Raw genomic sequence first — 367,587 nt, 5'->3', positions numbered from 1 at the left:
AAAGAAATCGGGGTGTTTTTTATTGCGCGTTCTAACTAAGAACATTTGATAAAATTCTGAATACAGTAGAGAATAAAAGTAGATATATATTAATTCTAAGAAAGAGTTCTGTTATAAATAATAAGAAAATTAATCTTTTAAGTATGAATAATAAGGGAAGTGGATCGATGATAATTTATGGTGATGTAGGTTCGGGTAATTGTTATAAGATTAAATTATTACTTTCCTTATTAAGAATTAATCATACATGGATCCATGTTGATATTTTAAACAAAGAAACTCAAACAGATGATTTTTTGTCGTTAAATCCGAATGGAAAAATACCTGTATTAGTGCTGGATGATGGTCGTGTTTTGAGTGAATCCAATGCTATTTTAGGTTATGTGGCTGAAGGAACAAAATTTATTCCTACAGATCCTTTTATTAAAGCAAAAATGTACCAATGGATGTTCTTTGAGCAGTATAGCCATGAACCATTTATTGCAGTTGCTCGTTTTATTAATAAATATTTAGGCTTACCGCCAGAAAGAATAGATGAATACCAGAACTTACAACCAAAAGGGCATAAAGCGTTATCAATTATGGATAAAGCTTTAGTAGAGTATGATTATCTTGTTGGAAATCAATTAACCATTGCTGATATTGCTTTATATGCATACACACATGTCGCGGAAGAAGGTGGCTTTGATTTAAATTTATACCCAAATATTCGAGCATGGTGTCAAAGAATTCGAGAATATTCAGATTATGTAGATATGATTTAAATAAAAAAGAACTCATATAGAGTTCTTTTTTATATCTGAAAGTCTGATTTAAAAATGTGCTTCTAAACCTACATAAGGACCTTTAAATTCAAATTTTAGGTCATTATTATCATAATCATCTAAGTCAATATTGAGTACGCGGTAGCCTGCCTTCAGGCCTAAATCAACTGCTAAATTATCGACGAATTTATACTTTACCTCTGCTAATGCATCAGTAATTTTTGCATCATTAAAGTTTGTATAGGTTGCTTCGCCTTTAGCACTTAAACCTGTGAATGGAAGTTTTACTTCGCCTGACAAATAAGCGATAGGATATGTTTTATCTATATCCACACGTTTGCCAGTATAAGCAGTGATATCACCATTTAATACAGTTGCACCAAGACCAGCATCTACACTCACGATATTATCAAGTAACTCGTAGTAAAGAATAAAATCGCTATGATCTAAATTAATTTTATAGTTAGCTTGGCCTAAGGTTTCTGACTTAGTTTGCGTATCTAGATTTACATAGCGAATTTTTGCATTTGGAATAAATGGAATTGGGTGCTCAAAAGCTAATGATAGTTGAGCACTACCTTTTCGATCTAAATCTTGGTCATCTGGTAATTGTGAAGACATGTTTGCTTTACCATCGTAAAACCAGTAACTCACGTCTCCTTTAACCCCTATAAAATCCGCTTGAGCAAATCCACTAAGACTCATCCCGAGTGCTAGAAAAGACATTTTTAATATCTTCATCATCATATCCTAAGTAAAAGAAATCTTTGAGGGCATGATATAGATATCTGGGTAGTTATGCATTGATGAAAAATAGTGTATAAAAAGCTAATAAAGTTTTAATTTTTTAAAATATTATATGTTTTTGATTTTTATATAAAAATATGTATTTTGTTGTGGAAATTATTTTATAGAACTTAGTATAAATTTTGTGAAAACAGAAAATGATGTTTTGCTCATTATTATGAGAAAAATTAGTTGATATATCCACTTTGTGAAATCTAAAAGAATTTAAATGGTAGAAAATATCATTGTATATAGCAGCACAATAATATGCTTTAAAATACTAATATCAGTTAAAAAATGATCAGACTAGATCAAAATTTCTAAAAAAACGTAAAATTTCAGATGGAAATTACAGTAAAAAGAAATAAAAACAGGTATTGTTCAGCTATATAGGGGCAAAAAATGGACAAAAATCTTTAAGGAAGAATTTTCTATTTTTGCTTGTTTGTTTAGGGAAGAAAAATACTCAAAAGGTTCATTTTATTTTCTACAAACACAAAAGTATTTTTTGGTTCTTTTTTTGCATGCGGAATAACAATCAACAATAGCAGTAAAAATAAGTAATCTCTTAACATTAGGTGTTCTATGACAGATTCTCGTGAAAACTGGACGTCACGATCTGGTTTTATTATTGCAGCCGTTGGTTCGGCTGTAGGCTTAGGTAATATTTGGCGCTTTCCATACGTTGCATATGAAAATGGTGGTGGTGCGTTTCTTATTCCTTACTTACTTGCACTCATTACTGCTGGTTTACCGTTACTATTTTTAGATTATGCGGTAGGTCATCGTAGTACAGGTTCACCACCTAAAGCCTATAGAGCTTTGTTTAAGGGTGGAGAAACTTTAGGATGGTGGCAGGTTTGTGTTTGTATCATCATCGGTTTGTACTACGCAAGTGTACTGACTTGGGCTGGCAGTTATATTTATTTCTCTATTGGTCAAATGTGGGGAAGTGACCCAGAAGGCTTCTTCTTCAATACTTACTTACAGACCTCAAAAGCAACAGGCTTTGATTTGCAGTTTGTAAGTCATCTATTTTGGCCAATTGTAGGAATTTGGGCGCTGACTTTAATCATTTTATATGGTGGAGTGAAAAAAGGTGTTGAATTATCGAATAAGATTTTCATGCCTTTGTTATTTGTTTTATTTACTATTTTAGTGATTCAGTCATTGCGTTTACCTGGTGCGGCACAAGGTTTAAATGCATTCTTTACCCCAAACTGGTCTGCCATGATGGACTATAAAGTTTGGTTAGCTGCTTACGGTCATACCTTCTTTTCACTTTCTGTTGGTTTCGGGATCATGGTGACCTATGCATCTTATTTAAAACCAAAAACCAATTTGACAGGTTCTGGTCTTATTGTTGGTTTTGCCAATGCATCAACAGAGATTTTAGCAGGTATTGGTATTTTTGCTGCGCTTGGTTTTATGGCACATGCAGCAGGTACTGAAGTTAAAGATGTTGTAAGTGGTGGTATTGGACTCGCATTTATTGCTTTCCCTAAAATTATTTCAAGTTTAGGTTCTGGTGCTGACCTATTTGGTCTTTTGTTCTTCTCTTCATTATTTGTAGCTGGTATTTCTTCAATGGTCAGTATTTTAGAAGTACCTATTGCAGCGATGCAAGATAAGTTGAAGTGGGGACGTAAGAAAGCTGTAACCATTATCGGTGGTGGTAGTGCGCTTGTATCAATTATTTTATTCTCAAGTGTAAATGCTATTAAGCTTGTTGATATTGTTGACCACTTTATTAATAACATTGGGATTATTGGTGGTGCATTGATCTCAATTATTAGTGTAGCTTGGTTTAAACGTTCAGCACTTAAAGAGCTTCGTGACCATGTAAACCGAATTTCAACTATTCAATTAGGTAAAGGTTGGGACTTCACTTTAACTGTTATTACCTCTTTAATCTTATTAACAACACTTTCTATGACTGTTTTTAATTTGATCAAAAATGGCTATGATACTTATAGTATGAGCTTACAGGGTATCTTTGGCTGGGGCAGTGTAATTTTCTGTGCAGTCGTTGCTATCGTGTTAAGCAAAATGAAAGATCGCTAGGAGGATAAAGGAATGAATACTTCGGCAATCGTGATGATGATCATTTCAATGGTGTTTGTGTGGGGTGGGGTGGCTTTATCCATCTTACATTTATCTAAGCATCCTGAAGAGTTAGATGAAGTTTTAGAAGAAGTAAAAGACCAGCACACACTTTGATATTGGTCTAGAAAAAAGCAGGCTTTTAAGCCTGCTTTTTTTATGCGATTTTTTGGATTTTACAATAATAAAATCCATCACCAGATTGAGCTTGTGGCAACAATTGTTTGCCATGAGTTTGTTCAATTCCCCAAGCTGCTTCGATTTTCACTTCTTTTGCATCGGTATGTTCTGCAAAGAAGTTGATCATCTGTTGTTCATTTTCAGCTTTTAAAATTGAACAAGTGATGTAGAGCAATGTGCCACCAACTTTAAGTTGTTGCCACATGTGTTCCAAAATCTGCTTTTGTAGCTCAATGGTTTGCGCTATATCGGTAGATTGACGTAATAGGCGTATGTCAGGGTGACGTCGAATGACACCTGTCGCAGAACAAGGTGCATCAAGCACGATACAATCTACTGGTTCAGTCGGAGTCCACTCGGTTGCATCGGCAGCCAGAATTTCAGTATGACTTTGATCTAGTGCTAGTCGGTTTAAGTTTTCAGTCACGCGGACTAAACGACTCGCGTCCTGATCAATCGCGATTAACTGTGCTGGTTTAAATTTTTCTAGCAAGTGAGCTGTTTTACCACCCGGAGCAGCACAAGCATCAATCACTGTTTTATTGTTTAAATCAGGCAATAGAGTTGCACATAGCTGTGCATGTTCATCTTGTACAGAAAACCATCCATCTTCAAAACCAGGCAGCTGGGTAATTTGTACAGATTGCTCAAGAACAATACCTGCTTCAGACAGAGCACATGCACGTGCCTGAATATCTAGACTTTGTAGTTTTGCTAAATAAGCATCTCGACCAATGTGTCGCTGGTTCACTCGTAAAGTTAAAGGTGCAACTTGTTTTAGCGATTGGCAGAGTGCTTCGGTTTGTTCACCCCAATCTTTTTTTAGTCGCTTAAAGAGCCAACTTGGTAAGCCATGTGCTTGCTGTAAACCTTGCTGAAAATCATCAGTTTCACGATTAGCTCGGCGTAAAATAGCATTTACAATGCCACTGAGTGCAGGGAATCCAAGTTGTTTGGTCGCATCTACTGTTTCCGAAATGGCAGCATGTGCTGCAATACGCGTACATAAAACTTGATAAAGACCAACGTATAGGCAGGTTTCTACTGTCTCATTATTTAAAGGCTTACTGAGTAGAGGTAAGCTAATTGATTTAAGGGCAAACCATTGACGCAATGTACCTAATACAAGCTCATGGAATAAAGCACGGTCACGCTCTGCCACTTGATTGAGCTGTGTATTTAAAATACTAGCAAGTGATTGTCCTTGCTGAACTTTTAATAACGTCTGGACGACTTGAGCACGTAGGTTAAAACGTGATGAATTTGAATTAACCTGACTCATGGCAAAATCTGTCCTACGTGAAGTTTTTGAGTTTGTGCAATTTGCTGAGCATTTAATGCTTTACCACCCGGCCATTGCACACTCGTCAAACAAACAAATGTATTTTCACCGCAAGCAACATGCACGCCTTGTTTATCAATTGCAATAATTTCACCAGCTTGGGCATCTGCTTTGCTTTGACTAGAAACTGTTGAGTTCCAGACACGCAGTGCATTGTTTTCATCAAGCTGAACAAAAGCGACTGGCCAAGGGTTAAATGCACGGATATTTCGGTCAATTTGAACAGCATCTATTGACCAATCAATACGAGCTTCTGATTTTACGAGTTTATGAGCATAGACCGTTAAGCTTTCGTCTTGAACTTCGCGTTCTGCCAAATATTTTTGTAGTGTTTCTTCTGAATCAAGTACCGCACAAATTGCTGTTGCACCTTGATCTGCAAGTTTGTCATGTAAAGTCGCAGAAGTATCTTCGACAGTGATTGGGCAATAGGTTTTATACATCATATCGCCTGTATCTAAACCAGCAGCCATTTGCATGATGGTGATACCAGTTTCGTCGTCACCTGTTGCAATCGCGCGTTGAATGGGCGCTGCTCCACGCCAGCGTGGTAATAATGAACCGTGAATATTTAAGCAACCATATTTAGGTGTATCGAGCACAGCTTGTGGAAGAATTAAACCATAGGCTGCAACCACCATCACATCAGCGCCTAAAGCAGCAAGTTCTTGTTGAGCAGCCAAGCCTTCTTCAGTTGAAGCTTTGAAGTGGAGTGGTTGATAAACAGGAATATTGTGTTCAAGTGCAAGCTGTTTTACAGGAGATGGCGTTAGTTTTTGTCCACGACCCGATTTACGATCTGGCTGAGTATAAACCGCGATAATTTCATGGGAAGTTTTTAATAAAGCCGCCAATGCTATTGCAGCAAATTCGGGGGTGCCAGCAAAAATAATTTTCACAAATGCAATCCAAAAAGAGTTTATGGGTAGTATACGTGAAAAACGTTTGAAGCCCTAAACTCATAGCGATCGAGCGTTTTAGTTTTTTAATAGTGAACAAAAAATTATTGAAAAAATTTTATTGATAAAAAAAGGTTATAAAAAAATAAAAAATTATTCATGTAAGTTTTGCTAAATATTGACTGAGTATTATCGTTATTGGCTTTCCCTATATTATTTGCTTCTATAGAATGGAGAATGATCAAATGATGATGAGTCAATATTCCGACTGATCTAACGCTATATCAGTATCATTCAGCCAGAGTGGAAGAAATTCCGCTCAAGCACAACTTGTTGGAAACACAAATGCCTGACTATCGTTCAAAAACATCGACACACGGAAGAAATATGGCTGGCGCACGTGGCTTATGGCGTGCAACAGGAATGAAAGATGAAGATTTCGGCAAACCGATTATTGCGGTGGTCAATTCATTTACTCAATTTGTTCCAGGCCATGTCCATCTAAAAGATCTAGGGCAGCTTGTCGCAGCAGAAATTCAGGCAGCAGGTGGTGTTGCTAAAGAGTTCAATACAATTGCAGTAGATGACGGGATCGCAATGGGGCATGACGGCATGCTTTATTCATTACCATCACGTGATTTGATTGCAGACTCGGTTGAATACATGGTGAATGCACACTGTGCAGATGCCATGGTGTGTATTTCTAACTGTGACAAAATTACACCAGGAATGTTGATGGCTGCGATGCGCCTAAATATTCCAGTAGTTTTTGTTTCTGGCGGACCAATGGAAGCGGGTAAGGTTAAATTCCGCGGTAATGAAAAAGCGATTGACCTTGTTGATGCCATGGTTGTTGCGGCTGATGAAAGTTATACAGACGAAGAAGTTGCAGAATTTGAACGTTCAGCATGTCCAACCTGTGGTTCATGTTCAGGTATGTTCACTGCAAACTCAATGAACTGTTTAACCGAAGCTTTAGGCTTATCTTTACCGGGTAATGGTTCGATTGTTGCGACGCATGCAAACCGTAAAAAATTATTCTTAAAAGCAGGTCAGCTTATTGTTGAATTGGCTAAGCGTTATTACGAACAAGAAGATGCAAGTATTTTACCTCGTTCAATTGCAACTAAGGCTGCATTTAAAAATGCGATGACACTTGATATTGCAATGGGTGGTTCAACCAATACCGTTCTACATTTATTGGCTGCGGCAAGTGAAGCTGAAGTTGATTTTACCATGGATGACATCGACGAATTATCACGTCGAGTTCCTGTACTTTCAAAAGTAGCACCTGCAAAACAAGATGTTCATATGGAAGATGTTCACCGCGCGGGTGGCATTATGGCGATCTTAGGTGAGCTTGATCGTGCGAATTTACTTGATGTATCTGTACCGACTGTACATGAGAAAACTTTAAAAGATGCATTAGATAAGTGGGACATTATTCGTACTGAAGATGCAGATATTTATGAGTTCTATCGTTCATCTCCGGGTGGCGTACCAACTCAAGTTGCTTTCTCTCAAAATCGCTACTATTCAACTTTAGATGGCGATCGTGAAAAAGGCGTGATTCGTAATGCAGAGCATGCATTCTCTAAAGATGGTGGTTTAGCAGTTCTATACGGCAACATCGCGCTTGATGGTTGTATCGTGAAAACTGCAGGCGTTGATGAATCCATCCTGAAATTTACGGGTACAGCACGCGTATTTGAAAGCCAAGATGCCGCTGTAGATGCAATTTTGGGCCATGAAATTAAAGCTGGTGACGTTGTGGTGATTCGTTACGAAGGTCCACGTGGTGGTCCAGGTATGCAAGAAATGCTTTACCCAACCAGCTATCTTAAATCGAAAGGTTTAGGAAAAGACTGTGCATTGGTGACAGATGGTCGTTTCTCTGGTGGTTCATCAGGTCTTTCAATTGGACACGTTTCGCCGGAAGCTGCGGAAGGCGGTGCAATTGGTTTAGTTGAAGATGGTGATACCATCGAAATTGATATTCCGAACCGTACGATTCACTTGAATGTTGATGATGCGACTATGGCGCACCGTCGTACAGTTCAGGAAGCGAAAGGCTGGCATCCGAAAGAAGAACGTAAACGTAAAGTATCAAAAGCGTTAAAAGTTTATGCAATGCATACAACAAGCGCTGCAAAAGGAGCTGTACGCGTTCTATAAAATATTCAATTTTAATAATTGAATAGGAAACATGCACCCATTAACACGATGAATTGCTATCATGTTATGGGTGCATTTTTTATGTCTAGTAAAAAAAATCCGCTTGTAGCAAAAGGTGTTTTCAGATCATTCTATGGGTTTGCCATAAAATGGTGATAAAATCTTCACCTACGCAGAAACTCGCGAAATAACATGACATATTTTCTGCGCGAACTTAGGTAGTCATTTTTCTATCTCGACTACTGTTTAACCTTGCACTATGATCAAATAACTTTTGATCTCGCTTAGGATTTATTTTTTAGAGGCACTACTCATGTCACTGCTACGCCGTTGGTTTGACCCTATCCGATCGAGCTGGTTTTACCAAAAGCCTTCTCGTCAAGCGGTGTTACCCACGGAAAATGGTTTAAGTATTTATTTACGACTTGATGATGTGTATAGCTATCTGGCTGTTCAGCAATTGTCTCAGCTAGATGAAATTTTAAGTGATGAGCTTAAACCTTTAAAAATTATTATTTCTCATACAGCTTCTGAACCTCCGAACAGCATGACGCATGAGGAATGGCAGCATTATTGTTTAAATGATGCCAAGATTTTAGCAAATCAGCATCGTTTTGCTTTTGATGAGTTCCCAGAAATCCCAAGCCAAGAAGCTTTAAAACAAGCCGCTGTCATACTAAAAAGAACTCCATTACAAGGTCAGAACTTCTTCCATTTACTTGAAGATATCTTTCACATGCTTTGGCAACAGCAATATGGAAAGTTACGTACTTTACATGCCATGGCGGTGAAGCATCAGATGCCACAGCACTTCCCAGAACGTATTTTTACAGATGAGCCTGTACAAGCAGCGTACTTTGAATTTGGTGGACGTAAATATCACGCAGTGGATGATTTATTACGTCTAACCCGTCGTTTAAAACAACAAAAGTTACTGACAGGTATTCCGATTTTTTTAATTAATCATATCGAATGGCGTGAACATTTGATTAATGATGCTGAAGCACTCAATGAAATTCAGGCTCTTCACCCTGAGCTTGATGTATTTATTGCTTTAGAAGATCCGATGAGCTGGTTACTTCTTGCATATATTAAAGAAGAACTCGCAGACTATTATGATATTCAGTTAAAAGTTTATCCGCTTAGTTACCAAGGCAGAGACTGGTTTGACTGGAGCTTGGCAACACGTGTTTCTAAACGTACTGAGGTGGCTTTTACACCGTTTTGTCGTCCTACAGAAGAAAGTACGCTTGAGATGGCAAAGCTTTTTTATAGTGTGCCGGAAAGTCAGCAACTCGATGCAATTTTTACGATTTTGCAGGCAGTTTGGACGAAAGGAAAAGACCTATCTTTCCAGAGGCATTTTCAAGAGTTACAGCAGCAACTCGGCATTGAGCATTTAACCGAACAGGATGTCCCTTCTCGCTTGGAACACAATGATGCACTTTGCAAAGACAAGCATCAGCCTGATCTGCCGGTTTTAGAGCTACGTATTGATGGGCAAAGTTATGTGTTTAATAGCTTGTACCGAGTTTGGATGATTGAAAGTATTTTTAGTAATGTTTTAGAAGAAAAATACAAGACGGCCTCAACTTCTAATTGAGGCCTACTCCTAAAAACAAGAATAGGGCAAAACCTGTTTTTTCCGTAGCATAACCATGTAGGGAATCGGAGATAAACAGTGACTTTTTTAGCAGTTATTATGATGGTGTTTGCCTTTGCTGGCATGATCAAAGGCATGATTGGCCTAGGTTTGCCCGCAGTATCAATGGGCTTACTCACCATCGCAATGAGCCCTTTTCAGGCTGCATCTCTTTTGATTGTTCCTTCAATGGTCACCAATGTTTGGCAGCTTTTTGCTGAGGGACATGTTTGGACTTTTATTCGCCGTTTCTGGACTTTGCTCGTAGGTATTGTGGTCGGTTCAATATGGAGTTTTTTACCCACTTTAAGTCAAAGTCATGGGCACAGTAGTGAGATTTTATTAGGCTGTATGTTGGCTTTATATGGGCTTTATGGACTGTGTGTCAAAAAGCTTCCAAACTTAGGGAAACATGAGCGCTGGTTATCGCCGATTATTGGATATATTGGTGGGGCAGTCACCGTAGCCACAGGCGTTATTATCATTCCTGTGGTGCCATATTTGCAGTCTTTACATTTAAAACGTGACGAGCTGGTTCAGGCTTTGGGATTAACGTTTACGGTTTCTACCATTTGTCTTGCAGTCTTTTTACACCATAACCCGATGTCTGAAGTAACACTGGACTATCGTTTATCTTTAGCTGCGCTGTTGGCTGCACTCATTGGAATGTGGATCGGTAAAAAAATCCGTTATCGACTTAATGAGCAGTTATTTCGCCGTACCTTTTTTATAGGTTTGGTGTCATTAGGTCTTTATATGATTTTGCACTAAACCAAATTTCTAAGGGCGATGTTCTAATAGAAAATCTGCAAATTGTTTATAACTGCTAGGCAACTGGCTGAAATTTTGTGTGGCTAAAAGTAGTTTTCGGTTTGCCCATGCGCCGAGTAATTGAATGGAGTGGAAATCATAGTCCGATTGGAGGCGCTGCGCCGCACGGGCAGGCATAATCGCAATACCCACGCCTTTGGTAACGACTTCAGCAATTGCGCTAAAGTTAGGTAAGCGCAAACGGTACTGTATGTTAAAGCCTAATAATTTCGCTTGAGTTTCAATGGACTGTTGCAAAGAGTGATGGGCTTTAAGGCCAATAAAACCATAGCTTAAAGCCTCTACCAAATTTAGCTTTTGATATTGAGCTAACTCATGTGTAGCAGGACAAATCAAAACTAAAGGATCACTCGCAAATTCTTTCGTTTGCAAATGTCGGGTATCAAAAAAGCTTGAGACCAAGCCAAGGCTCGCAATTCCTTGGGTTAATGCATCTACAATTTCTGAGCTTTCTGCTTCGTGCAAATCGATATTCATTTCAGGATGAAGCACTAAATATTGCGGTAATAACGGAGGCAAATATTCGCTTTGAGCTGAAGAGTTACACCAAAGCGTTAATGGCTCTATTGTAGAAGACTTAAAGCGCTGCATTTCTTGTTCGAGTTGATCTTTTTGTGCTAAAAGCTGACGAGCATGTTCTACAAAAGCATGTCCCGCTGTGGTGAGCTCTACGCCTGTAGTTTGGCGAATAAATAAAGGTGTTTCAAAATACTGTTCGAGTTTTTTTATACGCTCACTCGCCGCCTGAAGTGAAATCGCAGAGCGGTCAGCACCTTTGGTGAGGCTACCAGTCGAGACAATATGAAGGACCAGCTGTAAATCAAAAAAATCAAAACGCATGATAGGAACGTATTGAAGCGCAAAAAATCATCATACTAAATCGGAATGAAAAAAGGCAGCTTACGCTGCCTTTTTGAATTTAAGTTTTATCTTTTAAACTGAACAACCAATTTAGAATAATGGCCGCAAATGTTGCGGTACCAATACCGCCTAAATTGAAATTACCGAACAATAATTCAAAGTTACCGGCACCTAAAATAATCGTGACTGAAGCAACAATCAGGTTTTTATTATTAGAAAAATCAACTTTGTTTTCGATCCAGATTTTTGCACCGGCAATGGTAATTAAACCAAATACGACAATAGATGCACCTGTCAAAACTGCGCTTGGAATAGTGCTAATGACAGCACCAAATTTTGGAGATAGACCTAAGAAAATTGCAAAGACGCCTGCAATCACAAAAACAATGGTTGAGTACACACGAGTGACTGCCATCACACCAATGTTTTCACCGTAAGTAGTCATCCCCGGCGCGCCGACACTACCAGAAAGCGTTGTAGCCAAACCATCTGCAACAAATGCTTTGCCTAATTGTGGTGTTAGGTTTTCGCCAGTCATGGCACCAACAGCTTTAATATGGCCTAAGTTCTCTGCTACTAAAATAAGCGCAACTGGCGCAATAATTAGCATAGCTTTAGTATCAAAAGTAGGATGTGAAAAGCTTGGAATACCGAACCATGCAGCTTGAGAGATCTGGCTAAAATCGATTGGTTTACCTAAACCTAAACCATTGGTCGTGATGGCATAAATTGCATAAGCCAAGATTAAACCAATTAATAGAAGTAGACGTTGTAGTAGGCCACGTGTAAAGACTGCAATACTGCCCATACAAAGCACAGTAATTAATGCCATCCACATTTCAAATGGTTGGCCTGCAACGCCTTTAATGGTAACAGGTGCAAGGTTTAGACCAATAATCATCACAATTGCGCCAGTCACCACAGGCGGCATGAGTTTTTCAATCCAGCGCGTACCCGTAAGCATGACAATAAAACCGATGAGTGCGTAAAAAATACCACACGCTACGATTCCACCTAAAGCCATAGACAGGTTTGGATTGGCACCCGAACCTGTAATGTGCCCAGTCGCTGCTGCAACCACACCAATAAAGGCAAAACTTGATCCTAAGTAACTTGGAACACGACCACCTGTAATTAAGAAAAACAGGATGGTACAGATACCGGACATTAAAATAGCAAGGTTAGGATTAAAACCCATGAGTAGCGGCGCTAAAACAGTAGCTCCAAACATGGCAAATGCATGTTGGATACCTAAAACGGCACTTTGAACTGGTGGGAGATATTCATTGGTAGAGACCGGTCGATGGTCAACATCACCTTGGTAAGGCTGCCATTTTGGAAACCAGTTGGACATAAAATAAGCTCATTATTCTTTAATTGGTGCAATCATACCCTTTCTTGGGAAAGCATTTAATCTCTAGAGAGAAGTATATGGGAGAAAAGTAATTATTTTTTAACGATTGGTATAATCTTAATAATTCTAAATATGCGGAATTAGTTATTTTTTTATAATAAAGCTTAATTTTATGATTTTAAAAAAATTTTTAAAAAAATAAAAAATCGAGGAAAATTTATGAAAAATGAGGAACTTTGCAAGTAAAAAGCAGCACATCGGTGATGTGCTGCTTTGTTAAATGATTGGTAAAAAAGCTTAACCCGTATTGCGTAAACCAGCAGCAATACCCGCAATACTGACCATCAGTGCATGGTCAACAGGGGTATTCTCTGCCTGACGCTCCGCTAGGTAATCGCGGCGGCGTTTCATGAGTTCAGCCTGTAAAAGATGCAAAGGAAGTAAGTATGGTTTGCGAACCTGCATAGATTGATCAAGAACATCATTATTGCTAAGAAGTTTTGACTCATCTTTTAAGGTTAATAAAGTTTGTACAGCATCTTTTAGGCGCTGACGTAACTGGTTGCCGAGTACTTTTAAATCTTCATCTTCGGTTAAATGAGATTCGTAGTAGAGTGCAATGTTGGCATCGGCTTTAGACAATACCATTTCCAACATATCAATGAGCGTTTGGAAATAAGGCCATTGCTGAAGCATTTCATCAAGTGTTGCTTTTTGCTGATCGGCAATTACTTCATTAATGGCAGCACCTGTACCTAACCATGCAGGTAACATCAAACGGATTTGAGTCCATGCAAATACCCATGGGATGGCTCGTAAAGACTCGATGCCGCCACTCACTTTACGTTTTGCTGGACGCGAGCCTAGAGGCAACATTTGTAATTCAAGCTCAGGCGTGACAGTACGTAAATACTTCACAAAATGTGGATTTTCACGCACTGTTTGACGATAAACCTTCACAGAATGATCTGTCATACGGTTCATGAGTTCACGCCATTCTGCTTTAGGCTCTGGTGGTGGCAACAGTGTCGCTTCAAGTGTTGCTGCGGTATAGATTTCAAGGTTTTGCATTGCAATACCTTCTAGACCGAATTTGAAGCGGATCATTTCACCTTGTTCTGTCACACGAATTGCGCCAGAGATTGAACCTGGTGGTTGTGAGAATAGTGCCTGTTGGGTTGGGGCACCACCACGGCTAATTGAGCCGCCACGACCGTGAAATAGAGTCAACTGTACGCCGTGTGTACGAGCAATAGCAGTCAGTTCTTCTTGAGCACGATATTGCGCCCAGTTGGCAGACATAAAGCCAGCATCTTTTGCTGAGTCGGAGTAACCGATCATGACTTCGTGTTTACCCTGAATGTGCTGCTTATACCAATGCATATTGAACAGCGTATTCATGGTTGTTGCAGCGCCATCTAAATCTTTTAGAGTTTCAAACAGAGGCACCACACGTAAAGGGTGCTGAATACCTGCTTCTTTTTGCAGTAACAATACAGCTAAAACATCGCTTGGATATTCAGCCATCGAAATAATATAAGCCCCTAACGACTCAGGCGGTTGGTCTGCCAAAGTACGCATAGTTGCAAATACTTCTTGGACATCTGGGTGGCCAATTAAACTCCCTTCAGGTTCATTAATATATTTCGGTAGAAGTGGACGTTTGCTTTGTAGTTCCTGAATCAGGAAGTTTTGGCGTGCTTGCTCAGTCCATGACTCAAAATTACCTAAACCTAAATATTCGGTAATGGCTGAAATGGCTTGGCGATGGCGACCTGATTCTTGGCGAATATCAAGTTTAAGTAATTCAATACCAAAACAGTTCACACGGTAGATAAAGTCGAGAAGTTGACCATTCGCAATTTCAGGAAGGTTACTGTCAATTAAAGAGCGATAGCACAGCAATAATGGTTGTAACAGCTCATCTTTGCTTTTAATGACATTGCTGTCATCTGCTTCTAAACCTTGTAGACGCTGCGCTAACCAGTGACGAGTTGCTTTTAAACGCTCGCGTGTTGCACGTAAATACTCACGATAAGGTTCTGCATGTTGGCTACCAATAGCCTGAATCATCTCTTCAGAACACGTCTGAATTGAAAGTTCCCAACGTAAGTTTTCAATATCTCTGAGGTAAAGGTCAGCAGCTTGCCAGCGTGATAACCACAGCACTTCTTGGGTAATTTGATGAGTAACATTCGGGTTACCATCACGGTCTCCACCCATCCAAGAAGCAAAGCGGACTGGTGCAATATTGAGTGGTAAGTTTTGTTGGCAATTGTCTTGAACTAATTCATTTAATTCACGAATGAATTTAGGTACAGCATTCCAAAGCGTTTGCTCAATGGTTGCAAAGCCCCATTTTGCCTCATCGACAGGAGTCGGGCGGTGCTGACGAATTTCATCTGTTTGCCAAGCCGAACTAATTTGTTGTTTTAAGTTGGCAAGAGCATTTTGGCGTTCACGTGGAGTAAGCTTTTGCTGATCAAGCTGTGAAAGACAAGCGTTGATATCGTCATATTTTTGAATGAGGGTACGACGGCTTACCTCGGTTGGATGCGCCGTAAGTACCAGTTCAATATTTAAATCACAAATTTGCTGAAATAGTTTTTCTGTCGAAATACTTTTATCTTTAAATTTTTGAAATAAGTGAACAAGTGGATTTGGAGAATTAGCCTCCGAATCAAATTCTGCCTGTCTGCGGCTACGCACGACATGGTATTGCTCGGCAATATTGGCAAAATTTAAAAAATGAGAAAAAGCGCGGGTGAGAGGTAATAGCTCTTCATCGGGCAGTTCTAAAAATAATTGTTCTAATTGCTTTTCGGCTTCAGCTTGACCATCACGTGCACCTTTAGCAAGTGCACGGATTTGCTCGATCTGATTAAACAGTTCTTGTCCTGCATGTTGTTTTAGGGTTTCACCTAACAAATTGCCAAGTAAGCGGACATCCTCACGCAGTGGCGCATCGATTTGCTGAACCATGCTATTTTTCTCCTGTTCTTATTCTTATCGAATATAGCGCGATTAACAAACATTCCAAGCTTTGAGCGTAAGAAAATGTGAATTTTTGCTTAAAAAATAACATTTAATTCGCTTATAGCGACTTAAAAGATGACATGCACTCAGTGCAACTTTTGGCAATCGGACTTTGGTTTAATTCCGATATTTGAGCAGGAATAAATGAATTGCATCTTGAATAATCTGGTCTAGCTCTTGCGCATTCGGTACAGCAATAATCCTAAGTAGAACTTTATGGTGACGTACACCAAGCAACAACGTTAAAAGAAGCTCTGTTTGATAAACGGGATCATCGGCCTGAATAAAACCTAGCTCAGCTGCTTTTTGGAAGAACGCGGCTAGCAGATTTTGAAGTCGGGTATGGGATGCCGTGAAAAATTGTTCAGCTAAAGGGCTTTGTTCTGCTGCGAGTTCAAATAACACATGTTCAAGCTTTAATGCTTCAGGTGAATAAATAATTTGTAAGGCACGTGAACACACCATATACAGTGTTTGATAAAAATCTGCCGATGCATCTAATTCAAATGGTTTAGTGCCTAGAGTCTCTTCGCAAGTTTCGGTAATCGCGCAGATAAACAGGTTTGCTTTGTCTTGAAAGTGGTTATAAACCGTAAGTTTAGTAACTCCGGCTTCCTGTGCAATCTGGTTCATGCTGGTACCGTGATAACCAGATTTTAAAAAAATAGCTTTAGCGGCTTGTAGGATACGAGCACGCTTTTCCAGATCTTTAGGACGACCACTTTGATTAACTGTTTGCACAAAACCCTCTAATAAAAGTTTAAAAAAATAGATATTTATAAGTTTTTCTTTAATTAATGTACCCATGGGTATATTAATTAAAAAACAAACAAACTATGATGCAAGCATATTGTGCCTTAAAAAATCAGTTTGAATAAGAGCGATAAGATATGAATCTGTTAAAACCTCTCATCATGAGTATGGTGATTGTTTGCACGGTCACATTAATGGGGTGTAGTAAAGAGGCTCCCAAAACAGAAGAAATACCCTATGTGATGGTGACGCAGCCTTCGACCACACTAAACGAATTAAAAAGCTATGCAGGAGATGTACAGGCTCGACAACAAACTGCCTTGGCATTTCGGGTGGGTGGACAAGTTACGGCTCGCTATGTCGATGTTGGCGACCGAGTTAAAGTTGGGCAAGTATTAGCAAAGCTCGATGTAGCAGATGCCCAGCTACAATTAAATGCTGCCAAAGCTCAATTACAAAATGCACAGGCAGCAGCGAAAACAGCATCAGATGAACTTAAACGTTTTCAACAATTATTACCTGTTAATGCAGTAAGCCGTTCACAATTTGATACGGTCAAAAATCAGTACGACGCGGCTCAAGCAGCGTTACAACAAGCCCGCTCTAACTATGAAGTTTCTGCAAACCAAACTGGTTATAACCAACTCATTTCTAATAAAAACGGGGTGATTACAGCGCGTAATATTGAAATTGGACAAGTCGTTTCAGCAGGTCAAGCAGCCTATCAATTGGCGATTGATGGTGAGCGTGAAGTGGTCATTGGTGTACCTGAACAAGCAGTTGCCGAGATTAAAGTTGGTCAAGCAGCTTGGATTACTTTGTGGTCTAAACCGAATGAAAAATTTGCCGGATATGTACGCGAAGTTTCTCCTGCGGCTGATCAGTCTCGTACCTTTACAGTGAAAGTTGCACTCAAAGAAGGTCAATCTGCTATTCAGCTTGGACAAAGTGCACGTGTATTTTTTAGCTCGACTCAAACTAATGTCATGAGTGTTCCACTTTCGAGTGTTTCAGCTACAGATAATCAAGCTTATGTATGGGTAGTCAATGCCAACCAAACTTTACGTAAAGTACCTGTAACAGTTGGGGCATATGGCAGAGATAGTGTGCCCGTGTTAACTGGTTTAACACCAAATGATTGGGTTGTGATTGGTGGGGTTCATTTGCTACGCGATAAGCAGAAGATTCATCCGATTGACCGTGAAAACCGTGCGGTGAAAATTCAGGGGGCAACGAAGCCATGAAATTCAATCTCTCGGAATGGGCACTGAATAATAAAGGCATTGTCCTTTATTTCATGCTGTTGCTTGGCATTATCGGTGCAATCTCTTATTCAAAACTATCACAAAGTGAAGATCCGCCTTTTACCTTTAAAGTGATGGTCGTCAAAACCTACTGGCCTGGAGCGACTGCCAAAGAAGTTTCAACGTTGGTAACTGACCGCATTGAAAAGGAGCTGATGACGACAGGGCAGTATGAAAAGATTATGGCCTACTCCCGCCCAGGTGAGTCTATGGTTACTTTCTTTGCCAAGGATTCATTGAAGTCTGCACAGATTCCTGATGTTTGGTACAACGTTCGTAAAAAGGTCAATGACATTCGCACTGAACTCCCAAGCGGTGTACAAGGCCCTTTTTTCAATGATGAGTTCGGTGATACTTTCGGTAATATTTATGTACTGACAGGCAAGGACTTTGACTATGCACTTTTGAAAGAATATGCCGATCGTTTGCAATTACAGCTGCAACGTGTCAAGGACGTTAGCAAAGTCGAATTGGTTGGCTTACAAGACCAAAAAATCTGGATTGAGATTTCAAACACTAAAGCAGTTCAGCTCGGTATTCCTCTTTCTGCAATTCAAGAAGCCTTACAAAAGCAAAATAGTATGGCAAGCGCTGGCTTCTTTGAAACTGGTACAGACCGTATTCAAATTCGTGTAAGTGGACATTTACAGAGCGTTGATGAAATTAAGAAAACGCCTTTATTGGTAGGCAACAAAACCATTCAACTTGGTGATGTCGCTGATGTTTACCGCGGTTTTAGTCAACCGGCTCAACCTCGTATGCGTTTTATGGGTGAAAATGGTATTGGCCTTGCCGTATCAATGCGTAAGGGCGGTGACATTATTGCCTTGGGTAAAAATCTGGAAACGGAATTTGCCCAACTGCAAAAGACTCTACCTTTAGGTATGAAACTGCAGAAGGTGTCTGATCAACCAGTAGCTGTGCAACGCAGTATTCATGAGTTTGTGAAAGTACTTGCTGAAGCAGTCATTATTGTTTTGTTAGTGAGCTTTTTCTCTTTAGGTTTCCGTACAGGTTTAGTGGTCGCTTTTTCCATTCCTTTGGTTTTAGCAATGACTTTTGCCGGCATGAATGTATTCGATGTCGGACTACATAAGATTTCTCTGGGTGCTCTGATTTTGGCTTTAGGCTTACTGGTCGATGACGCGATTATTGCGGTCGAGATGATGGCAATTAAGATGGAGCAGGGCTATAGCCGAATTAAGGCCGCCGGATTTGCGTGGAAAACCACAGCATTTCCAATGCTGACAGGGACACTCATTACGGCAGCGGGCTTTTTACCTATTGCTACGGCACAGTCTAGTACAGGTGAATACACGCGTTCGATCTTTCAGGTAGTGACCATTGCCTTATTGGTGTCTTGGGTTGCCGCAGTTTTATTTGTGCCTTATTTGGGTGAAAAACTACTGCCTGATTTTACTAAGACAGGACATCAAGCACCTTGGTATGTTCGTTTATGGGCAAGATTAACGAAAAAACCGCAACCACAAACGATCGAGATTTCACAGGACCATCATTATGATCCTTATCAATCTAGTTTCTATTTACGTTTTAGGAAAATGGTCGAGTTTTGCGTGACCTATCGTAAAACTGTAATTGCAACGACAGTCGGGATATTCGTGCTCTCTGTGCTGATGTTTAAAATGGTTCCTCAGCAATTTTTCCCACCTTCAAACCGTACCGAGATTTTAGTCGATCTAAAACTTGAAGAAGGCGCTTCTTTAACCGCTACAGAACAAGCAGTGAAAAAGGTTGAACAGTTTCTGTCTAAACAAAAAGGTATTGATAACTATGTGGCTTATGTCGGCACAGGTTCACCGCGTTTTTATTTACCGTTAGACCAGCAATTGCCACAAGCGAGCTTTGCACAATTTGTGGTTTTAGCGACCTCACTTGATGACCGCGATGAAATTCGTCGCTCGCTAGAAACCCAAATTAAACAGCTGCTTCCACAAGTCCGTACTCGAGTGTCATTACTAGAAAATGGCCCGCCTGTGGGTTATCCATTGCAGTATCGCGTGTCAGGTGAAGATTTAAATTTAGTACGTAAAGAGGCTCAGCAAGTTGCTAAGGTCATTAGTGAAAACCCGAATACCACCAATGTGCATCTAGACTGGGGTGAGCCAAGTAAGATTATTGCAATTCAGATTGATCAAGACCGTGCTCGACAAATGGGTGTCTCTAGTGTGGATTTGGCGAACTTCCTGAACGCTTCAATTACAGGTAGTGCGATTGAACAGTATCGTGAAAAGCGTGAACTCATTGAAATCCGTTTGCGTGGTGATCAAGCTGAGCGTGTTGAAGTCGCTTCACTGGCAAGTTTAGCGGTCCCAACAGCCAATGGAACGACAGTACCTTTAGCCCAGATTGCGAAAATTGAATATAAGTTTGAGGATGGCCTGATTTGGCATCGTAACCGCTTACCAACGATTACTGTGCGTGCAGATATTCGTACTAAATTGCAGCCAGCGACTGTTGTGGGTGAGTTAGCCGAATCAATGGACAAGTTACGCGCTGAGTTACCAAGTGGTTATCTGATTGAAGTGGGTGGAACTGTCGAAGAGTCGGCACGTGGGCAAAGTTCAGTTAATGCGGGTATGCCACTGTTTTTAGCGGTTGTGATGACATTACTGATGATTCAGCTGAAGAGTCTGTCTCGGGCAACGATTGTGTTCTTGACTGCGCCATTAGGTTTAATCGGTGTTGTTCTGTTCTTACTTCTGTTTAATAAACCATTTGGTTTTGTGGCCATGCTAGGAACCATTGCCTTGTCCGGTATGATTATGCGTAACTCGCTCATTTTGATTGATCAGATTGAACAAGATAGGCAAGCTGGACATCCAACATGGGAAGCGATTATTGATGCAACAGTACGCCGTTTCCGTCCAATTATTCTGACAGCTTTAGCAGCTGTGTTAGCGATGATTCCACTTTCGCGGAGTATTTTCTTCGGTCCAATGGCTGTTGCAATTATGGGCGGACTGATTGTAGCGACCATGCTGACATTATTTTTCCTACCTGCATTGTATGCTGCGTGGTTTAAGGTGAAAAAAACCGCATAAAATACATAATTTTTTGTGAATAAAGGTGCGAAATATTGAAAACTCCAATATAGTAGCACCTGTCTTTACACAAAAAATACAGGATTACTTCGCTGCATAAAAAATAGGTAGAGTGCAGCGAATTGAGGTGAAATACAGATGGGGCAAGACCATATCGAACAGCATCGCCGTTATATTGTAATTTCTTATGCGTTCATGTTTCTTGCATTGTTTACGGTTATTTTCGCGGCCTTTGCTTATCTGGTCGCTCGTAAAGTAGCTGTTGTGGATAATGCTGAAGTTTGGATTCATGCCCATGCGCTCTGGATTATGCGCAATGGTATTCTATTCCTCTTCATGTCAGTTTTTGCTGTTGTTTGGTTTATTCCTCTCTTCTTTTTTGCATGGAACAGCAATCTTTGGGTAACGGCATCAACAGTTGCTGGTGTTGTTTTTAGCGCTATTGCTTGGTTATTTTTATTAAATGCATGGTTAAAAGGCTTGTCTAAATATTTAAAAAATAAGGCAGTTTTTTAATATATCTATTTTTTAAACATTTTCCCCTTGTAAATTCGGCTAAAGCCCCCCATTTAGTCGGCAATAGAGTATTGATAAAATTTCCGTGAGGAGCACCGCCAAACATGGCTAAACGTGATTATTATGAGGTTTTAGGCGTTTCAAAAACCGCAAGTGATGATGAGATCAAAAAAGCCTATCGTAAATTGGCGATGAAATATCATCCTGACAGAAACCCTGACAATGCCGAAGCAGAAGAAAAGTTTAAAGAAGCTTCTGAAGCTTATGAGATTTTATCCGACAGCGAAAAGCGCAGCATGTATGACCGTATGGGACATAATGCATTTGAAGGCGGCTTTGGTGGCGCTGGTGGTGGATTTGGCGGTTTCAGTGCAGAAGATATTTTCAGCCAGTTCGGTGATATCTTTGGTGGAGCGTTTGGTGGCGGCGGACGTCAGCAACGCCAACGTCGCGGTTCAGACTTACGCTATGTCATGGAACTTACCCTTGAGGAAGCTGTAAAAGGGGTTAAAAAAACAATTACCTTTACTGCTCCGGCACCATGTGATGTGTGTGATGGTAAAGGCTCTCAAAATCCAAAAGATGTAGAAACCTGTAAAACTTGTCATGGTTCAGGACAAGTACGTATGCAGCAAGGTTTCTTCTCTGTACAACAAACTTGTGGCACATGTCGTGGCCAAGGCAAAATTATTAAAAACCCATGCCATGCATGTCATGGTTCAGGCGTAGCTGATCGCCAGCAAACATTAGAAGTTACTATTCCTGCCGGTGTAGATAATGGCGACCGCGTTCGTTTAAGTGGTAAAGGCGAGGCGATCCGTGATGGTCAAGCGGGTGACTTATACGTTGAAGTGGTTGTTCGTGAACACGAAATTTTCCAACGTGATGGTGCCGATTTATATATGGACGTACCAGTAAGCATTGCGGATGCTGCACTTGGTAAAGAAATTGAAATCCCGACTTTAGAAGGTCGCGTTAGCTTGAAGATTCCTGAGGGAACTCAAACAGGTAAATTATTCCGTTTACGTGGCAAGGGTGTTCGCCCTGTACGTAGCAGCATGGTGGGTGATTTACTTTGCCGTATCGTCATAGAAACACCAGTCAACTTAACGTCTCGTCAACGTGAATTACTCAAAGAATTACAAGCATCTTTCGATGGTGAAGACAGTGCTTCTTCACCAAAGAAAAAATCATTCTTTGATCGTTTATTCGATTAATGCTTGATTAGATCGTAAATTAAAAATAAGGCGGATATTGATAAAATATCCGCCTTTTTATTGCGCTGATTCATCTTATTATTGTTATTCTGCTTAAAAGAAAATTACGTCTGCTTACTCTGTAGGGTGGGCAACATCGATGTCGTCAACGCTTACAATAAGTTCGTTTGATGCAACTGGAGCTGCTAGAGCAGCTTGAGTTACTGGTTTTACAGCTACTTTTACTGTTTCTACATCGGCGGTTTTTTCTTCAATGATTGGGTCAATATCTTCAACTTTGACTTCAGCAGTGGTATTGCTTGCTATGCTTGTTTGAGCTGTAGGTATCGCTGCTTTCGCATTTACGTTCGTAGTAATGCGTGCTTTGGATAAGCTTTCTAGTGTGTCCCCTGATTGGATTGCAGGCTCTGCAAATGCCATTGAACTCATCATCCCCATAACGGCTATTAAGCCCATAATTTTCGAATGCATGCTGAACTCCTTATAGTCATCTTTTTTTCATTCGTGGCTCGGTAGTGTGCAGATCAATTCTTTAACTTTTGTGAAAACTGATTAAATTTCGGTTCATCTTAAAAAATATTTTTTACTTTTTATTGTGAGCAAAGAGTTTTGATATAGTAAGCCAATTACGTAAAACACAAGATTGGGAAGGATTATGTCAGCAGCTCCACGCATTGGTATTTTAGGTGCAAGCGGCCGTATGGGTCGTATACTTATTCAAGCAGTTCAACAAGCAGGTTATCAATTGGGAGCCGCTGTTGTACGCCCAGAAAGTACTTTAATCGGTGCTGATGCTGGTGAACTTGCAGGAGTGGGTTCAATTGGAGTGAAGCTTACAGGAAGCTTGGCAGAGGTTCTTAAATATTGTGACGTTGTAATTGACTTTTCGACTCCTGCTGCAACATCTGAGCATCTAAAGCTATGTCGTGAAGCTGGGGTAGCTATAGTGATTGGAACAACGGGAATGTCCGATGAACAAAAAGCTGAGCTTGATGAAACGGCAACACATACACCTGTAGTATATGCGGCGAACTACTCTGTTGGTGTAAATGTATCAATCAAGTTACTTGAGCTTGCAGCAAAAGTATTTGGCGATACAGTAGATATTGAAGTGATTGAGGCTCACCACCGTCATAAAGTAGATGCACCATCTGGTACAGCGTTAATGATGGGTGAAGCGATTGCTGATACTTTAGGCCGTAACTTAAAAGAAGTTGCTGTTTATGGTCGTGAAGGGCATACAGGGCCACGTGACCGCCAAACCATTGGTTTTGAAACCATCCGTGGTGGCGATATTGTAGGTGAACACACTGTTATGTTTATTGGTGAGGGTGAGCGTGTTGAAGTCACTCACAAAGCCACGAACCGTATGAACTTTGCTGCAGGTGCAGTACGAGCTGCTGCATGGGTTGTAGGTCGTGAAGCACGTAAATATGACATGAAAGATGTTTTAGGGTTGAACGACGTACAGGTGTAAGCCATCTGTACACGTCTTACATGTGGCGAGAAAAACAAGATAGAGCAGAACATGAATAAAAAACAAATTGCTTTGACCACTCTTCTTTGCTTAAGCAGCCTCTATGCAGGGGCTGCCTCTACAGACAAGGCGAAACTTAGCCTTGACCGTAATCATATTAAAGTGTGGACCTATCAAAAGGCTGATAACCCCGTCTTTCAATACAAAGCTGAAACAACATTTGATGTACCCATTGAACGTGCGGTGGCGGTGATTTTAGATGTAAATCGCGCAGCGCAGTGGGTGCCTTATATGGGTAAAGTTGAAATGCTGTCTCAGGATGAGAAGAAGGGCGAATTTACGTTATATATGGTGTTGGATTTTCCTTTTCCGCTAAAAGACCGCGATGTTGTGGTGAAAGGGAAAATGAGTAAAGCCGCTAATGGCACTATTACGATTAAGAACACAGCGATTAATAGTAATTATCCGATTCAGCCCGATGTGGTTCGTTTAACTCGTTATGAAGGTGAATGGACATTCCAGAAACTAGCGAATAACAAAGTTAAAGTAACCACGAGTGGTTATGCTGACCCAGCAGGTTCAATTCCTTTAAGCTTTGTAAATATGTTTGTTCAGCAGCAACCATATCAGATGCTGCTTAAAATGAAGCGGGAAGTAATGAACCCGATTTATGAGCAACCTAAATTGCCCGATATTTTAAAATAATAAGCGATAAAAAAAGCGCCTAAGATGAGGCGCTTTTTTTATTAGTCTGAACATTGCTGCAAACTTTGTGCAGAGCTGCTTTCGCGTTTGATTTGAAATAAAACTAACAACAAACCTAACCCAGCCAGTAATGCACCAGCAAATGATACTGCGTTATAACCCAAACCTAAATCGAGCACTACCGCACCTGCTGCCGCACCGACTGCGTTACCTAGATTAAACGCACCGATATTTACCGAGGAGGCAAGTCCTGGTGCTTCATGAGCAACTGACATTACACGCATTTGTAATGGCGGTACTAAAGCAAAGGTTGCCGCACCCCAGATCACTAAGGCAATGGCTGCTCCAGCCTGACTTTGTGCAAGCACTGGGAAAGACACCATCATGACAATCAACAAAATGAAAAAACCGATTAGAGTTTTGTTGATGGACAAGTCTGCAAAACGACCACCTAAATGGTTACCAATTGAGAAACCGACACCAATTAATACCAACATGAACGTAATGAAGGTTGGTGAAGCATGGGTAAACTCAGTCAAACTTGGCGCAATATAGGTATATAGCGTAAACATTGCACCCGCACTAAGCACTGTGGTGAGTAGAGCCAGTACTACAGGAGTACGTGTTAATACTTTTAACTCCGCTTTCACATTTGGTTTTTGGGCAACCATACCTTGTGGCAGTGCCTTCCATAAAGCGAGCATGGTAATCACACCAAGCAAAGAGATTGCAAGGAAAGACATACGCCAGCCAATGTTTTGTCCAACCCATGTTGCCAACGGTACACCACCAATATTAGCAATGGTTAAACCCATAAACATGGTGGCGACAGCACTGGCTTGTTTGTGCGCGGGTACAATACTCGCTGCTACAACAGAACCAATCCCAAAGAAGGCGCCGTGGTTAAGGCTAGTAATGAGACGTGCACCTAATAAACTCATATAGCTTGGGGCAAATGCTGCAAGCAGGTTCCCGACCGTAAAGATCGCCATCAGAAAAATCAGAGCATTACGTCTAGCAAAACCACCAAACCATAGAGTCATGAATGGAGCACCTAACATCACGCCAAGTGCATAACCCGTAATTAACATTCCAGCTGTTGGAATGGAAATACCTAAATCATGAGCGATATTCGGAAGTAATCCCATTGGAGAAAATTCCGTGGTGCCAATGGCAAAGGCACCAATTGCCAATGCCAATAACGAGAACGCCGTATTTGATTGAGTGTTCATGAGTTTAGTCCCAAACTGGTGCCCATGGCTCTGGGCTAACTTCACGACTGTTACGATCAAGTTCGGCAATCATTTGCATTTCAGCTGGAGTTAACTCGATATCCTGTGCTTTTAAGTTGCTAATCAGGTTTTCACGTTTAGTCGAAGATGGAATAACTGCAAAACCACGTTGCAATGCCCATGCCAATGCAATTTGTGCTGTCGTTGCTTTATGCGCTGCTGAAATTTCAGTTAAAACAGGGTCTTGAAGCACTTTGCCATATGCCAGTGTCATGTAGGAAGTGACATCTATGTTCTTGTCTTGTAAGAAATTTACAAGTTTATGGTTTTGAAGATAAGGACTTAGCTCAATTTGATTTGTCGCAATATGCTCTACACCGATTGTGTCAATGGCTTGTTGAGTAAGCTCAATATTGAAGTTTGAAATACCAATTTGTTTTGTAAGACCTTGTTGTTTCGCTTCAAGTAAAAGCTGCATAATTTCAGGAATAGAAACTCCTAAATCTGGTGCTGGCCAGTGAATCAAAGTAAGATCGACATGGTCAGTACGAAGTTTTTGTAAGCTCTCTTTTAAGCTCGGAATAAATTTATCTTGCGCAAAATTATCTACCCAGATTTTTGTGGTTAGAAATAAGTCCTGACGCGCTACACCACTTTCAGCAATGGTTTGTCCAATCGCAGCTTCATTTTCATAGATTTGAGCTGTATCAATTACACGGTAACCTACTTCTAAAGCTGTTTTAACAGAATCAATCACCGCTTGTTCTTTAAGGCGGTAAGTTCCTAAACCAAAACGTGGGATATTCATGTGTTCACCTAAATTTAAATAATTGTTTAACTTGAGGTGCATTTTGCTTGGATTATTGTTGCGAAAAAATAGATGAATAAGCAAAATATCTTTGATGATTAGTCAATAATAGAATAAGTCATGAAATCAACAATTGAAGAACTGGTTGCCTTTATCACAATTGTTGATACAGGTTCCTTTGTAGCCGCAGCAGAACATTTAAAACAAACACCTTCAGGAATGAGTCGTTCTCTTACACGTTTAGAAGCAAAGTTAGGCGTGACTTTATTAGAGCGAACAACACGTAAGTTGAAACTCACACAAGAAGGGCAGCAGTTTCTTATCAAGGCTCGTAAAATTTTAAATGAGCTGAATGCTGCCGAAGAAGATTTGCAAAAGTCTGATCAGGGTACCGCGGGACTGATTCGTATTGATTCTGCAACGCCGTTTGTTTTGCACGTGATTGCACCATTAATGCATAAGTTCCGTAAGAGCTATCCCGACATTGAAATCGAAATAAATAGTAATGATCAGGTGATTGATCTATTACAACATAAGACCGATGTGGCATTTCGATTTGGGGAACTCAATGATTCGAGTCTTCATGCCAAGTTAGTGTGCAAGAGCCGTTTATATATTGTGGCAAGTCCAGAATATTTGGCGATCAAAGGTACACCGACTCAACCTGAACAACTTGAGCATCATGATTTGATTGGTTTTACCAGACCTGATTATATTAATAACTGGCCGATTAAAGTCGGAGATGAATATTTTTTCGCACAAGCACACATTAAAGCTTCAAGTGGTGAGACTGTGCGTCAGCTTACAGTTAGAGGACATGGTATTGCACGGCTATCTGAATTTGAAATTTGGAAAGATATTCAAGAGGGACGATTGACCGCGTTATTTGAAGATCAAATAGAACATCAATATCAAAGCATCCATGCTGTGTATTATCAACAAGAGCATCTACCAAAACGAATCCGTTTATTCATTGAGTTTTTGGCAGATCAATTAAAAGATGGTTTTAAAACCTGTCTCTAAACTTACCATAAGCATCACTTGGAAAATGAACTTCTAAAATAGGAGTCGTTTGTCCTTGTGATGAATGTTGAGACAGAAAATAGCTTTGTTGCTGTTCTCGACAACTAAAATATAAGTTTGAATAAACCGAATTTACCATGACAACTTCGTTTGAGTTATTACGTTTGTATTGATAATGAGAAATTGTATTGGCTTTATCATCAGTGCGCTGCTCTAGTTTGTAGTCTTGTTGGTTGGTCATTTTTAAATAACCTTCAATTAAACTCTGGCAAACCGTATGTCTGTGCTGTTCAGTTTTGGGTTGTGACTGGCAACCTGTCAAAATAATGGTAAACAATAATATAGTTTTTAATTTCATTATCTTACTACTCTTGGAGTTGATTTCTATAGCCTAAAGGTGTTCTATAAAGCAGTACAGATACAGAAATTTTTAAAAAAGCAGCACAGAATGACTTTTCAATATCAGGTTCTTGCCAATCAATTAGCACATCGTATTTATCAAGATGAGCTGAAACCGCATCAGAAGCTTATTTCGTTACGAGATTTTGCCCGTCAGCACAGCATTAGCTTAAGTACGGCAAAAAGTTGCTATGAATTGCTTGAGGCGAGGGGACTCATTTATGTAAAGCCAAAGTCAGGTTATTTTGTGGTTGCTCGTACCCAATCTAGTCCTATTCCAGATAGTCCAGATTTTTTATCTTTGCCGCGACAAGTCTCCAATCTGGAGTTGCATAACCAAATTCAGGAAGCTGCCTTACAAAGTCATCTTGTACCACTGGGTTCGATTCAATTGACACCTCACTTTATTCCTGTTGAGGGTTTACGCCGTTCTATTCAACGCGCTTTAAAAAATTGTCAGCCCCAAGATTTTCTTTATTGTAATAAACAGGGTCATGAGCAGTTAAGAAAAGCACTATCTGATCATTGGCGTGAAGATGGGATTTTTATCGCGGCAGAAGATATTTTTATTACCAATGGCTGCATGCCTGCTTTATCTTTGGTGATTCAACATCTAACAGAAGTAGGCGATAGTATTTTAATTCCGACGCCTACTTTTAATGGACAACTACAGCTTATAGCCAGTTTAAAACGACAGATTATTGAGATTCCAGCGCATCATCGTGGTATCGATCTTGAGCGCTTACAATCATTTATGAAGCAGGGTTTAGCTAAAGTTTGCTTAATGACAGCCAACTATCAGAACCCATTGGGATACTGTTTAAGTAATGCAGAAAAACAAAATATTGCCGAATTAGCAGCAAAGTATCAGTGTTTTATTATTGAAGACGATATTTATGGAGAGTGTGGTTACAGTGGTGAGCGACCATTACCCATTCGATATTGGGACCGTGAAGGCTATGTAATTTGGTGTGGATCGGTTTCTAAGTCATTATCGAGTGCATATCGCGTAGGGTGGTTCTGTTTAAGCGCGAAGCTACAGCATTTAAGGCTTGAGCTGGTAGCCAGTAATATTGGGGTTAATACACCGCTACAATTAGGCCTAGCTGATTTTATTTATAGTCGTGGTTACAGGGAGCATTTAGAGCAGTTAAGACCGAATTTGATGAGGCAAGTCGAGGAGTATCGTAGTTGTATTTTAAATGCTTTTGAAGGTATTCCAATTGCATTGAGCCAACCAGAAGGAGGCTATGCATTATGGATACAGTTACCTAAAACTGTAGATAGTTTGGCGCTCTATTACACTGCAAAATCTCACGGAATTACCGTAGTTCCCGGGCATGTTTTTGGTGAGGATGAACGCTATCGGCATTTTATTCGATTAAATGCAGGTCATGAGTTAACAGTAGATGTCCGCCAAGCGATTAAACACTTGGCGAACTGGTCACGACAACAGATGAAAACCGTAAGTTAGGTTTATTCTGCGAAGTCTGCTTTAAGTACAATTCGGTAACGTGCTTGACCTGAGTGTAGACGTTCAATTGCTTCATTGAGCTGTGACATTGGAAACAGCTCAATTTGAGGCGCAATTTTTTTGCGTGCAGCAAACTTTAAAAGCTGACGTAGTGCAGCAGGTGAGCCTGTAGGTGAACCAGTTACTGACTTAGCACCACCAATAAGAGAGCCAACAGAAACAGGAACAGGCTCAAGCGTAAGACCTAAGAAATGTAAGGTTCCGTTTGGTGCCAGTGTTGCAATAAAAGCAGACCAATTTAGAGTCACATTCACGGTACTCAGCAATAAATCGAATTTACCTTTTTGAGCTTTTACTGCGTTGGTATCGCGGCTATTGACGACATGGTCGGCTCCCATTGCTTTAAGCTCTTCTGTTTTGTCTGGGTTAGAACTAAATGCCGTGATTTCACACCCCCAACCTTTAAGGAGCTTAATCGCCATATGACCTAAACCGCCAATGCCAATCACACCCACATGATGGGTTGCCTGAATCTTGTGTTTGAGGAGTGGATCAAACACGGTAATTCCGCCACAAAGTAGAGGACCTGCACTTTCTGGGTCTAAATCTTCAGGGAGGGGAATAGCCCATTGCCAGCCAGCACGAACTTTATCGGCAAAACCACCAGCATGCCCGACGATTGTTGCAACATTTTTGCCCGTACAAAGTACTTGCTGACCACCAATACATTCATCACACGATTGGCAACTTTCAGCTGTCCAGCCGATACCAACACGTTGCCCGATTTGTAGACCTTTGGCTTCTGAACCTAAAGCTACAATTCTTCCAATAATTTCATGACCTGCAACCACAGGGTAGACAGTCGAGCGCCATTCATTATTCAGAACTGAAATATCAGAATGACATAAACCACAGTATTCAACTTTTACTTCAACCTGATGCGGTTGTAATTCACCTGCGTCAAATTGGTAAGGAACCAGTTTTTCACCTGCTTGCATTGCAGCATAGGCCTGAATCGTATTGTTGCTCATCGGAAACTCCTTAAGCGGATTTGAACCGTTCTGGTGGGTTATGAAGCTTTAAATTGACAATCGTTTTCATGATCATCGACCATACCTACAGCCTGCATAAACGCATAGCAAGTGGTTGGACCGACAAATTTAAAACCATTCTTTTTAAGGGTCTTGGAAAGTTTTACACTGAGTTCAGTCTGTGCAGGAGCCTGACGGTAGTCTGCAACATCATTGTTTTGTGGAGCTGCATCTACAAACTGCCAAAGCCATGTCGGTACATCACCAACTTGTGCTTTGAGCGCTTGCCAAGCAATCGCATTATCACGAATGGCTTTGAGTTTACCCAAGTGACGAATTAAGCCTGCATCGGATAATTTTAATTCTAAAAAGTCATCAGTAAATGAAGCAATATCTTCAATTGGATGATTAAAAAAGTGTTGACGGTAGCTTTCTCTTTTTTTTAGTACGGTAATCCATGATAAGCCAGCTTGCTGACCTTCGAGGCAAAGCATTTCAAATAACCGTGCTTCGTCGTGTTCTGGCTTACCCCATTCTTCATCATGATAGGCAATATATAGGGGATCGTCGGAACACCATCCGCAACGTTGAGTTTTCATGATAATGCTCCTTATATTTATCTTAGAATTTTAAAGTTTAAATAACACCCATTCATTTGGGCGAGTATCCCAATAATACAGTTCAGCTTGAGTTAAGTCTTCAAACTTTAGCCAAAAGTCTTTGCCTACTTTATCTGAAAAACCGGTACTGATTAGCAGGGCATCATCGCTGATTTCCATGATCCAGCCTTGATAGCTATTGCCATTTAAAATGATCTTTTGCTGGTTGCCCGACTCGGCAAACTCTACTAAGCGATTGATCAGCGCTTCCGACATAAAATGTTCCTAGCGTAAATATGAATAAGGGTTAACGGCACCACGTCCTTTACCATCTAGATAAAGACCATAGTGGAGATGAGGTGAAGTATAACGTGCATTGCCCGTGTTGCCGACATATCCAATTAAATCGCCCTTTTTGACATAGTCACCTACATTTAGGCCACGTTTATGACCGTCAAGATGAGCATAATAATGCCATGTTCCTGCTGGACCTAAAATCCAGATGACTTTGCCGCCGAGGTTATTATTACGAAGATCAGCAACGAGTCCTTCGGTTGTGCTATACACTTTGGTTCCACGTGGAGCCAAAATATCAATTCCTTCATGGCTACGGCCTTGACTACGAGCCGCTCCCCACGTGTCTTTTAGTTCATCTCGATCGACACCTTTTACAGGTACAGGTAGTCGATTTGGAAGCTGCATACTTTTGAGCTTACTGACTTGAGTGGGGGAAAGTGGTGTAGGTTTTTTAGGTGCACTGGCACAAGCTGCCAATAGAATAATGAGAAAACCAAGTGAGAGATGAGAAACAAAACGTCGCACGAAATACTCCCTGTCATAGTTATATCAAAATTATTTTGACCACTATGTCATGAACGGCTAGTCGAGATCAATTTTTTCATTGCAGTTGGTACACCTTTGGAAATTGCTTGTTCTGGAGTCAACCATTGGCCTTCAAGTTCAATCGCCAGATGTTCTTTTTGATCAGGTTCCACGTGGAACGTGTGAGCATTAAGTAGCCATGTGAAATGAGTGAAGCTATGACTAATCTGAAAAGTTTGTGCTTGAGGCTGTAATTTAAATTGCTGGCTTATGCTCAGTCGTTCATGTTCATTTTCTAAAATAGGTAAACAGAATAAACCACCCCATAGACCATGGGCTTGGCGCTGTTGCCAGAACCATTCATCTTCACACTGAATAATAAGAACGTCTGCCGTTTTAACAGGTGGAGTTTTTTTGGGTTTTTTAAAAGGTAGTTCTTGTTCTAAACCTTGTTGGTAGGCCTGACAATGAGTTTGCATTGGGCAATATAAACACAGCGGTTTTTTAGGCGTACAGATAGTTGCACCTAAGTCCATTATGGCTTGAGTATAGTCATGATTACGATGCGTAGGGCAAAGCTCTTCAGCGAGTTTCCACATTTCACGTTCATGCTGCGGCTTACTTAAGTCATCTTCAATAGCGAAGAAACGCGCTAAAACACGCTTCACGTTGCCATCCATAATCACACCGTACTGACGCAAACCTAAAGACATAAGTGCGCCTGCTGTAGAGCGTCCAATGCCGGGTAGAGCAATCCATTCTTCTAGGGTTTCAGGAAATTTACCTTGTTGTGCTACAAGGCCAGCGGCTTTATGCAAATTGCGAGCACGAGCGTAATAGCCAAGGCCAGCCCAATAAGGAGCGACATCATCCCAAGTTGCATGACCTAAAGCTTCTACCGTTGGAAAGCGCTCCATGAAGCGGTCAAAATATTGCAGAACCGTTTTCACCTGAGTCTGCTGTAGCATAATTTCAGAAACCCAAACCTTGTATGGATCATCTGCAACTTGCCAAGGCAAATCGTGACGACCATGTTGATCGAACCAGTTTAAGAGGGCATCAGAAAAAGAAAATTCAGGCATGAACAGCTATAGAAGAAAAGTAAGGGCTAAATTATAGCTGAAATTGGAGAGAAGTTTTGTTTAAAGCAGGCAATCAAAATGAGCCTGTTAAAACAGAGATCACTTGAAAATAAGTGGTCTCTGCTTCAAGCATAAAAAGGATTAATCCTCTTTTACGCCCCAACGTTGATCAAGTTTCAACGGTTGGTTTTTGTAGTATGGAATGACATGAATGTGGAAATGGTCAGAGCTTTGACCAAACACTTCACCATCATTAAAGCCGATATGAAAACCGGCAGGCTGATGACGAAGCTGGGTTTCGTGGCGGGCAATTTCAAGAAGTGTAAGTAAGCCTTGATGTTCTTTAGAGGTAATATCAAAGAACGAGTTGACGTGACGTAATGGAGTTACGACACAGTGGCCTTTAGACAACGGATTTGGGTCAGGTAAAATTACAGCAAATTCATTCTTATCAATGATGTCATATTCATCAAATTCGCAATACGGACATTTCTTGTCAGCCATTGTTGTATCCTCTCATGTTATTCCATTAAACCCCGAGTGCGGGAAATAAGACTAGGCTTTGCTCTAGCTCAACGGGAGTATAGTTATTGAAGTATGGTTTAAAAAATACAGTAAAAATATTGCAAAGTCATAAACATTTAAGGGAGCAAATGCAAAAAACATTTGCTCCAAATTTGCTTCTTTTATTTTAAAGTACGTTCTAACAAAGCGTACATTTTAGCAAGGCCTTGTTTCTCCGCTTCGCTGTCGTAGCCAAGGTCTACACCATTCGCTTTCGCTTTTTCATCTGCAAGCGGGTTACTAAAGCCATGTTTAGCACCTTTTAAAACCACTACCTCATGTTTAACTTCAGCAGCTTGCATCTCTTTTTCAAAATTAGCAACATCTTCTAAGGTGACCATGGTGTCTTGTTCACCATGTAGAACTAAAATCTCACCTTGAATGTTGCCTTTTTGAGCAGGTGCTTTCGGTGCTAATGTAGCATGGAATGTCACAACTGCTTTAAGTGGTGCACCTGAGCGCGCAAGGTCTAATACAACTTTACCACCATAGCAAAAGCCAATTGCAGCCAGTTTTTCACTATTTACTTCTGGTTGTGCAGCAAGTGTCTGAAGTGCTGCATTTGCACGATCAGTCACCGTGTCTAACTCTTCAAATGTTTGCATCATCCATTCATATGCTTGAGCTGCGGTTGATGTGACTTTTTTATCGCCATACATGTCAATCGCAAGAGCCGCATAGCCGTGTTCAGCAAGTTCACGTGCGCGTTGTTCAGTATATTCATTACGGCCCCACCATTCAGGACCAATAATAATACCGGGTACAGGTGTTTCACTTTCTGGAGCTGCAAAATAACCAATTAAATGGCTGCCGTCTGGTGCAGTATATTGAATTTCACGGGTTTTAATTGCTGTACTCATGACATTAATCCTGAAATTAAACTTGGTTTAAACACGCTTGATTAAAGCATAAAAAAATAAAAGTCATATGAATAACTATGTAAAAATCTACCTCAAAAGAAAAAGATAGAAACATTTAGGCAATAAAAAAGAAGGAAACAAGTTCCTTCTTTTTATGTAGTCATGATTGAATTAGGTTCGGCCTCGCGAAATAAAACCAATAACTGCGAGAATTACAGCCACAACCAATAAAATCACGGCAAAGTCTTTAGATAACCCTGCAACACCACCAAACCCTAATAGACTGGCAATGAGTGCAATCACTGCAAAAATTATTGCCCAACGGAACATAATGTTGTCCTCCTTATTTTTCATTGTGTTTTTACTATATAGTGGCTTTTTTGCACGGAATGTGTCGTTTATGTGGTTGAAATGTATATTAAACAATCATTTTGTGATGCTAAAAATACAGTTTCTTTCCTTAAGCACAGTGCCTTCAATGCTATAATCTGACTTTGCTTTATGTATACAGCCGTTAAAACCTATGTCTACCGAGACCTCACTTCGCCCATTATTTTGGAAAAATTACACGCTAGAGCAGCTTACTAAGGCTGAGTGGGAAGCTTTGTGCGATGGGTGTGGTTTATGTTGCTTGGTCAAGCTAGAAGATGAAGATACTCATGAGGTTGCTTACACCAAGGTAGCGTGTAAATTGCTTGATTGTGGTACAGGGCGTTGCTCAGACTATTCAAATCGTCAGCAGCAAGTGCCTGACTGTTTACAGTTGACGCCAGAAAGCTTAAAAACAATTCATTGGTTACCTTCAAGTTGTGCCTATAAACGTTTGAATGAGGGTAAAAATTTACCTTCTTGGCATTATTTAAATACGGGTACGAGACAAAGCGTAGTTAAGGCAAAAAAATCTGTTGCAGGGCGTTGTATTCCTGAAACTGATGTACATGAAGATGATCTTGAAGATTATGTGGTACGGTGGGTGCGTTAATACGCTCCCAATGGACATTTTTAATTACAGCGTATAATAAAGTAACATTTTAATCGTAAAGTTTTTAACCATCTCCGTTATATAAAAATAAAAGCGAAGGAGATAAAAATGATGAAACGACTAGCAGTCCCCTTATTATGTAGTAGCTTTTTCTTATTAATGGCTTGTGGTTCTAACAATACCAACTCAAAAAATCCTGAACAAAATACAACTGCAAAAACAGAGCAAACTAGTGCTGCCAAACAAATTTATCAGGTCGAGACAGTCGCACATTTTAATGAACCTTGGGCGATTACCAGTTTGCCAGACCATCGTTTATTAGTCACTGAGCGACAAGGTAAGTTAAAACTTTTTAACCCCCAAAATAAACAAATGTTAGATGTTCAAGGTGTTCCAGCGGTGAACTATGGCGGGCAGGGTGGTTTAGGCGATGTTGTTTTACATCCTGACTTTGCCAAAAATCATTGGATATATCTCAGTTATGCAGCTAAAGGGCAAGGTGGATCTGGTGCAGTGATTTCACGTGCGAAATTAGACTTATTTAACCCTAATCAGCCAAAACTTATAGAGGTGAAACAGATTTGGCAGCAGGTGCCTAAAGTCTCAGGACAAGGCCATTATGGACATCGTATGCTCTTTGATGCAGATGGTAAGCTTTGGGTCAGTTCAGGTGAGCGCCAAAAGTTTGACCCTGCCCAAGACATGAAGAGTAATTTGGGCAAAGTCTTGCGTTTAAATGAGGATGGTTCAGCAGCCGTAGGTAATCCTTTTTATAAACAAGGTGGGGTTACTGCGGAAATATGGTCACTTGGACACCGTAACCCCTTAGGTATGGCTTTTGACCGCAAAGGACAACTCTGGGTAGTTGAAATGGGGCCTAAAGGTGGTGATGAGCTTAATATTATTACCAAAGGTGAAAATTATGGTTACCCAATCGTTTCAAATGGTGACCACTACTCGGGTGAGCCTATTCCAGACCACCATACTCGCCCTGAATTTAAAGCACCTGAGATTGATTGGACACCTGTCATTTCACCGTCGAGCCTAATCATTTATCGAGGCCAACAATTTCCTGCATGGCAAAATAAAGCCTTAATTAGTGGGTTATCTTCCAAAGCGATTGTGGTTGTAGATTTAGAGCATAAACCTGTAAAAGAAATACAAAGATTAGAGATGAAGCAACGTATTCGTGGTTTACATGAAGCACAAGACGGTTCAATTTGGGTAATTGAAGATGGCCCAGATGCACGTTTGCTGAAACTCAGTAATAAACCATCTTAATGCTACGAGTTAGTCTGTAAATAAAGAACGTGTCTCATAGATTCAAATTGTAGATTTCTGTGAGACGCAATAGACTATAGTGAAAAGACGATAAAGCTATTTGAGATGTCAGACACCCATATTCCACTTCCTGAACGCCTGCGCCCGAGAGATTTGTCTGAAATTATTGGGCAAGATCATTTGTTAGGTGAACACGCACCACTGCGTCAAATGATTGATCAGGGGCATTTACCTTCTATTATTTTTTGGGGACCGCCAGGCGTTGGTAAAACAACAATTGCTTTGCTTTTGGCGCAAGCAATAGACCGCCCATTTGTGAGTTTGTCTGCTCTGAATACGGGCGTAAAAGAATTACGTGAAGTAATTGCAGAAAGTGGTGACTTACTAACACCTGTGGTTTTTATTGATGAAATTCATCGCTTTAATAAATCACAGCAAGATGCATTACTAGGGGCTGTAGAAAAAGGAAAAATTACCTTAATAGGTGCGACCACAGAAAATCCGTCTTTTGAAGTCAATAGTGCACTTTTATCACGTTGTCAGGTCTATACCTTAAACAGTTTAGACAGCGAAGCAATTCAGACGCTACTCAACAATGCTCTCCAAGCAGATAAATTCTTAAAAGAACGTTACATTCATATTGAAGAGTACGATGCCCTTTTGCAGTTTGCAGCAGGCGATGCCCGTAAAGCGCTTAATTTACTAGACTTAATTGCGAGTACTTTTGAGCCAGAAATTGAAAATACCATTACCAATGCTGTGGTGGTAAAAGTTGCCCAGCAAAACATTGCACGTTATGACAAATCGGGTGAGCAGCATTACGACCTCGTTTCTGCATTTATTAAATCGATTCGTGGTAGTGATCCAGATGCAGCTCTGTACTGGATGGCTCGTATGCTTAAAGGCGGGGAAGATCCAGTTTTTATTGCAAGACGTATGTTGATTGCAGCCTCAGAAGACATTGGAAACTCGAATCCAAATGCGCTTTTGCTTGCAGGTGAATGTTTCCGCTCTGTTCAAGCAGTGGGTATGCCTGAAGGTCGAATTATTTTGGGCCAAACCGCGGTTTATTTAGCAACAAGTGCAAAAAGTAATAGTACTTATTTAGCAATTAACAAAGCATTGGAACTTGCCGAGAAAACGGCAAATTTACCAGTGCCTTTACACTTGAGAAATGCACCAACCAAGCTAATGAAACAGCAAGGTTATGGCATCAATTATCTCTATCCTCATGATTACCCAGAGCACTTTGTGTTGCAAGACTATTTGCCACCTGAGTTGAAGGGAACCAAACTCTACGAGTCCGCGAGAAATAAGCGTGAGGTTGAAGGCGAACGCTTACAGCAACGCAGATGGCAGCAGGAACAATAGTTTTATTGAGTCCTGCTATTGTTCCAATTCCTCAGTAACCTGACCATAAATCAGCAGGGTAAACACGCCTGTACCACCAATAATATTTCCAATAGTCGTTGGAATCAGGAAATTAAAAATATATTCACTAATAGAGGCATCTCCTTGCCAAACTAGATAAGACATTTCGGTAGAACCTACTACTACATGGGTAAAGTCACCGAGTCCTATCAAATATGTCATGAAAAAGATGAGTAGGAATTTATTGCTAACTGAAGGCAGCATCCAGACTAGTGCAGCAATTAACAGCCCTGACATAATACCTTTCAGTAAGTTTTCGGTCGCAGAAAAAGACGCAACATGATGTGCTAGCTCGTCTAGTGCCTTGTCAATATCGGGTGTAAACAGGTGAGTAGTGAGGAAAAATAAACTCGCTAAAGCTGTTCCAATGATGTTGCATAAAATCACAATCCCCCATAATCGGCCTACAGCTTGTAATTTTTCGAGAGTAAAGGGCTTGAATAGAGGTACAACTGTGGTGATGGTATTTTCGGTAAAGAGTTGCATATGGCCCAAAATAGCGATCAAAAAACCAATGGTATAACCGACATTGGTGATTAAATCGGTCCAGACTGCATCAGCTGGAAGATAAGAAGCGATAATCGCCTTAAACACAAAAGAAAAACTGATGACTAGACCTGCTGCAATTCCTGAAAAGATCAGTGCAGCTGTTGGCCGATCCAGCTCTTCTGCACCATCACGGCGGATAATTTCATAGACTAAACGCGGTGACAGTTTTTCATGTTCTTCAACTGCCATTTTTTCACGCCAACTTAAGGTTTGCTCGACCTTTTTTTCCTCTATTTCATGGTCCATCATGCTTACTCCTCATAGAATAAATATTTTCTACTTATTATTTTTGTTTATTGTTAAGGCAGTATTCAGAATAAATCTAGTTGATTCATAACAGCTTTATGTATCTTTTTATAAATTGAAAGATACGACGCTAAGCAAAATAGTATGCAAATAGAAGCAATTAACCAGATAGGACAGCTAAATATAAGAAGAGGTCGATAAAACTTTGCATGACAAGACGAATTGCCGCCTGAGTCAAAGGGGAGCAATTATGATGAAGAAGTCAGAAATCAGTATAGGGTTGACGCTAAAGATTTACGGCAAATCAGATAACATCAGTAACAATAATTAAAGTAAGGTATATGTTCTCAAAGTCCGTATGAGTTTCATATAGTCACCTTGAGAAGCTTCAGAAATGACGGTTTCCACTTCAGCTTCGCTCCAACCTTGTTTCAAAGCAGAGTCGCTAAAATTAGATAAAATCACTAATGGATTTTCACCAAACTGTATCGAGTGATTCATTAATCTCTTTTCAGGCTTAAGTAGTTCCATAGGGCTCACCATACTTTAAATTTAATTATTGTGATGCAATTAATGTTTTTTTAGATTTTAGTGCTTTGCTTTTATATTGTGCAAGTAATAATTTAATTAAATATACAAATCTGTCTACTTTTCCTGAATTTTAGTGCCTAGAAAATAAAAAAACCGAGCAATTCAGCTCGGTTTCTTACTAAAGTCTGGCTAATTAGATGTCAGATAAATCTACGCCTAAACGAGCTGCAACTTCTTCATAAGCTTCAACAACACCGCCTAAACCTTGACGGAAACGGTCTTTGTCGAGTTTCTTCTTAGAGTCTTTGTCCCATAAACGGCAACCGTCTGGAGAGAATTCATCACCAAGTACGATACGGTCATGGAAAACACCAAATTCAAGTTTGAAGTCCACCAAGATCATGTTGCCTTCAGCAAATAATGCTTTCAATACATCATTTACTTTATAAGTTAACACTTTCATTTGTTCTAACTGTTCAGCAGTCGCCCAACCTAAAGCAATCGCTTGAGATTCGTTAACCATTGGATCGCCTAAGCCATCATCTTTGTAGAACAATTCAAATGTAGGAGGAGTAAGTTCTTTACCTTCTTCTACACCTAAACGACGGCATAGAGAACCAGCTGCATAGTTACGAATTACGCATTCAACAGGAATCATTTGAAGTTTTTTAACAAGAACTTCAGTTGGAGAAAGCAATTTTTCAAAATGCGTTTCAATACCCGCAGCAGCAAGTTTTTCCATGATGAAGGCGTTAAAACGGTTGTTCACCTTGCCTTTACGATCTAGTTGTTCGATTTTTTCGCCATTGAACGCAGAGGCATCATCACGAAAGACTAAAATCAGATGGTCGGCATTGTCTGTTTCATATACAGATTTTGCTTTACCAGTATAGAGCAAGGTTTGTTTTAACATGAGGGAACCTTTTAAAAAAAATGCCTAGTAAACGACTAGGCTGGCCAATTTTGGTAAATCTGGTTTAACACTTCTGCCGCAACTTCAGGGCTTGCAAAAGTGTTGTCTGGATTAAAGAGAGCAAGGCTATGACTAGAGCCAACACCAGTCAGTTTAAGCACATAAGTTTTGTCATTTACTTTAATCGTCGCTTGATTACTGCCTTGAGCGATGATGTTGTAATTTAACGTGCTTAGGGTTGCTTTGGTGTATTGCCAAATTTCAGCGGTACTTCCATCAATTTTTAACAGTGGGTTTTTATTACCATCTGTTACAAGTTGAGGGCGACTAAGCGCGCTACCTGATTGAGCAGCTGTATCTGCTGTATCACCTTGAGTTTGTTCAGGGCGAGGCAATGCAAAACGATTGCCACGCTTGTTTTCAAACTTCGGTGCATGATCGATAGCGAGCTGGTCTACTGTTGGTGCAGGATACAAAGGCGTCGCTGGTCGTACAGTTGCATCGGCAGGATACTCAAGCGGGGCGAGTTGCTTTGCTTTTTTATAATCTAAAGAGTGATTATTGAGTGCGAAGCGACCACAGCCAGCTAAACTTAAGGCTGAAACTGCAAGGACTAAACCAAGACGTAATTGCATCATAAATTGCTCTTATTAAATAATTCCCGCATCTTTTAGGGCATTGCGGAGAGGTTCGCGATATTGCTCAGCGAGAGGAGTGAGTGGTAAACGAATACCAGTATCAATCAGTCCCATCTCATGTAGTGCCCATTTCACAGGAATTGGGTTAGATTCGCAAAATAGAATATTGTGTAAATTTGCAATCTTATTGTTAAGCGTCTTCGCTTGTGGCTCATCTTTAGCAATTGCAACCGCACATACTTCGCTCATTGCCTTAGGTGCAATGTTTGCAGTAACCGAGATATTACCATCTGCGCCAAGAAGCATAAGTTCCCATGCAGTTTCATCGTCACCTGAGTAAACAGCCATTTTGCCGTTTAAAGCATCGATTAAAGCTTTACCACGAGGTACATCACCTGTTGCGTCTTTAATACCTACAATGTTAGGAATTTCTGCTAAACGTACCGCTGTATCGTTTGACAAGTCTACGCCTGTACGACCCGGTACGTTATAAAGAATAAGAGGTAATTCAACAGCTTCGGCAACCGCTTTATAGTGTTGGAAAAGGCCTTCTTGGGTTGGTTTGTTATAGTATGGTGTTACAAGTAAAGCGGCATCAGCACCGAGGTCTTTAGCTGCTTTAGTTAATTCGATTGCTTCGCGGGTTGAGTTTGCACCAGTACCGGCAATAATTGGAATACGTTTATTGGCTACACGAATAATTTCTTTAATAACCTGTGTGTGCTCTTCCATGCTCAATGTTGAGGCTTCGCCGGTTGTACCGACGGCTACAATACTGTTTGTACCTTGTTCTATGTGCCACTCAACCAGCTTCTCAAGACCCTTCCAATCTACACCGCCATCTTTCAACATGGGAGTGACAATTGCGACGATTGAGCCTTGAATGGTCTGTGCTTGCTGAGTCATTTTAAAAAATATCCTATTTATCCATCCGAATCTGAGGTAAGAAAAACAAAATGTGGGATGGTTGCAGTATTTTGATTGTCCAGTTCTAACAATAACAGATTGTTGAATGACAATTATGCAAATTATGACTGATCAGACGCATAAGAACAATATGCTTAACTGATAAACCCTATGTAAACTTGAGCAAAACATAGAATGCCAATTTGATCATTTCAAGTAAAAGACAGTAAATATGACAATATGGTTCAATTCTGCGAATCCTTACTTGCTACGGTCTTTTTTATGGCAAGATAAAATGCATATTTTTCCCGAATGGGACTTAAGATGGCATGAAAATGAAGAAACAACCACAAAATTCGGCTTTAGTCGTAGTTGATGTACAAAATGGTTTTACACCGGGTGGAAATTTAGCAGTTGCCGATGCCGATACAATTATTCCAACCATTAACCAATTGGCGCGTTGTTTTGAAAATGTCGTTCTGACACAAGATTGGCATCCAGATAATCATATATCTTTTGCCGCCAACCATTTGGGTAAACAGCCATTTGAAACCATTGAGCTCGATTATGGACCGCAAGTGCTTTGGCCTAAACATTGTGTACAAGGTAGCCATGATGCCGAATTTCATCCAGATTTGAATATCCCAACGGCCCAGCTGATTATCCGAAAAGGTTTTCATGCTCATATTGATAGCTACTCGGCTTTTATGGAAGCAGACCACAGCACAATGACGGGTTTAACGGGTTACTTAAAAGAGCGCGGCATTGATACGGTTTATGTGGTCGGAATTGCTACGGACTTTTGTGTCGCATGGACTGCTTTAGATGCAGTTCAACTCGGCTTTAAAACTTTAGTGATTGAAGATGCCTGTAAGGGTATTAATCTGAACGGCTCTTTAGAACAGGCATGGCAAGCGATGCAGCAACAGGGTGTGGTCCGTATTCAATCGACTGACTTGTTGAGTGAATGTTAGAGAGAGTGCTCATGTTGTTTGGGCTTTAATTGCGATTTGATATGGATGAACAGCATGTCTGCATTATTACGTTTTACTCAATTTGTTCAGAAAACGTTTGCTTTATGGGTCATCGTTTTTGCGGCTCTAGCGCTATGGCAACCTGAGTTTTTTGTCTGGCTTAAAGCGTACATCCCATGGATCTTAGGGATTATTATGCTCGGTATGGGAATGACCATGACCGTTGATGACTTTAAAGGGGTATTGCAAAGCCCTAAAGCGGTGTTGATTGGAGTGGTTGCCCAGTTTGTGGTGATGCCCGGTTTAGCATATGTTCTATGTAAATTATTTAATTTACCGCCTGAAATTGCAGTCGGCGTTATTTTAGTGGGGTGTTGCCCAGGCGGAACAGCTTCAAACGTGATTACCTATATGGCTAAAGGCAATGTGGCTTTATCGGTCGCCTGCACATCGGTATCAACACTTTTAGCACCTGTATTAACTCCTGCAATTTTCTATCTGCTAGCCAGCCAATGGTTAAAGATTGATGCAGCTTCGATGTTTATTTCAATTTTACAGGTGGTGCTACTGCCTATTGTGATTGGTCTGATTTTGCGAACTTGGCTTAAACGTCAGGTCGAGTCCTATATTCAAGTTATGCCGTTAGTTTCAGTTATTGCAATTGTCGCGATTGTGGCAGCCATTATTGGTGGGAGCAAAGCAGCTATTTTACAGTCGGGTTTGCTTATTTTGGCGGTAGTGATACTCCATAATGGATTTGGTTATTTATTAGGTTTTACCGCAGCTCGTTTCTTTAAATTGCCTTATGCAGACAGTAAAGCAATTGCGGTAGAAGTAGGAATGCAAAACTCAGGCTTAGGCGTGGCGCTTGCAGCAGTGCATTTTGCTGCTTCTCCAATTACGGCTGTACCAAGCGCAATTTTCAGCCTTTGGCACAATATTTCTGGTCCTGCGCTTGCCACTTATTGGGCAAGTAAACACAAACAAGAATAACTGTAGAAAAACATACATTACAAAAGAAGGCCAAACGAATAGTTTGGCTTTTTTATTTAAAGAACATTTTAGAGGAAGCTGAATTTAGAACTGGTATGTCTTTTGCTTTGGATTGATGCACTAAAAATAACGTGAATATCAACATAAATCGCAAAGAAAAAAATAAGGCTTTTTTTAATGAACCAGATTTTTAAATTATTTATTCCCATGCTCTCAAGCAATTTAATTCTAGTTTTAAGTGGATTGATTGATATTGCTTATGTAGGGCATTTTAGCAATGACCATGTCGCCGCATTATCGGTAACCTTATCTTTATATACAGTGATTTATGTCATTGGGATGGGTATTTTGCAAGGTGTGATCCTCAAGCTCTCGGAAGCTTATGGTTGCCATGACATACCCCATATTCGTCAAATCTTTATTCAAGGCATTTGGCTAATGTTATGTTCGGCATTGGTGAGTATTGGCTTGCTTTACTTGTTCCGTGATTTACCAAAATTATTTGGTGCATCTGAACATGTGGTTTCAATTACTAAAAACTGTATTTGGGTCTTGGTATTTATTTTACCTGCGCATTTACTGATGCGCCTATGTACAGCTTTGTCTCAGGTCACTGAAAATGCGCATAAGGTTTTACTGTCAGATAGCATTTTTTTCATTCTTAAAATTATTTTGTCCTATCTTTTGATTTATGGTGTCGCTTCATTTTCAATTCCACCACTCGGTGCCATAGGGGCTTTGTTAGCCACTCTCATTGTACGGTGGTTTATGTTGGCTGTTTATTACCTGTTTTTCCTAGAGAAAAGCTACATTTTTATTGAGCAACCAGAACGGTCGGTTGAAGATGGCCGACAAAGTCTGCGTATGATTTTAAAAATAGGGATACCTACCGCGATCATGGCGTTGATGGATGTTGTTGCATTTTGTTCGGTTGCCATTCTGATTTTGCCTTTTGGAAGTGTAGTGTCAGCAGCCCATCAAATTGTCGCGAGCACGGGTGGTTTTATGTTTATTTTTCCCTCCTCAATTGCCTCGGCTTATAGCATTTTGGTATCGCGATCTATGGGCAGTGGCAACATGGAAGAAGCAAACAAAATTGCCAGACAAAGTATATGGGTAATTATGGCAGTGAGTGGTAGTCTGTCCCTAGGTTTATGGTTGGAGCGAGACTTAATTGTCACCTTCTATTCAGATGATTTGGCTGTGAAGGTTTTGGCTGCATCACTGCTGTTAATTGTCTGTATATCTCATTTTCTAGATGGCTTCATGACCTTACTCACCTCTTTGCTGCGCTGTTGGGATGTGTCAATTTTACCCATGCTGATTTTTTTAGTCGTGGTGCTATGTTTCGGATTGGGTGGTGGCTGGTGGATGGCCTATAAAGGGCTGTATTGGGGGAGTCATTCGATTTCTGCAATGGGAATTTATGGTTTTTGGAGTATGGCAGTCATAAGCTATTTAGTAGCTTGTATATTGAGTGCTTTCTGTTTCCGTTTTAGAAAGCAATTAAAAGGGTTTTGATTGAGCAGGCAATGCTTAAAGGGGATGTGCTGCTAACCATTCTTCAATTTCGTTTTCAGAAATCACTTTAAAACCATGGCGCTTTAACAGTGCTGTGGTAATCCCAACACCCGTAATCTTCTCGCCTTGAAAAGTTCCGTTATAAATTTTTTGACTGCCGCAAGATGGGCTATTTTCTTTTAAAACCACACAACTTGCTTTTATTTGCTGTGCAATTTCCAAAGTGCGGTGAGCACCTTTTAAATATAAGTCTGTTACATCTAAACCAGATGAATCAGTAATTTTTGCCTTGCCATCAAGCACATCTTGACCTGTTCCTCCTACAATTTCTGCGGGTAAGCGAGGCGTGCTAAAACCGCCTAATAACTCTGGGCAAAGTGCGTGGGCTTTTTTATTTAAAAATAACTGCTGAAGCTTACTGTGCAAGCATGATCGGCCGTCATAACGTACAGGTTCACCAATTAAACAGGCACTAATTAAAAGCATAAGTTTTCCGCCGTTAGAACTTTAAAAGCCATGTGAGTGTACCCAATGATTTATAAAATATGAAATCTAAAACAAGCACAAACAAACGGCGTATTTTGATTAATAAATTACACAATTCATAATTAAATTATGTATTGCATAATTTAATTGTTTTTAGTAGCATCTGTTTTAAGGTAAATGGCCATTGGAGGTCCAACAAGGATGTTGGCCTCCATAAATCTAGGAATGACTTTAGGAAAAGGCGATTTTTAAAGATTTATTGAAAAATCTCAATCGTACTTTTAGATAAGAAAGGACTGTGTATGGAAAATAAACACCATATAGAAGGGAAATTAATCATCGGCTTCGTGCTCACTCAATCATCGTTTTAATTATTGGTTTTTTTCTCATAGGATGCGTTGGGCTAAGGCATTTTGACGGTTCAAACACTCTCCCAGCAAATGCGTATTCTATAGAGAAAGGAGCTGACCAGATCAGCAGAAATAAACGGATCAGGTAATCACCAGAGGGAAACTAGATGGATATTTTAGAGAACCCATTAGAACTATGCGGTTTTGCATTTATTGAGTTTGTTTCAAAAGAAAATGAATTAGATACAATTTTTGAAACCATCGGCTTTTCAAAAGTAGCCAAGCATAAATCGAAAAAAGTGTACTTATGGCGTCAAGGAAATATCAATATTATCCTGAATTATCAGCCAGAATCTTATGCTTCATTCTTTTTCAATGAGCATGGCCCATCTGCTTGCGCAATGGGATTCAAAACACGTGATGCGGCAAAAGCTTTTAAAAAGGCTGTTGAGCTTGGTGCAGAACCAATGCAATCTAATATTGGGCCAATGGAGCTTAATATTCCGGCAATTAAAGGTATTGGTGGCATGCCAATCTTCTTGGTTGACCGTGACATTTATGAAAATGACTTTGTTTTCTTTGATGATGCGCAGCGTCACCCAGAAGGTGCGGGTTTAAATGAAATTGACCACTTAACTCATAACGTCTACAAAGGCCGTATGGAGTACTGGGCAAATTTCTACGAGAAGATTTTTAACTTCCAAGAAATTCGTTACTTCGACATTAAAGGTGAATATACAGGTTTAACATCTAAAGCGTTAACTGCTCCAGATGGCATGATCCGTATTCCTTTAAATGAAGACTCAGACAAGGGTAACGGTCAGATTGCAGAATTCTTAGCTGATTTTAATGGCGAAGGTATTCAGCATATCGCGTTTATTTGTGATGACTTAATTTCGACTTGGGATAAGTTAAAGGGCTTGGGTCTGCAATTTATGACTCCACCGCCAAACACGTATTATGAAATGTTGGAAGACCGTTTACCTGAGCATGGTGAACCGACTAGTGAATTACAGCAGCGCGGTATTTTGCTTGACGGTAATACTAAAGACGGTCAGAAGAAGCTTTTATTGCAAATCTTCTCTCAAAATATGATTGGGCCAGTTTTCTTCGAATTTATTCAACGTAAAGATGACGACGGTTTTGGTGAAGGTAACTTCAAGGCACTGTTTGAATCGATTGAACGTGACCAAATTCGCCGTGGCGTTCTCGAAGCAAAATAAGTTTTGCTTTGTCTCTAATCTAAAAAAACCAAGAGCATTGCTCTTGGTTTTTTTTATGGCTAATGATTAGCGGCTTTTAATATATTGATTAATTAAATTAATCTCATTTTTAAGCGTTTCAATAATTTTACTTTGTGGGTCGACGGGTAAAAACATTTCACTATCAAGCGCCACAATACAAAACTCTATGCTCTGGTTTGAGTTAAATACTGGTAAACCTACTGCGTTAATACCTGTGAGTAAATCACCTTTCGCTGCTGACATTTGTTGCTGGCGAATGGTTTCTTTAAGCTCTGTAAATGCTTGCCAGTTGTGTGGGGCAATATTTAGTCCAAGTTCCTGATGCTTTTGCCATTCGGCTTCCATTAAGGGACGAACAAAATGCTCTGGAAGATAAGAAGCAAATAAACGTCCTGCAGCAGAATTAACTAAAGGCATAATTGAGCCGACTTTAGTGACAATCGAAATAGGGTGGTTAGACTCAATTGACTGAACCACAACAGGCCCTTTCGGGGACCATTTACTAATTTGTATGCCGCAACCAATTTTGTTTTGTAGGTCGTAAATTAAATGCTGTACGAGCTGTAGTGTGTCGCTATGTTGAACACAGTTTAGACCTAAGCGCCATGCCTGATCGCCTAGGGCGTATTGACCATCATCAAGCTGTTTTGCATATTCCATACGAATAAGGCTAACCAGATAGCGGTGTACTTTAGCCGGATGCATTTCTAGCTTGCTAGATAGATCTTTGAGAATAATAGGTTGATTGTGTTCCAAGAGGGCGTTTAGTACAGATAAACCGACTTCAAGTGATTGAACCCCCCCAGATACTTTTTCTTCAATCATTTAAATACCCTTAATAAATTTACTTCAGCTGTTAAACAGTGACGATCAAAACATAAATTGAAATTGCTGCGATTTACATCATGCCTGAGCCTCGCGAGAAATAGAAATCACCTTTTTCTATTAGCGAAATTGGCATGTTTAATAATCAACAATTTTCTAAAATCACTATGCTCTCATTTATAGCGCAATTTTCTAGAAATTTAGCGTTTTTAAATAATATAAATCGGCATTGATATAGAACCGTTCATTCAAACAATTCTAATCAATGCCGATTTTTTAGTTTGCTGTTTTAAAATTAGGTTCCTAACTCTTCTTCATGTAAGAAGTGAGTGTGGTGTGGAGCGCGTTTGGTTTTGCTCCATTCATCTAACATTTCAGCTTTCATTTCTTCAGTAATTTTTGCAATTTTTTCTTCAGCATGAACATCGTTATAAGTCAGTTCTAAACGATGGCCATTTGGGTCGAAGAAATAAATTGAGTGGAAAATTCCATGGTTCGTCACGCCCAACACTTTCACACCATTTTCTTCTAAATGTTGTTTCGCAGCCATTAGGGCATTTAAATCTTCAACTTCAAAAGCAATATGTTGAACCCATTGAGGCGTATTTTCGTCTCGACCCATTTCTGGTTGAGTTGGTAACTCAAAAAATGCCAAAACGTTGCCTTGACCAGCATCTAGGAATAAATGCATATAAGGATCAAAGGCTTTTGTTGAAGGAACATGGTCTTCAGCAAAAGCTAAGATAAAGTCCATGTTGAGCATTTTTTTATACCACTCAACAGTCTCTTTCGCATCCTTACAACGATATGCAACGTGATGTATTTTTTTAATGGCAAATGTCATGTTGAAACTCCTTTTACTATTCCCAATCTGGTTGTTGTTCTGGTGCCGCGTTATAGAAGGCTGGGATAGACAAACAATGTTGATAAATTGATTCAATTTTTGGAAACGCAGATAAATCTATCTTGAAGCGTTTCGCGTTGTAGACCTGTGGAATCAGGCAGCAATCGGCAATCGTTGCTTGTTGTCCAAAGCAAAATTGCCCGTTTGAATCTTGAAGTTGCTGTTCGAGACTTTGAAAGCCTTCAATAATCCAGTGCTGATACCAATAATTTTTTTGTTCGTCCGAGACATTTAAGTCATTTTTTAAATATTTCAGAACGCGTAAGTTGTTTAAGGGGTGAATATCACAAGCGATTGCTTGTGCAAAAGCACGGATTTTGGCTCTCTCTTTCACATCATTTGGAAGTAGTTTGGTTTCTGGATATTGTTCATCCAGATATTCCAAAATACTTAATGACTGTGACAAGGTTAAATCGCCGTCCACTAAAGTTGGCACTAAGGCACTGCGATTTAACTTTAAATAGTCTTCACTTTGCTGCTCATTTTTAACTAAATGAACGGGTAGAGTTTCATAAGCGAGACTTTTAAGGTTTAGGCCAATCCGTACTCTGTAAGCTGCAGAGCTACGAAAGTAACTATACAGCTTCATAGTCAGGCTCCGAAGTTTCTGCAAAATCAAAATCTAATGCAGGAAGTACAGTATTTCGAACTTCACCAAAGCCAATACGGATACCATTTTTCTCACAGTGACCTTTCATGATGAGTGTATCGCCGTCTTGTAAGAAACCACGAGTTTCACCGTTAGCAAGTGTTAAAGGTTTAGTGGTGTTCCAAGTCAGCTCAAGCAAGCTGCCATAAGAGTCAGGTGTAGAACCTGAAATAGTACCTGAACCCATTAAGTCACCGACCTGAACGTTACAGCCTCCAATCGTGTGGTGAGTCAGCTGCTGAGCCATAGACCAATACATATATTTGAAGTTGGTTTTACAGATCACATCAGTTTGTGCTGATTTTGGTGTTTGCATCTCAACACTCAAATTAATGTCGTAACTGTTGGCGATATTTTCTTGTAAATAAGCCAGTGGTTTTGGTTCTTGTTTCGGGCCTTCAACTTTAAATGGTTCAAGTGCTTCAAGCGTTACCACCCAAGGTGAAATAGCGCTAGCAAACGATTTTGAGTTGAATGGACCTAGAGGAACGTATTCCCATTGCTGGATATCACGTGCTGACCAGTCGTTTAGCAGAACCATTCCGAAAATATGGTCCCAAGCATTTTCAATCGAGATAGGCTGCCCCAATTGAGTTGGTTTACCCACAATAAATGCTGTTTCAAGTTCGAAATCGAGTTTACGCGTTGCTGAGAAAACTGGACGTTCTTCATTTGGAAGTTTGATTTGACCTGATGGGCGTACCACTTGAGTTCCGCTCACGACAACAGAGCTAGCACGACCGTTATAACCTACAGGTAATTCGGTCCAGTTTGGAAGCAAGGCATTTTTAGGGTCGCGGAACATACAGCCGACATTGGTCGCGTGTTCTTTAGAAGAATAAAAATCGGTATAGCCAGGTACGCGAACAGGTAAATGTAAAGTCACGCTGTCTTGCTTAACTAGAACTTCCTGACGTAATGCTTGGTTTTCTTGAAGCGTTAAATTTTCAACTGAAAGAAGAGACTGTAATGTTTTACGAACTTTAGACCAGTTAGCTTTGCCCGATTCAATAAATTTATTCAGTGTAGGCTGGTTAAAGTATGTGTCTTGATCTGAAAGTTTTAAAAGACCGTGCTTTTCAAGAGCAGCGAGATCAATGACCCAATCACCAATAGCTACACCGACCTGACGCTCGCCTTCGGCTGTTCTACTAAAAATACCATAAGGCAAATTATGAATAGTGAAATCAGATTGAGGTGAAACTTCAATAAAAGAGTTTAGTTTTTGTTCCATTTTCGCTTCCTTGTCTTCATCTCGTGTCTTATACAAATAAAAGTTCGGCCTAGGGACTGAGCTACTCAATAAGTTTTAACCTTGGTTAGATCATTTTTTTACTTATGAGTTTGATATAGACCGAGCACAACCAATTGCTTCATGGTTCTTATAATACTGAATTCATAAAATTACGCAATACATAATTTAATTACACATTGCATAATAATTGTTATTTCTTGCATTTTCTGTTTTCATGCGCGGTTATGAGAAAAGTAACGCAATTATTTTTTCATCAATCTCTATGAAAATCTGATCAATTTATGATATACGTAATTTATTGGAAAAAAATTACGTGACAAGGATGAGAATAATCATATGTCAACACAAGAGCAAGGAAACCTGAAACACGGTTTGAGTAATCGTCACATCCAGCTTATTGCATTGGGTGGAGCGATTGGTACAGGGCTGTTTCTTGGTATATCACAATCGATTAAATTGGCAGGTCCGTCGGTAATCTTGGGTTATGCGATTGCAGGATTTATTGCTTTTTTAATGATGCGCCAGCTCGGTGAAATGGTGGTCGAAGAGCCAGTAAGTGGTTCTTTTAGTCATTTTGCTTACAAATATTGGGGACCTTTTGCAGGCTTCATGTCAGGATGGAACTACTGGGTACTTAACGTACTGGTATGTATGGCAGAGTTAAGTGCAATTGGTCTGTATATTCAATATTGGTGGCCGCAAATCCCAACGTGGGCATCCGCGCTAACGTTCTTTATTCTCATTAATGGTATTAATTTATTGCACGTTAAGTTTTTTGGCGAAATGGAATTTTGGTTTTCTATTGTCAAGATCTTAGCAATTTTAGCCATGATTGCTTTCGGTTCGTATTTACTTGCAACCGGTACGGCAGGGCCACAAGCAAGTATCAGTAATCTTTGGGCATTAGGCGGATTCTTCCCGTTTGGTGTTGAAGGCTTGGTGATGGCCATGGCAGTCATTATTTTTGCTTTTGGCGGTATCGAGCTTTTCGGTATTACTGCGGCTGAAGCACGTGACCCAGACAAAACCTTACCTAAAGCGGTAAATCAGATTATCTATCGTATTTTGATTTTCTATATTGCAACGCTTCTTGTTTTATTCTCATTATTCCCTTGGAATCAAATGGCACAAGGCGGCAGTCCTTTTGTAATGGTGTTTGCTTCTTTAGACAGTCAAGGCGTTGCGACTTTACTCAACTTCGTGATTTTGACTGCTGCGGTTTCAGTTTATAACGGTACAAGCTATTGCAGTAGCCGTATGTTGCTCGGTCTTGCTCAGCAAGGAAATGCACCAAAAGTATTTGCACGTATTAATAAACGCGGTATCCCAACCAATGCAGTGATTCTTTCTGCGGCAGTCACTATTTTATGTGTATTGTTAAATTATATTTTCCCTGAAAAAGCATTTGGTTTGCTCATGATGCTTGTAGTTGCAGCGATTGTGATTAACTGGGTGGTAATTTCATGGACACATTTAAAATTCCGTAAATTCATGATGCGCCAAGGTCAAACTACGAAATTCCCAAGCTTCATGTATCCATTTAGCAACTATCTTTGCATGGTGTTTATGCTCGGAATTTTAGTTGTCATGTCGCTAACGCCAGATATGCGTGTGGCGGTGATGATGATTCCGGGATGGATTTTGTGTTTGATGGTGGCTTATCAATTTAAACGCCGTAAGTTAAAAGCTGAGCAGCCTGTTCATGCTTTAGAAGCAGATATGTAATCAGGTCTGAGTTGGAAGTTAGAAAGGACGTATTGATACGTCCTTTTTTATTTTTAAAATTTACAACAGAAATGAAAGGACTTTATAATTGTTATATTATAACATCTGTTGAATGAATAACTAAGGCTTCCCGATGTTGAGGGAGGAACAACATATTTATGAAATATTCCTATTTAGGTTTAATCTTACTTTCTCTTACCGCGTGTACGACTCAAACACCTAAGCCAACGGTTTCTAAGCATCCTCACTCTTTGCCTCAGCCATCTAAAACAGTGGTAAGAATAAAACAACAACCCGAAGATTATATTGTTTGGATCGCAACCGCAGATCATGCGCAGTCTGTGCAGGCTTATAAGCAATTTCTGAAGCAGAAAGGACTTGCCAATTTAGTGCCAGATTATGAGTTATTACGTTCAGCTCGTGACTGGCAAAAATGTGGAGTGGAGCCTTATGCGGTGCCACCGAGAGAGATTTGGTCCAACATCGTTCCTACGCTTAGTATTTTAAAAGCATTGGTTGACGATGGCGTGATTAACGATTTTGAAGTGACATCAGCCTATCGAGCTTTATCTTTAAACCGCTGTGCCGGTGGTGCAGATGCTTCTCGACATGTCTTTAATGCAGCGCTTGATTTTCGAATTGGACCAGAACAGCCTAGCGACTTAGACCAATTCAATATTCAGCAAACCAAAACTAAACTTTGTCAGTTCTGGGAAACCAAGGGGCAAGCTCTTAATATGGGTCTGGGTGTTTATGCTTCGGGACAAATTCATATTGATAGCCAAGGTTTCCGATCATGGGGACCTGACCATCACTATAGAACCTCGATTTGTCAGTGACTATAAAAGCAATTCTTTCAAAGACTAAATGAGTTGGTTTGAATAAAAGCAGAATAAAAACTTGATCAATAGTTATGTTATAACATAACATTATTGTGGTTTAGAAATAGATTACGCCTGTGATCTGGCCATATTTCAATGGCCAGCCATGATCAGTTTAAATATTATTCGAAGAGATCAAGCCATGCACACTGCAATCGCCAACTCATTTGCCAAGCTTCCAGTTACCGTTTTATCTGGCTTTTTGGGTGCAGGAAAGACCACATTACTCAACCATATTTTAAATAATCGTGAAGGCCGTCGTATTGCCGTGATTGTTAATGATATGTCTGAGGTAAATATTGATGCGGCATTAGTACGCGAAGGTGGGGCGGAGCTTTCAAGGACAGATGAAAAACTGGTTGAAATGAGTAACGGTTGTATCTGCTGCACGCTACGAGAAGATTTACTGGTTGAGGTAAGACGTTTAGCCGATGAAGGGCGCTTTGACCAATTGGTGATTGAGTCGACAGGTATTTCAGAACCATTACCAGTAGCAGAAACCTTTACCTTTGAAGATGAAGATGGAAACTCTCTCAATGAGTTTGCTCGACTTGATACTATGGTCACGGTAGTCGATGCTTTTAACTTTCTTAAAGATTACAGTTCAATAGACTCCCTGCAACAACGTGGCGAGTCCTTGGGTGAACAAGATGAGCGAACTGTAGTTGACCTTCTTATCGATCAGATCGAGTTTTGTGATGTAATTGTGCTGAATAAAATTGACCTGATTGATCAGGCGCAGCAAGACCAGCTCATCGCAATTTTAAAAACGTTAAATCCCCGTGCCCGAATTGAAATTGCTCAGTTTGGAAAGATCGCTTTAGATAAAATCTTAGATACACAGTTATTTGACTTTGATGAAGCCGCACAAGCGCCGGGCTGGTTAAAAGAGTTACGTGGCGAGCATACGCCAGAGACTGAAGAATATGGCATTAGTAGCTTTGTTTACCGTGCGCGCCGACCTTTCCATCCAGAGCGTTTTTATGATTTGGTTCAGTCAGAATGGCCAGGAGTCGTGCGTTCTAAAGGTTTTTTCTGGTTGGCTGCTGACCCTACCTTGGCTTATTCATGGTCGCAAGCGGGTGCAATGGCTCGACATGGCCTAGCAGGTTATTGGTGGGCTGCTGTTTCAGAAGAAGATTGGCCGAGTGACCTCGCCAGCATTGAGCAAATTAAGAAAAATTGGGACGCTCGTACAGGTGATGCACGTCAGGAACTGGTTTTAATTGGTATGCAAATGGATGAGCAAGCCTTAATAGAACGCTTAGACCGTTGTTTATTAAGTGATGAAGAAATGGCTTTAGGACCACAAGCTTGGCAGAACTGGTCGAACCCTTTTAAGCAAGATGATGAAACTATGTTGATCGCTTAATAAAACAAAAGCCCCTGATTTAAAGGGGCTTATTTTTATGATTTGTCTTTAATGAAAATCTTTCGAATATAGCTGTTAAGCGGTGTCGAATAATATTTTTCAATCGCTGCACTGATAATAAAGGTCAGAATCAGATAGCCAATTAAAAGCATAATTTTGATGCTAGCGTCGGTTTGAGCCGGAACAAAGGCAACTTTCATAAGACCCAGCACAACCAGATGAAACAAATAAGTCTCATAACTTCTTTGCCCCAACCAGACCATCACTTTAGTCAATAGGTTATGCGCCTGTGTTTCGGAAGGATGCTGAAAACACAAAATGAGTAAGCCTGTAGCAAAAGCAAATAAGCTAATACCCCATGTGCTGACTTCTTTAATTGGAGCATATAAATATAGCGCGGTCATGCTCAAAATAAGCAACCAAGAAAAAGGCTTTTTATAAGTCCAGTTTGGTCGGTATGTATGAGAAAAAATCGCCGTTAAACAGCCAATCGCTATGCCATCAAAACTCGAAAAATAGTGATATAAATAGGCGCCGCTTTCTTCCCCCAAATGCAGGGACCTAAAATAAGGCCCATATAAAATCACTCCAACAAGTACAGCAATAAAGACCTTATTACTACGTGTGAACAGGCACAATAATGGAAAAACAAAGTAAAAAACTTCTTCTACAGAGAGTGACCACAACACACCCAAAGCATAGTTTACCCAACCAAATTTAATAATCAGGATATTCATCCAGAAGGTTAGAGCTGCAAATATGGTTAAAGGATAGGAAACCTCAATGCCATTGGGGGCTTGGTTCATAAAGGGTTTTAAGTCAAATGAACCAAGTATGCTGACCCCTAAAATGAGTAATATCAGACACGGTAAAATACGTGCTGCCCGTCGGATATAAAAATGCTTGAGGTTAATTGCAGAAAACTGTTTGTCTCGTTTTAACGTGTGATGGGTAATTAAAAAACCTGAAATCACAAAAAACATGGTGACGCCATAATTTCCATTTCTTGCGATGACAGTACTAAATGCTTCACCTAAAAAATCAAAACCTAACCATGTATCTTTAAGTTTATAAGGAATATTAAAATGATGTAAAAGAACCAACAGGATAGACATTCCACGCAGAATATCTATTTTATAATTACGCATTCGATGTGCTTCCAGCTTTATTAATATACTGTGTGACAGAAGAATACTATCGATCAGTTATATTAAATAAAAATTTTAAGCAGCATTTCGTAAACCAAAAAAGACTACTTTTTTGCTTCTTTGAATTGAGCTAAGGCATAGCAGAAACAATTATTAAATAAATATTTATAAAGCATTTATATATTTGAATTTTTCTAGATAAAACTTTAAATTAGCTCTTATTGAGATATGTTTGTTTTTTAAACTTTTTAAAATCTATTTAATTCATAAATTAACATGTTGTATGTGGTTGTATATACATAGCATGTCAACTAAAATACATTTTTGCCTGCTGCCTTTTTTGAGTAATTAGTTATGCCCAGAACATCAAAACAAGAACATACTGAGCTTTCGATTGAAGCTGATAGTCCAGTTCCTTTATATCAACGCGTAAAACAACTGATTTCACAAAAAATTTATGAAGGTACTTGGGCTGTAAATAAAAAAATTCCTTCGGAAAGTGAACTCGTTAATCAACTCGGCTGTAGCCGTATGACGGTAAACCGTGCGCTTCGTGAGTTAACGACCGAGGGTTTACTCGTTCGAATTCAGGGCGTTGGTTCTTTCGTTGCGGAAGGGCAAGGCCGAACTGCACTTTTTCAGATTAATAATATTGCCGATGAGATTATTGCACGAAACCATAAGCACCACGCTGAAGTTTTAGTCTTAGAACAAATTTATGCAAATGCAGAGCAAAGCGTGTTAATGCAGACTCGTGAAGGGCAAAGATTATTTCACTCGATTATTGTGCATTATGAAAATGATGTCCCTGTTCAGGTCGAAGATCGTTTAGTCGATGCAGCACTGATACCAGATTATCTACAACAAGATTTTAAAACGATTACGCCGAATGCTTACCTCATGGCAAAAGCTCCTGTCTCAGAAGGTGAGCACATTGTCGAGGCAGTTTTAGCATCTCCGCAAGAGTGTAAGTGGTTGAAAATTACTAAAGCTGAGCCTTGTTTACTCATCCGTCGCCGTACATGGTCAAACAAACAGCTCATTTCAAGCGCACGTCTGATTTATCCGGGTAGCCGCTATTATCTCGAAGGGAAATTTAACCCATGATTGAATTGATCAAGGCCGATCAATATACAAAAATGCTTTGGAAAAACGGTGCGGGTTTCACTTTAGAAATTGCTCGAAGCCAAGGTGGGGCCGACTTTGAGTGGCGCATTTCGATGGCTGATGTGACCACTTCTGGGCCATTTTCGTTATTTCCCAATAAGCAGCGCATTATTAGCGTACTTGATGGGCAGGGCATGGTACTGCATGTCGATGAGCTTCCTGCCAAAACGCTAAACCAAGGCGATATTTTTGCTTTTCATGGTGAGAGTCAGGTTCAAAGTGAACTTGTCGACGGTGCAATTCGAGATTTAAATTTAATTTATGATCCTGCAAAGTTTCATGCCCGTTTTCAGTGGTTGAATGATGCAGCGGAGCAGACATTTATAAGCTCGGCAGACCTGATTTTCATTTTTAATCAGGGTGGTGAAACACAAGTAAGCGTTGAGGATGATCTTTTTCAGCTTGCTGCTCAAGAGACGCTAAAAATTGAGAAAAAATCTGGTATCACATCAATCAATTTTCCCAAAAAACAACTCAAAAGCTGCTATGTCATTGAGTTAATTCAACGATAAAAAGACATCATTTACGATTTGAAAAGCACATGTCTTGTTAGAGGATATGTGCTTTTTTTTATGCCTAATATAAAAATAAATTAATTTAATTCATAAGCTTATTCGTTTTTTTTAAAAAAATATGAGTCACCCTCTTCACGCCGGAAAATATTTGTGTAGTATATGGATGTATATACAAGTTAATACATTACTATACAAATGCAGAGACAAGTGAAGTTCTGCTGATGTAAGCTCAAAGGAAGGAGTCCGACTGTGACAACAACGACAACAAAATTTCGTGATGTAGAAATTCGTGCACCACGCGGCACTGAATTAACGGCTAAGAGTTGGTTAACTGAAGCCCCATTACGTATGTTGATGAATAACCTTGATCCGGACGTTGCAGAAAACCCGAAAGAGTTAGTTGTATACGGCGGTATTGGTCGTGCAGCACGAAACTGGGAATGTTTCGACAAAATTGTAGATACGCTAAAAAATCTTGAAACTGACGAAACTTTATTGGTTCAATCAGGCAAACCAGTTGGTGTGTTTAAAACTCATAAAGATGCACCACGCGTTTTAATTGCAAACTCAAACCTTGTACCGCACTGGGCAAACTGGGAACACTTTAACGAATTAGATGCAAAAGCACTCGCAATGTACGGTCAAATGACAGCAGGTTCATGGATCTACATTGGTAGCCAAGGCATTGTACAAGGTACTTACGAAACTTTCGTTGAAGCAGGCCGCCAACACTACAACGGTGATTTAAAAGGTCGTTGGGTGCTTACTGCTGGTTTAGGTGGTATGGGTGGTGCTCAGCCTCTAGCTGCAACACTTGCAGGTGCATGTTCTTTAAACATCGAATGCCAACAAGCAAGTATCGATTTCCGTTTACGTACCCGTTATGTAGACGAACAAGCAACTGATTTAGACGACGCTTTAGCGCGTATTGACCGCTATACAAAAGAAGGTAAAGCAATTTCAATTGCGCTTCATGGTAACGCTGCTGAAATTTTACCTGAGCTTGTTCGCCGTGGTGTACGTCCAGACATGGTGACTGACCAAACAAGTGCACACGATCCACTCAATGGCTACTTACCAGTAGGTTGGACTTGGGATGAATACCGTGAACGCGCGAAAACTGAACCAGAAGCTGTGGTAAAAGCTGCAAAACAGTCAATGGCGAAGCACGTACAAGCGATGCTTGATTTCCAAAAAATGGGTGTTCCAACATTTGACTATGGTAATAACATCCGTCAAATGGCGAAAGATGAAGGCGTAGCAAACGCTTTTGATTTCCCAGGCTTCGTACCTGCGTACATCCGTCCATTGTTCTGCCGTGGTATTGGTCCATTCCGTTGGGCAGCACTTTCTGGTGACCCAGAAGATATTTATAAAACAGATGCCAAAGTTAAAGAGTTAATTCCTGATGATGAGCATTTACATCACTGGTTAGACATGGCTCGTGAACGCATTAGCTTCCAAGGCTTACCAGCGCGTATTTGCTGGGTTGGTTTAGGTTTACGTGCAAAACTTGGTTTGGCATTTAACGAAATGGTTCGTAGCGGTGAATTGTCTGCACCAGTTGTGATTGGTCGTGACCATTTAGACTCAGGTTCGGTTGCAAGTCCAAACCGTGAAACTGAAGCAATGCAAGACGGCTCAGACGCAGTATCAGACTGGCCTTTATTAAATGCGTTGCTCAATACAGCAGGCGGCGCAACTTGGGTGTCTTTACATCACGGTGGTGGTGTAGGTATGGGCTTCTCTCAACACTCAGGCGTTGTGATTGTGTGTGATGGTACAGATGAAGCTGCTGCACGTATTGCTCGCGTATTGACCAATGACCCTGCAACAGGTGTTATGCGTCATGCCGATGCAGGTTATGAAATTGCGATTAACTGTGCGAAAGAGCAAGGCTTACACTTGCCAATGATCACGCAATAAAAATACATGGAAGAACTAGCGGTGCTTTTTGCAATTGTGAAAAGCACCGTCTCAGCAGAATATAGTGCAAAAAATTAGGAAGCCAACATGGAATTACTTATCCAACCGGGAAAACTGACCTTAGCCGATTTACGTCAAGCGTACCTCAACCCGATCAAAGTTAAATTGGATGAAAGTGCTTCATCTGCAATTGATGCAAGCGTGGCTTGCGTTGAGAAAATTGTAAATGAAGGGCGTACAGCTTACGGTATTAACACGGGCTTTGGCTTACTCGCGTCAACCAAAATCGCTCCTGAAGATTTAGAAAAGTTACAACGTTCATTGGTTCTTTCGCATGCAGCAGGTGTAGGTGAAGCACTTGATGATGCAATGGTTCGTTTAATTATTCTATTGAAAGCAAATAGTTTGGCGCGTGGTTTCTCTGGTATTCGTCGTAAAGTAATTGATGCTTTGTTGGCTTTAATTAATGCCGAAGTTTACCCACACATTCCACTAAAAGGTTCAGTAGGCGCTTCAGGTGACTTGGCACCACTTGCACACATGTCTTTAGTGTTACTTGGTGAAGGTAAGGCACGTTATAAGGGTGAATGGTTACCAGCCGTTGAAGCTTTAAAAGTTGCAGGTTTAGAACCTATTTCTTTAGCTGCTAAAGAAGGTTTGGCACTTTTAAACGGTACACAAGTGTCAACTGCTTATGCATTACGTGGCTTGTTTGAAGCTGAAGACTTGTTTGCAGCTGCAACAGTTTGTGGTGGCTTAAGTGTTGAAGCAATGCTTGGTTCACGTGCGCCATTCGATGCGCGTATTCATGAAGTACGCGGCCAACGTGGTCAAATTGATGTAGCTGCGGCTTATCGTGACCTTTTAACAGACTCAAGTGAAATTGCACATTCACATGAAGACTGTAGCAAAGTTCAAGACCCGTACTCTTTACGTTGCCAACCACAGGTGATGGGTGCATGTTTGACGCAAATCCGTCAGGCTGCTGAAGTATTAGAAATTGAAGCAAATGCTGTATCGGATAACCCGCTTGTTTTTGCTGAACAAGGTGACGTGATTTCTGGTGGTAACTTCCATGCAGAACCTGTTGCAATGGCGGCAGATAATTTAGCATTGGCGATCGCTGAAATTGGCTCACTGTCAGAACGTCGTATTTCGATGATGATGGACCGCCACATGTCACAGCTTCCACCATTCTTGGTTGCAAATGGCGGTGTTAACTCAGGCTTTATGATTGCACAAGTGACAGCTGCTGCACTTGCGAGCGATAATAAGGCATTAGCACATCCTGCAAGTGTTGATAGTTTACCAACTTCTGCCAATCAGGAAGACCACGTATCGATGGCTCCGAATGCCGGTAAGCGTCTTTGGTACATGGCTGACAACGTTCGTGGCATTTTAGCTGTTGAATGGTTAGGCGCTTGTCAGGGTTTAGACTTCCGTGAAGGTTTAAAAAGCTCGCCTAAACTTGAACAAGCTCGTAAAATCTTGCGCGATCAAGTTCCTTACTACAGCGAAGATCGTTTCTTTGCTCCGGATATCGAACAAGCTAGCGAATTGCTTGCGAGTGGTTGCCTAAACAAGTTACTCATTCCAAAACTGCTCCCTAGTTTATCTGAAGTGTGATTGATAAAACGGTCACATGGAGTGGCCGAATCCAACTAAATTTCCTCAAGGATTGGAGATTAAAATGTCACAAAACTCCACACTACAGCGGGGTTTAAACACCCGCCATATTCGTTTCTTGGCATTGGGCTCAGCAATTGGAACTGGGCTTTTCTATGGTTCGGCTACCGCCATCAAAATGGCAGGGCCTTCAGTATTACTTGCGTATATCGTTGCAGGGATTGCAATTTATATCGTTATGCGCGCACTGGGTGAAATGGCTGTCCATAACCCTGTCTCTGGCTCATTCAGCCACTATGCATCTCAGTACATTGGCCCATTGGCGGGTTTTACCACAGGATGGACTTACGTTTTTGAGATGGTGATTGTTGCAATTGCCGATGTCACTGCGTTTGGTATTTATATGGGGTTCTGGTATCCCGATGTACCGCGGTGGATTTGGATTTTGTCTCTCATTATGTTCCTAGGCGCAATTAACCTCATTCATGTAAAAGTCTTTGGTGAACTCGAATTTTGGCTTTCAATCGTCAAAGTCAGTGCCATTGTTGCCATGATTATCGGTGGTTTAGGCCTTATGTTTTATGGCTTCCATGTTGATCACAGCAATGTTGTACCGGGGCTTCAAAACCTATGGATTTATGATGGTTTCATGCCGCATGGTATTGCAGGTTTAGTGGCATGTTTATCTGTAGTCGTGTTTGCCTTTGGTGGTATCGAAATTATTGGTTTAACGGCAGGTGAGTCACAAGACCCAAAAACCACCTTACCAAAAGCAATTAATGCCGTTCCAGTCCGTATTTTACTATTCTATGTGTTGACTATTTTTGTACTGATGTCGATTTTCCCATGGAACCAGATTGGTAGCCAAGGTAGCCCGTTTGTACAAATTTTTGAAAACTTAGGCATTAAATCTGCTGCAAATATTTTAAACGTTGTGGTGGTAACCGCTGCAATTTCAGCAATTAACAGTGATGTATTTGGTGCAGGCCGTATGTTGTACGGTATGGCAAATCGTGGTCAAGCACCGCAAGTGTTCAAGAAACTTTCACGTAATGGTGTGCCTTGGATGACTGTTGTGGTTATGGCTGGCGTGCTGTTAATTGGTGTGGTACTGAACTACCTGATTCCTGAAAATGTATTTGTCATCATTGCATCAATTGCAACGTTTGCAACAGTTTGGGTATGGCTCATGATCTTGCTTTCGCAAGTGGCGATGCGCCGTAAATTATCTACTGCTGAAATTAAGGCACTGGATTTCCCTGTATTCGGATGGCCATATGCACCTGCTTTTGCAATCGGGTTTATGGTGTTCATTTTAGTGATGATGGGCTACTTCCCAGACTCGCGTCCTGCAATTTATGTAGGTGCGGCATGGCTTGCTCTGTTAACCATTGCGTATCGCATTTGGGTAAAGCCGGAGCAAAGCTTGGGAAAGGAAAGTGAGCCTGTCCAGCAAAACATAGAAATGGAAAGCTAACAAATCAACTGCCCAATGGTTTTACTGTTGGGCAGTTTCGAGGATAGGCTAATGAAAAAACTTTGGCAGAACTGCCATATTGCGACCATGCAAAATGGGCAATATTCTTATATCGAAGATGCTGCAATTGTTACCGAAGGGCATCTCATCCATTGGATTGGAAAACAACAACAACTTCCTGCCGACTCTTACTCCGAAACAGTTGACTTAAATGGTGCTTGGGTGACCCCAGGTTTGATCGACTGTCATACGCATAGTGTTTTTGGTGGCAACCGTAGCGTTGAGTTTGAAAAGCGCTTACAAGGCGTAAGTTATGCTGAAATTGCAGCAAGCGGTGGTGGTATTGCAAGTACAGTACGCGCAACCCGAGAAGCCAGCGAAGAACAATTACTTAAATCAGCCCTTAAGCGTATTCGCTGTATGCAGCAAGATGGTGTGACTACCATCGAAATTAAGTCTGGTTACGGACTCAATTATGAAAATGAACGCAAGATGTTGCGTGTGATCCGTCAAATTGGTGAAACTTTACCAATGACGGTCAAAAGCACCTGTTTAGCTGCTCATGCTTTACCGCCAGAATACAAAGATCAAAGCGATGCTTATATTGAGCATATCTGTACAGAAATGCTGCCTAAATTGCACGCTGAAGGTTTAGTCGATGCAGTAGATGCGTTCTGCGAGCATTTAGCCTTTTCACCTGCTCAGGTTGAACGTGTTTTTAAAACGGCACAATCATTGGGTCTACCCGTTAAGCTTCATGCTGAACAGCTCTCATCGCTAGGTGGCTCAAGCTTGGCAGCACGTTATCATGCTTTGTCGGCTGACCATTTAGAGTACATGACCGAAGATGATGTCAAAGCTATGGCAGAGTCGGGTACGGTTGCTGTGTTACTACCGGGTGCCTTTTACCTATTACGTGAAACACAATACCCACCGATTGAAAGCCTTATTAAGCATGGCGTGCGTATTGCGCTGTCGAGTGATTTAAATCCGGGTACATCTCCTGCACTTTCTGTACGTTTAATGCTGAATATGGGCAGTACGCTCTTCCGTTTAACGCCTGAGCAAGCATTAGCAGGTGTCACCATTCATGCGGCACAAGCGCTCGGTTTAGAGCAAACGCACGGCAGTTTAGAGCAGGGTAAAGTCGCTGACTTTGTGGCTTGGGATATTGAACATCCATCTGAAATTGTTTACTGGCTGGGCGGCGATTTGCCTAAGCGAGTCGTTCAGTATGGACAAGAAGTTATTTTTTAGACGGTGGCATATGAATCACACATTTAAATGGCAAGGCCGTCATGATGGCGATGGTGAAGCACATCAACGTATCCACCATATTATGAATAAAACCCAACATGCCGAATTTGCCCTGATTGGCTTTAGCTCTGATGAAGGCGTGAAACGTAACAAAGGCCGAGTTGGTGCTGCCGATGCGCCAGATGCGATTCGTACACAACTGGCTAACTTACCGATTCATCGCCCAGTGAGTCTGGTCGATTTGGGTACAGTGACTTGCGAATATGAGAATTTAGAGCAAGCACAAAACGAGTTAGCAGAACAAGTCGCAAACAGCCTGCAAAATGGTTTAAAGCCGATTGTGTTGGGCGGTGGACATGAAGTTGCATTTGGTAGCTTTAGTGGTCTGTTCCAATATGTACAAGCCCACGCGCCAGATAAAAAAATAGGCATTATTAATTTTGATGCCCATTTTGATTTGCGTGAAGCAGAGCATGCCACCTCTGGAACACCTTTTTTACAAGCAGCAAGGCTTTCAGAACAGCATCAAAAACAATTTAATTACTTATGTATTGGGGTTGCTAACCATGCCAATACTAAAGTTTTGTTTGATACGGCCGATGCGTTAAATTGTTCATATTTACGCGATCATGAGGTTAATATTTTTAACCTAAACAACGTGCTTGCAGCGGTAGATGCTTTTATTGCAAAAGTAGACTGTTTGTACGTTACGATTGATTTAGATGTATTCGCGGCTGCGGTTGCACCGGGGGTCAGTGCGCCAGCCGTAAAAGGAATTGATTTAGCCACTTTTGAAGCAATTTTTAAGCATATTCAAGAGACTGGCAAAATCAAACTTTTAGATATTGCCGAGTGCAATCCAAAATTTGATTTGGACAATCGAACAGCAAAACTGGCTGCCTATATTGTTTATCAATATTTGTTTTCTTGAGAAACAATTTTTAATGTAGAAATGAAAAAGTGCACTGAGATCGCTCATGTGCGCTTTTTTTGACTTTCTGGTAAATTAAAGTCAAATATGGAATATAGATAGCAACTATAAATAATTTAATTAAAAAGAAAATTAATTTATAAAATCATTAAGTTAAAAAAATACTCGATTTTTACACTATTTTATAGGCTGCTTGGCACGTAATTTGTTTTGTCTATATTTTAAACTTCGTTAAATATGTTTGGATAATTAAATGAAAAACAGAACCTTACATTTTGCTTGTATCAGTGTTTTATTTTGGATGTCTCATTCGTCTAATGCTACAACCCCCGAAATAAATACAAATACCACCGAAAAATCACAAGCTAAACAAAACAGTAATGTCTCTGTTCGGGTGAAAGCTTTAAATCAGCTTTTACAAGAACAATGGGAATATACTTTGAAAAATAATCCTGAAACTGCCACGACATTAGGCGATTTACGCTACAACGATCGATGGACCGAGTCTTCAAAAAATCAGATTGAGAAAGATAAAAAAACTACTCAAAATTTTTTAAAACGTTTTGAAGCGATTGATAGCACAGGGTTTTCAGCAACCGATCAATTAAATAAAGATTTAATGATTTATCAGTTGAAAGAGACACTTAAAAGTTATGATTTGAAATTGTATGAGATGCCTTTCAATCAAATGTGGGGCCTACATTTACAATTTCCGGGATTTATTAGTTCGATTCCCTTTGATAATGCTAAACAATATCAAGACTATATTGCTCGTTTAAAACAAATTCCTATTATTCTTGATCAAGGTATTCAGTTAGCGAAACAAGGGCAAAAAGACGGGTTGATGCCACCGAAATATTTAATTGAAAAGGTGGCAAAGCAAATTAATAGCATTGCAGCTCCAGCAGGGAAAGACAGTGTATTTGCTTCTCCATTAAAGCAATTTCCAAATAACATTTCGAAAGCAGAACAAGAGCGCTTAAGCCGTGAAATACTACAAGCCATAGATCAGAATGTTCGCCCCGCTTATCAAAAACTTGGAACGTTTATTCAGAAAGATTACTTACCTCATGGACGACAACATGAGGGTATATGGAGCTTGCCAAACGGTGACGAGCTTTATCGTTTTTATGTAGAAAATAATACGACCACACTAGAGAGCCCTGAAAATATTCATCAGCTCGGGTTAAAAGAAGTTGCTCGTATTGAAGCGGAAATGCTTAAAATTGCCAAAGCACAAGGGTTCAACGACTTAAAAAGTTTCCAACAATCCTTAAAAACAAATCCTGCGGTTTTCCCAAAATCTCGTGAAGAAATTTTAGAAATTTATCGCGGCTATATTGCCCAAATGCAACCAGAGTTGCCGAAGCTCTTTGGTTTATTACCCAAAAATAAAGTCGAAGTTTTACCTGTAGAGCAATATCGAGAAAAAGAAGCGGCAGGTGCCGAGTATCATCAAGGCACGCCTGATGGTTCACGCCCCGGACAGGTATATGTAAATACTGGCGACTTCTCTGAACGTTCCAAAATATCAATGGAAGCAACCGCTTACCATGAGGCAATTCCCGGCCACCATATGCAGATTGATATTGCCCAAAACCTGCCAAATTTGCCGATGTTCCGAAAGCAACCTAACCATACTGCCTATATAGAAGGATGGGCGCTTTATGCAGAACAATTGGGTAAAGACGTTGGTTTCTATAAAGACCCACTTTCAGACTATGGACGACTCTCGAGTGAGTTGTTCCGTGCTTGTCGTCTAGTGGTGGACACTGGTGTGCATTATAAAAAATGGACCCGTCAGCAAATGATTGATTTTATGCGTGAACACTCAGCTTTAGATGAACCTGATATTCAGGCAGAGGCAGACCGCTATATTGCTATTCCTGCCCAAGCATTGGCATACAAAATGGGCCAACTCAAAATTTTAGAGCTACGGGAGCTTGCGAAACAGGAGCTTGGAGATCGTTTTGATATTAAAGCCTTCCATGACATGATCTTAAATGCAGGAACACTGCCTTTAAATATACTCGATGCCCGTATTAAAAATTGGATAAAGGAACAAAAAGCGGCAGCGTAAAATAAAATTCAAAATTTAGGTCAGGTCCTCGTTGGGCCTGATTCAAAAATAGTTAGAAAACATAATATAATAATGAAAAATATGGTTTCTTTTAGAATTTTAAATTGGAAAAATAATGGACCAGAAGAATAACCCGATTGGAATGATTGATTCTGGTTTAGGTGGACTGTCTCTCTTTAAGCATATTCGGCAGGCGCTTCCGAATGAAGATATTATCTATTTTGCTGACTCGAAATATGTCCCGTATGGAGACAAAGAAAGCGACTGGATTGTTTCAAGAACCACGCATTTAATTTCAAATCTTATAAATGACGGGAATTGTAAAGCGATTGTGGTTGCTTGTAACACTATGACGGCTGTAGCGATTGAAACGATTAGAGCGCAAATTAATGTGCCACTTATTGCCATAGAACCCGCGGTAAAACCTGCTGTAGCCATCACACAAAGTAAGCATATTGCTGTCTTGGCAACTGCCACCACGGTAAAGGGCAAAAACTTAAAAAGTTTAATTGAAACGTATGCGCAAGATATTAAAGTGTCTTTGGTGCCGTGTATTGGTTTGGCTGAAAAAATTGAAACGGGTAAAGCACATACAGCGGAAGTTAAAGATTATTTAAAAAATATTTTGGCACCGTTGGTCGAGCAAAAAGTCGATACGATTATTTTAGGATGCACACATTATCCATTTGTCTCAGATACGATTCAGGAGATTGTAGGTCGTGACATTCAAATTATTGAGCCTTCGGAAGCTGTCACCGCGCAATTAATTCGGCAGCTCAATCAATATCATTTAAGTTCTGAAAGTCCAAATGAGGGGAACCATATTATTTGGACCAGTTCAGATCCGTTGGAAGTTGCGGATGTTAGTTTTTCTTTATTAGGAAAACATTTACCCGTAAAAGCTATAGAAAAGTAAACTCTAGAAAAGATGATAAGAGGTGTATGCTTATCATCTTATATATTTATATAAACTATTAAATTATTATTAACGATTAATCTATTTTATTAACTAAATATATATAACTCAATTTTATATTTTAAATTTAATTAAAAGCCATAAATGTAATAAAGAGGATAATATTATTTAAACATTAATTAAATTATTATATTTAAACTTTTTCATTAAAATAAATTGACGTTCTTTATTATACCGATTATTATCTCGTTGCTGGCCTACATTGCCAGACGGTTTTGACAGACCGTAAGTCCCCATAGCGGATTATAGTTCTACTATAAGTCGTTAGACCCTTGCGTCCCCTTTCTTTGCGGTAGGACGGAAGGGGGACGCCCCGTGCGTGCTGGTCTCTATGGGCACCAGTCTGTCAACCCTCTTTCGTTCTACCACCATAAATTAATTCGCGGTGATCTGGTGGTAGAACTCCATTTTTTAAGGAGTTGTCCATGCCATTATTTAAACTCATTTTCTCTTTTAATTAACTATTTTATTTATTTAAAAACATGGGTTTTTTGCGACCTGATTTTTTAAATTTATAAATTACTTCTATTTTAAAATTTTAATTATTTTATTTTCCTATATTTGTGGGAGGATTAATTATTATTTGAAAAATTATTTTAATATTTATTCGAATCATATTTTTATTTAAAGATATAAATAATCCTGAGAATAATATGAAACTTCATAAATTTATATTGGTTTTAAGCCTTTTGGTCGGTGCTTACAGTATTACAAATGATGATGCCAATGCTCAGCAGGAATTTAAAAGAATTTGCTTGTCAGGTGAACACATGCAAGCCAGTTGTAATTGTGTTTGCCAACAGCTCGCGCAAGTGTATTCACCTCAAACCGTACAACGTTTAAAACGCACCAGTTTGCAAAGTCCTGTTCTCCCACAGGACTTTGCCCCTAACTTGTTCAGCAGCATTCAACGCTGCGACAAAACTGAAATGGGCTAAGTTCGCTTAGCTCTTTTATCTCTGTGTCGCAATGATCTCTCAAACTTTAAATCAGCGCAAAAGTAAAAGTCCGTTGTGGCACGGAGGCCTAGGGGGAGAGTTCTTTATGTTCTGGTATGAACGCAATAAAAAAGCCCGATATGCGTTACATATCGGGCTTAATCAATCAGTTATTAAAGCAAGTGATGCCTTAATAATGATCTTTCTGAATTACTCTACAGTTACTGACTTCGCCAAGTTACGTGGCTGGTCAACGTCTGTACCACGTAATACAGCAACGTGATAAGACAACAACTGAACTGGTACGCTATAAATGATTGGAGCAAGCCATTCGTTTACTGCTGGAATATGCACAACGTGTTGACGGTCTTTTTCATTGATTCCGCTATTTTCATCAGCGAAAACGAATAATTCACCACCACGCGCCTGAACTTCTTCCATATTCGACTTAAGCTTATCAAGCATTTCGTCATTTGGCGCAAGAATCACGATTGGCATTTCGTTATCAACAAGAGCCAATGGGCCGTGTTTTAACTCACCAGCCGCATAACCTTCTGCGTGAATATATGAAATTTCTTTAAGCTTTAACGCACCTTCCAAAGCGATTGGATAGTGTGTGCCACGGCCTAAGAATAAACAGTGTTGTTTTTCAACGAACAATTCTGATAAACGTAAAATTTCATCGTTATTTTTAAGCGTATCAAGAATGACTTTCGGGCTGTGCCACAATTCACGAGCAATCTCTTCAATCATGACATTGCTAATACGCTGTTTTACTTGTCCAATTTTTAAGACGAGTAGCATAAGCGCAGCAAGCTGAGTCGTGAACGCTTTAGTTGATGCAACACCAATTTCAGGCCCAGCAAGGGTCAATAAGTGGTGATCAGTTTCACGTACCATTGAAGACGTAGCAACGTTACAGATAGTCAAAGTTTGAATATCGATATTGTTTGCTTTTGCACGCTTTTGAGTTTCACGTAATGCAGCTAAAGTATCGGCTGTTTCACCTGATTGAGAAATACAGATATAAAGCGTATTTTCAACAATTACAGGGGTGCGATAGCGGAATTCGCTTGCGATTTCAACTTGGCAAGGCACACCAATCAGTTGTTCAAACCAATATTTCGCAATCATGCCTGAGTGATAACTTGTACCACATGCAATAATTTGTACGCTTTGAACTTTGCTAAAGTCTGATTCAGCATTTTGCAAGAAGTCTTCGCGTAAGCTGTTGCCGTCAAGTGCTTGAGAAATCGTTTGTTTAATTGCTTCTGGTTGCTCATAAATCTCTTTGAGCATGTAGTGCTTGTATTCACCTTTTGAAGCATTGCTTACCGTTGCGTCAAGCTCTTTCACTGGACGTTCAACAAGTTCACCGTTTGCAAATACTTCAATTGAAGTACGAGTCAGGCGAGCAATATCACCTTCTTCTAAATACATAAAACGGTTAGTTACAGGTAAAAGCGCAAGTTGGTCTGAACTAATAAAGTTTTCACCAATACCTACACCAATCACAAGTGGTGAACCTTCGCGTACAGTGATTAACTCATCTGGGTAATCGCTATGGATAATACCCAGTGCGTATGCACCTTTAAGCTGAGGAACAACAGATTGTACAGCTTCAAGTAAGCTGTCAGTGCTTTTTAGTGCTTCTGCAACTAAGTGAGCGACAACTTCTGTATCTGTTTGAGAAGTAAATACATATCCTAGAGCTTGAAGGTCATCTTTAAGCTCTTGATAGTTTTCGATAATACCGTTGTGAACGACTGCCACTTTACCCGACATATGTGGGTGAGCATTATTTTCAGTTGGTTTACCATGTGTTGCCCAACGTGTATGAGCAATACCAACTACCCCAGTGAGCTGGTGTTCAGCAACTGCATCAGCAAGATTAATTACCTTACCTACACGACGCTCACGTAAAACTTCTTCATTATTCAGTACAGCAACGCCTGCTGAATCATAACCGCGATATTCAAGACGTTTTAAACCTTCGATTAAAATCTCAGTTACACAACGTTCTGCAACGCCTCCGACGATACCACACATAATTCAATCCTCTTATTTTTCACGCTTTTGGGGACGTTGATAATTTGCCTTAGAAATTTGTTGAGCACGTTCAAAGGAGAGACTTTGTTCAGCTACATCTTTCGTAATCACAGAACCCGCACCGACTGTTGCTCCATTTCCAATAGTCACAGGCGCAACCAGCGAGCTATTAGAACCGATAAACACTGCATCGCCAATAGTGGTTTTGTGTTTATTTGCACCATCATAATTGCAGGTAATTGTACCTGCCCCAATATTTGAGTCAGCACCGATCTCGGCATCACCTAAGTAGGTGAAATGGTTAGCTTTACTACCAAGACCAATGGTTGTGTTTTTGACTTCAACGAAGTTACCAATGTGGACTTCGTTCGCCAATTTGGCGCCCGGGCGTAAGCGTGCGAAAGGACCAATTTGAGTGTTTTCACCCACAATTGCACCATCAAAAACGCTATAAGCTTGAACTTTGGTTCCTGCTGCAATTTTTGTATTTTTCAAAATACAACCAGCACCGATTTCTACAAAGTCACCGAGTTCACAGTCACCTTCAATAATGACATTTACGTCAATACGAACATCGTGTCCAATTTTCACAGAACCACGTAAATCAAAACGGGCAGGGTCGGCAAAAGTTACGCCTTGTTGCATAAGTTCTTTTGCTTGCTGTTGCTGGAAATCACGTTCAAGTGCTGCAAGTTGTAAGCGGTCATTAACCCCTTCAACTTCAAAAGCAAGTTCTGGCTGAATAGAGGCAATTTCTAAACCATCTGCAACCGCCATCGCAACGATGTCAGTTAAATAGTATTCGCCTTGTGCATTTTCATTAGAAAGCTTAGGCAACCATTCATGAAGTTTTGCATTGCTTACACAGTAAATGCCTGTGTTGATTTCTTGAATTTGGCGCTGAGCATCAGTTGCATCTTTATGTTCAACAATCGCTTGAATTTTTCCGTTTTGGCGAACAATACGGCCATAACCTGTTGGGTTTTCGACATGTAAAGTAATCATGCCAATACCAGTTTGACTTGATGCTTCAACAAGTTGCTCTAGGGTTGTTTGACGGACTAAAGGAACGTCACCGTATAAAATTAATGAAATACCGTCTTTAGGAAGTACCGGTAAAGTCATTTGTACCGCATGACCTGTACCTAATTGTTCTGCTTGTTCAACCCATTGAATGTTTTCTTGTGCAAACGTCTGCTTTACGTGATCGCCGCCATGTCCATAAATGGTAATGATATTTTCTGCTAATAGTTGTTTTGCTGTCTTAATAACATGTCCTAGTAGCGGGCGACCAGCTAAAGGCTGTAGTACTTTAGGTAGTTGTGAACGCATTCGCGTTCCTTTGCCTGCAGCAAGGATAATGACGGTAGTTGACATGAGTAAACCTACTTAAATGGCGTTACGCCCCAGAAAGTAATAAATATGATGATACATAGTGCCGCCCAAAGCCCTGCAATGATGTCGTCCAGCATAATTCCGAAGCCGCCAGCAACTTTCTGGTCAGCCACACGGATTGGCCAAGGTTTCCAAACATCAAACAGGCGGAATAAGCAAAAACCAATTAGTGCCCATTGTAACGACATTATATTAAAAAATATTAAAGGCAGGAGAGTAATAGATTGACCTGCAAATTCGTCCCACACAATTCGACCATCATCGTGTACGTCTATAACCTTTGCTGTTTGACCGCAAATATAAATACCCACCAACGACATGATGATAATAGCGATTAAACTTAAGTTAAATCCGAGAGATAGCCAAATAGGAATGAAAAGTAAGGCAAAAGCAGAGCCAAAAGTACCCGGTGCTTTAGGGGCGAGACCAGATCCAAAACCAACCCCACAGAAAACGATGCAGCGGTTGAACCAAGACATGTTCTTAAAATGAATCGGCGGTTTATGCAAAGTGTTGGTATCCATGAATTTGCAACGGGTAATCTGAACCCAAATGCTCAAAAGTTAGTTTTGTTTGTTCAACGATCTGTCCAATCATTGTAATCTTAACGTCCAGTTGTTTTTGCAAAAGTTTTCCATAATTTTGCGGTGTTATTGTAAAACATAATTCGTAGTCATCACCACCTGCAAGAGCATATTGCCAACGTTGTTGTTCTTTTAATTGTTGCAATACTGGATCAACAGGTAATTTTTCTAAGGCAAGTCGTGCTCCAACCTTAGATGCTTTTAAAATATGTCCTAAATCTTGCGCTAAACCATCTGAAACATCAATCATGCTAGAGGCAAGTCCTTTAAGCTCTTGCCCAAGCTGACAACGTGGTGTCGGATAATCGAGTCTTTGCTGCAGCGGATGTCCCAAGTGTTGAAGACCGTAAGCTGCATCACCCACCTGACCACTTACACAAACATAATCACCGACTTTTGCGCCTGAACGTAACACGGCTTTGCCGGTTTCTATCCAGCCCATTGCGGTAACGGTAATGGTGAGATGAGGACCTTGGGTGGTATCTCCACCAATGAGGGCAACACCAAACTGATTACAACAGTCGTAGATTCCCTGACTAAAACCTTCAAGCCACTCATGGTCAACTTGAGGTAAGCTGATTGCAAGTAAAATACTATGGGGTTTAGCACCCATTGCAGCAATATCTGAAAGATTTACAGCAACGCTTTTCCAACCAATAGCATGAGCAGAGGTGTCTAGAGGGAAATGACGGCCAGCAACCAGTGTATCTGCACAGATCACTAATTGTTGATTTGGAGGGGGAGTAATTAAGGCTGAGTCATCACCGATACCAAGTGCGACATCTGAATTTGATTGTCGATTAAAATATTGGTCAATAATTGAAAACTCAGCCATAGAACATCAAGCCTATTAATCTGCTTGCTGTTTTTCTGCGCTACGCAGTGTCGAACTCAGACGGTCTAATACACCATTGATGTACTTATGACTGTCTGCTCCGCCAAAATGCTTAGCGAGCTCGATTGCTTCATCAAGTACCACACGGTATGGAATTTCTAAATGATCACGTAACTCGTAAGCACCTAAACGTAAAGTCGCAAGTTCCACGCCATCAAGTGCACTAAGTTCCCGGTCAAGTACCGGAATAAGTAATGCATCAAGTTCTTCACGTTGAGCAATGACTTGAGTCAGTAGTTCGTGATAATAGCCTAAGTCGACCTTGTGCATTGCATTTTCCGCACGTGTACGTGCTTCAATTTCATGTACAGGGTTGTGACTCATTTGCCACTCATAAATACCTTGTACAGCAAAACGACGTGCTTTGCGTTTTGCTGCATAAGCGGCTTGCAGTGTTTGAGACATGCTTTAAATTGCCTTTAATAAATTAACCATTTCAATTGCAGTTAAAGCAGCTTCGCTACCTTTGTTTCCTGCTTTTGTACCTGAGCGTTCGATTGCTTGCTCGATGCTGTCAGTAGTTAATACACCATTGATAACAGGCAAGCTGCTTTCTAACGCAACTACACCTAAACCTTTCGCACATTCACCAGCAACAAAGTCAAAGTGTGGTGTGCTGCCACGAATTACTGCACCAAGTGCAATAATCGCATCAAACTGGTTTGATGTAGCTAATTTTTTAGCAACGATCGGGAGTTCCCATGCGCCAGGAGCATGAATAACAGTAATGTTATCTTCATTTACGCCATGACGTTTTAATGTGTCGATCGCGCCTTCTAATAAGTGTTCAACAACAAAGCTGTTAAAACGACCCACTAAAATCGCATAACGACCTTCGCTTGCGAGATGTAATAAACCTTCAATACGGCGAATTGCCATAGCAACCTCGATTATTTCGTTGTGATTTGATCAGCAGTGATATATTCCACTACTTCTAAATTAAAGCCAGATAAAGCATTGAAACGTAATGGTGAGCTAAGAAGCTTCATTTTTTCAACACCTAAATCACGCAAAATTTGAGCACCGACACCAATCGTTTGATATTGATGTGAAAGTGCTGCATTGGATTTCACCGGTTTGGGCTTATTTAAATCATCCAACGCTGGTCCCAAGTCTTGCAAATGATCTTGGCCGATCCATACTAAAACACCGCGATCACTCGCTGCAATTGTCTGTAGTGCACGGTCTAGATTCCACGCAGGTTCACCATCAGCTTTATTGAGCTTAAGCAAATCGCGAATTGGACTGAAACCATGAACACGTACTGTTGTAACACCTTCTTTTGGCTCGCCTTTAACCAAAGCCAAATGAATGTCCGGATTACCAATCTCACGATAACGGTAAAGTTCAAATGCACCATATTCAGTTTGAATGGTTTTTTGATCCAAACGTTCAACCGTTTGCTCATTGGTCATACGGTAGTGAATTAGGTCGGCAATTGTACCAATTTTTAGACCATGCTTCTCAGCAAAAATTTCTAAATCTGCACGACGTGCCATTGTGCCATCTTCATTGATGATTTCACAAATGACTGAAGCTGGTTCAAAGCCCGCTAAACGTGTTAAATCACAGCCTGCTTCGGTATGGCCTGCACGGTGTAAAACACCACCTGGTTGAGCCATGAGTGGGAAAATATGACCCGGCTGTACGATATCGCTTGGTTTTGCATGCGCTGCGACAGCTGTTTGAATTGTATGCGCACGCTCTGCTGCTGAAATACCTGTTGTAATACCTTCGGCAGCTTCGATTGATAACGTAAAGTTTGTGCTGTGCTGAGCGCCGTTTTGATCAACCATCAAAGGTAGATTTAACTGTTTACAGCGCTCACGGCTTAACGTTAGGCAAACTAGACCACGTGCATGGGTAATCATGAAGTTGATATCTTCAGGACGCACATGCGTTGCTGCCATGACAAGATCACCTTCATTTTCGCGATCTTCGTCATCCATCAAAATAACCATTTTGCCTGCACGAATATCGGCGACAAGATCTTCAACACGACTCAGCGGCATTCGCTTTCACCTTTTTTTGTCGTAAGACAATTTCTATTTAATAAATTTTGCATAGTTTACGCTGTTTAAAGAATTTTGCCTATGATTCTGATTTATCCAAATTTACATCTCAACATAATAGATCTGGATTTACTTATCTCAATAAAGCATAAGAAAATAAAATTCTTGATTATAAATACCATGAATCTAAATAAAAAAACCTAGCCTTTAGGCTAGGTTTGAATGCGCACAATGACTTTTAAGATGCTGCACTGCTCGGGCTATCATTTTGTGGAATTGATTTTTTGCCCATCAAAATTTCAGTTCGAATATTTTGGGCAAGCTCTGCACATTCAGCATTCATACCATTAATCATAAATGCATGACGAGTCATAATATTGCTCGGGTTTGGCATTGCAACAAGCTGATAACTGTCTTGAATTGCTTTAAGCTGATCATTATCTAGATAAAGCGCAGACTCTTTTGCATGTAGATGTTGTGCTAAACGCTGAGCTGCTTCTTTGGCATCAATTTGCATTGCTTCTACGGCATGACACACAGCACTACGCGTTTGCAGTGCAAAGCGTTTATCTTCACGGTAACGTTTATATAAAACGTCTGATAGTAATTGGAACACTGTTCCCACCATAAGCAGGCATTCTACCGCGTGTGAATGTGAGGTTGAGATTGCGAGTGTTGCACCTTCTGCATGAAACTCATCTACGACCTCAATATCTGTAGTCTTTAAATGATAATGCTTTGTGCATAGCTCGATACTTTTATTTAAGAAGAGCTGGCAAAGTTTAAAATAAGGTATAGAAACAGACTGGTTAACACTACTTAATAACTGTTTAGGATCATAAAACTGAATATTGAGTGCCAAAATATCTTGGTTTGTAGATTCTGTGCTTTTTTCTGGTTGTGGGCGAACAAGTGGTTTCGCTTTAGCTTGTTGCTGAGCCTGCGCAACCAAAGTTACTGTATTTTGTTTTTCAAGCGCGAGAGCTTGTGTTAACTCTTGAATCTCATGTTTTAAACGATTTTCTTCGTTAATACGTGCTAGGTATTCACTACGGGTTGGACGAGCGATGGCACGATAAGCAAGCCATAATAAAACATGTAAGAATAACGAAGCTAAAATCGCCAGCCATTGGGTACGAAGGATTTCGCCAATACTTGGTTGAATAAGCGTAATTTCAATAGAACCGACTTTCTTCTCGTTTTGAAGAGCATCACGAACAAAAACTTCACCTTCGCGAGTTTTTGACATGCCGCTTGTCGCTAGGACTTGTTTATTGGCATCAAGAATGCGAATAGATGCCACACTTGGATTGGTCGCATAGCGATTGGCAATAAGAGCCAAAGATACCGTATTGGCAGGTTCAAGCTCAGATAAGCTGTCTGCTACGAGTTGGCTGGTCATGAGCTGACCTTGGCTCGCACGGTTTTCATTGAGCTGGTGTGTCGTTGCAATCACCAATAAAAAGGTATGCAATGCAAAACTAATGATCAGTAGGCTAGCAAATAGCCCTTGTCTAGGCGCAATCAAGTTAAACTTCCAAGGCAATTATATTGAAATTCGATTATGATTCTTACAATAGTTGTCACTCAGACTAGAGTCAATTCATGCGAGAAATCATTCTTATATCCTTTTTAGGACCGGACCAACCAAACCAGTTTACCCGATTAATGCAAGTACTATCCGTACATTCATTGCAAATACTGGATGTAGGTCAGGCCGTTATTCATAATCAACTGACATTGGGCATCGTGGTCGCTTCAGATAATGAAACTGCGACAGCGTTGGCAATGAAAGAGATTTTGATTTTAGCACATGATATTGGCTTAACAGTGCGCTTTAAACCAATCTCGGGCGCAGAATACGATCAATGGGTAAGTGAAGGTGGGCGAACTCGTTATATCGTCACGGCTTTGGCACCAGAGCTTACTGCTGCACACTTACAAGCCGTTACACAAATTGTGTCTAGCCAAGGCTTTAACATCGAAACTGTAACCCGTTTATCAGGTCGGGTAGACATTGAAAAGGACAGTACATTGCCTCGTCGCGCTTGTGTACAGTTCGGTTTAAGCAGTGGTCCAACTTTAGATGCACAAGCAATGCGTGCTGCATGTTTACTTCTTTCAAGCGAATTAAATATTGATGTTGCTGTTCAAGAAGACAACGCTTATCGACGTAACCGCCGTTTAGTGTGCTTCGATATGGACTCAACCTTAATTGAGCAAGAAGTGATTGATGAATTGGCGATTGAAGCAGGGGTAGGCGCACAAGTTGCTGAAATTACTGAAAGAGCAATGCAAGGCGAACTTGATTTCCAACAAAGCTTCCGCGCACGCGTTGCTTTATTAAAAGGTCTGGATGCTGCTGTTTTACCTAAAATTGCTGAGCGTTTAACCATTACCGAAGGTGCAGAACGCCTCATTTCAACGTTAAAAGCACTTGGATATAAAACGGCTATTTTATCTGGTGGTTTCCAATACTTTGCTGAATATTTACAAGGTAAATTAGGTATTGATGAAGTTCATGCCAACGTTTTAGACGTACAAGATGGCGTTGTAACTGGTGAAGTAAAAGGTGTAATTGTTGATGGCGCACGTAAAGCTGAATTATTACGTGAGCTTGCCAACAAACTTGATATTTCATTAGAGCAGGCAATGGCTGTTGGTGATGGCGCAAATGATTTACCAATGCTTGCGATTGCCGGACTTGGCGTAGCGTATCGTGCTAAACCGCTTGTTCGCCAAAATGCGAATCAGGCGATTTCAAGCGTTGGTTTAGATGGTGTACTGTATTTACTCGGTATGCATGACAAAGATTTGAACCGTGCTTAAATAATACTGAACAATCATTAAGCGCTGCTCAAGAGTAGCGCTTTTTTTATGCAGAATAGTCATAAAAACAAGCAAGTTATGACAAAATTATGCACAGAAAAAAGGCAATAAAAAAAACTGAAAAAAACTTATTTTCAGGCAAAAAAACAGCATAGTTTTTTGTAATGACACGCCAGAATTGATGCCATATAGGACGTAGAACTTTTTGAAATTTAGAAAAATGTAATGACAAAAGAATGTTGCGACAAAGTGTGTCGCATCGACAAATAACAGGTCTTTTTTTCTAAAAAAAAACATCCATAATGCTTTCTAAGCTTCAACACAAATCATGAATTAAAGTTGTTTTTGGAATGAGGTCTGAAGTTCAGACCGAATGTTTTTAGACGTTTTCATTAAGACGGAGGTTTCTATGGTAACAGCGAATTTTGCCGCTATCGCCGGATTCAGCTTAATTGCTGTCGCGCTTGTTGCTGTTTTCTTTTCTCCTTACCGTCGTTGGCTTGGTTTTATGCTTGCAGGGATGTTTTTTTGGGGGCTATTGGAAGTGGTCCGTTTTGGAGTTCAAGTCACTTTTGAAATGCCAGTCACATATAGTTATTTAACTGCACTAAGTCTAGCGATGGTAATGGTCACATTTGTTTTATTACGTGAGGATAAACAGGCACAAAAGGCTTTGGCAAATCGCCAATATATAGAACATACGCCAGTATATGAAGATGACCAACAGCAATGTTCTAGCCGATAATTAAAGTATTATCTAACGCTAAAAAGGTATGCACAGCATGCCTTTTTTATTTACGAAAACATGATTTTTATTATACAAAGCATTTATTAAAAAATAGCCAGTTATGCTACGATAGCGTAGTCTGTTGACGTTTCATATATAGATTGCGTTGCCAATTAGAATATCATCAGTCGATGCACAAAACAGTCAAAGGGAAGCCCTTGTCGAGTTTTGCCCCAAGATTTTCATAAAAATACAATAGGCGTGAATGTTCATGAAACTTTCTTCTATACCTGTAGTTAAGTTACCACTTGTTGATGTTAGTACAGACCCGTTAGATTTATTGGTAGCAGGTTTGGCACTTCGTATGAAACAGTTGGCACGTACAAGTCCTAAGTTTATTGAACTAGTTCATGACCGTGCATTCCGTATTCAAATTGGTACTGATTTAGGTGTTGCTCGCCAAATTATTATTAATCATGGTCACATCGACACAGTCGCGGGTTCACCTGAAAAAGCTGACTTTATTTTGCAATTTGCAGATAGTGAACAAGGTGTAAAAACATTATTAAAAGGCGACCCAACTGCATTTATGACAGGTATGCAAAACGGTAGCATTAAAATGGAAGGCGATTTCAGCTTACTTGTTTGGTTTAACCAAGCAGCTAAACTCATTCCACCTAAGTTACCAAAACCAGTAAAAGAGAAAGTACGTCAGGCACGTGCTTTTATTAAAGAAAAAACTGGTCGTTAAGATCTAATAAAAAACTCCCAATCGGGAGTTTTTTTATATTTATGCTTCAACTTCCAGATTGAAAGTGACTGGCCCATCATTTATGAGATGTACTTTCATGTCGGCTGCAAAAATGCCTGTTTGAACTTCTTGAAACTGTGAACGGGTATATTCAACCAACTGTTCATAGAGTGCTTTTGCATCGCTCGGTGGCATAGCTGGACCAAAGTCGGGACGTAAACCTTTTTGGGTTTGAGCCATCAGGGTGAATTGAGAAACAAGCAGAATCCCACCATTTGCCTGAGAGACGTTCCAGCCCATTTTGCCTTGTTCATCATCAAAGATACGATATTTCAAAATTTTATCGATAAGCTTTTGACCCATGGCGAAGGTATCATCTCGGCCTATTCCTAAAAAAACCAATAAGCCATGCTGGATTTCGCCGGTCGTTTCACCGTCTACGACCACTTTAGCTTCAAGAACTCGTTGTATTAAAGCGCGCATTGTTAGAGAGGGTTTCTGCAATTGTTTGAATTGATGCAGTTTAGCAGAAATTAATTTAAATGATTTTTAAAAGGAAATTTCATGGAGTTGCAACAATGGTATAAAAGCCCATAATTCATCTATAAAAATATGCTTTAATGCAAAGAAGCAAGCGAATAATCATTGACTATGTCTCCAATTATCCATTCTTTACTTGATACAGACTTGTACAAATTTACGATGCTACAAGTGGTTTTGCACAAATTTCCGCAAACTCATAGCGTCTATCATTTTCGTTGCAGAAACTTAGAAGATACTGTTTATCCATTAGTGGATATTTTGGATGACTTAAATGAGCAACTCGATCATTTATGTAATCTCAAATATAAAGAAGACGAATTGCAATACTTAAGAAAATTGCGTTTTATTAAAAGTGATTTTGTCGATTATTTAGAATTATTCCAACTCAAACGTCGTTTTATTCAAGCCAGTATAGATGCCGAAGGCCGTCTAGATATTCGTATTGAGGGGCCAATGGTTCAGGCCATGATGTTCGAGATTTTTGTGCTGGCGATTGTAAACGAGTTATATTTTAGCCGCATTCGAACAGATGAAGTTTGGGCCGAGGGCGAACGCCGTTTAAAAGCAAAACTCGAATTAATTCAGCAATACGAAAAATCTCAACAGCCGAATGATCCTCCATTTTTAGTTTCTGACTTTGGTACTCGCCGTCGCTATAGCTTTGAATGGCAAAAACATGTCGTGGCTGCATTTCATAAAACTGTCCCACATGTGTTTCGTGGTACAAGTAATGTCTTGCTTGCTAAAGAATTAAATATCACGCCAATTGGAACTATGGCACATGAATTCCTACAAGCGTTTCAGGCCCTTGATGTGCGCTTACGTGACTTTCAAAAAGCTGCTTTAGAAACATGGGTACAGGAGTACCGTGGAGACTTAGGGATTGCTTTGACTGATGTTGTTGGAATGGATGCTTTCCTCAGAGATTTTGACCTGTATTTTGCTAAACTATTTGATGGCTTACGTCACGACAGTGGTGACCCATATGAGTGGGGCGATAAAGCCTACGCGCATTATCGTAAGTTAAAAATTGATACTAAAACCAAAATGCTCACCTTTAGTGATGGACTCAATTTGCCAAAGGCATGGGAGCTTCACCAATACTTTAAAGATCGTTTTCAGGTAAGTTTCGGTATTGGAACCAATTTGACCAACGATATGGGGCAAACAGCGCTCAATATTGTGTTGAAACTGGTTGAGTGTAACGGTCAGTCGGTTGCCAAAATTTCGGATAGTCCAGGAAAGACCATGACCGACAACGATACGTTCTTGGCCTATTTGCGTCAGGTTTTCCAAATTGAAGAGCTTGATGAAGCTATTTAATGACAATGTCGTTTGACGACTTGGCAAAGACTCAGTGCTTAAGAATGTTTATATCTGATTTTTTGCTAAACGGTAGCAGAAAATCAGAGTTTGATAGATATAAGCTTATGCTAAGATGAAATTAAGCTGGTATAAAAAGTAACCATGACGATGACCCCTCCTGATTTTAAACTTGATTTACTCATAGAAGCCGAAGAGCTAGTGCCTTATTTAGGCAATGAATATATCCGTATTGTGGATTTGAGCCGTGCATCTGTTTATGAGCAACTTCATATTCCGCATGCAATTCATTTACAGCCTAAATGGTTGGTGGCTCAACATGAAGAAGCCACTGGCATCTTGCCTGATGAATCGGGTTTACAAGCCCTGATTGAAAAATTGAATATTTCACCAAATCATCACGTTGTGGTCTATGACGATGAAGGTGGGGCATGGGCTGGGCGTTTAATCTGGAATTTACATTGCTTAGGATTTACGCGTACCAGTTTAATTAATGGCGGTATTCATGCATGGTTAGGAGCAGGCTTACCCACAACGGCAGAAGTCGAAAAAGTTTCTCCTGTTACCGATTTAATTCAAATTGATTTATCGCATGCTGCTCAGTACCGAGTGAACTATGAGGAACTAAGAAAGCAAGTCGAGCAAGAAAATATTCAGTTATGGGACTGTAGAACAATTGATGAATATAGTGGTATCCGCTTAGCAGCGCGACGCGGTGGTCACATTCCAAATGCCCTTCATTTTGAGTGGAGTACTGCACTTAATCGTCAAAATCATCTAAAATTGCATCCGCTTGAACGCACGCGGCAGCGCCTTGAACAACTTGGGTTTGATTTACAGCAACCTGTAGTCGTGTACTGCCAGTCACATCACCGTTCTGGTTTGGCCTACATTTTGGCTAGACTTTTGGGTTGGGAAGCAAAAGCCTATGATGGTGCGTGGAGTGAATGGGGCAATCGCCTCGATAGTCCTATTATTACTGGAGAATCACCGTCGTGAGTTTCACATCTCGATTAAAAAAAGAATTATTTATTAAGGCACAAAATCTTGTTCCTCAACATCAATTGAGCCGTGTAGTGGGTAAAGTTGCTGCGAGTGAAAATCCAGTTATAAAAACTGCTGTTATTCAAGCATTTAAAACTAAGTATGGGATTGATTTATCGATTGCTGAACAAGGCAATGCACTGAAATATAAATCTTTTAATGATTTCTTTACTCGTGCATTGAAAGATGGCGTACGTTTGATCGACGAAAATGCAGATAGCATTGTTTCACCAGCAGATGGCGCTATTTCACAAATTGGTAAAATTACTGCTGGCGAAGTTTTTCAGGCAAAAGGCCAAAGCTTCTCTGTAGAGAAACTCATTGGCGACCCACAACTTGCTCAACCTTTCCAAGAAGGTGAGTTTGCAACAGTTTACCTCTCACCACGCGACTATCACCGTGTTCATATGCCATTTGCAGGTACATTAACTGAAACGTTGTATGTACCGGGTGAGCTATTTTCAGTAAATCAGGTGACCGCTGAAAATGTACCGGGATTATTTGCCCGTAATGAACGCATGGTGTGTTTGTTTGATACTGAGCTTGGACGTATGGCTGTTGTTTTAGTCGGCGCTATGATTGTTGCTGGTATTGAAACTGTAGCAACAGGCAAGGTAAAGCCTTCAGGTCGTATCGAATTACAACATCATCAGTTAAATCTAGAAAAAGGTGCTGAGCTTGGCCGTTTTTATTTAGGTTCTACTGCGGTTATCTTATTTGAAAAAGATAAGGTCGAGTGGGAAAAGCGTTTTAAAGCTGAGTCTGTTGTTGTGATGGGCGAGCGTATGGGTCATACAGTTTAATAAGCTATATAACTTATATAAAATATGAACCCTGAATAAAGTTATTCAGGGTTTTTAAATTTAAGTAATGTAAAAATATAATATATTATTATGTTCTTGTTTATATTATTTTGAAATAATATTATTAAGTGGTCTAAATTAGGACATTATATGCACTAGATATATTTATGTATGATTGAAATGATCAAGAATATTTAACGTTAGTAAATAGAAATGAAAATAGATATTTGATTTAGACTTAAGTCGTACTTTTAATTTTATTTGAAGATAAGTGTTTAAATCTAAAAAATTATTTATTTTTTTATAAACATTAAGTTCCTTTTACATATTATAAAAAATTAGCTTTGGCATAATGTTTGCTAACTATTCAGGACTTTACTCTAACTTTCATATATTTAGGTTCTGAAATCATGTTAAATGTTAAACAGCTGACAGCTTCGGTTTTATCTGTACTTTGCATTTCACTCACTCATGCAGATGATTTTAAAGTTTTAAACCAAATTTCAAAACAGCCTACTCAAATTCAAACTGGAGAATATAAAGGTAATTATTATGTTCCTTCTACTTTAAATACGATTACATGGGGATATTTACCAAATCGAGATGCTAAACCTGTGCTTACTGTTCCGTCGGGTAGTGTTGTAACGTTTGATACGGTTTCTCATGAAGGTTTGCTTGAAGACCAAGGGCGTAACGCTGAAAAGTTCTTTAAATCGAAAGGTGTAAAATCTAATGAAATATTGGTAGAAGCAAAAACAATTACGCAGTCAAATTTAAAGCATGATTTTCATAAAGATGGCCCACATATTGTGACAGGTCCTGTCGCAATTGAAGGCGCACAGCCTGGCGATATTTTAAAAGTTGAAGTACTTAAAGTTGAGCCGCGTGTACCTTACGGTGTTATTTCAAATCGACATGGTAAAGGTGCTTTAGTCGGTGAGTTTCCTAAGAAAGTAAAGCAAGAAAATGCATCGGCTGAGCATCCTGAACGCTATGGAAATGTATCGATTTTCACCCCAATTGAAAAAAATGCTAAAGGTGAGTACGAAGGTGTATTAAAAACAGAATCGGGTAAATCAATACGTTTCCCGCTGTATCCTTTTATGGGAATTATGGGGGTAGCAGCCAATACGTCTGAGCCTGTTCACTCTGTACCACCTGCAATGTATGGCGGAAATATTGATATTAATGAACTAGGTGCAGGCTCAACAGCCTATTATCCTGTTCAGGTCAAAGGCGCATTATTCTATACGGGTGATAGCCATTTCGCGCAAGGGGATGGTGAAGTCGCATTAACTGCACTCGAAGCTTCAGCACGTGCAACACTAAAATTTACCTTGCTTAAAGCTGGTAAAGACAAAATACCAGGCAAGGAGCTAAAACAACCTTTAGCTGAAAATGCTGAGTTTTGGATTACGCCGGGACTTGACGAAGATCTAGATGAGGCGATGAGGAAATCTACACGTGAAGCCATCCGTTTCTTAAACCAAGAATATGGTATTGATGAAGCGACGGCATATGCGTATTTAAGTGCTGCAACAGATTTTGAAGTTTCACAAGTTGTAGATAAAACTAAAGGTATTCACGCAAAAATCAGAAAAGCTGATTTTAAAGAGTTTGAGAGCAAATAATTATATGATCTGTGCTTGGTATTTAATATTTTAAATATCAAGCTAAATCTCATTTTAACTATTAATAAGTTTTATATATTTTATAGTTGAGTATAATAAGTCTCACATATATTTATTACTATAAAATCTAATGAACTTACTTCCGAACGTCTCACTATATCTTGCTGCGGTATTAACATTCTGCGCTGCATTACTTCATTTTATTTGTGTGTTCTGGGGAGCAAATGGTTTTCGGTTTTTAGGGGCTGGAAAAAGTATTGTCCAGATGGTTGAAAGAGGTGATTGGTATCCGAATTTTATGGCAATTTCGGTTGGTTTTATTCTTTGTATTTTTTCTTTTTATGCTTTTTGTGCAGCAAGTGGCTTTATCAGTTTGCCGTTTGAAAAAATTATTATTTCTCTCGTTGCGATTATATTTATTTTGCGTGGTTTGGCATTTCCGTGGTTAAAGGCTAGATTTAGTGGGAATAGTGATCTATTTTGGTATATAAGTTCTTTCATTTGCCTCTTGTTGGGTTCGTTATATGCAATAGGGGCATATTTTTTATAAGTTCAACTTGAATTGATTAGAAAGTAGAGGAGTAATCCCTTGATTAAAAAAAGTAATTCGTTTTTTAAAATTTTATTTAGTAGTGCTTGTTTAGTGTCTGGCTCTGCTATGGCTGCGTCAATTACAGATTTGAACAAGCAAATTGTGAACGATAAACCAGGTTCAATACTGTCTATAGCACAGCAAGATGTAACGAATTTATTTCCTCACGCCGATCAGCGTTTGTTAATAAATTATCGTAGTCGAGGTGTGAACGGTGAACCTATCGTTACCTCAGCATTTATTCTACTACCTAAAGGAACACCGCCCAAAAATGGCTGGCCTATACTTGCTTGGGCACATGGTACGACAGGAGTTGCTGACACCTGCGCACCTTCGGGTGACTATGTAGGTGGCCCAGTTCATTCATATCAAGAAGTTGCTTCTAAAGCTTTAGATAGTTGGCTTGCACGAGGCTATGCAGTTGTTGCACCTGATTATCAAGGTTTAGGTACACCGGGTGGGCATCCTTATATGAATGCAAAAAGCCAACTGCATACGGTGGTCGATGCCGTAAGAGCATTACATGTGCTGAAGCCAAAAGATTTCAATAAACAGTGGTTAGTCATGGGACATAGCCAAGGCGGGGCTGCGGCAATTGCAGTATCTGCTTATGGCCAAAAAGATGCGCCTGAACTGGATTTAAAAGGAGCGATTGCGCTTGCGCCAGGTGGTTATCAATATGAAGGTATTGCAGAATATGTGAAAACTAATCCGAACCCAGAACCTAGTGTGGCTGCTTTTTTCCCGATTGTATTATTGGGCGCACAAGCAGCTGAACCAAGTATTGTTCCTGAAAACTTAGTCAGTCCAGAAATGAACGCTGTGCTGACCCAAGGACGTAGCCGCTGTTTATCTGAACTTCAATCTGATTTGAAGAAATCTCCTTCGAGCATATTTAAAGCTGATGCGGATTTAAAACCTCTTTTGGCTTATCTAAAACAGCAGTCCATTGACAATATGGTGCCGACTGTACCGTTAATGATCGTGCAGGGTTCTAAAGACCATTTAGTTGACCCGAGAGGAACATATGCTTATTACCAACAGCTGTGTAAATTAAAAAAACCAACCATATATCAAACGATTGATGGCGGAGATCATCGTGATGCACTGCGTCAAAGTAATACTTTTGCTACCAACTTCTTAAACGTTATACAGAAAAACCAAAGTAAGTCGTATTGCTCGACTTCTAAATAGACAGAGTATGATTTTCACAAAAAAGCCGACTTTTTATGAGTCGACTTTTTATATATGAGGGGTAATTTTAGGTCATGTTATATAGTCTTTCTTTTGGAAAAACTGCGGTAAATGTTGACCCTTCATTTTCTTTAGATTGCACGTCTAAATAAGCGCCGTGTTGCATCAGCACGTGTTTTACAATCGCCAAACCTAAACCCGTTCCACCTGTTTGACGACTACGGTCGCTATCTACACGGTAAAAGCGCTCAGTCAGCCGCGGCAAATGTTTTGGGTTAATTCCGATGCCCGTGTCTTGTACGCTAAAGTAAGCATGTTCACCATCGTCGTGCCAACCAATGGTAATCGTTCCACCTTTTGGTGTGTACTTAATGGCATTGGTAATTAAATTACTAAATGCACTAGCAATTTCCATGTCTGAACCAATGAGGTCACAGTGGCTATCAATATGTAAATTGAGCGTGTGTCCATAATCGGCATTGTAAGCCTGAGCATCATCAAAGAGTTGATTCATTAAACTCGGCATTTCAATAATCTGATTTTTTGCAATTTTTTTGTTGTTTTCTAAATTCGATAACAGCAATAAATCATTCACTAACGCATTCATACGTTTGGTTTGTGATTGCATTTGGTCAAATGCACGTTTCCAGCGTGGGCTAATATCTTCTTGATCGGTAAATGTTTCGATGTAGCCACTGAGTACAGTTAATGGAGTACGTAGTTCATGCGAAATATTGTCGACGAAGTCTTTACGCATTTGCTCAAGGTTATGCATACGAGTCACGTCATAAGCGACAAGTAAGCGGCTTTCACCACCAAACCGTGTGAGTTTGACTTGCACATAACGATCATCATCAAAGTTGGAATGTAGCTTAATGCCGTCAGGTGCCTGATCAATGTTGTTAAAATATTCAATAAAAGTAGGCTGGCGCAAAATCGTTAATAAGTTGCGACCACGGTCGAGTGGGCTAATACCCAATAAACGCTCTGCGGCAGGGTTCCACCATTCAATTTGATGTTGATCATCAATGAGTACAACGGCTTCAGCTAGCGCAACTAAAGAGGATTGAGCGCGGTCAATCAGCCCAACCATTTCGGCTTGAACAATACGTTCCTGACGCTGAGCACGATACACATTAAACAATAGTGCCCCCCAAATACCACTTAAGTTGGGAGGAACATCGTAAGGATTGTTGGCAATCCAATCATTGACCAAATATAAAGAACGTAACTGGAGTGCAAAAAACACCACGAAGGCGATAAAAATACAGCTCCAGAAATACCCAACCCCTAAACCGACTAAACCCGCAATAATCAGGAAAAATAATAAAAGCCGTAAATCTTGTTTAGCGAACGTCCATAAACTACTGTAACGAGAAAGTTTTTGTTCACGTACCTGTTCAGGGACGGGGTAGGGTTCATACATAAATTTTGGTTAACCTGCGGCTAAATCTGCACGTGTTGAGAAACGATAACCTGTACCACGTACTGTCTGAACAAATCGGTCAACACCAAAAGGTTCTAAGACTTTACGCAAACGACGAATATGTACATCGATGGTACGATCTTCAATGTATACATTACCGCCCCATACCTGATCGAGCAACTGTGCACGTGTATATGCACGCTCTGGATGGGTCATAAAAAACGCAAGCAAGCGATATTCAGTTGGTCCCATATCTAAAATGCTGTTACCAAAGCTTACACGCTGGCTTACAGGATCAAGAATTAAACCATTGGCATCAATCGTTTTTTCACCGCTTAATGCATTTGCACGGCGTAGAACTGCTTTAATACGAGAAACCAGCTCACGTGTTGAAAATGGCTTAGTCATATAGTCGTCTGCACCAGCATCTAGACCTTGTACTTTGTGGTCTTCTTCTCCGCGAGCGGTGAGCATAATGACTGGAATTTCTGCTAAGTTTTCATCGCGTTTTAAGCGGCGGCATAAGTCGACACCACTCACCCCTCCAGGTAACATCCAATCGAGCAAGATAAGCGCCGGACGTTGGTCGACGATAATTTGATGAGCCTGTTTAGCATCTTCAGCCTGTAAACATTGAAAGCCTGCCATGTCCAAAGAAGTATGGATCATTTCACGAATAGGAAGCTCATCATCGACAATTAAAATGTAGTCATCTTTCACAGCGTAATACCTTGTAGATTTTAACGGTGAACCGTTTTGTAGTTATGACAGGCTTATTACAAAGATTAATTATGACAATTTCATTGCAGAAAAGTCTATAAAATCGAATTTAGCAATAATTTGTGACAAAAATACGGCAAGCACATGACCGAATGATGACAGGAAAACATAAATTTTCTTAAAATCATTCAATGTGTTACCAGTTTGCTTTCCAATAGGTTTCTTTGGTCAAAGTCGTGTCAAAAAACTTTAATATTATTTTGAAACTTGTGCCAATAAAGATAAGAAAACAATACGGCAAGCTGTCAAAACTTGCTCTAGAGACTGCTCAAAGCCTCCCATCACCCACCGAATCGCAATTTGTGTCACGTATCCGTTTAAGCCAGTTGCGATTAAAGATAGCTCATTTTCATGATGTTGAATTTGCGGCATGGTCAGCATAACGAAAGCTTGAATCATACGGTCAAACTGAGCAAGTGTTTCCTGAATGGTGGCCTGATTATGTAATTCTTGAACAAGAACTGCATCAACATAGATGATACGAGCTAGTCTTGGATCGTCTTTTAAGGTTGTCAGCAGTGCTCTTAAACCCGCATCGACCATTTTTTCTGGATCTGGCGCAGCTTTAATAACAGCCTGCATTAAGTTTTGTTGTAACTCTTCAATCATTTTTAAAAAGATAGTTTGAAATAAATCCTCACTCTTTTTAAAAGATTCATAAAAATAGCGCTCGGTGAGTTTTGCTTCTTGGCAAACATCTTTTACCGTCACTGAAAAAAAGCCGAGAGTTCCATAAGTTGCAATACCTGCTTCAATCAGTTTTTCGCGGCGTGCCTCTTTACGCTCAGTAAGAGATAACCCTTTGAACTGACGTTCTTTACTCACAGTTTTTGTTTTCTTTTTACTGGTTGAGTTGTTTGTCGCCATAAAAAATGGTTTCCTGATTTATCTGTTTTTCGGCAAATATGGGCCTATGATAAAGCCGTCAGCAGAATTGTGCCAATCTATCTGAAATTACAGTGTACTATATTGACAATGAATATTGTCAAAATTATATTAAAAGAGTCTAAAGTGCACATGCAATGAACCGATTGTGCAAATCGAAAAACAAAGGATGGACAATGAAAAATTTTAAAAACAAAGTCGCTGCAATTACGGGCGCAGGTTCTGGCATTGGGCAACAACTAGCAATTCTCTTGGCAAAACAAGGCTGCCATCTTTCTTTGAGTGATATTAATGAAAAGGGCTTAGAGAAAACTGTTGAGCTCTTAAAACCCTACAGCAACATTAGCGTAACAACTAAAAAGCTGGATGTTTCTGACCGAGAAGCTGTAAAACAGTGGGCACAGGAAACTGTGCAAGATCATGGTTCTGTTAATCTCATTTTTAACAATGCCGGGGTTGCCTTAGGTTCAACTGTAGAAGGCGCGACCTATGAAGATTTAGAGTGGATCGTTGGAATTAACTTCTGGGGTGTGGTTTACGGTACTAAAGAATTTTTACCGTTTATTAAGCAAACTCAAGATGGTCATATTATTAATATTTCGAGCTTATTTGGTTTAACTGCTCAACCTACTCAGTCTGGCTATAATGCCACTAAATTTGCGGTGCGTGGTTTTACCGAGTCATTACGCCAAGAGCTAGATATTGAAAAATGTGGCGTAAGCTCGTTGTGTGTACATCCGGGTGGTATCCGCACCAATATTGCTAAAGCTGCAAAAATGAGCGATAGCTTGAACACTTTGGGTATGGATCCGACAAAATCGATTCAAAATTTTGACAAGTTATTGCGTACCCCACCAGAAGAGGCTGCTCGTCAAATTTTGGATGCAGTTTTGAAAAATAAGCGCCGTTTACTGATTGGTAGTGATGCAAAAATTCTAGACGCATTCCAACGTTTATTCCCGACAGGATACCAACGTGCTTCAACCATTGTGACCAAATTAATGAAATAACTTTTAATGTAAAAAAGCCATCATTTGATGGCTTTTTTTATAAGGCTTAATTCATTCTAAATAAGAACTTTGATCTTCTTTTTCTTCCAAATAAACTGATAATACAAGCCTTGAACAATACAGAGGCTGACAAATGCCAAGGCATAAGCAAACCAAATCCCTTTAAGTCCCCACATTGAGCTAAACCAGTAAGCACATGGAATTTCAATAAATAAAATAGCTGATATGTTTAATAGCATTGGGGCTGTTACGGTACCACTGGCACGCATGATGGATGCAAAAATGGCACCTGCACCAAAGAACAAAATTGCCCAAAGTACAATAAATAAAAGTTGCTGCCCTAACACCACCACAGTTGGGTCGGTAATGAATAAAGCCATTAAATATTTTGAAAATAGATAGCCCAGTGCGATTAGGGTACCTGTAAATAAAAAGTTCATACCTAGAGCCGTGCGGGTAACACGTGCAAGTAGGTCTGATTTACCTGCACCAATGGCTTGTGCTGCAAAAATTGAAGCTGCAATTGAGATTGATAAAGCAGGAAACTGAATATAGTTGAGTACTTGGTTCACAGCACCATATGCAGCTGTCGCATGAGCGCCAAAACGGTTGACTAAACCTACAATCACAAGTCCAGCCATAGAGGTGGTAATCATTTGAATACCAGTTGGCACACCTAGGCGCAAAATGATTTTGCTTAAGTCTGGGTTATGACGAATATGCTGCAAAAGTTGGCGGTTCGGTCGAAGCGGATGCTTTTTTTTGTTTAGGTAAATCGCCAGAAAAATTAGGATAGCCACATACCCTGTAATGGTGGCAATTGCTGGAGCAATAATTCCCAGAGCAGGAAAACCAAAATAACCCTTAAGCAAAATAGGGGTAATGACTAAACCAATCACACTGGTTAAAGCAAGAGCTAGTAAAGGTGTCGTACTGTCACCTACACCACGTAAAATAGAGGTATAGATAATATAGACAAATAGGAGTGGACTACCTGCCAACATCCATTGCACATAAGGCAACGAGAGATGCATAACCTTTGGGTCGGTGCCTAAAAGTTCTAAAATATCGTGGGCAAAAAACACACCAATAATTGCAGTAATGATACCGCCAATAATGGTCATAAACAGAGTAGACCCTACGACACTTTGAACTTTTTCAATATTCTGCGCACCCCATGCTTGCCCGACTAAAATAGTCGTACCAGTTGAAATTCCGATAATAAAAGCGAGCAATAAGAATAAAATAGGGAAAAAAACCGAGACGGCAGCAATTGCATCGACCCCCATCATTTGGCCAACAAAAATGGTGTTAATGGTGCCAGACAAGTTCTGCAAAATATTGGTTGCAATGAGTGGTAATAAGAAAACAAAAAATGTTTTCCATAGATTTTGCTGATGAATTAAAGACTGTCTTGGTGGCATGTATTCTCCATCGCCCATCTCTTTGATGAGCGGGGCAGATATTCAACTTAGCATATTTAGAGGAAATTTCTTGTAGTGTTTTGCTATGCTAAGTTTCTAAATTTATTAACATTCATTCAAGATTTCTCCTGCTTTTTGCAATGTTTCATCATTTTTAGCAAAGCAGAAACGAATGAGGCGTAAAGACTCAGGCGCTTGTTGGTAAAACACCGAAACTGGAATAGCCACAATTTTATGTTGCTCGGCAAGAAACTGGCACATTTCAACATCGTTTAAATCGGGTCTAATCTGGCTGTAGTCAAGGTTTTGGAAATAAGTGCCTTGAGATGGCTTAAGTAAAAAACGGCTATTGTGAATTGCCTGATTAAATCGATCCCGCTTAGTTTGATAAAACTGTGAAAGTTCCCGAATATGTTCCGGATGCTGTTGCATATATTGCGCTAGGGCAATCTGACAAGGTGTCGTGCCACAGAAATTCGCATATTGGTAAATCTGACGGAATAAACGCATTAATTCGGGTGAAGCCACACAGTAACCTGTTTTCCAACCTGTCACATGAAAGGTTTTCCCAAAAGAACCAATCACAAAACTACGTTCTCTAAGCTCTGGAAAATGCAACGCACTAAAGTGTTGCTGACCGTCAAAAACTAAGTGTTCATACACTTCATCAGATAAAACCACAATATTTTTATCTCGAATCAGTTCAATAAGCTCTAACCAGTCCTGTTTTTCCCATATGGTGCCAGTTGGATTGTGGGGCGTGTTCACCACAATCATACGGGTTTTGTCATTAATCAAATCTTTAACTTGCTGCCAGTCAACCTTAAAGTCAGGTGCTTGCAGGGCAATACGAACAGCTTTGCCACCTGCTAGCTGAACAGAAGGGCTGTAGCTGTCATAACTCGGGTCAAAAATAATGACTTCATCACCTGCATTAATACATGCCTGTATGGCACAGAAAATAGCGATGGTCGCGCCAGGTGTAATCGTGATTTGTGTGACAGGATCAAGTTGAAGTTGGTCGCGCTGTTGAAACTGTAAAGCAAGCTGTTCACGCAGAGCGAGAATGCCATCACCTGGTGGGTATTGATTATGTCCAGCCAAAGTTGCCTGTGAGAGGGCTTCTAACAAAGCAGGAGGTGCAGGAAAGTCAGGGAAACCTTGTGAAAGGTTAAGTGCACCCAAACGCTGTGCCATGGCCGTCATGGTACTAAAAATAGTGACCCCTTGTGCGGGCAATTTTGACTGAAGCTGTAGCATGTTGTTCTCTTAAAGAAATGATTAGGGTTATAAAATCGATTCAATTGCTGCGCGGATTACACCTAGAGTTAAACCGATAAATGCGCCAACTACAACGCCGTTTACGCGAATCATGTGTAAGTCGCCACCGACTTCATTTTCAATTTTTCCAATCATTTCACGTGAGTCCCATTCATGAATGCGTTCACTCACATAGCGTATGATTTTATGGCTATATTGATCGGTAAAAGTCAGTGCAAGCCCTGTCATTTCTTTGTTGAGAACTTCACGTACTTTGGTATTTTGAACAAGGTTTTCACCGAGTTGCTGGATTGCTGCACGTAGGTTCATTGCAATGCCAGAGTCTTCTTTCATTAAATCTTCTTTAATGGCATCACATAAAATTGTGACAGCACCGCTAATGAAGTTCAGGACTTGAGGACTATCTAACAGTGCATCTTTACCGCTATTTAGACGTTGGCTCGCAACACTATCTGGTTTTGCCAGCTCAAGCATGAGAGAGTGAGCAACAGTTTCAATTTCTTGCCGCCATGGGTGTTCAGGGTCAGCTAGCATTGATTCTACTTTTTCAATCAATGAGTCGATGGTGCGCTGCTGAACATCAATACCAATCCAGCTTGCACCCTTTGCCAGTGACCAGACTCCCAGCGCTTTAAACATTTTTCGGGTCAATTCACGAGTTTTATCAGGGTTTTGTACGACCCACTCATGCGCGATATCGAGACCACGCTGCAATACGTCTTGGTGGAAGTCATTTTCCAAGACCGCACGTAACATTTCACTGGCAAGTTTATTGACTTGCGTATTGCGTACCCATTGCACGCTGTTGTTTTGCACGAAATTAGCAATTTGCTCTTGGCTCACAAACTCAAAAATTTTCGGTACCGTTTGTTGAATGAGCTGTACCACTTGTGTGTTGTTTTGTGGGCTTGCTAGCCATTGTCCAATGGCGAGGCTTAGGTCAGTTTTTTCTAAGCTTCGTTCAACCACTTGAGGTGACAGGAAGTTTTCCTGCACAAATCGGCCCATTGACTCTGCAATACGAGCCTTATTGCGCGGAATAATTTCGGTATGATCGCGCAAAAATTTAGGGATAGGAAGCTTACCAAATGGGTTTCGAAACAGAACGGTAATGGCATACCAGTCTGCAAGTCCACCGACTACGCCAGCTTCCGCACCTAACATTAAAATATGAATTAAGTTTGTGTACTCTGGCAAAAAGCGATTGGCAACCAATAAGCCAATCCACAACACTACAACAATAACCAGCGCCATCGTCGCAAAGTATTTGCTGCGCTTCAGATTGGGTGCATGGTGTACTTCTTCTGCCATATTCATACGGTCATCCTATTCATTTTTGTTTTACTGGCGGCTCAGGCGGTGGCAACAACTCTCCTGTCGGACTTAAACCATATTTTTGTCCGATAGATTTGAGAATTAATGTTGCATCAAAAGCGTCTTGCGGAGCCTGCTTTTGATCCCGATAACATTCAATAGTATACGACACTTGAACAGGGTCGATATTGACCACTTGTGGGAAATCATAGAACGGATCATGCCAGAAACCCGGATAACGACGCCCATAACCATACGGATAAAAACTCGGTGCAGCTGGATAAACCACAGCCTGACGAGGTGGTTTTTGGCTTTGATTACTTGGGTCATTTTGTACTTTAAAAAAGCGGAAGCCTTTTTGTACAGTCGTTTGTGCTGATTTCACCAAGGTAATTTCTTCAGCTGTACCATAGCTCATGTTTGAGTCAGCTTGGAAGCTGATTCGGAACGTTTGTGCATTTAACGGATAGGCTGAAAACTGGCCAAGTTGATCGAAAGTTTTTGGTTTGCTAGGTATGGTAGAACAAGCACCTAGAGTTAAGGCAGTGCCTAAAGCTAAACAAAGAGAGAGATATTTCATGGTGAACTCCCAGCTGAGCATGGAAGAATGGATAACTCAGCATTAAAAAATAGAGCAGTCTTAAAAACTGCTGTTCGGTTCTAATAAAAATTCGGTTTCCTCTGGTGTCGAAACACGTCCGAGGATTGCATTGCGATGAGGATAACGTCCAAAGCGATCAATAATCACTTTATGTTTTTTCTCAAAGCTTAAATTAATTTCATTGCCTAGGCGTTGAAATAACTTTAAAGCAAACTCATGGATCAATTTTGATTCACTATGCATAAATGGCATATACAAAAATGAGCGTTGGTCAGGATTAAGCTGTGCATCGAGTTGCAAGCTAATTGCTTCTTGTGACAAAGCTAAAGCGAGGCTGTCATAAGCAAAAGATTCAGGTTGATCACGATAAATGTTGCGAGAAAACTGATCTAGCACAATAATCTCTGCAAGACGACCTTCTGCTGTTTTTCGCCAAGACCAAAGTTCTGCTTGAGTCGCCTGACGATGAATGTCTGCAAATTGATCACGGATTTTTTTGTCAAAATCATCACTTTTTGCAAACCAAAGTGAACGGTGTTCAGGTGAAAACCAGAAGTTTAAAATGTCTTGATCGTTCATGATATTGACAACTCTTTAGCAATTATTCTTCAATAAAATCACAATTCTTTCGTGTCTTAAATAACAAGATTGTGATAAAAATTGCCAAACTGAAATGATGTGATCATATCAACATCCATATCATGTCACGATTTTGTATATAGTGATCTTTTATAAGCGAGCAAATGCATGAGTCAACCCACTACACCATCTCAATCAGTTATTCCTGCTTGGGTGGATTCGTCGCTATTACAAGGCATGTTACGTGGAATAGAACGTGAAAGCCTACGTATGCAAAGTAATGGGTTCTTATCACAAGAGTTACATCCAAAGGCATTAGGTTCAGCTTTAACACATCCAAAAATTACGACTGACTATTCAGAAGCGTTAATGGAGTTTATTACTTCACCACAGCCAACCATTGGTGATGCCTTGCATGAACTCACCGATATTCATGCGGTTGTACACCGTCATTTAGAAAATGGTGAAAAGCTCTGGCCGTTGTCTATGCCATGTATGCTAGATGACAACGAAGAACGAATTCGTTTAGCTCAATACGGTACTTCTAATATTGGTCGCTTTAAAACGCTTTATCGCCGTGGTTTGGGGATCCGTTATGGTCGCCGTATGCAGACGATTTCGGGTGTACACTATAATTTATCTTTTCCAGATTCTCTTTTTTCTGCTTTGCAGGCACATGAAACTGACGAAAAATTAAAATCACTCAGTCTGCAAGATTATCGTAGTCACCGTTATTTTGGACTTATTCGTAACTTTATTCGTTTAACACCACTGGTAATGTTCCTAGTCGGGGCGAGTCCATCAGTTTGTCGTTGTTTTTTGACTGGGCATCAACATCATTTGTTGCCTTTAATCAAAGGGTCATACTATTTGCCGTATGCTACAGCACTCCGTATGGGACGTTTAGGCTACCAAAACTCGGCACAAAAAAGTTTAGGTATTCACTACAACAACCTATCTGGTTATCTGGCTGGTTTACAAAAAGCAGTACATTCTCCTTACCCGCCATTTAGCCGTTTAGGGTTAAATGATGCCTCTGGTGAACCGTTGCAAATTAATGACCATGTTTTACAAATCGAGAATGAATATTACAGTCTCGTGCGTCCAAAACAGGTACCGCATGCGGGTGAAACACCATCTCAAGCCTTGCAAAATCGAGGCGTGGGTTACGTTGAACTCCGTGCGGTAGATGTAAATCCATATTCACCAATTGGTGTAAATGAAACAACGGCTGGTTTCCTTGAGGCATTGGCGCTTTATTGCTTACTCAGTGATAGCCCAGAGTTGTTGTGTCCTGAGCAAGATTTGATTGAGAAGAACCAGACAGAAGTGGTTAACCGTGGTCGAGCGCCAAACGCAACCATTACTGATTTAAACGGGTCTTATCATATTGAGGACTGGGCACGTCAGCATATTTCGAATATGCAGGTTTGTGCCAAGTTACTCGATCAGACCTATGCGACAAATCTGTACAGCTCGGCTTTGACCGTAATGCAAGAACGCATTGATGAAGTAGATGAAACATTATCTGCACATGTGATTGATGACACGTTAAAGCATGGTGGAACTTGGAGCTTTGGCAGTCATATGGCACAGATGCATGCTGAAAGTTATGAAAAGCATGAAATCAGTGCAGAGACTTTACAATATTTTGAACAATTGGCTGCACAATCTTTACAGCAGCAAGAACAACTTGAGCAAGATAGTCAGATCAGTTTTGATCAATATCTTGAACAATATAGATAAAAACGAGGTTTTACATGCGATTAAGTTACCGTTTGGTGAGTGGACTGCTTGTACTGGCAAGCATTGTCGGCATGTCTTTTGCGTTGTATTTGGAACATGTAAAAGGGTTAGAGCCATGTCCGCTCTGTATTTTTCAACGTGTTGGCTTAATGGCAATGGGTTTTGTGGCGCTCATTGCTTTTTTGCATAACCCAGTTTCGAATGCGATTAAACGCTTCTACGCATTTTTAGCAGGCATTGCAATTTTATGGTCTGTAGGCGTGGCAGGCCGTCATGTCTGGATACAACATTTACCACCAGACCAAGTACCAAGCTGTGGACCGGGTTTAAATTACCTGATTGATGCTTTACCGATGAAAGCTGTTTTACAAGAAGTGCTTTCTGGTTCAGGTGAATGTGCTGCTATTGATTGGACCTTTTTAGGTCAGTCTTTGCCAGTTTGGTCATTAGTGTATTTTGTTTTGCTATTACTGGTTTGTTTATGGCAATTATTCCGTTTTTATCCAGTATTTAAGACGCCTAAAAACTAAGTTTAATATGATTAAAAAAAGCCCACCTCAAGTTGGGTTTTTTTTAATCACTTTAGAATAAGTGAGAATATAAGAAAAATTGATAAAAATAACGCATAATTTTATAGACAGATAGTTCTGTTTTTTATAAAGTGCACCCGTTTATATATCCTTACGATTATAAAAAAATGCTTTTTAATATATTTAGTGTCTTGGAAAAAATAGGGCTAAATGCTCAGAAACGTGCTATCCATGTACAGTTCTCTAATGAACTACTCAATAACCAAATATTCTTACAACGTATAGAAGGCCAACATCAGCTGAATGGTGGTCTAATGGCAGAGTTGATCTGTCTTTCAACCAATGCCCAAATTGCATTGAAGCAATTTATTGGTGTGCAAGTCGCTGTTGATCAGGTCACAGATTCGGGACAATTGTTCCGAACAACTGGTATTGTGACTGAAGCCAGCTATGGACAAAGCGATGGTGCTTTAACGCTTTATAAGCTGACTATAGAAGACGCGACAAATTTATGGCACAAACGCCGTAATAGTCGTGTTTTTATGAATAAAAGTATCGTAGAAATTACCGAAGTTTTATTTAAAGAGTGGCAAGAAAAAAGTCCACTGTTTGCTGCGAGTTTAAGTCTAGACTTGGGTGGGTTAAGTCAAAACTATGATATTCGACCTTTCACCATGCAGCACAATGAGTCTGACTATGACTTTCTTACGCGTTTATGGCGAAGTGAAGGCATTAGTTGGCTCATTGATGAGTCAGAGCTTTTTGTCCCTCATTTTACTGCGCCAATACAAGCTCAAAAACTAAGACTCATTGATGACAATAGCCAGTATCAGGCTTTAGAGCGTCGTAGTATTCGCTATCACAGAAGTAGCGCAACCGAATATCAAGATAGTATTACTGGTTTTGTTGCAGTGCGAAGTTTGCAACCGACAGCGGTACATGTACAGCGCTGGCAACCCGATGCCCTTGCACAAGAAGAGGGTAATGGTTCGGTTGTCACCACGCATACACATTCAGACAGCTTTGACTCAGCCAGTTTAAGTCTTGAGCAAGCATGGCACGTAAGCCCCGCTTGGATGCAAGATTTAAAAGGGGAAGATCAGGCAACCGCTTCGGGTAGTAGTCAATTAGAAAAATTAAATCAACACTTCACCGACATGCATGCGAGTCGGGCTAAATACTTTAAAGCCTATAGTAGTGTCCGCGATAGCCAAGTCGGCTATTGGTTTAATCTACGAGAGCACCCTGAAATTGATCAGCATGAAGGGGCAGATCAAGAGTTCCTGATCATTGCTAAAAACTTCTATAACCAAAATAACTTGCCTAAAGATTTACACCAGCAAGTTAGCCAGTTATTAACCCAAAGTCGTTGGGATCAACAGGGCTATGATGATATAGAGCGTCAAGGTAATGAGCTGACTCTAATACGCCGTCAAATCAAAACTGCACCTGAATATAATCCAGAACAGCACCGCCCGATTGCCTACCCACAAAGAGCGAAAGTCGTGGGGCCACAAGGAGAAACCATTCATGTCGATGAATGGGGACGTATTAAGGTACGTTTTCTATTTACCCGTAGTGATGATCATGGCCATGACGGTGGTGCAGGTAGCAATGATAACGATACCGACTCGGCTTGGGTGGATGTACTGACTCCTTGGGCAGGAGAAGGCTATGGCGCACGTTTCTTGCCACGTATTGGTGAAGTGGTTGTCATTGATTTCTTTGACGGCAATATTGACCGTCCATTTGTGACTGGGCGCATCCATGAAGCGCAGCGCTCACCCACCAAGTTCGATGTAAAAGGTCAGCTTCCTGCAACTAAAAAACTGAGTGGGATTCGCAGTCAGGAAATCAACGGTAGCGGTTTTAACCAATTACGCTTTGATGACACAACCGGACAAATTAGTACTCAACTCCAAAGTAGTCATGCGGCAACACAGCTAAATTTAGGTAATTTAAGCCATCCGAAAGAACAAGAGATGAGCCAAGGCCGTGGTGAAGGCTTTGAGTTGAGAACAGACGCTTGGGGAGCTGTGCGTGCGGGCAAAGGCATGCTGATTAGTACCTATGCACAAGAGCAGGCGATTGCCGACCATTTAGAGGCTGCACAAGCACAATCTTTACTTTCACAAGGCTATGAGAGTATGAAAATGCTCAGTGAAGTTGCAGCCAAGCAACAAACTGATGCTTTGAATGTGATTAATCGCTTACCCAAATTCATCCAGTCGCTTGAGCTAAAAACCACAGGTCAGGCATTAAATAGTACGGTGAACTTATTTAAAGAAGGGATTAATAACGACCCTATTCACGCTTTAAAAGACTGTGGCGGCTTTATTCAAGACATTGGTGCACTAGGTGGAAATGCAAAAGGCGTTGTAGATGAATTTAATGCTTTCTTTACCGATGCCAAAGATGCAGTAGAAAATTTAAAAGCGTTCATCGAAAACGTTGAAGAACATGGTGCCGACATCGTTAAAGGTAAGCTTGCAAGCATTAAAGATCGCATTCATAAAAATCCATTTGAGAGTATTAAAGAGGTCGGAAAAGTCTTAGCGAATGTCGAGACTAAAGACTTTGACATGATGAGTGTATGCGGAACTTTTAGTAAAGGCAGTAAATTGGAAGTATCACCTTCTAAAGCATTGAGTTCTTTACAAGGCTTTATGGAGGGTTATACCCAAGGTTTAGAAAGTAGTTCCGATACTAAACAGCAAGAACAAGGCAAAATCTTTAGACAAGCGCTTATGTTATTAGCATCGCCAAATGGCATTGCTTTGACGACACCTGAAAATATTATTTTGCAAGCGTCGCAAGATATTGCTGAAAGTGCCAGCGGTTCAATTAATTTGAGTGCACAAAAAAATATTATTGGGCATGCACAAGACAAAATTAGTTTGTTTGCCGCGCAAAAGGGTTTGCGTGCTTATGCAGCAAAAGGAAAGCTCGAACTACAAGCACAAGATGATGCTATTGAAGCAATTGCCAAGAAGGTCATCAAGCTCATTTCTACTGAAGATAAAATTGAGCTTACGAGTCCAAAAGAAATTGTATTAACGGCAGGTGGGTCACAGCTCAAAATTAATGCCAATGGCGTGTTTTCAACAACAGGCGGTAAGTTTGAAAGTAAAGCTGGGCAGCATTTGTTTACGAGTGGGGCCAAGGTTTCTTATGAGGTTCCTAAGATGCCTAATACACCAAGTTTTAGTAATCGTTTAGATATATATGATCTATTTTGGGAAAGTGACTTTAGTAAGCTTAGCTATAAAGCATTCATTCCAGAGACAAATTCCTTTACTTCAGGGGCTGTAGATGAGCATGGACGTACAGGAAAAATCAGTAGTGCTGATCCAACAAATGTTCAAGTTTTAATTGGTTCTGATGATGAATGGGGGCTATTAATTGATAGCTTTGATGAAGATGACTTTTTAGAAGATCAGAGCATAAATGGTAGTAACTCTGGAATTGATAATAATACTGAAGAGAGGGGCTGAAAAATGAATAAAAAATCATTAGTTACAATCCAAATTTTAGATTTATTTGGCAGCCCAATTTCAAAAGCACAATATGTAGTAAAAAATCAGAGAACTGGAAAAGTTATTGCTGCGGGGCCAACAAATTCATCTGGGTGTATTGTTGAAATCAGCCAAGATAAAGGAACTGCTTTAGATGTATATATTAAAAGTATGTTTAAAGGCTCAATGGTTAAAGTACAAAGTTTTGTAATGTCTAAAGACCGAATGGTTGTAAAAATTACAAGTCCTAAAGTCCTTCTGGATTTAAAAACATTAACGAATCAAGGTAATAATGGACAATATAAAAGGAAAACACATATTGTTAAAAAGGGTGATACGCTTTTTGAAATAGCACAAAAAAATCATACGACCGTTCGAGCACTAGAACGTTTAAATAAAATAGACGATCCCAATAAGATCAGTGTTGGTCAAGTCATTAAATTACCAGTTCATATTCCTGCTTCTGGAAATCATTCACACCAAGACAAACCTAAGCACAAGCACTCAGCTCAATCTACAAATAAATCTACTGCGAGCAGTACAAAAACTACCCCAGCTCCAGCAGCAAAAAGGCCAGCTAATCCTGCTTCTCAAACAAAACAAGAAAATGGGCTTCCAGAAAAAGCACATCAACTTTATGAAGATACTAAAAAAGCACTGAATGAAGCTGCAAGTTCAGTTTCTAAAATTTTGACTATTGATGATCGTAGTCAAGATGGAGGTACTCCTAAAGCAAATACTACAAATATTTGTAAAACCAATCCTCAATGTATTTCCAGTGGTAAAAGTGAGTTAATCAGAGAAGTTAATATTCGCTTAGCAGGTTTTGGTGGAGCATTACCAACAGATGAATTTACAGAACTAACTGCAACATGTATTAAACAATTCCAACGGGATTATATGGGGGTTCCAGATACTGGGAAGATTTGTGGTTCTGTTTTAGCTGCTTTAGATCAATTTTATGATGAATACCCCATTTCTAGCTTCATGGGAAAAGCTGCATGTAATTGTGGTAAGTGTTCTGGTTTTGGAAATGGAAAGATGGGAGTGCGATCAGGTATAAATACTGCTAATGAATATCCGGGTATTCATAGGTCTTTAATTTGGATACTAAAAACCTTAAATTTTTATTTAAAAAATGAGTTTAAAGATAAGAAAATTAATGTGGCATATATAGAATCTGGTTATAGATGCATTGAAAATAATAAGAAACATGAGAGAACATCTGTAAACCATATGGGGCTAGCTCTGGATATACATTTTCATAAAAATGGAGTTAGGACACGAGAATTAAGTGATATGGAATTTATTCGAAAAAATATTATGGCAAAAAAAATGGGAGCATCTGAACAAAGAATCAGAGATAAAATTTATTTAGAACCTAAAGTCTTTAGAAGTGGAGAGGCTGGTGCAAAAACATGGGTACATTTTGATGTTACAGCGTTTTCAAACAAATACCTTAACAATAATTTGTTCAAACAAAAAGTAGAGTCTCTTAATGGTGTTAAGCTCTTGACTTTAATAAAAGAAAATTCTTTAAATTCTATATTAAATTGCTCAGGTCAAATTCCTACGAATAATAAACCTTCTGTAGAGACCACAGGAACTGTTTTGGAATTAACAAAGCAGGATTTAGATGACTTATTAAAAGCTGCAGCTACAGAAGTACATATATTCAAAAATAATGAAGATATGACGTACCAGCAAATGGGCGGAGTTGTTGAAACTATGTTAAATAGAAGAATGACTGGTAGAAATAAATGGTCTACTATCAGAAAAGTTTTAAATGAACAATGGGCTTTCTCTGATATTAACTCCACTCGTCCTACAGCTTATGGTAGTGTACAAAATGTACCTTGGTCTAGAGTAACGGATGCTCATAGAAAAGCTTTTAATAAATATATTAATGACAGAGTTAATGGCAAACCTTCTATTATTGGTAGTGAATTAAATTACGCAAATCCTACCCAATTACAAGAAGCTAGCCAAAGTACTAAAAAATGGGTTGCAGATGTAGTAAATCAAGCAAAAAAAACAGGTTATATCTTTGGTAGAGGTGATTTCATACATTATCATGGTACAACATCAGATATGAAGCCGCATAAACCTGCTTCATTTAAAATTAAGATTGTAAACTAAGAGTCAAAAGAGATGAAAAAACAAAGTTTAATAATTACTTCTGTTATTACTATGATTTGCGGATGTAGTGTAATAGCCAAACCCGTATCTACATGTAAAACAGACTTTGATAATCTAAGTTGTATTAGAAGTGCATCAAGTTCAACTAATTCTGAAATGAAAAGAATACTAGAAAATTTATATAAGTCAGTAGATAATGTTAGTGAATTAAAAGCTTCACAAATAAAATGGGCACAATATAAAAATACATATTGCAAAGAATTTATGGGAAAAGAAGCAGCTAATGCTCAAGGCGATGGAGCAGAGACAGTTATAGAATCTTGTTTACTAAACAGTGATAAAAGTAGATTGTTAGAATTGAAATCTTTAAATAAAATGTATTCAAATTGATGTGTTCTTATAGAAATTTGAAACTATAATCCAAGTTTAGATGAGTACATAATAAAATATACTAATAATATCTTATTGAAGTTATTTTAATTAGTAGATTTTTTGTGTACTATCATTAATTATAAATTATAGCTAAAATATATGACTAAAGATAATTGTTTTTAAGATAAAATAAAAAAGTATTTTTGAAATCTAGTAATTAAGTAGTAGATCTTCTTTTTTTAATTAATAAAAATTAATATAAAGGTATTTGATATTTTTAAAGCTAATATGACTAAAACTAAATTAAGGGTATGGGAGATAGTGTGGAGAATGTATGAATACTGATATTGATTTTCTAAAATTACTAGACCAAAGATTCTGAATTGATATATGAGCTTTGAAAATATGTGTATGTCACATGTAAGAAAAAATTAAAAATTTTGTTAATAGTTATTTTATAGAGTGGATTAATGGAAAAATCAATTATTGGAGAGAATTTAAAATATATAAATAAATATTATTCAGATGAAAAGAATAGAAAAGCTTGGGTAGATAAATTTCATAACAAGGCAGTGAAAAATGGTATGATACTTGATACAGGTAAAGCTATACATGCCACGAAAAGGTTTAAGAGTTAAGAGATAAAATGCCCAAACCGTTTAAAATTGTTCTACCTTATGGTTTTAAAGGAATTTAATATGTTTAAAAAGTATGTGTTTTATACAGGTTGGTTATTAGCAACCTTGAGTTTAAGTGTATCAGCATGTGCAGACAATTCAAAAGTTAAGAAAAGTGACAAAAATATTCATGGTTTAGAATTAACATATTTACCATATAACTCCAATGATCATCTTAAATGCATCATGACAAATGAAGCAAATAGTTGTTCTAAAGTTAACTTAGTAAAATCATCTAATTTAACTAAATACTATTCGTTTATTTCACCAGCATATGGAGATAGCGTTGTATTACCTGAAACAGATGATAGTAAACAAATAATTGTTTCTCCTTTTGAAGACAATGAATATGAAGGCCCCCAGTTAGAAATTTCTATTATCAATGCTTTTGGCGTGGTGGAACAAAAAACTATATCTGCAAAAAAAAATGTAGTAATCGATAAAAACTATAATTTAATTTATAAAGATGGTAATAAAGAAAAAATATTAAAATTAAAGTAAAATATTAAAAATTAATATAAAATATAAATTTCAAAAAATAAATGATTGATAAAAACAGTAACTTTTTACTGTTTTTTATTATTTTTATTTTTTGAATTTGAAAATTTGGTGTTTAGTCTTCTCCTAAAATAAAATTAATCATAAAGATGGTTTAATGAACTTTTTAAAATTAAAATAATTTAAAAGATAAATTATAGAATTTTATCTATTTAATATTGAGAGGCTAACTATTTTGACTCTTAAATTTTGTAGATTTATTATTAGTTTGATTGTCTTTGTAAAGCAATTTAAATGTTGAATTGAAATATAAAAGGTGTCAATAGCTTAAAAATTATTAAAGAGAATGATGGTTTTCTTTCAGATTGAACAAAATATTTTTATAAAAGTAAGGCCAATCATGCAAATATGGGTTCTACAAAAATGGTTAAAGAAATTTTTGAAAAAATTTTGAAATAACATAAGCAACATCAAAAGTGAGAGGAACAGTGAAAAGACTAATATACGTATTATTATCTGCAATAGGCCTTACAGTAGGTTGTAATGCTAAATCAGTAGAGCCAAAAAACCTGAAGACTATTAAAGTTGAGCCTTGTGGTTTTGATTATGATGTAGATAACTATTATTGTAAAAAAGATAAACTGAAAATTTTTGAAAATAATATTGGTATGCAGCCAGATTTTAACAAAGATTATTCTGTAATAAAGATTGAGGATGGTAAATATTATAGATTGGCTGTATTAAACCAAAAAAATTATGTGGTTTATCCTCTAAATTATCAAATAAGTAAAACTAAAGCTAACTTTAATTATTCTGTTGAAAAAGATGAATTGTGTGTAGCTGGAGATTTATACTCTTATAGAGATACATATTTAAATTCAAAAGCATGTTTTAAAATTATTGATGATGCTTTTGTAAAGGTTAGTATTGTAGAAAATATAAATCAAAAAAATAATAATAAGTCATTAGTTTATTTAAAAACTCCAATTTCTTCAGATTTTTTCTCCAAATGTAACGAGAAAAACTCAGCTAAGAAATGCACGCAACTTGAAAATTCTAATAATCGAGCTTATTCTTTCTCTGAATTAGAAAAAATATCTCCTGATTTTATAAATGTACTTAATGACACAAAAGTGGATTCGTTAAATGTAAATACATTTAGATTCCTTCCTCAATTCAAAGATAGCTTTTATTCTATTGCTGAAAAATATATTGATACAGATGAAAGTTCTAGTTCTGAATTTTATTTAATAAAAATAAAGCCTGATTTAAAAGTGGAAAAAATAGGAGATTACTACTCAATTGATAGTTCAGGCATAATAAGTTATAGAGATAAAAATGGTAAAATTTTAAAGAAAAATTTAAAATAAAAAAAGGACTTAAATTAGACTAATATATAATTTGATTGTACCCCAATAGTTGGGGTACAGAGAGAAATTTTTAATGAACCTTTTGAAAAATTAGTAATATTTTTTATTGTTACATAAATATCAAAGTATTTTTCACAAGGAAGATATTTAAATATCAAATGCTTTCCCTATTAGTTTCAAAAAAATGTAAATGAAAAATAAAAATGTTGCGAAGTTTTTTATAATTTTTTCTTGTAAAATAGGCTATCAGCTTAGGTATAATTTATGAAATACAAATTATTTACATTTATTTTTCTATCCTTTTTCTTTAGTGTTACAAATGCAAGTAACGATGAGAAATGTTTTGAAGACTCAAAAAGTTTAATCACAAACTTATATAAAAATTATCCTGTAGATGGAAATAAAATTATTGAGAGTGCTGATAGAAAAACTATTTCTAGGTTTTTTTCTAACCAATTAACGAATATGTTAGTAAAAGATTATGAGTGTAGTCGTAGTTTAAATGGAGTGTGTAATATAGATTTTAATATTTTAAGTAATGCGCAAGATGACATTGGTAAATTTAGCATACTACAAGCAACAGATAATATAGTTACGGTTAAATTTGATACACCTACACACGGTGAGTTTATTGATTTTTTGATAGAAAATAAAGGAAAATGTAAACTTATTAAGAATATAAAATATGATAATAATACCAATTTGATTAAGATCTTGCAGCAATAATATTTTTTATTTATTGAAGTTTTTTAGAAGCTAATGAACTAATTATAAATTATTTTGAGAAATATAGGATGAAATGCATTAAAAAAGCTTTGCTCATATCTTTTATCGTTAGTCTCACATCAAATTATACTTTTTCTAAGACTAATGATAAAAATATTGAATATACATTTATTACACATGAAAGTATTACTCAATGCAAATTTGAACAAGGATATATTGATTTTTGTTCAAATGAAAATTTAAAACTTTACAATGATGCATTAAATAAAAAAGAGAATTTTGCTCAAAATAAAATTGCTTTAATCCTTAAAAAAGATAGAGATACTGGAAAGGGGGTACCTAGAAAAGTTAAATATTTTATTGTAATAGACCCTAAAACTAAAAAGGTATACCCACTTGAGCAATCTATAGGATATTTTGTTAATGATCGATTAGAAGAAATAGCATCAGAACCACCTACTATTAAATTTAGTCAAAATAGTAATAGAGTTTGTTTATCTGGAACAACTTTTTTATATAAAGATAATAATATAAATGTTAAAAATGAATGTTATGTTTTTGATATAAATGATCATAAATATTTTAAGAAATATAAGTAAGGTACTTATCAATAGAAAATAATATTTAGTTAGTAATATTACTAATGTGGTGTAAAATCAAGGCTAAGTATGAATGAGAATTTTAAAATAGTATGATTCTATTTTATAAAATACTAATTTATTTAATTTTAGTTTCATCAAAGGTAAGTATCGTGAAAACTGATTTAACCAAAGTTTATAATATTGTATTAATCTTTAGTGTATGTATCTACTCAAATGCTGCGGATTATAAACCACAACGGTTAGACGAGAAAAAATATATATTAATAGTGAGCATGATCTGAATAATATATATTCCGATATAAAAGACTACATCAGTGATAATAAAAATGAAGTTAAGTATCTTGTTGATACTCAACGTTCTTGGTTGAAAAACAGAAATTTAAAATGTAATTTTAATGGGAAAGAAGAAAATAGTGAAAACTATAAATGTCTAAGTGATTTTAATTATTCTAAAATAAAAGATTTGAAAAATTTATATTTAGACTTTGATAGTTTAGAAGGAAAACTAATAAAGCCATTTAAATATACAAATGGTATAATGAAAGAGTTAGAAACAGGAGGATGTTATTGTAATGAAAATACAATTAAAGTTTTAAAAGACAAAATTTATATATATCAAGCTTGTGATCAAGGATTAAAGGAGCCACGTATATATAATATTGTTGGTAAGAAAAAAGATGAATTTTTTATAGAATATCAAATTGATACGAATAATAATAAAGTTCCGGAATATAATTTGACATTCGTTACTAATGGTAAAAATGTTTGGAATATAGTTCCTAAAATCTTAAGAAGAGAAGATTTGATAAATTTAAATTTTGCAATTAATTATACAACAGATAATAATCTTAAAGAGACGAGACTAGCATGTTCAATTAACTGATATAAATTTAAAGACTAATATTTTTGTAAACTGAGAAAACTGTATGTTTAAATTTTTTTTAATTGGTATATTAGCTTGGGCTAATGCTGCTAATGCTGAGTTTAATATAGAAACTAATCAAGATCAGCCAGTAAATATCAAATTAGGATATCAGCGTGTTTTAAATTCTTCCTTTATATATACTGATGTCAGCAAAAATATAGATTTGAAAAAAATATCGTTACTGTTCCATATGGTGAAGTTATACTATTACTAGATCCAGTTTTGAATAATAATAATGAGATAAAAGGAAAGGATTATTACTTTATAAGCTATCAACCTAAAATTCTATTTGGGGAAAGTCAGTATAGGCTTCCATTTGTTATTTCAGATGTTGGTGCAATTGGTACTAGTATTATTTATAATGATAATAATATTTCTATTTTTACAATTGAAAGTTATACAAATCCTGTGTCCAATAATAATTCAAAAAAAATTAAAAGTGATATATATGTATTTAATAAAAAAAGTTTAGGAATATATAATCCATCATTTTTATCAATAAATGTTAAATTAAGAAGTTTAAATGATGCTTCAATGAAATTTACAGAATTATCATCCATAAAGTATAATAAAAATGATAAGTCCTATCAAATAGTATATGACTTTCAAGAAGTAAGTGAAGATTTTACTTCAACTGGAAAAGTTAATTATGAGAAGTTTCCAATTCAATATTCTTTTTCCTTGATTCCTGATAAAAATAAACCTTTTTTAATTAAAGATATTATTGAAAAGAGAAAGGGTGATAAAAATATTGTTTCGAAAATTGAAAATAATGATATGTATTCATTTTTTTTAAAATAGAAATATTTTAATATAAATATATTTTTGTAAGCAGTAATAAATTAATATAATTTTTTTAATGCCTGTAAGTAATTGGTAATATTGAGAATATTTTCTTATTAATAAAGGTTAATATCGAATGACTAAATATCTTAAATTTATAGTTTTTACCTCTTTCATGATTGGATTTATTGAGACTTCATATGCTGATTTTGGTTTTATTCAAGATAAAGATGGGTATGTGAATGTAAGGGAAAATCCAAGTTTAAGTTCGAAAGTTACAACCAAATTAAATAATAATGAAATTGTTTCTTGTGTGATGGATGAAGAGACTAATAATTTTTGTTTAGTTAATGCAAGTAATGGTGTAACAGGGTTTGTCTATAGAAATAGAATAAATAATTTTAGTGGTTATACTTCTATTAAACTATCTCAATATTCTAGAGAAAAAGCTGTTTATAATGATAAGAATATAATAGTAGAAGTGTATGCAAAAAAAGCTATTTCAGATCCTAAACTTTATAAGACTTTTAAAGATGAATATAAATACTTTAATGATAAAAAATTCTTTGGTACAGATGGTAGTCTACCTGACAATAATTTTTTACAACTTGATAAAATTATTGTTAAAGAAAAAGATAACAGAATGGAAATCAGTAGAATTGAGCTCGAGCAATATTTTTTCCCTAAAGATGGTGTCGATGGGGGCAGGAACGAGCTTGCTGATTTTAAAATATATTATTTAAATAATAATATTTATATTTTAAATACTTTTAATAATGGTGGTGCAGCAGCTTACAATATTGTTTTAAATGTAAAAAATGGAAAAGTAGTTGCTAATAAAGCTTGGAAAGTTGAAATTTGATAAAATTCATATAGTAAAGTTATGAATGGCTATAAATATTAATTTTATTAGTGATGCGAGAAAATACGAGTGATTTATAAAAAATTAATTTTTGTATGTTTATTAGGTTTAAACGTATGTACTATTCAATATCTGATTGAAGGAGCTTATGCAAATTCTTTTGAAATAAAGAAAGTAAATAATAACCAATTTATTGAATCTACTGAAAAAATTAGAAAAATAAAAAAGAGTTTAGATAATAAAATTTATTTATTATTAGATTCTGATGAGGGTTGTATAGTAAGTGAAAAACCTCTTAATAAGGATATCGTAATTATCTATAAAGAGGACGAAAAATTTAAATATGATATTGTGAATCCAATATTGAAAAAAGATAGTAGTGATTGTGTTTCAGAATTAGCTTTTGTTACAGATGAGCCTAATTATTTTTATAATATTAATAAAAGAAGTAAGGAGTTAGTTCGTGGTTATGGTTTTGAATTAAATAAGGATCAGATTCTATATAAAAATAATAAAATTAGAGGAGTTGATTTGATAGGCAATGGAATCCCTAATATTGTAACTGAATGTTTTTCAAATGAAGGTGCTCATTTTAATATTTTGGGAGGGCATAATAATGAAGAAAAATTATTACATCGTTATACCTACCTAGATATGAATTTACAAGCCTCATGTACTGAAAATGAAGAAATATATAGTAAAGGTTTGTTGGATTTAAGAAATAAGTATAAAGATTATTAGCAAGATTTGAGTAATATAGGCACTTTTATTGATAAAAGTGCCTATGTTAGCCTATACCATTTTTATTTAGTTGTTAGATGGTTATATAAACTATATTTATATCATAACTTTAAACCCAATTTAATATTTTTAAATTGTTGATTTTAATATTTTTAATTTTGTTGTTATCCCCGTTAATTAAATAGGGCAGTTTAGCGCCAATCAAAATAGGTAAGTCATCTTCAATGTCATCACTGTATGTTGCAAACCAAGGTTGTTTGATATCAAGCTTATTCAATCTTCTTACTTTTTCTTCTGACCTGCAATGTATCCCACTTATCCATCCCCCCAGCTTGTTTTGTAGAGGAGTACCAATAATTCGTACATCTAGATTGATAGACTCGAGTAAAACATTCGCTAACTTTTCTGGTGCAGCCGTGGCAATAAACACAATTCTTCCATTGTCTAAATGATCTTTAACTTCGGCTATACCTTGCTCAAACCAATATAATGAACCGGAAGTAATTACATTGATATTCTTAGAGAAATTTTTAAAGCTGTATTCTAATTCTTCTTCGTTCAAGCTATACGTTGCAATCCATAAATACAATGAAGCACCTTTAGATTTATATTTCTTAAATTTCATAAGAGGTAAAGCGATGGGCGTAACAATAAGTGCAGCGATAAATCTAAAAATATTAGATTTCAATTTATCTGTTAACCATGCCTTTGTAGAGTCACCCGATAGTAATGTTCCATCTAAGTCAAAAACAACAATTTCTTTCATGTACTTCTCTAAATTGAATAGTAATGATTTTACTAATATCTAAATGGGTGTTTTTTAATCTTGTTTAAATTGGCAATTAATAAGAGTTTCCTATAATATAACCAACTATTTATAAGAATTTTGAAAATATATTGAATATAGAGTTTAATAAATGAAAACTGCCTCCTTTATCTTTCTGAGCTTTAGCCTTTTAGTGTGCTCAAATATATCGAATGCTGCATTTTATTCGTATAAGTATTGTACTATTCAGAATAAATGTAAAGAACTGAAATACACATTGAATCAGGGGAGTTATGTTTTACATGCATATGAACCTCCTGTCGATGAGTTCTATATTAAAATAAAAGATGATAAATATTATGTGATATATAAAAATATCTTTATGGAAGGTGTTGAAGTAGGCTGGGCACAAATGAAAGTAATTACTAATAATGAAAATAAGCTGGTTATGGAAACTAATAAGATATTTCAGACTTTAGGAAATTATAATTCTATAGGTGATGGTGATAATTTTGAGTACATTCCATCAAAAAATTATAGAAGTAATATGTATGTGCTTAATGACTTCTATGATCGATATTCTTTTAGACAATATCAAAAATTAACTTTTATAAAGAAAAATAAGCAACTTTTACTTGATTGTAAGAGCTATATGCAAGATCTAGATCCAAAAAATAATCTTTCTGGGATGTTCTATGGTGTTTGTACTGATAAGGAAAAAGTTTATTTTAAAGAAATTCCAGAATTATAATTTAGATTTTTTTGTAATATTAATTCTTTAACTCTATGTCAAGAGTCATAAGTTTTTAACCTTTATAAATTAGATAGTATAAGCGTTTGATATGAAACTAACATTTATCATTATATTTGGCTGTATAAGTATGCACAGTTATTGTGCTGTAAATTTGGATAGAAAAAATTATTTAGACTTTAACTCAATAAATTTAAAAGATAAATCTTATATTATTGATAATAAATACTCTGATATTAATTTTTCGTCAAAAGGTATAGCAAAAGATCAAATGGGAAGCTGTACAACGTTTTCAGATTTTAATAATAGTATTTCATATACTCTTAATAATCAGAAGTTGGTTGAAGTATTGATTGGAAGTGAAAATAAAAGTATATACACATCAAAAAATATACGAAATGGTATGGGTGTTGAAAATATATACAAAAACTATAAGGGTTATAATATTAAAAAAATGAAAAGTGATGGAGCTGGAGATTCACAAAATGATTATACTTACATAGTGACTGATAATTTACAGAAAAATAATAGTTTAATTTTTGATGCTGTACATGGGAAAATACAAGGAATACATTTAGGGAAAAAAGGATTTGATCTATCTGATTGTGAGTAATATTACTTATACCTGATTTTATGTGTTGATAAGATCAGGTACAAATTAGTGATAGATTATTTTAAATAGTTTTTATATTCATAAATTGGGTTCTATTTACGTCTCTACAATTCCTTCTAAATCTTCGAGCGTATAGTTCGGCATATCAATAATATGGGTTTGAATACCTTCTTGCACATAATCATTTACATGAGGATATAACCAGCGAGTAATCTGTTCGGCTACACTTGAGTGATACTGAATTTCAAAATGGTTTAAGCCATAAAAAACTGCTTTATGTGAATCTGGAACTTTAAGCTGAAAACGTGGATTTGGATGTTCGCCAAGTGCGCTTTTCACACTCACTAAGTAATCGCCAATCACGGTAAGCGCTTTATTACGCACCTTTTCAAACTCGAGTGTTCCTGCCACTAAAAAGGTATTGATATGAGAAGGTAGAGGAGCTGGAGCACGGTTGTCATCCATCATGCCAATACGGGCATCCATATATTCCCAGTCATCGTCACGAACGCTGCCGTGGCGTAGGTCTAAAATGCCATTACTACGAATATTGACTAACTGACCCAGTAACCCAACAAATGGGAATGCCCCGAGCTTATCTTGTATAGCAAAGCCAAAGCGCTCTAGTACTGCACCATGGTGTGGAGAACCAATACAGACTAAGTTCTCGACCATATGAATCCATTGGTACATATTCTGTTTGCCGTAAAACAGCGCGCTACGGGAAACCAGCCCACCCATACTATGACCAATGATATCAATACTGGTAATTCTTGGATTACGTTGTACCAAATCTTCTAATAAATTTGAAAAACTACGGCCATTGGCTGAAATGCGGCGACCTGTGTTGTAGTTTAAATACAGCATGGTGTTGTGATCACGCTGCGCGAGCAGACGCTCACCAATACCGCCATAGTGTGCATTTGACCAAGTCAGGTGGTTCATACATAGACCATGAGCCAAAATCACAATACGGCCTGCAAGTTCGCCTTGCTGGATTGCACCGTAGTGGTCGTATAGCACCATGGGTAAGGCAAGTGGACTATGTTGTTTAAGTAAATAGTCTCCAAAAATTCCATTTAAAATGCCCACCAAAAAATGTTGGCTCGGGGTGAGTGGTTTTTCGTGAAGTGTGGGATATTTTTCAATTATGTGACGTAAACTTGGCGCTAAAAAATGGCTACCATATTTTTGTAAAGCGCCATAAGAAAATTGATATAGCTTTTGCACAAATGGTCGTTTTTGAAAGTTTTTTGCATTTTGGGCACTAATACCAAAAGCATTTTTTAATACTTCAATATTAATGACTTGTATTAATTCATGTACACCATTTAAGCTGGTGCTGAACAGTTGAGCTAAACCTTCTAGTACGTCGGCCTGACTCGGTGGCGTACGATCCCATTTACAATAAGTTTCATGTAACGGTGTTAAGCTCGGCATATCTTTTCCCCATTTACGTTATAACCGACGTTTTAAGCTGTACTTTTTATCAACGGCAGCTAACGTTTCCATCTTAGTAGTTTAAATAACACATGTTTTTAAAATACTGATGAATGGTAAGTTGAATCGTTTTTCTTGTCTGACAATAGTGTTTTTATATACAAACTGAGAACAAAAATGTGAGTTTATTCTCAATTTAAGAGGGAAAATATATGAATATTATCTACCTCCATGGCTTTAAGAGCAGCTCTTCTTCGATTAAAGGGCTGAGCCTTAAGCAATATTGTAGCGAATTGGGCATAAATGTACATTTGCCAGATTTAAATAGATCTCCAGATCAGGTTGTAGCGCAAGTTTCAGAGCTGATCGAGTCTTTACAAGATGTGGCTTTAGTCGGCAGTAGCCTTGGCGGGTTTTTTGCGACATATTTTGTCGCGAAATATAATGTTCCGGCTGTACTGATTAACCCTGCTATGCAACCATGGAAGCTGTTTGATGAGCTCTTCCAAGTTGAAAGTATGCCTTATAAGGTGAATGATCAATGGTCAATTGATCATGTTCAGTTACGACAGTTAGAACAACTGGAACTGAAACAACCTGAAAATGCCGACAAAATACTCGTCTTACTGCAACAAGGCGACGAAATTTTGGATTATCGTCAAGCACAACGCTATTATAGTGCTGCAACACCATCCTCATTGATTTTGACGGATGCTCATGGCAATCATGCCATGGAAGATTTTGAAGAAAAATTACCGTTAGTGATCGAATTCTTTGCGCACACCATCAAATAAGGAAAACGTACAACGTGACACAATATACGGCTCAATCGCTTGAAGTCCTTTCTGGTTTAGACCCTGTTCGTCGTCGTCCGGGAATGTATACCGATACGACTCGACCTAACCATTTAGCCCAAGAAGTTATTGATAATGCTGTCGATGAAGCATTAGCTGGTCATGCCGACAAAATCTGTGTCACGGTTTATAAAGATGGTTCATTGTCGGTTGAAGATAATGGCCGTGGTATGCCAGTCGATATTCACCCTGAATATGGCCAAAGTGGTATCGAAATCATTTTAACCAAGCTCCACGCAGGTGGTAAATTCAGTACCGATAACTACCAGTTTTCAGGTGGTTTGCATGGTGTGGGGATTTCAGTTGTAAACGCTTTATCAACACGTGTTGAGGTCGAAGTTCAACGTCAGGGTAATTTATACCAGATGGCTTTTGAGCAAGGTGAACCTGTTGCGCCTTTAGCAGTGCTAGAAGGCAAAGCACCAAAACGTGCGACTGGTACAACGGTACATTTTTGGCCTGAAGCTAAATATTTTGATAGTCCAAAATTTGCGTTAAAAGCACTCAAACATAATTTAAAAGCGAAAGCTGTTTTAGCAGCTGGTTTAAAAATTATTTATATCGATCAAATTAATGATGAAAAAATTGAATGGCAGTTTGAAAATGGCCTCGTCGATTATTTGATGGATGAATTACAAGACCGCGAAATTTTGCCAAACCCTGCATTTGTAAGTAGTGGACAAGCAGACCGCGCAGCCTGTGAGTTTGCGATTTGCTGGAATGTAGAAGGCGGTGAGCAGGTTCAAGAAAGTTACGTCAACTTGATTCCAACTGCACAAGGCGGTACGCATGTGAACGGTTTACGTTCAGGCGTGACTGAGGCGTTACGTGAGTTCTGTGAATTGCGTAACTTGTTACCGCGTAATCTTAAACTTTCGGCAGAAGATGTTTGGGATGGCGTGAACTATATCTTGTCGCTCAAGTTTCAAGAGCCACAATTCTCAGGTCAAACCAAAGAGCGTCTTTCGAGTCGTGAAGCATCAAATATTGTTTTAAATATTGCTAAAGATGCCTTTGCGCTCTGGCTCAACCAACATGCTGAAATTGCTATGCAACTGGCGGAAATGGCGATTTCTAAAGCAGGTCGTCGTTTAAAAGCAGCCAAGAAAGTCGAGCGTAAAAAGATTGTTTCTGGCCCAGCTTTACCGGGTAAATTGGCAGACTGTGTTGGTCAAACGCGTGAAGAAAGTGAGTTATTCATTGTCGAAGGTGACTCTGCGGGCGGTAGTGCCAAGCAAGCGCGTGATAAAAACTTTCAGGCCATCATGCCAATTCGTGGGAAAATCTTAAATACATGGGAAGTTTCTTCAGATGAAGTACTCGCTTCTCAAGAAGTTCACGACATTGCGATTGCGATTGGTGTAGATCCGGGTAGTGATGATTTGTCAGAACTACGCTATGGCAAAATCTGTATTTTGGCCGATGCCGACTCGGACGGTTTACATATTGCGACTTTGCTTTGTGCCTTATTCGTTAAGCACTTTCCTGCATTGGTGGAAGAAGGTCATTTATTTGTAGCAATGCCACCACTGTTCCGTATCGATATTGGTAAAGATGTCCATTACGCACTCGATGATGATGAACTTGAAACCATTTTGAAAAATGTTAAAGGCAATAAGAATCCTCAAATTACTCGATTCAAGGGGCTGGGTGAGATGAACGCGATTCAGCTTCGCGAAACAACCATGGATCCTAACACTCGTCGTTTAGTACAGCTTGATCTGGATGATGCACATTTAACAGCTGGTTTACTCGACAAATTGCTTGCGAAAAAACGTTCCGCAGATCGTAAGCAGTGGCTTGAGCAGAAGGGTAACTTAGCCGATATCACTGTTTAAAATAAAATTAAAAAAATCCCCGCTCAATAGGCGGGGATTTTTATTTTAGCGACAGATAATTCGATGTATTTATATAATTAATTTAAAACAGACAAGTCTGTATAAATTACTCTTTATTTAAAACCCAATTTCTATAGATTGTGGAAACTGAAAAACATCACAATTTGCTCCACTTCCGATGCGATCTACTACTGCAAAATCACTCGGCGCTTCAAAGGTAAGCAAAGGATGATGCCATGTGCCTGCCCGATAATTGATACTTTGCTTTCCATTTGAAACGAAAGCACAGAGCTTGGAAATATCGGGAGTGTTTTCATCTAAAGCGGGTGCGACAATAATTAAAAACTTTTGTTGCTGTAATGGAATAAATGCCTGAGAGCCTTTCGGATGACGCTCTAGCATTGAAATTTCCAGAGGTAGCACACTGGCCTTAATATTACGGAAAATACTAATTCCTGCCTTTGCTTCACCTTCAATTTCAGTTTCAACGAGCGCATGGTAGCGCTCGGTGTGAGCATCATTAATATGAAAAAAGTCATGCCCGTCGCAACAAATGACTTCTCCGAAGGGCTGAAAGTTTTCAATAGTTAAGGGCTGAATTTGAACAGTATTCATGATCATGATTTAGCAATTTTCCCCCATAAACGAACACGGCTAATACCACCGTCTGGAATCATGTTAATGCGAATATGAGAGATCTTTTCATGCTGTAAAATCTCACTCACATATTCATGAATATGATCCATTTGCATCGGTTGAGCTTCAAGTAAATAAGACCAGAACATACTTTGTGGAATTAACTGTGCATCGGTTGCATTTTCAAGGTAAACCGCTTGTATAGATACTTGTGCAGGGAAGTTCCCTTTAAAATGAGCGGTATCAATTTCAAGCTTTTCAATTTTTCCGCTTTTACCCAACGCAAGAATACACCAGTCATAACCCGGTGCGCGGCGGCGTTTGGTTTCCCAACCATCGCCCATGTTGATACCACGACCAGGGTTAATCAAATTACGTGGGTGTCCAAAGTGCGCATCGCTATAGGCAATTACGCGACCACCATTTTCAAGTGCTAATAAATCAAGCGTTTGCTCACTATCAGTCACCTGAATGTGAACATCTCCATAAACACGCAAACGAGCAACACCGCCATCTGGGAAAATATTGAGGCGTATATGGGTAAAAAGTGCATCATTATTGACCATAAAAATATGATGTTGACTTGGCCCTAGCTCAGTATTTTCTAGAACATTCTCCCATTTTGCACCTGTTAGGTCTCCATTTGGTGCATAACACGCTTCTAATGAGGCAGATGCTGGATAGTTTCCTGTAAAAAAGCTGGTGTCGATATCAAGTGCGGTGATTTTTCCACTCACTCCTAGCTTCACAATACACCAGTCATATCCCGCGTGACGCTTACGGCGCGTTTCCCAACCGTCCATCCATTTACCGTTGTCATCAAATTTATCTTCAACAAAAATAGGTGCTTCAAATTGCAGCATACGCTTTGCTTCTGCAAAGAAATCATCTGAACACTCAATGACTTGTGCACCAATTCGGACATCTGCCAAATTGGTTTTGGTATTCAAAATTTCAGGAAGTTCAAAAGCTGGGGCGTGTAGAGTTGCCATAATGGGGTATCCGTATTTCTTGTTAAAAACATGATTTTTCATTTAAAACTATCAACATACAGAGCACGTTGAGACGAGTTTTATACTTAAATATATAAGCATGGGGCATGCCAGTTTTGTGGAAAAGCTAAATAAATTTTGAACGATGGCATGTTTTTAGCATAAGCACCCTATAGGTGAATATCTATAGGAGAGTGTTATGAATGTGGTGATTATTGGTGCGGGAATGGGAGGTCTAACCACAGGCATTGCATTAAAAAAATTTGGTCACCAAGTTCGTATTTTTGAGCAAACTGAAAAGATTCTTCCAGTCGGCGCTGCTATTTCGTTGTGGTCAAATGGTGTGAAATGTCTGAACTATCTCGGATTAACTGACAAAATCGCCAAACTTGGCGGACAAATGGACGACTTGGCCTATGTCGATGGTTTAACTGGAGATGTGATGACACAATTCAGTTTACTGCCATTAATTGAAGAAGTAGGACAGCGCCCATATCCGGTTGCACGTGCCGATTTACAAAATATGCTGATGGATGAGTTTGGCCGAGACCAGATTTATCTAGGCAAAAAAATGGTGAGCCTTGAAGACAAGACTGATTATGTCGAAGTACATTTTGCAGATGGCAGTTCAACACAAGCTGACTTACTGATTGGGGCGGATGGTACTCATTCAATGACTCGTGCCTATGTGTTGGGTCAGCAAGTACAGCGCCGTTATGCTGGTTATGTAAACTGGAATGGTTTGGTTGAGATTTCTGAAGATTTAGCGCCAGCTCAGCAATGGACGACTTATGTCGGAGAAGGTAAGCGTGCCTCTCTGATGCCCGTCGCAGATGGTAAGTTCTATTTCTTTTTAGATGTGCCTTTGCCAGCAGGCTTAGAGAATAATCGGGATGAATATAAAAAACTTTTAAAACAATATTTTGCTGATTGGTGCCAGCCTGTACAGCAACTCATTGAACGCTTAGACCCACAAAAGACCAATCGGGTAGAAATCCATGATATTGAACCGTTTGCCCAATTTTATAAGGGTCGCGTGGTGATCTTAGGCGATGCTGCACACAGCACCACACCTGATATTGGACAAGGTGGCTGCCAAGCCATGGAAGATGCGATTTATTTAGCGCGTTCTTTGCAAATAAATACTTTGGGTCTAGAGGACGCTTTACGTCGTTATCAAAACAAGCGTAATGAACGGGCCAATGAGTTGGTTCTTCGTGCCCGTAAACGTTGTGATGTAACCCATATGAAAGATGAAACTGTGACCCAAGCTTGGTATGCAGAATTACGCCGTGAACAAGGCGGACATATTATGCAGGGGATTATTAGTAATATTGTGGGTAATCCACTCGACTAAAACAAAAACAGCAAGGATTTTTTCCTTGCTGTTTTAAGCTTCTAAATAAAAATTTTAGAAGTGGTATTTAACCAAAGCACTCACGTTATTTTCATCTCGGCCTTGTAGACCAAATTTATTATTCCATACAGAGTGTTCAATACCGAGGTATAGACGTGTGTCAGGAGAAATGTGTTTACCTACATTCCATTTCCACTGAGTTGTCCAGTTTAACTCGCTGGCATGGTCACCTTCAGCAGTTGACCAATCTAGGAAGCCATCAACTAAGAATTCTTCCGATGCAATGTTAAATGGAATACCATAAACGAAAGTCATTTGATAATCGTCGTCAGTTTTCTCATTATTTGCACGGTAGAAGTTTAAATTCGCATATTTAAAATATGGAATATCTAAATCAACAGCAAAACCATATAAGAAGTTATCAAAGTTATTGCCGTTTTCGCTGTTACTTTCCCAAGTGGTACTAATGAGCACATCTTTAATTGGGCCATAAGCCAATTTTTTGCCAGATACTTCGCCCAAGCTTAAACGTGGTGATAACTCAAAATATGTACTTTTATGATCGTCTTCACCGCGCATACGGTCCATGAAGAAAAACACATCAGCATATTTAACTTTTGCAGCATATTCCAAAGTAATCGTAGTTTCTTTGTTGTCTACAACTTCATAGTTTTCACCATAAAGTCCAGTCACACTAAAATCTTGCCAAATTGGTTTTGCCTGAACCATGGCAGTTGCAGATAACAAGGCACAAGTCGCCGCAAGTTGCTTTAATTGCATTTAAATGATCTCCCCCCAAATAAAGCACGCTAAGGATACAGGGTCTTAAGCAAAAATGAAGCCAAATTTGATCAACGGTTAAAAAAAGGCCCACCGAAGTGGGGCGCTAAAAACTAATCTATTAATGTGTATTTCTAGTATTTATGGTTTGGCTCAAATGAGGGGTCGATGAGCTACGAAATGAAGGTAAATGATTAAATAATAAATTCAATAAGATAGCAAAGATACAAGTCGAGCTAATACCTGAATGGAACAAAGTTTGTACCCAAACTGGAAAATGTGCATAAAACTCATGGTTAATAATGGGGATCATTCCTGCCGATAAAGCAGTCGCGACAATAATCAAATTTTTCTGATCGTTATAATTTATTTTTGCTAAAGTGCGAATTCCGCTCGCTGCAACTGACCCAAATAAGACCAGACCTGCACCACCAAGTACAGGCATAGGAATTGCTGCAATTAGACGCCCCATAACAGGCAATAGCCCCAAAATAATCAGAATGACACCACCTGCCGCAACGACAAAACGGCTTTTGATGCCTGTAATGGCAACCAACCCAACATTTTGGGCAAAAGCACTTTGCATGAACGAACCAAAGATAGGTGCAACAGCACTTGAGAACATATCTGCACGAACACCATTGGCGATACGTTTAGAATCGACATCGGTTCCTACAATGTCTCCTACAGCAATAATATCGGCTGTAGTTTCCGTCATAATCACCAAGGTGACGATGAGCATTGATAAAATGGCACTCAGTTCAAAGGTAGGCAAACCAAATGCAAAGAAATGTGGAAATTGCAGCCATGTACCTGAGCTGACCTGACTAAAATCGCCGAAGCCCATGAAGTAGGCTAGTATGGTGCCAGCCACGATCGCTAATAATATAGATAAACGACGAATGCTAGCTTGTGGCAGCATGTTTAAAATAATCACAATGCCTAAGGTGAGTAAAGCCAAAGAAATATTTTCTACGCTTCCCCAGTTGGATGCTTTATCGTTGCCACCCATCATCCAGCGAATCGCAACGGGTAACAGAGATAGCCCAATAATCGTGATGACGCATCCCGTCACAACAGGGGGAAAAAAACGAATGATTTTTGAAAAGTAAGGTGCAAGGCAAAGTCCAACTAGAGAGGCTACAATGACCGCCCCATAAACCGCAGGCAGGCCACCGCCCGTGGTAATAATGGCGACCATGGTTGCCACGCCAGCAAAAGACACCCCCTGAACTAAAGGTAGTTTTGCGCCTAGATATTTGGTTCCTATGGTTTGTATGAGTGTTGCCAATCCACCTACAAATAGGGCTGCTGCAATGAGCATTCCGACTTGTGCCGAGCTTAAACCAGCAGCAGTTCCAATAATAAGCGGCGGAGCCACAATGCCACCATACATGGTCAGCACATGCTGTAAACCGTAAGCAAAACTTTTCGAGATTCCTAAATATTCATGCTCTGGAGAAATCGCATTCTTTTGTCGATCATTCATATTTTTCTCCTATTTTAATTCAGTTAGCTACCACGATAAGTAGAGTAAGCAAACGGGCTAATGAGTAGTGGAATGTGATAGTGCTGCTTGATGTCTTCTATAAAAAATTGAATGCAAACACGCGGGAAAAAAGTTTTGACTTGCTTTGATGAAAAATAAGGCGCAATTTCAAATTCAAGTTGATATGGCCCTTCAGTTAAATCTTTGATACCAAAATCACTTACTCGACCATCTTTATTGGTGGTTGCGGTTGCAATCAGTTCATGAGTTGCTGCATGAAATAACTTCACTTCGACTTCTGCAGCGGGTTTACCTAAATTTGTATCTAAAATATGAGTGCTGATCATGCTTGTATTTCCTGAGATAGACGTAATAGAGCAATTGCTGCGAGTTGCTCATGTACAATGACTTTTTCTATAGCTAAGTTGTTTTGAAGACGTTGATTAAGTTTTTTTAAAATCTCATCGCTACTAAGGCCGGCGGCTTTAATTAAAAAAATGAAGCCAAACTTCTCTTCATAATCGAGATTGCCTTGTAGCAGAGCTTGTTGTGTTTGCTCATCTAAGGAAATGCCAGCTTGCTCTTGAGCTGAAAAATTTTGTTCTTTTGCATTCAGCTGTTTTTTTGCTTGCCGTTCACCAATTTTTGGATGAGTTGCTAAAGCATTTTCAATCTCTTCCCATGACCATGTGTGGCTCAATTGTTCCGCATATCCTAAAAGAACAGACGTTGATGAGTAGGGGCGTTCTGAGATAATTTTTTCGGCCCAAGCTGGAATATGGACGCAGTTATTTAACAGAGTCTTGAGTTGATCGGGTGGGGCTTGGTTAAACTCGGCTAAAAACACTGTCATTCCTAAACTCAATATAGTGATATAGAGTTTTAGCAATAACAGTGCCAAAAGTGGTTAATATTTCGCTAATGAATTTGCAAAATGAATAATCAACTATCGAGTTATGTGATTTTTATACCAATACTCTGCAATATCCTGACGGCGACAGACCCAGACACGATCGTGCATTTCAATATAGTCGAGAAACCTTTGTAAAGCTTTAAAACGACCCGGATGCCCCAAAATACGGCAATGCATTCCAATCGACATCATTTTTGGTGCAGTTTCACCTTCTGCATACAACACATCAAAACTATCTTTTAAATATTGAAAAAACTGTTCAGAGCTATTAAATCCACCCGGTGAGCAGAACTTCATATCGTTACATTCGAGGGTATAAGGAATAATTAAATGCGGACGGGATGAACCTGCCTCATTGGTAAGGGTCGTCCAAAAGGGTAGATCATCGCCATAATAATCTGAGTCGTATTGTATTTGCGGAAACTCTGCGAGTAACTGACGGGTATTAGGACTATCGCGTCCGGTGTACCAGCCTATAATTTTATTTTTAAACAAGTTTTCTAAAACAGATAAAGCTTGTTTCATGTGCTGTTTTTCGACTTCAATGTCAGTGTCTTGATAGTGAAGCCATCGGTAGCCATGAGAAACCACATCATAATCAGCTTCTTTAATCGCTTCGACAATATAAGGGTTGCGCGCCAATGCCATGGCAACGCCAAAAATGGTCATTGGGAGCTTGCGCCGTTGGAACTCACTATGAATGCGCCAAAAACCAGCACGTGAACCATATTCGTACATAGAGTCCATCGACATATGCTTGGCTGGATAGCTTGCAGCACCAATAATCTCTGATAAAAACTGTTCAGAACCCTCATCGCCATGCTCGATATGCTTTTCGCCACCTTCTTCATAATTCAGGACAAATTGCACTGCAACCTTAGCATTGTTGGGCCATTTCACCTCTGGAGGCTGTCCGTGATAACCGATTAAATCACGTGAATAAGGAGACTTCTGAATCTGCTCAATGAGTTCTGCTCCATATAGATAAGATTCGGTCACAATTGCTCTCCTTTTGTTCAATTTTTCATAAAAATTTAAAAAATCAGCTTGCATATTTTTATAGATGGACTGATATTGAAGATATGAAGATCTTCAAAATAAATTAAAAGCAGTACGTTTAAGTCAGGAGATAACAAACCATTACACCATCAAAATGTACAATTGAAGTCAGTTCATGCATGCTTAAAACATGCCAACATAAAAAAGTTTTGCATAGAAAAGATCCACAGTAAGAAAGAGAGGATGGTATTTATGAATATTGAAATCCGCACAGATAAAAACATCCATAATAGTGAACGTTTAATTACTTATGTACGTGCAGAACTTACTCAAGAATTCCAACGTCATAGCGAACGTATTACGCATTTTTCGGTTCATTTTAGTGATGAAAATGGGGACAAAGGTGGTGACAAAGATATCCACTGTATGATTGAAGCCCGTCCTGCTGGTTTAAAACCAGTTGCAGTGCACCATAAAGCAGGAAATATTGATGCTTCAATTCATGGCGCGATTGAAAAACTAAAACGCAGCCTTGAACATACGTTTGAGAAAAAGGAACACCCGAGAGGTGGTCAACCTGAATTCATTGATGATGAAGCTTAAAAATAGCTAAAAAGCCCTTCGGGGCTTTTTTTATGGAATATTAAAAACAAGAATAAAAACTCTTCACAACTTTTGGTTTGCAATGCAATAGCATTGACCTCTAAAATCTTTATCAGAGATTAGGCATAATAGCCCTAATATATTTTTGAGAGATGGTCATGTTAACCACCCAGCAGCAGGCTTTAATTCAAGCCATAGAAGAATTAGAACTTACGCAAGTACAAAAATTACTTGCTGAGGGGCTTGATCCGAATTTCATTGATCCGGAACAAGGGCCACCCGTGTCAATTATCTGTGATGGAATTTTTAAATGGTGGGAAGACGTTTCAGAAGCTTATGAAGCGGGTACTCCTTTATCAAAACAAGAAAAGCAAGATGCATTACAAGTTTATCTCGATATCCTTGATGCCTTAATCCAAGCTAAAGCAAATGTTCATCTTTGGGATGCAGAAGAATTTTATGGCCCACTATGGGATGCGGCAAGTTCGGCATGCGCACCAGCGGTTCAACGTTTACTTGATGAAAAAGTTGACCCAAATACACGTGATGAAGAAGGACTTACCATTTTATCTTCAATCAGCCAGTTGTTCTTTGATTGTGATTTTGATGAAATAGATTGGTCAGAAGCGCTTCAAGAAGAGCGTGAAACATTAGAATTGTTGCGCCATCATGGGGCAAAAATGTCAAAAGAACTAACTACTTGATTGGATAATAGAATGAGAACATTTCAAATTTTAACTTTTGCTCTGACCACTGTTGCCGCAGGAAGTACTTTTGCTGCTGAGTTCTCGTTTGACCGTCCTGGTTCAGGCTTTGGAACAGGCATCACTCCAGTAGGGCAGTTAGCTTGGGAACAAGGCTTACCAAGTGCAACTTATACAGAATCAAATGTTGATGGTGTGAGAGAAAAGACCGTAACCGTCAATGGAGATATGTTATTCCGTACAGGTTTGGCTAAGGACCTAGAATTACAATTAGGTTGGCAAGGTCCGGCTTGGACTCAAACTAAACGCGCAGGTAAAAAGACAGATACCTCTGGTTTAGGTGATGTAAGCATCGGCTTAAAAAAAGCGATTGATTTAAATGATGAAAATTTAACAATGGCTGTATTGGCTCAAGCGCTTATTGCAACAGGTAATGATGAATTTACTGCACATGACGATATTTATAGTTTAAGTTCGGCAGTGGCTTATCAATATAATGATTTGATCAATACAGCAATTACCATGCGTTACGAAGTGCAAAACAGCAACTGGGCTGTGACTGCTATTCCAACCATCAACTATAAAATTGCCGGCAAACTTTCTGGTTATTCTGAGTTTGTATATCGTAAAGCTGAAAGCGAAGACTATCAATATAGCCTAGGCACAGGTTTAGTTTATGCAGTTAATAAGCGTACTCAGCTTGATGCAAGTGTTGGAGTAGATCTAGATGGTCAATATAAAGGCTACCGCGGTGGCTTGGGTATGGCATTCTTATTCTGATAAAACTAACTTGAATAGATGTTAATGAAAAAGCTTTTTTCTCAGGGAATTATTTATTTTCTAGCTGCGGCTACGTTGGTATTTAGTCAGTTTGTTTTTGCAGAAGATAAGCTACTTTCACCAGAACAGGCTTTTTCATTTTCGGTTGAGTCGCCACAATCGCATACTGCGAAATTATCGTGGCAGATTCAGCCGAACTATTATTTGTATCAGCATAAATTTACCGTACAACAGGGTACTCAACCTTTAACTTTGAATTTGCCTAAGGCAGTTTCTCAATATGATGAGAACTATGGGCAAAGTCAGGTTTATTATCATCAAATCAATTTCCAGATTAAAACCAAGCCTTCAGAGCACTACACTGTAACTTGGCAGGGCTGTGCCAAAGACCGTATTTGTTATCCACCCCAAACCATCGAGTTTCAAACCGATGCAGACGGATTGGTTGGTGTGCAAAACCAAGCAGGGACAGCACCGAAACGCTTATTAGATTTGGCAAATACACAAGCATCGTCTCAAGAAACTCTAACTAATCAAACAAGTTCAGAAACTAAAGCAGATGCGACTACTCCACAAATTGCAGAAGACCAGATTTGGTCGGCGAAATTAATTGAACACTCGCTTTGGTATGGTGTTTTATTATTTTTAGGCTTAGGCATGTTGCTCGCATTTACACCATGCTCTTTACCCATGTTGCCGATTTTAACTTCATTAATTATTCGGGAGCATAAAGGCTTAAAAGCGTGGACGATTGCGCTTACCTTTGTATGTAGTATGGCATTGGTTTATGCGGGTCTAGGTTTAATCGCTTCTTCAGCAGGGCTAAATTTCCAACGTTGGCTACAACAGCCTGCTACGCTTATCGCGTTTAGTTTACTGTTTGTAGTTTTTGCATTGAATCTGTTTGGATTGTTTGAGCTTCGTTTACCGCAAACATGGTTAAATCGACTTGATCGTATTCAGTCTATGCAACAAGGCGGTACTTTGGTTGGTGCGGGTGTTATGGGCGTGGTTTCTGCGCTCTTGGTTGGTCCATGTATGACCGCACCTTTGGCTGGAACTTTATTATTTATTTCTCAAACTCAAAACCAATGGCAAGGTGCTTTGCTTTTATTTTGTCTAGGCTTTGGAATGGGAATTCCTTTACTCATCGCGAGTGTTTTAGGTGCAAGATTTTTACCTAAAGCAGGCGACTGGATGCATCAGATTAAAGTGATTTTTGCTTTTCTGATGTTGGGATTAAGTCTTTATTTTATTCGCCCTTTATTGCCAGATTGGGGCATGCAAGTGCTTAGTTTATTGCTAGGGCTGGCTTTTATTGCCTACGCACTTTATCAGTTCTTTTGGAAAAAAGGGCAGTTACAGTGGCTCTATGCACTCCTACTTTTATTGGTTACTCCGTTTGTTGCCTATAACCAGTACCAGCATATTCAAAATCGCAGTTTGCAAAGTTCCGAGCACATGGCTGAATGGCATGTTGCGACAACAGCAGCAGACTTTCAGAAGATTTTAGCAGCAGCCCCTACTGATCGGGCTATTGTGGTTGATGTCTATGCAGACTGGTGTGTGGCTTGCCAGCCTATTGAGCATCGTATTTTAAAAGCACCAGAAGTTCAGTCAGCTCTTACGCAGTACTATCTCATTAAGCTTGATTTGAGTCATTATGATCAGTCACATGAGGCTCTACTCAAGCAGTGGAATATTCTTGGGCCACCGACTTATCTGTTTTTAAATGAGCATCAACAAGAAATTCGTTCTTTGCGTTTAACAGGTGCATTTAGTCAGCAAGAGCTGTTGCAACAGCTTGCAAGTTTATCGAAGGCTAAATAGTTAAATTGACTCTATATGTGGTAATTGGTGAAAAGTGCGCACTTGATTGCGTCCTGAAGCTTTTACCGCATAAAGCGCTTCATCTGCCTGCCGAATGACAAGGTAGGGATCATTTGCAAAAGCGGAACAGCTAATTCCAAAGCTTGCACTTACATGAATCTGGATATTTTGATTGTTGGAAATAGATAACTCTTGTAAGGCAAGTCGGCAACGCTCTGCAATTTTTTCCGCTTGAGTAATATCAGTATGCGGGAGTACTAAAATAAATTCCTCTCCACCAAATCGACCAATAATGTCTTCATTACGTAAGTTCTCAGACAAGCATTGAGCAATTTTAATCAGGACTTGATCGCCCTGATGATGTCCATATACATCATTAATTTTTTTAAAATGATCTATGTCGAGAAGTACTAAAGCATAATCGAATTGTTGTTCGTGAAGTGCTTCCAGATGGGTATTTAAACTACGTCTATTTAATACATTGGTTAATGGGTCGATCTGGCTTAAACGTTGAATATAAGTTTCTCGTTGGCGCCATTGGGTCAGCAATATTTCAAATAAAATAAAACAGGCGACTAAAATCGGCATAATAAAAAACAGCATACTTCCTAACCAAAAAGGATTGGTTTGAGCATGTCGGATTGCCGTGAAGTTAAATAGTGGAGCGTAGGTTATAACGCCATTCATACTTAAATACGTACATACGGCTAAAATAATTGTTGCTGGTATAAAAGCGCTATAAACAATTTTTCTTTCAAATAAAACCAGACCTACACCAATGGTACCGACATAACCGACCATTGTGGCAGGGCTGATGCTACCAATTAAATATCCATCATGGCACAGCATGAGCATAAAGACTTGTACGCTAATGAGAGGAACAATTCTTTGTGCCCACTGTTGGTCTTTGTAGCGATAACACGGAATAATCAGTAATGCTAATAAAAATAAAGTCAATAAATTTAGCCAGAGCTGCGACTCTACTAAAGGCAAGTTTGCCCATTGCCAAATACTGGGCGTTATTAAAATATAGCCTTTCCATAAAATCCAACTGAAATTCATTGCGCAGGCGAGTACAAGCATCAGTGCGCTTTTTTGTAAGGGCGTCCAGTTAATAATATGGTTGTTATGGATGAATTCGAGAACCACCTGTTTTATTTTATTTATAGGATGAGTGATTAAACGAATTTTCATAATAATAAAGGAACTCCTAAATAGAGATGTCTTTTTTAGATCATCCTAAAGTGGGAGAGTTGGAATGATTCATAACCTAAACATATCATGATTTATTCATTAAACCTTAAGATTAAGGTTTTTATAACTAATATGAAGTGAGAAGTATTTCACACTCATCACTTCATTTATTTTAATTAAGTTTTATCAAGTTCATGAGCAAATTCGGCAATATCGGCCATTGCGTGTTTTGCCTCATCGAACCACGCATTAAACATTTGAAAGTTATGCCACATGCCTGTGTAAAGCTTAAAATGGACTTTGACACCTGCTTCTTCAGCTTTTTCTCTAAAGCGTTTTGCATCGTCTAATAAAATTTCTTTTGAACCGACCTGAACTAATGTTGGCGGTAAACCTTCTAAGTTATCAAAAATGGGCGAAACACGTGGGTCATCTGCTGCAATATGGTTACCAATATAATGTTGAATACCAATTTGCAGGGCTTCAAGAGAAAGTAGGGCATCATGTTTTTGGTTAAATCTTAAAGATTCACTGGTTAGGGTTAAATCTAAAAAAGGTGATAATAAAATTAAACCGCTTGGCATGAGTTCAGGTTGTTCTTTTAAGCGTAAGCAAAGTGCCAAAGCTAAATTGGCCCCACATGAGTCACCCGATAAAATAATATCTTTGGGTTGGATACTCTGAACTAATAACGATTGATATACGTCATATAATGCTTCGATCGCTTCAGGATATGGATGCTCGGGAGCAAGCGGATAGTCCACATGAATAATTTGCATTTGAGTACGGGCTGCTAAATCCGTCATGAATGCATGATGTGTTTTGACACTACCCAGAAAAAAAGCGCCGCCGTGAATGTGAAAAATAAGCTGGGTTGCTGAATCCTGAGCTTTAATCTCTTCCCCTTTGACACCCGCAAGTCGGATCGGACGAACAGTTACATTTTTTTGTTTTGGAAATGCTCGGCAAAGTTGTTCAAGCATAGGACGCAGGGCAGTTGGAGGTAAATTCAACTGACTTGGCTTGCGAATTGCTGTTTTAAGAAATGTTTCTGTTAAATAATATTTTAAAACGCTTGGTATATTCATATAGTATCCGCTTATGTTAATAACTTGTTTCCTTATAAATTTTATTTTTCAAGGTTACAAGGTTACACGAAACAGTCACATTCAAAAATTGCAATATCGTTGCGAGTTTTGAATACTGAAGTCTTGAAAGACCCAAGGATATTACAAAAATGAAAAAGATTGCTTTAGCTTTAGGACTTGTTGGTATGGCTGCATTTGCCAATGCGGCTGACCCACTAAACGGAACGGTATGGAAAACGATTGATGACCAAACCAATAAGCCCAAAGCCGTAGTAAAGTTTACGGAACAGAAGGATGGAACCTTAACTGCAACCATTCAAAACATTTTGACACCAGGTGAAGAAAACTCTTGTACAAAATGTGAAGGTCCGTATAAAAACAAACCGCTTAAAGGTGTGACCATTGTACATAATCTAAAAAATGTAGGTGGTACCAGTTATGAAAACGGTACAATTTTAGACCCGAAATCTGGCAAAACTTACAAATTAAAAGGTGAGTTGGCTGAGGGTGGCAAAAAGCTTAAATTGCGTGGTTATATTGGTGTTTCAGCATTGGGCCGCAATCAAACTTGGATTCGTGCGAACTAAAAGTTTAAATAAAAAAACGAGCCACTTGGCTCGTTTTTTTATGCATTTAAGTTTTGATAGGCAGTTTCATCAAAACCGACCAGAAAACCTTTAGAGGTCTGTAGAACTGGTCGTTTAATTAAGCTTGGTTGAGCAATTAAAGCTTCAATAAGATGATCTTCACTGCTTAATGCACGAGTCTGTTCATCCTCAGATAGTTTTCTCCACGAGGTGCCTTTCTTATTGAGAACGGTATCTTGTCCAATTTCTTTTAACCAGATTTTTAGGGTGTCGGCATCAATCCCTTGTTTTTTATAATCGTGAAATTCGTAGCTCAAACCTTTTGCTTGTAAGGCATCAAATGCTTTTTTCATTGAATTACAGTTTTTAATACCATAAATTTTTAACATTTTATCGGACCATGTCAAAAAGAAAGAACACACAGCCTAACCCAAAATGCATTTGAGCACTACTTTATACCGATACTTTTAAAACAAATGAAAAATAATGATTAAAACAATAAAGAATGTCATGTTATTGTCATAAGACAAGGTAATAATGAACTCAATAAGAAGAATCTAGAAAACTAAAAGAACTTAGCGCAAAAAATAAGAGATAGAAAAGAGAAAACCCGCATTTAATCATCCTGATCATGCGGGTCTCATTTCAACGTCCATTGTCACATCCTTGCAAATAAACTTAATCTAAGTTTATTTTATCTTCCTACGGCGTCCTATCCTTTTGCGTCATCCTGACTGCTTCCCTGTGCCGTGGGGCTATAATGCCGTTAAACGTGTGTAAGAAAAATACTCAAAAACGACATGTGTTGTAAGCAAAAACGACAATGTAAGTGAACACTTGTTCACTTACTCTTGAATTTTATAGTCAACAATAACTGGAGCATGGTCACTAAACCATTGATCTTTATAGACCCATGCGTTTGTTGTACGTGTTTTCCAGTCTGGTGAACAAGCTTGATAGTCAATACGCCAACCTACATTTTTCGCACGTGCTTGACCGCGATTTGACCACCATGAGTACAATTCGGCTTCTGTTCTTACCACACGGAAGGTATCGACATAGCCAAGTTCATCATAAATATGGTCAAGCCATGCACGCTCATGTGGTAAACAGCCAGAAGACTTCTGATTACCCGACCAGTTTTTAATATCAATTCGTTTATGAACGATATTGTAATCGCCACAAATAATGATGGACTTATTTTCATCACGCCATTGTTTTAAGATTTTTGCGTATTCACCCAAAAATAAATCTTTACGTGCTTGCGCTTCTTCACCACTTGAGCCTGAAGGTAAGTATAATGATGCAATATGTACGGGATGTGACAAACCTAAATCGAATTCGGCAGAAATGAAGCGGCCTTGACTATCGGCCAATTCAAACCCTAAACCATCTTTAATAGAGACAAAGGGTAAGCGGCTATAAATTGCGGTACCTGCGTAACCTGCACGCTCTGCTGGAAAAAGATGGGTATGCCATCCTTCGGGTCTAAATTTTTCAGTCCATTGTTCATGGGTAATGCGGCTTTCCTGCATACATACGACATCGGCATCGGATTGTTCTAACCATTCAAGTAAGCCTTTCGTTACTGAAGAACGTAAGCCATTTACGTTAATGGAAACGACTCGAAGAATTTTTACATCACTTGGATACTGATCCTTTGGTATCATGCGAAAATTTAACCTCAATTGTGAATTTGGAGCACCTCATGACAACGCCTGTGTCATTTCACCCGCAAGCATTTATCGAACTCGCATTATCACGCGGTGTGCTTAAATTTGGTGAGTTTACTTTAAAATCTGGACGCGTGAGTCCTTATTTTTTTAATGCAGGCCTACTCAACGATGGTGAAGCTTTATCTCTTTTAGCGCAAGGCTATGCCGATAAATTAACACAATGTGAAAATGTTGATGTGATTTTTGGACCAGCATACAAGGGTATCCCATTTGTAGCAGCGACTGCTGTTGCTTTGTCGCAAACACATAATAAGAGTGTGCCATGGGGCTTTAACCGTAAAGAAGCGAAAGATCATGGTGAAGGCGGTGTTTTAGTTGGTGCTGCGGTTGAAGGTAAAAAAGTCTGGATTATTGATGACGTAATTACCGCAGGGACAGCGATTCGTGAAGTCGTAACGATTTTGAAAAACGCTGGCGCAACTATCGCAGGTGTGTTGGTAGCATTAGATCGTCAAGAACGTGGTCAAGGTGAGCTCTCTGCAATTCAAGAAGTGCAAAAAGAATTAGAAATTCCTGTGCACGCACTCATTACCATGAAAGATTTAATGGATTATTTAGAGACGAAAGGCGAAAAAGAAGCGCTAGCAAATATGCAAGCTTATCGCGAGAAATACGGCATCTAAGAGTTAGATGTGGAAAAGGAAGCTGAGGCTTCCTTTTTTATTGAGTATATTTAATTGATTAATTTTAAAATTTAAAAGTATTCAGAAATCAGTTTTAGCATATTAATTTTGGGATGTTTTTACTACAATATTGATATAAATAAAAATTTTAAGAATTTTGGATAAGCTGTTTTATATTGGTTTTAGAGAATCTTCAAATTAATAATAAATATTTTTATATGATAAAAAAACAGTAAAATGGTTTTAATTAAAATACTTTAAGATACCAGTATGTCACAAAAATTATTTTTAGATGCCTTAATCGGGCGAGATGATTTTGAAATTCAAGATCAAAATTTAATGTCTCAAGGCCCTCATAAATCTACATTAGGATATAGTGATTTTGAAATTCCGGGGTTTTTTTTCTCCTCATTAAGAAAACCAGATTTTCAAAGAGAAACAAATGAATGGGATGCTGACAAAGTTAAAGATTTAGTTGCTAGCTTCTTAGATGGTGATTTGATCCCTGCGATTATTCTTTGGAAATATGCTGATAGTTTTACATTTGTAATTGATGGTGCTCATCGATTAAGTGCTATAGCTGCATGGGTTAATGATGATTATGGTGATGGTAAGATTTCTAGAAAGTTTTTTGATAATGCTATTCCTGAAGAACAAATCAAAGTTGCACAAAAAGCAAGAGATTTAATTAATAAAGAAATTGGTTCATTTAGCTCATTTAAAGAAGCTTTATATGATCAAGCTAATGCACCTAAGCATATCCAAAGTAAGCTTAAAAATTTTGGTACTCGAGCTATCCAATTACAATGGGTTGATGGAGATTCGAAAAAAGCTGAAGATAGTTTCTTTAAAATTAATCAAAAGTCTACGCCAATTAGTGATACTGAAATAAATATTCTTAAAACTCGAAGAAAGCCTATTGGTTTATGCGCTAGAGCTATTTTAAGGGGTGGGCAAGGGTATGGTTATTGGGATAAATTTAAAGACCAAGCACAAGAAATTAAAGACCAAGCGCAAGAAATTAATGAACTTATCTTTAATCCTCCACTAATGACTCCAATCAAAACTTTGGACCTTCCTCTTGGTGGTAAAAATCATGCTAGTAATTCTTTAAGCATGATTTTAGATCTATTAACAACATTAGAAATAAATAATATTGATGATGATACTGATGGAACATTAACATTAAATGCTTTGAAAGATATTAAAAAAACGCTTTATAGAGTGAATTCGAACCATCCTTCATCACTTGGGTTGCATCCTGCTATTTATATTTATAGTTCTGTTGGTAACTTTCGAGTAAGTTCGTTTAATTCTATTATTGCTTTCACTAAACATCTAGCGGATAAAAATAAACTGAAAACCTTCACAGAGCATCGAGAGAACTTCGAAAAAATAATTTATTCCTCGGAACATATTATTCAACAAATTGTTCGAAAAGCACGTCAGGCGAATAAAGCCATTCAACCACTTTTAGATTTCTACATACATATTTTAGATTCTTTAGAAAATAATCTTTCGGTTCAAGAAATTTTAGAAAAAGTGCCTGAATCCCCTAATTTTTCTTATGTTATTCAGGATACTATTTTTGATTCCAATCCTGATTTTGAAATAGGTAAGAGCTTTTCTAAGAATGTAAAAAGTGAGGTTTTTTTAAGAAATGCGCTTCAAGGTGTTCCAAAATGTAAAATTTGTAATGGGTTACTTCATCAAAAATCAATTTCTATTGATCACATAAAACGGAAAGAAGATGGTGGAACTGGAAGTATTGATAATGCTCAATTAACTCACCCATACTGTAATACAACTTATAAGAATTAAAAGATAAGAATAGGCACTAATCTTAGTGCCTATTTAAAAAAATCACCTCTCATCTCACACCTTATGCTACAACGTGATGCTTATATTGACCTTGTTCAGTCATCACCAAAGGTGAAAAAGAAGCGCTAGCAAATATGCAAGCTTATCGCGAGAAATATGGTATCTAAAAAGAAAAAGGCATACCTCTAAAATAGGGGATATACCTTTTTAATATTTATTTAAAATTGATAATTCAAACGCAATAACACATTACGTGGTGTGCCTGGCATACTGTCTGAACGCCAGTACTCTTTATTGGTTAGATTATTCACCGCAAGTGTGACATTCCACGGATCTGCACTATAGCCAATCGCCGCATCGACACGGTTAAAGCCTTCCATTTTTACTTGATTATTAATATTTGGATAATAAGAGCCGACATAGGTCACACCCACTTCGGTATACCACTGCTCGGTTGGTAAATAACGAACAAATAAATTACCTGTGTTCTTAGATGTGTTTGCTAAATAGTTGCCTTCACGCTCAGGATTTTGCTTGTCTTCTTTTACTTTTGCATCGGTATAACCATAACCACCGCGGACAAAGACATTATCGAGTACACGGCCAATAAAGCTAAATTCGAGACCACGAGATTGATGCTGACCCGCAGTTGCCCATACATCTGGTTCACTGTCAGGGTTTGGTTTATAGCGAATATTATTTTTACGAATATCAAAGACAGAAAATTGAGTATTTAAACGGTTATCTAACCATTCACTTTTTACTCCAACTTCATATTGCTCGTTATATTGAGGCTCTTTATCCATTTTTGTGACATCGGTGCTGCCAGTAACTTGGTTAACACCCATTTGCCCGCCAAATGGTGCAAAACTCTTAGAGTAAGACGTATAAAAGCTATGTTCTGGAACGGGTTGCCATACCAAACCCACATTTGGGCTAAAGCTACTGTCTTTTACATTACGATGATCATTGTTAAGTTTATTGGTAGTTGAAAAGTCAAAGTAATCGTAACGTAGGCCCATCATGAGTTTGAGTTGGTCATTTAGACCAATTAAATCCTGAACAAATATTCCATAAGTGGTGCCTTCATTGTAGTTATGTTGGCTAATCAAAAGAGGGCCATTACCTCGGCTATATTCACGTTCACCAGTGAGGGGATTAACATAACCATAAATAGCTGAACCGTTTTGAGTCTTATTGGCTAGACGTGGTTCTCGTTGCTCATAGGTCCAGTCTGTACCGACCATAATTTGGTGCTCAAGCGAGCCTGTTTTGAACTTGCCCTTAATATCAAAGGTATTGGTCGTGGTCTTATTGCTAGTTTGTTGCCAGTAGTAAATTTGATTGATATAGCCTTTTTTAGTGGTGCATGCTTTACCTTTTAAATCTTTACCATCTAACCCACAATAAGTTCCAAAGTAAAAGTGGTCAAAGTTCTGTTCTGCTTGGCGGTAGCTTGCTGCCCAGTGGAAGTTCCAGTCAGGTGCATATTCATAATTTACATCGGTGCGAACCACTTGCAAAATATCATCAACATAGTCGCCATCTTGGGCAAATCCTGTTTTGATAGATGTACCTGTAGGTAGATTGTCACGCGTTGGTCCGCGGTCAGGCACTCGACCTAATTTGTCATAGGTATATTGTGTGGTCCAAGTGAGTGTTCCATCATCATTTTTATAGGTAAAGCTTGGAGAGAGCATCTCTATTTTATTTTTAATACCTAAGCGGAAGCTACCTGACTCGCCATATTCTCCAGTCAAACGTACTGCTAAATTGTCATTAAGTACTTGGTTGATGTCAGCCGTTGTTCCATAGTTGTCGTAAGAACCTGCATATGCACCAACTGAACTTTTAGAGTCAAAATTGGCGAATTTACTCACCATATTCACAACCCCGCCACCAGCACTACGGCCATATAAAACAGAGGCGGGGCCTTTTAAAATCTCAATACGTTCAATATTAGCAGTACTGCGACGTACTTGTCCGCTTTCACGTATGCCATCCCGGTAAATATCACCTGTGTCTGCACCAAAACCACGAATGGTAATTCCATCACCACGCATATCGTAACTGGTTGATACGCCTGGTGTACCTTGCAGCATGACGCTTAAGTCATTTGATCCATAAATTTTATATTTTTGAACATCAATGGTATCAATAGTTTGGGGAATATCTTTTTTGTCTAAACCATTACGTGTGACATTGGCTTTGTCGTAGTCGATATAACTTTTGATGGGGTCGAGTTCACTCATCGCTTCAATTTTTATAGTCGGCATGACTGCTGCAACTTTTGATGATGAGTCAGCTAATTCCTCTGCGTAGACACCTTGAATATTCAAGATCATTAAGCTGAGTAAGCTAAGCGGGAATGAGCTTTTAATGTGGGGAGATGATATAGAAATTTTTAACATAAAAACAAAGTCTGTTAACAAAAATAAAAGCATAAATGATAATTATAATCATTTAATTATTTAGAATAAAAGAACTATTGCCTATGAAATTATCGAGGTGTGCTTTTAGTTGTTGATTTTAAAAATATAATTTTTATGTTAAAGGACGGGCATAAGGTAAGTAATTAGTTTTATTTATAAATGAGATTTTGACGAGGTGCTTTTTTTAGTAAAAACACCCTTAGAGTTAAGCATTGTTTTTAAGTACATCTAAAATATCCATTTCTGGATCATAGTTTTCATCAATCGTTTTGCAAATGGCTTGGCCCACAATCACTTGAGTACCATTAAAGGTCATGGTTGGTGCTTCATATAATTCCCAGCCATGATTCAGTGCCTTAGTGACTCTTGCACAAAAAGCAGAGTCATCAGGGCCTGTTAAATAGCGATAAAGTTTCATCTTTAGCCTTTAAAAATAATATTTTATGGTCATAGTTTAACTGAATTTATCTGAATTCAAGATAAAGAAATAACCGATAAGGTTTTACTGAAATTAAGAAAAACCAGTGAAAAATCTCAGTTATACTCATGCTAATTTAAATTTTAAGAAGAGCTTGAGCATGCGTGTACTTGTCGTCATGGATCCGATTGAAACCGTAAATCTGAAAAAGGATTCAACCATGGCAATGTTGTGGGCGGCGAGCCGTCGCGGACATGAATTGGGTTATGCATTACAGCAAGATTTATATATCGATCAAGGTAAAGCTTACGGTCTAATCTCTCCTTTACAAGTATTTGAAGATTACAGCCATTACTATGAGCTTGGCGAAAAGAAAAAAGAATCTATTGCTGCTTATGATGTAGTACTCATGCGTAAAGACCCGCCGTTTGATATGAATTTTGTCTACACGACTTACGTGCTTGAGCAAGCTGAGCGCGAAGGTTCATGGATTATTAATAAGCCTCAATCACTGCGTGATTGCAATGAAAAACTTTTTGCAACGCAGTTTCCAGAGCTACAAGTACCTACACTTGTGACATCACAGCAAAGTTTAATTCGTGAATTTATTAAAGAACATGGCGATGTGATTGTTAAGCCACTTGATGGTATGGGTGGGATGGGAATTTTCCGTTTATACCAAGATGGTGTAAATATTGGTTCTACCTTAGAAATGCTGACAGAATTAGGTACGCGTCCAATTATGGCACAGCGTTATATTCCTGAAATTGTTGAAGGGGATAAGCGTATCTTAATGGTAAACGGTGAACCTATTCCTTATTGTCTAGCCCGTATTCCGCAAAATGGTGAAGTGCGCGGTAACTTGGCGGCAGGTGGTTTAGGTCAAGCACGACCACTTACTGAAAATGATAAGCAGATTGCAGCGAAAATTGGGCCTTTCTTACGTGAAAAAGGTTTGGTATTTGTAGGTTTAGATGTAATTGGTAATTATGTCACTGAAATTAATGTCACCAGTCCAACCTGTATTCGTGAAATCGATGCTCAATTTGGTACATCGATTGCCGATGATCTATTTGACGTATTAGAAGCTGGTCGTCCTGCTTAATCATCTACTTTGGGTGATTTCCTAAGCGAATATTGGGAAATCACCTAAAAATTTATCAATTAATAAAACCACAATATGAAATACGCTTGCGCTTTGTAGGCATATTTTCAAAAAAGCACATCTTTCTGTTATAAACGAGTGAAATTCGCTTTTCGTTAATGAAGCTTTAGGATTAAAATAAACGGCTACAAAAATAGATGACAATTTCCATTGTTTTTTGAGTTGAAGAATTAGACCGTGACAGATTCACAGCAAAGCAAACCTAAACATGTCATGATGATGGCTGCCGGTACTGGTGGACATGTTTTTCCAGCCCTCGCCGTAGCCAAACAACTTCAACAACAAGGTTGTCAGGTTTCATGGTTAGCCACGCCAACAGGTATGGAAAATCGGTTATTAAAAGATCAAAATATTCCAATATATCAAATTGATATTCAAGGTGTGCGCGGAAACGGAGTCATCCGTAAACTCACCGCGCCTTTTAAAATTTTAAAAGCCACTTTAAGCGCTATGCGTTATATGAAACAGCTCAAAGTTGACGCAGTCGCAGGCTTTGGTGGCTATGTTGCAGGACCGGGTGGTCTGGCTGCTCGTTTATTAGGTATTCCTGTTCTCATTCATGAGCAAAATGCAGTTGCTGGTTTTACCAATGCGCAGTTATCACGTGTAGCTAAAGTGGTGTGCGAAGCATTTCCTAATACTTTTCCTGCTGGTGGCAAAGTCGTGACCACAGGAAACCCTGTGCGCCGTGAAATAACAGATATTTTAAGCCCAAAATGGCGCTACGATGAGCGTGAACAAGCGGGTAAGCCGTTAAATATTTTAATTGTAGGCGGTTCTTTAGGTGCCAAAGCACTCAATGAACGTTTACCCCCAGCTTTAAAGCAACTACAGGTTCCACTGAATATTTTTCATCAGTGTGGTCAGCAACAAGTTGAAGCAACACAAGCATTGTACGCAGATGCACCTGCAAATTTAACAGTACATGTTTTGCCATTTATTGAAGACATGGCGAAGGCATATAGCGAAGCAGACCTGATTATTTGCCGTGCTGGTGCTTTAACTGTGACAGAAGTTGCAACCGCTGGTGTTGCAGCAGTTTTTGTACCGTTACCTATCGCGGTAGATGACCACCAAACTGCAAATGCCAAATTTCTGGCCGATGTCGGTGCTGCAAAAATTTGCCAGCAATCGACCATGACACCAGAAGTTTTAAATCAATTGTTTACCACGTTGATGAACCGCCAATTACTTACAGAAATGGCAGTGAAAGCGCGTCAACATGCCCAACCAAATGCAACTCAGCATGTGGTTGATCTTATTCAAAAAATGTAATCGGATTTACTATGTCTCCAACAACAGCTGCAAACCAAGCAAAAAAATTGATTAAAGTGCCTGAAATGCGCCGTATCAAACACATTCATTTTGTGGGTATTGGCGGAGCAGGTATGTGTGGTATTGCTGAGGTGTTAGCTAACCAAGGATATAAAATTTCCGGTTCAGATATTAAAGCTTCTAAAACTACACAACAATTAGAAGAAAATGGCATTAAGGTCTATATCGGACACGAAGCAGAAAATATTAAAAACGCTAATGTGCTTGTGGTTTCAACTGCTATTGATCCGGAAAATCCAGAAATTAAAGCTGCAATTGAACAACGTACTCCGATTGTACGTCGTGCAGAAATGCTCGGTGAACTTATGCGTTACCGTCATGGTATTGCGGTAGCAGGTACACATGGTAAAACCACAACAACGAGTTTGTTAACCACAATGTTGGCTGAAGAAAACCTTGATCCAACTTATGTGATTGGTGGTTTGCTTAACAGTACTGGTGTAAATGCAGCGCTTGGTGAAAGTCGTTTTATTGTTGCAGAAGCTGACGAATCAGATGCCTCATTCCTTTATTTACAGCCAATGGCAGCGATTGTAACCAATATCGATGCTGACCATATGGATACCTATGAAGGTAGCTTTGATAAGTTAAAAGATACTTTTGTGCAGTTCCTACATAATTTACCGTTCTATGGTTTAGCGGTAGTTTGCGGTGATGATGCGAACATTCGTGAGATTTTGCCACGCGTAGGCCGTCCGGTTATTACGTATGGTTTTAATGAAGATAATGACATCCGTGCGATTGATGTAGAGCAAGATGGCATGCGTTCGCATTTTACGGTATTGCGTAAAGGACGTGAGCCACTTCGTTTAACGATCAATCAACCGGGCATGCATAATGTTTTAAATGCTTTGGCTGCAATTGGTGTTGCAACTGATGAGAGTGTTTCAGACGAAGCCATTAGTCGTGCATTAAAAGGCTTTAGTGGTGTTGGGCGTCGCTTCCAAGTGCAAGGTGAATTTGAGCTTGGTGAGGGTAATGTAAAATTAGTCGATGACTATGGACATCATCCTAAAGAAGTAGAAGCAACTATTAAAGCAGCTCGTCAGAGCCATCCAGATCGTCGTTTAGTGATGCTTTTCCAACCTCATCGTTATTCTCGTACACGTGATTGTTTTGACGACTTTATTGAAGTTTTATCTCAAGTCGACCAATTATTATTACTCGAAGTTTACCCTGCTGGTGAAAAACCAATTGTTGGTGCAGACAGCCGTACTTTAGCGCGTAGTATCCGCTTGCGTGGTCAGGTTGAACCGATTTTGATTGATCCCGTTGACGGTAATTTACAAAACATCATGCAAAATGTGTTACAACCAAATGACTTGTTATTAACGCAAGGTGCAGGTAACGTGGGAGCAATTTCAGTAGAACTTGCACAGCACCATTTGTATGTGAAATAAACAAAAAAGTATTGAATTATCGGGTTAAGGATTTAAACGTGTCAAATGCTACAAAATTCGGCAAAGTTGCTGTGTTGTTTGGTGGAAAATCGGCTGAGCGTGCTGTTTCTTTAGATAGTGGTCAGGCAGTTTTGGACGCTTTGTTAAGTTCAGGTGTTCAGGCTGAGGCATTTGATCCGCAAGACCGTAGTGTAACTGAACTTGTAAACTATGATCGCGCATTTATTGTATTGCATGGTCGTGGCGGTGAAGATGGTCAGATCCAAGGTGTGCTTGAGTGGTTGAATATTCCATATACAGGAACTGGTGTACAAGGTTCTGCCATTGGTATGGATAAAGTTAAAACCAAGCAAATCTGGCAAGGTAGTGATTTACCTACAGCACCATATCGAATTATTACCAAAGAAACTGACCTTAATTCAGTCATCGCGGAATTGGGTCTACCAGTCATTATTAAGCCTGTGCATGAAGGTTCAAGCGTAGGCATGAGTAAGGTTGAGAAAGCAGAAGATTTTGCGGCAGCAATTGAAAAAGCAACTCAGCACGATGCAGTGGTCATGGCAGAAAAATGGATCACTGGTCGTGAATTTACGATTTCATTTTTAAATGGTCAGCCTTTACCTGTTATTCGTTTGCAACCACCTGTAGATGTTGCTTTTTATGACTATGAAGCAAAATATCAACGTAATGATGTCGAGTATGGTATCCCTTGTGGTTTAAGTGATGCAGACGAGAAAAAATTACAAGCTTTAAGTTTGCGTGCTTTCCAAGCAGTAGGCGCAGAAGGTTGGGGCCGTATTGATGCAATGCAGGATGAGCAAGGTACTTTCTGGCTTTTAGAAGTGAATACTGTGCCAGGTATGACAAGTCATTCGCTTGTACCTAAGGCTGCTAAAGCAGTTGGTTATAGCTTTGAAGCGTTGTGTGTTGCAATTCTTGAGCAAACATTGGAAGGTAAAGCTTAAATATGGCACAACTTCCGGCTTCCATGCGCCGTAAACGTGCGGCAATTACATCCATTCATGAAAAACCGCCTACGCGTAAGCAAAAGCTTGCCAACGCTGGCGGATGGATGTTGCTGGTTATTGCTTTTTTAGTGCTGGCAGTCGGAATTTACGGGCTATATAAGGTTATTACCGATGCAACTGTTGCAAAACTTGAAGTTGTGGGTTCAACGACTCCAGTTGAATCTCAGCAAGTTATGCAATATGTGCAGCCGATTGTAAAAGATAATTATTTTACGTCTGACTTAGAGCAGATTCGTGATAAAGCATTAGAAATTTCATGGGTAGACCGAGTCGTTGTATCTCGTGCTTGGCCCAATGGTATTCGTGTTCGTATCATGCCTAAACATGCGATTGCCCGTTGGGGAACAGGCCGCTTATTAAGCGATGGTGGCGACGTATTTAGTGAGGCAGAACCGAAACTTCATCCTGAGCTGCCGTTGTTACATGGCCCGGTAAGCCAGTCTAAAATGATGATGCGACGCTATAATGAAATTAATCAGTTATTCCATCCTGTTAATTTGCGTTTAAAAGAGTTATATCTAACGGAACGAATGACTTGGTTTATGCAGTTTGATTCTGGTTTGCGCATTATTGTTGACCAAGACCAAACAATGAATAAATTGCAACGTTTAAGTCACTTGGCACAATCTGACCTAAAACCTGTGTGGACGAAAATCTCAGCCATTGATTTGCGATATCGTAATGGATTATCTATTCAATGGAAGAATGCAACTCCACCTAAAATTGTGAATGGTCAGTTTGTTGTAACGAGTGATGACACAAGCATTGCAGGTGGTACAAAAGCAAAGCCATAATACGTGGCTTTAAAATAGGCAATTTGCCTGGTATTAGACAACAAAGAAATGGTATGAGTGATGAGTGAAGCTGTTCCCTCAGTTGTTGCGATTGACATTGGGACGCATAAAGTTTCAGTTTTGATTGGAAAAATTCATGCACCGGATAACATTCAGGTTATCGGTATGGCAACTGCTCGCAATCGAGGCATGAACAAAGGAAAAATTGTAAGTCTCGATAAAGTCATTGCTGCGATTAAGAACGCCGTTTCTGAAGCGGAAAATATGGCCGAATGTCGCATTCATAGTGCGTGGGTATCTATTCCAAGTACCGAGCTGCAAAGTTTCTATGCTTCTGGACGCACGCCTGTTGCTAACCCCGCACATGTGATTACAACTAATGAAGTTGTACGTGCATTGGAGTTAGCAAAAGCAAGCCATGTGACCTCTGATTATTATTTAGCGAGTGCAGTCCCACTTGGGTTTGAGTTAGGTGACTCTGCTGAATGGGTTCAAAATCCAATTAATATGACGGCTCATAGCATGACTGGCCACTATCAACTCATGATGATGCCAATCGCTACTATGCAGAACCTTGATCGTGCCATGAAAGGTGCGAACATTGGTGTTGAAAAAATGGTAGTTTCTTGCTTGGCAACCGCTGAAGCAAGTTTGCTCAAAGATGAAAAAGAGTATGGTGTTTGTCTCGTTGATATTGGCGCAGGCATTACCAATTTAGCAGTTTATTTAGATGGTCGTTTAGCTTTAGCGCGTACATTACAGCGTGGTGGCGAACATGTGACACGTGATATTGCTGCTGTGTTACAAACAACGACCGACGAAGCTGAACGGATTAAAATTCTGCATGGCTGTGTTGATCTAAGTGCTGTTAAGCCTGACCATATGATTCAGGTACAGGGTATTGATGGTCCTCAAACCATTAGCCGAATTGAGTTGTCAGAAATTATTATTGCTCGTTACGAAGAGATTTTCGGTCAAATTCGTGAAGAACTAGAACAAAGCGGTGCAATCCATGGGCTGTATCATGGTGTTGTATTGACAGGTGATGCTTGCCAGATTGAGGGTATGGTAAGTTTAGCGCGTCGTATGTTGGGAGTGTCTGCTCATTTAGGTAATCCACCGTTACAGGTGTATGCTGATGATCAGCATCAAGCTGCGTTACGTCGATCAATGTATGCGACAGCAGCTGGTTTGCTTATGTTTAGCCAAAGCGAATTACAAGAAGCTGTTGAGGAACCTGAAGAGGGTAGTGACCGTTCGGTATGGGAACGAATGGTGAATGGTTGGAATGCGTTTAATAGCAAACTTAAAGCCATTTTTTAGGATGTATGGATTTATTGGTAGAATTGTTAGGAAGTTGTAAGAGAAAACCACTGTACTTGACAAGGTTTGTATTGCACAGCATTCTTAAAATTAGTTGTTTTTGAAAATCAAGGCAGTATACGGGCTGAAGTGACTGCCATAATGTATTAGGAACCCTAAAGGTCATGGCCTCATTTGAATTTATAGAAGATGAACTAAACGATGGCAACGGTCAAGCCCGTTTCACTGTATTTGGTGTAGGTGGCGGTGGCGGTAATGCCGTTCAGCACATGGTACAGTCTGATATTCAGGGTGTTAAATTCGTTTGTGCTAATACAGATAAACAAGCACTTGACTGTATGAATGCTCCTTTCAAAATTCAGTTAGGTGAGCAAAGTACACGTGGTCTAGGTGCAGGTGCTAACCCAGAAGTGGGTCAAGTTGCAGCAGAAGAAAGTCGTGAAATTATTCGTCAGCACCTTGAAGGGACTGACATGGTGTTTGTAACCGCTGGTATGGGTGGTGGTACAGGTACTGGTGCAGCTCCGGTTGTTGCTGAAGTTGCTAAAGAAATGGGGATTTTGACTGTTGGTGTGGTAACGACTCCATTTAACTTTGAAGGTCGTCGTCGTCAAAAGTCAGCTGAACGCGGTATTGAAGCGTTAGAAGCTCATGTTGATTCATTGATTATTATTCCTAACCAACGCTTGTTAAGCGTGTATGGTGATATTTCAATGAAAGATGCCTATAAAAAGGCAGATGATGTTTTGTTAAACGCTGTACGCAGTATCTTTGATCTTGTTGTTAATCGCGGTCACATTAACCTTGACTTCGCCGATTTGAAAACTGCAATGAGTACTCGCGGTTACGCAATGATGGGTGCTGGTTTGGGTCGTGGTGAAGACCGTGCGCGTCAAGCTGCTGAACAGGCAATCCGTAGTCCATTACTTGATAACGTAAATATTATTAATGCCAAAGGCGTGTTAATTAACATTACGGGTGGTGATGACATCACGTTACGTGAAACAGAAATCATTACTGATGTGGTTAACCAAATTGTTGACCTTGATGAAGGCGAAATCTTCTACGGTACAGTATTTGATCCAGATGCGCGTGATGAATTACGTGTAACTGTGATTGCAACTGGTTTGACTCGTAATGCTGCTGATGCAGAACCGAGAAAGCGTAATACAGTGAGCCATACATCAACTCAATCTGCACAATCTGTAGATGAAGATGATGTTCCTGCAATTAATAAACGCCAAAATGCTGAAACTGATGTAAATAATGCACCAAGTTCATCACCGCGTTCTTCGCCAATGAGTATTCAAGATTACTTGAAAAATCAGCAACGTAAGTAATTCAGTCTTTGATCTACTAAAAGGCAGTGTTTAAACACTGCCTTTTTTTATTTTTGATCAATGACTAAATATGCTAACGTATAGCGGTTTTAAAAAAGAAGTTACAAAGCATGGTGAAACAACGTACTCTCAATCGTGTGGTAAAAGCGAGTGGAATAGGTCTTCATAGCGGTCAAAAAGTGATGATCAATTTCATTCCACATACCGTGGATGGAGGTATTGTATTTCGCCGTATCGATTTGAATCCACCTGTTGATATTCCTGCTAATGCATTGCTTATTCAAGAAGCATTTATGTGTTCGAACCTTGTTACCGGTGATATTAAAGTAGGTACGATTGAGCATGTAATGAGCGCGATTGCGGGTTTAGGAATTGATAATTTAATCGTAGAAGTATCAGCATCCGAAGTGCCAATTATGGATGGTAGTGCTGGACCATTTATTTATTTGTTAATGCAAGGTGGCTTGCGCGAGCAAAATGCCCCTAAAAAATTTATAAGAATATTAAAACCAGTTGAAGCTTTAATTGAAGATAAAAAAGCAATTTTTCGACCACATAATGGTTTTCAGCTCAACTTTACCATTGATTTTGATCATCCTGCTTTTGCAAAAGAATACCAGTCTGCGACAATCGATTTTTCAACCGAAACGTTTGTGTATGAGGTCAGTGAAGCACGAACTTTTGGTTTTATGAAAGACTTAGATTATCTCAAAGCAAATAATTTGGCTTTAGGTGCAAGTCTGGATAATGCCATTGGTGTAGATGATACAGGGGTTGTGAACGAAGAAGGTTTACGATTTGCTGACGAATTTGTTCGACATAAAATTTTAGATGCAGTGGGTGATTTGTATTTACTTGGTCATCAAATTATTGCCAAGTTCGATGGCTATAAATCGGGACATGCTTTAAATAATCAGTTGTTACGCAATGTTCAAAGTGATCCGAGTAATTATGAAATTGTAACATTTAATGACGAGAATGAATGTCCAATTCCATATGTGAGTGTGACATAAGTCATTGTCTTTATTTGTCTATGTTATAATGTAACAATGGATAGTGTGATTTTTATCACAAAATAAGAACGATTCTAATTAAGAAATGGAAAGCTCATCATTTTTTATTGCTTGCCAAACGTAGTAAAGCTTGGCTAAGCTTAGGGTCGCTCACGAAGTCGGCGGCACTACGTAACATTTCTTGTGTTTCCGGGGGGATGGATTTAGAAGGCTCAGATGATGAGGGCGCTGTAGAAATAGTCTTATTTCTCAAGCGAACTTGTATTCTTTGTAAGTCTTTTAGTCCTTCAAGTTGAGATAATTTAGATATATATTGGCTCTGTAAATAGCTGAGTTGACTAATCATTGCCTGATTTTCACCAGTAATAATTAAAGTGCCATTTTGATAACACACGACCTGCCATTGTTCCGGTTGGGGCAATAAGGGTTGGATTATTTTCGTAAGTCTTTGCCATTGCGCGACTTGCGTTGTTAGAAACGTAAGGTTTCCTGTTTTTATGTGTTTTCCGGATTGTTGAAAAACGTTATCGGGTTTAGACATTGATCATTCTCGAATGGTTTCTTGTCTCCATCTTAAGCGTTCATTTCGACTGATATCAAGGAAGAGATCATAAGGAACTTGAGTAAGAACAGTTTCAAGAGGTTTTTATGCACACGCGTCGTATTTTATTAGCATTTTCACTAGCCGCTTCGGCAGCATCGGTTGCTTTTGCAGATTATCAAAATATTAACCAATCTACAGATTCAGATCGATTGGAACAGTTATCAAAAACACTATCTCAAGGTTCATATACGCATCCTGATGATTTAGATCTTCCGGCAAGTGCAAAAGTTTCAGTCACTTTACGCCCGAAAACAGTTGAGCTCAACAATGACTCACTGGCAAAAAAATATGGTAATACTACCGCTAAAAACTCTTTTAATACCTCTTCTTCAAATCCTTATTCTTGGTTAGTTTCTCATCCTCTTCCTGATAGCGTACGTGTTTCTTCTAACTTTGGTGGTCGTACCATGGCTGGCCGTGCAGAGCATCACGGTGGTTTAGATATGTCTGCGCCAAGTGGCACGCCAATCTATGCAACAGGTCCTGGTATTGTAACTAAATCAGGTTGGGGTACAGGTTATGGTCAGTATGTTGAAATCAACCATGGTAATGGTTATTTAACACGCTATGCACACGCTTCACGTTTAATGGTTCGTGTGGGTGATCAGGTTTCTGCTGGTGACCATATTGCTAATGTGGGTTGTACAGGTCGTTGTACTGGACCACATTTACACTATGAAGTAGTAAAAGATGGTCAACGTAAGAATCCATCAACTTACTTAGCAATGTTGCCTTAAATCGTATTTGTTAAAAATTAGGATTATTAAATTTTTGAATCTGAAATGAGATAAAACCTTTCTTAACGCAATTATCGTATAAAAAAACGCCTATATTGGCGTTTTTTTGTTATTTTGAGTCATGCTCGGTCAATGACTATTCATTCAGAAAATAATAGGGCCCCCTCACATTCACCCGTGGCAATAACTTGAGAGGGGCAAAACGTGGTAAAAATACAAAGTAGATTAGAGAACAAGGAACAGGTGAATTATGGCGTTTTACGGTGACTCCGACGCACAAGAAACCCAAGAATGGCAAGATGCATTCGATTCAGTTTTACAACATATGGGAACTGAGCGAGCGGCATTCTTGTTGGAAAAACTTTACCAACAAGCAATTGCTAAGCATGTTCCAATTCAACGTCTCAATACACCTTACTTAAATACAATTTCTGTTGAAGAACAACCTGCAATGCCAGGCGACCAAGATATGGAACGCCGTATTCGTGCATTGATTCGTTGGAATGCCTTAGCAATGGTACTCCGTGCGAATAAAACAGGTGATGATTTAGGTGGTCACTTAGCGAGTTTCGCATCAAGTGCAACATTATATGACGTAGGTTTTAACCATTTCTTCCGCGCAAACAGCAATAGCTTTGGCGGAGATATGATTTATTATCAAGGACACTGTGCTCCTGGTATTTATGCACGTTCATTCCTTGAAGGACGTTTAACTGAAGAGCAGTTAAGTAATTTCCGCCGTGAAGTTGGCGGTAACGGTTTACCAAGCTATCCACACCCATATTTAATGCCGGACTATTGGCAATTCCCAACTGTATCAATGGGTCTTGGCCCAATCATGTCGATTTATCAAGCACACATTCAAAAATATTTGATGAACCGTGGCTTGATCAAAGAAGAAGATCGTAAAGTTTGGGCTTATCTTGGCGATGGTGAGATGGATGAGCCAGAAAGTACTGGTGCAATTTCACTAGCTGGCCGTGAAAAACTTGATAACCTCATTTGGGTTGTTAACTGTAACTTACAGCGTCTAGATGGTCCTGTACGTGGTAACGGTAAAATTATTCAAGAATTAGAATCTTTATTCCGTGGCGCGGGCTGGCGTGTCATTAAAGTAGTATGGGGTCGTCATTGGGATCCGCTACTTGCAAAAGACAGCACAGGCGCTTTAAAAGCGGTAATGGAAGAAACTGTTGATGGTGAATACCAACGCTACCAAGTAAAAGGTGGCGCATATACACGTGAGAAATTCTTTGGCAAGTACCCAGAAGCTGCTGAACTTGTAAAAGATTTAAGCGATGAAGACATCGATAATCTCAACCGTGGTGGTCATGACCCATATAAAGTTTTTGCTGCCTATGCAGAAGCAATGAAAGCTAAAGGTCAACCAACAGTTATTCTTGCAAAAACTGTTAAAGGTTACGGTTTATCTGAAGAAATTGAAGCGGTGAACAAAACTCACCAAATCAAGAAAATGCAGATCGACTCTTTGAAATATGTACGTGACCGTTTTAACCTTCCATTTACAGATGATAAATTAGAAGAGCTCCCATTCTACCGCCCAAGTGAAAACTCTCCAGAAATGAAGTACATGAAGGCGCGTCGTGAAGCACTAGGTGGTTACCTTCCTGCACGTCGTAAAGAGAGTGAAATTTTAGCGATTCCTGAATTATCTGTATTTGATGCTGTATTAAATGGTTCAGGTGGTAAAGAACAATCTACTACGATGGTAATGGTTCGTTTAATTGCTGCTTTACTTAAAGAAAAAGCAATTAAAGACCGCGTAGTACCAATCGTTCCAGACGAAGCACGTACTTTTGGTTTAGAAGGTATGTTCCGTCAGCTTGGTATTTATGCCGCTCACGGTCAAAAATATACTCCAGAAGACCAAGAACAGTTAATGCATTATCGTGAAGCAAGTGATGGTCACATGCTTCAAGAAGGGATTAACGAAGCTGGTGCGATGAGCGCATGGGCTGCGTTAGCGACAAGTTATTCAACGAATAACTTGCCAATGATTCCAATGTACATGTACTACTCAATGTTTGGTTTCCAACGTATTGGTGACATTGCGTGGGCTGCGGGCGATGCACAAGCTCAAGGTTTCTTGTTAGGTGCAACTGCTGGTCGTACTACATTGAACGGTGAAGGTTTACAGCACCAAGATGGTCATTCACATATCTTGGCAAACACGATTCCAAACTGCGTATCTTATGATCCATGTTTTGGTTATGAATTAGCTGTAATCGTTCATGACGGTTTACAACGTATGTATGTGAACCAAGAGCGTGTGTTCTATTACCTCACTGTAATGAACGAAAACTACGAGCACCCTGCAATGCCTGAAGGCGCTGAGGAAGGCATTAAACGTGGTATGTACTTATTCGAAAAAGACGAAAAAGCGACTGTCCAATTACTTGGTTCAGGTGTAATTCTTCGTGAAGTGATCAAAGCTGCGAAAATCTTACGTGATGAATACCAAATCCACTCAAACGTTTGGAGTGTAACAAGCTTCAATGAGTTATCACGTGATGGTATGGCATGTGAAGAATACAACCGCTTACACCCACTTGCTGAAGAAGTGAAAGAATCTTGGGTATCTAAGCAATTACGTGGTACAGAAGGTATTGTAGTTTCTGCTACAGACCATATGCGTGCGTACAGCGAACAAATCCGTGCTTATCTTCCAGATGGCCGCCCATTTGTTGCATTAGGTACAGATGGTTATGGTCGTTCAGATACGCGTGCGAACTTACGTAGTTTCTTTGGTGTTGATGCTGCACATATCGTTGTTGCTACTTTGAAAAAATTAGCTGACGAAGGTGAAGTAGATGCACGTTTAGTGAAAGATGCAATTTCTAACTTTGAGTTAGATACTGACCGTCCGGTTGCATGGGCTCCACAAGCACATCCGGAAGTTCAGCCAGTTGCTGAATACAATGAAATGCAAACAGGTGAGGGGAACTAAGTATGCAAATTAAGACCCCTGATATTGGTGTAGATAAAGCAGTTGTTGCTGAAATTTTAGTAAAAGTTGGTGACAGCATTGCTGAAAATGACAGTCTTGTTTTGCTTGAGTCTGATAAAGCCTCTGTTGAAGTGCCTAGCACTTCAGCAGGTGTGGTAAAAAGCATCTTAATCAAGGAAGGCGATAGCGTAACTGAAGGTACGGTATTGTTTGAACTTGAAGCTGAAGGTGCAGCGCAAGCTGCTCCAGAACCAACACCAGCTTCTGCGGCTGAAAAGCCAGCTGCTCCAGCACCTGCACAACAAGCTCAAGCTTCAGCTCAACCTGCTGCCACTACATCAACTGCAACTGTTGACGTAACTGTCCCTGACATTGGTGTTGAAAAAGCATTAGTTGGCGAAATCCTCGTTAAAGTGGGTGACCAGATTGATGTTGAGCAAAGCATCGTTGTAGTTGAATCTGACAAAGCAACTGTAGAAGTACCAAGCAGTACTGCTGGTATTGTAGAAAGCATTCAAGTTAAAGAAGGCGATACAGTTAAAGAAGGTGTTGTGCTCATTAAAGTGAAAACAACGTCTGCATCAAGTGCGCCAGTTGAAGCTCCTGCTTCTACAGCAGCACCTGCACCAGTTCAACAAGAAACTGTAGCTGCGGCTGCTACTCAATCTGGTCCAGTTGATATTAACGTTCCTGACTTGGGTGTAGATAAAGCAGTTGTTGCTGAAATCTTGGTACAAGTTGGCGATAAAGTGGATGTAGACCAAAGCCTTGTTGTGGTTGAGTCAGATAAAGCGACTGTTGAAGTTCCAAGTACTGTTGCGGGTGTTGTGAAAGCGATTCACTTGCAAGCAGGCCAACAGGTTTCACAAGGTATATTGCTTGCAACAATTGAAGCTGAAGGCCAAGCACCTGCTGCGGCACCAGCGGCAAAAGCAGAAGTAGCTCCAGCTCCACAGGCAGCAGCACCTAAAGCGGCAGCTCCTGCTCCGACTCAGGCTGTATCTGCTCCAGCGTCTGGTAGTGATAAGTTAACCAAAGAGCAAGAAGCCGAAAACGCTAAAGTATATGCAGGCCCTGCTGTACGTAAGCTTGCTCGTGAACTTGGTGTGATTTTGTCACAAGTTAAAACTTCTGGTGAGCATGGTCGTGTTGTTAAAGAAGATATCTTTGCCTATGTGAAGACTCGTTTAACTGCGCCACAAGCTGCACCAGTTGCTGCGGCTGCACCAGCGGTTTCGGGTTTGCCAAAGCTGCCTGACTTCACTGCGTTTGGTGGTGTGGAAGAAAAAGTACTGACGCGTTTGCAGCAAGTATCAATTCCGCAATTGTCGTTGAATAACTTTATTCCGCAAGTTACTCAGTTTGATTTGGCTGATATCACTGAGTTAGAAGATTGGCGTAATGAACTGAAAGGCAACTTCAAAAAAGAAGGTATCAGCCTGACGATTATGGCATTCATTATCAAAGCAGTTGCGTACTTGTTGAAAGAAGAGCGTGAGTTCGCAGGTCATTTATCTGATGACGGTAAATCAGTGCTCTTGCGCAATGAAATCCATATGGGAATTGCGGTAGCAACACCTGATGGTTTAACTGTGCCAGTACTTCGTAACCCAGACCAAAAATCAATTAAGCAAATTGCAGTTGAATTGGGTGTGTTGGGTCAAAAAGCACGTGATAAGAAATTAACACCGAAAGACTTACAAGGTGCGAATTTCACCATTTCAAGCTTAGGCGCAATTGGTGGTACAGCATTTACACCACTTGTAAACTGGCCACAAGTTGCGATTTTGGGTATTTCACCTGCAACGATGCAACCAGTTTGGAATGGTAAAGACTTTGATCCACGCTTAATGTTGCCGTTGTCGTTGTCTTATGACCACCGTGTAATTAATGGTGCAGATGCCGCTCGCTTTACCAATAAACTTACGAAACTTCTTAAAGATATTCGTACTTTATTAATTTAATATTCTGAAATGAATCATTAAAACCTCGCTTCGGCGGGGTTTTATTTTGGTATTTAATTTAATTGATTTTAGGTTAATCTAAAGATGAAGAAGGAGTGATCGAGAGAGGAAAAATTTCTCGTTTTAGGTAAAGGAGAAATAATAGATGGCGGGTTTTTTAAAAATCATGTTGCCGATTCTGTTGGTTGTATTTTTATTGATGGGATTATGGGTCAGTTTTTTGCACTTTCCTTGGGAGTGGATGACCTACGTTGCAATCGGTTTGGAAGTATTTGTGGCAACGCTTATTTTGCCATTTGAATTTCAATCACAACATATAGCTGGTATTAACAATTTTGGTTTTATTAACTTAAGTATCTGTTTAGCTTTACTATTAGGCTTGGGGCGTCTGTTAGTATGGGCATGGATAAAATTTTTTGTTTGAAAAATAGAACTGCTCGAATATAATGAGCACATACTTCATTGGGGAGTAGCCGCTATTCATTTCTGAATGAATAGGTGATGATCAACATAATTGTTCAACAGAACATGGTCATCATAGCTTAAACGTCTCATCGTTTCCGAGTTGGCAAGACCTTTGATTTACCACTCTGCAGATATTTGGCTAGCAGGAGGGGTAGATCATGGGCATTTATGCTAGCCAGAGAAACGACATGCAAGAATTTCTGATTTCTACCTCGATTGTTGCCCTTGCTGAAATGGGCGATAAAACTCAACTATTGGCTCTGCTACTATCTGCTCGTTTCCGTAAGCCAATTCCTATTTTAATTGCGATTCTTTTAGCCACACTCATTAATCATGGTATTTCTGCTGTGCTTGGACAGTGGATTACAACTGTATTAAGTCCTGAGATTTTGGTTTGGGTACTTGCGGTTGGTTTTATTGGTATGGCGTTCTGGATGCTTATTCCAGATAAGCTCGATGATGAAACTGATAGTATTAATAAATGGCAAAAATTTGGTGTTTTTGGTGCAACCTTTATTTTATTTTTCTTAGCTGAAATTGGCGATAAAACACAAATTGCAACTGTCGCTTTAGCTGCACGCTATGACAGTATTTTCTGGGTAATGCTAGGTACAACAGTTGGTATGATGATTGCCAATGCTCCTGCTGTATTTATCGGTAATAAACTGGCAGAACGTTTACCTATCTCACTTATTCATAAAATTGGTGCTGCTATTTTCTTAATTGTAGGTGTCTCTACTTTAGTGCAGCATTATTTCTTCTAAAGCATTTAACGTTGCCATAAAAAACGCACTCAATTCGAGTGCGTTTTTTGTAGGTCGTTATTTAGTAGTTAAATTTCACTGTGAAGTTAATTTGGCGTGGGTTACCGAGCGTCACCAAATTCTCATTCAGTGTGCCTGCATAGTAATCTTTATCAAATAAATTACGGATCGCAAGTTGAGCACCCCAATGTCCAGCGTCATAGCCAGCTTCAGTGTCAAAGACTGTATAGCCTGGAACATGAACATCTAAACCATCGACAGTTTTATAGGTTTCACCACGGAATCCACCACCAACATACCAGCCAAGTTTTGAAGCTGGGTCAAATTTATAACGTGCTGACAAGCTATAAGCATGCTCAGGAATATTATCGAGTGCTTTTCCTACATTGCTTGAGTTTGCATCTTTACTAATTTCAGCATCAATGGTGTAAGTATATGCAGCTGTTAATTTTAAACCTTCTAAAATTTCTGCGCTGAGCTCAGTTTCAATACCACGTGTTAACTGTTCGCCACGCTGAGCTTTATAGCCACTATTCGCAGTATCAGTGACTAAAACATTTTGACGTTTTAAATCATACCAAGCGATAGCACCTTGAACTCGTTGATCAGGGCTTTGTAATTTCATTCCGACTTCAACCTGTTTTCCTTCTTCAGGTTTGAACGGATTATTATTTACATCAGTACCACTGTTAGGTGTAAATGAAGTGGCATAGCTGACATAAGGGGCAACAATGTCATTAAGGGTATACATGACAGAGGCGCTACCCGTAAAAGCATTGTCTGATTGTTTACTTGCACTACTTGTAACTAAGCTTGTGCTTTGGGTTTGTGCCCAGTCTTGGCGTCCAGACAAGCTTAAAAGCCATTGGTCATTGAGTTGAATGCGATCACGTAAATAGAGTCCCAAATATTTGAGACGATTAATATCCCGAACATTTTGTTTTAATGTCACTTTTTGACCATAAACGGGGTCATAGATATTTAAATTACCAATATCATATTTATCATTGGTGTAGTCACTTTTTTCCTGAAAAGCATCTACGCCAATATTAATGTCGTGCTGCATGCCATATAAATCAAACTGTTTGTTTAAACGGTTATCGATGGCGAAACTTAAGTTATCAATCACTTGATGTCGACTATTATTAGCTCGGTTAATGGTTGTGTAAGATGAGTCTGCCCAAAACTTTTTGGTTTGAGCAAAAACCGCAGTACCATCCATTTCGGTTTTTTGGACGGCAAAATTCTGGTTAAAGCTCCAACCGTTATCAAAGGCATGTTTAAACGTATAACCAGTGCGGTAAACATCTGCTTCATATTTACCAAAATTAGGATCGCCAATATATAAACTTCGGTCTATAGCGCCGTTAGGATTGTCTTTTAAAGTGCCAATAACAGGCAAGCCTTGCTGACGAATATATTCGCGATGTTGATAACTTGCGATTACAGAGAGGTCAGTGTTGTCACCTAAGTCGAAGTTGTAAGAAGGCGAGATATAGTAATTTTTAAAATACACATAATTAGTGGGGTCATCTTGGTCAGAGATGCGGCCATTTAAACGGAAAGCACCTTTTTCACTATTATTAGGACTATAGTTTAAATCGAATGTGCCTTCTTTAAGGTTGTAACTGCCATAAGTCATGCTAGCACGTGCAAAGTTTTCTGCTTCTGGGCGTTTAGTAACTAAATTGACCATACCTCCTGGTGCAACCAAACCGAAATTAATAGAGGCAGGGCCTTTTAAGACTTGGACCTGATCCATGCCTGATAGTTCAGTGGCAACATAAGTATTTTGTCCAACTCTTAAACCATCTACATAAACCGAATCGGAAGAGGTCTGGCCTCGAATAACAAAATCATCCCAACCACGACGACCAAGTTTTCCAGCTTCAACACCTGCAACGCCTTCAAGTGCCTCTGCAAGTGTCTTTGCTTGTTTCTGGTCGAGCTGTTCACGAGTCACCACCGAAACCGATTGAGCCGTTTTAAACAAGGGTGCATCAGATTTTAAGGCAGAGGTTGCTTTTGTTGCGACATAGGGAGAGGTAGATTCTTTTTGTGCCTGAATAGAAATTGTTGGTAGTACACTGGCTGAATTTTGTTGTTCTGCTGTTTCATCAGCATGACTTGCTGTCATTAAGCTAAAAATAGCAGCTGCTAAAAATGTTTTGGAGCTTGAAAAATAAGGTGCTTGGTTCATGGGAGCCCTAGGAAGCGCAAAAGACAAAAAACTGATAATGAGAATTATTTTAATTTATTACATCTTAATTTTAAATAACATTATGATTCATTTATAGAATAAAAATATCAAAATCAATTTTAAAATATTATGAGAAATATCAATCAATTCATTGCAAGTACTTTAGAATCCCTTTATTTTAGTATGGATATAAAAATATCTAATATTTAAAGTTTTTTTTGGGGAATTGTATGGGGTTTGAAAAAACAACATCGCAGATACTATTTGATAATGGCGTACATAAATGTATTAGTTTTACCAGTTTGGTTAAAGGGGAAGGCATACAAGCCAATCAATTTTTAATTATTGATCATGAACGAGCAGCTGTAATCGATCCAGGTGGTGATTTGACCTACGTTCCATTAACGATGGAACTTAATAAATATACTCGTCTTAAAAATCTGGACTATGTAATCGCTTCACATCAAGACCCAGATATTATTACTTCAATGCCTCGTTGGTTAGTTTATACCGATGCTAAGGTGGTTGCCTCTAAATTATGGGCACGATTTTTACCTCACTTAAATTCATCATTTATGAGTGAGCGTATGAAAGGAAATTGGGAAGACCGTCTCATTGAGCTGCCAGATCGTGGTCAAGTGATTCAATTGGGCGAATCAAAGCTTGTCATGGTTCCTGCACATTTCCTACATTCGGTGGGTAATTTTCAGTTTTATGATCCAGTTGCCAAAATTTTATTTTCTGGCGATATGGGGGCTTCTATTGTTGAAGATGCAAGTCAGCCTCTCAAAGATTTTGATGCCCATGTGCTGAAAATGAAGGCTTTTCATCAGCGCTATATGTGCTCAAATAAAGTCATTCGTTTATGGGTTAACATGGTTCGTCAAATGGATATTGAAATGATTGTGCCTCAGCATGGTACTCCATTTATTGGCAAAGAAATGATTAAGCAGTTTTTAGACTGGATTGAGACCTTGCCATGTGGTGTAGATTTAATGACTGAGCAAATTTTTAGCTGTCCAACATAAAAAGTTAAGTTCAATATCTTGAGTCCAATTTGAATTTTTTTTAGGATTTTGCGTCACAGAAAAAATTTTGATGACGAGAATTTGAATAAAAATGTTATCTCAAGTTGCGACTCCAGATGAGTGCCTTCGCTGTGGGGCATGTTGTGCACATTTTCGGGTTTCATTTTACTGGGCTGAGGCCGAATTAATAGATGAACATCTCGTTGAACCTTTGACACCCGTTTATTCGTGTATGCGTGGAACCAATCAAGCTCAGCCAAGATGTCAGGCTTTGAAGGGCGAAATTGGTAAAGAGGTGGGCTGCTCTATTTATGCTGTCCGTAGTTCTACCTGTAAAGAGGTGCAGGTTGCTGATGAACAGTGTAACAAAGCACGCTTGGCGTACCAGTTGATTCATCTGATTGAAGTAAACCCAGCAGATTCAGAAAATGATCATGACTATGATCAGGTGAGTTAAATATGAACTAACACGATAATAAGTGAGAAATATTTAGAGTAGGTGAATATCTATTGCTGAAAAAGGCAAAGATAATATGAAAATTGCATTGAAATTTGTTTATAATAGCTCACGGAATTTACCAGTGAGATTGTTATGCTGACCATCGTTCAAGAAGCGCTAACCTTCGATGATGTCTTATTACTTCCTGCCTACTCTACTGTTCTCCCAAAAGATGTCTCTCTAAAGACACGTTTAACTCGCGGCATTCATTTAAATATCCCATTAGTTTCAGCTGCAATGGATACAGTGACTGAGTCACGTATGGCGATTGCGATGTCACAAAATGGTGGTATCGGGATTTTGCACAAAAACATGGATATTGCTGCTCAAGCTGCAGAAGTACGCCGTGTGAAAAAATTCGAAGCGGGTATGGTGAAAGACCCTATCACTGTAACGCCTGAAACTACAGTACGTGAACTGATTGCAATTACCAGCGCTAATAACATTAGTGGTGTACCTGTTGTTAAAGACGGCAAGGTTGTTGGTATTGTGACAGGCCGTGATACGCGTTTTGAAACTAACTTGGAACAACCTGTTAGCAACATCATGACAGGTCAAGATCGTTTGGTCACTGTACGTGAAGGCGAGTCTAAAGAAAATATTCAAGCATTATTGCAAAAACACCGTATTGAAAAAGTCTTGGTCGTTGGCGAGAGCAATGAACTTAAAGGCTTAATTACGGTAACTGACTTCCGTAAAGCTGAGAGTTATCCAAACAGTTGTAAAGATGATCTTGGTCGTTTACGTGTTGGCGCTGCGGTAGGTACTGGTGCTGATACACCAAGTCGTGTTGAAGCATTGGTTGAAGCTGGTGTTGACGTTATTGTTGTTGATACAGCACATGGTCACTCTGCTGGTGTAATTGAACGTGTACGTTGGGTGAAACAAAACTTCCCTCAAGTACAAGTGATTGGTGGAAATATTGCAACTGGTGATGCTGCATTGGCATTATTAGATGCAGGCGCAGATGCTGTAAAAGTAGGTATTGGTCCTGGTTCTATCTGTACTACACGTATTGTAGCAGGTATTGGTATGCCACAAATTTCTGCGATTGACAGCGTTGCTAGCGCACTAAAAGATCAAATTCCTTTAATTGCAGATGGTGGTATCCGTTTCTCTGGTGATATGGCTAAAGCGATTGGTGCTGGTGCAAGCACAATCATGGTCGGCTCACTTCTAGCTGGTACTGAAGAAGCACCTGGTGAAGTTGAATTCTTCCAAGGTCGTTACTACAAAGCATATCGTGGTATGGGTTCATTAGGTGCAATGGCTGGAGCTACTGGTTCTGCTGACCGTTACTTCCAAGACTCAAAAGCGGGTGCTGAAAAATTAGTACCAGAAGGTATTGAAGGTCGTGTTCCATATAAAGGCCCAATGGGTAATATCGTTCATCAAATGATGGGTGGTTTACGTTCATCGATGGGCTATACAGGTTCAGCTGTGATTGAAGATCTTCGCCAAAATGCGAAATTTGTGAAAATTACTTCAGCGGGTATGTCTGAGTCACATGTTCATGATGTAACGATTACTAAAGAAGCTCCAAACTATCGTGTTGGTTAGATTTTAGTAACTAAATCAAGTAAGAAAGCCGTCAGTACACTGACGGCTTTTTGTTTTTGGTGTAAAGTAAATCTGATGAAAAGAGATATGGCAAAATAGCCATATATGAAATAGGCCACGGTTGAAGTGGCGTAAAAATGAGATAAGCTATGAGTTATTTTGGAACGGATGGTATTCGTGGAAAATTTGGGCAAATGCCTATTACTCCAGAGTTTGCTTTAAAACTTGGATTCGCCGCAGGGAAGGTATTAAAACGAACGAGTCAAAAAAATAAACCACTTGTTGTATTAGGAAAAGACACTCGTTTATCGGGCTATATTTTAGAGTCTGCTTTACAGGCTGGCTTAAACGCTGCTGGTGTATATGTTCATTTATTAGGTCCATTACCGACACCTGCGATTGCACATCTTACTCGTGCATTACATGCCCATGCAGGTATTGTAATTTCTGCATCGCATAATCCGTATTATGATAATGGGATTAAATTTTTCTCTAGTGAAGGTAAAAAATTACCGGATTCATTACAAGAAGAAATTAATAAAGAATTAGAAAAAGATTTATTCATTGAGGACACTGCAAATTTAGGTAAAAGTGTTCGTGTAAATGATGCAAATGGTCGCTATATCGAATTTTGTAAATCGACTTTCCCTTACCACTTCGATTTAAATAATTTAAAGATCGTGTTGGACTGTGCACATGGTGCAGCCTATAGTGTTGGCCCTTCAGTTTTTCGTGAACTAGGCGCTAAAGTTGTTGCTTTATACAACGAACCAGACGGTTTAAACATTAATGAGAACTGTGGTTCAACACATCCAGAACACTTACAAAAAGCAGTGGTTGAGCATGAAGCAGATTTAGGTATTGCCTTTGATGGTGATGCTGACCGTGTTGTGATGGTTGATAAGTTTGGTCACTTAATTGATGGTGACCATATCTTGTATATTTTAGCGACTCAGGCGAAAAATAAGCCAGTAGGGGTTGTTGGTACTGTCATGAGTAATATGGCGCTTGAAGTAGCACTTGAAAAAGCGAAAGTTGGCTTTGTCCGCGCGAAAGTCGGTGACCGTTATGTACTACAAGCATTAGAAGAAAATGGTTGGGTTACAGGTGGAGAACCATCTGGTCATATTTTAACTTTAGATAAGAGCACAACAGGTGATGCGATTATTGCAGCACTTCAAGTGTTAACTGTAATGGTTGAGCAGAATAAAGCGCTTCATGAATTAGTTCAGGACTTTAAATTGTTCCCACAAGTGCTGGTAAATATACGTTTAGAACAAATGCTTGATCCGTATTCTATTCCTGCATTGGTTACCGAATTTGATAAAGCAGAATTACAGCTTAAAGGCCGTGGTCGTATCTTGATTCGTAAGTCAGGAACTGAGCCAGTTATTCGTGTCATGGTTGAGGGTGATGACGAACAAGAAGTGAATGCTTTGGCTGAACATTTAGCAAATGCAGTTCGTTCACAAGCACAAGTTGCATAAGGGTGTATGGCATGAGTGATGTCATTAAAGACTTAAGTGAATTACGCTTAAGCTATGAACAAGGTGAATTATACGAGACACAGGTTGCTAGCAATCCACATGAGCAATTCTTAGGTTGGTTTAATCATGCCTTAGCTGCTAACTTGCACGAACCGTATGCAATGTCGTTAGCAACAGCAAGTGCTAATGGTCGTCCGCATGTCAGAACTGTATTATTACGTGGCGCGACAGAAGCTGGGTATGATTTTTATACCAATTATGACAGTCAGAAAGGTGCAGATTTGGCAGAAAATCCATATGCTGAGCTGCTATTTTATTGGCCGAGTTTAGAGCGTCAGGTACGAGTGGGTGGTCATGTCGTCAAAATTCCTGAACAGGAATCTACCGATTATTACCATAAGCGTCCACGTGATAGCCAGATTGCAGCGCATATCAGTACGCCGCAAAGCGGAAAGATCGAAAGTCGAGAGTTATTGCAACAGCGCTTTCAAGATTTGCAACAACAAGTTCAAAGCCGTGAAGTACTCGATAAGCCAGAGTTCTGGGGTGGATACCGTTTACAGCCGGATTATTATGAATTCTGGCAAGGACGACCAAATCGTTTACATGACCGCTTGAGTTATGAAAAAATCGACGGTCAATGGACATTGCACCGACTGATGCCTTAAATGACAAAAATACAAATTAAACAAAGACCTTTATTGACACGCCCTGAACAGTTTCAGGGCGTGCCTCCGTTTATTGCCGAGATTTTGGCAAGACGTGGAGTGCAATCTGAACAAGAACTAGAGCTAAAACTTAAGAACCTGCTTGCGCCAGAGCTCAAAGGAATGGATGCTGCTGTCGCATTAATGGATCAAGCCATTGATGAGCAGAAGAAAATAGTTATTGTGGGGGACTATGATGCCGATGGTGCAACTAGTACAGCTTTAATGATGCTCGTGCTTCGCGATATGGGAGCACAAGTCGACTATTTAGTTCCAGATCGATTTAAATACGGTTATGGCCTTACTCCAGCTATTGCTGAACTTGCCCATCAAACTTATCAACCCGATCTGTTAATTACGGTAGATAATGGAATTTCTAGCCATGCTGGTGTTGATGCAGCACATGCTCTAGGCATGCAAGTCATTATTACCGACCATCATCTAACGACCAAAGAGACCCCACTTGCTGAGGCAGTGGTGAACCCAAATCAATTAGGCTGTGAGTTTTCAAGTAAAGCACTTGCCGGTGTTGGTGTTGCCTTCTATGTGCTTGCCAATTTAGCGAGTCTACGTAATAGACAAGGCAAAAGCACAAGCAAAGTCACTCAATATCTAGATTTAGTCGCTTTGGGCACTTATGCCGATGTGGCTGTTCTAGACTATAACAACCGTATATTGGTCGATGCGGGTGTAAAACGCATTCAGCAACATCAGTGTCGAGTAGGAATCTTAGCCTTACTCGATATCGCAGGTCGGGAAGCTACTTCAATACGTGCTCAAGACTTAGGATTTGTGCTCGGACCGCGTATTAATGCAGCAGGGCGTATGGAGAGCATGCGTATTGGGATCGAGTGTTTATTGGCCGAGACAATGGAAACAGCATACCCCATTGCTCAGCAATTAAATCAGTTAAATATCGATCGCCGTCAAATTGAAGGAGAGATGAAGCAACAAGCTTTATCGGCCTTAGATACTTTGCAACTTTCACAGCAAGATATTCCCGCGGCGCTTGTTCTATTTGAAGAAAACTGGCACCAAGGTGTGATTGGTATAGTCGCGGGCCGTTTAAAAGAACAGTTCCATCGGCCTACAATTGTTTTTGCACCCGATGAAGATGGCATTCATATTAAAGGCTCGGCACGTTCCATTGACGGTGTGCACATTCGAGATACCATTGAGCAAGTTGCCGAACAACATCCTGAGTTGGTGAGCCATTTTGGTGGGCATGCTGCAGCAGCAGGTTTGACGATACGTAAAGAAAACTTTGAGGCTTTTAAAACAGTATTTAGTAACTGTGTGGCTGCAATGGATGAATCTATCTTTCAAGCGACCTTATGGACTGATGGTGAGCTACCTGTTTCTGCTTTGCAGTTAGATACCTTGAACTGGATTGAACAGTTAGGCCCGTGGGGACAAAAATTTCCACTGCCTCAATTTGAAGGATATTTTAAAGTTATCGATTTCCGTTGGCTCAAAGAGACACACTTAAAACTTAAATTGGCTTTAGATCAATATAGTTTCGATGCAATTGCTTTTAATGCAGCAGACCGATTTGACTTTGATCCTATGCGTGACTATGTACATTTAGTCTATGAAATAGATCGTAATGTTTTTAATGGTAATGTAAGTTTACAGCTACGAATTGTGCATTTAAAACAATAAAAAATCCGCTCAATTGAGCGGATTTTTTTAATCTAGGTAAGATTAGAAGCGATATGCTGCACGAACACCATAAGTGTTGTCGTTATCACCGAAACCAATACGACCTTCAACACTTACTTGCTGATTCAAGAATTTTTTAGCATTAATGCCCCATTCGTCTTTATCAGTTAAGTCATTGTTGTAGTAGTCCACACCTAAACTTAAAGTTTTATCGATGTAGTAGTCGCCACGAACTTTATATTCGTCAAGGTCACCAAACGCGCCATAAGCTTCAAGGTTTACGTCATGTTGACCAACTTGAGTTACGTATTTTGCACGAACGGTAGGGTCTGCGCCGTCTTTACCGTCTTTTTCGTCATAACCTTTAACACCTAAAGCAAGTAACAAACCAGGTGCTGGTAAGTAACCTACTTCAGCCGCATAAGTTGTAACTTTCTGGTCGTAGTTTGTGTTGTCGATCTCACGTTCATTTCTGCCTACATCACCGCTAAGGTAGAAGTCAGTATTAGGAACATAGTATTCAACACCTACGCCGTATTGAGTATCTTTAGTACCGCTGTTATCGCCATAGTTAACGTGTGCGTTAACGTTGCTTGCACGGTTTAAGAATGCTGCTTCAGCAAGCGGCGCATTACGTGTTTGAACAGGGTTGAAATAATATGTACCATCAACACCAAATTTGCTTACGCTGCTACCGTTATCTGGATCAAGATAAGTGTAAGAACCACCAACTTCAGCTTGGTAAGCGTTTGCTGCGCCACTTACTGCAAGCGCAGATAAAAGAGCTGATGCAATTGCTAGTTTTTTCATGGAATCTCTCCCCTCTAAAAACGATTTTATAAATGTTTTGTTACAACTTTTAGTCTAGAGCAAAATCATTTAGCGTCAATCTTGCACAAGTAACTGTACTGTAACCATGTGCTTTTTTTGTAAATTTAATTAAATTAAGTAATTGATTTAAATGTATAAATACATAATGTTTTATTTTATTAAAATTGAGGATATTTTGTGTAGAAACTCAAAAATGCTGGAAAAGTACCCAATTTTGTATGGGGATGTTACGAATAAAGCTTAAAATCTTCTGAAAGAAATAAAAACTTTTTAAATTGAAAATATGAGTTAAAGATTAAAGCAGGTTCGAAGATAACCATAGCTATGATAAAATATTCGACTGTTTATCTGCTTTTATGGGAACACTCGCGTGGAAATTAATCCTTATCTAAACCAATTGAAAGACTTAACTGATCGTAGCCAAACACTACGGGGGTATCTTTGACTACGATCTGAAAAAAGAGCGTTTAGAAGAAGTTTTACGTGAGTTAGAAGACCCTGCGATCTGGAATGATCAAAACCGTGCTCAGGCAATGGCAAAAGAAAAGGGCGAACTAGAAAACGTTATTAATGTATTAGATGGCTTGTCTACACAGCTTGAAGATGCCAAAGCAATGCTCGATTTAGCTGTTGAAGCTGATGATGAAAGCTTGCTGGTAGATGTCCAATCTGAGCTTGGCGCTGCCGAAGAAGAATTAGCAAAACTTGAATTCCGCCGTATGTTTAGCAACCCAATGGACCCGAATCCTTGTTATGTCGAGATTCAAGCAGGTTCAGGCGGTACAGAAGCACAAGATTGGGCTTCAATGTTATTACGTATGTATATGCGCTGGATTGAGCGTCACGGTTTTAAAGCAGAACTTATGGAAGTATCTGATGGTGACGTAGCAGGGATTAAATCTGCAACGATTCGCGTTGAAGGTGAATATGCATATGGCTGGTTACGTACAGAATCAGGTGTACACCGTTTAGTACGTAAGTCACCATTCGACAGTGGTAACCGCCGTCATACGTCATTCTCTGCGGTGTTTATTTCACCGGAAGTTGATGACAATATCGAAATCGATATTAATCCTTCTGATGTTCGTACTGATACTTACCGTGCATCTGGTGCAGGTGGTCAGCACATTAACAAAACAGATTCAGCAGTTCGTTTGACGCACATTCCATCTGGTATTGTGGTTGCGTGTCAGAACCAGCGTTCACAACATGCGAACCGTGATCATGCATGGAAACAGTTACGTGCAAAATTGTATGAACTAGAAATGCAAAAGCGTAATGAAGCGGCTCAAGCACTTGAAGACTCGAAGTCTGATATTGGTTGGGGTAGCCAGATTCGTTCTTATGTACTTGATGACTCTCGTATTAAGGACTTACGCACAGGTGTTGAAAACTCAAATACTGGTGCAGTTCTTGACGGTGACCTTGATCGTTTCATTGAAGCGAGTTTAAAGCAGGGGTTATAAGAGTCTTTCGAACTTTTAGTTCTCTAAAACTCTTAAATTTTTAGCGATTAAAACGGCAAAGCAGTTCAGTGATCGGAAGTTAATCGGAAAAATACGATATGAATATCGAAAAAAATGGATATGAATATCGAAAAAATGCGATATTATGTTTTCGAAATGCTGAACGAAGCTTTGTTCGTTTAAAAGACGTGTTGAGCCTATGGATATTGATGCAATTAGCAAAGCCCTAGCCAATCCTCTGCGTCGGCAGATTCTGCAATGGTTAAAAGAACCTGCGCATTATTTACCGGTAGAAGAGTGTGGTGGTAGTTTTGAAAAAGGGGTTTGCGCAGGTCATATTGAACGTTTGGGTAAAGTAGCTCAGTCTACAATGTCCAATCATTTGTCTGTATTACAGCAGGCTGGTCTCATTCAGGTCCAAAAATATGGACAATGGTCTTATTTTTCACGTAACGAAGCTTTGATTCAGCAATATATCGAACATTTAAAACAAACACTTTAAAACAAATAAAGTGTAAGTCGAGGCGATCATGGCTGAACTCAATACTCCCTTAACAGTTGGTGATTTTGAAATTAAAAATCGACTGGTAATGGCCCCATTAACACGTGCACGTAGTGGCGAAAGCCGTGTTCCAAACGACTTAATGGTGGAATATTATCAGCAACGTACAAATGCTGGTCTCATTCTCACGGAAGCAACAGTGATTGGTTCAAAAACTGTGGGTTATGCAGATACTCCGGGACTATGGTCACAAGAGCAGGCACAAGCTTGGAATAAGATTATTGAAGCAGTTCATGCACAGGGTTCAAAAATTGTAGTTCAGCTTTGGCATGTGGGCCGTATTTCAGACCCTGAACTTTTAGATGGTGATATTCCAGTAGCACCGAGTGCGATTCAACCTGCGGGTGAAGTGAGTCTATTACGCCCTAAACGCCCATTCGTAAAACCGCGCGCACTTTCAATTGAAGAAATTCAAGAAGTTGTAGCTCAATATAAACATTCAGCAGAACTGGCTAAAGCAGCAGGTTTTGACGGTGTTGAGTTGCACGCTGCAAATGGTTATTTAATTGACCAGTTCCTTCAAAGTAATACCAACCAACGTGATGATGAGTATGGTGGTTCGGTTGAAAATCGTGCTCGCTTGTTATTAGAAGTGGTTGATGCCTTTATTGAAGTGTGGGGCGCTGGCCGAGTAGGTGTACATATTGCACCGCGTGGCGACTCTCATGATATGGGTGATGAAAATCCATTAGCGACATTCGGTTATGTGGTTGAACAATTGAGTCAACGTAATGTAGCTTTCATTTTCTCTCGCGAATACGAAGCTGCCGATAGTATTGGTCCGCAATTACGTGAAAAATTTAATGGTGTGTGGATTGCCAATGAAAATCTGACACCAGAGTCGGCAAAACGTATTTTACGTGAAGGTCAGGCAGATGCAGTATCTTTTGGTAAGGCTTATATTGCGAACCCAGATCTTTTACAGCGTTTAGAGCAAGGTCTACCATTAAATGAAATTCAACCAACGACTTTATATGCTAAAGGCGCTGAAGGTTATACAGACTATCCTGCTTTAGAAGCTTCATAAAATCATTTTATTATTAAGTTTTTCTTTTTACTGAACTTGCTCTTTGGTGAGTTCAGTCAATGACTTTTCTTGTATATGGTAGAGTTTAGGTATCGAAACTCTGCCATTTTTTTTATCTATGTTATATTTTCCGCAGTTTTTAAATTTTGACTATTTGAGGCAAACCGCTTGGCGACCCCATTTTGGTACAACACAGCACTCCATTTATTAAAACCGTTTTATCGCTGGCGGATAAAAAGACGTGCAGAAAGTCTGGAATTATATCATCAGGAATGTCTGGAAAGATTTGGGCCGTTTGAAGATCCTAAAAACCAAAAATCCATCTGGTTTCATGCTGTTTCAGTTGGGGAAACCAATGCTGCACAGCCTTTAATCGAGCACTATCTCAAACTTGGCCAGCCGGTTTTAGTGACCAATACGACAAAAACAGGTCAGGCACGTGCCAAGTCACTTTTTTTAAAAGAACCGTATCTAGATTTATTTCAAGCAGTCTATTTGCCTGTAGACCAAAAACCGCTTTTAAAACAATTCTTCGAATCCTACAAACCGAGACTTTTAGCATTAGTTGAAACTGAGCTTTGGCCCAATTTAATTGATCAAGCCAAGTTACAGCATGTACCATGTTTATTACTTAATGCTCGGTTATCTGAAAAGTCAGCAAAGGGTTATAGCAAAGTCCCAAGTTTAACTGCCGGTATGTTAAAGCAAATCGATTGGGTATTAGCACAAGATAGTGCAACCCGTCAGCGTTATGTTGAGCTTGGTTTAGATGAGCATAAAAGTCAGGTCGTTGGAAATATTAAGTTTGATATTCATGCGCCCGAGGCTTTTATAAAACAAGCTGCCCAATTGCACCAGCAGTGGTATTTGGAAAACCGTCAGGTTGTGACGATTGCCAGTACACATGCACCCGAAGAACAACAAATTTTGGAGGCACTTGCGCCTCATTTAAATTCCAATCGTGAGTTGGTATGCATAGTTGTGCCTCGTCATCCTGAACGCTTCGATGAAGTATTTGAAATTTGTCAAAATTTAAATTTAGTTACGCATCGTAGAAGTATGGGGCAAAGTATCCATGCCAGTACGCAGGTTTATTTGGCCGATAGCATGGGTGAGCTTTGGTTATGGTACGCCTTAAGTCAGGTGTGCTTTGTAGGTGGTTCTTTAAATGAGCCGGGTGGTGGACATAATATTTTAGAACCTATGGTTTTAAATGTACCTACAGTGGTGGGACCGCGTTACTTCAACTTCCAAACAATTGTCGATGAGTTCATTGATGAAAATGGGGTACTTATTGCTCAAGATGCACAGCAGGTCGTTGATATCTGGTTGGCTTGTCTGGCAGAACCTGAAGCTACTGAACAGCTCGTTACACAGGCGCATAAAGTATTGCAGCGTAATCAAGGTTCGCTACAAAAACATATAGGGGTGATTAACCGGTATTTGGCCGAAAAACCATGAATATTGTTTTACTAGAACCTGAAGATACTCAATCAGAAATCTGGTCGATTCATTCAAAGCGCCAATTACAACATTTACGTGAACATCTTGATATTACGGTTGGCCAAAATCTGAAAGTTGGTATTCGTAATGGCGCGCGTTATGTCACAGAAATTATTTCGATTGATGAGCAAGAAGTGTGTATACGCCCTATTCGTGAAGAAGCAGTACCTGCAAAACTTCCAGTTCATTTAATTGTGGCTTTACCAAGACCTAAAGTTTTACGCCGTTTAATTATGGATAGTGTGACTTTAGGTGTTGAAAGAATCAGTTTGATCCATAGTTATCGCGTTGATAAAAGCTATTGGCAAACTCCATTTTTACAGCAAATTGATCAATACGTTACGCTTGGACTTGAGCAAGCAGGTGATACCATCGTTCCTGAAATTCAAATGTATAAACGTTTTAAACCTTTTGTTGAAGACGTTTTGCCCATCTTAATTTCAGAAACATCTCCTGCCTATGTGGCTCACCCTTATGCCGAGCAGAGTATGCCAAGTAACATTCACCATGCTTGCAGTATTGTCGTGGGTCCCGAAGGTGGCTTTATTCCCTATGAAGTTGATTTACTCACAAAAAACGGCTGCCAAGCTGTGAGCTTAGGCAACCGTATTTTAAGAACAGAAACGTCTATTTCTTATATTTTAGGGCGTTTATTTAGCTGAGTTCTCAGCATTCAATGGCAAATGATTTGCAGCCATTTTTAATTCCTGAATTGGGTAAGGAATATTAATGCCATTTGCATTGAAGGCTTGTTTTACTTCGGCTTGAATAGTGCTTGTAGATGATGAAATATCTGTCTCAGTGGTGTTAATCCACCAGCGTACCGTAAGGTTAACCGAGAAGTCTGCTAGAGCTGTCACGTTAACCGAGAAAGCAGGCTGACTCAGTACATTTCGATCATTATTGAGAATATCTAAAATAATTTGTTTCGCTTTTTGCTCATCGTCGTCATAACCGATACCGACTACGAACTCACAGCGTCGTTGTTGATAGGCTGTATTTACCGTTAAAGCACTCGTATAAACAGTTGCGTTTGGAATAACGATACGACGGCCATCTGGTGAGCGCAGGAACGTTGCACGAATCTGAATATCTTCAACAGTCCCTTCAAGTGAATTCACCACAATCGAATCACCAATACGGAATGGCTCGCTCAATAAAATCAAAATACCTGAAAGCAGGTTTTGGAAAATATCTTTAAATGCAAAACCAATTGCGACAGAACCGATCCCTAAGGCACTCATGAGTTGGCCCGGCGTGAACCCTGGGATCATGATGACAAGCGCAATTAAGAAACCAAAGAATAAAATTGCTGTACTGCCGACACGGTTTAAAACAAGAACCAAATTTTGGCGAGTATAAGAGCGATTTTCTAAAGTCTTACGAACAAAGAATTTAAATAATTTGGTCAGTAGCCAAAAAATAATAAAAACGGTAATCGCAATGCAGATATAAGGTACACGTTCCCAAAAACTATCTACGATTTTGTCGATAGTGGTATAGGCATCATGATATTTCTCAGTATGTGCTAAAACCGTTTGGGTGGTTTTAGTACCTGCTTCTTGCAAAAGTTCGCCTGTATTTTTTGCAACATCCGTTAAGGATTTTTGTTCATCAGCCACGACAAGTCTCTATTGAATAAATTCATGAAAGCTCTTTTAGCTTCCATCATAGTAGGAGATAAAATGTGCGCCTACTATAATGAGTTCAACTAAATAATAAAGTGTTTTTTAATTAAAAGTATTGCGTTCCTTTTTGTAAAATTTGTGTTGGGGTTTGAAGAGTATCGGTACCAGAGAAGTAGTAAAAAAAGCCTGCGGTAGAAATAAGGCTAATTAAAATAGCGAATAAAATAAACCAAGCCATCAGTTTTTCTATAAAGGTTGAAGGTCGAGCTGGACCATATTGATTTGGACCTGCTGTACCAGGAGCAAGCAATAAATAGATCATGAAAAAGAACTGTACGACTGGAATAAATAACAGCAGCCCCATCCAACCACTTTTATTTAAATCGTGCAAACGTCTAACAACCAGAACAATATTTAAATAAATCAAAAATAGCCAAAAAGCCCAGACCACTAAAGCACTTACGCCAGAAAGAGAACTATAGAACTCAAAATTAAATAGATTACTTGAAAGCTGAAAACTTCCAAGAAATGAAGCCAAAATGAAATAACCTATAAGGGTGACTAAATAAATTAGGCCATAACCACCCAAATAACTCATGCGGTTAAAGCGACCATGAATTGAAAAAGGGCTATCTTTAAATGGAAGTTGTGGTGGACGTGAAGAGGGCGTTTCGGCAAACATATTATTTTATTCCTGTGCTGCGTCTAAAAGGTAAAATAATCTTTGTTGATAGTCAAAACCATCAAAACTTGAAAAAATTATAAAAGGAAAAGCTATAGACAAATGTTTTAAATCAACTTAATTTTATAAAAATGTTCACAATTTCGTATGTTTGAGTAAGTGGTTAATATGTGACCAAAGTCGGATTGTCTAGGCTTTGAAACAGTCATCATACTGAAAAGGCATACAAATAAGATCCAGTAAAATAATAGCCACAGTCTCGAGATGGGATGCACAAGATCAAGGAAGTTGCGTATGAATGAGATCTATCCAGTACCAGAGGAATTTAAAAAAACAGCTCGTACTGTTGAAGCAGACTACTTTAAACGTTATCAACACTCTATCGAGAACCCAGATGAATTCTGGGCAGAGCAAGCTAAAATTGTCGATTGGATAAAGCCATTTACCCAAGTTAAAAATACGAGTTTTGACAAAGACAATTTCAAGATTGAATGGTTTGCTGATGGTGAGTTGAATGTGTCAGCAAACTGCCTAGACAGGCATCTTAAAGAACATCCACATAAACCTGCAATTATTTGGGAAGGTGACCATCCTTCTCGTCATAAAATCGTTTCTTATAAAGAATTACACGATGAAGTCTGCCGCTTTGCCAACGTTTTGAAAAAATACGGTATTGGTAAAGGTGATCGTGTTGTGTTGTATATGCCAATGGTGACTGAGGCTGCAATTGCCATGTTAGCCTGTGCCCGTATTGGCGCGGTTCACTGCGTGGTGTTTGGTGGCTTCTCGCCAGACTCTTTAGCAAGTCGTATTGAAGATAGCCAAGCTAAACTGGTGATTACCGCAGATTCAAGCTTGCGTGCTGGAAAACTATTACCCCTCAAAGAAAACGTTGATTTGGCTTTAGCTTTGCCGGGTACTGAGTGCGTTGAAAACGTGATTGTGGTTTACCGCAATGCAAACCCGATTGAAATGAAGCCGGGCCGCGATTTGTGGTATCACCTCATTATTATGGAGGTAGATGCAAACTGTCCTCCAGAACCAATGAAGGCAGAAGACCCTTTATTTATTCTTTATACTTCGGGATCGACAGGAAAACCGAAAGGGGTATTGCATACTACGGGTGGTTACTTAGTCTATGTAACCAGTACCTTTAAAGAGGTCTTCGATTTAAAACAAGATGATGTTTACTGGTGTACAGCTGATATTGGCTGGATTACAGGGCATAGTTATCTGATTTATGGTCCACTAGCAAATGGTACGACGACCTTAATGTTCGAAGGTGTACCTCAGTATCCAACATGGGCACGTCTTGGTCATGTGGTCGATAAACACAAAGTCTCTATTTTATATACAGCGCCAACCGCGATTCGTGCCATGATGCGAGAAGGTGATTCGTTTGTACGTGAGAGTAATCGTAGCAGTTTGCGTTTACTTGGTTCGGTTGGTGAGCCAATTAACCCAGAAGCTTGGAACTGGTACTACAACGTTGTTGGCGAAGGCCGTTGCCCGATTGTTGATACATGGTGGCAAACCGAAACAGGCGGTATTTTGATTGCTCCATTGCCGGGTGCAACAGCTTTAAAACCGGGTTCAGCAACACGTCCGTTATTTGGTATTCAACCCGCCATTCTAGATGGTGAAGGTAATGAGTTAGAAGGTGCGGCTGAAGGTAACCTTGTAATTAAAGATTCATGGCCGGGTCAGATGCGTACCATTTGGGGTGATCCTGATCGCTTTATTGAGGCGTATTTCTCTACCTTTAAAAATACTTATTTTACAGGTGATGGTGCTCGCCGTGATCAAGATGGTTATTACTGGATTACAGGTCGTGTTGATGATGTTTTAAACGTTTCGGGCCATCGTTTAGGTACGGCTGAAATTGAAAGTGCTCTTGTTTCGCATGAGTCAGTAGCAGAAGCAGCGGTAGTGGGCATGCCCCATGACATTAAAGGACAGGGCATTTGTACTTTTGTGACCTTACAGGCGGGTGTGCCAGAGTCGGAAGAACTGCGTAAAGAGTTAATCAACTGGGTGCGTAAAGTGCTTGGGCCTGTGGCTTCACCTGATGCACTACATTGGGCACCAGCATTACCGAAAACCCGTTCGGGTAAAATTATGCGCCGTATTTTAAGAAAGATCGCGGCAAACGAGCTTGATAGTTTAGGCGACACTTCAACCTTGGCTGAACCGGCTGTAGTAGATCAGTTAATTGCAACGGTTTATCCCGATAAGCAAAACTAATTTTAAAAAGCCCCATTTGGGGCTTTTTCATTGAGATTCATTAAGAGTTTGCTAAAAAGTCAGCAGTATTTTGTACATTTGCAAATGTACTCAGCGCAGTTAAAAAAGCTGTTTGTACATCTTCAGCTTTTGTAGTCTTTTCAGCATAGCTTAAGTCACGTGTTGCAGTAGCATCTTCAATTAATATGGGTTGATAGCCAAGTTCTTTGGCTGCACGTGTCCCTGAGTCAATACACATATGTGTCATCATGCCTGTAATCACGAGTTGTTCAATTTGATGTGCTTTTAAAAGTTCTTCTAAATTGGTTTCTAAGAAACTATTTGGATAATGCTTTGTCACGATTAATGAATCACTGCCAGCACTAAGTTCAGGATGAAGTAAAACCCCATCTGTATTTTCTTGAAAGAAACTCGCTTGTGGCGGGTTAATATGTTGCACATAAATAATCGGTAAATTTTTCTCGTTAAAATATTGTTCAAGCTGCTTTATTTTATCGAGCGCTTGATCTGGTCCAACCAATTCCATTTTGCCATTTTTAAAATAATCATTTTGAACATCGATAACTAATAGTGCTTGTTTCATGAGAACACTCTTGTTTGTATAAGATAAAACAAGGTTATTCTCTGTCAGTAAAATCGGCTATAGTCCTATGAAAGCATTAACGCCAGTTTTCTTTCGCCATGAAAAATGAATATTGAACTAGACCCGATTGATCTAAAAATTATTGCATTACTCAAGCAAGATTCCCGCTTAACCAATAAAGAAATCGGGCAGCGAGTTCACCGGACGGGGCAGGCGGTGGGTACTCGAATTGCTCAATTAATGGATGCAGGGGTTATCAAAAATTACACCATTGCCGTTCAATATTCGCATAAACAATTTATTCATTTGCATCTAAATGAACAACGCGCTTTTGAAGAAATTGAAAATTTAGTGAAGCAATATGAACAAATAGATGAATGTTTCAAAGTCATGGGCAATGCTTGCTACATGATAGTCAGTCATTTTGAACCTGCAGCATTAAATGAATTTATTGAGGTACTTTCGAAATGGTGTCGCTATTCAGTTGAAACAGTGATTCGAGAAGTCGAGAAACCTTAAAAAAATAAAAGCTCCAATCCGAGTCTTGGAGCCAATAAATCTTTATTTTAGTTTATTGTTTTTATTATCTTGCGCTGTTTTTAACTGGAGTTTTTTAGGCTGATTTCGCTTGGATTTCTACCTCCTTTTCCTGTTGAAGTTCTAACTCACGAACGAGTGGCAGAACTTTTTCTCCGAAATATTCCACCTCTTCAATAAAGTGTAAGAATCCTGAAAGAACTAAATCGACACCTACATTTTTAAGCGCCACGATACGCTCTGCAATTTGCTGAGGTGTACCAATTAAATTGGTTTTAAAGCCGTCGTTATATTGCACTAAATCTTCAAAACTTGATTTTGCCCAGTTACCTTGTTGCTCTGGAGATGCTGCACCTGCTTCACGAGTTGCATCGCCAAAAGCATTTACGGCTTCAGTGTTGGCTTTATCAATAATTTCTTGAAGTACCGCTTTTGCTTCTTCTTCGGTATCTCTAGCAATAATGAACGCATTTACACCAATTTTGACGTGATGATTATTGGCTTTAGCTTTGGTGCGAATGTCTTCGACCTGTTTTTGAATTTCTTCGACAGTATTGCCGTTGGTGAAATACCAGTCAGATACGCGTGAAGCCATGTCACGTGCGGCACGTGAACTACCTCCTTGAAACACTTCAATATGAGGCTTTTGCAGAGGTTTTGGTTTAAGTGTGTAGTTTTGGAACTGGTAGTATTTACCATCGAAACTATAGTTATCGGTGGTCCAGATTCCTTTTAGCGTACGAATAAACTCTTCAGAGCGGACATAGCGCTCGTCATGCTCTGGCCATTCCTCACCAATCGCATCAAACTCGCCTCTGAACCAGCCACTTACAACATTAATCGCAATACGGCCTTCAGTTAGATAATCAATTGTCGCGAGCTGTTTAGCTGCCAGTGCCGGTTTCCAAGGGCCGGGCAGAATAGCCGCAATCACCTTAAGCTTTTCAGTTTTTGCCAGTAATGCATGACTGAAACTCACGGATTCATGCTGGTTTTCTGCCCCATAGCCCGCCGTAAAACGAATTTGAGTGAGCGCATATTCAAAACCATTGTTTTCGGCTGCCTGAGCAAGTCGAACATTGTAGTCATAACTCCAGTCTGTACGCTGTTCGATGCTGCTCACAACAAGGCCACCGCTTACATTCGGTACCCAATAAGCAAATTTAATCGGTTGTTGTAATTGCGTCATGGTGCGCTCTCCCATTCGTTATTTTTATTTAGCGATATTGCGCTTAGGCAACATGCGTTAATGATTTGCCAGACTTATGATGCAAACGAGACTCTGCTGCATCAAGGTTTGGTACAGCTGCTGAAGGTAATACTTCTTCTTGCTCAATTTGCTTGTTAATACCAAGTTCTTGATTTGCTTGCTGAGTCTTAGATTTGATTACCTCTGCACGTTTACCTTTTGCTGGTGCCCATTCTAAAATTGGTAATGCACGAGCCACTGCTAGCGTAATACGGTCAGATAGTTGCTCGCTTTTTACCGTATATTCAGGGGTAAAGTCGCGATCTGTTGCATATACGCCAATTGGTAAAGTTTGTGCTTGGAAGAAGCTAAATAATGGACGAAGTTGATGTTCGAGTACCAAGGCATGGCGATCACTACCACCTGATGCTGCTAAAAGTACAGGCACGTCAACCAACGCAGTTTGTTCAACAAAATCGAAGAAATGTTTGAAAAGACCTGTAAAAGAAGCACGGTAAACAGGAGTACCGACAATTAGGGCATCTGCTGCTTCAACCGCTGCAAGATCATCTTGTACACGCTGCGGAAGTTGATTGCGATAAAATGCACCACCAAGTAATGGCCCAATTTCGCTTAATTTAATAAAATGAACTTTAACATCGATTGCTTCTGATAATTCATCAAGAATGGCTTGAACCAGACTTTCGGTTTTAGATGGGGTATTTAAGCCACCAGAAACGGCAACAATATTTAAAGGTTTTGGTGATTTGATACCAGTCATAATTTGGTCCTAAGCCTAAAAAAGAACATTGGACTTATTAATCAACATCAACGATAAACTGTAAAATAACGAAATTGGTCAACCTTATCAGTTTTAAATATAAAAGATTAATCATGGATTTTTATAGTTTGGTTTTCTATTAAGCTACTGTTTTTATTTTATATAATTATAGGTGATATATTTTTTATAATAAAAAGTAAGCTTATATAAAAAACAGATTAATTTTTATTAAAAGTTAAAAAACATCTGAAAATTTTGTCTAAGTTATGCATTTATCAATATTTTGCATAAAAATGGATACGATGAACGTATCTTTCATCTAAATAGTAGGGTTACAATAGGCCATACTTATGCTCAAGATTACTTTAATCGCTTATGAATATTTTAATCGTTGATGATCATCCTTTGTTTCGTCATGCTTTAATTCAAGCAGTACGTTATAGCCTGCCACAGGCACAAATTCATGAAACAGCTTCGGTTGATGAGTTTTATGAGCGTTTGGAAAATGGGGCAGAACCTGACCTAGTGTTACTCGATTTAAATTTACCGGGTGCTTCAGGTTTCTCCGCTCTTGTTTATGTAAGAGCTCAGTATCCTGCTATTCCAATTATTGTAGTTTCTGCGCATGAAGAAACTTCAATTATTCAGCGTGCAATTGCGCATGGCGCGATGGGTTATATTCCTAAATCGGCTCATCCAAGTCATATTGGTGAAGCGATTCGTCAAGTTTTAGATGGTGAAATTTGGTTACCACCAAACCTACCGTCAAATCTTAATCTTGATCCGAGAGCGGCAGATGAAACTGCTTTAGCGGAACGTATTCAGTCTTTAACGCCTCAGCAGTTCCGTGTTTTAATGATGGTTGCTGAAGGTTTGCTAAATAAACAGATTGCCTACGAACTCGATGTTTCGGAAGCAACGATTAAAGCGCATGTAACCGCTATTTTTAGAAAATTAGGTGTACAAAATCGTACACAAGCTGTACTGGCAATTAGCGCACTCAATATTGAAGATAAGAAAATTTAAAAATAAAAAAAGACCTCAATTGAGGTCTTTTTTATGTTCCACTTAGGCAAGGCAGTCTTGCTTAGGTGTGAGGCTGTCGCAGTACAGTGGGTTAAGAGCACATTGCAAATCATCGATCTGTTCTTGGGTCACATAGCCTTTACTTTTTAAATATTCAGCTACACGGTCATCACGCAAGCTTAAGAAAGCTGCATCATAAACACCTAAATCAACAAACAGAGCAGCTGTTTCCAGACTGTTGAATCGATCAAGGAAAATGTCATTGCCATACATTAAGAAGATATGGTCAAGTTTTGCTTTTTCATCAACATGCAGACGTTCAGCAAGTTGATGTGGAGGTGTTTTAATAAACAGTAAGTCAGAAAGCTCATCAAACTGAGTCATATCTAACTGGTTTTCGCCAAGTTTGACATGACCTAGCCAAGCTTTGAAAACTAAAACAGCACCACCACGTAGAAGCATACTCCAGATTTGATGACGTGTGTCATGGTCAAGATTTTCACTTTCAGCACTAAGAACTTTTAGAAAATTCTCTTCCTGTTGAGCCAATTTATCAAATAAGCCTAAACCTTGAGGATGATAAGCAGCAGGTGCAAATACATCAAAATTTAGATCATGAAATACATTAAGCGCGAGTGGTACAGCACACTGATAAATTGTATTGAGTGCTTTGATATGCGATTCGCTAAGCTTGCTATGAGGAAAAATACTTTGCCAATCTAATTCTGGAAGTAAGGCATTAGCACTATATTGACGATAAAACTGTTGAGATGAGAGTTGCCCTTGCGGGTTGTTATCAGAAATATTCATGGCAGTTGTCCTTTGCTTTAATTCAAGAGCTGGCTATAGGCAGAAGTAAGTTCAAATATAAAATACGTTTGGAATATTTATGTGCTATGAAGAATGCAAGTAGAATAAGACTAAAGTCTTATATGGTGTTTTTAAGTAAATAATATTTTTAAAAAACATTGGTTTATTAAATTGTAACTAGGTGTACACGTGTTCACTTACAAAAAAGGTGAGCTTTGCCATAGGAAATTAAGCATTGGAAACTTTGGTCAATCATTCATGGCCTAAAAGAAGACTTTTTGAGCAGTTCTGCCTATTTGCTTAAATTAACCACATAATTTTTGCCAAAAAATATCTCCCAAACCTATAGAAAGCTTGAGAGATGAAAATAATTAGTCAATTGTGTTGGCAATTTTAAGTCCAGATAACCAAGCTCTTAATGAGGCAGGTTTAAGTGGTTTCTTCAGTAAAACGATATTTAATTCTTTTAATTGCTGTGGTAACTCAGGATGGGAGTCAGCAGTAATTAAAGCAACTGGAACATCGTGTTGACGATTTTGATTAATAAAATCAACACCAAGTTGATTGTTATTTAAGTGTTGGTCGATGAGCCAAACCTGAATATTCTCTTTTTGAATAATGTCTAAAGCCTGTTCAGGTTCAGTAGCTTTGAATACCTGATAACCCCATCGCCCTAATAAACTACTCATACCCTCTAAAATCGTTTCGTCATTATCTAAGCACAAAATACGGTACGCTTTGGTTTTTAAAGGCACAGCTTGTACAGCTGGTGTTGTAACTTTTGGTGGCTCGACAATAGGTACCTCAATCATAAAGCATGAGCCTTTGCCCAACTCTGAGTAAACGTGAACTGGGTAATTGAGCAAGCCAGTCATACGTTGTACGATCGCAAGCCCTAGTCCTAAGCCTTGTTCACCCCAAGGTGATAAATGGCCACAACGTTCAAATTCTTGGAACAGCTTAACTCGTTGTTCTTCGGCAATACCAGGGCCAGTATCCCAAACGCCAATTCGAATATGATTCGGCTGCTGTGCAGAACGGAGCACACCTACGACTACTCGGCCTTTGGCGGTGTAGCGTAAGGCATTGCTGACAAAGTTTTGAATAATACGACGAATCCACTGTGGGTCGGTATCAATCCAGAACGATACATCATGAACTTTTAGGGAAATGTTTCGCTGTGCAGCGATCGATTTGAACTGGAGTTCAAGGTCGCTTAATAAATCGTGTAGAGGATAAGGCTGTCTTTTTGGTTGGATACTGCCCCCTTCTAAACGAGCTATATCGAGTAGGGCAGACAACATACTTTCGGCACCATAAAGTGCTCGGTCAAGTTGTTGTAAGGTTTGGCGGTCTTCTTCTGTCGAAATACTTTGCTCAAGCACGGTACTAAACAGACGAGCTGCATGCATAGGTTGCAATAAGTCGTGACTTGCCGCTGCAATAAATCGGCTTTTTGACATATTTGCCATATCGGCTTGTTCACGCGCAAGTTGTTGCTCGGTTAAAGCATCTGCAAGTTGTTGAGTTCGGTCTTTTACTCGGGCTTCAAGTATTGCCTCATTCGCACGGAAAGCAGTAATGTCGGCGAACGTTGTAACAAAGCCACCGCCTGAAATTGGGTTACCTCGCATTTGAATTACGCGACCGTCTTTACGGATACGTTCAAACTCATGCGCGCTGCCGACTTTCATCCAGTGAAGACGTTTGCGGACATGTTCTTCGACTGAACCGGGACCACATTCGCCACGTTCAGCGTTATAACGAATTAGGTCGGCAATAGGACAGCCCACATAAACAAGGTCTTTTGGATAGCCAAATAGTTTTAAATATTGATTGTTCCACGCGACCAAACACATATTTTTATCAACTACACTGACCCCTTGGGTCATGTGGTCAATCATGGTCATGAGCAGATTTTGATTAAAACGTTGCCATTGTGAGGCTTGGTCTAAAATATTGGCGACTTGGCCTAAAGCGAGGCCGTTATTGATCATTGCTGTGGTTAGCAAGGTACGTGCAGAAGCTGCACCGATAATACCTGCTAGATATTGCTCGGTAAAACGCCACCACATACCATTGGCAATCGTATTTGGATTGAGTGTGAGATGGTTTTGCTCACAAAAGTTCTCGAATGCTTGTGTGGTTGGCTGCTCACCTGTAATTCTTTTGGCTAAGGCAAATAGATCACCTACTTTTAAGCGAGCTGCGTCATGTGGAAGGTAAGTTAAATCGGTAGAGGTATGTGGTGAGGGTAACGGTTTGGTTTCATAATAAAAAAAGCTTTCTGCCTGAATTTGTTCAGCAACACTTGGACGATAAATTTTTGAAATCCAGATGTATAACAGAATATTTAAACCGAGCGACCAAATCACGCCATGAGTTAAAGGAGCAAATGACTCAAAACCAAAAAGTGACTCTGGACGTAAAGCATTTATGCCAAATGGGCCGAAGAGCAAAATACTTTGTGCAGTTTCCTGATAGGCTTCTGGTAAGCTACGTAATATGGTTGGAAAGAGTAAGGTGTAACTCCACATTAAAAATCCAACGATGAGTCCAGCGTAGACACCTTGACGACTTCCACCTCGCCAATACAATCCACCAATCAGTGCAGGTGCAAACTGAGCTACCGCACTAAACGCCAATAAACCAAAAACTGAAAGCTGGTTAATGTCATTAAAGAAATGGAAAAATAAGAAGCCAAGTAGCATTACTGCGACAATACTAATACGACGGCTGAACTTTAGAACTTTAGGTAAATGTTTATCGTGACGCGACAGCAATTTAAAACGCCATAAGGCAGGCATAATCAAATCGTTACTGAGCATGATAGACAATGCAACTGATGAAACCAGTAACATACCTGTCGAGGCTGAAAAGCCGCCCAAAAAGGCCAATAAAGCGAGCCACTCTTGGTTATAACTTAAAGGTAAGGACAGCACAGCCACATCGGGTACGGTCAGGAATTTTGGTGCAGCATGCAAAGCCCAACTTGCGATTGGAATAATCGCAAGAATAGTCAAAATGAGATAAACCGCGAACCACTTACGAGCACCACGAATATGCTTTTCATCGCGTAGTTCAACCACTGCCACGTGGAACTGACGTGGTAAACAAATAATCGCTAAGCCTGCCAGCAAAGTTTGAATCCAGAAAGTTTCAGGGACACCAAAGAGCTGTACTTCCTGAAAAGTCTGATTCACATCAGAGGTCATTTGGCTCAGGTTAGCTGGTGATTCAAAAATAAAAAATAAAGCCACACACAATAAGGCAAATAACTTCACAAACGACTCAAATGCAACAGCAAGCATAAGTCCGCCGTGTTGTTCCGTGTTTGCAATCTGCCGTGTACCAAAAATCATGGCTAAAATAGCAAGCACACTGGTGAGCAATAACACGCTATTGGTCGTGGTATGAATGTGCGAGTTTTGCTCCATAATGACAGAAGTACTTAAAGCAATGGCACGGAGCTGTAATGCGAGGTAAGGAATAATCGCGATAACCGCAAGAATAGTCACTAACGAGGCGAGTACACCACTTTTACCATAGCGTGCTGCGACAAAGTCAGCGATCGAGGAAATCGCATGGTGCTGACGAACTCGGCCTAAACGCCGCCAGATGTCATAACCAAACCAGACAAATAAAAGTGGCCCTAAATAAATAGGTAGGAAGATAACGCCTTCTCGAACGGCAGCGCCAGTTGCGCCATAAAATGTCCATGAAGAGCAGTAAACACCTAAAGTTAAACTAAATAAAAACATGCGGCCACGTGTGCCGAGACGACTGGCATGCTTCTCACCAAAAAAAGCACAGACAAATAAAAGCGCAATATAAAGAGTGAGAACCCCAATAATCAGCCAGCTGTTCATATGACCTACGTAAGTGAAACCTTATGTCTATCATAACCTATGCCGAAACAAAGCTATAAATTGATTAAATTTTAACGACCAAAGTCTAAGTTACGACTAAGCTGGAATCTTGCTAACTTTAATTATGAAAAAATACATTAAAAAAAAGTGACCAAGGTTGGGCACTAGGTAAGGAGTTTGGTTATGGATCAGAGCCAAGTAGAACAGATTCTACGCAATCCAAAGTTTCAAAAAATGGTCAAGAAAAAAAGTGCATTAAGCTGGACGCTCACAATCATCATGTTAGTGCTATATGTGGGCTTTATGCTGCTTGTGGGCTACAACAAAGAATTTTTGATGAGTTCCTTTAGTGGCGGTGTAACGACATGGGGTATCCCGCTTGGTTTAGGAATTATTGTTTTATCTTTCCTACTCTGTGGTGTCTATTCCTATATCGCAAATAATACCCTTGACCAATTGAGTGAAGAAGCGTTGAAGGAAGTTGAAGCCATCACGCACGAGAAAGGACTACACTAATATGAAATGGAATTCATTAAAAGCGAAAGCCCTAATGGGTGCAGCATCGCTATATTCAACTGTTGCTATGGCAAGCCCAGACTTAGGTGAAGCAGAGCAACAAGCAACCAACTGGCATGCCATTATCATGTTTGTCATCTTTGTTGGTTTCACACTGTTCATTACTAAATGGGCTGCAAAACAAACTCAATCAGCACAAGACTTCTATACTGCGGGTGGGGGAATTAGTGGTTTCCAAAATGGTTTGGCGATTGCAGGTGACTATATGTCAGCGGCGTCTTTCCTTGGTATTTCCGCAATGGTGTTTAGCTCTGGTTTTGATGGCTTGCTTTATTCACTCGGATTTATGGTCGGTTGGCCAATCGTTTTATTCTTGGTGGCAGAGCGCTTACGTAACCTCGGTAAATATAACCTTTCCGATGTCGTGTCATTCCGCCTTGAAGAAAAACCAGTTCGTACTTTAGCTGCTTTGAGTTCACTTGTTGTGGTCGCGTTTTACTTAATTGCGCAAATGGTAGGTGCAGGTCAGCTCATCAAATTGCTATTTGGTTTGAACTACAACATTGCGGTTGTCATCGTTGGTCTATTAATGATGGCATACGTAATTTTTGGTGGCATGTTGGCAACCACATGGGTACAAATCATTAAAGCAGTGATGTTACTGAGCGGTGCGACCTTCATGGCATTTATGGTCATGAAAGCAGTTGGATTTAGCTTCAGCAACATGTTTACCCAATCAATTGAAGTCTTTAGTAAAGTTCATAGCATCAGCTTTGAAGACGCTTCTAAAATTATGGGTCCGGGTAAACTTGCAGCAAACCCAATTGATGCCTTATCTCTTGGTTTAGCACTTATGTTTGGTACAGCAGGTCTTCCACATATTCTTATGCGTTTCTTCACCGTAAAAGATGCAAAAGAAGCGCGTAAGTCGGTTGTGGTTGCAACAGGTTTCATTGGTTACTTCTATCTTTTAACTTTCATTATTGGTTTTGGTGCGATCCTGTTTGTATCAAACAACCCACAGTTCCTTGATGTTGCAAAAATGGCTATGACAGGCAAGCTTGAGCTTGTTGGTGGTAACAACATGGCAGCCGTGCATTTAAGTGACGCTTTAGGCGGTGACTTATTCATGGGCTTCATTTCAGCGGTAGCGTTTGCAACGATTCTTGCTGTTGTTGCTGGTTTAACACTTTCAGGTGCATCTGCAATTTCTCACGACTTATACGCTAACGTATTTAAGAAAGGTCAAACGACTCCAGCTTCTGAACTCCGTATGTCAAAAATTGCAACACTTGGTTTAGCAATCTTTGCCATGATTTTGGGTATCTTGTTTGAAAAGCAAAACGTAGCGTTCATGGTGGGCTTAGCGTTCTCTGTAGCGTGTTGTGCAAACTTCCCGGTACTTGTTCTTTCAATGTTCTGGAAAGGTTTGACTACTCGTGGAGCAGTTATCGGTGGGGTGGTTGGTTTGGTAACCGCAGTTGTACTGATTATCTTATCTAAAGCAGTTTGGGTAGATACGTTAAAAATCTCTGATACACCAATCAACCCATTCAACGGTCCTGCGTTATTTGCTATGCCATTGTCATTCCTTTGCTGCTGGTTCTTCTCCGTGACTGATAACTCAGCACGTGCGAAAAAAGAACGCGCTGCTTTCGATGCACAATATGTACGTTCAATGACAGGTATTGGTGCTTCTGGTGCATCAGATCACTAAAATCAAAACGTATTAAATATTTCATAAAAAGCCCTGCGGGGCTTTTTTTGTTTCTCCCATATAATTATTAATAAGAAGCTCCTTAATAAAGAACAACTTGTTTATCCTATTTTTTGTACAGTATGATTTTCTATAATTCAAAACATAACGAAAAAACGGAAAATAATTAAATGCGATCTATCATCGAGTTCTGGGCAAGCTTTCGATTGCTGCCTTCGGCATGGTTGCTGTTTGTGCAATTCATTTTACTTATTTTGGCCATGCTGACTTTTGATAATGAGGTATATAGAACCTTCACTTGGGCATTGGGAGTTCTCGCTTTACTTATTATTGCTAAGGTTATTCGTCAAACTCCGATGTTTACATTTTTAGGTCTCACATTTGTAAGTGGAGCAATTCTATCTTCAGCATTTATTTTATTAGGCTATGGCAATTTAACGATCCAAATTTTTGCCCATACTTGTGAAGCTTTAGCTTATTTTTCGGCAGCTTATGGTTTATTTCGTTATATGTTTGCCGACCGATATTTAACACGAGATGAACTGTTTGCAGCCGCAGCTGTTTTTACATTAATTGCTTGGGGTTTTGCGTTTTTATACAACATTTGTCAGCTATTAATTCCCAATAGCTTTCAAAATCCAAACCATGTTCATCACATACAAACCTGGCTAGATTTATTGTTTTTAAGCTTTAGTTTGCAGTCAGCAACAGGGCTGTCCGACCTAATGCCTCTTAGTCCACCAGCACGTGTTTTAGCAATGCTACAAATGTTTTGTGGGGTGATGTATCTAGCACTTATCGTTACGCGTTTAATTGCATTACAGTACATCTCACATGCACCCAAAAAGAATGCTGATAAATAAAGAAGGAGGTGTTTCAATTTATTTACACCTTTGTAACTGCAATATTCTTTAAGTTTATTTAAAGTATTATCAGCTTTCTCTATTGAAAGATATAGCTTTATTCATTCCTGAATGTCTTTATTGGCTTTATGCCTGTCATTTTCATTAAAAATAACATGGAGGATTTATGCCTTCCAAACAAACGAGTTGGTTCGCAAATGTTAATCCCAATGTCTTTTTGGGTACGGTCATCATTATTGCTTTGTTCTTGGCAGTAGTTGTGATTGCTCCGAGTTCTTTCGAACTTCTAACGCAGCATTTAAAACAGTGGATCACTGATTCATTTAGCTGGTTTTATGTTTTATCGGTTGCTTTCTTTCTTATTCTGCTCATTTATATTGCCTGTTCTTCGATTGGACGAATTAAATTAGGGCCTGACCATAGCCAGCCTGAATATAGTAACGGTTCATGGTTTGCCATGCTGTTTACTGCGGGTATGGGTATTGGCTTAATGTTTTTCGGTGTTGCTGAACCTGTCATGCATTATGTCAATCCACCAAGTGGAGATGCACAGACCATTGATGCAGCCCAGCAAGCCTTACGTGTGACTTTTTTCCACTGGGGCTTACATGCGTGGGCAATTTATGCAGTGGTTGGTTTAGCATTAGCATATTTTGCTTATCGTCATAATTTACCCCTAAAGACCCGTTCTGCTCTTTATCCACTCATTGGTAAAAAGATTTATGGGCCTTGGGGTGACAGCATTGATATCTTTGCGACCATTGGTACTGTATTTGGTGTAGCGACTTCTCTGGGTTTTGGTGTTACTCAAATTAACTCTGGTTTACATTATTTACTCGGTATAGAGCAAAGCACTCATATTCAAGTTTTGCTCATTATTTTTGTGAGTATTTTAGCTTCATTATCTGTGTTCTTAGGACTTGATAAAGGAGTCAAACGTTTATCAGAGCTAAACCTAGTTTTAGCCTTAATCTTATTAGTATTTGTTTTTATCGCCGGGCCTAGTATTTATTTACTGCAAACTACTATTCAAAACACGGGCCAGTATATTTCTAACCTATTTACCATGACATTCAATTTATATGCTTATCAGCCAAATGGATGGATTGGGGGATGGACTATTTTATATTGGGCTTGGTGGATTTCATGGTCACCATTTGTGGGTATGTTTATCGCAAGGGTTTCACGTGGACGTACTATCCGTGAATTTATTGTGGGTGTTCTACTTATTCCGACCGGTTTTACCATTATCTGGATGGGTTTTTTAGGAAATGCTGCATTATTTAGTATTATTCAGGAACATCAAACCACTCTCATTCAGGCTGTTCAGCAAGACTCTTCAGTTGCATTATTTGAATTTTTAGGACACTTACCTTGGTCTGGTGTCATGAATGTTATTGCAACAATATTAGTTATTCTTTTCTTTGTGACTTCGGCTGACTCTGGTGCGCTGGTTACTGATTACTTAACAGCAAAAACTGATAACTCACCGACGTGGCAACGTTTGTTTTGGACAGTACTCATGGCAGTGCTGGCTATTATTTTACTTTTAGCAGGTGGACTTGCTGCATTGCAGTCTTCAATCATTATGAGTGCATTACCATTTACTGTGGTCATGCTTTTAATGAGCTGGGGACTAATAAAAGCTTTGCATCTTGATGTCACGAAAATGCAAGCAATTCAGGAAGCTAGAATTACCCCACGTGCAATTCATAATCCGAGAAGTTGGCAGCAACGTTTAGGCCTAATCATGCACTATCCACATAGTGAAGAAGAGGTGAAGCAATATATTGAAAAGCAAGTTTATAGTGCTTTTGAAAATATTAAGCATGAGTTTAAGCGTCGTCACCTTGAGGTTTCGATTAGTGAAGTTGAGGATGGTATGCAACTTCGAGTCGATCACCATCATGAGATTAATTTTATTTATAAAGTTGTTTCACGTGAAACAGTGCCACCAAGTTTTTTAATTGGGCGTACTGAAGCTGAAGACGAGCAATATTTCCAAGCCGAGGTGTTCTTGAGAGAGGGCGGACAAAACTATGATGTAATGGACTGGACGCAAGAGGATTTGATTCAGGATATTATTGACCAGTATGAGCGTCACTTACATTTCTTAAATATCGTACGAAGTTAACAACCATAAAAAAAGGACTCAATTGAGTCCTTTTTTTTAATTCAATTTCTAAATTAAATTAGAAACGGAATTTAGCATTTAAGCCGATAGTTTGTGTATCACGTGGGTTGCCATCTTTCGCATTTGCTTTAACGAAATCAGCACCAACTGCTATAGCAGGAGTGATGAAGTATTGAGTATGACCACCCCAAACATGGTCGTAACCAGAATTAAATGCAGATACATCAGCAAAAGATGCACCAACGCTTAACTTAGGAGTTAGGAAAAGATCAGTTTTCATACCGTAGGCATTGTCTTCAGCAAATAAAGCAAATGCTTCAAAGCCAATCGCCATGTTAGTACCATCAATGTTTCCAACATATTTAGTACGTGCAGTTACTGCATCTTGTTTTTCATCAATAGCAACTGATTCACCAACAGCTTTAGCGATTCCGTATTTATTAACACCGAAAGCATCTAAAGAAATTTGGTCAGCAACACTTGTATAACCAACAGCAACTAAGAAGTTAGGTAACAACATTGCACCAGCTTCTAATGCATAACGATCACCATTGTCATCACTTACGCCATCTTTAAAGTCATTGATAGTGTGGTTGTAAGATGCGCTAGCATAAACAGGTACGTAAGGAGTTGGAACGTATGCTTCACCTTTAATACCATAAGTGTGAGATTCAACGTTTACAGTGTCTTTCTCATCGTATTTGATATAGTTATAAGCAACAGAAACGTTAGATGCTTGATTTAAGAAAGCTGCTTCAGCTAAAGGACCTTTAGAAGCATCAACATTTTTTAAGTAATAAGTACCTTGAGCAGTACCAGTGAAGTTTTTATCGTTTGCAGTTGTATCAACGTATTCAGATTGACCTTGAACTTCAAATTGATAAGCATGAGCACCGGTCATGGCTAATAATACAGCAGTGGCTAAACCAAGTTTTTTCATAATCATTTCCAGCGTTAACAAGAGATAAAGCTGAGGTCATTGTATTGTAACAATTTATGAAGTCAATAATAGATGAAACGTAATGTTAAGGAAATTTGACACTTATGTTAAAAATGGTTAAGAAAGCATCAATTAAAGTACTTAATGTCAACCTGATAAAAAAATGAACATTAACAAGAAGCTAAACCTTAAGATTCATATGGAATTAGCATCAAATGATTTAAAAATAATTACATTTATAATTGGAAAAAATGATTTTATTAATCGGTTTTAACGTTAACTAATGTGTCGATTTGTTTATTAAATAACCATTCAAATATTGTTCTTGTTTCAGTTTTTATAAATTTTGAGTAATGGTTAACACTATTCTAATAAGTTTATCTAAATAATCTATCTATTTTGAATTATTATATAATTGAATAAGGCAAAAAAAATACGTTTTTAAATCAAAAAAACGATTAAAAAATTAATTCTGATCAATTTAATCAACTTTACAAAATTAGAGATAAGTCACACAATTCAATTGCAAAGTTTACTACCTAACATTTTTAAAGTTAGTAAAACTTTACCAGATACGATGTGGTATCACATCAGACTTTACGAGCTCAGCTTTCCCCAAGGTTGAGCTTTTTTTTATCTATAAGAAAACATTAATATTTGTAAAAAAAATTACATGAAATTTATCGTTTTTTCTTTGTATAAAAATAAATCCAATTTAATGTTGGGTTTCTGATGTTTGGAGAGCCATTTAACAACAAAAGCAGGATTTTATAGAATTATGAAGCTTACTGTATTTGTAAAATAGAGATTTAATATAGTCATTCCATCATTTACATATTCGATGAAATATTTTATGAAATGTAAAGATGACGCCCTTAATCATATTACCTGAGCTTTGTTGCTGAACTTCTGTTCAGTAAAGTGCTAGGATGCGCATTACTTACTTCATTCTATAGCAGTGATTATGGTAGGACATTTACGGAGTACCAACTAGAAATGTCAGGATTACGTTCAGAACATATCAGTAATCGACTATTTTTCTTTATGTTGGTCATTATTCTGTCGTTACTGTTTATGGCTGTGCCTCTTATTGTCAGTAGCTATCAAGAATATTTAAAAACCAAACAAGCTTTGATTGAAATCAAAAGCTTAAAATTAATTGCTGAAGTTGCAAATAAAGTATCAAAAGAACGTGCACCAGCAAATAAATTAATGTCGAGTAACTCTGCTGACTTTCTAAAAAACCAAAAGAATTTAAAACAATATCGTCTTAGTGTTGATCAACAAATTGATGAAACGATCCGAGTTTTAAGAGAAGAGGGCTATTCGGATTTAGCTGATATTTTAAATACTAAATTTAAGAGTGACTTAAAGCGCGCACGTACAGTTGTAGATGATTATGTTGCTACACCCAAGCAGGCGAGAACTTCAGAAAAGCTTGATAATGCAATTTTAGCGATGTTTGGTGCTTGGGATAGCTGCCGAGATGTGTTGCAAAAGCTGATGTTGCAGTTAAAAAGTAAAGACAGCCAAATTAATAACTATTTTACTTTGATTGTTGTATTAACCGATATGCGTGATCAGGCTGGTCGCACTGCATCCAATGTTATTGCACCCATTACTTTTAAAGAAACGATTCCCAATGACAATCGGGCCCGTTCTTTGCAGACTCAACAACAGGCGCGATATTTATGGGCGCTTGTAGACACATTACAGTCTGAACAGGCCAAGACTCAAGAATATCATCGGCTTTATTCAAGAGTTAAAACTGAGTTTTTGGATAAAGGCGTACCTATTGTTGGTCAGCTTTTAGATGAAAGCCAAAAAAAAGAGGCTTATCACTTAACAGCTAATCAACTTACCGACCATATTGTTGGTAAATTTACCACTGTTATTGATTTACAAAAGTTTCTACTTAACAAGAGTGTCTCAATTGCAGTTCAAGAGAAATACTTAGCAAAAAAGAAATTCTTTCTGACTTTACTTATTTCTAGCATATCTTTAGCAGCTGCTTTACTCACTTTAATTTATGCAAAGAGAAGAGTCTTTGAACCTCTTATTCAAGCGCGTACTTTAATTCTTGAGTTGTCTCAGAGTACAGACTATCCAGTAGATGATTTGAATTCTAAAAAGGGTGAGTTTATTTCACTGTTTGAGGCAATTGATCGTTTGCAAAAAATGCTCAAGCAAAGAGATGCATTTGAATTTCAACTTAAAAATATAGCCAATACAGATCCTTTAACTGGTGTATCTAATCGTTTGGCTCTAGCAGAATATTTAAAAATTGTTGAGAGTTATCCAAATAAATTTTCAAAAACCTGTTTGATGATTATTGATATAGATCGCTTTAAAGATGTGAATGATCAATATGGTCATATTGTGGGTGATCAAGTCATTAGCCGTATTGCAGATCAGTTAAAAGCGAATGTGCGTGCTTCAGATTTAATTGTTCGTTATGGTGGTGATGAGTTCTTAATCTTGTTAGAGCAGATACCGTTTTTAGATGCGCGTCTATTGGCAGAGAAAATTCGTATTGCAATTTCTTTAGAAGGAATTGATTTATCTGGCTCAGATGAAAAATTGCATATCTCTGTCAGTATCGGTTTTGCGATTGGAGCGACAAGCTGGATGGAGCTATTAGAAAAAGCAGACCGTTCACTTTTAAGAGCTAAAGCTCGGGGCCGAAATGTCGTAGAGGGGTAAAAAAGCCGGAAACTAATTTCCAGCTTTTTTAAATTTCTTATTTCAACATCGGTTTTAAGAAACGACCCGTATGGGAAATCTCAACCTCAGCCACTTGTTCAGGTGTACCTTCGGCAATGATCATACCGCCACCTGAGCCGCCTTCAGGACCTAAGTCGACAACCCAGTCCGCTGTTTTAATCACATCAAGGTTATGTTCAATCACCACAATGGTATTACCCTTGTTACGTAGCTCATGCAAAATATCGAGCAACTTGGCAATATCATGGAAATGTAGACCTGTTGTTGGTTCATCCAAGATATATAAAGTTTTGCCCGTATCTCGTTTTGCTAACTCACGTGCAAGTTTCACACGTTGCGCTTCACCACCAGAAAGTGTAGTTGCAGCCTGACCTAAACGAATATAGCCTAAGCCCACCTGAGTTAAGGTTTCTAAGCGACGGTGGATGACTGGAATGGCACTAAAGAACTCAGCAGCATCTTCAACGGTCATTTCTAAAACGTCAGAAATGTTTTTGCCTTTATAGCCGACTTCAAGTGTTTCACGGTTATAACGTTTGCCATGACAGGCATCGCAAGGTACATACATATCTGGTAAGAAGTGCATTGCGACCTTAATCATGCCGTCGCCTTCACAGGCTTCACAGCGTCCGCCTTTCACGTTAAATGAGAAACGACCTGCACTGTAACCACGAGCTTTCGCTTCTGGCGTTTGAGCAAATAACTCACGGATTGGTGTAAATAACCCTGTATATGTTGCAGGGTTAGAACGTGGCGTACGTCCAATCGGGCTTTGGTCAATATCAACGACTTTATCTAGATGTTGTAGACCATCAATTGAGTCGAACTTTTCAGCCGTTAAAGTCGTTGCACCGTTGAGCTGTGTTGCAGCCAATGGAAGCAAAGTACGGTTGATTAGTGTTGATTTACCCGAACCTGAAACACCAGTCACACAGGTCATAATGCCAAGTGGAATGGTTAAATCGACATTTTTTAAGTTGTGGCCTGCTGCACCTGAAAGTTTGATGAATTCATCTGGACGTGGTGATTCAGTACGCTTTTTGGGTACTTCAATTTTGAGTTTGCCAGATAGGTATTGTCCTGTGAGTGAGTCGGCATGTTCAGCCAATTCATCATAAGTTCCTTCAGCAATAATCACACCGCCATGTACACCCGCACCCGGCCCGATATCAATAATATGGTCGGCTGCACGAATGGCGTCTTCATCGTGTTCAACAACTAATACCGTATTACCTAAATCACGTAAGCGAATCAGGGTTTGTAATAAACGATCGTTATCACGTTGATGCAAACCAATAGACGGTTCATCAAGTACATACATGACACCCATTAAACCTGCACCAATTTGTGAGGCTAAACGGATACGCTGTGCTTCACCACCCGATAATGTTTCGGCAGAACGAGCTAAACTTAAATAGTTAAGTCCAACACTTACCAAGAAATGTAAACGTTCACGAATCTCTTTAAAGATTTTATCGGCAATTTCACCTTTAGCACCTTCAAGGTTTAAATCTTGATAGTAACTTTCGGCATCACCAATCGACATGCGGGTAATGTCAGCAATAGTTTTGTCTTTTACACGAACATGGCGTGAAATTTCATTTAGACGTGAGCCATCACATGCATCACACGCTGCATTAGAGAGATATTGAGCTAAATCATCACGTACATAGTTACTTTCAGTTTCACGGTAACGACGTTCAAGGTGCGGCAAAATCCCTTCAAAAGGTTGCACGCGATTATGTTTACGACCGCGTTCATCGATATAGCTTAAATCGATTTTTTCTTTGCCAGTGCCTTGTAAGAATTTCTTTTGAGTGTCTTTATCTAACTGGTTCCAAGGTGTATCAAGTTGAAAACCAAAATGGTCGGCAACTTTTTGTAGCATTGAATAATAATATGGACGTTGACGATCCCATCCACGAATAGCGCCTTCACTGATTGCAAGATCAGGATTTGGAATGAGCTTTTCAGAACTGAAGTGGCTACGTGTACCTAAGCCATCACAAACAGGGCAGGCACCGAACGGGTTGTTAAATGAAAACAAACGTGGCTCAAGCTCTGCGACTGCGCGATCACATTCAGGGCATGAATGCTTCGCAGAAAAAACACGATCAGGATGTTCGCCATTCATCCATGATAAAACAGCAATATCGCCACCTAAACGCAGTGCGGTTTCAAATGATTCAGCAATACGGTTGCCTAAGTCATCACGCACTTTAAAACGGTCAACCACAACTTCGATGGTGTGCTTTTTCTTTTTATCGAGTTCTGGTGGTGTATCAATATCAATGATTTCACCATCTACGCGCGCGCGAACAAAACCTTGACCTTGTAGTTGTTCGAACAGGTTACTGTATTCACCTTTACGTTCACGAACCACTGGGGCAAGCAACATGAGTGCTGTGCCTTCCTCAAGGTTTTTTACCGCATCGACCATTTCAGAAACGGTTTGCGCAACCATCGGCAAGTCGTGTTCAGGGCAATATGGTGTACCAACACGTGCATAAAGCAAACGTAAATAGTCATAAATTTCGGTAATCGTACCCACCGTTGAACGTGGGTTATGACTAGTAGATTTTTGCTCAATGGCAATTGCTGGGGACAAACCTTCAATCGAGTCGACTTCAGGCTTTTCCATTTGCGATAAAAACTGGCGGGCATACGCCGAAAGCGATTCGACGTAACGGCGCTGTCCTTCGGCGTACAAGGTATCGAAGGCAAGAGAAGATTTTCCTGAACCTGATAGCCCCGTAATCACCACAAATTTATCGCGTGGAATATCGAGTGACACATTTTTTAAGTTATGGGTACGTGCGCCTCGAATACGGATATGACTTTGGCTCATAAAACATCTCAATTATGTATTAATGAAAATTTAGGTGTCGATTGATCAGCCGCAGGGAGGTGTGACTGGTTATAAACAACAGACCCTATATATGATAACGATTTAAAATTGTTCAAGTGCTACAAAATGATTTAAAGCGACAAATTGTGACGGTTAAACGACAATCGACAAAATTTGTTTAAATAAGCAGATTGTATTTTTAACACTCCTCGTTCTACATTTCTACTCTCAACAAAATTTTAACGCGTAACACAATTTAACTAGACGACTGGTCTATTAGTGGAGTATGGTACATGCATGAAACGATTAAACAAAAGCGAAAGCACGCGACAACACATTTTAGATACCAGCTTTGAGCTGGTATTACACAAAGGTTTTGTCGGTGTCGGTTTGCAAGAAATTTTAAAAGCTTGTGACGTACCTAAAGGTTCGTTCTATCACTACTTTGCTTCGAAAGAGGCATTTGGTTGTGCCTTGCTAGAGCAATACATGGCTGACTATAAAGTTAGAGTAGAACAACTTTGGCAACACAGTGAGCAAAGTGCCCATGCGCGGTTAATGGCCTTATGGCAGGCATGGATTGATGATCCGGTAAACGGTAGTTGGGCTGAAAATTGTCTAATTGTGAAACTGGCAGCAGAGGTTTCTGACTTATCAGAAGATATGCGCCAAATTCTGAATGACGGTGTGCACAAACTGACGCAACGTTTGGCTTTGCTACTCAAAGAGGGGCAACAAGAAGGGTCAATTCCAAAACACATTGAGCCTTTAAAAACTGCGCAAGTCATGTATCAGTTATGGTTAGGTGCTGCTTTACTCACAAAATTGTCGCAAGACAAAGCACATTTACACCTAGCCTTAGAAACCACCCAACAACTCTTAAAACCGATAGAGGAATAAAGCATGCGAAGTATTATCCATCGTAATTTTGGCGAACCTGTAGACGTTTTAGAGCAGGCGGATATGCCAAAGCCAGAACCAAAAGCAGGCGAAGTGCGTATTAAAACCATCATGTCTCCAATTCATAATCATGATGTGTGGACAGTACGTGGAAGCTATGGCTATAAGCCGACCTTACCTGCGATTGGTGGTAGTGAAGGTGTTGGTATTGTTGATGCCTTGGGTGAAGGTGTTACTCATGTACAAATAGGGCAGCGTATTGCAGTTGCGGCTGTACATGGGAGTTGGGCTGAATACTTTGTTGCACCAGCTCAAGGCCTTATTCCACTCAATAATGAAATTGATGATGAAACAGCAGCGCAGCTGATAGGTATGCCAATTAGTGCCCTTATGCTTTTAGACTTTGTAAATGTTCAACCGGGTCAATGGTTAATTCAAAACACGGCAAATGGTGCAGTCGGTAAAACAGTTGCGATGATTGCGCAGGCGCGTGGTTTACCAGTGATTAATCTGGTTCGTCGTACTGATGCAATTGCTGAGATGCAAGCATTAGGTATTCAACATGTTGTTGCGACTGATCAGCCGAATTGGAAAGAGCAGGTTAAGCAACTTCACGGTGACCAACCGCTGATTGCTGGTGTGGACTCGATTGGTGGCAGCGCAAGTGGTGAAATGCTGAATTTACTCAGTGAAAATAGCCTACTCGTTTCGTTTGGCAGTATGACTGGTGAAACCATGCAGATTTCATCGGGCGATTTGATTTTCAAACAAGCGACAGTAAAAGGTTTCTGGGCAAGTGTGGTTAACAAAGAAATGCCAGCAGAACGTAAAAAGGAACTGATTGTTGAGCTGCTAACACTAGCGACTCAGAAAAAATTAATCTTGCCTGTAGAAGGCGTGTTTAGTTTTGATGAGATTAAAACAGCTGCCCAAAGAGCAACGCAAGGTGCTCGACAAGGCAAAGTATTGTTAAAACCGTAACACACTAAAAGATCAGTCGAGAGACTGATCTTTTTTTCATATCTTTAAAATAAAAAGGAAAACCGTATGATCGGACAAATATTGATTGCGCTTATAGCCATATTACATGTCTATATTTTAGTGTTAGAAATGTTTTTGTGGGACAAACCTTATGGCATGAAAGCCTTTGGAAATAATGCTGAAAAAGCAAAACTCACTAAAGTCATGGCACAAAATCAAGGGCTTTATAATGGCTTTTTAGCTGCGGGTTTATTTTGGTCTTTATTGGCTGATGCGCCGTTTGCCACATCAATTGCCAACTTCTTTTTAGGTTGTGTACTGATTGCAGGTATTTATGGTGGTCTAACTGCCAGTAAAAAGATTATTTATATTCAGGCAGTTCCAGCTTTGATTGCTTTAGTCGCTGTTAATTTTCTTTAAAAAGCGCACAATACAGCGTTTTAATATGGAAATGGCCAGATAAGATCAGAGCATGTGGGCGTTATTTTTAAAATGTATGTTGGGGGCTGGGGTTGTCCTCATTATTTCGATTTTATCGAAAAGTAAGGCATTTTATATTGCAGGTTTGGTTCCGCTTTTTCCTACCTTTGCTTTGATTGCTCATGTGATTGTCTATCAGCAAAAAGGGGCCGAGGCATTACAAAAAACGGCTCTGTTTGGTCTATGGTCACTTATTCCTTATGCCATTTATTTAGTGGCTGTTTATATGCTCGCAACACGCATGTCGATGTGGTCGTGTCTAGGGTTGGCAACCCTTTGTTGGGTAGTGGCTGCGGCAGGTTTAATTTATGGCTGGCAGCTATTTCAACATTAAAAGATTAAGAGAAATCCCTTAATCTTTTAAATTGAAGTATTTTTTATGACTGCTCAAGAACACGTGTTCTGAGCATGCCTTCAACTAAATTAATCATTTTTTTGCGGGAAAGAATTCGTGGCAATTGAGACGTTAAATAATTGCTACACCCCACTACAACCGTTGCTTTATTTTTATCTAACGCTCGAACTGTAGCAGAGACAACATCATCTACCGTAGAGCTTTTCATTCCACTGGTATCAGCATTTGCGACCTGAGTAAAATTGGTTTCGGTATTGCCTGGGCAAACAGCGATAAACTTAACACCCGAAGTGCCATATTCCCCTGCAAGTGCTTCAGTAAACTGTAAAACATAAGATTTAGTTGCGCCATAAACAGCAATATAAGGGAGAGGTTGGAAGGCACCTGTTGACGAAATATTAATCATGATGCCTTTTTTGTTCGAAAGCATATGTGGCAAAAACAGATAACATAAAGACGTTACGCTGCTGATGTTAAGTGTAATCATTTCTTGATAGGTAGAAAGCGATTGATCAAGGAACTTGGTCCATTTTCCAAATCCTGCGTTATTAATTAAAATTTCTACCGATAATTTTCTTGCCTGTACTTCATTAAATAAGGTCTGAGCTGAATTGGGTTGAGCTAAATCTAAAACAATCACCTCAACATTTACACTATACTTTTTTCTCAGTTCATCGGCTAAATCATTTAGTTTTTGTTCGGAGCGTGCCGTTAAAATCAGGTGGATTCCTAAAGATGAAATTTTTTTAGCATACGCTTTACCTATTCCTGAAGATGCTCCTGTTATTAATGCTGTTGAATTTTTAAATGTAGAAAGATGAGCGCTCATTTTATTTATCCGTAATACATGAAGTCCTTACGATAAACCTTGTCCCTAAGGACAGAGTCAAGCGCTAAATTCAAAAGCTATTTTTAGATTTTATGCATCATTTTAAGCAGAAATTTTACTGGTAATATAAGTTTCAATAATCTCATCTTCCAGTTGTTTTAAATCTAGTTGCAAACGATTTAATACTTCTTTTTGTTCAATAATTTGTTGATTCTTTTTTTGAATAAGCTGCTGCGCAATTTCTACCGGAAAGCGATTATTTTTATATTTTAAAGCTGACAACTCATATAGCTCAGAAAGGCTAAATCCTACTGCTTGTGCAAGGCGGATCATCTTAACTGATTTGACATCAATCTCTTCATAAATACGATAATTGCCTTTTCTTTTTGCGACTGGTAGCAAGCCTAATTTCTCATAATGCCGAATGGCTTTAGGAGTGGCTCCAGTTAAAGATGCTAATTCGCCGATATACATATCTGTCTCGCATTTTATTAAGAATCGATCAGCTATGAACAATCTGATCGATTCTTTTAAAGTTTTAAATATGGTCTAAACCTAACCATTGTCTTTGATGGTAAGCACTGTCCCAAAATAACCACTCAAGTTTTGCACCCATTGTGTAGGCGGCATGCATTTTTTCTAGTGTGTCTGCATCACAACGTGCTGCGACTTTATCTACGGTTGCAATCACATTACGAACAGCCGTATGGAACTCTTCGCCAGCATAGGTATCAACCCATGCTTGGTAAGGATTATTAGCAACTGATTTGCTTACAATATCTTTACCAACTTCAGCGTAAATCCAGAAACAAGGTAAAAGTGCAGCAAGTACAACAGGGTAGCTCTCTGACCAAGCCGTTGCGGTTAAAAATGAAGTGTAATGATGGCCTGCCAAGGTTAATGGTGTATTTTGAAATTCTTCTTTGCTTACGCCAAAGTTTTTCATGAAGTCATCATGCAAGCTACGTTCAACCACAATTGCAATTTTTGCGGCATCTGAGAACTGCATAATATCTTCAGCATCAAATGCTTTGGCTGCTGCAACAGCAAGTACACGCCCATACGCCACTAAGTATTGAGCATCTTGAATAACATAATGACAAAATGCTTCTTTATCTAAAGTACCGCTAGCAAGTTCCTGATTAAAAGGCAGGTCGAGAATTTTTTGATATAAATTTAAATTACGTTGCCAGAGTTCTTGAGAAAAAAGCATAAATTCATTCCATTTAAAATAAGACAGCTGAACCAGATTTTAAATCAATTTTAAAATACAAAAATAATAATAATAGATATATCGCAAGAAAATATTTAATACGATTAACCAGTTAATTAAAAATTATAAATTTCTTTATTAAACAGAGGGATAAAGTAAAGAGAATAACGGCACAAAACAACATCGTTTTGTGATTAATTATCGATATAATAACCGCGGTTTTAAGAAAGATTAAATTTAGTTCTTGGTATAGGTCTGATCCATGAAGCATTTCCGATTTTCGATATTTTTTACGGTGGTGTGTTTAGCACTATCCGCGTATTGGGGTTTTACCCATGGGCCTGAAGCTGGCGTGTCTACCATGCTTAAAGCTTTAACCATTACCGCAATTTTAGCTGTAATGGAGGTTTCTTTATCTTTTGACAATGCTGTCGTGAATGCATCGGTTTTGCGTAATTGGGATCCGTTCTGGAAAATGATCTTTTTAACGGTGGGTATTTTAATCGCCGTTTTTGGTATGCGTTTGATTTTCCCTGTTGTGATTGTTGCAGTAACCGCAGATATGGGGGTAATTGAAGTTGCAAAACTGGCACTCAATGATCCGAAAACTTATTCTGAGCGCTTAATGGCGCACCACGCTGAAATTTCAGCTTTTGGTGGAACATTCCTGTTGTTGGTTTTCCTAAACTTCTTCTTCGATGATGGAAAAGAAACGCATTGGTTTAGATGGCTTGAATCTAAACTTACGAGTTTGGCTAGCGTACCAGCAATGTCAGTATTCCTTGCTTTAATCGCTTTAATTGTGATGGCAGGTTATGTAGATGATCATCAACGTTTAGCCGTGACCATGGCCGGTATTTGGGGCATTGTGGTTTATATTGGCGTTGAAGTATTAAGTCACTTGCTAGGTGGTGAGCCTGAAATTGATGAAAATGGTAATGCTGTATTACAAGATGGCTCGGGTGCTGCGTCTGGTGTGGTTAAAGCTGGTTTAGGCGGTTTCTTATATCTTGAAGTATTAGATGCATCATTTAGTTTTGACGGTGTAATTGGTGCATTTGCAATTACCAGCGATGTTGTTGTGATTATGCTAGGTCTTGCGATTGGTGCTATTTTTGTTCGTTCAATGACTGTTTATCTTGTTGAAAAAGGTACGCTAGATGCTTACGTGTTCTTGGAACATGGTGCACATTATGCAATTGGTGCTTTAGCGTTCATTATGATTGCAAGCGGTACGGGTGTGCATGTACCTGAAGTGGTCACAGGGTTAATTGGTGTAGCGTTTATTGTGTGGGCTGTCATTGCTTCAATTCAATATACCAAGCGCGAGCAAGAGTCGCCTTAAGCTAATTTTCAGTAAAGTTCGATATTATAAAGAGGCTAAATGCCTCTTTATTTTTTTAAGCCGAAATCGTTATTTTAAATCATCTCTCCCGTATTTTTAGAAACGAATCGGCTTATAATTTGCCTAGTTTGATAACGTGTATTGATATGATGAATGCTTTGGAACGCCGCTCAACTTTTGCTTTAAGTAGTATTTTTGCGCTACGCATGTTGGGTTTGTTCATGATTATTCCTGTCTTCTCTGTAGTCGGGCAGTCATATCAATATGCGACTCCGGCACTTATTGGTTTGGCTGTAGGTGTATATGGTCTAAGTCAGGCGATTTTACAAATTCCATTTAGCTTGCTGGCTGACCGTTTTAGCCGTAAACCGCTTGTAGTCTTTGGCTTATTGCTGTTTGCTATTGGTGGTGCAATTGCGGGTTTATCTGACACGATTTATGGCGTCATTATTGGCCGTGCCATCGCTGGTGCTGGCGCGGTTTCGGCAGTGGTCATGGCACTTTTAGCTGATGTGACGCGTGAAGAGCAGCGTACTAAAGCCATGGCTGCTATGGGCATGAGTATTGGTTTATCTTTTGTAGTCGCGTTTAGCCTTGGGCCTTGGCTCACAAGTCTTGTCGGTATTTCTGGTCTATTCTTTGTCACGACCATTATGGGTTTAATCGCGATTTCGATGCTATTGCTTGTACCTAAAGTGACCCGCCATCATCGTAATTATCAGCAAGGCTATATGGCGCAGCTTAAGCAAGTCATTCAAATGGGTGATTTAAACCGTTTACACGTTTCGGTTTTTGCATTGCATTTATTGCTGACAGCCATGTTTATTTATGTGCCTTCACAGCTGATCGAGTTTGCGCATATTCCTCTTGCGAGCCACGGCTTGGTGTATTTGCCACTGTTGGTGATTAGTTTATTTTTTGCATTTCCAAGCATTATCATCGCTGAAAAATATCGCAAAATGCGCGGCATTTTCTTAACGGCAATTACAGGCATTATTGTGGGGTTGCTGCTTCTCATATTTGGTTATCAGTCTAAATATGTCTTGCTCGCAGGCTTAGGTATTTTCTTTATTGCCTTTAATGTGATGGAAGCATTATTACCATCTTGGTTATCAAAGTCTGCTCCAATTCAGTCGAAAGCTACCGCTATGGGTGTAAATGCCAGTAGCCAGTTCTTAGGTGCTTTCTTTGGTGGCACGCTAGGTGGTCAATTATTGATGTTACATAATACTGCGATTGGATGGAGTGTCTTAGCAGGGATTGCTATAATATGGCTGCTAATTAGTTTTGGTTTAGCTCAGCCGCGGTATCTGTCATCTATTGTGTTGCCATTACCGCAAGTGCAACAGGTGAATGAGTGGACCACACAACTATTGGCAATTCGTGGTATTGAAGAAGTTGTGGTGATGCCTGACCAGCAGGTTGCTTATATTAAAGTCGATAAACAGACTCTTGATGATGCTGCACGACGTGATTTAACGCAGTTGTTTGGTAAAGAGGTAGCCATTTAAGCATAACTCTTATAAAGTAAAACATAGAAATTATAGGATGAAGACAGCTAATGCGTGGTGTAAATAAGGTTATTTTGGTTGGTACTTTGGGTCGTGATCCTGAAACAAAAACTTTTCCAAATGGGGGTTCGTTGACCCAATTTTCGATCGCGACAAGTGAATCTTGGACTGATAAAAATACAGGTGAACGTAAAGAACAAACAGAATGGCACCGTATTGTTTTGCATAACCGTTTAGGGGAAATTGCTCAGCAGTTTTTACGTAAAGGTTCTAAGGTTTACATTGAAGGTTCATTACGTACACGTCAATGGACAGATCAAAATGGCCAAGAGCGTTATACGACAGAGATCCGTGGCGACCAGATGCAAATGTTAGATGCTCGTCAACAAGGTGAACAAGGTTTCGCTGGCGGTAATGATTTTAATCAACCACGTTTTAACGCACCTCAACAAGGTGGCGGTTATCAAAATAATAACAACCAAGGTGGCGGCTACGGTCAAAACAATGGCGGTGGTTATGGTGGCCAAGGTGGTTTCGGTAATGGTGGAAACAGTCCGCAAGGTGGTGGATTTGCTCCTAAAGCGCCGCAACAACCAGCGTCTGCACCAGCTGATTTAGACGATGATTTACCGTTCTAATCAAAGTTTCAAAAAAGGCGAGTTTATCTCGCCTTTTTTATTATTCAATTCCCAGCAAACGTAGAACTGCCGTGCCAACAGCGGCCAAACAAATCACCAATAACAGAGGAACTTTTTTCCAAACCAAGAAAAGCGCTAGAGCCACCCCAAATATACGCGCAAAACCTGCGAAATGTTGGCCTTCAAAAAATGTAGTGGTCACCGCAATGGCACAGAGCAAAACGGTTGCGCCATTTGAGAGTAAAACTTGGTATTTTTCAGAAAACGAAAACTTGGCACCTAAGTGAAAGCCAGCAAAACGAATACTGTACGTTCCAAGTGCAAGTAGAGCTATTCCTACAATAATAAGTAACTGTTGATTCATTTCTTTCTACCCCATATCAAGCCAAAAAGCGAAATCAGAATTGGAAGTCCTGAGGCCAAAAAGGGTGTAGTCATCAGTGCTAAAGTTGACCCTGCAAATGCAGCTTTTCGTGTAGATTTATTCTTTAAAGCATTAAAAGTAAGTGCAATTAAAATGGCAGGGAAAATTGCATCTAAGCCAAATGTTTTCGGGTCTGGAATAGCACTTCCAATAAAATAACCAGACGTAACACCCAGTGGCCAAGTCAGCATAATGCCTATACCACACAACCAATAAGCAGCTTTTTTTGTCTCGAAGTCAGGTTGTGCCATGCCAAACAAAACGCTTTCATCGTTCATGATGTGAGACCCAAAATACTGAGAGAATTTACCTCGGATTAGTTCATTGACCGCAATGCCGAAAGGTAAGTGCCTTAAATTGACGAGTAGTCCTGCAATTGCAGCCGCAATTGGGCTACCACCTACAGCCAAGAAACCAATAAAAATAAATTCGGCAGTTCCTGCGAGCACAAAGACAGATAGGCAAAGCGGGATCCAGAGCGCTAAGCCATAACTTGCAGCGAGTGAACCTAAAGACATACCAACCACACTGGTTGCTAGACACACAAAGAAAATCGAGCGGGTTGTGTCTTTACTAAGTTTTTTAATGAGAGCGTATGTGGACATAGTATGATATAACGAACGACTTTCCATTATAATGAATAAGTCTGATTGTTTTGTCAAAACGAACGATCGTTTTTTTTATAGAACGGATGTGGTGAATGTCTCAGCCAATTGAAATTATTGCCAAAGGTTTAACGCGTGAACGCCAAAGAGCAGGGCTTTCATTGGCAGAGGTTGCTCGTCGTGCAGGTGTTGCCAAATCTACACTTTCGCAGTTAGAGGCAGGGCAAGGTAACCCCAGTATTGAAACCTTATGGGCACTTTGTGTGGCGCTCAATATTCCATTTGCACGCCTGATGGAAGAACCAAGTAATCAAGTGCAAGTCATTCGCTGTGGCGATGGGCCAACAGTCAGCTCTGAGATTGCTAATTACAAAGCAATTTTGTTGGCGACTTGTCCACCGCATGCGCGCCGTGATGTATATTTATTGATTGTGGAGCCAGGTGAAGACCGTCTTTCAGAACCTCATCCAGTTGGTTCTGTAGAACATATTATTGTGGTCGAAGGTAAAGCTTTAGTGGGTTTAATTGATGAAGCTGTTGAGCTTGGTGTCGGAGATTATATTTGTTATCCAGCCGATCAAAAGCATATATTTAGAGCCTTAGAAACAGGAACAAAAGCGTTATTAATCTCTGAGCAAAACTAAAGAATTTCAAGCTCATTAAAATAAAAACTAAAAATTACTTACCCTCATCCAATATAAAAAGGGCCAATTTTGCGTATAAATTTTGCAATTGGCTCTCTCTTTTATTACAAAAATGGCTCTCGTTTCTTGAGTGCCGAAACGACAAATTAAAGCCATTGGAAGTATGCATACGGAAGCGCCGGATAAGCTCAGTGAATTTTCTGTTTTAGGAATTGAGCAAAACGGCTAAATTTTTAGGGGATATTTTTTGGCTTCGGAGGATTTCCGAGTCTAGCCGATATCCTCCATATATTAAGGAAAATGATATGGCAGCTCATCAAAATGGTTCTGAAGCCAATCACTCCCAAAGTTTAAAACATGGACTTAAATCACGCCATCTAACCATGATCTCGATAGCAGGGGTTATTGGTGGCTCTCTCTTTGTTGGCTCAGGCAGTATCATCTACAACACAGGGCCTGTGGTTTTCTTAACCTATGCTTTAGGTGGACTACTCGTTTGGTTCATCATGCGTATGCTAGGCGAGATGGCCGTTTTAAACCCCGACAGTGGCTCTTTTTCAACTTATGCGGACCGCGCAATCGGCCGTTGGGCAGGTTTCTCAATTGGGTGGTTGTACTGGTGTACGCTGGCAATGCTCATGGGGTGGGAAGCTTATGTGGCAGGTAAAATTTTAAATAACTGGTTCCCGTTTATACCGATCTGGGTCTATATGACTGTCGTCATTGGTGCACTGGTTGCAGTCAATTTGCAGAACGTAAAGAACTATGGTGAATTCGAGTTCTGGTTCGCTCTCATCAAAGTGATTGCGATTGTGATCTTCTTGGTGATTGGTAGCTTAGCCATCATGCATTTGTGGCCTTGGGGTAATCCAGCTGCATCTGGTATCAGTAATTTAACCTCTCAAGGCTTTATGCCTAATGGTGGTTCATCCGTTATTACCGCCTTACTTGGGGTGATGTTTGCCTATATTGGCGCTGAAATTGTGACTGTAGCAGCGGCAGAGTCTGCAAACCCATCTAAAGAAATTCGTAAGGCTTCGAACTCAGTGGTTTGGCGAATTATTTTATTCTACGTCGGTTCAATGTTTGTGGCGGTATGTTTAATTCCTCACAACAATGAACTTTTAAAAGATTCGACTTGGGGAACTTATAGCGTTACGTTGTCTGCGCTTGGTATTCCAGGTGCGCGCCATATCGTAAATTTTGTGGTTCTAACCTCGGTATGTAGCTGCTTTAACTCAGCGCTTTATACGTGTTCACGTATGTTGTTCTCATTATCTAAACGTGGTGATGCACCGAAAAGCTTTGGCTCTGTAAACAGTAAAAGTAGTCCGTGGGTGGGCGTGATTGTGTCATGCTTCTTCTCTGTAATTGCTGTGGTTTTAACTGCAACTAAGAGTATGGATGTTTACGACTTTTTCATGCTAACAACAGGTGCAGCAACACTGTATGTATACCTGACCATTGCTTATTCTCAGCTTCGTATGCGTAAAAAGTTAGAAGCTGAAGGCGTGAAAATTGACTTTAAAATGTGGATGTTCCCTTACTTAACTTACGTGGTGATCTTTGCAATTATTGGTGCAATTCTTACCATGTTGATTGAAGGCACATATTTTAAAGAAGTGATTTACACCACAGCTCTGTTCGGCATTATTGTGTTCTTCGGTTTGCTGTCTGAAAAACTGGGATGGGGGAAAGAGCGTAGAGCGACTCATTTAACTCATAGCCATGAAGAAAAGTTAGTTTAATTTTTTAAATAAAAAAGAGCCTCACTGCGAGGCTCTTTTTTATTTGGCTTAGTACGAGAAAACAACTAATTCAGCGTAGGGACGCCTGCTTCACGTAAGCATTGAAGCAAGACGCCAAAAGCCATCACCATATCTTTTTCATTTACACAGGCAAAGCCCATAAGCAGGCCACGTTCTGCATGTGCATGCGACTGCATGTAGTACTGAGACAGTGGTCGAACTTTGACACCACGTTCAAGCGCAGTCGCCGCAATCGCAACATCATCGCAAACGTTTGGAAGTTTTAAAACTAGATGTAACCCTGCGGCTTCGTCATATTCATGAATAAATTCGGGGCCAAGGTAGCGTTGAATTAAGCTCACCAAGTAGTCGCGGCGCTTGCCATAGAGTAGGCGCATACGGCGAATATGCGCTTCGTAATGGCCTTCACGAATAAATTCAGCTAAGGCTTTTTGCTCAAGCAAATGGCCCCCACGGTAAAGCTCGGCTGCCACAATACGTAGTGGTGAAAAAAGTGGTTTAGGTACGACCAAATAACCAATTCTTAAAGAGGGATAAATGGTTTTACTAAACGTGCCCATGTACAGCACAGGTGCATCATTTTCTAAGCCTTGTAAAGACGGATACGGTTGACCTGAGAAACGGAACTCGCTGTCGTAATCATCTTCTACAATCCAGCTATTATGCTGGCGTGCAATTTCAATCAGTTTACGTCGTCGATCTAGGCTTAAATGTGAACCCAGCGGATATTGATGTGATGGTGTGACAAAAATGAGCTTAGGCGGCTTTGTCGGATTTTCTTCAGGAATAATACCTTCAGCATCGACAGGCATCGGTTGAATATCGAGACCATTAATCCGTAAGGTATTACGCATTCCCCAATAAGCGGGATCTTCAAGCCAGATTCGATCACCAATATCACTCAGTGCACGCGAGACCAAATCAATCGCTTGGTGAATGCCTTCGGTAATAATAATCTGGTCTGCATCGCACTGAACCGAACGTGCAACACGTAAGTAATCTGCCAACGCACTTCGAAGCTCGATACAGCCACCAGCGTTGCTATAAATCAGGCGGTTAATGTCCGGTTCGCGGCTTAGGCGTGCTTGAATACGACTAAAAATATGATGTGGAAACTCTGTTACATCGGGTGCTCCCGGCACAAAAGCTCCCCATTGGTGTGGCGACGCTGCTGCATAGCCTAATAAGTTAGAACCACGCTGCGAAAGGGCATAAGAGCTTTGAACTTTCGGGCTTGAAACCGCTTTTTTCTTATTTTGAGTATTTAAAAAACTCTCTGGTAATTTTTCGGCAACCCATGTGCCATGACCTGTACGGGCTTCTAAGTAGCCTTCAGCTTGTAGCTGTTCATAGGCGGTAAGCACTGTATTTCTAGAAACATGAATTTCACTGGCTAAGTCGCGTGACGCAGGTAGACGAGTCTTGGGCTGGATGACTCCATCAATAATGGCACCACGCAGGCAACGGAAAAGGCGTTGATGTAGTTTCCCTTCAGTGTCCTGTTGGAGTCGTTGCAGCAAATGATCTCCAAGTAAACTACGCAATTGGCTCTCTCCTACAGTTAAAAAGTGGCTCTCGTCAGTTGGCGTCAGACGAGCGAAATTACATGCATAGGCAGTCGTTGTAAAGCACCCTGAAAATTAAGCACAGGATGCAAGAAACCAAAGCTGCAACTGATGATGAAAATATGAGGGAATCAAATGGATAATCAACATTCTGCACTTAACGCACGTAAACAGCAAGCAACTCCACGTGGTGTAGGCGTGATGTGTCAGTGGTATGCGGAAAAAGCTGAAAATGCCACGCTTTGGGACAAGGAAGGCAACCAATTTATCGACTTTGCTGGTGGTATCGCGGTTTTAAATACAGGCCATCGCCACCCTAAAGTGATTGCAGCAGTAACTGAACAACTTACTAAATTTACGCACACTGCCTATCAAGTAACACCTTATGAAAGCTATGTGGCTTTGGCTGAACGTATTAATGAGCGCGCGCCAATTGCTGGTCCTGCGAAGTCAGCGTTTTTCACAACAGGTGCAGAAGCAGTTGAAAATGCAGTAAAGATCGCTCGCTCTTATACAGGTCGTCACGGCATTATTACTTTTGGTAACGGTTTCCACGGTCGTTCATTTATGACTATGGCAATGACAGGTAAAACCGCACCTTACAAACGTGACTTTGGTGTAATGCCAGCGGGTGTATTCCACGCACGTTACCCTGTACCTGCTAAAGGTATTTCAGTAGATGCAGCGATCGAAAGTGTTGAAGATATTTTCAGTGAAGATATTGCACCACATGATGTTGCGGCAATCGTACTTGAGCCAGTACAAGGTGAAGGCGGTTTCAATGTGGTACCAGCTGAGTTCTTAAAACGTTTACGCGCAATTTGCGACAAGCACGGCATTTTACTTGTGGCTGACGAAGTGCAATCAGGTTTTGCCCGTACTGGTAAATTGTTTGCAATGAACTATTACGAGACTAAAGCAGACCTCATCACGATGGCGAAAAGCTTGGGCGGTGGTTTCCCTATTTCGGGTGTTGTAGGCCGTGCAGAAGTCATGGATGCACCAAACCCAGGTGGTCTAGGCGGTACATACGCAGGTAGCCCGATTGCGGTTGCAGCTGCGCACGCGGTAATTGATGCGATTGAAGAAGAAAACTTATGCGACCGTGCAAATGAATTAGGTGCAGAGTTGGTTGCTACCCTTAAAGATATTCAGCAAGCAACAGGTGACGTCGTAACTGATATTCGTGCTTTAGGTTCAATGGTTGCAGTAGAACTGGAAACGGCTGAACAAGCAAAAGTTGTACAAAACTATGCAATGGAAAACGGGTTGTTACTTCTTACTTGTGGTAAATACGGTAATGTAATTCGTTTCTTATATCCATTAACCATTCCTGCTGAGCAATTCCGTCAAGGTCTTGATATTTTGAAACAAGGTTTTGCGACACTCAAAGCAGGTAGTGCCAAAGCAATGGAGCAATCTGCATGATTCAAAATACTTTGCAGTATTTGTTAAAACATCCTGATATTGCATTAGAAGCACCTGCATCAAATGACTATATCGAGGTGAATGATGCTGCTACGGGTGAAACTTTGGCATGGGTGAAAACCTATGACCGCGCAGGGGTTGAAGCTGCAATTAATCGTTCAGCAAAAGCGCAGGCTGCTTGGAAAAAGCAAACTGCCTTGGCGCGTGCTGATGTGTTATTGGCATGGTACAACCTCATGCTTGAGCACAAAGAAAATTTAGCTCAAATTTTAACAGCTGAGCAAGGTAAACCATTGGCCGAAGCACGTGGTGAAATTGGTTATGCAGCATCGTTCATACGCTGGTTTGCCGAGCAAGCGCGCCGTATTGATGGTGAAGTATTAACACCTACGTTGCCAAATCAACGTTTGCTCGTGATTAAACAAGCAATTGGTGTTACTGCTGCCATTACACCGTGGAACTTCCCGGCTGCCATGATTACACGTAAAGCAGGTCCAGCGATTGCTGCGGGTTGTTCAATGTTGGTTAAACCAGCAGAGCAAACACCGTTAACTGCTTATGCACTTGAAGTATTGGCTTTACAGGCAGGTTTACCAGCCGATGTTTTAATTAACATTAGTGGTGATGCGGTTGAAGTAGGCAAAACACTATGCGAAAGCGATATTGTTCGTAAGTTAAGCTTTACAGGTTCAACCCAAGTTGGCCGTATCTTGATGCAACAATGTGCGCCAACTATTAAAAAGCTTTCACTTGAACTCGGTGGTAATGCACCAGTTGTGGTATTTGACGATGCCAATCTTGAACAAGCTGTTCAGGGCATTATGGCAAGTAAATATCGTAACAGCGGTCAGACTTGTGTTTGTGCTAACCGTATTTATGTTCAAGACGGTATTTACGATGCGCTGGCAGACCGTTTGGTTGAAGCTGTGTCTAAGCTGAAAGTTGGCGATGGCCGTCAAGAAGGTTCAACTCAAGGACCTTTAATTGATGAAGATGCGATTGCAAAAGTTCAGTCTCATATTGGAGATGCAACTGAGAAAGGTGCAACCGTTCGTATTGGTGGCCAGCGTTCGGCACTTGGTGGCACATTCTTTGAACCAACAGTTTTAACTGGTGTAACGCAAGACATGAAAGTGTCTAAAGAAGAAACCTTTGGTCCGCTTGCACCGCTATTCCGCTTTAAAACTGAAGATGAAGCAGTGGCAATGGCGAACGATACCGAGTTTGGTTTAGCTGCTTATTTATTTACTCAAAGCACAGCTCGTCAATGGCGAGTGGGTGAAGCACTTGAGTATGGAATGGTCGGCATTAACACAGGCGCAATTTCAAATGAAGTTGCTCCGTTTGGTGGCGTAAAACAATCAGGTCTAGGCCGTGAAGGTTCAAAATTCGGCATCGAAGAATATGTCGAAATGAAATACCTCTGCGTAGACTTATCTGAGTAAGGAACAAAGCGGGTTCGTTTTGTTCTGAACGAAAACATACAGTTATGCTGTATGTGATGTTTCACAAAAACCGGTCATGCCCATTCATGACCGGTTTTTTTATTTAAGTCGGCAAATACCCTTCATGGCTTTCTGGTAAACGCCTGAGTTCTTCAATCAGGGTTTCAATGAGTTTTTCGACCACCAGACGTTGGCCTTTTCTAGACACATAAACCAGTTGTAGCATGCCAATATTCGACTTCCAGTCAGGAAGAATATGCACAAGTGTGCCTTTACGAATTTCAGATTCGACAGTTAAAAAAGGAAGATCGGCAATCCCTAAACCATCCATCACGGCATAGTAAACACCTGCCAAGTCATTACTTTTGATTCGTGGTTGATAAGGCACATCAACTGATTCACCATTTCGAATATTGCATAAATGCCAAATAGGGTTTTGTTTTTGAGTGCCTAAGCTAATACTTGGAAAGTCTTGTAATTCAGAATAATCTTCAATGGTTCGGCCTTGTAGTAATTCAGGCGAAGCCACTAGACAGTGGTCGGTTTTAATTACATCCCGAACAATTAAATTTGAATCTTCATTCGGTTCAAAATTGGTCCGAATCGCGAGGTCGATGTCATCGTGCAAAATATCTACTCGACGGCTGGTCAGCTCAAGAGCAATCTTAACTTTAGGATAAGTTTTTAAAAACTGATTTAAAATTTTTCTAATTTGAAAATGCATCATTAAAGGTGGGCAGCTGACTTTTACTACTCCTTGAGGCTCACTTTTTTGCTTTAACAAAACGTTTTCTGCACATTCAACTTGGGCAATAACTTTGCAGCATTCTTCGTAGAACTCTTGGCCTAAATCGGTCACTTTAAAATGGCGGGTTGTTCTTTGAATCAGGCTGACATTAAATTTATTTTCAAGGTCAATAATGCGTCGGCTGAGCTTGGACTTACTAATATTTTCGGCTTCACTGGCCGCACTAAAGCCGCCGTGTTTTACGACTAAATAGAAATAATAAAAATCATCAAAAGAGCTTATCAATGTCAGATCAATCCATTTAAATTTAAGATTAGAGCGCTTAAGCACTCTAATCTTGGCAATTCAGCTTATTTTTGCGATGTATTAAAGCTATAGCTGGTCATCAGGTTGCGGTAATCAGGAATATGATTTGAGAAGAGAGCACCTAAGCCTTCTACGTCATTACGCCAGTCACGGTGTAACTCACATGCCATGCCAAACCAAGTCATCAGCTGAGCACCTGCTTTTGACATACGGTCCCAAGCAGCATCACGTGTTAATTCATTGAAAGTACCAGAAGCATCGGTAATCACAAACACTTCAAAGCCTTCAGCGAGTGCAGATAAAGCAGGGAAAGCCACACAAACCTCAGTGACTACACCAGCAATAATCAGTTGTTTTTTACCTGTCGCTTTAACTGCTTTTACGAAGTCTTCATTGTCCCAAGCGTTGATTTGACCAGGGCGTGGAATAAATGGTGCATCTGGGAAAAGTTCTTTTAATTCTGGAACTAAAGGACCGTTTGGACCATTTTCAAAACTGGTCGTTAAAATAGTCGGTAAATTAAAATATTTTGCTGCATCTGCAAGCGCTAATACGTTATTTTTAAATTTATCTGGTTCGATATCTCGAACTAAAGAAAGTAAACCAGCTTGGTGGTCAACTAAAAGAACCGCAGCATTATCCTTGTCTAAACGGACGTAATCTTGAGCCATTTTTATATCCTCATGTTATCAAAATAAATAATTAAAAATTATTAAGTAGGTCGTTAGTGCCTAAAATTATGCTAGTTGAGTTTGTTGTCGTGATTAAGTCTAAAAAATAGGATTAAGAATTTTAAAAATAGGACGATCTTTTGAAGAGTACCTCAAACTTTAAGATTGTCTCATATATGAAATAATGTGTTGCTAAACCTGATCTATAAACTGCAATTATTGAGGCGTAAAATCAATCCCAGTTCAAGAAAATCCTACATATATAGGAGAGATCAGATGAAGAAATTTCTTGGTGCATATCAAAATAACCACATGCATTGGGTTGGTGATGGTTTCCCTGTATATAACCTGTTCTCTTATGACCGTTTAGGCCAAACCCTAAGCCCATTTTTGTTACTGGATTATGCAGCGCCTTATAACTTCTCACCAACCACCGAACAACAAGGTGTCGGGTCGCATCCTCACCGTGGCTTTGAAACTGTGACAATTGCCTACCAAGGTGAAGTAACACACAAAGACTCAAGTGGCGGCGGCGGAACCATTAAAACGGGTGACGTACAATGGATGACTGCAGGTGCAGGCGTGTTACATGAAGAGTTCCATTCTCCTGAATTTGCAGAGCATGGCGGTCTGTTTGAAATGGTGCAATTGTGGGTAAATTTACCTGCTCATTCAAAAATGACTCCTGGAAAATATCAAGCAATTGAAGCGAAAGAGATTCCAGACATCGCGTTAGATGAGCACGGTAGTCATTTACGTGTGATTGCGGGTGAATATGCAGATTCAAAAGGTGCAGCAACGACCTTTAGCCCATTAAACGTATGGGATGGTAAGTTAGTCAAAGGCCAAAAACACACCCTTTATGTGCCTGAAGGACATACTACACTTGTTGTTGTTTTAGATGGTGCTGTGGTCATTAATGATACAAACCGTCTTGAAGGTAAAACCGTTGCGATTTTATCTCGTGAAGGTGTTGAGTTTAGTTTAAATGCCGAAGAAGACACTAAATTCCTAGTGTTGACTGGCCAACCACTGAATGAACCAATCGAAGGTTATGGCCCATTTGTCATGAATACCAAAGCCGAGATTATGGAAGCGATTAATGATTTTAATCGTGGAAAATTTGGTTCTCTCATGCAAGAAGCATAAATTGTTTATTTGAGCTTAATTAGCTATTCAAGCAAAGTAATAAAAAGCCCGCTATCAAGTGTGAATAGCGGGCTTTTTCGCTGTAAAGTTTCTATTTTTATGATAGATATCATTATTGTTTGGGCATTGTTTTATGTGACTTAGTTCTCATTGTTGTGGTGGCATGATATCGTAAAATGAGTGTTTTGTAAAATATTTGATATAAATTTAGTTAAATTATCTCATTTTATTTAAAAGAATTTTTTTTAAATTTTTAAAAAATATAAAGTTTTATCGACTTATTTTCTTTTGTAAAGTTTTATAAATAAATTTGCATTCATCAGAGAAAATTTTTCTATATAAATTCATGTAAAAAATAAAAATCTGGTAGTTTTTAATACGGTGTTTTTTTTAGGTATGAGTGATAATCAAAAAAATTCTCGAAAAATGGGACATCATTTTGGATATCGCAATTATTGGTAGTGGAATGGCAGGACTTGCAGCAGCAAGAATTCTGAAAGATGCAGGACATACAATCACGATATTTGAAGCACTTCCTGGCCGGGGAATGGATAGCCATAGCATTGAGTTCGATGGTGGGATTATTGATGCGCCATTGCGTGTTATGAACCCGCATCTATGGAAAAATACACTCAGCCTTGCTGCACACCTAGGTATTAAAACTTTCCCAGTTCGTACCTATATGTCTTGTAGCTGGTTATTTGAAGATCGTACTGAAACATGGTTAACCACATCTCGTAGCCGTATTGGTAATTTCCCGATTATCAATAACCGTAAAGGCATCCAGCAATATGGCTGGCGTCTTGTGAAAGGGATGTTGCAATTAAAAACTGCGATCCACCAGTTTTTCAAATCTAAAAATCAAGATATTACTCTCGCTGAATTTATTAATCAGAACGACATAGAAGAAGTATTCTGGCACGGTGTAGTGATGCCAGTGCTCTATACCATTTGTACATGTAACCCAAAAACAATTGGTGACTGGCCTGCAAAAAACCTTCTTGAGTTTTTGCGTCATTTAACTGATGGCGACATGCTATTGCGTATGAAAGGCGGTACACCTGCATTTGTAGACAGCTTGATTAAAGGCATTGATATCCATAGTGGTTCGGCAATTAAGAAAGTTGAGCAACAAGGCGAAAAAGTACTGGTTGAAAATGCGCAAGGCGATAAGGGCACATATGACCGCGTTATTGTGGCGACACCAACATCTAAGATTGAAGAGTTCTTAAACCCTGAACAGTTTGCAGAAGATATGAACCTGCTTAAACAGTTCCGTTTTGAACAAGGTGACTTGGTTATTCATACCGATGCGACAGTCATGCCACCACGCCGTAAAGACTGGTCAGTGCTGAGCTATATGATGGATCGTAAGTTTACTCGTCAGCAGTTTACGGTTTGGATGAATGCGGTTGAGCCATCACTTGTAGGTAAAAATCCTGTATTCCAAACTTGGCGTCCAGTGACTGATATTGACCCTAAAAAAATCATTTCAAAAGTGACTTTAACGCGTGCAGTTGTAGACTCGCAAACCATTGCTCTAAACAAAGAGTTACAGCAACGTCATTTAGAACCAAATCGTAAAGTATTTTACTGTGGTTCATGGTCATGTGATGGCTTGCCAATTTTAGAGTCAGCCGTGACTTCTGCAATGCATATTGCTGAAATTTTAGGTGCACCTTTACCATTTGTAGGTTTAAAACCTCAGGTTGAAGTTGCTCCAGAACTCGGCTACTAAAATTGTGAAAACAAAAGTTCGAGCAGCTCTTTCTCGATTCATTCCTCATAAATATGCCATTGATGCATCAAGCTTGGGGGATGATGGAGAGCTTGCTTGGACAAATTTGGGTTTTTGGAAAAATACCCAAAACTACCCTGAAGCTTGTCGCCAATTGGCCGACCATTTGGCACAAGCTGTCAATTTAAATTCAAAAGATTATTTACTCGATTTAGGCTGCGGACAGGGTGCAAGTTTATTGCACTGGTTACAAGGCTATCGGCCTAAAAGTATGAGTGCCGTTGAGCTACAAGCCCAATGTGTTCATAAAATTCAAAAACTTATTCCTGAAATAAGTCAGATTTTCTGTGGTTCATTTTTAAATTTAAAACAATTTGAATTCAAACAACCATTCGATGTGGTGCTCTGTATCGATGCGGCTTACCACAGTCATTTAAATTCATTTCTAGATTCGGTCACCCCAGTTTTAAATTCAAAAGGACGATTAGGTTTTCATTACTTAATGCGTGCCAACTCATGTCACAACATGACCAGGCTACAAGAACAAAAGCATCGTTATTTACTCAAAGCAGCCGATGTCGCTTGGGATGCTGTACCAACTGAACAAACTATAAGAACGACTTTGCAACAGCAAGGTTTTACAGATATTCAAATTGAAGATTTATCTGAGCAAGTATTATTCGGTTTTTCAGAGCATATTCAAAAACAGCAAGGACAATTTCAGAGCCGAGGGTTGGCAAATTTTAAAATTCAAATGACTGCAAAGTTATGCCAGCAACTCTACCAAAGTGGATATGTACGTTATATTCAAATAACAGCAATAAAAAAATAGGATGAGCCATGTCAGCCAAATATCAGGGATCGTGTTTATGTGGAGCGGTGAGCTACCAAAGCGAAGTAGAGCCACGTTATAGTTTTAATTGCCATTGCCGTGATTGCCAAAAGGCAACAGGTTCGGCCTATGCACCAATCGCTTTTTTTCACCAATCTGAATTAAAAATAACGGGCGAACTTAAATATTTTGAGACCCTAGGTTCTTCTGGCCGAGCGATTAAAAGAGCCTTTTGCCCGACTTGTGGATCCCAGCTTTTTGGTTTACCTGAAATTGCCCCTGAAATGATTTCAATACGTGCAGGTACGCTGGATGACCCGAGTCTCTATCAGCCTAGAGCTGAGGTGTTTGTGAGCCAAGCCTATGCTTGGGATACACTGAACCCTAACCTTAGACACTTTGAAAAAATGATAGAGAAGAGCAAGAGATGAGGCTTAATTAAAGAAGCCAAATATTCCTAAAACAATGCTTAAAGTAAGGCTAGCAATAGCTAGAATTAATATAGTTTTTCTATATTTTAGCTGAGGCATTTTACTTACAATGATAATAAGGCATGCCAGTATGATCACTAAGGGCTGAAAAATATTTGATGGCAAAGTAAACATCTCGTTCCTTGTTATTTTTAAATATATTTTAGAAATAAAGTAATAGGTTCATTATAGCGCTTTCTTATTTAATTGATGAACTGAACTTCTTCATAAAGTCATATTTTCGTTTTTTATTTTCAAATATAGGCAAATTAAGTTTTAAATTTAAAAGCACTATGTACGCTTTTTCCTACGTCCATTCAGGAAATTGACGTCTTTCTATGACTTCATGAATTACCTATGATGAACTCATCAGGAACAGGAAGTTCCAAAACGTAAAACAACAATAATAAGTTTAAGCATCAGGACGTGAGGTATTACAGGATGTAGACCTAGTAACGAAATACGAAAAAAGCCCAACAGGATGTTGGGCTTTTTTTCATTTCTTATTAACGAATTTCTTTTCCGCCTAAGGCAGCACAATCAAATGGTGTATTCCATTTTACTGCAATACCTGTAAGTACTGGACGAACAATACGCCATGGCCAGAAACCAAATCTTTGTCTCTGCTCATAATCAATCACTACATCTGCACCATATTTACGTGCTGCGTTTGCTAATTTAGGTTTTATTTCTTCATAGCCGCCATATATTCCTTTTGCGACTTTAATGCGTTTAAGAGACTTATAGTGGTCAGCAGAAGGTAGAGTCTCAAGTACGCAGACTGGTGATTTTACAATGTTTTCTGCTTGAGCCGCAGAACTCGTGTTTTGAGCTTGTACTGTAAAAGGCAACATTATAAATAAAGTAGGCAAAACAAAACGTAGTTTCATCTTTTCCCCGTTGAATGTAGTAATGAATGAATGTTTATAAAATAGGGCTTATTATCATGACCTTATTTGGGGGCGCATTATAATCGTATCTTGTTAATATTTCTTATTTTTAAATCTATTTTTTAAAAAAATTAAGAAAGTAAGATTTGTGTTTTGGAGGAAATAAATTCGTTTAATAAAATCATTTTGAAGCTCAGGTTTGTAATAATATTTTGGAAAATATATACCTTCCAAATATGATGGACATACTAGGTCTCAAAATATAACAACAGCAAAAGAACTGATTAAAGAATTGGGGAAAATAATTATAAATGGTGTATTTTAAAACCTACAGACAACAAAAAACCCCATAAATCAAATATTCATGAGGTTTAATGATGGTGCCGGCACACGGATTCGAACTGTGGACCTACTGATTACAAGTCAGTTGCTCTACCAACTGAGCTATGCCGGCAATGTGGAGTGAATTTTACAGTTTCTTAAAAAAAATACAAGCCAAAAAATGAGCATTTGAATTTTTTCTATCAATTTTTAAGCGCTTATGCGTTTGAGCTTTAAAAATGGTCTAAGGTTTCAACATATAAATAAAAGAATCAACATGTTCACCACTATTTAAATTGACGCGAACAGGTACTCTTTCGTACTCTTCGCCTTCAAAGTCATCCAGTAATTTCCAGTTTGCATCCAGATGTTCCGAGCTAAAAACAAAACCTTGCACTTGGTTAGCACTATCATCGAGTACAATTCCCGGATAGCCTAAATCTGCTCCCCAACCTTCATGACGTAGGGTTCCGTTTACCCAGCCTTCCGACCATTGTCCGCCAATATTTTCAAGTATATGGGCATTAGGACGGCCAGGACCTAAAGTGCCATAAACAAATAAACTCGACATGTGGTTTTCCTTTAAATTACTCATTAATGTGCTTTTGCGTGTTTTGTATAAATTACTAAAAATATTCCCAATAATGACAAGACCACGGTTAAACCGACAATCGCACTCCAGCCACCGTGTAACCAGAACCAACCACCTGCCGAACCGACAATACTTGAACCCATATAGTAAAACAGCAAGTAGAGTGAACTTGCATGGGCTTTGGCTTGTTTGCTTTCAGCGCCGACTGAACTACTGGTAAGCGAGTGGGTAATAAAGAAGCCAGTGGTAATAAAGGCAATCCCAATAATAATGCCAAAAAGAGAGCTGAGTAGGGTCATGAGGCTACCCACAATCATGAGCGCAAAGCCACTCATCATCATGGTTTTTTTACCAAAGCGATCGGCTAAGCTACCTGCTAACGACGAAGACACCATACCAAAGCTATACGACAAGAAAATAAGGCTAATTTGTGTTTGGCTCAGTGAATAAGGCGCGCCGCTTAAACGGAAAGTCGCGTAGTTAAATAAGGTCACAAACACACTGGTGAGCAAGAAACCAATGGCAAACAGGCGTAATAATTTAGTATTGCTTAAGTGCGTACGCCACATTTGCATGTGAAAGCCTAAATTCAGCCCTTTTTTCTGTACAAAATTACGCGAAGCAGGGAGTAAGCTTAAAAAGGCAATTGAGCAAATAAAACAGATTGCGCCCAGCAAACCTAAAGCGGTGCGCCAAGAAAAATATTCAATCAAGATGCCCATGCCGACACGGCCCATCATGCCGCCAAAGGCTGTCCCTGCAATATATAAACCCATAGTTTTACCGAGGTGTTCAGGTGCAATTTCTTCGGCAATCCAAGCCATTGTCACTGCGGGTACACCACCGAGCAGCAAACCTTCTAATGCACGTGCCATCAGCAAACTGTGCCAGTTTGGGGTAAACATTGAGACAATATTTAAAATTGCTGCACACAGCATAGATGTAAAGATTACACCGCGACGGCCAATCGCTTGTGAAAACGCGCTTGATAGCACAATCGAAATGGCTAAAAAGGCAGTCGTTAATGATAGTGCCAAAGAGCTACTCGCAGGGCTAATCTGGAAGCTTTGGCTAAAGGCAGGCAACAGCGGCTGTACACAATAAATGAGAGAGAAACTGGCAAAACCTACAAGGAACAAAGCGAAACCTGCATGCTTATAGGCTTTAGTACCTTTATGAATCCACTCACGTGAAAGCAGAGAAGTCGCTTCTGTGTTTAAAGTGCTGGGTGTAGATGAAGAACTCATATCATGACCATGACAGAAAGAAAGAGCAGTGCTTTGGGGAATGCTGCATCGAGAAAATTCGATGAATTAAAATTAGCAATTTAGAGGGTATTTTTCTAATATATTTAACAATAGGTCGTAATATGTTTTATGTATAGCAATGGAACTCAGACATATACGCTACTTTTTAGCAGTAGCAGAAGAAAAAAATTTTACCAGAGCTGCGCAGCGTTTAAACATGAGCCAGCCGCCTTTAAGCATGCAAATCCGCGACTTAGAAGAAGAATTAGGCGCAGATTTATTTATTCGTTCGCCACATGGAGTGGAGCTGACCGAAGCTGGGCTTGCCTTTTTAAATGCGATACAGCCAGTACAGCAGCGCGTAGAAGATGCAGCAAACCTTGTTAAACAAGTAGCAAATGGCGAAGTCGGTCAACTACGATTAGGGTTTACAGGCACTTCAATGCTGAATCCTCTCATTCCTAAATGTGTTCGCTATTTTCAGCAGCAATATCCGAAAGTAGATTTAAAGCTTGAAGAAGCTAATACCTTGTTGCTCATCGACCTATTGCTTGAAGACCGTTTAGATGTGGCAATCATTCGCTCACCCCGTAATATTCCAGATAGTCTCATTCTTCAAGAATTATTAGCAGAACCACTCATTGCGGCTTTGCCTTCCGAGTCTTTGAGTTTAGATGATTCAACGCAAGAAATTGATTTAACCACACTGCGAGAGCTTGATTTTATTGTCTCGCCACCATCCATTAGCGCAGGGCTTTTTGATGCGATTAAACAAGCCTGTCATGAGCGTGGTTTTGAACCTAAAATTGGACAAAACGCCCCGCAAATTGTGTCTATTTTATCGTTGGTGTCTGCAAATTTAGGGGTGTCTTTGGTACCTGAGTCGACTAAACAATTGCAAATACAAGGTGTCGCGTATCGTTCTTTAAAAGCGCCTGTACCTACGGTGGGTTTAGGGCTTGCTTATAAAAAACATGCCCCTTCACAAATGGCGATTAACTTTGCCAGTGTGGTGCAAGTGGCTTGCCACCACACCAACGAAATAGATGAAATTGGCTAGTTTGATTTCGGCGCTTTATTCATTAAAAAGATGCCTGAAATAATGAAAATTGCACCATATAAAAACGACAAAGTCGGTTGTTCATGAATGAAAACCCAAGCCATAAGCGCTGCAAAAATAGGTTCGGAAAGCTCGGTGACTTGTACCTTTGCGGCACTCATATAAGACAACGCTTTGGTGGTACAGAAAAAGCCAAGTATGGTTGGCAGAACAGCTAAACCAATCAAACCTAAAACAATGTCAGTATTAAAATGAATACTATGCAAGTTTATTAAAAACGGAACGGCAAGATAAACGCTGCCAAAGAGCAATAAATACTTAGTTAGAAACAGTCCGCCGTTTAATTTGAACCTTTTAACTAAAACCGAAAATAGGCCATAACCCGTGCCGGCAATTGAGGCATTGATCAGCATTAAAAGGCTATTTTCACCTTTCCACGAAATGATACTAATACCCGCAACTGCTAATAATGTTCCAATAAGAGAGTGAATATAGATGCTTTCTTTTAAAATGAATCGACCAAAAAATAGGGCAGAAATAGCAGCCGAAGCCATGAGTACCACCACTACATTGGCCGCAGCACCGTGGTTATAGGCAATGGTTTCAAAAAAGAATAGCGAGAAAATTCCTAAAAAGGCACAGATGGCAATTTGAGTAAAAACACTGAGCTTGCTTGGCGTGCTGCTAATGTAGGCAATCTTTTGGCTCACAGGCACTTTAAATAAAAAAACACTTAAAAAGAAAAAGGCAATAATGGTTTTTAAAAAGGCAATATCTTGTGGGTTTAAACCACTGTGCATGAGTAATTTACTAATGACACCAATAGATGCATTTAAAGCTGCTGCACAAAGTGCAAATAGGGTTCCAATAACAAGATTATTCACTCTTATAATTCTTCCAAATCTTAAACCACATAGAGTCTACATTATTTGTGGAAAAAAATATTCCGCCAAAATCATTATTTAAAGCTCGATACTCTTTGTCTTCTAATAAAACTTTATGTGCCTCTTTAAGTCTCCAGAAAGGAATAGCAGGAAATAAATGATGGATTAGATGGTAGTTTTCACCATGCATACCAGTTAAAAAATGTTCAATCGGGTGGCTGAATCGATTTCTACTAGCATTAATATTAACTTGTGCAGATTTAATCATTGGATAATGTTCTGCAAGCTCAATAAACCAAGTAATTAATTGAAAGGTAGTTAAATAAGGCAATAGCCAATAAAGAAGATAGAATTTATATCCAAAGAAAAATGAACCGATGCTAATAAAAGCTAGATTTGTCAATAACATTTTAATAAATTCAATTTTATTTGATGCACTCATTAATCGATGTTTAATAAGATAAACTAAACTGGATTTAATATTTAAAAATAATAATTTTGACCAAAAGAACTTCCATAAATAAGATGACTTTGAATAATTTTTAAATATTCCAGATTTTTTATAATAATTAAAATCTGGATCTGCATCACTACCAAGTTTAATGTGATGATCTTTCACATGTGATTTAAAATAACTATCCCAACTTTGGAAAATTAAATATCCTGAAAGGTAAGTTCCTAATATTTTTCCAAATTTTTTATTTTTAGTTAATGCTGAATGAGAGGCCTCATGTAAAATTGTTGCTAAAGCTCTTTGTCTACTACCAATCACTAAAATAGTTATTGGTAAAAACCAAGAAGAATATTCACTTAACAGAATAAAAATAATGATAATTAAATAGTCAGTAATTAAGGCAAGGGGGCCATGCCAATTATCATAGCTATATAGCTTTTTTATGTTTTGCAATATAGCCTTGTCAAATTTCTTTTTTTCCATGAATTTAAAATTATTGAGATTATAATGGCATTGGATATTAATTTAAAGTTATTTGATTTTGAAAAAAATAATTGTTATTTAATTGTTAATTAATTTTTTTGAGATTATATAGTTGATGGTCTTGTTTTAATTAGAATTTCTAAAAAATAAGAGTTTTCATATTTTGTGGACTATATTTAAAGATCACATTTTTATTTAAAGTTTTGCTAATGGTTATATTAAATGTAGCTAAATAGTTTTTAATATTATGGTAATAATTCAAAGGCGGTGAAGCTGCGATGCATATTCAAAGTGAGTTAAATATTCTGGGTACTAAAATTGAAGACAATTTGTTGGGCTGTAATAAGAAAAAGAAGGATGCCTTACTTTAAATATCTGCAAGTTTTAAAACTAATAATCAGGCGATTCATCTTGAATTTGTTGAATCTAAGGGCGAGTTGGTCTTTTTAGAAGTAAGCAGGTGAGTCGGTAGTGGGAAAACTCCACTTATTACTTTACGCAACGAGTTAGTCGACTTATATGACATGACGAAATAATCTAAGTTAACGAGCATTGTAAGGGACTTTTGTTTCAAATAATTGTGATTTATAAAACTTACTCATATTATATAATTAGTTAATTATTAAAGAATTTTAAAAATGATTAAATCTATTATTTCAGGTTGCGCGGTTCTTACACTTTCGGCTTTTGCGGTCACACATGCAGAGCTTTCTTTTGAACAAGAATTACAACAAGGCTGTAATAAAGTGAAGCAATACGCGAGCTTAGGTAAGAAAAATTACGACCAAAAACAGTATAAAAAAGCGCTCGAAAACTTCCAAAGCCAAGCCTCTTGGACTGCTTTTTGTAAAGCCAATGAAGATGAAACCACAGTTAAATTTACCGACCGTGATATTGAAGTTGCTAACAATAACGTGGGCTTAGCCTATGCCAAACTGGGTCAGCCACTTTGGGCGAGAGCATGGTTTATGCTCGATGAAAAATCAAAATCGAGCCTGTTTAACCTTCAGCAGTTACCAGCCCCTAAAGCGTCAAATGACCTGTCTGGTGAGTATGTGCGTTACTCGGGTTTTGGCGAGTGGGATCACATTACGGTAAGTCGTAAGCAGGGCCAGTATGCAATTGGCTATTCGGGTGTTTATATGGGACTTAGAAGCTTAATTTATGGCCCGAACATGGGGCAGTTCGATACCAAAATGCCGACCAATGCCAAACAAACTATTTATAAAGACGAAGACTGCCGCATTCAGCTCGATTTTAAAACGAGTGCGAAATTAGGCAATTACATTCAAGTTAAACAAAACGAGGGCAACTCGGGTTGTGGCTTTGGACATAACGTTTATGCGGATGGCACCTATTTAAAAGTTGAGTCTGGAAAATAATAAATTCCTTAGTTTTATTTTTTAAGATTTAAAAGGAAACTTGAATGTTAAGTTCGGCAAATATTGGCCATGGAATTATGATGGGCATTGTAATGCTCGTCAGTATCTTAGTAATTATAATTGCAGTAATTGTTGGGCTATACGGTAAAAAGCGTAAAAATAAGTCTGAGACAGAAAATATAACTTTTATCATTCTATTATGTATTGGTATAGCTGGTTTGCTCTATTCATATATGGGATAGCTGCATGTACAAACTGGAATAAATTCAAAAATATGAGTAGCGAAAAATCATAAGATTAATTTTTTAGGAACTAAATAATGAAAAACATATTTGCACGTTTACTACTTCTTTCGACGGTTATTTTGTCTGCTCAGGTTTATGCAGATGTAGCAAATACAACATGTAAAGAGGTGAAATTTCAAAAAGCCGATGAGGCGTGGAGTGGGCACTATTATTTACATGGCGTGATGGAAGTTGGTTCGGAACTTTTACTTCAGCCAGACGGCAAGTTTAAATGGATGCTTGCTGTGGGTGCATTAGACCAATATGCCGAAGGTACATGGTGGAAAAACGGCGACTGTATTGGTTTAAAGCCAGAAGCTAAATTTAAAAAGGGTTTAAGTATTTTCCCTGAAAGCCTAACGATTTCAGATAAATCTTTAGACGCGATCTGGGACGGTGGACGCCAACAAGGCACATATAGCAAAGACTAAACTAAAAAAGTCCGACACTGAGTCGGACTTTTTTATGGCTTATATTTTAGTGGTTGACCGCAGCAAGTTGCTGAGCGTTATAACGCGCGCCCATGTTTGGGTATCTCGCGATAATCGCTTGAATTTCTGCCAAATCTGCTGCTGTTAAATGAAGGTCTACAGCACCCGCATTTTCCACAAGGCGTTCGATTTTACGCGTACCCGGAATTGGAATAATGTCGTCACCTTGCGCCAAAATCCAAGCTAAAGCCAGTTGAGCCGCTGTCGCATTTTTGCTTTGAGCAAACTCGCTAAATGCTTGCGCCAAGCTTTGGTTATTTTTCCAGTTATCGCCTTGGTAGCGTGGTAACTGGCGACGGAAATCACTTTCGTCTAAGTTGTTCACATCAAGCGTATTGGTGATTAAACCACGCGACAGCGGTGAATACGGCACAAGGCTAATGCCTAACTCGCGAATGGTTTGCAAATGGGTTTGCTCGAACTCACGGGTAAGTAGCGAGTATTCATGTTGTACCGCTGCAATCGGGTGAATTGCATGTGCTTTACGAATAGTTTCAGCCGACGCTTCACTGAGTCCTAGGTAGCGAACTTTACCTTGTTGCACCAAGTCAGCCATTGCGCCAATGGTGTCTTCAACTGGTACGCTTGGATCAATGCGATGCGCATAATACAAATCAATTACGTCTGTATTTAAGCGTTTTAAGCTATTTTCGACCGCAACTTTAATCCACTCTGGAGAACCGTCGATATAAGACTCTAAAGAGTTTTGTGGGTTAAGGTTGTCTTCTTTATAACGGAAGCCAAATTTGGTCGCCAAGAACACTTTGTCGCGATGTTTTTCTAAAACTTTTGAGAGCAAAACTTCGTTTGCGCCGTTGCCGTACATGTCGGCGGTGTCCCAAAAGTTAATGCCGAGGTCTAATGCCTTTTCTAGAGTGGCAATGCTTTGTGTGTCGTCTGATGCACCATAGGCAAAGCTCATTCCCATGCAACCTAAACCAAGTGCTGATACTTTTTCGCCTGTTTGTCCTAAAGTTCTATATTTCATTTTTCACACTCTTTTTGCAAAATCACTTGAGTAGAAAAACTATAAAATGCTTTGGCTCAAACTGACGTATAACATTCAAACCAATAATTATAAAATTCAAACAATCTGTTTTTAGGCTACACAGTCTTCGCGGAATTTTTTAGGCGAAAAGCCAGTATTTTTCTTAAAGAAGTTGGTGAAATATGCTGAATATTCAAAACCTAAGCTATAGGCAATTTCGGAAATATTCCAACTGGTGTGTTGTAGCAGCGCTTTGGCTTCTTGCGTAATACGCGAGCTAATATGCTCAGACGTAGTTTTACCTGTGGCTTCTTTTACAGCTCGGTTTAAATGGTTCACATGCACCGACAGACCATAGGCATAGTCATTTGCAGTTTTGAGTTTAAGCTGAAAATGGGGCGAGTCGATGGGGAACTGGCGCTCTAACAACTCAAAGAATAAATGACAAATCCGAACCGCAGCATTGCTATGTTTTTCAAACTGTTGGGTCGGTTGCATTTTCATGGCTTCATGCACAAGTAGGTGCAAATAGTTTCTTAAAACGTTGTATTTATGAATATAGTCTGAACTTATATCATTCATCATCTTTTTGAAAATAAATGAAATTTCATCAACCTGTTGGTCGTTTAAAAAATATAACGGGTCGCCGTCGACTTTAAATAGCGGTGAGTCTTTTAAAAAGCTTTGTCTAGATTCTTGATTTACAAACTCTTCGGTAAATAGACAAAACCAGCCTGCCTGTTCAGGCGAATTAATTTCCCATGCATAGGGCACCATCGGGTTTGAAAACAATAAAGCAGGGCGGTCGACTCGTATCCAGCGGTTGGCATAGTGAAGTTCACCTGTGCCTAAAACCAGTGAAATTTTATAATAATCGCGGCGGCTATAAGGCGTGAGGAACGAGCAGGCATCGCGTTGGAACACGTTAAAATGTCCAAACGACGTTGATGGAACCGAGTAATCGCTATCTCTGGTTAAAGAAAAGCGGCGATAAAAATCATGTATGGTTTCCATGTTTCTGCCTGCATGTGTTATCAATTTATTTAAAGTTATAAAATTCAAACTTTATTTACTGTAGCTTTTATTTATAGCGGGATCAATCTGTTCATTTAAACAGGTTTGAAAATGAACGGTAAATTAATAATGAAATAAGCAGACAAACTAAACTTTAAGAAAATATATTCTTAAATCACTAGGCCAATGAAAAATAAAAATAATCTTTATAAATGAATAGCCAATATCACATTGACACTCCAAAACTCGCGGATTATCCTTTGCCTGCTGGCCACATTGCCAGTGGGTTTTAGCAGACCCTGTTTTAAACAAAGCCGATATGCAAAACTTAGTTTTGTATGTCGTGAACTCGTTCGCCCCCTTTTTCTCTACGGTAGGGCGGAAGGGGGACACCTTCGGGTGTGCTGGTTTCTTTGTTTTCCAGTCTGCTAACCTTCTTTCGTCCTGCCACCATCATTTAGCAGTGATTGGTAGGATTTCTTTTTAAAAAAACAAGGAGTCCGCCGTTATGCGTACTATCTCATCTCTCTCATTGGCAACCTTTGCCAAAATCTTTGACTCTATACTCAACTGGTCTTTAAAACGGTTTAACCGACTCTAGGTTTTAAGCCATAGGTCATTACGACTAAAAAAACATAGCAACAATAAAACCCGAGATAGGCGAGCACACCATTTTGTGCGGCTTCTGCATGCCTGTATTTAGCGCTCAATTTAAGAGTCACGGAACTTCTATCTCATTTATTTACAACAAAAAATTATTTTAAGCGGTATACATGAAAAATTTAGACGCTTCACGTAAAGCATTACACATGATTGATACAGCAACAGATTTATTTAAACAATATGGCTTTAATAAGGTCGGGGTAGACCAAATTATTGCCGAATCTCAAATGAATAAAGGCACCTTTTACAACTACTTTCACTCTAAAGAAAGATTTATTGAAAGATGTTTGGTCACGCAAAAAGAGCAGTTACAAGACAAAGTGAGTGTGGTGAGTGAGTTTTATCAAAATGCAGATTTGTCCGATCAACTCAGGCAAATTTATCTTTTACATGCTGACTTAAAAAGCACGTATTACCTGTTGTTTAAGGCGATTTTTGAAATTAAAAAGCTTTATCCAAATGCGTACCAAACCGCACTCAGATATAGGCGATGGCTTAAAAATGAAATTTTCTGTTTGCTCATGGAAACCAAAAAAACAGTTTCCTATGCAGAAGCGGAAATATTTGTATTTATGATTGATGGCACAATTCTGGGTCTGTTAAGTTCAGATGAAGAAAGGGAAAGAGATGCTTTGCTTGAGTATTTTTTAGAGAGGGTTTGATAGGGGGAAGGCCCGACAGGAGTTGGGCCTATTTTTAAAGTTTAATAGTGGTTAGCTATATCAATAGTTCAACAAGTTTTAAATTAATATAAAATTATAAAGACTATTTAATATAATAAATTATTTGAGTAGAATTTGATCATATAGACTTTAAATAAGCTTAAAAAATATTGAAGGAAAAAAATGAATTTTGATTTTAAAATACTAACTGACGAAGTATCTAGGGACGACTTATTTACAGATAAAACCCATGAAAAATCAGCTGATACTTTATTTAAAGTAATTAGTGCTTCCGAAAAAAATATTACTATAGGATTAGAAGGTGCTTGGGGAGCAGGAAAATCCACTGTAATAAATATGTTCAATCAAAAATTACAACAAGATAAGAATCAGAAAACATTATTTTTCTTGTTTGATGCATGGGCTCATAAGGATGACCCATTAAGAAAAATTTTTTTAGAGTCACTCATTGAAAATATAAAATTAGAAAATTCGGATAATCAACCTTTAGATAAAACTCATAAAGAAATTATTGGAAGAGTTAAAACCACTGATACCACAGTACATAAAACTGTTTCTCCCTTAGGTAAACGCTTAGCTTTTAGCGCGATGATCGTCCCTTTAGGTACTGTTTTAATAAGAACTGTAAAGGTTGAAGACTTGGGATTGTTTTTATTTCATAACACTATTAATTGGATGTTTTGCTTTAGTTTAATATTAGTTTTAGCTCCTATATTAGTTATGGTACATTGGTTTTTCATGGGGGAAGATCAAATTCCTGAACAGAAAGGATTTTTAATAGGTAAGAAAAAAAATTGGGATTTTTTTACAAAAGAATCAACTGAGGTTATAAAGCAAGAAACAACAGAATATGGAGAGAAAACCTCTATCGAATTTCAAAAATATTTCGATGAAATCATAAATATTGCATTTAAATCATACAATTATAAGCAAGTTATTATTGTAATTGACAATTTAGATAGAGTAGACCCAGAGCAGGCAAAAAGTGTTTGGTCTACCTTGCAAACGTTTTTTCAAGGTAGATCATTAACTACAAACAGTACTCAAAATAATAAAATAATATTTGTAGTACCTTATGATAAAGAGGGTTTCTCCGCTATTTGGTCAAAAGGAAAAAATGAATCTAATGATGATGGAATTGCTAGTTCATTTTTAGATAAATGTTTTCAAGTTCGTGTTGAAGTCCCGCAGCCAATTAGTTCAGGGTGGTTAAATTATTGTGAACAGTGTATTAATCAAGCTTTAATTGGCTGGAGTAAAGAAAAAAAATTAGAAATTAAAGAAGAATATTCTAAAGTTTTAACTTCAAAGAATATTATTCCTACACCTCGTCAAATTAGATCATGGGTTAACCAAGTAGGGATGAATGGTTATAAATGGAAAGACTCTGTTTCACCGAAAGCATTGGCATTATATTCATATGAAAGATTAAACCTTTCAGAGAAAATGCTGTTAAATGAATTACTAAACTCATCATCACAAATTTATAAGTTTAATAATGATTTGAATCTAATCTATGAAATTGCCGGTTTACTATTCGGTGTAAGTACAGAAAGAGGGACAGAAATACTACTTAAAAATATGATTGAAAAGTGTTTTGAAGATATTGAGAAAAATAAAGGAAAATTAAAAGAAATTGTTGAAAAACATAAAGTCGTTTTTTGGTTATATTGGGATAATATAAAAACAAATATTTTTTTAAAATATAGCACTTTTGAGGATGGTGAAATAAATAATCTTACAGATTATGTTACTTCTGAATTAAGTGATTATGATATCAAAAATGATTTAAGAACAATATTCAGTATTTGGACAGGAACTTCAGAGAAAGAATGGAAGTTAAATAATGGTTGGGGTTATGCTGATACTCTGAATAGTTTAATTAGTAGTTTAGGAAAGGAAGATGCAGACACGGAGTGGTTAAAAATTTTTGTAAAAAAACTTTGTAGCCATGTTATTGGTGAGATAGATACACTAAGTAAATATACAATTGTTGAGTTGAGGAAGCTTTTAGATTTATTGATTTCCTATAATAAACCAATTAATCCAGTAACTTATAACAAATTAAATAAAGAAAATTGGTCTAGATGGATTAAATTAGTTAATGAGTCTAATTTGATTTTTCCTGAAATTCTTCCAAACTCAACTGAATTTGATAATTGGCGAGAAACTATTTTTAATAATCCTACCCAATTGTTGAGTGAAGATTTCAGTTTGTTGATATCATCTTTAAATATTGTTACAGAAGCGAGTAAATGGCATAACTTCATGGAAAAAATGTCAAACTTACTAGGTTCTTTAAATTATCAACAAAGAAGTTTAAATATTGATAAACTATACGAACTTAATTATTTGCTTATATGTAAATTTGATAATAAAAAGTTAAAAGACTCAATAAAATCTTCAATATTTTTACAGACAGTTCAACAAGAGGATTTAAATTTAATCCCATCCCTAAAATATCTTTTAGCGTTAGTATATGATGATGAAATAATAACAACTACAGATCTAATTAGAACTGAAATTAAAGAATATTGGTCTTCTGGGGATGATCAAAAGTTAAAAGAAACAGTAGAATTTTTTGGGAAAAATTCAAATTTAAAATTAATTAATCGTATGGCAAGAGATAGTGATAATAAATTAGCCCAGTATATTTTGGCTAAAAATTATATAGATGTAGCCTTTACATCAAATAGTGATGATTTTAGATTTATTGATGAGGTCTGTGAAAATATTAAAGATGAAGAGTTTAAGAAGAATTACATTGAAAGTTTATGTAATAATTCTTTAATTGATAATCAGCTGACTAACTTTCAAGAAAGTCCAATTGTTTATGCTGAGTGTTTTAAATTGTTGCTGAGTTTTGGAACAAATGATGTTAAACAAAAAATATTATATGTGATTAAAAATATTTCTACTGCTTTATGGAAGGAAGATTTAAGAGAAGATAAAAAACTACTCAATTTATTTGAGCATGATTTAAATTTAGATCATAAGTTTTCAGAAGCTTTTGCTGATTGGCTAGCTTTTAGTATGCTTAATAAAGATGTTCATCAAGATAAAGTGTGGGCATTGTTTCATGTAATTGAGCGAAAAATTCTTGATAAGCAAAATGTTTACGGAAGTTTAAAAAAGATTTTCTTTGAGAACAATTCAATTCAATGGTCAAGTGAAAGTGTTCAATATGTATCAGAATTCTGGACAGATATAAGTGATATTGATGTTCAATACATTATTAACAAATTAAACCTTTGGATGGATTCTAAAGAATGGGAGCAAATCGAATGGCTAACGGAATTACTTGATGAAGTAAGTTTAAGAAGTGAAATATTAGAATCTAGAGTGAAAGAAAATATTGAGAATGAAGAAAACCCATCAGAGGTAAGACATATGCTTGAGTCTTTATTGACGAAAATTGTTGTAGAACAAGTAACGGATGATTCATAAAGTTAAATAACCAATATTTAGAAGGCTTAAATTATTTAAATTTAAGCCTTTTTCAAATAATTCTAATTACTGCTCACTTAAGACCAGCTCTTTAATCTTAACCGCCTTCTCGAAGTGATCTAGCTTATGCTCCATAATCCACCAATGCGCTGCTTCCATCAGTAACTCAGGGTTATCATTCTTATTTTTAAAAAAAGCATAAAAAGACAGACCGACATTGTCTCCTTTCTTCTCAATTTTCTCGTCGCATCCCTTAATAAAAATTTCTCTTAATTCATTTCTCATAATTAGTATCACTTCAAGTCTATAAAACTAAGACGGCTTATTTTGCTCGCCCCATTGGCACATCATATCTAACAAAGGAATTAAAGATTTCCCTTTTTCTGAAAGGCGATACTCAACTTTTGGCGGAATTTGAGGATATTCCTTGCGTGTAATCAGTCCATCTCTTTCCAATTCTTTAAGTGTATTGCTGAGTGTTCTAAACGAAATATTGCCAATGCAGCGTTGCATCTCATTAAAACGCATAACATTTTTTTCATACAGCCAATACATAATAATCATTTTATATTTGCCATTAATCAAAGAAAGGGTGTAGCCAAAACCCGTATCTTCTAATGGTGTATATGAAGGAATGCACTCAGTCATTTTTAAAATCTAAACTATCTTTTAGTATAGTATATAACATAAATTACCGTACTTATATTTAGGAAAGCACACTTCTATAATCGATTTATCAACTTTCCGATAAAAGTGTTTTCATAATGAAAAAGACATTAGTCATTGTTACCCATCCTCACATAGATCAGTCTGTTGTAAATAAAAGATGGGTAGAAGAACTAGAAAAACACCCAGACCAATTTACGGTTCACCAAATTTATCAAGCCTATCCAGACGGGGTGATTGATGTTGCCAAAGAGCAAGCACTAGTCGAAGAACACGAAAATTTAGTATTTCAATTTCCAGTGTATTGGTTTAACTGCCCACCGCTATTGAAAAAATGGATTGATGAAGTTGTGACTTATGGGTGGGGGTATGGTTCAACAGGTGACAAACTTAAAAATAAAAAGTTTATGTTGGCTTTATCTGCGGGTGTGCAAGAAAAAGTTTATTCAGAGTATGGTGGATATAACCTTTCTTTAGAGCAAATTTTTACTCCATTTAAGCTAACAGCTTTATATGTTGGGGCAGACTATCAACCACTTCATGCATTCTATGGTATAGATACAAACCCATCAGAAGATGACGATGTGCCGACTCAACAAGACATAGCGGATAATGCGGTTCAGTATGTTCAGAAGTTATTAGCGTTGTCTGAGTAAGCTTAAAAAGGAGGCCTAAACTTGAGAGTTTAGGCTTCTTATATAGAAGATTTTTAAAAAATTACATTAAGGTTTTAAGTTAAATATACAATTTATTTATGATATAAATGTCCGCTAAATATAGATTAAATTTAAAAATTTATGACTATTCTTGATATTAAAGAAAAAGAAAACACCCTTATAACTGACGATGCTCATGAATTAATATGCTACGCAACAATCAGTGAAATAAACTCATGGAACGATGTTGCTAACTTATATTCAGAAATTAAGCATAAGCATTTACCTAAAAAAGTATTATTACTTTTAGAAGATATTGGGCAATGTGAATACACCTCCATGCATGCTTCAATGGGAGATGGGCTTTATTTTGATACCACAGAATTCGTTGAAGATGACAGTGCAGCAAGTTGGGAAAATACTCGACCTTTAGAACTTCAATATCATATTGAACAGTTATTGAAGCCAGAAAATTATATAGACTTTAATAACTTGCCTAAAAAACTTAACTATAGCGATGAAGATCAAGAAATCCTGCTACAGATTAATGCTGAACCCGACAAAATTTTAGATGATGTTATTCAAGTAAAGTTAGTCAATAGTCCAACTGAAACTCAAAAATTTGCAGCCTGCCTCAATGGATATTTTAGTTGTGATTTGAACCCTTTTGAGTCTTTTAGCTTGATTGAGTATTTAGATCAGAACTATGGCTTAGAGTATGTGGGTTTAGGGGCAAGCTTATTATTCTTTATGAAAACACCAAAATTTGATGCAAATAAAACGCCTCAATTACTTAATGATTTGAGCAACTTTTATCAATTCAATCAAACAACGCATCACCAGTTAGAACAGCATTTATCTGATCATGAATATCTTATTTTGCCTTATGTAGAGTCATTAGAAGTGTTCGATTTGGATTAAGTTAATTCGAGATAACCAATTTTTATTTTTTAAAACTACATGAGAGTCAAAGTATGAAAAAACTACTCAGTTTAAGTACATTAATATTAGTAACTACATTAACAGGTTGTGCAGTTAATTTACCTTTTAACAATCGTCTAAACTATACGTCTGTTTCAGAATTATCAGCTCTTCCAAAGATGCAAGATACTGTCTATATCAAATGGAATCCAGATACCTTTCCTCAACGTATTGATATTCAAGGTTCAGATGGTTTTGTAGGGGGAGGCTCTAGAACACGTATTCCTACAGGAGTAGCTCTATCAAGTCGTATAGAAGAAGCAATTGCTCAGATAGCAAAATTATCACCAAATGGAAGTCCATTAACGATTACTGTTGAAAAAGCTAGATCTGGCTTTGAATACTCAGCTGGTATGTTCAATATTACCCCAGCAATTGATGTAGCAAATGTAACTTTAGTTGCTACATTTGAATATAAAGGCCAGAAATGGACGAATACATTTAACTCTAAGTTAAACGATCCAAAAATTGGTGGTTCATCTCAAACAGGTTTGTTAGATAAAGCATGGGATGATATTGCTATACAAGTTGCTAAAGATGTTTCAAAGCATCTAGGTAATAACTAACGTTTTAATTTTTATTTAAAATAAAAGGCCTAAATCAAAATGATTTAGGCCTTTCTGTAAATTAATTTTGATCAGACTATTTCTTAACACGGCATTTTAAAAATTAGAAAGGAAGCCAAATGTTAAAATCTAGAATCTTTATAGCTATCGGACTACTTCTTGCTGGACTATGTTTATTTGCAGCCTTTAAATCATACGAGAAAAAGGCTAACTTTGAAAAAGAACAAGCGAGTCGAGTTGCTATTACCTTTTTTAATTCACTTTCTAATGGAGACGCAGCTACAGCATATAAATATGTTTGGTTAGACGAGAACTTAAATATTCGAAATGCTGAAATACCCCAAATTTATAAAGATTCAAAAGTTCTAGAAGTGCTAAAAGTTCGTTACGATTCAGCAAAAAATAGACCTGATTACTACCAACAATTTTATAAAATGATTTCACTCACAATAAAGATAAAAACAGTACATGCAGATCTTGCTGGTAACCCTGCGGGAACCTATATTGTGTTTGTAACTGTTGTACAAAAAGATCCGAAATCTAATTGGCTTGTTACTGAGTTAGGTAGTGGACCTTAAGAAATAGATTTTTAAATCGTTTGCAAAAACCAATTTTGTCTATAAGTTTAAAATACAATAATACGTCTCTGGAAAAACTATGAATATCGCGCCTTTTCCATTTCAAATTACAAACTGGGAAGAAATTGAAGTCACTGAATATAGCGGTGAAACAGGAAAAGCTTATTGGAAAACCCAATTTTTTGGTGAAGAAGGAAATAAAATTAGAGTGAGACTTGTCGAGTACTCAGCAAATTACTTAGCTGACCATTGGTGTGAAAAAGGACACATATTATTTTGCCTAGAAGGTGAGCTAGAAAGTAGATTGAAAGACGGACGAACATTTACTTTAACGTCAGGCATGAGTTATCAAGTCGGAGACAATTCAGAGCCACATCAGTCTTTTAGCTTAAATGGTGCGAAGTTACTTATCGTTGATTAGATTTATACAAAGAACGCAACCAAATAAAGGGATAGCAATTTCTATCCCTAATCAAATACCTTAGTTTGTCAAAGTTGTCATGGCATTAACTAAGCATGTAATACCTTGATATATATCTTTTAAACTCGCTTGATCATCCATGTAGGCAGGTGTAGTAACAAATAAATTTTGTTTATCGACTACACATTCTGAGGTTTGACAAACATGGTGAATTGAACCCGTTTTTTCAATTTCCTTAATCGTGTTAATGTCAGAGCCTAAAGTAATAGCTGGGTGTAACTCTCCAAACGTAAGTGCCAAGAGTGCAGGCGAAATACAAATTGCCCCAATAGGTTTCTTGCTTTGATGAAACGCTTTTAAAATTGAAGCTACCGTACCATGTACTCTCGCTTCTGCTCCTTTAAAGGCAAAAGTTGATAAATTTTTTGCGACTCCGAATCCACCTGGAAGAAGAAGGCCATCAAATTCATTTTCATTAAGTTGATCGAGTAAGGAAATTTCACCTCGGGCAATTCTTGCCGCTTCTTGTAAAATATTTCTCCGCTCAGTCATGTTTATTTCGCCACTCGCATGGTCAATAACATGAAATAATGGCTCATCAGGTGCAAAAATTTGATATTCAATATTGGCTGTATCTAAAGCTAATAGGGTTAAAACAGATTCTCTAATTTCAGAACCATCTAAATAACCACAACCCGATAAAATTACTGCTACTTTTTTCATTTGCTTGCTTAAGAACCTTTTTAAGTGTGCAAAAGATCTTAAGTTCTCTTCTAAAAATTTTTTATACGCAGATTTGCCATAAATTCGCCTTAAGTGAGCATTTTTGTTTTGCGTAGCTCACGTGGGGTAATTCCAAACAAATTTTTAAATTGGTCAGTAAATCGAGATTGAGATTGATAGCCACATTCAAAAGCAATATTTCCAATGCTGCTATTGGTGGTTTGAATAAGATGCAGTCCATAGCCTAGTCGTACTCTATTACGAATGTCCTGAATGCTGTTTCCTTCACTTTTCAGTTTTCTTCGTAGGGTCGACGAACTCATAAAAAGTTGAGCAGCGATAAATTCAGCGGTGAGTTCTGTAGATAAATGATCAGAAATAAAAGCCTGAACTTTTTCGCTCAAGCTTGTATTCATGTTGAGTTTAGCAATGTCGGTATAACCCGAATAATAAATAAGTTCTAAAAGCTCCCTTTTTCTAAATTTAAATGCGGAAGGAGGGGCAACTAAAGAGAAGTCTATAAACTGATGTAGGGCACTTTCTAAAAGAGAATTAAGCTGGCCTTGAACATAGTTTTGAGAAGTACCCGCATTTTGAGGCAAGTCATTAAAATCTTCAAAATCAAACTCGATAAGAAGAGCGAAATATTCTTCTTGATCTGGAATATTACGCATATCAATGCTGGAGCTGTTGGCTAAAAAAATAAAAGAACCGGCATCACACTTAATATTTTCAGTTTTTCCAAGTTCTTTGTATCCACTTAACACAATAATCAGTAAGGGCTTAGAAATCGGAACGTTTGTGATTTTTTGCTCTTGGTAAGCTGAATAGACCGCAAAAGGCAGGTTTAAGTGACTATGCTCGAGCAGGCTTTTTTTAGCTAAAGAAATAAGATTCTGCATTGAATTTAAATATTTACTTAAATTTAGGTGTTGTGATGGATATAAAAATTATCAATATTTCTTTGGCTATTTTTAATGTTTGAGCCAATAAAAAAAAGCCTAAACCGATTAAGTTTAAGCTTCTTTAAATTTGAATTCTGGCGGTGAGAGAGGGATTCGAACCCTCGATACGCGCAAACGTATACACACTTTCCAGGCGTGCTCCTTAAGCCACTCGGACACCTCACCAAGGCGTGCGATAGTAACTAAAAAATCAGGTTCTGCCAAGATTTAAGACGAGCATTACAGAAAAAAAATAATAGAGGTGATAAGATTGCGCTAAAAATCTATTGGTTTAATTACACAATGCAAAATACGGCCAAAAAAGCGACCTTGCCTGCCACGGCTTTGGCAGCTCTTGGGGTGGTCTTTGGAGACATCGGAACGAGTCCGCTCTATGCCTTGAAAGAGTCCTTCCATGCTGCCCATGGTTTGGGAATTCAGCCTGAAAACGTATTAGGAATTTTATCCATTATTTTTTGGTGCTTAATGCTGATTATCAGCATCAAGTATGTCGCAATTGTCATGCGTGCAGACAACAATGGCGAAGGCGGTATCATGGCCTTACTCGCATTGAATTTGCGTAAAGCAAAAATTGCCGACAACAAAAAAATCTACATGATTGCCATTGGCTTTATTGGGGCATCACTGTTCTTTGGTGACGGTATTATTACCCCGGCCATTTCGGTATTGTCTGCGGTCGAAGGGTTGTCTATTGCAACCAATGTTTTTGACCCGTTCATTATGCCAATTGCAATTGCCATTATCATCACGCTGTTTTTAGTGCAAAAACATGGTACTGCGTTTGTAGGCAAGTTCTTTGGTCCAATCACGATGGTGTGGTTCTTATCGTTAGGATTATTGGGCCTTCACAGCGTCATTCAGACTCCTGTGGTATTGGGCATGTTTAGTCCGCATTGGGCGATTCAGTTTATCTATCACCACCCCGTAATGACCTTTTTTGTTATGGGTGCTGTCGTTTTAACAGTCACTGGTGGTGAAGCACTGTATGCCGATATGGGACATTTTGGACCAGTTCCAATTCGTCTCGCATGGTTCTTTGTGGTGTTACCGTGCTTGGTTTTAAACTATGCAGGACAGGGTGCCTTACTATTAAGAGACCCAGCGGCGATTCAAAACCCGTTCTATTTATTGGTTCCGCAGTGGGCACTTTACCCAATGATTATTATGGCGACCATGGCAACTGTGATTGCTTCTCAAGCTGTAATTTCTGGGGTGTTTTCACTTGCTCGCCAAGCGATTCAATTGGGTTATTTACCACGTTTAAGTATTAAACATACCTCTGAGTCTGAAGAAGGTCAGATCTATGTACCGTTCTTAAACTGGTTACTTTTAATCGCAATTATTATCTTAATTTTGATTTTCAAAACCAGCTCAAACTTGGCAAGTGCATATGGTCTAGCTGTAACTTTAACCATGCTGTGTGACACGATTTTGGTTTCCATCTTTATCTACTCGGCGTGGAAATGGAGCTGGCCAAAAGTGGTGTTACTGATTATTCCATTCTTTATTTTAGAATCGGTTTTAGTCGCAGCAACTTCACTTAAAATCTTGTCGGGCGGTTGGGTACCATTATTAATTGGTGCGATTGCAGTGACCATCTTAATGACATGGAAACGTGGTCGTGAGCTCACTTTTGCTAAGCTCGAACACGATACGTTATCGCTAGATTTGTTTGTGAAAAGTATTGGTAATAGCGTGCACTGGGTACCGGGTGATGCCGTGTTTATGACAGGTACACCAAACGTTGTACCTCATGCCATGTTGCATAACATCAAGCACAACAAAGTACTGCATCAGCGTAATATTCTGGTCACTGTGGTGATTGAAGATGTACCTTTCGTTGCACCAGAAGAACGTATTACGACAGAAGCTTTAGCTGAACATTTCTACCGTATTAAAATTTTCTATGGTTTTAAAGATGAAATGAATGTGCCAAAAGCACTCATGAAAGCTTATGAGCAGTTAGGTCTTGAATACGACTTAATGCATATCAGCTTCTTTATTTCGCGCGATCGTATTGTTCACTCGGTGGGTGATGGTATGTCGCCATGGAGAGAAAAGCTGTTTATTTCGATGCAGCGTAATACCAGTCCGGTGAGTGACTTCTACCAAATTCCAACCAACCGAGTGGTGGAGTTAGGTAGTCAAATCGAAATATAAAAGTTCAATGTGTAAAAAAAACCAAGACATAAGTCTTGGTTTTTTTATGGCTCCGATTATTGAGCTTGTGCCATTGGTGCATCTGCTGGTAAAGCACCATCTTTTGCCATTGGGTCCGCAGACTGGTTCGGGTCGGCTGGTGGCGGTGGAGTATTTGGGTCTTGTGGCGCTGGAGCAGCCATATCACCGCCCGCTGGAGGTGCTGGTGGTGCATCTGCTGGAGGAGCAGGAGGTACATCAGCTGGAATAGGAGCACCCGTAGGGGCTGCACCTGTTGGCGGAGCAGAAACAGGTTGTACTTTCCCACTATTCACTAAATCACTAATAGAGCCAGGCTGGCCATTGACGGTTGTAGTGACTTTTACTTTAGACAAACTTTCTAAAGTTTCACCTGGTTGGACCGCAGGTTCAGCTAGGGCTGCCATACTGCACAGTCCAGCAATTACGCCAATACCAATAATCTTTGAATGGATCATTAAATGGACTCCGTTTATATTTTTATCCAAATTTGTGGAGCTAACCATGTCATAAGGCATAAGGGCTTTTCAATGAAAGATACGCAATTAACCCAATTCAATAGTGAAAGTTCCTCACAATCCCAACAGATTGTTACGTAAGGGGAAATGGAGTTACAAAAAAGATGACCATGTTTTAACCATTTGAAAGATAAGCGATATACTTAAAAAAGCAGGATTGTTAAGCTGCGTGTGGACAGTGGTATTGATAGAAACATGGCAAGCAAAAAAAGTAGTTCAGGCATCTTCGGTGATTTTTCTTTAAGTGAGCATTTTGGCAAAATTGTACTTGCCGGAGTGGCAGCAGGAAGCTTTGCCATCGCTTTTGGTGGTGAAAAAATTTCACAATGGTTTTCGCCTTTAAGTACTAACTCGACTTGTCTAAATCAGTTTTATCGTGAAGTTCCACCTGCCCTAAATAAAGAAAGTTTAAAAAAAGACAGTTATGCGCTGTGTTTTAATGGCTTCAATGTTTTGTACTCGGGTATGTCTAAAACGCCGTTATGGTCAGCTGAATATCTAAGTCCTGAACGTTTAAGCACTAAAATTAAACGTGAAGATAATTTCCACGAAGAAACACGTGTTCCTGAGCGCCACCGTTCATTGTTAAGCGATTATCGTGGCTCAGGCTATGACCGTGGGCACATGTCTCCAAATGGTGATATGCCAACTAAAGACTCGCAGTACGATAGCTTCTCGCTCAGTAATATGGTTCCGCAGGCCCCTAAAAATAATCAGGAAGTTTGGCGTAAGCTTGAAGACGCTACACGTGCTGTGGTTACTAAGCAAAAGCAAGATGCCTATATTGTGACGGGACCAATATTTGAAGGGCAACGACTCAAAACGATAGGGCGTGGTGTTATTGTTCCAAGCGCCGTATATAAAGCTGTTTATTATCCTAAAACGGGTGCAATTGGCGCTTACTATGCACCAAATAACAACTCGCAGCAGGTTAAGGTCGTGAGTGTTTGTTATTTGGAAGAAAAGTTGGGAATTAATCTATTTCCTCAACTTACCGAACAACAAAAACGTAATGTTTATCGTCTGCCATTAACATCTAGCCAAGTTAAGCCAAATCAGAAATTAGATTATTTGCACTGGGATGGAGAAAGCCAGTGTGAACAAGATTTAACTAAAGATCAGATTCACGCATTACAAGATCAGTTTAAAAAGCAAAAAAGTACGTCTTCTGAACCTATGGAATCAAAAGTTCCAAGTATTGATGAAGAAACTAGAAAGGCGATTGTGAAACAATTAGTAGAAGCCTTGGTGAACTATTTCTTGCAAATCATTAAATAACTCGCATGTAAACATTGTTGCACAGTTCTTATTCAATACAATAAGATGAGCATACAGATCTGTCTGTTTATCCATTTATTCGAATAAGGACAATAACAATGTTTGCCTCGATGTTTCTTTTTTCTTTTGCTATGTCTATCACCCCGGGTCCTGTTAATACCGTCATTTTATCGACCAGCTTAAATCATGGTTTAAAAAGATCGGTTCCGTATATTTCAGGCGCTACCATTGGTTTTACTTTGCTTTTGATTTTTATGGCGTTTGGCCTGCAAAGTGTATTAACTCAATTTCCAGTTGTCTTAAAAATTCTTGCGATTTGTGGAACGCTCTTTGTTTGTTATATCGGGATTAAAATTATTCTTTCTGCTGCAAATATTTCTATTTCAAGTGATCCTGTCGAACAGATCATTATTCCCAATTTTAAAGATGGGTTCTTGTTACAGTGGCTTAACCCTAAAGCGTGGTTAGCTTGTGTATCGGGTATAACCATGTTTACCAGCATTGAAAACCCGCAGGCGTTGCCGATTTTTATCGTTATTTATTTTTTCACCTGTTATGTGTGTTTGTTCTTTTGGGGATTTTGCGGTGATAAATTTTCAGTGGTGCTAAACCAAGGCAACCGTTTGAAATATTTTAATATCTTGATGGGCGCTTTTTTAATTTTATCGGCACTTTTAATTTTGATTGATTTTTTTTAAATTGATCGTATTACACTGTGAAGATATAACAACGAGACACACTTATGTTTAAGCCATTTGAAAAGGGTACAGAGTCTTCTTCAATTGAAGATTTAACATTAGAAAATGATGTCGATTGCGTGAGCATTTATGGCAATTTGCAAATTACTAAAGACAAAGTCGGCTTAGAGCAGGCAAAGGCACTACAGAGCTTTTTAAACGATGTGGTTGCAGCTTTGGAAAAAGAAGAATTGCCTGAGAAAATTGAACGACCAGCTGAACAAGAAGTGAATAATCCGTTTTTATAATTTATGCATTCTATGTGTGATGTTGAGCATAGTCATGCTGCCATACAGTCTTTAATACCATGTTAGGTCTTATCAAGTTTGTATAGACATTTCTTACTTTTGAAAGCCCAAAAGTAAACAAAAGGCTTTGTTGAACAGAGGGCACTTCCGTGTACCCCTGCTCAACAGGTGACATCCATGTCACCCACCGCGATAGCAGATTAAGGCTATAGATATAAAGAATTAATCTTTATCTCCAGCAACTACTTTATAAATAATCGCACCAATTACAGCCATAGCCTTAAAATATGAATTTTTTATTTAATTTTGATCTCTCCATTGCTGTGGTGTTTGATTGGTCCAATGCTTAAAAGCTCTTTGAAAAGCACTTTGTTCTGAGTAACAAAGCAAAAGGGCAATCTCTTGTAAACTTAAATGCGGGTCTTTTAAATACTCAGTTGCCAGCATAAAGCGCACTTGCTGTACACGTTCCTGAAAGGTGGTGTTTTGTTGTTGTAAATGCCGTTGAAGCTGCCGAACTGAAAGTCCTAACTGTGTTGCAATATATTCAATTTGATATTGATCCTTTTGTAAGCCAGTTAAAATTGAATGCTGTAAGCGCTGATCGAGTTGGGTTGAATTTGGTAATTGCTCTAATAGCGCTTGTGCTTGCTGAACCAATAGCTGTTGTAGGGTATGGTCGGCGCTGCTAAGCGGCTTATGAATTTCTGTAATTGGAATGAGTAACTCAGTACGCGGCTGGCTAAAACGAACAGGGCATTGAAAGTACTGCTCGTACACCCTGATATTTTTAGGGGTAGTATTTAAGAAACGTACCTCATGTAAATGTACATCTTCATGAGACATAAAAAGACGTAAGAACTGAATGACTAGCGCAATCGCGATTTCATCGGTCAGCTGAGTCGGGTGTAGCTCAGTCGCTTCCCAACGAATAGAAGCATATTGTTCATATAGCTCAACCACTAAAGGGCTTCCGTCGTAAATTAGGCGGTGAAAGTCATGATAACGAATTAAGGCTTCCCCTAAGTTATCGCAAGAGAGTGCAAGGTAGGCAATAATCCCTAAATGTTTGGGTTGCACATATTTGGCAATTTCTAGGCCTAATCCCGGCTTGGGGTCGAGTTTATAAATCACTTCTAATAAGTCACGCCAAACCACATAGTCAAAGCGTTCGAGATTTTGAATTTGTTCTAATTGCTCAGGAATAGTTAACTGGTTGGCTTCGCAATAAGCTTTTAATAGATGTCCCAGCCCTCCATACACTGAACCTGTATAATTCTTTAGTTGTGGCATCCGTGACCACCTCTTTCTTGTCGTGATTTGTCAATGAAACCATAAATTCTGGTCAATACCTAGCATAACGAATTTTATATGCTGAATAAAAAGAAAAAGGAGTTAGGTGATGTTAAAAGGTTTTATTGCCGGAATTGCGGTTGCAAATGCATTTGAATGGGTGGCACACAAATATATTTTGCATGGTGTGCACCGTGCTGGACAACCGCGTTATAGCCCAGTGCCCAGAAGCATGGAGTCCCATTGGGCACACCATCGTGAAGTCCGTAAACAGCAATTTCATGATGATTGCTATGTTGAGGGCGTTGGAAACTGGCGAACTAAAAATGAGTTAATTTCTCTTGCCGTAGTGGCAACAGTTTCAAGTGCTATTTTCTATCCATTTTCAAAAGGTATGGCACTCGCGGCTTGGTACAGTGCTGGTAATTACTATTATATTCATCGCCGTGCACATTTAGAGCCCGACTGGGCAAAGCGTAAAATTCCGTGGCATTACGACCACCACATGAATTCTAATCAAGATGCTAATTGGTGTGTGACTAAGCCTTGGTTTGATTATGTGATGGGAACACGTGTGGTGTCTTCGGCAGATTTAAAAGAACAAAACCCTTTGGGAGTAAGGTTACCGACTGCGCTTGCTAGACCACTGTCCCAAGCAGTAGAAAAAATCTTTCCTGCAAAATGGGTTGAGAAAAAAGAAAAGCCTCAACTGGTTAACGACTTAAATTCGGTAGATGGCGCTGCATAAAAAATTAAAGGGGCATATTGCCCCTTTAATCATAAATAAGCTTACAAGCGCATTTCGATGCCTTGTTCAGCTAAATATTGTTTAGCTTCCGGAATCGTATATTGGCCAAAGTGGAAAATACTTGCTGCCAACACTGCATCGGCACCACCTTGTAAAATACCATCTGCAAGGTGCTGTAAGTTACCTACACCACCAGAAGCAATCGTTGGAATGGTCACGCGGTCATTAATAGCACGCATTAAAGCAATGTCATAACCTGCTTTAGTACCGTCAGCGTCCATACTGGTAATGAGTAACTCACCTGCACCGTAGTCAGCCATTTTCACAGCCCATTCAATCGCATCAATACCCGTTGGTTTACGACCACCGTGAGTAAAGATTTCCCATTTGTTGTCGCCAGTTTTTTTGGCATCAATTGCAACCACAATACATTGTGCGCCAAAGTGCTGAGAAGCTTCCTGAACAAATTCAGGGTTAAATACGGCAGCCGAGTTAATACTCACTTTGTCTGCACCTGCATTTAATAACGCACGAATATCTTCAACCTTACGTACCCCACCACCGACAGTTAATGGCACAAATACAGTCTCGGCCATACGTTCAACAGTACGGTAAGTGGTATCGCGTCCATGATGTGTAGCGGTAATGTCTAAGAAAGTAATTTCGTCTGCACCTTGTTCGTTATAGCGACGTGCCACTTCAACTGGGTCGCCCGCATCACGAATATCGAGGAATTGAACGCCTTTAACTACGCGTCCGTTATCAACGTCTAGGCAAGGAATAATACGTTTAGCAAGCATAGCTTTTTCCAAAAATAATCGCCGTTGGTGAAAGTTCCTACACAGGCGCTACACCTTCATGGAGGGAAGAGGTATTCTATCAAACTTCACAGATGTTTTTTGCAGGTTTTCCATGTCGGTTTATACCCCGTTGAGTTTAGATGAAGTTCGCACCTTTGCTGCACCTTATGGATTAGAGGTGTTGGAGCTGAACCCAATTCAGGGAGGTATTCAAAACACCAATTATTTTTTGGTTGATGTAAACCGCAAACAGTATGTACTTACCGTGTTTGAAGAGTTAGATGCACAAGGGGCAGGTGAACTTATTCCTGTACTTGAACAATTGGGGACTCATGATGTACCCGTTGCTGTACCGTTAAAACACAGCGGACAAGCGGTTCACGTGATTGCAGACAAGCCTGCACAGATTGCACCACGTCTCATGGGTCACCATCCCATGCAAACTACAGTAGCACAAGTTGCAGCAATTGCAGATGCACAGGCGAAACTGCATGTGGCTTTACAGGACTTTCCGCTTGAACGTGAATATAGACGCGATCATCAATATTGGACAGGCGTTGCAGAGCAGCTTAAGCCAAATATGACTCAAGATGACCAAGCTTTACTTGAGCAGGCCTATCAAGCTTTTAATACTAAAACAGCGCAGTATTCAAACCGACCAACAGGTTTTATTCATTCAGATTTATTCCGCGACAATACATTGTTTGAAGGTGATCAATTACAAGGTATTTTAGATTTTTACGAGTTAAATCAAGATGAATTGCTGTTTGATATTGCGATTACCATCAATGATTTTTGTACCGAATATCCAGCAGCGCATTTAAACTCAGACAAAGTGGCAGCTTACTTAGCGGCATACCAAAAGGTTCGTGTGCTTACTTCAGATGAACTTGAATGTTTAGATGTATTCTTAGCAATGGCAGCATGCCGCTTTTGGTCAATGCGCTTGCAAGTTGCTCAAAAAAATAAAGAAGAAGGACGTACTGGCGACGACATTTTGCAAAAAGACCCGCAAGAAATGCGAGCAATGATGCAAGACCGTTTAAGTCATGTAAAAGCATAAAAGGAATAAAGATGCGAGATCAGGGGCGTTTAGTCGAATGGTTTGACGAAAAAGGTTATGGCTTTATTCAGCCAGACGATGCTGAAAAAGAGCGAGTCTTTTTGCATATCAAAGATTTTGCACGCCCCGGTCCTCGGCCAATTATTGGCTGTGCACTAGAGTATTTGGTCATTCTAGATGAGCGAGGTCGCTTCCGTGCCCAGCAAGTCACTTATTTAAAGGCATCACAAACGCGTAAAGCTTCAAAGTCAGCAAAAACAGAATCTTCATTTCAGGCAAAACCATGGTCTGCCATGCAAATGGGCATCGTATTCTATTTTGTTTTAATGGGCATTATGAGCTTTATCCATGTTCTACCAGCTTATACTTTGTTGTTTATTTTAATGATGAATGCCTTAAGTTATTGGCTATATTCACAAGATAAAGAAGCCGCACAACTAGGCAATCGCCGTATTCCTGAACAGACTTTACATATTGTGAGCTTTTTAGGTGGTTGGCCAGCTGCATGGTGGGCACAACAAAAACTGAGACATAAAACACAAAAACAACCATTTCGTAAGATTTATTTTTGTACCATATTCCTTCATTTACTTTTGATTTTGTGGCTAATTTCTCCTTTAAACGTTTTGCGGGGATCATAAAAGTAAATTGTTTTATTAAACTTGAGAGGTATAAAAATGAATAGTTCTATCGACCAAGATCCAAATCGTACTTTAACACTTATTTTGTATGTGCTTTATATTGTTGCCATTTTTACGGGCGGCTTACTCGCGATTATTGCTTTAATTATTAACTACGTAAAACGTTCCGATGTACAAGGTTCAATTTTTGCGAGTCACTTTACTTGGCAAATCAGAACATTCTGGTGGTATCTCGCTTGGAATATTATTGCCTTTTTACCGTTTATTTTCTTGTTTTTTACAGGTGAAAATACCGATTTATTTGCAGGTGTTGCGATCTCATCGACCGTATTCTGTGTGGGCGTGATTACAGCGGCATGGATCTGGATCGTATATCGTGCAATTCGCGGTTTGATTGCATTAAACGACAATCGTCCGATGTATCAATAAATCATGATTATTGAACATGTGCATTTGAGTATAAAGCCTGGGCAAAGTGAAGCATTTCTTAAAGCATTCGAGCAGGCAAAACATATTGTTTATCCAATGGAAGGCTTTAATGCTGTCCAACTGATTAAGCATGCAACTGACCCACATCATTATATTCTAATGATCTCTTGGGATGAGATTGAGCATCATACCGAAGGGTTTAGAAAGTCTGAGGCTTATCAGGAATGGAAGAAATTGCTTCATCCATTTTATGATCCAATGCCGACAGTTGAGTACTACGAGCCCTGCATTTTATTAAAGAAAAAATAATAGATATAAAAAAGAGAGCGTTAAGCTCTCTTTTTTTTATTCTCGAATTTTTTTAGTTTTTTTAATGGGTAACTTAAGTTTTAACTCACTGACTAAAACACCTAACACCACTAAAGCACCGCCAAAAAGAGCAATAACTGGTAATCGCTCACCTGCGATTCGGCCAATAACTCCTGCCCAAACAGGCTCTCCTGCATAGATAATCGCAGCACGTGAAGGATCAACCATACGCTGAGCCCAATTCATCACAAATTGAATCAGTGCACTTGCTAAACCTAATGTAACAGCAAGGAGTACAAGCGGCCATGAAAATGCTGGAATCGTATGCTCGCCCACCACAGGCATAACGGCAAACGAAAGTAGAGACGCGACAGCAAGTTGAATAATGGTTACACGGCGCAAATTTACCTTTCCAGCAAAGTAACTAATAAAAATAATTTCTAAAGCAATTGCAACTGAGCCAAGTACTGTTAAAAGCTGCCCAAAAGTTAATGAAATTTGCTCAAAACCATTTCCTGTTAATAAAACAAGACCAGCAAAAGCCAAAGCTGCTCCCACCCAAGTCATGACATGTGGCGTCTTTCTAAAGATGAGCCACATTAAAATAGGAACAAGTGGAACATAAAGCGCCGTTAAGAAAGCTGACTCACTACTCGGAATGGTTTGCAGGCCAATCGTTTGAGTTCCATAACCGCCTACAATCACTACACCAATTGCAGTACCAGCACCTAAGTCTTTTAACGTAACGCCTTTCATGCTCTTGAATGAAATAAGCAATAACGTTAGCGCTGCTACAGCAAAGCGGCAGCCTACAAAAAACATAGGCGATGTAAAATTCAGTGCATATTGCACTGTAAGAAATGTTCCGCCCCAAATCATAGTAATCAAAACGAGTGCTAACTGAGGGGCTTTGCTTGAACTCAAAGAAATTGGTAGCATACTCAAAATTAAAATAAATTGTGCAATATACTGCACATATTGCGCTATTCTTCAGTTTTGTGCAATATATTGCTCAAATTTTCTTTACTACCTATTCTATGAGCCAGTCAAGTACCGTTTTACAGCACGTAGGCACAAATATCCGTTCACTAAGAGATGAGCGTGGTTTAAGCCAACAGGAATTGGCAGATCAGGCAGGTGTAAGTAGACGTACCATTGCTGCTTTAGAAACAGGACAAGTCAATATCAGCTTGGCTAAACTCGACGCGATTGCGATAGTGTTGGGGGTAGACTTTAGAACGATTGTGAGCGCACCCGAGCATAAAGAACAAGCCTTGGTTAATGTACTTGCTTGGCAGGGTGAAAGAGAGGAAAGCAAAGCAACATTATTGGCTTCAGTTCCGTCTCATAGCCAAGTTGAGCTTTGGACGTGGTCATTGGCAGTAGGGGAGTCTTATATTGCTGAAGCAGACCCAGAAGGGTGGCAAGAGCTTATTTATGTATTAGAAGGTGAGCTAACGATACAATTTGCGGATAGCTCAAAAACCATAGCTGCTGGTTCTTCAATTATATATGCCAGTTCAGTGACTTATACGTATGTGAATAGCGGCAATCAAACACTTAAATTCATTCGTAATGTGGTGTATTAACTTTAAAATCTTTTTTAAAACTATATGAAGTATTCGGTTTTATATCTTGCATTTATCTTATTTAAAAAGTTGTAAGTTTAGTTTTAAACAAAAAACATGAAGAACAATAAATAAGACAAGTTATGATATTTCTTGTGTAATGAAATTATTTTTAAATCGTTTTAACAGAAAAAAGATAGAGAAATGAAGTTTTTATTAAGTTCGCAAGATATTCAGAACTATAAATTTATCTGGAATATTTCTAAAGAAAACTATAAGAAACAAAGAAGTAGTATGTTTCTTATGTTTTTATTAGTGGTATTTGCAGCATTTTTTACGACTTTATTACCATACTTGCTAAAAATTATTATCGATTATTCTGCACACGAATATAACTTTTTACTCAATATTCAGCTCCCATTTAATTTTTTATATCTACTTGTACTTGCCTACGCGACCGCATGGTTAGTCAATGAGTTATGCCATTGGACGCAAAATATTTTTGGGGCTTATTTGATGGTCGATTTCAAAGGATCATTAATTTATGCAGGCTTAAAAAATTATTTAAATCTTAAAAAAGATGCACAAGATCAAATCGAGGCTGGAACAGTAATGAGTGATCTTGAAAGAGGAAGTACTGCTTTTGGTGAGATTAATTTAACGTTAACTTTTTATTTAGGACCAATTATTTTCCAATTGGTAATGATTTTTGCGGTTTTGTTTACGACCATTAGTTTACTTTTCAGTTTTAGCTTTTTATTGGTCGCTATTATTATTTTTATCGTTTCCTTTTATATAAATAAAAGAAGTAGTTCACTATTCGATGCTATGTATGAAAAAGACAATTTAGTGAATAGTCATTTAATACATCAAATATCTAACTCCTATGAAATTAAAGTAAAAAATGCAGTGCCGTTTCAGTTATCGAAATTTAATGACACTCTAAATTTATATATCACAACGGCAAAAGATAGAAATAAGAAAATAGGATTATTGATGATTTCTCAGTTGTTTATGATCTTTTTATTCTTACTTATTTTTATGTTATTTACCGTATTTCTTTCAACTGACAAGCAATTGACAGCTGGGGCTTTCGTATTGATAAGTACTTATATTATTCAACTCACCAATCCATTTTTGGCTGTTTCCCAAAGTTTGATGCGGTTAAATGGCAACTTTGTGGCTTTAGCAAAATACCGACAGTATTTTAATCTCAAGAAAGAGCAATATACGTCGTCTACCATTCAACATTCTGAAGTCATATTTCAATTTATAAATGCCAAATTTTCGTTAGGAAAAAGAGCAGTAGACCATTTTAATTTAACAATTTTGGCTAATAAAACGTATGTCGTGATTGGGCAAACAGGGCTAGGTAAAACTTCTCTGATGAATTATTTAATGGGGGTATATCAGATTCAGTCAGGGCAGCTTTTTTATAAAAATGTCGATATCAGTCATAACTTTTCTAAGCATATTTTTGATGAAGTGGTCTATGTTGCCCAGCAACCTGTTATTTTCCCTTATTCTTTAAGAGATAATTTGGTTTATAACTCTCAGTATATATATGAAGATTCTTACTTAATTCAGATGCTTGAGCAGTTTAAACTATCGCATATTTTGAAAAAGCATGAGTTAACGCTCGATGATGATCTAACTGAAATTTATAAGAATTTTTCAGGGGGAGAAAAGCAAAGAATTTGTATCCTTCGAGGTCTTTTAGCACGCCCACAACTTATCATATTAGATGAACCGACCGCAGCTTTAGATGTAGATACTGCAAAAGATATACTTGCATATATTCAGCAAGTTGTTCCGTCCGTGATTATGATTACGCATTCACCCTATGCAATGGAACTGGCAGATGAGGTGATCGATTTAGAAAAACTATTAAATTAGAAATGATTAAAATAAAAAAAGAGCCTAAACAGGCTCTTTTTTTACATCTTAAAAATTAAAGACGGTTTTCATCTAACAAAAGCTGAGCTTCACGAAGGTTTAGAGTGCCTTCATAAATTGCACGACCTGTGATTGCACCTAAAATGCCTGGTTTGCCTTTTAAATTACGAACGTCATCAAGGTTCGTTACGCCACCTGAAGCAATCACTGGTAAGCCAGAGTATTGAGCCAAGTTGACAGTTTGCTCAACGTTTACACCTTGCATCATGCCATCACGTGCAATGTCTGTATAAACAATGCTAGACACGCCAGCATCTGCAAAGCGTTTTGCTAAGTCGGTTGCTTTCACGTCAGTAACGTTTGCCCAACCGTCAGTTGCAACCATACCATTCATGGCATCAATACCAACAATGATGTGACCTGCAAAGCGCTTACAAGCTTCTTCTACAAATTCTGGCTCTTGAACTGCTTTAGTCCCGATAATGACAAAAGTCACACCAGCTTCTAAGTAATGTTCAATCGTTTCTAATGAACGAATACCACCACCAATTTGAATTGGTAATTCTGGCTGAGCTTTAGCAATCGCTTCAACAACAGGTTTATGGATAGGCGTACCTGCGAAAGCACCATTCAAATCGACCAAATGCAAACGACGTGCGCCTTCATTTACCCAATGCTGGGCAGTTGCAACCGGATCGTCAGAGAAAACGGTATCGTCTTCCATACGCCCTTGTTTTAAACGCACACATTTACCATCTTTCAGGTCAATTGCTGGAATGATTAGCATGCTTTCGCTCCTTGCTTCATCATGTTTATGAAATTGTGCACATCTTAGCAAAGTATTGATCAATCGCTAAGCCTTAGAAAAGACTTTTATAACTTTACGCGTGAAGTGCGGTTTGAATCGTTTGTGAAATGTGAGCCGGTAATAAGTTTTGTTTACGAAGCTCTAAAAATACCAGTAAGGCAGCATACGCATCGGCAGACGCATAACTGATTTGCTGTGGTGTAAGTGGCTTTTGCGCCCAATTTGATGTTCCGACTTTCTTTGACTTTGAAAGATATTGTCCAAATAACAGTGCTACGGCTTTTTGTACACCCATTTGCTGGGTAAAACCAAAGTGACTAAAACCTTTAGCAAGGTCAATGCAGCTTTCAAGCTCTATGCCTTTTTTATGAAAAATGTGCTTATCATTCTTAAGACCAAAGCCGACTTTAAGTTGCTGAGGGTTTGACAAAATAGGCTGCAAAAACTTTAAAGTCGATGAATTGACATGAAATAAATAGGCTTTATGTTCTGTGGCAAGCTGAATCAGATGTGGACCCGTCGAGACCTCACCTACCCGAAATGTCGGTTTAGACTCTGAATCAAACCCTAAAAAGATCGCTGCTTTTAATTCTTCTTCAATAGTTTTGCATTGCTCAATATTTTCAATCACCACAATATTTTGGTGGTTAAGATTTTTAAAAGGTGGGAGCTGTTGAATAGAGGCTTTGTCGAGGAGGGGAAAGGTTTCGGGCATATTTAACAGCGTACAAATAAATTGAGCTATTCCCTTTATATATGAATAAAGCCTAGAGAACTAGGCTTTACGAAACTTTAAAAATTATTGAGACTGAGATGGTGTACCAATTTCAATACTTTCGCTTCTTTCGATATAACTTTGATAACTCGGAACCATCATTGCAACAATAACTCCGAAAACAAATGCGAGTGGAATAATGACAATATAGATCCAACCTAAAACACGTTCCCAGCTTGGCGTTGGACGCTTTGGTCCATAATCATTAGGGCCTTCAGTTCCTTTTGCACAGAATAAATAAATGGCAAGGCCAATGTTCACGACTGGTACGAGCATGAGTAAAGATAACCATCCGCTATTATTACGGTCATGCAAACGGCGAATAGTAAATACGAAGCTAATATAAATACCAACGATATAGAGAATGGCAATAGCGATGATGCCCGGCGCAGTAAAACCTGGGGCGCCCTCATTTTGTGTAAGACCGAAAGTAAAAGCAATAAGCAGAAAGGCAATAACGAGGACGAGTGTAAATAAGAATGTCCAAGCAGCATATGAGAGTCGTCCAAAACGACCATTCGCCTTAAAGGGTGAATCCTGCTGAAGTGGTTGATTTTCAAAAGGTGAATTCATTTTGTTTATCCTGTTCATTTGGTTTTATTTAAAAGTATAAATATTCAATATTTTGTTGAATAAAATATCATTCTATAAATGATTGGTAGTTATTATAAATAAAAAAAAAGATCAGGCCATCTAGACCTGATCTGTTTAAAGCTTTCGTGAAATTAAATATTCCATTCCACAAAGTTTTTAAGTAACTGCAATCCAGCAGTATGGCTTTTCTCTGGATGGAATTGAGTCGCAAATAAATTATCTTTGTGAATTGCTGTGCAGAAGTTCACGCCATATTCGCATGTTGCAGCCACAAGCTTTTCATCTTTCGGTTCAACATAGTAACTGTGTACAAAGTAGAAGCGAGCATCTTGTTCAATGTTGTTCCACATTGGATGGCTTGGGTCCATTTGGTGAACTTGGTTCCAGCCCATGTGTGGGACTTTCAAACCTTCCATTTGAGGGAAGTGCTTTACTACGCCGTCAAAAATGCCTAGTGCGTCTACACCGCCATTTTCTTCAGAACTTTGCAGTAATGCTTGCATGCCTACGCAAATTGCAAGCACAGGTTTATTAAAAGCAGCTTTGCGTACCACTTCATCAATACCTGCTTCACGCATGCCTTGCATACAGTCACGCATTGCCCCAACACCCGGGAAAACAATTTTGTCGGCTTGTGCAATTAATTTTGGGTCGTTAGTTACATCGACTGTAGCGCCTACATGCTCAAGTGCTTTAGCAGCTGAGTGTAGATTGCCCATGCCATAATCAAGTAACGCGATACGTGTCATTAGAGGCTACCTTTTGTCGATGCAATCGTGTTTTCAGCACGTGGATCAATTTCACATGCCATACGTAAAGCACGTGCTAGTGCTTTAAATACACTCTCGATTTGATGGTGGCTATTTTTACCTTTTAGGTTATCAATGTGTAAGGTCATAAGCGCATGGTTTACGAAACCTTGGAAAAACTCGGAAAATAAATCCACATCAAAAGTACCAATACGTGCGCGAGTAAATGGAATATCCATAAATAAACCCGGACGACCAGATAAATCTACCACTACGCGAGATAAAGCTTCGTCTAATGGTGCATAAAAATGACCATAACGACGTAAACCTTTTTTATCACCTAAAGCTTGTGCAAAAGCTTGTCCAAGCGTGATACCGCAATCTTCTACGGTATGATGATCATCAATCTCGAGGTCTCCATCACAATGAATATCGATATCAAATAAGCCATGTCGCTTGATTTGATCAATCATATGGTCTAAAAATGGAACTCCGGTGTTTAGTGTGCCTTGACCAGTACCATCGAGATTTAAGCGAACTCGAATTTTGGTTTCATTGGTATTTCTAACCACTTCACTGATACGTTGCGTCATGGACACGTTCCTCAAAAAAACGTCAAAAATGATTGGATGTTAACGACAATTTCGCTGTGACGAATTCGTGACAGCATCATAGTTTGCTCAGGAGGGTTAATCAATGCCTATTACCGTACATGCTTATAGTTCTCTAGATAATTCAGAGATTCGTGATCAGCTTGAGCGTTTGTATGATACAAGTCCGGAGTTTGGTGACGGGCACGATGCGATTGAACAACTTGAACAAGATTTACAGCAGTATACCACGCTATACACTGCCGAATTTAACACCAAAATTATAGGTGCAATTTGGTCTTCAGGACAAGGTGAAAGCAAGGTTCTTGAATATATTGTTGTGCATCCTGCTAACCGTGGTCGTGGTGTCGCTGAGCGCTTAGTTGAAGAAGCTTGCCGTATAGAAGAATCAAATGGCGTTAAAATTTTTGAACCGGGATGTGGGGCTATCCATCGTTGTTTAGCACATATTGGTAAACTACATACCTAAAAGCCTATTTTTACTGTAACTATGATTTAAAAATAATCACTTGTTACAAAAAATGCGGAAGTTACTTGACGTTAACTAATAAACATTGTTTAATACGCCCAATTCGGCGTGATAGCTCAGTAGGTAGAGCAACGGATTGAAAATCCGTGTGTCCCCAGTTCGATCCTGGGTCTCGCCACCATTATTTGTGTTTTCAATCCCTGATCCCATCAGGGATTTTTTTTAAGTATAAAAAATATCCATTTAAATCAGAAACTCAGGATAATTGTTGACTATTGTTCTGAGATACGGCTTAATACAGGCCATCGGCGTGATAGCTCAGTAGGTAGAGCAACGGATTGAAAATCCGTGTGTCCCCAGTTCGATCCTGGGTCTCGCCACCATATTCGAAAAAGCCCCATACTTTAAAGTATGGGGCTTTTTTCATGTCTGCTGATTTAATAAAAAATATGAAATCGTGGCTGTGTATAAATCTCATTTTATCCACAAGCAAATAGGGTTATCCCCAATATTACCTTCACTTTCTAAAAATAGCTCAACTGAAAACTTGTCTCTACTCGTGAGGATTATCATTAATGAGTCGTTTGCCTAAACACACGGCTTCTACTTCGTCGTAACCGAGCTGTTCGTAAAAGTTCAATACATTCAAATTATCTTTACGTACCAATAATTGAAGTTTTGGGCAACCACGAGCGATAAGGCGCTTCTCAAGTTGCTGTACAAGCGCTGTAGCGATGCCTAAGCGTTGTTGGTGGGGGTGAACAGCTAAATAATTAATCCAGCCTCTATGACCGTCGTAACCGCCCATGAGCGTGCCAATCAGTTGCTCATCTTTAATAGCAACTAAAAATAAATCATCTTGTTGTGAAACTTTTCTGAAAATATCTGTTTCAGGACTATTCCAAGGGCGGGTGAGACCGCAGCTTTCCCATAAATTAACGACATCATCCAGATCTGCATTTGTAAATTGGCGAATAATGAACATGCGGATTTCTACTTTTTGTTTTGATGTGCTGAAAAGATAAAATAAAAATACGAGCTTGAGCAGTGTTTATTAATAATTTAAACAAATAAAAAAGCACCCCCGAAGGAGTGCTTGAATTAAACCAGTGATTTAAGCTGATTTTGCAACTGGTGCTGCTTGAAGCATTTGACCTGTCTCTTCAAAGTTTGCATGCCAAGACAATGCTTCACGAAGTAAGTGAGGAGTATGTCCACCTTTGGCACATGCACGGTCAAAGTAGTCATTTAATGCATCACGATAAAGTGGGTGTACACAGTTATCAATAATAGCGCGAGCGCGTTCGCGAGGTGCTAAACCGCGTAAGTCTGCTAGACCTTGCTCTGTCACTAAAATATCAACGTCGTGTTCGCTGTGGTCAACGTGGCTCACCATTGGCACGATAGAGGAAATATCGCCGCCTTTAGCAATTGATTTAGTCACAAAGATCGCCAAGTGTGCGTTACGCGCGAAGTCACCTGAACCACCGATACCATTCATCATTTTTGTACCACATACGTGAGTTGAGTTCACGTTACCGTAAATATCAAACTCAAGCGCAGTGTTAATGCCAATAATGCCTAAACGACGAACTAATTCAGGGTGGTTAGAAATTTCTTGCGGACGAAGCACTAATTTGTCTTTGTAAGCTTCGATATTGCCAAAAACTTTTTCGCCACATTTCGCTGAAAGGGTAATTGAGCTACCAGAAGCAAACTTCATTTTACCTGCATCAATGAGTTCAAAAGTACAGTCTTGTAGTACTTCTGAGTACATGATGAGGTCTTCAAAATCAGAATCTTTTAAACCTGTTAATACAGCATTGGCAATAGAGCCAATTCCTGCTTGTAATGGACCAAGGTTTTTCGGTAAACGACCTTCTGCAACTTCTTTATTAAAGAAAGCAATTAAGTGGTTTGCAATACCTTGAGTCTCATCATCTGGAGGAGTGACTGTTGATGGTGAGTCATGTGTATCGTTAAATACAATACCTACAATTTTTGCAGGATCGATTTGAATTGCTGTTGTACCAATACGCTCATCCACTTTTGTTAATGGAATTGGCGTACGTGTTGGACGATAAGTCGGAATGTAGATGTCGTGCAAACCTTCAAAGCTTTCGCTTAAAGATGTATTGATTTCAACAATAACTTTTTCGGCAAAAATAGCAAAACTTGCTGAGTTACCTACAGAGGTAGTCGGGATAATGCCGCCATCTTCAGTAATTGCAATTGCTTCAATTACTGCAACGTCTGGACGTTTCAATTGCTGATTGCGCATTTGCTCAACAGTTTCTGATAAGTGTTGATCAATGAACATGACTTCGCCGTTGTTAATTGCGCGGCGTAAAGTGTTGTCTACCTGAAAAGGCATGCGACGAGATAAAACACCTGCTTCCGTGAGTTGTTTGTCTAAGTCATTACCTAAGCTAGCACCCGTAATTAACGTGATTTTTAACGGATTTTTCTTTGCATGCTCTACAAGTGCCTGTGGAACAGCTTTAGCTTCACCGGCACGAGTAAAACCACTCATACCAACGGTCATTCCATTTTCGATGAATTGCGCAGCTTGTTCAGCACTGATGACCTTGTCATGAAGAGAAGCTAGGCGAATACGACTTAAAGACATTGGACATCCTCAATATTGTCAAAACATACGGGATTTTAGCTATGAAAAAATGAAAAGTGCATAGGTGTTAGGCTAAGGTCTAATTTTTTAAATAAATGTGGGTATAATTTATTTTTATGATTTATATTTAATTGATTTTAAATATTTTTTAAAAATTTAAAATAGCACTTTAAATGATCATTCGATCAAATTAGAAGCGCTCACTTAAAGTTTGTTTAATTTTTTCTAACGGATTTGTCGTGGTATTTTCTTCAGCCGCTGGTTTTGGGATAGGTAACGAAATAATAACTTCTAAGCCACCTTGTTCACGGTTGTGAATTTGGATCTCACCTTGGTGAATATCGACAATACGTTTAACAATTGCAAGGCCTAAACCACTACCTTGAATGGTTCTAGCAGCGTTACCTCTAACAAAAGGTTGCATTAATTCTTCAATTTGGTCCTCGGGAATGCCTTCACCATTGTCGGCCACCGTAATCAAAATATGTTCATTTTCAACTTTTGCACTGAGTTCGATTGGCTCTGCACCATAACGCTTTGCGTTATTAATTAGGTTGGCAATGAGACGTTTTAATGAGAGGCTACGTGCAGGAATAATCGGTACATCTTGCATTTCGAAACGAATATCAAGCGGTTTAAACTGAACAATTAATTCCTGCAATAACATATTGATATTAGTGTCTTTTAATTCTTCATCCGAACCGTCGCGCATATACGAGATGAACTGATTTAAAATCGCATCCATATCATCTACGTCATACACCAAGCCTTCACGAAAAAACTCATCAGGCAACATTTCTGCCGTTAAACGAATACGTGTAAGGGGCGTTCGCAAATCATGTGAAATACCAGCCAACATAATCCGTCGTTCACGCTCGGTTTGATCAAGGGTATATACCATGCGATTAAACGCTTGGTTTACTTGGCGAATTTCTAGTGGACCATGATTGGTATCTAGGTAAGGCGCTGTTCCTGACTTACTATATTCATTAGCAGCATTTTGCAAACGACGCAAAGGGCGGTTCATTTGTCGAACCAAAATCAAAATAATGATGGCTGAGGCTAAAGGAACACCCACAACCCAACCAATTAATAGTTCAGGGCTATAGTTTGCATATGTTTTTAGAGGCTCACGGACCCAATTACCATGCATTTCAGGAGTTTGAATCCAAATACGAGGACTTGGTTTAAATTGGAAGTAAACCGTAACGTCCTTAGTGCCAATCTCATTGGCTAGCTTCTGCTCAACGTGATTGGTAAAAAACTCGGCAATAACTTTATCGCGGACACTAGGATATTCTTTAGGATCGGTTATGTATTCAATACCAACCCGATTACGTAACCAGGTATCGATATCAACTTCGTTATTACCATGTAAAATACGAATATTAGGGTTATTGACCAGTTCTAGTTCAACAGCCAGATAACGGGCATGTTGTTGAATTTCTGGTAAATAGAGAGTGCGCCAAAAAAACCACAATGACATAAACAGGCTAAAGAACACCACCAGCAGTACCAAAATGGTGGTACGCATGGCAGCAGAACGTGGCTTAATCTTGTCGAGAAAACGTTCCCACCTCGTCCGTTTACGCTCTGAGTACGTAACGTAATCGGTAAAGTTTTGTGGTGGAATTGGCTCTAAAGTCACTCTATTTTATCTCAAACTTATTCAGCACCGTCTGGAACAAACACATAACCTACGCCCCACACAGTTTGGATGTAGCGTGCACGTGCTGGATTATCTTCAATCAGACGACGTAGACGAGATACCTGAACATCAATAGAACGTTCCATTGCACCCCATTCACGACCACGAGCCAAGTTCATGAGTTTGTCACGTGTTAATGGTTCGCGTGGATGCTGTACCAAAGCCTTCAATACCGCAAACTCACCTGTAGTCAATGTAACGATTTGACCTTCACGAGTAAGCGTACGTGTAGATAGATCTAAAGACCATGGGCCGAAACTAACTACTTCAACTTGTTGGCTTGGAGCACCTGGAACTTCACGAACTTGACGACGTAATACTGCGCGAATACGTGCTAGAAGCTCATTAGGGTTAAATGGTTTTGGTAAATAGTCATCTGCACCAGCTTCTAGACCAGCAATACGATCAGAGTCACTACCACGAGCAGTTAACATGATAATAGGAGTATCAATGTTTGACTGACGTAAGCGTCGGCAAATACTTAAACCATCTTCAACGGGTAACATGAAATCGAGAACGATAAGCGAAAATAACTCACGTTGTAATAAACGATCCATTTGCGAAGCGTCGTGGGCAGTTTTTACAACAAAGCCTTTATCTTCTAAAAAGCGTTGCAAGAGGGTACGTAAACGCACATCGTCATCGACTACTAAAATGCGCTCGACACGATCCGTTTCGTTATGTACGGTTTCAGGATGTTCAGCAGGTACAACTAAACTCATGATGTACTCCCTTTTAAAGTCATAATTTATATATTATTGGGGCGCTCAGGCTTATTGCCAGCAAGCCCTCAGTATAATGCCGATGTTCTTGTTAAGACTATGTATCAATTTGCTCAAAATTACAATTTTCGTAGGTGCTTGAAACCAAAAAACAACATCTTATGCCCATAATTTAGCAAAGCCCGCGATAAAAAACCAAATATTCAAGCATTCGCTAGATTTTTATCGATTAAATTTTAATAAATATTTGTTTCAAATAAATTATTTAAAAAAATTCTCTTCATTCATTCTTTAGTTTTTACAAGTATTGTTAGATGTTTTATTGATGAGAGGCTCAAAATTTATATATAAAAAGAAGAAAAATGAAGTTTTTATACCTTCTAGCCATGTATCAATATGTTCATTTTCTCGTAATTTGTATTAAAAAATTTAATTGGATACTAGAAGAGTTGCTACAACTCCTATCTTTAAATAAAGTTCGACTTGAAAAGTAGAATGACAAATAGATCAGGTTTTAAAAGAGTTTTTTTAAGATAAGAATGTGAAAAATTCATAGTCAATACAAAAAAACGTTTTGAATACGCAAACAAGTGTGGATTTTATGGGCTTGGTCTTTATAATCATTGCTTTTAAACTTTATCCTTGTGGGATCAAACACGATGACTGACTTAGTTCAGCAGTTGGCAAGTGAGCTTGCCGTACGTCCAAACCAAGTAGAAGCTGCCATCCGCTTAATTGACGAAGGTGCCAGTGTTCCATTTATTGCCCGTTACCGTAAAGAAGTAACACAAGGTTTAGATGATACGCAGTTACGCCAATTAGATACTCGTTTAGCGTATTTACGTGATTTATATGAGCGCCGTGAAAAGGTCATTCAGTCATTGCAAGAACAGAATAAATTGAATGATGACTTATTGGCGCGGGTGAATGCAGCCGAAACAAAAAATGCTTTAGAAGAAATTTATGCACCGTACCGTCCTAAGCGTACGAGTAAGTCTTTCAAGGCGAAAGAAGCGGGTCTAGGACCAATCGCTGAAAAAATTATTGCAGAACAAATTGACCCGACAGAAGCATTGGCTGGTTTTAGTCATGAAGAATATCCAGATATTGAAAGTCAGTTAGATGCAATTCAGCATATTTTGATTGATGACTGGGCACAAAACATTGCGCTGACTACAGAATTAAAAGCAACTTTTGCAAAAACAGCAGTATTAAAAAGTACAGTTGCTTCTGAAGAAAAGAAAGAAGTCGGTAAAAAGTTCCGCGATTACTTTGAATTCGCTGAAGGCTTAAACAAACTACCTTCTCATCGTTTATTGGCAATGTTACGTGGCCGTCAAGAAAACGTACTTGGTTTAAAAGTAGATGGTGAAGATGATGCACCTTTGGCGCGTATTGAAACTGAATACAACCTTGATCAAGTTCAGCCACAAACTCGCCAAGATTTCTTAAAGCAAACTGCAAAATTATTCTGGTTAGGTAAAGTTCGTCCTCAAATCGAGCATTCATTGCTAACAGAAAAACGTCTTGCTGCTGAAGCAGAAGCAATGCAGGTATTTGCTGAAAACCTTCGTCATTTATTGTTATCTGCCCCAGCAGGTAGCCGTACAACTTTAGGTGTTGACCCTGGTATTCGTACGGGTGTAAAACTGGCTGTCGTAAGCGATGCAGGTGATGTACTTGCTCATAGCACGATTTATCCATTTGCGCCTAAAGAAGACAAAGAAGGTTCAATTGCTGAATTAGCTCGTTTGTGTCGTGAATATAACGTAGAGCTTATTGCGATTGGTAACGGTACTGCGAGCCGTGAAACAGAAGCTGTAGTTGCTGAAATGATGGCTGCAAATACAGACCTTAAATTAACACGTGTGACTGTAAGCGAAGCAGGTGCATCTGTTTACTCTGCAAGTGAACTTGCTTCGGCAGAACTTCCAGAGCTTGATGTTTCAATTCGTGGAGCAGTTTCTATTGCTCGCCGTTTACAAGACCCACTTGCTGAGCTTGTGAAGATTGATCCGAAATCTATTGGTGTAGGTCAATATCAACACGACGTAAATCAAACTGGTTTGGCAAAAACACTTGATGCGGTAGTTGAAGACTGTGTGAATGCTGTTGGTGTTGATGTAAATACTGCTTCACCAGCAATCTTGGCTTATATAGCAGGTTTAAACAAAGCAATTGCTCAGCAAATCGTTGAATACCGTAAAGAGCATGGTCGTTTTGATAACCGTCAAGCGTTGAAAAGCGTACCTCGTTTAGGTGAGCGCACTTTTGAACAAGCGGCTGGCTTCTTGCGTATCCAAAATGGCTCTGAACCTTTAGATGCTTCTGCTGTTCACCCTGAAAGTTATGGTCTTGTTGAGAAAATTGTTGCGGCGAAAGCGACGACAGTTAAAGACATTATTGGTAATACCGAAATCATTAGTCAGGTAAAAGCCGATGAATTTGTTGATGACAAATTTGGTTTGCCAACAGTTCAAGACGTATTAGCTGAACTTGAAAAACCAGGTCGTGACCCGCGTCCAGAGTTCCGTACTGCTAAATTCCGCGAAGATATCACTGAAGTGGGTCAATTGACTGAAGGCATGCAGCTTGAAGGTGTAATTACCAATGTCACAAACTTTGGTGCCTTTGTTGATATTGGTGTACATCAAGACGGTTTAGTTCATATCTCTGAATTAGCAAATGAGTTTGTTTCTGATCCGCATAAAGTAGTTAAACCGGGTCAGATTGTACAAGTACGTGTGATGCAAGTTGATGCTGAGCGTAACCGTGTGAACTTGAGTATGCGCGCAGAAGGCGCAGCTCCTGTTAAGGCACAGCGTCCACCGCGTCGTGAGCAAAATAACGATCAGCGTTCTGAACGTAAGCCACAAGGTAAGCGTCCACAACAACCACGTAAAGATCAGGTTGAACGTCCACAACGTAGCAAGCAAGAAAAACCTCAAGAACAAAAAATTGGTGGTTTTGGTGCATTGTTATTACAAGCGGGAATTAAAGGTTCTAAATAAACTACTGGGTTAAAAATTTGATTAAAGAAGCCTATCTCGATAGGCTTCTTTTTTATGTGGAAATAATAGGATAAGTAATGATTAAATATAAAAAAATTCGTGGAGAAAAAAGACGTATTAGAAAAATCAAACAGTGGATTGATGATCATCTTGACCTTGATATTGCATATTTAAAGCGATATCAGTGTGAATATGTAAAGTTTTGGGTAGACCCATGGGATAGGTTATCTCTGACAAATAGTCAGTATCCACAGCCTCAAGGTATATATAAGGAATTATTTTTTAATGGTTTGCTCCAAATATACATGTCATGGAAAGAACAATTAGATTTCTTAGATCAACCTTATTATTTAAAAATATGGTTATTTGAAAATGATTTGAAGCGGTCACAGGTTGTTTGCGCAATTGGTGAAAAAATTGAATATTATCAAAACCTTTTTGAAAAACCATTAGATGAAACTTCTTTAAGTATAGTCGAGTGGCAAGAAGTGAGCGATATGATGAAGAAAGTCAATTGGGAGAAGAAAATAGAAATAACGTTATATGAGAGAGATTGGCTTGGTGCCCCTAGTGACTATAAGACTCAAAAAAATTATGAAGATACAAAAAAATGGTTTAATAACAATGTAATTGAGAAATATCGAGAAGTAAAAAGAATTGATGGGGATGAATATTATATTGTTGAAACAGATAATGTTTGGATAGGCTATATTTTATAAATCTAAAATAAAAATTATCTAATAAAGATTAGTGTACTTAAGCATTCTCGTATCTTATTCAACTTTCCAAATCTATAAATTGTTGTACCAGTTATATTTATGAATAGTTAATCATGAGTATTTATTAAAAAATCGCAGTGGTAAAGATGAGGTGAATCTTAAGATCAACAAAAACGTTGTGAAATCTACAATCAACTATACAACGTTATAGCATAACTCAACTTTAACCCTTTTCAGTTGTCAGACAATATCGACAAAGCCTTGAAGTAAGTTCCTCACTTTCAGGCAGTTACATTAAAAATTGATTGTTTTTTTATATTATAAATGGTTGTTTTTATGCCGGCTTTAGAACTGAAAAATAGATTTCATTTAAACGATCTCCTCTCGGGAGTGGTCGTATTTCTCGTGGCGTTACCCTTATGCTTGGGTATTGCCTTAGCCTCAGGCGCTCCAATCATTTCGGGTATTATTGCCGGGATTGTTGGTGGAATTATTGTTGGCCTACTGAGTGGTTCTCACATCAGTGTCTCTGGCCCAGCAGCAGGGCTGACTGCGGTCATCCTTGTACAGTTAGATCAATTAGGCGGCAACTATGCCGCCTTTTTATTGTGTATTGTATTTGCAGGAATTTTACAAATTCTATTTGGAATATTTAAGTTAGGTTTCTTTGCTAACTTTATTCCAAACAACGTCATTTTAGGATTATTGGCTGCTATTGGTGCTATTCTGATTGTGACTCAGTTGCCATATTTATTTGGGCTGACTGACTTTTCATGGAAAAACGTTTGGACTGCTACACCTGATACTTTTCTTCAGCACTTTGACGCTGGCGCAGCGCTTATTGGCCTACTGAGTTTATTTTTAATTTTAGCTTGGGATAATAGTCCACTTAAAAAGTTGGCCATACCTTCGGCTTTAATTGCTGTGGTTATTGCAGCAGTTTTAAATTTTGTGTTAATGAATATCGGCTCGCCTTGGGCAGTACAAACCAATAATTTGATTCAACTACCAAACATATTGCAAGCGCCGCAAGAGGTATTGGTTTTTCCAGACTTTAGCTATCTGGCTGAACCATTAATTTATACTGGAGCAATTACACTCGCGATTGTGGCGTCTTTAGAGACATTACTAAACTTAGAAGCCGCAGATAAACTTGATCCTCAAAAGCGTTCATCTCCACCTAATCGTGAACTGTGGGCACAAGGCGCGGGGAATATTGTTTCAGGTTTAATTGGCGGCATGCCAGTCACTTCAGTCATTGTCCGCAGTTCTGTAAATGCAAATACAGGCGCACGTAGTAAATATTCCACGATTATTCACGGCATATTATTGCTACTAGCAGTTTTATTCTTTGTTCAACTTATGAATATGATTCCATTGTCTGCACTTGCAGCGATATTAATCGTGACTGGTTTTAAACTGACTCATCCAAAGCTATTTAAACAGCTTTATCAAAAAGGCTGGAAACAGTTTTTACCTTTCATTATCACCCTTGTTGCAATCTTACTGACAGACTTGTTAACCGGAATTTTGGTGGGTCTATTTACCAGTAGTGCGTTTATTTTATATGGCAACTTCAATAAAGGCGTTCGTGTTTATAAAGAAAAGCACTTACATGGAATCGTGACCCGTATTGAGCTTCCATCACAAGTGACTTTTCTTAATCGTTCAGCGCTCATTTCTGCATTGGAACATGTTCATAAAGATCAGCAGTTGATTATTGATGCGACTCAATGCGATTCGATTGATCCAGATATTTATCAGGTCATTCAAGATTATCAAAATGAAACGGCAGTTAAGCGTCAGGTTGATTTGAAGCTTATAGGGTTTAAACAGCACTATGAAGAAGTAGATGATGCAGTTCTTGATATCTACATAAGTACTAGAGATTTACAGCGTAAATTAAGTCCGCAGCAGGTGGTTAATTTACTTAAAGAAGGTAATGAACGTTTCGTAAAAAATGAACGTTTACAACGTGATATTTATCGTCAAATCCGTGTCACCGCAGATGAAGGTCAACACCCGATTGCGGCTGTTTTGGGATGTATGGATTCACGTGCGCCTACCGAAATGATCTTTGATGTAGGGATTGGTGATCTGTTTGGTTTAAGGATTGCTGGTAATATCGCAGGTCAAAAAGTACTAGGTTCACTTGAGTTTGCCTGTCAGGCCAAAGGTTCTAAAGTCATTTTAGTTTTAGGTCATACCGACTGCGGGGCAGTGACCAGTGCATGTCAGCTAAGGTTACAGGAAAAACAAGTCTCTGATGTGAAAGAAATGCCGCATATTCAATATGTGCTTGGACCGCTCATGCGCTCGGTAGAAAGTGTATATGACATTATGCAACCACGTGAGGTAAACAAAGCTTTTATTAATCAGGTGACAGCAATGAACGTTCACTACAACATCCAATATATTATTAATAACAGCACAGTACTTAAAGACCTGCTAGACCGTGGTGAGATTGCAATTGTTGGTGCGATTTACGATGTTAAAACAGGGCATGTTGAATTTTTAGATGCGTAAACAAGCCTAAATAAAAAAGCGCTTCTTAAGAAGCGCTTTTTTATTTTTAACTCAATTTAATATGTCGAATTACCAATGTTCACCTGGGAAAATTCGTGCATAAGCTTTTTGTGCCCAGTTCAATTTCTCAGCTTTTTGGCCTTTTGCTGCATCAGAACTTGGGAACAGGCGGAAACCAATCGACATAAACATGTTGTTGATGCCTGGCGCTACAGAATATGTCATAGACGCCAAACGACCTAAGTTCGTCGCAATACGTTTTGGACGTTTCACAATTGCATAAGCAATTAAGTCAGCTGCTTGTTCAGGTGAAAGGGTTGGCACGTATTTATAAATTTTGGTTGGTGCGATCATTGGGGTACGCACTAAAGGCATATAAATTGATGTGATCGCAATTTTATGCGCATGAACTTCGGCAGAAAGACAACGACTAAATGCATCAAGTGCAGCTTTAGAAGCGACATAAGCAGAGAAGCGTGTTGCATTTGCTAATACGCCGATTGAACTAATATTAATAATTTGACCGTCTTTACGTTGAATCATGTGAGGCAAAATATTAAGCACCATTCGTACAGCGCCAAAGTAGTTTAATTGCATGGTACGTTCAAAGTCATCGAAACGATCATAAGACTCATGAACAGCACGACGAATAGAGCGACCTGCGTTATTGATTAAAATATCAATATGATCAACAGAAGCTAAAATATCTTTAGAAACCTGATCAATCATGTCCATGTCGTTAAGATCACATGGGAAAATTGATGCCTGACCGCCACGGCTTTCAATATCTGCTTTCACTTCTTCTAATGTTTCTTGAGTACGGGCAACCAGTAAAACATGCGCACCAGCGTCAGCAAGTTTATTCGAAACCGTTAAACCAATTCCGCTTGAGGCACCTGTCACTAAAATGACTTTACCTTGTACCTTTTCTTGGAACAGAGCTTCTAATTTTTTATTCACAGCATTTTACCTAAGTAGGGGCAGGGGCTATTTATTCCGGTATGTAATTTTTATTTTTTACAACCGTTGGTTCATCCTGATGAACTCCTAAATATTGCCCTATCTTAATAGATGTATAAAAATTGTCTAGTATGTAAATATATGAAATTTAACAATTTATTTAGAGTAAAAACTCTAAATTATTACCCTAATCCATTAATTATTGTGAAGGATTAAATCAAATGAAAATAAAAAAGCCTCTATATTCCAGAGGCTTATTTATTGGTTTAAAAATTATACAGATGAAAGTGCTTGTTCTAAGTCGGCAATTAGGTCATCAACATGTTCAATACCGATAGAAAGACGAACCATATCTTCACTTACGCCGGCAGCTTTTAATTCTTGTTCATTAAGCTGGCGGTGTGTGGTTGTTGCAGGATGGCAAGCCAGACTTTTCGCATCACCAATATTCACAAGACGAGTAAATAGCTGTAGTGCGTCAATGAAACGTGTACCGCCTTCACGACCATCTTGAACACCAAAAGATAAAATCGCAGAAGGTTTACCTTTTACATATTTTTGCGCAAGTTGGTGTTGTGGATGATCTTTTAAGCCTGCGTAATTGACCCATTTTACTTTCGGATGATTTTGCAGATATTCGGCAACTTTCTGAGCATTTTCAGTATGACGCTCCATTCGTAAGTTTAGAGTTTCTAAGCCTTGTAAAATCAAGAAGACACTCAATGGACTAATTGCAGCACCTGTATTGCGTAATGGCACCACACGAGCACGTGCGATATAGGCAGCTTCACCTAATGCTTCGACATAGTTCACACCATGATAGCTTGGGTCTGGTGTATTCAAAACTTTAAAACGCTCTGGATATTTACCCCAAGGAAATTTACCGCTATCGACAATTGCACCGCCAATACTATTGCCATGGCCGCCAATATATTTAGTAAGCGAATGGATGACGATATCGGCGCCATATTGAAATGGTTTTAATAAAGCAGGAGTAGCAACCGTGTTGTCGACAACGACAGGTACTCCATATTCATGTGCAATTTTTGAAATTTCTTCTAGATCAATGATATTGCCGAGCGGGTTACCAATTGACTCAACAAAAACAAGTTTAGTTTTATCATCAATTAAGTTACGCAAGCTTTCAGGTTTTTGATAATCAAAAAAGCGAACTTCAATCCCTTGTTTTGGCAACGTGTGGGCAAATAAGTTATATGTGCCACCATATAAAGTTGAGACAGAAGCAATATTATCTCCAGCTTCAGTAATGGTCTGAATGGCATAAGTAATGGCTGCCATTCCCGATGCTAAAGCTAAAGCACCAATGCCTCCTTCGAGTGCTGCAAGGCGTTGCTCAAGCACAGCAGTGGTGGGGTTCATAATACGAGTATAAATATTACCTTGTACTTTTAAGTCGAAAAGGTCTGCACCATGCTGTGTATTATCGAAGGCATAAGAAGTGGTTTGATAAATAGGAACAGCGACCGCTTTGGTTGTTGCTTCAGGAGTGTAGCCTGCGTGAATGGCTAAGGTTTCGTCTCGGTATGTATGTGACATTGTTATCATCGAAATGGTCAAAGAATAATCCAGATTTTTTAGCATACTCTTTATGCATGATTTAGATATTTTTATGTAAAGTTCAGCAGTTTTAAGCATAAAAGAACTTAGTTTAATTTTTTCAGATCACTGAATTAAATTTACATGATGTTGAGAGAACGCCACAAAAACTTACTGGCAGTCTGAACTTTGCAAGAACACTATAAAAAGCAAAAGTAATTCAATTCATGATAAAAAAGCTGGAGAAGTGAAGTAATGAGTACTCAAAAAGTATCTGACATTATCATTGAGGTGCTGGAACAAGCAGGTGTTCAACGTTGCTACGGTATTGTAGGTGACACCTTAAATCATGTCACCGACTCCATGTCTAAGAGTAAAATTGAATGGATTCATGTGCGCCACGAAGAGGTTGGTGGCTTTGCAGCAGGTACGGATGCTTTACTCAGTGGTCACTTAACGGCATGTGCAGGATCTTGTGGACCAGGGAGTCTGCACTTTATTAATGGTTTGTATGAATCGCATCGTAATCGTGCCCCAGTCATCTTGATTGCCAGCCAGATTTCCACCGAGATGGCCGGATTTATCGACTTTCCACAATATGTCGATTTTAAATCGGTTTATGCCAAAAATTCGGTTTTCTGTGAAGAAATAACCCAACCTTCACAAGCCAGACATATTATGAGTATGGCTTGTCAGGCTGCACTGACCAAGCGTGGTGTCGCCGTGGTCATTGTTCCTGCGAATATCAGTGAAGCGTCAGCTGAAGCAGGTCTACCTTTTGTACCACGCCAAACAGATCCCGATATTTTGCCGAGTAAATCTGAGCTCAAGCAGATTGTTGATCTGATTTCACAGCATCAAAAAATTGGAATTTATGCAGGGGCAGGATGTGAGGGTGCGCATGACCAACTGGTGGCTTTTGCAGAGAAGTTAAAAGCTCCCGTAGCACATACTTCACGTGCCAAAGATTTTGTCGAATATGACAATCCATACAATATGGGTATGACAGGTATTTTTGGTAATAAAGCGGGTTATCACACCCTTATGGATTGTGATTTACTAATTTTACTGGGTGCCGATTTTGCATGGGCACAGTACTATCCAAGTCATGCCAGAATCTTGCAAATTGATATTGATCCAACCCATTTGGGTCGACGCCATCCAATTACATTGGGCGCCGTGGGTAAAATTTCATCGACGCTCGATGCTTTATTGCCACTACTTGAAACACGTCATGAACGTGACTTTCTAGATCATTGTCTTGCGCTGAAACATCAGAGTGATGAAACACGCCATAAAGAAGAGCGGGTGGGTAAAGACGGGCTGATTCATCCACAATATCTGGTTTCGCTACTCAACCGCTATGCAGATCAGGATGCAATTTTCTTCGGAGATGGTGGTTCACCGATGGTATGGGTATTAAGACATATTGACGTCAATGGCAAACGTCGAACCTTTACCAGCTTATTACATGGCACTATGGCCAATGCCATGCCACAAGCACTTGGAGCACAAAAAGCATTTCCGAATCGCCAGATTATTGCATTGTGTGGAGATGGTGGCTTAGCCATGTTACTGGGAGACCTGCTCACTACAATTCAGGAAAAATTACCCATCAAGATTGTGGTATTTAACAATAGTTCGTTGAATTTTGTAGAACTTGAACAAAAAGTCGAAGGATTGCTTGACCATTATACTGATTTGCTCAATCCTGATTTTGGTCAACTTGCCAATGTCATTGGGTTACATGGGCAAACAATAAAGCATGGCGAAGGGTTGGAGCAGGCAGTTGAAAGTTTTTTAAAACATGATGGTCCAGCTTTACTCGATGTTCATACCAATCCGATGGAACTGGTAATGCCGCCAGATCCTAACCTGAATCAGGTTTCATCAACCTCACTCTATGCGATTAAAGCATTAATGTCGGGTCGGGTAGATGATGTTAAAAACTTATTAGTCAATAATTTCATTAAATAAATCTATGTAAATCAGTTCAACTCTCCGCATTCTGATAAGTAAAAAATGCATGATTCAAGGTCATGCATTTTTTATATCAGGAAACAATTTTGACGACATTTATCAGTCATAAAAACCGATTAAACTCAATCACGCCTTATTTTTTTGCCGCGTTCAGCATATAATAGCTACTATTTTTCGCTCATTGCGATCTGTTGGTTTTTCAATTGAGGAGTCCTGCGTGGCCCAATATATTTATACGATGAACCGAGTGTCTAAGATGGTTCCGCCAAAGCGCGAAATCTTAAAAGACATCTCTTTATCATTTTTCCCGGGTGCCAAAATTGGTGTTCTCGGTTTGAACGGTGCGGGTAAATCTACCTTGCTTCGTATTATGGCTGGCGTAGATAAAGATTTCTCAGGTGAAGCTCGTGCACAACCTGGAATTAAAATCGGCTATTTAGAGCAAGAGCCGCCACTTGATCCTACTAAAGACGTTCGTGGTAACGTTGAAGATGGCGTACGTGAAGCTTTAGATGCTTTAGAACGTCTTGATCAAGTATTTGCAGAATATGCAGACCCAGATGCAGATTTTGATGCGCTTGCAAAAGAGCAGGAAAAATTAGAATCAATTATCCATGCTTGGGATGCGCACAACCTAAACAACCAGCTTGAAATCGCGGCAGATGCCTTGAACCTTCCAGCTTGGGATGCAGACGTAACTAAGCTTTCTGGTGGTGAACGCCGCCGTGTAGCGCTTTGCCGTTTATTGCTTTCTAAACCGGACATGTTGCTTCTTGACGAACCGACGAACCATTTGGATGCAGAGTCTGTATCTTGGTTAGAGCGTTTCTTGAAAGATTTCCCTGGCACAATCGTTGCGATTACGCATGACCGTTATTTCCTTGATAACGTTGCCGAGTGGATCTTGGAGCTTGACCGTGGGCATGGTATTCCTTACCAAGGTAACTACTCTTCTTGGTTAGAACAGAAAAATGCTCGTTTAGAACAAGAGCAGAAACAAGAAGAATCTTTTGCTAAAGCATTGAAAAAAGAACTTGAATGGGTTCGTTCAAATGCGAAAGGTCAGCAAAAGAAAAACAAAGCACGTATGGAACGTTTTGAAGAGCTTAACTCTAAAGAATTCCAACAACGTAATGAAACGTCTGAAATCTATATTCCACCTGGCCCGCGTTTGGGTAATAAAGTTGTGGAAGTGGAAGGCATCAGCAAATCATTCGATGGTCGCTTGTTGTACGAAAACTTAACGTTTACCGTACCTCCAACAGCTATTGTGGGTATCGTTGGTCCAAACGGTGCGGGTAAAACCACTTTATTCCGTATGATGACTGGCGAACAGCAACCGGATACGGGTACTGTGACTTTAGGTGAGTCGGTTAAAGTGGCTTACGTAGGTCAGATTCGTGACACCTTGGATAACAATAAAACGGTTTGGGAAGAAGTTTCTGGCGGTTTAGATATCCTGAAAATTGGTGATTACGAAATCGCATCACGTGCTTATATTGGTCGCTTTAACTTTAAAGGCCAAGATCAGCAAAAACGTGTAGGTGAATTGTCTGGTGGTGAACGTAACCGTTTACAACTTGCGAAGATCTTACAGATGGGCGCAAACGTGATCTTACTGGATGAGCCATCGAACGACTTGGATATTGAAACTTTACGTGCGCTTGAGGATGCAATTCTTGTGTTCCCAGGTACGGTAATGGTGGTATCGCATGACCGTTGGTTCCTTGACCGTATTGCAACGCACATCTTGTCGTTTGAGAACGAACAGCCAGAATTCTACACTGGTAACTATGCAGAATATGAAGCTTACCGTCAGTCACGTTTAGGCGAAGATGCATCTCAAAAACGTACGAAATACAAAAAGATTACGGGTTAATTATCCGTAAATGAAAAACCAGCCTAAGGGCTGGTTTTTTTATTAGAAGGCAAGTTTACTAAAGGCTTCTTGTAGGCAGCGTTCAGCGTCGGGATGACCTTGGCTTGCTGCTTTGTTTAACCACTTTTCAGCTTCAGTGTAGTTTTTATCTAAACCAAATTGACCGTTTAAATAGCCAATACCCAGTTTAAAGGAAGCATCGGCGTTACCTCTTAAAGCTGCACGAAGATAACACCACATTGCATTGCGGTCATTTGGGGTAATATCTAACCAATTTTGCATACGCTCATGATCTTGTAGGGCTAACTCTTCAAAACGTAAGCCTTGCTCAATTTCATCCTCAGCTTGCGAATGCATATCGGCGGGTAAGTTTTCAAAGGCAAACAAGTGATTAAGCCCATGTTTGATTGTTTTCATATCCATGATAGTCTCCCCTTGTTCCTCAATTTGATTGAATTGACTCACACTTTTAAGCTAGTCCCTTATACAGAAATCTTATGTTTTATTTTGTAAATGTGATATAGCGCATTTGGATGAAAAATGATGAGGTTTTAGCTTACATAAAAGTTACACATGTTTTTACGCTTAGCGAAATTATAATAGAAATAGCGGTGTTCCGAAGTAAAGCTAGAACTTTTAAAATTAGAAAATAAGTTTAATGAAGTTAAAAAATTCTTAAGAAAATTTATAAATATCAAACAAAAGAAATTTTTTTAAACAAAACCAGTTTAAGAACTAGTTGTCCACTATTAAGGAAACTTCTACTTAGTAAAGTCTCCTCTTAAATCTGACCAGATCAGAGAGGGTGTTACTGTAACTACATCAAATGCCATTGCTAAAGAATAAAGTGCCATATGTGTTACACCTTTAAACATATTTCATCTTTTTGCTATAAGGCGATCGGTTAAAGTTTTGAAATTATCGACTCGGCTTTTAAGGTATTAGTGGTTTGCTAAACTTATTGTTTGCAACTAATTGATGTGAAAAGATATAAAAGCGGCATTTATAATTTTTACAATTAGGCAGTATTTTTTTCAAATCCTAATTTTTAAATTTTTAGTCACGAAAGAAAATTTAGGAACAATTTGATTTACAAGAACTGAACCTATAAATCAAGATTCTGTAATTTTATTACATGTAGATTGCCTGCTATAGTGAGTTTGTGCAATTTACGTCATGGTGTACCGTTGGCACGTTCTACAGTTTTTATGTCCGTCTTGTTTAGTTTGCTTATATTCCAAAGCTTATGGAATGTGGCAGCAGCATTTTGTGTGCATGAAAATAGGGTAACAGCATTACAACATTTTGGTCATCATGCAGATTTAAATGTGTATCAATCTTCAGACCATATGCAGACTGAACATGTGGGTATTGTAGAAAATTCTGATAATGCTCCACTAAGTTGGCAAGATCATCATGATCATTTACCTTCATGTTTTCATGTAGTCATGACTGATAACGCCAAACAGGCTCAAGAACCTGTTGTATATGTACATGAGCGTTCACAAGTGTATTACTGGTCTAATTTTTATCAGTCTCCGTATCTTGGAGACTTAAATCCCCCTCCTGTTTTAACCCCGCTATAGGTGGGGTAGCCGAAAAATAACCCACTAGAAATTTATTTATTTCAAAGGGTTAATTGTATGTGTAAACAAGGCACGGTAGTCCTCTATGTGGATTACTCATTTAGATATTCACGTCTTTATTCTAATCAAAAGGCAGAATATAAGTTTCCATCAAATTTTTCTGAAGAACAGAAATATCATCTAAACAAAACAGTTACCTTGTCTCTGAGTATTCACAGTGATGGGGGATTATGGAAATGAATATTTTATTTTCCCCCCGTGTTCGAACTGTGAGTTCCAGAGTTATTGGTTTTGTTTTGGCTATTGTTCTCGCTTTAAGTTTTAGTAAATGGCATTTTCAGGCGGCATTTGTAGAACATATCTTATGGGTTTTTGGATGGCTATTTGTTGGTATCGGAGTAATGGGAAGAATATGGTGCAGTCTTTACATTTCCGGATTTAAAAATGCCAAGTTAGTGACTGACGGCCCATATTCACTGTGTCGAAATCCTCTATATCTGTTTAGCTATTTGGGAGGACTCGGAATCATGTTGATTACTGAGACTTTCATTTTTCCCATATTATTCACGCTGTATTTCTTCTGTTATTACCATTATGTCATAAGCCAAGAAGAAGCTTTTTTAAGTGAAAAATATGGAACAGCATATTCAGATTATGTAAAGACAATTCCCCGTTTTTTACCCAGTTTCCAGAATTTTAAAGAACCAGATTTCTATCAAGTCTCACCAAAGCACTTTCGTATTTTTTTGACTCAAGTCGTATGGTTTATCTGGATTGCTGCGTTGGTCCAACTTTTTGATGAGCTGCGATCACATGGTGTTCTTCCTTCATTATTTAGTTGGTTCTAGTAAAAAGTGAAATGTGCATGCTTTTCAAAGAATCGGAAGATTGTACTGAATTGATGAATCGAGGCATGCAAAAAATTATATGTATTTAAGGATTAACTCCTTAAATACATTCGGAATATTTAGATTAGGTGATTATGATGTTAATTAAATTAAATATAAAATCGGCTTTGATGGTTCTATTTCTTTCAACGAGTTTGGCTCATGCTGATGGAGGATTAATATTCCTCGAAAAGAATATTAAGTCTCAGCAAGAAACAAAAGCTAAAACAGAAAAAAGTAAGAATCCTCATTTAACATGTAAACGTAAATAATTTTTATTTTTGCAGAAAGCTAATTATTTAATAATTAGCTTTCTAGCTATAAAGATAAACATTTTTAATGGCTTATTTATCTTTAATCCAAGTTATTCGGTATTGTTTCTATGTTGGCATTCAGAGATGTAATTTTATTACATGCTATGAGCCTGCTATAGTGCCCTTGTTCAACTTTTTAGTTTAATGGTGTGCTGTTGCCACGTTCTGCACTTTTCATGTCCGTCTTGTTCTGTTTGCTTATATTCCAAAGTTTATGGAATGTGGCAGCGGCATTCTGCGCCCATGAAAATCAGGAAAAAGCATTGCATCATTTTGGTCATCATGCAGCGTTGAATTATGAAATTTCACAGCATAGCCATACTGAAAAGACTGACGTCGCAGGGACCACTCACAAAGCTCCTTTGAACTTGTCTGATCATCATGATCATTTACCTTCATGTTTTCATGTTGTGATTGTAGAAGCGCAAGAAAAAATTGTTTCACCGTTAATGCGGTCATCTGAGCTCAAACAACAATACTATTGGTCCAATTCTTATAAGTCCCCTCATATCTCTAAACAAGATCCGCCTCCTGTTTTAACCCTGCTATAGGTGGGGTAGCCGAAAATTAGCCCACCAGAAATATTATTTATTTCATAGGGTTATTTTATGTCTATTTTTTTATACGAAAAGCGTTTCGTTAGTCTGAGTTCCTCTTGGGTACTTAAATCATTAGTTGTTGCTGTTGCACTTTCAGCTAGTGTGATAACAACCGCTGCTAGTTCAAATCAAAATCTTACTGAGAACACTCAAGCGCAGCGCGTACAGAATGTTTTAACGTTCGACCAAGTACTTGATCAGGTTAAGCAGTTTCAGACTCAAACAGGAATTTGGCAAGCTCAACAAGATATTGCAGACAGTAATATCAAGCAGAGCCAGCTATGGGAAAATCCTACTGTTTCAGTACAGCAAACGGGTTTTAGCTCTGGAAAAGATCAGGAGCTTGAACTTGGGATCTCTCAAAAGCTAGATATTTTTGGTGTACGCTCCGCGGCAAAAAAACTAGCAACTGTCCAGCAAAATCAAGTTGAGTTAAATCAGGTTTTGTATGAGGCTCAACTCAAGCTGGCTGTTAAATATTTATGGTCACAAGTATCAATTTTAGAGCTTCAACATGAGGTTGCTAAAGCTCAGTTAAGAACAAGTCAAAACTTTCTTGATGCTACGCGTTTACGCTTTCAAGCAGGCAGTATTGCTCAGGTTGATTTAGACCGGACTTTAATGACACATGTTGAAAATCAGCGTTTATATCAAGAAGTGGAATTATCACTGAGTAGTGCCAAACGAAAACTGGCGAACTTATGGGGTGAGACGGATGATAACTTCACGTTACGTCCAGATATCAAAAGTGCGTGGCCTTTAAAAAATGAAGGTGATATCGATCAATACTTAAAACAGAATTTGTTAGAACAGTCCATGAGACTGCAAGCAATACAGCAAAATTCTGAAATTAATTATTTGAAAGCAAAAAATCGCCCTACGCCTACGGTAAATATGGGTGTGGTTCGTAGTAAAACTGCAGATACAAATAGTACTGAAAATCAGATTCGAGTAGGTATTGCAGTTCCCTTAAATATTTTTAATCGTCAACAATATGCCCTGAAAATTGCTCAAAGCAAACTTGATTTAATTGCTCAGCAGCAAAGTTTTTATAAAAAGCAAAGCTTAGATTCTATACGCACCTTACAGTACGAGTTGGCTGGTTTAAAGCAGCAATATAACTTGATGAATGAACAGCAGATTCCTTTATCAGAAACGGTACAGGAGAAAATGTTGCTTGGTTTCAAAGTCGGTAAATTCGCAATTACTGATGTTCAGCAATCTACCCTGCAATTACAAGAACAAAGGTTGAAAAAAGTTCAACTACTTAAATCTGCTTGGCAAAAAGCAATTGAGGCAGAAAGTTTAGCTCTCGGGATCGATCCTAATATGGTGATGGCTGGGGATGCATTAAATCAAATCAATCAAAATTTATGGCAAGACACTTATAAGTTGCCGACAGTTGGAGGGGCAGAGTAATGTCAGTTAAAAAAATGAAAAACCAATGGCTTATTGCTATTTTGCTCCTGATAGTCTGTCTTATTATAAGTGCTTGGTTATTTTTCTCAGGGAAAAAACAGCCTAATACTGAGAAAAGTGAAGAAGGACATACAGAAGGTGAAGCAGGCCATAGTGAGTCTGAAAAAGAGGAAGGAAGTTTAAATCTGACTTCTAAGCAACTGGTTGAATATGGTGTGAAGTTAGAGCAAGTAGGACGTGGAGAAGTTGAGCAGACTCTTTCTTATCCTGCCAAACTTGTCGTAAATACAGACCAGCAAGCACATGTCTCTTCTACTTTTTCTGCACGAGTGGATAGCGTAAATGTTGCGCTGGGACAACAAGTTGAAAAGGGTCAGGCGCTTGCGACTTTATTTGTACCAGATTTGGTCGATCAACAAGCTAACTTAAGCATGGCACAAGAAGCACTCACATTAGCTCAGCAAGATTATCAACGTGAAAAGCAATTGTGGGAACAAGGTGTTTCAGCACGTCAAGATTATCAGCGTGCTTACAATGCTTATCGTCAGGCACAAATTCAGGTACAAGCTGCAAATAGCCGTTTAAGTGCCTTGGGAGCGAATCGTTCAAGTAGCGGTCGATATGTTTTAACGGCGCCTTTAAGTGGTGTAATCAGTAATAAAGATATCGTTATTGGTGAGCAAATTGGCCCTGAAAAACAGTTATTTGTGATTGATCGCCTAGATCAGCTATGGGTTGAGTTTGTGTTACCAAGTACAAATACCAATATTCAGCCTAATCAGGAAATTGAATTTAAATCACTGCAAACGAACAATATTTTCAAAGCGCAGGTACAAAGTTTAACTTCAGAAGCGGATAGTCAAACTGGTCGATTACAGGTTCGGGCCAAGGTGCTGACACCTTCAAAAGAATTACGTCCTAACTTAATGGTCAACGTGTTACTGAAACAAAATAATGCAGCGACGGTATTACGGGTTAACAAGGCAGCGGTACAACAGATTGATGGAAAGAATGTGGTCTTTGTTGCAAAACAGGAGAAAGACAAAATTCATTTCGCTCCTGTTGCCGTAGAGTTAGGTAATTATTCTTCAGATGCACAATGGGTCGAGGTTAAATCCGGAATTACTGAAAAGCAGCAATATGTGACTCAAGGTAGTTTCTTGCTCAAGTCCGAACTTGAAAAAGGGGAGGCTGAGCATGGACATTAATAAACCTGATTTGCCAGAGGCTGAAGGTTTGTTTGATCGGATCATTCAGTTTTCAATTAAAAATGCCATCTGGGTCATGATGTTTGTTATTGCTTGGATTGGTGTTGGAATTTATAGCTACCAGAAACTTTCAATTGATGCTGTGCCAGATATCACCAATGTACAGGTACAAATCAATAGTCAGGCAAATGGTTTTACGGCACCTGAAGTTGAGCAAAGGATTACTTATCCGATTGAAAATGCCATGTCTGGTATTCCAAATCTTGAGCAGACGCGTTCAATTTCCAGATATGGTCTTTCTCAGGTCACGATTATCTTTAAAGATGGTACAGATATTTACTGGGCAAGACAGTTAATTAACCAGCGTTTACAAGAAGCTAAGAGTGCTTTACCCGATAGTATTGATCCACAAATGTCTCCAATTTCAACTGGATTGGGTGAGATTTATCAATGGGTGGTAAAAGCAGAGCCAAATGCCAAAAAAGCAGATGGTTCAGCCTATAGCGCGATGGATCTGCGTGAAATTCAAGACTGGATTATTCGTCCTCAGTTACAACGCGTACAAGGGGTCGCCGAGGTTAATAGTATTGGTGGATATAACAAAACCTATGTGGTTTCACCCGATCTGACGCGGTTACAGCAGTTGCAGATTCCACTCACTGACTTACAGGATGCGCTTCAAAATAACAATGAAAACCGCGGTGCTGGATTTATTGAAGAGAATGGTCAGCAACTCACAGTTCGTGTTCCGGGTATGCTGACGTCGATACAAGACATTCAGAATGTTACGGTCGCAACTAAAAACGGTTTACCTATACGGGTTGCTGATGTGGCTTCAGTATCGATTGGTCATGACTTGCGTACTGGTGGTGCTACCTATAATGGACAGGAAACTGTTTTAGGTATCGCCATGATGATGATGGGTGAAAACAGTAAAACCATTGCTAAAGCGATTGATCAGAAAGTCCAAGAAATTCAAAAATCACTCCCTCAGGGTGTCGTGATTGAAACAGTCTATGATCGTAGTAGTCTCGTAGACAAAGCTATTAAAACGGTAGCCAAAAATTTGATTGAAGGGGCGATTTTAGTCATTGTTATCCTTTTCATTTTTTTAGGAAACTTTCGCGCCGCTTTAATCACCGCTTGTATTATTCCCTTGGCAATGCTTTTTACCTTAACGGGTATGGCAGAACAAAAAATCAGTGCTAACCTCATGAGCTTAGGAGCTTTAGACTTCGGGATCATTGTGGATGGGGCAGTTGTTATTGTTGAAAACTGTATTCGGCGTTTGGCTGAAGCACAGCATTTAAAAGGTCGTTTATTAACACGTTCAGAACGTTTTACAGAGGTCTTCCTCGCAGCTAAACAGGCACGACGCCCATTAATATTTGGTCAGATCATTATTATGGTCGTGTACCTACCAATTTTTGCTCTGGCAGGCGTAGAAGCAAAAATGTTCCATCCTATGGCAATGACCGTTGTCCTAGCGCTATTGGGAGCAATTATTCTATCTGTGACCTTTGTGCCGGCTGCTGTCGCTTTGTTTGTTACGGGTGAAGTGAAGGAAAAAGAAAGCCGTTGGATGATGACCTTGAAAAAAGGTTATGCAGGCTTACTCGATAAAGCATATGCCTTTCGATATGTTGTTGTTACAGCAGCGGTCAGCATCTTGATTTTGACAAGTGCAATTGCAACACGAGTAGGAAGTGAGTTCGCGCCTCAGTTAAGTGAAGGTGATTTTGCATTGCAACTCATGCGTGCACCGAGTACTGGTATCGAGGAATCACTTAAGATTCAGGAGAATGTGGAAAAGCAGTTATTGAAAGCTTTTCCTGAAATTAAAGCCATTTTTGCCAGAACAGGAACGGCAGAGGTTGCTACAGATGTGATGCCTCCTAATATTTCTGATGGTATTGTGCTATTAAAACCACACGATCAGTGGCCAAACCCTAAAGAAACAATAGATGAATTGCGTGCCAGAATGCTGCAATTCGTGAACCAGATTCCTGGTAATAACAGTGAATTCTCACAACCAATTGAACTACGTTTTAATGAGCTTATTTCAGGTGTACGAAGTGATATTGGCGTAAAAGTTTTTGGGGATGATATGCAGGTCCTCAATCAGGAAGCGGAGAAAATAGCCCAACAACTACGTAGTATTCAAGGTGCTAGTGAAGTCAAAGTTGAACAGACTGACGGTTTACCATTACTGAATGTAGATGTTGATCACGCATTGGCTGCCCAATACGGATTATCAGTTAAATCGATTCAGGATATTGTCGCTGCCAGCATTGGTGGGCAGAGTGTAGGACAAATTTTACAGGGCGATAGACGTTTCGATTTTGTGATCCGCCTACAGGAAAACATGCGTACACCTCAACAGCTCGCACAATTACCAATTCGCTTACCAAATGGAGGTCTGATTCAGTTACAAGACGTCGCAAAGGTTGAGAATATTTTAGGCCTTGCTCAAGTAAGTCGTGAAAATGGTAAACGCCGTGTTGTTGTGACAGCAAATGTGCGTGATCGGGACCTTGGGTCTTTTGTACAAGAAATGCAAAGCAAGCTATCACAGCAAAAGTTACCTAGCGGTTATTGGTTAGGCTATGGCGGACAGTTTGAGAATCTTGCTTCTGCTACTGCAAGAATGCAAATCGTCGTACCTATGGCACTCATCATGATCTTTGTGTTGCTGATGGCTGTATTTAGTAATTTTAAAGATAGCTTACTGGTATTTAGTGGTGTTCCTTTCGCTTTATCTGGTGGATTAGTCGCTTTATGGTTGAGGGATATTCCACTTTCCATGTCTGCTGGGGTCGGGTTCATCGCTTTATCGGGTGTTGCTGTATTGAATGGTCTGGTCATGCTCACATTTATTAAAGAGCTAAGAACAACCTTAGATGTTCATGCGGCAACTTGGAAAGGAGCGGTATTACGATTACGTCCAGTATTAATGACAGCATTCGTAGCTTCACTTGGTTTCATTCCGATGGCCTTAGCGACAGGAACCGGAGCAGAAGTACAACGACCTTTGGCAACGGTTGTAATTGGTGGCATTATTTCATCTACGATATTAACTTTGGTTTTATTACCAGTGATTTACCGATGGATGAATGAAAGCAAAGCAAAAAGCGCTGAGCATTCATAATGTCATCGTTTTGAGATATCTTTTTTGATGACAGTGTCAATTCAAAAAAGTGTTTGAAAGAGGTAAAAGTAAAAAATGTATCTATCGTTACTTTTACCTCTCCATAAAGATAAATAATAAGGAGTCCGCAAAATGGGTGGACAACATGGTCATGATCATAGTCATGCTGTAGTGACTGAAGGTAATGCTAAGAAATTAATGATTGCTTTAGCACTGACTTCAACATTTTTAATTGTTGAGGTCGTAGCTGGTTTAATCACGCAAAGTTTGGCATTACTCTCTGACGCTGCGCATATGTTTACTGATGCTGCTGCTCTGGCAATTGCTTTGGTTGCAATTCAGATCGCGAAGCGCCCAGCCGATAATAAACGTACTTTTGGTTATCAGCGCTTTGAAATTCTGGCTGCATTATTTAATGCGCTCATGCTCTTCGTCGTGGCGATTTATATTTTATATGAAGCTTATATCCGCTTCTCTAAGCCGCCTGAAATTCAAAGTGTGGGTATGCTCATTGTGGCGACCATTGGTTTGGTGATTAACCTCATCTCAATGAAAATCCTCATGTCGAGTGCTAATAACAGCTTAAATGTTAAAGGTGCTTATTTAGAGGTGTTGAGTGATGCGCTAGGCTCGGTTGGCGTTATTATTGGTGCAGTTGTGATCTACTTTACCAACTGGTACTGGGTCGATACGATTATTGCGGTATTGATTGGTTTTTGGGTATTACCAAGAACATGGGTTTTACTTAAACAAAGTATCAATATTTTGCTCGAAGGTGTACCCGAAGAAGTCGATATCGAAAAGTTACGTGCTGATTTACTGTCTTTAAATGGTGTTGAAAGTATTCACCAACTCAAGGTATGGGCAATTACGTCTAAAAACATCCATTTAACCGTGCATTTATTTGCACCTGACGCTGATCGAACCAAGCTTTATCAAGATGCTGTTGAAATGCTTTCCCATGAGCATGGTATCGGCGAAGTGACATTGCAAATTGAAGATGATGCCGAGATCAATTGCCAGCATATTGCTCAACATGCTTCACATGAACATGATGAGACTGACAAAGAACATTCACATCAGCACTAAGCTGATGTGAATAATTTTTTAAATTTCCCATTCGTGATTGCAGTCACGACATTTCCAGTGTTTTTGTGACTGCATAAATGCTTGCATAGACAATTTAAAGTCCGGCAAATCACGCCAGAACATAAAACCTGCCCCTAAAGTCACAACAAAAACAACGACCGTTGCAATTTGTAGAGAAGTGCCTGCACCATTGCCAAAAATCCACATAAAAATACTAATCACCACCAAGAGTAATAATACAAAAATGGCAGGAACTAAAATCACTAAGCTCTTAGGCACAACAGGCTTGGCACTGTTAACACCTTGGCTTACAGGCATAATTTTAACACTTTGACATTGAGGGCAACGATATTGCATGACAGCTCCACATTAAATTTGAATCTATTCTAACGGAAATGCAAAGAAAGGAAAAAAATTGTAGGGTTTTTAAAAAGTGGTGTGAAAATGAGATATAAAATACTTTTTTGAAACAAGGATATATAAAAAAATGATGATTTACGCGTACACATAAAAGTTAAAATAATACTGTAGAGCATGCTAATCTAGATAAAAACCAAGTGTATTCAACACTGGAAATGAGCTGAAAAGCTTATTAGTAGGATGCGAAAGAAATATAAAAAGGAGAAGGACTTGGGTCAAGAAGATGACAATAAGTCGGAGCCTATAACGACATCAGCAGTTTCAGGGGCCCCTGACCCTATAAAACTGTCATTCTCACGCCGATTGCTGCATAAGACCTTGCAACATGCTCATGATGCAGTTGGCTTTGCTAGTGATACGACACGTAATCTTGCAGAGGTTGCAGATGCAGCTTTAGATGCTTTAGACCATGTAACAACTCATACAAAGCGAGGGGTTGTTGGCATGACCAATCTGGCAGCTGGAACTGTTAGAGACATGGTGTCTGAAACGAGCGAAACTGCGCGGCAAGTTGCCTTAATCATGGCACGTACCTTTTTAGGTAAAAGCACGCTGAATTTATATTTGCCTGAAATGCTGTTAAACAGTCAAATTCGTAAACGAATAGATCGTTCAGAAATTGATGATATTAAAGTTCAATGTGGGAACGATCGATTTCAGGTTGAAATAGATGGACACTATCACCGTTTTATATATCGGCTTAGTTTAGATTTCCGTGTGTTGGAGTGCCGAATTGGGCAAGAAAAATTTTTACGCTTACGCCAAATGGATGAAAGTTTAGATGTGCAAATTCGTCATGGGGGAACTTTGTCGAATTGGGCTGTGCGTCGAATTGGACGAGTTGGTTTTGAAGTGATTAACATGTTGCCTATACCATCGCTGATTAATCATTTGATTCGTGATATTCCAGGTATTCAGCGTGATGGTCATCGGATGTGGTTTATTGACCTTGAACAGGCAGGATTTATTGACTTCATTAATAACCGTTCATGGATGGTCGAGAAGCTTTTAAACTTAACCGACTTTAGTATTTTACCGGGGCTTAATATTTTGAGAGAAAGCCGTGAGCTTGTACAGCAATTGGTAGATCAGTTTGAAATAAAAGGTTTGCGAGTTCAATCAGGTCGTCTTGAAGTTCAAGTTGGAATTGCGAATTAAATTAAAATGATGGAAAGCTGGTTGATGATCAGCTTTTTCTACTTTTTTAAGATAAGAAAAAAGCCACTGTCATTATGCAGTGGCTTTTTAGAATTTGGCGTCCCTACGGGGATTCGAACCCCGGTTACCGCCGTGAAAGGGCGATGTCCTAGGCCTCTAGACGATAGGGACTTATATGAGGCTAGTTACCTGTGTGCAGTAAACTGCTTACCTAAATTCTCGACAAAGATAATTAATCTTTGCTTTTCCTCGAATTTAGTGGCGTCCCTACGGGGATTCGAACCCCGGTTACCGCCGTGAAAGGGCGATGTCCTAGGCCTCTAGACGATAGGGACGTTTCAGAGGTGGGCGTATATTAGGTCGATTTAATAAAAGTGTCAAATAGTTTTCTGAAGAAATATTAAAAAAAACGGTCAAGCGATTAAAAATAACTCAAATTGTAGAAAATATAGGCATTTATGGCTAATTTTTATTGAAAAGGTTCAATAATGGCTTTGATGACTGCATGGTGTTGTAAGTACCCTACAATTTCATGGGGCTGGTTGGCAAAAGTAAAAATTTCTTGATTGATAATTGGTGGGGTGAAATCAAAAGGCGCTTCACTTAATGGGAATGCTGTTAAAAAGTCATCTTTTGAGTAGAAATTATACCAATCACCATTGAGACATTTTGGTCGTTCAATCGGAATAGGGAGTTTACTTTGTATTACCCGAAAAGAAAGTGGTGAAGCTAAGGTCACAAAGCGTTGTACTGAAAAATGATAAGCCGGATCTGATAATAAGTGAAATGCAATCACAGAACCTAAAGAGTGCGCGACTACAATGCAGTCTTCATCGTCGTGCATTTGTTTTAAAATTCTTTGGTGAACTTCATGCATAAAATCAGGATTTGATAAATACATATACGTTTCAATTAAGAATTGCTGAATTAAGCTCTCGTGTAGTTTTGGAAAACTATTTAGAAGGATTACCATTTCCTTAAGAAGACGGTCTTTTACTAGCTGAGAGGTTAGATATAAGCGCTCTGATAGGTTTTCTGCTGGTTGATCTGGGGAAAGAGGAAGCTGAGGAACAAAAGGAGTATGTTCCTTAGGTGTAGACTGTTGCTGGTGTAAATGAATAGGTAAATGAAAGTTAAACGATTTTGGAAGTAAGGTGTTTAAGTCTAATTGATTGGATAATTGATATTTCGTCATTAAATCGCCATAAAATGGCATATGTATATGTAGATCTCTTAAATTAACTCTGCAATGTAATTGTTTTAAGCCCAGTTTAAATACTTTTAGCCAATGCTCCTTTAAGCTATGTGCTGTGTAATTCTGCTGATTCATCCCGTGGATAAATATAATTTTCATTGTAGGCAAAGAATTGTTTTTAATATGAATTTTAATCTACAACGGTAGGTACTATAAAGCCAGTGTCTAGGCAAAAAAAAGTGTAGCTTTTTGCTACACTTTTAATTACAAGCACTTAAGCTTTGTCACGATAAAAAATAAAGTAACTCACATAACATAAAGCAGTAAAAATTAAGCAACCTACAAAACCAGCTCGCATTTGAGGGTCTGCTGCCATACTTAAACAGGTAATAAAGCAGAATAGAAAACCTAAAATTGGGACAATAGGAAATAATGGTGCAGCGTATTTTAAATCTTTAACTGTATGCCCAGCTCGGTACCACTGTCTACGGAAATTGAACTGACTTAAACAGATACTCATCCAGACAATCACCATGGTGAAAGCTGCAACACCGAGTAAGTTTTTAAAGATGGTTTCAGGTGCAAATTGTTCTGACAATAAACCAGGAATTGCACCAAACATAGTTACTACTAAAGCAACAATAGGTGTTCCGCTTTTTGAAAGAGTTGAAAATACACTTGGAAGAAGCTTTTGTTCTGATAAAGACCACATCATGCGTGATGCTGCATACAAACCTGAATTGGCAGCTGAGAGTAGTGCAGTAATAATTACAAAACGGATGATGTCGTCAGCATATGGAATGCCAATATAATTAAATACAGTAACAAAAGGGCTGCTACTTACACTTTCACTGCTTAAGCCTGCAAGCTGGAAAGGGAGTAATGCACTGATCACAATAATCGTGCCGACAAAGAAAATAAGAAGACGCCAGATTGCAGCATTAATCGCTTTAGGAACATTCTGAGCCGGATCTTTAGTTTCACCAGCAGCCACACCAATCAGTTCTGTTCCAGAGAACGCAAAATTCACAATCAGCATGGTCGTAAAAATGGGGAGAAAACCGTGTGGGAACCAGCCTTGGGCAGTTAAATTACTAAACAGAGGAGCAGTTTGAGTGCCATGAAAAGGAATTAAACCAAAAATGGCTAATAACCCAAGCACAATAAAGGCAATAACAGTAACGACCTTAACCAGTGCTAGCCAGAACTCAGACTCAGCAAATACTCGAGTTGAACTAATATTGAGTCCAAAAATCGTCACTGCAAATATGAGAGTCCAAATCCACATTGAGACTTGTGGAAACCATTCCTGCATCAGTAGAGCAGCAGCAGTAAACTCGGTTCCTAGCGTTGCTGTCCATGTTAGCCAATACATCCATGAAATCATATAACCTGTACTTGGACTAATGTACTTTTGAGCATATGCACCAAAAGAGCCAGATACAGGCATGTGGACAGCCAGCTCGCCTAAACAGAGCATAACCATGTAAGCAATCGCGCCCCCAAGAATGTAGGCAATAATTGCGCCAATAGGTCCAGTTTGTGAAATGACTTCCCCTGAACCTAAAAATAAACCAGTACCGATTGCACCGCCTAGCGATAACATCACAAGGTGGCGAGTACTCATGGCTCTTTTTAAAGGTGCAGTACTGTTCTGATGCTGAGCATCTAGTTGATTGTCAGATGGCTGCATATTACATACACATTGAGAGAATTTGAGAAAGACGCTATTTTAGATAAAATAGACAAATGTGCAATCAAGAAGGTGTCAAAGAATAGACAGGAAGGTGACGAAAGAGTCTTTAAAATGAATTTTTCTAATAGAAAATGGCGTCCCTACGGGGATTCGAACCCCGGTTACCGCCGTGAAAGGGCGATGTCCTAGGCCTCTAGACGATAGGGACTTGATGAGGCAAACACAAAGGATCTTGGTGGAGCCAAGCGGGATCGAACCGCTGACCTCTACAATGCCATTGTAGCGCTCTACCAACTGAGCTATGGCCCCAGTTTGTGTGAGCGCAATATTAGGGTGAATGCGCTCACACGTCAACAAAAAAATGAATTAAGCTTCGCTAGTTGCTTCATTTTTCGGCAGTTTTAAGCTTTCATTGAGTTTTTCCCAGATTTTTACCTCTTTTTTGCTCGGTGCACCTACAATTTCTAATGCATGTCGTAAACGAGCAAAGGTTAAATCAGGGCCAATCGTAACCATTGATTGCATCACTGGTGTTGAACTGGTTGAACCAGCAATTGCAATAAAGAACGCTGGCATAAAGTCACGTAATTTAATACCCATCTGATTTGCCAAGTCCATTAAGGTTTGGCTAACCGTGTCATTATTCCAAGTAAATTGACCTTCAAGACGCCAAATTGCAAATTGTAAGCTTTGACGAACTTGTTCTTGAGTCAATTTTTTACTTTCAAACATTTCGGCTGTAATTTGTGGCATATGGTTAAAGTAAAAACCAGCCCAATTCACAGCTTCAGAAAGTAAATTAATACGTGGTTGAATAGCCGCAGCAATGTCTTCTAAAGTGCTGCGATCACTTTTCCAAGTAAGAAGTCGATCTAATAGTTGGCCTGGTGTTAAGCCTTTAATCCATTGACCATTTAACCAATTGAGTTTTTCGACATCAAAAATTGGACCACCTAAAGATACACGTTGAATATCAAAGTGATCCATCATGTCTTGCAGGGTAAATACTTCACGCTCATCTGGCATTGACCAGCCCATACGGCCTAAATAGTTGAGTAAGGCTTCTGGTAGAACGCCGATATCGCGGTAGTAGTTAATTGATGTTGGGTTTTTACGTTTAGATAACTTCGATTTATCTGGGTTACGTAACAATGGCATATGGCAAAGTGTTGGCATTTCCCAGCCAAAGTATTGGTAAAGCAACTGATGCTTTGGTGCAGATGGAAGCCATTCTTCACCACGTAGTACATGAGTGATTTCCATTAAATGGTCATCAACTACATTGGCTAAATGGTAAGTTGGCAAACCATCTGTTTTAAGAAGAACTTGCATGTCGACTTGTGCCCAAGGAATTTCTACTTCCCCACGCAATAAGTCATTAAATTTACATACACCTTCTTCTGGCACTTTCATACGAATGACATGAGGTTCACCTGTTTCAAGGCGGCGAGTAACTTCTTCTTGAGAAAGCTTTAAACCACGACCATCATATTTTGGTGTTTCACCACGAGCTTGTTGCTCGGCACGCATTTGATCTAGTTCTTCGGCTGTCGCGAAACAGTAAAAAGCATGACCTTTTTCAACAAGTTCTAACGCGTATTGCTTATAAATTCCCATGCGCTCTGATTGGCGATAAGGTGCGTGAGGGCCGCCTACATCTGGACCTTCAGACCAGTTTAAACCTAACCAGCGTAATGAATCTAAAATCATTTTTTCAGATTCTGGCGTAGAGCGAAGTTGGTCTGTATCTTCAATTCTTAAAATAAATTCCCCACCGTGTTGTTTTGCAAAACACATATTAAATAAAGCAATGTAGGCAGTACCAACATGTGGGAAACCAGTAGGAGAAGGTGCAATACGAGTACGAACTTTCATAGATTATGGGTCAAAATAAAAATTGAAACTATTATAACGAAAAAGCCCAGTATTCTGACGTTTTTATTTAACGACAGACTGGGCTTAATTTGAAACGATGAGGGGCCGTTTCAAATATTAAGAGGTATGCGGCTGGAAGATTGCCTGAACAAAACGTGAAAAACGTTCATGCTGTGCAGCAAGAAAATTTTGAGTAGGTGTTACACGAATAGTGTTAAGTACTTTTAGCTCATCATCTGTAGATGGTAAGGCTATGGTATTACGTTTTTGTTGGTCTAACGCTTTTTCAATAAGCGAAGACTGACGGTCAGAAACGCTTTTGCTCGGTGTATCTTTGAGTGCTGCGGCAGTAGATAATTGCGATGCAAAACTGAGCACCAAACCCAAACTCAAAGCTTTTCCATAATTAATTTTCATTTTTGCTCATCCCCTCAGTATGTACATTTCGTCTATTTTTTGAGTTTAACCAAATGTAAATTACGGTAACGCTACGATTCAAACATAAATTTTAATAAAAAAGTAGAACTATGTCACACTTTTTACAAAAAATACCTTTATTTCACCTTGGTATCTTTCAAATGTAGCCTATCTGTATCCATTACGTCTCATTATTTAACAAATTAATGTGTAGATAAAGTGAAGACTATAAATAAACTATAAGAATAATTACAAAACTTTTCGAAATTATGAATAAAAAGTAATCGTTGATTATATCTTTTAAAGTAATTAGCAAACCTTAAAATATTATAAGTGTTTGATTGAAAAATAAAAAAATAAAAATATATTAGAGTTTAAAATAAATTGGATTTTTTAATAAATGAAAAAAATAGCAATAATTGCAGTTGCAACATATATGGGGTTGGCAGTAACTGCGGTGCAGGCTGCGACTACATTTTTAAATGTTTCTTATGATCCAACCCGCGAATTTTATCAAGAATATAATCAGGCATTCGGAAAATTTTGGAAACAGCGCACCGGTCAGGATGTCGACTTTAAACAATCCCATGGTGGTTCAGGAAAACAGGCGCGTGCTGTAGCAACTGGTCTTCAGGCTGACGTGGTGACTTTGGCTTTAGCAAACGATATTGATGAAATTGTTAAAGCAGGATATATCCAGCCAAACTGGCAAAAAGAATTTCCTAATAACTCGGCACCTTATACATCTACAGTCGTGTTTTTAGTTAGAAAAGGTAATCCAAAGAATATTCGTGACTGGAATGATTTAACTAAGCCGGGTGTTGAAATTATTACGCCTAATCCGAAAACGGGGGGAGCACCGCGCTGGATTTATCTTTCTGCATGGGGATATGCTTTAAAACAGCCAGGTGGAAATGATGCAAAAGCAAAAGAGCTGGTTAAAAAACTTTATCACAATGTCAAAGTGCTAGATTCTGGGGCACGTGGTTCGCTTACTACATTTGCTGAGCGCGGAATTGGAGACGTTCTACTTTCTTGGGAGAATGAAGCATTATTGGCAACTAAAGGCCTTGATAAAGATAAATATGAAATTGTTTACCCATCCATTTCAATTTTGGCAGAGCCATCTGTTGCGATTGTAGATAAAACAGTCGACAAGGACGGTAACCGTACCTTGGCAAAAGGCTATCTCAACTTCTTATATTCACCTTTAGGGCAAGAGTTGGCCGCTAAACATTATTTCCGTCCACGTAATCCTCAGGTCGCTGCTAAATATGCAGCACAATTTCCAAAAATTAAATTATTTACAATTAATGATGTTTTTGGTGGATGGGCAAAAGCTCAGCAAACTCATTTTGCCAATGGAGCCATCTTTGATCAGATTTATGATGGTAAACAGTAAATAAAATATGTGCAGTTCTCTAGTTTAAAAATTACTTAAACTTTTAATATTGAAGCAAGTGAACCTGAAAAGGTGAGCTTGCTTTTTATTTTGTCTAAAAAATGCAAAGAAAACGGTTTTCTCTATGAAAAATTAATATTTTCCTACAAAAAGCCGTTTGGTGTTAGTCGCAAACAAGGTGATAATGTGCAGTTACATTTTTACGCTATGATTTAACTCCTATGTCGCATATTTCTGTCTTACTTTTTGAGACCGTTGAAAGCTTATTGGCAGATCGCACAACTGGGGTGTATATCGATGCAACCTTTGGACGAGGCGGGCATACGCGCTTGTTATTGTCGAAACTCGATGAAAATGCCCGAGTATATGCTTTTGATAAAGACCCTCAAGCTTTGGAAGTTGCAGCTGCCTTGGCACAAGAAGACCCAAGATTTACCATTATTCATGCAAGTTTTGCTGATATAAAAGAAAAAATGCAGGAAATTGGGGTGCAAAGCGTTGATGGGATTATGGCTGACCTAGGTGTGTCTTCTCCTCAATTAGACCAAGCAGAACGTGGTTTTAGTTTCATGCAAGACGGCCCTTTAGACATGCGCATGGATAATTCTAAAGGCTTGACGGCTGCTGAATGGTTACTTGAAATTGAAGAAGAACAATTGGCTAATATCATTTATCAATACGGTGAAGAACGATATAGTCGACGTATTGCGAAAGCAATTAAACAAGCCGGAAAATTAGATACTACGGCGCAATTGGCTGAACTTGTAAAAACAGCTCATCCAAAATGGGAAAAGCATAAGCATCCAGCTACGCGTACTTTTCAGGCAATCCGTATTGCTATTAACAAAGAACTGGATGATATTGAAGTGTTTTTGCCGCAAGCTGTAGACTTGCTTAAACCAAAAGGACGTTTGTCGGTGATCAGCTTCCATTCGCTTGAAGACCGCTTGATCAAACAGTTTATTCAAAAAGAATCAACTTTAGCCGAGGATTCTGGTTGGGGTATGCCAGAGCAGCAGATTGATACGAGAAGATTAAAGAAAATTTCGCGGGTTCGTGCGAGTGAACAAGAAGTAAAAGCGAACCCACGTTCACGTAGTGCATGGCTTCGGGTTGCTGAACGCTTGGAACAAAAAGGCGAGTAATGAAAAGCAGTGATGAAATCGAAACCACAGGAAAAAAAGTGGTCAAAAAATTCGTAGTGTATGCAGTCATGGTGGCAGTGGTTTTTATCAGTGCCATGATGGTGGTATTACAGGTGTTTGAGTATCGTCATGATTATAGAGAGCTAAGCTCTTATATGCGTGAACGTGATGATCTCAATGCTGAATGGGGACGTTTATTGATTGAGCAGCAAACGTTTGGTGCTACTGCTCAAATTGGTACACGTGCTGTCACACAATTACGAATGTTTTCGCCACCTGCTGCAGAAACGGTGGTAATTTCTTTACCGATGACTCCAGAGCACAATAAGTAAGGCCTTGCTGTATGGTAGATAAGCGAACAAAGCAAACACGAAAAAAACAGCAGTCTATTTCGGAAAAACCAAGTCTTGCCTTTGATATGTGGCGGTTTTATCTGCTCTGGGCAGTGGTACTACTGTGTTTTGTGGTATTAATTGCGCGTGCATTTTATGTTCAAATCATTAATAAGGACTTTTTACAAAATAAGGCCAATGCCAATATTTTGCGTACTGAACGTATAGAAGCTATGCGTGGGGTGATTAGCGATCGCCACGGCGTGCCTTTAGCGATTAGTAGTCCAATCATGAAAATTGTGATGGATCCGCGTGATTATTTTGAAACCAAACATTTATACGATCAAATTACGGCTGAACTAAAACAAGATCCAAAAAATCGTAAATTAAAACGTCAGCTACCTGATAAAAATTTAAACCTAGATGAGCTTGCTGATGTAGTTGGTGTTGACCGTGCTGATCTTAAGAACCAGATGAATGCGCGTCCGCGTTCTCGCTATCTGGTTTTGAAAAAAGAAGTTCCACCGCAACAAGCTGACCTTATTATGAAAGGCAACTTCCAAGGGGTCTATGCGGAGAAAACTTACAAACGCTATTATCCGCAACCACAGCCGAATGCCCAAATTATTGGCTTGACCAATAGTGATGGAAAAGGTGTTGAGGGCTTGGAAATGCAGTTGAATAAACAGCTTTCCGGCGTCGATGGCGAACAAAAAATTATTCGTGATAAGCGCGGGAATCGCTTAAAAGTTTCTGAAGTAATCCGTGAGGGCGAGCCGGGTGAGAACATCACTTTAAGTATCGACTCTCGCTTACAGTACATTATGTACCGTGAATTGACGGCCGCAGGCGTTGCGAATAATGCACGTTCAGCAACGGCTATTGCAGTTGACGTTAAAACTGGTGAGATTTTAGCAATGACCAGTTGGCCATCTTATAACCCAAATGATAAGAATGGTTTATCGAATAAAGATGCTATGCGTAACCGTGGTGCGATCGATATGTTCGAGCCGGGTTCAACCATGAAACCATTCACGATTTCATCTGCTTTGGAAACTGGGCAATATACGCCGAATACCATTGTAAATACCTCACCCGGCTCAATGCGTCTGGGTTGGCATACGATTCGTGATACCCATAACTACGGGGCTTTGACTGTAACTGGTGTGATTATTAAGTCATCAAACGTAGGTTCTGCAAAAATTGCATTATCACTTCCGAAAGAGACATTGCCGACCTTCTTTAAGCGTGTTGGATTTGGTAAACGTTCTGCAGTGAAGTTCCCGGGTGAAAGTGCTGGTTTAGTACTTCCTGTAAGTAAATTAAACTCTTCTCAAATTGGTACCATGGCTTATGGTTATGGTCTAAACGCAACTATTCTTCAGTTAGCACAAGGCTATGCGATGCTTGCGAATCATGGCGTCGAAATGCCATTAAGCTTGCATAAATTGGATCAGGCGCCTAAAGGTGAGCAGGTTTTAAATCCTAAAATTGCTGATCAAGTCTTGTTAATGCTTGAGCAAGTGACTATGCCGGGTGGTACGGCGACACAGGCCAATATCCCAGGGTATAGAGTAGGTGGTAAAACAGGTACCGCTCATAAATTACGTGCGGATGGTAAAGGCTACTCAAATAGTGAATATCGTGCTTTATTTGCAGGCGTTGCACCAATTAGTGACCCGCGTTTAGCAGTTATCGTGGTTGTGGAGAATCCACAAGGTCGTTACTACGGTGGTTTGGTTGCTGCACCAGTTTTTGCTCGTATTATGCAAGAGTCACTGCGTTTAATGAACGTACCGCTTGATAAGCCACTTAATACTCCACAGAATCCTACTCGCAGGTAAGCTATGACTATTTCTTTTCAAGAAATTAATCCAATCGAGATTGATGCACAGTGGCCTCAACAGCCATTTCATGGTTTTAATTTAGATAGTCGAAAAGTCGGAGCGGGTCAAATTTTTATTGCGTTGACCAGTTATAGCCAACCTGAAAAAACACGTACATTTGCTGAAGCAGCTTTAGCAAATGGAGCGCTAGCTGTAATTAGTGAAACCGAATTAGGTGTTGCAAATGAGTGGGTATGCCCTGATGTGCGCCAGCGCATGGGTGAGTGGCAAAAACGTTATTTACAACAGACTGATACAGTTAAACCATTAAGGATTATTGCTGTAACAGGGACAAATGGTAAAACGACTATTTCTCGCTTAATTGCTGAGTTAATTAGTTCACAACAGCAGCGCTGTGCAGTGATGGGGACGACTGGTAATGGTATTTTGCCAGACTTGACTCCTTCTACGCATACCACCCTTGATGCTCTACAATTACAAAATGAATTACATGCTTATGCTAAGCAGGGTGCAACTTTTGCTTCATTAGAAGCGAGTTCGCATGGTCTTGAGCAGGGGCGACTAAATGGCTGTGATATTGAAATTGCTGTTTATAGCAACTTAAGTCGTGACCATCTTGATTATCATGGCACTTTAGAAGCTTATGCAGAAGCAAAGGCTCGTTTGTTCCAATTTAATTCATTAAAAATTGCTGTGATTAATTTAGATGATGCACATGCAGATTTAATGATTAAGTCTGCTCAGAATAATCCAGCGCAACCTAAAATTTTGACTTATTCATTAAATCAAAATACAGCCGATTATTACATCACCGATTTAAGCTATAGCTTGGCTGGTGCAACCTTTAATTTGATGTGTCAGCAAGGTTCATTTGCGGTAGAAAGTCCGCTATTAGGCCATTTTAATGTTGAAAACTTGATTGCGTCGCTCATAGCTGCTGAGCAAGCTGGTTTTGATTTACAAGCATTAGTTCATTTTGTTCCTAAACTAGTTGGTGCCCCAGGCCGAATGCAAGTCATTCGTGATGATGAGCGATTGTTTGTAGTCGATTATGCACATACACCAGATGCATTAATTCAAGTGCTTAAGACCTTAAAGCGACATGTCTCTAATCAGCTTTGGGCGGTATTTGGATGTGGTGGAGACCGTGACCGTGGTAAGCGTCCACTCATGACTCAAGCCGCTTTAGATGGTGCAAATCCAGTTATTTTGACTTCAGATAACCCAAGAACAGAAGACCCTGAACAGATTTTTGCTGACATGAAGCAAGGAATCGATTTTTCAGGGCACCGTATGCATGAAATTCATGACCGCCGTGAAGCAATTAAATTTGTTGCAGAACAAGCTCAAGCTGGTGACATTGTGGTGATTGCCGGTAAAGGACATGAAAATTATCAAGAAATTAATGGTGTGCGTCACTGGTTTGATGATGTGGTTGAAGTGCGTTCTGCGATTGATGCACAACATCATACGGTAGATGCTGCTTACCCTGCACAATAGGAAAAATTATGCATACTTCAACCACCAGTACCGTGCCTTTGGAACCGTGGACAGCTCAACAATTACAACAGGCAACGCAGGGTTACTGGCATAAAGACCAGATCCCTCAAACTGAAATTAAACGTATTTTGACTGACTCTCGTCATGCGGAAAGTGGGGATGCCTTTTTAGCATTAAAAGGTGAACGTTTTGATGCACATGATTTCGTTGCACAAGTTGCAGCAAATGGTTGTCAAATTGCGATTGTTGAACGTCCATTAGATATTGATATTGCTCAGCTTGTGGTTGCTGATACTCGTTTAGCTTTGGGGCAACTTGGTACTTATCGCCGTCAACAAAATGCTCAATTGAAAGTGATTGCTTTAACGGGAAGTAGTGGCAAAACTACCACGAAAGAAATGCTAGGAAGCATACTGTCACGTTTAGCACCTACACTCATTACGCGAGGCAACTTAAATAATGACCTTGGCGTGCCGATGATGCTGCTTGAGCTTCGTAAGGAACATCAATACGCGGTGATGGAACTTGGTGCAAATCATCAAGGTGAAATTGATTACACATCAAAACTCGTTCAGCCACATGTCGCGGGCATTTTAAATATTGGAACTGCTCATTTAGGTGAGTTCGGTGGACGTGATGGCATTTGCCGTGCTAAATCGGAAATTTATCGTCATATTTTGCCTCAGGGCGTTGCTATTGTTCCGCAACAAGACGATTTTACTGCCGAGATTCGTGAAGCAGCCAAAGATCATCAAATTTCTACCTTTGGTATAGGTGGTGATGTATTTGCTACAGAAGTTGAGCTGCTACCACAGTCTGCCAATTTTCAGCTACATACGCCTCAAGGCACTAGCCTCGTAAGATTGCCTTTTGCTGGCGAGCATAATGTACAAAATGCAACGGCAGCCGTAGCGTTTGCTCTAGCGCTAGGAATTAGCCTAGAAGATATTGTAAAAGGTTTAGAGCAAGCGCAAGGTGCGAAAGGTCGTTTGAACTTTATTCAAAAAGCGCCTTACTTGTTTATTGATGATACTTATAACGCCAATCCAACCTCTATGCGTGCTGCGGCACAAGTATTACTTCAGCAAAATGGCATTAAAGTCATGGTGATGGGTGATATTGGAGAGCTTGGCGATAGTAGTTGGCAAGAGCATCACGATTTAGGTCGAGATCTTGCAGAACTTCCTTTAGACCATATTGTTGCAGTTGGGCAGTTTGCCTCGGCAGCTCTTGAAGGTGCAGGCCTTCATTCTAATAAATTGAAAGCATTTCAGACTCAAGCTGAGGCGCTTCCATTTTTAATCAATCTAATCCAAACACATCAACCCCAGTCCATGAGTTTCCTGTTTAAAGGTTCTCGCTTTACTCATATGGAAACGTTGATGGCTGATTTGATGGAGAAACTTTAAATGCTGTTATGGTTGTTTGAACAACTTGCGGGCTATCACAGTTCGTTTCAAGTCGTTCGTTATTTAACATTACGTTCTTTACTCAGTGTATTAACGTCACTGACCATTGGTTTGGTTCTCGGACCGATCATGATTCGTAAATTACAAGCGTTAAAATACGGTCAGGCAGTAAGTTCGTTTGCTCCTGAAAATCATGCCAAAAAAATGGGTACACCAACGATGGGTGGGATTCTAATCCTGCTTTCAATTGGTATTAGTACTCTATTGTGGGCTGATTTATCTAATCCGTATGTTTGGATTGTGCTTGGTGTGATGGTTGTGTTTGGTGCGGTTGGCTGGGCAGACGACTGGATTAAAATCCGCTACAAAGACAATGCTGGCTTACCTGCTCGTAAGAAATTCTTCTGGACTTCTATTGCGTCACTCGGTGCTGGTATTACGTTATATTTAATTGCAACTGAACAATCTAATGCAGAACATACTGCAAATATGTTGGATTTATTGATTCCTTTCTTTAAGAATCTTTCTATCCCACTTTCTATTGTTCCTTTAGGTTTAGCATTTATTGTATTCACTTATTTAGTCATTAATGGTGCGTCTAATGCGGTTAACTTAACTGATGGTTTGGATGGTTTGGCCATTATGCCAGTGGTTATGGTTGCTTCAGGTTTAGGTGTATTCGCTTACTTATCTGGTGATATCCGTTTTGCTAATTATTTGCATATTCCATATGTGAAATATACTTCAGAGCTGGTTGTGATCTGTTCTGCTATGATTGGTGCAGGCTTGGCGTTTCTTTGGTATAACGCACACCCAGCGCAAGTCTTTATGGGTGATGTGGGTGCTTTAGCTCTAGGTGCGATGCTTGGAACAATTGCTGTGATGGTGCGCCAAGAAATCGTATTTGCGATTATGGGCGGTGTTTTTGTGATGGAAGCTGTTTCGGTATTCCTGCAAATTGGATCGCTACGGATGCGGAATAAGCGTGTCTTCTTGATGGCGCCTTTACATCATCACTATGAAAAACAAGGCTGGAAAGAAACTCAAGTGGTTATTCGGTTCTGGATTATTACGATTATACTAGTCGTATTAGGCTTAATGACCTTAAAATTGCGCTAGAAATTATTTTGGTGTCAATATAAAGCCAGTTTCTACTGGCTTTTTTTATTGGAGAGGTAAATGACAAAGGTTGTTGGGCTAGACCAATTATCTGTAATTAACCAAAAAGTGGTTAGTGATGGGGAAGTATTACCTCAAGTTGTACTTAAAGATGGTAGTAAAGTACAAACTGGAACAGTAGCGACGATGTTGCATAATATTGATTTGTATAATGCAGGGCAGCGAGGCCAAATTGAAGAGGAATTAAAAATTGCGATTCCGACTTTAATTAAAATTGGTTTATTTGATTTGTTTGATGTAGATGAATGGATTTCTGGAACAAATGCAGGCCGCACATTTGTCGGACTGCACGCAAAGGCTTATTTACAACAAAAAGAACAAGAGAATAATTAAAAGTGACTATGCAAAATTTAATGTGTCCTGTGTGTCGTCAAAGACTAGAGCTGGTAAATAAAACTTGGCGATGTGATCAGGGTCATAGCTATGACATTGCAAAACAAGGTTATGTAAACTTACATGTTGTTCAACATAAGCACAGTAAAAATCCAGGAGATACTCCAGAGTCTGTAGATGCGCGCCGTGCCTTTTTACAGGATGGCTATTATCAACCTTTACAGCAAGCTGTGGTTGCTTTGCTAAAGCAGCTTAAAGCTAAATCAGTACTTGATATTGGTTGTGGTGAGGGTTACTACACAAGTGCAATGCAAGATGCTGTTGAGCAGTGTGTAGGTGTAGATATTGCGAAAAATGCTGTACAACGCGCAGCAAAGTTAAATCACAACGTGACTTGGGTTGTTGGTACGGGAGCGACTTTACCGGTAATCGATCGAAGTATGGATGTGTGTACCAGCCTTTTTAGTCCAATTCCACAAGCAGAAATTTTACGTGTGCTAAAAGATGATGGATATTTAATTGTTGTCACACCTGCAACTGAACATTTATATGCGATGCGTGAGGCAATGTTTGAGCAGGTCAATCCGCACACACCGCAAAAGTTTGTTGAACAACTGCAAGATTTATTTGAGTTGAAAGAACAGCAAGTTATTGATGCTCCTTTATTACTTGACCAGGAGGCTTTAAAAAATCTGATTGCTATGACTCCATATGCATATAAGGCTTCTCCAGAGCGCCGTATGCAATTAGAACAGCAATCACACCTGCAAGTAACAGCATCATTTCAAATATATCTTTTTCAAAAGCGTAATAAAAAAGCCATCTAACGATGGCTTTTTTATTTTTACTCAATTTGGTTAATCAAGTTTTCTAATTCATCTTTGTCACGCTTCGGTGTTGCTCCTTGTGAAGGCTTCATTGCTGGAGGCGCTGCCTTAGATGGAATTACAATTTCTTCGCCTGGTAAGTCATCGAAGTCATTGGTAGTGTTTTTAGGCTGTGGCGGTGCAGGACGATAAAGTGGTCGAGCCAATGGTGGCGCTGCGCGATATGTTTTCTTATCGCCAACTTCACTTGCGACATCTTGTTTTTCACGAGAAATAGGTGCTTGAGCATCTTTCTCTAAACGAACCCAAGACGCTGGAGTACCTTTAAGCGATTGATCCATAAAGTTAATCCAAATTGGTAATGCGGCAATACCACCATATTCGCGACGACCAAGTGTCGTTGGTTGGTCGAAACCAACCCAAGTAATAGCGACTAATTTGCCATTAAAACCTGCAAACCATGCATCTTTTGCATCGTTTGTTGTACCTGTTTTACCACCCAAGTCACTACGGCCAATTTTAAGTGCAGCACGACCAGTACCATGCTCAATCACATCACGTAAGATATTCGCCATATCATAAGCAGAGCTTGATTTTAAAATACGCTGAGCTTGTCGATATTGACTGTTATTTTTATCTGTTTGTTTAAGATTAAGCTGTTTTGCTACTTTTTCTTTCTGCTCCAACTCTTTATTGGTCACTTCAACAACTTGATCATCTGGTGTGGTTGCTTGAGCATCATCTGTTGTTTCAGGTGCATTAATACATGGAATACATGCATATTCTGGTTTAGCTTCGTAAATAACTTTACCGTATGCATCTTCAATACGTTGGATGAAATGTGGTTGAACACGGTAACCACCATTTGCAAAAGTTGCATAACCCGTTGCCATTTGAATTGGTAATACTTGAGGTGTACCTAAGGCAATAGTGTAGTTACGTGGAATTTGATCTTCTTGTAAACCAAAATCCATGAATAACTGACGAGTACGTTCAATTCCTACAGTTTGCAAAAGTCTTACTGATACAGTATTACGAGATAAATACAAAGCGCGTCGTAATGGAATCATGCCTAGGTAACGACCATCAGAGTTCTTTGGTGTCCACTTGCCAATGGTAATCGGACTATCGTTGACCATGGTGTAAGGTGTCATACCACGTTCTAATGCCAAAGCATAAAGAAATGGCTTGATGGTAGAACCTGGTTGACGCCAGCCTTGCAAAGCGCGGTTAAATTTTGATTGATAAAAATTATAGCCGCCAACAATCGCTTCAATTGAGCCATCATTTGGATTAATTGCAATAAGCTGGCCTTGAACTTTTGGTACTTGAACTAACGACCATGCAGTTTTAGCTTCATTTGGACGTAAGCGAATAATATCTTTCACTTTAACAATTTGAGATGCACGTGAAGGTGCTCCACCTACACTATTCGCATTGCGATAGGGACGTGCCCATGACATACCAGACCATTGCACAGTAACTGTTGAGCCATCTTGCATTAATGCTTCAAAAGAGTTGCTACTTACCTTAGTAACTTCGGCAGGGTAGGTGTTGGCATAAGCTCTAAATTGGCTTAATGGTTTGTCATGTGCTTCAGCTCCACGCCAGCCATGACGACGGTCATAAGCTTCTAATCCATCTTGTACAGATTTCTCTGCAATGGCCTGACGTTGGGCATTAATGGTCGTATAAACCTTATAACCTGAGTCAATGGCTTGTTCACCAAAATGTTTTACAAGCTCTGAGCGAACCATTTCACCAGCATATGGATGAATATTATTTAAGTCGCGGTTGGGCATATTCAAATTAATAGGCTCAGCCACAGCTTTTTGATATTCCGCTTGAGAAATATAACCGAGTTGTAACATGCGGCCTAAAATCCAGTTGCGGCGTTCAAGTGCACGCTCAGGATTAACAACAGGGTTATATTTGGATGGCGCTTTTGGTAAACCTGCAATCATTGCCATTTGAGCAATGCTAAGTTCATTAATGCTTTTGTTATAGTAAATTTTGGCTGCTGCTGCGATACCGTACGCATTTTTCCCCAAGAAAATCTTATTTACATAAAGACTTAAGATGTCTTCTTTAGATAAGTTTTGCTCAATTTTTCGAGCCAAAAAGATTTCTGTTAGTTTACGTTTTAACGTTCTCTCGGGACTTAAATAATAGTTTTTTGCGACCTGCATTGTGATCGTCGAACCACCCGTTTGCACATCGGAACCAGTCACACTCTCGCTTAAAGCACGACCTAAACCTTTAAAGCTAATACCGCTATGCTCAAAGAAAGATGAGTCTTCTGCAGCTAAAAATGCATGAATAAAAGCAGGAGGAATTTGTTTGTATTCGACCGGTATCGAAAGTTTACCACCATACTCAGCAATAAGTTGATTGTCGGCTGTATAGACTTGTAATGGTTTTAGAAGTGGTGCTTTCTTTAATGAACTCATTTCCGGGAGGGTTGGGGCAATATAGAGATACATGCCATAAAATCCCATCGGAAGTGAGACTAAGATAATAATAATGATCAAAAAAATTGGACGCACGAAGCCCAAACTGGATAGCTTTTTCATGATAAGTAAGCTTTAATAAGATCGAATACAAACTAATTGTGGTCAGTATAGCCTTTAGACATGCGGATTGTTAGATGAGATATTGTATCCGTGTAAAAATAAAGACCGAGATTGTTGGTTTGTAATTTTTTTTGGGGATAAAAAAATAATAGGACAATAGTGTGCTCAGGTTATATCGTAAACCTAATAAGGGGTTAATGGGCGTCGATATTAGTTCGACTTCTGTTAAGTTGTTAGAGCTCTCTGTCAAGAACGGTAAATATTGGGTTGAAAGCTACGCTTTGATGCCTTTACCTGAAAACAGTGTAGTTGAAAAAAATATCTTAAATCCAGAAGCAGTAGCGGAAGCATTGGAAAGGGCGATTAACTTAGCAAATCCCCAAACCAAAAATGCTGCAATTGCTGTTCCTACATCGACGGTTATTCATAAAACTATTGAGATGGATGCGGATATGAGCGATGATGAACGTGAAGTTCAGATTCGTGTAGATGCGGAGCAGTATATACCGTTCCCTTTAGATGAGGTGAGCCTAGATTTTGAGGTTCTACCTGACCGGCTTGCGAATTCAAATCGTGTAAATGTACTCTTAGTCGCAACAAGAACGGAAAACGTAGAAACGCGCGTTGAGGTTCTTGAGTTGGCAGATTTAAATCCTAAATTGGCTGATGTTGAAAGTTATACTGTTGAGCGCGCATTTAGTGTGTTTGCTGATAGCTTGCCTATGGGTGCAAATACGATAGGGGTTTTAGATATTGGCCATACCATGACAACATTGTCTGTCATGCAAAACGGCAAAATTATTTATACCCGTGAGCAAGTTTTTGGCGGAAAACAACTTACGCTTGAAATTCAAAGTCGTTATGGTTTGTCTTTAGAAGAGGCAAGTCGAGCGAAAAAAGATCGTTCTTTACCAGATGACTATGAAATTGAAGTATTAGATCCGTTTCTAGATGCTGTAGTTCAGCAAGCGGCTCGCTCTTTACAATTCTTCTTTTCTTCATCTCAGTTTAACGAAATAGACCATATCCTGCTTGCAGGCGGAAATGCGAATATTCCAGGTCTTGCCAAGCTTTTGCAGCAAAAATTAGGTTACCGTGTCACTATTGCCAATCCATTTTTACAGATGGGTTTTTCTCCTCAAGTCGACGTTCAAAAAATTGAAAATGATGCCTCATCTTTAATGGTGGCGTGTGGCTTGGCTTTAAGGAGTTTTGATTAATGGCAACAATTAATTTACTACCTTGGCGTGAAGAGCTGAGGGAGCAACGAAAAAAACAATTTATAACGTTATGCTTTGGGGTGGTTGTGTTAGGAATTACAACCGTATTTGGGGGGTGGTTCTATTTTGATCATAAATTAGATGATCAAGAACAAGCAAATCAACTTATTACAAGTACTAATCAAAACCTTGATCAGCAATTAAAAGCATTAAATGGTTTACAAGAACAGCGTGATGCCATCATTGAGCGTATGAAATTGATTCAAGATTTACAAAGTCAGCGTCCAGTCGTGGTAAGACTGGTTGATGAGTTAGTCAGAGTCACGCCACCTGCAATGTATTTAACGAAATTTAGCCGAACTGGGGATAAATTTACGATAGAAGGGAAAGCTGAAAGTCCAAATACGGTAGCTGAACTACTCCGTAATCTTGAAGCATCTCCTTGGTATCGAAATGCTTTTATGAACTCTTTCTTGGCTACTGAAGATAAAAAAGATAAGGCAGCAAGTTCTCTTCTTCCTAGAGTAGAAGATAATTACGGTAGTTTTGTTGTGACTGTCGATTTAGGGGAAATGGGCGTGACCACAGCTGATAATAATGCTGATAAACCAGCCGTAGCTAAAGATACGGGGGCAGCAAAATGAGTCAAGATGAACTTCACGAGTTATCATTAGAGCAAGCAGCTTCAAAGAAAAAGAAATTTAATCTCGATAAATTCCTTCAACAATTTAATACGCTGGATATGAACAACTACGGTAGTTGGCCCATATCTGTAAAAATTACTTGTTGGATTTTTATTTTCTTTGCTGTATTAGCCTTGGGTTATTTTGTTGCTATTCAGCCAAAGCTACAAGCAATTGATAATGCTCAAGCTCAGGAAAGTAACTTGTTAAACGAATTTCGAGAAAAAGATTCGAAATTACGTAATTTGCAACAGTATCAAGTCCAACTTCAAGAGATGCAAGCAAATTTTAATCAGCAATTAGAGCAGTTGCCTAAAGAAACAGAGATTCCTAGTTTGGTTGAGGATATTAACTTAACTGGTGTGAACTCAGGATTGAAATTTAAAAATATTCGCTTGGAGAATGAAGTAAAACAGGAAGTCTTTATTGAACAACCGATTGCGATAGAAGCCACAGGTGATTATCACGCCTTTGGAGCTTTTGTGAGTAGTATTGCTGCGTTGCCGCGTATCGTAACCATGCATGACTTTACTGTTGATGTATCTCCAACTAAAGACAGCAAGTCTGATATTCCTGTATTGAACTATTCTATTAAAGCGAAAACCTATCGCTATGTAGAAGCAACAGATACAGCGAAGCAATCGACCCAAGCTCCAACAACACCTGCTTCAACTAGCACGACTGATCAGCCGAAATAGGAGAGTTATGATGAAAATTAAGCAAATTACTCTTTATATTTTGGCTTGTGCTGCGCTTGTAGGATGTGATTCAAGAATTGATGCAGTCAATCAGCAAATGGCAAATATCCGTAATCAACCGCCGCTAGCTATTGAACCAGCACCTATTTTTACTCCTGTACCACAATTTAATTATGCTGCTCATCAATTAAAAAGCCCATTTATGCCAAGCTCACTGGCTGCTGAACTTAAAATTATGGCTGGAAAACGGGTTTATCCAAATTTCTCACGTACGCCACAGCCATTAGAAAGTTATGCACTTGAGGCTTTAAGTATGAAAGGAAGCATGCGGAATAGTCGTGGTCAAATATTAGCTCTCATCCAGACACCAGATCATCAAGTTGAACGGGTACAAGTGGGCAATTATATGGGCATGAATCAGGGCCGTATTACCCAGATTAGTCCGACCCAGATTGATTTGGTCGAGATCGTGCCAGATGGTCGAGAAGGCTATGTCGAGAGACCGAGAACATTGGTCTTGATTGGGCCTGCACCCTAATATTTAGGGAATAACAACGAAAAAGTATTTTTAAAGATTATTTATTGGGGATGGTCAGACAATGAATCAGGTATTCCGTCAGTTTTCTATGGGGGCTGTAGCGATTGCAATTATGCAGGCTGCATCTGCACAGGTCAGCATGACCAATATTGTACCAATGCAAGTTCCAGGTCAGGGTACAGAAATTAGAGTCATGTTCAATGGTTTGCCTCCACAGCCACAAGCTTACCAACTTGAAAACCCTTCGCGTTTAATACTGGATTTTGATAAGGCGCAACAAAGTTTAAAGCAGTCTAAAATTGCTGTTGCAACGAATGAAGCAAGTTCCGTTGATGTGACTTCAGATGATACGCGTTCTCGTTTAACAGTAAATCTAAAAGATGCTGGTGCTTTTACAACCCGCGTGGAAGGCAATACTTTCATTCTAAAAATTAATTCAGCTCAAACAACGAATAAGCCGATACCAGTAGCTACCGCACAACCACAAGGTGTCTCAAATATTGGCTTTCAGCGAGGTAGTCAGGGAGAAGGTTTAGTTGTTGTCGATCTTTTGGGAAGTAATACGCCTGTAGATGTTCAACAACAAGGCAGTAAAGTTGTTATAAGAACATTAGGTACAAAGATTCCGACACATTTAGCACGTCGTTTAAATGTAAATGATTTTGCAACGCCTATTTCAAGTATTGATGCTTATAATGAAAAAGGTGCTGGTGTAATCACAATTCAGTCATCTGGTAGCTATGAATATATGGCCTATCAGGCTGAAAATAAGCTCACTATTAGTTTGAAACGTCCACAAGATAAAAGTACATCAGCTTCGTATAAAGCACCAAATTATTCAGGCAATAAACTTTCATTAGACTTCCAAGACATTGAAGTGCGTCGTGTTCTACAATTGCTTGCCGATTTTACAGGCATCAATATGGTGGCTGCTGATAGTGTGCAAGGTAACATCACGCTACGTTTGAAAGATGTACCTTGGGATCAAGCACTAGATATTATTTTAAAAACTAAAAATCTTGATAAACGTCGTAATGGGAATGTAATTTGGATTGCTCCTGTTACTGAATTAATTAAAGCAGAAGATGATGAGGCAAAAGCCTTAGCTCAAACGATTAAGTTAGCACCAATCCAAACAGATTATATTCGTTTGAATTATGCGAAAGCAGCGGATGTACTTAAGTTAATTGAAGAGACCCGTGATGCAAAAGGAGCAGCCGTAAACCGTACTGCCAATTCAGATACTCTCGCTTTAGAGAGTTTATTGAGCTCACGTGGTAGCGCGGTTGCTGATACACGTACTAATACTTTAATTGTAAATGATACAGCACAAAACATTGATAAAATTCATAAAATGATTGATTTGCTTGATGTACAGGTTAAGCAAGTTATGGTTGAAGCACGTATTGTTAGAGCCTCTACCTCATTTACCAAAGAACTTGGGGTAAAGTGGGGTATTCTTTCGCAAGGAATTACCAAAAATAATGATTTATTGGTTGGTGGAAGTGAAACAACTTTATGGAATTTAAAAAATCCAGATAGCAGTGGGAAGTATACAATTGAACGTCCAGATAATTTAAACGTTGATTTGGGTGTTTCTAATCCAGCAGGAAGTATTGCCTTTGGCCTCATTAGTATGTCTGACTTCATGTTGGACCTTGAACTCTCAGCTTTACAGGCTGATGGTTATGGTGAGGTGATTTCAACACCTAAAGTGATGACTGCAGATAAGCAGCCTGCAAAAGTTGCCACGGGTCAACAAGTTCCTTACCAATCAACAACCAATTCTGGTGCTGGTTCAACAGTAACAACGTCATTTAAAGATGCTCTCTTAAGTCTGGATGTTACTCCTAGCATTACACCTGATGGCAAGATTCAAATGAAATTAGATATTTCTAAGGATTCTATAGCTGGTGAAGCACCAAATGGTGAATTAATTCTGAATAAGAATAATATCAATACCAATGTATTGGTGGATAATGGAGAAACTGTCATTTTGGGTGGTGTATTCGAGCAAACAACAAAGAATTCTCAAACTAAAGTTCCTTTCTTTGGGGATATTCCTTTAGTTGGGCGTTTATTTAGAAAAGATGTAAAGTCTGATGATAAACAAGAGTTACTGATTTTTGTAACACCACGAATTGTTAATGACACTTTGGCGAGAAATCATTAATATATTTTTCAATGAAAGCAATTGAAATAGGTGGCGCCTTGCCAAGCAAAGCGTTTGAAACCCTACCAAATATTTATTTGGTAGGGCCCATGGGGGCAGGAAAAACAACCGTTGGACGTCATTTAGCAGAACTATTAGGGCGTGAATTTTTAGATAGTGATCATGAAATTGAGCGCAAGACAGGGGCAACTATTCCTTGGATTTTTGAAAAAGAGGGGGAGGTTGGGTTCCGAACTCGTGAAACTGTGGTTTTAAATGAGCTGACCTTACGTAAAGCGTTGGTGTTGGCAACAGGTGGTGGAGCAATTACCCAAGCGCCTAACCGAGAATTTTTAAAGCAACGCGGAATAGTTATTTATCTCTATACACCTGTCGAATTACAATTACAAAGAACCTACCGCGACAAAAACAGACCATTATTACAAGTTGAAAATCCTGAACAGAAATTGCGAGACCTATTAAAGATCAGGGATCCTTTGTATCGTGAAGTTGCGCATTATACGATTGAAACGAATCAAGGCGCTGCACGTGATCTCGCACAAAAGATTTTGCAACTTATTCTATCGAACAAGCTAAAATAGACAAACTGACTAGTGGTTTTATAAATTCATGCAAACATTACATGTTGAATTAGGCGAACGCCGTTATCCTATTTTTATTGGTAGTCAACTTGACCCGAAACAATTACTAGAGCCTTATATTCATGGTCAACAGGTCATGATAGTCAGTAATGTGACGGTTGCGCCTTTATATTTAAGCCACTATCAGGAAGCTTTAAAAAGTTTAGGTAAAACAGTTGCGACTTGTATTTTGCCTGATGGTGAAAAATACAAAGATATTCAACATCTAAATTTAATTTTTGATGCATTACTTGAAGCTGGTTTTAACCGTGATTGTACCGTTTTAGCTTTAGGTGGCGGTGTGATTGGAGATATGGCTGGTTTTGCATCTGCTTGTTTCCAGCGTGGCGTTTACTTTGTTCAGGTTCCTACCACATTACTTTCACAAGTAGATTCAAGTGTTGGTGGAAAAACAGGAATCAACCATCCGCTTGGTAAAAATATGTTAGGTGCTTTTCAACAGCCGCAAGTTGTTCTGGCTGATATGGCACAACTCAATACATTGCCAGAACGTGAACTTTCAGCAGGTTTAGCTGAAGTGATCAAATATGCTCTTTTAGGTGATGCTGATTTCTTGGTTTGGCTTGAAGAAAATATGGATGGGCTTGTTGCGAGAGATGCTAATTTACTTGCAGAAGCTGTCTATCGTTCATGTGCTCACAAAGCGCGTATCGTTGCTAATGATGAAAAAGAACAAGGTGAACGTGCTTTACTTAATTTAGGCCACACTTTCGGTCATGCGATTGAGTCATATCTTGGTTATGGTACTTGGTTACACGGTGAAGCTGTTGCAACCGGTATGGTCATGGCAGCAGATTTATCACAGCGTTTGGGCTGGATCTCAACTGAAGATGTAGCACGTACAAAAAAAATCATTCAACGTGCGAATTTGCCGATATCATGTCCACAAATTCCATTGGATGATTTCCTTGGATACATGGCGCATGACAAAAAAGTTCTCAATGGGCAATTACGTTTGGTGTTATTAAAACAACTTGGACAAGCTGTCATTACTAAAGACTTTGATGTCGAATTGATGAAGCAAGCTATTTTGGCAAATCAACACGGATAATAGATAAGGTAAAGCATGACTGTATCACGTACATTTTGGCAGAATGTTCAACAATATATCTGGTTGGTTGGTGGTATTGCCTGCTTGTTGCTGGCCTTTATTTTCTGGGTAATTACCGATAGCAAGAAACTGGTTGAAGTTGAAAAGTCAGCTGATTCTGATGCGCCTGTTCAAATTCAACCAGAGAAAGTTGCTACGACACCTAACTTGGGTGCTTTAGCTGATGAAGTTCGTCCACTTGATCTAACAACTCGTACAGTTGCATCTGGTGAGCATGAACCAGAGTTTCGTGGTACGAAATTTATTAACGAAAATAAAAAACAATGGACGCTTGAGATATTTAGAGCATCTGATGAAGACATCATTAAAAACTTTTTAAAAAATCGTAGTGATCGTAATAAATTTATTTATTTTCGTTTAAGTGGTGAACAGCAAGCGGAGCAGTATGTTTTGGTTTATGGAACCTTTAAACGCTCAGACGATGCAATTCAGCAGTTAACACAGATTAACCTACAATTGCCTGAGTCTATTAAGCCTCAGCCACAACAGTTCTCAAGTTATGCTCCTTTGGTCAATGATTTGGGTGCAGATGAGATGAAAGGTGGGAATAATCAGCTTTATGAAGTTCGTCTGCGTCCAGCCGCTCTACCTACAATTGATGAATCATTATTGATGGCTGGATCAACTAATGCCGCAGTTAATGTTCAGCCGAAAGCTCCTGCAACCAATTCAGCCACTAAGACCACTATTGTTCGCCGTGATGCTCAAGGAAATGTAGTGGATGTACAACAATCGAATTCAAATATTGATCAACCTAATAAGCCAGCTCAAACACGTTCAAACGATATTCAATAAAAATGCCCCAAATAAGGGCAGGAAAAGAAGATAATTTGCTCAACAATATGCACAATATTGGTGCAAAATAAAATCTAATAATATTTTTTGACCATATCTGGTGCATATTTAGTCATTTTTTGGTGTGATAACGCGAATAAAATAGATATATTTATATTGAATATAAGTACTTAGATTAATTTTTACTATATGGCACACTTTTTGCTTTATTGTTGTGCTTATTAATGTGCTGCAAACTATTTTAGCCCTCTAAGAAGTGAATTCTATGCAGAGTCGTGGGGTCGAACTGCTTTAAAAGAGTGCGAAATAAGTCAAAACATTTTTCTAGCAAAAACCAGTGTACGTAAAAATGGAACAGCGTATATTGGCTTATCAGCCCAAAATTTTTTATTTGCGAAACATTGAGCTAACTATCATCGGTAGGCACTATCGCAAAAAGAAGTTGTTTGTTTGACGCTCGAAAGAGCCTTATTGAAAGAAGGGTACGCTATGCACATGCCATCGCCTAATACTGTAGCTCCCGCTCAAGGTTTATATCAGCCTGATGAGTTTAAGGATAACTGTGGTTTTGGACTGATTGCCCATATGAAGGGTGAATCAAGTCATCATCTAGTAGAAACCGCGATTCACAGTTTAAGTTGCATGACGCACCGTGGTGGTATTGCCGCAGATGGCAAGACGGGAGATGGTTGCGGTTTATTATTGGCGATGCCAAAGCAATTTTTCCGTGATGAAGCAAAAAAACTAAGTGATATTACACTCAGTGAAATTTTTGCTGTGGGTACGGTATTTTTAAATATTGATCCAGCATTAGCACAGCACTCTAAAAATATTTTAACGAAAGAAATCGAGTCAGAAGGTTTACGTGTTCTTGCTTGGCGTATCGTTCCTACAAATAACGATGCATTAGGTGAAATTGCGCTTCAATCTTTACCAGCTTTTGAACAAGTCATTGTGAACTGTCCAATGGGTGTAACTGAGGTTGAATTTAACCGTAAGTTATTCTTGGCGCGTCGCCGTGCGGAACAACAACTCCAAAAAGATCCGTTATTTTATGTGACTACACTTTGTTCAACAGTCATTAGCTATAAAGGCTTGATGATGCCTGCGGCAATTGCTGAGTTCTATACAGACCTGGCAGATGAGCGCTTAAAATCGCATATTGTGGTATTCCACCAACGTTTCTCTACAAATACATTACCGCGTTGGCCTTTGGCTCAGCCATTCCGTTACCTTGCGCATAATGGTGAAATCAACACCATTACAGCAAACCGTAACTGGGCATTGGCACGTACGCCTAAATTTGAAAACCCATTATTACCGGGTCTTACTGAGCTTAATCCGATTGTAAACCGCACAGGTTCAGATTCTTCAAGCCTAGATAACATGCTTGAGATTTTGGTGGGTGGCGGTATGGATTTATTCCGTGCATTACGCATGCTCGTTCCACCAGCTTGGCAAAACGTTGAAACTTTAGATGCAGACTTACGTGCATTCTATGAGTTCAACTCTAAGCATATGGAAGCTTGGGATGGTCCTGCCGGTCTTGTTATTCAAGATGGTCGTCATGCGATTTGTATGCTTGACCGTAATGGTTTACGTCCTGCACGTTGGGTAATTACCAAAAATGATTACATCACCTTAGCATCTGAAATCGGTGTTTGGGGCTATGAACCTGAAGATGTAGTTTCTAAAGGCCGTGTAGGTCCGGGTCAAATTTTGGTAGTTGATACCTTAACAGGTAAAGTACTTGATACTAAAGATGTGAGTACGCATTTGAAAAACATGCGTCCGTACCGCGAATGGCTACGTGATCATGCAATTCGTTTAAAAGCAGACCCAGAACTTGAAGAGCAACTTGTTGATAAAGGTTTAACTGGTGAGGCATTAAAAGTAGCTCAAAAAATGTTTATGGTGACATTTGAAGAGCGCGACCAGTTACTACGCCCAATCGCTGAAAGTGGACAGGAAGCAGTAGGCTCTATGGGTGATGATACACCTATGGCTGTATTGTCTCGTCAAGTACGCCACGTGACAGATTATTTCCGTCAACAGTTTGCACAGGTAACAAACCCACCAATTGATCCGCTACGTGAGTCAATTGTAATGTCGTTAGAGACCTGTTTAGGTCGTGAGCAGAATGTATTTGAGCAAGGCCCTGAGCATGCTGATCGTATCATCATCTCTAGTCCAGTATTGTCAAATTCAAAAATGCAGCAAATCCGTAGCATTGAGCGTCCGGGTTACGAAGCAGTTGATATCAACTTAAACTATGCCGAAGAAGAAGGTTTGCAAGCTGCGATTACACGTATCTGTGAAGAAGCTGCGCAAGCAGTTCGTGATGGCAAAACTTTAATTGTCTTAACAGATAAAAATATCAGCCAAGGTTTATTACCAGCAAACGCAGCACTTGCAACAGGTGCGGTACATCATTACCTCATCAAAACTGGTCTGCGCACTGATGCAAACATCATGGTTGAAACTGGTTTTGCACGTGATCCGCATCAATTTGCGGTATTACTTGGTTTTGGTGCAACCGCTGTTTATCCATACCTTGCGTATGACGTGATCAATGATTTGATTGCTAAAGGTGAGCTTTTAGGTGACCCAATCCATGCGCAAGCAAACTTCCGTAAAGGTATTGAGAAGGGCTTGCTAAAAGTTCTTTCAAAAATGGGTATCTCTACCGTCGCTTCTTATCGTGGTGGTCAGCTCTTTGAAGCAGTAGGTTTATCATCTGAAGTGGTAGATCAGTGTTTCTTAGGTGTTCCAAGTCGTATTCAAGGTGCAACATTTGCTGACCTCGAAAAAGACCAGAAAAAATTAGCAGCGACAGCTTGGTCAAGCCGTAAACCAATTGATCAGGGTGGTTTGCTTAAATTCGTATTTGATAAAGAGTACCACGCGTTCAACCCAGATGTGATTAACTCATTACACAAAGCGGTTCGCTCTGGTAAGTACGAAGACTTTAAAGAATATGCTGAGTTGGTGAATAATCGTCCAGTAGCGACTATTCGTGACTTATTTAAGTTAAAAACAACCAATTCAATTCCAGTTGAGCAAGTTGAATCAGTTGAAGATATCTTGCCTCGTTTTGACTCGGCTGGGATGTCTTTAGGTGCGCTTTCTCCAGAAGCACATGAAGCAATCGCAATCGCAATGAACACGATCGGTGGTCGTTCAAACTCTGGTGAAGGCGGTGAAGATCCTGTTCGTTACGGCACAATTCGTAACTCAAAAATTAAACAGATTGCATCTGGTCGTTTCGGTGTAACACCTGCGTACTTAACTTCTGCTGAAGTACTGCAAATTAAAGTTGCTCAAGGTGCAAAACCGGGTGAAGGTGGTCAGTTACCAGGTGGTAAAGTAAATGGCTTAATCGCACGTTTACGTTATTCAGTACCGGGCGTAACACTTATTTCACCTCCGCCACACCACGACATTTACTCAATTGAAGATTTGTCTCAGTTAATTTTTGATTTGAAACAAGTTAACCCGAAAGCAATGGTATCTGTGAAGTTGGTATCTGAACCGGGGGTAGGAACAATTGCTGCTGGTGTTGCAAAAGCTTATGCGGACTTCATTACCATTTCAGGTTATGACGGCGGTACAGCTGCATCTCCACTTTCATCAATTCACCATGCGGGTTCGCCATGGGAGCTTGGTCTAAGTGAAGCGCATCAAGCACTGCGTGTAAATGACTTGCGTGGAAAAGTGCGTGTACAAACTGACGGTGGTTTAAAAACTGGTCTTGATGTCATCAAAGCAGCAATTTTAGGTGCTGAAAGCTTTGGCTTTGGCTCAACACCGATGATCGCTTTAGGTTGTAAATATCTCCGTATTTGTCACTTAAATAACTGTGCAACTGGTGTTGCGACTCAACAAGATCATTTACGTCAAGAGCACTATATCGGCGAGCCAGAAATGCTCATCAATTTCTTCCACTTCATTGCGGAAGAAACTCGTGAATGGTTGGCAGCATTAGGTGTGTCTTCATTAAAAGACTTGATTGGTCGTGTGGACTTGCTTGAAGTATTACCGGGTGAAACTGAAAAACATGCGCATCTTGATTTAAGTGCACTGTTAACTTCACATCCTTCTGCTGAAGGTAAAGCGCAGTACTGTGAAGTACAAGGTAATGCACCATTCGATAAAGGTGTATTGGCTGAGAAAATGGTTGCAGAAATGCTTCCTGCAATTGAGTCAAGTGCGGGTGGTCAGTTCAACTTTAATGTTGTGAACTGTGACCGTTCAATCGGTGCTCGTGTATCGGGTGAAATTGCTCGTCGCTACGGCAACTTGGGTATGGAAGCACATCCAGTTGTAATGAACTTAACTGGTACAGCTGGCCAGTCACTTGGTGTATGGAACGCTGGTGGTTTACACATCCGTCTTGAGGGTGATGCAAACGACTATGTAGGTAAAGGTATGGCGGGTGGTCGTATTTCGATTTTCCCACCACAAGGTTCACCTTTCCAAACACAAAACACAGCAATTATTGGTAATACCTGTTTGTACGGTGCAACTGGCGGTAAGCTTTTTGCAGCAGGTACAGCGGGTGAGCGTTTTGCAGTTCGTAACTCTGGCGCATTTGCTGTAATCGAAGGTGCGGGTGATCACTGCTGTGAATATATGACAGGTGGTGTTGTGACTGTACTTGGTAAAGTAGGTCATAACTTCGGTGCGGGCATGACTGGTGGTTTTGCTTATGTACTTGACCTTGATAATGACTTCGTAGATTACTACAACCATGAGTTGATTGATTTAAATCGTATTTCAACAGAATCTATGGAAGATCATAAAGAGTTCTTATTGCGTATTATCGATGAGCATATCAAAGAAACAGGTAGTGCTTGGGCTTATAAAATCCGCAATGAGTTCGACTTCTACAGCCGTAAATTCTGGCTTGTGAAACCAAAAGCTGCTAATTTGCAATCGCTTTTGAAAACTACACAAGCTGACCCACAATAATTCCACGACTGCAAAGACATAGGCAGGTGCGGGCAACAGTGAAATCCGCGCCTACCCACGGAGAGAGACATGGCAGAACGCCTAAATAATGACTTTCAATTTCTGGATGTACCACGCCAAGATCCAGAGAAAAAAGATATTACTGTCCGCAAAGCAGAATTTGTGGAAATTTATAAGCCTTTTACTTCGGAAACAGTCACTAATCAGACTCACCGTTGTTTAGGTTGTGGTAATCCTTATTGCGAATGGAAATGTCCAGTACATAACTACATTCCGAACTGGTTAAAACTGATTGCTGAAGGTCAAATTTTCCAAGCTGCTGAGCTTTGTCACCAAACAAATACCTTACCAGAGGTATGTGGTCGTGTCTGTCCACAAGACCGTTTGTGTGAAGGTGCTTGTACCTTAAATGATGGTTTTGGTGCAGTAACTATTGGTAATGCTGAAAAATACATCAATGACACAGCTTTTGCTTTGGGCTGGCGCCCAGACATGTCACATGTGAAATGGACAGGTAAAAAAGTTGCAATTATTGGTGCAGGCCCAGCAGGTCTAGGCTGCGCAGATATTTTAGCTCGTGGTGGTGTTAAGCCAGTTGTATTTGATAAACGTCCTGAAATTGGTGGCTTACTGACATTTGGTATTCCAGAATTCAAAATGGAAAAAGATGTCATGAAACGCCGCCGTGAAATTTTCACAGGTATGGGCATTGAATTCCGTTTAAATACTGAAATTGGTAAAGATGTCACTATTGATGAATTACTTGCAGAATATGATGCAGTATTCATGGGTATGGGAACTTATACCTACATGAAGGGTGGCTTCCCTGGAGAAGACCTTGATGGAGTTTATGATGCGCTTGATTTCTTGATCTCGAATGTAAATCGTTGCCAAGGTTGGGAAAAAGATCCAAGTGAATACATTAGCTTAGACGGTAAAAAAGTTATTGTTTTAGGTGGTGGTGATACCGCTATGGACTGTAACCGTACTTCATTGCGTCAAGGTGCTCACGATGTAACTTGTGCATACCGCCGTGATGAAAGCAACATGCCGGGTTCTGCACGTGAGGTGAAAAATGCCTACGAAGAGGGTGTGAAATTCCTATTCAATCGTCAACCAATCGAGATTGTTGGTGAAAATGGTAAAGTAACAGGCGTAAAAGTAGTAACGACGCAAATGGGTGAACCTGATAGTCGTGGCCGCCGTAGCCCAGAACCAATTCCGGGTTCTGAAGAAGTTTTACCAGCTGATGCAGTTTTACTAGCGTTTGGTTTCCGTCCAAGCCCAGCAGACTGGTTTGGTAATGTGAATATCAATCTTGATGGTTCAGGCCGTGTTGTTGCAGCTGAAAAACAAGAATTCAAATTCCAGACATCAAACCCGAAAATCTTTGCTGGTGGTGATATGGTACGTGGCTCAGACCTTGTTGTGACCGCGATTTGGGAAGGTCGTCAAGCTGCTGAAGGTATTTTAGATTACCTTGGTGTTTAATAAATTAATTTGTTAAATCACTCAAAAAGCCTACTTCAAGTAGGCTTTTTTTATTGTCTACCATTAGTCAGTTTGACATTTTTGGCAAATACAATAAGCTTTTTTGCCCTTTTTAGTGCTTAAATCCCAAGACATACTCAAAGCTTCCTTCTTCAATACAGTAGGTGTTGAGTATGAACATCGCAGGTATGACGTCAGAAAAATCATATTTAAATCGTCGAAAAGCGTTGGGTATTACAGTACGTCGCCTTGAGTTTAATCCTCAAGCAATCACGCGCTATTATTTTGCGAACTCGCCTTTAATGTCTCATTTTTTAACTGCACTCTCTTCAACATTTCCAGTAGGAGAGCAGTTTTTTGTAAATAGTGTGCGTAATGTGCGCGACAAAGTTTCAGACCCTCAACTACAGGCACAAATTGCAGCTTTTATTGGGCAAGAAGCAATGCACTCGAAAGCGCATGGTGAATTTAATGAGGCTTGGCGCCGTGAAGACTATAATTTGGATCGTTTTCAAGCGTGGCTAAATGAACGTGATAAATATTTAAGAACAATTCCACCTAAGCTACAGCTGGCACTGACATGTGCATTTGAGCATTTTACGGCTTTGCTTGGTGGATATATTTTACAGCATCCCGAACTACTAAAAACTTTAGATCAAGATGCTCTAAAACTTTGGGTTTGGCATGCTATCGAGGAAATTGAACATCGTTCAGTTGCATTTGATGTCTATCAACATGTCTATGGAGATGACCGTATTCGCCGATTATTAATGCGTAGTGTCACTACAGGATTTGCAAGTCTCGCTTTCTATGGGACAACTCGTTTATTTTGGCAAGATAAATGGAAAAGCTTACCTAAAATAGGTGGAAATATTTTTGGCGTATATTTGCTTGTTAAAATGCTTATACAACTTACACCTGAATATTTTGTTTATTACAAAAAGGACTTTCATCCAAGTCAAACAGATTATGGACATATGGTCGATTACTGGAAAAGCTATTTGGCTGGTGAATATCAAATGACAAGTTTCCAAGAAGAAACAATGCAACGACCAAGCTAAAATAAAAACCGGATTTAAAGATCCGGTTTTTTAAATTTATAAAATAAAAGCAACACAATAATGCCAAATTCATCATACAATCGAGACAAGAGGTTAAAAATATAAAGAAAAACTTGAGGATGAAGTGACGATGAAAACGTTTAAACAACTGGTAATCGCGACAACACTTGCAAGCACCTTACTATTTTCCGGCTGTGGCTATAATACTTTACAGGTCAAAGATGAGGCTGTAACAGCGGCGTGGTCTGAAGTACAAAACCAATATCAACGTCGATCAGATTTGGTACCAAACCTTGTAAATGTGGTTAAAGGCTATGCTAAACATGAAGAGCAAGTATTAACAGAAGTCACTCAAGCACGTGCAAATGTTGCAGGTTTGAAAGTTGATAAAGAAGTATTAGAAGACCCGGCGTTACTGGAAAAATATCAACAAGCACAAAGCCAGTTAACAGGTGCACTATCTCGACTTATTGCTGTTTCAGAAAATTACCCAGATTTAAAAGCCAACACTCAATTCCAAGAATTACAGGTTCAGCTTGAGGGTACAGAAAACCGAATTGCTGTGGCACGTAATCGTTATATTACAACTGTTCAGGACTATAACTCTTATGTCCGTCAGTTCCCACAAGCTGTAACAGCAAAAGTGATTGGTATGCATCCGAAAGCTAATTTCTCTGCGGAAGCATCGGCTCAACAGGCTCCAAAAGTTTCTTTTGATTAATTTAAATCAAGGAAGTGCCGTATGAGAAATACGATATTGCTTCAGTTTAAGCAAATTAAGGTATTCGTTATTACCTTAATTGTGCTTTGCTGTAGTGTACTGTTTCAGAGTGCGGCTTGGAGTGAGAATAATATTGCCACCGCTACAGATGAAACTGACACTGTGGTGGCTGGTAAAATTATTCAGCAGCAGCAAGCTCAAGCATCGAAGCCTAAAGTAAATGAGCAGGCTGCTTCAAGTGCCGTGCCTCAAGCTCAGGTTGCGAATGACATGGCTGATGGTGAATCAATTCGTGGTTTACCTACATTAAATCAGCCTGTTATTGATCAAGCCAATATTTTAAGTGAAGCTGAAAAGCAGCAACTTAACCAGAAAATTTTAAATTTATATCAGCAAGGTAAGGCACAAATAGGTATTGTGATTGTACCGACTACGGGCCAAGAAGATATTTTTGATTACGCTTTGCGTGTCGGTGAGAAATGGCAACTTGGTTCAAGTAAACGTGATAATGGGCTGCTTATCGCAGTTGCAATTAATGATCATAGAATACAAATTCTAACTGGATATGGTTTAGAAGGCGTATTACCAGATATCGTTGCAAGCCGAATTATTCGAAATCAAATTACACCTTACTTTAAACAAGCCCAATATGCACAAGGCTTAAATGCTGGTGTCGATGAAATTACAAGAATTTTAAATCTAGATCCGGAAGTTGCTCAGCAAGCTGCTCAAGATTTAAAAGAGCGCCAACATCAGGCTGCCGAAGAACAACAAGCCAAACAAACAACGCTGACGATGGCATTGTTTATTCTTATTGCCGGAATTGTAGGCTCGTTTATTGTTGGACGACCTCTTAGTGCTTCTACAGCAGGTGTTGCTGCCGCGGTAGCAGGCTTTGTAAACGGTGCTGGTGTGGTTACTAGTTTACTACTTGGATTTGGTATTTTCTTTTTACTCATTACCTCAATTGCCCAACTTATTTTACAGGCTATTTTAAGTGGTTCTGGTGGGGGGGGACGCGGAGGTGGCTTTGGTGGTGGAGGCGGTGGTTATGGTGGCGGCGGAGGTCGTTTTGGTGGTGGAGGTGCTTCAGGCTCATGGTAACAACATCAGAAACAACACAAATTATTACTCAACCCAAAATTGAGGAATCTATAGAGCCAAGTTTAAAACGTTGGTTTAAGCATCTTTGTTATTTCCCTGCTAGTAGCCGCTATTTTAGTAAAAGGGATAAAGAAGCTATTGCTGAAGCTGTTCAAAAAGCAGAACTTGGTCATGTTGGTGAAATACAAGTCGTTATAGAAGGGCATATTCCTTGTTCACAAGCCTATAGACAAAATACGCGCTTAAGGGCACAGCAATTATTTGCAGAACTTGGGGTTTGGGATACTGAGCTTAATAGCGGTGTGCTGCTCTATTTAAATTTATGTGAGCGAACAGTAGAAATCATATTTGACCGCGGTATTAGAAACGCGACGACTGATCAAGTGTGGCAAAAGATTTGTAAGTCTATTGTTCAACAGCTCAAACAAAAACAGTATCTACAAGCTGTAGTAATTGGGGTTCAGCAAATTGGTGATGTGATGTCACGTTTTTACGATGAGAATATGCCAGATCAAAATGATGAATTGGGCAATGCGCCGATTATTATTAATTAGCTTATCTGCCTAAAAAATTAGCTTTTTTAAAAATTATTCCAAATAAGGTGGTTGACAAAAATTGTCATCTATTTAGCTGCTTTTAAAGAGATTTTTGTCACATTAAAGAGTAAAAAAAAGAAATAGGATGTGAAGTAGTTTTTATTAGTGATTCAATCCTAATAAAATTTGAGTGACAATTTTTGTCAGTTATGTGCTTAATATATAAATAAAATTAATTTTAATAAATCTTAACTTGCTGTTTTTTAATGAAAATAAAAGTTGGCATGGTTGCTGCTATATAGTTGGTAGCTTAAAAAGCTTATATAAAAACATATATACAATCTTTGGGGAAAAGGCTATGAATGCACAAAAAGGTTTTACATTAATTGAACTTATGATCGTGGTTGCGATTATTGGTATTTTGGCAGCTGTCGCGTTACCTGCATATCAAGATTATACAGTTCGTGCAAAAGTATCTGAAGCAATTTTAGCAGGTTCAGCATGCCGTACAACTGTAACTGAAGTTTATCAATCAGCAAGTGGTTCTTTACCAGCAGCAAATGGATGGGGGTGTGAAGTTGGTTCAGGTACAAGTGCAGCTTCTAAATATGTACAGCAAGTACAAACAGATCAAAATGGTGTAATTACTGTAACAACTACAAACGATGCATCTTTAAAAGCTGCTGGAAGTAGTACGATTGTTATGACACCAACTTTAGCTAATGGTACTGCTATGACAAGTACAAATATTGGTACTTCTGTTGGTGCATGGAAATGTGGTCCAGGAGCTGGTGCAACTGGAATGCCTACAAAATTTTTACCAGGTTCATGCCGTGGTGCTTAATTACTAGCCTAACAGTATAGAGGGGATGTTTATACATCCCTTTCTTTTTATTCTAAATAAGAAATTATTATGTTAGTAAGATATATTTTTATTTTTGCAGCATTTTTAATGAGTGCTGCTTGGTTGATTCCTAACCATTATATGCCTTGGCTTACTGCACATAGTGATTTTCTTACATTATTAGCATTATTGGCATTAAGTATAGTTTTTATTAAAAAAAAACAAATAATATTTTTTCCTGTACCATTTATATATTTATCTTTAATTGCCTTTATTCCAATTTTACAGTTCATGGCAGGTAAGATATTTTTTTTTGGAGATGCCTTAATAACAGTCATTTATATATTAGGTTTTGTGCTCGCTTTATTATATGGTTTTCTGTTAGGGAGAAAAAATAAAGAAATTTATAAATGGTTTTTTTTTCTCATTTTACTTAATAGTTTAATCTGTATTTATATTGAGATGAATCAATGGTTGTTATTAAGTAATGGAAGTATATGGGTAGTTGATCTATCTGAATCATCTAGACCTTATGCTAATTTTGCTCAACCTAACACGTGCGCAACTTTTCTTTCAATGGGATTGATATCAGCTTTATATATATTTGAAAAAAAATATATTAATAAAAGTGGTCTTTTTGTAATTGGTACTTTTATTTTGTTTGGTATCGCATTAACTCAATCGCGTACATCTTGGGTTTTTATTTCACTTTTTATAATTTGGTGGTTTTGGAAAAATAATTACCTGAAAACAAGATTAAACAAAAGATTAATGTTTTATTTTTTAATAATTTATATATTTTTTATATTAATTTTGCCAGAAATTTCAAACTCATTAGGAGTAATCGGCACAGCTGATATTGTAACTCGTACTACAACTGGTTATTTACGTATTCCAATGTGGAAACAGATGCTAATAGCAATAAAAGAACAACCCTTATTTGGTTATGGATGGAATCAGGTAAGTGTCGCACAATTATCAGTTTTTCTAAAATATCCAACACATGAGTGGGTTGAACATAGTCATAATATTATATTAGATATATTTATATGGAATGGAATACCATTAGGTATACTAATTATTGGTTTTATTGGGTGGTGGTTATATCAATTAAGTAAACTAGCTATTTCTATAGAAGCTTTTGCTGCTTTATCTATGGTGGGGGCAGTTTTAGTTCATGCAATGTTAGAGTTTCCGCTGGAATATGCCTTTTTTCTTTTACCAGTTGGATTTTTATTAGGATTGGTACAGAGCGAAAATAATAATACGAAAACTATAAGTGTGAATAATAAATTATTTTCTATGTTTATAGTTTCTGCTTTTTCTTTATATATTTGGATTTTTTTAGAATATAGAGCGATAGAAAAAGATGTTCAATTAGCACGTTTTGAGTCTCTTAATATTGGAAATATTCATGCTAATCGATCAGCTCCTAAAATTTTATTACTTAGTCAACTTCGAGACCAACTGAAATTTATTCGTACTCCTCCCGTAGCTAATATGTCAAAAGATGAATTAAAGTGGATGAAATCAGTATCATATCGTTATGCTACACCAACTGCTTTATACCGTTATGCACAGGCCCTTGCTCTAAATAACCAGCTTCATGAAGCAAAAAAGCATTTATTGATTATTGAAAAATTACATCATAAGAAATTTAGTACAGAATCTTTATATCAAGTCAATGACTCATTGATATTTGGTTGGAAAAACACGGGGAAATGAAACTATGAAAAAATTGTTAACAATGAGATCTAAATTCTTTTTGTACCATTTGCTAATTTCTTTCTTGTTCGCTTTTTTAATTCTTCTGTGGCTGTTTTTTGTTTGGTATCCGCAACCTTTAGCTAAAGCTGTTGGTGTTATTCATATTTTTATAATGCTGATAGTGATAGATGTTATATTAGGCCCTAGTTTAAGTTTTTTTGTATATAAAGAGGCAAAAAAAACACTTAAATTTGATTTAGCTGTAATTATTCTTATTCAAATTTTAGCTTTAGGGTATGGTTTATATAGCATTGCTCAAGGTCGGCCTGCTTGGTTAGTTTATAACGTAGATCGTTTTGAACTTGTACGTAATAATGAAATTACTGACACCAATCTTCAAATAACTAAGCCACAGTTTCGATACCCTTCTTGGTTTAATCCCCAATTTGCTGCTGTTGAAATACCAAAAAATAAAGAAGAACGTAGCAAAAGTATGTTTGAAGAAATATTTAGTGGAATTTCTTCTGCTCAACGACCAGAACTTTATATTGATTTAATTCAAGTTAAGTCACTTATGCAGCATAAAGTTCAAAATTTAAAAGAATTAGAGAAATTTAACTCTAAACGAGATGTAGAAAATATCTTAAGAAAATATCCAGAAGCGAATGCATGGGTTCCTTTAAAAGCCAATGCTGTAGATATGGTTGTTTTAATGGATAAAAACTCAGCTCAAGTGGTTAAAATTGTAGACTTGAGACCATGGAAATAAGTTAATACCTCTTGTGAGAAGATACATATACAAGCTAATTCTTCTCACTTTCTTCCATGTATAATCCTTCTCAAGTTTTTGGCCTATAACCTGTCTTTATGCAAGTATTCTTTCTGTTCCTCGCAGCAATTCTGCTGGGTTTTGCGTGGCTATCGCCATTTCACTATAACCCTTGGGTGATGTTTTCTAGCGAAATGAGTACCTTTGCAGCAGGTCTAAGTGTCTTAGCTGTGCTTTTTCATCAAAATATTAAAATTCCTCGTGCACAATTATTGTTGTTACCATTTATTTTAATTCCAGTGGTGCAGTGGGCTTTGGGATTAGTTTTTGATTTTAGTACAGCTTTGTTAAGTTCACTTTATTTTTTAGGCTTCTGGTTTATGGTTGTAGCGGGCTATAACCTATCATTAGAGCCACAAAAAAGAGATGAGATTTTTATAGGTTTTAGTTTTCTTACTGTTATTGTTTCAGTTGCAACAAGCGCTATTGCAATCTGTCAGTGGTTAAACGTTGATACACATTTTGCACACATGCTGCATTTAATAGGTAATCGTCCATACGGAAATTTTGGCCAACCGAATAATATGGCAACATTTCTCATTATGGGGTTATTAGGGTGCTTATATTTATATGAAAAGAACAAGGCTTCAGTTTGGTTGCTCTTACCATCAGCACTAACTATTTTATTTGCAGTTGTTCTGAGTCAATCACGAACCTCTTGGATTGTTTTGCCGTTTTTACTTATCTATTGGGCTGTTAAACAATTTAACAAACCTAAGCGTTTTGGGTTATTTCAAGGCCTACTTTGGTGTGCTAGCTTTTTTTTAATGGCTGGTTTGGTTTTGCCGTTTATTACAAGCTTAATTGAAACATGGTCACATACAGATATAACTCAGGCGAGTAGCTTGGCTGAACGGGCAAGCTCTGGTTACTTACGCTTTAATATCTGGACCCAAATGTTACTCGCTGTACAGCAACATCCGTGGCTGGGATATGGCTGGAATCAAACCAGTGTTGCTCAAATGTCCGCTTATGCTCTTTTCCCGACAGGAGAGTGGACGACCAGCGCTCATAATGTGCTGCTTGACCTTATTATTTGGAATGGTATTCCAATTGGTACAGTGATGATTGTTTACTTTGCATGTTGGTTGTTTTGGTTAAATCAACAAGCGAAGGAAACGATCTCAATTATCGCGTTTATGATGGTCTGTACAGTACTTATTCATGCGATGTTAGAATTTCCACAGCGTTATGCTTATTTCTTGCTGACATGTGGTTTTTTATTGGGGCTAATTCAAGCCCAGTCTCCGATATTGAAAGGCGTTGTACTAAGTAAACACCTTCTGCGTTTAGTATGGGGCATAAGCTTGGTGCTTATAATCGCAATTTGGCGTGATTACAACGTATATGTCATGAATAGTAATTTACTATTTAAAAATAAGCAGCCAAATGCTGAGTTTATGGGAAGCGATCGAATTTTTGTTTTAACTCAATTTGATCAGCGTTTAAAGTGGATTGCACTTAATCCTAATGTATCCTTATCTGAAGCAGAATTAGTTCAATGGGGAAATTTTGTGAAGAACAAAGCAACTCCATATAATTTGCGTAAATATGCTCAGTTACTTGCTTACAATGGAAAAGTAGATCAAGCAGAGCAACAAATATTTATTTTGCAGCACCTTTATGGGCAGCACACAACACTTTCGGAATTATTAAAAGATAAATAAAAAAATCCCCTTGCACTACAAGGGGATTTTTTATGCAAGATTACATTTGGCTCTGGATATAATTTTCGATACCAACGCTACCGATAAGGTCAATTTGAGTGTCTAACCAATCCCAATATTCTTCTTCTTTTTCTAGAATTTCTTGTACTAAATCACGCGTTACATAATCTTGTTCTGTTTCAGCTAAAGCGACTGCTTTTTGAATAGCTTCAATATTTTCTTTCACTTTGCGAATATCACATTGCAGAACTTCTTCTGTATGTTGACCAATATATAATTTACCTAGATGTTGAAGATTTGGAAGGCCTTCTAAAAATAAGATACGCTCAATAATTTTGTCAGCATGCTTCATTTGACGAATTGATTCTTTATATTCAGCAGAACCGAGTTGTTCAATACCCCAGTCATTGAACATGCGAGAGTGTAAAAAGTATTGGTTAATTGCAGTTAAATGATGATACAGCACTTGGTTAAGCTGATTAATCACATCACGATTGCCTTTCATTGTAGCTACTCCAAAACAATTTCTGCCTTAATCCAATTAAGGCAATCTATGAGTTCATTTTAGTGAACAATCATGGAGATGGCGAGTAATTTATAGAACAGCAAATGAAAATCGCAATCAAAAACAACACAATATTAGTAAAGGTGAATTTCCTTCCAAAAAAAACCGCTTGAATGAGGAACAATGAACGTTCCGCAAAAAGCGGTGGAGGAGTCAATAATTAACTGTTAAATACTAATTTTTATTATGCAGCTACCGAAATGCGTGCAGCAATTTCAGCTAATTCATCACTAATAATAGCACGTGCTTCTGGTGCACAGCGTCCGCAGCAAGTACCAAGATCAAGCAAATCGCGAATTTCACGATAGCTTTCAGCGCCATTTTCAATAGCGTCTTTGATATCTTGATCTGTAATGCCACGACACAAGCAAACGTACATGGGAGTGATCCCCAAATATAAATGCGATAATTGATATTATTGATAATTATTATCGTTTGTCAATGAAATTCATTTAAAATCTCATTTATCTTTATTGGGATTTTGGATAAAAAAATACCACCTAAGCGGAAATCTGAGAGTTGTCCAGATTTTTAAGCACGGTGGTATTTACGTTTTTCACTAAATATTTAAGAATTAAATTGTTATCTTATTGATTAATAATAACAATGCCGTCCATTTCAACTAATGCACCTTTGGGTAAGCTCGCTACCCCAAGTGCAGCGCGAGCTGGATATGGCTGAGCAAAATATTCACCCATGATTTGGTTTACAAGTTGGAAGTTAGATAAATCAGTGAGAAAAATATTGAGTTTTGCAATATCTGCAAGTGAGCCACCTGCGGCTTCACAAACTGCTTTAAGGTTGTCAAATACGCGGCGGATTTGAGCTTCAATACCGTCGACGAGTTCCATACTGTATGGGTCTAAACCAATTTGCCCTGATAGATATAATGTATTACCCACTAAAATGGCTTGAGAATATGTGCCGATAGCAGCAGGGGCATTTTCAGTATGAATGACTTGACGGGACATTTGGTTCTCCTTGATTAAATCTTTTTCCATCATAATCGATGATACGTTTTGACAAAAGTATCATCGATTTAATTAATTAAGTGATTTTGGAAAGTTAGATTTTAGTAAAGCAGAACAAATTTTAGCTAACTTTGGAAATTTCAGCCTGTGGAGCAGGGGCATCTAAGCGTTCAATACGTGGGAATCCGTAGTGCATGCGTAAATCACGAATAACCTTTGCAATATGCTTACGATTGTTCACTACAATATTGAAGAAAGTTCGTTGCTCGTTGGAATGTACCATTTCTACCCCTGCATTATTTTTACGGCATTGATAGATAAGGTCTGATACCTGCTCATCATTCATGGCCATATAAATTGCAAGGTAGGCAGTAAAGCGTACATCATCTACATCATCTGCTTTCCATTGAAGCGGCATGATATTTTCTGGATGCAAATGCTGTTCATGCAGTAAATTATGACAACGAATACGATGCACAATTAATCCACGGCGTGTTAAGTGACCTTGAATAAGATCGCCCAAAACTGGATTGCAGCAGTGAGCATATTTAACATCGATGCCTTCAGTACCCTGAATTAATCGGTCTGAATTTTCTACTTGTGGATGTTTGTCGTTTGCAAACAAATGATTGGCTACGAGTTGAGGAAGTAAGTCTCCAACTGCGATTTGCTCGAATAATGCATCTTTATTATCAATATGACGCCATTGTAAAAGATCTAGCCAATCTGCTTCTGAAAGATCATTGATTGAACGGTTAAAGAGTTTTAATGCTCGTGAAAGTGCCTGTGCACCCACTAGACGTTGTTCTTCAATATCTTGATCTTTGAGTACATGTTGTAACGCACGGCGGGCTTTTTGAGTATTAATGAAGCTTAACCAGTCTGGATTTGGGGTTGCTAAAACATCAGTAATGATTTCAATCACCTGCCCACTGACTAGGGGAGTTGAAAGTGGTTTAATTTCACCATCAACTTTTGCACCTACTGCATGGTTACCCAAGAAAAGGCTTGCTGAATAAGCAAAGTCAACTACCGTTGCGCCTTGTGGTAATTCGTGTAGTTGCCCATGTGGGGTGTAAACCCAAATTTTTTCTTGATGTAAGTAATCTAATAAATCATTAAAAGTTGTTTTAGCACATTCACCGTCAATGAGTGTATTTAAGTTCTGCATTGATGCCTGAATGGCAGAACGACAAGTTTGCGGCGCATTTTCACCTAATACCACACCAAAACGGGCAGCTTTACGCATGAGTTCAGTTTGAATGGTGAGTGATAGTGTAGTTTTTTCGCCTTTAAGCTTGATCAATAAAGATTGATTACCGCCAGGTAATGGGCGTCGAATATGGTCTTGGTATTCGATAACTTGAAAATTTTCTTTTAATGCTGCAAATAAACGGTCACAGTCGGCAACTGACTGTAAAACAATTTCAAAGGCATGACTATGGGTAAGCTCTTGTAAATCCATCTCGCTTTTGACGAAATGGCGTAATAGTTCAATATTATTATTTTTCTTTTTAATACGGCCTTGAATATGGTAGTTGTGCAGAAGCTCTGCTAGATTTTGTTCCCAAATGCTTTGGTATTTACATCGTTCGGGTTTGGTTTGGAGTAATGCATTCTGGACGTTATCAAACATATCTAAATCAAGATTTTGATAACATAAATTTTCAAGATTATCAGCCATTTCATTCATGCCAACTAATCTTGCCATAGGTACAAAAATATCAAAAGTTTCTTGTGCGATACGAGCACGTTTATCAGGACGCAAAGCACCTAAGGTTGTCATATTATGATAGCGATCGGCTAGTTTAATAATAATGACGCGCGGATCCTGTAGTGTGGCTTGTAGAATTTTTCTGAAAGACGCAGCTTTGTTGTATTCTTTATCACTCGATTGGCTTAGCTTGGTCACGCCATCAACTAGCTCTGCAACAGTTTGGCCAAATCGCTCAGTAATATCTTCTTTGGTATATTGAGTATCTTCAATGACATCATGTAAGAGGGCTGCCATTAAAGTTTCAGCGTCCAATCGCATATTAGCTAAAATACAGCTAACAGCAATAGGATGTAGAATATAGGGTTCACCACTTTTACGTGTAATACCAGTGTGTGCCAGATCTCCAAAATCACAGGCAGCAAGCACTTTCTCGACTTCACTTACGGATAAGTAAGGTTCGATAATTAATTTGAGCTGTTGCTTGGCTTGGCTGACCTCTTCGCCTGGCATAGACCACCCTTTTTCTGTTGCTTAAAAAACTAAATCTATCTACTTCTTAATGAAAAGCATATTGCGGAACTTGTCAATTTTTTCGGTTGAAAAAGTGTATTTTTTTTTCAATGAAAATAATTGTTTTTGCCAATATGTTTTAAATATGAAGAAGCCAAATAAAAAACCATCGCAAAGAAACGATGGTTTTTTATAGAAACAGGAGTAATTAGAAAGAAAAACCTTCTAAATTCAAGCTGTTTGTAGAAAGGGCAAGATCAAGACTCGAAGTTTGATAATCTTGCTCACGTTGTTTAAGAATTTCTTTCGTTACGTGACCTACAGCGATTTCACGTAAAGCAACAACTGTCGGTTTGTCGTTATCCCATTCTACAGTTGGCTCCATGCCTTGACGTGCCAATTGACGAGCACGTTTACTTGCAACGAGCACAAGCTCAAAACGGTTGTCTACATGATCTAAACAATCTTCAACGGTGACGCGTGCCATAAAAGTTCTCGTTCTGGAATGGTAAATTTGAACAGACTAAATAGTATAAAAGGCTTTCGTTCTAGACTCAAGTTATTCCTGTTTTGGTTGAGGAGTAATCAAGTCTTGGATTAATGCTTGGTGTCTTTTTGCTTGCTGAGATAGCACCAAACGGTTCGCTGTAATCACAGCTTCAAGCTCATGTAAGGCTTTATTAAAATCATCATTGATAATGATGTAGTCAAAGTTCGTATAATGCTGCATATCTTCAACAGCACAGCTTAAACGATGTTCGATCACTTCAACTGAATCTGTACCGCGATTAGATAAACGCTGACGCAAGTCAAATTGAGTAGGTGGTAAAATAAAGATTTGTTTAGATTCAGGAAACAGCTTACGTACTTGCTCTGCGCCTTGCCAATCAATTTCAAGCAAGACATCATGTCCTTGAGCTAACTGTTGTTTTACGGTTGCTTGCGAAGTGCCATAGTAGTTACCAAATACTTCAGCGTATTCAATAAATCCATCTTGATTAACTTGGTCTAAAAAGTCATCTTTTGTTGTGAAGTGGTAGTGAACACCATCTAATTCACCTGGTCGTTGACCTCGGGTAGTATGCGAAACTGAAACATGTAAATTGCTTACACGGTCAAGTAGGGCTTTCACCAAAGATGTTTTGCCCGTTCCTGATGCAGCAGAAACGACAAACAATAGACCCGACATGATATTTTTCCTGATATGATAAAATATCTTCGCTATTGTAGTGTACCGTGCGTTTAAACTGAATAGTTTTAACTGCAAATATTCAAGAGAAGTTCCCCTGTTTTATTAATTTTGAGGCTGTTATGGAAATTGTGTTAGCTAATCCGCGTGGTTTTTGTGCCGGTGTTGATCGAGCCATAGCAATCGTCAATCGGGCTTTGGAATGTTTTAATCCTCCTATTTATGTACGTCATGAAGTTGTACACAATAAGTTTGTGGTAGATGACTTGCGTCAAAGAGGCGCGGTTTTTGTTGATGAGCTGGACCAAGTACCAGATGATTCTATTGTTATTTTTAGTGCACACGGTGTTTCCAAAGCAGTCCAACAAGAAGCTGAGCGTCGAGGTTTAAAAGTCTTCGATGCAACTTGTCCTTTAGTTACTAAAGTGCATATTGAGGTCACTAAATATGCTCGTGAAGGAACAGAAGCAATTTTAATTGGTCATGAAGGTCACCCGGAAGTTGAAGGTACGATGGGGCAATATGACAAATTAAAAGGTGGGGATATTTATCTGGTAGAAGATGAAGCTGATGTAGAAGCCTTACAGGTAAGACATCCAAACAAACTTGCATTTGTTACGCAAACGACTTTATCAATTGATGATACAGCGAAAGTGATTGATGCATTGCGTGCGAAATTCCCAAATATTCAGGGACCACGCAAAGATGATATTTGTTATGCAACTCAAAACAGACAAGATGCGGTACGTGACTTAGCTGAAAAATGTGATGTCGTATTGGTAGTTGGTTCACCTAATTCATCAAATTCGAACCGTTTACGTGAACTTGCTGAACGTATGGGGAAAGCTGCCTATCTTGTTGATAATGCTGATCAGCTTGAACAATCATGGTTCAATGAAACTTGTAAAATTGGTGTAACAGCCGGTGCCTCAGCTCCAGAAATTTTAATTAAGCAAGTCATTCAACGTTTACAAGACTGGGGTGCTCAAGCACCTAAAGAGTTAGAAGGACGTGAAGAAAATATTACTTTTAGTCTTCCAAAAGAGTTACGTATTCATGTAACGCAAGCCTAAAGTGTGACTTATTTAACATACTGATTTTAAAATAGTTAAACAGATAATTGTGATATGACAGTTATCTGTTTTTTTATACCCTTTATCTGGTTTGTATTCGTTTTGTAAAACTAAAACGTAAAATTTATATAGAAATAAAAAAATTTAAGTTTATTTGGGGTTATGGGGATGAGGGGGAGTATTCCGCAAGAAGGGTTCACCTTAATTGAGCTCATGGTAACCATCGCAGTAATGGCAATTATTGCAATGATGACGGTACCGTCTTTTACTAAAACAATTCGTAAAAATGAATTGATAGTTGATACCAGTAATTTTGTTAACTTACTGTCTGAGACTCGTTCAGAAGCTGTATTTAAACAAAGTAATCGAGTGTTAGCTTTAGATAGTAGCGTGACAACCTTTTATAAAAAATGGACGCCTTCTAGCCGTGTTGAGAAATACACAGGTGCTACGAGTGTTACTTATAACCGTCAGGGACAATCTACAGCAACTACAAACTTATGTTTTGTATTTCAGCATACCTTAGATAACACTTTAAAATCCTATATTTATGTGCAAAAAGATGGCATCGTTTTTTACGATAAATCGGCAACCAGCTGTCCGAATTAATTGAGGAAATAATAATGATAAGGTCTCAAAAAGGTGCTGGTTTAATGGAAGTGCTTGTTGCACTACTTTTATTGAGTATTGCTGTACTTGGTTTTGTTGCTTTACAAATACGAGCAGTTGCTGCAAGTACTGAAGCAGGTCAGAACATTCAAGCAACCAATATTGCCCGAGATTTGGCTGAGCGTATACGTGTAAACCGAGGTGGTTTGAATAAGTATGCTGAGATTGGTGCAAGTGACGTATTGCCAACTTGTTCTACAGGGGAGTGTGATGCTGATCAGATGGCAAAATACGATTATGCCCAAGTCAAACAACGTGCTACAGATTTAGGTATGAGTCTTGCAATATTGAATTGTAAAGGTTTTTCATCAACACGAACTCGTCAATGTATATATGTAGCATGGGGTGGTACAACAGCTACAGATGGTAATGGTAGTCCGAATTGTACTAATGGTACCGCCTATGTACCTGACGCAAAATGTATCATTATGGAGGTTTATAACTATGATTAAACCTCAACAAGCTTTTACTTTGATTGAACTTATGATCGCTTTGGCGCTTGGTTTACTAATTGTCGCTGCAGGGCTTGCCGTTTTTTTAAGTAGTCAGCGTTCAATGGGACTACAAAGTAGTTTAGGAGGCTTACAGCAAAATGCCAATTTTGGACTTTCATCTTTAACACATGATTTACGACATGCCAATTTGAATACCCCATCCAATCAATATATAAACAATAAAATGGTTGGTTCAGGTATTGTTTTCGCTAAAGAAAATTTCCCTTCAACGTTGCAAAATATTACTGATTTAGAAACTAAATTTGTGTCCTTACAGGATAAGGATACTGACAATACTTCAGGGAAAAGTGATCAATTAACCATCCAGTTTGTACCTGCTACAAATGAAATTATAGATTGTGAGGGGAATACGATTACCGATGCACAGTCTAAAACTATTATCCAACGCTACTTCCTAAAAGAGATTAATAAACCTACAGGTGAGCCAGTTTCTTATTCATTGGCTTGTGATGCTGGATGGTATAAGAATGGCGATACCGCAATTACTGGTCTAGATAATAACGCACAACAAATTATGCAATATATTGACGCTTTTAAAGTGCGATTAGGTGTTAAAAATTTAGTAAATAATAAGTTGCGTTATATGACATTGAAGGAATATAAAGCAGCGATGGATAGTAGTGTGACTGATCCCAAAAATTATTTACAAGTGGTTTCAGTTGAAATTGGGGTGTTAGCGCGTTCAACTGGAAAAATTGGTTCTGATTCAAATTTAAATACCCAGAAGACATTTAACTTGGCAGGACAGACTGTGACATTAAGTGGCACAGATGCAGTCAATCAAAAATATTTACGACAGGCAGTAAGTCAAGTGGTGGCATTAAGAAACACATTGGGGGCCTCATGATGAAAAAGCAGCATGGTGCAACACTCATTGTTGTTCTTATTATTTTAATCATGGTGACCTTGTTAGGTACTCTTGCGATTAAATCAGGCATCTTAGGCTTAAAAATTGCGACTAATAGTCAAGTAAATGCTTTGTTGCTCGAAAACTCTGACGCAGCATTATTTAATATTGAGAATCCAGCAAAGATTGAACAGCAATTAGCTTTAAATGGCATGTTTGCCTATTTTAACTCGGCAGATAATGCACAAGATGAGCTGGTGTTTTGTTATAAGGCATCAGAAGATACATTTTTTAGTTTACAAAAAGCAAGTGCGATTACTTCTGATGGTGGTACAACCAAAATTGGGGTGGACGGTTTTTGTAAGTCCAATTGGTTTGCAACAGGTCGTTCAGCTGTTTTATCTCAAATTTATTTAACCCGTGCAGCAACTACAGCAACTCCTTTTGGAAATTTGCCTTTAGGTACGAGCCAAGGGCAAAGTAGTATTCCTAGTATTTCAAATAATATTGGAGCTACGGTGATTTCAGTGTTGCCAAGTTTTTCTGGAGCGAGTAGCTCACAAATAGAAAATTGCTTTAAACAACGCGCTTCTTTGGTAGGTGCTTGTTTTGATGGGTTGAATATACCGTATAACATGCAGCATGCAGATTATACGGTTGGTGGTTCACCACAGTTGGCATCGTAATGTGGAAAGATTGGGGATTGAAAAAATGATGAATTTAAAAAAAAGAAAACTGCTTTCTGTGATGGTGTCAACTTTAATGGCATGTAGTAGCGTATCGGTATTCGCGAGTGATATTGATATTTATAAGATACCTCGTGCAAGTAAAATTACTTTATTTCTGATGTTTGATACCTCGGGAAGTATGGGATCGGGAGATAACTATACTGATTTAGATAGTAGAAATTCTGCTAGTAGTCTCTATCAAGATTACAATATTTGTCCATGGAGTAATATTGGGTCTTCTCGTTATCCTAATTATGTTTCTGATGTGAATGTTGAAAGTAAAACTTATCAAGTAAGGGGTGGTACACAAAAAACTTATAACGTTAATTACTGTAATGTATCTAATACAACTTACAATAATTTAGCTAATTTATATAAAAATCGAATTTTAAATGAATGTGTTAAAACTAGCTCAACTTCTGATAGTTATAGATGTTATGACCGTTTATCTCGTTTAAAGATTGCATTAACTCAAATTCTGAGTAGTGAAGAGCTTCCTGATACAACACGGATAGGTCTGGGGCAGTTTTCTAGCCCAACAAGTACATCTACATATTCGCATGATGGAAAAAGTGGGCGTGTAATTTATCCAATTGTAGCATTAACTCAAGCAAATAGAGAAAAGCTGATTGATATAGTAACGGGATTAAGTGCTTATAATGGAACTCCTTCTGCCGCTGCTTATGGAGAAGCTGGGGCATATTTTTTAGGTGCTAATACTTATGGGCTAACAAATAGTGGTTATAGCTATTCTGTAACTACTGCAAAAAATAATAATAATGGATATATAGCACCACTAAGTGCCTCGGAAAGAGCGGATACTTGTAATGGGCAAGGAATTTATTTTTTAACAGATGGTGTTGCTAATAGTTCTACCAGTAGTTACACATCTGCAATTATGAATAAATCTATTCCGCTGTCAGGTACTGGATTAAGTGGAGGAGGAAGTGAAGCTGGTTGGGCTGAAATAGGAAAGTTTTCTAAATTACTTAGAGGTACAAAGTATAATATTAAAACTGCGGTAGTGGGTTTCGGGAGCGATTTCCCCAATAGTTCAACTTATGTTAAAGATTTACCAGTTGATATTCTAGATCAGGATGGCGAAGTAGTTGAATCAGTTAATCGTCGTTTTTATGACTGTTCGGCTTTACCTGATGGAGATATTAAAAATACATGTAACTGGGGAGCAAAACCACATGCTCAATTGTCAAGTAGTGTAGGTGGGTTTGGTAATGGTGGATTTTATTCTGCACAATCAACACAGGATGTGATTAATAGTATCAAATATTTTGTGGATGATATTCGCCCTCGGTTTAAACCTGTTCTTACTGGATCGCCAACCTTACCTCAAGATGCATTAAATTCATTGCGTATTCAGCCTTATGCTTATTATGCCTCTTTTACACCAAAACCTCAGGATCCTACTCAGCTTTGGGTTGGAAATATGAATAAGTATAATGTCAAAAGTGGTCAATTGTACGCAAAAGATAAATCGACAGAACTATTTAATACAAATGGATCATTGAACCAGGCTGCTATAGGTATATGGGATGGTGGTGTAACTCAGCAACTACCATTAGGTACACATTTAAATACAGATAATATTCGAGTTGAAGATAGAACGCTTTATACCAACCGAGAAATTACAGGCAATGCAGCACCTTATACTGCTACTGAAAGTGATTCACTCAATAAAGTAAGTTTGCAGAACTTATTTGCAATAGGTCCAAGTGGTTCTGCATCATTTCAAAATGATCCTGCTAAAAACTATTGGTTAAATTTACTGGGATATAATATTGGTGAAAATGAAACGGTAACTTTAGATGATGTGATAAAGAAACCTGAACTTCGTCAAGTCGGTGCAATAATGCATTCAACCCCAATTCTCTTGACACAAGAGGGTAAAATTACGATATCAGGTGGGCAATTAGATACTACAAATCGCAAAGACTATTTACTGTTTGGTAGTACCCAAGGTCTCTTACATATTGTTGATGCAGAAACTGGAAAAGAAACTTTTGCTTTTGTACCAAATGAAATTATGCAAAAACAATCTAAAGCATTTTTAAGTGAGACTTCTAGTACAGGAGGTAGTAGTCTTTTATTTTATGGTATAGATGCTCCTTGGAGTGCTTATACGCAGTATGTGGCTAAAACCGATGGTACATTGACGGTAAAAAATTCAGGACGTACTGTAACAGATAGTACGAGCGGTAAAGACATTGCTTTAAAAGGATTGCAGTGGGTTTATGGTGGCTTGCGTATGGGAGGGCGTAGCTACTATGCGTTAGATTTATCAGATATTACAAACCCTACACTCAAGTTTCATATTAACCCCGATGGTGCAATCAATGCCGATCAAACACCAAAGACTGATAATCCACTCAGTTATATGGGGCAAAGCTGGTCAAAACCAACATTGGGCTATGTTAAGTTTGGTGGTGCAAAGAAACTGGTCATGTTTGTTGGTGGTGGGTACGACACTGGTTATGAAACTCCTGCTTATAATCAGACCAATGGTAAGGGTGCAGGTGTCTATATGTTTGATGCCAATAATGGTGATTTGCTCTGGTGGTCAAGTGCTAATGATACAGCAAATAAAGGCGCAGAAGCATATACTCAAAATAATGATTTAAAATACAGTGTGGTGAGTCAAATTAATGCTGTTGATCGTGACAGTGATGGTTTAATTGATCATTTATATTTTGGTGACTTGGGGGGGCAGGTTTTTCGTGTTGATTTTAATAATGAATCTACTGATAAAACAGATTTTGCAAAACATGTGGTAAGAATATTTAATCAGCATGATAGCGCTGGAACGGGTGCTAGCCCACGTTTCTATGAAATGCCAAGTTTTTCTGTTTCTAGGGATGGAAATGGTTCCATAGTGGGTGTAGTTGCCTTGAGTTCAGGTAATCGTAGTTCACCATTATCAGGTGTAACTGGTACAAATAATGCGACTTCTTCAACCAGTGCGAGTGATGGTGTATTTGTTATTTTTGACAAGGATGTGGCGAACGCGAATTTATATAGTTTGGCTGATGCTGATTTAAAAACAAAGGATGTTGCTCTTGATTCTTTAAATGCATATTTTAATGATAAATTTACTGGTGATGCATATAAAAATGGAGTGGATATCGCGACAAAAAATGGTTGGAAATATACTTATTCAAATAGTGCTGGTGTGTATAAAGGCATGAACGGGCTTTATGCCTTAGATGGTATGCTCTATGTCAATGTGTTTTATCGTGATGGCAACGGGATAAATGGTTCTTGTGGTGGTGGAGTGAAAGGTAATTCAAAGCTTTATCAGTTTTGCTTGCCAACTGGAAAATGTGATTTTTATGGTAGTACTACAACGCAACCAAATAATACTGATTTAGGTGCTGGTATTTTGGGAACAGGACTAGGAGACTATTCGGGTAATACTACGGGTAATAAACTGATAAAAAATGTAGTTTCAACTGATCTTGATTGTACAAAAGCAGCCAATAAAAACTTACCAGAATGTCAAGTATTTAGTACGGCAGTAAAATTGCAACATTTGCGCTGGTATGAAGCTCGTTAATAGGTGGAAAAATGTTGAAGCAAAAGGCATTTACCTTAATTGAGTTGATGATCGCACTTATAGTAATCGCAGTTTTAGCTGCGATTACGTATCCCAATTATAGACGATATATGGAAAAAAGAGACCTGGCTGTGGCACAACAGGAGGCGCAACATCTTGCTTCAGAACTAGAACGGTTTAAAGCCAAAAACTTTAGCTATAAAGGTTTTGATGCAAGTTATATTTATAATGCTGGAACGGTCACTCCTTATGATGCAACCACTGGTAGTCTATTGTTGCCACTGGATGCTACAGCAACAACTGCAAAGTATACACTGACGTTATTAGATGCCACTCAACATTTACCTTTATCTATTTTAAAAGGCTCTGATGGTAACGAGACAGCAGATTCTGCGAAAGTCCAAGGTTTAAACTGGGTTATTATTGTTGAACGGGCTAAGAATAGTAGTGGTGAACCTAAGCAAGCTAATAACTATGATTTACTTATAAACAGCGATGGTTTTCGTTGTATGACAAAAGTTAAGAATGTAGTCAGTGGATATAACGACTGTGGTAGCAATAGTGAGACATGGTAATGAAAAAATATGAAGGTTTTACCCTCATAGAGCTAATGATTGTGGTTGCTATTATTGCAATTTTGGCAGCAATTGCTTACCCCTCCTATACACAGTATAGAATTCGGACGAATCGTGCGGATGTGCAAAGTGAAATGATGCAAACAGCGCAACGTCTCCAAAGTTACTATGTGATTAATCATAATTATACTAGTGCTAGACTCAATAATGGTTTAACTACTAAAGATTATCCAGCATCCAATCCAATTTATACTATTGCACTAGTCACAAACTCTCAAACATGGACGCTTACTGCAACTCCTAAAACAAGTACGATTCAAGCTGGAAATGGGACTGTACTTTTGAATAGTGACGGGCAGAAATGTTGGACTAAAGGTCAGTCTTGTACAACTTCAACCACTTCCAATTGGGGTGGACGCTAATTTAAATTCAAAACTGCGGATAACTCAAAATTTAATCTTTCTTTCAGGGCGAAAATCACGTAGAATGTCGCCCTCTATGAAAGGGGTTTGAAGTGTTGCCGATGGTCGGCGCAGGGATAATCCGTAAGAATTATAAGGCTTTTATCATGGTTGTTATTCGTTTAGCACGTGGCGGCGCAAAAAAACGTCCATTCTATCAAATCGTTGTGACTGATAGCCGCAATGCACGTGATGGTCGTTTCATCGAGCGTATCGGTTTCTTTAACCCGACTGCACAAGGTCAAGCAGAAAAACTTCGTTTAGATGCAGACCGTTTTGCTCACTGGGTTTCTCAAGGTGCTCAACCTTCAGAACGTGTTGCTTCTTTAGCTGCTCAAGCTAAAAAAGCTACTGCATAATTATTGTAGTAGGTAGCCCATGACACCAACACAGAATGTTCCCGAAGATCGTATTCAGATTGGACAGTTACGTTCAGCTTATGGATTGAATGGGTGGCTCTGGGTGTATTCCAATACAGAACCTATGAGCAACATGTTTGACTACCTGCCTTGGTACATTGAGACCAAGGCCGGTTGGCAAACAATAGATGTAAAACGTTGGAAACCACATGGCAAAGGCTTAGTAGTTGCTTTGAAAGGTGTGAGTGATCGCACTGGAGCAGAAAACTTGGTTGGCGCTAATATCTGGATTGCTAAGTCTCAACTGCCAAAAGCAGATGTAGGTGAGTATTACTGGTCAGATTTAAAAGGCTTAACAGTGTTAGGGCTTGATGATGAAGAACAGGAAGTTAACTTAGGGCAAATTCATGAGTTATTTGAAACTGGAGCTAATGATGTGATGGTTGTACGCGCTACACCAGACAGCATTGATTCAGAAGAACGCATGATTCCTTGGCATAAAGATGTGGTACAGCGCGTTGATCTTGAAGCTGGTCGCATTTACGTCAATTGGGGCGTAGATTATTAATCCTTTTTTAAGGATTAACGCAGTAGGAAAATAGAGGAGTCTGCGGTGTTTTTTGCAGTCATTACGCTTTTTCCTGAAATGTTTGAAGCGATTACAGCGTACGGGATTAGCGGACGCGCAGCAAAGCGTGACATTGTACAAGTAACTTGTATTAATCCACGTGATTTTGCTGAAGGGAGTTACCGAAGAGTGGATGAACGTCCATTTGGTGGTGGTCCCGGTATGGTGATGATGGCTGAGCCTTTAGCAAAAGCAATTAACCATGCCAAACAACTTGCTTCGCAAGCAGGGTGTGTTCATGTACCTGTGGTGTATATGTCTCCACAAGGCAAAACTTTAAATGAACAGGCAGTACAGAAGTTTGTCGATTATGACGGCTTGATTGTATTGTGTGGACGTTATGAAGGTGTCGATGAGCGTTTGATCCAGCATTATGTTGATCAGGAATGGTCAATTGGAGATTATGTTTTATCTGGCGGTGAACTACCTGCTATGGTGTTGCTTGATAGTATTATTCGCCGTTTGCCGAATGTAATGTCAGATGAGCAATCAGCGATACAGGATTCTTTTGTAGATGGTCTTTTAGATTGTCCTCAATACACTAAGCCAGACCATTTTGAAGGTTTGGATGTTCCTGAAATTTTAAAGTCAGGACACCATGCTAATATTGAAAAATGGCGATTTTTGCAGCGATATCAACGAACTTTAGAACGCCGACCAGAGTTGGCTGAAAAAGTTGAGTTGACTAAGCAACAAAAAAAATGGCTAAAAGATATAAAAGAGAATGGTGGTAATTTTTAATTGCTGTTCTCAGGAACGAAAGTTCTAAAACAGGACGAGAAGCATTGCTTCGAGTTAAAGCATAAGTCTATTTCATAAATAGTTTTATGTATATTTAAAGGCTCTTTATAGACATATTGTCGTAAAGGGAAAGATAAACGGGTTGATATGCGCTTTAGCCTCTATCCCCAGCGGAATCTCAGACCTCTTCTGACTCCGCACATATTGGAGATTCCCACAATGAGTGGTAAACATCCTTTAGTTCAAGCTGTTGAAAATGCACAGTTAAAATCTGATATCCCTGCTTTTGCACCAGGTGACACTGTTATTGTCCAAGTAAAAGTAAAAGAGGGTGATCGTGAACGTCTTCAAGCATTTGAAGGTGTTGTAATCGCTAAGAAAAACCGTGGTTTGAACTCTGCGTTCACAGTACGTAAAATTTCTAGCGGTGTTGGTGTTGAGCGTGTATTCCAAACTCACTCACCAGTTGTTGCTAAAATCGAAGTGAAACGTCGTGGTGACGTTCGTCGTGCTAAACTTTACTACCTCCGTGACTTGTCTGGTAAAGCTGCACGCATTCGTGAAAAATTACCAGCTCGTAAAGCGTAAGCTTATACCGAGTAAAAAAATGCGCCCAGAGGCGCATTTTTTTTCTTTAAAAATTATAGTCCTTGTAGTTTTAAACGGTTGGCATGTTGACGGTAAACCGAGACAGGATCGGCCGCAAAGATGGAGCGTATACCAAGCACTTGGTTTACTTCATCTAAATGGTTCCAGTTGTAGTCATCACGAATAGTTTTACCAAATTTGGCACTACATCTAGAAACTAAACCATCATTATCTCCTAATGGATCGACAACTAAACTGCTACCAGTTAATGCAATATCAAAAGGATCTAAAAGATTGGTCAGCGCTTTATTACCTGAGAACGAATACATATAAATACCTTTCTCTTGATAAGCACCCTCGCCGCAAGAAGTTGTAGGCATACCCATAGGGAATTGAGCATTAAACTGTGCAGAACCTTGAGTAGATAAGCTGTGAGCACCTGCTAAAGAGTCATGGGGGTAACTTGTTGGATCGAGGCCCTCTGCCCAAGTAATTGCTGCTGAAAACCAATTTACTAGTGTTGCCAGTTTTGACAGAGGAGTACCCTCAACGTTCAATATGACATCTGCCATTGGAGATCCTTTGTTAGGTGCTCCAATCGTCGTAAGTGAGGCAACTTTTTCTGGCATGATGCCAGCGACATAGCGAATTGTTGGTCCCCCATGACTATGTCCAATCAAGTTGACTTTGGGTTTTCCGGTAATGGCAATAATTTCTTCTACTTGTTGGGCAAGTTGTTCTCCGCGAACTTCGGTTGAGTTAAACGGTGAAACCCTTGTTGCCCATACATTTCCTCCATTACGAGCAAGGTCAGGAAGAATCTGATACCAATAGTCCAGACCAAGTGTATCTGTCCCAACTCTGCTAAAACCAGCCATACCATGGTTAAAAACCAATGGATATTTAGTTTGGGCATAATTTGAGTAGACAAATGAGCCTTTTACTTGCTCTGCATTTGTAGCATGGGCTGTTGAAATGCTCAGTCCTGAGAGCATTGCTGCACAGAAAAATATTAAGTTCCTTTTCATTTTTTACTCACTATTTTTATTTTGTATGAGCAGCAGCTTTATTTTGCTGCTGGATTAAGATTTGGCTAACTTTGGAATAGAAAAGCCTAGTAGCTAAATGGTAATTCACCTCCTTTGTCATGGACTTTTTCAAAAGTTTGAAGACGAAGTTGTTCCTGTGAAGAGCTAAATTGTTGTTGGCGTAGTTGTTGAATCGCTTGATTTTTTGCGCTATCACTCATACTACTATTCAGCACTTCATCACGTTGATTTAGGTAGCCTGTAACTCGCTGTTGCCAAGCATTACGCTGTGTATCTAAAGTTTCTAATCTTTGTGTTGCCTCGGCTCCAACAAGTGCTGTACGCATTTGTCGCAGTTCCTCTGCTGAGCCATTACGGGCTTTAATTTGTTTGGTCAGCGTATGTAAATCATCAAGTTTTGATAGCTCTTGCAGGTTTTGTTGCCAATCTGCTGGTAGTTGTCCAAATCGTTCTTTGAGCTTTTGAGCCTTTTCAATTTCACTTAAAGATGAGTCTTCCAGAATTTTCATACGATCTAATGTGTAGTTCTGATAAACGTCTTCTGTTGAAAATAGGCCTTCAATTTCGGACGCTGAAAAGAAGCGCTTTCTGATATCTTGAATTGAATTAAAAATTTTTTGAAAATAACTTTGATCTTGTTGTTTAGATTGAGGTGTTTGAATGTGTGCAAGTTCTTCACGGTATTTTAAATAACGATTCCATAAATCAATGATTTGTGAGCGAGTTGGTTCTAAATACTGATCTTGTATAAATTTCTCAAAATGAGTTTTAACTTGTTGTAAATTCCCTTCGCCATACTGCGTAATAAAATATTCAAAGCAGTCGCGTGTCTGACTATTCACAACTAAATGTTGGTTGCTATCAACTTTTAGCTGGCAATTCACTTGGGTATCTTGCTGACTTTTGCTTGAATAAATATTTTGATTTAATGATGAATTTAAAGTGGTTTGAGAAGTGGCTGCTAAGCTTTTTGCCTCCTCTTGATTACGCTGAGGTAAGGCGCTTTTTGAGTCTGGGCTCAGCCAATATACACATGCAATGAGGCTCAAAATAAAAAATCCAAGCACACACCACAATATCTTTTTCTGCATCCTTTGCATAAAGATATCTTCCTTAAGTTTTAATTTGTTGTTTTTTTACTCGATTAATAATGTGCCATAAAATAAGTGAAAACGCACCTAAATATTCTGAAAATATCTTGCCGAATTTGCTAACATGTCGGCACTTTTCTCTAGCTTTGTGTCCCAGTAAAAATGACGACAAAAAATCAAAAAATTTCTCGTCGCCATATCAGTGGTGTATTTCTTTTAAACAAACCATTAGGCCTAAGTTCAAACGCTGCTTTGCAAAAAGTACGTTGGCTATACCGTGCCCAAAAAGCAGGGCATACTGGTGCGTTAGATCCATTAGCAACAGGTTTACTTCCCGTTTGTTTAGGGGAGGCAACTAAATTTTCACATTATTTACTGGACTCTACAAAGCGATACCAAACCACTGTTCGTTTGGGGCAAACCACAACAACTGGTGATGTAGAGGGCGATATTTTACAAGAGCGTCCTGTTCCTGTTCTTACAGAAGAGCTTATTGAGCAAACTCTAGAAAAATTTAGAGGTGATATTCAACAAGTTCCTCCAATGTATTCTGCCTTGAAAAAAGAAGGTAGACCTTTATATGAACTTGCCCGAAAAGGTATTGAGATTGAACGTGAAGCGCGTCCAGTTACGATTTATGCGCTAGAGTTAGTCGAGTTTACCGAAAATAGTATCACTCTCGATGTAACCTGTTCTAAAGGGACATACATCCGTGTACTCGGTGAAGATATTGGTGAAGCACTTGGCTGTGGCGGGCATTTAACAATGCTGAATCGGACTCAAACAGGACATTTTGAGTTGATCCCAAGTTATACCATTGAATATTTGGAAAGCTTAAACGAAGAGCAAAGAGAAGCATTGTTATTACCAGTTTATGCACCAGTTGACCATTTCTTGAAAATTCAAGTTCCTGAGGGACGTGAAAAATATTTTTGCAACGGTTTAGAAAGCAATATTGATCATTCTGCGGAAGCAGAAGTTTTGGTTTTTTCGGGTGAGCGCTGTTTAGGGTTAGCTGAAATTACTGATAAAAAGCGGTTGGTACCTAAGCGTATCTTAAATTTGTAGTAGATGTAGAGTATAAAGCATGGGCATGGGCATGGGCATGGAATGGGATGTTATCCTTAGTTTGATCTTTTTTGCGTTTACTGCGGGAGCGATTGATGCTGCTGTGGGTGGCGGCGGACTCATCCAGATTCCCGGTATTATGAGCACTTTCCCGACCATGCAGACTGCAACGGTGATTGGCACTAATAAAGTTTCATCGATTTTTGGTACTGCATCGGCGGCTTATACATTTGCAAAACGAGTAAAACTGCAATGGAAGCTTCTTGCTGTGATTGCTGTTTGTGCTCTCATTAGCTCATTTGCTGGAGCAGCCTGTTTATCACTTATTCCCCAATCGGTTTTACGTCCATTTGTGTTTGTAATGTTGATCGTAATTGCGATTTATACTTTACTTAAAAAGAACTTTGGACAAGTTCATACCGAGCAGAAAATTACTACGAAAATGCTTGTTCTAGCGGGTATTGGTAGTTTGGCAATCGGTTTTTATGACGGTATTTTTGGACCAGGTACCGGTAGTTTCTTTATCTTTTTCTTTATCCGTTTTTTACAAGTCGATTTTTTGCATGCCTCGGCATTGTCGAAAATTGGTAATTTCATGACCAATCTTGCAGCGTTGAGTTTTTTTATTCCTACGGGTCACGCTATTTTACATATTGGTTTAATGATGGCGGCAGCCAACGTATTAGGTTCTATTGTTGGAGTGCGGACTGCACTCAAATACGGTAGCGGTTTTGTACGTATTATCTTTTTAGTTTTGGTCAGTATCTTAATTTGCCGTTTGGGTTATCAGATGTTTGTGACTGGCTAAAATAGTGTGAAAAGTATGAACTGATTTTAAAAACAGCAGTTCATACTTTTATGTATCAATTGAAATTAGAAATATAAAAATCATTACAGAAATTTACTAGAAAGAAAACTGTGTAAAAAATAGTCTCACTTTAAGCTACGGAAACCATATAAATTTCAACGTATGATAAGCATTGAAATAAAAAAAGATTTTTTAGCTAAAAATGAGGAAGAGAATGAATATTTTCGAAGCATTAAGAGAAAGCCATGAAAATCAACGCAACCTTTCTGAAAAATTAGTCCAAACACATGGTTTAACCGAAGAACGAAAAGAATTATTTGATGCATTAAAAAATGAACTTTATGCCCATTCGGTTGCCGAAGACCGTTACTTATATATTCCTTTAATGTTTGATGATATCGGTTTAGATATTACCCGACATGCTTTATCTGAACATCATGAAATGGATGAGTTAGTTGAGCAGCTTGAAAAAACCGATATGAGTAGTCCTAGCTGGTTGGCAACTGCGAAACAGTTAAGTGAAAAAGTTCATCATCATTTAAAAGAAGAAGAACATAAATTTTTTCAGCAAGCTGGAAAAATTCTTAAAGATAGTGAAAAAGAAAAACTTGGTAATCAATATTTAAAGGAATATAAGAAGTATAAAAAACAGTAGTAGGATTATATCTATGATGCTGTTTTAGTACTTCTTAGAGTAACCCCAATTGAAGCGAGCATTACGCAAGCTAAAGCCACCCATTGCAGCATACTGATTTCTTCATGAAGTAATAAGAAGCCCGTTAATGCTGCTAATGCGGGTGCCAAACTTGTTAGGGTACCGTAAGTTAATTTATTAAGTTGTTTGAGAGCCATTAAGTCGAGTGCATAAGGAATAGCAGTCGCTAAAACCGCAATAAGTAAGGCTTTACCCCAATACTGTGTTTCAAGTAATGCTGGGCCATTATACCAAATACCAATTGGTAATAAGGCAAGCGCAGATATCGCGATCGCAATTGTTAAGGCATGCATTCCTATATTTTGGGTCACGACCTTGTGACCAAAATAAATATAGAAGGCCCAACATAGACCTGCACCCAGTGCACAAGCAGCACCTACATATGAAAAATGATGCTGTGTTGAGTCTTGCCATGGCACCATGAGCGCAATGCCTAACATAGCAAATGCTACCCAAATGTAGTCACTCTTTCGCTTAATCGAAAGTAGAGCAAGACCTAATGGTCCAATAAATTCTAAGCCTACCGCGATCCCCTGAGGTAGTTTTCCTAAAGACGTATAAAATAAAATATTCATTAGCCCTAAAGATGCGCAATACATTAATAAATCATGCCATTTTAGATAGGGTAAACGAGACCAGATTTTCCACGAACGGAACATGATTGCAACAATAATAGTCGCAAAACTTAATCTTAAAATAGTAACTGTCAGAGGATCTAAAGCTGCAATAAGTTGCTTAGCAAATGAAGCGCTGATTTGATATGAAACCATCGACAAAATCATATATAGCACAGCAATAAATGGAAGATTTTGCATGGACATACCTTAGTGCTTCATTTGATACTTAAAATTAATAGCGGCCAATTATAGCCAACATTGCATTTTAGCTGGCAGTTCTTAACCAACTAAACTGCGATTTTTTCGCGTTCCTGACGGGCTTTTTGGGTGGTTATGGTGCAGCCGACAGAAGCGATAATAATGGTGGCGAGAGCTAGCCATTGATTCCATAACAAATACTCACCTAAGAATATGAAACCAGACAATGCTGCGACTGCGGGTTCTAAGCTCATCAGTGTTCCGAAACTTAATGGTGTCAAATTGCGTAATGCAAGCATTTCTAAGGAAAAGGGAAGTGCACTGGCTAAGATTGCTAAGCCAATAAAATAAAATAGATAAGGCAGTTCTATCACTTGACCAATCGAGCTTGAAAAAAAGGTAATGGGTAATAAGATGCATGCACCCACAGACATTCCTAAACACACAGTATGATTACCTGAAATACCAGAAGGTTTTTGTCCTGCAATAATATAGAGTGCCCAACAAGCACCTGCACTCATTGCAAACAAAACCCCAATCCAGTCTAGGCCATGTGCTTGATTAAAAGGGAATAATAAAATAAGCCCAACAATCGCAAAACTTACCCAAACAAAATCGTATTTTTGTCGCGCATGATATAAAGCCACGCTTAATGGGCCAATAAATTCAAAAGCAACCGCAATACCAATTGGTAGTCGTTCAATAGACAGATAAAAAAGTGCATTCATACCAGCAAGGGCACAGCCATAGCTTAAAATTGCTTTCCATCGAACCTGACTAAAATTAATTCGCCAGATTTTAAAAATGAAAGCCAGAATAGATGCTCCAATACATAATCGCATTGCGGAAACAGTAAGTACGGGAAAGTTTTGAAATAGGACTTTAGCCAAGGATGCGCTACTTTGAACGCTTAACATGGCAAGAATAAGAAAGCCCAAAGCGTATAGCTGAGTTTTCTGGCTTGAAATTGACATTTTATTATTAGATCGATTGGTATACTTTTCACATGATAATGTAAATACCCATAAAAAAGCCACAGACATTGCTGTGGCTTTTGCATTTACAGTTCGTATTAGAACAATACGCGCACGCGGATTGTACCTTCAACTTCATGCAACATATCTAAAGCTTCGTGAGAAGCAGAAGCGTCAACATCCATAACAAGGTAACCGATGTCACCTTTAGTCATAAGTGATTGACCAGAAATGTTGATGCCTTGTTCAGCAAACAAGTTGTTGATTTTAGACAATACACCCGGTACGTTTTTGTGGATGTGTAGTAAACGGTGTTGACCAGCAGTTAATGGTAACGCGATTTCTGGGAAGTTTACTGCAGAAAGTGTCATACCTTTATCAGAGTAAGCAACAAATTTCTCAGCAACTTCTAAACCGATGTTTGCTTGCGCTTCCATCGTTGAACCACCAACGTGAGGCGTTAAAATCACGTTGTCTAAGCCGCGAAGTGGAGATTGGAATTCTTCACCATTTGCTTTTGGTTCTTTAGGGAACACGTCAACTGCTGCACCAGCAATATGGCCAGATTTGATCGCATCCGCTAAATCTTCAATGACTACACATGTACCACGTGCAGCATTTAAGAAGATCGCGCCTTCTTTCATTTTCGCAAATTGTTCTTTAGTGAAGAAGTTACGTGTAGACGGAACATCTGGTACATGCAGCGTTACAACGTCCGCAGTTGCTAAAAGCTCATCTAAAGAACCAACTTGGCGAGCATTACCCATTGGTAACTTAGTGACTGCATCATAATAAATCACATGCATACCCATGCTTTCAGCAAGAACTGAAAGTTGAGAACCAATGGAACCGTAACCCACAATACCTAAAGTTTTGCCACGAGTTTCAAAAGAACCAACAGCAGACTTGTCCCAACCACCACGATGACAAGCCGCCGATTTTTCAGGAACACGGCGAAGAAGAAGAATTGTTTCAGCAAGTACAAGCTCAGCAACCGAACGCGTATTTGAATACGGTGCGTTGAATACAGGAATACCACGTGCCATTGCTGCTTTAAGATCAACTTGGTTTGTTCCGATACAGAAACAACCTACTGCGATCAATTTATTTGCAGCTTCAAAAACTTCTTCAGTCAATTGGGTACGCGAACGAATACCAATAAAGTGAGCATCTTTAATTGCTTCTTTAAGCGCTTCGCCTTCAAGAGCAGTTTTACGATAGTCAATATTGGTGTAACCCGCAGCGTTTAAAGTGTCGACTGCGTTTTGGTGAACGCCTTCTAACAAAAGGAAACGGATTTTATCTTTAGGTAGTGAAAGATGTTGGCTCATTACGGCTCCGCTACAAAGGCCAAATTTGGTGGCGGTATAATAACATACTGGGCAGCGCTATAGATATTTCGTTTATACCAATGCCTTATGGCAATTTTATCTATGTCTAATCACTTCCGTTTATGGCTTGTCGAACATTTTAAAATATGCTTGGAATATTATTTAAAGTTGTTTTTCTCTAAAAGCTTTATAAAAAAGCATTTATTCGCGTTAAACATGTTTTGTAGTGACAGTATCTCTATTCTGAACTTTATCGCTTGTGTGGTTACATGTAGAATATAGGAGTTCCTTGAACATTATGGCTTTGCTCAGGTGAGAACCCTGAAAATATAAAGTCATAGTCCCACCATAGTTTACTTCTTGCTAGGTCTGCAAACGATGAATGCTCCAGTCGCTTTAACACCTGAGTTACTTACCCAATTAACAGCAATCGTTGGTGAAAACCGTATTAAAACCGATGCTGATAGTCTCGAAAACTGGGGTAAAGATCATACCAAGCATTTTAATCCGAACCCATCGGTCATCGTTTTTCCATCGACCACTGAACAAGTTCAAGCTGTTGTAAAGCTTGCGAACCAGTTTAATGTTGCGATTACCCCATCAGGTGGTCGTACTGGTCTCTCTGCCGGTGCAGTAGCAACCAATGGTGAAATTGTCATTAGCATGGATAAAATGAACCAGATTCTTGAATTTTTCCCAGCAGATCGTATGGTTCGAGTGCAAGCTGGTGTTGTGACTGAACAATTGCAGAATTATGCAGAAGAACAAGGCATGTATTACCCAGTGGACTTTGCGTCAGCGGGTTCTAGCCAGATTGGCGGTAATATCGGTACTAACGCTGGTGGTATTAAAGTCATTAAATATGGCATGACACGTAACTGGGTACTTGGTTTAACGGTAGTTACGGGTAAAGGCGATATTTTACGTTTAAATAAAGGCATGGTTAAAAATGCCACTGGTTATGCATTACAGCATTTGTTTATTGGTGGTGAAGGTACTTTAGGTTTAGTGACTGAAGCAGAAATTAAACTTGAGCGTCAACCACAAAACTTACAAGTTTTAGTGTTAGGTGTTCCTGATTTTGATGCAGTAATGCCTGTATTACATGCGTTCCAAAAAGATATCGACTTAACAGCATTTGAGTTCTTTGGTGAACTTGCAATGCAAAAAGTTTTAGACCACGGACATGTACAACGTCCATTTGAAACTCAATGCCCGTTCTATGTATTGCTTGAGTTTGAAGCACCATATGAGCCGATACTTGATAAAGCAATGGAAATTTTTGAGCATTGTATGGAGCAGGGTTGGGTACTTGATGGCGTAATGAGCCAGAGCCTTGACCAAGTAGAAAGCTTATGGCGTTTACGTGAAGATATTTCTGAATCAATCGCGCCGTTTATTCCATACAAAAATGATATTTCAGTATTAATTACTCATGTACCTGCATTTATTCGTGAGATTGATGCAATTGTTCAAGAGAACTATCCTGATTTTGAAATTTGCTGGTTCGGTCATATCGGTGACGGTAACTTGCACTTAAATATTTTAAAACCTGAAAACTTAACCAAAGATGAGTTCTTTGCAAAATGTCAGGTGGTGAATAAATACGTGTTTGATACCGTTAAAAAATACGATGGTTCAATTTCTGCTGAGCATGGCGTAGGTATGACGAAAAAGCCATATTTAGAATATTCACGTTCACCTGAAGAAATTGAATATATGAAGGCATTGAAAAAAGTATTTGACCCGAACGGTTTGATGAACCCTGGTAAATTATTTGATCTGTAAGAAAGTAGGCATTCTTAGAACTACATAGTTTCTACAGAGTAACCGACAAAGCCATAGCATCATAAAGCTATGGCTTTTGTTTTTGGTGATAAGAATGCAACGTTTATTTTTAATTTCAGCACTTTGTGTTGGACTTTTCACTGGGTGTGCGACGACAAGTAAATTGATTCCTTTTGTGGGTTCGGAAACCCCGATGCAACAAGTACTTAAAGCTCAACCTGAGATTGTAAAAGAGCATAACAATACCTCAGTTCAGCAAGTATTTAACCGTGTAGAATCTCCAACGGTTTCCCGTATTACCGTTATACAAACCGGTTTAATGGATGATTCTGTTTCAGCAATTCGAACAGAATATTCATTTAAATTGGTCGATGAAAAGTGGCAATTGCAAAATAAGCAAACAAGCTACCAATGTGCGCGAGGGAAAGGTTCTAGAGGGTTCCAAACCCAACTTTGTTCTTAAAAATAAAAAGACGATAAATATATCGTCTTTTTTTATGGGTTAAATTATACGCCGCTTTCTAAAATTCTAATTTTGACATCAACGACATCATTTTTAACGGCTGTATGATGCGCTTGCATATGAGGTGTAGCTAAATGAGCTTCAAGATGAGCCACACTTTCCCATTTTTCTAGCATGACAATCGTGTCAGGCTCTTGCGTTTGGAAACTTGCATTTGATTTGTGATCAATTAAAGGTTCATAACCATGGCAACCATCTTCTGCTAAAACAGTTGGAATGATCTTTTGAAAAGCATCCAATACGTTTTGGCGATGCTGTCCACCTGATTGAGTACGAATTTCCGCAATAATGGTAAGCATGGTTTTCTCCTGATTAAGCTGCTGCAAATACAGTGTTTAAGTGTGCTTTATATTCTTCAACGTAACGATCAACTTCAGGCATTTTAATTACGTCGTTTACAATGAAAGTTGGAAGCGTGCTCATACCTAAAAATTGATTGGCTTTATGAAACGGTAAATAAACACCATCTACGCCCACACCGTGGAAGAACTGATCAGCATCATCAAATGCTTCCATAGGTGCATTCCAAGTGAGTGATAGCATATATTTCTTGTCATGAATTAAGCCACCTGAACCATATTTTTTTGAAGCATCTGAGCGGCTACGACCGTCATTTGCATATAGTGAGCCGTGACCTGTCGTAAATACATCATCAATATATTTTTTTACAGTCCACGGTGCACCCATCCACCAGCCTGGCATCTGGTAAATCACAACATCGGCCCATAAGAATTTTTCTACTTCGGCTTCTGTATTGTAGTCGCTATCTGCACGAGTCACTTGAACTTCATGGCCTAGATCAGTGAGATGGTCCGTTGCCAAAGCCGTGAGTGTGTCATTTAATTCACCATTTGAATGGGCAAATTGTTTGGCACCATTAATCACTAAAATATTGCTCATGAAAGTTACTCTAATTAAATTCCTAAATTGATGCATACTTTAGTGAACTTACTCTTAGAGAAAAATGCAGTAATCGGAAAAAGATTATTGATTAAAAATCATGAATTATGCATTAAAAAATTATTTAATTTTTCTCTCTAAACATAAACACTTTACAAAGTTGAATGGAAAAGTTTGTTTATAGCCTTTAGCATCAACGTGAAGTTGTGGTGGAGTTGAGTATGAAAAAAATTGGTTTACTCATGGTGAGTAATTTATTGATTCTGAGCGCATGTACACCGAATACAAACCCGCCTACACCCCAAGCCAATAGTCCGATACAAGCAGTTTTGATTGATCAACCAAACCTTTTAAATAATGCGAGTAATTTAAGTATTTCACAACAAATGAATGCTTTGGATGATGCTTCTAATGCACAAGTAACTATTTTGCAAACTGTGCCTAGCGAAGATGCTATATCAAAAACACGTACCGAATATTTATTAAAGCGTGATCAGACCATTTGGAAAATCGTAAATAAAAAACAAAGTTATCAATGTAAACAAGGGCAGGAAACAACAGATTTCCAAGTCAATCCTTGTCCTTAAGGCTGAATCTTTAGGATATATGTGGATAACTTCAAGGTTATTCACAATATAAAAATGAGTTGATGCTAAGCAAAATATAGAATTTTAAATGGATGAAACTGTCCGATTGCTGATCAATATAAAAAGTGATATTGTGTCATCCGGAAATTAAGCCAAATGGTAAAAATTACCGAATCTCACGTCATACATTTTTTCTTGTCTTAGACACCTTGTGAATACGGTGTTTCACATTCTAAACATGCACTCTCACGGCATATAAAAACTTAATTAAAGATTGACTGACCATACTGTCATCGTGATGACTACATTATTTATTTCAATATGTAGTTGCTGAGACATTTTGGCCGCTATTTTGAAGTGTACAACTCATGAATAATATTCAAACGACAGCGTTGAACCGTACAACGTTGATGTTTCCTTTAGCTTTAGTGCTATTTGAATTTGCGGTTTATATTGGTAATGACCTGATTCAGCCAGCCATGTTGGCAATTACTGAAGATTTTGGTGTGAGTGCAACTTGGGCACCATCTTCAATGTCATTTTATTTATTAGGCGGTGCATCTGTTGCCTGGTTACTTGGGCCTTTATCAGATCGATTGGGTCGTAAGAAAGTTCTTTTGGCCGGTGTTTTATTTTTTGCCTTGTGCTGTTTTTTAATTTTATTAACAAGACAAATTGAACACTTTCTGACATTACGTTTTTTACAAGGTATTGGTCTAAGTGTAATTTCAGCAGTGGGCTATGCAGCGATTCAAGAAAATTTTGCCGAGCGTGATGCTATTAAAGTCATGGCGCTTATGGCAAATATCTCATTGCTTGCACCCTTGCTCGGACCTGTACTTGGCGCATTTTTAATTGATTATGTGTCTTGGCACTGGGGCTTTGTGGCAATTGCTTTACTTGCACTGCTAAGTTGGTTTGGCTTAAAGAAACAAATGCCGAGTCAGAAGGTGAGTGTAACTAAACAACCTTTTAGCTATCTTTTTGATGACTTTAAAAAAGTGTTTAGCAATCGGCAATTCCTTGGTTTAACACTCGCGCTACCGCTTGTAGGTATGCCGCTTATGCTTTGGATTGCGTTATCACCCATTATTTTGGTTGATGAACTCAAGCTAACCAGTGTGCAATATGGATTAGCTCAATTTCCAGTATTTTTAGGCTTAATTGTTGGTAACATCGTTTTAATTAAAATTATTGACCGTTTGGCTTTAGGTAAAACAGTCCTAATTGGTTTACCGATTATGCTCACTGGGACACTCATTTTAATATTAGGCGTTGTCTGGCAAACCTATTTAATTCCTTGTTTGCTTACGGGTATGACACTCATTTGCTTTGGTGAAGGAATTAGCTTTTCAGTATTGTACCGTTTTGCACTGATGTCATCTGAAGTATCAAAAGGAACTGTGGCTGCCGCTGTTTCAATGCTATTGATGACGAGCTTTTTTGCAATGATTGAGTTGGTGCGTTATTTCTATACTCAATTTCATTTATGGGCTTTTGTCTTATCTGCTTTTGCATTTATTGCGCTGTGGTTTACTCAGCCACGTTTAGCTTTAAAACGGGAAATGCAGGAAAGAGTTGCCCAAGACTTACATTAAAAAAATACCGGAATATATATTCCGGTATTTTTTTATCATTCTTGTAACATTTTTTCCATCTCTTCGCGGTCTGCTTCATAGGTACAACCTAACAGTACCATTGGCTTTTTCCCTTTCATTTCTGATAAGTTCAAGTTGTGGTAAAAAGTAACTGAGTCTGAAGTTGCAGGTTCTGTTTTAACTGTACGTACCCCTCTAAACAAAGGAAGCATTGTAAAATCAGGATGCTGAGGAATATCAAATTTCTTTGAAAGTTGCTGAACATTTACATTACGAAAAACGGCAGTTATACCTTGACCAGCCAAAGCAATCTCGTTTGTCTTTAACCCAAATAGTTCAATAGGTTGATTGGTTTTATATAAATAAATGAAAGGTTGGTCTGAATCTTCAATTCTTTTAAAGCCAAGCGCTGTTAAATTTTCATCATATTCGAAAGCAAAATCTGAATAGGTCGAATAATCAGATTTACACTCAATAATCTTTTTTAAATCAGTCCTTTCAAATGCATAAGAACTACTACTCAGCAGTATTAAAATCAAAGAAAGAATCGAAGGAATTTTTGGGAAATGCATTCTTATCCTCAATAAAAACTCTATGTTTATTTAATCTCTTGTTTTAAAAGTTTGCCTTTAAGGATTAATAGCTCAGGCAAGGTTTCTAATAATAAACTCATTTGTTTTAAAACAAGAGTGTAGCTTTCTGAAAAGTGTTCATGAGTTGTTAGGCTTTGTATTTGCTTCAAAGTTTGCTCAAGAAAATTAAAATCAACAGAAGCTTGTTCAAATAAACTTTGGTTAAGGATTTGCTGACAATCCAGTAAGAGCTGTAATACCTGTTGATCCTCAATTTTTTGTCTTTGGCTGCCTAATGCTGCGACATAACTCAACTGGCTATGACTATAAACCAGATAGCGAAAGGCGTAATGAATCAGCTCTGGTTTGGGATTGGGCTCAGCACTTAAGCTCGAAATCATATTCGACAGCTCAATTTGTGCGTTATGTGCAGCACGGCGAATTCTGCGATATTCAATGTCCTGATTTTTACCATGCTGGTATTGCTGAACAATTACATTGAAATAATCCAATGTGGCTTGGCTACTTTTTTTAATATTGTTTGGAATATTACGGAAGTTCCAGTCTGGCCATATAAAGTTAACGGCAAGCCATGCAATAAAGCAGCCTAATAAGGTGTCAATTAGGCGAGGTAAAATAATACTGAAACCTGCGCCTTTTAAGTTGAAAATGAGCAATACCATTAAGGTTGCCATCAGCGTTGCCAAGGCGTATTTCTTCTGGCGTAAGTAGAAAAAGCTAACTCCACAAATAATGGTAAGAATGAGCTGACCTTCAATACTTGGGACAAAATACAAAATAGGGATACCCAATAAAACGCCAAGTAAGGTTCCAATTGTTCTAAGCTTTAAACGGCTTTTCGTTGCAAAGTAAGTAATTTGGCAAACAAATAAACTGGTGAGCAAAATCCAGTAACCGTGCTGGGCAAAAGGTAGCAGTGAAATGCCGTAACCTGCTGCAAACACAACGGCAATTCGTATTGCATGTCTGAACAGAGCCGATTGTGGAGTCAGTTGCTGGCGAATTTTTAAAACAAGGTCAGAAAAATCTTGAATATCGTCATCAAGTAAATTGAGATGATCTTGCTTGTTTTGACTGAGCGTTTCATTAAACGGCTGAGCATATTGAAGTTGTTCAAACTGTTCATGCATGCCTTTTAAATTATTAAAAATCAGCTTTAAGTTTTTAACTTCAAAATTTTGTGGATGCTGTTGTATCCAGTCTTTTAAAGAACCTTCTAAATGGTTTAAAACAATTTGTCCTTCTTGAGAAGGCTGATATTGCTGGTTATGCAAAATACATTGTGCTAAATCATGGCAAGCTTGAGCTTGTAAACGGAGATTTTTCTGAAAACGGAAAATGAGATCGCTACGGCTAAAATTCTGATGAATATGTTCATAGTGTAGATAATTAGAGGTGGCCTGCTCATGTATATCGCGGGCAAAAAAGTACAGGTTTAACCAGTAAATACTTTTATTACTGACTCGTGATGCCTTAAGACGAGTTAGCAGGGAACTACGTATTTGGTTAAGACTTTGCGCGACTTGCGTATTTTGTAGTGATAATTCAAATAAAAGCTGTTCAACATTTTCTTTATTATCGGGATCGAACAAGCGTGCTTTAGCTTGAAGTAAGGCAGATATTTCTTCAAAAATTTGCGAAAGCTTATCTTGTAAAGGAAGAGTTGGTTTTAAAAGAAAAAATAAAATAGAAGTTAGACCATACCACAGTGCGCCATAGACAAAATAAGTAGGCTGTTGGTACCAGTGAGCATATTCTCCTAAACCAAACATGCTGTAAATCGAGAGTAAAATCGTACCAAAAGAAATGGTGGCGTAACGCTGGCCTAAGGCTCCCAATAAAATGAAACCAGCACTTGAAATTGAAAGATATAAAATAAATAAAAGTTTATAAGGTGCTAAAAAACCAAGAATAGTGCTGACAGTAAAAAAGAGTATGCAAACATAGAGCAAATTGCGTAAACGGAGACTTAAGCGATCGTCAAAATCGGTAAGTGCAGCGGCAATCGCACCTAAGGTTACAGGAACGATGAGCTCGTTATGGCCCAACCACAGTAAACCTAAAGTTGTGCCTGTAAGTACAATTAAAATTTGCAGACAGTAAATTAAAATTGAATTCGCTTTAAAACGATTAAATATTTGAGTCAAATAATTCACGGTTTTTTTCTAAATGATAGGGGGCGTGACTAGGGATATTTAAATTTTTATTACTTGAAAAATATTATGCGCTTTATCTAAAAAAGTCAGTTAATTTTTTAAGATTTTATAATAATTAAGTGAACTAAACTGCTTAATAAAATAGCAAAATTGTGGATATCTTTTTAGATACCCACAATATGAAAATAATAAGTTATTGGATTACACCACAGGCAATTCGTGCTCCGCCACCACCTAAAGGTAGAGGAGAATCTGAATAGTTATCTCCGCCAGCATGGATCATGATGGCGCGACCTTGAATGTCAGCAAGTTTTAAACGTGGTGCAATAACAGCGGTGGTAGCTACACCATTATTATCAACAACCAATACTGGTAAGTCGCCCAAGTGTCCTGTAGTTGGCGTACCATGATGTGGCGCTTGATTAGGGTTATAGTGGCTACCCGCAGCTAAAGCGGCACCTGGTTTTCCATCTTTAACAGCAGGGTCGCACGATGCATTTTCATGAATATGGAAACCGCGAGTACCGCTTGGTAAATCTGCTAAAGCAGGGGTAATAATCAGGCCTTTATCACTGTCTTGAAAGCTAATTGTCCCGATTTTTTTACCAATCCCATTGGCTGTTACTTCATTCACATCGACTACTTTTTTGGTGTGCATTGTGGTTAATGCATGCGTCGTATCTGAAACAGTTTTGCTGACCGTGCTACAACCGACTGTTAATAAGGCTGTCAGTGCACATACTGCACTCATTTTATTTAATAATGGCATTATTGGATGTCCTTATAGATATAAAGCTGATTTTTTTATTCAAGCAAAGGCTCGTTAAGCCTACAAGTTAATTTAAATAGTCACTTTGTATCCTGAAACATTTTTAAATCATTGGCTTAATTTTGAGATGGTGGTAAATCATCATCCGAATCATAAATCATAGTGGTTTTTGGCATTGGTTCAGGATCAATGGTTTCATGGAGCCATTCGCGCCAAATCGCTAATAGAACGGCTAAAATAACTGGCCCAATAAATAAACCAACTAAACCAAAACTCGCAATACCACCTAATACACCAAACATAATGAGTAAAAACGGAATTTGGGTTGCACCAGAGATCACAAGAGGGCGAATCACATTGTCCGAACTACTTACAATAAGAACACCCCATAAAACTACGCCAATGGCTTCCATAGTTTGCCCTTGAGAGAACAACCATAGGCCAACGCCTAAATAGGAAACAGGAGTGCCGAAAGGAATGAGTGCTAATAAGAATGTTGCAATCGTGAGTACCATTGGATTTGGTACACCCGCTACGAAATAACTTAATCCAGCAAGTACAGCTTGAGCAATCGCAGTTAAACCCACACCGTAGACAACAGCACGAGTTGTTTCTGAAATCGTATCGAGATAATGATGAATACGTGGACCGATCACCATTTCTAAGGCTTTACTTACTTGAGTTAAAATGGTGTGACCATCACGATAAAAGAAGAAAAGCGTTAAAATTGCGAAACCAAGTTTGACGATATTTTTACTAATTTCATTGAGTAATACGCGACCATAACTTAAATGGCTTTGAACCCAAGCTGCAATACTTTGAATTGTACTATTGGGGTCGGTATTTATGTCGTTTAGTGTTCGGCTTATTTCTTTACCGACAAAAGGTAAGTTTTTAATGAAATCAGGTACGCTTAAATGGCCAGAAAAAACTTGGCGTTGCAAGTCGAAATAAAGATTACGGCCTTCGTGCTGCAAAATAAAAATAGCGCATGTGAGTGGAACGCCAACAATTAAAATGACTAAGCTAATCATCAATGTGGCATTCAAATTATGGCGGTTTTCACCAAAAAAACGCTGGATTCTTAAATAAATAGGCCAAGTCATGTAGGCAATAATCGCAGCCCAAACTACAGGTACAATAAAGTACTTCAGGATGTTAAATCCTAAAAACATCAGGATAAAAAACAACCCAAACAATAAAACGCGCTGTAAAGTAGGAGCGTATTGATGCACGAACAAAAATTCTCTAATTTTTTAAATAGGATGTGGCCATATTAACTGAAAAATGACCTGAGGCAAATTTTAGGCAGAAATGCTAATGTACACATCCCTGCTCAACAAAAATAAAAAGTTATTTTTAGAACCACTCAGATTTATCTTCAATCAGTTTATTTAAAAGTGGCTGCCACTGGCTTTGAATTGCAATAAAGTTTTTTTGTGGTTTATCAAACACACTCAAACCTTGCATTGCTAAACTGCCATAAGCACTACGCTCTGCAATCCACGCAATCGGTTCATGTTCGATTTTTTCAAAAAATTGCTGAATATCTTTTGAACTGGCGCTGTTCGGTTTAACTCGATTTGCAAGCAGTAAGATTTGTACTTTACCTTTGCGAATACGTTTAATGTCTTGCAAATGCTTGAGAAAACGACGTGTACTATCGATATCAAAAAACGAAGGCTGAAGTGGTGTAATAATGGCATGAGCTTCGCTAACCAATTGTTCAGCGTGATCACCTGAAAGAGCGCCTGGTGCATCAATAATTAAATAATCTAAATTTTTAGGCGCGTCGCCAATCGATTTTTCATGACGCCAATCTAGGCTTTGAATCGCAGCTACATTTTCTGGACGTTGCTTTAACCATTGTAAAGAAGATTTTTGGTTATCAGAATCTGCTAATGCTACTTTATATCCTTTTTGTGCCAAAGCTGTTGCCAACGTAATGGCTGTCATGGTTTTTCCGCATCCGCCCTTTTGATTTGCAATAAGTATCGTTTTCATAAATCCAATTATTTTCAGCAGCACATGTGTTTATGTTTTATACCTTAGCATCTTTTTATGCGAAGTAGATGACCACCTTTGACAAAAGTTTAAGCTACTCCGTAATTTTAGATATGATTGCTCATCTATCGCGATGATATGTATTTGTTAAGGAAAATTTATGTCTGTATGGCTGGCCATGCTTATAGGTGCTGGTATTGGTATTATTATCACTACGCTCATTTTATCAAATACCCGTAATGGTCGAATTAAGGCCGAATACGAGCAATATATTGCGGAGTTAGAGCTTGAGCATCAACAGGCATTAGCACAGGCACAAAAGAGAAGTGTGAATACAAGCCGCGCCGTATTAAAAGGTAAAATGGCAGAACAATTCGCGCCGATTTTACCTGAGTTTCAATACTTGCCGAGTGATGCCAAGTTCTTGGGTGATCCAGTTGATTACGTTATTTTTGATGGCTATACCGATTTTAGAGATGGGGACGGGACTGCCGAGGATATCCAGATTATTTTACTTGATATAAAAAGTGGGGGAGCGCGTTTAACCAAAGGGCAGCAGGCAATTGCTCAAGCAATAAAAGAAGGAAAGGTTCGTTTTGAAACGTTACGAATTGATTTTGAAGATTAACAACCTATTTAATTAGGCACAAAAATAGACGAAATTGATCTGTATTGTTACTAAATTCCGATATTTTTTTTATCGCTTAGCGCTACCATAAATTTGAGATCTACTGCATTTGATCTAGCAATATTTGAGGTATAAAGCGATGAAAAAACAACATGTAATGATAGGCTTATTGGCCTCTTTATGTATTAGCTCAGCTTTTGCTTCGACGGCCTCTACTTCTGGTGAATACAATATTGCAAATGGTCTGTTACCGATTGAAAAAGATCAGTCAATTTCTGTGTTACAACCATTTCAAGGCAATTTTAGAATTTTAGGTTCAAAAATTTATAAAAATGATGAACAAGCTAAATTTTCACCGATTGATTATGCGGTAAGTTGGGGACTGTTTGCTCAACCAGATATTGCTCGTACTATTTCAGTTAAACAGTATGACCGCTATTTGAACTGGAAAATGAGTAAGCTTCCTGTACCTGCTGAGCAAGCCATGCAAATGGTGTCTAATATGCACATCATTCCTGCAAGCCCTGAGATTGCTCAACAAATTAAACAAGTTAAACGCGGTGACTTGGTATACCTCAAAGGTGAATTGGTTGAAATTAAAGACAAAAATTTAGTTTGGCGATCATCTTTAACCTCAACTGATACAGGTGATGGTGCGTGTGAGTTATTCCGTGTTCAAGCAATTCACTGGGTTGAAAAACAAAATATATAAATTAAAAAGCCTTCTTAATCAGAAGGCTTTTTATTGCACGCTATAAAATTAATGCTGCTGCGAAGCTTTCCAGTATTTCAACTGGTTCTGTGCTTGTAAGTAGTCAGCCAGTTGATTGACCTGTTCATCTTTATTGGCGTGTTTATCATTGATGTGTTTTTCTTGGTTTTCCCAATATTGATAAAGCAAGCCTTGAATATAACGACCTTGTTCAGTTTTTAAGTCGAGGTCTTTTAACATAGTCAATGCTGAACGAACATTATCAAGTGTACGTTTCTGTTCAAACTCTGTGGTAAGTGTACCTGCTGCATGCATTTTTTCTAGCTCAGTTTCCATTTCATCGCTCATTTCAGTAAAGCGACGGTCATAGTCTTCTAATAAAGCAATGTCATGCGCATCGTCAGCAGTGGCTGCGAACTTTTTAACAGGTCTTTCAATGAGCTTTTCCATCACCTGATCGGTAGATGAATTTGTCTGATGTTGTTCGGTCTTTGCTGGCTCATCTGCTTTTTTACAAGCAGTCAATAATAGGCTAGAGCTGAGCAAAGACATTAAAATGATATGAGGCGCTTTTTTTAACATAGCTTTCAACCGAACCTATTCTCTATGATTTGACGATGTACTTTTCTGAAAGTGATATGCATATGTGACATATGGAAAATCAATCTGATCTTGTGGGCCTAGCCCTGTAAAATCATAAACAATTTTCTCAAACTGAGCTTTGAGCTGTAATTGATCTTTTTCGGTCATTGCTGCAATAAAACTTGTAGAGAGTAATCTTTTACTCACCACTTGTTCGACAGTACCATGCTGTGATTGCGAAAAAGTTTCTAAGCTATCAAAAGTAAATAAATTTTGATTTTCAAAAACCTTTTTCCAGTTTTCACTATGGTAACGCGGTGTATCACCTTCAAGGGGTAGCAAAAAATCTGCTAGGGCTTTTACCCAGTTCGTACGTTCATCACGCTGGTTCCACACGAGTCCCAAATGTCCTTGCGGTTTTAATATTCGATGGATTTCAGTCAGTGTTTCAATGTTGTCAAACCAATGGAAAGATTGAGCGCAAATGACCGCATCAGTTTGTTGATCGTTTAGCGGAATAGCATGGCTAAACGCCTGTAAAGTTTTAATATCAGTATAGGCTTGCTGAAGCTGTTGTAACATCTCGCCAATTGGCTCTACTGCAAGAATATCTGCATGGGTTTGTTTTAAGTAGGGTAAGAATTTGCCAGTGCCTGAGCCAAGATCAATAACAGTAGAATTTTCATGTATTTGGAGGCGTTCTTGCAGCCAACTGACTATTTCTGATGGATAATTCGGTCTAACTTGCTGATAAAGCTCCGCAGCGGAGCTGAAGCCTTTTTGAGCGGCAGGATGTAAGGATTGTGTCATATTTTGCGCTTTTTAATCTGACTGGCATCTATAAAATAAGATACTCCGCAATCATAAATTGGCAAAACACCTATTTTGTTTCATTTTTGACGATATATGTGGGAGTAAATTTTCTTTCGGTGTGAGCATGGATAAGCAAATTATTTTTGAAGACGAACACATTAGAGCCATTTTTTTACAAGGCAATTCTAATACATTAGTTCTCTCTTTTGGCGATTTGATTACCCGAGCGAGTGGCTTATCTATCAATGCTGAAAAGTCTCTAATAAAGTACCAATACAATGTTATTGGGATTATGCCAAAACAAAAATCGTGGTTCCCAAAAGCCAGTATGGTTGAAATGGCTAAAGCCATTTTGCCTATTATTCAGCGTTTTAAAAATATTGTAGGTTATGGCGGCTCAATGGGCGGCTATGCAGCAATCAAATATTCGAATCTTTTAAACATGAATCGAATCGTTGCATTTGTACCTCAATATTCAATTGACCCTGAACAAGTTGAAGACCGACGTTATGCTGAATTCTTTGATGCTGTCGCAAATAAAGACATGCAAATTCAGCTGCAAGATATAGATGCAAGTCGTGAATATATTATTGTTTATGACCCTTACTTTGCCGTCGATCGTGAACATTACTTAAAAATAAAAGAAATATTGCCAAGTTTACATACGGTTCATTTGCCTTTTACAGGACATGAGGCTTTATCTGTATTGGCGAGTTCAAGTCTTTTACATGATTTTATTGAACATGAGTTTGATGAAACATATTTCTATCAACACGTTCGTAAAATTAAAAAACAAAGTAAATTCTATTACCGTAATGTTCTTGCGAATGTGCTGACATACCATGACAGCATGTTATTGAAAATTTTACGTCAAAATGATTTTCAATTAGATGAGCGTTATTTAGATAACCCGCTCAAGCAAGCCATTACACGTAGTCTTGTAAAAACAAAGCAGGCGACTGAACAAGACTTCCAAAAACTTGGAATTAAAATTCAGTACAGCCAGCAAGTTGTAAGCTCTAACAAAGGCTTGCAGACTCACTCTGGTACAGTCTTAGTATTCAATTTAATTAATTTAAAACTTGAAAGCTATGCTGTAGATGTGTTGCTCGCAAATACATCGTATCTGATTCCGATTGTGGCAGAGCAGACTGGAGTTGCACATATTGAATTAAATAATGAAATTTATTTGTTAGGTATGAATGACCGAAAAATTATTAAATTATTTAAACAAGGTGATCCATTAAGCTCGGATATGAGTCCATTTGTCATTAAACAATATTCTGATTTTTTTGCATTGAGCTATAAGCAATTCAATTTAGATTGTGATGAACAAGGCGTTTGTGACTATATTGAAGGTTCAGTTCAACCATCGCAACAATTTGTATTGACCCGTTTTTAATTTAATTTACTGATTAAATAAAGCCCAAATCATCAAATTTGGGCTTTATTTTTTGCTCAAAAAATATTTTTTTATTAATTTATTTGTATGTAAAATTAAAAATCATTATTTAAATAAATAGTGAGGCTAATTTTTAAATAAAGATAGAACTAAAAATAGTCATGATAAATTAAGTGAAAAATTATTATATTTAAAAATTAATGGTTTTTGTTGATACATAAATTAAATAAATAGTATGGGGTTAATTAAAATACAATCTTTGCTTTTATATTTATTAATTTGTTGTTTTTTATATCTATTTTATTTTTGATAATAATAGTTGCTTAAAATAGCTTCACTATTCAAAGATAATTGCATATTTATTTTTTTCTCCTAAAATGATTTTTTACTAAATTGTCGTTACAGTTTTTTATATGCAATCATTAAATTATCGGAATAATGATGCATCGCAACATGGAAGTTCTGCACCTTTGAAACGAGCAATGAGTACTCGACATTTGGTGATGATCTCCCTTGGCGGTGCCATAGGTACAGGTCTTTTTTTAGGGTCTGGCGACGTAATTTCTCAAGCAGGCCCAATTGGCGCAATTATCTCTTATTTCTTGGGCGGTTTGATTGCCTACACTGTTATGCTCTGTCTTGGTGAGCTAGCAGTTCATGTGCCTGAATCAGGCTCTTTTGGTGAATATGCACGGCGTTATATTGGCCCGGGCACAGGTTATATGATCACCTGGTTATATTGGCTAACTTGGACTGCCACTTTAGGAACTGAATTTACTGCCGCAGCTTTACTTGTTAAGGAATGGTTTCCTACTACTTCTGTTTGGGCATGGACTTTGTTTTTTGGTGGTCTCGTCTTTTTCCTCAATATCAGTTCAACGCGGTTGTTTGCTGAATCTGAGTTTTGGCTTGCTCTTATTAAAGTTATAACAATTATTGTTTTTATTACTTTGGGATTGCTCGCGATTTTTGGTTTTATTCCTTATCACGGGCATGAAACAGCGCCATTGTTTAGTAATTTGACTGCTCAAGGTTGGTTTCCGCACGGGCTATTTCCAATTTTCACAACCATGCTGATAGTAAACTTTGCTTTCTCTGGAACTGAGCTTATTGGTGTGGCTGCGGGTGAAGCAGAAGATCCAGCGAAGACTGTTCCTAAAGCAATTAATGCAGCAATTTGGCGCTTACTTATATTTTTTGTAGGGACAATTGTTGTTATTTGCTCTTTGCTTCCATTTCATCTTGCAGGTCTTAATGCAAATGATGTGAGCAGTAGTCCATTTGTGACGGTATTTAACTATATTGGTATTCCGTATGCAGAAGATATTATCCGTTTCGTAATTATTACGGCTCTACTTTCTGCAGCTAACTCTGGTTTGTTTGCTGCTTCACGTATGATGTGGTCGCTTTCAGCAAAAAATCAATTACCTAAAATTTTCGCTAAACTCACACCATCTGGAACACCTATTGTTGCCATTATTGTGACCATGTTTGGTGCTATTCCCGGATTACTTTCAGAACAGTTTGCGCCAGAAACAATTTTCAAAAATTTACTAGGTGTTGCTGCTTTTACAATGGTGGTGGTGTGGATCGCAATTTGCGTTTCACAATTTAACTTCCGTAGACAATGGTATAAAGCCGGCAAAACAGCAAAAGATTTACGTTTCGCTGCACCACTTTTCCCTCTTACTCCAATTGTAGGCGGGTTATTCTGTATTGTTACCTGTGTGAGTATGGTATTTGATCCATCAATGCAAGCTGGTTTCGTTTGTTGTTTAATTTTTATCGTCTTATGCTATCTCAGTTATTTTATCTTTTATCGTAAGAAAGAGATTGCTCAGAACTAAACTTGGTTTGGTTGAAAAAGGTCCCTCAAGGGATCTTTTTTTATGTCTAAAAATTGAGCTTGGTTCTGATGTTTTATATATTTTTTTTAAAAATGTTTTTTTTATTTTAATAAAAAAATCAAATAATGATTCATAAATTAACCATTTGTCGGAATGTTATTAATAGCTAATTATTATAAGTTTTTAAATAAGTATATGTTTAACATGGTTATTTAATATTGAAGAAAATTTTATATTTCATTTTTTGTTTTAAATTAAATCAAACTAAAAAAATATTATGAAATTTCCTGCAATTTTTGAGTGTTTTTTGAAATTTTTTGTTAATTAAGTTATTGTTATTAAATGGTAATTTTTTGATCATTTTTAATTTT

The 367,587-nt window shown here is 38.9% G+C and carries 335 protein-coding genes, 8 tRNA genes, 7 pseudogenes and 1 riboswitch; of the genes and pseudogenes, 206 read left to right on the top strand and 144 right to left on the bottom strand.

The window, feature by feature from the left end:
• Positions 1-167: 167 nt before the first annotated feature.
• Positions 168-764, top strand: a complete 597-nt coding sequence (locus AC056_RS12635) for a glutathione S-transferase family protein (protein ID WP_077163787.1) — start codon at positions 168-170, stop codon at positions 762-764.
• A 48-nt stretch (positions 765-812) separates the two neighbouring features.
• Here AC056_RS12635 and AC056_RS12630 read toward each other — a convergent pair whose 3' ends face one another.
• Positions 813-1,505, bottom strand: coding sequence for a TIGR04219 family outer membrane beta-barrel protein (locus AC056_RS12630; RefSeq protein ID WP_077163786.1), 693 nt, complete (start codon positions 1,503-1,505; stop codon positions 813-815).
• Between the two features lie 630 nt (positions 1,506-2,135).
• On the opposite strand from AC056_RS12630, the gene AC056_RS12625 reads away from it, so the two are divergent.
• Complete coding sequence (locus AC056_RS12625; protein ID WP_004704674.1) at positions 2,136-3,614, top strand: sodium-dependent transporter; 1,479 nt, start codon at positions 2,136-2,138, stop codon at positions 3,612-3,614.
• 12 nt (positions 3,615-3,626) lie between these two features.
• Positions 3,627-3,770 (top strand): methionine/alanine import family NSS transporter small subunit, encoded by a 144-nt coding sequence (locus AC056_RS12620; protein WP_077163785.1) that lies wholly within the window; start codon positions 3,627-3,629, stop codon positions 3,768-3,770.
• A 40-nt stretch (positions 3,771-3,810) separates the two neighbouring features.
• Here AC056_RS12620 and rsmB read toward each other — a convergent pair whose 3' ends face one another.
• Both rsmB and fmt read right to left on the bottom strand, forming a co-directional pair.
• Positions 3,811-5,115 (bottom strand): 16S rRNA (cytosine(967)-C(5))-methyltransferase RsmB, encoded by a 1,305-nt coding sequence (gene rsmB / locus AC056_RS12615; protein ID WP_077163784.1) that lies wholly within the window; start codon positions 5,113-5,115, stop codon positions 3,811-3,813.
• A complete protein-coding gene (fmt, locus tag AC056_RS12610) occupies positions 5,112-6,074 on the bottom strand; it encodes a methionyl-tRNA formyltransferase (protein WP_077163783.1) in 963 nt (320 codons plus the stop codon). Before fmt ends, rsmB begins: the two co-directional genes overlap by 4 nt.
• 345 nt (positions 6,075-6,419) lie before the next feature.
• Between fmt and ilvD the strand changes: the two genes are divergently transcribed.
• The 3 genes from ilvD to AC056_RS12595 all read left to right on the top strand — a co-directional run bounded on the left by ilvD (position 6,420) and on the right by AC056_RS12595 (position 10,662).
• The gene (gene ilvD, locus AC056_RS12605; RefSeq protein WP_077163782.1) at positions 6,420-8,249 is read left to right on the top strand and encodes a dihydroxy-acid dehydratase; all 1,830 of its coding nucleotides are present in this window, start codon (positions 6,420-6,422) and stop codon (positions 8,247-8,249) included.
• A 313-nt stretch (positions 8,250-8,562) separates the two neighbouring features.
• Entirely contained in the window at positions 8,563-9,852 is a 1,290-nt protein-coding gene (locus AC056_RS12600; protein WP_077163781.1) for a hypothetical protein, read from the top strand.
• A 78-nt stretch (positions 9,853-9,930) separates the two neighbouring features.
• The gene (locus tag AC056_RS12595) at positions 9,931-10,662 is read left to right on the top strand and encodes a sulfite exporter TauE/SafE family protein (protein ID WP_213033491.1); all 732 of its coding nucleotides are present in this window, start codon (positions 9,931-9,933) and stop codon (positions 10,660-10,662) included.
• 9 nt (positions 10,663-10,671) lie between these two features.
• Here AC056_RS12595 and AC056_RS12590 read toward each other — a convergent pair whose 3' ends face one another.
• The 4 genes from AC056_RS12590 to AC056_RS12575 all read right to left on the bottom strand — a co-directional run bounded on the left by AC056_RS12590 (position 10,672) and on the right by AC056_RS12575 (position 16,714).
• Entirely contained in the window at positions 10,672-11,562 is an 891-nt protein-coding gene (locus AC056_RS12590) for a LysR family transcriptional regulator (RefSeq protein ID WP_077163780.1), read from the bottom strand.
• A gap of 79 nt (positions 11,563-11,641) precedes the next feature.
• The gene (locus tag AC056_RS12585; RefSeq protein ID WP_077163779.1) at positions 11,642-12,937 is read right to left on the bottom strand and encodes a solute carrier family 23 protein; all 1,296 of its coding nucleotides are present in this window, start codon (positions 12,935-12,937) and stop codon (positions 11,642-11,644) included.
• Positions 12,938-13,234: 297 nt separating this feature from the next.
• Positions 13,235-15,919: a phosphoenolpyruvate carboxylase gene (gene ppc, locus AC056_RS12580; protein ID WP_004704694.1), complete on the bottom strand. Its 2,685-nt coding sequence runs from the start codon at positions 15,917-15,919 to the stop codon at positions 13,235-13,237.
• A gap of 171 nt (positions 15,920-16,090) precedes the next feature.
• Complete coding sequence (locus tag AC056_RS12575) at positions 16,091-16,714, bottom strand: TetR/AcrR family transcriptional regulator (RefSeq protein WP_039254035.1); 624 nt, start codon at positions 16,712-16,714, stop codon at positions 16,091-16,093.
• Positions 16,715-16,863: 149 nt separating this feature from the next.
• Here AC056_RS12575 and AC056_RS12570 point away from each other — a divergent pair, with 149 nt between their 5' ends.
• The 4 genes from AC056_RS12570 to dnaJ all read left to right on the top strand — a co-directional run bounded on the left by AC056_RS12570 (position 16,864) and on the right by dnaJ (position 22,825).
• Entirely contained in the window at positions 16,864-17,970 is a 1,107-nt protein-coding gene (locus AC056_RS12570) for an efflux RND transporter periplasmic adaptor subunit (protein WP_039253951.1), read from the top strand.
• Positions 17,967-21,092, top strand: coding sequence for an efflux RND transporter permease subunit (locus tag AC056_RS12565; RefSeq protein WP_077163778.1), 3,126 nt, complete (start codon positions 17,967-17,969; stop codon positions 21,090-21,092). Before AC056_RS12570 ends, AC056_RS12565 begins: the two co-directional genes overlap by 4 nt.
• Before the next feature lie 138 nt (positions 21,093-21,230).
• Positions 21,231-21,608, top strand: a complete 378-nt coding sequence (locus tag AC056_RS12560; protein ID WP_004704698.1) for a hypothetical protein — start codon at positions 21,231-21,233, stop codon at positions 21,606-21,608.
• A 104-nt stretch (positions 21,609-21,712) separates the two neighbouring features.
• The gene (dnaJ, locus tag AC056_RS12555) at positions 21,713-22,825 is read left to right on the top strand and encodes a molecular chaperone DnaJ (RefSeq protein WP_004704700.1); all 1,113 of its coding nucleotides are present in this window, start codon (positions 21,713-21,715) and stop codon (positions 22,823-22,825) included.
• A gap of 114 nt (positions 22,826-22,939) precedes the next feature.
• On the opposite strand, the gene AC056_RS12550 is transcribed toward dnaJ, so the two are convergent.
• The gene (locus AC056_RS12550; protein WP_077163777.1) at positions 22,940-23,296 is read right to left on the bottom strand and encodes a hypothetical protein; all 357 of its coding nucleotides are present in this window, start codon (positions 23,294-23,296) and stop codon (positions 22,940-22,942) included.
• 184 nt (positions 23,297-23,480) lie between these two features.
• Here AC056_RS12550 and dapB point away from each other — a divergent pair, with 184 nt between their 5' ends.
• Together dapB and AC056_RS12540 are read left to right on the top strand one after the other, a co-directional pair.
• Positions 23,481-24,302, top strand: a complete 822-nt coding sequence (gene dapB / locus AC056_RS12545) for a 4-hydroxy-tetrahydrodipicolinate reductase (RefSeq protein ID WP_077163776.1) — start codon at positions 23,481-23,483, stop codon at positions 24,300-24,302.
• 51 nt (positions 24,303-24,353) lie between these two features.
• Entirely contained in the window at positions 24,354-25,007 is a 654-nt protein-coding gene (locus AC056_RS12540; protein ID WP_004704705.1) for an START domain-containing protein, read from the top strand.
• 41 nt (positions 25,008-25,048) lie between these two features.
• On the opposite strand, the gene AC056_RS12535 is transcribed toward AC056_RS12540, so the two are convergent.
• Together AC056_RS12535 and dkgB are read right to left on the bottom strand one after the other, a co-directional pair.
• Positions 25,049-26,239: an MFS transporter gene (locus AC056_RS12535; protein ID WP_049066747.1), complete on the bottom strand. Its 1,191-nt coding sequence runs from the start codon at positions 26,237-26,239 to the stop codon at positions 25,049-25,051.
• Positions 26,240-26,243: 4 nt separating this feature from the next.
• Entirely contained in the window at positions 26,244-27,047 is an 804-nt protein-coding gene (gene dkgB, locus AC056_RS12530; RefSeq protein ID WP_077163775.1) for a 2,5-didehydrogluconate reductase DkgB, read from the bottom strand.
• A gap of 120 nt (positions 27,048-27,167) precedes the next feature.
• Here dkgB and AC056_RS12525 point away from each other — a divergent pair, with 120 nt between their 5' ends.
• Positions 27,168-28,070: a LysR family transcriptional regulator gene (locus tag AC056_RS12525; protein WP_077163774.1), complete on the top strand. Its 903-nt coding sequence runs from the start codon at positions 27,168-27,170 to the stop codon at positions 28,068-28,070.
• Here the strand turns inward: AC056_RS12525 and AC056_RS12520 are convergent.
• The gene (locus tag AC056_RS12520) at positions 28,054-28,428 is read right to left on the bottom strand and encodes a hypothetical protein (RefSeq protein ID WP_039253969.1); all 375 of its coding nucleotides are present in this window, start codon (positions 28,426-28,428) and stop codon (positions 28,054-28,056) included. The genes AC056_RS12525 and AC056_RS12520 overlap by 17 nt on opposite strands.
• Before the next feature lie 90 nt (positions 28,429-28,518).
• On the opposite strand from AC056_RS12520, the gene AC056_RS12510 reads away from it, so the two are divergent.
• On the top strand, positions 28,519-29,943 hold the full coding sequence (locus AC056_RS12510) for a PLP-dependent aminotransferase family protein (protein ID WP_077163772.1): 1,425 nt from the start codon (positions 28,519-28,521) through the stop codon (positions 29,941-29,943).
• Positions 29,944-29,945: 2 nt separating this feature from the next.
• Here AC056_RS12510 and ahr read toward each other — a convergent pair whose 3' ends face one another.
• The 8 genes from ahr to AC056_RS12470 all read right to left on the bottom strand — a co-directional run bounded on the left by ahr (position 29,946) and on the right by AC056_RS12470 (position 35,231).
• Positions 29,946-30,974, bottom strand: a complete 1,029-nt coding sequence (gene ahr, locus AC056_RS12505; RefSeq protein WP_019458609.1) for an NADPH-dependent aldehyde reductase Ahr — start codon at positions 30,972-30,974, stop codon at positions 29,946-29,948.
• 38 nt (positions 30,975-31,012) lie between these two features.
• Complete coding sequence (locus tag AC056_RS12500) at positions 31,013-31,573, bottom strand: DNA-3-methyladenine glycosylase I (RefSeq protein WP_039253975.1); 561 nt, start codon at positions 31,571-31,573, stop codon at positions 31,013-31,015.
• A gap of 30 nt (positions 31,574-31,603) precedes the next feature.
• Positions 31,604-31,849, bottom strand: a complete 246-nt coding sequence (locus AC056_RS12495) for a hypothetical protein (protein ID WP_001287364.1) — start codon at positions 31,847-31,849, stop codon at positions 31,604-31,606.
• 9 nt (positions 31,850-31,858) lie between these two features.
• Entirely contained in the window at positions 31,859-32,395 is a 537-nt protein-coding gene (locus tag AC056_RS12490; protein WP_077163771.1) for a M23 family metallopeptidase, read from the bottom strand.
• Between the two features lie 47 nt (positions 32,396-32,442).
• Positions 32,443-33,477 carry an A/G-specific adenine glycosylase gene (mutY, locus tag AC056_RS12485; RefSeq protein WP_077163770.1) on the bottom strand — a complete coding sequence of 345 codons (1,035 nt, stop codon included), beginning with the start codon at positions 33,475-33,477 and terminating at the stop codon, positions 32,443-32,445.
• A gap of 141 nt (positions 33,478-33,618) precedes the next feature.
• A complete protein-coding gene (locus AC056_RS12480) occupies positions 33,619-33,981 on the bottom strand; it encodes an HIT family protein (protein ID WP_039253978.1) in 363 nt (120 codons plus the stop codon).
• Between the two features lie 182 nt (positions 33,982-34,163).
• Positions 34,164-34,901 carry a dienelactone hydrolase family protein gene (locus AC056_RS12475; RefSeq protein ID WP_077163769.1) on the bottom strand — a complete coding sequence of 246 codons (738 nt, stop codon included), beginning with the start codon at positions 34,899-34,901 and terminating at the stop codon, positions 34,164-34,166.
• 171 nt (positions 34,902-35,072) lie between these two features.
• Entirely contained in the window at positions 35,073-35,231 is a 159-nt protein-coding gene (locus tag AC056_RS12470; RefSeq protein WP_002053759.1) for a DUF1328 domain-containing protein, read from the bottom strand.
• A 193-nt stretch (positions 35,232-35,424) separates the two neighbouring features.
• Between AC056_RS12470 and AC056_RS12465 the strand changes: the two genes are divergently transcribed.
• From AC056_RS12465 to AC056_RS12455, 3 genes are all read left to right on the top strand, one after another.
• Positions 35,425-35,883 (top strand): YcgN family cysteine cluster protein, encoded by a 459-nt coding sequence (locus AC056_RS12465; RefSeq protein ID WP_077163768.1) that lies wholly within the window; start codon positions 35,425-35,427, stop codon positions 35,881-35,883.
• A 111-nt stretch (positions 35,884-35,994) separates the two neighbouring features.
• Positions 35,995-37,164: a PQQ-dependent sugar dehydrogenase gene (locus AC056_RS12460; protein ID WP_139344656.1), complete on the top strand. Its 1,170-nt coding sequence runs from the start codon at positions 35,995-35,997 to the stop codon at positions 37,162-37,164.
• A gap of 105 nt (positions 37,165-37,269) precedes the next feature.
• Positions 37,270-38,535: a replication-associated recombination protein A gene (locus tag AC056_RS12455; RefSeq protein WP_004704731.1), complete on the top strand. Its 1,266-nt coding sequence runs from the start codon at positions 37,270-37,272 to the stop codon at positions 38,533-38,535.
• A 15-nt stretch (positions 38,536-38,550) separates the two neighbouring features.
• On the opposite strand, the gene AC056_RS12450 is transcribed toward AC056_RS12455, so the two are convergent.
• From AC056_RS12450 to dapA, 5 genes are all read right to left on the bottom strand, one after another.
• Positions 38,551-39,390 (bottom strand): formate/nitrite transporter family protein, encoded by an 840-nt coding sequence (locus tag AC056_RS12450; protein ID WP_077163767.1) that lies wholly within the window; start codon positions 39,388-39,390, stop codon positions 38,551-38,553.
• A 327-nt stretch (positions 39,391-39,717) separates the two neighbouring features.
• Positions 39,718-39,921, bottom strand: coding sequence for a hypothetical protein (locus tag AC056_RS12445; RefSeq protein ID WP_025469217.1), 204 nt, complete (start codon positions 39,919-39,921; stop codon positions 39,718-39,720).
• Positions 39,922-40,114: 193 nt separating this feature from the next.
• Positions 40,115-40,834, bottom strand: coding sequence for a phosphoribosylaminoimidazolesuccinocarboxamide synthase (gene purC, locus AC056_RS12440; RefSeq protein ID WP_002119240.1), 720 nt, complete (start codon positions 40,832-40,834; stop codon positions 40,115-40,117).
• Between the two features lie 35 nt (positions 40,835-40,869).
• Positions 40,870-41,469 (bottom strand): lipoprotein-34 precursor (NlpB), encoded by a 600-nt coding sequence (locus tag AC056_RS12435; protein WP_077163805.1) that lies wholly within the window; start codon positions 41,467-41,469, stop codon positions 40,870-40,872.
• Positions 41,470-41,484: 15 nt separating this feature from the next.
• Entirely contained in the window at positions 41,485-42,378 is an 894-nt protein-coding gene (gene dapA / locus AC056_RS12430; RefSeq protein WP_004704743.1) for a 4-hydroxy-tetrahydrodipicolinate synthase, read from the bottom strand.
• Positions 42,379-42,707: 329 nt separating this feature from the next.
• Here dapA and pncA point away from each other — a divergent pair, with 329 nt between their 5' ends.
• The 3 genes from pncA to AC056_RS12415 all read left to right on the top strand — a co-directional run bounded on the left by pncA (position 42,708) and on the right by AC056_RS12415 (position 45,866).
• Positions 42,708-43,352 (top strand): bifunctional nicotinamidase/pyrazinamidase, encoded by a 645-nt coding sequence (gene pncA, locus AC056_RS12425; RefSeq protein WP_077163766.1) that lies wholly within the window; start codon positions 42,708-42,710, stop codon positions 43,350-43,352.
• A gap of 54 nt (positions 43,353-43,406) precedes the next feature.
• Positions 43,407-44,345: a bile acid:sodium symporter family protein gene (locus AC056_RS12420; protein WP_077163765.1), complete on the top strand. Its 939-nt coding sequence runs from the start codon at positions 43,407-43,409 to the stop codon at positions 44,343-44,345.
• A 177-nt stretch (positions 44,346-44,522) separates the two neighbouring features.
• Entirely contained in the window at positions 44,523-45,866 is a 1,344-nt protein-coding gene (locus AC056_RS12415; RefSeq protein WP_077163764.1) for an MATE family efflux transporter, read from the top strand.
• Positions 45,867-45,881: 15 nt separating this feature from the next.
• Here AC056_RS12415 and AC056_RS12410 read toward each other — a convergent pair whose 3' ends face one another.
• Positions 45,882-46,352: a DUF523 domain-containing protein gene (locus AC056_RS12410; protein WP_077163763.1), complete on the bottom strand. Its 471-nt coding sequence runs from the start codon at positions 46,350-46,352 to the stop codon at positions 45,882-45,884.
• A gap of 517 nt (positions 46,353-46,869) precedes the next feature.
• On the opposite strand from AC056_RS12410, the gene hppD reads away from it, so the two are divergent.
• Positions 46,870-47,925, top strand: coding sequence for a 4-hydroxyphenylpyruvate dioxygenase (gene hppD, locus AC056_RS12405; protein ID WP_019458597.1), 1,056 nt, complete (start codon positions 46,870-46,872; stop codon positions 47,923-47,925).
• A 66-nt stretch (positions 47,926-47,991) separates the two neighbouring features.
• Here hppD and AC056_RS12400 read toward each other — a convergent pair whose 3' ends face one another.
• From AC056_RS12400 to fahA, 4 genes are all read right to left on the bottom strand, one after another.
• Entirely contained in the window at positions 47,992-48,771 is a 780-nt protein-coding gene (locus tag AC056_RS12400) for an IclR family transcriptional regulator (RefSeq protein WP_068933325.1), read from the bottom strand.
• Positions 48,772-49,066: 295 nt separating this feature from the next.
• The gene (locus AC056_RS12395) at positions 49,067-49,615 is read right to left on the bottom strand and encodes a VOC family protein (protein WP_004704758.1); all 549 of its coding nucleotides are present in this window, start codon (positions 49,613-49,615) and stop codon (positions 49,067-49,069) included.
• A 16-nt stretch (positions 49,616-49,631) separates the two neighbouring features.
• Positions 49,632-50,264 (bottom strand): maleylacetoacetate isomerase, encoded by a 633-nt coding sequence (gene maiA, locus AC056_RS12390; protein WP_077163762.1) that lies wholly within the window; start codon positions 50,262-50,264, stop codon positions 49,632-49,634.
• Positions 50,251-51,558 (bottom strand): fumarylacetoacetase, encoded by a 1,308-nt coding sequence (fahA, locus tag AC056_RS12385; protein WP_077163761.1) that lies wholly within the window; start codon positions 51,556-51,558, stop codon positions 50,251-50,253. Before fahA ends, maiA begins: the two co-directional genes overlap by 14 nt.
• Before the next feature lie 357 nt (positions 51,559-51,915).
• Between fahA and AC056_RS12380 the strand changes: the two genes are divergently transcribed.
• The 3 genes from AC056_RS12380 (at position 51,916) to zigA (ending at position 55,557) form a co-directional block, all read left to right on the top strand.
• Positions 51,916-53,304, top strand: coding sequence for an amino acid permease (locus tag AC056_RS12380; RefSeq protein ID WP_019458593.1), 1,389 nt, complete (start codon positions 51,916-51,918; stop codon positions 53,302-53,304).
• Between the two features lie 158 nt (positions 53,305-53,462).
• Positions 53,463-54,143, top strand: a complete 681-nt coding sequence (locus tag AC056_RS12375) for a YcbK family protein (protein WP_004704772.1) — start codon at positions 53,463-53,465, stop codon at positions 54,141-54,143.
• Between the two features lie 148 nt (positions 54,144-54,291).
• On the top strand, positions 54,292-55,557 hold the full coding sequence (gene zigA / locus AC056_RS12365) for a zinc metallochaperone GTPase ZigA (protein ID WP_077163759.1): 1,266 nt from the start codon (positions 54,292-54,294) through the stop codon (positions 55,555-55,557).
• 35 nt (positions 55,558-55,592) lie between these two features.
• Here zigA and AC056_RS12360 read toward each other — a convergent pair whose 3' ends face one another.
• Positions 55,593-56,705, bottom strand: a complete 1,113-nt coding sequence (locus AC056_RS12360) for an acyltransferase family protein (protein WP_077163758.1) — start codon at positions 56,703-56,705, stop codon at positions 55,593-55,595.
• A 354-nt stretch (positions 56,706-57,059) separates the two neighbouring features.
• Here AC056_RS12360 and hutC point away from each other — a divergent pair, with 354 nt between their 5' ends.
• The 10 genes and pseudogenes from hutC to AC056_RS12310 all read left to right on the top strand — a co-directional run bounded on the left by hutC (position 57,060) and on the right by AC056_RS12310 (position 69,608).
• Complete coding sequence (hutC, locus tag AC056_RS12355) at positions 57,060-57,812, top strand: histidine utilization repressor (protein ID WP_005300446.1); 753 nt, start codon at positions 57,060-57,062, stop codon at positions 57,810-57,812.
• Positions 57,809-58,384 (top strand): HutD family protein, encoded by a 576-nt coding sequence (locus AC056_RS12350; RefSeq protein ID WP_213033490.1) that lies wholly within the window; start codon positions 57,809-57,811, stop codon positions 58,382-58,384. The genes hutC and AC056_RS12350 overlap by 4 nt, the downstream gene beginning before the upstream one ends.
• 252 nt (positions 58,385-58,636) lie before the next feature.
• Positions 58,637-60,313 (top strand): urocanate hydratase, encoded by a 1,677-nt coding sequence (gene hutU, locus AC056_RS12345; protein WP_002054061.1) that lies wholly within the window; start codon positions 58,637-58,639, stop codon positions 60,311-60,313.
• Between the two features lie 87 nt (positions 60,314-60,400).
• Positions 60,401-61,939: a histidine ammonia-lyase gene (gene hutH, locus AC056_RS12340; RefSeq protein ID WP_004704779.1), complete on the top strand. Its 1,539-nt coding sequence runs from the start codon at positions 60,401-60,403 to the stop codon at positions 61,937-61,939.
• A gap of 64 nt (positions 61,940-62,003) precedes the next feature.
• Complete coding sequence (locus AC056_RS12335) at positions 62,004-63,416, top strand: amino acid permease (protein ID WP_004704780.1); 1,413 nt, start codon at positions 62,004-62,006, stop codon at positions 63,414-63,416.
• Between the two features lie 51 nt (positions 63,417-63,467).
• Positions 63,468-64,673: an imidazolonepropionase gene (gene hutI / locus AC056_RS12330; protein WP_077163757.1), complete on the top strand. Its 1,206-nt coding sequence runs from the start codon at positions 63,468-63,470 to the stop codon at positions 64,671-64,673.
• Positions 64,674-64,683: 10 nt separating this feature from the next.
• Positions 64,684-65,604, top strand: a complete 921-nt coding sequence (hutG, locus tag AC056_RS12325; protein WP_077163756.1) for a formimidoylglutamase — start codon at positions 64,684-64,686, stop codon at positions 65,602-65,604.
• A gap of 253 nt (positions 65,605-65,857) precedes the next feature.
• Positions 65,858-67,684, top strand: a complete 1,827-nt coding sequence (locus AC056_RS12320) for a DUF885 domain-containing protein (RefSeq protein ID WP_077163755.1) — start codon at positions 65,858-65,860, stop codon at positions 67,682-67,684.
• A gap of 115 nt (positions 67,685-67,799) precedes the next feature.
• Complete coding sequence (murI, locus tag AC056_RS12315) at positions 67,800-68,600, top strand: glutamate racemase (protein ID WP_077163754.1); 801 nt, start codon at positions 67,800-67,802, stop codon at positions 68,598-68,600.
• A 713-nt stretch (positions 68,601-69,313) separates the two neighbouring features.
• Positions 69,314-69,608: pseudogene (locus AC056_RS12310) on the top strand (hypothetical protein).
• A 200-nt stretch (positions 69,609-69,808) separates the two neighbouring features.
• On the opposite strand, the gene glmS reads toward AC056_RS12310, so the two are convergent.
• From glmS to AC056_RS12270, 8 genes are all read right to left on the bottom strand, one after another.
• A complete protein-coding gene (glmS, locus tag AC056_RS12305; protein ID WP_077163753.1) occupies positions 69,809-71,647 on the bottom strand; it encodes a glutamine--fructose-6-phosphate transaminase (isomerizing) in 1,839 nt (612 codons plus the stop codon).
• A gap of 12 nt (positions 71,648-71,659) precedes the next feature.
• Positions 71,660-73,024 carry a bifunctional UDP-N-acetylglucosamine diphosphorylase/glucosamine-1-phosphate N-acetyltransferase GlmU gene (gene glmU, locus AC056_RS12300; RefSeq protein WP_077163752.1) on the bottom strand — a complete coding sequence of 455 codons (1,365 nt, stop codon included), beginning with the start codon at positions 73,022-73,024 and terminating at the stop codon, positions 71,660-71,662.
• Positions 73,025-73,032: 8 nt separating this feature from the next.
• The gene (locus AC056_RS12295) at positions 73,033-73,566 is read right to left on the bottom strand and encodes a phosphatidylglycerophosphatase A (RefSeq protein ID WP_000380679.1); all 534 of its coding nucleotides are present in this window, start codon (positions 73,564-73,566) and stop codon (positions 73,033-73,035) included.
• Positions 73,544-74,461, bottom strand: coding sequence for a thiamine-phosphate kinase (thiL, locus tag AC056_RS12290; RefSeq protein WP_019458574.1), 918 nt, complete (start codon positions 74,459-74,461; stop codon positions 73,544-73,546). The genes AC056_RS12295 and thiL overlap by 23 nt, the downstream gene beginning before the upstream one ends.
• Positions 74,462-74,476: 15 nt before the next feature.
• Positions 74,477-74,926: a transcription antitermination factor NusB gene (gene nusB, locus AC056_RS12285; RefSeq protein ID WP_004704812.1), complete on the bottom strand. Its 450-nt coding sequence runs from the start codon at positions 74,924-74,926 to the stop codon at positions 74,477-74,479.
• A 3-nt stretch (positions 74,927-74,929) separates the two neighbouring features.
• Positions 74,930-75,400 carry a 6,7-dimethyl-8-ribityllumazine synthase gene (gene ribE / locus AC056_RS12280; protein ID WP_001007829.1) on the bottom strand — a complete coding sequence of 157 codons (471 nt, stop codon included), beginning with the start codon at positions 75,398-75,400 and terminating at the stop codon, positions 74,930-74,932.
• A gap of 11 nt (positions 75,401-75,411) precedes the next feature.
• The gene (gene ribBA / locus AC056_RS12275) at positions 75,412-76,533 is read right to left on the bottom strand and encodes a bifunctional 3,4-dihydroxy-2-butanone-4-phosphate synthase/GTP cyclohydrolase II (protein WP_039252405.1); all 1,122 of its coding nucleotides are present in this window, start codon (positions 76,531-76,533) and stop codon (positions 75,412-75,414) included.
• 238 nt (positions 76,534-76,771) lie between these two features.
• The gene (locus AC056_RS12270) at positions 76,772-78,079 is read right to left on the bottom strand and encodes a hypothetical protein (RefSeq protein WP_077163751.1); all 1,308 of its coding nucleotides are present in this window, start codon (positions 78,077-78,079) and stop codon (positions 76,772-76,774) included.
• A gap of 59 nt (positions 78,080-78,138) precedes the next feature.
• On the opposite strand from AC056_RS12270, the gene serB reads away from it, so the two are divergent.
• The 3 genes from serB (at position 78,139) to AC056_RS12250 (ending at position 80,840) form a co-directional block, all read left to right on the top strand.
• A complete protein-coding gene (gene serB / locus AC056_RS12265) occupies positions 78,139-79,362 on the top strand; it encodes a phosphoserine phosphatase SerB (RefSeq protein WP_004704817.1) in 1,224 nt (407 codons plus the stop codon).
• Between the two features lie 409 nt (positions 79,363-79,771).
• Positions 79,772-80,107 (top strand): ciprofloxacin tolerance protein AciT, encoded by a 336-nt coding sequence (gene aciT / locus AC056_RS12255; RefSeq protein ID WP_004704819.1) that lies wholly within the window; start codon positions 79,772-79,774, stop codon positions 80,105-80,107.
• A gap of 253 nt (positions 80,108-80,360) precedes the next feature.
• On the top strand, positions 80,361-80,840 hold the full coding sequence (locus AC056_RS12250; RefSeq protein ID WP_019458571.1) for a hypothetical protein: 480 nt from the start codon (positions 80,361-80,363) through the stop codon (positions 80,838-80,840).
• Between the two features lie 39 nt (positions 80,841-80,879).
• Here the strand turns inward: AC056_RS12250 and dtd are convergent, their stop codons facing one another.
• Entirely contained in the window at positions 80,880-81,323 is a 444-nt protein-coding gene (dtd, locus tag AC056_RS12245) for a D-aminoacyl-tRNA deacylase (protein ID WP_004704823.1), read from the bottom strand.
• A gap of 168 nt (positions 81,324-81,491) precedes the next feature.
• On the opposite strand from dtd, the gene pncB reads away from it, so the two are divergent.
• From pncB to AC056_RS12215, 6 genes are all read left to right on the top strand, one after another.
• A complete protein-coding gene (gene pncB, locus AC056_RS12240; protein ID WP_077163750.1) occupies positions 81,492-82,706 on the top strand; it encodes a nicotinate phosphoribosyltransferase in 1,215 nt (404 codons plus the stop codon).
• A 150-nt stretch (positions 82,707-82,856) separates the two neighbouring features.
• Entirely contained in the window at positions 82,857-83,705 is an 849-nt protein-coding gene (locus AC056_RS12235; protein ID WP_077163749.1) for a sulfurtransferase, read from the top strand.
• The gene (asd, locus tag AC056_RS12230) at positions 83,702-84,553 is read left to right on the top strand and encodes an archaetidylserine decarboxylase (RefSeq protein ID WP_077163748.1); all 852 of its coding nucleotides are present in this window, start codon (positions 83,702-83,704) and stop codon (positions 84,551-84,553) included. The genes AC056_RS12235 and asd overlap by 4 nt, the downstream gene beginning before the upstream one ends.
• Positions 84,554-84,963: 410 nt before the next feature.
• A complete protein-coding gene (locus AC056_RS12225; protein WP_077163747.1) occupies positions 84,964-86,184 on the top strand; it encodes an acetamidase/formamidase family protein in 1,221 nt (406 codons plus the stop codon).
• 130 nt (positions 86,185-86,314) lie between these two features.
• Positions 86,315-86,734 carry a hypothetical protein gene (locus AC056_RS12220; protein ID WP_039252386.1) on the top strand — a complete coding sequence of 140 codons (420 nt, stop codon included), beginning with the start codon at positions 86,315-86,317 and terminating at the stop codon, positions 86,732-86,734.
• A 39-nt stretch (positions 86,735-86,773) separates the two neighbouring features.
• Complete coding sequence (locus tag AC056_RS12215) at positions 86,774-87,970, top strand: alpha/beta fold hydrolase (RefSeq protein WP_139344654.1); 1,197 nt, start codon at positions 86,774-86,776, stop codon at positions 87,968-87,970.
• A gap of 67 nt (positions 87,971-88,037) precedes the next feature.
• On the opposite strand, the gene phoR is transcribed toward AC056_RS12215, so the two are convergent.
• The 3 genes from phoR to AC056_RS12200 all read right to left on the bottom strand — a co-directional run bounded on the left by phoR (position 88,038) and on the right by AC056_RS12200 (position 91,043).
• Entirely contained in the window at positions 88,038-89,396 is a 1,359-nt protein-coding gene (gene phoR / locus AC056_RS12210) for a phosphate regulon sensor histidine kinase PhoR (protein ID WP_049066296.1), read from the bottom strand.
• A gap of 9 nt (positions 89,397-89,405) precedes the next feature.
• Positions 89,406-90,116, bottom strand: coding sequence for a phosphate regulon transcriptional regulator PhoB (gene phoB / locus AC056_RS12205; protein WP_000650776.1), 711 nt, complete (start codon positions 90,114-90,116; stop codon positions 89,406-89,408).
• Between the two features lie 255 nt (positions 90,117-90,371).
• Positions 90,372-91,043, bottom strand: coding sequence for a TetR/AcrR family transcriptional regulator (locus AC056_RS12200; protein WP_077163746.1), 672 nt, complete (start codon positions 91,041-91,043; stop codon positions 90,372-90,374).
• Positions 91,044-91,237: 194 nt separating this feature from the next.
• On the opposite strand from AC056_RS12200, the gene AC056_RS12195 reads away from it, so the two are divergent.
• Complete coding sequence (locus AC056_RS12195) at positions 91,238-92,071, top strand: SDR family NAD(P)-dependent oxidoreductase (RefSeq protein WP_004704843.1); 834 nt, start codon at positions 91,238-91,240, stop codon at positions 92,069-92,071.
• 56 nt (positions 92,072-92,127) lie between these two features.
• On the opposite strand, the gene AC056_RS12190 is transcribed toward AC056_RS12195, so the two are convergent.
• The 5 genes from AC056_RS12190 to AC056_RS12170 form a co-directional block, all read right to left on the bottom strand.
• A complete protein-coding gene (locus tag AC056_RS12190; protein WP_200027013.1) occupies positions 92,128-93,495 on the bottom strand; it encodes an MATE family efflux transporter in 1,368 nt (455 codons plus the stop codon).
• 105 nt (positions 93,496-93,600) lie between these two features.
• Complete coding sequence (locus AC056_RS12185) at positions 93,601-94,755, bottom strand: pyridoxal phosphate-dependent aminotransferase (RefSeq protein ID WP_077163744.1); 1,155 nt, start codon at positions 94,753-94,755, stop codon at positions 93,601-93,603.
• A 27-nt stretch (positions 94,756-94,782) separates the two neighbouring features.
• The gene (locus AC056_RS12180) at positions 94,783-96,093 is read right to left on the bottom strand and encodes a DUF445 domain-containing protein (RefSeq protein WP_019458561.1); all 1,311 of its coding nucleotides are present in this window, start codon (positions 96,091-96,093) and stop codon (positions 94,783-94,785) included.
• Between the two features lie 13 nt (positions 96,094-96,106).
• Positions 96,107-96,670, bottom strand: a complete 564-nt coding sequence (locus tag AC056_RS12175; RefSeq protein ID WP_004704850.1) for a CC0125/CC1285 family lipoprotein — start codon at positions 96,668-96,670, stop codon at positions 96,107-96,109.
• A gap of 60 nt (positions 96,671-96,730) precedes the next feature.
• Positions 96,731-97,270, bottom strand: coding sequence for a DUF924 family protein (locus AC056_RS12170; RefSeq protein ID WP_004704852.1), 540 nt, complete (start codon positions 97,268-97,270; stop codon positions 96,731-96,733).
• Positions 97,271-97,438: 168 nt separating this feature from the next.
• Here AC056_RS12170 and gshA point away from each other — a divergent pair, with 168 nt between their 5' ends.
• The 14 genes and pseudogenes from gshA (at position 97,439) to AC056_RS12105 (ending at position 112,756) form a co-directional block, all read left to right on the top strand.
• Positions 97,439-99,016 (top strand): glutamate--cysteine ligase, encoded by a 1,578-nt coding sequence (gene gshA / locus AC056_RS12165; RefSeq protein WP_077163743.1) that lies wholly within the window; start codon positions 97,439-97,441, stop codon positions 99,014-99,016.
• Positions 99,017-99,030: 14 nt separating this feature from the next.
• A complete protein-coding gene (locus AC056_RS12160; RefSeq protein ID WP_077163742.1) occupies positions 99,031-99,546 on the top strand; it encodes a disulfide bond formation protein B in 516 nt (171 codons plus the stop codon).
• Between the two features lie 167 nt (positions 99,547-99,713).
• The gene (locus AC056_RS12155; protein WP_139344653.1) at positions 99,714-103,040 is read left to right on the top strand and encodes a type VI secretion system Vgr family protein; all 3,327 of its coding nucleotides are present in this window, start codon (positions 99,714-99,716) and stop codon (positions 103,038-103,040) included.
• 3 nt (positions 103,041-103,043) lie between these two features.
• On the top strand, positions 103,044-105,200 hold the full coding sequence (locus AC056_RS12150; protein ID WP_039252360.1) for a LysM peptidoglycan-binding domain-containing protein: 2,157 nt from the start codon (positions 103,044-103,046) through the stop codon (positions 105,198-105,200).
• Positions 105,201-105,212: 12 nt separating this feature from the next.
• Complete coding sequence (locus AC056_RS12145; RefSeq protein WP_039252358.1) at positions 105,213-105,590, top strand: lysozyme inhibitor LprI family protein; 378 nt, start codon at positions 105,213-105,215, stop codon at positions 105,588-105,590.
• A gap of 452 nt (positions 105,591-106,042) precedes the next feature.
• Positions 106,043-106,210, top strand: coding sequence for a hypothetical protein (locus AC056_RS19590; RefSeq protein WP_167370371.1), 168 nt, complete (start codon positions 106,043-106,045; stop codon positions 106,208-106,210).
• Between the two features lie 60 nt (positions 106,211-106,270).
• Positions 106,271-106,750 (top strand): hypothetical protein, encoded by a 480-nt coding sequence (locus AC056_RS12140; protein ID WP_039252357.1) that lies wholly within the window; start codon positions 106,271-106,273, stop codon positions 106,748-106,750.
• A gap of 485 nt (positions 106,751-107,235) precedes the next feature.
• A complete protein-coding gene (locus AC056_RS12135) occupies positions 107,236-108,117 on the top strand; it encodes a hypothetical protein (RefSeq protein ID WP_077163740.1) in 882 nt (293 codons plus the stop codon).
• Between the two features lie 264 nt (positions 108,118-108,381).
• Entirely contained in the window at positions 108,382-108,843 is a 462-nt protein-coding gene (locus tag AC056_RS12130) for a hypothetical protein (protein WP_039255623.1), read from the top strand.
• 68 nt (positions 108,844-108,911) lie between these two features.
• A complete protein-coding gene (locus tag AC056_RS12125) occupies positions 108,912-109,442 on the top strand; it encodes a hypothetical protein (protein ID WP_039255625.1) in 531 nt (176 codons plus the stop codon).
• A 92-nt stretch (positions 109,443-109,534) separates the two neighbouring features.
• Positions 109,535-110,328, top strand: a pseudogene (locus tag AC056_RS12120) (lysozyme inhibitor LprI family protein).
• A gap of 43 nt (positions 110,329-110,371) precedes the next feature.
• Positions 110,372-111,171 (top strand): annotated as a pseudogene (locus tag AC056_RS12115) (hypothetical protein).
• A 118-nt stretch (positions 111,172-111,289) separates the two neighbouring features.
• A complete protein-coding gene (locus AC056_RS12110) occupies positions 111,290-112,015 on the top strand; it encodes an SH3 domain-containing protein (RefSeq protein WP_077163739.1) in 726 nt (241 codons plus the stop codon).
• A gap of 69 nt (positions 112,016-112,084) precedes the next feature.
• Positions 112,085-112,756: a hypothetical protein gene (locus AC056_RS12105; RefSeq protein WP_077163738.1), complete on the top strand. Its 672-nt coding sequence runs from the start codon at positions 112,085-112,087 to the stop codon at positions 112,754-112,756.
• 109 nt (positions 112,757-112,865) lie between these two features.
• Here the strand turns inward: AC056_RS12105 and AC056_RS12100 are convergent, their stop codons facing one another.
• Positions 112,866-113,522, bottom strand: a complete 657-nt coding sequence (locus AC056_RS12100; protein WP_077163737.1) for a haloacid dehalogenase-like hydrolase — start codon at positions 113,520-113,522, stop codon at positions 112,866-112,868.
• 151 nt (positions 113,523-113,673) lie between these two features.
• Here AC056_RS12100 and AC056_RS12095 point away from each other — a divergent pair, with 151 nt between their 5' ends.
• Both AC056_RS12095 and AC056_RS12090 read left to right on the top strand, forming a co-directional pair.
• Entirely contained in the window at positions 113,674-114,273 is a 600-nt protein-coding gene (locus AC056_RS12095) for a hypothetical protein (RefSeq protein ID WP_077163736.1), read from the top strand.
• 91 nt (positions 114,274-114,364) lie between these two features.
• Positions 114,365-114,886, top strand: coding sequence for a hypothetical protein (locus AC056_RS12090; protein WP_228144363.1), 522 nt, complete (start codon positions 114,365-114,367; stop codon positions 114,884-114,886).
• A gap of 96 nt (positions 114,887-114,982) precedes the next feature.
• On the opposite strand, the gene AC056_RS12085 is transcribed toward AC056_RS12090, so the two are convergent.
• Positions 114,983-116,326: a hypothetical protein gene (locus AC056_RS12085; protein ID WP_039251962.1), complete on the bottom strand. Its 1,344-nt coding sequence runs from the start codon at positions 116,324-116,326 to the stop codon at positions 114,983-114,985.
• A gap of 212 nt (positions 116,327-116,538) precedes the next feature.
• On the opposite strand from AC056_RS12085, the gene AC056_RS12080 reads away from it, so the two are divergent.
• Entirely contained in the window at positions 116,539-117,120 is a 582-nt protein-coding gene (locus AC056_RS12080) for a YqiA/YcfP family alpha/beta fold hydrolase (protein ID WP_077163735.1), read from the top strand.
• Positions 117,121-117,134: 14 nt separating this feature from the next.
• The gene (parE, locus tag AC056_RS12075) at positions 117,135-119,018 is read left to right on the top strand and encodes a DNA topoisomerase IV subunit B (RefSeq protein WP_004704878.1); all 1,884 of its coding nucleotides are present in this window, start codon (positions 117,135-117,137) and stop codon (positions 119,016-119,018) included.
• 117 nt (positions 119,019-119,135) lie between these two features.
• On the opposite strand, the gene AC056_RS12070 is transcribed toward parE, so the two are convergent.
• Entirely contained in the window at positions 119,136-119,639 is a 504-nt protein-coding gene (locus AC056_RS12070; RefSeq protein ID WP_077163734.1) for an ureidoglycolate lyase, read from the bottom strand.
• Positions 119,636-120,646, bottom strand: coding sequence for an allantoicase (gene alc / locus AC056_RS12065; RefSeq protein WP_077163733.1), 1,011 nt, complete (start codon positions 120,644-120,646; stop codon positions 119,636-119,638). Before alc ends, AC056_RS12070 begins: the two co-directional genes overlap by 4 nt.
• A gap of 199 nt (positions 120,647-120,845) precedes the next feature.
• On the opposite strand from alc, the gene hpxO reads away from it, so the two are divergent.
• Entirely contained in the window at positions 120,846-122,003 is a 1,158-nt protein-coding gene (gene hpxO / locus AC056_RS12060; RefSeq protein WP_004704883.1) for an FAD-dependent urate hydroxylase HpxO, read from the top strand.
• Between the two features lie 54 nt (positions 122,004-122,057).
• Here hpxO and AC056_RS12055 read toward each other — a convergent pair whose 3' ends face one another.
• The 5 genes from AC056_RS12055 to puuE all read right to left on the bottom strand — a co-directional run bounded on the left by AC056_RS12055 (position 122,058) and on the right by puuE (position 126,184).
• Positions 122,058-122,783, bottom strand: coding sequence for an outer membrane protein OmpK (locus tag AC056_RS12055; RefSeq protein ID WP_004704884.1), 726 nt, complete (start codon positions 122,781-122,783; stop codon positions 122,058-122,060).
• 121 nt (positions 122,784-122,904) lie between these two features.
• On the bottom strand, positions 122,905-124,272 hold the full coding sequence (locus AC056_RS12050; protein ID WP_039251950.1) for a nucleobase:cation symporter-2 family protein: 1,368 nt from the start codon (positions 124,270-124,272) through the stop codon (positions 122,905-122,907).
• Between the two features lie 23 nt (positions 124,273-124,295).
• The gene (uraH, locus tag AC056_RS12045) at positions 124,296-124,619 is read right to left on the bottom strand and encodes a hydroxyisourate hydrolase (protein WP_039251947.1); all 324 of its coding nucleotides are present in this window, start codon (positions 124,617-124,619) and stop codon (positions 124,296-124,298) included.
• Positions 124,616-125,119, bottom strand: coding sequence for a 2-oxo-4-hydroxy-4-carboxy-5-ureidoimidazoline decarboxylase (gene uraD / locus AC056_RS12040; protein WP_039251971.1), 504 nt, complete (start codon positions 125,117-125,119; stop codon positions 124,616-124,618). Before uraD ends, uraH begins: the two co-directional genes overlap by 4 nt.
• Before the next feature lie 99 nt (positions 125,120-125,218).
• On the bottom strand, positions 125,219-126,184 hold the full coding sequence (puuE, locus tag AC056_RS12035) for an allantoinase PuuE (RefSeq protein WP_039251945.1): 966 nt from the start codon (positions 126,182-126,184) through the stop codon (positions 125,219-125,221).
• A gap of 252 nt (positions 126,185-126,436) precedes the next feature.
• On the opposite strand from puuE, the gene AC056_RS12030 reads away from it, so the two are divergent.
• The 4 genes from AC056_RS12030 (at position 126,437) to dsbD (ending at position 130,101) form a co-directional block, all read left to right on the top strand.
• On the top strand, positions 126,437-126,787 hold the full coding sequence (locus AC056_RS12030; RefSeq protein ID WP_004704894.1) for an HPF/RaiA family ribosome-associated protein: 351 nt from the start codon (positions 126,437-126,439) through the stop codon (positions 126,785-126,787).
• Positions 126,788-126,945: 158 nt separating this feature from the next.
• Complete coding sequence (locus AC056_RS12025) at positions 126,946-127,491, top strand: ankyrin repeat domain-containing protein (RefSeq protein ID WP_004704896.1); 546 nt, start codon at positions 126,946-126,948, stop codon at positions 127,489-127,491.
• Positions 127,492-127,503: 12 nt separating this feature from the next.
• Positions 127,504-128,271, top strand: a complete 768-nt coding sequence (locus tag AC056_RS12020) for a transporter (protein WP_077163730.1) — start codon at positions 127,504-127,506, stop codon at positions 128,269-128,271.
• A gap of 18 nt (positions 128,272-128,289) precedes the next feature.
• Positions 128,290-130,101, top strand: a complete 1,812-nt coding sequence (gene dsbD / locus AC056_RS12015; protein WP_077163729.1) for a protein-disulfide reductase DsbD — start codon at positions 128,290-128,292, stop codon at positions 130,099-130,101.
• Here the strand turns inward: dsbD and AC056_RS12010 are convergent, their stop codons facing one another.
• A complete protein-coding gene (locus AC056_RS12010; protein WP_139344651.1) occupies positions 130,102-131,295 on the bottom strand; it encodes a sensor domain-containing diguanylate cyclase in 1,194 nt (397 codons plus the stop codon).
• A gap of 176 nt (positions 131,296-131,471) precedes the next feature.
• A complete protein-coding gene (locus tag AC056_RS12005) occupies positions 131,472-132,383 on the bottom strand; it encodes an alpha/beta hydrolase (RefSeq protein WP_077163728.1) in 912 nt (303 codons plus the stop codon).
• Positions 132,384-132,532: 149 nt separating this feature from the next.
• Here AC056_RS12005 and AC056_RS12000 point away from each other — a divergent pair, with 149 nt between their 5' ends.
• The gene (locus AC056_RS12000) at positions 132,533-132,970 is read left to right on the top strand and encodes a DUF2147 domain-containing protein (protein ID WP_004704906.1); all 438 of its coding nucleotides are present in this window, start codon (positions 132,533-132,535) and stop codon (positions 132,968-132,970) included.
• Positions 132,971-133,008: 38 nt separating this feature from the next.
• Here AC056_RS12000 and AC056_RS11995 read toward each other — a convergent pair whose 3' ends face one another.
• Positions 133,009-133,359, bottom strand: a complete 351-nt coding sequence (locus AC056_RS11995) for an arsenate reductase (RefSeq protein ID WP_077163727.1) — start codon at positions 133,357-133,359, stop codon at positions 133,009-133,011.
• A 456-nt stretch (positions 133,360-133,815) separates the two neighbouring features.
• A complete protein-coding gene (locus AC056_RS11990; RefSeq protein ID WP_004704909.1) occupies positions 133,816-134,640 on the bottom strand; it encodes an exodeoxyribonuclease III in 825 nt (274 codons plus the stop codon).
• Positions 134,641-134,678: 38 nt separating this feature from the next.
• Here AC056_RS11990 and pyrE point away from each other — a divergent pair, with 38 nt between their 5' ends.
• Positions 134,679-135,329, top strand: a complete 651-nt coding sequence (gene pyrE, locus AC056_RS11985; protein ID WP_004704912.1) for an orotate phosphoribosyltransferase — start codon at positions 134,679-134,681, stop codon at positions 135,327-135,329.
• A gap of 270 nt (positions 135,330-135,599) precedes the next feature.
• Complete coding sequence (locus AC056_RS11980; protein ID WP_077163726.1) at positions 135,600-137,150, top strand: GmrSD restriction endonuclease domain-containing protein; 1,551 nt, start codon at positions 135,600-135,602, stop codon at positions 137,148-137,150.
• A gap of 218 nt (positions 137,151-137,368) precedes the next feature.
• Here AC056_RS11980 and AC056_RS11975 read toward each other — a convergent pair whose 3' ends face one another.
• Both AC056_RS11975 and AC056_RS11970 read right to left on the bottom strand, forming a co-directional pair.
• Positions 137,369-139,561: a TonB-dependent receptor gene (locus tag AC056_RS11975; protein WP_139344650.1), complete on the bottom strand. Its 2,193-nt coding sequence runs from the start codon at positions 139,559-139,561 to the stop codon at positions 137,369-137,371.
• 226 nt (positions 139,562-139,787) lie between these two features.
• Entirely contained in the window at positions 139,788-140,000 is a 213-nt protein-coding gene (locus tag AC056_RS11970) for a DUF1737 domain-containing protein (RefSeq protein ID WP_077163725.1), read from the bottom strand.
• 160 nt (positions 140,001-140,160) lie between these two features.
• Here AC056_RS11970 and gshB point away from each other — a divergent pair, with 160 nt between their 5' ends.
• The 8 genes from gshB (at position 140,161) to lpxC (ending at position 149,398) form a co-directional block, all read left to right on the top strand.
• Positions 140,161-141,105 carry a glutathione synthase gene (gshB, locus tag AC056_RS11965; protein WP_077163724.1) on the top strand — a complete coding sequence of 315 codons (945 nt, stop codon included), beginning with the start codon at positions 140,161-140,163 and terminating at the stop codon, positions 141,103-141,105.
• A 237-nt stretch (positions 141,106-141,342) separates the two neighbouring features.
• On the top strand, positions 141,343-142,440 hold the full coding sequence (murG, locus tag AC056_RS11955; protein WP_077163722.1) for an undecaprenyldiphospho-muramoylpentapeptide beta-N-acetylglucosaminyltransferase: 1,098 nt from the start codon (positions 141,343-141,345) through the stop codon (positions 142,438-142,440).
• An 11-nt stretch (positions 142,441-142,451) separates the two neighbouring features.
• The gene (gene murC / locus AC056_RS11950; protein ID WP_077163721.1) at positions 142,452-143,900 is read left to right on the top strand and encodes a UDP-N-acetylmuramate--L-alanine ligase; all 1,449 of its coding nucleotides are present in this window, start codon (positions 142,452-142,454) and stop codon (positions 143,898-143,900) included.
• Between the two features lie 38 nt (positions 143,901-143,938).
• Positions 143,939-144,865, top strand: coding sequence for a D-alanine--D-alanine ligase (locus AC056_RS11945; protein ID WP_077163720.1), 927 nt, complete (start codon positions 143,939-143,941; stop codon positions 144,863-144,865).
• Positions 144,866-144,867: 2 nt separating this feature from the next.
• Positions 144,868-145,722 (top strand): cell division protein FtsQ/DivIB, encoded by an 855-nt coding sequence (locus tag AC056_RS11940; RefSeq protein WP_019458529.1) that lies wholly within the window; start codon positions 144,868-144,870, stop codon positions 145,720-145,722.
• A 60-nt stretch (positions 145,723-145,782) separates the two neighbouring features.
• Complete coding sequence (ftsA, locus tag AC056_RS11935) at positions 145,783-147,045, top strand: cell division protein FtsA (protein ID WP_004704928.1); 1,263 nt, start codon at positions 145,783-145,785, stop codon at positions 147,043-147,045.
• A 164-nt stretch (positions 147,046-147,209) separates the two neighbouring features.
• Positions 147,210-148,385: a cell division protein FtsZ gene (gene ftsZ / locus AC056_RS11930; protein WP_004704930.1), complete on the top strand. Its 1,176-nt coding sequence runs from the start codon at positions 147,210-147,212 to the stop codon at positions 148,383-148,385.
• 110 nt (positions 148,386-148,495) lie between these two features.
• Entirely contained in the window at positions 148,496-149,398 is a 903-nt protein-coding gene (gene lpxC / locus AC056_RS11925; protein WP_019458528.1) for a UDP-3-O-acyl-N-acetylglucosamine deacetylase, read from the top strand.
• 97 nt (positions 149,399-149,495) lie between these two features.
• Here the strand turns inward: lpxC and AC056_RS11920 are convergent, their stop codons facing one another.
• Positions 149,496-149,939: a DciA family protein gene (locus AC056_RS11920; RefSeq protein WP_004704934.1), complete on the bottom strand. Its 444-nt coding sequence runs from the start codon at positions 149,937-149,939 to the stop codon at positions 149,496-149,498.
• 107 nt (positions 149,940-150,046) lie between these two features.
• Here AC056_RS11920 and AC056_RS11915 point away from each other — a divergent pair, with 107 nt between their 5' ends.
• The 5 genes from AC056_RS11915 to AC056_RS11895 all read left to right on the top strand — a co-directional run bounded on the left by AC056_RS11915 (position 150,047) and on the right by AC056_RS11895 (position 156,900).
• Complete coding sequence (locus AC056_RS11915; protein WP_077163719.1) at positions 150,047-150,739, top strand: M23 family metallopeptidase; 693 nt, start codon at positions 150,047-150,049, stop codon at positions 150,737-150,739.
• Between the two features lie 250 nt (positions 150,740-150,989).
• The gene (gene aceE, locus AC056_RS11910) at positions 150,990-153,707 is read left to right on the top strand and encodes a pyruvate dehydrogenase (acetyl-transferring), homodimeric type (protein ID WP_077163718.1); all 2,718 of its coding nucleotides are present in this window, start codon (positions 150,990-150,992) and stop codon (positions 153,705-153,707) included.
• 2 nt (positions 153,708-153,709) lie between these two features.
• Positions 153,710-155,671: a 2-oxo acid dehydrogenase subunit E2 gene (locus AC056_RS11905; protein ID WP_077163717.1), complete on the top strand. Its 1,962-nt coding sequence runs from the start codon at positions 153,710-153,712 to the stop codon at positions 155,669-155,671.
• Positions 155,672-155,816: 145 nt separating this feature from the next.
• Positions 155,817-156,095 (top strand): hypothetical protein, encoded by a 279-nt coding sequence (locus AC056_RS11900; protein ID WP_077163716.1) that lies wholly within the window; start codon positions 155,817-155,819, stop codon positions 156,093-156,095.
• 28 nt (positions 156,096-156,123) lie between these two features.
• Positions 156,124-156,309: riboswitch (yybP-ykoY riboswitch) on the top strand.
• A 15-nt stretch (positions 156,310-156,324) separates the two neighbouring features.
• On the top strand, positions 156,325-156,900 hold the full coding sequence (locus AC056_RS11895; protein WP_004704943.1) for a TMEM165/GDT1 family protein: 576 nt from the start codon (positions 156,325-156,327) through the stop codon (positions 156,898-156,900).
• Between the two features lie 61 nt (positions 156,901-156,961).
• Here AC056_RS11895 and AC056_RS11890 read toward each other — a convergent pair whose 3' ends face one another.
• Entirely contained in the window at positions 156,962-159,100 is a 2,139-nt protein-coding gene (locus AC056_RS11890) for a TonB-dependent siderophore receptor (RefSeq protein ID WP_077163715.1), read from the bottom strand.
• A 230-nt stretch (positions 159,101-159,330) separates the two neighbouring features.
• Between AC056_RS11890 and AC056_RS11885 the strand changes: the two genes are divergently transcribed.
• The 6 genes from AC056_RS11885 to recJ all read left to right on the top strand — a co-directional run bounded on the left by AC056_RS11885 (position 159,331) and on the right by recJ (position 166,043).
• Entirely contained in the window at positions 159,331-160,128 is a 798-nt protein-coding gene (locus AC056_RS11885) for an MBL fold metallo-hydrolase (protein ID WP_019458525.1), read from the top strand.
• Between the two features lie 91 nt (positions 160,129-160,219).
• Entirely contained in the window at positions 160,220-160,585 is a 366-nt protein-coding gene (locus AC056_RS11880) for a YkgJ family cysteine cluster protein (protein ID WP_077163714.1), read from the top strand.
• Between the two features lie 135 nt (positions 160,586-160,720).
• Positions 160,721-162,187 carry an IMP dehydrogenase gene (gene guaB / locus AC056_RS11875; protein ID WP_002121951.1) on the top strand — a complete coding sequence of 489 codons (1,467 nt, stop codon included), beginning with the start codon at positions 160,721-160,723 and terminating at the stop codon, positions 162,185-162,187.
• A gap of 149 nt (positions 162,188-162,336) precedes the next feature.
• Positions 162,337-163,674, top strand: coding sequence for a phosphoglucosamine mutase (gene glmM / locus AC056_RS11870; protein WP_039251894.1), 1,338 nt, complete (start codon positions 162,337-162,339; stop codon positions 163,672-163,674).
• Positions 163,675-163,685: 11 nt separating this feature from the next.
• Positions 163,686-164,342: a pyridoxamine 5'-phosphate oxidase gene (pdxH, locus tag AC056_RS11865; RefSeq protein ID WP_039251890.1), complete on the top strand. Its 657-nt coding sequence runs from the start codon at positions 163,686-163,688 to the stop codon at positions 164,340-164,342.
• A complete protein-coding gene (recJ, locus tag AC056_RS11860; protein WP_077163713.1) occupies positions 164,343-166,043 on the top strand; it encodes a single-stranded-DNA-specific exonuclease RecJ in 1,701 nt (566 codons plus the stop codon).
• A 42-nt stretch (positions 166,044-166,085) separates the two neighbouring features.
• Here the strand turns inward: recJ and AC056_RS11855 are convergent, their stop codons facing one another.
• Positions 166,086-166,853, bottom strand: a complete 768-nt coding sequence (locus AC056_RS11855; protein ID WP_004704957.1) for a putative porin — start codon at positions 166,851-166,853, stop codon at positions 166,086-166,088.
• A gap of 391 nt (positions 166,854-167,244) precedes the next feature.
• Here AC056_RS11855 and prfB point away from each other — a divergent pair.
• The 5 genes from prfB (at position 167,245) to AC056_RS11830 (ending at position 172,094) form a co-directional block, all read left to right on the top strand.
• Positions 167,245-168,340, top strand: a protein-coding gene (prfB, locus tag AC056_RS11850) for a peptide chain release factor 2 (RefSeq protein WP_099143691.1) whose coding sequence is annotated in 2 segments (ribosomal slippage) — positions 167,245-167,316 and positions 167,318-168,340 — 1,095 coding nt in all. Because the reading frame shifts where the segments join, the coding sequence is not laid out codon by codon here.
• Positions 168,341-168,539: 199 nt separating this feature from the next.
• Positions 168,540-168,842, top strand: coding sequence for an ArsR/SmtB family transcription factor (locus AC056_RS11845; RefSeq protein WP_002053977.1), 303 nt, complete (start codon positions 168,540-168,542; stop codon positions 168,840-168,842).
• A gap of 28 nt (positions 168,843-168,870) precedes the next feature.
• Complete coding sequence (locus AC056_RS11840; RefSeq protein WP_077163711.1) at positions 168,871-169,929, top strand: alkene reductase; 1,059 nt, start codon at positions 168,871-168,873, stop codon at positions 169,927-169,929.
• 168 nt (positions 169,930-170,097) lie between these two features.
• Entirely contained in the window at positions 170,098-171,390 is a 1,293-nt protein-coding gene (locus AC056_RS11835; RefSeq protein ID WP_077163710.1) for a 3-deoxy-D-manno-octulosonic acid transferase, read from the top strand.
• Positions 171,387-172,094, top strand: coding sequence for a 16S rRNA (uracil(1498)-N(3))-methyltransferase (locus AC056_RS11830; protein ID WP_077163709.1), 708 nt, complete (start codon positions 171,387-171,389; stop codon positions 172,092-172,094). The genes AC056_RS11835 and AC056_RS11830 overlap by 4 nt, the downstream gene beginning before the upstream one ends.
• Here the strand turns inward: AC056_RS11830 and AC056_RS11825 are convergent.
• The gene (locus AC056_RS11825) at positions 172,083-173,054 is read right to left on the bottom strand and encodes a mechanosensitive ion channel family protein (protein WP_077163708.1); all 972 of its coding nucleotides are present in this window, start codon (positions 173,052-173,054) and stop codon (positions 172,083-172,085) included. The genes AC056_RS11830 and AC056_RS11825 overlap by 12 nt on opposite strands.
• 112 nt (positions 173,055-173,166) lie before the next feature.
• Complete coding sequence (locus tag AC056_RS11820) at positions 173,167-173,742, bottom strand: DUF805 domain-containing protein (protein ID WP_077163707.1); 576 nt, start codon at positions 173,740-173,742, stop codon at positions 173,167-173,169.
• Positions 173,743-174,036: 294 nt separating this feature from the next.
• On the opposite strand from AC056_RS11820, the gene acs reads away from it, so the two are divergent.
• Entirely contained in the window at positions 174,037-175,986 is a 1,950-nt protein-coding gene (gene acs, locus AC056_RS11815) for an acetate--CoA ligase (protein WP_077163706.1), read from the top strand.
• A 40-nt stretch (positions 175,987-176,026) separates the two neighbouring features.
• Here the strand turns inward: acs and AC056_RS11810 are convergent, their stop codons facing one another.
• Complete coding sequence (locus AC056_RS11810) at positions 176,027-176,569, bottom strand: cysteine hydrolase family protein (RefSeq protein WP_077163705.1); 543 nt, start codon at positions 176,567-176,569, stop codon at positions 176,027-176,029.
• A gap of 105 nt (positions 176,570-176,674) precedes the next feature.
• Here AC056_RS11810 and AC056_RS11805 point away from each other — a divergent pair, with 105 nt between their 5' ends.
• Positions 176,675-177,088 carry an Lrp/AsnC family transcriptional regulator gene (locus tag AC056_RS11805; RefSeq protein WP_077163704.1) on the top strand — a complete coding sequence of 138 codons (414 nt, stop codon included), beginning with the start codon at positions 176,675-176,677 and terminating at the stop codon, positions 177,086-177,088.
• 94 nt (positions 177,089-177,182) lie between these two features.
• On the opposite strand, the gene sfnG is transcribed toward AC056_RS11805, so the two are convergent.
• Both sfnG and msuE read right to left on the bottom strand, forming a co-directional pair.
• On the bottom strand, positions 177,183-178,295 hold the full coding sequence (sfnG, locus tag AC056_RS11800; RefSeq protein WP_077163703.1) for a dimethylsulfone monooxygenase SfnG: 1,113 nt from the start codon (positions 178,293-178,295) through the stop codon (positions 177,183-177,185).
• Positions 178,296-178,338: 43 nt separating this feature from the next.
• Entirely contained in the window at positions 178,339-179,076 is a 738-nt protein-coding gene (msuE, locus tag AC056_RS11795; RefSeq protein WP_077163702.1) for an FMN reductase, read from the bottom strand.
• A 375-nt stretch (positions 179,077-179,451) separates the two neighbouring features.
• On the opposite strand from msuE, the gene AC056_RS11790 reads away from it, so the two are divergent.
• On the top strand, positions 179,452-180,102 hold the full coding sequence (locus AC056_RS11790) for a response regulator (RefSeq protein WP_004704978.1): 651 nt from the start codon (positions 179,452-179,454) through the stop codon (positions 180,100-180,102).
• 42 nt (positions 180,103-180,144) lie between these two features.
• Here the strand turns inward: AC056_RS11790 and AC056_RS11785 are convergent, their stop codons facing one another.
• Together AC056_RS11785 and AC056_RS11780 are read right to left on the bottom strand one after the other, a co-directional pair.
• Positions 180,145-180,912, bottom strand: a complete 768-nt coding sequence (locus tag AC056_RS11785) for a hypothetical protein (protein WP_019458510.1) — start codon at positions 180,910-180,912, stop codon at positions 180,145-180,147.
• Positions 180,913-181,283: 371 nt separating this feature from the next.
• A complete protein-coding gene (locus tag AC056_RS11780; protein ID WP_077163701.1) occupies positions 181,284-184,781 on the bottom strand; it encodes a PAS domain-containing hybrid sensor histidine kinase/response regulator in 3,498 nt (1,165 codons plus the stop codon).
• 183 nt (positions 184,782-184,964) lie between these two features.
• Here AC056_RS11780 and AC056_RS11775 point away from each other — a divergent pair, with 183 nt between their 5' ends.
• From AC056_RS11775 to AC056_RS11760, 4 genes are all read left to right on the top strand, one after another.
• A complete protein-coding gene (locus tag AC056_RS11775; protein ID WP_000372818.1) occupies positions 184,965-185,297 on the top strand; it encodes a DUF485 domain-containing protein in 333 nt (110 codons plus the stop codon).
• Position 185,298: 1 nt separating this feature from the next.
• On the top strand, positions 185,299-187,014 hold the full coding sequence (locus AC056_RS11770) for a cation acetate symporter (RefSeq protein ID WP_068935262.1): 1,716 nt from the start codon (positions 185,299-185,301) through the stop codon (positions 187,012-187,014).
• A gap of 170 nt (positions 187,015-187,184) precedes the next feature.
• Complete coding sequence (locus AC056_RS11765) at positions 187,185-187,877, top strand: ion channel (RefSeq protein ID WP_213033489.1); 693 nt, start codon at positions 187,185-187,187, stop codon at positions 187,875-187,877.
• 166 nt (positions 187,878-188,043) lie between these two features.
• Positions 188,044-190,011 (top strand): BCCT family transporter, encoded by a 1,968-nt coding sequence (locus AC056_RS11760; protein WP_077163700.1) that lies wholly within the window; start codon positions 188,044-188,046, stop codon positions 190,009-190,011.
• 58 nt (positions 190,012-190,069) lie between these two features.
• On the opposite strand, the gene omp33-36 is transcribed toward AC056_RS11760, so the two are convergent.
• Positions 190,070-190,951 carry a porin Omp33-36 gene (gene omp33-36 / locus AC056_RS11755; RefSeq protein ID WP_039251850.1) on the bottom strand — a complete coding sequence of 294 codons (882 nt, stop codon included), beginning with the start codon at positions 190,949-190,951 and terminating at the stop codon, positions 190,070-190,072.
• A gap of 996 nt (positions 190,952-191,947) precedes the next feature.
• Between omp33-36 and AC056_RS11750 the strand changes: the two genes are divergently transcribed.
• Positions 191,948-193,654: a GGDEF domain-containing protein gene (locus AC056_RS11750; protein WP_077163699.1), complete on the top strand. Its 1,707-nt coding sequence runs from the start codon at positions 191,948-191,950 to the stop codon at positions 193,652-193,654.
• Positions 193,655-193,691: 37 nt separating this feature from the next.
• Here the strand turns inward: AC056_RS11750 and uvrA are convergent, their stop codons facing one another.
• On the bottom strand, positions 193,692-196,523 hold the full coding sequence (uvrA, locus tag AC056_RS11745; RefSeq protein ID WP_077163698.1) for an excinuclease ABC subunit UvrA: 2,832 nt from the start codon (positions 196,521-196,523) through the stop codon (positions 193,692-193,694).
• 297 nt (positions 196,524-196,820) lie between these two features.
• On the opposite strand from uvrA, the gene AC056_RS11740 reads away from it, so the two are divergent.
• The 4 genes from AC056_RS11740 (at position 196,821) to AC056_RS11725 (ending at position 199,218) form a co-directional block, all read left to right on the top strand.
• Positions 196,821-197,423, top strand: a complete 603-nt coding sequence (locus AC056_RS11740) for a TetR/AcrR family transcriptional regulator (RefSeq protein WP_077163697.1) — start codon at positions 196,821-196,823, stop codon at positions 197,421-197,423.
• 3 nt (positions 197,424-197,426) lie between these two features.
• Positions 197,427-198,404 carry a zinc-binding dehydrogenase gene (locus AC056_RS11735; protein WP_077163696.1) on the top strand — a complete coding sequence of 326 codons (978 nt, stop codon included), beginning with the start codon at positions 197,427-197,429 and terminating at the stop codon, positions 198,402-198,404.
• A 66-nt stretch (positions 198,405-198,470) separates the two neighbouring features.
• Positions 198,471-198,824, top strand: coding sequence for a DUF1304 domain-containing protein (locus AC056_RS11730; RefSeq protein ID WP_000580165.1), 354 nt, complete (start codon positions 198,471-198,473; stop codon positions 198,822-198,824).
• A 52-nt stretch (positions 198,825-198,876) separates the two neighbouring features.
• Positions 198,877-199,218 (top strand): GlpM family protein, encoded by a 342-nt coding sequence (locus AC056_RS11725; protein WP_004704995.1) that lies wholly within the window; start codon positions 198,877-198,879, stop codon positions 199,216-199,218.
• A 43-nt stretch (positions 199,219-199,261) separates the two neighbouring features.
• Here AC056_RS11725 and AC056_RS11720 read toward each other — a convergent pair whose 3' ends face one another.
• The 3 genes from AC056_RS11720 to tenA all read right to left on the bottom strand — a co-directional run bounded on the left by AC056_RS11720 (position 199,262) and on the right by tenA (position 201,281).
• A complete protein-coding gene (locus AC056_RS11720; RefSeq protein WP_077163695.1) occupies positions 199,262-200,068 on the bottom strand; it encodes an SDR family NAD(P)-dependent oxidoreductase in 807 nt (268 codons plus the stop codon).
• A gap of 102 nt (positions 200,069-200,170) precedes the next feature.
• Positions 200,171-200,542, bottom strand: a complete 372-nt coding sequence (locus AC056_RS11715) for a MerR family transcriptional regulator (protein WP_077163694.1) — start codon at positions 200,540-200,542, stop codon at positions 200,171-200,173.
• Between the two features lie 64 nt (positions 200,543-200,606).
• The gene (gene tenA, locus AC056_RS11710) at positions 200,607-201,281 is read right to left on the bottom strand and encodes a thiaminase II (protein WP_077163693.1); all 675 of its coding nucleotides are present in this window, start codon (positions 201,279-201,281) and stop codon (positions 200,607-200,609) included.
• Positions 201,282-201,543: 262 nt separating this feature from the next.
• Here tenA and AC056_RS11705 point away from each other — a divergent pair, with 262 nt between their 5' ends.
• The 3 genes from AC056_RS11705 to ssb all read left to right on the top strand — a co-directional run bounded on the left by AC056_RS11705 (position 201,544) and on the right by ssb (position 204,775).
• A complete protein-coding gene (locus AC056_RS11705; protein WP_004705003.1) occupies positions 201,544-202,626 on the top strand; it encodes a DUF475 domain-containing protein in 1,083 nt (360 codons plus the stop codon).
• Between the two features lie 146 nt (positions 202,627-202,772).
• Positions 202,773-204,137 carry an MFS transporter gene (locus AC056_RS11700; protein ID WP_004705005.1) on the top strand — a complete coding sequence of 455 codons (1,365 nt, stop codon included), beginning with the start codon at positions 202,773-202,775 and terminating at the stop codon, positions 204,135-204,137.
• 50 nt (positions 204,138-204,187) lie between these two features.
• The gene (gene ssb, locus AC056_RS11695) at positions 204,188-204,775 is read left to right on the top strand and encodes a single-stranded DNA-binding protein (RefSeq protein ID WP_004705007.1); all 588 of its coding nucleotides are present in this window, start codon (positions 204,188-204,190) and stop codon (positions 204,773-204,775) included.
• 40 nt (positions 204,776-204,815) lie between these two features.
• Here the strand turns inward: ssb and AC056_RS11690 are convergent, their stop codons facing one another.
• Positions 204,816-205,139, bottom strand: coding sequence for an AzlD domain-containing protein (locus tag AC056_RS11690; protein WP_077163692.1), 324 nt, complete (start codon positions 205,137-205,139; stop codon positions 204,816-204,818).
• The gene (locus tag AC056_RS11685) at positions 205,136-205,831 is read right to left on the bottom strand and encodes an AzlC family ABC transporter permease (RefSeq protein ID WP_077163691.1); all 696 of its coding nucleotides are present in this window, start codon (positions 205,829-205,831) and stop codon (positions 205,136-205,138) included. The genes AC056_RS11690 and AC056_RS11685 overlap by 4 nt, the downstream gene beginning before the upstream one ends.
• A gap of 68 nt (positions 205,832-205,899) precedes the next feature.
• Here AC056_RS11685 and AC056_RS11680 point away from each other — a divergent pair, with 68 nt between their 5' ends.
• Both AC056_RS11680 and AC056_RS11675 read left to right on the top strand, forming a co-directional pair.
• A complete protein-coding gene (locus AC056_RS11680; RefSeq protein WP_002117406.1) occupies positions 205,900-206,448 on the top strand; it encodes a helix-turn-helix domain-containing protein in 549 nt (182 codons plus the stop codon).
• Positions 206,449-206,753: 305 nt separating this feature from the next.
• A complete protein-coding gene (locus tag AC056_RS11675; protein WP_068935232.1) occupies positions 206,754-208,196 on the top strand; it encodes an amino acid permease in 1,443 nt (480 codons plus the stop codon).
• A 65-nt stretch (positions 208,197-208,261) separates the two neighbouring features.
• On the opposite strand, the gene AC056_RS11670 is transcribed toward AC056_RS11675, so the two are convergent.
• Positions 208,262-209,761, bottom strand: coding sequence for a PLP-dependent aminotransferase family protein (locus tag AC056_RS11670; protein ID WP_077163690.1), 1,500 nt, complete (start codon positions 209,759-209,761; stop codon positions 208,262-208,264).
• Positions 209,762-209,917: 156 nt separating this feature from the next.
• On the opposite strand from AC056_RS11670, the gene gabT reads away from it, so the two are divergent.
• Entirely contained in the window at positions 209,918-211,210 is a 1,293-nt protein-coding gene (gene gabT, locus AC056_RS11665; RefSeq protein ID WP_004705036.1) for a 4-aminobutyrate--2-oxoglutarate transaminase, read from the top strand.
• Complete coding sequence (locus AC056_RS11660) at positions 211,207-212,655, top strand: NAD-dependent succinate-semialdehyde dehydrogenase (protein WP_077163689.1); 1,449 nt, start codon at positions 211,207-211,209, stop codon at positions 212,653-212,655. Before gabT ends, AC056_RS11660 begins: the two co-directional genes overlap by 4 nt.
• Positions 212,656-212,758: 103 nt before the next feature.
• On the opposite strand, the gene AC056_RS11655 is transcribed toward AC056_RS11660, so the two are convergent.
• Positions 212,759-213,733 (bottom strand): LysR substrate-binding domain-containing protein, encoded by a 975-nt coding sequence (locus tag AC056_RS11655; protein ID WP_077163688.1) that lies wholly within the window; start codon positions 213,731-213,733, stop codon positions 212,759-212,761.
• 20 nt (positions 213,734-213,753) lie between these two features.
• Positions 213,754-214,380 carry an isochorismate family cysteine hydrolase YcaC gene (gene ycaC, locus AC056_RS11650; protein WP_004705039.1) on the bottom strand — a complete coding sequence of 209 codons (627 nt, stop codon included), beginning with the start codon at positions 214,378-214,380 and terminating at the stop codon, positions 213,754-213,756.
• 276 nt (positions 214,381-214,656) lie between these two features.
• Between ycaC and AC056_RS11645 the strand changes: the two genes are divergently transcribed.
• The 4 genes from AC056_RS11645 to AC056_RS11630 all read left to right on the top strand — a co-directional run bounded on the left by AC056_RS11645 (position 214,657) and on the right by AC056_RS11630 (position 218,530).
• Positions 214,657-215,529 carry a pirin family protein gene (locus AC056_RS11645; RefSeq protein ID WP_004705040.1) on the top strand — a complete coding sequence of 291 codons (873 nt, stop codon included), beginning with the start codon at positions 214,657-214,659 and terminating at the stop codon, positions 215,527-215,529.
• 439 nt (positions 215,530-215,968) lie between these two features.
• On the top strand, positions 215,969-217,267 hold the full coding sequence (locus AC056_RS11640) for an FAD-dependent oxidoreductase (protein ID WP_031944959.1): 1,299 nt from the start codon (positions 215,969-215,971) through the stop codon (positions 217,265-217,267).
• A 4-nt stretch (positions 217,268-217,271) separates the two neighbouring features.
• Positions 217,272-218,099: an SAM-dependent methyltransferase gene (locus AC056_RS11635; RefSeq protein WP_077163687.1), complete on the top strand. Its 828-nt coding sequence runs from the start codon at positions 217,272-217,274 to the stop codon at positions 218,097-218,099.
• A gap of 8 nt (positions 218,100-218,107) precedes the next feature.
• A complete protein-coding gene (locus AC056_RS11630; protein WP_213033488.1) occupies positions 218,108-218,530 on the top strand; it encodes a GFA family protein in 423 nt (140 codons plus the stop codon).
• Between the two features lie 545 nt (positions 218,531-219,075).
• On the opposite strand, the gene AC056_RS11625 is transcribed toward AC056_RS11630, so the two are convergent.
• The 4 genes from AC056_RS11625 to sxtP all read right to left on the bottom strand — a co-directional run bounded on the left by AC056_RS11625 (position 219,076) and on the right by sxtP (position 221,619).
• The gene (locus AC056_RS11625; RefSeq protein ID WP_039252305.1) at positions 219,076-219,459 is read right to left on the bottom strand and encodes a hypothetical protein; all 384 of its coding nucleotides are present in this window, start codon (positions 219,457-219,459) and stop codon (positions 219,076-219,078) included.
• Between the two features lie 378 nt (positions 219,460-219,837).
• A tRNA-Thr gene (locus tag AC056_RS11620) sits at positions 219,838-219,913 on the bottom strand.
• A gap of 111 nt (positions 219,914-220,024) precedes the next feature.
• Complete coding sequence (locus AC056_RS11615) at positions 220,025-220,351, bottom strand: gamma-glutamylcyclotransferase family protein (RefSeq protein WP_077163686.1); 327 nt, start codon at positions 220,349-220,351, stop codon at positions 220,025-220,027.
• 23 nt (positions 220,352-220,374) lie between these two features.
• Positions 220,375-221,619, bottom strand: a complete 1,245-nt coding sequence (gene sxtP / locus AC056_RS11610; protein WP_077163685.1) for a multidrug efflux MFS transporter SxtP — start codon at positions 221,617-221,619, stop codon at positions 220,375-220,377.
• 139 nt (positions 221,620-221,758) lie between these two features.
• Between sxtP and sxtR the strand changes: the two genes are divergently transcribed.
• Positions 221,759-222,679, top strand: a complete 921-nt coding sequence (gene sxtR / locus AC056_RS11605; RefSeq protein ID WP_077163684.1) for a multidrug efflux pump transcriptional activator SxtR — start codon at positions 221,759-221,761, stop codon at positions 222,677-222,679.
• On the opposite strand, the gene AC056_RS11600 is transcribed toward sxtR, so the two are convergent.
• Positions 222,676-223,563: a DMT family transporter gene (locus AC056_RS11600; RefSeq protein ID WP_077163683.1), complete on the bottom strand. Its 888-nt coding sequence runs from the start codon at positions 223,561-223,563 to the stop codon at positions 222,676-222,678. The two genes, sxtR and AC056_RS11600, sit on opposite strands and share 4 nt — an antisense overlap.
• Positions 223,556-224,500 carry a guanitoxin biosynthesis L-arginine gamma (S) hydroxylase gene (gene gntB / locus AC056_RS11595; protein ID WP_077163682.1) on the bottom strand — a complete coding sequence of 315 codons (945 nt, stop codon included), beginning with the start codon at positions 224,498-224,500 and terminating at the stop codon, positions 223,556-223,558. The genes AC056_RS11600 and gntB overlap by 8 nt, the downstream gene beginning before the upstream one ends.
• Positions 224,501-225,138: 638 nt before the next feature.
• On the opposite strand from gntB, the gene AC056_RS11590 reads away from it, so the two are divergent.
• The 3 genes from AC056_RS11590 (at position 225,139) to AC056_RS11580 (ending at position 226,597) form a co-directional block, all read left to right on the top strand.
• Positions 225,139-225,882, top strand: a complete 744-nt coding sequence (locus AC056_RS11590) for a hypothetical protein (protein ID WP_077163681.1) — start codon at positions 225,139-225,141, stop codon at positions 225,880-225,882.
• Positions 225,883-225,926: 44 nt separating this feature from the next.
• Positions 225,927-226,124 carry a hypothetical protein gene (locus AC056_RS11585; RefSeq protein ID WP_000952854.1) on the top strand — a complete coding sequence of 66 codons (198 nt, stop codon included), beginning with the start codon at positions 225,927-225,929 and terminating at the stop codon, positions 226,122-226,124.
• A 77-nt stretch (positions 226,125-226,201) separates the two neighbouring features.
• Positions 226,202-226,597, top strand: coding sequence for a hypothetical protein (locus AC056_RS11580; protein WP_004705055.1), 396 nt, complete (start codon positions 226,202-226,204; stop codon positions 226,595-226,597).
• A gap of 46 nt (positions 226,598-226,643) precedes the next feature.
• Here AC056_RS11580 and AC056_RS11575 read toward each other — a convergent pair whose 3' ends face one another.
• Both AC056_RS11575 and AC056_RS11570 read right to left on the bottom strand, forming a co-directional pair.
• Positions 226,644-227,645 (bottom strand): aldo/keto reductase, encoded by a 1,002-nt coding sequence (locus AC056_RS11575; RefSeq protein ID WP_077163680.1) that lies wholly within the window; start codon positions 227,643-227,645, stop codon positions 226,644-226,646.
• A gap of 111 nt (positions 227,646-227,756) precedes the next feature.
• A complete protein-coding gene (locus AC056_RS11570; protein WP_077163679.1) occupies positions 227,757-228,659 on the bottom strand; it encodes a helix-turn-helix domain-containing protein in 903 nt (300 codons plus the stop codon).
• Between the two features lie 773 nt (positions 228,660-229,432).
• Here AC056_RS11570 and AC056_RS11565 point away from each other — a divergent pair.
• Together AC056_RS11565 and AC056_RS11560 are read left to right on the top strand one after the other, a co-directional pair.
• A complete protein-coding gene (locus tag AC056_RS11565) occupies positions 229,433-229,984 on the top strand; it encodes a TetR/AcrR family transcriptional regulator (RefSeq protein ID WP_077163678.1) in 552 nt (183 codons plus the stop codon).
• A gap of 183 nt (positions 229,985-230,167) precedes the next feature.
• Complete coding sequence (locus AC056_RS11560; protein WP_077163677.1) at positions 230,168-233,452, top strand: P-loop NTPase fold protein; 3,285 nt, start codon at positions 230,168-230,170, stop codon at positions 233,450-233,452.
• A gap of 66 nt (positions 233,453-233,518) precedes the next feature.
• On the opposite strand, the gene AC056_RS11555 is transcribed toward AC056_RS11560, so the two are convergent.
• Both AC056_RS11555 and AC056_RS11550 read right to left on the bottom strand, forming a co-directional pair.
• Positions 233,519-233,737 (bottom strand): DUF6500 family protein, encoded by a 219-nt coding sequence (locus tag AC056_RS11555; protein ID WP_077163676.1) that lies wholly within the window; start codon positions 233,735-233,737, stop codon positions 233,519-233,521.
• Positions 233,738-233,764: 27 nt separating this feature from the next.
• Positions 233,765-234,100: a winged helix-turn-helix transcriptional regulator gene (locus AC056_RS11550; RefSeq protein ID WP_077163675.1), complete on the bottom strand. Its 336-nt coding sequence runs from the start codon at positions 234,098-234,100 to the stop codon at positions 233,765-233,767.
• Between the two features lie 116 nt (positions 234,101-234,216).
• Between AC056_RS11550 and AC056_RS11545 the strand changes: the two genes are divergently transcribed.
• The 5 genes from AC056_RS11545 to AC056_RS11525 all read left to right on the top strand — a co-directional run bounded on the left by AC056_RS11545 (position 234,217) and on the right by AC056_RS11525 (position 237,320).
• Positions 234,217-234,774 (top strand): NAD(P)H-dependent oxidoreductase, encoded by a 558-nt coding sequence (locus AC056_RS11545; protein WP_077163674.1) that lies wholly within the window; start codon positions 234,217-234,219, stop codon positions 234,772-234,774.
• A gap of 141 nt (positions 234,775-234,915) precedes the next feature.
• A complete protein-coding gene (locus tag AC056_RS11540; RefSeq protein WP_077163673.1) occupies positions 234,916-235,695 on the top strand; it encodes a hypothetical protein in 780 nt (259 codons plus the stop codon).
• Positions 235,696-235,748: 53 nt separating this feature from the next.
• Positions 235,749-236,321 (top strand): hypothetical protein, encoded by a 573-nt coding sequence (locus AC056_RS11535; RefSeq protein ID WP_077163672.1) that lies wholly within the window; start codon positions 235,749-235,751, stop codon positions 236,319-236,321.
• A gap of 119 nt (positions 236,322-236,440) precedes the next feature.
• Positions 236,441-236,899, top strand: a complete 459-nt coding sequence (locus AC056_RS11530) for a hypothetical protein (RefSeq protein WP_077163671.1) — start codon at positions 236,441-236,443, stop codon at positions 236,897-236,899.
• 79 nt (positions 236,900-236,978) lie between these two features.
• Complete coding sequence (locus AC056_RS11525) at positions 236,979-237,320, top strand: DHCW motif cupin fold protein (RefSeq protein WP_001017478.1); 342 nt, start codon at positions 236,979-236,981, stop codon at positions 237,318-237,320.
• Between the two features lie 60 nt (positions 237,321-237,380).
• Here AC056_RS11525 and elbB read toward each other — a convergent pair whose 3' ends face one another.
• The 3 genes from elbB to AC056_RS11510 form a co-directional block, all read right to left on the bottom strand.
• Positions 237,381-238,043: an isoprenoid biosynthesis glyoxalase ElbB gene (gene elbB, locus AC056_RS11520; protein ID WP_077163670.1), complete on the bottom strand. Its 663-nt coding sequence runs from the start codon at positions 238,041-238,043 to the stop codon at positions 237,381-237,383.
• An 89-nt stretch (positions 238,044-238,132) separates the two neighbouring features.
• Positions 238,133-238,945 (bottom strand): helix-turn-helix transcriptional regulator, encoded by an 813-nt coding sequence (locus AC056_RS11515; protein ID WP_077163669.1) that lies wholly within the window; start codon positions 238,943-238,945, stop codon positions 238,133-238,135.
• 138 nt (positions 238,946-239,083) lie between these two features.
• A tRNA-Ser gene (locus AC056_RS11510) sits at positions 239,084-239,173 on the bottom strand.
• A 117-nt stretch (positions 239,174-239,290) separates the two neighbouring features.
• On the opposite strand from AC056_RS11510, the gene AC056_RS11505 reads away from it, so the two are divergent.
• Positions 239,291-241,168: a potassium transporter Kup gene (locus AC056_RS11505; RefSeq protein WP_077163668.1), complete on the top strand. Its 1,878-nt coding sequence runs from the start codon at positions 239,291-239,293 to the stop codon at positions 241,166-241,168.
• Positions 241,169-241,224: 56 nt separating this feature from the next.
• Here AC056_RS11505 and AC056_RS11500 read toward each other — a convergent pair whose 3' ends face one another.
• A complete protein-coding gene (locus AC056_RS11500; RefSeq protein ID WP_004705086.1) occupies positions 241,225-241,644 on the bottom strand; it encodes a hypothetical protein in 420 nt (139 codons plus the stop codon).
• 255 nt (positions 241,645-241,899) lie between these two features.
• Between AC056_RS11500 and AC056_RS11495 the strand changes: the two genes are divergently transcribed.
• The 3 genes from AC056_RS11495 (at position 241,900) to AC056_RS11485 (ending at position 243,967) form a co-directional block, all read left to right on the top strand.
• Positions 241,900-242,982, top strand: a complete 1,083-nt coding sequence (locus tag AC056_RS11495) for a DNA/RNA non-specific endonuclease (RefSeq protein ID WP_039251040.1) — start codon at positions 241,900-241,902, stop codon at positions 242,980-242,982.
• Positions 242,983-243,080: 98 nt separating this feature from the next.
• Positions 243,081-243,680, top strand: a complete 600-nt coding sequence (locus AC056_RS11490; protein ID WP_004705089.1) for a LysE family translocator — start codon at positions 243,081-243,083, stop codon at positions 243,678-243,680.
• Positions 243,681-243,724: 44 nt separating this feature from the next.
• A complete protein-coding gene (locus AC056_RS11485; RefSeq protein ID WP_000476056.1) occupies positions 243,725-243,967 on the top strand; it encodes a hypothetical protein in 243 nt (80 codons plus the stop codon).
• Between the two features lie 300 nt (positions 243,968-244,267).
• Here the strand turns inward: AC056_RS11485 and AC056_RS11475 are convergent, their stop codons facing one another.
• Entirely contained in the window at positions 244,268-245,260 is a 993-nt protein-coding gene (locus AC056_RS11475; RefSeq protein WP_077163665.1) for an AraC family transcriptional regulator, read from the bottom strand.
• Positions 245,261-245,369: 109 nt separating this feature from the next.
• Here AC056_RS11475 and AC056_RS11470 point away from each other — a divergent pair, with 109 nt between their 5' ends.
• Entirely contained in the window at positions 245,370-246,008 is a 639-nt protein-coding gene (locus tag AC056_RS11470) for a hypothetical protein (RefSeq protein WP_077163664.1), read from the top strand.
• A 41-nt stretch (positions 246,009-246,049) separates the two neighbouring features.
• Here the strand turns inward: AC056_RS11470 and hisF are convergent, their stop codons facing one another.
• Entirely contained in the window at positions 246,050-246,808 is a 759-nt protein-coding gene (gene hisF / locus AC056_RS11465; RefSeq protein WP_000880078.1) for an imidazole glycerol phosphate synthase subunit HisF, read from the bottom strand.
• A gap of 112 nt (positions 246,809-246,920) precedes the next feature.
• Here hisF and AC056_RS11460 point away from each other — a divergent pair, with 112 nt between their 5' ends.
• From AC056_RS11460 to AC056_RS11445, 4 genes are read left to right on the top strand one after another with little or no spacing between them, the layout of a single operon-like run.
• The gene (locus tag AC056_RS11460) at positions 246,921-247,871 is read left to right on the top strand and encodes a homoserine kinase (protein WP_077163663.1); all 951 of its coding nucleotides are present in this window, start codon (positions 246,921-246,923) and stop codon (positions 247,869-247,871) included.
• Between the two features lie 11 nt (positions 247,872-247,882).
• On the top strand, positions 247,883-248,512 hold the full coding sequence (locus tag AC056_RS11455) for a DUF1294 domain-containing protein (protein WP_077163662.1): 630 nt from the start codon (positions 247,883-247,885) through the stop codon (positions 248,510-248,512).
• 36 nt (positions 248,513-248,548) lie between these two features.
• Positions 248,549-248,941, top strand: coding sequence for a DUF4870 family protein (locus AC056_RS11450; RefSeq protein WP_019458458.1), 393 nt, complete (start codon positions 248,549-248,551; stop codon positions 248,939-248,941).
• 3 nt (positions 248,942-248,944) lie between these two features.
• Positions 248,945-249,250, top strand: a complete 306-nt coding sequence (locus AC056_RS11445) for an antibiotic biosynthesis monooxygenase family protein (protein WP_031955657.1) — start codon at positions 248,945-248,947, stop codon at positions 249,248-249,250.
• A gap of 36 nt (positions 249,251-249,286) precedes the next feature.
• On the opposite strand, the gene AC056_RS11440 is transcribed toward AC056_RS11445, so the two are convergent.
• Entirely contained in the window at positions 249,287-250,189 is a 903-nt protein-coding gene (locus AC056_RS11440) for a DMT family transporter (protein WP_077163796.1), read from the bottom strand.
• A 98-nt stretch (positions 250,190-250,287) separates the two neighbouring features.
• Here AC056_RS11440 and AC056_RS11435 point away from each other — a divergent pair, with 98 nt between their 5' ends.
• Complete coding sequence (locus AC056_RS11435) at positions 250,288-250,839, top strand: helix-turn-helix domain-containing protein (RefSeq protein ID WP_213033487.1); 552 nt, start codon at positions 250,288-250,290, stop codon at positions 250,837-250,839.
• A 183-nt stretch (positions 250,840-251,022) separates the two neighbouring features.
• Positions 251,023-252,714 carry an ATP-binding cassette domain-containing protein gene (locus AC056_RS11430; protein ID WP_077163660.1) on the top strand — a complete coding sequence of 564 codons (1,692 nt, stop codon included), beginning with the start codon at positions 251,023-251,025 and terminating at the stop codon, positions 252,712-252,714.
• A 55-nt stretch (positions 252,715-252,769) separates the two neighbouring features.
• On the opposite strand, the gene hisA is transcribed toward AC056_RS11430, so the two are convergent.
• From hisA to hisB, 5 genes are all read right to left on the bottom strand, one after another.
• Positions 252,770-253,501: a 1-(5-phosphoribosyl)-5-[(5-phosphoribosylamino)methylideneamino]imidazole-4-carboxamide isomerase gene (gene hisA, locus AC056_RS11425; protein ID WP_002052186.1), complete on the bottom strand. Its 732-nt coding sequence runs from the start codon at positions 253,499-253,501 to the stop codon at positions 252,770-252,772.
• A 94-nt stretch (positions 253,502-253,595) separates the two neighbouring features.
• On the bottom strand, positions 253,596-254,237 hold the full coding sequence (locus AC056_RS11420; protein ID WP_077163659.1) for a 3'-5' exonuclease: 642 nt from the start codon (positions 254,235-254,237) through the stop codon (positions 253,596-253,598).
• An 84-nt stretch (positions 254,238-254,321) separates the two neighbouring features.
• Positions 254,322-254,870 (bottom strand): DUF805 domain-containing protein, encoded by a 549-nt coding sequence (locus AC056_RS11415; protein WP_077163658.1) that lies wholly within the window; start codon positions 254,868-254,870, stop codon positions 254,322-254,324.
• Positions 254,871-255,022: 152 nt separating this feature from the next.
• Complete coding sequence (gene hisH / locus AC056_RS11410) at positions 255,023-255,640, bottom strand: imidazole glycerol phosphate synthase subunit HisH (RefSeq protein ID WP_004705110.1); 618 nt, start codon at positions 255,638-255,640, stop codon at positions 255,023-255,025.
• Complete coding sequence (gene hisB / locus AC056_RS11405) at positions 255,640-256,233, bottom strand: imidazoleglycerol-phosphate dehydratase HisB (RefSeq protein WP_000194096.1); 594 nt, start codon at positions 256,231-256,233, stop codon at positions 255,640-255,642. Before hisB ends, hisH begins: the two co-directional genes overlap by 1 nt.
• 103 nt (positions 256,234-256,336) lie before the next feature.
• On the opposite strand from hisB, the gene AC056_RS11400 reads away from it, so the two are divergent.
• From AC056_RS11400 to AC056_RS11390, 3 genes are all read left to right on the top strand, one after another.
• Positions 256,337-256,720: a GNAT family N-acetyltransferase gene (locus AC056_RS11400; RefSeq protein WP_019458451.1), complete on the top strand. Its 384-nt coding sequence runs from the start codon at positions 256,337-256,339 to the stop codon at positions 256,718-256,720.
• A 105-nt stretch (positions 256,721-256,825) separates the two neighbouring features.
• Positions 256,826-256,901 (top strand) — tRNA-Phe (locus AC056_RS11395).
• Between the two features lie 126 nt (positions 256,902-257,027).
• Positions 257,028-257,103 (top strand) — tRNA-Phe (locus AC056_RS11390).
• A gap of 170 nt (positions 257,104-257,273) precedes the next feature.
• On the opposite strand, the gene AC056_RS11385 is transcribed toward AC056_RS11390, so the two are convergent.
• The 5 genes and pseudogenes from AC056_RS11385 to ompR all read right to left on the bottom strand — a co-directional run bounded on the left by AC056_RS11385 (position 257,274) and on the right by ompR (position 261,779).
• Positions 257,274-257,705 (bottom strand): GNAT family acetyltransferase, encoded by a 432-nt coding sequence (locus AC056_RS11385; RefSeq protein ID WP_019458450.1) that lies wholly within the window; start codon positions 257,703-257,705, stop codon positions 257,274-257,276.
• Positions 257,706-257,834: 129 nt separating this feature from the next.
• Entirely contained in the window at positions 257,835-259,349 is a 1,515-nt protein-coding gene (locus AC056_RS11380; protein ID WP_002116671.1) for an acetyl-CoA hydrolase/transferase family protein, read from the bottom strand.
• Between the two features lie 35 nt (positions 259,350-259,384).
• Positions 259,385-259,486: pseudogene (locus tag AC056_RS11375) on the bottom strand (hypothetical protein); the annotation flags it as partial.
• 53 nt (positions 259,487-259,539) lie between these two features.
• Positions 259,540-260,997: an ATP-binding protein gene (locus AC056_RS11370; protein WP_019458448.1), complete on the bottom strand. Its 1,458-nt coding sequence runs from the start codon at positions 260,995-260,997 to the stop codon at positions 259,540-259,542.
• A 17-nt stretch (positions 260,998-261,014) separates the two neighbouring features.
• Positions 261,015-261,779 (bottom strand): two-component system response regulator OmpR, encoded by a 765-nt coding sequence (ompR, locus tag AC056_RS11365; protein WP_000060753.1) that lies wholly within the window; start codon positions 261,777-261,779, stop codon positions 261,015-261,017.
• 659 nt (positions 261,780-262,438) lie between these two features.
• Between ompR and AC056_RS11360 the strand changes: the two genes are divergently transcribed.
• The 3 genes from AC056_RS11360 to AC056_RS11350 all read left to right on the top strand — a co-directional run bounded on the left by AC056_RS11360 (position 262,439) and on the right by AC056_RS11350 (position 268,035).
• Positions 262,439-264,790 (top strand): Tex family protein, encoded by a 2,352-nt coding sequence (locus AC056_RS11360; RefSeq protein ID WP_077163657.1) that lies wholly within the window; start codon positions 262,439-262,441, stop codon positions 264,788-264,790.
• Positions 264,791-264,867: 77 nt separating this feature from the next.
• Positions 264,868-265,509, top strand: a complete 642-nt coding sequence (locus AC056_RS11355) for a hypothetical protein (protein ID WP_077163656.1) — start codon at positions 264,868-264,870, stop codon at positions 265,507-265,509.
• 336 nt (positions 265,510-265,845) lie between these two features.
• On the top strand, positions 265,846-268,035 hold the full coding sequence (locus AC056_RS11350) for a bifunctional SulP family inorganic anion transporter/carbonic anhydrase (protein WP_077163655.1): 2,190 nt from the start codon (positions 265,846-265,848) through the stop codon (positions 268,033-268,035).
• 69 nt (positions 268,036-268,104) lie between these two features.
• Here AC056_RS11350 and AC056_RS11345 read toward each other — a convergent pair whose 3' ends face one another.
• Positions 268,105-268,995: an SDR family NAD(P)-dependent oxidoreductase gene (locus tag AC056_RS11345; protein WP_077163654.1), complete on the bottom strand. Its 891-nt coding sequence runs from the start codon at positions 268,993-268,995 to the stop codon at positions 268,105-268,107.
• A gap of 273 nt (positions 268,996-269,268) precedes the next feature.
• On the bottom strand, positions 269,269-270,552 hold the full coding sequence (locus tag AC056_RS11340) for an O-acetylhomoserine aminocarboxypropyltransferase/cysteine synthase family protein (protein WP_039251069.1): 1,284 nt from the start codon (positions 270,550-270,552) through the stop codon (positions 269,269-269,271).
• A 255-nt stretch (positions 270,553-270,807) separates the two neighbouring features.
• Here AC056_RS11340 and AC056_RS11335 point away from each other — a divergent pair, with 255 nt between their 5' ends.
• On the top strand, positions 270,808-272,529 hold the full coding sequence (locus AC056_RS11335) for a thiamine pyrophosphate-dependent enzyme (RefSeq protein ID WP_077163653.1): 1,722 nt from the start codon (positions 270,808-270,810) through the stop codon (positions 272,527-272,529).
• Positions 272,530-272,749: 220 nt separating this feature from the next.
• Positions 272,750-274,411, top strand: coding sequence for an energy-dependent translational throttle protein EttA (gene ettA, locus AC056_RS11330; protein WP_077163652.1), 1,662 nt, complete (start codon positions 272,750-272,752; stop codon positions 274,409-274,411).
• A gap of 42 nt (positions 274,412-274,453) precedes the next feature.
• Here the strand turns inward: ettA and AC056_RS11325 are convergent, their stop codons facing one another.
• Both AC056_RS11325 and AC056_RS19875 read right to left on the bottom strand, forming a co-directional pair.
• The gene (locus tag AC056_RS11325; RefSeq protein WP_004705135.1) at positions 274,454-274,834 is read right to left on the bottom strand and encodes a tetratricopeptide repeat protein; all 381 of its coding nucleotides are present in this window, start codon (positions 274,832-274,834) and stop codon (positions 274,454-274,456) included.
• Between the two features lie 338 nt (positions 274,835-275,172).
• Positions 275,173-275,283: pseudogene (locus AC056_RS19875) on the bottom strand (hypothetical protein); the annotation flags it as partial.
• A 315-nt stretch (positions 275,284-275,598) separates the two neighbouring features.
• On the opposite strand from AC056_RS19875, the gene AC056_RS11320 reads away from it, so the two are divergent.
• The 8 genes from AC056_RS11320 (at position 275,599) to AC056_RS11280 (ending at position 284,661) form a co-directional block, all read left to right on the top strand.
• A complete protein-coding gene (locus AC056_RS11320) occupies positions 275,599-275,997 on the top strand; it encodes a cation efflux protein, CzcI-like (protein ID WP_363295805.1) in 399 nt (132 codons plus the stop codon).
• A 230-nt stretch (positions 275,998-276,227) separates the two neighbouring features.
• A complete protein-coding gene (locus AC056_RS11310) occupies positions 276,228-276,845 on the top strand; it encodes a methyltransferase family protein (RefSeq protein WP_077163650.1) in 618 nt (205 codons plus the stop codon).
• Positions 276,846-276,982: 137 nt separating this feature from the next.
• Entirely contained in the window at positions 276,983-277,156 is a 174-nt protein-coding gene (locus tag AC056_RS11305) for a hypothetical protein (RefSeq protein ID WP_002050594.1), read from the top strand.
• 197 nt (positions 277,157-277,353) lie between these two features.
• Entirely contained in the window at positions 277,354-277,749 is a 396-nt protein-coding gene (locus tag AC056_RS11300) for a cation efflux protein, CzcI-like (RefSeq protein WP_025465216.1), read from the top strand.
• A 57-nt stretch (positions 277,750-277,806) separates the two neighbouring features.
• Positions 277,807-279,216, top strand: coding sequence for a TolC family protein (locus tag AC056_RS11295; RefSeq protein WP_077163649.1), 1,410 nt, complete (start codon positions 277,807-277,809; stop codon positions 279,214-279,216).
• On the top strand, positions 279,216-280,424 hold the full coding sequence (locus AC056_RS11290) for an efflux RND transporter periplasmic adaptor subunit (protein WP_077163648.1): 1,209 nt from the start codon (positions 279,216-279,218) through the stop codon (positions 280,422-280,424). Before AC056_RS11295 ends, AC056_RS11290 begins: the two co-directional genes overlap by 1 nt.
• On the top strand, positions 280,414-283,572 hold the full coding sequence (locus AC056_RS11285) for an efflux RND transporter permease subunit (RefSeq protein WP_077163647.1): 3,159 nt from the start codon (positions 280,414-280,416) through the stop codon (positions 283,570-283,572). Before AC056_RS11290 ends, AC056_RS11285 begins: the two co-directional genes overlap by 11 nt.
• Positions 283,573-283,704: 132 nt before the next feature.
• Positions 283,705-284,661, top strand: a complete 957-nt coding sequence (locus AC056_RS11280) for a cation diffusion facilitator family transporter (protein ID WP_004705149.1) — start codon at positions 283,705-283,707, stop codon at positions 284,659-284,661.
• A gap of 18 nt (positions 284,662-284,679) precedes the next feature.
• On the opposite strand, the gene AC056_RS11275 is transcribed toward AC056_RS11280, so the two are convergent.
• A complete protein-coding gene (locus AC056_RS11275; RefSeq protein WP_002051673.1) occupies positions 284,680-285,018 on the bottom strand; it encodes a membrane protein in 339 nt (112 codons plus the stop codon).
• Positions 285,019-285,291: 273 nt separating this feature from the next.
• On the opposite strand from AC056_RS11275, the gene AC056_RS11270 reads away from it, so the two are divergent.
• The gene (locus AC056_RS11270) at positions 285,292-286,239 is read left to right on the top strand and encodes a hypothetical protein (protein WP_039251079.1); all 948 of its coding nucleotides are present in this window, start codon (positions 285,292-285,294) and stop codon (positions 286,237-286,239) included.
• Between the two features lie 95 nt (positions 286,240-286,334).
• On the opposite strand, the gene AC056_RS11265 is transcribed toward AC056_RS11270, so the two are convergent.
• The 8 genes from AC056_RS11265 to AC056_RS11230 form a co-directional block, all read right to left on the bottom strand.
• A tRNA-Glu gene (locus AC056_RS11265) sits at positions 286,335-286,410 on the bottom strand.
• An 88-nt stretch (positions 286,411-286,498) separates the two neighbouring features.
• Positions 286,499-286,574 (bottom strand) — tRNA-Glu (locus AC056_RS11260).
• A gap of 134 nt (positions 286,575-286,708) precedes the next feature.
• Positions 286,709-287,593 carry a hypothetical protein gene (locus AC056_RS11255; RefSeq protein ID WP_077163646.1) on the bottom strand — a complete coding sequence of 295 codons (885 nt, stop codon included), beginning with the start codon at positions 287,591-287,593 and terminating at the stop codon, positions 286,709-286,711.
• Positions 287,594-287,708: 115 nt separating this feature from the next.
• Entirely contained in the window at positions 287,709-289,127 is a 1,419-nt protein-coding gene (locus AC056_RS11250; RefSeq protein WP_077163645.1) for an amino acid permease, read from the bottom strand.
• Positions 289,128-289,262: 135 nt separating this feature from the next.
• Positions 289,263-289,338: transfer RNA gene (locus tag AC056_RS11245), tRNA-Glu, on the bottom strand.
• Positions 289,339-289,363: 25 nt separating this feature from the next.
• Positions 289,364-289,439, bottom strand: a tRNA-Ala gene (locus tag AC056_RS11240).
• A 57-nt stretch (positions 289,440-289,496) separates the two neighbouring features.
• Positions 289,497-291,005 (bottom strand): glutamate--tRNA ligase, encoded by a 1,509-nt coding sequence (gene gltX / locus AC056_RS11235; protein WP_077163644.1) that lies wholly within the window; start codon positions 291,003-291,005, stop codon positions 289,497-289,499.
• A gap of 117 nt (positions 291,006-291,122) precedes the next feature.
• Positions 291,123-291,422 carry a hypothetical protein gene (locus AC056_RS11230; RefSeq protein WP_004705163.1) on the bottom strand — a complete coding sequence of 100 codons (300 nt, stop codon included), beginning with the start codon at positions 291,420-291,422 and terminating at the stop codon, positions 291,123-291,125.
• 400 nt (positions 291,423-291,822) lie between these two features.
• On the opposite strand from AC056_RS11230, the gene AC056_RS11225 reads away from it, so the two are divergent.
• The 9 genes from AC056_RS11225 to AC056_RS11185 all read left to right on the top strand — a co-directional run bounded on the left by AC056_RS11225 (position 291,823) and on the right by AC056_RS11185 (position 301,396).
• Positions 291,823-292,824 (top strand): sulfate ABC transporter substrate-binding protein, encoded by a 1,002-nt coding sequence (locus AC056_RS11225; RefSeq protein WP_019457884.1) that lies wholly within the window; start codon positions 291,823-291,825, stop codon positions 292,822-292,824.
• A gap of 221 nt (positions 292,825-293,045) precedes the next feature.
• On the top strand, positions 293,046-293,969 hold the full coding sequence (gene rsmH / locus AC056_RS11220) for a 16S rRNA (cytosine(1402)-N(4))-methyltransferase RsmH (RefSeq protein ID WP_039251089.1): 924 nt from the start codon (positions 293,046-293,048) through the stop codon (positions 293,967-293,969).
• A complete protein-coding gene (locus AC056_RS11215; RefSeq protein WP_004705170.1) occupies positions 293,969-294,301 on the top strand; it encodes a cell division protein FtsL in 333 nt (110 codons plus the stop codon). The genes rsmH and AC056_RS11215 overlap by 1 nt, the downstream gene beginning before the upstream one ends.
• An 11-nt stretch (positions 294,302-294,312) precedes the next feature.
• Entirely contained in the window at positions 294,313-296,145 is a 1,833-nt protein-coding gene (gene ftsI, locus AC056_RS11210) for a penicillin-binding protein PBP3 (protein ID WP_077163643.1), read from the top strand.
• A gap of 3 nt (positions 296,146-296,148) precedes the next feature.
• Complete coding sequence (locus AC056_RS11205; protein WP_077163642.1) at positions 296,149-297,648, top strand: UDP-N-acetylmuramoyl-L-alanyl-D-glutamate--2,6-diaminopimelate ligase; 1,500 nt, start codon at positions 296,149-296,151, stop codon at positions 297,646-297,648.
• Positions 297,649-297,656: 8 nt separating this feature from the next.
• Positions 297,657-299,057 carry a UDP-N-acetylmuramoyl-tripeptide--D-alanyl-D-alanine ligase gene (locus AC056_RS11200; RefSeq protein WP_077163641.1) on the top strand — a complete coding sequence of 467 codons (1,401 nt, stop codon included), beginning with the start codon at positions 297,657-297,659 and terminating at the stop codon, positions 299,055-299,057.
• Positions 299,058-300,176: a phospho-N-acetylmuramoyl-pentapeptide-transferase gene (gene mraY, locus AC056_RS11195; protein WP_077163640.1), complete on the top strand. Its 1,119-nt coding sequence runs from the start codon at positions 299,058-299,060 to the stop codon at positions 300,174-300,176.
• Between the two features lie 60 nt (positions 300,177-300,236).
• Positions 300,237-300,569: a hypothetical protein gene (locus AC056_RS11190; RefSeq protein WP_077163639.1), complete on the top strand. Its 333-nt coding sequence runs from the start codon at positions 300,237-300,239 to the stop codon at positions 300,567-300,569.
• A 2-nt stretch (positions 300,570-300,571) separates the two neighbouring features.
• On the top strand, positions 300,572-301,396 hold the full coding sequence (locus AC056_RS11185; RefSeq protein ID WP_139344649.1) for a putative RNA methyltransferase: 825 nt from the start codon (positions 300,572-300,574) through the stop codon (positions 301,394-301,396).
• 17 nt (positions 301,397-301,413) lie between these two features.
• Here the strand turns inward: AC056_RS11185 and ponA are convergent, their stop codons facing one another.
• The gene (gene ponA / locus AC056_RS11180; RefSeq protein ID WP_139344648.1) at positions 301,414-303,969 is read right to left on the bottom strand and encodes a penicillin-binding protein PBP1a; all 2,556 of its coding nucleotides are present in this window, start codon (positions 303,967-303,969) and stop codon (positions 301,414-301,416) included.
• 161 nt (positions 303,970-304,130) lie between these two features.
• Between ponA and AC056_RS11175 the strand changes: the two genes are divergently transcribed.
• The 18 genes and pseudogenes from AC056_RS11175 (at position 304,131) to AC056_RS11090 (ending at position 326,759) form a co-directional block, all read left to right on the top strand.
• On the top strand, positions 304,131-305,189 hold the full coding sequence (locus tag AC056_RS11175; protein ID WP_167370372.1) for a pilus assembly protein PilM: 1,059 nt from the start codon (positions 304,131-304,133) through the stop codon (positions 305,187-305,189).
• On the top strand, positions 305,189-305,833 hold the full coding sequence (locus AC056_RS11170) for a PilN domain-containing protein (protein ID WP_077163636.1): 645 nt from the start codon (positions 305,189-305,191) through the stop codon (positions 305,831-305,833). Before AC056_RS11175 ends, AC056_RS11170 begins: the two co-directional genes overlap by 1 nt.
• Positions 305,830-306,570: a type 4a pilus biogenesis protein PilO gene (locus AC056_RS11165; protein ID WP_039251102.1), complete on the top strand. Its 741-nt coding sequence runs from the start codon at positions 305,830-305,832 to the stop codon at positions 306,568-306,570. Before AC056_RS11170 ends, AC056_RS11165 begins: the two co-directional genes overlap by 4 nt.
• 10 nt (positions 306,571-306,580) lie before the next feature.
• On the top strand, positions 306,581-307,108 hold the full coding sequence (locus tag AC056_RS11160) for a pilus assembly protein PilP (RefSeq protein ID WP_004705193.1): 528 nt from the start codon (positions 306,581-306,583) through the stop codon (positions 307,106-307,108).
• A gap of 61 nt (positions 307,109-307,169) precedes the next feature.
• Positions 307,170-309,281: a type IV pilus secretin PilQ family protein gene (pilQ, locus tag AC056_RS11155; RefSeq protein ID WP_077163635.1), complete on the top strand. Its 2,112-nt coding sequence runs from the start codon at positions 307,170-307,172 to the stop codon at positions 309,279-309,281.
• 11 nt (positions 309,282-309,292) lie between these two features.
• The gene (aroK, locus tag AC056_RS11150) at positions 309,293-309,862 is read left to right on the top strand and encodes a shikimate kinase AroK (protein WP_004705195.1); all 570 of its coding nucleotides are present in this window, start codon (positions 309,293-309,295) and stop codon (positions 309,860-309,862) included.
• Positions 309,863-309,890: 28 nt separating this feature from the next.
• Positions 309,891-310,973 (top strand): 3-dehydroquinate synthase, encoded by a 1,083-nt coding sequence (gene aroB, locus AC056_RS11145; RefSeq protein ID WP_077163634.1) that lies wholly within the window; start codon positions 309,891-309,893, stop codon positions 310,971-310,973.
• A 15-nt stretch (positions 310,974-310,988) separates the two neighbouring features.
• Positions 310,989-311,862: pseudogene (locus tag AC056_RS11140) on the top strand (hypothetical protein).
• A gap of 461 nt (positions 311,863-312,323) precedes the next feature.
• The gene (gene gltB, locus AC056_RS11135; protein ID WP_171220357.1) at positions 312,324-316,799 is read left to right on the top strand and encodes a glutamate synthase large subunit; all 4,476 of its coding nucleotides are present in this window, start codon (positions 312,324-312,326) and stop codon (positions 316,797-316,799) included.
• 69 nt (positions 316,800-316,868) lie between these two features.
• The gene (locus AC056_RS11130; protein WP_019457868.1) at positions 316,869-318,290 is read left to right on the top strand and encodes an FAD-dependent oxidoreductase; all 1,422 of its coding nucleotides are present in this window, start codon (positions 316,869-316,871) and stop codon (positions 318,288-318,290) included.
• A gap of 173 nt (positions 318,291-318,463) precedes the next feature.
• On the top strand, positions 318,464-319,351 hold the full coding sequence (locus AC056_RS11125) for a metal-dependent hydrolase (protein WP_077163633.1): 888 nt from the start codon (positions 318,464-318,466) through the stop codon (positions 319,349-319,351).
• Positions 319,352-319,481: 130 nt separating this feature from the next.
• Positions 319,482-320,072: a LemA family protein gene (locus AC056_RS11120; RefSeq protein ID WP_002051712.1), complete on the top strand. Its 591-nt coding sequence runs from the start codon at positions 319,482-319,484 to the stop codon at positions 320,070-320,072.
• Between the two features lie 21 nt (positions 320,073-320,093).
• Complete coding sequence (locus tag AC056_RS11115) at positions 320,094-321,176, top strand: TPM domain-containing protein (RefSeq protein ID WP_039251111.1); 1,083 nt, start codon at positions 320,094-320,096, stop codon at positions 321,174-321,176.
• Complete coding sequence (locus AC056_RS11110; RefSeq protein ID WP_039251113.1) at positions 321,170-321,730, top strand: TPM domain-containing protein; 561 nt, start codon at positions 321,170-321,172, stop codon at positions 321,728-321,730. The genes AC056_RS11115 and AC056_RS11110 overlap by 7 nt, the downstream gene beginning before the upstream one ends.
• 340 nt (positions 321,731-322,070) lie before the next feature.
• A complete protein-coding gene (locus AC056_RS11105) occupies positions 322,071-322,556 on the top strand; it encodes a pilin (protein WP_039251115.1) in 486 nt (161 codons plus the stop codon).
• A gap of 69 nt (positions 322,557-322,625) precedes the next feature.
• Positions 322,626-324,281 (top strand): PglL family O-oligosaccharyltransferase, encoded by a 1,656-nt coding sequence (locus AC056_RS11100; RefSeq protein WP_077163632.1) that lies wholly within the window; start codon positions 322,626-322,628, stop codon positions 324,279-324,281.
• 4 nt (positions 324,282-324,285) lie between these two features.
• Positions 324,286-325,032, top strand: a complete 747-nt coding sequence (gene tfpZ / locus AC056_RS11095; RefSeq protein WP_039250513.1) for a TfpX/TfpZ family type IV pilin accessory protein — start codon at positions 324,286-324,288, stop codon at positions 325,030-325,032.
• Positions 325,033-325,130: 98 nt separating this feature from the next.
• The gene (locus AC056_RS11090; protein WP_077163631.1) at positions 325,131-326,759 is read left to right on the top strand and encodes a PglL family O-oligosaccharyltransferase; all 1,629 of its coding nucleotides are present in this window, start codon (positions 325,131-325,133) and stop codon (positions 326,757-326,759) included.
• Positions 326,760-326,799: 40 nt separating this feature from the next.
• On the opposite strand, the gene bfr is transcribed toward AC056_RS11090, so the two are convergent.
• From bfr to gmk, 7 genes and pseudogenes are all read right to left on the bottom strand, one after another.
• Positions 326,800-327,264: a heteropolymeric bacterioferritin subunit Bfr gene (bfr, locus tag AC056_RS11085; protein ID WP_000678123.1), complete on the bottom strand. Its 465-nt coding sequence runs from the start codon at positions 327,262-327,264 to the stop codon at positions 326,800-326,802.
• A 244-nt stretch (positions 327,265-327,508) separates the two neighbouring features.
• Entirely contained in the window at positions 327,509-327,703 is a 195-nt protein-coding gene (locus AC056_RS11080; RefSeq protein ID WP_004705220.1) for a bacterioferritin-associated ferredoxin, read from the bottom strand.
• A gap of 208 nt (positions 327,704-327,911) precedes the next feature.
• Positions 327,912-328,295 carry a RidA family protein gene (locus tag AC056_RS11075; RefSeq protein ID WP_002051728.1) on the bottom strand — a complete coding sequence of 128 codons (384 nt, stop codon included), beginning with the start codon at positions 328,293-328,295 and terminating at the stop codon, positions 327,912-327,914.
• A 121-nt stretch (positions 328,296-328,416) separates the two neighbouring features.
• Positions 328,417-330,522 (bottom strand): RelA/SpoT family protein, encoded by a 2,106-nt coding sequence (locus AC056_RS11070; RefSeq protein ID WP_004705224.1) that lies wholly within the window; start codon positions 330,520-330,522, stop codon positions 328,417-328,419.
• Positions 330,523-330,561: 39 nt separating this feature from the next.
• Positions 330,562-330,692: pseudogene (locus tag AC056_RS19360) on the bottom strand (hypothetical protein).
• A 38-nt stretch (positions 330,693-330,730) separates the two neighbouring features.
• Positions 330,731-331,009 carry a DNA-directed RNA polymerase subunit omega gene (rpoZ, locus tag AC056_RS11065; protein ID WP_000135049.1) on the bottom strand — a complete coding sequence of 93 codons (279 nt, stop codon included), beginning with the start codon at positions 331,007-331,009 and terminating at the stop codon, positions 330,731-330,733.
• A 72-nt stretch (positions 331,010-331,081) separates the two neighbouring features.
• Positions 331,082-331,711 carry a guanylate kinase gene (gmk, locus tag AC056_RS11060; protein WP_039250522.1) on the bottom strand — a complete coding sequence of 210 codons (630 nt, stop codon included), beginning with the start codon at positions 331,709-331,711 and terminating at the stop codon, positions 331,082-331,084.
• A 122-nt stretch (positions 331,712-331,833) separates the two neighbouring features.
• On the opposite strand from gmk, the gene ispH reads away from it, so the two are divergent.
• The 12 genes from ispH (at position 331,834) to rplS (ending at position 342,463) form a co-directional block, all read left to right on the top strand.
• Positions 331,834-332,784, top strand: coding sequence for a 4-hydroxy-3-methylbut-2-enyl diphosphate reductase (gene ispH / locus AC056_RS11055; RefSeq protein ID WP_004705229.1), 951 nt, complete (start codon positions 331,834-331,836; stop codon positions 332,782-332,784).
• 168 nt (positions 332,785-332,952) lie between these two features.
• Positions 332,953-333,393 carry a pilus assembly FimT family protein gene (locus AC056_RS11050; RefSeq protein ID WP_039250524.1) on the top strand — a complete coding sequence of 147 codons (441 nt, stop codon included), beginning with the start codon at positions 332,953-332,955 and terminating at the stop codon, positions 333,391-333,393.
• A gap of 14 nt (positions 333,394-333,407) precedes the next feature.
• A complete protein-coding gene (gene pilV / locus AC056_RS11045) occupies positions 333,408-333,905 on the top strand; it encodes a type IV pilus modification protein PilV (RefSeq protein WP_039250526.1) in 498 nt (165 codons plus the stop codon).
• Positions 333,898-334,815: a PilW family protein gene (locus tag AC056_RS11040; RefSeq protein WP_077163630.1), complete on the top strand. Its 918-nt coding sequence runs from the start codon at positions 333,898-333,900 to the stop codon at positions 334,813-334,815. The genes pilV and AC056_RS11040 overlap by 8 nt, the downstream gene beginning before the upstream one ends.
• Positions 334,815-335,501 carry a pilus assembly PilX family protein gene (locus tag AC056_RS11035; RefSeq protein ID WP_039250560.1) on the top strand — a complete coding sequence of 229 codons (687 nt, stop codon included), beginning with the start codon at positions 334,815-334,817 and terminating at the stop codon, positions 335,499-335,501. Before AC056_RS11040 ends, AC056_RS11035 begins: the two co-directional genes overlap by 1 nt.
• Positions 335,502-335,526: 25 nt before the next feature.
• Positions 335,527-339,111, top strand: a complete 3,585-nt coding sequence (locus AC056_RS11030) for a PilC/PilY family type IV pilus protein (protein WP_039250561.1) — start codon at positions 335,527-335,529, stop codon at positions 339,109-339,111.
• An 11-nt stretch (positions 339,112-339,122) separates the two neighbouring features.
• Complete coding sequence (locus AC056_RS11025; protein ID WP_077163629.1) at positions 339,123-339,686, top strand: type IV pilin protein; 564 nt, start codon at positions 339,123-339,125, stop codon at positions 339,684-339,686.
• Positions 339,686-340,108, top strand: a complete 423-nt coding sequence (locus AC056_RS11020) for a type IV pilin protein (RefSeq protein WP_039250531.1) — start codon at positions 339,686-339,688, stop codon at positions 340,106-340,108. Before AC056_RS11025 ends, AC056_RS11020 begins: the two co-directional genes overlap by 1 nt.
• Positions 340,109-340,254: 146 nt before the next feature.
• Positions 340,255-340,506, top strand: a complete 252-nt coding sequence (gene rpsP / locus AC056_RS11015; protein ID WP_000260334.1) for a 30S ribosomal protein S16 — start codon at positions 340,255-340,257, stop codon at positions 340,504-340,506.
• Positions 340,507-340,525: 19 nt separating this feature from the next.
• A complete protein-coding gene (gene rimM / locus AC056_RS11010) occupies positions 340,526-341,074 on the top strand; it encodes a ribosome maturation factor RimM (RefSeq protein ID WP_077163628.1) in 549 nt (182 codons plus the stop codon).
• Between the two features lie 45 nt (positions 341,075-341,119).
• The gene (gene trmD / locus AC056_RS11005; RefSeq protein WP_077163627.1) at positions 341,120-341,875 is read left to right on the top strand and encodes a tRNA (guanosine(37)-N1)-methyltransferase TrmD; all 756 of its coding nucleotides are present in this window, start codon (positions 341,120-341,122) and stop codon (positions 341,873-341,875) included.
• A gap of 219 nt (positions 341,876-342,094) precedes the next feature.
• Positions 342,095-342,463: a 50S ribosomal protein L19 gene (gene rplS / locus AC056_RS11000; protein WP_002116654.1), complete on the top strand. Its 369-nt coding sequence runs from the start codon at positions 342,095-342,097 to the stop codon at positions 342,461-342,463.
• Between the two features lie 53 nt (positions 342,464-342,516).
• Here rplS and AC056_RS10995 read toward each other — a convergent pair whose 3' ends face one another.
• On the bottom strand, positions 342,517-343,458 hold the full coding sequence (locus AC056_RS10995) for a lipase family alpha/beta hydrolase (RefSeq protein WP_077163626.1): 942 nt from the start codon (positions 343,456-343,458) through the stop codon (positions 342,517-342,519).
• A 119-nt stretch (positions 343,459-343,577) separates the two neighbouring features.
• Complete coding sequence (locus AC056_RS10990) at positions 343,578-344,612, bottom strand: lipase secretion chaperone (RefSeq protein WP_077163625.1); 1,035 nt, start codon at positions 344,610-344,612, stop codon at positions 343,578-343,580.
• A gap of 153 nt (positions 344,613-344,765) precedes the next feature.
• Here AC056_RS10990 and truB point away from each other — a divergent pair, with 153 nt between their 5' ends.
• The 3 genes from truB to AC056_RS10975 all read left to right on the top strand — a co-directional run bounded on the left by truB (position 344,766) and on the right by AC056_RS10975 (position 347,134).
• On the top strand, positions 344,766-345,671 hold the full coding sequence (truB, locus tag AC056_RS10985; RefSeq protein ID WP_004705248.1) for a tRNA pseudouridine(55) synthase TruB: 906 nt from the start codon (positions 344,766-344,768) through the stop codon (positions 345,669-345,671).
• Positions 345,672-345,702: 31 nt separating this feature from the next.
• Complete coding sequence (locus tag AC056_RS10980; RefSeq protein WP_004705250.1) at positions 345,703-346,479, top strand: sulfite exporter TauE/SafE family protein; 777 nt, start codon at positions 345,703-345,705, stop codon at positions 346,477-346,479.
• Between the two features lie 214 nt (positions 346,480-346,693).
• Positions 346,694-347,134 carry a hemerythrin domain-containing protein gene (locus AC056_RS10975; protein ID WP_077163624.1) on the top strand — a complete coding sequence of 147 codons (441 nt, stop codon included), beginning with the start codon at positions 346,694-346,696 and terminating at the stop codon, positions 347,132-347,134.
• An 11-nt stretch (positions 347,135-347,145) separates the two neighbouring features.
• Here the strand turns inward: AC056_RS10975 and AC056_RS10970 are convergent, their stop codons facing one another.
• The 3 genes from AC056_RS10970 to serA all read right to left on the bottom strand — a co-directional run bounded on the left by AC056_RS10970 (position 347,146) and on the right by serA (position 350,314).
• Complete coding sequence (locus AC056_RS10970; RefSeq protein ID WP_039250541.1) at positions 347,146-348,009, bottom strand: EamA family transporter; 864 nt, start codon at positions 348,007-348,009, stop codon at positions 347,146-347,148.
• Positions 348,010-348,098: 89 nt separating this feature from the next.
• Positions 348,099-348,983, bottom strand: coding sequence for an EamA family transporter (locus AC056_RS10965; protein WP_077163791.1), 885 nt, complete (start codon positions 348,981-348,983; stop codon positions 348,099-348,101).
• Between the two features lie 98 nt (positions 348,984-349,081).
• The gene (serA, locus tag AC056_RS10960; protein ID WP_004705258.1) at positions 349,082-350,314 is read right to left on the bottom strand and encodes a phosphoglycerate dehydrogenase; all 1,233 of its coding nucleotides are present in this window, start codon (positions 350,312-350,314) and stop codon (positions 349,082-349,084) included.
• Between the two features lie 378 nt (positions 350,315-350,692).
• Here serA and AC056_RS10955 point away from each other — a divergent pair, with 378 nt between their 5' ends.
• Both AC056_RS10955 and AC056_RS10950 read left to right on the top strand, forming a co-directional pair.
• On the top strand, positions 350,693-352,102 hold the full coding sequence (locus tag AC056_RS10955; RefSeq protein WP_002116692.1) for an FAD-binding oxidoreductase: 1,410 nt from the start codon (positions 350,693-350,695) through the stop codon (positions 352,100-352,102).
• A gap of 94 nt (positions 352,103-352,196) precedes the next feature.
• On the top strand, positions 352,197-352,565 hold the full coding sequence (locus AC056_RS10950; protein ID WP_049066352.1) for a hypothetical protein: 369 nt from the start codon (positions 352,197-352,199) through the stop codon (positions 352,563-352,565).
• A gap of 44 nt (positions 352,566-352,609) precedes the next feature.
• On the opposite strand, the gene AC056_RS10945 is transcribed toward AC056_RS10950, so the two are convergent.
• Together AC056_RS10945 and AC056_RS10940 are read right to left on the bottom strand one after the other, a co-directional pair.
• Positions 352,610-352,924, bottom strand: a complete 315-nt coding sequence (locus AC056_RS10945; protein WP_077163623.1) for a putative quinol monooxygenase — start codon at positions 352,922-352,924, stop codon at positions 352,610-352,612.
• Between the two features lie 13 nt (positions 352,925-352,937).
• Entirely contained in the window at positions 352,938-353,525 is a 588-nt protein-coding gene (locus tag AC056_RS10940; RefSeq protein WP_077163622.1) for an NAD(P)H-dependent oxidoreductase, read from the bottom strand.
• Between the two features lie 221 nt (positions 353,526-353,746).
• Here AC056_RS10940 and AC056_RS10935 point away from each other — a divergent pair, with 221 nt between their 5' ends.
• Together AC056_RS10935 and AC056_RS10930 are read left to right on the top strand one after the other, a co-directional pair.
• The gene (locus tag AC056_RS10935) at positions 353,747-354,112 is read left to right on the top strand and encodes a hypothetical protein (RefSeq protein WP_077163621.1); all 366 of its coding nucleotides are present in this window, start codon (positions 353,747-353,749) and stop codon (positions 354,110-354,112) included.
• Between the two features lie 368 nt (positions 354,113-354,480).
• Positions 354,481-355,710 (top strand): MFS transporter, encoded by a 1,230-nt coding sequence (locus tag AC056_RS10930; RefSeq protein WP_077163620.1) that lies wholly within the window; start codon positions 354,481-354,483, stop codon positions 355,708-355,710.
• Positions 355,711-355,745: 35 nt separating this feature from the next.
• On the opposite strand, the gene AC056_RS10925 is transcribed toward AC056_RS10930, so the two are convergent.
• The 5 genes from AC056_RS10925 to AC056_RS10905 form a co-directional block, all read right to left on the bottom strand.
• Complete coding sequence (locus tag AC056_RS10925) at positions 355,746-356,282, bottom strand: hypothetical protein (protein ID WP_077163619.1); 537 nt, start codon at positions 356,280-356,282, stop codon at positions 355,746-355,748.
• A gap of 26 nt (positions 356,283-356,308) precedes the next feature.
• On the bottom strand, positions 356,309-358,459 hold the full coding sequence (yccS, locus tag AC056_RS10920; RefSeq protein WP_077163618.1) for a YccS family putative transporter: 2,151 nt from the start codon (positions 358,457-358,459) through the stop codon (positions 356,309-356,311).
• Between the two features lie 193 nt (positions 358,460-358,652).
• Positions 358,653-359,228, bottom strand: a complete 576-nt coding sequence (gene sodC, locus AC056_RS10915) for a superoxide dismutase family protein (RefSeq protein WP_077163617.1) — start codon at positions 359,226-359,228, stop codon at positions 358,653-358,655.
• A gap of 116 nt (positions 359,229-359,344) precedes the next feature.
• Positions 359,345-360,463: an AI-2E family transporter gene (locus AC056_RS10910; protein ID WP_039250553.1), complete on the bottom strand. Its 1,119-nt coding sequence runs from the start codon at positions 360,461-360,463 to the stop codon at positions 359,345-359,347.
• 124 nt (positions 360,464-360,587) lie between these two features.
• Positions 360,588-361,232, bottom strand: a complete 645-nt coding sequence (locus AC056_RS10905; protein ID WP_049066453.1) for a ParA family protein — start codon at positions 361,230-361,232, stop codon at positions 360,588-360,590.
• A gap of 160 nt (positions 361,233-361,392) precedes the next feature.
• On the opposite strand from AC056_RS10905, the gene AC056_RS10900 reads away from it, so the two are divergent.
• On the top strand, positions 361,393-361,860 hold the full coding sequence (locus AC056_RS10900; protein WP_002048811.1) for a Holliday junction resolvase-like protein: 468 nt from the start codon (positions 361,393-361,395) through the stop codon (positions 361,858-361,860).
• A 139-nt stretch (positions 361,861-361,999) separates the two neighbouring features.
• Positions 362,000-362,572, top strand: coding sequence for a hypothetical protein (locus AC056_RS10895; RefSeq protein ID WP_019457834.1), 573 nt, complete (start codon positions 362,000-362,002; stop codon positions 362,570-362,572).
• A gap of 48 nt (positions 362,573-362,620) precedes the next feature.
• Here the strand turns inward: AC056_RS10895 and AC056_RS10890 are convergent, their stop codons facing one another.
• Positions 362,621-363,154: a hypothetical protein gene (locus AC056_RS10890; RefSeq protein ID WP_077163616.1), complete on the bottom strand. Its 534-nt coding sequence runs from the start codon at positions 363,152-363,154 to the stop codon at positions 362,621-362,623.
• Between the two features lie 15 nt (positions 363,155-363,169).
• Positions 363,170-363,964 (bottom strand): class I SAM-dependent methyltransferase, encoded by a 795-nt coding sequence (locus AC056_RS10885; RefSeq protein ID WP_077163615.1) that lies wholly within the window; start codon positions 363,962-363,964, stop codon positions 363,170-363,172.
• A gap of 127 nt (positions 363,965-364,091) precedes the next feature.
• Here AC056_RS10885 and AC056_RS10880 point away from each other — a divergent pair, with 127 nt between their 5' ends.
• Positions 364,092-365,369, top strand: a complete 1,278-nt coding sequence (locus AC056_RS10880) for a hypothetical protein (RefSeq protein ID WP_077163614.1) — start codon at positions 364,092-364,094, stop codon at positions 365,367-365,369.
• 413 nt (positions 365,370-365,782) lie between these two features.
• Positions 365,783-367,216, top strand: coding sequence for an amino acid permease (locus tag AC056_RS10875; protein WP_077163613.1), 1,434 nt, complete (start codon positions 365,783-365,785; stop codon positions 367,214-367,216).
• The last annotated feature ends 371 nt before the right edge of the window (positions 367,217-367,587 follow it).

This window comes from Acinetobacter genomosp. 33YU (assembly GCF_001990725.1).
GTDB classification, from domain to species: Bacteria; Pseudomonadota; Gammaproteobacteria; order Pseudomonadales; family Moraxellaceae; genus Acinetobacter; species Acinetobacter seifertii.
This window is presented reverse-complemented; position numbering and strand designations above follow the sequence as displayed.

Coding starts and splice junctions, on each gene's coding strand:
- AC056_RS12635 (WP_077163787.1), top strand. CDS start 168: ATGATAATTTATGGTGATGTAGGTTCGGGTAATTGTTATAAGATTAAA.
- AC056_RS12630 (WP_077163786.1), bottom strand. CDS start 1,505: ATGAAGATATTAAAAATGTCTTTTCTAGCACTCGGGATGAGTCTTAGT.
- AC056_RS12625 (WP_004704674.1), top strand. CDS start 2,136: ATGACAGATTCTCGTGAAAACTGGACGTCACGATCTGGTTTTATTATT.
- AC056_RS12620 (WP_077163785.1), top strand. CDS start 3,627: ATGAATACTTCGGCAATCGTGATGATGATCATTTCAATGGTGTTTGTG.
- rsmB (WP_077163784.1), bottom strand. CDS start 5,115: ATGAGTCAGGTTAATTCAAATTCATCACGTTTTAACCTACGTGCTCAA.
- ilvD (WP_077163782.1), top strand. CDS start 6,420: ATGCCTGACTATCGTTCAAAAACATCGACACACGGAAGAAATATGGCT.
- AC056_RS12600 (WP_077163781.1), top strand. CDS start 8,563: ATGTCACTGCTACGCCGTTGGTTTGACCCTATCCGATCGAGCTGGTTT.
- AC056_RS12590 (WP_077163780.1), bottom strand. CDS start 11,562: ATGCGTTTTGATTTTTTTGATTTACAGCTGGTCCTTCATATTGTCTCG.
- AC056_RS12585 (WP_077163779.1), bottom strand. CDS start 12,937: ATGTCCAACTGGTTTCCAAAATGGCAGCCTTACCAAGGTGATGTTGAC.
- ppc (WP_004704694.1), bottom strand. CDS start 15,919: ATGGTTCAGCAAATCGATGCGCCACTGCGTGAGGATGTCCGCTTACTT.
- AC056_RS12570 (WP_039253951.1), top strand. CDS start 16,864: ATGAATCTGTTAAAACCTCTCATCATGAGTATGGTGATTGTTTGCACG.
- AC056_RS12565 (WP_077163778.1), top strand. CDS start 17,967: ATGAAATTCAATCTCTCGGAATGGGCACTGAATAATAAAGGCATTGTC.
- AC056_RS12560 (WP_004704698.1), top strand. CDS start 21,231: ATGGGGCAAGACCATATCGAACAGCATCGCCGTTATATTGTAATTTCT.
- dnaJ (WP_004704700.1), top strand. CDS start 21,713: ATGGCTAAACGTGATTATTATGAGGTTTTAGGCGTTTCAAAAACCGCA.
- AC056_RS12550 (WP_077163777.1), bottom strand. CDS start 23,296: ATGCATTCGAAAATTATGGGCTTAATAGCCGTTATGGGGATGATGAGT.
- dapB (WP_077163776.1), top strand. CDS start 23,481: ATGTCAGCAGCTCCACGCATTGGTATTTTAGGTGCAAGCGGCCGTATG.
- AC056_RS12540 (WP_004704705.1), top strand. CDS start 24,354: ATGAATAAAAAACAAATTGCTTTGACCACTCTTCTTTGCTTAAGCAGC.
- AC056_RS12535 (WP_049066747.1), bottom strand. CDS start 26,239: ATGAACACTCAATCAAATACGGCGTTCTCGTTATTGGCATTGGCAATT.
- dkgB (WP_077163775.1), bottom strand. CDS start 27,047: ATGAATATCCCACGTTTTGGTTTAGGAACTTACCGCCTTAAAGAACAA.
- AC056_RS12525 (WP_077163774.1), top strand. CDS start 27,168: ATGAAATCAACAATTGAAGAACTGGTTGCCTTTATCACAATTGTTGAT.
- AC056_RS12520 (WP_039253969.1), bottom strand. CDS start 28,428: ATGAAATTAAAAACTATATTATTGTTTACCATTATTTTGACAGGTTGC.
- AC056_RS12510 (WP_077163772.1), top strand. CDS start 28,519: ATGACTTTTCAATATCAGGTTCTTGCCAATCAATTAGCACATCGTATT.
- ahr (WP_019458609.1), bottom strand. CDS start 30,974: ATGAGCAACAATACGATTCAGGCCTATGCTGCAATGCAAGCAGGTGAA.
- AC056_RS12500 (WP_039253975.1), bottom strand. CDS start 31,573: ATGAAAACTCAACGTTGCGGATGGTGTTCCGACGATCCCCTATATATT.
- AC056_RS12495 (WP_001287364.1), bottom strand. CDS start 31,849: ATGTCGGAAGCGCTGATCAATCGCTTAGTAGAGTTTGCCGAGTCGGGC.
- mutY (WP_077163770.1), bottom strand. CDS start 33,477: ATGCCTGAATTTTCTTTTTCTGATGCCCTCTTAAACTGGTTCGATCAA.
- AC056_RS12480 (WP_039253978.1), bottom strand. CDS start 33,981: ATGGCTGACAAGAAATGTCCGTATTGCGAATTTGATGAATATGACATC.
- AC056_RS12475 (WP_077163769.1), bottom strand. CDS start 34,901: ATGAGTACAGCAATTAAAACCCGTGAAATTCAATATACTGCACCAGAC.
- AC056_RS12470 (WP_002053759.1), bottom strand. CDS start 35,231: ATGTTCCGTTGGGCAATAATTTTTGCAGTGATTGCACTCATTGCCAGT.
- AC056_RS12465 (WP_077163768.1), top strand. CDS start 35,425: ATGTCTACCGAGACCTCACTTCGCCCATTATTTTGGAAAAATTACACG.
- AC056_RS12460 (WP_139344656.1), top strand. CDS start 35,995: ATGAAACGACTAGCAGTCCCCTTATTATGTAGTAGCTTTTTCTTATTA.
- AC056_RS12455 (WP_004704731.1), top strand. CDS start 37,270: ATGTCAGACACCCATATTCCACTTCCTGAACGCCTGCGCCCGAGAGAT.
- AC056_RS12450 (WP_077163767.1), bottom strand. CDS start 39,390: ATGGACCATGAAATAGAGGAAAAAAAGGTCGAGCAAACCTTAAGTTGG.
- AC056_RS12445 (WP_025469217.1), bottom strand. CDS start 39,921: ATGGAACTACTTAAGCCTGAAAAGAGATTAATGAATCACTCGATACAG.
- purC (WP_002119240.1), bottom strand. CDS start 40,834: ATGTTAAAACAAACCTTGCTCTATACTGGTAAAGCAAAATCTGTATAT.
- AC056_RS12435 (WP_077163805.1), bottom strand. CDS start 41,469: ATGCAATTACGTCTTGGTTTAGTCCTTGCAGTTTCAGCCTTAAGTTTA.
- dapA (WP_004704743.1), bottom strand. CDS start 42,378: ATGACTCAGCAAGCACAGACCATTCAAGGCTCAATCGTCGCAATTGTC.
- pncA (WP_077163766.1), top strand. CDS start 42,708: ATGAAAATGAAGAAACAACCACAAAATTCGGCTTTAGTCGTAGTTGAT.
- AC056_RS12420 (WP_077163765.1), top strand. CDS start 43,407: ATGTCTGCATTATTACGTTTTACTCAATTTGTTCAGAAAACGTTTGCT.
- AC056_RS12415 (WP_077163764.1), top strand. CDS start 44,523: ATGAACCAGATTTTTAAATTATTTATTCCCATGCTCTCAAGCAATTTA.
- AC056_RS12410 (WP_077163763.1), bottom strand. CDS start 46,352: ATGCTTTTAATTAGTGCCTGTTTAATTGGTGAACCTGTACGTTATGAC.
- hppD (WP_019458597.1), top strand. CDS start 46,870: ATGGATATTTTAGAGAACCCATTAGAACTATGCGGTTTTGCATTTATT.
- AC056_RS12400 (WP_068933325.1), bottom strand. CDS start 48,771: ATGATTGAAGAAAAAGTATCTGGGGGGGTTCAATCACTTGAAGTCGGT.
- AC056_RS12395 (WP_004704758.1), bottom strand. CDS start 49,615: ATGACATTTGCCATTAAAAAAATACATCACGTTGCATATCGTTGTAAG.
- maiA (WP_077163762.1), bottom strand. CDS start 50,264: ATGAAGCTGTATAGTTACTTTCGTAGCTCTGCAGCTTACAGAGTACGG.
- fahA (WP_077163761.1), bottom strand. CDS start 51,558: ATGGAACAAAAACTAAACTCTTTTATTGAAGTTTCACCTCAATCTGAT.
- AC056_RS12380 (WP_019458593.1), top strand. CDS start 51,916: ATGTCAACACAAGAGCAAGGAAACCTGAAACACGGTTTGAGTAATCGT.
- AC056_RS12375 (WP_004704772.1), top strand. CDS start 53,463: ATGAAATATTCCTATTTAGGTTTAATCTTACTTTCTCTTACCGCGTGT.
- zigA (WP_077163759.1), top strand. CDS start 54,292: ATGATCAGTTTAAATATTATTCGAAGAGATCAAGCCATGCACACTGCA.
- AC056_RS12360 (WP_077163758.1), bottom strand. CDS start 56,705: ATGCGTAATTATAAAATAGATATTCTGCGTGGAATGTCTATCCTGTTG.
- hutC (WP_005300446.1), top strand. CDS start 57,060: ATGCCCAGAACATCAAAACAAGAACATACTGAGCTTTCGATTGAAGCT.
- AC056_RS12350 (WP_213033490.1), top strand. CDS start 57,809: ATGATTGAATTGATCAAGGCCGATCAATATACAAAAATGCTTTGGAAA.
- hutH (WP_004704779.1), top strand. CDS start 60,401: ATGGAATTACTTATCCAACCGGGAAAACTGACCTTAGCCGATTTACGT.
- AC056_RS12335 (WP_004704780.1), top strand. CDS start 62,004: ATGTCACAAAACTCCACACTACAGCGGGGTTTAAACACCCGCCATATT.
- hutI (WP_077163757.1), top strand. CDS start 63,468: ATGAAAAAACTTTGGCAGAACTGCCATATTGCGACCATGCAAAATGGG.
- hutG (WP_077163756.1), top strand. CDS start 64,684: ATGAATCACACATTTAAATGGCAAGGCCGTCATGATGGCGATGGTGAA.
- AC056_RS12320 (WP_077163755.1), top strand. CDS start 65,858: ATGAAAAACAGAACCTTACATTTTGCTTGTATCAGTGTTTTATTTTGG.
- murI (WP_077163754.1), top strand. CDS start 67,800: ATGGACCAGAAGAATAACCCGATTGGAATGATTGATTCTGGTTTAGGT.
- glmS (WP_077163753.1), bottom strand. CDS start 71,647: ATGTGTGGTATCGTCGGAGGCGTTGCAGAACGTTGTGTAACTGAGATT.
- glmU (WP_077163752.1), bottom strand. CDS start 73,024: ATGTCAACTACCGTCATTATCCTTGCTGCAGGCAAAGGAACGCGAATG.
- AC056_RS12295 (WP_000380679.1), bottom strand. CDS start 73,566: ATGGATACCAACACTTTGCATAAACCGCCGATTCATTTTAAGAACATG.
- thiL (WP_019458574.1), bottom strand. CDS start 74,461: ATGGCTGAGTTTTCAATTATTGACCAATATTTTAATCGACAATCAAAT.
- nusB (WP_004704812.1), bottom strand. CDS start 74,926: ATGTCTCAAACACTGCAAGCCGCTTATGCAGCAAAACGCAAAGCACGT.
- ribE (WP_001007829.1), bottom strand. CDS start 75,400: ATGGCAATTCGCCGTATTGAAGGTTTATTACATCTCGCAAGCGAAGGT.
- ribBA (WP_039252405.1), bottom strand. CDS start 76,533: ATGCCGCTGAGTCGTGTTGAAGATCTTGTCGCCGATATTCGTGCAGGC.
- serB (WP_004704817.1), top strand. CDS start 78,139: ATGCGAGAAATCATTCTTATATCCTTTTTAGGACCGGACCAACCAAAC.
- aciT (WP_004704819.1), top strand. CDS start 79,772: ATGGTAACAGCGAATTTTGCCGCTATCGCCGGATTCAGCTTAATTGCT.
- AC056_RS12250 (WP_019458571.1), top strand. CDS start 80,361: ATGAAACTTTCTTCTATACCTGTAGTTAAGTTACCACTTGTTGATGTT.
- dtd (WP_004704823.1), bottom strand. CDS start 81,323: ATGCGCGCTTTAATACAACGAGTTCTTGAAGCTAAAGTGGTCGTAGAC.
- pncB (WP_077163750.1), top strand. CDS start 81,492: ATGTCTCCAATTATCCATTCTTTACTTGATACAGACTTGTACAAATTT.
- AC056_RS12235 (WP_077163749.1), top strand. CDS start 82,857: ATGACCCCTCCTGATTTTAAACTTGATTTACTCATAGAAGCCGAAGAG.
- AC056_RS12225 (WP_077163747.1), top strand. CDS start 84,964: ATGTTAAATGTTAAACAGCTGACAGCTTCGGTTTTATCTGTACTTTGC.
- AC056_RS12220 (WP_039252386.1), top strand. CDS start 86,315: ATGAACTTACTTCCGAACGTCTCACTATATCTTGCTGCGGTATTAACA.
- phoR (WP_049066296.1), bottom strand. CDS start 89,396: ATGTATGAACCCTACCCCGTCCCTGAACAGGTACGTGAACAAAAACTT.
- AC056_RS12200 (WP_077163746.1), bottom strand. CDS start 91,043: ATGGCGACAAACAACTCAACCAGTAAAAAGAAAACAAAAACTGTGAGT.
- AC056_RS12195 (WP_004704843.1), top strand. CDS start 91,238: ATGAAAAATTTTAAAAACAAAGTCGCTGCAATTACGGGCGCAGGTTCT.
- AC056_RS12190 (WP_200027013.1), bottom strand. CDS start 93,495: ATGCCACCAAGACAGTCTTTAATTCATCAGCAAAATCTATGGAAAACA.
- AC056_RS12185 (WP_077163744.1), bottom strand. CDS start 94,755: ATGCTACAGCTTCAGTCAAAATTGCCCGCACAAGGGGTCACTATTTTT.
- AC056_RS12180 (WP_019458561.1), bottom strand. CDS start 96,093: ATGAATATGGCAGAAGAAGTACACCATGCACCCAATCTGAAGCGCAGC.
- AC056_RS12175 (WP_004704850.1), bottom strand. CDS start 96,670: ATGAAATATCTCTCTCTTTGTTTAGCTTTAGGCACTGCCTTAACTCTA.
- AC056_RS12170 (WP_004704852.1), bottom strand. CDS start 97,270: ATGAACGATCAAGACATTTTAAACTTCTGGTTTTCACCTGAACACCGT.
- gshA (WP_077163743.1), top strand. CDS start 97,439: ATGAGTCAACCCACTACACCATCTCAATCAGTTATTCCTGCTTGGGTG.
- AC056_RS12160 (WP_077163742.1), top strand. CDS start 99,031: ATGCGATTAAGTTACCGTTTGGTGAGTGGACTGCTTGTACTGGCAAGC.
- AC056_RS12155 (WP_139344653.1), top strand. CDS start 99,714: ATGCTTTTTAATATATTTAGTGTCTTGGAAAAAATAGGGCTAAATGCT.
- AC056_RS12150 (WP_039252360.1), top strand. CDS start 103,044: ATGAATAAAAAATCATTAGTTACAATCCAAATTTTAGATTTATTTGGC.
- AC056_RS12145 (WP_039252358.1), top strand. CDS start 105,213: ATGAAAAAACAAAGTTTAATAATTACTTCTGTTATTACTATGATTTGC.
- AC056_RS19590 (WP_167370371.1), top strand. CDS start 106,043: ATGGAAAAATCAATTATTGGAGAGAATTTAAAATATATAAATAAATAT.
- AC056_RS12140 (WP_039252357.1), top strand. CDS start 106,271: ATGTTTAAAAAGTATGTGTTTTATACAGGTTGGTTATTAGCAACCTTG.
- AC056_RS12130 (WP_039255623.1), top strand. CDS start 108,382: ATGAAATACAAATTATTTACATTTATTTTTCTATCCTTTTTCTTTAGT.
- AC056_RS12125 (WP_039255625.1), top strand. CDS start 108,912: ATGAAATGCATTAAAAAAGCTTTGCTCATATCTTTTATCGTTAGTCTC.
- AC056_RS12110 (WP_077163739.1), top strand. CDS start 111,290: ATGACTAAATATCTTAAATTTATAGTTTTTACCTCTTTCATGATTGGA.
- AC056_RS12100 (WP_077163737.1), bottom strand. CDS start 113,522: ATGAAAGAAATTGTTGTTTTTGACTTAGATGGAACATTACTATCGGGT.
- AC056_RS12095 (WP_077163736.1), top strand. CDS start 113,674: ATGAAAACTGCCTCCTTTATCTTTCTGAGCTTTAGCCTTTTAGTGTGC.
- AC056_RS12090 (WP_228144363.1), top strand. CDS start 114,365: ATGAAACTAACATTTATCATTATATTTGGCTGTATAAGTATGCACAGT.
- AC056_RS12085 (WP_039251962.1), bottom strand. CDS start 116,326: ATGCCGAGCTTAACACCGTTACATGAAACTTATTGTAAATGGGATCGT.
- AC056_RS12080 (WP_077163735.1), top strand. CDS start 116,539: ATGAATATTATCTACCTCCATGGCTTTAAGAGCAGCTCTTCTTCGATT.
- AC056_RS12070 (WP_077163734.1), bottom strand. CDS start 119,639: ATGATCATGAATACTGTTCAAATTCAGCCCTTAACTATTGAAAACTTT.
- alc (WP_077163733.1), bottom strand. CDS start 120,646: ATGGCAACTCTACACGCCCCAGCTTTTGAACTTCCTGAAATTTTGAAT.
- hpxO (WP_004704883.1), top strand. CDS start 120,846: ATGAATGTGGTGATTATTGGTGCGGGAATGGGAGGTCTAACCACAGGC.
- AC056_RS12055 (WP_004704884.1), bottom strand. CDS start 122,783: ATGCAATTAAAGCAACTTGCGGCGACTTGTGCCTTGTTATCTGCAACT.
- AC056_RS12050 (WP_039251950.1), bottom strand. CDS start 124,272: ATGAATGATCGACAAAAGAATGCGATTTCTCCAGAGCATGAATATTTA.
- uraH (WP_039251947.1), bottom strand. CDS start 124,619: ATGATCAGCACTCATATTTTAGATACAAATTTAGGTAAACCCGCTGCA.
- AC056_RS12030 (WP_004704894.1), top strand. CDS start 126,437: ATGAATATTGAAATCCGCACAGATAAAAACATCCATAATAGTGAACGT.
- AC056_RS12025 (WP_004704896.1), top strand. CDS start 126,946: ATGTTAACCACCCAGCAGCAGGCTTTAATTCAAGCCATAGAAGAATTA.
- AC056_RS12020 (WP_077163730.1), top strand. CDS start 127,504: ATGAGAACATTTCAAATTTTAACTTTTGCTCTGACCACTGTTGCCGCA.
- dsbD (WP_077163729.1), top strand. CDS start 128,290: ATGTTAATGAAAAAGCTTTTTTCTCAGGGAATTATTTATTTTCTAGCT.
- AC056_RS12010 (WP_139344651.1), bottom strand. CDS start 131,295: ATGAAAATTCGTTTAATCACTCATCCTATAAATAAAATAAAACAGGTG.
- AC056_RS12005 (WP_077163728.1), bottom strand. CDS start 132,383: ATGAATATACCAAGCGTTTTAAAATATTATTTAACAGAAACATTTCTT.
- AC056_RS12000 (WP_004704906.1), top strand. CDS start 132,533: ATGAAAAAGATTGCTTTAGCTTTAGGACTTGTTGGTATGGCTGCATTT.
- AC056_RS11995 (WP_077163727.1), bottom strand. CDS start 133,359: ATGTTAAAAATTTATGGTATTAAAAACTGTAATTCAATGAAAAAAGCA.
- AC056_RS11990 (WP_004704909.1), bottom strand. CDS start 134,640: ATGATACCAAAGGATCAGTATCCAAGTGATGTAAAAATTCTTCGAGTC.
- pyrE (WP_004704912.1), top strand. CDS start 134,679: ATGACAACGCCTGTGTCATTTCACCCGCAAGCATTTATCGAACTCGCA.
- AC056_RS11980 (WP_077163726.1), top strand. CDS start 135,600: ATGTCACAAAAATTATTTTTAGATGCCTTAATCGGGCGAGATGATTTT.
- AC056_RS11975 (WP_139344650.1), bottom strand. CDS start 139,561: ATGTTAAAAATTTCTATATCATCTCCCCACATTAAAAGCTCATTCCCG.
- AC056_RS11970 (WP_077163725.1), bottom strand. CDS start 140,000: ATGAAACTTTATCGCTATTTAACAGGCCCTGATGACTCTGCTTTTTGT.
- gshB (WP_077163724.1), top strand. CDS start 140,161: ATGCGTGTACTTGTCGTCATGGATCCGATTGAAACCGTAAATCTGAAA.
- murC (WP_077163721.1), top strand. CDS start 142,452: ATGTCTCCAACAACAGCTGCAAACCAAGCAAAAAAATTGATTAAAGTG.
- AC056_RS11940 (WP_019458529.1), top strand. CDS start 144,868: ATGGCACAACTTCCGGCTTCCATGCGCCGTAAACGTGCGGCAATTACA.
- ftsA (WP_004704928.1), top strand. CDS start 145,783: ATGAGTGAAGCTGTTCCCTCAGTTGTTGCGATTGACATTGGGACGCAT.
- ftsZ (WP_004704930.1), top strand. CDS start 147,210: ATGGCCTCATTTGAATTTATAGAAGATGAACTAAACGATGGCAACGGT.
- lpxC (WP_019458528.1), top strand. CDS start 148,496: ATGGTGAAACAACGTACTCTCAATCGTGTGGTAAAAGCGAGTGGAATA.
- AC056_RS11920 (WP_004704934.1), bottom strand. CDS start 149,939: ATGTCTAAACCCGATAACGTTTTTCAACAATCCGGAAAACACATAAAA.
- AC056_RS11915 (WP_077163719.1), top strand. CDS start 150,047: ATGCACACGCGTCGTATTTTATTAGCATTTTCACTAGCCGCTTCGGCA.
- aceE (WP_077163718.1), top strand. CDS start 150,990: ATGGCGTTTTACGGTGACTCCGACGCACAAGAAACCCAAGAATGGCAA.
- AC056_RS11905 (WP_077163717.1), top strand. CDS start 153,710: ATGCAAATTAAGACCCCTGATATTGGTGTAGATAAAGCAGTTGTTGCT.
- AC056_RS11900 (WP_077163716.1), top strand. CDS start 155,817: ATGGCGGGTTTTTTAAAAATCATGTTGCCGATTCTGTTGGTTGTATTT.
- AC056_RS11895 (WP_004704943.1), top strand. CDS start 156,325: ATGCAAGAATTTCTGATTTCTACCTCGATTGTTGCCCTTGCTGAAATG.
- AC056_RS11890 (WP_077163715.1), bottom strand. CDS start 159,100: ATGAACCAAGCACCTTATTTTTCAAGCTCCAAAACATTTTTAGCAGCT.
- AC056_RS11885 (WP_019458525.1), top strand. CDS start 159,331: ATGGGGTTTGAAAAAACAACATCGCAGATACTATTTGATAATGGCGTA.
- AC056_RS11880 (WP_077163714.1), top strand. CDS start 160,220: ATGTTATCTCAAGTTGCGACTCCAGATGAGTGCCTTCGCTGTGGGGCA.
- guaB (WP_002121951.1), top strand. CDS start 160,721: ATGCTGACCATCGTTCAAGAAGCGCTAACCTTCGATGATGTCTTATTA.
- glmM (WP_039251894.1), top strand. CDS start 162,337: ATGAGTTATTTTGGAACGGATGGTATTCGTGGAAAATTTGGGCAAATG.
- pdxH (WP_039251890.1), top strand. CDS start 163,686: ATGAGTGATGTCATTAAAGACTTAAGTGAATTACGCTTAAGCTATGAA.
- recJ (WP_077163713.1), top strand. CDS start 164,343: ATGACAAAAATACAAATTAAACAAAGACCTTTATTGACACGCCCTGAA.
- AC056_RS11855 (WP_004704957.1), bottom strand. CDS start 166,853: ATGAAAAAACTAGCAATTGCATCAGCTCTTTTATCTGCGCTTGCAGTA.
- AC056_RS11845 (WP_002053977.1), top strand. CDS start 168,540: ATGGATATTGATGCAATTAGCAAAGCCCTAGCCAATCCTCTGCGTCGG.
- AC056_RS11840 (WP_077163711.1), top strand. CDS start 168,871: ATGGCTGAACTCAATACTCCCTTAACAGTTGGTGATTTTGAAATTAAA.
- AC056_RS11830 (WP_077163709.1), top strand. CDS start 171,387: ATGAATATTGTTTTACTAGAACCTGAAGATACTCAATCAGAAATCTGG.
- AC056_RS11820 (WP_077163707.1), bottom strand. CDS start 173,742: ATGTTTGCCGAAACGCCCTCTTCACGTCCACCACAACTTCCATTTAAA.
- acs (WP_077163706.1), top strand. CDS start 174,037: ATGAATGAGATCTATCCAGTACCAGAGGAATTTAAAAAAACAGCTCGT.
- AC056_RS11810 (WP_077163705.1), bottom strand. CDS start 176,569: ATGAAACAAGCACTATTAGTTATCGATGTTCAAAATGATTATTTTAAA.
- AC056_RS11805 (WP_077163704.1), top strand. CDS start 176,675: ATGAATATTGAACTAGACCCGATTGATCTAAAAATTATTGCATTACTC.
- sfnG (WP_077163703.1), bottom strand. CDS start 178,295: ATGACGCAATTACAACAACCGATTAAATTTGCTTATTGGGTACCGAAT.
- msuE (WP_077163702.1), bottom strand. CDS start 179,076: ATGACTGGTATCAAATCACCAAAACCTTTAAATATTGTTGCCGTTTCT.
- AC056_RS11790 (WP_004704978.1), top strand. CDS start 179,452: ATGAATATTTTAATCGTTGATGATCATCCTTTGTTTCGTCATGCTTTA.
- AC056_RS11785 (WP_019458510.1), bottom strand. CDS start 180,912: ATGAATATTTCTGATAACAACCCGCAAGGGCAACTCTCATCTCAACAG.
- AC056_RS11780 (WP_077163701.1), bottom strand. CDS start 184,781: ATGAACAGCTGGCTGATTATTGGGGTTCTCACTCTTTATATTGCGCTT.
- AC056_RS11775 (WP_000372818.1), top strand. CDS start 184,965: ATGGATCAGAGCCAAGTAGAACAGATTCTACGCAATCCAAAGTTTCAA.
- AC056_RS11770 (WP_068935262.1), top strand. CDS start 185,299: ATGAAATGGAATTCATTAAAAGCGAAAGCCCTAATGGGTGCAGCATCG.
- AC056_RS11765 (WP_213033489.1), top strand. CDS start 187,185: ATGCGATCTATCATCGAGTTCTGGGCAAGCTTTCGATTGCTGCCTTCG.
- AC056_RS11760 (WP_077163700.1), top strand. CDS start 188,044: ATGCCTTCCAAACAAACGAGTTGGTTCGCAAATGTTAATCCCAATGTC.
- omp33-36 (WP_039251850.1), bottom strand. CDS start 190,951: ATGAAAAAACTTGGTTTAGCCACTGCTGTATTATTAGCCATGACCGGT.
- AC056_RS11750 (WP_077163699.1), top strand. CDS start 191,948: ATGTCAGGATTACGTTCAGAACATATCAGTAATCGACTATTTTTCTTT.
- uvrA (WP_077163698.1), bottom strand. CDS start 196,523: ATGAGCCAAAGTCATATCCGTATTCGAGGCGCACGTACCCATAACTTA.
- AC056_RS11740 (WP_077163697.1), top strand. CDS start 196,821: ATGAAACGATTAAACAAAAGCGAAAGCACGCGACAACACATTTTAGAT.
- AC056_RS11735 (WP_077163696.1), top strand. CDS start 197,427: ATGCGAAGTATTATCCATCGTAATTTTGGCGAACCTGTAGACGTTTTA.
- AC056_RS11730 (WP_000580165.1), top strand. CDS start 198,471: ATGATCGGACAAATATTGATTGCGCTTATAGCCATATTACATGTCTAT.
- AC056_RS11725 (WP_004704995.1), top strand. CDS start 198,877: ATGTGGGCGTTATTTTTAAAATGTATGTTGGGGGCTGGGGTTGTCCTC.
- AC056_RS11720 (WP_077163695.1), bottom strand. CDS start 200,068: ATGAGCGCTCATCTTTCTACATTTAAAAATTCAACAGCATTAATAACA.
- AC056_RS11715 (WP_077163694.1), bottom strand. CDS start 200,542: ATGTATATCGGCGAATTAGCATCTTTAACTGGAGCCACTCCTAAAGCC.
- tenA (WP_077163693.1), bottom strand. CDS start 201,281: ATGCTTTTTTCTCAAGAACTCTGGCAACGTAATTTAAATTTATATCAA.
- AC056_RS11705 (WP_004705003.1), top strand. CDS start 201,544: ATGAAGCATTTCCGATTTTCGATATTTTTTACGGTGGTGTGTTTAGCA.
- AC056_RS11700 (WP_004705005.1), top strand. CDS start 202,773: ATGATGAATGCTTTGGAACGCCGCTCAACTTTTGCTTTAAGTAGTATT.
- ssb (WP_004705007.1), top strand. CDS start 204,188: ATGCGTGGTGTAAATAAGGTTATTTTGGTTGGTACTTTGGGTCGTGAT.
- AC056_RS11690 (WP_077163692.1), bottom strand. CDS start 205,139: ATGAATCAACAGTTACTTATTATTGTAGGAATAGCTCTACTTGCACTT.
- AC056_RS11685 (WP_077163691.1), bottom strand. CDS start 205,831: ATGGAAAGTCGTTCGTTATATCATACTATGTCCACATACGCTCTCATT.
- AC056_RS11680 (WP_002117406.1), top strand. CDS start 205,900: ATGTCTCAGCCAATTGAAATTATTGCCAAAGGTTTAACGCGTGAACGC.
- AC056_RS11675 (WP_068935232.1), top strand. CDS start 206,754: ATGGCAGCTCATCAAAATGGTTCTGAAGCCAATCACTCCCAAAGTTTA.
- gabT (WP_004705036.1), top strand. CDS start 209,918: ATGGATAATCAACATTCTGCACTTAACGCACGTAAACAGCAAGCAACT.
- AC056_RS11660 (WP_077163689.1), top strand. CDS start 211,207: ATGATTCAAAATACTTTGCAGTATTTGTTAAAACATCCTGATATTGCA.
- ycaC (WP_004705039.1), bottom strand. CDS start 214,380: ATGGCTCAAGATTACGTCCGTTTAGACAAGGATAATGCTGCGGTTCTT.
- AC056_RS11645 (WP_004705040.1), top strand. CDS start 214,657: ATGAAGAAATTTCTTGGTGCATATCAAAATAACCACATGCATTGGGTT.
- AC056_RS11630 (WP_213033488.1), top strand. CDS start 218,108: ATGTCAGCCAAATATCAGGGATCGTGTTTATGTGGAGCGGTGAGCTAC.
- AC056_RS11625 (WP_039252305.1), bottom strand. CDS start 219,459: ATGAAACTACGTTTTGTTTTGCCTACTTTATTTATAATGTTGCCTTTT.
- AC056_RS11615 (WP_077163686.1), bottom strand. CDS start 220,351: ATGTCGAGTTTATTTGTTTATGGCACTTTAGGTCCTGGCCGTCCTAAT.
- sxtP (WP_077163685.1), bottom strand. CDS start 221,619: ATGAGTTCTTCATCTACACCCAGCACTTTAAACACAGAAGCGACTTCT.
- sxtR (WP_077163684.1), top strand. CDS start 221,759: ATGGAACTCAGACATATACGCTACTTTTTAGCAGTAGCAGAAGAAAAA.
- gntB (WP_077163682.1), bottom strand. CDS start 224,500: ATGGAAAAAAAGAAATTTGACAAGGCTATATTGCAAAACATAAAAAAG.
- AC056_RS11590 (WP_077163681.1), top strand. CDS start 225,139: ATGATTAAATCTATTATTTCAGGTTGCGCGGTTCTTACACTTTCGGCT.
- AC056_RS11585 (WP_000952854.1), top strand. CDS start 225,927: ATGTTAAGTTCGGCAAATATTGGCCATGGAATTATGATGGGCATTGTA.
- AC056_RS11580 (WP_004705055.1), top strand. CDS start 226,202: ATGAAAAACATATTTGCACGTTTACTACTTCTTTCGACGGTTATTTTG.
- AC056_RS11575 (WP_077163680.1), bottom strand. CDS start 227,645: ATGAAATATAGAACTTTAGGACAAACAGGCGAAAAAGTATCAGCACTT.
- AC056_RS11570 (WP_077163679.1), bottom strand. CDS start 228,659: ATGGAAACCATACATGATTTTTATCGCCGCTTTTCTTTAACCAGAGAT.
- AC056_RS11565 (WP_077163678.1), top strand. CDS start 229,433: ATGAAAAATTTAGACGCTTCACGTAAAGCATTACACATGATTGATACA.
- AC056_RS11560 (WP_077163677.1), top strand. CDS start 230,168: ATGAATTTTGATTTTAAAATACTAACTGACGAAGTATCTAGGGACGAC.
- AC056_RS11555 (WP_077163676.1), bottom strand. CDS start 233,737: ATGAGAAATGAATTAAGAGAAATTTTTATTAAGGGATGCGACGAGAAA.
- AC056_RS11550 (WP_077163675.1), bottom strand. CDS start 234,100: ATGACTGAGTGCATTCCTTCATATACACCATTAGAAGATACGGGTTTT.
- AC056_RS11545 (WP_077163674.1), top strand. CDS start 234,217: ATGAAAAAGACATTAGTCATTGTTACCCATCCTCACATAGATCAGTCT.
- AC056_RS11540 (WP_077163673.1), top strand. CDS start 234,916: ATGACTATTCTTGATATTAAAGAAAAAGAAAACACCCTTATAACTGAC.
- AC056_RS11535 (WP_077163672.1), top strand. CDS start 235,749: ATGAAAAAACTACTCAGTTTAAGTACATTAATATTAGTAACTACATTA.
- AC056_RS11530 (WP_077163671.1), top strand. CDS start 236,441: ATGTTAAAATCTAGAATCTTTATAGCTATCGGACTACTTCTTGCTGGA.
- AC056_RS11525 (WP_001017478.1), top strand. CDS start 236,979: ATGAATATCGCGCCTTTTCCATTTCAAATTACAAACTGGGAAGAAATT.
- elbB (WP_077163670.1), bottom strand. CDS start 238,043: ATGAAAAAAGTAGCAGTAATTTTATCGGGTTGTGGTTATTTAGATGGT.
- AC056_RS11515 (WP_077163669.1), bottom strand. CDS start 238,945: ATGCAGAATCTTATTTCTTTAGCTAAAAAAAGCCTGCTCGAGCATAGT.
- AC056_RS11505 (WP_077163668.1), top strand. CDS start 239,291: ATGCAAAATACGGCCAAAAAAGCGACCTTGCCTGCCACGGCTTTGGCA.
- AC056_RS11500 (WP_004705086.1), bottom strand. CDS start 241,644: ATGATCCATTCAAAGATTATTGGTATTGGCGTAATTGCTGGACTGTGC.
- AC056_RS11495 (WP_039251040.1), top strand. CDS start 241,900: ATGGCAAGCAAAAAAAGTAGTTCAGGCATCTTCGGTGATTTTTCTTTA.
- AC056_RS11490 (WP_004705089.1), top strand. CDS start 243,081: ATGTTTGCCTCGATGTTTCTTTTTTCTTTTGCTATGTCTATCACCCCG.
- AC056_RS11485 (WP_000476056.1), top strand. CDS start 243,725: ATGTTTAAGCCATTTGAAAAGGGTACAGAGTCTTCTTCAATTGAAGAT.
- AC056_RS11475 (WP_077163665.1), bottom strand. CDS start 245,260: ATGCCACAACTAAAGAATTATACAGGTTCAGTGTATGGAGGGCTGGGA.
- AC056_RS11470 (WP_077163664.1), top strand. CDS start 245,370: ATGTTAAAAGGTTTTATTGCCGGAATTGCGGTTGCAAATGCATTTGAA.
- hisF (WP_000880078.1), bottom strand. CDS start 246,808: ATGCTTGCTAAACGTATTATTCCTTGCCTAGACGTTGATAACGGACGC.
- AC056_RS11460 (WP_077163663.1), top strand. CDS start 246,921: ATGTCGGTTTATACCCCGTTGAGTTTAGATGAAGTTCGCACCTTTGCT.
- AC056_RS11455 (WP_077163662.1), top strand. CDS start 247,883: ATGCGAGATCAGGGGCGTTTAGTCGAATGGTTTGACGAAAAAGGTTAT.
- AC056_RS11450 (WP_019458458.1), top strand. CDS start 248,549: ATGAATAGTTCTATCGACCAAGATCCAAATCGTACTTTAACACTTATT.
- AC056_RS11445 (WP_031955657.1), top strand. CDS start 248,945: ATGATTATTGAACATGTGCATTTGAGTATAAAGCCTGGGCAAAGTGAA.
- AC056_RS11440 (WP_077163796.1), bottom strand. CDS start 250,189: ATGCTACCAATTTCTTTGAGTTCAAGCAAAGCCCCTCAGTTAGCACTC.
- AC056_RS11435 (WP_213033487.1), top strand. CDS start 250,288: ATGAGCCAGTCAAGTACCGTTTTACAGCACGTAGGCACAAATATCCGT.
- AC056_RS11430 (WP_077163660.1), top strand. CDS start 251,023: ATGAAGTTTTTATTAAGTTCGCAAGATATTCAGAACTATAAATTTATC.
- hisA (WP_002052186.1), bottom strand. CDS start 253,501: ATGCTAATCATTCCAGCAATTGACCTGAAAGATGGTAAATGTGTGCGT.
- AC056_RS11420 (WP_077163659.1), bottom strand. CDS start 254,237: ATGCCCGAAACCTTTCCCCTCCTCGACAAAGCCTCTATTCAACAGCTC.
- AC056_RS11415 (WP_077163658.1), bottom strand. CDS start 254,870: ATGAATTCACCTTTTGAAAATCAACCACTTCAGCAGGATTCACCCTTT.
- hisH (WP_004705110.1), bottom strand. CDS start 255,640: ATGACACGTATCGCGTTACTTGATTATGGCATGGGCAATCTACACTCA.
- hisB (WP_000194096.1), bottom strand. CDS start 256,233: ATGACGCAACGTATCAGTGAAGTGGTTAGAAATACCAATGAAACCAAA.
- AC056_RS11400 (WP_019458451.1), top strand. CDS start 256,337: ATGCCTATTACCGTACATGCTTATAGTTCTCTAGATAATTCAGAGATT.
- AC056_RS11385 (WP_019458450.1), bottom strand. CDS start 257,705: ATGTTCATTATTCGCCAATTTACAAATGCAGATCTGGATGATGTCGTT.
- AC056_RS11380 (WP_002116671.1), bottom strand. CDS start 259,349: ATGTCTTTAAGTCGTATTCGCCTAGCTTCTCTTCATGACAAGGTCATC.
- ompR (WP_000060753.1), bottom strand. CDS start 261,779: ATGAGTTTAGTTGTACCTGCTGAACATCCTGAAACCGTACATAACGAA.
- AC056_RS11360 (WP_077163657.1), top strand. CDS start 262,439: ATGACTGACTTAGTTCAGCAGTTGGCAAGTGAGCTTGCCGTACGTCCA.
- AC056_RS11355 (WP_077163656.1), top strand. CDS start 264,868: ATGATTAAATATAAAAAAATTCGTGGAGAAAAAAGACGTATTAGAAAA.
- AC056_RS11350 (WP_077163655.1), top strand. CDS start 265,846: ATGCCGGCTTTAGAACTGAAAAATAGATTTCATTTAAACGATCTCCTC.
- AC056_RS11340 (WP_039251069.1), bottom strand. CDS start 270,552: ATGTCACATACATACCGAGACGAAACCTTAGCCATTCACGCAGGCTAC.
- AC056_RS11335 (WP_077163653.1), top strand. CDS start 270,808: ATGAGTACTCAAAAAGTATCTGACATTATCATTGAGGTGCTGGAACAA.
- AC056_RS11325 (WP_004705135.1), bottom strand. CDS start 274,834: ATGGATATGAAAACAATCAAACATGGGCTTAATCACTTGTTTGCCTTT.
- AC056_RS11310 (WP_077163650.1), top strand. CDS start 276,228: ATGGAAATGAATATTTTATTTTCCCCCCGTGTTCGAACTGTGAGTTCC.
- AC056_RS11305 (WP_002050594.1), top strand. CDS start 276,983: ATGTTAATTAAATTAAATATAAAATCGGCTTTGATGGTTCTATTTCTT.
- AC056_RS11295 (WP_077163649.1), top strand. CDS start 277,807: ATGTCTATTTTTTTATACGAAAAGCGTTTCGTTAGTCTGAGTTCCTCT.
- AC056_RS11290 (WP_077163648.1), top strand. CDS start 279,216: ATGTCAGTTAAAAAAATGAAAAACCAATGGCTTATTGCTATTTTGCTC.
- AC056_RS11285 (WP_077163647.1), top strand. CDS start 280,414: ATGGACATTAATAAACCTGATTTGCCAGAGGCTGAAGGTTTGTTTGAT.
- AC056_RS11280 (WP_004705149.1), top strand. CDS start 283,705: ATGGGTGGACAACATGGTCATGATCATAGTCATGCTGTAGTGACTGAA.
- AC056_RS11275 (WP_002051673.1), bottom strand. CDS start 285,018: ATGCAATATCGTTGCCCTCAATGTCAAAGTGTTAAAATTATGCCTGTA.
- AC056_RS11255 (WP_077163646.1), bottom strand. CDS start 287,593: ATGAAAATTATATTTATCCACGGGATGAATCAGCAGAATTACACAGCA.
- AC056_RS11250 (WP_077163645.1), bottom strand. CDS start 289,127: ATGCAGCCATCTGACAATCAACTAGATGCTCAGCATCAGAACAGTACT.
- gltX (WP_077163644.1), bottom strand. CDS start 291,005: ATGAAAGTTCGTACTCGTATTGCACCTTCTCCTACTGGTTTCCCACAT.
- AC056_RS11230 (WP_004705163.1), bottom strand. CDS start 291,422: ATGAAAATTAATTATGGAAAAGCTTTGAGTTTGGGTTTGGTGCTCAGT.
- AC056_RS11225 (WP_019457884.1), top strand. CDS start 291,823: ATGAAAAAAATAGCAATAATTGCAGTTGCAACATATATGGGGTTGGCA.
- rsmH (WP_039251089.1), top strand. CDS start 293,046: ATGTCGCATATTTCTGTCTTACTTTTTGAGACCGTTGAAAGCTTATTG.
- AC056_RS11215 (WP_004705170.1), top strand. CDS start 293,969: ATGAAAAGCAGTGATGAAATCGAAACCACAGGAAAAAAAGTGGTCAAA.
- ftsI (WP_077163643.1), top strand. CDS start 294,313: ATGGTAGATAAGCGAACAAAGCAAACACGAAAAAAACAGCAGTCTATT.
- AC056_RS11205 (WP_077163642.1), top strand. CDS start 296,149: ATGACTATTTCTTTTCAAGAAATTAATCCAATCGAGATTGATGCACAG.
- AC056_RS11200 (WP_077163641.1), top strand. CDS start 297,657: ATGCATACTTCAACCACCAGTACCGTGCCTTTGGAACCGTGGACAGCT.
- mraY (WP_077163640.1), top strand. CDS start 299,058: ATGCTGTTATGGTTGTTTGAACAACTTGCGGGCTATCACAGTTCGTTT.
- AC056_RS11190 (WP_077163639.1), top strand. CDS start 300,237: ATGACAAAGGTTGTTGGGCTAGACCAATTATCTGTAATTAACCAAAAA.
- ponA (WP_139344648.1), bottom strand. CDS start 303,969: ATGAAAAAGCTATCCAGTTTGGGCTTCGTGCGTCCAATTTTTTTGATC.
- AC056_RS11170 (WP_077163636.1), top strand. CDS start 305,189: ATGGCAACAATTAATTTACTACCTTGGCGTGAAGAGCTGAGGGAGCAA.
- AC056_RS11165 (WP_039251102.1), top strand. CDS start 305,830: ATGAGTCAAGATGAACTTCACGAGTTATCATTAGAGCAAGCAGCTTCA.
- AC056_RS11160 (WP_004705193.1), top strand. CDS start 306,581: ATGAAAATTAAGCAAATTACTCTTTATATTTTGGCTTGTGCTGCGCTT.
- pilQ (WP_077163635.1), top strand. CDS start 307,170: ATGAATCAGGTATTCCGTCAGTTTTCTATGGGGGCTGTAGCGATTGCA.
- aroK (WP_004705195.1), top strand. CDS start 309,293: ATGAAAGCAATTGAAATAGGTGGCGCCTTGCCAAGCAAAGCGTTTGAA.
- aroB (WP_077163634.1), top strand. CDS start 309,891: ATGCAAACATTACATGTTGAATTAGGCGAACGCCGTTATCCTATTTTT.
- gltB (WP_171220357.1), top strand. CDS start 312,324: ATGCCATCGCCTAATACTGTAGCTCCCGCTCAAGGTTTATATCAGCCT.
- AC056_RS11130 (WP_019457868.1), top strand. CDS start 316,869: ATGGCAGAACGCCTAAATAATGACTTTCAATTTCTGGATGTACCACGC.
- AC056_RS11125 (WP_077163633.1), top strand. CDS start 318,464: ATGAACATCGCAGGTATGACGTCAGAAAAATCATATTTAAATCGTCGA.
- AC056_RS11120 (WP_002051712.1), top strand. CDS start 319,482: ATGAAAACGTTTAAACAACTGGTAATCGCGACAACACTTGCAAGCACC.
- AC056_RS11115 (WP_039251111.1), top strand. CDS start 320,094: ATGAGAAATACGATATTGCTTCAGTTTAAGCAAATTAAGGTATTCGTT.
- AC056_RS11110 (WP_039251113.1), top strand. CDS start 321,170: ATGGTAACAACATCAGAAACAACACAAATTATTACTCAACCCAAAATT.
- AC056_RS11105 (WP_039251115.1), top strand. CDS start 322,071: ATGAATGCACAAAAAGGTTTTACATTAATTGAACTTATGATCGTGGTT.
- AC056_RS11100 (WP_077163632.1), top strand. CDS start 322,626: ATGTTAGTAAGATATATTTTTATTTTTGCAGCATTTTTAATGAGTGCT.
- tfpZ (WP_039250513.1), top strand. CDS start 324,286: ATGAAAAAATTGTTAACAATGAGATCTAAATTCTTTTTGTACCATTTG.
- AC056_RS11090 (WP_077163631.1), top strand. CDS start 325,131: ATGCAAGTATTCTTTCTGTTCCTCGCAGCAATTCTGCTGGGTTTTGCG.
- bfr (WP_000678123.1), bottom strand. CDS start 327,264: ATGAAAGGCAATCGTGATGTGATTAATCAGCTTAACCAAGTGCTGTAT.
- AC056_RS11080 (WP_004705220.1), bottom strand. CDS start 327,703: ATGTACGTTTGCTTGTGTCGTGGCATTACAGATCAAGATATCAAAGAC.
- AC056_RS11075 (WP_002051728.1), bottom strand. CDS start 328,295: ATGTCCCGTCAAGTCATTCATACTGAAAATGCCCCTGCTGCTATCGGC.
- AC056_RS11070 (WP_004705224.1), bottom strand. CDS start 330,522: ATGCCAGGCGAAGAGGTCAGCCAAGCCAAGCAACAGCTCAAATTAATT.
- rpoZ (WP_000135049.1), bottom strand. CDS start 331,009: ATGGCACGCGTCACCGTTGAAGATTGTTTAGATCATGTAGACAACCGT.
- gmk (WP_039250522.1), bottom strand. CDS start 331,711: ATGTCGGGTCTATTGTTTGTCGTTTCTGCTGCATCAGGAACGGGCAAA.
- ispH (WP_004705229.1), top strand. CDS start 331,834: ATGGAAATTGTGTTAGCTAATCCGCGTGGTTTTTGTGCCGGTGTTGAT.
- AC056_RS11050 (WP_039250524.1), top strand. CDS start 332,953: ATGAGGGGGAGTATTCCGCAAGAAGGGTTCACCTTAATTGAGCTCATG.
- pilV (WP_039250526.1), top strand. CDS start 333,408: ATGATAAGGTCTCAAAAAGGTGCTGGTTTAATGGAAGTGCTTGTTGCA.
- AC056_RS11040 (WP_077163630.1), top strand. CDS start 333,898: ATGATTAAACCTCAACAAGCTTTTACTTTGATTGAACTTATGATCGCT.
- AC056_RS11035 (WP_039250560.1), top strand. CDS start 334,815: ATGAAAAAGCAGCATGGTGCAACACTCATTGTTGTTCTTATTATTTTA.
- AC056_RS11030 (WP_039250561.1), top strand. CDS start 335,527: ATGATGAATTTAAAAAAAAGAAAACTGCTTTCTGTGATGGTGTCAACT.
- AC056_RS11025 (WP_077163629.1), top strand. CDS start 339,123: ATGTTGAAGCAAAAGGCATTTACCTTAATTGAGTTGATGATCGCACTT.
- AC056_RS11020 (WP_039250531.1), top strand. CDS start 339,686: ATGAAAAAATATGAAGGTTTTACCCTCATAGAGCTAATGATTGTGGTT.
- rpsP (WP_000260334.1), top strand. CDS start 340,255: ATGGTTGTTATTCGTTTAGCACGTGGCGGCGCAAAAAAACGTCCATTC.
- rimM (WP_077163628.1), top strand. CDS start 340,526: ATGACACCAACACAGAATGTTCCCGAAGATCGTATTCAGATTGGACAG.
- rplS (WP_002116654.1), top strand. CDS start 342,095: ATGAGTGGTAAACATCCTTTAGTTCAAGCTGTTGAAAATGCACAGTTA.
- AC056_RS10995 (WP_077163626.1), bottom strand. CDS start 343,458: ATGCTCTCAGGACTGAGCATTTCAACAGCCCATGCTACAAATGCAGAG.
- AC056_RS10990 (WP_077163625.1), bottom strand. CDS start 344,612: ATGCAAAGGATGCAGAAAAAGATATTGTGGTGTGTGCTTGGATTTTTT.
- truB (WP_004705248.1), top strand. CDS start 344,766: ATGACGACAAAAAATCAAAAAATTTCTCGTCGCCATATCAGTGGTGTA.
- AC056_RS10980 (WP_004705250.1), top strand. CDS start 345,703: ATGGGCATGGAATGGGATGTTATCCTTAGTTTGATCTTTTTTGCGTTT.
- AC056_RS10975 (WP_077163624.1), top strand. CDS start 346,694: ATGAATATTTTCGAAGCATTAAGAGAAAGCCATGAAAATCAACGCAAC.
- AC056_RS10970 (WP_039250541.1), bottom strand. CDS start 348,009: ATGCAAAATCTTCCATTTATTGCTGTGCTATATATGATTTTGTCGATG.
- AC056_RS10965 (WP_077163791.1), bottom strand. CDS start 348,983: ATGTCAATTTCAAGCCAGAAAACTCAGCTATACGCTTTGGGCTTTCTT.
- serA (WP_004705258.1), bottom strand. CDS start 350,314: ATGAGCCAACATCTTTCACTACCTAAAGATAAAATCCGTTTCCTTTTG.
- AC056_RS10955 (WP_002116692.1), top strand. CDS start 350,693: ATGAATGCTCCAGTCGCTTTAACACCTGAGTTACTTACCCAATTAACA.
- AC056_RS10950 (WP_049066352.1), top strand. CDS start 352,197: ATGCAACGTTTATTTTTAATTTCAGCACTTTGTGTTGGACTTTTCACT.
- AC056_RS10945 (WP_077163623.1), bottom strand. CDS start 352,924: ATGCTTACCATTATTGCGGAAATTCGTACTCAATCAGGTGGACAGCAT.
- AC056_RS10940 (WP_077163622.1), bottom strand. CDS start 353,525: ATGAGCAATATTTTAGTGATTAATGGTGCCAAACAATTTGCCCATTCA.
- AC056_RS10935 (WP_077163621.1), top strand. CDS start 353,747: ATGAAAAAAATTGGTTTACTCATGGTGAGTAATTTATTGATTCTGAGC.
- AC056_RS10930 (WP_077163620.1), top strand. CDS start 354,481: ATGAATAATATTCAAACGACAGCGTTGAACCGTACAACGTTGATGTTT.
- AC056_RS10925 (WP_077163619.1), bottom strand. CDS start 356,282: ATGCATTTCCCAAAAATTCCTTCGATTCTTTCTTTGATTTTAATACTG.
- sodC (WP_077163617.1), bottom strand. CDS start 359,228: ATGCCATTATTAAATAAAATGAGTGCAGTATGTGCACTGACAGCCTTA.
- AC056_RS10905 (WP_049066453.1), bottom strand. CDS start 361,232: ATGAAAACGATACTTATTGCAAATCAAAAGGGCGGATGCGGAAAAACC.
- AC056_RS10900 (WP_002048811.1), top strand. CDS start 361,393: ATGTCTGTATGGCTGGCCATGCTTATAGGTGCTGGTATTGGTATTATT.
- AC056_RS10895 (WP_019457834.1), top strand. CDS start 362,000: ATGAAAAAACAACATGTAATGATAGGCTTATTGGCCTCTTTATGTATT.
- AC056_RS10890 (WP_077163616.1), bottom strand. CDS start 363,154: ATGTTAAAAAAAGCGCCTCATATCATTTTAATGTCTTTGCTCAGCTCT.
- AC056_RS10885 (WP_077163615.1), bottom strand. CDS start 363,964: ATGACACAATCCTTACATCCTGCCGCTCAAAAAGGCTTCAGCTCCGCT.
- AC056_RS10880 (WP_077163614.1), top strand. CDS start 364,092: ATGGATAAGCAAATTATTTTTGAAGACGAACACATTAGAGCCATTTTT.
- AC056_RS10875 (WP_077163613.1), top strand. CDS start 365,783: ATGCAATCATTAAATTATCGGAATAATGATGCATCGCAACATGGAAGT.